The following is a 461,373-nucleotide window of genomic DNA, read 5'->3' as shown; positions in this document are numbered from 1 at the left end:
CCCCTCACGCCGTGCCGCCGACCGACAACCCCCTCCGGGTACACCGCCCGGTCGGAAAGGACATGGTGCACAGATGACAAGGCTGACCCGCACGGTCGCCGCGGCCACCCTGGCCACCGCCCTCGCCCTGGTCTCCGCCTGCAGTGGCGGGTCAGACTCGGCGGACGCAGCAAAGACCGGCGACGGCTCGTCGCTGGAGAAGGTGACCTACCTCACCTCGTTCGGCAACTTCGGTCGTGACTCCTACGCCTGGGTGGCGAAGGACAAGGGCTTCTTCAAGGAGGCCGGCTTCGACGTGGAGATCAAGCCCGGTCAGGGCACCGGCGCGGTCATCCAGACCATCGTCGGCGGCCAGGCCGACTTCGGCCCGATCGACCTGACCGGTGGCCTGCTCCAGGTCGGCAACGGGCAGGCCAAGGACTTCGTGGCGGTGGCCGCGATCCAGCAGCGCACCATGGCCGCCATCGTCTCGGTCGAGGGCAAGAACATCGCCACGCCGAAGGACCTGGAGGGCAAGAAGCTCGCGGACACCCCCGGCTCCGTCGTGCGCAACCTCTTCCCGACGTACGCCCGGATGGCCGGGGTGGACTACACCAAGGTCACCTGGGTCAACGACCAGGCGCAGAACCTGATGGGCACGCTGGCCTCCGGCCAGGTGGACGGCATCGGCCAGTTCGTCGTCGGCCAGCCGACCGTCGAGGCGGTCACCAAGAAGAAGCCCGTCGTGCTGCCGTACAGCAACGTGATGCAGGACCTCTACGGCAACGCGCTGATCACCTCCAGCAAGATGGCCAAGGAGAACCCGGAGAAGGTGAAGAAGTTCACCGCCGCCCTGCTCAAGGGCCTGGAGTACGCCCTGGCCAACCCGCAGGAGGCGGCCACGATCCTGAAGAAGAACGTGGACGCCACCAACCCGGCCGCCGCCGCGGCCGAGTTGCAGCTGATGGCCGGCTACGTCCGCTCCAGCAACTCCGGCACCGCCATCGGCACCCTGGACAGCGACCGGGTCGCCAAGAGCATCGCCATCCTCCAGGGCGCCGGCGCGCTCAAGTCGAACATCACGCCGGACCAGATCATCAACTTCGACCTCGTACCGAAGGCCTGACCGACACCGACGGTGCCACGGGGGTGCGACCCAGCGGTTCGACCGGTGGGTCGCACCCCCGTCGTGTGCCGGCCAGCGTGCCGGCAGGAGAGGAGGACCCTGTGACGGAGTCGATCCGGACCCGTCCCGTACCCGGGTCGGCCGGACCGCCGAGCGCCGTGCCGACCGTTCCCCCGACGCCCGGCCGGTCACCCTGGTCCCGGATACGCCCCGCGACGGTCGGCCTGCCGCTGCTCGGTCTGGTGGTCACGGTGGCCGTCTGGTGGGTGGTCACCTCCGGGTTGCACCTGGTGCACCCGGCGTCCCTGCCGCCGCCGCAGGCGGTCGGGTCGTCGTTGACCTCCTCGGCGGACGTGCTCCTCCCGGCGCTGGGCACGACCACCCTGATGACGGTGCTCGGCTTCCTGCTGTCGGCGGTCGCCGGGGTGCTGATCGGGATGGCGCTGGCCGCCTCCCGGCGGGCCGAGCGGATGTTCGCCCCGCTGCTGGTGGCGATCAACGCGGTCCCGAAGATCGCGCTGGGGCCGCTGCTGGTGGTCTCGGTCGGCTGGGGGACCAAGCCGATCCTGACCATGGTGTTCCTGCTCTGCTTCTTCCCGATCGTGCTCTCCACCGCCACCGGGTTGACCACCACCCCGGCCGACCTGGCCGAGCTGGCCCGGTCGCTGAACGCCTCCTGGTGGCAGTCGTTCCGCAAGGTCCGGTTCCCGGCCGCGCTGCCGCAGATCTTCGTCGGGCTGAAGGTGGCGATGCCGCTGGCCGCGATCGGCGCGGTGATCGGGGAGTTCTACTCCGACAAACCGGGGCTGGGCTACCAGATCCTCCAGTACAACGGCGTCGGCGACACGGCGACCGCGTGGGCGGCGATCGTGTTGATCGCCGCCATGAGCATCCTGCTCTACTCGGCGTTGTCCCTGGTGGAGCGGCTGGCCCTGCCCTGGGTCCGGGCCACCACCTCGGCCCGCTGACCCGTCCCGGACGACCCTCGACGCCACTGACGGGCCGACCCCACCCGGGGACCGGCCCGTCAGTGCGCGGTCGTCAGCCCGCCAGCCGCCACCGGCCGCCGCGCGCGACCAGCGTGGTCAACGCCTGCGGCATCAGGCCGGAGTGGTTGTCCGGGGTCATCCGGATCGGCCCGGACAGGCCGTCGAGCTGGGACGTCTCCAGCACGTCGCGCAGGCCGTCCCGGTCGACCCTGCCGTCGGAGCCGCCGGAGCGCAGCGCCGAGTCGGCGATGAGCTGCACGGCGTCGGCGGCGAACGACGACAGCCCGTTGTAGCCACCGAACCGGGCGGTGTAGTCCTGGAACCACTGCCGACGGGCGGCCTTGGCCGGGGTGGTGGCGATGACGTCGTCGATCACCATGGTCTGCGTGAAGATCAACGTGGCCCGTTCGGTGGCCCGGCCGGAACCGCCCAGGAACAGGTCGCCGGCCGCGGCGGCGTCGAAGAAGAGCGACCCGCCGTAGCCGGACTGGTCGGCGGCGGTGGCGGCGAGGGTGGCCTGCTCCGGCGGGGTCCAGATGATCAGGGCGGCGGGGTCGCGGTTGGTCAGCCGGCGCACCGGTGCGGCCAGTTCGGTGTCGGTGGTGCGGATCGCCTCGGCGCGTACCCGCTTGATGGTGGTCTTGCCGAACTCGGCGTCCAGTGCGGTCAGGCCCTCACGCCCGTAGTCGTCGTCGCTGTGCAGGACGCCTACCTCGGTGATCCCGCGCCGCCGCAGCTCGGCGGTGAGCGCGGCGGCGCTGTCGGCCGCGTTCGGCGCGAGCTTGAACACGTACCGGCGTTCGGGGACCGGGTTGGCGACCGCACCGGACGGGGCGAGCGCGATGGTCGGGATCTTCCGCTCGTTGATGGTGCGCACGGCGTCGACGGCGCACTGGTTGCAACCGCCCATGATGATGGCGTTGACCGTGGCGTCGTTGCTGAAGTCGCCGATGTTGCGCAGCGACTCGGCGGCGTCGGAGCGGTTGTCCTTGACCACCAGCCTGATCTTCCGGTCGCCCAGGGCGCCGGACGCGTTCAACTGGTCGACCTTCAGTTCCAGGGCGCGCTGGTACGCCTTGCCGACCGGTGCGGCGACACCGGAGAGTTCGAGATCGGCGGCGATGGTGATCGGGCTGCTGTCCTTCTCTGCCGCGCCGAACGAGCAGCCGGTGAGCGTGGCGGCCAGCACGGCCGATGCGAGCGCCACGATGGTCGCGGAGCGGATGGGGCTCAACTCAGTCCTCCAGGTGCGGCGCGGGCGGGGCCCGGTCACCGCCGCTAGTCCGTCCTCAGTGGAGAAACGGGATTGTGTGCCGTACGGTGTGCGCGAAAGCCTGCAAAACCTTGCCAATGCGGGGGCGTGCGGTCAAGCGCGATGCTGACGGCGGTTTCGGGACGCGAATCTCACATTGTGGGGACATCAGATATTTACCCATGCTCACTCATCAGAGGCGAACGAACACTCTGGAGTGACATGCCCTGTTCAGGGGTGGCCTGCTCAGCAGGGAAAATGGTGACCAGACCACTGGTCGCCCGATTCCTGTCCGAACGCGGCTTCCCAAACAGGATCTTCTCTGATGAAATCGCGGCCGTGCCGCGCATGGCGCTGTCCGTCGCACCAGGCGCGGGTCGGCGGGTCAGGCGTGTGGAAGATACGACGGAGGCGATGTCGTGAGCACCGGACCGACGACCCTGCCCGAGCCAGGCGAAAACGCCGGACCCGACCGGGAGCGCCGACTGCCCCGGTTGCGGGATGCGCGCATTCGTTCCAAGCTCGCCCTCATTCTGGTCGTACCGGTCGCCGCGGTCATCGCGTTGGCAACAATCCGACTTGTTTCCACTACCGAGGGTGCTGTCGACGCGACCCAGATCCGGTCGCTGACCGCACTGTCCATCGACGTCTCCGCGCTGACGCAGGATCTGCACAAGGAACGGATGGCGGCCGCCGCCTACCTGGCCAACCCGCAGCTGCGCCCGGACGACTACAACCTGCGGGTGCGGGCCACCGGCGAGCGGATCAACGAGTACCGGGCCGAGCGGGCCGACCTCGGCGAGGTCCCGTCCGCCGTACGGGACCGGCTCAAGGTGATCGACGACCACCTGCGCACGCTCGACGCCACCCGGCAGGAGGTGCTCGACCGCCGGCAGATGCCGGTCGCCGAGGCCACCCTGCGGTACGGCGTGATCCTCACCGACCTGGTCTCGTACGGCGACACCCTGGCCCAGTTGCCCGGCCAGGAGAGCCTCGCGGACGCCCGCCGCGCGGTGGCCGCGTTCAGCCGGGCCAAGTCGTCCGTCGCCGAGGAGGAGGCGGTCGCCTACACCGCGCTGGTCGGCGGACGCCTCGACGAGGAGCAGTTCTCCTCCTTCGTGGCGACCCTGACCAGCCAGCAGGAGGCGCTGCTCGGCTTCTCCCTCGCCGCCGACCCCACCCAGCGCGCACTCGTCAACAGCGCGGTCTCCGGTGACGCCGTCGGCCTCGCCGACCGGGTGGCCGCCGACATCACCCGCTCGGTCGGTCAGCGCAGCCCGGTCAGCGCCGGTGACGCCAGCGCCGCGATCGGCGCGGTCAACGACCTGATGCGGTGGACCGAGATCCAGCTCCAGGACACCCTGCTCGCCCGCTCCGAGCAGGCCCGCAGCGACGTCATCCAGCAGGCCGTCATCGAAACGGTGCTGGTGCTGCTCACCCTCATCGTGGCGATCACCCTCGCGGTGGTGCTGGCCCGCTCGCTCAACCACTCGCTGCGCCGGCTGCGGGAGGGCGCGCTCTCGGTGGCGAACCACGACCTGCCGGACGCGGTCAAGCGGCTGCAGAACATGGGCAGCGTCGGCGACGGCGGGGTCGACGAGATCGTCCGCCAGGTACGGGACCCGATCCGGTTGACCAACCGGGACGAGGTCGGCCAGGTGGCCCTGGCGTTCAACGTCGTGCACCGGGAGGCCGTCCGGGTCGCCGCCGAGCAGGCGGCGCTGCGGACCAGCGTCTCGGCGATGTTCCTCAACCTGGCCCGACGCAGTCAGACCCTGGTCGACCGGATGATCGGCGAACTGGACGCGATCGAGCGCGGCGAGGAGGACCCGAAGCGGCTCGCCCAGCTCTTCGAGCTGGACCACCTCGCCACCCGGATGCGCCGCAACGACGAGAACCTGCTGGTCCTGGCCGGTGCCGACTCGGCCGTGCCGCGCCGCGACGACGCGCTGCTGGTCGACGTGCTGCGCGCCGCCCAGTCCGAGGTGGAGCTGTACAACCGGATCGAGTTCGGCACCGTCGACACCGACATCTCGGTCGCCGCCCACGCCGTCAACGACGTGGTACGGCTCGTCGCCGAGCTGCTGGACAACGCCACCCGCTTCTCGCCGCCCACCACCACGGTGGTCGCCGACGGCCGGCGCATCCGCGACTACGTGCTGATCCAGATCGAGGACCGCGGTCTCGGCCTCACCGACGAGCAGCTCGAATCGCTCAACCGCCGCCTCGCCGCCCCGCCGACGGTGGACGTGGCCGCCTTCCGGCTCATGGGTCTCGCCGTGGTCAGCCGGCTCGCCAGCCGGTACAGCATCCGGGTGGAGCTGCGCCGCAACGTCGAGGGCGGCACCGTCGCCCAGGTGACGCTGCCCAACGCCACCGTGGTGCTTCCCGCCCACCGGGGTCGGGACCAGGCGATCAGCCGGCCCCGTCAGCCGCTGGCGGTCGAGCAGCCGCCCGCCTCCGCCGGGATCGGCGGTGCCCTCAACGGGGCCCGCAGCGCGTCGGCGACCCTGACCGACCAGTGGCGCAACACCCCGCCGGCCCCGGCACCCTGGCAGCCGCCGGTGGACGCCCGGGACACCGCCCCCGCCGTGCAGTTCGGCGGGCCGGTCTCCGCCCCGCCGTTCGCCCCGGCCTCCACCCCGGCGACCGCCGACTCCGGATTCAACGCGTTCTCGGCCGGCAGCCCCACGGTGGCGAACCCGACCATCGACCCGCTGCCACGGCGGGCCGCGCCGGGCGAGCCCGCCCCGGTGCTGCCGACCGGCCCGGTCGCCGGTGCCGCACCGCACCCGACCGAGTCCTACGGCGCGGGGGCCATGCCGTACGCGGGGGCACCGGCCGCGACCCCGTACGCGGGGGCACCGGCGGCGACCCCGTACGCGGGAGCACCGGCGGCGACCCCGTTCGCCCCGGCCGCCGCCGCGTCGTTCGCCCCGGCCGCCCCGCCGGCCGCGTACGCCGCCCCCGCCGCACAGCCGTACACCGCGCCGGCCACCTCGTACGCCCCGCCGGCCCCGTCGACGCCGGTGGTGGCCCGCCCGGACCGGCCGGCCGACTCGCCGATCTTCCGGGAGATGGAGGCGGTGTGGTTCCGGTCCCACGGGGACGACGCCACCGCGATCTTCACCCGGCCCCGGTTCGACGAGGAGCCGCCGGCCGCCCCGGCCCGCCCGAACGGCGCGACCACGCCGGCGCGCCCGCCGCTGCCCACCCGGGTGCCGACCGCACCGACCGCCGCCGGCACGCCGACCGTGACGCCCGCCGCCCCGGAAGCGCCGGCCGCGCCCGGTCCGGTGCCGCCCGCCGCGACCGGTCCGGTGCCGCCGGCCGCCACCGCGTCGCCGACACACGGCACACCTCCGCCGGCCGCCCCCGAGGCACCGGCGACCCCCCCGGCCACCGACGCCGACGCGTGGCGGACGGCGGCCGACGAGGGCTGGACCAGGGCCAGCCAGGCGGCCGAACCGGCCAACGCCGGCACCACCCGGTCCGGCCTGCCCAAGCGGGTGCCCCAGGCGCAGCTCGTGCCCGGCGGGATCGAGCCGAAGAGCGGCCGGGACCGCAGCCGCCGTACCCCCGACGAAGTACGCGGCCTGCTCTCGGCCTACCACCGCGGTGTCCAGCGCGGTCGCACGGCGGGCGCGGACCTCAACAGCACCTCGACCAAGGAGACGAACCGATGAACAGGCCAGCTGCCATGCAGGACATGGGTTGGCTGCTCACCAACTTCGCCGACAGCGTGGCGGGTATCGCCCACGTGGTGGCGGTGTCCGCGGACGGGCTGCTGCTCGCCTCCTCGCGGGACCTGCCCGCCGACCGGGCCGACCAGCTCGCGGCGATCACCTCCGGCGTGGTGAGTCTGACCGAGGGTGCCGCCCGGATGTTCAGCGCTGGCGGGGTGCTGCAGACAGTGATCGAGATGGACAGCGGCTACCTGTTCCTGATGTCGATCAGCGACGGCTCGTCCATGGCGGTGCTCGCCGCCCGCAGCTGTGACGTGGGTCAGGTCGGCTACGAGATGGCGCTGCTGGTCGAGCGGGTGGGCGCGGCGCTGGTGCCGCTGCCGCGGGACGCCGTGCGCTCGTAGCCACGGCGGGGCCGGGCGCGACCGCGTCCGGCCCGAGTGACGAAGCATCCGGGCCCGGACCCGGGCGGGAGGAGGTGATCGAGGGATGGACCCCCGGCGGGACCCACGTGGAGCGCTGGTACGTCCGTACGCGGTCACCCGGGGCCGCACCGAACCGAGCCGGGACATCGCGCTGGAGGCGGTGCTCAGCTCCAACGCGACCCAGGTGGCCGAGTCCCGCTTCGCCGGGCACGACAAATACCGCATCGCCACCGTCTGCGAGGGACGGGCGCAGTCGCTGGCGGAGATCGCCGCGTACACCCGGATGCCGCTGGGCGTCACCCGGGTGCTGGTCGCCGACCTGGTCGCCGACGGTCTGCTCACGCTACACACTGCCGCTCCCGCCGAGGGGTTCGAGGAGCGAATGGAAATCCTTGGAAGGGTGCTAAGTGGACTTCGCAGGCTATGACCCCGCCGGGTCGCGCCAGAGCCGGGGAATCGTCTCCGCGAAGATCGTGGTCGCGGGCGGCTTCGGCGTGGGCAAGACGACCCTGGTCGGGGCGATCTCCGAGATCACGCCGCTGACCACAGAGGCGCTGATGACCGCCGCCGGTGTCGGCATCGACGACCCGTCGAAGGTGCCCGGCAAGGAGACCACCACGGTCGCCATGGACTTCGGCCGGATCACCATGGCGCAGGACCTGATCCTGTACCTGTTCGGCACCCCCGGCCAGACCCGGTTCTGGTTCATGTGGGACGAGATCATCCGGGGTGCGGTGGGCGCCGCCGTCCTGGTGGACACCCGCCGGATCACCGACGCCTTCGCCCCGCTGGACTACTTCGAGAACCGCAACCTGCCGTACGTGGTGGCGCTGAACCGGTTCGACGGCGCGGACCTGTACGAGCCGGAGGAGGTCCGGGAGGCGCTGGCCATCTCGGCGGACGTGCCGCTGGTGATGTGCGACGCCCGGGACCGCGAGTCGGTCAAGCAGGTGCTGGTGACGGTGGTGGAACACGCCATGATCCGGCTCCAGGCCGAGCACGGACGGGGTTTCCCCACCCCGGTGGGCTGAGCCCGACCCGGCCCGCCCCGCCGCGTGACGGTGGGGCGGGCAACCGGATCACTCCACCCGGAGCCGGTAGCCGCGCTTGACCACGGTCTGCACCACCCGGGGTGCGCGCAGTCCCACCCGCAGCCGGGCGACCGCCATCTCCACCGCGTGCTCGTCGGCCCCCCGGGGCAGCGTGCGCAGCAGTTCCGTCCGGGACAGCACCCGGCCGGGCCGGGTGGCCAGGGCCCGCAGCACCGCCATCGGGGCGGGGGCCAGCGGACGCAGTTCCCCGTCGATGACGGCGGCGTGCCCGCGCAGGGTCAGCAGGTGCCCGGCCGCCTTCACGGTGACGGTACGGCGGGGCAGCTCGTCCACGATGGTGCGGACCAGCGCGCCGAGCCGGGCGCGGCTCGGCGCGCTGACCGGCACCCCCCGCCGGACCAGGGGTTCGGCGGTCACCGCGCCGACACAGCTGACCAGGACGTCCCCGCGCAACGCGGCAAGCACCGTCTCGGTCCGGTCCCCGGCGGCCCGCAGCAGCGCCTCCGCCGCCGGGGCGGAGGTGAAGGTGACGGCGTCGACCAGGCGGCCGGCGACCAGGTCGATCAGCCGGTGCAGCGGGGCCGGGTCGGTCGGTGGGGCCCACCGGTAGACGGGCACCTCGATCACGGTGGCGCCGGCGGCCTCCAGTGCCTCGGTGCACTCCGGCTGCCGGTCGCCGTGCAGTTGCATGGCGATCACCTGCCCGGCCACGCCGCGCCGGCACAGGTGCTCCACCACCTCCTCGCAGCTCTCCGAGGCCGGCGACCACTGGTCGTGCAGGCCGGCGGCGCGGATCGCCCCCCGCGCCTTGGGGCCCCGGGCCACCACGTAGGCCCGGGACAGCACGCTCTTCAGCGGCTCGGCCAACCCCCAGCCCTCGGCCGCCTCCAGCCAGCCGCGCATGCCGATGCCGGTGTTGGCCATCAGCACGTCCGGCGGGCGGTCCAGGCAGGCCCGGGTGGCGTCCCGCAGGTCGGTGTCGTCGGCCAGCGGCACGATCCGCAGGGCCGGGGCGAGCACCACCCGGGCACCGCGCCGTTCCAGCAACGCGGCCAGTTCGTCGCGTCGCCGGTCGGCGGTCACCCCGATGGTGAAGCCGGCCAGTTCGTCCCGCATCACTCCTCCTGTCGCAGCCGCACCTCGACCAGGCCGTCCCGGCAGCGGACGTCGTACCGGGGCAGGGTCACCCCGGGCAGGTCCAGGCAGAGCCCGGTTCGCAGGTCGTACACCTGCTTGTGCAGGGGGGAGGCGACGGTGGGCACCCCGCCCCGGCTGCCGACGATGCCCCGCGACATCACGTACGCGCCGCTGAGCGGGTCGCGATTGTCCACGGCGAACAGTTCGTCGTCGATCCGGAAGATCGCCACCTGGACGCCGTCGACGAGGGCGGCGACGCCCCGTTCGGCCTCCAGCCGGTCCAGCGGGCAGACCGGGGTCCAGTCGACGGTGACGGTGTCGCTCATCGCCGCACCTCCGGCAGGCCGAGGGCGACCGGCTGGCGACGGCGGGCGGGTGCCCCGTCGGGTGGTGCGCTCGTGTCCGGTGGGACGGCGGTGGGTCGGGTGTCGCGCGTCGGCACCGGCTGGCCGCGTTCCACCGCGAAGGTGATCGACGGGTCCGGTACGTCGGGGGCGTTGACGAACGAGGTGAACCGGCGCAGCCGGTCGGGGTCGTCGAGCACGTCGCGCCACTCGTCGGAGTAGGAGGTGACGTGCCGGGCCATCGCCGCGTCGAGTTCGGCGCAGAGCCCGAGCGAGTCGTCGACGATCACCGAGCGCAGGTGTTCGAGGCCGCCGTCCATCGCCTCGATCCAGGCGGAGGTGCGTTGCAGCCGGTCGGCGGTGCGGACGTAGAACATCAGGAACCTGTCGATCAGCGTGATCAGTTCCTCGGTGGTCAGGTCGGTGGCGAACAGGTCGGCGTGCCGGGGCCGGAAGCCGCCGTTGCCGCCGAGGTAGAGGTTCCAGCCGGTGTCGGTGGCGATGATGCCGAAGTCCTTGCTGCGCGCCTCGGCGCACTCCCGGGCGCAGCCGGAGACGGCGGACTTGAGCTTGTGCGGGGCGCGCAGTCCCCGGTAGCGCAGCTCCAGCGCGACGGCCAGGCCGACCGAGTCCTGTACCCCGTACCGGCACCAGGTCTCGCCGACGCAGGACTTCACCGTGCGCAGCGCCTTGCCGTACGCGTGGCCGGACTCGAAGCCGGCGTCGACCAGCCGCCGCCAGATCAGCGGGAGCTGCTCGACCCGCGCGCCGAACAGGTCGATGCGCTGCCCGCCGGTGATCTTGGTGTAGAGCTGGAAGTCGCGGGCCACCTCACCGATCACGATCAGCTTGTCCGGGGTGATCTCGCCGCCCGGGATCCGGGGCACCACCGAGTAGCTGCCGTCGCGTTGCAGGTTGGCCAGGAAGTGGTCGTTGGTGTCCTGCAGCGACGCCTGCTCGCCGTCGAGCACGTGCCCGGTGCCCAGCGAGGCGAGGATCGAGGCCACCACCGGCTTGCAGACGTCGCAGCCCCGGCCCCGGCCGTGCTCGGCGACGAGCTGCGAGAACGTCCGGATGCCGCGCACCCGGACGATGTCGAACAGCTCCTGCCGGCTGGCGTCGAAGTGCTCGCAGAGGGCGGTGGACTGCTGCACCCCGGCCGCGTCCAGCAACTGCTTGAGCATCGGCACGCAGGAGCCGCAGCTCGTCCCGGCCCGGGTGCACGCCTTCAACGCCGGCACGTCGCACGCCCCACCGGCGATCGCCGCGTCGATGTCGTCACGGGTCACCGCGTTGCACGAGCAGACCTGCGCCGCGCCGGGCAGCGCGGTCACCCCGCCGCCGCCCTCGCCGGCCGGGGCGAGCAGCGCCAGCGGGGGAGCGGGCAGCGGCCCGCCGACGCTGGCCCGCAGCGTCGGGTAGGCGGTCGCGTCCCCGACCAGCACCCCGCCGAGCAGCGTCCGCGCGTCGTCGGAGAGGACCAGCTTCGCGTACGAGCGGGTGGCCGGGTCGGTGAACGTGACGTCCAGGCAGCCCGGGGTGGTGCCGTGGGCGTCACCGAACGAGGCCACGTCGACGCCGAGCAGCTTGAGTTTCGTGGCGCTGTCTGCGCCGGGGAAGGTGGCCGCGCCACCGAGCAGCCGGTCGGCCACCACCTCTGCCATCGCGTACCCGGGGGCGACCAGACCGTGGCAGGTGCCGTCGACGGCGGCGCACTCGCCGACCGCCCAGATCCGCTCGTCGTCGCTGCGGCAGGCCGCGTCGACCAGCACCCCGCCGCGTGGGCCGAGGGCCAGGCCGGCGGCGCGGGCCAGCTCGTCGCGCGGCCGGATGCCGGCGGCCACCACGACCAGGTCGGCGTCGACCGTGCCGCCGTCGGAGAGGTCCAGGGCGGCGACCGTGCCGGCCGGGCCGGGCCGCAGCGCGGTGGTGCCCACCCCGAGGTGGGTGGTGACGCCCAGCTCCTCGACGTAGCGGCGCAGCATCGCCCCGCCCGCCTCGTCGACCTGCACCGGCATCAGCCGGGGTGCGAACTCCACCACGTGGGTCCGCAGCCCCAGCAGGCGCAGCGCGTTGGCGGCCTCCAGCCCGAGCAGGCCACCGCCGATGACCGCCCCGGTCGACCGGCCCCGGGCGTGCTCCCGGATCGCCTCCAGGTCGTCCAGGGTGCGGTAGACGAAGACGCCGGGCAGGTCGGTGCCGGCCACCGGCGGGACGAACGGGTACGACCCGGTGGCCAGCACCAGCGCGTCGTACGGGTGCTCCCCGGTCGCGGTGGTCACCACCCGCCGGTCCCGGTCGATCCCGGTGACCGGCTCGCCGAGGCGCAGCTCCACCCCCTCGTCGGGGGTGTGCAGGTTCAGTTCCTCGGCGGTGACCCCGTCGAAGAACGCGGACAGTCGGACCCGGTCGTACGCCGGGCGGGATTCTTCGGCGAGCACCGTCACCTGCCAGCGCCGGTCGTGGTCGCGGGCGCGCAGCGCCTCGACGAACCGCTGGCCGACCATGCCGTTGCCGACGACGACCAAACGTCCACCGGTCATCGGGTCACCTCCTCGTGGTGTCATCACGGTCATCGGGTCGTCCCCACCGAGTCCACCTCGGACAGCCAGTCGACGATGCCGCCGACGGCCTGCCGGCAGCCACCGCAGCCGGTTCCGGCCCGGGTCGCGGCGACCACCTCGTCGACCGTCCGGGCGCCGGCCCGCCAGCAGCGGACCAGGGTGCCCTTGTCGACGTCGTTGCACTGGCAGACGGTTGCCGCGTCCGGCATCAGCGCCGGGGACGCGGCGGGTGTCGCGGGGGCGTTGCCGATCGACCGGCCGAGCAGCAGTGCCCGCCGGTCGGCGGGGACCGGGGCACCCCGGTCGAAGAGCTGGACCACCGTGCCGACCGCCGGGTTGTCGCCGAGCAGGATCGCGCCGGTGAGCCGGTCGTGGTGGATGCGTATCCGGGCGTACGTCCCCCGGGCCGGGTCGGCGAAGGTCAGTTCCTCGCCGGGGCCACCGGCCGGGTCGCCCATCGCGGCCAGGTCGATCCCGGCGGCCTTGAGCCGGGTGACCACCGGCCGGGGCCGGTAGCGGGCGGCGGGGTCCTCGCCGGTGAGCAGCCGGGCCACCACCCGGGCCTGCGCCCAGGCGGGCGCGACCAGCCCGGTCGGGCCCTGGCCGGGCGGACGGGCGCAGTCGCCGATCGCCGAGATCGCCTCGTCCGCGGTGCGCAGCCGGTCGTCGACCAGCACCCCCCGGTCGGCGGCCAGCCCGGCGGCGGCGGCCAGGTCGGTGTCGGGGCGGACCCCGCAGGAGAGCACCAGCAGGTCGGCGTGCAGGGCGGTGCCGTCGGCCAGGTCGAGCCGGACCCCGTCGGGGTCGGTGGCCAGCCCGGTCGCCGGCACCCCCAGCCGGGTGGCCACGCCGAGCCCGGCCAGCGTGCCGGCGAGCACCGCGCCGGCGGTCGGGTCGAGCTGCCGCTCCATCAGGTACGGGTGGGGGTGGACCACGGTCACCGCGAGCCCCCGGGCGGCCAGCCCGCGCGCCGCCTCCAGGCCGAGCAGCCCTCCGCCGAGCACCAGCGCGGTGCGCGCCGACCGGGCGGTGGCGAGGATGCGGCGGCAGTCGGCCAGGGTGCGGAAGACGGCCACCCGGGGCGGCAGGGCGGCGGGGTCGAGGCCGGCCAGCGGGGGCACCACGGCCCGGCTGCCGGTGGCGAGGACCAGGTGGTCGTAGTCGAGGTCGCCGTCGGGGGTGCGCACCGTGCGGGCTGCCCGGTCGATCGCGGTGACCGGCGCGCCGGTCCGCACGTCGGTGCCCTGCCCGGCGACCTCGGCCAGCTCCACGTCGGGCTCGTCGACCTTGCCCGCCAGCAGGGTGGAGAGCATGATCCGGTTGTACGCCCGGTGCGGTTCCGCCCCGAGCACGGTGACCTTGCGGTCCCCGTTGCGGGCGTGCAGTTCGGTGGCGAGCCGGGCACCGGCCATGCCGTACCCGACGATCACGATGTGGCCGGTCATGCCCGCTCCACCCGGACCGCGCAGATCTTGAACTCGGGCATCCCGGAGACCGGGTCGAGGGCGTCGTTGGTGACCGAGTTGGCGCGGGCCGCCCCGGGCCAGTGGAACGGGGCGAAGACGGTGTCCGGCCGGATGGTCGGGCTGAGCCGGGCCGGTGCCCGCAGCTCACCCCGGCGGGAGGCGACCCGTACCTCGTCGCCGTCGCCGACGCCGAGCCGGGCGGCCAGGTCGGGGTGCAGCTCGACGAAGCCGTGCGGGGCGGCCCGGCGCAGCGCGTCGACCCGCCGGGTCTGCGTGCCGGACTGGTACTGGGCGAGCACCCGCCCGGTGGTGAAGTGCAGCGGATAGTCGGCGCAGACCGGCTCGGCCGCCGGCCGGTGCCGTACGGCGTGGAACCGGGCCCGGCCGGTCGGGGTGGGGAACGTGTCGGCGAAGAGCCGGGGGGAGTCCGGGCCGTCCGGGTCGGGGCACGGCCAGAAGACCCCGTCGGCGGATTCGATCCGCTCCCAGCTCACCCCGGCGTAGTCGGCGACGCCACCGGCGGAGGCCCGGCGCAGCTCGGCGAAGACGACCCTCGGGTCGGTGGGGAAGCGGTCCGGGGCGGGGCCGGTCGGCTCCGGGCCGGGGGCGTCGAGGCGGGCCGCGAGGTCGGCGAGGACCGTCAGGTCGGTGCGGACGCCGGGCGGCGGTCGGCGCAGCGCGCGGCGGCGCAGCACCCGACCCTCCAGATTGGTCATCGTGCCGTCCTCCTCGGCCCACTGGGCCACCGGGAGCACCACGTCGGCCAGTTCGGCCGTCTCGGAGCGCAGGAAATCGGCCACCACCAGCAGGTCCAGCCCGCGCAGCCGGGCCTCGACCCGGGCGGCCCGGGGTGCGGAGACCACCGGGTTGGAGCCGAAGACCAGCAGCGCGCGGGGGCCGTCGGGGGTGCCGAGCGAATCGAGCAGCTGGTAGGCGGGCACCCCGGGGCCGGGCAGCTCGGCCGGGTCGACGCCCCAGACCCCGGCGACGTGGGCGCGGGCGGCCGGATCGTCGATCTTCCGGTACCCGGGGAGCTGGTCGGACTTCTGGCCGTGCTCGCGGCCACCCTGGCCGTTGCCCTGACCGGTGAGGCAGCCGTACCCGGAGTGGGGGCGGCCGGGCAGACCGAGGGCGAGGGCGAGGTTGACGTAGGCGCTGACCGTGTCGACGCCCTTGGCGTGCTGTTCGGCGCCCCGGGCGGTGAGGATCATCGCCGAACCGGCGGTGCCGAGCGCGCGGGCGGTCGCCTCCAGGTCGGCCACCGGCACCCCGGAGAGCCGTTCCACCTCGGCCGGCCAGTACTCGGCGACGGTCCGGCGTACCGCGTCGAAGCCCTCGGTGCGGGCGGCGACGTACTCCCGGTCGATCAGCCCTTCGGTGAGCGCGATGTGCAGCAGCGCGTTGGCGACCGCGAGATCGGTGCCGGGCAGCGGTTGCAGGTGCAGGTCGGCCTGGCGGGCGGTGGCGGTGAGCCGGGGGTCGACCACGATCAGCCGGCCGCCCCGGGCCCGCTGGTCGGTCACGTGCCGCATCAGTGGCGGCATGGTCTCGGCCGGGTTCGCCCCGACCAGCAGCAGGGTGTCGGTGCGGCCCAGGTCGGTCAGCGGGAACGGCAACCCCCGGTCGACGCCGAAGGCGCGCAGCCCGGCCGCCGCGGCCGAGGACATGCACCACCGGCCGTTGTAGTCGATGTGCCGGGTCCGCAGCGCCACCCGGGCGAACTTGCCCAGGGCGTACGCCTTCTCGTTGGTGAGCCCGCCACCGCCGAAGACGGCGACCGCGTCCCGCCCGTGGGCCCGCTGGACGGTGCGCAGCCCGTCGACGATCCGGTCCAGCGCGGCCGCCCAGCTCGCCGGGCGCAGCGTGCCGGACGGATCGCGGACCAGCGGGGTGGTCAACCGGTCGGGGTGGTCGAGCAGGTCGGCGGCGGTCCAGCCCTTCTGGCACAGCCCGCCGCGGTTGGTGGGGAACTGTCGGGGCTGGACATCGATCCGGCCGTCGTCGGTGTCCCGCAGGACCATGCCGCACTGAAGGGCGCAGTACGGGCAGTGCGTTTCGGCCTCCCGGGGTGGCTGCCCCGTTCGTGTCGCGGCGCGTGCACCGTCTGTCATGTCCGCAAAGCGTGCCGCCGGCCGGTTTCCGACCGGGGTCCCTTCTGTTTCGGTCCTGTCAAGAGCGGTTCACACCGCACGGGGGCACCGGACCGGACGGTGGGGTCTATAATATGAGACAACTTTCCTAATATGTGAGAGGTGTGGATCGTGGACGTGACGGCGGCCTTCGATGCGGTGGCGGGCTCCTACGATCAGGCCCGCCGCCGGCTCGTCCCCTGCTTCGACGACTTCTACGGCACCGCCGTCGAGGTGGCGGCCCCACCGCTGCGGGCCGCGCTCGCCGCCGGTCGTACCCCCGAGGTGCTCGACCTGGGCGCCGGCACCGGGCTGTTCTCGCTGCTGCTCACCGCGGCGCTGCCCGGGGTGCGGGTGACCCTGGTCGACGGGGCGGCGCGGATGCTCGCGGTGGCCGCCGACGGCCTGACCGCCCGGGGGGTGGCGCACCGCACCGTCGTGGCCGACCTGGCCGACCCGCTGCCCGTCGGCCGGTACGACGCGGTGGTCTCCGCCCTGGCCGTGCACCACCTCGACGACGGCGGCAAACGCGCCCTCTACCGGCGGGCGGCCGACGCGCTCGTCCCCGGCGGGGTGTTCGTCAACGCCGAGCAGGTGGCCGGCCCCACCCCGACCCTGGACCGTCGGTACGACGACGTCTGGCTGGCGCAGACCGCCGCCCGGGGCTCCGACGCCGACGAGATCGCCGCCGCCCGGGAGCGGATGCGGCACGACCGTCCGGCGTCGGTGGCCGACCAGTGCCGGTGGCTGGCCGACGCCGGCCTGGTCGACGTGGACTGCTTCTACAAGGCGTGGCGGTTCGCCGTCTTCGGCGGGCACCGCCCGGCCTGACCCTGGCCGTCGCGGGCGGCGGTCGGGAGGACGGGGATGACCGACGGTCATACCGGGGGTAGGATCGGCGGCATGACTGCCAAGGTGACCCTCTCGTTCTCGGACGAGACGATCGAGGAGGCCCGCCGGTTCGCCAAGCGGGAGGGGCTGTCCCTCTCCGCCTGGATGGACCAGGCCGCCCGGGAGAAGGCCCTGCGGGAGGTCTTCACCGCACACGCCGAGGCGGTCGGCCGGGCCGGGCTCGACCTGGAGTCCGCCGCCCTCGCCGACGCCAGCGAGGTGGGGATGGTCGCCGACGTGCTCTTCGGTGGTCGCCCGCGTGCTGCGTAGGGGAGAGGTCTGGCGCATCGAGGGCGCCCGGGAACGGCTCGGCCTGGTGATCAGCTCCGACGTCTACAACTCCACCGACGTGCCGATCGTGATCGTCGCCGAGGTGGTCGAGACCGCGCTGCTGCGGGACTCCCCGCTCGCCGTTCCGATGGGCGGCAACGTGGTCATGCCCGACCGGCTGTCCGCGCCGATGAAGAAGTGGTTCACCGAGTGCGTGGACATCGCCGACACCGAGACCATGCAGCGGGTGAACCGCGCGCTGCGCATCCTCCAGGAACTCTGACCACCTCACGGCAGGTCGCCGGGCGACGTGCGGTTCCCGTTTCCGGAACGACCCAGCCGGGCCACCACCGGGAAACCGGCCCTGCCTAGCATCCCTCTTCACATCGATGAGGAGGAATCGCCGTGAGTACGCTCGCCAGCAGCAGCAACTCCGCCGTCGACCCGGCGGGCGCCGTCGACGCGCCGCCGGAGGTCGATCCGTCCACCGCCGTCGAGCAGCCGACCGCCCGGGGCGCCGGACGCCGGCACCGGCTCGACGACTGGCGGCCCGAGGACCCCACCTTCTGGCGGACGACCGGAGCGCCGATCGCCCGCCGTAACCTCTGGGTGTCGATCTTCGCCGAGCACGTCGGTTTCTCGGTGTGGAGCCTCTGGTCGGTCACCGTGCTCTTCCTCGGCCCGGCGTACGGGATCGACCCGGCGGGCAAGTTCCTGCTCACCGCCGTGCCGGCCGCGCTGGGCGCGGTGCTGCGGCTGCCGTACACCCTGGCCGTGGCCCGCTTCGGCGGGCGGAACTGGACCATCGTCAGCGCGCTGCTGCTGCTCGTGCCGGCGGTGCCGATGACGGTGCTGCTGGAGCCGGGGGTGTCCTACACCACGCTGATGGTGCTGGCCTGCCTGACCGGGGTCGGCGGCGGCAACTTCGCCTCGTCGATGGCCAACATCAACCTGTTCTTCCCCGACCGGCTCAAGGGCCGCGCGCTCGGGCTCAACGCCGGCGGCGGCAACCTCGGCGTACCGGCGGTGCAACTGGTCGGGCTCGCGGTGCTGGCCACCGCCGGGGCCGCGTACCCCCGGCTGGTGCCGGCGGTCTACCTGCCGCTGATCGTGCTGGCCGCGCTCGCCGCCGCCCGCTGGCTGGACAACATCCCGGACGCCCACAACGAGCCCGGCGCGCTGCGCGAGGCCGCCCGCGACCGGCACACCTGGGTGATGTCCCTGCTGTACGTGGGCACCTTCGGCTCCTTCATCGGCTTCGGCTTCGCCTTCGGCCAGGTGCTCCAGCTCCAGTTCGCCGAGCGCTTCCCCACCCCGGTCGACGCGGCCTGGCTGACCTTCCTCGGACCACTGATCGGTTCGCTGATCCGGCCCGTCGGCGGGCAGCTCGCCGACCGGCTCGGCGGGGCCCGGGTGACCTTCTGGAACTTCGTCGCGATGGCCGTCGGCGCCAGCCTGGTGCTCTTCGCCGCCCGGGAGCGGTCGTTCCCGCTCTACCTGACCGGGTTCCTGTCGCTGTTCGTCTTCTCCGGCATCGGCAACGGCTCCACGTACAAGATGATCCCGGCGATCTTCCGGGCCCGCGCGACGGCCGAGGCGGAACTGACCGGTGACCCGGTCGCCGCGCAGCGCCGGGCCCGGCGGCTCTCCGGGGCGCTGATCGGCATCGCCGGAGCGGTCGGTGCCTCGGGCGGGGTGCTGGTGAACGTCGCCTTCCGGCAGTCCTTCCTCACCTCCGGCAACGCCGAGGCCGCCTATCTGGCCTTCATCGGGTGGTACGCGCTCTGCTTCGCGGTGACCTGGACGGTCTACCTGCGGCCCGGCTCGGGCAGGCTCACCGGGGTGTGACCCTGGTCATGCGGAAAACCGCAGGCCACACCGGTCTACCCCCCGTTTTGACCAGCTGACGGGGCGGCGGGTATCGTTGCCTGCTGTTGTACGACATCCAGAGGCGTGCCGCTCAGGTACGCTTGGTCGTTCGTGCGCGCTGGTCCGGCCGGGAAGCCTCTGGTCACCTCGGCGCGCGACCCCAGACCGACGACGAGACAAGGTAGACCTGTGCGTACGTACAGCCCGAAGCCGGGTGAGATCGAGCGTCAGTGGCACGTTATCGACGCCTCTGATGTCGTGCTGGGCCGCCTGGCCACCCACGCCGCCACGCTGCTGCGCGGCAAGCACAAGCCGACTTTCGCGCCGCACGTCGACACGGGCGACTTCGTCGTCATCGTGAACGCGGGCAAGGTGGCGCTGACCGGCAACAAGCGGCAGACCAAGGTCGCCTACCGGCACTCCGGTTACCCGGGCGGCCTCAAGCAGGTCGGCTACGAGGAGCTGCTGACCAAGCGGCCCGAGCGGGCGATCGAGCTGGCCGTGAAGGGCATGCTCCCGCACAACAAGCTGGGCCGTCAGCTGATCAAGAAGCTGAAGGTCTACGCCGGCGCCGAGCACCCGCACCTGGCGCAGCAGCCGGTGCCGTTCGAGATCAAGCAGATCGCGCAGTGAGCGAGGGCGAAGGAAACAGCATGACCGACATCACCGAGACCGAGGTTGCCGCGGAAGCCCCCGAGGCCACCGAGGCGCCCGCGCCCGTCGCCCGCGCGCCGCGTGGTGACCGCCCGATCCAGACCGTCGGCCGCCGCAAGGAGGCCATCGTCCGGGTCCGCATCGTCCCCGGCAGCGGCAAGATCACCTGCAACGGCCGCGACCTCGAGGCCTACTTCCCGAGCAAGGTGCACCAGCAGCTCATCAAGGACCCGCTGGTCACCGCCGAGAAGCCCGAGGCGTTCGACGTCATCGCCAACCTGCGTGGCGGCGGCACCACCGGCCAGGCCGGTGCGCTGCGGCTGGCCATCGCCCGCGCGCTGATCGTCAACGAGCCGGACGACCGCCCGGCCCTGAAGAAGGCCGGCTTCCTCACCCGGGACGCCCGGGTCAAGGAGAGCAAGAAGTACGGTCTCAAGAAGGCCCGTAAGGCACCCCAGTACTCGAAGCGCTGATCACCGACAGCGCGTTGTACTTCTGACGGACGGCCGGGTCCGCCTCCCCCAGCGGGGAGGTGGCCCGGCCGTTCCGTTTGCTCCACTCATCGCAGTCGCACCGGAGGTTGGCGGGTATGGGTCGGTTGTTCGGCACGGACGGCGTACGCGGGCGGGCGAACGTCGACCTCACCCCGGAACTGGCGCTCGCGGTCGCCGTGGCCGCCGCGCACACACTGGCCGAGTCGGACCGCAGCCACCCGCCCCTGGCCGTCGTCGGCCGGGACACCCGGGCCAGCGGCGAGATGCTGGAGGCCGCGGTGGTCGCCGGCCTCACCAGCGCCGGGGCCAGCGTCGTGCGGGTCGGCGTGCTGCCCACCCCCGCCGTGGCGTTCCTGACCGCCGAGGCCAAGGCTGACCTGGGCGTGATGCTCTCCGCCTCGCACAACCCGATGCCGGACAACGGGATCAAGCTCTTCGCCGCCGGTGGGCACAAGCTGCCCGACGAGATCGAGCTGCGGATCGAGGCCGCCGTCGAGGCCAACGCCACCACCGCCTGGGACCGTCCCGTCGGTGCCGGGGTCGGTCGGGTGCACGACCTGCTCGACGGTGCCGACCACTACGTGCAGCACCTCGTCGGCACCGTGCCGCACCCCCTCGACGGGATCAAGGTGGTGGTCGACTGCGCCAACGGCGCCGCCGCCGAGGTCGCCCCGGTGGCCTACCGGGAGGCCGGTGCCGAGGTCATCGCGATCCACGCCGAGCCGGACGGCCTCAACATCAACGACGAGTGCGGTTCCAACCACCTCGACGGCCTGCGGGCCGCCGTGGTCGAGCACGGCGCGCACCTGGGCCTCGCCCACGACGGCGACGCCGACCGCTGCGTCGCGGTCGACGCCAACGGCGAGGAGGTCGACGGCGACGAGTTGATGGCGATCCTCGCGCTGGCCCTGCGCGACGCCGGCGAGCTGACCCGGGACACCCTGGTCGCCACCGTGATGAGCAACCTCGGCCTGCGGCTGGCGATGTCCGCGCAGGGCATCCGGCTGGTCGAGACCAAGGTCGGCGACCGGTACGTGCTGGAGGAGCTGCGCGCCTCCGGCCTCGCCCTCGGCGGTGAGCAGAGCGGACACCTCGTCATGCCCGCGCACGCCACCACCGGCGACGGGGTGCTCACCGGCCTGCACCTGATGGCCCGGATGGCCGCCACCGGCCGGTCCCTGGCCGAGCTGGCGTCCGTGGTCACCAAGCTGCCGCAGGTGCTGATCAACGTGCCGGTCGGGGACCGTACCGTCGGTGCCACCGCGCCCGCCGTCACGGCCGAGGTCGAACGGGCCGAGGCCGAGCTGGGGGAGACCGGTCGGGTGCTGCTGCGCCCGTCGGGCACCGAACCGCTGGTCCGGGTGATGGTCGAGGCCGGCACCGAGGAGACCGCCCGGTCGGTGGCCGAACGGATCGCCGAGCAGGTCCGCACCGCCAGCCCCGCCGGCTGACCGATGTCGGGTCTCCCGCCCGCCGGCCCCGGTGGTCAGCGTGTGGCGGAAAGCCCGCGTAGCCGGGTGACGGCTTCGGTCAGCACCTCGGGGCGCTTGCAGAAGGCGAACCGGACCAGCCGCCGGCCGGCCTCGGCGTCGTCGTAGAAGACCTGGGTGGGTACCGCCACCACACCGCAGCGTTCCGGCAGGGAACGGCAGAACTCCAGCCCGTCCCGACCGCCGAGGTCGGTGATGTCGGCGGTGACGAAGTACGTCCCCTCCGGGGTGAGCACCGCGAAACCGGCGTCGGTCAGGCCACCGATCAGCAGGTCCCGCTGCCGTTGGAGGCTGTCGCGGAAACCGGTGTAGTAGTCGTCGGGCAGGGCCAGCGCCACGGCGACCGCCGGTTGCAGCGGCCCTGCGTTGACGTAGGTGAGGAACTGCTTGACCCGCAGCACCGCCGACACCAGCGGGGCGGGCCCACTGACCCAGCCCACCTTCCAGCCGGTGCAGGAGAAGGTCTTGCCGGCCGACGAGATGCGCAGGGTGCGTTCCCACATCCCCGGCAGGGTGGCCAGCGGCAGGTGCGCGGCGGCGGCGTCGGTGAAGACGAGGTGCTCGTACACCTCGTCGGTGACCGCGTACACGTCGTGTTCCCGGCAGAGGTCGGCGACCAGGTTCAGCTCCGGTGCGGTGAAGACCTTCCCGGTCGGGTTGTGCGGCGAGTTCAGCAGCACCAGCCGGGTACGCGGCCCGAACGCGGCCCGCAGCTCGTCCGGGTCGAAGGCGTAGCGGCCGTCGTCGCCGGGGCGCAGCGTCACCGGCCGCCGTACCGCCCCGGCCAGGGCGATCGACGCCGCGTACGAGTCGTAGTACGGCTCGAAGCAGATCACCTCGTCACCCGGTTCGCAGAGCGCGAGGATGCTGGCGGCGATCGCCTCGGTGGCCCCGGCGGTGACGATCACCTCGCCGTCGGGGTCGTACGTCAGGCCGTGGAAGCGGAGCTGGTGCGCGGCGACGGCCCGACGTAGCACGGGCACCCCCGGACCGGGCGGGTACTGGTTGTGCCCGGAGCGCAGCGCCTCGGCGGCGGCGGCCAGCATCTCCGGCGGCCCGTCGGTGTCCGGGAAGCCCTGGCCCAGGTTGACCGCACCGGTCCGGACGGCGAGCGCGGACATCTCCGCGAAGACGGTCGTCCCGAACGGACGCATCCGGGCCACCAGCGGGTCGACATCGGTCGGTGTCGTCACGCCCGTCAGCCTACGGCCCGGGACCGCCCCTGCCACCAGGGCTCGTCACCGCCTTTCCGCCCCTGATCCGCCTTCCCGCGCTGATCCGGCCTTGCTGCCCCTGCTCCGGCTTCCCGCGCTGCTCCTGAGCCGCTTCCCGGGCTGCCCCGGCGTGCTGCCGGTGATCCGTCGTGGTCAGCGGATCGGGTTGGCGTGGCACTGCACCCGCCAGTCGTCCGGACCGGCCACGTCGGTGACCCGGGGCCGGGTGCCGACGGTGGTGGCGCACCGGAACCCGCCCGGGTTGCCGTCGGAGCGGGCGGCGGTGACCAGCACCCGGTTCGGATCGTCGGTACGCAGCGCCATCCGCCAGGGCAGCCGTACCTTCTCCTGCTGGATGAAGTAGCCGTCGCCGTCGTAGAACTGGAGGTCCACCGGGCCGGTGCCGGTCACCTCGTACGTCACCGGGTAGCGGCCGGGACCGTCGGCGGGCCGGGTGGCGGGGGCGGAGGGTTGGAACGGCTGCGGCGGGCTCCAGCTCGGCTCGGGTTCGTCGTCGTAGTATCCCCGGCCGTAGGGGTCCTCGGTCGACGTGTCCGACCCGATCCCGTCGAGCAGGGCGCCGCCCCCGCAGAAGCAGGCGCAGCCGACGAGGGTGAGCACCGCGATCACGGCGACCACGATGCCCACCACCGTGCCGGCGCTGGTCCGCCCGCCCGACGGCGGGTAGCCGGGGTGGGCGAACGGCGGCGGGTACCCCGGCGGCGGCCAGCCGTGGCCGGGTGGTGCACCGGCTGCGCCGGGCCAGGCTGCCGGTGCCGCGCCGGGCCATCCGACGGGCGGGGGACCGCCGGGGTTCGCGGCGGACCAGTCGCCGAAAGCGGCGGGCGTGCCGGACGGATCGACGGCGGCTGGCGGATCGGCCTGCGCGCCGGGGTAGGTCGACCCGTGCGGGCCGGGGGGAGCAGAGCCGGCCGGGCCGGGGTGGACGGCACTGGAGGGGTGGCCGGTCGGGTCGGGTGTCGATCCGTGGACCCAGGGGGCGGGGGCCGCCCAGGGTTGCGGGACCGCGAGCGGGTCCGGCGGGGCCCACGCGGACGGGCCTGTGGTGCCGGCGGGCCCGGGAGCCGGGTCGCCGGACGCCTGGGGTGTCGGGCCGCCGACCGCAGGAGCGGGATCGCCGGCCGCAGGCGTGGAACCGCTGGCTGCGGGAGCGGGGTCGCCGGGTGGGGGCGCGGGATCGCTGGGGGGTGGCGTGTCGGACATCGCTGCTCCGGGGACGGAAGAGGAGGAAAGGGGCGTACGGGCCGTCCCAGGGACGTTCCAGGGGTCGCCGAGAGACTGACGTACCGGCGGGCCACCCGCAACCCCGTACGTCCGGACGGGGGTGACGGTCGTCCGGTTGCCGCCCGTCACCGCCCGATCGCTCAAATTCGGTGATCGTTTGCCCGGCTTCCGCGCACACGAGGTGAGCGAAACTGGGTTAGGCTGCGAACCATGTGTGGAATCGTGGGTTACGCCGGCGCGCGCCCGGCGCTCGGCATCGTGCTCGACGGATTGCGGCGGCTGGAATACCGGGGATACGACTCGGCCGGGGTCGCGATCGTCTGCGACGACGAGCTGCTCACCGAGAAGAAGGCCGGCAAACTGGCCAACCTGGAGAAGGTCCTCTCCGAGCGGGCCGCCACCAACCCCGACGACTGCGCCGCCAGCCCGGTCGGCATCGGCGACGGCACCACAGGCATCGGCCACACCCGGTGGGCCACCCACGGCGGCCCGACCGACCGTAACGCCCACCCGCACGTGGCCCCCGACGGCCGGGTCGCCGTGATCCACAACGGCATCATCGAGAACTTCGCCAAGCTCCGCGCCGAGCTGGAGGACGACGGCGTCCAGTTCACCAGCGACACCGACACCGAGTGCGCCGCCCACCTGCTCTCCCACGCGCTCGCCGAGCTGCGGGCGGCCGGTGGCACCGACGGCCCGCAGCTGCTCGCCGCCGCGATGCGGGTGGTGTGCCGCCGGTTGGAGGGCGCGTTCACCCTGCTCGCCGTCGATGCCGCCATCCCGGGTGCGGTGGTCGGCGCCCGGCGTAACTCGCCGCTGGTGGTCGGCCGGGGTGACGGGGAGAATTACCTGGCCAGCGACGTGGCGGCGTTCATCGAGCACACCCGCGAGGCGGTCGAGCTGGGCCAGGACCAGCTCGTGCTGATCACCGCCGACAGCATCGAGATCACCGACTTCGACGGCCAGCCGGCCACCGGCAAGGACTTCCACATCGACTGGGACTCCTCGGCCGCCGAGAAGGGTGGTTACGACTGGTTCATGCTCAAGGAGATCGAGGAGCAGCCGCAGGCCATCGCGGACACGCTGCTCGGCCGGCTCACCGAGACCGGGGAGATCGCCCTCGACGAGGTCCGCCTCAGCGACCAGGACCTGCGCGACGTCGACAAGATCTTCATCGTGGCCTGCGGCACCGCGTACCACTCGGGCATGGTCGCCAAGTACGCCATCGAGCACTGGACCCGCATTCCCTGTGAGGTGGAACTGGCCAGCGAGTTCCGTTACCGCGACCCGGTGCTCGACCGGTCCACCCTGATCGTGGTGATCTCGCAGTCCGGCGAGACGATGGACACCCTGATGGCGCTGCGGCACGCCAAGGAGCAGAAGGCCCGGGTGCTGGCCATCTGCAACACCAACGGCTCCACCATTCCGCGCGAGTCCGACGCGGTGCTCTACACCCACGGCGGCCCGGAGATCGCCGTCGCCTCGACCAAGGCGTTCCTCACCCAGCTGGTCGCCTGCTACCTGATCGGCCTGCACCTGGCCCAGGTGCGGGGGATCAAGTTCGCCGACGAGGTCGGCGCGGTGGTGGCCCAGCTCCAGGAGATGCCGGGCAAACTGCGGGAGCTGCTGGACCGGATCGAGCCGGTGCGGGAGCTGGCCCGGGAGCTGAAGTCGGAGCCGACGGTGTTGTTCATCGGCCGGCACGTCGGCTACCCGGTGGCCCTGGAGGGCGCGCTCAAGCTCAAGGAGTTGGCGTACATGCACGCCGAGGGGTTCGCCGCCGGTGAGCTGAAGCACGGGCCGATCGCCCTGATCGACAAGGGCACCCCGGTGATCTGCGTGGTGCCGTCGCCGGTCGGCCGGGGCATGCTGCACGACAAGGTCGTCTCCAACATCCAGGAGGTCCGGGCCCGGGGTGCCCGGACCATCGTGATCGCCGAGGAGGGCGACGAGGCGGTGGTCCGCTACGCCGACCACCTGATCTACGTGCCGCGTACGCCGACCCTGCTCGCGCCGCTGGTCACCACCGTGCCGTTGCAGGTGCTCGCGGCCGAGATCGCCGCTGCCCGGGGGCACGACGTGGACCAGCCGCGCAACCTGGCGAAGTCGGTCACCGTGGAGTAGGACGCCGCTCACCGGCCCAGCACGATCCGGGCCATCCCGTCCAGGGCGGGGTTGTCGGGCTCCCAGTAGCCGGTGTGACCGCCCCGACCGCTGGGGAAGGTCCGGCCGCCGAAGCCCGGATCGCTCGGATCGTGCCCGAACCACAGCCGATGGTCGTCCGGGCGGAACAGCGAGGCGGCGCTGGCCAGCGGCGAGGTGGCCAGCACCGCCCGGCCGGCCAGCTCCCGGGGTGGCTCGACCAGCCGGATCACGTCGTCGCCGGCGGTGCTCGACCAGACCTGCCCCGGTGGCAGGCCGAGCGCCCCGGCCCGGTCCACCCCCACCCCCGGTGACCCGACGAAGGCCAGCGCGTCGGCGGCCAGTCCGTGGTCGCGGGCGGCGCTGCCCACCACCAGCGAGCCGTAGCTGTGTCCGAGTACGGTCTGCCGGGCCGCCGGCCCGTCGTGGGTGGCGCGCAGCCCCTCCTGGAAGCGGTGCAGGTCGGGCCCGGCGTCCCGGGCCTGGGCCGGTGAGGACGCCTCGGGCAGGAAGTCGGGGGCGTCGTAGTCCAGCCAGAGCACCGCCGCCGTCTCCTCACCGGGGGCGAGGGCGGTGCACCGGTCCTGCACCCGGGCGGCCCGACCCAGCTCGCCGGGAACGTCGGCGAGGTCACTTGTCATCCCCGGCACGTAGGTCAGCACCCGCTGGGCCCGGTCCGGGTTGCCCAGCGCGACGATCGCCCGGCCGTCGCCGCGCGGGTCGAGCCCGAGCAGGTAGGGCCGGGGTCCCGTCGTCGCGGCGAGTCGTCCGGCGAGCCCGTCCAGGGCGGCCAGCGCCCGGTCGATCCGGCGCAGCCGGGAGCGCCCGCCCGACCCGCTGGCCGACGCCGTTCGGCGTTCGGCCGACAGGGCCTCCCGGTGCCCGGTCAGCAGCAGCCGGTTCGCCTGGTCCCGGGCCGCCGCCGGCACCCCGTCGCGCGGGCCGATCCGGGCCGGCTCGTGCAGCACCAGCCAGCGCCGCTGGGCCGGGGTGAGGCCGTCCCACCAGGCACGGACCGCCGCCGGGGTGGCATCGTCGGCCGGCCGGGCCGGTGGTGGCCGCTCCACCCAGCCGGTGCGGGCCGCCCCGGTCAACTCGGCCAGCCGGCCGGCGACCTCCCGGTCGGCCACGTCGGCCAGCACCAGCGCCTCCCGCAGCGCCGCCGCCACCTGGGCCACCGCCGCCGGCGACCCCACCCCGTTCCTGGTGCCGCCCCCGCCGGTCACGTCCGTGCCGGCGCGGGGACCGGGGGAGTGGGCCGTGCCGGCACCGCCCGCCGGGGCGGGGCGCGCACCCGCCCCGGCCGGCAGCACACCCGACTCGGGGCCCCGCCAGGTCGGCGGGACCGCCCGCAACCCGCCGTGCCGGTCGACCGCCACGCCGGTACGGTCGGCCAGCGCCACCGCCTCGGCCAGCCGGCCCTTGGCCACCCGTAGCCGACCGGCGAACTCGGCGAGCGCCTGATCGGTCTCGACCAGCGCCGGCAGGATGGTGCCCAGCTCCGCGCGCAGCCCGTCGAGCCGGCCGCCGGCCCTGGTGGCTGCCCCGCCCGACCAGCCCGTCCGCAGCGTCGCCGCCCGCTCGGCCAGCCCGGACCGCCGTCGGGTGACCGGCGCGTCCAGCCCGCGCCAGGCCACCCCCGCCGCCACCCAGTCGCTCGGGGAGGCGGCCCAGAGCTGGGCATACCCGATCATCGGGGTCGACCGGCCAGCCGGCCGGCGGCCCGGTCGTCGGCCGCCACGTACGCCTCGGCGGCGTTGCGCAGCGCGGTACCGGTCTCGGCGACCCGGACGCCGAGCACCCCGTGCCAGGCGTGCACCGCCGACTCCAGCCCGGCCAGGGCGGCCCCGGCCCGCCACCCCGGCGCGGACAGCACCAGACCGGGCTGACCCGCCAGCCCCCGGGCCAGCGCGTACGCCTCGTCGGTCAGCCCGCCGGCGGTCGCCCGCAGCACCGGCAGGTCCACCCGCACCGGCTCGTCCGTCATCGTCCGCCTCCCGCCCTCGCCCGGCCCACCGCCGTGACCGCGCCGCCGACGTTAGGTCGCGGGGTGGTCGGCCAGCGGACCCTGTGGACGACGGGCGGTGGTCGTACCCCCCGGTTGTCCACAGGTCTTGCCGGCCGCGACGCCGGTGGCTAATCTGCCGCCTCCACCGCCGGTAGGGTGATCCCGACCACGGCGGACGGGCCCGACCGGACGGGCGGGACGGCCGTCCGGCGGCGAAGACGGGGGTGGCATGAGATCGGTGTGGCGGGTGTCGGACGTACGCGCGGCGGAGGCCGGCCTGATGGCCACCGTGCCCCCCGGGACGCTCATGCAGCGGGCGGCGGCCGGGCTGGCCCGGCGGTGCGCCCTGCTGCTCGCCGACCGGGGCGGGGTGTACGGCGCACGGGTGCTGCTGCTGGTCGGCAGCGGCGACAACGGCGGCGACGCGTTGTACGCCGGTGAGCGGCTGGCCCGCCGGGGCGCGCAGGTCGCCGTGCTGCCGACCGCCCCCGGGCGGGCGCACGCCGACGGACTGGCGGCGCTGCGGGCCGCCGGGGGACGACTGGTCGACGCCCCGCCCGCCACGGTCGACCTGGTGCTCGACGGGATCGTCGGGATCGGCGGCACCGGCGGGCTGCGGGACGCCGCCGACGAACTCGTCGCCGGCCTGCCCGGGTTGCGGGGCCGCGACGGCGGCCGGGCCACCGTCGTCGCGGTGGACGTGCCCAGCGGGGTGGCGGTGGACACCGGCGACGTGCCGACGGACGGGTCGGGCCGGCCCAGCGCGGTGCGGGCCGACGTGACGGTGGCGTTCGGCGCGCTCAAGCCGGCCCTGGTGGTCGGCCCGGCGGCCCCGCTGGCCGGGCAGGTCGAGCTGGTCGACATCGGGCTCGGGCCGTGGCTGCGCGGCACCCCCGCGCTGCGGGTCACGCAGTGGTCGGACGTGCGCGACTGGTGGCCCCGCACCGGCGCGTCCTCGGAGAAGTACCGCCGGGGTGTGGTCGGGGTGGCCACCGGGTCGCGCACCTACCCGGGGGCGGCGGTGCTCTCGGTGGGTGGCGCGCTGGCCGGCCCCACCGGGCTGGTCCGGTACGCCGGTGGCGCCCGGGACGAGGTGGTCCGACAGCACCCGTCGGTGATCGCCACCGACCGGGTCGCCGGGGCCGGCCGGGTGCAGGCCTGGGTCTGCGGCTCCGGCCTGGGCACCGACGAGCAGGCCGGGGCGGAACTGCGCGCGGTGCTGGCCGCGCCGGTGCCGGTGGTGCTCGACGCAGACGCGTTGACCCTGCTGGTGGACGGTTCACTCGCCGGTAGGCTGCGGGACCGGGACGCGCCGATCGTGGTCACCCCGCACGACCGGGAGTTCACCCGGTTGTGCGGCGAGGAACCGGGGGCCGACCGGGTCGCCGCCGCGCTGCGGCTGGCCGCCTGGATGAATGCGACGGTGCTGCTCAAGGGGGACCGCACGGTGGTCGGCACGCCGGACGGCCGGGCGTACGTCAACCCGACCGGCAGTCCCGCGCTGGCCACCGGGGGCACCGGGGACGTGCTGGCCGGGCTGCTCGGTTCGCTGCTCGCCGCCGGGCTGGCCCCGGAACGGGCGGCGGCCGGCGCGGCGTACCTGCACGGGCTGGCCGGTCGGGAGGCGGCCCGGGGCGGCCCGGTGACCGCGCCGGACGTGGCGACCGCACTGCGTACGGTGGCGGCCCCGCTGCTCTGACCGGGGCGGGTCGGCGTCCCGGGTCGGCGTCCACCGACCGGGTGATCACCGACGCCAGTAGGCTGGGCGTATGTGGCAGGCCGAGGTACGTGTCGATCTGGACGCGATCCGTCAGAACGTGGCCCGGCTCCGGTCGGGCACCAGCGCCGAGTTGATGGCGGTGGTGAAGGCCGACGGGTACGGCCACGGCATGGTCCCGTCGGCGCGGGCCGCGCTCGACGCGGGGGCGGACTGGCTGGGCGTGTGCACCCTCGACGAGGCGTTGACGCTGCGCCGGGCCGGGATCACCGTGCCGGTGCTGGCGTGGCTGCTCGACCCGGGGCTGCCCCTGCACGAGGGGGTGGCGGCCGGGGTGGACCTGGCCGCCGCGAGCCTGTCCCAGCTCGACGAGATGGTCGCGGCGGGGCGGGCCGCCGACCGCCCGGCCCGGCTGCACCTCAAGATCGACACCGGGCTGTCCCGGGGCGGCGCGACCGTCGCCGACTGGCCGACCCTGCTGGAGGCCGCCGCGAAGGCCCAGGCCGACGGCCTGGTCGAGGTGGTCGGCGTGTGGAGCCACTTCGTGTACGCGGACTCGCCCGGCCACCCCACCACCGACCGGCAGTTGGCCGTCTTCCACGAGGGGCTGGCCATGGTCGAGCGGGCCGGCCTGCGCCCGCGCTACCGGCACCTGGCCAACTCGGCGGCCACCCTGACCCGCCCCGACACCCACTTCGACCTGGTCCGACCCGGGATCGCCGTCTACGGGCTGTCGCCGATCGCCGGGCAGCAGTTCGGGCTGCGCCGGGCGATGACCGCGCGGGCCCGGGTGATGCTCGCCAAGCGCGTTCCCGCCGGCACCGGCGTGTCCTACGGGCACACCTACACCACCGTCGAGGAGGCGAACCTGGCCGTGGTGCCGCTCGGCTACGGCGACGGGGTGCCCCGGCACGCCTCCAACGTGGGTCCGGTGCAGCTCGGCGGGAAGCGGCGGACCATCTCCGGCCGGGTCTGCATGGACCAGTTCGTGCTCGACTGCGGCGCGGACGAGGTGGCCGCCGGTGACGTCGCGACCCTGTTCGGCAGCGGCGACGACGGGACGCCCACCGCCGACGACTGGGCCGAGGCGGTCGGCACGATCAACTACGAGATCGTCACCCGGTTCGGCGGGGTGCGGGTGCCCCGGGTCTACGACGGTGAGCGGCCGTGAGCGCGGTCAGCCGGTTCCGGGTGCCCCGACCGAGGACCGCCGCCGGGAGGGTCGCCGGTGTGGTCGGGGCCGCGGTGGGGGTGGCCGCTGCCGGGCTGGCCGCCGGGGTGGCCACCGAACGCGCCCTGGTCCGCCGGCTCAAGGCCGACCCCGCCGACCCGTACGCCGGGGAGGACTTCGGCGCGCAGCGCTACGACGAGTCGTACCGGCTGGAGCTGCCGGACGGCACCGACATCCACGTCGAGGTGGTCGAGCCGACCCGGCCGGTGCCGGGGCGTCCGACGGTGGTGCTGGTGCACGGCTTCTGCCTGGACATGGGGACGTTCCACTTCCAGCGCAAGCTGCTCGCCGAACGCGGTGACCACCGGATCGTCGCCTACGACCAGCCGGGGCACGGCAGGTCGGGACGGTTGGAGACCGGCGAGTACGACCTCGCCGCGCTCGGGCACACCCTGCGCCGGGTGATCGACGCGACCGCCCCGCAGGGGCCGTTGGTGCTGGTCGGGCACTCGATGGGCGGGATGACCATCATGGCGTTCGCCGAGGCGTACCCGGAGTTGTTCGGTGACCGGGTGGTCGGCACGGTGCTGATGGCCACGTCGGGCGGGTTGCTCGCCGAGACGAAGCTGGTCGCGCCGGCCCTGCTCGGCCGGGTCGGCTCGCCGGTGCTGTTCATGATGAACAACGCCACCCGGTACGGCGGGATCGTGATCGACCGGGCCCGCAGGTCCACCTCCAACGTGGCCTGGCTGCTGACCCGCCGTTACGGCTTCGGCACCCCGAAACCGAGCCCGGCCCTGGTGTCGTACGTGGAACGGATGAACTCCCGCACGTCGGCCGACACGGTGACCCGCTACCTGCGGACCCTGGCCACCCACTCCCGGTTCCCGGCGCTGGCCGCGCTGAGCGGCACACCGGTGCTGGTGGTGGTGGGCGACAAGGACATGATCACGCCGGTGGTCCACTCGGACGAGATCGTCCGCCGGCTGCCGCACGCCGAATATCTCAAGATCCATGACAGTGGGCACGTGGTGATGCTGGAACACGCCGACGAGGTCAACGCGGCCCTGGAACGCTTCCTGGAGGCGTTGTGAGCGTGCGCGTCACGTTGCCCACGGTCGACGACACGCACGCCTTCGGCCGCCGGCTCGCCGGGGTGCTGCGCGCCGGTGACCTGCTGCTGCTGACCGGCCCGTTGGGGGCCGGCAAGACCGCCCTCACCCAGGGTCTCGGCGCCGGCCTGGGGGTACGCGGCGACGTCACCTCGCCGACCTTCGTGATCGCCCGGGTGCACCGGCCCGACCCGGCGCGCGGCGGCACGGTGGCCCTGGTGCACGCCGACGCGTACCGGCTGGGTGACGCCGCCGACCCGCGCGCCGAGATCGACGACCTGGACCTGGACGCCTCGGTGGACGACTCGGTGACCGTGGTCGAGTGGGGCGAGGGGCTGGTCGAGCAGCTCGTCGACACCCACCTGCGGGTACGCATCGACCGGCGCGACGACGACACCCGGGTGGTCGAGTTGGAGCCGGTGGGCGGGGACTGGGCGGACCGCCTGACCGCGCTGGGCTGACCCGGCCCTGGGGTGCGGGGTGTCGTACCCGCTGCCTAGAGTGCCGGGGACTTCGTTGTGAAAGGTTGCCGATGCCCGACGACACCCCCACCCTCGACCTGCTGGCGCTGTTGCCGCAGGAGTGGCGTGCCGTGCTCACCCCGCACCTGGACCCGGCCCGGACGGCGGCGCTGGCCGAGTTCGTGGCCCGCGAGTACGCCACCCAGACCGTCTTCCCGCCTCAGGAGGACCTCTTCTCCGCCTACCGGCTGTGCGGCCCGGAGCAGTGTCGGGTGCTGATCCTCGGCCAGGACCCGTACCACAAGGCGGGGCAGGCGCACGGGCTGAGCTTCAGCGTGCGGGAGGGGGTGTCCGTGCCGCCGTCGCTGCGCAACGTCTTCAAGGAGTTGAGCGAGGACCTCGGGGTGCCCAAGCCGCGCAGCGGCAACCTGGACGGTTGGGCGGCGCAGGGTGTGCTGCTGCTCAACGCGGTGCTCACCGTCCGGCAGGCCAGCCCCGGTTCGCACGGCAACAAGGGTTGGGAGGAGTTCACCGACGCGACCATCCGGGCCCTGGACGCCCGGGACGAGCCGGTGGTGTTCCTGCTCTGGGGTGGGTACGCCCGCAAGAAGGCGGCCCTGGTCACCAACCCCCGGCACGTGGTGCTGGAGGCCGGCCACCCGAGCCCGATGAACCCGCGTGGCTTCCTGGGCAGCCGTCCGTTCAGCGCCACCAACAAGGCCCTCGCCGACGCCGGCCTGCCCCCGATCGACTGGGAGCGCTCGGCCGGCTGATCCGTGCGGCCGTCCACACCGCGTACCGCCGGCTGACGTCGGCGGTACACGGTGGTCGCGGTCAGCGGCAGCGCGTGGCGGTGTGCCGCACCGTGGTGGGGTGGGCACGACGTTCGGCGTCGTCGGCGCGGCGCTCACCGCCCGGTCCGCGCGGCCGGGCCGACGCCCGGGGTGCGGCCCTCGGCGGCGCGTTGCCGGTGCCGGCGCAGCAGTGCGGCGGCCCGCGGGTCCGTCAGCTCCACGGTGACCAGCGGGACCACCCGGTAGCTGCGTTCCCCGTGCCGTACCTCGATCGCCGCCGGGAACTCGTCGCACATCTGCGCGCGGATCTCGCCGTACCGGGTCATCCAGCGGTGCTCGCCGGGCTCCTCCGGTTCCAGGTACAGGCCACCGAACTCACCCCACCTGGCATTCCAGCGCTGCCCGTAGGCGGCCGTCAGCCAGGCGGTGAACCGGGCGGAGTCGCACCACCGGACGGCGAACTCGACCGCGTCGACGGGTACGGGTGCACCCTGGAGCAGCGCGGCGGTGCTGCCGGTCAGCAGGTGGGGCAGCGCGCCCAGCCGGTCGAGCAGCCGGTCCAGCCCCAGCTCGTCGATCCGGTCGGCGGGCGACCGCCCGGCCAGTGCGTCCAGCTCGGCGTCGAGGTGGCTGTCGAGGGGCTCGGCGGTGACGGCGAGTTGCCGGCCGAGGGCGGCGAAGAGGCGCTCGACCAGGTCGAGGCTCGGCACCCGCCCACCGCGCTCGACGCGGGCCACCGCGCTCTGACTCGTGCCTGCCCGGTCCGCCAGTTGCTGCTGGGTGAGCGCGGCGGCATGGCGTTCCCGGCGCAGCAGGGCGGAGATCTCCGTGGCAAGTCGACTACTCTCGGTCATCCAGGCATGATGATGTGATGGCGGTGAGCGGTATGCCTGTCCGTCATATTCATGACCCACAGGAATACCGCTTCACACGGCACACCGCACCCCACCCCGATCGGCTTACCACCTGGCCGTCCGGCCGCCGACGGGCCGTGACCGGCCTCAGGGAGAGGACCCTCGGCGATGACGACCCGTGGCCCGTGGCGGGAAGCAAGGGTGAGAGGCGGGGGCCGAGAGACCGGGATGCGGGGGCGAGGGGCCGAGCGGGCGGGGTGTGACCGGGCGGCGCGGGCGGACGGCTAGGCTGGCTTACCGTGCTCGTACTGGTGGTGGACTCCTCGACGCCCGCGGTCACCGCGGCGCTGGCCGAGGTCACGGCGGACGGCGTCGCGCTGCGGGCGCACCGGTGCACGGTCGACGCCCGCGCCCACGGTGAACTGCTCGCCCCGCAGGTCGAGGCGGTGCTCGCCGACGTCGACGCCAGGCCGGCCGACCTCGGTGCGATCGTCGCCGGGCTCGGTCCCGGCCCCTTCACCGGGCTCCGGGTCGGGCTGGTCACCGCCGCCACCATGGGCCAGGTGCTCGGCATCCCCACGTACGGCGTCTGCTCGCTCGACGGCATCGGCCACCCCACCACGCCCTCCACGACCACGCCGGCGGAGCAGCGGGTGCTGGTCGCCGCCGACGCCCGGCGCAAGGAGGTCTACTGGGCGGTCTACGACGGCACCGGCCGGCGGATCGTCGGTCCGGAGGTGGACGCCCCGGCGGTCGCCGCCGCCCGCGCCCGGGAACTGGCCGTCACCGAGGCGGTCGGGGACGGCGCCCACCGCTACGCCGACGTGCTCGGCCTGCCGCTGCGCGCCGAACCCCGCTACCCCGAGGCCGCCGCGCTGGTCGCCCTGGCCGTCGCCCGGATCCGGGCGGGTGCCCCCGGCGAGACGCTCACCCCGCTGTACCTGCGCCGGCCGGACGCGGTCGCGGCGACCAGCCGCAAGTCGGTGCTCCCGTGACGGTACGCATCGACCGGTTCCGCTGGTGGCACATCGCCGAGGTAATGCCGATCGAGGCGGACCTGTTCGGCCCCGAACAGTGGTCGCCAGCGATGTTCTGGAACGAACTGGCCAGCGGCCGCCACTACCGGGTCGCCCTGGATGGCGACGGGTCGCTGCTGGGCTACGCGGGCCTGGCCGTCGACCCGGACGGCGAGTCGTGGGTGCAGAACATCGCGGTCCGCCGGGACGCCCAGCGGCGCGGGATCGGCCGGGCGCTGCTTGCGGACCTGCTCGCGGAGACCGCCCGGCGCGGGGTCGGCAGCGTCCTACTGGAGGTGGCCGTCGACAACGCCCCCGCCCAGCGGCTCTACGCGGGGTACGGGTTCGAGCCGATCGGCGTACGGCGGGGCTACTACCAACCGAGCAACACCGACGCGCTGGTCATGCGGCGCGACGCGGAACCGGGCGCGGACGGGACGGACCATGGCTGACGAACCCCTGATCCTCGGGATCGAGACCTCCTGCGACGAGACCGGGGTGGGGATCGTGCGCGGGCACACCCTGCTCGCCGACGCGCTCGCCTCCAGCGTGGACGAACACGCCCGGTTCGGTGGGGTGGTGCCCGAGGTGGCCAGCCGGGCGCACCTGGAGGCCATCGTGCCCACCATGGACCGGGCGCTGCGCGATGCGGGGGTGACCCTCGCCGACATCGACGCGATCGCGGTCACCGCCGGTCCCGGCCTGGCCGGGGCCCTGCTGGTCGGGGTGGCCGCCGCGAAGGGTTACGCGCTGGCCGCCGAGAAGCCGGTGTACGGGGTGAACCACCTGGCCGCCCACGTCGCGGTGGACACCCTGGAGCACGGTCCGCTGCCCGCGCCGGCGATCGCCATGCTGGTCTCCGGTGGACACTCCTCACTGCTGCGCGTCGACGACCTGGCCCGGGGGGTGACCCCGCTGGGCGCGACCATCGACGACGCGGCCGGGGAGGCGTTCGACAAGGTGGCCCGGTTGCTCGGCCTGCCGTTCCCGGGCGGCCCGTACATCGACCGGGAGGCGCGGGCCGGTGATCCGGCGTCGATCGCCTTCCCGCGTGGCCTGACCGCCGCCAAGGATCTCGTCGCCCACCGCTACGACTTCTCCTTCTCCGGGCTGAAGACGGCGGTGGCCCGCTGGGTGGAGGGGCGGCGGCGGGCCGGTGAGCCGGTGCCGGTGGCCGACGTGGCGGCTGCCTTCCAGGAGGCGGTCTGCGACGTGCTCACCGGCAAGGCGCTGGCCGCCTGCCGGGAACACGGGATCGACACCCTGGTCATCGGCGGGGGAGTGGCGGCGAACTCGCGGCTGCGGGCGATGGCCGAGCAACGGGCGCAGCGGTACGGCATCCGGGTCCGCACGCCCCGACCGGGGCTGTGCACCGACAACGGGGCGATGGTCGCCGCGCTCGGGGCGCACCTGGTGGCCGCCGGGGTACGCCCGAGCCGGCTGGACCTGCCCGCCGACTCGGCGTTGCCGCTGACCACGGTCAGCGTGTGAGGGGAGGTGCCGACATGATCGTACGGATGTGGGAGGCGCGGGCCGAGTCGTACGGCTTCGCCGACCTGATCACCTGGGTGTGCGAGACGGCGTTGCCGGAGTTCGAGCACGATCCGCTGCACCTGTCCAGCGAGGTCTTCTCCTCCACCGACCACCGGGTGGTGGTCATCTCGAAGTGGCGCAGCAGCCCCCGGTCGCTGCCCGAGCCGCCGGCCACCCTGGTCGCCCGTCCCCCGCACACCTGGGACTTCACCCAGGTGGACCGCTGACCGTCCCGTCCCCGGCGCGGGGCCCGGAGAACCCGACGGCCCGGAAAGCCCGACGGCCCGCCGGCGGTGGTGCCGCCTGCGGGCCGTCGGGTCAGGTGCGCCGGGTCAACTGCGGCGCGTGATCCGCCAGGTGGCGTAGCCGCCCGCGCCGAGCGCGAGCAGGAAGACCGCCCAGACGACCGTGGTGCTGATCGCGACCGACGGGCCGGCGGCACCGGCCTGGGCGGCGGCGACCAGCGAGTCGTTCTGCGCGGCCGGGATCGCGGCCGGCGGCATCTGCTGCCAGCGGACCAGCCCGGTGCTCTCCAGCATGGCCATGTGGTCGTTGACGAACTTGTTGGCCTCGTCGGCGAGCTTGCGGACGGTGTTGTCCCGGGTGCTGGCCCGGACCGCGCCGATCACCGGGAAGATCTTGCCGTGGGCCACCCGGAGCCGGGTCACGAAGATCTGGTCGAACTGAGCACCGGAGGCGTTCTGCATCTCGGTCAGCCACCCCTTCTGCTCGGTGGTGGGGTCGCTCGGCAGCGTCGCGCCCAGCTTGTTGGCGGCCTGCACCACCAGCTCGTCGAGGACGCCGTGCTGCCTGGCGATCTCCGCGCCGACCTCCCGCACCCGCGCGGACTGGCCCTTCTCGGCGGCCATCGTGCCGGCCGGCATCTCCCAGAGCCCGGCCAACCGGACGCCGTTGAGCAGCGTCATGTCGGCGGCGTTCATCTGGTTGCCGGGTGCGGCGACCGCCATGCCGGGTAGCACGACCAGCCCGGCCAGGAAGGTGACGACCAGCACCGCCACCCGGTGGGTCCGGTTCCCTCGCCGACGACGTACGGAATCCAGCGGTGCCATGCTGCGGTGCCTCCTCGATCCGGGCCGACCTGTCCTGCCGGGCAGCGACCCGCCGGCTGCCCGTCCGTCCACTGGTACGGACTGTCGGGCCGATCAGTTCACCGGACGGCGTACGAGTCGGGGGTGTCCGTTCAGGCGGCGTCGAGCGGGTCGGCGAGGAGCCGTTCGAAGGCCAGTTCGGCAGCACCGACCAGGGCCGCGTCGTCGCCGAGTTTCGGGGTTCGCAGCCGGACGTGTTCCAGGCAGGCGGGCAGCCCGGTCTCGTTGAGCCGGCTGCGGACCTGGGCGGCGGCGGCCAGGTAGAGGTCCCGCATCGTGCCGCCGAAGATGACCATCTCCGGGTTGAAGATGTTGACCAGGTTCGCCACCCCGAAGCCGAGCCAGTCCCCGGCGTGCCGGACGGCGGTCTGGGCGCGGGCGTCACCCCGGTCGGCGGCGTCGAACACGGCCAGCAGCGCGTCGCGGCCCCGGGCCTCGGAGCGGCCGGCGGCCCGCAGCAGCCCGTACTCGCCGATCTGGGTCTCCCAGCAGCCCCGGGAGCCGCACTCGCAGGGGGTACCGTCGCGCACCACCACCATGTGTCCGACCTCGCCGCCGTAGCCGCCGTGGCCGGTCAGCCGGCGGCCACCGGCGATGATGCCGGCGCCGACACCGACGTCCCCGTACAGGTAGATGACGTTGTCGCAGCCGGCGGCGACGCCCCGGGCGTGCTCGGCGAAGGCGGCGACATCGGCCACGTTGCCCACCGTGACGGGCAGCTCGACGCCGAGTTCGACGGCGAGGGCGGCACCGATCGGCTCGTCCACCCAGCCGGTGGTGGGGCCGAGCCGGACCAGCCCGTCGGCCCTGCGGACCATGCCGCAGACCGCGACGCCGGCACCGACGCAGATCGACTCCGGGGGCACCCGCTCCCGCATCTGCTTGAGGGCGCCGGCCAGCATCGGGACGGTCTCCCCGGCGTCCAGGTCACGCGGCCGGTCCAGGTCCCGGCGGTCGAGCACCTCGCCGCCGAGCCCGACCCGCGCGGCCCGCAGCCGGTCCACCTCGATCGAGTACGCGTACGCGTAGACCCGGTCGGACTCGGGCCGGACGACCAGCGACGGTCGTCCGGCCCGGCCGGTCTCCTTCGGTGTGCCCTCGCTGACCAGGCCGGCTCCGGCCAGGTCGGCGGTGAGCGCGCCGATGGTGCTGCGGTTGAGCCCGAGGGCGGTGGTGAGTTCCGCGCGGGAGGTGGCGCCGTGCACGTGGACGTGCCGGAGCAGCGCCCCGAGGTTCTGCCGTCGGATCTCGTCCTGGCTCGGTCCTACCCGCATCGTCGCTGGCACCCCATGTCCCGCCGCTGGAGTACGCGGATCAGCGCGTTCCGGAGGCGGCGGCGCGGCGGCGCGACAGCGCGTCCACGCTGGCCGCGAGGAGCAGCACCACACCGGTGACGACGTACTTGACCCCGGCGCTGTAGCCCATCAGGCCCATGCCGTTGTCGATGACGGCGACCACCGCGCCACCGAGCACCGCGTCGAGGACCCGGCCCTTGCCGCCGAAGAGGCTGGTGCCGCCGATCACCGCCGCGCCGACGGCGTAGAGCAGCACGTTGCTGCCGCCGGTGTTCGGGTCGACCGAGTTGGCCCGGCTGGCCGCGACGATGCCGCCGACCGCCGCCATGGACGAGCAGATCACGAAGACCGAGATCCGGATCCGGTCGACGTTGATGCCGGCCCGGCGGGCGGCCTCCTTGTTGCCGCCGACGGCGTAGACGTGCCGGCCGTAGCTGGTGCGCTGGAGCACGAAGGTCCAGACGATCAGCAGCACCGCGATGACCGGCACCACGATCGGCACGCCCTTGAGCGAGTTGATCAGGACGTTGCGGCTGCGCTCCTGGTTGAGGATGTAGACCGCGATGCCGAGGATCAGGGTCAGACCGCCGATGCGGGCGAGCACCACCGCCATCGGGTCGGTGGTCAGCCCCCGGGACAGCCGCTTGCGGTGCCGCAGCAGTTGCACGGCGGCGTACCCGCCGATGGCGACGGCGGCCAGCGCCCAGCCGACGGCCGGCGGCAGGTTGCGGTTGGCGATCGCCACCAGCACCTCGTCGTTGACCGAGATGTTGGCGCCACCGCTGATCAGCATCAGCACGATGCCCTGGAAGGCGAGGAAGCCGGCCAGGGTGACCACGAACGACGGGATACCGATCTTGGCGACCAGGAAGCCGAGCACGGTGCCGATGACCACGCCGGTGAGGATCGCCGCGAGCACGGCCACGTACCAGGGGTAGCCGGCCTTGGTGGCGACGTTGGCCAGGATGGCCGCGCACACCCCGCTGGCGAAGCCGGCGGAGAGGTCGATCTCGCCGAGCAGCAGGACGAAGACCAGCCCCATGGCGATCAGGGTGACCGCCGCGCCCTGGGTGAACAGGTTGGCGAAGTTGCCGGCGGTGAGGAACGACGGTCGCATGATCGAGAAGACCGTGCAGAGCACGATCAGCCCGAGCACGGCGGGCAGCGCGCCGATGTCGCCGCCGCGGACCCGGCTCCAGTAGCCGCGGAGGTGGCTGCCGACGGTCGGCGGCGGCGTGACCGCCGCCGGGCCTTCCTTGCGCACGGCGGTGGTGGTCATCGAACGCCTCCTGGAGTGGTGTCGGCGGGCCCCGCGCCGGTGCCGTTGCCGGCGGTGACCGGTTCGCCGGTGAGACCGAGGTTGCCGGAACGGCCGGCGGTGATCAACTCGACGACCTGCGAGTGGGTGATGTCGGTGGTCTTCACCTGGGCGACCATCTGGCCGAGGTAGAGCGCGGCGATCCGGTCGGAGACCGCGAAGACGTCGTTCATGTTGTGCGAGATCAGCACCACGGCCAGGCCCTTGTCGGCCAGCCGGCGGACCAGTTCGAGGACCTGGGCGGTCTGTGCCACGCCCAGCGCGGCGGTGGGCTCGTCGAGGATGACCAGCTTGCTGTTCCAGAGCACCGCCTTGGCGATGGCGACGGTCTGCCGCTGCCCGCCGGAGAGGCTGGAGACATGCTGGCGCAGCGACTTCACCGTCCGTACGGAGAGCCCGGCGAGGGTCTCCGCCGCCATCTGCTCCATGGTCGGCTCGTCGAGCACCAGCCCGCTGTGCTTCTCCCGGCCGAGGAACATGTTCTGCACGATGTCGAGGTTGTCGCAGAGCGCGAGGTCCTGGTAAACGACCTCGATGCCGAGGTTGGCGGCGTCCCGGGGGCTGGTGATGGTCACCGGTCGGCCGTCGAAGAGGAACTCGCCGGCGTCGGCCGGGTAGATGCCGCTGATGCACTTGACCAGGGTGGACTTGCCGGCGCCGTTGTCGCCGACCAGTGCGGTCACCTCTCCGGCGTGGGCGGCGAGGGCGACGTCGCGCAGGACCTGGACGGGACCGAAGCTCTTGTCGATCCCGCGCAGTTCCAGCAGGGGGGTCGCGGACACGGGGGTCTCCTTCGGACGGAGGGAAGATCTCGGAGCCCGTCCGGCGGCGAGCGCCGCCCGGCACGAGGTTCCGTGCCGGGCGGCGTCGCGTCGACGGGGTACGACGCTCGTCGTACGGTCAGCTGATGCCGTTGGCGGTGCAGAGCGCGGCGTACGCGCCGGTGCAGAGCTTCGCCTTGTCGACGTAGCCGTCGGCCACGACGTCCTTGACGGTCGCCTTGTCGATCGCCTTCGGCTCCAGCAGCACGGACGGGACGTCCCGGCCGCTCTCCGGGTCCTTGACCGTCTGCCCGGTCTCCTTGCGCTCGCCCTTGGCCACGGCGATGGCCAGCTCGGCGGCCGCGTCGGCCTCCTTCTTGACGGCCTTGTAGACGGTCATGCACTGGTCACCGGCGAGGATGTTCTGCAGGCCGGTCACGTCGGCGTCCTGGCCGGTCACCGGGACCTTGCCGTTGAGCTTGTTCTTCTTCAGCACCGAGACGGCGGCGTTGCCGAGACCGTCGTTGGCGGAGAGCACACCGTCGATCTTGCCGCCGGTCTGGGTGAGCATCTGCTCGAAGATCGTGGCGGCCTGCGCCGGGTCCCAGTCCGGCACCGACTGGTCCGGGCCCTTGGTGTATTCCTTCGACTCGAACTTCGGCTTGAGCACCGAGTCGTAGCCGTTCTTGAACAGGGTGGCGTTGTTGTCGGTCGGCGAGCCGTTGAGGTAGGCGACCGTCGGGTTCTTGACGCCCTTCTCGGTCAGGCACTTGACCAGGCCCTCGCCCTGGAGCTTGCCGACGGCCTCGTTGTCGAAGCTGACGTAGTACTGCGCGGACCCGCCCAGGGTGAGCCGGTCGTAGTCGATCGTGGCGACACCCTGCGACTTCGCCTTGTCCAGCACGGCCTTGCCGGTGCCGGAGTCCAGGTTGACGATCATCAGGGTGGTGACCCCGCTGGTGATCATCTGGTCGGCGATGGTCTGGAAGGCGTTCTTGTCGTTCTGCGCGTTCTGGATGTCCGACTCGACCCCGGCGGCGTCGAAGGCGGCCTTGAGGAACCTGCGGTCGGCGGTCTCCCAGCGGGCGGAGGACTTGCTGTCGGGCAGGATCACGCCGATCTTCGGCTTCTTGGCGGCGGTGCCGCCGGCGTCGTCGCTCGTGGAGTCGTCGCCACAGGCGGCCATGCTGCCGGTGGCCAGCAGGCCCACGGCGGCGAAGGTGAGGAAGCCCTTGCGCATCTGCACGGGTCCTTTCGAGGGTGGGGGAGGAGTGGTCGGTGTTTTGTTGTGTCCGGCAACGTATTCCCGCCCGCGAGCCGGGCGCAAGACTGCCGAGGTCAGAAGTTTGTTGGCGGCGGTAACAATTCAGCAACGCGGTTGTCACCCCCGGGACACCCGCCCCGCAATCACGCTGCGTGTCCGGTCTGCGACCGGCTCCTGACGGCCGGGTCAGCCGGCGGCGATCCGCGCGGTGCCGGCGTCGGTGAGGGCCACCAGGTCCGCCGGGGCGAGCTGGAGCTGCAACCCCCGCCGGCCGGCCGACACGTAGACGGTGTCGTGGTCCAGCGCGGAGACGTCGACCACCGTCGGCAACCGTCGCCGCTGGCCCAGCGGGCTGATCCCGCCCCGTACGTAACCGGTGCTCCGCTCGGCGGCGGCCCGGTCGGCCAGCGCGGCCCGCTTGCCACCCAGCGCCGCGGCCAGCGCCTTGAGGTTCAGCTCGCCGGTGACCGGGACGACCGCCACCGCCAGCGCCCCGTCGACCTCGGCGACGAGCGTCTTGAACACCCGCTCCGGTGGCACGCCGAGCGCCGCCGCGACCAGCGCGCCGTAGTTCGGCGCGTCCGGCGCGACGTCGTATGGGTGGGTGCGGTGGGCGATCCTGCGCTTGGTCAGCAGCGCCGTCGCCGCGGTGGCCTGTCCCGCCATGCCGGACACGCTAGCCCGGCGGGCCCCCGTCCGCGACCGGTCGGCCGACCAGCACCGTCGGCGCGCCGGCCACCCGGGTCAGCACCAGGCTGGCCGGATTCTCCCCGGCCAGGCGCAGGTCCCGGCGCAGCTGCTCGGGCGACAACGCCGAGCCCCGCTTGAGGATCTCCACCCGGCCGACCCGGCGCTCCCGCAGCAGCGCGCGCAGCCGCTTCAGCGAGAACGGCAGCACGTCGACGATCTCCAGACACCTGCCGAACGGGGTGGGGCGCGGGGCGTCCGCGTAGAGGTAGGCGATGCTCGGGTCGCCAAGCGTCGCGTCGAGGGTGTCGGCCAGTTCGGCGACCAGGTGCGCCCGGACCACCGCCGGGTCCGGGTCGTACAGGTAGCGCCGTACCGGTCCGACTCCCGCCTCGACGTCACCCGTGCCGGTCAGTTGGTGGCTCCGTTCCGGCGGGTCACCGGGGACGGCCGGCCGGTGGTCGTCGGTCGTCCCGGCACCGGGACCCGTGGGCCGCTCCCCGGGGGTCGCCGGGTCGCCCGCCGGGCGCTGCCGGTCGGCGGGCCCCACCCGCAGCACGGTCGCCCGGCGGGGCACCCCGGCGAGCGGGCCGCCCCACAGGGCCGCCTCGACCAGGTCGCCGTCGACGCTGACCCACTCCGCCTCGGCGTCGGCCGGGATCCGGGCGTGGTCGATGCCGGGAGCCACCTTCACCACCGTGTGCGGCACCCGCGCGGCCAGCCCGGTGACGAAGTCCCACGGCGGCGAGTAGGCGTCCGGGTCGAAGATCCGCCGTCCGGTGCCGGCCCGCCGTCGGGCCGGATCGCAGAAGACCGCGTCGACCCGGGTCACGTCGAACGCCGTCGCGTCGCCGCACTCCACGGTGAACCGCCCGGCCAGCCCGGCTGCCTCGGCGTTCGCGGCGGCCAGCGCGGCGGTGACCGGGTCGGCCTCCACGCCGTAGACCCGGATGCCGGCGCGGGCGGCGGCGAGCGCGTCGGCACCGAGGCCGCAACCCAGGTCGGCGAGGGTGCGCACCCCGGCGGCGGCGAGCCGGGCGGCCCGCCGGTCGGCGACCACCCGGCGGGTGGCCTGCTCCAGACCGGGGCGGGTGAGGAACATCCCGGCCGCCTCCGGGCCGAACTTGCCGACCGCGCGGCGACGCAGCTCGGCCTGGGTCAGCGCGGCGGCGGCCAGCCCGGCCGGCACCCCACGCGAGCGCAGTGCCGCCGCCGCGACCAGCGGGTCGCCGCCGGCCACCCCGGCCGCCGCGGCGAGCGCGGCCGACCCCTCGGCGGTACGCAGCGCGGCGAACTGGTCGAGATCCACCCGCCCATTGTCCGGCCCTCCCGGGAGATCGACTCAGGCGGGCCGATGTCGCGGTGTCCGAGCGGTGTCGTCACCGCAACCTCCCCACCCTTGAGTTGATCATGGCGGGCGGTTGAACGGCGGCGACACGAAGGGCGGCAGATTGGCACTCTCCTTGACGGAGTGCTAGCCGAGGAATAACCTGCGATTAGCACTCTCACCCCGAGGGTGCCAGCGTTCGGGCCGTCCGGCCCGGGTGCTGAACGCCAGGCGGACCGGCACCCGCGACGACGGCCCCGCCCGGTGGCATGTGGCAGATTGACGCTGGTCGGACTCTCGGCCGGCAACGAAACCAAGTACCCCAGGAGGGTATGCCCGTGACTACCGCGACCAAGGTTGCGATCAAGCCGCTCGAGGACCGGATCGTGGTCCAGGCGAACGAGGCTGAGACCACCACGGCGTCGGGCATCGTGATCCCCGACACCGCCAAGGAGAAGCCGCAGGAGGGCACCGTCCTCGCCGTCGGCCCCGGCCGGATCGACGACAAGGGCAACCGCGTGCCGCTCGACGTCAACGTCGGCGACACCGTCCTCTACTCGAAGTACGGCGGCACCGAGATCAAGTACGCCGGCGAGGAGTACCTGGTGCTCTCCGCCCGCGACGTTCTCGCGGTCATCGAGAAGTAACCAACCGATTCCCGTGTCGTCGCCCCGGTCCGGCTCGCCGGGCCGGGGCGACGACGCTTCGAAGGGACATTCATGGCGAAGATCCTGAGCTTCTCGGACGACGCCCGGCACCTGCTGGAGCACGGTGTCAACGCCCTCGCGGACGCGGTCAAGGTCACCCTCGGCCCGCGCGGGCGCAACGTCGTCCTGGACAAGAAATTCGGTGCGCCGACGATCACCAACGATGGTGTGACCATCGCCAAGGAGATCGAGCTCACCAACCCGTACGAGAACCTCGGCGCGCAGCTGGTCAAGGAGGTGGCGACGAAGACCAACGACGTCGCCGGCGACGGGACCACCACCGCGACCGTGCTGGCCCAGGCCATGGTCCGCGAGGGCCTGCGCAACGTGGCCGCCGGGGCCAACCCGACCGGCCTCAAGCGGGGCGTCGACGCGGCGGCCACCAAGGTCTCCGAGTCGCTGCTCGGCCGGGCCGTCGAGGTGGCCGACAAGAAGGCGATCGCGCACGTCGCGACGATCTCGGCGCAGGACGCCACCATCGGTGAGCTGATCGCCGAGGCGATGGAGCGGGTCGGCCGCGACGGTGTCATCACCGTCGAGGAGGGCTCCACCCTCAACACCGAGCTGGAGGTGACCGAGGGTCTCCAGTTCGACAAGGGCTTCATCTCGCCGAACTTCGTCACCGACTCGGAGTCGCAGGAGTCGGTGCTGGAGGACCCGTACATCCTCATCACCACGCAGAAGATCTCGGCGATCGAGGAGCTGCTGCCGCTGCTGGAGAAGGTTCTCCAGAACAACAAGCCGCTGCTGATCGTCGCCGAGGACGTCGAGGGCCAGGCGCTGTCCACCCTGGTGGTCAACGCGATCCGCAAGACCGTCAAGGTCTGCGCGGTCAAGGCCCCCGGCTTCGGCGACCGCCGCAAGGCGATGCTCCAGGACATGGCGATCCTGACCGGCGCCGAGCTGGTCGCCCCGGAGCTGGGCTACCGGCTCGACCAGGTCGGCCTGGAGGCGCTCGGCACCGCCCGGCGCGTCGTGGTCGACAAGGAGAACACCACGGTCGTCGACGGCGGCGGCAAGTCCGCCGAGGTCGCCGACCGGGTCGCCCAGATCCGCAAGGAGATCGAGGCGTCCGACTCCGACTGGGACCGGGAGAAGCTGGCCGAGCGGCTGGCGAAGCTCTCCGGCGGCATCGCGGTCATCAAGGCGGGCGCGGCGACCGAGGTCGAGATGAAGGAGCGCAAGCACCGCATCGAGGACGCGATCGCCGCCACCAAGGCCGCTGTCGAGGAGGGGACGGTTCCCGGCGGCGGTGCCGCGCTGGCCCAGATCCGCTCGGTGCTCGACGACGACCTCGGCCTGACCGGTGACGAGAAGGTCGGTGTCTCGATCGTGCGCAAGGCGCTGGTCGAGCCGCTGCGCTGGATCGCCCAGAACGCCGGCCACGACGGCTACGTGGTGGTGGAGAAGGTCGCCGGCCAGGACTGGGGCCAGGGCCTCGACGCCGCCCAGGGCGAGTACGTCGACCTGGTCAAGTCCGGCATCATCGACCCGGTGAAGGTGACCCGCAACGCGGTCACCAACGCCGCGTCGATCGCCGGCCTCCTGCTGACCACCGAGAGCCTGGTGGTCGAGAAGCCGGAGCAGCCGGAGCCGGCCGCCGCCGGTGGCCACGGCCACGGCCACGGTCACGGCCACCAGCACGGCCCGGGTTTCTGACCCGGTAGCACGCCAGGTCAGGGCGCACCGCCGACGTCGGCGGTGCGCCCTGACGCGTACGGTGACCGCTGCTTACGGAACGGTGACGTGGTTGGCGGCCGGCCCGGTCGATCGACGACACTGGCCGGATGAGCACCACCCCCCGTGGCTTCGCCGCGCTGGCCGGGGTCACCGCCGCCGTGGTGGCCATCGGTGTCGCCGAGCCGGTCGCCGTCCTCACCGGTCCCCGTTCCGCCCCGCTGATCGCGGTCGGCGGGGTCGTGGTCGACACGGTCCCCGAGCCGCTCAAGCAGTTCGCCATCGACGTCTTCGGCAGGTACGACAAGATCGCCCTGCTGGTCGGCACGGCGGTGCTGCTGGCGGCGTTCGCCGCCGGGATCGGGGTGCTCGCCGTGCGTCGGCTCGCGGTCGGGCTGGTGGGCATCGCGGCGTTCACCGGTCTCGGTGTCGCCGCCGCGCTCACCCGGGCCGGCGCGGATGCCGCCGACGCGCTCCCCGCCCTGGTCGGCGGGGGGTTGGGCGGGCTGGTGCTCTGGGCCTTCGTGGCCGGTCCCTGGCAGCTCGACCCCTGGCCCTGGCAGCCGCCCACCCCGCTGTCCGCCACCCCGCCGGCCGCTCCGGGGCCGACCCCCGCCGGTCCGGGCAGCGGTCCGCCGGCCGCGTGGGAGCCGTTGGAGTCGACCGACCCCGAGTCCCGGCGGCGGTTCCTGCGTGGCGCGGGCCTGCTCGCGGGCGCGGCGACCGTGGCGGGGCTGGGCGGGCACTGGCTCGCCGGGCGGCGGGGGGTCTCGGCGGCCCGGCAGGCGGTCGCGTTGCCCACCCCGTCGGCGGTGGCACCGACGGTGCCGGCCGGCGCGGACCTGTCCCTGGCCCAGCTCGCCCCCTACACCACGCCGAACGGCGGCTTCTACCGGATCGACACGGCGCTGGTGGTGCCGCAGGTCGACCCGGAGACCTGGCGGCTGCGCATCCACGGCCGGGTGCGCAACCCGATCGAGCTGACCTTCGCCGAGCTGCTCGCCCGGCCGATGGTGGAGCGGTACGTCACCCTGGCCTGCGTCTCCAACGAGGTGGGTGGGGACCTGATCGGTAACGCCCGGTGGCTGGGCGTACCGATCCGGGAACTGCTCGACGAGGCGGAGCCGGAGGAGGGGGCCGACCAGGTGGTCGGCCGCTCGGTCGACGGTTGGACCTGCGGCACCCCGACAGCGGCGCTGCGCGACGGGCGGGACGCCCTGCTGGCGGTGGGGATGAACGGCGAGCCGCTCCCCGTCGAGCACGGCTTCCCGGTGCGGATGGTGGTGCCGGGCCTCTACGGGTACGTGTCGGCCTGCAAGTGGGTGACCGAGTTGGAATTGACCAGCTTCGCCGACTTCGACGCGTACTGGGTGCCGCGTGGCTGGTCGGCGCAGGGGCCGGTGAAGACGCAGTCGCGGATCGACACCCCCCGCGCGCGTAACCGGCTGACCACGGGCGAGGTGACGGTGGCCGGGGTGGCCTGGGCGCAGCACCGGGGGATCAGCCGGGTCGAGGTACGCGTCGACGGCGGCGCGTGGCAGGAGGCGACCCTCGCCCCGACGGTGTCGGTGGACACCTGGGTGCAGTGGTCGTGGCGGTGGCCGGCGACCGCGGGTGAGCACACCCTCCAGGTGCGGGCGACCGACCGGGACGGCGGGACGCAGACCCCGTTGACCGCGCCGGTCGCCCCGGACGGTGCGACGGGTTGGCACAGCGTCACAGTCACCGTCCGCTGATTCCCCATCAGCGTTAAGTCATCAAGAGTGATCAATGTTCGGATAGCCAAAAATTCCACAGCGATATCGAGGGTTGAGGCTGTGGGAGCGCTCCCGTAACATACCTGACGCGACTGTTAACGTTAACCTAACAACGGCCACCACCAATGTGCAGGTCGCATCCCGTCAGGAGGGTATTTTATGTCCAGATCCAGATCGGCCAATGTCGGCCTGATCTCGGCCGGTGTCGCGTTGCTGGCGTCGGCGTCGGTAGTCACCGCGCTGCCCGCAGGCGCGGCGGCGGCGGGATGCTCGGTGAACTACACCGTCTCCTCCGAGTGGGGCGGTGGCTTCGGGGCCAACGTGGCCATCACCAACCTGGGTGACGCGCTCAACGGTTGGACGCTGACCTGGTCCTTCGCCTCCGGGCAGTCGGTGACCCAGGCGTGGAACGCGACCGTGACGCAGAGCGGCTCGGCGGTGACCGCCAAGAACGTGAGCTACAACGGCGCGATCCCGACCAACGGCTCGGTGTCGTTCGGCTTCAACGGGGCCTGGACGTCGAGCAACCCCGTCCCGACGAGCTTCGCGCTCAACGGGGTGGCCTGCAACGGCGGCCCGAACCCGACCACCCCGCCGCCGACGACCCCGCCGCCGACCACCCCGCCCCCCACGACCCCGCCGCCGACCACGCCCCCGCCGACCACCCCGCCGCCGACGGGCAACTGCTCCCTGCCGACGTCGTACCGGTGGTCGTCGACCGGCCCGCTGGCGCAGCCGAAGGCCGGCTGGGCGTCGCTCAAGGACTTCACCATCGCCCCCTACCAGGGCAAGCAGTTGGTGTACGCCACCACCCACAGCAGCAGCGCCACCGGTGGCTGGGGTTCGATGAACTTCGGCCTGGTCGACAACCTCAACCAGCTCGCCACGGCCCCCCAGAACACCATGAGCCAGAGCACCGTCGCGCCGTCGCTGTTCTACTTCGCGCCGAAGAACATCTGGATCCTCGCCCACCAGTGGGGTCCGACGTCGTTCTCGTACCGCACGTCGACCAACCCGGCCAACGCCAACGGCTGGTCGGCCGCGCAGACCCTGTCGACCGCGAAGATCACCGACTCCGGCACCGGCGTGATCGACCAGACGATCATCGGCGACGACCAGAACATGTACCTGTTCTTCGCCGGTGACAACGGCAAGATCTATCGCCAGGTCATGCCGATCGGGAACTTCCCGGGCAGCTTCGGCTCCAACTACACGACCATCATGAGCGACACCTCGGAGAACATCTTCGAGGCGCCGCAGGTCTACAAGGTCGCGGGCCGCAACCAGTACCTGATGATCATCGAGGCCCGGACCAGCGGCTGGGAGCGCTACTTCCGCTCGTTCACGGCGACCAGCCTGGGCGGCACCTGGACGCCGAACGCGACGACCTACAACAACCCGTTCGCGGGCAAGGCCAACAGCGGTGCCACCTGGACCAACGACATCAGCCACGGTGAGCTGCTGCGTACCAGCGCCGACCAGACGAACACGATCGACCCGTGCAACCTGCAACTGCTCTACCAGGGCCGCGCCACGAACTCGGGCGGTGACTACGGCCTCCTGCCGTACCGGCCGGGTCTGCTGACCCTGCAGCGCTGACGGCGTGACGCAGGTGCGAGCCCGCTGTTCCTGACTCCCGCGACCGGCGGCGAAAGCCGTACCGGGTGAGCCGCACGACGGCTCGGCGCAGGATCGGGTGAAACGAAGGGGCGGGTCCGGCATCGCCGGGCCCGCCCCGCTCCTTGTGCCGGCCGGCGCACGGGCCGGGAAACGACGAGGCCGCGCTCCGGTTTCCGGAGTGCGGCCTCGTCGAGGTGTGGTGGGTCGGTCAGGCGATCTTGCGCTGGGCCGGTACTGCGGTCTTGTGCGACGCACCGAGCCGGGCCTCCATGCGGGCGATGTCCACCCGGGTCTGCCGGCGGTCGGCCAGGTCCTCCCAGCCGAGGGCGAGCAGCCGCAGCCGCTCGGACTCGCTGAGGCCGCCCCAGACGCCGTACGGCTCCCGCACGGACAGGGCGTGCGCCGCGCACTCGGCCCGCACCGGGCAGGCCTGGCAGACGGACTTGGCGCCGGACTCCCGGCGCAGCCGGGACGAACCCCGCTCGCCGTCCGGGTGGAAGAACTGCGCGCTGTCCCGGCCCCGACAGGCGCCGAGACGCTGCCAGTCCCACAGGTCGACGATGGGTCCGGGCAGTCTACGTACGTTCGACATCAGCACCCCTCCTCCCGCGCGGCACCGCGGAGATCCTCGTTGAACCGGCGTCCGGGCTGTGGTCCGCGCTGGCGTACCCCGTTTCCGGCGTGGAGCCTCGGTACCCGAACCCTCGCCGACTCACACGTGTTGAGATCGAAAACCCGAAGCCTCCTGCGTCGTATGACCCAAATGTCGGAAAAGTTCAGAGGATTGCCCGGAACCTCCTCCCCGGTGGACCCCGTCATGGTCTGCTCGTGTCCGGAGAGGAGACCACCGTGCGTACCGTTCTCGTATGCGTTCGGACACCGATCGCCGCGCAGCAGTTGACCAACGCGGCGGCGCGACTCGGCCTGGCCGCGGCCGTCCGGACAGCCGTCTCCGATCCCGAGGTGATGCTGCGGCTCGCCGAGCGCCCGGTCGACGTGGTGCTGGCTGACACGGCGCTCACCCGGCCGGACAGCGCCGGCTTCGTGCGCCGGGTGCTCGCCCGCGCCCCGCAGGCCGCGGTGCTGCTGCTCGGCACCGAGGAGTCGGAGGCGGCGGCGGCCACCATCAGCGCCGGGGCGCGGGGCCTGATCCAGGGTGCCGACCACGACCTGACCAGCGCGGTGGCGAAGGCGTTGCTGCTGCTCGCAGCGCCCGGCCGGCCCGCCCGGCACCGGGTCGCCGACCCCGCCCGGGACACCGCCGCGGTCGGCGCGCCTCCCCGCCCCGGTCGCCCGCCCGCGCCGGGCTGGTCACCGCCGCCGGCCGACGGTACGCCCGGCGCGCCGTCGGTGGTGCCCGTGCAGCGCGGCGACGACGAGGTCGAGGGGGAGCCGGAGGGCACGCCGGCCGAGCCGGCCCCGGCCACCGGGTTGCCGCGTCCGACCTCCGGCGCCCGCGCCGGCCGGACCTCGGTCGGGCTGACCGAACGCGAACTCCAGGTGCTGCTCGGCATGGCCGAGGGCAAGAGCAACGCGGAGATCGGCCGGGAGTTGTTCGTCTCGGAGGACACCGTCAAGACACACGCCAGGCGGCTGTTCCGCAAGCTCGGCGCGCGGGACCGGGCACACGCGGTGGCCGCCGGCTTCCGCGCCGGCCTGGTCGCCTGAACGCTCCCGTCCCCCGACCCGGTCGGTCCGGCGGTGGCGGGCCGGGTCTGCCCGGAGGTCAGTCGTCGGAGTCGGTGTCGTCGCCCGCGGACTCGGTGAGCGTGTCGTGCACCCCGTCGGCGTAGCCCCGGGCGTAGTCCCAGGTGACGTAGTGGTCCGGGTCGGGGTCGTAGGCCGGCTCGTGCACCCGGGGTCGGCCCGAGCTGAGCAGGTGCCGCAGGTTGCCCCGGAGCAGGTCCCAGTCGAAGTAGTGCGGCTCGCGACAGTCCTCGCACTCGATGACCAGCCCGCGTACCCCGATCGGGGACAGCAGGGCCTGGTAGATCTCCAGGTCGGCGAGGTCTTCCAGCACGTCCTGCCGCTCGACCTCGGTCAGCGGGTCGAGCGGGGCGTCGTCGCCCGGATCGTCCAGCCCCGCAGCCGGATCGGCCGGGTCGCCGTTGAACGGGTCGATGGGCTCGTCGTGCACCCCCTCACCGTAGACCCAACCCTCGCCGCACGCGCCCCCCGGCGGTCGCTGTGGCGTCGCCGACCCCGACCGGTCGCCGGCGAGGGCCGCCCTGCTCAGTGGGTACGATGAGACGACTCGCCGTCACCCCGGCGTGCGCCGGTGCCGCGCGCGCCGCCTCGCTGAATCCCGTCCGAGCAGCTCAGGGGAGCAATCGTGGAGAATTCGCCCAGCACCGATCTTCCGGCCGGCGTCGACAGCGGCGAGTGGGGCGGCCACCTGCCGGAGCTGCCCGCCGGGTCGGCGCGGGTGGTGCCGCTCGGCCTGACCTTCGACGACGTGCTGCTCCAGCCCGGCGAGTCGGACGTGGTGCCCAGCCGGGTGAACACCCGGACCCGGCTCACCCGCAACGTGGAGCTGTCCATCCCGCTGCTGTCCAGCGCGATGGACACCGTCACCGAGGCCCGGATGGCGATCGCGATGGCCCGTCAGGGCGGCATCGGCGTGCTGCACCGCAACCTCTCCCTGGAGGACCAGGCGCTCCAGGTCGACCTGGTCAAGCGCTCCGAGTCCGGCATGATCACCAACCCGGTGACGGCCAGCCCCGAGGACACCCTGCGTGAGGTCGACGAGCTGTGCGGCCGTTACCGCATCTCCGGCGTCCCGGTGGTCGACGGCGAGGGCCAGCTCGTGGGCATCGTCACCAACCGGGACATGCGGTTCGTCTCCGACCCGGCCACCCCGGTCCACGCGATCATGACCCGGACGCCGCTGGTCACCGCCCCGGTGGGGGTGAGCAAGGACGACGCGCTCACGCTGCTGCGCCAGCACAAGGTCGAGAAGCTGCCGATCGTGGACGACTCAGGGCGGCTGCGTGGCCTGATCACCGTCAAGGACTTCACCAAGAGCGAGCAGTACCCGGACGCCACCAAGGACGACGCCGGCCGGCTGCGGGTCGCCGCCGCCATCGGCGTCGGCGAGGACGCCTACAAGCGGGCCCGCACCCTGGTCGACGCGGGTGTCGACGTGCTGATCGTGGACACCGCGCACGGCCACCAGCGGGCCGTGCTGGACATGGTCCGCCGGCTCAAGGCCGACGTCACGATCGACATCGTGGGCGGCAACGTGGCCACCTACGCCGGGGCGAAGGCCCTGGTCGACGCCGGTGCCGACGGCGTCAAGGTGGGGGTGGGCCCGGGTGCCATCTGCACCACCCGGATCGTCGCCGGGGTCGGGGTGCCGCAGGTGACCGCGATCATGGAGGCGGCCCGCGCGGCCCGTCCGGCCGGCGTTCCGGTGATCGGCGACGGCGGCATCCAGTATTCAGGTGACATCGCCAAGGCCCTGGTGGCCGGTGCCGACACGGTGATGCTCGGCAGCCTGCTGGCCGGCTGCGAGGAGAGCCCCGGCGAGCTGATCTTCGTCAACGGCAAGCAGTTCAAGGCGTACCGGGGGATGGGCTCGCTGGGCGCGATGCAGTCCCGGGGCCAGGCCAAGTCGTACAGCAAGGACCGCTACTTCCAGCAGGACGTGCTCAGCGACGACAAGCTGGTGCCGGAGGGCGTGGAGGGCCAGGTGCCCTACCGGGGGCCGCTGTCCCGGGTGGCCCACCAGCTGGTCGGCGGGCTGCGGCTGGCGATGGGGTACGCCGGGGCGGAGAACATCCCCGACCTGCACCACCGGGGCCAGCTCATCCGGATCACGGCGGCCGGGCTCAAGGAGAGCCACCCGCACGACATCCAGATGACCGTCGAGGCCCCCAACTACCACACCCGCTGACCCACCACCCCAAACCACCTGGAGTCCCTCATGCGTGACGTGGTCGAGATCGGGCTGGGCAAGACCGCGCAGCGCGGCTACCACCTGGACGACATCGCCATCGTGCCCAGCCGGCGGACCAGGGACGTCGACGACGTCTCCACCGGCTGGCAGCTCGACGCCTACCAGTTCGACATCCCCTGTGTCGGCCACCCGTCGGACGCCACCATGAGCCCCGCCTCGGCCGTCCGGCTTGGGCAGCTCGGCGGCCTGGGCGTGCTCAACGTCGAGGGCCTGTGGACCCGCTACGAGAACCCGACCAAGGTGCTGGAGGAGCTGGCCGGGCTGGGCGAGGACGCCCGCGCGACCAAGCGGCTCCAGGAGGTCTACGCCGAGCCGATCCGCCCCGACCTGATCGCCGAGCGGGTCCGCGAGCTGCGGGCCGGCGGCAGCACGGTGGCCGTGCGGGTGTCCCCGCAGCACACCCTCGCGCTGGCCCCGGTGATCCTGGACGCGGGCGTCGACATCCTGGTCATCCAGGGCACCATCGTCTCGGCCGAGCACGTCTCGACCACCGACGAACCGCTGAACCTCAAGGAGTTCATCGCCGACCTCGACCTGCCGGTGGTCGTCGGCGGCTGCACCGACTACAAGACGGCGCTGCACCTGATGCGTACCGGCGCCGCCGGGGTGATCGTCGGCATCGGCGGTGACGACTGGTCGACCAGCGAGTCGGTGCTCGGCATCCGGGTGCCGATGGCCACCGCGATCGCCGACGCCGCCGCGGCCCGCCGCGACTATCTCGACGAGACCGGTGGACGCTACGTGCACCTCATCGCCGACGGCGACATCCAGACCTCCGGCGACATCGCCAAGGCGCTCGGCTGCGGCGCGGACGCGGTGATGCTCGGCGAACCGCTGTCGCTGTGCGAGGAGGCCCCGGCCGGCGGTGCCTGGTGGCACTCGGCGGCCAGCCACCCGTCCCTGCCGCGCGGGGCGTTCGAGGTGGCCGGCGAGCCGCTCGGGGAGATGGAACGGCTGCTGTTCGGCCCCGCCGACGAGCCGGACGGCCAGCTCAACCTGTTCGGGGGGCTGCGTCGCGCGATGGCCAAGTGCGGCTACCGCGACCTGAAGGAGTTCCAGCGGGTCGGGCTGGTCCTCGACCGCTGACCCGGGTCCGTCGCGGCCGGCCGGCTCCCTTGTGGGTCGGCCGGCCGGACCGTCCACCCCGCCTGCGGTCCGGCGTTGCGGGCACGTGCGGCCCGTCGGGTCGGTAGGCTGCGCGGACGGCGGCGGCGAACGGGGGACGAAGGTGGCCATCAGCCGGAACCGGCGCGGGGTCGCGCTGCTCGTCACCGTGGCGCTCGCCCTGGCCGGCTGCACCGCCGACCCGGAACCCCGGCGGGAACCCCGGTCGACCCCGACGCCCGGGGCGACCCCGGGGGTGACCCCCGGCCCGGCCGGCGTCGGCGACCCGTACTTCCCGACCGCCGGCAACAGCGGGTACGACGTCGAGCGGTACACCCTCAAGGTCCGCTACGACCCGGCCAGCGACGAGTTGCGCGGCGACGCCACCGTCCGGGCCACCGCCGAGGCCGACCTGCCGCTGTTCCACCTCGACCTGGCCGGGCTGACGGTGCGCCGGGTGACCGTGGACGGCACCCCGGCCCGGCACACCCGCGAGGGCACCGAGCTGGTGGTCACCCCGGCCGCGCCGGTCCGCGCCGGGACGGCCTTCACCGTCCAGGTCGGGTACGACGGCCGGCCGGAGCCGTTGCCCAACGAGACGATCGGCGAGGGCGGCTGGCTGCACACCACCGACGGCGCGGTCGCGCTGGGCCAACCCGAGTCGGCGAGCACCTGGTTCCCGGTCAACGACCACCCCTCCGACAAGGCCGCCTACGACTTCGAGATCACCGTGCCGAAGGGGTTGGTCGCGGTCGCCAACGGGGTGCCGAGGGGGCAGCGCCCGGCGGCCGGCGGCTTCACCACGTGGCGCTGGTCGGAGGCCGCCCCGATGGCCAGCTACCTGAGCACCGTGGTGATCGGGAAGTACCGCACCACCACCGGTGAGCACCGGGGCCGGCCGGTGTTCAGCGCGGTCGCCGACAGCCTGCCCCGAGGGTCGGCCGACGAGTCGATCGCCCGTACCGTGACGGTCGCCGACTACCTGGAGAGCGTCTTCGGGCCGTACCCGTTCGCGGCGTACGGCGGGGTGGTGGTCGACGAGCCCCGGATCAGGTACGCGTTGGAGACGCAGAGCCGGCCGGTCTACTCGGCCAACTTCTTCCGGGGCGGTGAGAACACCGGGGTGGTCGCGCACGAGCTGGCCCACCAGTGGTTCGGCGACAGCGTGTCGGTGGCCCGCTGGGCGGACATCTGGCTCAACGAGGGGCTGGCCACGTACGCCGAGTGGCTCTGGGCCGAGCACGAGGGCCGGGACACCGCGCAGGCCACCTTCGACCAGCAGTACGCCGCCTCCGACGACGGGGTGTGGCGGGTGCCGCCGGCCGCGCCCGGGGCGGCGAACCTGTTCAGCGAGTCGGTCTACCAGCGGGGCGCGATGGCGGTGCACGCGCTGCGGGTGACCGTCGGCGACGACGCGTTCTTCCGCCTGTTGAAGACCTGGGCGGCCGAGAAGCGCAACGGCAACGCCACCACCGCCGAGTTCGTGGCGACGGCCGAGCGGGTCGGCGGGCGGCAGCTCGACGACCTCTTCGCCGCCTGGCTGTACGGCACCGAACGTCCCGCGCCGCCCACCCGCCGCTGAGCGCGCACCCCGGCGGTCAGTTCTTGACCCGCAGCTCGGGGTGGGCGTCCAGGTAGGTCTCCGCCCTGCCGGCCTTGAGCGCGGGCAGGAACCCCTTGCCGACGCTGGTGAGCTGCTCACCCCGGTAGCTGCCGCCCCTGCCCACCCCGTCGCCGGGCAGCCCGACCAGGGTGATCCGGTCGGCGCTCAGCCCACCGAGGGCGTACGCCAGGTCGACGACGCGGGGGCCGCCCGCGTAGACCAGGGTGTCGCCGAGCGCCGACACCACCTGCTCCACCCGGTCGGGCTGGCGGGCCAGGTTCTCGTTGAGGATCTTGGCGGCCAGCGCCCGCAGGAGCTGCTGCTGGTGGCGCTGCCGGGCGTAGTCGCCGCCGGCGATGTAGCGCTGCCGGGCGTAGTCCAGCGCCTGCCAGCCGTTGAGGTGCCGCTCACCCTTCTCGTAGACCATCTGCGGGCCGGTGTATCCGCCGCCGCCCCGGGCCGGCTCGCGGTACTTGCCGTCCGGCCGGCGGTGCAGCGAGGGGACCCGCTGGTCGACGTAGAGGTCCACCCCGCCGAGGCTGTCGACCAGCCGGTCGAAGCCGTTGAAGGTGACCACCGCACCGGCGTCGAAACGCAGCCCGGTGTACCCGGCGACCGTGCTGCGCAGCAGCTCGTACCCCTGGGCGGCGCTGGGGTTCTTGGGCTTGCCCGGCACCCGGCTGCCGTAGCTCATCGCGTGGGTGAGCTTCGTCCGGCCGCCCCCGTAACCCGACTTCGGGAACTTCGGGATGTCGACCACCAGGTCGCGGGGGAGCGAGAAGAGGTACGCCCGGTCCAGCCCGGCCGGCACGTGCAGGATCAGCACCGCGTCGCCGTGCGGTTCCCAGCCGGGCACGCTGACCCGGGTGTCCACCCCGACCAGGAGCAGGTTGAGCGGGCCGGTGATCGAGGCCCCGGGGGGTGGGGTCGGGCTGGGGGTGGGGCTGGGCGTCGGCGTCGGGCCGGTGGTCGTGGCGGCCGGCCCGGCCGTACGCCGTGGTTCGTCGTCGCGGACCACCCGGGTCACCACCAGGGCGGCCACCCCCACCAGGACGACCACGGCCAGGGCGGCCAGCCCCCACACCCAGCGTGGTCGTCCCGTTCCGGTTTCCTGAGTCATCGCTCGCCACCCCCGTCTGCACAACGCTTCGACCGGCCCTGCGGGTTGCGGTCGGCGACGGTCAGCATGATCGCGCGAAATCCGGCACTGGCGCGATGGCTACCCGCCGGTAATGATGCGGTCATGCGGTACGACGTGCTCGTCATCGGCTCCGGCTTCGGCGGCAGCGTCACCGCGCTGCGGCTGGCCGAGAAGGGCTACACCGTCGGGGTGCTGGAGGCGGGCCGGCGGTTCGCCGACGACGAGTTCCCGCAGACCTCCTGGCGGCTGCGCCGGTTCCTCTGGGCCCCCCGCCTGGGCTGCTACGGGCTGCAACGGATCACCCTGCTCCGCCCGGCCGCCCGGGGTACCGCGAGCGGGGTGCTGGTGCTCTCCGGTGCCGGCGTCGGCGGTGGCTCCCTGGTCTACGCGAACACCCTCTACCAGCCACCGGACGCCTTCTACGCCGATCCGCAGTGGCGTGACGTCACCGACTGGCGGGCGGAACTCGCCAGCCACTACGACCAGGCCGGACGGATGCTCGGGGTCACCCCGTACCCCCGACACACCGGCGCGGACCGGGCGATGCGGGCGGTGGCCGAGCGGATGGGCGTCGGGCACACCTTCGGTCCGACCCCGGTGGGGGTGCACCTCGGCCGCCCCGGGCAACGGGTGGCGGACCCGTACTTCGGCGGGGCGGGGCCGGAGCGCACCGGCTGCACGCACTGCGGGTCGTGCCTGACCGGCTGCCGGCACGGCGCCAAGAACACCCTGGTCAAGAACTACCTGTGGCTTGCCGAACGGCTCGGCGCGCGGGTCCACCCGTTGACCACGGTCACCGCCGTACGGCCGGCCGACGGCGGGGGCTACCTGGTGCACGCCGTGCGTACCGGTGCCTGGTTGCGGCGGCGTCGCCAGGTGTTCCACGCCGACCAGGTGGTCTTCGCGGCCGGCGCGCTCGGCACCCAGCGGCTGCTGCACGCGATGAAGCAGACCGGCGCGCTGCCCCACCTGTCGGACCGCCTCGGCGCGTTGACCCGGACCAACTCGGAGGCGATCCTCGGCGCGTCGGTCGACCGCCGGCAGGCCCGGCGGCGGGGGCTGGACTTCACCGACGGGGTGGCGATCACCAGCTCGTTCCATCCCGACCCGCAGACCCACGTCGAGCCGGTCCGCTACGGCCGGGGCGCGAACGCGATGGGGTTGCTCCAGTCGCTGCTGGTCGACGGCGGCCCGCACCGGGTCCGGCGCTGGCTGGGCGCGGTCGTGCGGCAGCCCCGGCTGGCCGCCCGGATGCTCTCGGTGCGGCACTGGTCCGAGCGGACGGTGATCGCCCTGGTGATGCAGTCGGCGGACAACTCGCTCACCACCCGCTGGCAGCGGGGGCCGCTGGGCCGGCGGCGGCTGGTGTCCGGCCCCGGGCACGGCGCACCTCATCCGACCTGGATCCCGGCCGGCAACCGGGCGGTCCGGCTGCTCGCCGAGGAGATCGGTGGCACCCCGGGCGGGGCGCTCACCGAACCGTTCGACGTCCCGCTGACCGCGCACCTGCTCGGCGGGGCGGTGATCGGCGCCACCCCGGCCGACGGCGTGGTCGACCCCTGGCACCGGGTGTACGGCCACCCGGGGCTGCACGTGGTCGACGGGGCGGCGGTCTCGGCGAACCTCGGGGTGAACCCGTCGTTGACGATCACCGCGCAGGCGGAGCGGGCGATGTCGTACTGGCCGAACCGGGGGGAGGCGGACCCCCGGCCGCCGCTCGGGTCGGCGTACACCCGGGTGGCGGCGGTGCGTCCCCGGCACCCGGCGGTCCCGGCGGACGCCCCCGGCGCGCTGCGCGGCTGACCGGCGCCGACCGGGCGCGCCGCGCCCGGGGCCGGCCCGTGCCGGCGGCGGGTGTGACTGTCGGTAGGCTCTGCCCACATGAGCACGCCTCGCCCCGTCCTCGTGGTGGACTTCGGAGCCCAGTACGCCCAGCTCATCGCGCGCCGGGTGCGCGAGGCGAAGGTCTATTCGGAGATCGTCCCGCACTCCATGCCGGTCGCCGAGATGCTGGCGAAGGACCCGGCCGCGATCATCCTGTCCGGCGGCCCGTCCAGCGTCTACGCCCCGGACGCCCCGCAGATCGACGCCGGGCTGTTCGACGCGGGCGTCCCCGTCTTCGGCATCTGCTACGGCTTCCAGGCGATGGCCCAGGCGCTCGGCGGCACGGTCGCCCGGACCGGCAACCGGGAGTACGGCGGCACCCCGCTGCGTCCCCGGCTGCTCGACCCGGGGGTGCTGCTGCGGGACCTGCCGGCGGACCTGCCGGTCTGGATGAGTCACGGCGACGCGGTGACCGAGGCCCCCGCCGGATTCACGGTGACCGCCGAGTCGGCCGGTGCCCCGGTCGCCGCCTTCGAGGACCTGGCCGGCCGTCGGGCCGGTGTGCAGTTCCACCCCGAGGTGGGGCACACCGCGCAGGGGCAGGAGATGCTCAGGCGTTTCCTCTACGACATCGCCGGCATCGAGCCCACCTGGACCCCGCAGAACATCATCGACGAGCAGGTGGCCCGGATCCGGGCCCAGGTCGGCGACAAGGAGGTCATCTGCGGCCTGAGCGGCGGGGTCGACTCGGCCGTCGCCGCCGCGCTGGTGCACCGGGCGGTCGGTGACCAGCTCACCTGCGTCTTCGTCGACCACGGGCTGCTGCGGGCCGGCGAGGCCGAGCAGGTGGAGAAGGACTACGTCGCGGCCACCGGCATCACGCTCAAGGTGGTCGACGCGGCCGACCGGTTCCTCGGCGCGCTGGCCGGGGTGACCGACCCGGAGCAGAAGCGGAAGATCATCGGCCGGGAGTTCATCCGGGTCTTCGAGGCCGCCGCGCGGGAGATCGCCGCGCACGGCGACGTCGAGTTCCTGGTGCAGGGCACCCTCTACCCGGACGTGGTCGAGTCCGGCGGTGGCACCGGCACCGCCAACATCAAGAGCCATCACAACGTCGGCGGCCTCCCGGAGGATCTGAAGTTCGCCCTGGTCGAGCCGCTGCGCACGCTGTTCAAGGACGAGGTCCGGGCGCTCGGGCTCCAGCTCGGCCTGCCCGAGGCGATGGTCTGGCGGCACCCGTTCCCGGGGCCGGGCCTGGCCATCCGGATCATCGGCGCGGTCGACCGCGAGCGCCTCGACCTGCTGCGCCAGGCCGACCTGATCGCCCGGGAGGAGTTGACGGCTGCCGGCCTGGACCGGGGCGTCTGGCAGTTCCCGGTGGTGCTCCTGGCCGACGTGCGCAGCGTCGGGGTGCAGGGTGACGGGCGCAGCTACGGGCATCCCGTGGTGCTGCGCCCGGTCTCCAGCGAGGACGCGATGACCGCCGACTGGTCCCGGCTGCCCTACGAGGTGGTGGCCCGGATCTCCACCCGGATCACCAACGAGGTCGCCGAGGTCAACCGGGTGGTCCTGGACGTGACCAGCAAGCCGCCGGGCACCATCGAGTGGGAGTGAGCGGGGTTCAGCCGGCCGTCGGCGGGGTCGCCGGCGGCTGAGGCTGTCCTCCGGTCGCCGGCCCGCCCGGCTGCGGCCAGCCGGCCGGCTCCGCCGGGTGCGGCCAGGTCGGCTGGGCGGTCGGCTGCGGCTGCGCCGCCGGGTCCGCCGGGTGCGGCCAGGCCGGCGCGCCGGCCGGCTCCTCGGGCATCAGGAACCACATGACCGGGTACGCCAGCGCGGCGACACCGCCGGTGACCAGGGTCGCCACCGCGAACAGCACCCGGACCAGGGTGGGATCGACGGCGAAGTAGCGGCCGAGGCCGCTGGCGACGCCGGCCACCATCCGGTCGGTGGTCGGCCTGCGGAGTTGTTTGTACGGGGCGTGGGGGGTGCTCGTCGAGGTCATGTCTCCACGGTCCGCGCCGGCCGCCCCGTCGACCTCGGTGACCGCCCGGAGTCCTACCCTGATCGATCCCTGAGTGACCAGCCCTGAGTCAGGAATCCGACTCTTTTCCGCGTCGGTAACGCGACCCGGGGAGAATTTGGCTCCGTGACCACCTTGCTGGAGCCGCTCCGCAGGATCGCGGCATATGCAGTCTGTGCAGATTCAGTCGGCCGAGTGTTGCTGGTCCGCGCATCGGAGCGCTCCGGCACCCCCGGCGTATGGTCCCTGCCCGGTGGGGCGGTCGACCACGGCGAGGACCCGAACCACACCGTCGTCCGGGAGACCGCCGCCGAAACGGGCCTCTCGGTCGCCGTCGCCGGCCTGGCCGACGTCCTGGCCGACATGCGCGCCCTGCCCGAGCGGGGCATCACCATCCACACCGACCGCCTGATCTACCAGGTGTCGGTACGCGGCGGCACCCTCACCGACCGGGTGGACCGCTCCACCGACCTGGCCCGCTGGTACACCCTCGACGAGGCGCGGGAGCTGCCGCTGCGGGCCTTCACCGCCCGCGCGCTCGGGCTGCCGGCGTCCTCGGCCGACGTGGTCCCCGACGAGGCCCCCGAGTTCCCCTCGTTCTACGCCGTGCCCGGCCCGGACGGGCTGCACCGGGCGCAGCGCTTCGCCGCGTACGCGGTGGCCACCGACCCGGCGGGCCGGGTGCTGCTGACCAGGGTCTCCGACGGCTACCCGGGCGCGGGCTGCTGGCACCTGCCCGGCGGCGGCACCGACTACGGTGAGCAGCCGGGTGCGGCGCTGATCCGGGAGCTGGTCGAGGAGACCGGGCAGACCGGCCGGCTGGTCGAGCTGCTCGGGGTGGCCAGCCACCGTGACGCCGCCTCGCTCGGCCCGGAGGGCTACCCGATCGACTGGCACGGCGTGCGGGCCTTCTACCGGGTGATGGTCGACCAGCCCGCCCCGCCGACCGTCACCGACGTGGGCGGCTCCACCTGCGAGGCCCGCTGGTTCGCCCGGGACGAGTTGGGTGCCCTGCCCACCGACCGGCTCACCGAGGTCACCGCCGAGGCGGTCCAGGCCGCCCGGCTCACCGCCTGACCCACCCCGCCCGCCGGCGGCGTCGGTGGCACCACCGGCGGCCCGGTGCGACGGCACCCGCCCCGCCCGGACGACCGCTAGCCTCATGATCGACGGCGGATCGCGCGGGCGGGGGAGTGACGTGCAGGAGCGACGACGGATCGCGGCGTACGGCTGGTGCACCGACGAGACCGGCCGGGTGCTGTTGGTACGCGGGCGACGCGCAGCCGGCGACCCCACCGGCGACCCGGCGTCCGATCCGGCGGCGGGGTCCTGGCAGTTGCCCGGGGGCGTCGTGCGGCACGCGGAGCATCCGGCCGACACCGTGGTCCGCGAGTGCGCCGGGCAGTCCGGGCTGACCGTCGCGGTCGCCGGGATACGCGCCGCCGTGGCCGACCTGACCGCTACGGACCCGGCGGACGCCGTCGGGCCGGTACACACCGACCGGCTGGTGTTCGACGTCACTATCCCCGGCGACCCGGCGGTGGCCGCGGGAGCGCCGCCGTCGGCGGTCGGCGACGGTGACGGCCCCGGTGAGCTGGCCTGGTGCACCCCGCAGGAGGCGGCGACGCTGCCGCTGGTGCCGTTCACCGCCGACCTGCTCGGCCTGCCCGTCCCGCCGCCGCCCGCCGGCCCGTCGCCAGGCGTGCCGGTCGAGCCGGTGGTGACGGAGTCGACCGACCGGCGGCAGCGGTTCGCCGCGTACGGGCTGGTCACCGATCCCGACGGGCGGGTGCTGCTCACGATGATCGCGCCCGGCTATCCGGGTGCCGGACTCTGGCACCTGCCCGGCGGCGGGACCGATCACGGTGAGCAACCGGTTGACGGTCTGTTACGGGAACTGGTGGAGGAATCGGGTCAGCGTGGCCGGGTCGTCAGGCTGATTCTGGTCGACAATCTTCACAATCCGGGCGCGATGGGCCCCGAGGGTCGCCCGCTGGACTGGCACGGCGTACGGGTGATCTACCGGGTGCTCGTCGACGAGCCGACCGGGCCGGTCGTGACCGAACAGGCCGGCGGATCGACGGCCGGCGCTGCCTGGTTTACGTCTTCCCAGCTCAGCGGCTTGGCGATGACTGATGTCGCGGTGCTGGCGACCCGGTGGGTGGTCGGCTGACGGACGCTCGCCGAGCCGACCTGGTGGTGCTCCGGTAAAGTCGGCCCTGCGGTTGGCGAAGAAAACGGGCGCTGAAGCCCGAAAAACGGACCCAGAAGTCCGAGATGGGAACAAGGCAGCGGTTTGCGCGGTTAACGAGGTTATAAGTACCGCCGGCAGCTATCGCCAACCACCACGCCGCTGTGTAATGGTGTACTCCGCTTGAACGGCTGCCGGGCCAAGAGCGGTCCGGCACGAGACAGCCGGACACCCGCCCGCACGGGCGGCCAGCCGATCCGGTGATGGAGGAAACGTGCCGAGAGCCCCATGGCGCCGGCGTCGTACGACTGACAGTCCGCGCCCCGCAGGGCGTCGCTGGGCGGGCCGGTTGCGCCGCAGCAGCACATTCGCCCGCCAGGTACTGCTGGTCCGGGTGGGTCGCCGGGACGGTGACCAGCTCAACGGCACCGACCTGGTCCTTCCCGAGCACCGCGTCGACCGCCAGCGTCGCCGGTACGGCTTCGACCGTCGCGGGATCACCCTCGACCGCGCCGAGATCGAGGCGGTCGCCCCGGTCAGCCCGGTCCTGGGCCCCACCACACCGGTCGACGAGTCGCCCGCGATGGCGATCCCGCTGCTCCCCGGCGCGCGTACCCCCGCCCGGCGGATGAAGTTCGCGCTGGTCAACGCCTGCACCCTGGCGAGCCTGGTGCTCGGCATCAACGCCATCTTCGTCGCCATGAACGGCCAGCCCCGGATCGCGGCCCTGCTGCTGATCGCCTGCGTCGCGTTCGACGGCCTCGACGGCGCGCTCGCCCGGAAGTTCGGCGTGGCCAGCCCGTTCGGCGCCCAGATGGACTCGCTGGCCGACATGTGCTCCTTCGGCCTGGCCGCCCCGGTGGTGGTCTACGCCTCGCTGGCCGGATCGGCCCCCACCGCCGCGGCGGCGGTCGCCGCAGCCCTGGTCGCGTCATGTGCCGCGATCAGGCTCGCCCGGTTCAACGTCTCGCCCAAGGACGGCCGGTTCTTCTGCGGCGTACCCACCACGATGGCGGCGGCCGTGCTCGCGCTCGGCGTGGCCATCGAACTGCCGCTGCCGGCCGTCGTGCAGATCGGCGGGGTGGCGCTGCTCGCCTTCACGATGGTCTCCAGCTTCCCGTACGCCAAGCTGGCCCGGTTGGTCAAGCTTCCGCCGTGGCTGTGGCTGGCCCCGGCCGTCGGCGCACTCGTCGACATCCGGCTCACCTTCGCCCTCGTGGTGGTGGGCTACCTGGTCAGCGGGCCGCTGCTCTGGCTGCACCAGCGCCGTACCGCCTGATCCGTCCGCAGTTGCACGACAGGGGCGCCGCGATCGCGGCGCCCCTGTTCGCGTGGTCGTCGGCTCAGCTCCAGCGGGCGATGACCGAGGAACCACCGACCACCTTGTCGCCGGGGCCGACCAGCGGCGTGGCGGCGTCGGCCGGCAGGTAGACGTCGGTACGGGAGCCGAAGCGGATCAGCCCGAACCGCTCCCCCCGGGCCAGCAGCGCCCCCACCGGAGCCCGCTGCACGATCCGCCGGGCGATCAACCCGGTGCGCTGCGCCACCACCACCGTGCCGTGTGCGGTGTCCAGCACCGTGTAGGCGGCGACGTTGTGCTCCGCGTCCGGCTTCATCGCGTTGACGAAGCCGCCGTCGGCGACGAAGTAGTCGACCACCTTGCCGGCCACCGGTGAACGGTTGACGTGCACGTCCAGCACCGACAGGAAGACCGCGATCCGCAGCCACTCGCCGTCGCCGAACCGCTCGTCGTGCAGCCGTTGCACCGACAGCACCTGACCGTCGGCGGCGGCGACCACCGCGGACGGGTCCTCCGGCACGTCCCGCTGCGGGTCCCGGAAGAACGCCGCCACCGGGGCGGCGGCCAGCGCCGGCACCAGCCACAGCTTCGACTTCGGCCGGGCGACCCGGGCGACGGCGGCCAGGCCGAGCGCGATACCGGCCGCGGCGACCCCGTTCGAGTCGATGTGCATGCCCCGGGTCAGCGGCACGCTCGACGGCCGGTACGCCGGGGCGAGCCGGGCGGCCGACGCGGCACCGGCCGGGGTGAACCTCAGGTGGTGCACCCGTACCGGCGGGGAGTTGCGTACCACCAGGTCGGAACGCACACCGTGCAGGACGCCCTGCCGGTCCAGTTCGGCGGCGGCCCCCTCGGTGCGGAACACCGGCGCGGCGACGCTGAGCACCGCGCCGTCGGTCAGGTACTTGGTGAGGCCGTCGACGGCGTCGCGGGTCTGCTCGCCGGTCCCGGTGAACGGCTCGGCGGCGATGACCAGTTCGGCGGCGTCCGCCTCGGCCAGGGAGTCGACCACCCGTACCCGGTCGGCGACCCAGCGGCCCTGGGCCGTCACGTGGTCGCGCAGCGTGGCGGCGTCGGTCGTCGGGTCCGGCACGACGGTCAGCGTGTCGCCCGGCAGCAGCGCGTCGATCGCCGCGGCGAGGACCGCGGCCCCGGGGGCCGCACCCACCAGCAGGGCTGCCTTCGGGTCGTTGCGTCGGGCGAGTTCGGCGACGAGGGTACGGGCGGCACGCTCGCCGATGCGGACCGGACCGAACGGACCGGAGGGGCGCACGGCGGGGGACTGGGTCATCTCGGGCGGGCTCCTGACGGGGTAGACGGACGTCGCGGCGGGACCGCCTCGGGGTGCCGGGACCAGGCGCACCCGGGCCGGCACCCGGGCCGCCTGGCGCGGCCACCGGCGGGGCTCGCCCGGCGGAGGCGGGATCTCCCCGGCCAGCATACGAGCCGGCACGGGCCGACCGCACCGGCGCGGTCAGCCCGGTGGCCGTGGTCAGGTGCCCGGTGGACCGGTGACCGGGTCGTCGGCCGGCCACCGGCGGGTGTCCCCGTCGCCGACCCGGGCCGGCTCGTCCTGTCCGGGTCGACGGTCCACCGCGCCCGGCCGTCCCGGCTCGTCCGCCGGGTCGCCGAGGCGCAGTTCGGCGGTGTCCCGCCAGCCGGCCCGGTCGTCGGGCCCACCCACGGGACCGTCCGGCGGGCTGCCCACCGGTCGACCCGCCGGGCCGGTCGTCGGGCCGGCCGGGGCCGGCGTGGGGGTTGCGCCGCCGGCGGCCGGCGGCACGGCGTCGGTGGTCCGCGCCGACCGCACCGCGCCGACCAGGCCGAGCAGCCCGATCAGCACCAGAGCGCCGGCCAGGAACCAGCCCACCGCCGGCAGGGCCAACCCGAGGATCTGGGCCAGCAGCCACCAGAGGGCGAGGCCGACGAAGAGCAGCCCGAAGACGAACGACACCAGGTCGGTGCGGTGGGCCTTCACCGGGTCACCTCCAGGTTGCCGGCGTTGACCTGGACGGTGAGCCGCAGCGTGCCGCCGCCGGCTCCGTCCGGGCCGAGGTCGCTCACCTGCCGTGCCTGTCCCTCGAATCCGGCGCTACGTCGCCCGAACACGGTCGCCTCCCCGGCCTTGACGTTGGTCACCACGGTGACGTCAACGTTCGGCGGGACCACGATGGTGGCCGCCCCGAAGTTGACCACCACGGTGATGTCGGTGTCCCGCTTGTCGAAGTCCACCGCCCGCAGGTCCAGGGTGGTGTCGCCGAAGCTGTTCTCGTAGCGGTCGGCCAGCTCCCGGTAACTGGTCGGTGCCCAGGTGACCGCTCCGTCGACGCCCCGGACCCGGTCGTAGGACTCGGCGACGGTGGCGACGGCGAGCGCGGCGGCGGCGACCAGACCGAGGGCGATCAGCCAGCGGGCCCGCCCGAACCAGGTGCCCACCAGCAGGCCGAGCCCGATGGTGGCGAGCACCGCCGCGAAGTAGCCGGCCGCGCCGATCGGGAAGACGTCCAGCAGGTCCAGGATGGCCACCACGCCGAGGACCAGGAAGATCAGCGAGAAGGTCGCGGCACCCAGCGCCGAGCGTTCCTTCGGCTTCTTCGGCGGCTTGACCCGGGGCGCGGGCGGGGGCGGGGGCGGGCCCGCCTGGGCGTACGGACCGCGCGGGGCGAACGGTGGCCGGTAGCCCGTACCGGGTGACGGCGGGACCACGACCGGTGCGGCGGCCGGTCGACCGGGCACCGGTGGGCGGGGCGGCCAGCCCGGAGCTTCCGCCCGGGTGGCGGTGACCTCCATCGGCCGGGCCGGCGGCCAGGGCGGCGGCGCAGCCGTCGGTCCCTGTGCGGGCCAGCCCACCGCACCACCGGTCCGGGGGGCCGCCGGGGCGCCGGCCGGGAACGGCACGGCGGGTACGGGCGGGGTGAACGGTGCGGGCGCCGGGTAACCGACCGGGGGCACCGGTCCGGGCGGCCCGGCCGGTGCGGGGGCCGGACCGGCGGCGGCGAAGCCGGACCGGCCGTCCCGGTTGAGCAGCAGCGCGCCGCCGATCAGGATCGCCGCGCCCAGCAGCACCGCCCGGAACGCGTCGGTGACGATGTAGCCGAAGCTGACCGCGACCAGGATGGTCAGCACGATCACGGTGATCGGGGACATGCTCGACCGGCCCCGCCCGAGCATCGACTCCAGCGGGGAGGCGCTGTCGCCCTCGCCCGGAATGATCAACCAGGCGGCCACGTAGACCAGGATGCCGACCCCGCCGAAGAACCCGAGCACGGCGAGCAGCACCCGCCAGAGCACCGGGTCGGTGTTGGTGGCCCGGCCGATCGCCGCGCAGACCCCGGCGAGGTAGCGGCCGTCGCGGGGCCGGATCAGGCCGTACCGGGAGGTGAAGCTGGCCCCGCCGGACGGCGGGGGGTAGCCACCGGGCGGCGGTGGCGCGTCGTCGCCCCCCGTGGGCGACGCGGGCGCCATGGGGTCCGGCCCGGCGGCGGGACCGGGCGGTGGCGTACCACCCGGTGCGGCCACCGAAGGGTACGGCGGCGGGGCGGGGTCCTCGGTCATGACTCGATCCTGCGCCGTCGTCGGGCCGGCTTGCCTCCGGAACCGACCCTGACCCCACCCTGAGATCCCGGCGGGCGGATGTCGGGGGCGTCCCCGTGGTCGGCGGCGTCCCGGGCGTGTGACGATCGGAGCGGCACCGTACCGCCAGGTGTCCGTCCACCACCCATCGTGACCAGGGAGCCTCCGATCAGCGTCGTGACCCCGCCGCCACCCCGCCTCTACCGGGCGCCCGAGCACCGGTTGGCCGCCGGGGTGGCCGCCGGCATCGCCGACCATCTCGGCATCTCGGTGCTGCGGGTCCGCGTCGCGTTCATGGTGCTGCTCGGGCTCAGTGGCCTGGGCCTGCTGCTGTATGCGGCGTTCTGGGCGGTGGTTCCGCTGCGCCCCGGCGACACCGCCACGCCGCCCCGGCGCGACCCCGGGCAGTTGCTGCCGTTCGTGGCGATCGGTCTCGGTGTGCTGCTGGTCCAGGTGATGCTCTTCGACTCGGTGGGCGCGGCGGGCACCGCCGGCTGGCTGGTGGCGATCATCGCGGTCGGCGCCGGGGTGATCTGGCACCAGTCCGCGCCGGAACGTCGTCGGCAGTGGACCGGGTCGATGCCGGTGCCGTGGCTCGGCGCGGTGGTGGAGGAGACCGACCGGCGGGCCCTCGTGCTCCGCTTCGCCGGGGGCGCGGTGCTGGTCGCCGTCGGCATCATCGGCGTGGCGGCGGTCTACTCGCCGGTGCAGAACCTCGACGCGGTGGTCAACGGCCTGATCTTCGCGCTGGTCGGGCTGGTCGGCGTCGGGGTGGTCGTCGCGCCGGTGCTGTGGCGGACGTGGAACCAGCTCCGCTCGGAACGGGAGGGGCGCATCCGCGAGCAGGAGCGTGCCGAACTGGCCGCGATGGTGCACGACCAGGTGCTGCACACCCTCGCCCTGATCCAGCGCAACGCCAGCGACGTCAAGACGGTGCAGCGCCTCGCCCGGGGTCAGGAACGGTCGTTGCGCAACTGGCTCTACAAGCCGACCGCCTCGCCCACCGAGCGGTTCGCGGCGGCGCTGGAGCAGGCCGCCGCCGAGGTGGAGGACACCTTCGCGATCACCGTCGAGGCGGTGGTGGTGGGCGACCGGGAGACCGACGAACGGGTGGGCGCGCTGGTGGCGGCGGCCCGGGAGGCGTTGGTCAACGCGGCCCGGCATGCCGGGGTGCAGACGGTGTCGCTCTATGCCGAGGTCGAGCCGGAGCAGGTGAGCGTCTTCGTCCGGGACCGGGGCAAGGGCTTCGACCCGGATACCGTGGAGGATCACCGGCACGGGGTCCGAGGGTCGATCATCGGGCGGATGAAACGGCACGGTGGCCGGGCGGAGATCCGTTCCGAGCCCGGGGAGGGGACGGAGGTCCGGTTGATGCTGCCCATCACCGGCACCGGCTCCACGGCGGAAAGGGACAACTGAGATGGCGGAGCAGTCGATGGAACCGGGGTCGGGCACGCCGGACCGCGCGCAACGGTTGAGGGTCTTCCTGGTCGACGACCACGCCATGTTCCGGGCCGGGGTCCGGGCCGAACTGGGGGCGCACGTCGAGGTGGTGGGGGAGGCGAGCACGGTGGCCGAGGCGGTCGCCCGGATCGCCGCCACCGGGCCTGACGTGGTGCTGCTCGACGTCCACATGCCCGACGGCGGCGGGCGGGCGGTACTGGACGCGATGCGCCGCACCCACCCGCAGGTGAAGTTCCTCGCGCTGAGCGTGTCCGACGCCGCCGAGGACGTGATCGGGCTGATCCGGGCGGGTGCCCGGGGCTACGTGACCAAGACCATCTCCCCGGACGAGCTGACCGACGCGATCCGCCGGGTGGCCGACGGGGACGCCGTGTTCAGTCCCCGGCTGGCCGGGTTCGTGCTGGACGCCTTCGCCGCCCGGCCGGACGCCCCGGTCGCGGACCCCGAGCTGGACCAGCTCACCAACCGCGAGCGCGAGGTGCTGCGCCTGCTCGCCCGGGGGTACGCGTACAAGGAGATCGCCAAGGAGCTGTTCATCTCGATCAAGACGGTCGAGACGCACGTGTCGAACGTGCTGCGCAAGCTCCAGATGTCCAACCGGTACGAGTTGTCCCGCTGGGCGGCGGACCGACGACTCGTCTGACACCTCCCATTCCGGGAGCATCGCCCCAGGGCTGACAAGAGATCAATTCGTGTCGCATAATGCCCCGTCGCCTTCGCGCGTGCGGGTGGTGTCACGACCCCGCCCGGGGGCGACGCACACCGGCCCGCCGGGAGCGGGCCGACCCCTGGGGAGAGGTGCACGGAACTGATGTTCGGAGAACGAGGACGACGCTGGGCGGGTATCGCCACGGCGCTCGTCACCGGTGGCGCGCTGGTGCTCACCGCAGCCGGTCCGGCCGCCGCCGAGCCGGCGACGAAGGGCGTGGCGCGGGCGGTGCCGGGCACCAGCGTCACGCTGAAGCTGGACGGTCGGGCGCAGAAGACCTCGGCGCTGGCCCTGGAGTTGAAGGACGGCACGGTGCCGGTCTTCTGCATCGACTTCCACACCCCGGTGGCCCGCAACGGCGAGTACGCCGAGGGCAGCTGGGACGAGTCGGAGGTGAAGAACCTCGGCCGGGTGCAGTGGGTGCTCACCCACGGCTACCCCAACGCCGACCGGGCGAAGCTGCTCGCCGCGGCCGGGGCGAGCCTGCCCGCCGGGCTGCCCGACTCCCGGCGCGACGCGCTGCTCTACTTCGGTACCCAGACGGCCGTCTGGCACTTCAGCGACGGCATCACCCTGGGTGACTGGGAGCGGGGTCTGACCGCTGCGGCCGAGTACGACGTGATCCGCCGGGTGCACGACTACCTGGTGCGCAACGCCACCGACCAGCCGGAGCCGAAGGCCGAGCTGAGCCTGGACCCGGCCTCGGCCACCGCGACCACCGGCGGGCGGGCCGGACCGTTCACCGTGCACGGGCCGGCCGGGGAGATCGCGCTGAAGGTCGAGGGCGGCAGCGCCGTCGACGCCGAGGGGCGTCCGGTCGGCACGACCACCAACGGCGGCCGGTTCTGGCTGACCGCCACCACCACCGGCCGGGTCACCGTGACGGTCTCGGCCCCGGACTCGGTCTCCTTCGGGCGGGTCTTCCTCTTCTCCGGCGGCAAGAACGCCAAGCAGAAGCTGATCCTGGGTGGCAGCACCGGCACCTCGGTCACCGCCGACGCGGCGGCGACCTTCGCCGCCGCCCCGGCCTCGCCGTCGCCGTCGGCCTCGCCGTCCGGGTCGCCGACCCCGTCGCCGTCGCCCTCGACGGCGTCCCCGTCGCCGTCGGCCCCGGCGGAGTCCTCGTCGCCGCCGGCCAGCCCGGCGCCGTCGACCTCGCCGGCCAGCAACGGCGGTGGCCTGCCGCTGACCGGGTCGCCGATCGCGCTGGCCGCCCTGGCCGGGATGGCGCTGCTGGCGTTCGGCGCGGTGGCCGTGCTGCTGGTCCGCCGCCGCCGGATCCGCTTCACCGTCTGAGGTACGGGTTCCTCCGGCCCCGGCACCCGCGACGGTGCCGGGGCCGGCCCGTCTCCGCCGGCCCTCACCGACCCCACCGGTGGTGGGGACACCACCGACGACGGGTACGGACCGGCGAACCGGTATCGTCGGCCGGCCGGGCGGGACTTTGCTCCGCCCGGCGGAAGTCACCATCATCCGGATGGTCGAAATCGGCCAACTCTCGGTCGACGTCGAACCGCCTCGACCGGACGGCGGGAAAGCTCACACTTGCTACTCGCCGGTCACCACCCGGTGGAGCGGACTTGCTGTCTTTCCTGCTCAGAGCGGTACGACCAGGGCATCTCATGATCTTTTCTCAAGTATCGGCAACATGGCGGGCAACTAACGGCTTGATAACGGCACCTTCACGTAATGGGCCGGTGGGTGTCACAGTGGCAGCACCTCACCCCTGACGTGAGGCACCCGTGTGTCCCGGTCGACCACGTCACCGCTGCCCATGGCGCGGATCGTGGTCGTCGAGCCTGCCCGGGGGCCGAGTGCGGGAGTGCGGTGGCCCGGCGGATCGGTACCCCTGGGGTGTCCCGATTTCTCTGCGGTAACCGGTGATCCGCAACACAGGATCGCCGTGCGGTGTCACCCCCCAACGTGCGTGAAACCCACGACGGAACCAGGTTAGAAAGAGGAGGCCCCTCGGAATGAGAGTCTCGAAGCGGGCGAGCGGCGCCATCGCGGTGGGTGCGGCGTTCGCGCTCATCGCGTCCGGCTGCTCCAGCGGTAACGACGACGAAGGCAGCAGCGGCGCCAGCAGCTCGGACGGGGCCATCGTCGTCGACGGCACCGAGCCGGAGAACCCCCTGGTTCCGGCGAACACCACCGAGACCGGTGGCGGCAAGATCATCGACTGGCTCTGGACCGGTCTGGTCGAGTACCCCAACAACGGTGGTGCGCCGCAGAACGCGCTGGCCGAGTCGATCGAGACGACCGACTCCAAGCTCTACAAGATCAAGATCAAGCAGAACACGAAGTTCCACGACGGCACCGTCGTCAAGGCCAAGAACTTCGTGGACGCCTGGAACTGGGGCGCGTACTCGCCGAACGGCGCGCAGAACGCCAGCTTCTTCGCCGACATCGCCGGCTTCGCCGACGTGAACACCTCCGACCCGGACGGTGACGGCCCGAAGAAGGCGCCCGAGCCCAAGGCCAAGGAGATGTCCGGCCTCAAGGTCGTCGACGACTGGAACTTCGAGGTCACGCTCTCCGCGCCGACCGCCGTGTTCCCGACCAAGCTCGGCTACAGCACCTTCATGCCGCTGCCGGACGCCTTCTTCTCGCAGGGCGCCGAGGCCTTCGGCAAGAAGCCGATCGGCAACGGCCCGGTCAGCTTCGTCTCGTGGGAGAACAACGTCGCGATCAAGCTGACGCGGTTCGACGACTACAACCTGCGCGACAAGATGAAGATTAAGGACGTCAACGTCAAGATCTACCAGGACGACACGGCGGCCTACAACGACCTGGTCTCCAACAACCTGGACTTCCAGCAGCAGGTTCCGGTCTCCTCGCTGGCCGGCGACAAGTGGAAGGCCGACCTGGCCGACCGCGCGGTCGCGTCGACCACGCCGTCCACCGGCATCATCGCGTTCCCGATCTACGACAAGCGCTTCCAGAACCCGAAGCTGCGCAAGGCGATCTCGCTGTCGATCAACCGGCAGGAGATCACCGACAAGATCTTCTTCGGTAACCGCAAGCCGGCCGACAGCTGGGCCAACCCGCTGACCCCGGGTGCCAAGCCGGGCAACTGCACCGCCTGCCAGTTCAAGCCGGACGAGGCCAAGCAGCTCCTGACCGAGGCCGGTGGCTTCACCGGGCAGCTGAAGATGTACTACAACGCCGACGCCAGCCACAAGGACTGGATGGAGGCCGTCGCCGGGCAGATCAAGAACACCCTGGGGATCGACGCGGTCGCCGTCGGTGTGCCGACCTTCGCGGTCTTCCGGCAGAACATCAACGCCCACAAGATGGACGGCGCCTACCGTGCCGGTTGGCAGCAGGACTACCCGGACGTCGAGAACTGGATCAACCCGCTCTACGTGACCGGTGGCTCCTCGAACGACGGTCTCTACAGCAACCCCGAGGTGGACGCCCTGGCCAAGCAGGCCAGCTCCGCCCCGAGCCTGGACGCCTCGCACGAGCTGTTCGCCAAGGCGGTCGAGAAGATCGACCAGGACGTTCCGTCGATGCCGATCTACTTCGGTGGCCAGCAGTCCGGTCACTCCGAGAAGATCAAGAAGATGGAGCTGACCAACGTCGGCGAGCTCGACATCACCTCCGTCGAGCTCTGATCCGTTCGGTCTGACCCCGGGTCGGGCTCGCCTACCGGTGAGCCCGACCCGGGGCCGTTCCGCGAGTGGGTGCACCCCACCCCTCGCCACGTTGTCGCCACCCGTGTCGGCCGCACCCCCGCCCCCGGCACCCCTTGTCAGGAGGACCACCCCATGGGCCGTTATCTGGTGAGACGGCTGCTCCAACTCGTCCCGGTGTTCATCGGGACGACGCTGATGATCTACCTGCTGGTGTGGAAGGTCCCCGGGGACCCGTTCGCCGGCAAGTGCGGTGACCGTGGCTGCCCGGACAACTACCGGGCCATGATGACCGAGAAGTTCCAGCTGGATCAGCCCTGGTTCGTGCAGTACGCCACCTACATGAAGAACCTCCTGCAAGGCGACTTCGGGGCCACCTGGTCGGGGCGCGACGTCGGCGAGATCATCGCCACCGCGTACCCGAACACCCTCAAGCTGGCCCTGGTGGCCCTGGCCATCGAGGGTGTCATCGGTCTCACCGCCGGTGTGCTCACCGGCCTGCGCCGCAACGGCTTCCTGGACAACCTGGTCCTGGTCTCCACGCTCTTCCTGATCGCGCTGCCGGTCTTCGTGGTCGGCTTCGTGCTCCAGTGGTTCTTCGGCGTGAAGCTGGGCATCGTCAAGCCGACCGTCTCCAACGAGATGCGGATCTCCGAACTGCTCCTACCCGGCTTCGTGCTGGGCAGCGCGTCGATGGCGTACATCGCCCGGGTGTCGCGCACCAGCATCGCGGAGAACCGCCGCGCCGACTACGTGCGTACCGCGATCGCCAAGGGGCTGCCGATGCGCCGGGTGGTCGGTATCCACCTGCTGCGCAACTCGCTGATCCCGGTGGTGACCCTGCTCGGCACCGACCTCGGCGCGCTGATGGGTGGCGCGATCATCACCGAGGGCATCTTCGGCATCAACGGCATCGGCCGCACCGTGCTGCGGGCGATCGTCACCAAGGAGAGCGCTACCGTTGTCTCCATCGTGGTCGTGCTGGTGCTCGTCTACCTGGTGATGAATCTGCTGGTGGACCTGCTCTACGCCGCGTTGGACCCGAGGATCCGCTATGAGTGAGCGCAGCAGCGAACGAATCGTCATTGCAGTGTGCGCGGGCAACCAGGCCGGCGCCGAGCGCAGCGAGGTGCAGGCATGAGCGACCCGAGTGCCGCTTCGATCGTGAGCACGCCCCGTCCCGAGCAGTTGACCGAGGCAAGTTCCCCGGCCACCGCGGGCCCGGCGGGCAAGAAGGAGAAGCCGCGCAGCCTCCTTGGCGACGCCTGGATCGACCTGCGTCGTAAGCCGCTGTTCTGGATCTCCGCCACCTTCATCGTGCTCTTCGTGGTGATGTCGGCCTTCCCGTCGTTGTTCACCTCCGGTGACCCGACTGCCACCGAGCTCTCCCGCAGCCGGGTCGAGCCCTCCGCCGACGCGTGGTTCGGCTACGACGTGCTCGGGCGGGACGTCTACGCCCGGGTGATCTACGGTGCCAACGCCTCGATCGTGGTCTCGCTGCTCTCCACGATCGGGACCCTGCTGATCGGTGGGACGATCGGCATCATCGCGGGCTACAAGGGCGGCTGGATCGACGGCCTGCTCTCCCGGATCACCGACATCTTCTTCGGCCTGCCGTTCGTGCTCGGCGCGATCGTCATCCTCACCACGTTCAACGGCGCCGGCTCCGACAACGGCGAGTGGGAGATCAAGTTCCTGGTGATCGGCTCGCTGGTGCTGCTGAGCTGGCCGGTGGTGATGCGGCTGATGCGTTCCTCGGTGCTCGCCACCAAGGAGGCCGACTACATCGTGGCGGCCCGCGCGATGGGTGCCAGCACCGGCCGGATCATCTTCAAGCACCTGCTGCCGAACTGCCTGGCACCGCTGCTGGTCTACGGGACGATCATGATCGGCTCCTTCATCGGTGCCGAAGCCACCCTCTCCTTCCTGGGTATCGGCCTGCAGAGCCCGGTGGTCTCCTGGGGCATCATGATCAATGAAGCGCAGAACTACCTCCGGGTCTCGCCCTTCCTGCTCTTCTTCCCCTCCGCGTTCCTCGTCACCGCCGTGCTGAGCTTCGTCATGCTCGGCGAGGCGGTCCGCGAGGCCCTCGACCCGAAGCTCCGATAGGGGAGACCGAAGTGTCCGACATTCTCGTGTCCGAGCAGTCCGCGCCCGGCGCCGACGGATCCGGCCGCCCCTCCGGTCGGCTGCTCGAGGTCGACGACCTGCGGGTGGAGTTCCGCACCCGGGACGGCGTCGCCAAGGTCATCAACGGAGTCACGTACCACGTCGACGCGGGGGAGACCCTCGCCGTGCTCGGCGAGTCCGGCTCCGGCAAGAGCGTCACCGCGCAGACCATCATGGGCATCCTGGACATGCCGCCCGGCTTCGTCACCGGCGGTCAGGTCCGCTTCCACGGCAAGGACATGCTCACCATGTCCGCCGAGGAACGTCGCCGCATCCGTGGCGAGGGCATCGCGATGATCTTCCAGGACTCGCTCTCCGCCCTGAACCCGGTATTCACCGTCGGGTTCCAGATCGCCGAGCAGTTCCGGGTCCGGCGCGGCATGAGCCGCTCCGACGCCAAGAAGCGTGCGATCGAGATGCTCGACCAGGTCAAGATCCCGAACGCCAAGGGCCGGTTCAGCAACTTCCCGCACCAGTTCTCCGGCGGTATGCGGCAGCGCGCGATGATCGCGATGTCGCTGGCCCTCGACCCCGAGGTGCTGATCGCCGACGAGCCGACCACCGCGCTGGACGTCACCGTGCAGGCCCAGATCATGGACCTGCTCGGCGAACTCCAGCGGGAACGCCGGATGGGCATGATCCTGATCACCCACGACCTCGGCGTGGTCGCCGACGTCGCGGACCGGATCGCGGTCATGTACGCCGGCCGGATCGTCGAGGAAGCCGACGTCTACGACCTGTACGCCAAGCCGGCGCACCCGTACACCCTCGGCCTGCTCAACTCGATCCCCCGGCTGGACGAGAAGGGGCAGCAGCTCCGCACCATCAAGGGCCTCCCGCCGAACCTGATGAACATCCCGCCGGGCTGCCCGTTCAACCCGCGCTGCCCCATGGCGCAGCCGGTGTGCCGGGAGACCGTCCCCCCGCTGCTGCAGATCGGCACCGGTCGGGCCAGCGCCTGCCACTTCGCCGAGGAGCTGGTGAACCGTGACTGACAACATCATCGAAGTCCGTGACCTGGTCAAGCACTACCCGGTCACCCGGGGCATCGTGTTCAAGAAGACCATCGGCCAGGTCAAGGCCGTCGACGGCGTCTCGTTCGACCTCAAGGCCGGCGAGACGCTGGGCGTGGTGGGCGAGTCGGGCTGCGGCAAGTCGACGCTGAGCCGGGTCCTGATGAACCTGGAGAAGCCCACCGCCGGCACGGTGCACTACAAGGGCCAGGACATCGCCAAGCTCTCCGGTGGCGCGCTGCGGCGGCTGCGCCGGCAGATCCAGCTGGTGATGCAGGACCCGTACACCTCGCTGAACCCCCGGATGACCGTCGGCGACCTGATCGGCGAGCCGTTCGAGATCCACCCGGAGGTCGCGCCGCGGGGCAGCCGCCGGGACAAGGTCAAGGAACTGCTCGACCTGGTCGGCCTCAACCCGGAGCACATCAACAGGTACCCGCACCAGTTCTCCGGCGGCCAGCGGCAGCGCATCGGCATCGCCCGGGCGCTCGCCCTGCGTCCCGAGGTGATCGTCTGCGACGAGCCGGTCTCCGCCCTGGACGTCTCGATCCAGGCCCAGGTGATGAACCTGCTGGAGAAGCTCCAGAACGAGCTGGGCCTGTCGTACGTGTTCATCGCGCACGACCTGTCGGTGGTCCGGCACCTGTCGGACCGGGTCGCGGTGATGTACCTCGGCAAGATCGTGGAGATCGGCACCGAGGACGAGATCTACGAGCGGCCGACCCACCCGTACACCCAGGCGCTGCTGTCGGCGGTGCCGGTGCCGGACCCGACGCTGCGGGAGAACAAGGCGATCATCCGGCTCACCGGTGACGTGCCCTCGCCGATCAGCCCGCCGTCGGGCTGCCGGTTCCGCACCCGGTGCTGGAAGGCGCAGGACGTCTGCGCCGAGCAGCCGCCGCTGCTGGAGATCCGTCCCGGCTCGGACCACCCGAGCGCCTGCCACTTCGCCGAGAAGCGGGAGATCGTCGCCACGCACGAGGCGTGACACGACCCGGGCCGCCTGCCACCGTCGGACCGACGGCGGCAGGCGGTTCGTCGTTCACCCGGCCCACGCCCGCCGGGTCGCCGCTACAGCGGCCCGCGCCCGGCCCGCAGCAGCAGCAGCGCCAGCTGGGTGCCGTCGGCCCCCAGCTCACTGCGGAAACGTTCCAGGATCTCCCGCTCCCGGGAGAGCACCAGCCGGGTGCCCCCGGAGGCCATCCGGGTCACCCCGACCTCCTGGGACAGCGCCGCGCGCTCCTGCCAGAGCGCGATCAGCGTACGGTCGATCTCGTCGATCCGTTCCCTGATCGCCACGATCCGCTCGGCCGCCACCGTGTCGCCGGTGCCGGTACGGGCGGCCGCGGCTCCGGTCGGGTCGGCCTCCGTGGGCTGCGCCCCGGCCGGATCGTCGTGCCGCGCGGGGCCACCGCTGGACTCCACCACGTCAGTCATCATCGTCGTACCCCTCGGGTCTCGGGCCCGGTGTTCGGATCCCGGGACGAAAAAGCCCCGGGCTCTCCGAGCCCGGGGCTTTCGTAGGTCTGTCGATCAGGCGCGACCCACGGCTGCCGGACTCCCGGTGCCGTAGTAAAAGAAGAACCGCCGCTCGATCACGTCGTCGAGTATGCCGACCGGTGACCGGCCGCGCAAGCACCCGGACGGCCGAGGGAAGGGCCCGCCCGTCGCCGCGTCCACGCGCCGCCGGGGGGCCCTTCCCGCCGGTCAGCCCAGCCGGGTGATGCGGTCCGCCGCCGTGGGGGCGACCGGCGCGCCGGCACCCAGGTACGCCACCAGGGCGTCCACGTCGAAGCCGGGGGCGGTGGTCCGGCCGGTGCCGCCCGCCAGCTCGGTGAACCCGTCCCCGCCGTTGGCGAGGAAGTCGTTCGTGGTGACCCGGAAGCTGGCCGCCGGGTCGACCGGGGTGCCGTTGAGGGCCAGCGCGCTGACCCGCGAGCCGGCCGGCGCGGTGCTGTCGTAGGAGTAGGTCAGCCCCGCCGACGGCTGGAGGATGCGCTGGGTGGTCTGCCCCCTGAAGCCGACGAACTGCTGCTCCAGCACGTCCTTGAGCTGCGCGCCGGTGAACGTCTGGGTGACCACCAGGTTGTTGAACGGCTGCACGGTGAACGCCTCGCCGTAGGTCACCTCGCCCGGCGCCTCGCCACCGGCCGACGCCGCGTACGCCAGGGAGGCCCGTACGCCACCCGGGTTCATCAGCGCGAGCTGCGCCCCGTCGCCCTTCGTGTACGCCAGCTGCGCGTCGGCGATCACGTCACCCAGCGGGCTCTCCCCGTTGGGCCGGGCGTCCCGCACGATGTCGGCGCTGATCTTCCCGACCACCCGGTTGGCGATCGGGGCGACCGCCGTGCGGTACTTGTCGGCCAGCGTCTTCGCGCCCGCGTCGACCAGCGCCGGGTTCTTGGCGAACACCCCGCCGGTCTGCTGCCAGGTCCCGTCGGCGTTGCGCACGCCGTTCTCCACGATCACGTTCTTCGCGGTGATGCCGGTGAACCGGCCGGTCCGCCGGTCCAGCGAGTAGTCGATGTCGGTGACCAGCTGGCCGTTGTTGCCGGCGCTGGTGACCACGCTCGGCTTGCCCGAGGAGTTCGGCAGCGAGCAGGAGTAGAAGCGGTGGGTGTGCCCGGAGACCACCACGCCGAACTCCGGCCGCAGGCCCTTGACGATGTCGACGATCGGGCCGGAGAAGTTGTTGCAGTCGGAGACGCCCGGGGTGGCCGGCGGCGCGGACTGCGCGCCGCCCTCGTGCACCAGCAGCACCATCGCCTTGACACCGAACAGCTTGAGCAGGCCACCCCACTTGTTGGCGGTCTGCACCTCGTCGGTGAAGGTGACGTCCTTGATGCCGGCCGGGTTGACGATGCCCGGGGTGCCCTCCAGGGTGACCCCGACGAAGCCGACGGGCACGCCGCCGACGAACTTCACGTCGATCGGGGGCAGGATCGGCAGCTTGGTCTTCTTGTTGATGGTGTTCGCGGCCAGGTAGGTGAACTTCGCGCCGGCGAAGCCGTCGCCGTCCTGGCAGCCGTCGACCGGGTGGCAGCCGCCCTTGTCGATCCGGAGCAGCTCCTTGACGCCCTCGTCGAACTCGTGGTTGCCGACCGAGCTGACGTCCAGGCCGACCTGGTTCATCAGCTCGATGGTGGGCTCGTCGTGGAAGGCGGCGCTGACCAGCGGGGTGGCCCCGATCAGGTCACCGGCGCCGACGGTGGTGGTGACCCGGCCCTCGGCCTTCGCCTCGGCCCGCAGCTTCTTCAGCCAGGTGGCCAGGTATTCCACCCCGCCGGCCGGGGTGCCGTTGACGGTGGCACCGCTGCCGCCGGGCGGGTCGATCGCGCCGTGGAAGTCGTTGTAGCTGAGGAACTGGCCCTTGACCTCGCCACCCGTCGCGGTGGCGTACGAGACGGCGACCGGGGCGAGGCCGGCCCCGGGGGCGGCGTCGGCCGGCGGCGTGGTGGCGCGGCCGGTGATGGGCAGGCTGGCCACGACGGCCAGGGCGAGGGCCGGCGCGGCGAGGTGACGCAGCACGGCCCGACCGCGCGAGCGCGGTTGACTCATGGTTGTTCTCCCAAGTCGTCTACGGGGGAGCAGGCGGGGATTTCCCGGGTCATCGTCGCGCCTCGGGGCGGAAGATGCCAGTGGGGCTGCCGTGACAGCTTCGTCTCAGTCCCGGCCGGTCGGCGGGGCGCGGGTGCGTGCGGCGGCGGGGCACGGTCCGCGTCGGGCGTGCGCGGGCGGGAAGTGTCCGCCCGACGGCATAGACTCGCCGTGCGATGCATCCTCTCTTCGACATCCCCGCGTCCCCGCCCGCACCCGAGTCCGCGTCGGTTCCGCCGCGCCGGTCGGGCCCGACCCGCCACCTCGACCCGCAGGCCCTGGTGGAGGGCCTGAACGGTCCCCAGCGCGACGCGGTCACCCACGCCGGCTCGCCGCTGCTGATCGTGGCCGGGGCCGGGTCCGGCAAGACCCGGGTGCTCACCCACCGGATCGCCTACCTGCTCGCCGCGCGGGACGTCCATCCCGGCGAGATCATCGCGATCACCTTCACGAACAAGGCCGCCGGTGAGATGAAGGAGCGGGTGGCCCACCTGGTCGGCCCGCGCGCCCGGCTGATGTGGGTGTCGACGTTCCACTCCGCCTGCGTACGCATCCTGCGCGCCGAGCACGAGCACGCCGGCCTGAAGTCGACCTTCTCCATCTACGACGCCGACGACTCCCGCCGGCTGATGCAGCTGGTCGCCCGGGAGCTGGATCTCGACCCGAAGCGCTACCCGGCCCGGGGGCTGGCCGCCCAGGTGTCCAACCTGAAGAACGAGCTGGTCGATCCGGAGGAGTTCGCCGGCCGGGCCAAGGGGCCCAACGAGCGGGCGCTGGCCGAGGCGTACACGCTCTACCAGCGGCGGCTGCGCGAGGCGCACGCGCTGGACTTCGACGACCTGATCATGACGACGGTGCACCTGCTCCAGTCGCACCCGCACGTCGCGGAGAGCTACCGCCGCCGGTTCCGGCACGTCCTGGTCGACGAGTACCAGGACACCAACCACGCGCAGTACACCCTGATCAAGGAACTGGTCGCCGGCACCGAGGGGCTCGCCCCGGCCGAGCTGTGCGTCGTCGGCGACGCCGACCAGTCGATCTACGCGTTCCGGGGCGCGACGATCCGCAACATCCTGGAGTTCGAGCGGGACTTCACCGACGCCCGCACCATCCTGCTGGAGCAGAACTACCGCTCCACCCAGACCATCCTCAGCGCGGCCAACGCGGTGATCGACCGGAACACCTCCCGCAAGCCCAAGCGGCTGTGGAGCGACGCCGGCGCGGGCGAGCAGATCGTCGGCTACGTCGCCGACACCGAGCACGCCGAGGCCGACTGGGTGGGCCGGGAGGTCGACCGGCTGGTCGACGCGGGGGAGACCCGCCCCGGCGACGTCGCCGTCTTCTACCGCACCAACGCCCAGTCCCGGGTCTTCGAGGAGGTGTTCATCCGGGTCGGCCTGCCCTACAAGGTGGTCGGCGGGGTGCGCTTCTACGAGCGCAAGGAGGTCCGCGACGCGCTGGCCTACCTGCGCGCGGTGGTCAACGACGACGACACGGTCAGCCTCCGCCGGGTGCTGAACACCCCGCGCCGGGGCATCGGCGACCGGGCCGAGGCGTGCGTCGAGGCGCTGTCCAGCCGGGAGCGCATCTCCTTCGGGGCGGCGCTGCGCCGGGCCCGGGAGGCGCCGGGCATCTCCACCCGGGCCGCCAACTCCATCGCCGAGTTCGTCGCGCTGCTCGACGGCGCCCGTGAGCTGGCCGAGGAGGGCACCCCGGAGGAGGTGCTGGAGGCGCTGCTGACCCGTTCGGGCTACCTGACCGAGCTGGAGGAGAGCGTCGACCCGCAGGACGCCGGCCGGGTCGACAACCTCCAGGAACTGGTGAGCGTCGCCCGGGAGTACACCGAGCGGATCGAGGCGCTGGGTGCCGACGACGAGCGGGCCACCCTGGCCGGTTTCCTGGAGCAGGTGGCGCTGGTCGCCGACGCCGACCAGATCCCTTCCGACGACCCCGACCATCAGGGCGTGGTCACCCTGATGACGCTGCACACCGCCAAGGGCCTGGAGTTCCCGGTGGTGTTCCTGACCGGCCTGGAGGACGGCGTCTTCCCCCATCTGCGGTCGCTGGGCGACACCCGGGAGCTGGAGGAGGAGCGGCGGCTGGCGTACGTGGGCATCACCCGGGCCCGGCAGCGGCTCTACCTGTCCCGGGCGGTCACCCGTTCGGCCTGGGGGCAGCCGTCGTACAACCCGCCGTCGCGCTTCCTGGAGGAGTTGCCGCCGGAGCTGGTGCGCTGGGAGCGCACCGAGGGGACGTACACCTCGTGGGCCGGTGGGGGCGGCGGCGTCGGGGGTCGCGCGGACCGCGCGCCCGGCGGGCGGAGCGGCTTCACCGGGGGTACGCCGAGAGCGGCGGAGCTGGCGAAACGGCTCGGGGTGGACGCCAGCCGGCTGGCCACCGCAAGCGAGCTGCCGCAGGGGCCGAAGGTGTCGGCCGGCGACCGGGTCAACCACCAGCGCTACGGCCTGGGGCGGGTGCTCGCGGTCGAGGGTCACGGGCCGAGCGCCCGCGCGCAGATCGACTTCGGCGACCAGACCATGTGGCTGGTGCTGCGGCACGCCCCGCTCGACAAGCTCTGAGCCGACGCCGACGCCGACGCCGACGGGCCCGGTCCGGCGTGCTGCCGGCCGGGCCCGTCGGCGGTACGGCTCAGCAGGCCACGTCGATGCCCCGGGCGCGCAGGAACGGCGCCGGGTCGATCTGGTTCCACATCTGCCCCTGGTGCACCTCGAAGTGCAGGTGGGGGCCGGTGGAGTCGCCGGTTGAGCCCTCGTAGCCGATCACCTCGCCGACACCGACCCGGTCGGAGACGGCGACCTTCACGCTGCTCTGGTGGGCGTAGTGGGTCAGGTAGCCGTTGCCGTGGTCGATGAAGACCGAGATGCCGTAGCCGTCGCCGACGTCGCCGGCCTTGACGACCGTGCCGGCGGCGGCGGCGCGGATCGGGGTGCCGGCCGGCAGGGCGAAGTCGATGCCGGCGTGCAGGGTGCCCCAGCGCTGCCCGTAGCAGGAGGTGACCTGCGCTCCCGCCATCGGGATCACCCAGGACGGCTTCGGCTTCGGCGTGGTCGCCTTCCTGGCGGTGGCCTTCGGTTTCGCGGCGACCTTCGGTTTCGCGGCGGCCTTGCGGGTCGCCGTGGCCGTCGGGGCGGGGCTGGCGGTGGTGGGGGTCGGCCCGGCGGTGGGGCTGGCCGGGGCGGCCGACTCGCGGGCGGACCGGTCGGCGCGGGCGGCGGCCTCGGCCCGCTCCCGGGCGTCGAGCGCGACGGCCGCCGGTTCCGGGGCGTCGTCCCGGTCGAGGGTGGTGACCGTGGCGACCCCGGCCAGGCCGATGCCGACCAGCGCGGCGACGCCGACGGCCAGGGTGCGTACGCCCCGCGGGTGACGCCGCCGGTGCCGGACCACGGCGGCCGAGATCCGGGCTCCGGGGCCGGTGCGGGTGGACTTCTGGTCGCGGGTGGTGCCGTCGTCCGGGCGGTTGTTGTCTTCCAGCACGGTGGACCTTCAACTACTCAGGGGGTTTCGGACCCGGACCATCCTGGGTGTCGAAGTGCGCCGGGCCGGGTAGGGGTACCAGCCGGTAACCCGGATGCCTCGGCGGCCTGCCCGGCTATGTCCCGCCGGGGTGACGTCTGACCTGTTGCCAGGCGTGAGCCGGACGTGGCCTCGGTCACACTGCGGAGTGTGACGCAGCAGACTTGGCCACACACGAAACCGCCCGGATCCGTAGATCCGGGCGGTGAACAGGCGTTACCGAGCGTCAGGAAGCGGCTGCTTCGGTGTAGTACGCCTCCACTTGCAGCTTGATGTCCACTCCGCGCTCCTGGAGCCACGGCACCGGGTCGAGGGGCTGGCCCTTGACATGGACCTCCAGGTGCAGGTGCGCGCCGTAGGAGTGGCCGGTGTTGCCGACCAGTCCGAGCTGGTCGCCCGCCTTCACCTGCTGGCCCTCGTGCACGCTCACCGCGGAGGAGTGGCCGTAGATGGCCTCGCTGCCGTCGGCGTGCTGCACGATCACCGCGTAGCCGTAGCCGCCGAACCAGCCGGCCTTGGTGACCGTGCCGGAGTGGATGGCCACGTAGGGGGTGCCCTCCGGCGCGACCAGGTCGATGCCGGTGTGCAGCTTGCCCCAGCGCATGCCGTACGGGGAGTTGAAGTCGTAGCCCTGCATGGGCAGCAGCCACGGGTCCTGCTCGCTGACGCCCGGCTGGCTGTCCCGGGCGTCGCTGCGGGTGGCCCGGTCGGCGGCGTCGGCGCGGGCGGCGGCGTCCTGGCTGGTGATCGAGGCCTGCCGCAGCTCGTCGAGGACCGACGGGCTGACGCTCTTGGCGTCCGGCATCGCCCCCGCGCCGAGCGCGACGATCCCGGCACCGACGAAGGCGGTGGTCACGACCGCCGCGTAGCGGCTCCGCGGGGGGGTGGGTACACGGCGACGGCCGCGATATCTATCGGGCTCAGACGACAGGCGCTGGCGCACGCACACCCTCCGTTGTCGGGGATCCGATGCAACCTCCGACCGATCGGTGCAGCCGCCCCGACGATCGTTGATCGCGTCATCACCCGTCCGTGGACCTGATGACAACCGTGGACACGTTAGCCCTCCGCCGCGCCGGTCACAAGCGTGGCCCCCGGATCGGCGATTCGTTCTGTCCCTTTCCGTCCATCATTGTCATAGCTCCAGACGCCGGACGGCTGTCCCCCTTCCTGCCCGTTCGTCGCGCACAGTGACCGATCGGCGGAGGCGTCCGGCTTCCTGGGGGCGGGCGGGGACGGTAGGGGTCCGGCCCGGGTTCTCCACACCCGGTGGGCCGGGTTACCGTTCGTTCAGCTGGTAGCCGCGGAGCCGTGAAGGGTGTGCGCTGATGAACTCTCGTATCCGGGTAGTCGTCGCGAAGCCGGGCCTCGACGGCCACGACCGGGGTGCCAAGGTGGTGGCGCGTGCCCTGCGTGACGCGGGTATGGAGGTCATCTACACCGGCCTGCACCAGACCCCGGAGCAGATCGTCGAGACCGCCATCCAGGAGGACGCCGACGCGGTCGGCCTCTCGGTGCTCTCCGGCGCGCACATGACGCTCTTCCGCCGGGTGCTGGAGCTGCTCGCCGAGCGGGACGCGCGGGACGTGGTCGTCTTCGGCGGCGGCATCATCCCCGACGCCGACATCCCCGAGCTGGTGGAGATCGGCGTCAAGAAGATCTTCACGCCGGGCGCGACCACCCAGTCGATCGTCGAGTGGGTCCGCGCCAACGTGGCCCAGCCGGTCGCCTGACGACCCCCGGGTGCGCCGCACCCGTCCGTACGCCGACGGTGGTGGGCCGGTTTCCGGCCGCCGCCGTCTCGTCGTGTCGTGACCCCGGCGACCGCCGGGGTGCGGTGGCGTGGGTCGCGGCCCGGGTGGCACCAGGCGGGAGGGCCCTTCCGAATCCGGGCAGGGTGAAGGGCCGGACGCACCCCTCACACGCCCGGCCCTTCTATGCACGATGCCCCGCCGCCACCCCTCGACCGACAGGGCATCGGCCGCTCCCGTCTTCGCGCTGATCAGCGCTCCGACATCAGACTCAACGACGCCCGTACGGTGGGGTTACGCGTTACGTGGGACAACCTGTGGACCGATCTGTGCCACCGGCGAGTCGCCGACGGCGCGCTGTGCATTACCGCACACCGCGCACCCGCTCGGTTGCCGCCGGTGCCCACCTCGCTAGGCTGCGGCCAATGGCCTGTTTCAACTGATGACAGGCGTCAACGGAGTTTCCACAACGCTGGCGGCGGCGCGACGGCGCGCCGCGGAGACGGGACGGGACGCGCAATCGTGGACCTGTACGAGTACCAGGGGCGGGACCTGTTCGAGCGGCACGGCTTGCCCGTGCTCGCCGGCGGCGTCGCCACGACCCCGGAGGAGGCCCGCGCGATCGCCGAACGCCTCGGCGGCCGGGTGGTCGTCAAGGCGCAGGTGAAGGTCGGCGGCCGAGGCAAGGCCGGCGGCGTCAAGCTGGCCGAGGGCACCGACGAGACGGTGGCCAGGGCCACCGACATCCTCGGCATGGACATCAAGGGGCACACCGTCCACAAGGTCATGATCACCGTGACCGCGGACGTGGCCGAGGAGTACTACTTCTCCTACCTGCTCGACCGGGCGAACCGCACCTTCCTCTGCATCGCCAGCGTGGCCGGCGGCATGGACATCGAGCAGGTCGCCGCCGAGACCCCCGACAAGGTGGTCAAGGCCCCGATCGACGCGGTCAAGGGCGTGGACGAGGCGAAGGCCCGGGAGATCGTCGACGCGGCCGGGTTCCCGGCCGAGGTCGCCGACCAGGTCGTCGCGGTCGCGGTGGGGCTGTGGAAGGCGTTCGTCGCCGAGGACGCCACCCTGGTCGAGGTGAACCCGCTGGCCAAGACGGGCGACGGCACGCTGCTGCTGCTCGACGCCAAGGTCACCCTGGACGAGAACGCCGGCTTCCGGCACCCGGACCACGAGGCCCTGGTCGACCAGGCCGCGGTGGACCCGCTGGAGCAGGCCGCCAAGGAGAAGGACCTCAACTACGTCAAGCTCGACGGCGAGGTCGGCATCATCGGCAACGGCGCGGGTCTGGTCATGTCCACCCTCGACGTGGTGGCCTACGCCGGCGAGCGGCACGGCAACGTCAAGCCCGCCAACTTCCTCGACATCGGTGGCGGCGCGAGCGCCGCGGTGATGGCCAACGGACTGGAGATCGTGCTCTCCGACCCGTCGGTGCGCAGCGTCTTCGTCAACGTCTTCGGCGGCATCACCGCCTGCGACGAGGTCGCCAACGGCATCATCCAGGCGTTGGCCCTGCTGGAGGAGCGCGGCGAGAAGGTCGCCAAGCCGCTCGTGGTCCGGCTCGACGGCAACAACGCGGAGGCCGGTCGGGCGATCCTCGACGGCGCCGGGAACCCGCTGGTGCAGCGGGTCGACACCATGGACGGCGCGGCCGAGCGGGCCGCCGAGCTGGCAGCTGCGGGGGTCTGACGATGGCGATCTGGCTGACCAAGGAATCCAAGGTCATCGTGCAGGGGATGACCGGCTCCGAGGGGTCCAAGCACACCCGGCGGATGCTCGCCGCCGGCACCAACGTCGTCGGCGGGGTCAACCCGCGCAAGGCCGGCACCACCGTCGACTTCGACGGCACCGAACTGCCGGTGTTCGCCTCCGTGGCGGACGCGATGCGGGAGACCGGTGCGGACGTCACGGTGATCTTCGTACCGCCGCAGTTCACCAAGGGCGCCGTGGTCGAGGCGATCGACGCGGGCATCCCGCTCGCCGTGGTCATCACCGAGGGCGTGCCGGTGCACGACACCGCCTCGTTCTGGGCGTACAACGTGGCCAGGGGCGAGCAGACCCGGATCATCGGGCCGAACTGCCCCGGCATCGCCTCGCCGGGCGCGTCCAACGCCGGCATCATCCCGGCCGACATCACCGGCTCCGGCCGGATCGGTCTGGTCAGCAAGAGCGGCACGCTGACCTACCAGATGATGTACGAGCTGCGCGACATCGGCTTCTCCACCTGCGTCGGCATCGGCGGTGACCCGATCATCGGGACCACCCACATCGACGCGCTCGCCGCGTTCGAGGCCGACCCGGACACCGACGCGATCGTGATGATCGGCGAGATCGGCGGCGACGCCGAGGAGCGGGCCGCCGAGTTCATCAAGGACAACGTCACCAAGCCGGTGGTCGGCTACATCGCCGGCTTCACCGCGCCCCCCGGCAAGACCATGGGGCACGCCGGCGCGATCATCTCCGGCTCGGCGGGCACCGCCGAGGCCAAGCAGCAGGCGCTGGAGGCGGTCGGCGTCAAGGTCGGCAAGACCCCGACCGAGACCGCCAAGCTGATGCGGGAGCTGATGTCCGGCCACTGAGCCGGTGGGCCCGCACCGGGCGAACGACGTACCGACCGAGGGGGTCGACCGGAGACGGTCGGCCCCCTCAGTTGTTCCAGAGCGGGTAGTTCCCGCTGGCCCGCCAGATCGCCGTGCCGATGATGTTGATCACGCCGAACGCGATCGCCAGGTAGCCGAGGACCGGCGACTGGCCGTACCGCTTGGCGTCGCGGATCGACAGGTAACCGAAGATGATGCCCAGGATGCCGCAGCAGATCAGGCCGAGGACGATGCCGAGCACCCCCCAGAGCGTGGTGCGGTCCCGCCCGGCCGCGGCCGGTGGCGGTGGGTACGGAGCGTTCACGGCTTCCTCCGGGCGATCGGTGCCACGACTTCGGTCGCGTCCCTGCGCCGAGGCTAGACCGGATCGGGGCCGCACGGCGGTGGATCACGGAACTCGCCGCCTCCGGACGGCCCCGACGGGCAGCCACCACCGGCGCGGCATGCCAGAGTAGAGCCGATGTCCCCGACCACCCCTGATCAGCCCCGCCGTCCCAGCGGTGCCCGCACCGGCAGGCCGCCCGGCCGTGCCGGCGGCGCCCGGGTGCCCGCACCCCGCCGGCCGGAGCAGTCCGGGCGCTCCCGGGCGCCGCTGCCCGTCGCCGCCGGGGTGGCCGCGGCCGGCGCGGCGGTCACCTCCTACCTGCCGGTGGCGGTGGTGCTCGGGCTGGCCCAGCTCAGCGAGGACGCCGGCTCGCTGGTCGGTGCGCTGCGCGCCGGGCTCGCCGGCTGGTTGCTCGGGCACGGCGTGCCGCTGGAGACCACCGCCGGCCGGCTCGGCCTCGTCCCGCTGACGCTCTGCGCGTTCGCCTTCTGGCGGCTGAGCCGGGCCGGGGTGCACGCCAGCCGCGCGGTCGGCGCGCGCGGCGGCCGGTCACCCCGGCAGGCGGCCACCGTCGCCCTCGCGGTCGGCACCGGGTACGCGGTGTTCGGTGTCCTGGCCGCGCTGCTGGTCGACAGCGCCGGCCTGCGGGTGTCCCCGGTCCGGTCCGGGCTGACCCTGCTGCTGTTCGGCACGCTGGCCGCCCTGGTCGGGGCGGCCCGCACCACCGCCGTCACCCGCCTGCTCGCCGACCGTGCGCCACCCGTGCTGCGCGACGGCGTCCGCACCGGCCTGGTCGCCGCTCTGCTGCTGCTCGCCGCCGGGGCGAGCGCGGCGGGCCTGGCGGTGGCGACCGGCGGGGGAGACGCCGCAGACCTGATCGGGGCCTACCGGACCGGGGTCGCCGGGCAGGCCGGGATCACCCTGGTCAGCCTCGCCTACGCGCCGAACGCCACCGTCTGGTCGGTGGCCTACCTGCTCGGCCCCGGGTTCGCCGTCGGCACCGGCACGGCGGTCCGGCTCAGCGAGGTCTCCGTCGGGTCGCTACCGGCCGTACCCCTGCTCGCCGGGCTGCCCAGCGGCCCGGTCGACGGGCTCGGTGCGGCGCTGCTGGCGGTGCCGGTGCTGGCCGGCATGACGGCGGGCTGGCTGCTCGCCCGCCGGCTGCTCCGGCCGGACGCCGACGAGTGGACCCCGCCGGCCTGGCCGGCACTGCTCGGCCCGGCCGTGCTCGCCGGTCCGGTGGTCGGCCTGGTCGTCGGGCTCGCCGCGGCGGCCTCCGGCGGCCCGCTCGGCGGCGGCCGGCTGGCCGAGATCGGTCCGGTGCCGTGGCAGGTGGCGATGGTGGCCACGGCGGTGGTCACGGTCGGCGCGCTGCTCGGGGCCGTCGCCGCCAAGGTGCTCGACCGGCCGTCGTCGGCCCGGCCCCGGCCGGCCGCCGACCGCCCCCGCCGGGCTTCGCAGCGGCCCGACCCGGCCGGGGAGCGCCCCCGACCGACCCGGGAGCGCCCCCGGTCGTCCGAGGACCGCCCACCCCGCCCGGTACCGGACTGACGCGCCCGCCCCGCCCGGTACCGGACTGACCGCCCGGCCCGCCCGCGGCCCGGGGAGCCGGCCAGTCCGGCTGCGCCCGGCCGCCAGCGGCCGGGCCGCCGGTGGCCCGGACCCGGCAGCAGGGTGCGTCGTCGGTCCCGCCGGACGCGCGACGAGGGACGCCCCGGGCGGTGCCGGGACGCCCCTCGATCGTGCCCACCCGGGTCAGGGCGAGGTGGGCAGCGTGAAACTACCGATGATGTTGAGGAGCAGCAGCAGGATGCCGAGACCGACCGCGATCGCCCCGCAGATCAGGCCGGCCTTGGCCTGACCGCCGTTGCTGGCCAGACCCTGGTTCGCCTTCTGCATGCCCAGCCAGCCGGTGATCGCCGCGCCGATGCCGAGCGGAATGCCCAGGTAGAGGCAGCAGAGCAGCGGGATGGACGCGATGCCGAGGATCAGCGACACCAGACCGAGGGTGTTCTGCTGCCCCTGCGGCGCCGGGTAGCCGGCCCCCGGGTAGGCGCCGGCCGCCGCGGCGTACGGCTGCTGCCCGTAGGGGTCCTTGTGGACGGGCTGGCCGTACGGGTCCGGCTGGAAGGGCTGACCGTACGGCTGGCCCGAGGTGGGCTGGGGGCCGTACGGGTCATGGGTGGGCTGCCCGTAGGGCGGCTGTTCGCCGTACGGTGCCGCCGGCTGCTGCCCGTACGGTGCCTGCGGCGCGGCGTACGGGTCCTGCGGCTGGCCCGAGACGGGCTGCTGCCCGTACGGATCGTGCGGGGGCTGCTGGCCGTACGGGTCGTGGCCGGGGTTTCCGGGCTGCATCTGGGCTGCTCCTCAGTCGTGGTCCGTCAGTAGCTGCTGGTGCTGCTGCCGTCGATCGCACCCATCACACCACCGAAGAGGCAGCACAGCAGCACGATGACGAGCCACACGCCACCGATGATGAAGGCCAGCTTCGACCACTTCTTGGACTCGCGGGCGGCGGCCTCGGCGCCCGCGTAGTCGCCCTGCTGCAGGGCCGGGTTGACCTTGGAGGCGTTGATGATGGCCGGGATCGCCAGCGGCCAGAAGAAGAAGATGGCCACGATCGACGCGGTCATGTTGTTGTTGATCGGCTGCTGCGGGTTGGGGTAGCCGGGCTGCATCTGCAGTACTCCTCGTTCACGTCGGTACGGCGTGCGTACCTGATCATGGGCTTGTGGGGCGCGGTGGCGGGCACGGCCCGGCCACCGGGCGACCGGCAGCGTACCGTGTCCGGGCGACACGCGTGATCACCCGAAACGTCGCCGCCCGCAGGATGGGCGTGCCGACCTGCCCGCTAGGGTGGCCGGGTGACCGAGCCCGCGTCCGTCGCCCGCCTCGTCGTCCTCGTCTCCGGCTCCGGCAGCAACCTCCAGGCGCTGCTGGACGCCACCGCCGACCCCGGCTACGGGGCCCGGGTGGTGGCCGTCGGCGCCGACCGGGACGGCATCGTCGGGCTCGACCGGGCCGCCGCCGCCGGGGTGCCGACCTTCGTCGACCGGGTGAAGGACCACCCCACCCGCGCCGACTGGGACAAGGCCCTCACCGCGCACGTCGCCGAGCACCGGCCCGACCTGGTGATCTCGGCGGGTTTCCTGAAGCTGGTCGGGCCGCAGTTCCTGGCGGCCTTCGGCGACCGCTACCTGAACACGCACAACACGCTGCTGCCGGCGTTCCCCGGCATCCACGGCCCCCGGGACGCGCTCGCCTACGGCGTCAAGGTCACCGGGGCCACCCTCTTCTTCGTCGACGCCGGGATGGACACCGGCCCGATCGTCGCGCAGGTGACGGTGCCGGTCCTCGACGACGACGACGAGGAGACGCTCACCGAGCGCATCAAGGAAGCCGAGCGCCGCCAGCTCGTCGAGCAGGTCGGTCGCCTGGTCCGTTCAGGTTGGACGATCACCGGAAGAAAGGTCACGGTTCCGTGAGTGCCCCGCAGGACTCCCGCCGCCCGATCAGGCGGGCACTGGTCAGCGTCTACGACAAGAGCGGCCTGGTCGAGCTGGCCCGTACGCTGCACGAGGCCGGGGTCGAGATCGTCTCGACCGGTTCCACCGCGTCGACGATCTCCGGCGCGGGTGTGCCGGTGACCCCGGTCGAGCAGGTGACCGGCTTCCCCGAGATCCTCGACGGCCGGGTCAAGACCCTGCACCCCAAGATCCACGGCGGGCTCCTGGCCGACCTGCGCAAGGAGTCGCACGCCGACCAGCTCGCCGGGCACGGCATCGCCGGCATCGACGTGCTGGTCTCCAACCTCTACCCGTTCCAGGAAACCGTCGCCTCCGGCGCGTCTCCGGACGAGTGCATCGAGCAGATCGACATCGGCGGGCCGGCGATGGTCCGGGCCGCCGCCAAGAACCACGCCTCGGTCGCCGTGGTGACCGACCCGGCCGCGTACCCGGCGCTGGTCTCCGCGCTGGCCGAGGGCGGGTTCACGCTGGCCCAGCGGCGGGCGCTGGCCGCCCGCGCGTTCGCCGACATCGCCGAGTACGACGTGGCGGTCGCCGACTGGTTCGCCGGCACCGCCGCCCCGGCCGAGGACGGCTGGCCGCACTTCGCCGGGCTGGCGCTGCGCCGGCAGGCGACGCTGCGCTACGGCGAGAACCCGCACCAGGGCGCCGCCGTCTACGCCGACCCGGCCAGCCCGCCGGGGCTGGCCCAGGCCGAGCAGTTGCACGGCAAGGAGATGTCCTACAACAACTACGTCGACGCGGACGCCGCCTGGCGGGCCGCGAACGACTTCCCCGACCAGCCGGCGGTGGCGGTCATCAAGCACGCCAACCCGTGCGGCATCGCCGTCGGCGCGGACGTCGCCGAGGCCCACCGCAAGGCGCACGCCTGCGACCCGGTCTCCGCGTTCGGCGGGGTGATCGCCGTCAACCGGCCGGTCTCGGTGGAGCTGGCCGGCCAGGTCGCGGAGATCTTCACCGAGGTGCTGGTGGCACCGGAGTTCGAGTCCGGCGCGGTGGAGATCCTCCAGGGCAAGAAGAACATCCGGCTGCTGCGCGCCCCGGCCTTCGCCCCACTGCCGGCCGAGTGGCGGCAGGTGACCGGCGGGGTCCTCGTCCAGCAGCGGGACCGGATCGACGCGGAGGGCGACGACCCGACGAACTGGAAGCTCGCCACCGGCGAGGCGGCCGACGAGGCCACCCTGCGGGATCTCGCGCTGGCCTGGCGGGCGGTCCGCGCGGTGAAGAGCAACGCGATCCTGCTGGCGAAGGACGGCGCGTCGGTCGGGGTGGGGATGGGCCAGGTCAACCGGGTCGACTCGGCCCGGCTGGCGGTGAGCCGGGCCGGCGCGGAGCGGGCCCGGGGTTCCGTCGCCGCCTCCGACGCCTTCTTCCCGTTCGCCGACGGCGCGCAGATCCTGATCGACGCCGGGGTGAAGGCGATCGTGCAGCCGGGCGGCTCGATCCGCGACGAGGACACCATCGCCGCCTGCCAGCAGGCCGGCGTCACCATGTACCTGACCGGCACCCGGCACTTCTTCCACTGATCCACCCGCGTGCTCCCGCGTCCCGGCGCGGGAGCACGCGGTCAGCCCTCACCCGTCGGGTCGGACGGTGGGCGCAGCGCGGCGAAGTGACAGGCGCTGGGGTGGGGGTCGGCGGGCCGGGGGACGGTCGGCGGGTCCTCCCGGGCGCAGATGTCCTCGGCCTTCCAGCAACGGGTGCGGAAGTGGCAGCCGGACGGCGGGTCGGCCGGGCTGGGCACGTCGCCGGTGAGCCGGATGATGCCGGCCGCGCCCCGGGCCTCCGGATCGGGCACCGGCACCGCCGACAGCAGCGCCTGGGTGTACGGGTGGGTGGCCCGTTCGTAGATCTCCTCCTCGGTGCCGATCTCCACGATCCGGCCGAGGTACATCACCGCGACCCGGTCGCAGATGTGCCGGACCACCGACAGGTCGTGCGCGATGAACACGTACGACAGCCCGAACTCGTCCTGGAGCTGCTCCAACAGGTTGATCACCTGGGCCTGGATCGAGACGTCCAGGGCGGAGACCGGCTCGTCGCAGACGATCACCTCGGGACGCAGGGCGAGCGCCCGGGCGATGCCGATGCGCTGCCGCTGGCCGCCGGAGAACTGGTGCGGGTACCGGTTGACGTGCTCCGGGTTCAGCCCGACCACGTCCAGCAGCTCCTGCACCCGGCCGCGTTTGCTGCCCCTGGGTGCCGCGTCCGGGTGGATGTCGAACGGCTCCCCGATGATGTCGCCGACCGTCATCCGGGGGTTCAGCGAGGTGTACGGGTCCTGCATCACCATCTGCATGTTGCGCCGCAGCCGGCGCAGTTCGCCCCCGGCGGCGGTGAGCAGGTCGCGGCCGTCCAGGGTGGCCCGGCCGGAGGTGGGCGTCTCCAGCCGCATCAGCACCCGGGCGAGGGTCGACTTGCCGCAGCCGGACTCGCCGACGATGCCGAGCGTCTCGCCCCGGCGCAGGGTGAAGCTGACCCCGTCGACGGCCCGGACCGCGCCGACCTGCCGGCGGAAGAGCACCCCCCTGGTGATCGGGAAGTGTTTGACCAGCTCGTCGACCGTGAGGATGGTCTCGCCCCGGATCTTGGCCCGGTCAGCGGTCGCGGTCATCGTGGACCTCCTGGGCGAAGTGGCACGCGCTGGTCCGGCCGTCGGCGAGGACCAGGTCGTCGGGCACCACGTCCACGCACACCTGCCGCACGTACGGGCAGCGGGGGTGGAACGGGCAGCCGCCCGGGATGCGCATCAGGTTCGGCGGCAGGCCCCGGATGGTGGACAGTTCCCGGCCGCGCACGTCCAGCCGGGGAATCGAGGCCAGCAACCCCTTGGTGTACGGGTGGGCGGGCGCCCGGTACAGCGGGCGGACGTCGGCGTGCTCGACGATCCGGCCGGCGTACATCACGGCGATCCGGTCCGCGACGCCGGCCACCACCCCCAGGTCGTGGGTGATCAGGATCATCGCCATGTCGAGGTCGCGACGCAGGTCGGCCAGCAGGTCCATGATCTGGGCCTGCACGGTGACGTCGAGGGCGGTGGTCGGTTCGTCGGCGATCAGCACCTTCGGGTCCAGCGCCAGCGCCATGGCGATCATGACGCGTTGCCGCATGCCGCCGGAGAACTGGTGCGGGTGGTCGCCGAGCCGCCCGGCCGCCCCCGGGATGCGCACCAGGTCCATCAGCTCGACGGTCCGCCGCCGGGCGTCGGCGCGGGACATCCCGTCGCGGTGCCGCAGCGTCTCGCCGATCTGCCAGCCGACCGGGAAGACCGGGTTCAACGCCGACAGGGCATCCTGGAAGATCATCGCGATCTCCTTGCCGCGCACCTGCCGGCGCTGCTCCTCGGGCAGGGTGAGCAGGTCGCGGCCCCGGTAGCGGATCTGGCCGGAGCGGATCACCGCCGGCGGGCTGTCCAGGATGCCCATGACCGCCTGGGCGGTGACCGACTTGCCGGAGCCGGACTCGCCGAGCACGGCGAGCGTCTCGCCGGGGTCCAGGTGGTAGGAGACCCCGTTGATCACCTTGGCCACCCCCTCGCCGGTGCGGAACTCGACGTGCAGGTCGCGGACGTCCAGCAGGTGCCCGCCGGGCGGGGTGGGTGAGGCCGGCGTGGGCCGGGATGTGGACTCGGTCACCGGATCTGCCTCTCGCTCGCGCCCGGGATGGACATCGGCCTCACCGCAGCTTCGGGTCGAAGGCGTCGCGGATCGCGTCGCCGAGCATGATGAAGGCGAGCACGGTCAGCGCGAGGAAGGCGGACGGGACGACCAGCGGCGTCGCCGACTCGCGCATGTGCACCCGGCCGGCGTCGATCTCGATGCCCCAGGAGATGGTGGGTGCCTTCAGGCCGATGCCGAGGAAGCTCAGGGTCGCCTCGGCGGCGATGAACGAGCCGAGCGCGATGGTCAGCACCACGATCGCCGGGGCGAGCGCGTTGGGCAGGATGTGCCGCCACATGATCCGGCCGTGGCCCGCGCCGAGCATCCGGGCGGCGGCGACGTAGTCCTGCTCCTTGGCGGTGATCACCGAGGAGCGGACCACCCGGGCGGCGGTGGTCCAGCCGAGCACCGCCAGCACGAAGATCACCGCGAACAGCCGGACCGTGTCGCTGCTGGTGCTGACCCGCTTGAGCAGCACGATCGCGGCCAGCAGCAGCGGGATGCCGAGCACGATGTCGATCACCCGGGAGAGCACCGCGTCGACCCAGCGGCCGAAGTAACCGGCCACCATCCCGACGACCAGCGCGATCGCCCCGGTGAGCAGGGCGGACAGCGCGCCGACCAGCAGCGAGGCGCGGGCCCCGTAGACGGCACGGGCGTACGTGTCGCAGCCCTGGAAGTCGTACCCGAAGATGGCCCCACCGGACGCCCCGGCGTGCTGGCGGGACAGCACGCAGTCGCGCGGGTCGTTCGCGGTGAACAGCGACGGCACGGCGGCCATCGCGGCGACCAGCACGACCAGCACCAGGCTGATCCAGAAGACCGGCTTGCGGCGCAGGTCGCGCCAGGCGTCCCCGGCCAGGCTGCGGGGCTTCTGCGGTACGCCCACCCGGTCGGGTGTGCCGGGCTCGCCGGAGACCCCGCGCCGGGCCGCCTGGTCCTCCGTCGCCGCCACCGTCTCGAAGTCGCTCATGCCGGCACCTCGCTGCGTTCACTCATAGCGGATCCTCGGGTCGAGGACGGCGTACAGGACGTCCACCACCAGGTTGGCGACGAGGTAGACCACGACGAGGACGCTGACGATGCCCACCACCAGCGGGCCGTCCTCGGTGCGGATGCCCCGGAACAGGTTGAAGCCGACCCCCGGGATGTTGAACACGCCCTCGGTGATGATCGCGCCGCTCATCAGGTTGCCCAGTTCGACGCCGAGGAAGGTGATCACGGGGATGAGCGAGTTGCGCAGCACGTGCACACCGATGATCCGCCGCCGGGCCAGCCCCTTCGACCGGGCGGTACGCACGTAGTCGGCGCGCAGGTTCTCGGCGACCGAGGTACGGGTCAGCCGCAGCGCGGTGGCCAGCGACAGCGAGCCGAGCACGATGCCGGGCAGCAGCAGGGCCCACAGGTCGGGGTCGGCGCCGGCGGTCGGGGGGAAGATCGGCCAGCGGACGCCGAGCAGGTACTGGGCGAGCGGGGCCAGCACGATGGTGGGGATGCCCAGCACCAGCAGGGTCAGCACCAGGGTGGCGTTGTCGAACAGGCTGGCCCGGCGGATGCCGGCGAGCACCCCGGCGGTGACCCCGAACAGGATCGTCACGGCCATCGCGATCAGCGCCAGCTTGACGGTGACCGGCCAGGCGGCGGCGAGGATGTCCCCGATCGAGCGGCCGGTCAGCGACTGCCCGAGGTCACCCTGGAGCAGGTTCTTGAGGTAGTCGAGGTAGCGGTAGAGGAAGCCGCCGACGCCGGTGCGGTCGAGGTGGAACTTCTCCGTCAGGTACGCCCGCTGCGCCGGGGTCACCGGCCGTTCCCCGGCCAGTGCCTGGATCGGGTCGCCCTGGCCGGCGAACATCAGGGCGTACACGATCAGGGTGGTCCCGAAGAAGGCCAGGACCATCTGGAGCAGACGCCGCAGAACGAAGCGGAACATACTGTGCAGTCTTGCCCAAAAGCAGCGGAGACGGAGGCGGGTCGGGTCACCGTCCACCGATGACCCGACCCGTTGCTCCCGCCGACGGCCCCGTTGCCGCCGACGCGCCTGCACGTGCCGGCGGCCCGCTCGCCGCCGACGCCCTCCCGGACTAGCTGACCGCCTCGATCTTCAGCAGGTCGACCCGGTCGAAGAGGTCCATCTGGACGTTCTTCACCTTGGTCGAGTGGCCGAAGTTGTTCTGGCCGTAGCGCAGCGGGATCACCGGCATGTCCTTGGCCAGCAGGTCCTCGGCTGCCTGGTACTTGGCGATCGCGGCCTCCTCGTTCGGCGCCTTGGCGCCCTCGGCGAGCAGCTTGTCGAACTCGGGGTTGCTGTAGCCGTAGTAGTTCGACGAGCCGTTGGTGCTGTACAGCGGGCCGAGGTAGTTCTCCATCGACGGGTAGTCCATCACCCAGCCCATCCGGAACAGACCCACCGGCTGCTTCGCCTTGACCTTGGTCAGCAGGTCGGCGAACTTGGGCTCGGCGGTGCCGACGCAGTCCACGCCCAGGTTGGCCTTGAGCTGGTTGCAGGTCGCGTCGATCCAGTCCTTGTGCCCGCCGTCGCCGTTGTACGACAGTTCGATCTTCTTCGGGCCGCCGGCCGCCTCGTACGCCGCCTTCGCCTTGGCCGGGTCGAACTCGCCTGCCGCGCCGATGGTGTTCTCCCGGTAGCCCGCGACCACCGGCGAGACGAACGAGCGGGCCGGCTGCTGCGAGTCCTTGAAGATCGACTTGGTGATCTCGTCCCGGTCGATCGCCATCGAGATCGCCTTGCGCACCTCGGGCTTGCTGAACTCCTTCTGGAAGGTCGGGAACGCCAGCACCTGCAACGACGACGCGGGGCTCTGCCGGAACCGGTCACCGAGGTCGGTGGCGGCGGTGGACAGGTTCTCGGTCGGGATCGTCTTGATCACGTCGAGGTTGTCCGAGAGCACGTCCGCGTACGCGGCGGTCGGCTGCTGGTAGATCCGGAACTCGACGCCGCCCACCTTCGGCTGCTCGCCGGGGAAGGCGTCGTAGCGCTCCACCTCGACCTTGGCGTCGTGCTGCCAGGAGCCCTTCATCCGGAACGGGCCCTGCCCGACCGGGGCCTGCTCGTAGCCCTCCTTGAGCACGCCGGGGGCCGAGAAGGCGGCCTTCGGCAGCGGGTAGAAGGCGGTGTACCCGAGCATGGTCTTGAACTCGCTGTACGGCTCGGTCAGCGTGACGGTGAAGGTCAGGTCGTCGACCTTCTTCAGCCCGGACAGCCGCTCGGCGGCCGGCTTGTCGCCCTGGAGGTCGGCGTACCCGGCGATCTTCTCGAAGAAGTAGCTGGAGTTCTGCCCGTTGGGGGCGTATGCGCCGTAGTTCCAGGCGTCGAGGTAGTTGTCGGCGGTGACCTTCTCGCCGTTGTGGAAGGTGTAGCCGTCCTTGAGCTTGACCGTCCAGACCCTGTTGTCCGACGACGTGACCGACTCGGCCGCCACCTCGTAGGGCTTGTTGGCCTCGTCGTAGTCGACGAGCGGGCTGAACAGGGCGGCGAGCACCTGGGAGCCGCTGGTCTCGTTGGTGTTGGTCGGCACCAGGTGCTGCGGCTCGGCGATCTCGATCCGCACGGCCGCGTCGGGGTCGGACTGACCGGTTCCGCTGCCGCCGCCCGAGCCGCAGGCCGCCAGGCCCAGGGTCACCGCGAGCGGGAGAGCGGTCCAGGCAGCAAGCCTGCGCACACGCATGGGGGTCTCCTCATCTCATCACGGAGCGCAGCCGGACCCGGCGCTGGGTGACTCTGCGCAACGTCCGGCAACGGTAGGTCGGGTTGGGCCCGTCGACAACGACAGGGTTGCGATCACCGGCCGCAGCCTTGTCGTCGACGACCGCTGCTGGTAAGGGAAACTCGGCGAAGTTCCTGCTTGATGGCGGGTGCCGAGGGCGGTTTCGCGGTGCCGTCAGGGTGGATGGGTCGTCGTGGCCGCCCGGACGCCCGATGTCCGGTCCGGGCTCGACGCGCCTCTCCCGTCCGGTTCGGCGTGTGAGCCGGCCCGCAGTCGGTCACGCAGAGTGAATAACGGCACCTCACGGAAAGTCACGGGTTCCCCGTCGCCGGACCGCCGTCCACCGGCCATGAGACGATCTGGTCGTGACGGCGATCATCCTGGACGGCAAGGCGACCGCAGCCGAGATCAAGGACGAGCTGCGGGTACGCGTCAAGGCGTTGGCCGAGCGGGGGGTCACCCCCGGCCTGGGCACGGTCCTGGTCGGCGCGGACCCCGGCTCCGAGGCGTACGTCAACGGCAAGCACCGCGACTGCGCCGAGGTGGGCATCGCCTCGATCCGCCGCGAGTTGCCCGCCGACGCCACCGGGCAGCAGCTCGACGACGTCCTGGCCGAGCTGAACGCCGACCCGGGCTGCCACGGCTACATCGTCCAGCTGCCACTGCCGGCGCACCTGGACACCCAGCGGGCGCTGGAGATGATCGACCCGGACAAGGACGCCGACGGCCTGCACCCGGTGAACCTGGGCCGGCTGGTGCTCGGCTACGACGGCCCGCTGCCCTGCACCCCGCGCGGCATCGTCGAGCTGCTCCGCCGCTACGACGTGCCGCTGCGCGGCGCCAACGTCGCGCTCGTCGGCCGGGGCAACACCGTCGGTCGCCCGCTCGGCCTGCTGCTCAACCGGCGCAGCGAGAACGCCACAGTCACCCTCTGCCACACCGGCACCCTCGACCTCGCCGCCCACACCCGCGCCGCCGACATCGTCATCGTCGCCGCCGGGGTGCCCGGCCTGCTCACCGCCGACATGATCACGCCGGGGGCCACCGTGGTGGACGTCGGCATCACCCGGGTGATCGGCGACGACGGCAAGGGCCGCTACACCGGCGACGTCGACCCGGAGGTGGCGCAGGTGGCGGGTCGGCTGGCCCCGATGCCAGGCGGTGTCGGGCCGATGACCCGGGCCATGCTGCTCACCAACGTCGTCGAACGCGCCGAGCGGGGCTGACCCGCGGGCCGTCGTCCCTGCTCGGCGGCGGTGCCCCGCGGCGGGACCACCGTCCGCCGCGTCCCCTGCCGGGAACGGGGCGGTGGTGACGTTGGCCCCATCCCGGGGATGGTCGCCGCCCCTGGCCGAAACGGTGCCGGGATGACTGTTACGGTCGGGAAAACCGACTGGTAGCAGGGAGTGGGACGACCATGGGTAAGAAGGTCACTGTCGTCGGGGCCGGCTTCTACGGCTCCACCACCGCACAGCGCCTGGCCGAGTACGACGTCTTCGACACCGTCGTCATCACCGACATCGTGGAGGGCAAGCCGGCGGGTCTCGCGCTGGACCTCAACCAGTCCCGCGCGGTCGAGGGCTTCGAGACCAAGGTCGTCGGCGTCACCACCGGCCCCAACGGCGAGGGCTACGAGGCCATCGAGGGCTCCGACGTCGTCGTGATCACCGCCGGTCTGCCCCGCAAGCCGGGCATGAGCCGGATGGACCTGCTGGAGACCAACGCCAAGATCGTGCGGCAGGTCGCCGAGAACGTCGCCAAGTACGCCCCGAACGCCGTCGTCATCGTGGTGTCCAACCCGCTCGACGAGATGACCGCGCTCGCCCAGCTCGCCACCCAGTTCCCCAGGAACCGGGTGCTCGGCCAGGCCGGCATGCTCGACACCGCCCGGTTCACCAACTTCGTCGCCGAGGCCCTCGACGTACCGGTGAAGTCGGTGAAGACGCTGACCCTCGGCTCGCACGGCGACACGATGGTGCCGGTGCCCTCGCAGAGCACCGTCAACGGCAAGCCGCTGCGTGACGCGATGCCGGCCGAGCAGATCGAGGAGCTGGTCGTCAAGACCCGCAACGGTGGCGCCGAGGTCGTCGCGCTGCTCAAGACCGGTTCGGCGTACTACGCGCCGTCCGCTGCCGCCGCCCGGATGGCGCGGGCCGTGGCCGAGGACTCCGGCGCGGTCATGCCCGTCTGCGCCTGGGTCGACGGCGAGTACGGCATCTCCGGGGTCTACCTGGGCGTCGAGGCCGAGATCGGCGCCGAGGGCGTGAAGCGGGTCGTCGAGACCGAGCTGGACGCCGACGAGCTGGCCAGCCTCAAGGAGGCCGCCGAGGCCGTCCGCGCCAAGCAGGCCGACGTCGCCAGCATGTGATCCGCTGAACCATCCGCCGCAGGGGCGGGACGGCACCCGCCGTCCCGCCCCTGCGCCGTCCCCACCCGTCGCCCCCGCCGCCCCGCTCCGCCGCCCGCCCCGTTCCGGTGATCAAGAGGTTTGCGTCATGCCACCGCCCCGACGTGACGCGAACCTCTTGATCACCGGGACGGCGCTCCGGGGGCGGGTTCCCGCCGGTCGGCTTCGCGGCGGTGTGCGGCGGCAGCCCCGGGGAATGCCTCCGGGCGGGGCTGGTGGAACGGTCCCGCACCGTCGGTGCGGGGGTGACCGTGGCAGACCCGAGGGGGCGGCGTACCGGATCAGGCGATTTCGCCAGGCCGGCCGTGGTCCACCGGGCGTTCTACCGCCGGCCGGTGCCGCCGGGTGGAGGCCGGCTCGGTGCCGCCGACCAGTTTCCAGTACGCTCGTACTGCTTGAGCACGTGTCCCCCGAGAGGAGCGCCGGCCGATGGCGAAGATCAAGGTAAACAACCCGGTCGTGGAGCTCGACGGCGACGAGATGACCCGGATCATCTGGAAGCAGATCCGCGAGCAGCTGATCCTGCCCTACCTCGACGTCGACCTGCACTACTACGACCTGTCGATCCAGCACCGGGACGCCACCGACGACCAGGTGACCATCGACGCCGCGAACGCCATCAAGGAGCACGGCGTCGGCGTCAAGTGCGCCACCATCACCCCGGACGAGGCCCGGGTCGAGGAGTTCGGCCTCAAGAAGATGTGGCGCTCGCCGAACGGCACCATCCGTAACATCCTCGGCGGCGTGGTCTTCCGCGAGCCGATCATCATGTCGAACGTGCCGCGGCTCGTCCCGGGCTGGACCAAGCCGATCATCATCGGCCGGCACGCGCACGGCGACCAGTACAAGGCCACCGACTTCGTGGTCCCCGGTCCGGGCACGGTCACCATCACGTACACCCCGGCCGACGGTGGCACCCCGATGGAGATGGAGGTCGCCAACTTCCCCGGCGGCGGCATCGCCATGGGCATGTACAACTACGACGAGTCGATCCGGGACTTCGCCCGCGCCTCGTTCCGGTACGGCCTGGACCGCAACTACCCGGTCTACATGTCGACCAAGAACACCATCCTCAAGGCGTACGACGGCCGGTTCAAGGACCTCTTCGCCGAGGTGTTCGAGAACGAGTTCAAGGACGAGTTCGCCGCCGCCGGCCTCACCTACGAGCACCGGCTCATCGACGACATGGTCGCCGCCGCGCTCAAGTGGGAGGGCGGCTACGTCTGGGCCTGCAAGAACTACGACGGTGACGTGCAGTCCGACACCGTCGCGCAGGGCTTCGGCTCGCTCGGCCTGATGACCTCCGTGCTGCTCTCCCCGGACGGTCGTACCGTCGAGGCGGAGGCCGCCCACGGCACCGTCACCCGGCACTACCGGCAGTACCAGAAGGGCGAGAAGACCTCGACCAACCCGATCGCCTCGATCTACGCCTGGACCCGGGGCCTCGCCCACCGGGGCAAGCTGGACGGCACCCCGGCGGTCACCGAGTTCGCCGACACCCTGGAGCAGGTCATCGTCGACACCGTCGAGAGCGGCCAGATGACCAAGGACCTCGCGCTGCTCATCTCGCGGGACGCCCCGTGGCAGACCACCGACGAGTTCATGAACACCCTCGACGAGAACCTGGCGCGCAAGCTCGGCGCCTGACCCTCGCCCGCACCTCCCGGAACCCGTCGGCGGACCGCCGACGGGTTCCGGCGTACCGGGGCGGTGCTGCCACCCGTCCGGGTGACGGCCGCGTCACCGGCCCGGAAACAGGTCGTTGAGCTGGGTGGACGTGGTGCCAGTCGCGTCCAGGGAGGTTGTCGTCGGTCGTCGCACGGCACCGGTGCCGACCGGCCAGCCTTCCCGGCTGTCGAGCACAGCCAGCCGTCCCTTCCCCGCGGGGGGCCCTGTTCCGGGGCCCCCCGCGCCCTGCCTGCTGGCTCAGGCGGCGCGCAACAGTTCGGCGGCCCGCTCGGGGGCGATGTCGTTGATGAAGACCCCCATCCCGGATTCGGAACCGGCCAGGTACTTCAGCTTGTCCCTCGCCCGCCGGACGCTGAACAGTTGCAGGTGCAGGTGGCCCAGCTCCCGGTCGATCCGCACCGGCGCCTGGTGCCAGGCCGCGATGTACGGCATGGGCAGGTCGAACAACCCGTCGAACCGGCGCAGCACGTCCAGGTAGAGCGGGCCGAAGGAGTCCCGTTCGGCGTCGTCGAGCGCCGGGATGTCCGGCACCGGCCGGTGCGGCGCGACGTGCACCTCGAACGGCCAGCGGGCCGCCGCCGGCACGTACGCCGTCCAGTGCTCGTTGGCCGCGACCACCCGGTCACCGGCGGCGCGCTCGGCGGCGAGCACGTCGGCGTAGAGGTTGCCGCCGCCGGTGCGCTCCGCGTGCCGGCGGGCCGCCGCCAGCATCGACCGGGTACGCGGCGTGACGAACGGGTACGCGTAGATCTGGCCGTGCGGGTGGTGCAGGGTCACCCCGATCTCCACGCCCCGGTTCTCGAAGCAGAACACCTGCTCCACCCCGGGCAGCGCGCCGACCGCCGTGGTCCGGTCGGCCAGCGCGTCCAGCACCAGCCGGACCCGGGCGGGGGAGAGGCTGGCGAAGGACGCCTCGTGGTCGTCGGTGAAGCAGACCACCTCGCAGCGCCCCTGGCCAGGGCGGACCGGGGTGAACCCGGTGATCTCGGCCGGCTCGTCGGCGATCCGCTGGCTCAACGAGGGGAACCGGTTCTCGAAGACCGCCACGTCGTAGTCGGGCGCGGGGATCTCGCTGTGCCGGTCGCCCCGCGACGGGCACAGCGGGCACTGGTCGGCCGGCGGGAGGAAGGTCCGGGTCTGCCGGTGCACCGCCACCGCCACCCACTCGTCGGTGAGCGGGTCGTAGCGCAGCTGGGAGGCGGGCGGGGGCGGCGGCAGCTCCCGCCGGTCCGGCTGGTCCCGGACGGCGTCGTCGCGCTCGTCGAAGTAGATCAGCTCGCGGCCGTCGGCCAACGCGATCGCCGTACGCTTCACCGCGTCGTCTCCCGCCCGGTAGCCCGGCCCGTACCTGTCACGATCACCAGTTCGCCCACCTTCTCGTCGATCACCCGGCGCGCCTCGGGGGCCAACCGGTCGTCGCTGACCAGCACGTCGGCGGCGCCCAGGCCGACGATGGAGGAGATGCCGACGGTGCCCCACTTGGTGTGGTCGGCGAGGACGACCAACCGGTCGGCGGCCTCCACCAGGGCCCGGTCGGTCTCCGCCTCCATCAGGTTCGGGGTGGTGAAGCCGGCCCGCTCGGTGATCCCGTGCACGCCGAGGAAGAGCAGGTCCAGGTGCAGCGAACGGATGGCCTCCACCGCCAGCGGGCCGACCAGCGCGTCGGACGGGGTGCGTACCCCGCCGGTCAGCACCACGGTCTGGTCGGGGCGGCCGGCGGTGTGCAGGATCTCGGCCACCGGCAGCGAATTGGTCACCACGGTCAGCCCCGGCACGTCGACCAGGCGTCGGGCCAGCTCGGCGGTGGTGGTGCCGGCGGAGAGGGCGACCGCCGCACCCGGACGCACCAGTTCGGCGGCCCGGGTGGCGATCGCGGCCTTCTCGGCGGACTGCCGGACGGACTTGGCGTGGAAGCCCGGTTCGTCGGTCGAGCCCGGGTCGGTGACTGTCGCCCCGCCGTGCACCTTGGCCAGCAGCCCCCGGTCGTGCAGCGCGTCCAGGTCACGCCGGATGGTCATGTCGGAGACACCGAACTCGGCGGCCAGCTCGGTGACCCGGACACCACCGGCGGTGCGGACCCGGTCGAGGATCGTCGCCTGCCGCTGCCGCGCCAGCATCCGCCGTACCTCCCGGGCCCCCGCACCTGCACGCGCTCGCACGTGTTCCAACAAGATTGAACACTAGCGCGCAGCGGGCAGGGGCGGAAGTGGAACCCCCGAGGTCAGGCGGACGGTAGCCGCGGCTCCACCCAGCCGGTCTCGGTCAGGTGGGTCATCACCGCCTGCACCGCCTCGTCGATGCTCTGGTCGGTGGTGTCGACCACCAGATCGGCGTCGGTGGGCGTCTCGTACGGGTCGTCGATGCCGGTCATCCCGGTGAGCAGGCCGGCGCGGGCGCGGGCGTACAGGCCCTTGCGGTCGCGCTGCTCACAGACCTCCAACGGGGTGGCGACGTGCACCAGCAGGAAACCCGCCCCGGCGGACCGGGCCATCTCCCGCACGGCGGCCCGAGCCTGCGCGTACGGGGCGATCGGGCAGCAGATCCCCACCCCCCGGTGCCTGGCGATCTCGGCCGCCACCCAGCCAATCCGGCGTACGTTCGCGTCCCGGTCGGCCCGGCTGAACGTCAACCCGGCCGACAACTCCCGACGCACCACGTCGCCGTCGAGCAGGGTGATCGTCCGGTCGCCCTGCTCGCGCAGCAGATCGGCCAGGCCCCGGGCGATGGTCGACTTGCCGGAGCCGGAGAGCCCGGTGAGGAAGACCACCAGCCCCCGGTGCCGACGCGGCGGGCGGGCCCGGCTCAGCTCCTTGGCCACCGCCGGCGGGGTGTGCCACTCGGGCAGCGGGAAACCCCTGTCGAGCAGGTCGTCGATCTCCGCCTCGCTCAGCGCCAGCTTGCGGTTGCGCGGCGGGATGTCGTCGCGCCAGCGCCACTGGCCGTCCCGGCTGTCGTAGGCGAGTTCGCGGGGGACCAGCACCCGCAGCCCCGCCCCGGAGAGCATGCCGCCGGTGGACAGCAGGTGGGTCACCCCGTAGGCGGCGGAGATCCGGGCCCGCAGCAGCGCGTCGCTGATCTCGTCGGCCCGCCGGGGCAACGGGACGGCGACCAGCGTCGCCGGGGGCATCCGGTCGCGGGCGGCGAAGATGCTGCGGACCAGGGCCTCGGTGGGCAGTCCGGCCGCGCCGTCCTCGCCGACCGGGATCATCACCAGCAGATGCGCGCCGAGGGTACGGGCCGCGTGCGCGATCTGCGCCAGTTGCGGCCGGTGCAGCGGCCGGTCGGCGATCACCCCGAGCACCCGGCCCGGGGGCAGCAGCGGACGCACCTCGTCCGGCCCCCGGCGCAGCCGCTGGAACGGGCCGTGCCCGCCGTCGCCGAGCCGGCGTACCGGGCCGCCCAGCCCGGCCACACCCTCACGGACCGGCCAGACGTCGGTCACCTCCAGCCCGGCCACCGGGGCGCCCTCGCCGTCGGTGAGCACCAGCGTCCGCCGGCCCGGGTCGGCCGGGTCCAGCCCGTCGGCGACGGCGGTGGGCACCTGGAGGGTCACCGGGACCGGCCAGGACGTGCCGTCGGCCAGTCGACCGCGACGCTGCAACGAGGCCAGGTCGGCGCGGGTCATGAAGCCGGCCAGCGGGGTGTACGCCCCACTCAGCAGCAGCTCCAGATCGGCCAGCTCACCGGGGCGTGGCGCGTACGCGGGGGCGTCCCGCAGCACGTCCTCGGGCAGCACTGAACCGTTGCTCATCCGTACCCCTCACTCGCTGGCCGGATCACAGTTTCTCAGCCGGCCGGCGATCGGTCGAGAGCGCCACTCCACTCCCGACCCGGAAGTGGATCATCGGTGGCCTGTCCCGGCCGGTCGGTGGGGGGCGTCAACCGGCCGGGACCAGGGACGCGGCGCCGAACGAGACCGCGAATCGTTGACACCAGATGGTGACACTGGTCAGCGCGGCGAGGTCGGTGCCGGCGGGGACGGCGTACGCCTGGTCGCCGCGGTTGCCCTTGAGTCGGCCCAGCTCGGCCCGGCGGCCGTCGTCGAAGACGTGCCAACCGGCGCGGCCGGTGCGGACCGGCTGGTCGGAGAGCCAGACCCGCAGATCCGGGCCGTTGGAGGTGTCCAGCCCGACCAGTTCCAGCCGGTGCCGGCCGTCGGCGGTGCGGACGATCCGGGCGGTGCCCGAGGTGTCGTGTTCGTGACTGACGAACGTCCCCCGGCTCACCACCACCGGCCGGGTGGCCGTGGCGCCGCCCGTGGGTGTCGCCCGGGGCGGGGTGCCGGCGGCTCCGGTCGGGGTGGCGGTTCCGGTCGGCGGGGCGGTCCCGGTCGGGGTGGCCCCGGCCACGCCGCCGTCGGCGGGTGTGGTGCCGTCGGCGGCCATGGTGCCGGTCGGGGTGGCGTCGTCGACGTCGGAGAGCCGCTCGTCGACCTGGCGGTCGGCCACCACCTTCCAGGGCTGGAACCAGTACAGGCCGAAGGCGGCGCCGACGCCGAGGACGACGACGGCGACCCAGGTCAGCGGGGCACGGGACAGGCGACGGAACATGCCGTCCAGTCTCGCCGCGCCACCGCGACCGGTCACCCGTCACCGGGGTTACGGAAGCCTTACCGCCCCGCCCGCTCGATCGACCCCCCTGGGCCGGCACGGCGGTGTCGGATTCGGCGGACACCGCTGGATCGCCGATCGGGCACGGACCATCGGCCCGGCCGACCGGGGCGGGGCTGGTCAGGGGCGGGTATCAGGGGAGACCCGGGGCGATTCCGGATACCCGCCGGGGTGGCCGGTCCCTAGGCTGGCGGACGTGACACTGATCGCGACCGAGTCGCTGACCAAGACGTACGGAGGCCGGGTCACCGCGCTGGCCGACCTGACCGTCGCGGTCGAGCCGGGGATCATCGGTCTGGTCGGCGCGAACGGCGCCGGCAAGTCGACCCTGATAAAGATCCTGCTGGGCCTGCTCCCGCCGACCAGCGGACGGGTCTCCGTGCTCGACCTCGACCCCACCACCGACCCGGCGGCGGTCCGCGCCCGGGTCGGCTACATGCCCGAACACGAGGCGCTCCCGCCCGACCTCTCCGCCGCCGAACTCGTCACCCACCTGGGACGGATGAGCGGCCTGCCCCGTACGGTGGCCCGCGAGCGCGCCTCCGAGACGCTGCGCCACGTCGGCCTCTACGAGGAGCGGTACCGCCCGGTGGGCGGCTACTCCACCGGCATGAAGCAGCGCGTCAAGCTCGCCCAGGCCCTGGTGCACGACCCGGACCTGCTGCTGCTCGACGAGCCCACCAACGGCCTCGACCCGGCCGGCCGGGACGCCATGCTCGCCCTGGTCCACCGGATCGGCACCGAGTTCGGCATCTCCGTCCTGGTCTGCTCGCACCTGCTGGGCGAGGTGGAGCGGATCTGCGACACCCTGGTCGCCATCGACGGGGGACGGCTGCTGCGCGCCGACCGGATCGACGCGATGACCTCGGCCACCGACCTGCTCGCCGTCGAGGTCAGCGAGGGCACCGACCAGCTGGCCGGCCGGCTCGCCGCGCTCGACCTGCCGGTGACCCGCGACGGCCGGATGCTGCTCGTCCCGCTGGCCGACGAGCGTACCTACGACCTGATCCTCGGCGCGGTCGCCGAGCTGGACCTGCCGCTGCACCGGCTGGACCAGCGCCGGCACCGGGTGGCCGAACTCTTCGCCCCGAGGGAGCCCAGCAATGCCTGAGCCGACCGGCGTCATCCACGACATCGGCTACCAGCGCTACACCGGCCCGAGGCTGGGCCGCCGGCACGTCTTCGGTGCGCTCTACCTGCACGGCCTGCGGACGGTCTTCGGGCTGGGCCGCAGCGCCAAGGCGAAGATCTTCCCCTGGCTGGTGGTCGGCATCGTGACGGTGGTGGCGGCCGGCCTCACCGCCGTGCGCAGCCAGATCGGCGAGGTGGTGATGACGTACGCCCAGTTCGCCGACGCGATGAGCTGGCTGGTCATCTTCTTCGTCGCGGTGGCCGCCCCCGAGCTGGTCTCCCGGGACCTGCGCAGCGGCGTGCTCCCGCTGTACTTCTCCCGGCCGCTGCCGCGCGACGACTACGCGCTGGCCAAGCTGCTCTCCCTGGTCAGCGCGCTGTGGCTGCTGCTGGGTGGACCGCAGCTGGTGATGTTCCTGGGCGCGGCGTTCACCACCCCCGACGGCCTGCGTGGCACCTGGAACGAACTGCTGGACCTGCTGCCCGGTCTGCTCTACGCCGGGCTGTGGGCGGTGGTCTTCGCCGCGATCGGGCTGCTGGTCGCCTCGCTCACCGGCAAGCGGGCGTTCGCCGCCGGTGGCATCGTGGCGGTCTTCCTGATGACCACCCCGATCGTCGGCGTGCTGTCGATCCTGCCCTCGCGGGCGGTCAACGAGCTGGCCCTCCTCGCCTCCCCGTCGACGCTGGTTCAGGGGGTCGGCTCGTGGGCGTTGCAGGACCTGCTCTACCCGGGCGCCGGCACCGGCCCGCCGATCGGCGGCTTCGGCCCGGTCTACGCGGTCGTCACCGCGCTGCTGGTCGCCGCCTGCACCGCCCTGCTGCTGCTGCGATACCGGAAGGTGGCCGCCCGATGACCACACTCGACACCGACGCCCGGCCGGTGGCCACCACCAGCACCCTGGATCTCGCCGGGGTCTCCCGCTGGTACGGCAACGTGGTGGCGGTCAACGACGTCACCATGCGGCTCGGCCCCGGGGTGACCGGCCTGCTCGGCCCGAACGGCGCCGGCAAGACCACCCTGCTGCACATGATGGCCGGCTTCCTCGCCCCGTCCCGGGGCACGCTCACCCTCGACGGGGAGTCCACCTGGCGCAACCCGGGCGTCTACCGGCGGCTCGGGCTGGTCAGCGAGCGGGAGGCGGTGCACTCCTTCCTCACCGCCAAGGAGTTCGTGCTGGCCAGCGCGAAGCTGCACCGGCTGCCCGACCCCGAGGCCGCCGCCCGCCGGGCGATCGACCTGGTCGAGATGACCGACGCGCAGGACCGCCGGATCGGCACGTACTCCAAGGGCATGCGGCAGCGGACCCGGGTGGCCGCCGCGCTGGTCCACGACCCGCAGGTGCTGCTGCTCGACGAGCCGTTCAACGGGATGGACCCGCGCCAGCGGCTGCACATGATGGGCCTGCTGCACTCCCTCGGCGACGCCGGGCGGACGATCCTGTTCAGCTCGCACATCCTGGAGGAGGTCGAGCAGGTCTCCGGCACGGTGCAGGTGATGGTGGCCGGCCGGCTGGCCGCCTCCGGTGACTTCCGCACCATCCGCCGGTTGATGACCAACCGACCGCACGTGTTCGCGGTCCGCTCCACCGACGACCGGGCGTTGGCCGTGGCGCTGATGGCCGACCCGTCGGTCGCGGGCGTCGAGCTGGACAAGACCGGCCTGACCGTACGCGCCGGCGACTACGGCGCGTTCACCCGGGCGCTGCCCAGGATCGCGCTCGCCCGGCAGATCCGGGTCCGGCAGTTGACCCCCGAGGACGAGTCCCTGGAGAGCGTCTTCTCCTACCTGGTGGAGGCCTGATGTCGACCGTTTCCTGGATCACCGCGCGCGGGCTGTTCGGCCGTCGCCGGTTCCTCATGCTGCTGCCGCTGCCGGCGGTGCTGGTGCTGCTGGCCGTCCTCTGCCGGTCGCTCGGGGTGGACCCGGGCCAGTGGGCGACGCCGGTGCTGGTCGGCCTCGGCCTGGCCGTGGTGCTGCCGGTGGTGGCGCTCATCGTCGGCACGGGCGTGCTCGGCGCGGAGATCGACGACGGCACGGTGGTGCACATCCTGACCAAGCCGCTGCCCCGCTGGCAGATCGTGCTGCCGAAACTCGCGGTGGCCGCCGGGGTCAGCGCGGTCACCGTCGCCGTGCCGCTCTACGTCGCGGGCGTGCTCGCCGACTCGGTACGCCTCGGCCTGGGCCTGGTCGTCGCCTCGGCGCTCGGCGCGCTGGCCTACTCGGCGCTGTTCCTGGCGCTCAGCCTGGTCACCCGGCGGCCGGTGCTGCTCGGCCTGGTCTACGTGCTGATCTGGGAGGGGCTGCTGGGCAACTTCGTCAGCGGCACCCGGGTGCTGTCGATCCAGCAGTGGGTGATCGCCCTGGCCGACAGGATCGCCCCGACCGACCTGCTGTCGACCACCGTGTCGGTGCCGGTGGCGGTGGTGCTCACCGCCGTGGTCAGCGTCGGCTTCACCGTGCTGGCCATCGACCGGCTCCGCTCCTTCAGCGTCGCCGGCGAAACCAGCTGACCCTGCCCCACCTGCCTCACCCGGCCCGCCCCGCTCGGGCGGGCGGGGTGGACAGCCCATGATCGACGCAGTTGCGCCGGTGTGGCGGTATCCAGTCGCCTGGATACCGCCACACCGGCGATCTAGCGCCGACCCGCCGACCCGCCAGCCCGCCGACCCGCGTCAGAACGCGCTGGCGATGACGAGTTCGGGGGCGCGGTCGGGGAGCAGGTCGAGGGTGGTGATCCGGCCTGCGGCGCGCACGTCGTCGGCGACCAGGGTGAGCTGGTCGAGCAGGCCGGCCGGGCCCAGCGCCTCGGCCAACGGGACCTCCGCCCGCATCGACAGCCTGCGCTCGGACTTGGCCCGCCGGACCTGACCCAGCGCGTCCCCGGCCAGCCGCAGCAGGGCCGGGTCACCGGTGCCGGTGATCGCCCGCCCCACCTCGTAGGTGGTCGGCCAGGGGGCCCGGTGCACCGAGCCGTACCGCCACCACGACCAGACCTCCTCGGTCACGTACGGCAGCACCGGGGCGAACAACCGCAACTGCACCGACAGGGCGGTGGCGAGCGCCGCCCGGGCCGAGTCGGCACCCGGCCCGGTGCCGTAGGCGCGTTCCTTCACCAACTCGATGTAGTCGTCGCAGAACCGCCAGAAGAACGCCTCGGTGGCCTGCAACGCGGTCGTGTGGTCGTACCCGTCGAAGGCGGCGGTCGCGGTGGCGACCACGGTGGACAGCTCGGCGAGCAGGGCGGTGTCCAGCGGGGTGGTCGCCGGGGCGCGCAGGGCGTCGGCGGCACCCAGCCCGAGTGCGAACTTCGAGGCGTTGAGCAGCTTGGTGGCCAGCCGCCGGCCCACCCTGATCTGCGCCGGGTCGAAGGCCAGGTCCATGCCGGGCCGGCCGTTGGCCGCCCAGTAGCGCACCGCGTCCGAGCCGTGCTGTTCCAGCAACGCCATCGGGGTGACCACGTTCCCCTTGGACTTGGACATCTTCTTGCGGTCCGGGTCGAGGATCCAGCCGGAGAGCACCGCGTCCCGCCAGGGCAGCACCCCGTGCTCCAGGTGGGCACGCACGACCGTGCCGAAGAGCCAGGTCCGGATGATCTCCTGCCCCTGCGGGCGCAGGTCCATCGGGAAGATCCGGTCGAACAACTCCGGGTCGGTCTCCCAACCGCCGACGATCTGCGGGGTCAACGACGAGGTGGCCCAGGTGTCCAGCACGTCCGGGTCGCCGACGAACCCACCGGGCACGCCGCGCTGCGACTCGTCGTAGCCGGGCGGCGGTTCCCCCGACGGGTCGACCGGCAGCGACGCCTCGTCCGGTGTGAGAGGGTTGGCATGGTCCGGCTCGCCAAAGGCGTCGAGCCGGTACCACACCGGCACCGGCACCCCGAAGAAGCGCTGCCGGCTGACCAGCCAGTCCCCGGTCAGCCCGCCCACCCAGTGCGCGTACCGGTGGCCCATGTGCTCCGGCACCCAGCGCAGTTCGTCGCCCCGGGCCAGCAGCTCCGCCCGCAGCCCGGCGTCCCGACCGCCGTTGCGCAGGTACCACTGCCGGGTCGAGACGATCTCCAGCGGCCGGTCGCCGCGCTCGTAGAACTTCACCGGATGGGTGATCTCGCGCGGCTCACCCACCAGGTCACCGGCGCCGCGCAGCAGCTCCACCACGGCCCGCCTGGCGGCGTTGACCGACTGCCCGGCCAACGCGGCGTAGGGTCCGGCCGGCACGCCGTCCGGCGGCTCGGCCAGCAGCCGGCCGTCCCGGCCGATCACCACCCGGGTCGCCAGGTCGAGATCCCGCCACCAGGTCACGTCGGTCAGGTCACCGAACGTGCAGACCATCGCGACGCCGGTGCCCTTCGCCGGGTCCGCCAGCGGATGCGCGCGCACCGGCACCTCGACCCCGAACACGGGGGTACGCACCGTCGCGCCGACCAGGTCGGCGTACCGCTCGTCGTCGGGGTGGCAGACCACCGCCACACAGGCCGGCAGCAGCTCCGGCCGGGTGGTGTCGACCAGCACCTCCCGCCCGTCCGGCCCGGTGAACCGCAGCCGGTGGTACGCCCCCGGACGCTCCCGGTCCTCCAGTTCCGCCTGCGCCACGGCGGTGCCGAACCCCACGTCCCACAGCGTCGGCGCCTGCGCCTGGTACGCCTCGCCCCGGGCCAGGTTGCGCAGGAACATCCGCTGCGAGGTGGCCCGCGCCGCCCGCCCGATCGTGGTGTACGTCAGCGACCAGTCCACCGACAGCCCGAGCCGTCGCCAGAGCGCCTCGAAGACCTGCTCGTCGTCGGCGGTCAACCGGGCGCACAACTCGACGAAGTTGCGGCGGGAGATCGGCGTCGGCTCCCGACGCCGGGCCTCGGTGACCGGGGCGTCGGGCGGCTGCCACGCCGGGTCGTACGGCAGGGACGGGTCGCAGCTCACCCCGTAGACGTTCTGCACCCGGCGTTCGGTGGGCAGGCCGTTGTCGTCCCAGCCCATCGGGTAGAACACGGTGCGCCCGCGCATCCGCTGGAACCGGGCCACCGTGTCGGTGTGCGTGTACGAGAAGACGTGCCCCATGTGCAGCTCGCCGGATACGGTCGGCGGCGGGGTGTCGATGGCGTACACGTCGTCGCCGCGACCGTGCCGACGCGGGGTCCCCGCCGTCGACCCGCGACCCGCTACGGTCGCCTTCTCCCGGTCGAACGCGTACGTGCCCTCCTCCTGCCAGCGGCGCGCCCAGCGTTCCTCGATGCCGTCCAGGGTGGGACGTTCGGGAACACCGGCGCGGGCCGTCCTCGCCGTATCAGTCATCGGTCGATCGTAGGCAGCCGGCGACCTCCCGCCCACGGCTTTACCGGGCGTGCCGGCCGCCCTGCACCCGGTGTCCGGCGGGCGACCTACCGGTTCGAGGAGCCGGCGGGCGGGGCGAGCAGCGGTCCCTGGGTGGCGATCTGGAAGTCGAGCCCGGTGCGGTCGTTGACCCGGTCGAGGATCACCGAGACCGCCACGTAGTTGTTCTTCTCGTCCGGGTTGGTGCAGGGACCCTCACCGGGGTCGCCGTTGTGCAGGATGCCCAGCGCCCGCCCGTCGGACTCGGTGAACAGCGGACCGCCGCTGTCCCCCGGCCGGGCGCACACCCGCACGTCGATGCCGCCGCCGGCCTTGCCGATGACCTCGCCGCAGCGGGTGCCCGGCAGGTAGCCGGCCCCGGCGCCCGAGTCGACGTACTGCTCGCCGGCCTTCGGGGTGTACGCCGAGCCGGTGGCGCAGACCACCCAGCCGGCCTGCACCGTGGCGTACGGCGTGACGCCGGTGATCGGCACGTCGCGGCTGCCCCTGCCGGCGCAGGCCGGGTTGTCGGCCACGCACCAGTAGTTGACCAGGCTCGGCGTGTTGCCGCCGGCACCGCGCCTCGGGTACGCCCAACGGGTGCTGGCCCCCTTGGCGTAGGGCAGGATCGCGTAGTCGTTGGGGAAGTCGTTCTCGGCCAGCACCGGGTTGGTCGACTCCAGGCCCACCGGCACCTTCGGACCGAGGAACTGGTGCCAGGTGTCGTCGACGCGCTGGTGCCGGCCGCCCACCACGCAGTGCCCGGCGGTCAGCACGTAGTACCGCCCCGACTTCGCCCGGACGTTGAAGCCGGTGGTGCAGCCGCCGACGGTGCCGTCGTCGCGGGGCACGTCCAGCCGGATGCCGCCGCGCATCGGCGCCTGCGCGCAGTAGCGCGGGTCGCACGCCTTGGGGATCGTGCCCGCGTCGAACCGGGCCCGGACCCGCGCCGGCACCCCGGCCGTGTCGAGCGCGCCGGCCAGCCGGGCGTCGTCGGCGGGCACCGCGTCGCCGGTGAGCACCAGCACCTCGTTGGCCCGCTCGTCGACCACCACGTCCCGCCCGGCGGTGACGCCCAGCGTCCCGGCCAGCCGGGTCGCCGCCGCGTCCAGGTCACGACGCGAGTGCCGGACCGGCACGACGGTGACGTGCCGGGCGTCCGGCAGCCCGGCGACCGCCCCGGTGACCCGGGCCGGGTCGGTGGCGGCGATGGTGAGCACCCCGCCGCCGGCCTGGTCCAGCCACATCCCGGCGTACGCGTCGGGGAAACGGGCGGCCAGGGTGTCGGCCAGCGGCGCGGACAGTTCCTGGAGGGCCAACCGGCGGGCGGCCTCGTCGGGGCCGACCCGGTAGCGGTCGCTGAGGTAGCTCACCGAGGCGGGGGCGGCCTGCGCGACCTGGGCCGCCGGGCGGCTCGCCACCGGTGCCGGGCGCGGTGCGGCAGGCGTCGCGGCCCGGCCACCGGCGTCGGCGCGGGTCGCCGTCCGGGCCTGCCCGGCGACCGGGACCGCCCCGGCCGCCCAGGTGCCGCCGGTGGGTCCGCCGGCCGGAGCGGCGCCCCGGTCCACGGCCAACGCCACCCCCGTCGTCCCCATCGTGCTCAGCGCCAGCGCCGCCGCCAGCACCACTCGTCCACGGATCCGCACGCCGCAACCTCCCCGTATGCCGGCGACGCGACCGGCCCCGCCGCGCCCGCCCGACCGGTTGGACCGGTGGAAGCGGGGGTGGGGCCCGTCGATGCGGGCAGAGTCTATCCGTCCGGTGGACCACCGGATGCCCCGCAGGACGGGTCAGCTCAGCGACTCGCGCCACTGCCGGTGCAGCGTGGCGTACCGGCCGCCGGTGGTGGCGAGCCGGGCCGGCGGGCCGTCCTCGACGATCCGTCCGGAGTCGACGACCAGCACCCGGTCGGCGGTCTCCACCGTGGACAGCCGGTGCGCGATCACCAGCGCGGTGCGGTCCCGCAGCACGCTGGCCAGCGCCCGCTGCACCAGCCGCTCGGTCGGCACGTCCAGCGACGACGTCGCCTCGTCCAGGATCAGCACCCGGGGGTCGGCCAGGAACGCGCGGGCGAACGCGACGAGCTGCCGCTGCCCGGCGGAGAGCCGGCCGCCGCGCCGGTGCACCTCGGTGGCGTACCCGTCGGGCAGGGCGGCGATGAAGTCGTGCGCGCCGATCGCCCGCGCCGCCGCCTGCACCGCCGCGTCGGAGGCGTCCGGCCGGCCGAACCTGATGTTCTCCGCCACCGTGCCGCCGAACAGGTGGTTCTCCTGGGTCACCAGCACCACCGCGCGCCGCAGCTCGGCGTCGGACAGGTCCCGCAGGTCGACCCCGTCCAGCTCGACCGTGCCGGCGTCCGGGTCGTGGAAGCGGGCGAGCAGCTTCGCCACCGTCGACTTGCCGGCACCGGTCGGGCCGATCAGGGCCACCGTCTGCCCGGCCGGCACGGCCAGGTCCAGCCCGGTCAGGATCGGCGTCTGCGGCCGGTAACCGAAGCAGACCGCGCGGAACGTCACCGCGCCCCGCCCCGGCCCGGCCGGCAACGGCACCGGCGACGCCGGTTCGGGCACCCCCGGTCGTTCGTCGAGCACCCCGGCGAGCTTCTCCAGGGCGGCGGTCGCCGACTGCAGCGAGTTGTAGAACTGGCTCAGCTCCTGCATCGGGTCGAAGAACCGGCGCAGGTAGAGCAGGAACGCGGCCAGCACCCCCACCGCGGTGTCGCCGCCCAGCACCCGCCAGCCGCCGTACCCGAGGACGGTGGCCACCGTGACGTTGCCGATCACCTTGATCCCCGGCGAGTACGTGGCGATCAGCCGGAACCCGTGCAGGCTGGCCCGCCGGTACTCGTCGTTGACCGCGACGAAGATCTCCTGGTTGCGTGGCTCACGGCGGAACGCCTGCACGGCGCGGATGCCGCGCAGCGACTCGACGAAGTGGACGATCACCAGGGCCACCGCCTCCCGGCTGTGCCGGTAGGCCTGGGCCGAGGCGTGCGCGAACCAGCGGGACAGCCAGAACAGGAACGGGAACGCCAACAGGGTCACCGCCGCCAGCGGCAGGTCCAGCCAGAGCAGGATGGCGGCGACCGACAGCACCGACAGCGCGGCGGCGACCAGGGAGTCGATCCCCCCGTCGACCAGTTCGGCGATGGAGTCGACGTCGCTGGTGAGCCGGGACACCACCCGACCGGAGGTGTAGCGCTCGTGGAAGCCGACCGAGAGGGTCAGCAGGTGGCCGTACACCCGCTGGCGCAGGTCGAGCAGGACGGCCTGGCCGATCCGGGCGGAGCGGGTGAGGTAGCTGCGCCGGGCGGCGTACTCGGTGAGGGCCGCGACGGCGAACGCGCCCGCGACGGCGGACAGCGGACCCGGGTCACCGGCGCGCAGCGGCGGCACCGCCCGGTCGATGCCGAGCATGACCAGGTACGGCCCGGCCATCGCGGCGGCGTTCTGGGCCAGCAGCAGGCCCACCGCCACGCCGAGCGACCGGCGGTGCGGGCGGAGCAGGTCACGCAGCAGCGCCCGGCTGCGCCCCCGCAGCCGGGCCACCGCCTCCGGGGAGTCGTCCTCGGCCCGGCTGCGGTCGGCGTCCGGTTCGGTGGCCCGTCCCCGCCAGTGCGCCAGCGCGACCGACCGGCCGTCGCCCCCGGCGGTGCCGTGCTGCCGGGGCGGGCGACCGTCACCGGCGGCCGTGCGGTGCCGCCGGGCCGGCCGGCGGATCACGAGCGCACCAGGCCCGGTGCCGGCGCGGGCTCGGCGGCGAGCACCGCCCGGTACGCCGGCACCGTGGCCAGCAGGTCGCCGTGCCGGCCGACGGCGGTGATCCGCCCCCCGTCGAGCAGCGCCACCCGGTCGGCCAGCGCGACCGTCGACGGCCGGTGCACCACCAGCAGCGCGGTGGTGTCCCGCAGCACCCGGCGTAGCGCCGCCTCGACCAGCGCCTCGGTGTGCACGTCCAGGGCGGAGAGCGGGTCGTCGAGGACCAGCAGCGCCGGCCGGCCGAGCACCGCGCGGGCCAGCGCCAGCCGCTGACGCTGCCCGCCGGAGAGCGACAGGCCCTGCTCGCCCACCCGGGTCGCCAACCCCCACGGCAGGTCGTACGCGAAGTCGGCCTGGGCCAGCGCCAGCGCGGCCCGGACGTCGTCGTCGGTGGCGTCCGGACAGCCCAGGGTGAGGTTCTCCCAGACCGACATGGAGAACAGCGTCGGCTCCTCGAAGGCCACCCCGACCAGCCGGCGCAGCGCGTCCAGGCGTACCCCGCGCAGGTCGTGCCCGTCCAGGGTGATCCGGCCACCGGTGACGTCGTGCAGCCGGGGCACCAGGGAGAGCAGGGTGCTCTTGCCGCAGCCGGTCGCCCCCACCAGGGCCAGCGTCTCGCCCGGCTCGACGGTCAGTTCGATCTCCCGCAGCACCGGTTCGGCGCTGCCCGGGTAGCGGAACGACACCCCCTCGAAGCGGAGCCGGCCGCGCACCGCCGAGCGGGCCAGCGGCACGGCGTCCGGGGCGTCCACGATCGACGGCGGCGTGTCCAGCACCTCCTGGATGCGGTCGGCGGCGGTGGCCGCCTCCTGCCCGTTGGCGATGATCCAACCGAGCGACTGCACCGGCCAGATCAGCATGAGTTGGAGACTGACGAAGGCGACCAGCTCGCCGATGGTCAACGCGTCCCGGGCGACAAGCGTCGCGCCGCCGACCAGCGTCGCGCCCAGGGTCAGGTTGGGCACCAGGTCGAACAGGGCCGACGCGCCGGCCAGCAGCGCCCCCTTGGCCACGCCGGTGTCGTGCAGCGCGCGGGCCCGCCCGGCGAACCGGTCGGCCAGCTCCGGCCCCCGCCCGTACGCCTTCATGGTGCGCAGCCCCTGCGCGGTCTCCTCGACCAGGGTGGCCACGTCGCCCTGCTGGTCCTGCATCCGTCGCGACGAGGTGTGGTAGTGCCTGCCGAACCGGCGGCTGATCAGGAACAGCGGCACCGCGCTGGCCGCCACCAGCAGTCCCAGCGGCCCGTGCAGGCGGATCAGCAGGATCACCACGGCGACGTAGGTGACCACGTTGAGCACCAGGAACAGCAACCCGAAGGAGAGGAACCGGCGTAGCACCGACAGGTCGCTGATCGCCCGGGACAGCAGTTGCCCGGACTGCCAGCGGTCGTGGAAGCCGACCGGCAGGCGTTGCAGGTGGGCGTAGAGATCGGCGCGGATGGTCGCCTCCATGCCGACGGAGGAGGACGACTGGCTCCACCGCCGGATGAAGATCAGAACCGCCTCGACCAGGCCGAGCAGCAGGGCCAGCCCGCCGAGGCGGAGCAACCCCGCCGGGTCGTGCCGGGCGACCGGCCCGTCCACCACCCGCTGCACCAGCAGGGGTACGGCCAGCCCCGCCCCGGTGGCCGCCAACGCCGCCAGCAGCAGCAGGACGTACGCGGCGGCGTACGGGCGCAGGTAGCGGCGCAGCCGCCAGAGGTTGCGCAGCGACCGGACCCGACCGTCCGCCCTCGGGGCCGGGTCGCCGTCGCGCTGCGCAGGCACTACCCGACGGTAGCGTCGAACGGCGTCGATGCGGCTGTCAGCTTGCCGTCAGCCGCCGCTCGTGGCCGAGCAGCCACCGCTTCACCGGCAGCCCGTACCGGTAGCCGCCGAGGGTGCCGTCGGTGCGCAGCACCCGGTGGCAGGGGACGAAGAGGGCGGCGGCGTTACGGGCACAGGCGGCGGCCGCCGCCCGGACCGCGGCGGGCCGGCCGGCCAGCGCGGCGTACCCGGTGTAGGTGACCGGCTCGCCCGGTTTGACGTCGCGCAGCACGGTCCAGGCATGGGTCTGGAACGCCCCGCCGCTGTGCTGCCGCACCGGCACCCCGTCGATCGCGGTCAGGTCCCCGTCGAGGTAGGCGCGGACGGCGGCGGTCACCGCACCGAGGTCGGCGTACGACACCAGCGGGCCACGCAGGCTCGGGTGCACCAGCGGCAGCAGGCTGTCCGGGTCGGCGGTGAACCCGGCGGCCCGGACCGCGCCGTCCGGGTCGACAAGCACGCTGAGCGGGCCGGTCGGGGTGTCCATGGTGGTCGTGCCGATGGTGGTGGTGCCGAGGGTCGTGGTGCCGAGGGTGGTGGTGCCGAGGGTCGTCATGCCGCTCTCCAGAGTCTGATCGCCGCGTACGACCGCCAGGGCCGCCAGCGGTCGGCGTACGTGTCCAGGGTGGTGGGGGTGGCCGGCAGGCCGAGGGCGGCGGCGCCCCGGCGTACCGCGAGGTCGGTGGGGAGCAGGACGTCGGGGTCGCCGAGGGCCCGCATGGCCAGGTAGCCGGCGGTCCACGGGCCGATCCCGGGCAGCGCGGTCAACCGTCGTACCGTCTCCGCCCGGTCCCCACCGGGTTCCAGGTCGACCTCCCCGGCGGCGACCGCCCGGGCCAGCGCGCGGATCGTCTCCCGTCGGGCGGCCGGCATCCCGAACGCCGCGTCCGGCAACCCCAGCACCTCCTCCGCCCCGGGAAACCCCCACACCCCCCACCCCGCTGCCCCGCCCCCACCCGCCTCGCCGCCCCCGTCCGCTTCGGCGCGTCCGCCCGCCTCGCCCCGTCCGCTCGCCTCGGCGGGGTGATCAAGAGGTTTGCGTCGCCGGGAAGCGCTCTCCGTGACGCGAACCTCTTGATCACCGGGGCCAGAGCCGGGGCCGGAGCCGGAGCCAGGGGCGGGGGCGGGGGCGGGGCGGGGGAGGTGGGTGAGGAGGCGGGTGAGGGTGGTGCGGGCGGCGGACAGGGAGACCTGTTGGCCGACGATGGCCCGTAGCGCCATCTCGAAACCGTCCACCGCCCGGGGCACCCGCACGCCGGGTTCGGCGGCGACTATCCCGGCCAGGGCCGGATCGCCGGCCAGCGTCTGGTCGACCGCCTCCGGATCGGCGTCCAGGTCGAACAGGCGACGGCAGCGGGCCACCGCCGGGGCCAGATCCCGCAGGTCGGCCAGGCGCAACGTCGCCACGACGTACCCGGTCGTCGGCGTCAGCGCGATCTCCGCCGGGCCGTGCGGCAGCCGCAACCCCCGGCGGTACGTCCCGTCGCGCACCTCCTCCAGCCCGGGCAGCGTCCGGGCGGCCAGGAACCCCAGCAGGGCGGCGGCGTGCAGCGGCGGCCGGTACGCCAGCCGGAGCGTGATCGTGCCCGCCCCGCCCGGCGTCGGCGGGCCGCCCCGTCCGGTGCGCAACTGCGACGGCACCGTCCCGTACACCTGGCGGACCGTGTCGTTGAACTGCCGTACGCTGCCGAACCCGGCCGCGAACGCCACCTCCGCCAGGCCGAGCCCGGTCGTCTCGATCAGCGTCCGGGCGGTCTGGGCGCGTTGGGCCCGCGCCAGCGCCAGTGGCCCGGCGCCCAGTTCCGCCCGGAGCATCCGGTGCAGGTGCCGTTGCGTGTAGCCCAGCCGGGCGGCCAACCCGGGTACGCCGTCCCGGTCGACCACACCGTCGGCGATGAGCCGCATGGCGCGACCCACCACGTCGGCGCGGACGTCCCACTGCGGTGAGCCGGGCGCGGCGTCCGGCCGGCACCGGCGGCAGGCCCGCAGGCCGGCCCCCTGTGCGGCGGCCGCCGACGGGAAGAAACGGACGTTACGCCGCTTCGGCGTGATCGCCGGGCAGGACGGCCGGCAGTAGATCCCGGTCGACGTGACGCCCGTGTAGAACCAGCCGTCGAACCGCTGGTCACGGCTGTCCACGGCGCGGTAGCACCGTTCGAAGTCCAACTCCACGCCACCGATCATGCCCGCAGCTCACCGGCGGTGGCTCGCGGGAATCGGACCTGAGCGTGCAGGTCGGCGGTGACCTCCCCACCCCGGCCGTCCGGGGTGGGGAGGTGGTGCGTCAGCGTGCGGGAACGGGGCCGGTCGCGGGGCCCCGGTCGACGGGCGGTGCGCTGCGGGCGGGGGCCGGTGCGGCGACCGGGCCGGTGCGCGGCCCGTCGACGCGGGGCGCGGGCGACGCCGGGATGGGCGACGCCGGAACGGGCGACGCGGGGATGGCGGGCGGTGCCGGAGTGGACGTCGCGGGCGACGCGGGCACGGCCGTCGAGGCCGGCTTGCCCGGCGATGCGGGAATGGTGGTCCGGGCCGGTGCCGGCGCGCCGCGGCCGGTCCGGACACCCTGGTCGACGGGGGGTTCGGTCACCGCTGCCGGGGCGGGAGCGGCGGGCGGCCCGCTCGGCGTCGAGGCCGGTGCCGCGGGCGGGGCGTCCCCGCCACTGCTGGCGGCCATCGCGAGCGGGGTGGCGATCAGCATGGCGGCGAGGACGCCCGCCGCGCTCATCGTGATCGTGACGCGGCGGCGGGACCGGGCCCGGCGTTCCGCCCGGTTCAGGTGGTCGTGCACTGTCGGTGCCTCCTCGGCGAGGTCGGAGAGGGTGGCGCGGATGAGGTTCTCGAGGGGCGTGGTCACCGCCGTACCTCCAGCAGTTCGATGTCCGGCAGGAGTTGCCGCAGCCGGGCCACGGCCCGGTGGGTGCGGCTGCGCACGGTGCCGACCGAGCAGCCGAGCGCGGCGGCCACCTGGGTCTCGGTCAGGTCCTCGTAGTAGCGCAGGACCACGACCGTGCGTTGGGCCGCCGGCAGCGCGCGCAGCGCGGCCCGCATCGCCAGCCGTACGTCGGTGCCGCCGAACAGGTCCGGCCCGGCCCGGTCGTCGACGCCGGTGAGCAGCGTCTCCCGGTACCGGCGCAGCCGCCGCCACCAGCTGACCTGCTCCCGGTACATGACCGTGCGCAGATAGCCCTCCGGGTCGGTATGGCGCAGGTCACGCCACCTCGGAATGGTCTTGGCCAGCGCCGACTGGAACAGGTCCTCGGCGGCGTGCCGGTCCCCGGTGAGCAGGTACGCGACCCGCATCAGGGCCGGCGCCCGACTGGCCACGAACTCGGCCAGCCGGGCCCGATCGTCCTCGTCCACCCACCCTCCCCGTCGTTGTCTGTCACCGATACAGACGCCCCAGCTCACCCCGCCTATCCCGGTCGCCGGGATGAGTTTCCGGCGCGGAAAGTGTCGGTAGTGGTCGGTAGCGTCCCGGCACCAACTCCAGAAAGGGTGCGGCGATGGCGAGCGTGGCCGGGCGGGGCGACCCTCGGTCAGGGCGGGGGCGGCTGGACGGCGCCGTCGCGCAGGGCCTCTACGACCGGATGCGGGTGGTCGCGCCGGCCGCCTTCGGCGCGATCGAGCGGGACCGGGCCGACGATCCCGCCCGGCCGTTCGCCGACACCGCCTGCGGCCGGCTCGTCGGCTCCCTCGACGCGTCCGGCCTGCGGGCGCTGGGCATGTGGGCGCACCACTGGTGCATGCGGTTCTACGACGACGACACCCGGGTCGGCCGACGGCTGGTCCGGGAGATCGCCGGTCGACGGGGACTGGGCTGGACGGTCGACGAGGTGCGCTGGATGCTCGGCGAGTCCGAACGGGCCGGCCCGAGCGCCCGGGACCGGCTCACCCTGCCGCTCGCGGCGGCCGGCGAGCTGCCCGGGGTGGCCGACGGCGGGGCGGGCTGGCGACTCGCCGGGTGACCCCGGCCGGCGGGCCGGGGGACGGCGGTGGCGCAGGATGGCAGCGGAGCCAGCCGCAGAAAGGACCAGCATGCCCGCCATCGAACCGACGATCGTCGCCACCAGCATGGGTTTCGCCAGCCGCAACCGGGGCCCGTGGGACGCCGCGCCCGGACCGGTCTTCGACCTGATGGCCGGGCTGGCACAGGCCGACGAGCCACGGATCTGCTACCTCAACCAGGCCGTCGGCGACCAACCCACCGCGCTGACGGTCTTCCACGGCGCGTTCGCCGGCACCCGCTACCGCCCCTCGCACCTGGCGCTGTTCCCGATGCCCAACGTCGAGGACGTCCGGGCGCACCTGCTCGGCCAGGACATCATCTGGGTCGGCGGCGGCAGCGTGGCCAACCTGTGCGCGGTGTGGCGGGTGCACGGGCTGCCGGAGATCCTGCGCGAGTGCTGGGAGGCCGGGGTGGTGCTCGGCGGGGTCTCCGCCGGTTCGATCTGCTGGCACGTCGGCGGCCCCACCGACAGCTACGGCCGGAAGCTGCGCGCCTACACCGACGGCCTGGGCTGGCTGCCGTACGGCAACGGGGTGCACTACGACAGCGAGGCGCAGCGCCGGCCGCTGCTGCACCGGCTGGTCGCCGACGGCACCTTGCCGGCCAGCCACTGCACCGACGACGGGGTGGGGCTGGTCTACCGGGGCACCCGGCTGGCCGAGGCGGTCGCCGACCGGGCCGGGGTGGCCGCGTACGAGGTGGTGCCGGACGGTGCCGGTGGGGTGCGGGAGACCCGGATCGAACCCCGGTTGCTCACCGCCTGAGCCGTCCCGGCGGTGCCGACGGGGTCGCCCGCCGGGTGACGGCGTAAGCTGGCCCGTCGTGAGTCTCACCATCGGCATCGTCGGCCTGCCCAACGTCGGCAAGAGCACCCTGTTCAACGCGTTGACCAAGAACGACGTGCTCGCGGCGAACTACCCGTTCGCCACGATCGAGCCCAACGTCGGGGTGGTGGGGCTGCCGGACGCGCGGCTCGACAAGCTCGCCGAGATCTTCTCGTCGCAGAAGGTGCTGCCCGCGCCGGTGTCGTTCGTCGACATCGCCGGCCTGGTCCGGGGGGCCTCGAAGGGGCAGGGCCGGGGCAACGCGTTCCTGGCGAACATTCGGGACGCCTCGGCCATCTGCCAGGTGGTGCGGGCCTTCTCCGACCCGAACGTGGTGCACGTCGACGGCAAGGTCTCGCCCGCCGACGACATCGAGACGATCAACACGGAGCTGATCCTGGCCGACCTGCAGACCCTGGAGAAGGCGCTGCCCCGGCTGGAGAAGGAGGCCAAGCTCCGCAAGGACCGGGCCGCCGCCGTGACCGCCGCGAAGCAGGCCGTCGAGGTGCTCGACGGCGGCACCACCCTGTACGCCGGGGCCGCCGCCGCCAAGATCGAGCTGGAGCACCTGCGGGAGCTGCACCTGCTCACCACGAAGCCGTTCCTCTACGTCTTCAACGTCGACGAGGCCGAGTTGGGCAACGCCGCCTTCCTCGACGAGCTGCGCGCCCTGGTGGCCCCCGCCGAGGCCGTCTTCATGGACGCCAAGATCGAATCCGAGCTGGTGGACCTGCCCGAGGAGGAGGCCCGCGAGCTGCTGGAGTCGATCGGGCAGTCCGAGCCGGGGCTGGACCAGCTCGTCCGGGTCGGCTTCCGCACGCTCGGGCTCCAGACGTACCTCACGGCGGGGCCGAAGGAGGCGCGGGCCTGGACCGTGCCGGTCGGCGCGACCGCCCCGGAGGCCGCCGGGGTGATCCACAGCGACTTCCAGCGCGGCTTCATCAAGGCCGAGGTGGTCTCCTACGACGACCTGGTCGCGGCCGGCTCGATGGCGGCGGCGAAGGCCGCCGGCAAGGTCCGGATCGAGGGCAAGGAGTACGTCATGCAGGACGGCGACGTGGTGGAATTCAGGTTCAACGTCTGATTCCCGGTCCCACCTCTGCCGCATCGGATCGGTCGCTCAGCGGCGGTAACACCATGGGTATGGTCGGTCAATGGCGAGGACGAAGAAGGTCACGATCACGCTGCCGGCAGAGCTGCTGGAGAGCATGAAGACGCACACCGACAACGTCTCCGGCTACCTCACCGAGCGGGCCTAGCGGCGCAGACTTCTCCGGGAGGAGCTGGATCGCTACCAAGGCGACCTCGGGGCGTTCACTGACGAGGAAATGGCCGAGGCTCGGGCGCTCCTGCACGGGACCGAGGAGATCGGGCGTGTGGCGTGAGCCTTGAGTCGCTGGTGCTCGACTCGCAGGGCTTCTCAGGGCGGATCGACCAGGATCGAGACGCCATGGTCGCCGAGGTGGAGCTACGGCTACCCGCACCGGTGGCGGTCCTGACATCCGATGTCGACGGCATGGTCAAGCTGTGCGGGCGGCGGGTGCGGACCATCGCGCTGTAGGTGAATCGCGTTGTCGGGCCTGTCGACCGGTCCTACGGTGATCCGGTGACGATCCGAGACGCCGAGGACGGCGACTGGCCTGCGATCTACCCCTTCTTCAGCGAGATCGTGGCGCAGGGCCGCTCGTACGCGTTCCCCGGGAACCTGTCCCTGGAGCAGGCCCGCGGGTGGTGGATGGAGTCCCCTCCGGGGCGCACCGTCGTCGCGGTCGACGGGCCGACCGTTCTCGGCAGCGCGAAGATGGGTCCGAACCGGCCCGGTCGCGGCGCACATGTGGCAACGGCCAGTTTCATGGTCGATCCACGGCATTCCGGCCGTGGCGTCGGTCGCGCCCTCGGCGAGCACGTCGTCGGCTGGGCGCGCGCCGCCGGCTACCGGAGCATCCAGTTCAACGCGGTCGTCGAGTCGAACGAGGTCGCGGTCCGGCTGTGGCGTTCGCTGGGTTTCGAGGTGCTCGCCACCGTCCCCGAGGCGTTCGACCACCCCGAGCACGGCCTGGTGGGGCTGCACGTGATGTTCCTGAATCTGGGCGCTCCCGAGCCACCGTCGCGGTGACCGGCGACGGGATCCGGTGGGGTTCGCTCCAGCGTGTGGTGGTCGCCACGCTCAGGCCTTGCGGCCCGGCACCAGCCCGTCCAGATCGAGTGTGCTCTCGAACGGCGTCGTGGTGCGCAGGCCGTGTCGATGGATCGCGGCCGGCGCATACGACCGAGTGGGCTCGTCGAGTTCGTAGGCGTGGACCACAGGTGATCCGTCCTCCTCCTCGACGCGCCAGTAGTTGGCGATGCCGGCTTCCGCGTACTTGCGCAGCTTGACCGTACGGTCGCGGTGGGCCGACTCCGGCGACACCACCTCCACGACCAGGAGGGTCTCCTCAGGTGTGTAGAAGGTCCGCGACGGGTCGTAAGGTGCTGCCGCTGCCAGGAGGTCGGGCTCGGGGCGGTTCCATCTGTCGAGTCGGATCGTGATCTCCCTGTCGACCTCGACGCCCGGGGGCGCCTGGTTGGTCAGGGCGTTCACCAGCGCGGTGACCGTCCGGGCGTGCCAGACCCGCTGGGGGGACATCATGAAGACGAGCGCTCCGTCGATCACTTCGGTGTGACGGGGTGCCTCGGCTAGCGTGTCGAGGTCGTCTGCGTACCACCCCTCAGGGCGGGGCGGCCGCATCCACTCGGGCACCGCAGTCATGCCGTCACCGTAGCATTCGGTAGTCGCGGTCCCGGCCTCCTGCGCTCGCTCGCCCAGGCTCTGCTCCGCCACGGAACGCGTTGGACCTCCGCTTCGACGTCCGAGCCCGCCGGTACGGTCGGGCCATGGTCACGACGTTGACACCCACGCTCCCGGACAGCCGGGCCGGCGGGCGGATCGGCGGCGCGCCGCCGGTCGCGATCGAGTCCCATCCGGTGCTGACGACACATCGTTACCTCCTGACACTTCCTGCGGACTGCGCGCCCTGGACCGGCGGTCGTGAGGTGTCGGTGCTGCTGCGCGAGGGATTCGATATCGTCGACGACGACCTTGCCTATCCGGACATGGCGATGCGGGCCGTCCTGCACCGGCCCTCGTCGCGGGGCTCCCGCCCGGAACTCGGCTGGCCCGGGCTGCGCTCCGCGTCATTGACGGAGTGCGGCGACGACATCGTTCCGTTCGTGCGCATCGGCACCGAACCGGTGCTCATCCAGAACGACCCGACCTACGCGGACGCGGTGCTCGCCGACGGGCACGACTTCCTCTTCCAGGTCGACGAGGAGGGGTGGCCGGTGGCAGCCGAACTGGAGGACATGGTCGGGTCCTACCTCTGGGGATACGGCTCGGTGTACTTCTACGGCACGCTGCGGGAGGACGGCACGGTGGACGAGGTCGTGGCCGGGTTCATCGACTTCTGACCACCGCCCCGCCCCTGACGTCGCGGGCCGGGGTGAGCCGCGCGTCACACCGTCGCGGGCAGCGGGTCGGGGCGGTGCGGGCCTACCGTGACGGCGTGGCGTTGCGACTGGAACCGATGACCGACGAGCAGTACCTCCGCTACCGGGAACACGCCGAGGAGGACTACGCGCGCAACATCGTCGCCTCCGGGGCGATGCCGCTGCCGGAGGCGCGGGAGAAGGCCCGGCAGGACTTCCAGGGTCTGCTGCCCGACGGCCTGGCCACCGAGGGGCACCGGCTGTGGACGGCGTACGACGGCGACGTCGAGGTCGGTCGGCTCTGGCTGCACCTGGAGCAGAAGTCCGACGGCCTGCACGCCTTCGGCTACGACTTCGAGGTGCGCGAGGAGCTGCGCCGCCGGGGCCACGGCCGGGCGATCATCGAGGCCGCCGAGCGGGTGTGCCGGGAGCTGGGGGTGGTCGCCATCGGGCTGAACGTCTTCGGCTTCAACACCGGCGCGCGGGCGCTCTACGAGCAGATGGGCTTCGAGGCCACCGCCATCCGCATGATCAAAAGGCTGTAGTAAGCCGGCGCACCCCGGGGTCGGGACGGTGTGCCCCGACCCCGGCCGGTCGACCCCTCAGCGGCGGTAGACCGAGATGTGCGACGTGCTGGTGTCGTCGAACGGGTGCCGGTGCCAGTCGGCGTACCGCTCGACGAGCCGCAGGCCGGCCCGGTGGGCCAGCTCGTCGATCTGCTCCGGCCAGCAGTAGCGCATCGCGAAGGGTTCCAGGTGCACGCCGTCGCGGTCGAAGGTGATGGTCTGCCGGACGAAGGTCTGCGCCGCCCGGTCGTACTGGTGCAGCCGGATGGTGGCCGAGTCCTCGGTCACCGACCGCATCTGCACCTGTTCGTCCCGGTCGAAGGTGGCCGGGTCGGGCACGAACGCCTCGACGACGAACTCGCCGCCGGGGGCCAGCACCCGGGCCACGTTGCGGAAGCAATCCTGCTGCCGCTCGGCACGGACCAGGTTGAACAGGGTGTTGAACACCAGGTAGACCAGCCGGTACGGGCCTGTCACCGGCACGTCGGCCATGTCGCCGACGGTCACCGGGATGCCGTCGCCGCCGGACTTGGCGCGCAGCTTCGCCACCATCTCCGGTGACGCCTCCACCCCGTCGACGGGTACGCCCCGCCCGGCGAGCGGCAACGCCACCCGACCCGTCCCGACGGCGAGTTCGAGCACCCGCCCGTCGCCGGCCCGCTCGGCGAGGAAGTCCACCGCCGGGCCCGGGTCGGGGTTGCCGGGGCTGTCGTACCTGTCGGCCCACATCCTGCCGAAGTGGCCCGGATCATCGAACACCGACATCAGCGACCCCCGTACGGGGTGCCGGCCGGTCTGGTGTCACCGGCGCATGGTCGCGCCGTCACTGCCGTGGTGGTGCTGGTGGTCACGAAGCCTCGATTCCCGCTGTCTGTCGATGGTGGGCGCCTGGGTGGACCTCGTGGCGTACGACATGTCGTCTGCTCCCTCCGGTCGGCTTCGTCCCCAGCCAAGCAGCGGGCCGGTCAGCGGGGCAACCCGGTTTCCGGGCGGGTCAGGTCGAGCGTCCAGTGCCGGGTGCGGATGACCTGGTCGTTGAACTCGACGTCCTCCTCGCCGAGCAGACTGAATCCGAGCGCCCGGCAGATCGCGTTCGACGGCCCGTTGGTGACCGCCGGGAAGGCGTGCACGGTGTCCGCCCGCTCCTCGGTGCGGGCCTGGTCGAGCAGCGCCCGGACGGCACGTTTGGCCAGGCCCTGACCCTGGAACTCGGGCAGCACCATCCAGCCGATCTCGGCGACCGCCTCGTCGTCCGGCCCGCGCCAGAGGGTGACGGTGCCGGCGACCGCGTCGTCCACCACGATCATCTTGATCAGCGCGACGCCGTCGGCGGCGAGCCGGGCGTCCCGGCGGACCTGCCGGGCCACGTGGGTGGCCGGCAGCGGCCCGCCGAGTTCGGCCATCATCGCCGGGTCGCAGCGCATCCGCTGGTACGCCTCGACGTCGGTGGCCAGCACGTCACGCAGGAACACGCCGCACCCGCTCCCGCCGGCCACTGTGGAGACCCGTCCGCATGCGCCCGAGTATTCCAAAGGCCGACCCGCCGCGGGGGTCAGGCGGTGCGGGCCGGGGCGAGGGACCGGGCCAGCCGGGCGAGACCGTCATCGCCGTGACCGGCGGCGATCGCCTGCTCGACGACCGACCGGGCGGCGCGCAACACCCCGGAGTCGATCCCGTGGGCGTCGGTGGTCGCGATGACGTGGCCGAGGCCCGCGCCGGCCGAGGCGACGGTGGACCGGTCGCCGGGGAACCGGTCCTCGGTGAGCTGGTCGGCGAAGCGGGCCGTCATCTCGGCCAGCATCGGGGCGATCCCGGCCGCGTACCGGGCGAACGACCGGGGGGCGATGCCCTCGGCCGAGGCCAGCGCGAAGGCGTGGGTCAGACCGCTGACCGCCGTGCCGAACAGGTCGAGCAGCGCCATGTCGTACGCCGCCGCCGCGCCCGGGTCCGGGCCGAGGTATGCGGGGGTGCCGCCGAAGGCCGCCAGGACGGGCCGGACGGCGTCGAAGCCGGACCGGCTGCCGCACCACAGGGCCGTGGCGGCGGGTGTGCCGATGGTCGGCGTCGGGGACAGGATGGCGCCCTTCACCAGGTCGACCCGGTGCCCGGTGGCCCAGTCCGCCAGCGCCCGCGCCTCGTCCGGCCGGCAGGTGGTGACGTCGACGACTGTCCGCCCGGCCCAGTCGTCGTGGGCGGCCAGCACGGTGCCGACCGCCGCCGGGCCCCGCAGGCAGGTGATCACGACGGGGGCGGCCCGGACCGCCCCGGTGACGGTCGGCGCGGCGGTCGCGCCGAGTGCGACGAGGGGTCCGGCCCGGTCCGGCGTACGGTTCCAGACGGTCGTCGGCGTCCCGGCGGAGATCAGGGTGGCGGCGAGCGCCCGGCCCATCGGACCCAGGCCGAGCACCGCCACCGGCGTACGGTGCGTGAGTTGTCGATCGCTCATGCCGGGGACGGTAGACCTTCTCGTTGACGTGAAGGTCAAGTCCGCGGTCTGCTGTGTGGCATGCGGATCGGTGAACTGGCCCGGCGGGCCGGGGTGAGCACCCGGGCCCTGCGCTACTACGAGGAGCAGGGCCTGCTGCGGCCGCAACGGCGGCCGAGCGGCTACCGCGACTACGGCGAGCAGGCGCTGACCACGGTGAAGCACATCCGGCTGCTGCTCTCGGCCGGGCTCGGTACGGCCGTGATCGCCGAGATCCTGCCCTGCGTGCCGGACGACACCACGGTGCTCGCCCCCACCTGCCCCGAACTGCTCGACGGCCTGGCCGGGGAGCGGGCCCGGATCACCGCGTCCATCCAGCGGCTCACCGCGGCCCGGGACATCCTCGACGCCCTGATCGCCACCGGTGGTCCCGCCCGCCGACCGTGAGGTGGGCCGCCGGAGGCCGGGGCGTCGGCGGGCGGACCGGTGGTCAGGAGATGTAGTGCAGGATCACGTTGTGCACGTGGTGGCTCTTCTGCGCGCCCCGGAACTCCACCTCGTAGGTGTGGGTGCCGACGTGCACGGCGATCGCGCCGGTGGAGAAGAACTCCCCGCCCCACGACTTGTTGCTCACCACGCTCACGCTGGTGATCTTCGAGTAGGGGATGCTGGTGATCGCGAACTTCTTGCCCACGAACGACCGGTCCTGGATGATCACCCGTCGGTCGGTCAGGCCGATGAACCCGGTCCCGGTGCCGATGGCGTCGTAGACGGCGATGATCTGTTCCCCGTCGAGTAGTCCACTGCGGATCTGCTGGAACTGCTCCTTGCGGTCGTACGTCACATTTGCCATGGGTTCCACGGTAGGAAGTGGGCGCCAGTGTCGGCCGGTGCCCGTCCGTCAGCCCGGTCGACTAGTCTCCCCATGCCTGGCCGGACGCGGGCGACGGGGGAGGGAAGCGGTGTGACCAGCGAACGTTCCGAGACGCAGCCCGCCGACGAGTCGCGGCCGGAGCCGCCGGACACCTCGGTCGGCGCCGACGACGCGGCCCCGGCCGACGCGGCGACCCCGGCCCCCGCCGGTGCCGATGCGCCCCCGTCCCCTGCGGCTGCCCCGGCCCCCGCCGCCAAGGCTCAGGCCCCTGCCGGTGGCGAGGCCCCTGCCGGTGGCGAGGCCCCGGCCCGAGGCGAGGCCCCGGCCCGAGGCGAGGCCCCGGCCCGAGGCGATGGCGAGACTCCGGCTTCGGGCGGCGGCCCGGCTTCGGGCGGCGGCCCGGCTTCGGGCGGCGGCCCGGCTCCGGGCGGCGGCCCGGCCCCGGGCGGCACCGGGGACGCGGAGGCGGGCCGGGAGCCGCGTGCCGTGCCCGACTGGGAGCCGTGGCCGCAGCGTCCCGCCGCCCGGGGCCGGCTGAACCGGCTGGCCGTGGTCACGCTGGTGCTGGGCCTGCTCGGCGGGGTGCTGGCACCGGTCACCGCCGGCTTCGCGCTGCGCCGGATCAGGCGGGACGGCGAGCGGGGCCGGGGCCTGGTGATCGCCGGGCTGGTGCTGCTCGGGGGCTGGGTGCTGGCCGGCCTGGTGGCCCTGGGCGTCACGATGACCGGGTCCGATCCGGACCCCGGGCTACGCGGGCTGCGGGTGGGGGACTGTTTCCGGGTGCCGTCCGGCGCGACCGCCAGCCGGACCGCGCCCGAGGAGGTCACCCGGGTCGCCTGCGACACCCCGCACCACGCCGAGTACGTCGACGACTTCCCCGCCTACGAGCGTTCCGCCGACGAGCGGTACCCCGGCGCGGCGGTGCTCTCCCAGCGGGCCGAGACGCTCTGCCGGCAGCGGCAGCGCAGCTACGTGGTGGACCCGCTGGGCCTGCCGGCCGAGGTGCGGCTGAGCTGGTACCTGCCGACCCGGGTCGACTGGTCCACCGACCCCACCATCACCTGCTATCTGACCGCCCCGGGCGGGTTGTCCCGGTCGCTGCGGATGGACACCACGGTGCTCGACCCGGCGCAGCTCGGCTACCTGTTGGCCAGCCGGGACTGGGCCGAGGCGCGCGCCGCCCTGGTGGCCGGCGCGCCGACCAGCACCCCGGCCGGGCTGCGGGACGCGGTGCGCCGGGCCGAGAGCATCCACACCGACATGTGGTTCCGGCTGCGCCGGGAGACCTGGCCGGAGGCGGTCCGCCCGGCGATGGAGCGGCTGCTCACCGAGATGGAGCAGGACGAGCCGGCCTGGCGGGACGCCGACGGCGAACCCGACCGGGGTCGGCTGCTCCAGGTGGTCGCGCAGGCCGGGCAGCATCCGGACCCGGCCACCGAGCTGGCCGTACGCCAGGCGCTGGGGTTGCCGACGGCGCAGGGCGAGCCGATGCGCTGAGCCGACCGAGGGTGGTGTTCCGACCACTCGGCGCGGACGGGTCGGACGTTGCGCCGACCGCCCCGTGCCCCGGACGGCTCTAGGCTGGCGGCGGGGACACGGCTGACGACGGGGGTCGACGATGGCGGAAGCGGGCGGGCCTGGGTCGCCGCCGGGCGTTCAGTCCGCCATCACCGCGCGGTACGCGTCCTCGATCCGGGCGGCGAGCAGCACCTCGCCCTCGGTGAGCGGTTCCCCGTCACCGTGCCCGACCCGGATGCGGGTCTCGGTGTCCCGCCGGCTGATGTCCGGTCGTAGCCGCAGCGCGTCCGCGACGACCTTGACCCGCTCGGTCAGCGCCGCGTGCTGGGTGTCGTCCATGACCAGGGTGCGGCGGATCTGCTCTCCGTCGCGGGTCCACCCGTGCAGGAGCGTGAGGGCGTCACTGAGATAGTCGTGCTTGCTTCGACTGGTGAACAGCGCGCGCATCACCGCACCTCCCAGGCGCCGTTGCCGGCTTGTGGCCAAATCGTCGCCGTCCCGTGTCCTCGTGGTGTTAACAGTCTGTCGGCCTCATGGCGGTGTGTCCACGCCCACACTTCCGTCTCTTATTGGCCTACCGGTCGGCCACGGTACCCAAACCGACGATTGATCTGGCACGCTGGACGCCCGTGCAGACCGAACGGCGTAGCGGAAACGGACCGACCGACCGGCGTGAGCCGAGGGTGGTCGTAGGAGCGGCGATCATCTCCGCCGGGCGGGTGCTCGCCTGCGCGCGTACCGCGCCCCCCGAGGTCGCCGGCATGTTCGAGTTCCCCGGCGGCAAGGTCGAGCCGGGCGAGAGCGAGACGGCGGCGCTGGTCCGCGAGTGCGCCGAGGAGCTGGCCGTCCGGGTGGAGGTCGGCGACCGGGTCGGCCGGGACGTCCGGATGGCCCACGGCCGGTCGGTGCTGAAGGTGTACGCGGCACGCCTGCTGCACGGCGACCAGCCCCGCGCGCTGGAACACTCCGCGATGCGCTGGCTGACCGCCGACGAACTGCACAGTGTCACCTGGCTCCCCGCCGACGTGCCCATCGTGGCCGCCCTCCGCCCGCTGCTGGCCGCCGGCTGACGGCGGCGGGTGCCCGGCCGACACGGCGACGGGGGCCGACGGCGTGTGCCGTCGACCCCCGTCGACCTCGTCGTGCCCGCTCCGGCGGATGTCGCGCCGTAGCGATGCCGGCCGTCCCGGCCCGGTACCGTTCGTCCGGTCCGGTGCCTGTCGGGCCGGCCTGGCGCCCGTCGGGCTGGTTCAGCGCCCGTCGGGCTGGTTCAGTGCCCGGTCGGGCCGGTTCAGCGCCGGTCAGGCTGGTTCAGCGCCTGTCGGACCGGTTCAGTGCTTCTCGTCCTGGCTCGGGTGGGCGAAGTTGAGGTGCTCCGGCGGCAGCGGGAAGGTGACGTCGTCACCGAACGGCGACGGGGCCGCCGCCCGGTCGAAAGTCAACTCCGTCAGCGGGAGCTTGCCCCGGTCGTCGACCGCCGGCATGGTCGGGTGCGGGACCTCGCGGTGCCAGTTCACGCCCTGCTGGGCCTGGGCCTCCGCAGCCGGGTCGCCGGAGCCTCCGGCGTGCGAGTGGACTCCAGCCTGACGGGCGCCGCTGTGCACCACGGACCCCTTTCCCCCGCTGTTCGCGGTACTCGGGGGCGTCTCGCCCCGACGGAAGATCTTGCTACCGAGCCATACCAGGGGATCGTACCTGCGGTCGACGACCCGTTCCTTCATGGGGATGATCCCGTTGTCGGTGATCTTGATGTGCTCGGGGCAGACCTCGGTGCAGCACTTGGTGATGTTGCAGAAGCCGAGCCCCTGCTCCTGCTGCGCGTACTGCTTGCGGTCGGTCTTCGCGTCCAGCGGGTGCATGTCCAGCTCGGCGGCGCGGATGAAGAACCGGGGGCCGGAGAAGGCCGGCTTGTTCTCCTCGTGGTCGCGGATCACGTGGCACACGTTCTGGCACAGGAAGCACTCGATGCACTTGCGGAACTCCTGCGAGCGTTCCACGTCGACCTGCTGCATCCGGTACTCGCCCGGGGCCAGGTCGGCCGGCGGGGCGAAGGCCGGCGTCTCCCGCGCCTTCTCGTAGTTGAACGAGACGTCCGTGACCAGGTCCCGGATCACCGGGAAGGTGCGCAGCGGGGTGACCGTGACGGTCTCGGACTCCTCGAACGTCGACATCCGCGTCATGCAGCTCAGCCGGGGCTTACCGTTGATCTCCATCGAGCAGGAGCCGCACTTGCCCGCCTTGCAGTTCCACCGGCAGGCCAGATCCGGCGCGTCGGTGGCCTGGAGCCGGTGGATGACGTCGAGGACGACCTCGCCCTCGTTCACCTCGACCGAGTAGTCCTGGAGGTCACCGCCGGTCTCGTCGCCCCGCCAGATGCGGAAATCCCTCTTGCTTCCCATCAGTTGCTCGCCTCCTCACCGACGGCGTCGAAGTCGGCCAGCTCCTCGTCGGTCAGGTACTTGGCCAGCTCGGTACGGTCGAAGAGGCCGATCAGCTCGGCCCGCATCTTCGGCAGCGGCTTGTGCTCCAGCCGGACGGTGTCCCCGTCGAGGGCGCAGACCAGGTTGACCCGACGCCACCGGGGGTCCATGGTCGGGAAGTCCTCCCGGGTGTGCCCACCGCGCGACTCCTGCCGCTCCAGCGCCGCCTTCGCGGTGCACTCCGAGACGACGAGCATGTTGCGCAGGTCCAGCGCCAGGTGCCAGCCCGGGTTGTAGCGCCGGCCGCCGACCGCGCTCACCTTCGCCACCCGCTCGCGCAGCTCGGCCAGCCGGCGCAGGGCGTCGACCAGCTCACCCTCCCGGCGGATGATCCCGACCAGGTCTCCCATCACCGCCTGGAGGTCCTGCTGGAGGGTGTAGGGGCTCTCCCCGGTGTCCCGCTGCAACGGCGCCAGCGCCGCCTCCACGGCGGTCTCCACCGCGCTCACCGGCACCTTCGGGCGCGAGGTCAACTGATCGGTGTACGACGCCGCGTGCCCGCCCGCCCGCTTGCCGAAGACCAGCAGGTCGGACAGGGAGTTGCCGCCCAGCCGGTTGGAGCCGTGCATGCCACCGGAGACCTCACCGGCGGCGAACAGTCCCTGCACGGTGCCGTACGCGGCCCCGGAGTCCGGGTCCACCTCCACGCCGCCCATCACGTAGTGGCAGGTCGGCCCGACCTCCATCGGCTCGGCCGTGATATCGACGTCGGCCAGCTCCTTGAACTGGTGGTACATCGACGGTAGCCGGCGACGGATCTCGTCGGCCGAACGCCGGGAGGCGATGTCCAGGTAGACGCCGCCGGCCGGCGTACCCCGACCGGCCTTGACCTCGCTGTTGATCGCGCGGGCGACCTCGTCGCGGGGCAGCAGCTCCGGCGGACGCCGGTTGTTGTCCGGATCGGTGTACCAGCGGTCCGCCTCCTCCTCGGTCTCCGCGTACTGCTTGCGGAAGACGTCGGGGACGTAGTCGAACATGAACCGCTTGCCGTCGGAGTTCTTCAGCACGCCGCCGTCGCCCCGGACCGACTCGGTGACCAGGATGCCCTTCACCGAGGGCGGCCAGACCATGCCGGTCGGGTGGAACTGGAGGAACTCCATGTTGATCAGCGTGGCCCCGGCGCGCAGCGCCAGCGCGTGCCCGTCGCCGGTGTACTCCCAGGAGTTCGAGGTGACCTTGTAGGACCGGCCGACCCCGCCGGTGGCCAGCACCACCGCCGGCGCCTCGAACAGGATGAACTCGCCGGACTCCCGGTAGTAGCCGAACGCGCCGGCCACCCGGTCCCCGTCGAGCAGCAGCTCGGTGATGGTCGTCTCGGAGAACACCCGGATCCGGGCCTCGTAGTCGCCGAGGTCGCGCTTGTCCTCCTGCTGCAGGGAGACGATCTTCTGCTGGAGGGTGCGGATCAGCTCCAGGCCGGTACGGTCACCGACGTGCGCCAGCCGGGGGTACTCGTGCCCGCCGAAGTTGCGCTGGGAGATCTTGCCGTCCTTCGTCCGGTCGAAGAGCGCCCCGTACGTCTCCAGCTCCCAGATCCGCTGCGGCGACTCCTTCGCGTGCAGCTCGGCCATCCGGAAGTTGTTGAGGAACTTGCCGCCGCGCATGGTGTCGCGGAAGTGCACCTGCCAGTTGTCCCGGCTGTTCACGTTCCCCATCGCGGCCGCCGCGCCGCCCTCGGCCATCACGGTGTGCGCCTTGCCGAAGAGCGACTTGGAGATGATCGCGGTCTTCTTGCCGGCGAGCCGGGCCTCGATCGCCGCGCGCAGGCCGGCGCCGCCGGCCCCGATCACGACGACGTCGTAGTGGTGTCGTTCGATGCGAGTGGTAGTGGTCATGTCGCCGCGCCCTCTAGTTGATGAACCGCAGGTCGGTGAACCAGCCGGCGGCGATGGCCATCACGTAGAAGTCGGTGAAGGCCAGCGTGCCGAGGGTGATCCAGGCGAGCTGCATGTGCCGGGTGTTCAGCTTGGACACGAACGTCCAGGCCCGGTACCGCACCGGGTGCGCGGAGAAGTGCTTGAGCCGCCCGCCGATGATGTGCCGGCACGAGTGGCAGGAGATGGTGTACGCCCACAGCATCACCACGTTGCCCAGCAGGATGATGTTGCCCAGCCCGAAGCCGAAGCCCTGCGGCGAGTGGAAGGCCAGGACCGCGTCCCAGGTGTTGATCAGCGAGATGATCGCGGCGGCGTAGAAGAAGTAGCGGTGCAGGTTCTGCCCGAGCAGCGGGAACCGGGTCTCCCCGGAGTAGGACTTGTGCCCGTCCGGCACGGCGCAGGCCGGCGGCGACAGCCAGAACGACCGGTAGTACGCCTTGCGGTAGTAGTAGCAGGTCAACCGGAACAGCAGCAGGAACGGCAGGGTCAGTGCCGCATCCGGGATGATCCACCAGCCGGGCAGGAAACTGCCGAAGTGCGAGGAGCCCTCGACGCACCGGTCGGTCACACAGGGGGAGTAGAACGGCGTCAGGTAGTGGTACTGGTCCACCCAGTACCACTTGTGCATGAACACCCGGACGGTCGCGTACGCCACCCAGGCGCTGAGCCCGACGACGGTGATCAGGGGGGCGAACCACCAGCGGTCGGTCCGCAACGTCTTCGCCGCGATGGCGGCGCGCGCCCGCGCCCCCCGCGGCTTCGTTGCCGTTGATGTCATTCGAGTCGTCTTCCTGACGGGACGGGCCCTCGCGGGCGGCGGTTCACGTTCCGTGCCGGTCAGTGGACCGGCCGGACCGTGTCCACTGCCGCGTGGTGCGCAAGCAGGCTGCCACGCCGGGACATCGGCGCAGCTAAGTGACACACGTTACGCCGATCATCACGATCGGGCCGCGCAACGCAGTGTCCCGTGTGTCCCGCACCTTGGAAAGACCCGAGCCATGATCAATGTGCGGTGGGCGGCAGGCGGCTGCGGGGCCGGCCGCGCGGGCGCTGCGGCACCGGTCAGCCCGACGCGCCGCCGGTGAAGTTCCACGAGGCCAGCCGCAGTGGCGGCCCCTCCCACCAGCCGCCGTCGAACCGGTCCGGCTGCCGGACCGGCCGCCGGCCGAGGCCGAGCACCGCCCCCGGTCCCAACGCCCGGGGGTACGCCTCGGTGAACCGGAAGTTCCGCACCGCCCGCACCGGCACGCCGTCCTCGACCAGCCACACCCCGTTGCGGGTCAACCCGGTGATCACCAGACTCTTCGGATCGAGCACCCGGGTGTACCAGAAGTCGCTGACCAGCAGCCCCCGGGCCATCGGCGCGACCAGCGCGGCGGTGTCCGCGTCCGCCACCGCCCCCGCCGGGCCGCCGCCCTGTGGGCTCACCGCACCGCCCTGCGGGCCCGCCGCGCCGCCGTCCGCACCTCCGTCGGCAGCCGCCGGCGGTGCACCGGGCATCCGGAGATTGCGGGGGATCGGGCCGAAGGTGGCGCCGCCCGGCGCCCCGTGGCCGGTCGACGACGTGCCCGCCCCGGCGGCGCTGCGCCGGTCGTGAGCCACCGCGCGGGTGGTGCCCGCCTCGACCAGGGTCAGCGCCGCACGCGGGGTGCCCTCCAGGTCGAACGGCATCGCACCGCCGTACGTCGGATCGTCGAGGAGGGTCACCGCCGGATCGAACTGGGCGGTGCCGGGGCGGGCGAACGACTGACCCTCGACGTGCCGCTTGCCGTTGAAGCCGTACCAGGCGAGATTCTGCAACAGGTCGGCCACCGCGGCCGGTTCGAGGACCACCTCGTACCGGCCCGGGGGTAGCTCGACCGGGTCGGCGGCGGCCCGTGCCTTCGCCGCCGCCCGGAGCCCCAGGACCGTGCCGTCCACCTCGTCGAGGCGACCGGCGCAGAGCCGGGCCACCCCGTCCGCGCCGGCCGTGCGGGCGATGCCGTCCATCGCCGCCTCGGTGGTGCGCCCCTGCGCCGCCTGGCCGGCCGAGTTGGCGAACGCCCCCGACCGGTAGGAGGTGCGGCAGTACCCGGCCGCCTCCAGCCCGCCCACCGCGTCGACGAAGGCCCGGACCCGGTCGGCGCGGGCCGCCGGCTCGGCATAGGCGGTCGCCTCGTCGAGCAGGCCGTTGGAGCGCACCGCCGACGGTGGGGTCAGCCCCGGCCAGGCCGGGTCGGGCGGGCAGAGCCGGGCCGCGGTGAGGGTCCGCCCGACCAGGGCCCGCAGCCCGTCCGGGCCGACCAGGCTGCCGCCTCCGGCGGCCGTCCGGCCGTCGACGTGCACCCGCAGTCGGACCGTCACCTGCGACTCGGCGACGTTCTGGTGGATGAACGAGTTGGCGAACCGGGTCAACGCCAGATCGTGCCGGACGACGGTGACCTCGGCCTCGGCGGCCGGGCCGGCGATCTCGTGGACCAGCTCCACCACCCGGGCGGCGACGTCCAGCTCGGTCGCTCCGGGTTCCCGCAGGCCGGTCATGCCCGCACCCCCACCCGGACGCCCCGGAACCGGGCCGGTGCCGCCGGATGCCCGGTGTGCCCGATCTGGCCGGGCTGGCCCTTGCCACAGTTCGGGGTGCCCCACGGGACGATCTCGGAGGAGAGCATGTCCATCGACCGCCAGAACAGCGGACCGATGCCGGTGTAGGTGGGGTTGCGCAGCATCCGGCCGCGCCGGCCGTTGCGCACCTCCCAGGCGATCTCGCAGCCGAACTGGAAGTTCAGCCGCCGGTCGTCGATCGACCAGGATCGGTTGACGTCCATCAGCACCCCGTCGTCGGTGGCCGCGATGATCTCGTCGAGGGTGTGTGGACCGGGTTCCAGGCCCACGTTGGTCATCCGCACCATCGGCAGCCGTGCCCAGCCGTCGGCGCGTACGCTGCCGCCGTGACCGAGGCCGGCGACGGCGGCCGAGTCCCGGCCGGCGAGCACCCCGACCCAGCGGCCCTCGCGTACCGCGTCGCGTTTGACCGCCGGGGAGCCCTCGTCGTCGAAGCCGAAGCTGCCCAGCGCGCCGGGGATCGTCGGGTCGATGGTGATGTTCATCAGCTCGGAGCCGTAGCGCAGCGACCCGAGCTGGGCCAGGTCGAGCCAGGAGGTGCCGGCGAAGGCGGCCTCCCAGCCGAGGATGCGGTCCAGCTCGATGGCGTGCCCGACCGACTCGTGGATCTGCAACGCGAGCTGCTCGTCGCCCAGGATGAGGTCGGTCTCGCCGGCCGGGCACTGCGGGGCGGTGAGCAGCGCCCGGGACTCGTCGGCGATCCGGGCGGCGTGCGCGGTCAGATCGAGCGACTCGACCAGCTCCCACCCGGTGGTGCCGTACTGGCCCCGATAGCTCGGCCAGGAGCGGCGCTGGGTCTCGTGCTCGCCGATCGAGGTGGCCGAGATGCCGCCGCCACACTCGCGGATGTGCTGGTCGATGCGGTGCCCCTCGCTGGAGACGAACCACTTGCGGGTGTCCCAGATCTGGTAGAGCCCCTCGGCCAGGTCGGCCCCCTGCCCGCGTGCCGCCTCGGTGGCCCGGGTCAGCAGGTCGCCCTTGTCGGACAGCGGCACGCCGAGCGGGTCGACCGCGCAGTCGGAGGACCAGCTCGCCACCACCGGCTCGGCCGGGGTCAGCGTGATCGGCGGGCCGGCCACCCGGGCGCTCGCGGCGGCCACCTCCGCGGCCCGCCGGCCGGCCGCGCGGGCCGCCGCGTCGGACAGCTCGGGTACGGCGTGGAAGCCCCACCCCGACCCGACCAGCGCGCGTACGCCCAGGCCGAGGCTCTCGTCCTGGGTCAGCTCCTCGATCGCGCCGTTGCGCGCGGACATCGACTCGTAGCGCAGGTGCATCACCCGGGCGTCGGCATACCGGGCGCCCGCGTCGAGAGCGGCCTGTACGGCTGCGGCTGCCGCGTCGAACTCGGTCATGGACCGACCCTAGGCCAGTCCACCGACATCCGTCAGGGCACCAGATCCTCGGGCCGGATCGTGGCCTGCACCGGCTCGAGTAGGCGCAGGGCCTCGCCCCGTTTGGTGGCGGAGTGTTCCGTGTAGTGGCGTCCCCGCCGACGGTAGAGGCGTAGCGCGCCGGTCTTCTGCTCCACCAGCAGATACCACCCGATGCCGGCGGCCGCGTAGTAGTGCATCTTGAGGACCTTGTCGGTGGACGCGTTGCTCGGCGAGATGATCTCGCAGACGAGGTGCACCTCGTCCGCCTCGATCATCGGCTCGTCCAGATTCACGGGGTCGGTGATGACGAGGTCGGGGATCGGGATGCGGCCGGGGCGAAGCCGGACGTTCACCGCCTCCAGCAGTTCCAGACCGGCCTGCTCGGCCGCCGGTTCGAGTATGTTGCCCAGCTTGCGCGAGATGCGCTGGTGGCGGGGGGTGGGGGCTGGGGTCACGTGGAGGCTCCCGTCGAAGAGTTCGACGCGTTGAGATGTCTCGTCGAGGGAGAGGTACTCCTCTTCGGTCCACGGTCCGTCGTGGCCGAACACCGCTGCGGTCATGGTCGGTCACCTCCTCCTCGTGTCGCCGGGCATCCCCCACCGGGCACCCCGCCCATGGTCGCACCCCGGGTGCGACCGGACGGCGTCCGCACCGTGTGGCGACTACGCTGTCGTCCGGTGACAGCTCCCGCCCCGTAGCTTATTTTCAGCCTCGGTTGTTTGTTGTAGGTTCCCTACAACCCGAGGAGGCGGTCGTGGACAGTCCGCACGTAGCGCCGTCCGGTCCGCCGGACGCCCGCCCGGACGCGCCCGGGAAATCCGACGGCCGACGTCCGGCCGTGCCGACGCCGCGCGGCGACGACCAGTACCTGCGGGTGGACGACCTGCGGGTGCGGTTCGACACGGCCGACGGCGTGGTGCGCGCGGTCGACGGGGTGTCCTTCGCCGTGCCGCGCGGCCGGACGCTCGGCATCGTCGGCGAGTCGGGCTCCGGCAAGAGCGTCACCGCGCTGGCCGTCCTCGGCCTGCACGACCCCCGACGCGGCACCGTCACCGGCACGATCAGCGTCGGCGGGCGGCAACTCGTCGGCCTTGGCGAGGACCGGGTACGTCGGCTGCGCGGCCGGGACATGGCGATGATCTTCCAGGACCCGCTCTCCGCGCTGCACCCCTACTACAGCGTGGGGCGGCAGATCGCCGAGGCGTACCGGGTGCACCACCCCCGGGCGGGACGGCGGGCGGTGCGGGCCCGTGCGGTGGAGATGCTCGACCGGGTGGGCATCCCGCAGCCGGCCCGCCGCTACGACCAGTACCCGCACGAGTTCTCCGGCGGGATGCGGCAGCGGGCGATGATCGCGATGGCGCTGGTCAACGACCCGGCCCTGGTCATCGCCGACGAGCCGACCACCGCGCTGGACGTGACGGTGCAGGCCCAGATCCTCGACCTGCTCGCCGACCTCCAGGCCGAGTTCCACACCGCGATCGTGCTGATCACCCACGACCTGGGGGTGGTCGCCCAGGTCGCCGACGACGTGCTGGTCATGTACGCCGGGCGGGTGGTCGAGCGGGGGAGCGTGACGCAGGTGCTCCGCCGGCCGCAGCATCCGTACACCTGGGGGTTGCTGTCCAGCGTGCCGTCGCTGCACGGCGACCCGGACGCGGACCTGGTGCCCATCCCGGGCAACCCGCCCTCGCTGATCCACCTGCCGGCCGGCTGCGCGTTCCACCCCCGCTGCCGGTACGCCGGCGACCGCTCCCGCGCCGAGGTGCCGCAGCTCGTCCCGGCCGGCGCGGACGGCCACCTGGTCGCCTGTCACCTGCCCGCCGACGACCGCGCCCGGCTGGCCGCCGTGGCCCTGGGCGGGAGGCGGCTGCCATGAGCGCGAGGAGCGTAGCGCAGCGGAGTCCCGCAGTCGCGGGCGAGAGGTGGCTGCCATGAGCGCGAGGAACGTAGCGCAGCGGAGTCCCGCAGTCGCGGGCGAAAGGTGGCTGCCATGAGCGCGAGGAACGTAGCGCAGCGGAGTCCCGCAGTCGCGGGCCAGAGGTGGCTGCCATGAACGCGGCCGAGCCGTTGCTGCGGGTGCGGGGGTTGACCAAGCACTTCCCGGTCCGCACCGGCCTGTGGTCGCGGGGACTGGTGCGGGCGGTGGACGGGCTGGACTTCGACGTGCGGCCCGGCGAGACGTTGGGCCTGGTGGGGGAGTCCGGCTGCGGCAAGAGCACCACCGGCCGGATGCTGGTCCGGCTGCTGGAGCCGACCGCCGGGACGATCGAGTTCGCCGGTCGGGACATCACCCACGCCCCTCGGCGTGAGCTGCGTCCGCTACGGCAGGACCTGCAGATCATCTTCCAGGACCCGTACGCCTCGCTGAACCCCCGGCACACCGTCGGGCGGATCGTGGCGATGCCGTTGCAGGTCAACGGGATCGACCCGCCCGGCGGGGTGAAGGCGCGGGTCCGCGAGCTGCTGGAGCTGGTCGGGCTGAACCCGGAGCACTACAACCGCTACCCGCACGAGTTCTCCGGCGGGCAGCGGCAGCGGGTCGGGATCGCCCGCGCGCTGGCCCTGCGGCCGAAACTGATCGTCGCCGACGAGCCGGTCTCCGCCCTCGACGTCTCGATCCAGGCGCAGGTGGTGAACCTGCTGCGGGACCTGCAACGCGACCTCGGCCTGGCGTTCGTGTTCATCGCGCACGACCTGGCCGTGGTGCGGCACTTCTGCCAGCGGGTCGCGGTGATGTACCTGGGCCGGATCGTGGAGATCGGCGACCGGGACGACATCTACCGGTCTCCCCGGCACCCGTACACCCGGGCGCTGCTGTCGGCGGTCCCGGAGGTGGGCGTTCCGGGTGGGGCGGGGCGGATCAGGCTGACCGGGGACGTACCCACGCCGCTGGACCCGCCGTCGGGCTGCCGGTTCCGGACCCGGTGTCCCCGGGCGCGGGACGTCTGCGCCCGCGAGGAACCGGCGCTGGTGGCCGACGGCGGCGGCCGGCGCGCCACCGCCTGCCACTTCCCGGAGACCGGACCGCCGCCGGCCGGGCCGGGCGGTGCCGTGGCGACTGCCGGCGCGGATCGGGTCGGCGGCGACACCGAGGAGGTGGCGACATGAGTGTGTCCCCGGTCGACCCGGCGACGCTGGCCGAGGCCGAGACCGCCACGGGTGGCGACCGGCCCGGTTCCGGGTTCGTCGGGCGCTCGCCCGGCCAACTCGCCTGGGCCCGGCTGCGGCGGGACCGGACCGGTCTGGTCAGCGGCGGGATGCTGGTCTTCTTCGTGCTGGTGGCGCTCGCCGTGCCGCTGATCGAGTGGGCGTACGGGGTCGGCCCCCGGGAGCAGTTCCAGTCGCGGCTGGACGGTTTCGGGATGCCGCTCGGCTACGCCGGCGGGGTGACCGGGGAACACTGGTTCGGCCTGGAGCCGGCGCTGGGCCGGGACATCTTCATCCGGATGGTGCACGGGCTGCGTACCTCGCTGTTCATCGCCTTCGCGGCGGCGGTGACCACGGCGGCGATCGGTGTCGTGCTGGGCACCGTCGCCGGCTACCTGGGCGGCTGGCTGGACGCGGTGGTCAACTGGGTCACCGACCTGACCCTGGCGATGCCGTTCCTGATCATCGCGTTGGCGTTGACGCCCACCATCGCGCTGCGCTTCTACGGCCAGCGGGAGGAGGTGCCGGCCGCCTTCCAGATCGGCGTGCTGATCGCCATCTTCGCGCTGTTCGGCTGGACGAGCACCGCCCGGCTGGTACGCGGGCAGGTGATCGCGCTGCGCGAGCGGGATTTCGTGGAGGCGGCGCGGGCCAGTGGCGCGGGACTGGGGCACATGCTGTTCCGGCAACTGCTGCCGAACCTCTGGGCGCCGATCCTGGTGTCGTTCTCGCTGGCGGTGCCGGCGTACATCACCAGCGAGGCGGCGCTGTCGTTCATCGGGGTCGGGCTGACCGACGCCACCCCGAGCTTCGGCCGGATGATCTACCGCAGCCTGGACTACCTCCAGACCGATCCGGCGTACGTCTTCTTCCCCGGCATCACGATCTTCGCGCTCGTGTTCGCCTTCAACCTCTTCGGTGACGCGCTGCGCGACGCGCTCGACCCGAAGTCGTCCCGTTAGGAGGGCCCGGCGATGGCGCGGTTCCTGGTCAAGCGGCTCTTCTCGGCGGCGTTGACGCTCTTCGCGGTGAGCGTGCTGAGCTTCCTGATGTTCTTCGCCCTGCCCCGCGACCCGGTCACCGGCATGTGTCCCAAGAACTGCAACCCGCAACGGCTGGAGCGGGTCCGTCAGGAGCTGGGCCTGCGTGACCCGCTGATCAGCCAGTACGCCGGCTACATGAAGGGCATCGTGACCGGCCGGGACCTCGGCAGCGCCCAGGGCGGCAGGTGCGACGCACCCTGCCTGGGCTGGTCGTACGTGTCCAACGAGGCGGTCAGCGACACCATCGCCCGGGTGCTGCCGGTGACGTTGAGCATCGTCGTCCCGGCGGCGGTGCTGTGGCTGCTGCTCGGGGTGGGCCTGGGCATGGTCTCGGCGCTGCGCCGGGGCACCTGGCTGGACCGGGCGGCGATCGGCTTCTCGCTGGCCGGGGCGTCGTTGCAGCTCTACTTCGTGGGGGCGGTGCTGCTGCTGGTGTTCGTCTACACGCTGCACTGGCTGCCGGTGCCGAGCTACACGCCGTTGTCCGACGACCCGCTGCGGTGGGCCGGCGGGCTGGTGCTGGCCTGGCTGGCGTTGGCGTTCCTGTTCTCCGCGATCTACGCCCGGCTGTCCCGGGCGCAGATGCTGGAGACGCTGTCGGAGGACTTCGTCCGTACCGCGCGGGCCAAGGGTCTGGCGAAGCCCACGGTGTACGGGCGGCACGCGCTGCGCGCGGCGATCACGCCGGTGGTGACGATCGCCGGCCTGGACGTCGGCGGCGCGCTCGGCGGCACGGTGATCACCGAGACGACCTTCGGCCTGGGCGGCATGGGGCGTACGGCGGTCGACGCGGTGCGCTCCGGTGACCTGCCCACCATCATGGCGACCGTGCTGATCGCGGCGGTCTTCGTGGTGCTGGCGAACGTGCTGGTGGACCTGCTGTACGCGGCGATCGACCCCCGGGTGCGGTTGCGCTGACCGGCCCGTCGGGCGGTGGAAGTTACCGGAATCTGCTAAACAGTCCGAAGTTTTTCTTCTTGACGATCCCCGGACGTCGGCGGGCACCCCCGACGGTGACCGGGTGGAGGAGGTAGGAGATGCGACCACGCGCAGCAGCCGCCGTCGGCGGGGCGATCGCCCTGGTGGTGGCGTTGGGGGCCTGCTCGGAGAACACGGGTGAGGGCACCACCGTGGACACCGGCCGGCAGCAGACCGGGGTGATCGCCACCGACCCGAAGGACTCCCAGGGCCCTGCCGCCGAGGTCGAGGGGGCGACCCGGGGCGGCACCCTCACCATCATCCGGGAGACCCCCATCTCCCACCTGGACCCGCAGCGGACGTACTCGTTCGCCGGTCTGATGGCCAACCCGCTGTTCGCCCGCTACCTGACCACCTGGAAGGACGACGGCAACGGTGGCCTGGTCCTGGTCGGTGACCTGGCGCAGAACCCGGGCAACAACGTGAACAGCGACTGCCGGGTCTGGGAGTTCACCATCAAGGACGGGGTGAAGTTCGAGGACGGCAGCCCGATCACGTCCCGGGAGATCGCGTACGGCATCGCCCGTTCCTTCGACCCCGACCTGACCGGTGGCCCCACCTACCTCCAGGAGTGGCTGGCCGACACCCCGCAGTACGACACGAAGTGGGACTTCCGGAAGAACAAGACGTCCCTGCCGCCGGGGCTGACCACCCCGGATGCGAAGACGCTGCGGTTCGAGTTCGCCAAGCCCCGCTGCGACCTGCCGTTCGCGGTCTCGCTGCCGACCACCGCGCCGCTGCGGCCGGACCAGGACACGGGCGTCAACCTGGACCAGCGGCCGTTCTCCTCCGGGCCCTACAAGATCGCCAAGAACCAGGCCGGGGTGCAGGTCACCCTGGACCGCAACCCGCACTGGGACCCGGCCACCGACCCGGTCCGCCACCAGTACCCGGACCAGTTCGTCTGGACCTTCGGGCCGACCGCCGACGCGGCCGTCAACCGGGTGATCGCCGACAACGGCGCCGACCAGAGCGCGCTGGCCTGGAACTACGTGCCGGCCTCGCTGGTCGCCCGGGTCGCCCAGGACCGGGGTCTCAAGTCGCGCAGCGTCCTGTCGCCGACCCCGAGCGCCAACCAGCTCGTCATCAACAACCAGCGGGTCACCGACCTCGCCGTCCGCCGGGCGCTCAACTACGCCATCGATCGCGAGGGCCTGGTCAAGGCGCTCGGCGGGCAGACCGTCGCCCAGCCCATGACCACCCTGATGCCGCCGTCCACCATCGGCTACCAGGCGTACGACGCCTACCCGGCCGGCGCCAACGGCGACGTCGACAAGGCCAAGGAGCTGCTCGCCGGCAAGACCCCGGAACTGGTCCTCGGGGTGGCCGACAACACCACCGAGCAGCAGATGGGCACCCAGCTCAAGGCCAACCTGGAGCGTGCCGGCTTCCGGATCACGCTGCGGAACATCCCGGACGACGCGAAGCTTGACGAGATCAAGAAGAAGAACAACCCGTGGGACCTCTACATCGGCAACTGGGCCGCCGACTGGCCCAGCGGCGCGTCGATCCTGCCGGTGCTCTACGACGGCCGCACGATCAAGGCCGAGGGCAACAGCAACCAGGCGTACTTCAACGACCCGGCGGTCAACGCCGAGATCGACCGCATCCAGGCCATGCCCCCGGCCGACCAGGGCCCCGAGTGGGGCAAGCTCGACCGGCGGATCATGACCGAGTACGCCCCGGTGGTGCCGCTCTTCGTGGACGTGGCCTACACGGTGCACGGCTCGAAGGTGGGCGGGGTGTTCATCTCCAGCGTCTTCGGCTACCCCTCCTTCGTCGACGCCCACGTCAAGCAGTGACGTCACACTGAGCCGGAACCGGGCTCCCTCCCGACGCCGATCGGGAGGGAGCCCGCCGCCGAACTGCCGATCTCCGATGCCCGCGACAATCTTGCGGACGTCGTCCTGGCCCGCATCGACGAAGGCGACACGCCCGTTCCGCTGACCTAACTGCGCCGCGAGTTGGGCCTGCGACCACACCGACCTACACCGTTCACATCGAGCGCGCCGCCGCCAAGCTGCTGCGCAAACTGGACCGCCCCGGGCAGGCGCGCCTGGTCGCCGTTATCGCCGCACTGGCCACCGAGCCGCGCCCTGCTGAAGTCAAGGCACCCACCGGCCATCCCGGGCTGCTCCGAATCCGCGTCGGCAGCCATCGCTCGTCTACACGGTCCGCGATCAGGAGTTGATCCTCCTCGTGGTCCACCTCGGTCACCGCAGCGACGTCTACGACACGCTCTGACCGCAGTGCCTACCCTGGCGGGGTGTTGTAGCTCCCGTGGCCCCGTCCCGGCCCTGGTGATCAAGAAGTTTGCGTCACGTTCCGGGCCGCAGGATGACGCGAACCTCTTGATCACCAGGGCGGGAGCCCTTGGGGTGATGTAGCTGCATCCGGCCGTTCGGATACCGCTATGTCGGGGACGTTGAGTCGATCAAGGAAGGCAAGGAGGGTGGGGGCTCAGCAGGAGGACTGGATGTCGAGGGTGACGGGGACGCTCTGGGTGACGGTGCCGTCGGATGCCTGCAGGAGCGGGACGTAGTGGCCGAGCGGGGCACTGTGCAGGCGGAACGCGGCCAGGATCTGCACGACCTGGCCGTCCCCGGACCCGGGCGGGGTGCTCTGCGGGCTGTAGACCTCGGTACCGGCGGGCATTCCGGTGTAGCCGGCGGTGATCGTCGTCGTCCACGTGCCGTCGAGGACGACGAAGAAGTACAGGGCGCGCGGGTCGTCGGGGGTGGCGCAGATCCGCTGCGGCAGGTCCGTCAGGGTCCAGGTCGACGAGGTGACCGGGAGGGGCGACGCCGCGACCGGGGCACCGCCGACGAGGGCGAGCAGCATCGCGGCCAGTACGGGTGCGGTGATCCGGCGGGCGGTGCGGGGGAACTTCATCATCGGCTCCTTGTCTGTCCGGCATGACGCGGTCGCCGACCAGGGTGGCAGGGCGATTTCAGAGGGTTCTGAGAAGAACGTCGGAAAAGGCCGTCACCGTGGTCCGTCGCCCAGCGTCCGGAACCCGGGCCGGCGTCGCCACCCGCGCCGCCTGTCGGGCAGAGACGCAAATCGATTGACCCTCGGCTGGTCGGTCGGGAGAGTGCAGGGCATGGACCCGACGTCGCGCGCCAACCGGACCGCCTGGGAGCTGGCCCACCAGGAGCGGGTCTGGGCCAACGACCAGATGACGGCCGAGGCAGCGGCCGGCGTCACGCTCGTCCCCAGCGAACGCGCACTGCTCCGCGACATCCTGGCGACCCGACCGCTGGTGGTCCACCCGCAGAGCGGCAACGGTCAGGACGACATCGCCCTGGTCGACGCCGGTGCCCGGATGGTGATCGGCGTCGACTACAGCGGGCACGCGATCCACGGCGCGCGGGGGCGCGCCGACGCCCTCGGTGCCGCCTGTCACTACCTGCTCGGGACGGTCCCCGGCGTGCCGCTGCGCGACGGCTGCGTCGACCTCGTCTACACCGGCAAGGGCGCGTTGATCTGGATGCCCGACATCGACGCCTGGGCCGCGGAGATGGCCCGGCTGCTGCGTCCCGGCGGCCACCTGTTCGTCCACGACGGTCACCCGGCCACCGACCTGTGGACCTGGGACCTGGACGAGCCGCGCATCCGCCCCGACCGCAGCTACTTCGGCCGCTCGTTCGTCTGCCCCGACGACAGTTTCCCGGCCCACGGGGCGGTGATGTGGCAGTGGACGCTCGGCCGGATCGTCACCGCCGTGGTCACCGCCGGCCTGGAGATCCGGCAGCTCGACGAGTACGCGGAGCCGTTCTGGCGGATGGGCGACGTCGACGCGGCGGCCTTCCGGGGCCGCCTGCCGAACGCGTTCGCCCTGCTGGCCCGCCGCCCCGGCGGCTGACCCGCCCAGCCGCCGCCCCGCCGGCTGACCCGCCCGGCCGGCTGACCCGCCGCCCGCTGACCCGCCCGGCCGCTGCCCCGCCGGCTGACCTGCCCGGCCGGCGGCCCGCCTCCAACTGACCCGCCCGGCCGGTGGCCCGGCGGCCCCCGACCCGATCCGGCTGGGCGGTCCCGCCACGGCTCAGCCCAGGTGGGTGCGGAGGAAGTCGAGTTCCAGGCGGAGCAGGCGTTCGGACAACCCCCCGGCCGCCATGTGGGTGGCCCCGGGCAGCGGCAGTACCGCGTGCGGCCGGCCGGTCGACAGCAGCGCCGCCGACAGCCGCAGCGTGTGTGCGGCCACCACGTTGTCGTCGACCATGCCGTGCACCAGCAGCAGCGGCCGGGCCGGCTCGCCGGGATGCAGCGGCTCCGCCGCCAGTTCCACCAGCGAGTGGTGCCCGTACACGTCGATACCGTCGTCGGGCAGGCCCAGGTAACGCTCGCTGTACGCGGTGTCGTACAGCGTCCAGTCGCTGACCGGGGCACCGGCGATGCCGCACCGGAACAGCTCCGGATGGCGCAGCACCGCCAGCCCGGCCAGCCAGCCGCCGAACGACCACCCCCGGATCGCCACCCGCGCAAGGTCCAGGTCGGGGTGCTTGCCGGCGAGCGCGGTCAACGCGTCCACCTGGTCGGTCAGGATCACGTCGGCCACCCGCCGGTGGATCGCCTTCTCGAATGACGGCGCGACGCCCGGCGTACCCCGGTTGTCGATGGTGACCACGGCGAACCCGGAGTCCGCCCACCACTGCCGCTCCAGCCAGGCCGACCGGGCGGCCACCACCTCCTGGTGGCCGGGGCCGCCGTAGACGTCCAGCAGCACCGGCAACCGGGTGCCCTTGACGTGCTCGGACGGGTAGAGCACCGCCGTCGGTAACCGCCTGTCGGTCACCCGGACCAGCATCGGCCGGGGTGCCGACGAGGGGGTGGCGGCCAGCGACCGCAGCCTGGCCACCTCGCCGTCGCCGCGCCACACCGACCAGGTCGTCCCCGCGTCGTCGAGCGAGGCGGTGCCGACGACCAGGGTGTCCCCGCCGACCGCCGCCGTGTGCCAGCCGGGCGTGCTGCTCATCCGGCGGGCGTCCACCCCGCCACCGATCGCCGTACGGACCCGGTAGAGGTGCCGTTGGCTCGGTTCGCCCTCGCTCGCCTCCACCAGCAGGTCGGCCGGGCCGGGGCCGGAGGGCAGCCGGCCCACCACCCGCCGCACGTACAGCGAGGGCGGGGTGAGCAGGGTGCCGTCGGCGAACAGGCAGCGGGCGTCGTACCCGTCGTGGGCCAGTTCGCCGCCGACCAGCACCCGGCCGTCGGGCAGGTGCGCCGGGGTGCCCGGGATCGGCTCCACCCAGCGCGGATCGGCCAGCTCGGCGTGCACCTGCGTCTCCCCGGTACGCGGGTCCACCGCCAGCACCAGGCCGTGCTGCTGCGACCGGCGCAGCACGGTGATCAGCGGGTTGCCGTCGGCCCAGTCGACCGACGCCAGGTACGGGTAGGTCTCCCGGTCCCAGTGCACGTCGACCCAGCCGTCGTCCAGGTCGAGCAGGTGCAGGCTGACCTCGGCGTTCGGCCCACCCGCCCGGGGGTACGCGACGGTGGTCGGCGGGGTCGCCGGGTCCGCCGGGTCGTGCAGGTGCCAACGGGGCAGCCGGGACTCGTCGACCCGGGCGGCGAGCACCATCCGCCCGTCCGGGGCCCACCAGTAGCCCCGGAACCTGCCGAACTCCTCCGCCGCGACGTGCTCGGCGAGCCCCCAGGTCACCCCGCCGTCCTCGCCGGCCAGCAGGGAGTCGGTGCCGTCCGGGGCGACCACCCGCAGCTCACCGCGGCGCACCCCGTCGGCGGCGTCGGTCACGTACGCCACCCGCTGCCCGGTCGGGTCGGGGCGAGGGTCGATCACCGGCCCGACGGTGGTCACCTCGATCACGTCGCCGTGCACCAGGTCGGCCCGGAACAACCGGCCGGCCAGCGCGAACACCGCCACCCGGCCCGCGCCGTCCAGGGCGTACGAGCCGATGCCGGCGGCGGTGAGCCGGCGACGTTCGCGCAAGGCCCGCTCGCCCGGGGCCAGCGCCGTCGGGTCGGCGTCCTCGCCGAGCAGCATGGCGGGGTCGGCGATCAGCCGTTCCTCGGCGGAGGCGGTCTCCAGCGCCCAGAGCGCGTCGGCCGGATCCTCCGGGCCGCCCGAGCGGAGGAAGACCACCCGGGAACCGTCGTCGGTCACGGAAACGGCGCGCGGCGCCCCGTGGCTGAACCGACGGGTACGGGCGGCCAGCTCGGGAAAGTCCACAACCCGGATCGTAGAGCCGGGCCGGGCGTGATGTGGCCTACCTGCCTGGACGCGTACGCCCCGGGGCCCGGGGACCGCCGGTTAGAGTGACGGTCGTGACGACGCTGCCCGACCGACGCCTGCTGCTGGTCCACGCGCACCCCGACGACGAGTCCATCGGCACGGGAGCGACGATGGCGCACTACGCCGCCGGCGGGGCCCACGTCACGCTGGTGACCTGCACCCTCGGCGAGGAGGGCGAGATCCACGTGCCGGCGCTGGCGCAGCTCGCCGCCGCCGAGGCCGACCAGCTCGGCGGCTTCCGGATCGGTGAGCTGGCCGCCGCCTGCGCCGCGCTCGGCGTCACCGACCACCGGTTCCTCGGCGGCGCGGGCCGCTACCGGGACTCGGGGATGATGGGCATGTCCACCAACGGACACCCCCGGGCGTTCTGGGCGGCCGACCTCGACGAGGCCGCCGGGCGGCTCCTGGAGGTGATCCGGGAGATCCGCCCGCAGGTCATGGTCACCTACGACCCGAACGGCTTTTACGGGCACCCGGACCACATCCAGGCGCACCGGGTGGCGATGCGGGCGCACGAGCTGGCCGGCGCGGAGGGCATCGCCCCGGCCAAGGTCTACTGGACGGCGATGCCGCGCAGCGTCCTGGAGGCCGGGATGAGCCACTTCACCGAGTCGGCGGACAACCCCTTCGCCGCCATCGACAGCGTCGACGACCTGCCGTTCGGCACCCCCGACGACCAGATCGCCGCCCGGATCGACGGTACCGACCAGCACGCCGCCAAGGAGGCGGCGATGCGGGCGCACGCCACCCAGATCCCGGCCAACTCCTGGCTGTACGCGATCGCCGGCAACTTCGGCGCGGAGTTCATGGGCGTGGAGTACTTCACCCTGGCGGTGGGGGAGAAGGGGCCCGGCACCGGCCGGTACGGCTGGGAGAGCGACCTGTTCGCCGGGATCGACCCGGACCCGGTGGACCTGCCGGGCGACCGGTCCGACCCGGCGGACGGGCGACCGGTCGCGGCGGCGCGCCGGCCGGAGCGGGATGCCCCGGCGGGTGACGTGTCGGCGGCCACGGCGACGGCCGGGCTGCGGTGACCCTGCCCGCCACGCCGATGCCGGTCGTCGAGGAGGAGACCGCCGCCGTCCCGCCGCCGCCCGGCCGGGCGGCCCACCTGCTCGACGTCGTGCTGCGGGTGGTCGGTGGGCTGGTCGCCGTGGTCGGTGGGGTGCTCACCGCCGTGATCGGGCTGCTGCTGTCCACCGTCCGGGCCGGCGGGCAGCTGATCGGGGTGTCGGTGGTGGTGACCATCCTGGGGGCGGTCGCGGTGAGCTGGTTCGCGTACGCCACGGTCGGCCGGAAGTGGGCGGTGGCGTTGCCGGCGCTGCCGTGGTTCGTGTTGATGGCGGTGGCGGCGGTCCGCACCGCCGAGGGTGACCTGCTGGTCGCCGGGGACAACTGGGTCGGGCTGGCGATGATCACCACCGGGGCGATGACGTTCGCGGTGATGGCGTTCCGGCAGATGCTCAGCCCGCAGCCGCGCCGCCACGACGGGTGATGACGGCACACAGCCTGCGGTGGTAGATATTCCTGCCAGGAGACCCGCCGACGGGGCGGGTGGTACGGCGGGAGGCGTGTGATGACGCAGCGGTGGCGGGCGGTCGGGGTGCTCGCGGCGGCCCTGTTCGCGGTCAACGTGGTGGCTCGGGTGATCATCAAACTCGGCTTCGACGGGAACGACGCCGCCGCCGACCGGGTCTCGCTGGGCATGTTCGTCGTGATCGGGCTGATCCTGGCCGGGGTGGTGTTCACCTGGGGTAGGGCTGTTCCGGCGGCGCGGTGGGGTGCCGACGTGTCCGCCGCGGTGGCCGTGGCGCTGCTGCTGACGGTGCTCGTCGGCCCGCTGCTGGTCGGGAACAACCCGTTCGGTGGGGGCGCGGGGCTGTTCTTCGCCCAGATCTGGCTCTACCTCGTCGCAGCCGGGGCCGGCGTGGCGCTCGGCTACCTGGTGCTGATCGCGCTCGGCCGGGACCACCGCTCGCAGCAACTGCGGCGGTACGCCGAGCGCAACGTGGGCAAGCCGCGTCGGGTGGTCCGGCGCTGACCGCCCACCGCCAGGGCCTGCTCAACTCAACGGGGCGTAGGTAGCGGTGTCGGGACCGATGGGATACCGCAACCTCGGCCCACCCGGCCAAGGCGATGGGCCGGGTCAGCCGGGCGGGGCGACCCGGGTCAGGTAGGTGTGGTGGGTGGTGAAGCCGAGCTTGCGGTAGAGCGCCACCGCCCCGGTGTTGCGCTGCTCCACCTGCAGGAAGGCGTGCGTCGCCCCCTCGGCCGCGCCCCATGCGGCCAGGGCCCGGACCACCCGGGCGGCCAGCCCCTGCCGGCGTGCCGACGGGCTCACCTCGATCAGGCTGAGCCCCAGCCAGCGGCCCTGCCCGGTGACCGTGCCCCGGCCCGTCGCCAGCAGCGTGCCGTCGGCGTACACCTGGGCGAAGCGGACCCGGGCCACGGCGGTGAGGATGTGCCGGGCGGAGTCGGGCAGGCCGCCCTTGCGCCCGGCGGCGACCGCGAGCCACTCCTCGGACGGCGCGACGTCGAGCACCACGGCCGGGCCGTCAGCGTCCCGGTCCGCGCCGCCCGGGGCCGGGCCACCCTCCTGGGACACGCGGTGCGGGTCGGAGAGCAGGGTGGTCAGGGGGACGGTCTGGACCAGGGTCAGCGGGCGGGCGGTCCAGCCCCGGGCGTCCAGTTCGGCGCCGACCGGCACGGCCAGCGGCAACGGCGTGTTGACCATGGCGGGTTGGCCGTGTCCGGCGTACCAGCGTTCGATGGCGTCGACCGCCGCCGGCAGCGGCCGGTCCGGGTCGCCCACCGGCAGGGCCGAGTTGGCGCGTCCGGTCCAGCCGTCGGCGGAACGCAGCAGCCAGTCGCCGAGCCGGCCGCGTACCGGCGCGGGCCACGCCTCGTCGGCCGCGAGTTCCAGCTCGACCACGGCCGAGGCGGTGGGCCGGCGGGTGGGCGGCACCCGCTTGGCCCGGTGCACCTCGGCCACCGGCACCCGGAGCCGGCCCTGCGCGGTGGCGATGGTGAGATGGGTCTCGCTCAGCTCGACCAGTTCACCGAGGGCGTCCGAGAAGAGGGGCCGGCCCTCACGAATCCCCACAATGCGGCGAACCACGATCCGGTGTCCCACATCCTGCTGTCGGAGCACGATCGACCTCCTCCCCGGCGAGATACTAGGCTCTTAGCGTCGCGGGTGATCGCGACGAGTCTTGCGGAGGAGAAGACCGGTGACCTACATCATCGCCGAGCCGTGCGTGGATGTGCTCGACAAGGCATGCATCGAGGAATGCCCGGTCGACTGCATTTACGAGGGCAACCGGATGCTCTACATCCACCCCGACGAATGCGTCGACTGTGGTGCCTGTGAGCCGGTCTGCCCGGTGGAGGCCATCTTCTACGAGGACGACGTCCCCGAGCAGTGGAAGGACTACACGGGCGCCAACTACGAGTTCTTCGAGGACCTGGGCTCGCCGGGCGGCGCGTCGAAGATCGGCAAGGTGGAGAAGGACGCGACGTTCGTCGCCGGCCAGCCGCCGCGCGGCGAGGGCCACTGAACCGGCCCGCCGCCGTGACACCGGGGGTACCGGCCGGGCCCGCGACGGCACCGGCCGGGGCCGCGCCGGAGCGCCCGGCCGGGCTCGGCCCGGCGTCGCCGGGCCGGCCCGCGCCGGTGTCGGCCCGGTTGCCCGAGTTCACCTGGGACACCCTGGACGCCGCGGCCACCCTGGCCGCGGCGCACCCGGACGGCCTGATCAACCTCTCCATGGGCACGCCTGTCGACCCGGTGCCCACGGTGATCCGGCAGGCCCTGGCCGACGCGTCCGACGCGCCGGGTTACCCGCTGACGGCGGGCACCCCGGCGCTGCGGCAGGCCATCGCCGGCTGGGTGGCGCGCGCCTGCGCCGCCGGTGTCGACGGGCTCGGGGTGCTGCCGACGATCGGTTCCAAGGAACTGGTCGCCTGGCTGCCCACCCTGCTCGGGATCGGCCCCGGCGACGTGGTCGTGGTGCCCACGGTCGCCTATCCGACGTACGAGGACGGGGCCCGGCTGGCCGGTGCCACGGTCGTCCGGGCCGACGCGCTGACCGCGGTCGGCCCCACCTCGCGGGTACGCCTGGTCTGGGTCAACTCGCCAGGCAACCCGACCGGCCGGGTGCTGCCCGCCGCCCACCTGCGCAAGGTGGTCGACTGGGCGCGGGAGCGCGGTGCCGTGGTGGCCAGCGACGAGTGCTACCTCCCGCTGGGCTGGACTGCCGACGCCGCCCCGGTGTCGGTGCTCGCGCCGGAGGTCTGCGGTGGCTCGTACGACTCGGTGCTGGCGGTGCACTCACTGTCCAAGCGGTCCAACCTGGCCGGCTACCGGGCCGGGTTCGTGGCCGGTGACCCGGGGCTCGTCGCCGAGCTGCTGAAGATCCGCAAGCACGCCGGCATGATCGTCCCGGCGCCGGTGCAGGCCGCCATGTTGGCCGCGCTCGGTGACCAGGAACACGCCGACGAACAGCGGGAACGCTACCGGGCGCGGCGGGAGACACTGCTTGCCGCGTTCACCGGGGCGGGGTTCCGGCTGGAGCACTCCGAGGCGGGCCTCTACCTCTGGCTCACCCGCGACGAGGACTGCTGGGACACCGTCGACTGGCTGGCCCGCCGGGGCATCCTGGTCGCCGCCGGGGCCTTCTACGGCCCGGCCGGGCAGCGGCACGTCCGGGTGGCGCTCACCGGGTCCGACACGCACGTCGCGGCGGTCGCGCAGCGGCTCGCCCAGCCGTAGGACGCCTGCGGTGGGTGACGACGTCGGCCGGCTCCGGGTCGCCGTGGTGGGCACCGGCCTGATCGGCGGGTCGATCCTGCTGCGACTGCACGAGGCGGGCGTCCGGGTGACCGGCTGGGACCCGGACCCGGCGACCCGGGCCGAGGGCCGTCGCCGGGGCGTCGACTTCCCCGACGACCTCGGCGACGCGGTCCGCGACCGGGACGTGGTGTTCCTCGCCGGCCCGCTGCCCAGCCTGCCGGAAACCCTGCTCACGGTGGCGGGGCTGACCGGTGACCGGTGCATCGTCACCGACGTGGGCAGCACCAAGGAGGCCGTCGCCGGCTTCGCCGGGACGCACGGGTTGACCGGCCGGTTCGTCCCCGGGCACCCGATGGCCGGCACCGAACATGCCGGGCTCACCGCCGCCCGGGCCGGCCTGTTCGCGGACGCGGCCTGGGTGCTCTGCCCGAGCGCCGACGGGCTGGTGCCGTTCCGGACGCTGGTCGGGCTGCTGGTCGACGTCTTCGGCGCGCACGTCGTGCCGATGTCGCCGCAGGTGCACGACCGGGTCGTGGCGCTGTCCTCGCACGTGCCGCACCTGCTGGCCGGCGGTCTGGCCGGGGCCACCGCCGACTCGACGGTGCGCGACGCGGTGGTCCGGCTCGCGGCCGGCAGCTTCCGCGACGGCACCCGGGTGGCGACCACCCCGGCCCGGCGGACCGCCGCCATGCTGCTGGCCAACCGGGACCAGGTGCTGCGGCAGTTGGCCGAGGTGCGGGCCGCGCTCGACACGCTCGCCGAGGCGGTCCGCGACGAGGACCTGCCCACGCTGGTGGCCCACTACGAGCGGGCCGGCGCGGTGCGGGCGGCCGGGGCGGGCCGGGAACAGCCCGTCCGCCGGGCGTTCGACCTCGACGCCGACCCCGCCGGGGAGTTGGCGTTCGTCAGGTCGGTCGGCGAGTCCGGCGGGCACCTGACCGGCTGCGCGGTGACGCGGGGGACGGTGACGTACACCGGGATGCGGCCGGCCTGACCGTGCGGAAGCCGGCGGCACGCCTGCCGCGCCGCTAGGGTGGGGTGCGTGGCGGACGGACCGGTGGTGGCGGTGCGCGGTGAGGCGTACCGGGAGGTGCCGCCCGAACTGGCCCGCTTCGAGGTCACCGCGACGGCCCGGGAACGGGACCGCCAGGTCGCGCTGGCCCGGCTCGCCGAGCGGGCCGCCGCCGTCCGGGTGCTGCTCGACGAGCACGAGCCGGCGGTGGACCGCCGGGAGGCCGGTGAGCTGCGGGTGCGTCCCGAGACGAACCGTTCCGGCGAACGGGTCGTCGGCTATCTGGGCAGCGTCTCCACCACGGTCACCGTCACCGATTTCGGTTCGCTGGCCGAGTTGATGCTGCGGCTGGCCGAGCAGGACCACGTCGAGGTGGCCGGACCCTGGTGGTCGTTGCGCCCGGACAGCCCGGCCCACCGGGAGGCCCGGCACGCGGCGATCGCCGACGCGCTGCGCCGGGCCCGGGAGTACGCCGAGGCGCTCGGCGCGCGGGTGACCGCGCTGCTGGAACTGGCCGACACCGACGAGGGCTCCGGCATGGGCGGGGCGATGTACGCCCGCCAGGCCCGCCAGGGCGGCCCGCCGGAGCTGGATCTGGACCCCCGCCCGCAGTCGGTGCACGCGGTGGTGCGGGCCCGGTTCACCATCAGCGAGCCGGTCCTGACCTGATGCCCGGGGCGCGTCCGTTCTCCCTCGACGACCTGGTGGCCAGGGCCCGGTCGCTCGCCGACGCCGGCCCCCGGCAACTGCTGGGCATCGCCGGGGCGCCCGGGGCGGGCAAGTCCACCCTGGCCGAGCGGATCGTCGCGGCGGTCGGCCCGAGTGCCCGGCTGGTGCCGATGGACGGCTTCCACCTCGCCCAGGCGGAGCTGGTCCGGTTGGGCCGGGCCGACCGCAAGGGCGCGGTCGACACCTTCGACGCCAACGGGTACGTGTCGTTGCTGCGCCGGTTGCGCCGGCTGGAGCCGACCGCCGTCTACGCGCCGCTGTTCCGCCGTGACCTGGAGGAGGCGGTGGCCGGGGCGGTGGAGGTGCCGCCCTCGGTCCGGTTGGTGGTGACCGAGGGCAACTACCTGCTGCTCGCCGACCCGCCCTGGGACGAGGTGCGGTCGCTGCTGCACGAGGCCTGGTTCCTCGACCTGGACGCCGGGGCCCGGCTGCGCCGGCTGGTGGCCCGGCACGTGGCGTACGGGCGGTCGCCGGAGGCGGCACGGGTCTGGGCGTACGGCAGCGACGAGGCGAACGCCGCCGTGGTGGCGGGCACCGCCGACCGGGCCGACCTGGTGATCCGGTCAACCGACCCGGGGTGACGGGACGGTACGCCGCAGCAGCCGCGCCACCAGGGCCCGTTCCCGGTGGAACTCCACCGCCTCCGGGTAGCCGCTGTGGTTGCGGATCGGCGGGTCGGCGACCTCGCCCCCGCTGGGGTGCAGCGCCTCCGGGTCGGTCACCGGCACGTCCCGTTCCCCGGCGTTGACCTGCCAGCCGAGCGGGTCGGTGTCCCGCCAGAAGTTGGTCCACGCGACGTGGCCGGAGGGCCAGGTCAGCGTGTCGGCGAGCACCCGGAGCCGGGCCGGGCCGAAGTAGGCGGGGAAGACCCGCCCGTAGAGCCGGGTGAGTTGACAGCCGTACGACAGGAACCAGATCCGTCGCCGCCACCGGGCCGGCAGTTGGAGCAGGGTCGCCGCGCAGATCACCGTGCCCTGGCTGTGCCCGGAGAGGATCACCCCGTCCATCCGGCGGGGGTCGCGCTCGGTCAGCGCCAGGAGGCCGGCGATCCGGGTCTGCAACTCGGGGACGGCCCGTTCGGCGTAGCTGGGTGGGGCGAGCGGGTGCGCGGCGCGCGGCCAGAAGGTGCCGACGTCCCAGAGCACCCCGACGCTGCGCCGGACGGTGTCGTTGCGGTAGACGAGCATGCCGAGACCGGCGACCACCAGCGGCAGCCAGCCCAGCAGGGTGTCGCCGAGGTCGGCGGCGGTGTGCACCAGCCCGGGCCAGCCCGACGCGCCGGCCGGCGCCGGGCGGGTCCGGGTCAGCGCCGCCACGCAGGACAGCGTCACCAGCACCGCCGCGATGGTGGCGTAGCAGCCGATCAGGCGTACCGCGTGCTCGCCGACCAGGCGGTGCAGCGCGCGGAAGGTGCTGACGTGCCGGCAGCGACGCAGGTCGTGCGCGGACAGCACCTGCCCGGCGGCGGTGAGCCGGTGGTATTCGACGTGGCGTAGCCGGTGGAAGAGCACCGCGGCGCGGACCAGCGTGCCGAGCAGGGCGGCGGTGGCGACGGTGAAGGCCAGCCCGGCCCAGATCACCGGCAGGGGCGGCACGATCGGGGAGAACCCGCTGGGTGAGGCGGCCCCGTTGAGCCGGTCGGTGACCCAGTACAGCAGTCCGGCGCAGTAGGCGATGGCCATCATCCAGCCGAAGCCGGCGATGACGGCGGCCCCGCGTCCGCCCCAGGCGACGTCGGTGTGCACGCCGAGCGGCTGCTGGCCGGCGTCGCTGCCGGTGCGGGGCAGCAGCAGTCCGGCCGCGGCGAGCGCGATGGCCGGCGCGGCGAGCATCCAGATCCGTAGCCCGTCGGGGGCGGCGGGAACGCCGGGTAGCCGGCCGTCGAGCCAGGCCGTGCCGAGGGGCAGCAGCACGGCGGCGGTGCCGGGGACGGGCAGCGCGCGGCGGCCGGAGCGGGCGACCGTGCCGATGGCGATCAGCAGCAGCACCTGGTAGGTGGCGAGCCAGGCGACCAGCCCGTCGTAGCCGGGCAGTGAGTGGTCGGCGCGGCAACCGGCCCCGCCGGGGTCGCGGATGCAGCCGGCCGGTGGGCGGAACTGCGCGAGCGGGGTGCCGGCGGGGCCGTCCGGCAGCAGTAGGAGGGTGAAGGTGCCGGCCAGCGCGAGGCCGGTGAGCACCCCGACGGCGAGGCTCCACCGGCCGAGCGGGGCGGCCCCGCTGCGGCGGGTCAGCCAGGGGCGGCCCACCGCCACCACCGCGATCACCACGACCGTGACCAGGGCGGTGACGGTCGGGACGGCGACCACGGCGCGGACGCCCCGGGCCGGGTCCAGCACCAGCACCGCGCCGACGGGCACCGCCGCGGCGAGCGCCGCGCCGACGCACAGGTGCAGTACGGCGGCGCGGCGCAGCTGCCCCTCCCCGCCCCAGAACGTGGGGTCCTGCAACGGGTTGGCCGGGTCGGGTGCCGGCTCGGCCGGGTGCTCCCCGTCGCCCGCCGGGGCGCGGGGCGCGGCGGGCATCTCGGCCTCGTACTGGTAGGTACGCCAGGAGACGACGCCGAGCACCAGCAGCATCGCCAACGGCAGCAGCAGGCCGACGGCGAGCGCGTGGGCGTCCGCGCGCCACCAGCCCCGACCGAGGAACTCCCACGGGCCGGGTAGTTGCCGCAGGCACTCCTGGTCGACGCACTGCCAGGCGATCAGGTCGACCCCGATGCCGGTGGCGGCGAGCACCAGGGTGCCGGTGAGGCTGAGGCAGAACAGCCGGATCAGCCAGGCGGTGATGCCGCAGCGGCTGCCCCAGCGTTCGGTGTCCGGGTCGGGCGGGATGCCGGGGCGCGCGTACAGGGCGACGTTGGCCAGGGTGAACGGCAGCAGCAGCGTCCACAGGGCACGTTCGACGTCCCGCGCGGTCCGCGCCCCGGAGGTCAACTGCCCCCAGCTGTACGCCTCGACGACGACGGGGTCGTCGGGGGCGGAGTCGCTGGCGCGGTAGAAGCCGGTGACGTCGCCGCCGGAGACGAGCCGGGGTTGCGGGCCGGTGCCGGTCGGGTCGGCGGGCAGGCCGAGGATCTGGTCGGGCGGGGTGTTGGACACGCCGTGTACCCGAAGTTCGAGTACCCGCTCGGCCATCGGTGCTCCCTGGTGACGAAGTCACTACCCAGAGTGCATCGGAATTCGCCGTTCGCCCATGGTTGCGTCGGTGTTTTTGCAGCTCACGCTGTTATTGCAGGGTGCGGATCACCCGTGCGGGATTACCCACGGCTACCACGTTGGGGGGTAGGTCGCGGGTGACCACCGCGCCCGCGCCGACCACCGTGTTCTCCCCGACGGTCACTCCGGCCAGGACGATCACCCCGCCGCCGAGCCAGACGTTGTCCCCGATGGTGATCGGCTGGGCGGCCTCCCACTTGGCTCTCCGCGCCCCGGCCTCGACGGGGTGGGTGGCGGTGAGCAGTTGCACGTTCGGTCCGATCTGGACGTCCGCGCCGATGGTGATCCGGGCCACGTCGAGCAGGACGGCGTTGAAGTTGACGAAGCTGCGGTCCCCGAGGTGGGTCTGCCAGCCGTAGTCGCAGTGCAGCGGTGGGCGTACCCAGGCGTCCTCGCCGACGCTGCCGAGCAGGTCGCGCAGGGCGGCGAGCCGGCCCTGCGGGTCGTCGGCGGGACTGCGGTTGAAGCGTTCGACCAGCCGCGCGGCGCGGTCGAGATCCGCGACGATCTCGGGATCGTCGGCGACGTACGGCTCGCCGGCCAGCATGCGTTCCCTCATGGACGTCACCAGGTGATCGTCGCCGATCGGACGGGCCGACGGAGCGGAATCGGGTCGGTCGTGTCTCGGCAATGTGTCCGGACGGTCATCCCCCGGACTTCTTTTTACATACTGAGTATGTAATTCTGGGGCGTCGATGTGACTCCCGTCAGATCGACGTGGCCCGTTCGGTTCGACGGGCCCCTGTGTTGTAGACGTCCCAGAAGGAGGTTCCGTTGCACCGAAGCAGAAGAACCGCGGCCGGCGGGCTGGCGATCGCGCTGGCCCTCGGTCTGCCGGCGACGGGCGCGCAGGCCGCGCCCGCCGGCCCCGCCGCGCCCCGGCCCGCCACGCCGGCCGCCGGCTCCAGCACCGTCACCCTGATCACCGGGGACCAGGTCACCGTCACCCGCACCGGCGGTGCCGCCGTGCGCCCCGGCGTCGGCCGGGAACACCAGCAGTTCCTGGTCCGCCGGGAACGCGGCCACCTCTCCGTGGTGCCCCGCGACGCGGTGCCGCTGCTGCGCTCCGGGCAGGTCGACAAGCGGCTGTTCGACGTCACCGGCCTGATCGCCGCCCGCTACGACGACGCCCACCGCGACAACCTGCCGCTGCTGGTGTCGTACCGCGAGGGGCAGGCCCGGCGCGGCGCGGCTGCGCTGCCGGGCACCCGGGTGACCCGCGACCTGCCGGCGATCCAGGGCGCGGCACTGACCGCCGGCAAGTCCTCGACCGGCGCGGTCTGGTCGACGCTGACCGGCGGCGACGCCGGAGCCCGGCTCGACGCGGCAGGGGGCGTCGAGCGGATCTGGCTGGACGGTCGGCGGGCGCTCTCCCTCGACCACAGCGTGCCCCAGATCGGTGCGCCCACCGCCTGGGCCGCCGGCTGGACCGGCAAGGGGGTGACCGTCGCCGTGCTGGACACCGGCATCGACGCCACCCACCCGGACCTCGCCGGCAAGGTGAGCGAGGCCCGCAACTTCAGCGAGACGCCCGACCAGCGGGACACCGTCGGTCACGGCACCCACGTCGCCTCCACCATCGCCGGCAGCGGTGCCGCCTCCGACGGGAAGTACAAGGGTGTCGCGCCGGACGCCACGCTGCTCGACGGCAAGGTCTGCGAGGAGTTCGGCTGCACCGAGTCGGCCATCCTGGCCGGGATGCAGTGGGCCACCACCGAGAAGAAGGCCGCCGTGGTCAACATGAGCCTCGGTGGTGGCGACACCCCCGAGGTCGACCCGCTGGAGGAGGCCGTCCAGACGCTGACCGCCCAGACCGGCAGCCTCTTCGTCATCGCCGCCGGCAACGACGGTGCCGACGGTTCGGTCGGCTCGCCGTCCACCGCCGACGCCGCGCTCGCCGTCGGCGCGGTCGACCGGGACGACGAACTCGCCGACTTCTCCAGCCGTGGCCCCCGCGTCGGCGACGACGCGCTCAAGCCCGACATCACCGCCCCCGGCGTCGACATCGTGGCCGCCCGCTCCGTCGACGGCCAGATCGGCGACCCGGTCGGCACGAGGTACGTCGCGCTCTCCGGCACGTCGATGGCCACCCCGCACGTGGCCGGCTCGGTGGCGCTGCTCGCCCAGCAGCACCCCGGCTGGAAGGCCGGGCAGCTCAAGGCGACCCTGATGGCCGCCGCGAAGCCGCACCCGACGCAGACCGCCTACGAGCAGGGCGCCGGCCGGGTGGACCTGACCCGGGCCATCACCGAGCAGGTCACCACCGACCCGGTCAGCGTCTCGTTCGGCCGGGCCCTGTGGCCGCACGGCGACGACGCCCCGATCACCCGGACCGTCGCCTGGCACAACGGCGGCACCACGCCGCTCACCCTCGACCTGACCGTCGAGGTGAAGGGACCGGGCGGGAAGGCCGCACCGGCCGGCATGTTCACCCTCGGCGTCAACCGGATCACCGTCCCGGCGGGCGGCCGGGCCGAGACCACCGTCACCGCGAACACCCGGCTCGGCGTCGACGGCTACTGGACCGGCCGGGTGGTGGCCCGCTCCGGCGGCACCGTCGCGGTGACCCCGCTGGCCGTGCACCGCGAGGTGGAGAGCTACACCGTCACGATCACCCACCTCGACCGCACCGGCGAGCCGGGCGGCGACTACTCGACCACCCTGGTCGACCTCGCCGACGGCGACGTGCGCGACGTGTTCGAGGCCGACGGCGTCGTCGAACTCCGGGTCCCCAAGGGCCGGTACGGGCTGAGCAGCGTCTTCTTCGAGCCGGGCCCGGACGAGGAGTCGGGCGGGCTGGGCATGCTCGCCCAGCCGGAACTGGTGGTCGACGGGGACACCGCGGTCACCGTCGACCTGCGGAAGGCCAAGCCGGTACGGATGACCGTCCCGCAGGCCGACGCCACGGTCGCCCTGGTCGACATCAGCGCCAACTACCTGCTGCCCGACGACGGCCTGTACGGGTTCGGCATCGTCTCCTTCGACACCTTCGACGGGCTGTCCACCGGGCAGCTCGGCAAGGCGGTGTCGGCCGACGAGTTCGTCGCCACCTTCAACAGCCAGTGGGCCGACCGGGAGGCCGAGTCCAGCCCCTACCTGTACGCGCTGGGCGAGGTCGTGCCGGGCAGGTTGCCCAGCGGGCTGGTGCGCGACTACCGGCGGGGCGACCTGGCCACGGTGGTGCACAGGTTCCGTGACCCGTACCCGAAGATGGAAGCCGAACGGCTGGTCTTCCCGGACAGCGGCTACAACCTCGGCGGTTGGGCGGTCGTCCTGCCGACCGACCTGCCCGGCCAGCGCACCGAGTACTACAGCACCAAGAGGATGCGCTGGGAGTCCGAGCTGGACTTCGGCGTCCGCGACCCGGAAGCGGGCTGGCTGGACGTCCAGGCGATCCTGCTGACCCTGCCCACGAAGTACCAGCCCGGTCGGCGGGTCACCGAGACCTGGGGGGCCGCGCCGCTCGGGCCGTCCCTGCCCGCCCCGCGCTGGCCGGGGGACGGCGTCACCCGGATCGGGGACACCGTCCTGGTGAGCGTGGCGCTGCACGCCGACGCGGCCGGGCACCCCGGCGGGTCACTGACCGACAGCGCCCGTACCGCGCTGTGGCGCAACGGCACGCTGGTGGAGGAGACCGACAACCCGGGGTACGGCGAGTTCACCGTGCCGAAGGCGGCCGGCGACTACAAGCTGACCGTGGCGGCCGAGCGGAGCCTCACCGACCTCGGCACCGAGGTGGAGGCGAGCTGGACGTTCCGCTCCGGGCACGTGGCCGGTGACACGCCGAAGCCGCTGCCGCTGTCGGAGATCCGGTTCACCCCGCAGCTGAGGGCCGACAACACCGCCCCGGCCGGGCAGGTCTTCGCCATTCCCGTGCAGGTACGGCGGCAGCCGGGTGCCGGCACCGCCAAGCTGGCGAAGCTCGGCGTCGACGTGTCGTACGACGGGGGGAGGACCTGGCGGCGGGCGACCGTGGTGAAGGTGCCGGGCCAGGGCACGGTGGCGCTGGTCAAGCACCCGACGGGGGCCGGGTACGCGTCCCTGCGGGCGACCGCCCGGGATACCGAGGGCAACACCGCGAGCACCCGGATCATCCAGGCGTACCGCCTGAGGTGATGACGTCCGGGCCCGCGACGGTTGCGTCGCGGGCCCGGACCTGTGCGCGCACCGACGGCGGCCCACACGCCGCCGGGCCGCCCGGCCCTCAGCGTGCCGGGCGGCTCAGTTGTTGGCGTGCAGGGCGGCGTTGAGCGTGATGCCCTGGCCGGTGCGCGGCTTCGCCTCCAGCGCCCCGGTCACCGAGTTGCGCCAGAACAGCAGGCCGTCGACGCCGGACAGCTCGCGGGCCTTCACCACCCGGCCGTCCGGCAGGGTGATCTTCGAGGCGGCGGTGATGTAGCAGCCGGCCTCGACCACGCAGTCGTCGCCGAGCGAGATGCCGACCCCGGCGTTCGCGCCGATCAGGCTCCGTGCCCCGATGCGCACCCGGTCGGTGCCGCCGCCGGAGAGGGTGCCCATGATCGACGCGCCGCCGCCGATGTCGGAGCCGTCACCGACCACCACGCCCTGCACGATCCGGCCCTCGACCATCGAGGTGCCCAGCGTGCCGGCGTTGAAGTTGACGAAGCCCTCGTGCATCACGGTGGTGCCGGCGGCGAGGTGGGCACCGAGCCGGACCCGGTCCGCGTCGGCGATCCGCACCCCGGCGGGCACCACGTAGTCGGTCATCCGGGGGAACTTGTCCACCCCGTACACGGCCAGGTGGCGGCCGGCGGCCCGCTCGATCACCCGCAGCTCGTCCACCCGCTCGGGCGGGCACGGGCCGGCCGAGGTCCAGGCGACGTTGGCCAGTTTGCCGAAGATGCCGTCGAGGTTCAGCTCGCCCGGCCGCACCAGGCGGTGGGAGAGCAGGTGCAGCCGCAGGTACGCGTCGGCGGCGTCCTTGATCGGCTCGTCCAGCGCGCCGATCACGGTGACCACCTGCACCGTACGCAGGCCCGGCAGGGCCCGCTCGCCGATCGCGCCGGGCGGCAGGTCCAGCACGTCGGCCTGGTCCTCGCCGGGGACCAGCGGCAGCTCACCCAGACCCAGCTTGCCGGTCGGGTACCAGGTGTCGAGCACCTGCTCGGCGGCGGTCACGGTGGCCAGGCCGATACCCCAGGCGGATTGGGACGTCACTGTTCTACCCTCTCGTTCGCGGCTGCGGGGCCGGTGGGCTCACCCCTCACACCCACCGTCCAGGACGGTACCGTGCGAATCATGGAGAACCCGCTGACCCCCGAGGTCCTGGCCGATCCGGTGGCGCTGACCCGCGCCCTGGTCGACATCGAGTCCGTCTCCCTTGACGAGAAGGCCATCGCCGACTGCGTCGAGGAGGTGCTGCGCCGGGTGCCGCACCTGAGCACCTTCCGGCACGGCAACACCGTGATGGCGCGTACGGATCTCGGCCGGTCCTCGCGGGTGGTGCTCGCCGGGCACCTGGACACGGTGCCGCACAACGACAACTTCCCGTCGACCATGCGCGGGGACCTGATGTACGGCTGCGGCACCTCCGACATGAAGTCCGGGGTGGCCTTCGCCCTGCACCTGGCGGTGACCCTGCCCGACCCCCGGTACGACGTGACGTACTTCTTCTACGAGGCCGAGGAGATCGAATCCCGGTACAACGGGCTCACCCTGGTCGCCGAGGCCCACCCGGAGTGGCTGCGGGCCGACTTCGCGGTGCTGCTGGAACCGACGTACGGCATCGTGGAGGCCGGCTGCCAGGGGACCATGCGGGCGATCGTCACGGTGCCTGGCGAACGCGCCCACGTGGCCCGCTCCTGGCGCGGGGTCAACGCCATCCACGGCGCGGGCGAGGTGCTCCGCCGCCTCGGCGAGTACCGGGCCCGGCGGGTCACCATCGACGGCTGCGACTACCGCGAGGGCCTCAACGCGGTACGGATCGACGGTGGCGTGGCCGGCAACGTCGTCCCCGACCGCTGCGAAATCGAGATCAACTACCGGTACGCCCCGGACCGTGACCCGGCGGCGGCCGAGGCGCACCTGCGGGAGGTCTTCGCCGGCTACGACCTGGCGATCACCGACGCGGCGGCCGGCGCGGCCCCGGGACTCGACGCGCCGGTGGCCCGGGAGTTCCTGGCGGCCGTGGGCGCCGCCCCGATCGGCAAGCTGGGCTGGACCGACGTGGCCCGGTTCGCGGCGATGGGCATCCCCGCGCTGAACTTCGGCCCCGGCGACCCCAACCTCGCCCACCACAGGGACGAACACGTCGAACTCACCAAGATCCGCGACGGCGCCGCCACCCTCCACCGCTGGCTGACCCCCGCCTGACCCCCTGCGCCCCCCACCCCACCCCACCCCACCCCACCCCACCCCACCCCGCCCCGCCCGCCCCGGGATCGACCCGTTGATCAAGAGGTTTGCGTCATCGAGAGCGCTCTCCCGCCCCTCATTTCTCTTGATCACGACTCATTTCTCTTGATCACCGAGTGCAGGGCGGGCCTGGGCTGGCTGCGGGAGCGAGCCGGGTGTGGCGCGGGGGCTCGGCCAGGCGTGGGGCGGGGATGGGGAGCGGGCCGGCAGTAGCGCGGGTCGGGTGGGAGCAGCGCGGGCCGGGTCGGCAGTAGCGCGGGCCGGGTCGGCGCAGCGCGGGTCGGGTCGGCGCGGAGGGCGGGGCCGGCGGGGTGGGGTGGGTGTGGTGAGGCCCCCGGGGTCGGGGGACCACGGGGGCCTCGGTGCGTACGGGTGGAGCGTGGGCCGGCCAGGGGTGTGAGGCTGGGTGCCGGTCGGGTGGTGCGGGCCGGGGCTCCGGCCGGGCGACGCGGGTCGGGCCGGTGGTGTCAGACGCTGGTGAGGCGGGGATTGTCCGGTTCGGTGGGCTCGACGGACGCAGCGGCCGGCTCCACCGGCACCTCCAACTGTCGGGCGCGGCGGCGCTCGGCCACCACCTCGTTGATCCTTCGCTGCATCTGCCGACGGATCCGCATCCGTTCGTTGTTGCTGATCACGCTTGCTCCTCCCCCGAAGGCGCGCGCCGGGCCATACCCGGTATGTGAATAGTAAGACGTACGGGCGACAGAATTAGTTGCCCAAGATCGCGAACTTTTTCTGCGACCCGTCGGCCGGCACCGCCCTGACGTGCGTCTCCACTACGGTGGCTGTCATGAGTCAGACCAACGGGCGGCAGTCGGGCCGCGATCCGGAGCGGCACCGGGGGGCGGTCACGCTGCGTCGTGGCGCGATCCCCACCAGCACGGCTGACCAGCGGTTACTCGACTCCCGGGGGCGCAGCGACTGGAAGACGAAGGACGCCTGGCGGGCGCTGCGCATCCTCGCCGAGTTCGTCGAGGGTTTCGACACGTTAGCGGATCTGCCGCCCGCGGTGAGCGTCTTCGGCTCCGCCCGTAGTAAACCCGACAGTCCCGAGTGCCGGCTGGCCGAGGAGTTGGGCGCGGGCCTCGCGCGGGCCGGTTACGCGGTGATCACCGGCGGTGGCCCCGGCGTGATGGAGGCGGCCAACCGGGGGGCCAGCGAGGCCGGCGGCCTGTCCGTCGGGCTGGGCATCGAACTCCCCTTCGAGCAGGGGCTCAACGACTGGGTCGACCTGGCCATCGACTTCCGCTACTTCTTCGCCCGCAAGACCATGTTCGTCAAGTACGCCCAGGCGTTCGTCGTCCTGCCGGGCGGCTTCGGCACCATGGACGAGCTGTTCGAGGCGCTGACGTTGGTGCAGACCGGGAAGGTGACCCGGTTCCCGGTGGTGCTGATGGGCACTGACTACTGGCGGGGGCTGCTCGACTGGCTGCGGGACAGCATGGCCGCCGAGGGCAAGATCGGCCCGGTGGACCTGGAGCTGATCTGCCTCACCGACGACGTGGACGCCGCGGTCCGGCACATCGTCGAGGCCGAGGCGGCGCTCGCCGCCGACCAGGAGGCGGTCCGCGAGGCGGCGGTGGCGCGTACCGCCGCCGACCAGCAGGCCGCCCGCCGGGCCGCCGACACCGCCACCCCCTCCCCGGGTACGGCGTCCAACGGCACCGGGTCCGGTGGCGCGGGCCGGGGCGTCGTCGACGGTGGGGAGGGCTGAGCCGGTGGCGGCGATCTGTGTCTTCTGCGCGTCCTCCCGTACCCTCGACCAGCGCTGGCTGGAGCTGGCCGCCGAGACCGGCGCGGAGCTGGCCCGGCGCGGGCACACGCTGGTCAGCGGCGGCGGCTGCGTCGGCATGATGGGCGCGCTCGTCGACGGGGCGCGGGCGGCCGGCGGACGCACCGTCGGGGTGATCCCGCAGGCGTTGGTGGACCTGGAGGTCGCCGACCTGGCCTCGGACGAACTGCTCGTCACCGACAGCATGGGCAGCCGCAAGACCGTCATGATCGAGAAATCGGACGCCTTCCTCACCCTGCCCGGCGGACTGGGCACCCTGGACGAGCTGTTCGAGGTCTGGACCACCGCCACCCTGGCCATGCACGCCAAGCCGATGGTCCTGGTCGACACCGACGGCTTCTACCGTCCGTTGCTCGACTGGCTGGCCACCATCACCGACCAGACCTTCCTGAAGCCGGCCGGCCTGGACCTGCTCACGGTCGCCCCGACCGTCGCCACCGCGATCGACGCCCTGGAGGCCCGGCTGCCCTGACCGAGGAGCCGGGCCGGGTCGGGTCACGCCGGGCCGGGTCGGGTCACGCCGGGCCGGTCGGCGCCGGGCCGGGCCGGGTCACGCCGTGCCGGGACAGGCCGGTCCGCGCCGGGTCGGACCCGGGCGGGGTGGTGCGGTGGGTGGTGTCGTACCGGCGTGGTGGGATGTGGGGGTGCAGGGGTACCGGCTGGTGCGCCGACCTGCCGGACCGGGCCCGCAGGACGGGCGGTCCGCCGCGAGCGTTCGGGGGGACGGTCGGCACGGCGGACCGGCCGAGGGGCCGGGTCGGGCCGGTGCCGGCGTCGAGGGGGAGCCGCGGCCCGGGGGGTCGGCGGGCGATGTGCTGCGTCCCGAGGGGGGACCACCGGCCCGGAGGCCGGCGGGCGATGGCGTGCGCCCCGACCACCTGCGCCCCAACCACCTGCGCCCCAACCACCTGCGCCCCGACGAGTGGCGGCACGATCCGCTCCAGGCGCAGGTCGTGGCGCACACCGACGGGCCGATGCTGGTCCTCGGCGGGCCGGGCACCGGCAAGACCGGCACCCTGGTCGAGGCGGTCGCCGCCCGGGTCGCCGAGGGGGTCGACCCGGAACGACTGCTGGTGCTCACCTTCAGCCGCCGGCAGGCCACCGGGCTGCGGCACCGGATCGAGGCCCGGATCGCCGCCGACGGCCACCGGGTGCTGCGGGAACCGCTGGTACGAACCTTCCCGGCGTACGCCTTCGGACTGCTGCGCCGGGCCGCCGCCGAGCGGGGCGAACCGTCCCCCCGGCTGCTCACCGGCCCGGAACAGGATCTGATCATCCGGGAGCTGCTCGACGTCGTCGGCGGCGAACCCGACGACGACCCGGTCGGCTGGCCGGACGACCTGCTCCCCGCCCTGCGTACCCGGGCGTTCGCCGCCCAGCTCCGTGACCTGCTGATGCGGGCGGCCGAACGCGGCGTCGGGCCGGTGGAGCTGGCCCGGCTGGGGGAGAAGCTGGGCCGTGCCGACTGGCCGGCCGCCGCCCGGTTCCTGCGGGAGTACGTCGCCGTCCTCGCCCTGCGCGACGTCGGCAACCGGGGTTCCGTGGCGTACGACCCGGCCGAGCTGGTACGGGCGGCCACCGGCATGCTCCTCGACGATCCGGAGCTGATGGCGGTCGAACGCCGTCGGCTGGCCCACGTCTACGTCGACGAGCTGGCCGACACCGACCCGGCCCAACAGGACCTGCTGGCCGTCCTGGCCGGTGGTGGCCGGTCCCTGGTGGCGTTCGCCGACCCGGACTCCTCCACGTACGCCTTCCGGGGCGCCGATCCGGCCGTGGTGACCGCCTTCCCGCACCGGTTCCGCACCGCCTCCGGAGCACCGGCGGCGCAGGTCACCCTGACCACCTCGTACCGGGCCGGTGCGGTGCTGCTCGGGGCCACCGGTCGACTCGCCCGGCGGCTGCGCGGCCCCGCCGGGCACCGGCGGCTGCGGCCCCTGCCCGACGCGCCGCCCGGCAGCGTCGAGGTGCGCACCTTCCGCTCGGCCACCAGCGAGGCCGCCTGGCTGGCCCACGCGCTGCGCTCCGCCCACCTGCTCGACGGGGTGCCCTGGTCGGCGATGGCGGTGCTGGTCCGCTCGACCCACCTGCACCTGCCGTCGCTGCGCCGGGCGCTGCACACCGCCGGGGTGCCCACCGTCGTGCACGGCGAGGACCTGCCGCTGCACCTGCAACCGGCGGTCGCCCCGCTGCTGCTCCTGCTGCGCTGCGCGCTCGAACCGGCCCGGCTCGACGAGGAGTCCGCGATCGCGCTGCTGCACTCGCCGCTGGGTGGGGCCGACCCGCTCGCCGAGCGGCGGCTGCGCCAGGGGCTGCGGGCGCTCGCGCTGGCCCGGGGCGACCGGCGGCCCTCCGGCGAGCTGATCGTCGAGGCGCTGGCCGACCCGGCGGAGCTGGCCGGCATCGAACGCCGCTGGGTCGAGCCGGCCCGTACGGTGGCGGAGCTGCTCGCCACCGCGCGGACGGCGGCGGCCGTGCCCGGGGCGACCGCCGAGGACGTGCTGTGGGCGGTGTGGGAGGCCAGCGGTCTCGCCGAACGCTGGGCCGGGGCGATCAACCGGGGGCGGGCGGCCACCGGGGAGCACGAGACCGCCCAGCGCTGGCGGGCCGAAGCCGCCGACCGGGACCTCGACGCGGTGCTGGTGCTCTTCGACGCGGCGGCCCGGTTCGTCGACCGGTTGCCCGGCGCGCGGACCGAGGTCTTCCTCGACCACGTCCTCGGCCAGGACCTGCCGGCCGACACCCTGGCGGCCAGCGCCGACCGGGGCGCGGCGGTCCGCCTGCTCACCGCGCACGCGGCGAAGGGCCTGGAGTGGGACCTGGTCGCGGTGGCCGGCGTGCAGGAGGGCGTCTGGCCCGACCTGCGGTTGCGGGGCAGCCTGCTCGGCTCCGAACGGCTGGTCGACGTGCTGGTCGGCCGGGCGGACGGCACCGGAACCCGGGCCAGCCTGGTCGGTCAGACCTCCGCCCTGCTCGACGAGGAACGCCGGCTGTTCCACGTCGCGGTGACCCGGGCCCGGCGTCGGCTGCTGGTCACCGCCGTCGCCTCGGCGGCCGTCGGCGGCGACGACCACGAGGAGCAGCCGAGCCGCTTCCTGCACGAACTCGGCGTCACCGGCCAGGACGGAGACGGCCCGACCAGAAGCGGCCCCACCCCGACCGCCCCCGACGGCGGCCCCACCCCGGGCTCGCCCGGCGGCGGGCCCGGTGAGGGCGGCGCGGGGGACGAGGCGGCCGAGGGGGAACGGGGGCACGCGGCCGACAGCGGACCGGGCCGGTCATCCGACGGGGTCCCCGGGAGGGCGGGCGAGCAGCCCTCCGGGAAGGCGGGTGAGGATCTGCCCGCAGGGCCGGGTGAGGGCCTGCCCGCAGGGCCGGGTGACGACCCGGCCGGGGAACCGGGGGAGGAGTCGACCCGGGAGTTGCCTGTCGGGCGGCCACCGCGGGCGCTCACCCTCTCCGCGCTCGTCGCGGAGCTGCGTACCGCGATCGTCGATCCGGCGGCGTCGGTGGCCCGGCGGCGCGCGGCGGCGGCCGAACTGGCCCGGCTGGCCGCCGCCGGCATCCCCGGCGCGCACCCGGACGACTGGTGGGGCCTGCGCAGCCTCTCCGACGACCGGCCGCTGGCCGATGAAGGCGAACCGGTGCGGGTCACCCCGTCGGGGATGGAGAGCGCGCTGCGGTGCAGCCTGCGCTGGCTGCTCGAACGGCACGGCGGCAGCGGGCCGGCCAGCGCCGCCCAGGGAGTCGGCAACCTGGTGCACGCCGCGGCGATGCTGGCCGAGGACGCCAGCGCCGACCGGACGGCCCTGCTGGAGTACGTGGCCGCCCGGTTCGACGCGATCGAGCTGGCGGCCCGGTGGATGGTCGGCCCGGAACGGGAACGCGCCGAGGCCATGGTGGACAAGCTGCTGCGCTGGCTGGCCGGCAACCCGCGTCGACTGCTCGCCATCGAGCACGAGTTCGCGGTCCGCCTCGACGACCCGACCCGTCCGGTGGAGCTGACCGGCCGGGTCGACCGGCTGGAGGTCGACGCCGACGGCCGGCTCGTGGTGATCGACCTCAAGACCGGCAAGTCGACGACGGTCACCGAGCGGGAGATGGCCGAGCATCCGCAGCTCGGGGCGTATCAGGCGGCGGTGGAGGCGGGCGGGTTCGCCGAGTTCGGCGACGAGGCCGGGGGTGCGGCGCTGGTGCAGCTCGGCACCGGCGCGAAGGACGCCCGCGAGCAGACCCAGGCCGCCGCCGGGCAGGGCCCCGAGGCCGGCTGGGCCACCGCCCTGGTCCGGCGCACCGCCGATACGATGGCCGCCTCGACCTTCGCCGCCGTCGCCAACGCCAAGTGCCGGGTCTGTCCGGTGCGGACCAGCTGCCCGGTCTCCGGGCAGGGCCGGCAGGTCGTCGAGCCGCCGGCCACCGGCGAGCACCGGGCGGGCGGGGAGTGAACGTGTCGGCCGCGCCACCGACGACCGGGCGGCCGGGGCCGCGGCGTGTGACGAGGGGAGAGCGGTGACCCAGCCGACCCTGTTCAGCGCCGCCACCCCCGTGCCGCGTACCGCCGACGCCGGGCCGCGCTACACGCCGGTGGAGCTGGCCCGGCTGCTGCGGCTGCCCGCCCCCACGGCCGAGCAGGCCGCGATCATCGCGGCCCCGGTCGCACCACTGCTGGTGGTGGCGGGTGCCGGTTCGGGCAAGACCGAGACGATGGCCGCCCGGGTGGTCTGGCTGGTCGCCAACTCCTACGTCCGCCCGGAGCAGATCCTCGGGCTGACCTTCACCCGCAAGGCGGCCGGTGAGCTGGCGCACCGGGTGCGTACCCGGCTCGACCAGTTGGTGCGGCGGCTCGGGCGGCGGGCCCGCAACCCGCTGGACGATCCGCTGGCCGGCGAACCCACCGTCGCCACCTACCACTCGTACGCCGGGCGGATCGTCACCGAACACGGGCTGCGGGCCGGCTACGAGCCGACCACCCGACTGCTCACCGAGGCGTCCCGGTGGCAGCTCGTCGACCTGCTGGTGCGCAACTACGACGGCGACATGTCCGAGGTCGACCGGATGCCCAGCACCATCACCGACGCCGTCCTCGCCCTGGCCGGCGAACTGGACGAGCACCTGGTCGACCCGGACACGTTGGCCGCCTGGACGGGCCGGTTCTTCGCCGAGGTGCAGTCCCACCCGGGCCGCGTCTACGCCGACGTCCGCAAGGCCCTCCAACTGCAACGCACCCGGCTGAAGCTGCTGCCGCTGGTGCGGGCGTACGCCAGGCGCAAGGACGACTTCGAGGCGATGGACTTCGCCGACCAGCTCGCCCGCGCCGCCCGGGTGGCCCGCGACCACCCGGCGGTCGGCGCGGTCGAGCGGGACCGTTACCGGGTGGTGCTGCTCGACGAGTACCAGGACACCAGCCACGCCCAGGTGGTGCTGCTCAACCACCTCTTCGGCGGGGGTCACCCGGTCATCGCGGTCGGCGACCCCTGCCAGTCGATCTACGGCTGGCGGGGGGCCAGCGCCGGCACGCTCGACCGGTTCCCCACCGACTTCGCCCGTGCCGACGGCACCCCCGCCGGCACGATGAGCCTCACCACCAGTTGGCGTAACCGGCCGGAGATCCTCGGGGTGGCCAACGCGTTGTCGGTGCCACTGCGGGCGGCCGGCGCCCGGGTGCCGGAGCTGCGCGCCGCGTTGAGCGTCCGCGACCCGATCCCGCACCGCAGCCCGCGCGGGCGGGCCGCCGGCACCGTGCACTGCGCGCTGCTGCCCACGTACGTCGACGAGGCGGACTGGATCGCCGACAGCGTGCTCGCCGCCTGGCGGGGGGCGGCCCGGATGCCCGGTGCGCTGCCCGAACACATCCCGGTGCCGCAGCGTCCCCCCACCGCAGTGCTGGTCCGGGTCCGCAGCCAGATCCCGGCGATCGAGGCGGCCCTGCGGGCCCGGGGGCTGCCGGTCGAGGTGGTCGGCCTGGGCGGCCTGCTGGACACCCCGGAGGTGCGGGACGTGGTCTGCACCCTGCGGGTGCTCGCCGACCCGACCGACGGCGCGGCCCTGCTGCGCCTGCTGACCGGGGCGCGCTGGCGGATCGGTCCACGTGACCTGGTGGCCCTGCACCGGCGGGCGCGCGCCATCGCCCGCGCCCGCCGGGAGGTGACCGGCGACGACGGGCCGGAGATCGTGGTGGACGCCCTCGACGAGGCGACCCTGGTGGAGGCGCTGGCCGACCTGGGGCCGGCGCAGGCGTACTCGGCGGAGGGCTACGCGCGGCTGCGGTCGTACGGGATGGAACTGGCCCTGCTGCGTTACCGGCTGGACCAGACGCTGCCGGAGCTGATCGCGGACGTGGAACGCACCATCGGCCTGGACGTCGAGGTGGCGGTCCGGGCCGGCCGGGACGGCACCGGCGACGCCGGACTGGCCCGGGGGCACCTGGACGCGCTCGGTGACGTGGCGGCCCGGTTCAGCGGCGAGACCCCGGCGGCGACGCTCGCCGGTTTCCTGGCCTACCTGGCCGCCGCCGAGGACGAGGAGCGGGGGTTGTCCCCGGGCGAGGTGGAGGTGGTCGATGGCGCGGTGCAGGTGCTCACCGCGCACGCCGCCAAGGGCCTGGAGTGGGACGTCGTCGCGGTCGCCGGGCTGACCCGGGGCGGCTGGCCCGGTCAGGTCCGCAACTCCGACCACTGGCTGGGCGGGCTCGGGGTGCTGCCGTTCCCGTTGCGCGGCGACGCCGACGGGCTGCCCGTGCTCGACCTCGCCGAGGTGACCGACCAGCGGGGGGTGGCGCGGGCGGTGACTGATTTCACCGACGCCTGGCGGGCGCACGACGAACGCGAGGAACGCCGGCTGGCGTACGTGGCGGTGACCCGGCCCCGGCGGCTGCTGCTCTGCTCCGGGTACTGGTGGGGGGAGGGGACGAAGCGGTTCCGGGGCCCGTCGGTGCTGCTCCGTGAGGTGCACGACGCCTGCCTGGCCGGCGGCGACGGCCTGCTGATCGACGAGTGGGCGCCCGAACCGGCAGGTGACGCGGTCAATCCGACCACCGCGCTGGTGTTGCGGGCGGAGTGGCCCGCCGACCCGCTGGGCCCGCGCCGGCCGGCGCTGACCGAGGCGGCGGCCCTGGTCCGCCGTTTCCTCGCCGACCCCGACGCGGCCCGCCGCGATCCCGCGCCCGCCGTGGTGCCCGGCGACCCGCAGGTGGTGGCCCCGCAGCCGGTGTCCCCGCAAGCGACGGCCCCGCAGCCGGTGTCCCCGCAGGCGACGGCCCCGCAGGCGACGGCCCCGCAGGTGGTGGCCCCGCCTCCCACAGGCACGCAGGCGGCGGGCAGGGGGGCGGCTGATCCGGAGGCGGCCGGTCCGGAGCCCGATCCGGAGGTGGTGCGGTGGCGGCGGGAGGCGGACCTCCTCCTGGCCGAGCGGGCGGAGCTGCTGCGGCAGGCCGAGGCCGTCGAGGTGACGCTGCCCGACCACCTGTCGGTGACCCAGCTGGTGGCCCTGCGCCGGGACCCGGCCCAACTCGCCCGTACCCTGCGCCGGCCGATGCCCACCCCACCCAGCCCGTACGCCCGGCGGGGCACCGCCTTCCACGCCTGGCTGGAGTCCCGCTTCGGGATCGACCGGCTGCTCGACGTGGACGAGTTGCCGGGTGCCGCCGACGCGGACGCCGCGCCCGACGGGGCGCTGGCCGAGCTCCAGGAGCGCTTCCTGGCCAGCGAGTGGGCCGACCGGGTGCCGGTGGAGGTGGAGGTGCCGTTCGCCACGGTGCTGGCCGGGGTGGTCGTCCGGGGCCGGATGGACGCCGTCTTCTCCCGCCCCGGCGGCCGGTACGACGTGGTCGACTGGAAGACCGGACGGCAGCCGACCGGCGCGGAGGCCGAGGTGGTCGCGGTGCAGCTCGCCGTCTACCGGCTGGCCTGGGCGGAGCTGGCCGGGGTGCCGGTGGACCGGGTGGGGGCCGCCTTCCACTACGTCCGGGAGGGGGTGACGGTGCGCCCGGCCGACCTGCTGGACGCCGACGGGCTGACCGCGATCATCGCCGGGTTGCCGGAAAACCCGGTGGGGGGTGGCGCGACGGGAGATCCGTGGTAGGTTGTTCTTGTTGCAGTTTTGGTTTCCAGAGACTCTGTGTGCGCCTGGCGGATTGTGGCCCCAGGCGCTCTTTGTTGTGTCCGGAGCTCTCCGGGCGGGGCGACCAAAAACAACAGGCGATTCGCGCACCCCGCGCGGAGCGCTGCTCTTCGGGCCCGCAACAGGTGCGGGTCCGACGTTCCGTCAAGGAGACGAAACAGATGGCAATTGGCACCGTCAAGTGGTTCAACGCTGACAAGGGCTTCGGCTTCATCACCCCGGACGGCGGCGGCGCCGACGTCTTCGCCCACTTCTCGGCGATCCAGTCCTCCGGCTACCGGAGCCTGGACGAGAACCAGCGGGTCGAGTTCGAGGTGACCCAGGGCCAGAAGGGCCCGCAGGCGGAGAACATCCGCCCGCTCTGATCTTCGGATCGACCGGTAACACCCTCCGGGTCCTCCGGACCCGGTGACGGACCGGTCCGCCGCGCCGCCCCCCGCTCCGGCGGGACGCGGCGTGCTGCGGCGGACCGGCCCGTACCCCATCGGTTCGTGCTTGTGAGTCCCCGACGGACTGCTCCGTCGGCGACCGCGCCGGCTCCCGGCGCCCTCCCTCGACACGTGCCGCGTCGAGGAAGGCATTCCGCATGACCATGACCATTCCCACCTTCGCCGCGACCGGCCTCGCGCCGGCGCTGCTCGCCGAACTGACCAAGCAGGGCATCACCGAGCCGTTCCCGATCCAGACGGCCACCCTGCCGGATTCGCTTGCCGGCCGGGACGTGCTCGGCCGGGGCCGCACCGGCTCGGGCAAGACCCTCGCCTTCGGGCTCCCGCTGCTGCACCGCACCGCCGGCCACCGGGCCCGCCCCGGCCGCCCGCTCGCCCTGGTGCTGGTCCCCACCCGTGAACTGGCCGCCCAGGTCACCACGGCACTCACCCCGTACGCCCGGGCGCTGGGGCTGCGCTGTGTCACCGTGGTCGGCGGGCTCTCCCTGCAACGGCAGGCGGACGCCCTGCGCGCCGGTGCCGAGGTGCTGGTCGCCACCCCGGGTCGGCTGCACGACCTGATCAACCGGGGTGACGCCCGGCTCGACCAGGTCGCCATCACCGTGCTCGACGAGGCCGACCAGATGGCCGACATGGGCTTCCTGCCGCAGGTGACCAAGCTGCTGGAGCAGGTCGCCCCGAACGGCCAGCGGATGCTCTTCTCGGCGACCCTGGACGGCGGGGTGGACCGCCTCGTACGCCGGTTCCTCAGCAACCCGGTGTCGCACTCGGTGGACCCGGGTACCGCCACGGTGACCGCGATGACCCACCACGTCCTGCACGTCGACGCGGCCGACAAGCCCGCCGCGCTGACCCAGATCGCCGCCCGTGAGGGCCGCACCATCCTGTTCATGGCGACCAAGCACCGCGCCGACCGGATGGCCCGGCAACTGCTCGCCAAGGGCGTACGCGCCGCGGCGCTGCACGGGGGGAAGTCCCAGCCGCAGCGCACCCGCATCCTGGAGCAGTTCCGCACCGGTCAGGTGACCGCCCTGGTCGCCACCGACGTGGCGGCCCGGGGCATCCACGTCGACGGCCTCGACATGGTGGTCAACGTGGACCCGCCGACCGAGGCGAAGGACTACCTGCACCGGGGTGGCCGGACCGCGCGGGCCGGTGAGGCCGGCCAGGTGGTGACCCTGGTCCTGCCGGAGCAGCGCCGGGACGTCTCCCGGTTGATGAGCATCGCCGGTATCTCCCCGCAGTCGACCCAGGTGCGCCTCGGCGACGGTGCGCTGGCCCGGGTGACCGGGGCCCGGGAGCCGTCCGGCGTGCCGGTGACCATCGTCGCCCCGCAGCCCGCCCCGACCGCCCGGTCCCGTGCCGGTGCCGAGGGCGGTCGGTCCCATGCCGCCGGTGGCGAGGGCGGTCGTCCGCGGGCCGCCGTCGGTGGCGGTGGCGAGGGTGGCCGTCCGCACCGGACCTCGGGCCGGTCCCGCCGCCCGCGTCGCCCCCGTACCGCCTGACCGCCTGACCGCCGCGCGTTCCCGGTCCCGCCGCTGGCGGGCCCGGGATCGACCGGTCGGCGGAGATCGACTCAAGTGGGTCGATGTTGGGGTGATGGTCGGCCGGGTGACCGCAACGTCGGCCCAGGCGTGTTGATCTTGCAGCCGGGTGTGACTCGGGCGCGTGTCGTCGCAGTTCGCGGACGGTACGGGGTCGGGTGCGGACCCTCGGTGATCATGCGTCCGGGTCGGTCGGCTTGCCGGCTCTATTGCGTCCGATCGGTGACTGTTCCATTCGACCCGACTGGTCGAAGCTTGCTCCCGGGGGAAGAACCGGCCGGCACGGTCGGGCACGGGAGGGGTGACCATGGGGGGCGACGCTGAGTCGGGGGCGGGGCGCGAGCTACTGGTGGTGTTCGCCGTGGCGGGTGCCGGGCTCCTGCTCGCCATGGTCGCGGCGTTCGCGCCCTGGCACCCGAGGCCGGGGCGCAGCGCCCCGGCCGGGCTGGTCGAACTGCACAGCCCCGACGAGGGGCGTCCGCCGACGGTCGAGCTGACCGCCGGCTGAGCCTCCCGCGGGGGCCGGTGGGGGCGGTAGGTCCGGGACGCCCGTCCGACCGTCGGGTCCTGGGGGACCGACGGCCGGACGGGCGTCCCGGGCGACCGGCGTCAGCGGGCCGGGGCCTGCTCCTGCTGGATGAGCAGGTCGGTCAGCGTGGTCCGGTCCACCACCACGGCTATCGCGCCGTCCACCGCGAGCCACACGTCGCGCAGGCCGGCGGCCACCCCGTGGTAGCCGGCGTCCTCGGCGGGCAGCCCCCGTACGGTGGTCAGCGAACCACCGACGGCACGCAGCACGTCCCCGACGCTGATCTCCGAGGCGGGACGGGTCAGTGCGTAGCCGCCCTCGGTGCCCCGATGACTGTGCAGCAGGCCGGCGCGGCGCAGGTCGAGCAGGATGCCCTGGAGGAAGCTCAGCGGGATGCCCTGCGCCCGTGCCAGGCTCGCCGCCTTGACCAGTTCCCCACCGCCGTCGGGACGTCCGCCGTCACCGCCGTCGGGACGTCGGCCGTCACCGCCGTCGGGGCGGGTGGTCCCGCCGTCGCCGCCTGCGGCGACGGCGAGCATGGCCCGGAGCGCGTAGTCGCTGCGCGCGGAGATGTACACGTCACTGACCAGCCTGGTCCAGCACGCCCCAGCGACGGCGGATCGCCCGGTCGGCCGCCCCGAAGGCGGCGTCGACGACCAGACCGACGACCAGGATGACGATCATCGTGGAGAGCAGCCAGGGTGCGTCGGACAGTTCCCGGGAGTAGGTGAGCTGGGCACCCAGGGACGTCTGCGAGATGCCGACCACCAGCAGCTCGCCGGCCATCAGGCTGCGCCAGGAGAAGGCCCAGCCCTGCTTGAGCCCGGCGACGATGGCCGGCAGCGCGGCCGGCGCGATGACGTACCGGTAGAGGTTCAGCCCACGGGCGCCGAGGTTGCGCCCGGCCCGGACCAGCAGCGGTGGCACGTAGTCGACGCCGCTGATCACCCCGTTGGCGATGGACGGCGCGGCACCGAGCACCACCACGAAGAAGATCGCCTTCTCGCTCAGCTCGAACAGCAGGATGGCCAGCGGGAACCAGGCGATCGACGGCATCGTCTGCAACGCGGTGATCATCGAGCCGATCGCCGCCCGCAGCACCGTGGACCGGGCCACCGCCAGGCCGACCAGCAGGCCGACCGCGACGGAGAAGACGTAGCCGAGCGCGGCCCGTTGCAGGGTGGTGGCGAGCCCGTCCCAGAGCTGCCGGCCGCCGGCCTGCCGGGCCAGTTCCTCGGCGACGGTGACCGGGCCGGGCAGCGAGTACGGCGGCTTCCACCCGCTCCAGACCACCACCTGCCACAGCCCGATGGCGATGGCGAGCGCGGCGAGCTTGGGCCAGGTGGACGCCCAGAGGCGGGCCCCCCGGGAGACCTCCTTCTCCCGGCCGGCGATCTCCAGGGCGTCGAGCCCGGAGATCTCCGCGTCGGTGCGGGCCGCGCCGGTCAGGGTGTCATTTGCCATGGCGGCCCACCTCGGTACGGAGTCGGTCGGTGACCTCGGAGGCGATCGCGGCGATCTCGGGGGAGTCGATGCGCCGGGGTCGGGGCACGTTCACCTCCGTGGACCAGATGATCCGCCCGGGTCGGCTGCTGAGCAGGATGATCCGGTCGGCGAGCCGGGCCGCCTCCCGGACGTTGTGCGTCACGAACAGCACGGTGAGCTGCCGTTCCGCCCAGATGCGTTCGAGTTCGTCGTGCAGGATGTCCCGGGTCATCGCGTCGAGGGCGCCGAACGGCTCGTCCATCAGCAGGACCGGGGTGTCCAGGGCGAGGGTGCGGGCCAGGGCGACCCGTTGCCGCATGCCGCCGGACAGCTCGTGCGGGCGCTTGCGGCCGAAGTCGGACAGGTGGACGGTGCTCAGCAGCTCAGCCACCTTCTCCCGACGCTCGGCCCGGGGCAGCCCGCGCAGCTTCAACGGCACCTCGACATTGGCCTCGACGGTCAGCCACGGGAAGAGCGCCGGCTCCTGGAACATCAGGCCGGGGTGGGCGTCGTCGGCCACCGTGATGGTGCCGCCCTGTGCCCGGTCCAGCCCGGCGACGAGGTTGAGCAGGGTGCTCTTGCCGCAGCCGGACGCGCCGACGAGGCAGACGAACTCCCCGGGCCGGACGTCGAGGCTGACCCCGTCCAGGGCGAGGACGGCGTTCGTCCCGCGCCCGTACACCTTGGTCACGCCGGAGAGCGCGACCGCGGTGGTCGCGCTCTGCGGCGGCGTCGTGGTCGACGTCACGGCTGGGTGACCTCGGCCTGGCCCTGCGTCTTGAGCACCTCGTTGAGGTACTTCAGGTCGTAGAGGCCGTTCAGGTCGACCGGCTGGGTCAGTTCGACCGCGACGGCGTGGTCGAGCCCGGTCTTGAGCGAGGATGCGATCGGGTCGTTGGTGAACAGCAGGGTGGGCCACGCCTGCTTGATCAGCTTCAGGTCCAGCGGCTTGCCGGTGATCCTGCCGAGGTGGTCGGAGATGGCCTGCTGCGCCTCGTCCGGCTTGGTGTTGACGAAGTCGTTCGCCGCCACCTGCGCCTCGACCAGCTTCTTCACCGTCTCGGGGTGGGCCTTGAGGAACTTGGTGGAGACGATCAGGTTGGTGATGACGAACTTCTTGTCCGGCCAGAGGTCCCGCTCGTCGACGAGGACCGTGCCGCCGGCGTTGACCAGCCGGGAGACGAACGGCTCGGGCACCCACGCGCCGTCGATCGAGCCGCTGGAGAAGGTCTCCACCGTCTGGGCGTTCTCCTGCGGGACGATCTTGACGTCGCCGCCGCCCTCCTTGGTGGTCTTGAGGCCCTTCTCCTTGAGCCAGTAGCGCAGGGCGACGTCCTGGGTGTTGCCGAGCTGCGGGGTGGCGATCTTCTTGCCCCGCAGCTGGTCTACCGAGGTGATCCCGGGCTTGACCACCAGGGCGACCCCGCCGGACGCGGCGCCGGAGATGACCCGGACGGCCTCGCCCTTGGACTTGGAGAACGCGTTGACCGTCGGGTTCGGGCCGATGTACGTGGCGTCCAGCGCGCCGGAGAAGATCGCCTCGATGGCGGCCGGGCCGGCGTTGAAGGTCTTGGGGTCCAGCTTGACGTCGCTGCCGAGCTTCTCGGCGAAGATGCCCTTCTCGACGCCGACCACGGCCGGGGCGTGCGTGATGTTGGGGAAGTAGCCCAGCCGCAGCGTGACGGGGCCGGAGTCGCCGCCGGCGTTGTCGTCGTCGCCGCACGCGGCGGTGGTGCCCATCGTGGCCACGCCGACGGCGGCGAGGGTGGCGAGGGAGAGCAGCCGACGGAAGGGGAGCCGTCTCATCATCTGTCCAATCCGCAGTATTCCTATTTAGTTGGTAGGAAGAGTGGGTCAGGACTCCGATGGCGTCAAGCGCCGTCCGCATCATGGGATGTCGGGTCTCAGATATTCCTGGTTTTCCTACCTTCTTGATAGGTTTAGCTGCCCCCGGCGAGGTACACCGGGCGGGACACGGCGAGAGGGCTGCCGACATGACCTTCCACTGGTTCCTCCCCACCTCCGGCGACGGCGACCAGGTCGGCGCGGCCACCGTCACCGCCGGCGCGGCCCGGCACGCACGGGCCGCCACCGTCGGATATCTGACCGAGGTGGCGCGGGCCGCCGAGGCGGGCGGGTTCAGCGCCCTGCTCACCCCGGTCGGCTCCGGCTGCCCCGACCCGTGGATCGTCTGCGCGGCGGTCGCCCAGCACACCGAGCGGATCGGCCTGCTGGTCGCCGTGCGCGCCGGCTTCGCCCTGCCCACCCTGGTCGCCCAGCAGGCCGAGGCGTTCCAGGCGGTCTCCGGCGGTCGGCTCGCGCTCAACGTCGTCACCGGCGGCGACCCCACCGAGCAGCGGGCGTACGGCGACTTCCTCGACCACGACGCGCGCTACGCGCGTACCGGTGAGTTCATCGAGGTGCTCCGCCGCTCCTGGCGCGGCGGCCCGTTCGACTTCGCCGGTGAGCACTACCGGGTCGACGGCGGCGGGCTCGCCCGGCCGCTGGCCGACCCGCCGCCGGTCTACCTCGGCGGTGCGTCCCCGGCCGCCGAGGCGGTCGCCGCCCGGCAGGCCGACGCGTACCTGATGTGGGGCGAGCCGCCGGCGGCGATCGCCACCCGGGTGGCCCGGGTCCGGGCCCGCGCCGCCGAGCTGGGTCGCACCCTGCGCACCGGGCTGCGGCTGCACGTCATCGCCCGGCACACCGCCGCCGAGGCGTGGGCCGAGGCCGACCGGCTGCGGGCCGGGATGAGCCCGGAGCGGATCGCCGCCGCCCAGGCCCGGTTCGGCCGGATGGACTCCGTCGGTCAGGCCCGGATGACCGCGCTGCACGGCGGCGGCAGCGGACGCCTCGCCGTCGCGACGAACCTGTGGGCCGGCATCGGCCTGGTCCGCGAGGGGGCGGGTACCGCCCTGGTCGGCAGCTACGCCGAGGTCGCCGCCCGGATCGACGAGTACGCCCACAGCGGCGTCGACGAGTTCATCCTCTCCGGCTGGCCGCACCGGGAGGAGGCGGAACGCGTCGGCGCGGAGGTGCTGCCCCGGGTCACCGCGCTGCCCGTCGCGGTGTCGCACTGAGACGCAGGCCGAGGACGGCGGTGTCACCGCTGGCGACACGCTAGGGTCGATCACGTGCCGACCCGGAGAGCGAGAATTCCAGCGACGAAATACCCGGTCGAGCGGTTCACCCTCGACAACGGCCTACGGGTGGTGCTCACCCCGGACCGCAGCGCCTCGGTGATCGGCGTGGCGGTGGTCTACGACGTCGGCATCCGCTCCGAGCCGCAGGGGCGGACCGGCTTCGCCCACCTCTTCGAGCACCTGATGTTCCAGGGCTCGGAGAACCTGGAGAAACTGGCCCACTTCCGGCACGTGCAGGGTGCCGGCGGCACCTTCAACGGCTCCACCCACCTGGACTACACCGACTACTACGAGACGCTTCCCGGCAACGCCCTGGAACGGGCGCTGTTCCTGGAGGCCGACCGGATGCGCGGCCCCCGGCTGACCGAGGAGAACCTGCGCAACCAGGTCGACGTGGTCAAGGAGGAGATCCGGGTCAACGTGCTCAACCGGCCGTACGGCGGGTTCCCCTGGCTGACCCTGCCGCCGGTGATGTTCGACACCTTCCCCAACGCGCACGACGGCTACGGCTCCTTCGACGACCTGGAGTCGGCCACCGTCGCCGACGCCGCCGACTTCTTCCGCCGCTACTACGCCAGCGGCAACGCCGTGCTCGCGGTCAGCGGGGACATCGACGTCGCGGAGGCGACCGCCCTGGTCGAACGGCACTTCGGCGACGTGCCGGCCCGGCCCGCCCCGGAGCGCCCCGACTTCACCGAGCCCGACCTGACCGTCGAGCGGCGCACCGCGTACACCGACCAGTTGGCGCCGCTGCCGGCGGTGGCCTCGGCGTGGCGGGTGCCCGACCCGGTCGGCGACTTCGCCGGCTACCTGCCCTACGTGGTGCTCGCCGAGGTGCTCACCGACGGGGACGCGTCCCGGCTGGTGGAGCGGATGGTGCAGCGGGACCGCAGCGTCACCGGCCTCGGCGGCTACCTCGGGTTCATGGGTGACCCGTTCGACGTCCGAGACCCCACCGCGTTGCTGCTCCAGGCGCACCTGCCGCCCGGCGGCGACGTCGACAAGGCGCTGCGCACCATCGACGAGGAGTTGGACCGGCTGGCCACCGACGGATTGACCGACGGCGAACTGGCCCGCACCCAGGCACGGATGGCCACCCACCTGCTGCGGGACACCGACGCGGTGCTCGGCCGGGCGCTGCGGATGGCGGTGCTGGAGCAGCAGCGCGGCGAGCCGGGCCTGCTCAACGACCTGCCCCGGCTGGTCGGCGAGGTCACCGAGGACCAGGTCCGCGCTGCCGCCGCCACCCTGCGCCCGGAACGCCGCGCCTCCATCGAGGTCATCCCCGGAGGTGCCAAATGACCACCGCCAACCGGGCACTTCCGCCGCTGGGGCCGAACCGGCGGCTGAAGCTGCCCCGGCAGGCCGAGCGGCGGCTCCCCAACGGGCTCACCGTGATCGCGGTACGCCGGCCCGCCGTACCCCTGGTCGAGCTGCGGCTGTGGATGCCGTTCGGCCGGACCCACCTGGCCCGGGGCGCGATGCTCGCCGAGACGGTGCTGGCCGGCACCGGCACCCGTACCGCCACCGAGATCGCCGCCGAGTTGCAGAAGGTCGGCGGCGGGCTCTCGGCCGGGGCGGACCCGGACCGGCTGATGCTCTCCGGCGCGGGCCTGGTCACCGGGCTGGACCGGATGCTGGAGATCCTGGCCGACGTATTGACCGACGCCAGCTACCCGGCCGACTGGGTGCAGACCGAGCGGGACCGGCTGGTGGACCGGATCCAGGTGGCGCTGAGCCAGCCCGCCCACCTGGCCCGGACGGCGCTGCTGCGGCGGATGTACGGCCGGCACCCGTACGCGGTGCAGACCCCGGAGCCGGACCAGGTCCGCGCGGTCCGGCCGGCGGCGCTGCGCCGGTTGCACGCCGAGCGGGTGCATCCGGCCGAGGCGGTGCTGGTGCTGGTCGGCGACGTCCAGCCGGAACGCGCGCTGGATGCGGCGGAGAAGGCGCTGGGCGGTTGGACGGGGGACAGCCGGGGCGCCACGTTGCCGCCCGCGCCGCCGCTGGAACCCGGTCCGCTGCTGCTGGTGGACCGGCCGGGTTCGGTGCAGTCGTCGCTGCGGATCGCGTTGCCGGCGGTGCCCCGGACCCATCCGGACCACGCCGCGCTGCAACTGGCGAACCTGATCTTCGGCGGGTACTTCTCGTCCCGCTGGACGGAGAACATCCGCGAGGACAAGGGCTACACCTACGGCCCGCACTCGTCGGTCGAGCACTCGGTGGCCGGTTCGGTGCTGGTCGCCGGGGCCGAGGTGGCCACCGAGGTGACCGGGCCGGCCCTGCTGGAGACCACGTACGAGCTGGGCCGGCTGGCGTCGTTGCCGCCGGGGGCGGACGAGTTGGAGCAGGCCCGCCAGTACGCCCTGGGCACGCTCCAGCTCGGCATCTCCACCCAGGCCGGGCTGGCCGCCCTGACCAGCGCGTACGCGGGCAGCGGGCTGCGGCTGGACTTCCTCGCCGAGCACGCCGCCCGGCTGGCGAAGGTCACCGTCGACGACGTCGCCGAGGTGGGTGCCCGCTACCTCGCCCCGGCGGGGGCGGTGGTGGTGGTGCTCGGTGACGCCGAACGGATCGCCGGTCCGCTGGCCGCCCTCACTCCGGTCCGGACGGAGCCGGCGTGAGTGGGGAGACCGCGCCGCCGCTGGCCCGGTCCACCCTGGACCGGGCGGCGCACCGGCGTACCGACCCGCAGTGGCTGGCGCAGGCGTGGCAGCGGGCCCGGGTGCTGGTGCTGGACTCGACCCGGGAGGGGCGGGCGCTGGTCCGTGCCGACGCGAACCCGCCGGTGCTGGTGCTGCGGGACGCCGCCGAGGTCGGCCCGCCGGGGCAGGCGTACCCGCTCTTTCTCGGGGTGGAGCCGGACGGGGTGCCGGTCTTCGCGGTGGACGCCCCGCTGCCGGAGCTGCCGGGTACCCGGGAGGCCAACCTGCGGGAGATCGGCCACCTGCTCGACGACCGGGACGCGGGGATCTTCACCACCGCGCTCGCCCTGGTCAACTGGCACCTGGGGCACGGCTGGTCACCCCGGTCGGGGCAGCGGACCGAGGTCGCCGAGGGCGGCTGGACCCGGGTGGGCACGGACGGTGACCGGATGTGGCCGCGTACCGATCCGGCGATGATCGTCCTGGTGCACGACGGGGTGGACGGCCCGGACGGGCGTTGCCTGCTCGGCAACAACGCCGCCTGGCCACGGACCCCGGGGCAGCGGCGGTTCTCCTGCCTCGCCGGGTACGTCGAGCCGGGCGAGTCCGCCGAGGCGGCCGTGCTGCGCGAGGTCCGCGAGGAGGTCGGCGTCGGGGTCGAGCGGATCACGTACGCGGGCAGCCAGGCCTGGCCGTTCCCCGGCTCGCTGATGCTGGGCTACCTGGCCGAGGCGGACCCGGGGGAGCCGGTGCGGGTCGACCCGACGGAGATCGCGTACGCCCGCTGGTTCACCAGGCGGGACATCGGCGCGGTGCTGGCCGGTCGGGCGGTGGACGCCGGGGACGGCGACCGGGTGATCCTGCCGCCGCCGTCGTCGATCGCGTTGTTCCTGATCCACCGCTGGCTCGACGGCCACTGCTGACCGGTCCCGGCCCCGGGCCGTCGTTGCCGCGACGGGCCCCGGACCGGGATCGCGGGCCGTCGTGGCCGGGCGGGGAGTCGACCCGGCGGGGCCGGACCGGCCACGACGGACGGCGGGTCAGCCGGGCGGGTTGCGGTGCCGTCGGCCGGGTTCGCCGAGTGGCAGCACCTTGACCCGCTGCCGGCCGGCGCGGACGGCGCCCACGGTGGACAGGGCCCGGGCCAGCAGCAGGGCGGCGTCCCGGTCCTCGGCGTGCACGGTCTGGCGGCGCAGTTCGGGGGTGGTGGTCTCGTTGCGTAGGCAACCTCCGCCGGCCCAGGTGGCGGCGAGGTCGATGTCGGCGGCGGTGCGGATGTCGGTGCGGACGATCAGGTAACGCATGGTGGTCTCCGGACGGAGCGCGGGTGGCCGGCTACGTTGTGGAACTTCCACGTCACTGGATCGTCATGTTACGCCCGCCGGTGCTCCCGGCAAGGGAATCGCCGGCCTTCGACCGGGTCCTGTCCGATCATCCGATGCCTGCTCAGGCAGGCCGCCGCGCGGAGTCGACGGGTGTGGCGGCGCGACGACGCGGGGCCGCCGGCAGCCTGCCGACGACCCCGCTGCGGTGACCGGATCAGTCGAGGGTGAACTCGCCGTCCCTGGTGCCCCGGAGGAAGCCGAGCCAGCCGGCGCGCGGGAACAGCAGCACCGGGCCGTCCGGGTCCTTGCTGTCCCGCAGCGCCACCTCGGTCGTCGCGGTGCGCAGCCGGGCGACCTCCACGCAGTTGGAGGTCTGGCTTCGGCTGCTCTTGTGCCAGCGCAGGTCGGCGGGCACGGTCTGGATCTCGTTCATGGCTCTGCTCCTGGTTCCTGGAACTGCTTCGACGAAACGAGCGGCGGTCGCCCGGCCCCGACGGGTCGGTGTGTCACCGCTCCGTCAGGCGCCCAGGTTGTCGGCGGCGTTGGGCCGGCGCTGCTGTCGGACCCGGGGCCGCCGAGGACGAGGCCGCCGTGTCGGTCAGCCGTCCCGTCGCCGCGAAGAGCCAGGTAAGGGTGTCCGATGCGGAGAGCGCCGCCGAGCATAGCCACTCAAACGTCACTTTATAGCGATTTACCGTAGATGCCTCGGTCGACATGACGTCGATGAAGCCTCCTTCGATCGCCAGCGTCTCCGGGTCCTGCGAATCGGTGAACCGGTAGAGCGAGAAGGCCGTCGGCGGCAGGTAGAACTCGCCGATCCGGGTGTCGCGCAGCAGCAGGTGCAGCGTCACGTTCGGCAGCATGGCCAGCTCGCAGAGGTGGGCGAGCTGGTCGCGCAGCACGTCCGGCGGGCAGGCCCGGCGGCCCAGCGCCGCCTCCTCCAGCACCGCCGTGTAGCGGGGACCGTCCGGGCGGTCCAGCAGGGACTGCCGGCCCAACCGTGCCTTGACCTCGGTCTCCGGGTCGTCCCCGGCGGACGGGTCGGCCGACGCGGCGGCGGCGTTGGCCGAGACGATCCGCAGCCGGGCGTACCCCTCGGTCTGCAACAGCCCCGGCACCAGGACCGGGTTGTACTCGCGGATCTGGGCGCAGCCCGCCTCCAGCTCGGCCCAGCCGAGCTGTTGCTGGGTCATCACCGGGTACGACCTGCGCCAGGCGCGCATGTCGCCGGCCTCCTCGGTGATGACCAGCAGCTCCTCCCGCAGGGCGGGGGCGGCCCGGTAGAGGTCGAGCAGGACGGCCACGTCCTCCGGGTCGGGCCGGCTGCGGCCGTTCTCCAGCCGGGACAACTTCGACGCCGACGCCCAGCCGATGCGTTCGATCACCTGGTCGCCGGTGAGTCCCGCCGCCTCGCGCAGGCGACGCAGGTCAGTGCCGAGCCTGCGACGACGCAGGATCGGGCTCGGTACGGCAGGAGGCACGGTGTCCTCGATTCCGTAGACCGCCACGAGACGCGACGGTAACTGTATGAAACTCGACCCCCACGGTCAGTATGGACGGCGCGACCGGCGTCGGAGGTCCCGGCGAGGGCGTGTCTTGCGACAGAAAGACGACTGTGGAACGTGTCAGCCGGCCCGGGACGACGCCGTCCCCACCGGCGGCAGTTTCCCCGTACGCGTCCAGCCGGACGCCACCCCCGCCGGAGGGAACCCATGCGCACCGTCCTGCGCCGCCCCGACTTCCGTCTGCTCTTCGTCGCGCTGCTGGCCAGCATGGCGGCCGAGTCGATGCTGCTGCTCGCCCTGGCCATCTGGGTCAAGGACCTGACCGGCTCCGACGGGCTGGCCGGCGCGACCATCTTCGCGATCATCGCGCCGATGATGTTGGCCCCGCTGATCGGCTGGGTGGTCGACCGTTACCGCCGCCGGCCGTTCTTCGTGGTCGCGAACCTGGGCACGGCCCTGCTGCTCAGCCCGCTGTTCGCGGTCCGCGACCGGGCCGACGTGTGGATCATCTACGTGGTGGCCGCCTGCTACGGGTTGTCCTACCTGACCCTGCACGCGACCCTGAGCGGCCTGCTGCGCCAGCTCGTGCCGAGCGAGCTGCTGGCCGACGCGAACGGGGCGTTGCAGACCGTGCGGCAGGGCCTGCGCCTCGGTGGGCCGTTGGCCGGCGCGGCCCTCTACGCCACGGTCGGCGGCTGGCTGCTGACCAGCCTGGCGATGACCGGGTTCGTGGTCGCCGCCGCCGTGGTGGGACTGCTCCGGGTGAGCGAGCACCCGCCGGCCGCCGCCGCCCTGCGCTGGCCGGCCGAGCTGGGGGCGGGGCTGCGCCACCTGACCCACGAGGCCGCCCTGCGCCGGGCCCTGCTCGGCTACGGGCTGGGCTCGCTCGTGATGGGCTTCACCGAATCACTGATCTTCGCGTACGTCGACCAGGGGTTGCGCCGTGACGCCGCCTTCGTCGGGGTGCTGATCGCCGTGCAGGGGATCGGCGGCCTGGTGGGCGGACTGCTCTCGTCGACGGTGGTGCGCCGGGTCGGCGAACTGGGCGCGCTCGCCGTCGGGGTGACCCTGTTCGGCCCGGCCGCGCTGATCCTGGCCTGGCCGGACCTCCGGCTCGGTGTGCTGGCCCTGCTGCTCGCCGGGCTGTCCCTGCCGCTGACCATGGTGGGGCTGACCACGCTGGTCCAGCGGCGTACCCCGCCGGGGCTGCTCGGTCGGGTCACCGCCGCCTCCGAGGCGCTGGTCAGCGGGCCGCAGGCGGTCTCCATCGGGGCCGGGGCGCTGCTCGTCGGCGTGTTCGACTACCGGCTGCTCTTCGTGCTCGTCGGGGTGGTCACCACAGCCGCCGGCCTGTGGCTCTGGCGGGGACGTCGGCTCACCCCGCCGGTCCCGCCGAAGCCGCCGGTCCCGCCCACGACACCGGCCGTGGCCCGCATCCCGGCCCCCCGCCGTCCGCTACCCGACCCGACCGCCGACCGGCTGTCCGGGCGCTGACCCCCCGCGACACGACGCAGCGGCCGGCCCCGGTGGGGGTCGGCCGCTGCGTGAAGCGGGGGCGGGCTCAGCCCGCGAGCGTGGCCAGGTGCTGCTTGACCTGGGTGATGGAGGGGTTGGTCAGGGCGCTGCCGTCGGCGAAGCGCAGCGTCGGCACGGTCTGGTTGCCGCCGTTGACGCCCATCACGAACTCCGCGGCCTTCGGGTCCTGCTCGATGTCGACCACCTCGTACCCGATGCCTTCCCGGTCCAGCTGCGACTTCAGCCGGTGGCAGTAGCCGCACCACGGGGTGGAATACATGGTCAACATCGTCGGATCCTCCAGAGGTCGTCGCGCCCGCCGGGTCAGGCCGGGCTGACCGGTACAACATCAGCCGGAGCTGGAATGATTCCTCGCTGTGGTGGTTCACTCGGCGGCGGAGGCGGTGCTCGCCGGGCTGGATCCGGAGCAGCGGTCGGTGGTGACCGCCCCGGCCGGCCCGGTCTGCGTCCTGGCCGGCGCCGGCACCGGCAAGACCCGGGCGGTGACCTCCCGGATCGCCCACCGGGTGCTGACCGGCGGGATCTCCGGGCGGCACGTGCTCGCGGTCACCTTCACCGCGCGGGCCGCCGCCGAGATGCGGCACCGGCTGGCCCTGATCGGGGTGCCGGGCGTGCAGGCCCGGACGTTCCACGCGGCGGCGCTGCGCCAGGTGCGCTACTTCGCGCCCCGGCTGCTGTCCGGGCGGGCCATGCCGGAGCTGCTGGACAGCAAGGTCCGGGTGGTCACCCTGGCTGCCGCCAAGGTCGGCCTGCGGGCCGACCGGGCCGCCGCCCGGGACCTGGCCGGCGAGATCGAGTGGGCCAAGTCGTCGCTCGTCGAGCCGGGGGAGTACGTGGTCGCCGCGGGCAGGGCCCTGCGCGAGACGCCGTACGAGCCGGCGAAGGTGGCCGAGGTGTTCACCGCGTACGAGCGGCTGAAACGCTCCTCCGGGGTGATCGACTTCGAGGACATGCTGCGTGCCGCGGTGTGGGGCATCGAGGAGCACCCGGACGTCGCCGAGCAGGTACGCGGCCAGTACCGGCACTTCGTCGTCGACGAGTACCAGGACGTCAACCCGCTCCAGCAGCGGCTGCTCGACGCCTGGCTGGGCGGCCGGGACGACGTGACAGTGGTCGGTGACGCCAGCCAGACGATCTACTCGTTCACCGGGGCCACCTCGGCATACCTGATCGACTTCCCGCGCCGGCACCGGGCGGCCACGGTGGTCCGGCTGGTCCGCGACTACCGGTCCACCCCGCAGGTGGTCGGGCTGGCCAACGCGGTGATCGGGCAGGCCCGGGGCACCGAGGCGCGGCTGCGGCTGGAGCTGCACGGCCAGCGCCCGCCCGGCCCCGAACCGGAGCTGCGGATCTTCACCGACGAGCCGGCCGAGGCGACCGCGGTGGCGGCCCGCTGCCGGACGCTGGTCGACGGGGGCACCCCGGCGAAGGAGATCGCCGTGCTGTTCCGCACCAACGCCCAGTCCGAGGCGTACGAGAAGGCGTTGACCGAGGTCGGCGTCCCGTACGTGGTGCAGGGGGCGGAACGGTTCTTCGAGCGCGCCGAGGTCCGCCAGGCGATGGTGGCGCTGCGGGCCGCCACCCGCTCGATCCCGGGCGAGACGCCGCTGCCGATCGCCGTCCGGGAGGCGCTGACCGCCGTCGGTTGGACGCCCGACACCGCCCCGCCCGGTGGCGCCGCCCGGGAACGCTGGGAGGCGCTCGCCGCCCTGGTCCAGCTCGCCGAGGAGTACGCGGCCACCCCCGAGGTGCTGCCGATCGGCGAGGCCGCGACGGTGGAGCGCCCGGCCAGCCTGGCCGACTTCAACGACGAGCTGGCCCGGCGGGCCGCCCAGCAGCACGTGCCGACGGTGGACGGGGTGACCCTGGCCTCCCTGCACTCGGCCAAGGGGCTGGAGTGGGACGCGGTCTTCCTGGTCGGGCTCTCCGAGGGCACCCTGCCCACCTCCTACGCCCGCACCCCGGAGCAGGTCGAGGAGGAGCGGCGGCTGCTCTACGTGGGGATCACCCGGGCCCGGCAGTGGCTCTGGCTGTCGTACGCGTCGGCCCGCTCCCCGGGTGGCCGGGCCCGCCGCCCGTCGCGGTTCCTGCCCCAGCTGGACCGCAACGGTGGCGGCGAACGGGCCGGTACGGGCCGGTCGGGCGGTGCGGGCGCGGCGAAGCGGGCGGTCGAGCGGCGGCGGGCCCCGGTGGTCTCCTGCCGGATCTGTGGCGCGACCCTGGTCGCCGGTGCCGACCGCAAGCTGGGCCGCTGCCCCACCTGCCCGTCCGACATCGACGAGCAGCTCTACGAGCGGCTGTGCGACTGGCGGGCCCGGGTGGCCGGGGCGCAGCGGGTCCCGGCCTACGTGGTCTTCACCGACGCCACCCTGGTCGCGTTGGCCGAGCGGCGGCCGGGCCGGGTCGAGGAGCTGATCGCGATCGCCGGCATCGGCCCCCGCAAACTCGGCCTGTACGGCGAGGCGGTGCTGGCGTTGGTGGCCGGCGCGACGGTCGACGAGATCGGCCCGGAAAAAACTCTCGAAATCTCGTCGTAAATTCGTTTGCCCTCGCCCCGTGGCGAGGAATAGCCTCAGGACGCACCTCGGGAGCAGCGCCATTACGGCTGCTCACGGGGGCTGAGTCAGAATCGGCACGAGGAACGTGAGGGAGGTGGCACCCGTGGAGATCATCACCTATGAGCGTCCGGCGGCGATGCCAGCTGCCTGCGCTCCGCTGTCGGCTGCGTGGGTGGCCCTTGCCGCTCCGCGACCGTCGATCCCGCAGGTGCACCAGGTCTCGGTTCAGGCCGAGCTGAACCTGACTGTTGCACCCACTGCGGGAGTCGAGGGGACCAGTGGCTTCACGGGTCTGGGTATCGATGTCGCCAAGAAGCGCATGGATGTCCGCGGCGTTCCACCTCGAGGTAGACCGGTCTGACACTCAGACCACCGGCTCACCTCGAGGCCGCGGAACCCGCTCACCGGGATCCGCGGCCTCAGTTTTTTGCCCGTCGAAGTACGTCGGAATGCGATCCACGAGATCGAAGTGAGAGAGAGGTGACCGGGAGATGAGTCTGGCGTTGGCCCCCCTCGACGTGAGCGTCGAGCTGGAGGCGAACCTGCCCTGTCGGAAGTTCGACCCCGACCTGTGGTTCTCCGACTCGCCCACCGACCTGGAGCTGGCCAAGTCGCTCTGCGGGGACTGCCCGCTGCGCGTCGAGTGCCTGGCCGGGGCGGTCGAGCGGGCCGAGCCGTGGGGCGTCTGGGGCGGCGAGATCTTCGAGCGTGGCGCGGTCGTCCCGCGTAAGCGGCCCCGGGGCCGTCCGCGTAAGGAGGACCTCGCCCGCGACGCCGCCCTCCGGGTCGAGGCCGAGGCGCGACTGGCGGCCAGTGGTCTGGCCACCTCGCGCAGCGCCGTCCGACTGGCAGCCTGACCTACCCGATCCGTTCCACCCACCGCCGACATCCGTCGGCCCAGAGAAAGTTGACCCCGATGCTGCACCTGCCGAACGGAACCGAGATGCAACTACTCCACGAAGCGTTGTCCCGGGCTCGAATGCGCCGGCCTCAGGCCGGTCGTACCACCACGAGCACTGAGGCGCACCGTTCCGCCCGTACCGTCGCGATGAACAGCCGGAGCCAGTCGGCTCGCGACCTGGGCGTTCTCTGAAACCACCACTGATACGCGGGGGCGGTGACCGGATCACGGTCACCGCCCCCGCGTCGTGTCGGTCGGCCGTCGCCGGTCAGGCGACCGGGGCGAAGCCGGGTAGCCAGCGTTCCAGGATCCCCCGGTAGGGTGCCTTCGCCTCCAACTGGCAGAGCACCCCGATCGAGCCCAGCGTCACCCGGTGGATCAGCAGGTACGACGGCGGCAGGTTGAGCTGCCGGCTGAACTGGAAGGCGGGTGACTTCGGGCTGGCCAGCCGGGTCGCCTCGGCGCGCAACCAGGCCCGGGTGAACCGGAACTCCTCCTGCGCCACCGGGTCCAGCATCGGGCGGATGTAGTCCAGCAGCGCCTGCGCGTCGATCGGCTCGGTCGGGTTGACGAAGCCCTCCTCGCGCAGTCCGGCGACGACCGCGTCGGCGTCGCCGCGCAACGACAGCCCGAGTAGCCGGCCGATCGGCTCCGGGGTGCCCTCGGGCATCCGGGCCACCGCGCCGAAGTCGATCACACCGAGCCGGCCGTCCGGCAGCAACCGGAAGTTGCCCGGGTGCGGGTCGGCGTGCAGCAGCCCGGCCCGGGGCGGGGCGGACAGGTGCAGGGTCGCCATCAACCGGCCGGCCGTGTCGCGCTGCTCCTCGGTGCCCTCCCGGATGATGTCCGCCAGCGGTGTCCCCTCGATCCACTCGGTGACCAGCACCCGGGGCGACGACGAGAGCACCGCCGGGATGAAGATCTCCGGGTCGTCGGCGTACGCGGCGGCGAAGGCACGCTGCGACTCGGCCTCCAGCTCGTAGTCCAACTCCTCGGTGATCCGTTCCCGCAGCTCGGCCAGGAGCGGCTTGACGTCCAGGCCGGGCTGGATGGCGCGGAACATCCCGCCCAGCCGGGAGAGCTGCTTGAGGTCGGCGAGCAACGCGTCCCCCGCACCCGGGTACTGGATCTTGACGGCGGCGGACCGGGAGACCCCGGTCTCCGGGTCCCGCCACACCGCCCGGTGCACCTGGCCGATGCTGGCCGCCGCAGCGGGGGCGTCGTCGAATTCGACGAACCGGTCCCGCCAGTCCGGCCCGAGCTGCTCCGCGAGCACCTTGTGCACGCTCGCCACCGGCAACGGCGGGGCGGCCTCCTGGAGCTTGGTCAACGCCTGCCGGTAGGGGGCGGCGATCTCGTCAGGCAACGCCGCCTCGAACACCGACAGCGCCTGGCCGAACTTCATCGCCCCGCCCTTGAGCTGCCCGAGGACGCTGAACAACTGCTCGGCGGTGCGTTGTTGGATCTCGGCGGAGATGACGTCGGAGGCGATGCCGGTGACGCGCTTGCCCATCCCGAGGACGGTCCGACCGGCGAAGCCGAGCGGCAGAGCGGCGAGCTTGGCGGTCCGGGACACGGCGCGGCGCGGGATGTCGGTCACCTGGCCATTGTTACCGACTTCATGGCCCCGCTGCTGCGCTGAAGCCGGGCTGGGTGGCCCCGTCCCCCGTTCCGTGTTCCCGCGACGCCCGTCCGTCATCCCCGCGACGCCCGTTTGCTGCCCCTCCGCTGCCCCCGGACGGGCCGGCCGACCGGGTTCGTCCCGGCCTGGTTGTGGCTGCGGCCTGTCGGGTGGCGGCCCGGGTCAGCGGCCCGAGCAGGAGCAGCCGGGGTGCGGGGCCCAGGCCCGACGGCGTAACCGGCCGCCCGGCCCGACCTCCACCGTGCAGCCCACCGTCTCCGGGGTGCCGCCGTCGAGCTGGGCCAGCACCTCGGCGACCGCGTAACCGGCGGCGGTGAGCAGGGTGGCGGTGCCACAGGAGTGGTCGACCGGGCCGGTGGCGAGTTGGGCGGCCAGGCCGGGCCAGCCCGGGTCACGGTCGGTGCGGTGCAGCTCCAGGCAGTGCAGGCAGGGGCCCACCGGCGGCCGGACCAGGGGGCCGACCACCGGCATCCCCTCCCGCAGGGTGAGCAGCAGGTGGGGCTGGCGACGCCCGGCGAACCCGGTGGCGAGCAGGTCCGCCGGACGGTCCGTACCGAGCTGCACCACCAACTCGACCCGGTGGCGGCCGGCCGGGCGGGTGCGGGTGCCCGGGGCGGCGCGGTCGATGGCGGCCCGGACCGCGTCGGCCAGCGGCCGCCCGACGTCGGCGGCGGCCAGCCCGGTGCCCACCAGGTCACCCGGCTGCACCGGGCCGGTCAGTCCGACCGCCACCTGCCCGACGCCGGCCTGCGCCAGGGCCACGGCGACGGGCGCACCGAGCCGACCCGACCCGGCCACCGCCACCCGGGCGACCCGGCGGCGACGCAGCACCTGGGCCGGGGTGCCGGGCAGGGTGGGCCCGGCCAGGGCGAGCGCCCCGGTCTCCGCGGCCAGCCGGGTCCGGTCGGGGCCGGTCAGGTCACGGGGGAGCAGGGTGTGCGCCGGTACGACCAGCCCGGCGGCGTGCAGGGTGTCGATCAACCCCCGGGCCTGGCCCGGATCGACCCGGGCACTTGCCGCGTCGGCCAGCACATCGCGTTCACTGCGGGTGCCATCGAGCAGGTCGAGCAGCCGGGTGACCCGCGAGTCGGCCACCTCCAGCAGGACGGCCCGGCCGGGCGTCAGCCCCAGTTGCAGGGTGTGCCGGTCCCGCCAGAGCCGGGTCAGGCCCGGTAGCAGGGCGGGACGCAGCAGCGCGGTACGGGAGGGCGCGGTACGGGGCGGGCTCATGATGACGAATCGTGACCGAGTCCCTGCGGTGCGTCGATCGTTGTCCACAGGTGTGCAGCGCCAGATCCAGCGTTGTCCACAGGATTCGGCGAGTTATCCACAGATCACCGGGAGTCATGTCGGGTAGCCGACACGGCTGCCACCGGGTTGGCGGACGACGGAACGCCGCCGCGGGCAGGCCGATGGGATGCTGCGGACCGGTTCGGGTCGGAGTCGCGGTTCGGGTCGGAGTCGCGGTTCGGGTCGGAGTCGCGGTTCGGGTCGGAGTCGCGGGAGGGGCGGCCCGATGGGCCGCCCCTCCCGCGTCGTACCCGGACTGGTCAGACCTTGGCCTTGCCCAGGATGCGGTTCACTGTTGTGCCGCACACCGGACACTTGCCCTTGGCCATGTTCATCCCGGTCTTCGAAACCTCGACGTGCCCCTCGAAGTCCCGCTTCTCCTTGCACTTCACGCAGTAACCGTTGTAGGTCTGGGCCTGGTCGGCCACGGTAGCCTCCTCGTCTCGTCCGCCGGGCACGTCGGTCCGGCGGTGCTCCCGGCGGCGGGCCGTGGGGGCGCCGGCGCCGGGTCCTTCTCCGCGGCCACCCACGTGACCGCCGGTTGGCGGACCCTACCCAGGTCTGGGCGGTTCCATGTCAGCGGTGCATCGACACTGTGAGCAAGTCGACGTCGAGAGTGTGCATCCCGAAATAGGCGGGATAAGTGAGTTTGCCGGGGACACGCCGTGTGGAGCCCTCTGGGAGGTCCCCCGGACGGGGGTGCGGCGGCGCGGTCGAAGCCGATCACCTACGGTGGAGATCGCGCCCGAGGGTGGCCGCCGACGTCGCCACGAAGGGTGACGGGGGTTCAGGCTCATGGTCACCACCAGTTTTTTTCGGACTCCTTACTACTAACCACCATTTTCCGGGCGCGTGTCGGGGTGTTGACCCTTGCGGACCCCTGGTCAGTACGCATTAGCTTTCCATCGTGGCAGGAAACCACGGCTGCGCGGCCCACTGATGGCGGCGGCGCGGAAGCCAGTCGTCGAGGTACGGCGCAGTCAGCGCCGGCGACGCACGGTGTCCGCCTACCGGGACGGCGAGCGGGTCGTGGTGCTCATCCCGGACCAGTTCTCCCGGGCCGAGGAGAGCGAGTGGGTCGACCGGATGCTCGCCCGGCTCGCCGCCCGGGAGGGTCGGCTGGCCCGCAACGACAGCGAACTGCTCGACCGGGCCCTGCGCCTGATCAACCTGTACCTGGCCGACCAGGGCGGCGACGCCCTGCCGGCCAGCGTCCGCTGGGTCACCAACCAGAACGGCCGGTGGGGTTCCTGCACCCCCGCCGACCGGACCATCCGGATCTCGCACCGGCTCCAGGAGATGCCCGACTGGGTGCTCGACTACGTGCTGCTGCACGAGTTGGCGCACCTCATCGTGCCGAGCCACAACGCCCGCTTCTGGGCCCTGGTCGGCCGGTACGCCAAGACCGAACGGGCCCGGGGCTACCTGGAGGGGGTCGCCGCCGCCTCCGCCGTGCCGATCGCCGGTTGACCGCCACCCCCGTCGACCGTCCTGCCCTGGGATGATCAACTCATCGGGGCGCAGGTAGCGGTGTCCGGGCGGCGTCGAGGGCGCTACTTCGGCCCACAGGAGTCGATCACCCGTACCGCGCCGACTAGGGTCGGGGGATGGTCCGACGGGTGGTGGTGGCGTTGCTCGGTCCGGTGGTCTGGTCGCCACCCGGGGTGGAACCGACGCGCTGGCGCACCGCCCTGGCCGAGGACGTGGTGGACCTGTTCGCCACCCTCGCCGAGGTGGAGTCCGCGCTCGCGGTGACCCCGGCCGACCGCTGGCTGGCCGACGCGGTGCGCTGGCCCGACACCCCCGTGTACGAGGTGCCCGAGCCGACCGTTGCCGCCGTGCTGGCCGCCCTCGACGGGTACGACCAGGCCGCCGTGGTGGCTGCCGACGCCCCCGACCTGCCGGGGCTCGTCCTGGGCAAGCTGCTGCGACCGTTGACCAGTCGACCCGTCGCGGTCGCCCCCGTCGAGGGCGGTCCGGGGCTGCTCGGGGTGGCGTCCCGGCTGCCCGTACCCGAATGGCTGCCGGCGCTGGACCTGGACGTGGCCGGGCCGGCGGACCTGCGGCGCGCGGCCCCCGCCCCGGCCGACGTGGCGGTCACCCCCGGCTGGCACCGGCTGCGCGGCCCGGCCGACCTGGCCGCCCTCGACCCGGCCGTCGAGGGTTGGGAGGCGACCCGCGCCCTGCTCTCCGGCCACCGCACCTGACCGGCCACGGCACCTGGCCCGACCCGTGCACCTGACCGGTCACCGCACCTGGCCCGACCCGCCCTGACCGGTCACCGCACGTGACCCGACCAGCGCACCTGGCCCGACCAGTGCAGCCGGCCGACCGACGGCGACCGGCCGGGCCCGCCCGGGAGTCGGGCGGTCCGGCCGGTGTCGCGGCTGGTCGGGACCGGTCAGGGGCGGTCGGTGTCGCCCGGGGTGTCGTCGGGACGGGGACGGCTGCCCGGCGCCTGCTCCTCGGGGCCGCCCGGTGCGGTGAAGTCGAAGGTGGCCAGCTCGTCGTCGAGGTCCGTCGAGGTGGTCGCGAACGCCACCGGGTCGGCGAAGTCGGCGTCCGAGGGGAGCAGGTCGGGGTGGCCCCAGACCGCGTCCCGCCCGGCGATGCCCCGGTGCTCGGTCAGCGCCGCCCAGAGCGCCGACGCCTCCCGCAGCCGACGTGGGCGCAGCTCCAGACCGACCAGCGCGGCGAAGGTCTGCTCGGCCGGCCCGCCGGCCGCCCGGCGGCGACGGAACGCCTCACCGAGGCGGACCACGTTGGGCAGCCGGTCGGCCGCCGCGCTGTCCACCACGTGGCAGACCCAGCCCTCGACCAGCGCGAGCACCGTCTCCAGCCGGGCCAGCGACGCCTTCTGCGCGGGGGTGTCCTCCGGGGTGAAGATCCCTTCCAGGGCGATCGCCTGCATCGACTCCGGGTCGGTCGGGTCGACCCGGCCCATCGCCTCCTCGATCGCCTCCCGGTTGACCCGGATGCCTGACGCGTAGTTCTCGACCGCGGTCAGCACGTGCCCGCGCAGCCACGGGACGTGCTCGAAGAGCCGCTGGTGGGCCGCCTCGCGCAGGGCGACGTAGAGGCGTACCTCGTCCTCCGGCAGCTCCAGGCCCTCGCCGTACACCCGGATGTTGGCCGGGATCAGCGCGGCGGTGCCGGCCGGGCCGAGCGGCAGGCCGATGTCACCGGCGGAGAGCACCTCGGCGGCGAGCTGCCCGAGGGCCTGCCCGAGCTGACCGCCGAAGAGCGCCCCGCCCAGGGTGGCGACCATCGACTGCATCGGGCCGAGCTGGGCGCGGGCCTCCGGCGGGACCAGGTCGCCCATCGCGCCGACCATCCGGCTGGCGACCGGGTCGCAGAGCTTGCGCCAGACGTCGAGCGTCTTGTAGATCCACTCGTTGCGGTTCCAGGCCAGGGAGACGCGGATGCCCGTCGGCCAGGCCGAGGCCGGCTCCAGCCAGAGGTCGGCCAGGCGCAGCGCCTCCTCCACCGCGTGCCGTTCGTAGGGGGAGGCCATCGGGTCACCCGTGGCCGCGAGCTGGCTGGCGGCCACCTGGCGGGCCAGGTCCCAGTTGACCGGCCCGCTGCCCGGCGCGGAGAGCAGGTGCTGCAACTGTGACATGAACTGCTGCATCTGCGCGGGATCGTTGGGGTCTGGTGGTTGCCCACCCGGGAGCGCGAAACCGAACGGAATATCAGGCACGACGTCTACGGTACGCGCGCCGCGCCCCTGGTAGCCGCCGTCGGCGTTGCGCTGAGGGCGAAGTCCGCCGCAGCCCGCCGGACCCGCCACCACCGGTCGGTACGCTCTGCCGCATGAGACGTCGTGGCGTGACCGTCCTCCTCGGTGCTCTGCTCACCACCCTGCTGAGCATCGGCGTGCTCGGCGCGCCCATCCCGTACGTGGTGCTCGGCCCCGGTCCGACGGTGAACACCCTGGGCACCAACGACGGCCGGGAGGTCATCCAGGTCAGCGGCCGGGAGACCTCCACCTCCGCCGGTCAGCTCCGGATGACCACGGTCGGCGTGCAGCCGACGGTGAAGCTGCGCGCCGCGATCGCCGGCTGGCTGTCCAAGGACGAGGCGGTGGTCCCCCGGGAACTGGTCTACCCGCCGGGCGAGTCGCAGGAGGAGGTCGAGAAGCGCAACGCGGAGGACTTCCAGAACTCGCAGAGCAGCGCCGAGACCGCGGCGCTGGTCAAGCTCGGCTACCCGGTCGAGGTGGTGGCGAAGGAGGTCGCCGCGGACGGTCCGGCGGCCGGTGCGCTCAAGGCCGGCGACGTGGTCACCACCGTCGACGGCGCGAAGGTCACCTCGGCGTCCCGGCTGGTCGAGCTGGTCCGGGGCAAGCCCGCCGGCACCGCGCTGACCATCGGGTACGTCCGCGACGGCGCAGCCGGCACCGCCACCGTCACCAGCCGGGAGTCCGACGGCCGCCCGCGCATCGGCGTGGTCCCCGACCAGCGGCAGCCGCACCCGTTCACCCTGAAGATCGACCTGAAGGACATCGGCGGCCCGAGCGCCGGGCTGATGTTCGCCCTCGGCATCATCGACAAGCTCAAGCCGGAGGACCTGACCGGCGGGAAGATCATCGCCGGCACCGGCACCATCGACGACGAGGGTCGGGTCGGTCCGATCGGCGGCATCGCCCAGAAGCTGGTCGGGGCGAAGAAGGCCGGGGCCAAGGTGTTCCTGGTCCCCGCCGACAACTGCGCCGAGGCGGTCCGCAACCCGCAGCCCGGTCTGCCCATGCTGAAGGTCGGCTCGCTGGACGAGGCATTGACCGCGTTGGACACGTTGCGCGCCGGCGGGGAACCGACCCGCTGCTGAGGGCGGGGCCACGCCGGAACACCGGCGGCGACCCGGGCACGACCTGACCCGACACGTTCAGGAACACCCCGTACTCTGGGTGCCTGTCCGGAGCCGATCACATCGAGCGTGCGGAGCCAAACAGTGGCCATGCGTAGCAGCCCCCTGCCGAGGATGAGTCGGCGCGGACGCGTCACCATCGGGGTCCTGGTCGGGGTGTTCCTCCTGTTCACCCTGCTGGGCTGGGGGGTGCAGGCGTGGACGGACTGGCTGTGGTTCGACGAGGTCCGCTACACCCAGGTGTTCACCGGCGTGCTGCTCACCCGGCTGCTGCTCTTCCTCGCCGTCGGGCTCGGCCTGGCCGCGTTCGTGGGCGGGAACCTGTGGCTTGCGTACCGGCTGCGGCCGAAGCTGCGCCCGCACTCGCTGGAGCAGGCCACCCTGGAGCGGTACCGGATGCTGCTCACCCCGCGCATCGGCACCTGGATCAGCCTGACCGCCGTGGTGCTCGGCCTGTTCGCCGGGCTCTCCGCGCAGGGTCGCTGGTCGCAGTGGCTGCTGTTCCGCAACGGCGGTGACTTCGGCGTCAAGGACCCGGAGTTCGGCATCGACGTCGGCTTCTACGTCTTCCAGTTGCCGTTCTGGCGCTACCTGCTCGGGGTCGGCTTCACCGCCGTGGTGCTGGCCCTGATCGGTGCGCTGGCCGTGCACTACATCTTCGGCGGGGTGCGCCTGCAGGGCGTCGGTGACCGGATGACAGGCGCCGCGCGGGCCCACCTGAGCACGCTGGTCGCGGTCTTCGTCCTGCTCAAGGCCGTCGCGTACGTGCTGGACCGGCGGGCCATGCTGCTGGAGTACAACGAGGGCGCCAAGCTGTACGGCGCCGGCTACGCCGACGTCAACGCGCTGCTGCCGGCCAAGGAGATCCTGGCGTACATCTCGGTGGTGGTGGCCATCGCCATCATCGTGTTCTCCAACGCGGTGATGCGGAACCTGGTCTGGCCGGGCATCTCGCTGGCCCTGCTCGGCGTCTCCGCCGTCGCGATCGGCGGCATCTACCCCTGGGCGGTGCAGACCTTCGAGGTCAAGCCGAGCGCCCGGGACAAGGAGGCCCCGTACATCCAGCGCAGCATCGACGCCACCCGCGCCGCGTTCGACATATCCGAGGTGCAGACCGAGGGGTACGCGGCGAGCAACCTGGTGCCCCCGGCCAGCCTGGCCACCGACACCTCGGTGGTGCCGAACGTCCGGCTGCTCGACCCGCAGCTCGTCTCCGAGACGTACACCCAGCTCCAGCAGGTCCGGGGGTTCTACGATTTCGGCCCCAAGCTGGACATCGACCGCTACTCGGTGGAGAACAAGACCTCCGACTACGTGGTCGGGGTCCGGGAGATCAACTACGGCGAGCTGACCGACCAGCAGAACAACTGGATCAACCGGCACACCGTCTACACCCACGGTTACGGGCTGGTCGCGGCCCCGGCCAACCAGGTGGTCTGCGGTGGGCAGCCGTACTTCGTCTCCGGCTTCCTCGGCGAGAAGGCGCAGGAGGCGTGCTCCTCGCAGGCCGAGCAGATCCCGGCCAGCCAGCCGCGGATCTACTACGGCGAGCGGATGCAGCCCGACGACTACGCCATCGTCGGCCAGACCAGCGCGGACAAGGACGTCGAGTTCGACCGGCCCACCCCGACCACCGGCGGCGAGCAGTACTACACCTACACCGGTGAGGGCGGCGTCGAGATCGGCTCGTTCACCAGGCGGCTGCTCTACTCGATCAAGGAGCAGGAGACGAACTTCCTGCTCTCCGAGGCGGTCAACGACAACTCGAAGCTGCTGTACGTGCGTAACCCCCGGGACCGGGTGGAGAAGGTCGCGCCGTTCCTCACCCTCGACGGCGACCCGTACCCGGCGGTGGTGGGCGGCAAGATCCAGTGGATCATCGACGGCTACACCACGGCCGCGACCTACCCGTACGCCGAGCGGATCAACCTCCAGCAGGAGACCACCGACGAGCTGACCAACCGGGGCACGTTCCAGCTCGCCCGGGAGAACGTCAACTACATGCGCAACTCGGTGAAGGCCACCGTCGACGCGTACGACGGCACGGTCCGGCTCTACGAGTTCGACGACGCCGACCCGGTGCTCAAGGCGTGGAACAAGGCGTTCGGCGGGGACCTGGTGCTGCCCAAGAGCGCCATCCCGGCCGACCTGGCCGCCCACTTCCGCTACCCGGCCGACATGTTCAAGGTGCAGCGCAACCTGCTCACCAAGTTCCACGTCACCAACCCCGGCGACTTCTACTCGGGCCAGGACTTCTGGCAGGTACCGAACGTGCCGGACGCGCCGGACAGCGGGCAGAAGCAGCCGCCGTACTACCTGTTCACCCAGTTCCCCAACCAGGACGCCCCCCGGTTCCAGCTCACCTCGGCGGTCACCCCGAACGGCAGGCAGAACCTCGCCGCGCTGATCTCCGGGTCGTACGTCGACGGGCGGCCGAAGCTGGAGGTGCTGGAGCTACCCGACCAGACCCGGATCTCCGGCCCGGTGCAGGTGCACCAGCAGATGACCAACAACGCGACCATCCGGACCGAGCTGAACCTGCTCTCCTCCAACCAGGCCCAGGTGCAGTACGGCAACCTGCTCTCCCTGCCGTTCGGCAACGGGATGCTCTACGTGGAGCCGGTCTACGTCAAGAGCAACCAGCAGGACGCGTACCCGCTGTTGCAGAAGGTGCTCCTGTCCTACGGCGACGGCGGCTCGTACGTGGTGCTGGCCAACAACGTCAGCGACGGCATCAAGCAGCTCGTCGAGCAGGGCAAACGGGCCGGCCAGGGAACCACTGCGCCACCGGGTGGCGAGACCCCGCCGCCCTCGGGCGGCACCCCGCCGTCGCCCTCGCCCACGGCCTCGCCCGGGGCGAGCAGCCCACCGCCCAGCGCCGACCTGGCCGCCGCCGCTCAGCGGGTCCAGACGGCCATCGCCGAGGTCAAGGCCGCGCAGGCGTCCGGCGACTTCGAGCGGTACGGCCGCGCGCTGAAGGCACTGGACGAGGCGATCACCGCCTTCCAGCAGGCCCAGCAGGGCAACCCGGCGGGCACGCCTAGCGGTAACCCGCCCGCCACGCCGTCGCCGTCCGGCGGCGGCTGACCGGACCGCCCGCGTCGACGGGGCCCACGATCCGCCACCGGGATCGTGGGTCCCGTCGCTTTTCCGACCAGTCGTCCCGCAACCTGACGATGCCGCTGACCGTCTCCAGTGCAGATGGCCGGGACGGGGGGACGTGGTGCGGGCATGAGGGACGAACGTAGTTTCGACGAGTTCTACCGGAGCACCTCGGCGCGGACCCTGCGCTACGGCCACGCGGTGGCGGGCGACCACGGCGAGGCACAGGACCTCGTCCAGGAGGCGTACGCCCGCGCCTGGCGGCAGTGGGGTCGGCTGGCGCAGCACCCCGCGCCGGAGGCGTGGCTGCGGCTGGTGGTCAGCCGACTGGCCGCCGACCGGTTCCGCCGGTTACGGAGCTGGCGGACGGCGATCAGCCGTACCGGTCCGCCGGAGGACGTGCGGCCACCCGGTGAGGACACCGTGCTGCTGGTGGCCGCGCTGCGGCAGCTCCCCGCCAACCAGCGTCAGGCGCTGGCCCTGCACTACCTGTTCGACATGCCGGTGGACGAGATCGCCCGGGAGGCCCGGGTGCCCAGCGGCACCGTGAAGTCGTGGCTGTCCCGGGGGCGGTCCCGGCTGGCCGAGCTGCTCCCCGGCGTCTCGGCGAAGGAGTTGGAGGTCAACGATGTCGCGTGAGCTGCACCGTTTCTACCGGTCGTTGGCGCAGGACACCGACCCCGGCGGCCTGGTTCCGCCCGACCTGGTCCGGCGGTACGCCGACCGGCGGGCCCGGCTACGGGCGGCGGCGGGGGTGCTGGTCGTGGCGGCCCTGGTGGGCGGGACGGCGGCCGGCACCCGGTTCGTGCTCACCGCCGCGCCCGGTACGCCGGCCGGGCCGCCCGCGATCTCCCCACCGGGGACCGCCGTCTCGGTGCCCGCCCCGGCGGTGTCGCCGGCGGCGACGGTGACCTCCGCCCCGGCCGCGTCCGCGCTCACCGGTTCCGCCGGCCGGTCGTCGGCCGGCCCGGCAAGCCCGGCCGTCACGTCGCCGTCCGACCGACCGCCGACCGCGATCCCCGACGCGGCGTTCTTCACCCTCGCTGCGGCCAACGAGACAGGTGTGCGGCCGACGTTCACCCCCGGCCCGGTGCTGCCGCAGCTCTGCGGCGCGCACCCCGGCGACTCCGGGGTCGTCCAGAGCCGGGGCCGCGTCCTGGCCTTCCGCTACGCCGACACCCCCAAGGGGTACGTCCCGGACGGCAGCTACCGGCACACCATCACCCTCTACCGAACCGGTCGCGCCGGGGACGCGCTCGGAGAGCTGCGGGCGGCGGTGCGGGACTGCCCGATCCAGCAGTCGTCCGACACCCCGGGGGTGACGTCCCGGTACCGGCTGCTCGGCGGGGGCGGTTACGGCGACGAGTCGGTGCTGTTCGAGCTGCGCCGGTCGTACTCGGAAGGGGCGGGTGACCCGGCCGGCGGGGACGAGATCCGGCTGGTCCGGGCGATCCGCCTCGGGGACGTGGTGACCGTGCTCTGGGAGCAGGGCTGGGAGGGCACGTCCAGTGACCGGTCGCAGGTGGACGCCGACAGCCGGCGGGCGGTGGATGCCCTGCGGGACTGGTTGGACTGACGGCCCGGGTGCCGTTTTGCGGGCCCGGGGGTCGGTAGGTTACGGTTAACCAGCCGACGCGGGGTGGAGCAGCTCGGTAGCTCGCTGGGCTCATAACCCAGAGGTCGCAGGTTCAAATCCTGTCCCCGCTACTGTTTCGACAGGCCCCGGAGTTTTTCTCCGGGGCCTGTCGCCGTTTCCGGGGCTTGTCGTCGGGTCCGGGCTCGTCGTTGGTTTCGGGGCTCGTCGGTTCCGGGCTTGTCGTCGGTTCCGCTCCGGCGGTGGGTCTGCCGTCGCGGGAGCGGGAACCGGCCGTACCGCAGCCGCCGAACGGGCGACGCGGTCGGTGGCGCTCCCCGGTGGGTGTCCTGAGCTGGGCGGACGGTGGATCGGGGGGCCGGGCGATCTCCGTCGGGCGGATGGGTTAGGCTTAACGGGCCGACGCGGGGTGGAGCAGCTCGGTAGCTCGCTGGGCTCATAACCCAGAGGTCGCAGGTTCAAATCCTGTCCCCGCTACTGTTTCGACAGGCCCCGGAGCTTTTCTCCGGGGCCTGTCGCCGTTCACCGGTGTCCCGTCCGGAATCGCTGCGGGCTTCGGCGTGCCAGAGTTGCCGCACTCGGTCAGGATGAGGGCATGTCTACTGAGATCAAGACGTCAACTCCGATCACATGGTGGGGCCGACTGAGCGCGGTCCTCGGCGCGGTAGTGCTCTCGGTCTTCGTGCCGGTGGCCGCGTGGGCCTCCACCGGCACCGGCGAGCTGGTGGTGGAGGCGGCCCGGCGACGGTCCAGGGGCGGCGGGTTCGGCGTCCTCGGGCTGCTCTGCTGCCTGGTGGTCGTCGGCGGCATCGTCCTACTGGTGGTGCTGCTGACCCGCAACCGGCGCAACCGTCCGCCCCGCTGACCCGCGACCGGCGTCACCGCCCGTCCCGCCGACCCGTCACCGGGCCAGGGCCGCCTGGGCCCGGGCCATGAACTGTGTCGTCGCCGCCCGCGCCCCGGAGCGTCCCGCGCGGATGCTCCGGGCCGCCTCGGTGAGCAGGGCACGCACCTCGCCGTGCCCCCGCGGTGGCGGGGCGGGCGCCGGGCCGACCTGCTGGTGCAGCGCCTCGCCGAGGGCGGCGACCTTCTCGGCAAGCGGATCGTCGAGGGTCTGCACGACCGCCTGGCGTACGGTCAGGCTGGCCGGCAGGCCCCGCTCGGTGCCGAGCAGCCGGCCCACCTCCACGCTGCCGGTGAGGAAGTCGACCACGTCGGCCACCACCTGCGGGTGCCGGGTGCCCCGGAACCCGGCCCAGTACATCGACGCCCGGTCCCACTGGGCGGCCCGGGGGCCGGGGAAGCCGACCAGGGCCAGCTCGTCCCTGCTGTAGCGCTGCAGCTCGGGAAGCTGGTGCGACCAGGCGAACGAGGCGGCGGTGTGCCCGCTGACGACCAGTTGCCGGGCCGGCTCGCCCCCGTCGGCGCGGTCCACCAGGGCGGCAGCCGGGGTGGCCCGTTGGCTGCGGGCCCGCTCCCAGAACTCGAACCAGTCCAGCAGCGCGGCCGGGCCGAAACCCAACTGGCGGCCCTGGTAGAACCGGGTGCCCAGCCCACGCAGCCAGAGCCACAGCGCCCGGTGGTCGCCCGACGGGTCCATCGTGCCGGCGACCCGGCCCCGGCCGGCCCGGGTCACCCGGGCGGCCCAGCTCAGATAGTCGGCCCAGGTCATCGAGGTGGTCGGTTCGGCGACCCCGAGCCGGCGCAGCAGGTCGCGGTTGAACACCACGGCGGCGTGGGTCTGCGCGGCCGCGACGCCGTACACCCGGTCGTCGATCTTTCCGTAGTCGACCAGGCCGGGCGGCAGGGTGTTCAGGTTGATCCGGCCGTCGTCGACGTAGCCGCCGAGGTCGAGCAGGATGCCGCGCTGGGCGTAGTCGCCGAGCATCGAGTCGTCGATCTGGAACAGGTCGGGCACGTTGCCGCCGCCGGCCTGGGTGGCGAGCCGCTCGTAGTAGCCGCCCTGCCCCTGCCAGGTCACCCGGAAGGTGACCTGCGGATTGCGGGCCGAGTACAGCCGCAGGGCCCGTTCGGTGGCCTCGGCCCGCCGGGTGCCGCCGTACCAGAAGACCGACAGCTCCACCGGACCGTCCGGCGTCGGCGACTCCGCCTCGACGCCGCACCCGCTCAGCCCGCCCGCGGCCAGCAGCGGGACACCGAGCAGCGCGCCGAGCAGCCGCCGCCGGGCCGGGTCGACGCCGGGCCGGATCAGCGGGGGACGCACAGCGGACACGGGGTGCTCCTGGGGACGGGCGGGCCGGTAGCCGGACCATTCACGCAGGTGGCGCGGCCGGGTGTCAACGCCCGCCCGGCCGCCGCCCGGGTGGGCGACCCGGCCGGCGTCGTCCCCGTGGTGTACTAGGGCACGTGGAACTTCTGCACTCCGGCAAGGTCCGGGACGTCTACGCGGACGGCGACGACCTGATCCTGGTCGCCTCCGACCGGATCTCCGTCTACGACGTGGTGCTGCCCACCCCGATCCCCGACAAGGGGCGGCTGCTCACCGCCCTGTCGCTCTGGTGGTTCGAGCAACTCGCCGACCTGGTGCCGCACCACGTCGTCTCCACCACCGACGTGCCGGCCGAGTTCGCCGGCCGGGCGATCCGCTGCCGCCGGCTGGACATGGTGCCCGTCGAGTGCGTCGCCAGGGGCTACCTGACCGGTGGCGGCCTCAAGGAGTACGAGCGCACCGGCGCGGTCTCCGGCGTGCCACTGCCGCGTGGCCTGGTCGAGGCGTCGATCCTGCCGGAGCCGATCTTCACCCCGTCGACCAAGGCACCGGCCGGGGAGCACGACGAGCCGATCACCTTCGCCGACGTGGTGGACAAGGTGGGTGCGGAGACCGCCGAGCGGCTGCGCCAGATCACCCTGGACGTCTACCGGCGGGGTGCCGAACTCGCCGCCGACCGGGGCATCCTGGTCGCCGACACCAAGATCGAACTGGGCTGGGCGACGGACGGCACCCTGGTTCTCGGCGACGAGGTGCTCACCTCCGACTCGTCCCGCTACTGGCCGGCCGAGTCGTACCAGCCGGGCCGGACCCAGTTCTCCTACGACAAGCAGTACGTGCGGGACTGGGCGACCAGCAGCGGCTGGGACAAGCGGGCCCCCGCACCCGAGGTCCCCGCCGACGTGGTCGAGGCGACCCGGGCCCGTTACGTCGACGTCTACGAACGGTTGACCGGCGAACGCTGGTCCTGACCGGCCGCGTCCCGGCCGGCCCGTGGCGGGACGGCCGGAACGCGGTCAGTTGCCGCCCAGCGCGGTCTTCGGTTCGGCCCGGTAGGAGCGGTCCTCGGCCTGCTTGCCGAGCACACCCCCACCCGGCGTCTCCACACTGAACGCCTGCTCGTCGGTGACGATCCCCGGACCGTCGCGGTGCTCGTCCCGGTCGTCCCGCTTCGCGGCGGTGGTCCGCCGGGGTGTCAGCTCCGGCGGCACCGGCTGACCGCCGCGCGCCCGCCGGGGTGCCGGCTCGGCCGTCGGCCGGCCCCGCAACGCGCCCGGCACCTCCTCCAGCCGGGACACCCGCCCCCCGGACAGCGGCGCGGCCGGCGCGTCCAGCACCGGCGCGGTCGCCTCCGACCGGCCGTCACCCCACCACTCGCCGCCCGGCGTCGCCGGTTGCGCCGCACCGCCCCGGTCACGGCGCTTCGACCGGGGCGTCCCGGTCACCCCGGCACCCCGGGTCGGGCTGCCCAGCACGGGCGGGGCGGTCCCCGGCCGGATCGGTGTCGAGGCGTCCCCGGCCTGCCCATCGGCGGCGCGACCGGCCCCGCCTGACGTGCGCCGCTGCGGCGGACGTCGGTTCTGCAACACCGGCGCGGTGGTCTCCCCGGCCGGCCGGCCGAACGGGTCCTCGTCGCCGGCACCCGCACGAACGGTGCCCCGCCGGGCCGGGTCCGCCTGCTGCCCGCTGCCCGACCGGCCGGAGGCCGGGGAGTGCGGGGAACCGGTCGCCGGAGTGCCCCGGGCACCGGTCGGCGGGGCCGCCGTCGACGGGGCACCGGGGCCACGCAGCCCGTTCGGCGGCGCGGTCCGGCCGCCGGTCGGTGGCGGGGTGGCGTTCGCGCCGGGGGAACGCAGCGACGCCTGGGGCGGTTCGCTGACCGCCGGCGCTCCGGCACCACCGCGCAGCACCCCGCTGCGCAGCCCACGCTCACCGGCGAGCCCGTCGAGGCCCGGCGGCCGGGCGAGCCCGGCCCGGCCCGCGCCGGTGGCGTCGGCGGTCATACCGCGCAGCCCGGGTGCCCCGGTGGACAGGACGGGTGGCGGCGCGACCAGCGGCGGCGGCACCACCGGCGGCGGTGCCACGGCGGGACCCGCCCGCTCGTCGGTCCCGGGCGTCGGTGCCGGCGTGCCGGCCTCCGGTGGCGGCCGGAGGGTGTCCAGCACCCGCCGGGCCACCTGGTCCGGATCGCCCGCGCGGGGCACCGGCCGCACCGACGCCGGTGGCGGGGTCGCCCCGACCCCCGGCGGGCGGGCACCGGGCGGCCCCACCGGCGGCGGCGCGCCGACCGGCCCGCGCCACGGCGGGTGACCGACCGGGTTGAGCACCGCGTCCATCGGGAAGAACGGTGGACCGTGCCCGCCGCTGACCTTGCTCAACGTGTCGAAGTAGTCGTCGGCGGTACGCCGGGCCAACTCCTGCGCCCGCCGGTTGTACTCCTCCTGCTTCTCCTGCACCGCCTCGGCCTCGGCGGCCTGGATGCCCTTCTCGCCGTCGTACAGGCCCAGGGTGAAGCCCTGCTTGAAGCCCTCCGAGAACTGCGTCCAGCCGTCGGAGTTCTTCGCGTCGTCGATGGCCTCCCGGTATTCCGTCCAGAGCCGCTCCATCTCCGCCCGGGAGTCGCGGGCGATGCCGACCATCGCCCGCAGCGCGGTCACGTTGTGCTGGGCCGCGTCCATCCACTCGTCGAGGTACGCCAGCGTCTTGCCCGGCCCCGCCTTGAGGAACGCGTCCCGGGCCTGCGGTGACTTCCAGTGCTCGTCGTGCAGGGTCTGGCTGGCCGACAGCAACTGCTGGTGGATGCTCTGCAACAGGTTGTAGGCGTTCTGCCACTGGTCGGCCAGCGCCGAGATGTCCTCCGGATGCTGCCCCAGCACCTGCTGGCGGACCGCCTCGATGGTGGCCCCGCCCTCGCCGCCCGGTGCCGGGGTGAACTTCAGGTCCGGGTTCTCCGGCGGCATGACGTACCGGGTGCCCTCGCCGCGCGGGCCACCGTGCGCGTACGTCGCCTGGGCACCCCAGTAGTCGGCCATGGTGTCCTCCCGGGCTCAGATGCCGTAGTCGTGCTGCTTGATCTCGTCCAGCGCCCGCTTGGCGGGGGATTCGGTCAGCTCGGCCGGGTCCACGCCCTCGGTGTCCTGACCGATGTGCAGCTCCTGGGTGACCGTGCCCTTGCCGTCGGTCGTGGTGATCGTGTGCGTCCCGTCGGCGTGCTGCGCGTCGACCCGGGTGGCGGTCGGCTTGTCCCCGGCGTCGAGCTGCTCGCTGGTCACCGTACGACCGCCGTCGACGCCGTACGACGTGGTCTCCCGACTGCCGCCGGTGCGCCGGCCCTCGGCGTCGGTGTTGGTGGTGGTGACCACCGTCGAGTTGCCGGTGACGACCGTGGTCGTCCGGCTGGTGCTGCTGTCGAGCACCTTGCCGGTGGCGTCGGTCGTGGTGGTGACCGTCTCGGTGCCCACGCCGCCGGGCAACGACCGCTGCACGATGGTGCGCACCACGCCGCCGGGGCCGAGCGCGGTGAAGGTGATGCTGCCGTCCGGGGCGACCCGGGGCTGGCCCTGGTCGACGAACTGCTCGGGGGTCGGCGCGGCGTTGGCCTGACCGCTCGACACCGTTTCGAGGTACTGGTCCCACCAGGTCTTGCCGGAGACGAACGGCGGCAGCCCGGCGGGGCGCGGCGCGTCGGCCTCGCCGAAGGCGAACCGGACCGCGTCCAGCGAGGCCGCCGACCAGCCGTCGGTGTTGGCGTAGGCGTCCGCCACCGTCTGCGCGGCCATGCCGATGTTGGTCAGCGCCGCACCCAGGTAGGTCAGGTACTGCTGGAACTCGGCGTAGTTCAGGGTGAGCTGGGTGCGGACGTACACGCCCTCGGGGAGCGCGGCACCCTCCCAGGCGCGGTGCGGCAACTGGCCGAGCTGGCTCAACCGGCCGCCGTGGCTCTGCAGGTTCTCCTGGATGACGACCATGTTCTTGCCGTAGTCGACCAGCCCGTCCGGATCGACGTCGACGGGTTTCTGATCGGCCAGCCAGTCGGTCCTGGTGTTCTGGTCGGTCTCGTGCTGGTACGGGTTGCTGCCGTCGTCCTCCGCCACCGAACCTCCCCTGGTGCGGCGGGCCCCCGCCCGAGTGTCACCGGAAATCGCCCCGAGCGTAACCGCTGCCGACCACCGCCGGGACCCGGTGTCGCCGCTGTCGCCACCCCGACCAGCCACTTCGGACGAAGTGAGGTGGCCCGATTCGTTACGGGGCGCTACCGTCAGGGTCGGCCACGACGGCCACCACCATCAAGGGGACGCTTCCCTGACCGGGGGGCGCAAGCAGAGGAGCGGGTGAGTCCACCTTGACCGACACTCCGGGACTGGGTCAGGTTCACGCCACCCAGGAACAGCTGAACGCGATGGCGAAACGGTGCAACGAGACCGGTGAGGGCCTCGCACTGGGCATGGCGCGGCTCGTCGAACGGGTGCAGGCGCTGGGCGGCAGCGGCATGCGCGGCTCGGCCAACAACGCGCTGCAGGACGTCTCCGTGCAGCTCAACGACGGCCTGAAGAAGATCATCTCGGCGCTCGACGAGCTGTCCGGCAAGATGACCAGCGCCGCCACGCAGTACGGCATGAACGACGAGGACGCCGCGACCGAGATCCGCCAGGCTGCCGCCGAGACCGGCGACGCCAGCGTGATGAGCATCCTGCGCGGCTGACGCCGCCGGTATCCGCCGCGGCCGCGTCGACCCTCCCGGGCGACCCGTGCCGCCGTGACCAGCGAAAGGTGACCTTCCAGTGAGCAGTCCCATCACCTACAACTTCGCCCAGATCTCCGACGTGGCCACCGCCATCGGCACCTACCAGGGCCAGATGGACGGCAGCCTCCAGGACCTCTACACCCAGTTCACCCAGCTCTTCGCGCAGGACTGGCAGGGGCCGGCGGGGCAGGCGTGCGATGAGGCCCGGCAGAAGTGGAACCAGGGCGCCACCGAGATCAAGGAGGCGCTGACCCGGGTCGGCGTGAAGCTCGGCGCGTCGGCCGAGCGGATGCAGCAGGTCGACCAGCAGATCGCCGCCGGCATGTGACCGTCCGGTCCGACCCTCCCGGCCGGGAGGGTCGGACCGGCGGGGCGGCCGGGGCCGGGCCGCCCCGGTTAGGCTGCCCGGCGCAAGGGACCTCGGGGGAGGGGCGATGGAGGAACGACCGAACTTCGGCGCGTTGACCGCCATGATCGGTGACCTCAAGAAGGCCTGGTCCGGAATGGACGACGTGCAGCGCCGGATGCTCCGGGTGACCGGCACCGCCTGGTCGGACGACCGCACCGTCAAGGCGGTCGTCGGCCCCCGGGGGCACCTGCTGGAGCTGGACATCGACCCCCGGGTGTTCCGCAACCCCAACTCCAAGGCGCTGGCCGCCACCATCGTGGCGACCGTCCGGCTCGCCGTGGAGGACGCCGCCGAGCAGTCCAAGGAGATCCTCGACGGCAGCCTCGCCCCCGACCTGCGCCGGCTGGCCCCCGGTGGCGCGCAGCTGGAGAAGCTGCTGCACAGTCACGACGCCGACGTGCGCCTGAAGGGGGACGACGATGAGTAGCTTCGTCGAGATCAAGACGAGCGTCGCCGACATCCTCGGCATCGCCAACCGGCTCCGGATCAACGGCCAGTCGATGCGCACCGCGATGGACGGCAAGCTCGGCGCGGTCACCACGCTGGAGGCCGCGCCCGGGACGCTGCCGCGCGACGAGTTCACCGAGGAGTTCCTCAAGACGTACCACAAGTCGGTCGAGGTTCCCGGCGGTGGTGGGCAGCAGATGAACGAGGCCATCAAGACCACCGTGCCCAAGCTCGGCGAGGCGATGGACAAGCTCGGCGCGTACGTGGCCGACGCCATGTGGAGCTACACCGGCACCGACGACGACAACGCCACCGACATCGACCGGGCCGGTGGCCGGCACTGACCCGAGGCGGCCGGCCGGGGGACCCGACGATGCCGCGGAGGACCCCGCGTGAGCGAGAGTGACCACGCCCTCGCCGAGATCCTGGAGTGGTTCTCCGACCTCGAAGCCGCCATCCCGGGCGTCCGCTCCACCGTCGGTGAGATCCTCATCGGCAAGATCCCCGAGTCGGACATCGACGCCGTCTACGAGCTCTCCGACGCCTGGGGCGCCGCGACGCAGGAACTCGCCGCTTTCTACGAGGAGGCGGTGCACGCCGCCGACGGCATCCTGACCAACTGGAGCGGCGACGGGGCCGCCGAGGTGTTCGCCCGGGAATGGCTCGCCTACCTGGAGTCGCTCGCCGGCACGGTCGACACCCTCGCCTCCATGGAGGAGGCGGTACAGAGCTTCGGTCTCCAGATCGAGCTGATGAAGTTCATGGCCCTGCTCGGCCTGATCATGCTCGCCGTCTCACTGTTCATGCTGGTCGCCGCCGCCATCCCGTCGCTCGGCCTGTCCACCGCCGGCATCCCGGGGGCGTTCGCCGCGTGCCGCGCCGCGATCGGGGCCGCCGCCACCAACGCGGTACGGGCCATCGGCAGCATCTCCGTCCGCGCCGCCCTCGCCGAGGTGACCGCGCTGCTGACCCGTACGCTGCCGACCCTGGTGCGGACCCAGTTGCCGAACCTGGTCCGTACCCAGGTCCCCCGGCTGGTCACCACCCAGCTGCCGCGCTTCGCGCGGACCCAGGTCCCCACCTTCGTCAGGCAGACCCTGCCGACCGTGATCCGGCAGGGCGCCGGCACCCTCGCCCGCAACACCCTGCCGCGCAACGTCATCGCCCGGTCGGTCGCCGACCGGATGGCCGGTCAGTGGCTACGTGGCGTCACCAACCGGGAACTGCTGCGTCAACTCGGCCGGGAGGCCGGGCTGGAGTCCCGCCGGCTGGCCGGGCGCAGCCTGCTCGCCGCCCGCAACCAGCTCGCCCGGGAGATCGAGGAACAGCTGCTACGCAAGTTCGGTGCCCGGGTCGGCACCGACCTCGCCGCCCGTGGTGGCGTACGGCTTGCCGGCACCGAGGCGTTCGAGCAGCTCAGCCGGGCCACCCTGAGCCAGTACGCGACCCGCGAGATCGCCACCACCACCTTCGGCCGGGAACTGACGAAGTACCTGGGCCAGCGGGTGGCGTTCGGGGCGGCGTTCATGGGCGGCGGCAACCTGCTGGGCCAGATGTACCAGATCGCCGGTGGCGAACGGTCCGGTCTCGACCTCGGCCAGCTCGGCGTCTCCACCGTCCAGGGTGGGCTGTTCGGGGCGTCGATGTTCGGCGGCATCCCCGGCCACGTCATCGGCGGTGGGGTCACCGGCGCCCTGGTGACCGGCGCGACCGATGCCGCGCAGGGGAAGTTCGACCTGCAGAACATGCTGCACGGCGGCGCGGAGGGGGCCAAGGCCGGCGTCGTCTTCGGTGTGCAGAACAAACTGGACACCGTCCGGGTCGGCGGGATGAACCTGCGGATCGGGCGCGACGTGATGGTGCTTCCCGAGGGGATGGCCGCCGTCGACCGGGCCGCCGGCCTGCGGGTCACCTACAGCGAGCGGGGCGCGGTCTGGGCCCACGTCGACGGCGACGGCCAACGGCTCGACGGTGGGGCGATCGCCGCCGACGGCACCGTGCTCGCCCGCGACGGCGTCCGGTCACCCGACCCGACGGTGGTCGACGGCGACGGGCCCACCCCCGGCGGCCCGGGTGGCCCGCACCCGCCGCGACCCGAGCTGCCCCCGGCCGACCTACCGCAACGCACCGACCTGGCGGGTGGCACCGGGGACGGCGGCGGCCCGCGCCAGCCCGCCCACCCCGCACCGGTGCGGACCACGGAGGCGGGGACCCGCCCGGCCGATCCGGCCCGTCCGTCTCTCGACCAGCCCCGCCCGCCTGCCGACCCGGCGCGGTTCGGGGGCGAGCGGACGTCGGGGGAGTGGTCCCGCCCGGGTGGCGACCGGCTGGCGGGGGAGTCGACCCCGCCGGCCGGCGGGCGGACGGCCGGTGACCCGGTGACCCGGCCGACACCTGCCGACACCGCGCCGCCGCGTGGACCCGGCGACGGCGCTCCCATCCGCCCCGACGGACCGTCGCCTGCTCGCGACCTGGACCACGGCAGCCGTGACTCGGGTCCGCCCGGCCGTGACGCGGGTCCGCCCGGCCGTGACGCGGGTCCGCCCGGCCGTGACGCGGGTCCGGTCCGGTCCGACGTCGACCCGGTCCGTCCCGACGCCGAGCCGGGACGTCACGAGGTCGGGCGCGAGGGCGAGCCCGTCCGGCGTGGTCCCCAGCCGGGACACCGGGACGTCGAGCCGGGCGGGCGGGACGCCGACTCGGTCCGCCGGGACCCTGACGACGCGCCACCCCCGTTGCCGGCCGGCCGAGCCGACCCACCGGCGACCAGCCTCCGGGACCACCCGGCGGCCACCGGTGCCGACCGGACCGGGCTGGCCACCCACCCGACCGGGATGAACAGGGCAGAGCCCCGCCCGGACCACCCCCCGCCCGACGGCCACCCGGTCACCGACCGCCCCCCGCAGGACCCGCCCCCCGAGGACCGCGGGGCGGAGAACCGGGGGCCCGACGGGCAGGACGCCCAGACCGGAGCCTCGATCCGTCCCCGCGACGAGCTGCGGGCGATGGAATGGGCGGACCGGGCCTACGACCGGTTCCGGGCCGACCCGGGGGACGTCGCGGACATCGCGGCGAACCTCGCCACCGTCGCCCGCCCCGGCGGCACGACAGGGTTCACCCACGCCGAGATCGCCCGGGTGAAACAGCACCTCATGGTCGACGAGCACGTGCTGCGGGACTACCCGGACGGCTGGGTCCGCCGACGCTTCGACGCGGACGAGGACATCGCGGAGGCGTGGATCAGGCTGCGGGAGGGCCGCCCGCTCGAACCCGACCTGGTCCTGCTGGAGCACGAGCTGGCCGAGTCGGGCTACCTGCTGGTGCACCCGGACGCCACCTACCCGGATGCCCACGCGTACGCCCAGAGCCTGTTCAATTGGGAGCGGGTCGCGCCCGGCCGGACCGGAGAGGACCTGGACAACTCGTGGCCGAGGAGAACCGGTGATGGCGATTCTGGTGGACTTCGAAATGGTCCGGGAGGACAGTCGGGAGGTCGAGTACAGCTTCGGCTACCCGGAGAAGGACCGTCGGCTGGTCATCCAGAAGGCGTCCCGGGAGGGCCAGGTGCTGGACGGGCCGGCGGACATGCAGTACAGGAAGGCGTACGGCAAGATCCTGCGGATGCAGGCCGAGACGGCGAACTGGCCGCCGGGGGGCAGCTACGCGGCGTAGCGCAGGGAGACGTCCCGGCCGAGCTGGTGCCGGCCGGGACGCACCCGGTCGGGCCGTCGGTGCCGCTGCCCGAGGCGGTGCGGTCGACGTTCGACGGGCACGTCGGGGAGCTGCTGGCCGGCCGGGACGCCGGCCCGGTCGACCAGCCGTACCGGGCGAGCTGGGACGAGTCGTCCCGCCTGCTCACCGTCGAGTACCCGGACGGGCTGCGCGTCGGGGTGGTACTCCAGGTCAACTCGGCGCTACCACCCGGGCAGCCGGTGGTGCTGCGGCCGGGGATGACGGTCGAGCACGGGCAGTGGGTGCAGCGGGACCCGGCCGGGGTCGTGTTGCCGGAGCACCTGCCGGCCGATCCGGCCGCGCGGGCCGCCTTCGTCGACCGGCAACTCGGCGACGCCTGGCGCACCCTGCACCACGAGATCCACCAGGTGCTCGACCGCCCGGTCGAGCCCGGGCGGGCCGGGACGCCGGTGGACGGCGTACCGGAAGGGGGCCGGGACGGGGCGACGACGCCGGACGGGCCGACGCGACCCGGACCGGCGCGGACGGTGCCGGAGCCGGCGCTTGCGGCGCTGGAGGCACCGGTTCGACCCGACCCGCAGGTGCTGGACGCCGACGCGGTCAGCTTCCGGGACGCCACCGCCCCAGCGCCGGCACCACCCCGGCCACTCACCCCGGACACGGTGCGCGGCCTGCTCGCCGACGACCCGACGACCCCCGCGCAGCTGCGCGACTGGGCCCGGGAACACCTGGCGGTGCGCCAGGGGGACGGCTCCTACCTGCCCCGCAGTCAGGCGGAGATCGACGCCGTGGTGGCCCGGCTGCGCGCGGAGACGACCGCGCTGGTCACCCAGCGGACCCCGGCCGACCCGAACGCCGCACCACCCGCCCCCGCCCCGGGGCCGGCCCTCCCGGACACCGCCGAACCGAGACCCGCCGTTCCGGAAGGCACCGCGCCGAGGTCCGTGCCCCCGGACACCGCCGGGCCGAGGTCCGTGCCCCCGGACACCGCCCGGCCGGGGCCCGTGCCCCCGGACACCGCCGCGCCCAGGACCGTCGGCCCGGATGCCGTGCCGCCCGCCGCCGTGCCGGATGCTGCCATGCCGTCGGACGGGTCGCCACGGGTGGGCGACGAGTTGCCGATCAGCCAGGAACTCGCGCCGAGCGGCAACTTCCCGGCGCACCGCCCCCGGACCGGCGCGGAGCTGCCCGAGCAGGTGCACGAGCTGGTGGACAGGGCGAAGGAGAACCTGCTCGGCCGGTACCCGGAGGCGACGGTGGCCCGCCGGATCGCCGACCTCGACGCGGTCGCCGGGCAGGCCGACCGGTTGCAGGCGGCCGCCGACCGGGCCCGCGACGGCGGCCCGCTCGGTGACGTCGTCCGGGAGGTACGCGCGCTGAGCCGGGCGGTCGACGGGTACGCCGACCGCTACCGCGACTGGCGGGACTTCTCCCGGGGCGGGGAACACGCCGACCCGGGCTGGCGGGACCTGGACGGGGTGGACCCGCTCAACTCCGTCGAGATGGCCCACCGGGTGGTCAGCGTGGACCCGGTCACCCACCGGTTCCACGCCATCGACCAGGCGATCGCGGTGGCGAAGATCGGCGACGTGCTCGGACCGGCCTTCGAGCGGCACGCGGCCGACACCTTCGACCGGCTGATCCCCAAGGACCCGGAGAGCGTCGAGGCGCTGCTCCCACCGGAGCTGCGTCCCCCGGAGCTGGACGCGTGGATCCGCGGGCCGGCGCGCGGCGGTTTCGACACCCGGACCGAGATCCTCTATGTCGACCCCCGCGACGGCGCCACCAACCGACCGATCAGCGCGGTGGCCGCGACCGTCGTGCACGAGAGCATGCACCGGCTCCAGCCCAGCCCCGACGTGGTGGGCGACGTCCTGGCCCAGGGAGTCGCCGAAGGACGCCACGGCGACGACATCGCGGCGCAGGTGCTGGTGCCGTTCCGGTTCGAAGGCGAGTTCCAGGCGTTCGCCGTCCAGCAGCACTTCCTCCGGGGGCTGGCCGGCTTCCGCGTCGCCGACCACGCAGGGGACCCCCGTCTACCCCGCAGTGACGCCTACCAGGAGATGGCCGACTGGACCCCGCAGCAGATGCGGGACTACGTCCTCGACCGGTACGTGCTGGATCCGGCCGAGCGGGCCGTCCTGCCCCGGGAACTGCTCGACCGGACGGTCGACCAACCTGTCGCGCAGATCGTGGAACGGGCCCGCCTGGCCATCGCCGAGGCGAACCATCCGATCCCCGGCGAGCGTCGTGGCGGTGCCTTCCACGGCCCGCTGAGCCGGGAGATCGCCGACCGGTACGGCCTCGACCTCGACGCGATCGGACAGGAGCAGTCGGGACGGTCGCTGCCCGCGCTCCGCGACCGTCCGGCCGCCCCGGACGTGTCGGCCCCACCCCGCTCCGACCCCGGTGCGCCACCGCTCGCCGAGTGGGGGCCGGCACGCGACGGTGGCCCGGCGGACCGGCCGGCGGCCGGACAGCCGGCGCAGCCGGGGCCGGGGCGTCGCCCGGGAGTGCTGGGTCGGGCCCTGCACCGGATCACCGGCCTCCTCGGCGGGGCCGACCCGACCCCGCTCGCGCCGGAGCGGGGAGTGGAACCCCGGCCGGTCACCCCCGAAGCGGGGACGCCGCGACCGGGTGGACCGGGCGAGGGGACCGTCGGATCGTGGTCGCCTCCGGCGCGGGCTGCGGACCACCGGGCGTGGGCACCGGAACCGGGGCCGGGCTGGCCCGCTCCGGAGCCGGCCCGCTCGGCAGGCCAGCCGGGTGCGGGGCGCGGGGCGGTCGACGCGGTGGTCCCGGATGCACGGACCCTGCTCGGGCTGACCGAGCGCCGGTGCGTCGTCGACGAGCTGCGGGCGGCGACCGACCCGATCGACCGGGCCCGGCTCCGGGAGGACCTCCACCGGCTCGACGCCGACCTGGCCCGACGCGGCTACCCCGTGCACGAGCTGGAGCAGGTGCCGCAGGCGGACGGGGCGACACCGGCCGACGGGCGGGAGCCCACCCGCAACGACGAGATCTGGTCCGACCCGCCGTGGCGGCGGGAGGACCGGCGTCCCTCGCTCGACGAGCTGATCCCCGGCAGCCGGGAGGAGGCCGACACCTGGGGTGACGCCGTCCGCCGGGAGTTCGCCGACCAGCTCGACGGGCGCGAGTTCGCCGGGCTGCGCGTCCGGGTGGACCTGGACGACCCGTACAGCGTCAGTGTGCACCGCGACGAGGTCGTCGTCCGGGCCGCCGTGCACGATCCGGACGGCGTGCCCGTCGGTCGGGTGGTGCGGTCCTTCCACCGTGACCACGACGGCAGCCTCTTCGTCGAGCACGTCTCGCTGAAGCTCAGCGAACGGGTCCAGGGGCAGGGCTTCGCCCGGGAGTGGAACGGCCATCTCACCGACTGGTACCGGTACTCCGGCGTCGAACGGGTCGAGGTGCACGCCGCCTCCACCGTCGGCGGGTACGCGTGGGCGCGCGACGGATTCGACTGGGCACCGAACACCGGGCACCGGGCCGAGGGCGTGCTCGATCGGCTCCGACATGAGCTGCGTGCGGTGGACGTCGACATCGCGTCGGCCCGGCGGGCAGCCGACGGCGACGGCCCCGTCGACGTCGACCGGCTCCGGGCACGCTACGGCACCAGCGACCCGGAGCAGGTGCTCACCGAGGCGTACCGGCAGCGGGAGGCGGGACGGGAGATCCTGGACCGGGCCCGCAGCCACCCCTTCGGCAGCGGCCGGTACCCGACGCCGTTCGAGATCAGCCAGGCCGGCTGGGGGGAGCACCACCGGGGGCGGGACGCCTCCTGGATCGGCAAGCGGGCCCTGCTGGGTGCCGACTGGAAGGGCGTCAAGTCGATCAGCGACACCGGCCCGCTGCACCCCCGGTCGGCGTACACCGCCGGGCTGCCCCGGGTGCCCGACCCGTCGGCGATCCACGGACTGCTCCGCGGGGACGGCCCTGCGCCGGTCACCGCCGCCCGGGTGCCCGACGCGCAGTTCCACGGGTACGGCCGGGAGGTGGCTGCGCCGGAACTGGTACGTCGACTCGGCGACGAGGCGTTGCGCCTGCTGATGGACCGGTTGCCGGCGGACGGCACCCTGCGCGGCGTACGGCTGGACCTGACCGCCGTGCCGGCGGACGCCCTGCCCGACGGCGCGGTGGCCCGGTCGGTGCCGGTCGACGCCGACGGCCGGGACCTGCCGCACGGCACCGTGCCACCGGAGGGGGGCGGCTGGCGGATCGAGCTGTCCGACCGGGCTGCCGACATCAACGTGGCACGGGCCGTCGCTCACGAGGCGGCCGAGCTGGCGGCGATCAGGCAGCGGGCCGCCGGTGGGCTGGACCCGTTCACGCCGGATGCGCTCACCCCGGGCGTGCTGGCCGACGGCACCGGTCCCAGCCCGCACGACCTGGGCCGGCTGGCCGAGGTGGAGGTGCTGGCCGACCTGCTGCGTGACCCGGCGCAGGCGACGTACGCCCGCGCCGAACTGCGGGCCCTGCGCGACCATCTCGGCCTGCATCCGGACGATCCGGGGGCGGCGGCCCGGCTGAGGCTGCTCGACGGGCGGCTCAGCGACGCCGGCCGGGACGCGCTGCTGGGTCGGGAGGGCCCACCGGACGGGCGTGCCGGTCCCGCCGGCGGCGGCCCGTCGGGGAGTGTCCGCGACGGTGACGTGCTGCCGCCGGAGGCGGTCCACCCGGCGAAGCCCACGGGTGACCTGGCCCCGGCGACCTATCCGGCCCGGATCAGCCGGGTGCCGTTCGAGTTCGCGCGGTTCCTGCACGATCCCCGCTGGTCCACGGAGGCGACCCGGTTCGAGCAGCGGTTGGGGGCGCACTACTTCCGCGACCCGCAGGTGCAGGAAACGGTACGGACGGCGCTGACCCGGATGCGGGACATCCTGGTGGCACTGACCGGGCCGGCGCACCCGGGGGAGACCCGCGCCGAGGTGGTCGCCCGGGTGGAGAGCGCCTTCTTCCGGGACGACGCGCCCGACAGCGCCGGTCAGGTGGGCACCTCGGTCAGCTTCGATCGGCTGCTCGCCGAGGGTAACCTCCGGGAGACGATGACCGCCTTCTACAACGCGGCCTACTGCAACTGGAAGAACCCGTACACCCTGTCCCACGCGCTGCTGTCGGTGCTCGACGGGGGCCGGTGGGAGCAGGCCCGGGACGCGGGCGTCGACGTGGCGGCGGTCCGTCGGATGGGGGACCTGCTCGACGGTACGGTGAACCGGCTGATGCCGGACCCACTGCGGGACAGACTGAAGTTCGGCCGGGACTTCTTCGCCACCGGCAACGTGGCGAGGAACTCGGAGCACGGCATCCGGGACCTGGCCGAGATGACGGCGAGTCAGTCCCCCCGCCGGCCCCGCTCGGATGACGAACAGCTGGCCCTGGCCAACACCCCCGACCACTATGCCCGGCTGGGGACTCCGCTCGGTCGGCTCGAACGAGCGTACGTCGACCAGGTGAACCGGGAGAAGGCCGGCGCTCCGCTCGGCGACCACAGCCTGCTGCCGTGGCGTGAGGGGGCAACCGCGCACGACACCGACCATGGGCCGTGGGCCCGCTGGGTGGGCCGGGACGGCTTCCCGGTCATCGACGGGGTCTCCGGCACCACCGCCCGGATGCTCACCGCCGCCCGGTTCGTGGGGCTCGACGGCCTGCAGACCGAGCGGTTCCTGAGCGGCCTGATGGGCTGGATGCTGCCGGCCCGGGACCATTCGCTCTTCGAGATCCTGCGCGGAGCGGAGATCGCCGGTATCAAGCGGGTGGAGCTGCGCCCGCCCGACAGCCGCCTGACGGCGGTGGACCTCTACCGCAGCCTGCCCGACGTCGACCTGCCCACGCTGCGGGCCGAGGTGACGGTGGACGGGCTCTTCCCCCACGAGGCCCGTTACCTGGATCATGCCGTCGACCCGCACGGTTTCTCGGAGACCCGGCACAAGGTCCCGGCGATCGCGGACCGGCTGTGGCCCCAACTGGACAGCGGCCGGGTGCGTGACGCCGACCTCGCCGGTTGGCTGCGGCGCAACGGCATCGACCCGGCCGACACCGCAGCCGTGCGCAGTCTGGGTCAGCGGCTGTCGAAGCCCCACGTCATGGCGCTGGCCGTCTACACCCGACACAGCCACTACCTGATCAACAACGTGATCCGTACCCACCTGTTCACCGGTGGGGTGGCGGAGCGACCGACGAAGGAGGTGTTCGACCGGAAGGTCGACGAACTCGTCAGGAACTACCTGGGCAATATCGCTGCCGGCACCAAGGCGTTGCCGTTGCCGTTGCTGCTCCGTTCGGTGGTACACGAGGGGCCGGGTCACCTCACCGCACGCTCGCCGCTCAGTGGCCCGGCCGCGCGGTGGGTGCAGGCGCAACGGCGGATGGCGGCGGCCAGGCAGCGGGCGCGGGAACAGCCGGGCGCCCAGAGCGCCGTCGAGCGGGTCCGGGCCGCCCAGGCGCTCGACAGGGCCTGGGACGACCTCACCGGTCGGCTCCGCTCGGTGTCACCCCGGTTGTTCGACGAGGTGCGGTGGCACGCTGACATGGTGCACGACGCGATGATGCAGTTGCCCGCCGTCGGTAGTCCGGACCGGCCGGTGGTCGCCTATCGAGGTGACTGGATCACCCCGGTGTACTCCCCGATCTATGGCAACTCCTGGCTGCCGACCGGTAGGGCGCGGGAGTTCCTCAGCGTCAGTCGCCGCCTCGACGTGGCGGTACGGTTCATGGCCGAGAACCCCGCCTCGGGCGGGAGGATCCTGGTGGTCTACCGGCTCACCGGGCAGCAGGCCCGCGACATATCGGTGTTCTCGTCCTTCGCCGTCGATGAGGAGGCGGTCTTTCCCCCACGCTCGCGGACGCGTCGGACGTCCGATCCTGACCTCGAGGAACAGGTACGGGCCCGGTTGCCTCCCGAGTTCCAGGACAACTGCACGATAATCATCATGGAAGAGACCTGACAGTGATCGATAGTCCTGTATGGGATGAGGCGGACGACCTCTTCGCCGCCGTACACCGCATGCTGTTGCGGCTGGCGGGGCGGTTCCCGGACGAAGTGGTGACCCAGCTGCGAAAACTCCTCGGCGACGGGGATCTGCGGCACCTTCCGGATGCGGTGTCGGTGGCGACGGTGCAGTACGCCGTACCGATCTCCGCTGCGGACCGGGAGCTGCTGGGCCGGGTCCTGCGCACGCTGGATGTGCCGGGGGGTGAGCCCCAGTTGTACGACGAGGTGCCGGTCTCCGAGGAGACGCCGTCGGCGGACGCCTTCCGTTTCCTGCCGGCGCGGACAGCGGTCGTCGAGCGCGCCGGGAACCGGCTGCCGAACCCGTTGGACCTGACCGGTGTCGACCCGGAGGACCCCACCGGGTTGCCGGCCCGGCTCGGTCACCTCGCTGATCTGGCCTACGAGCTGACCGACTGGCCCGACACCCGGTTCGTGGTGAGTGTCTCCCGTCATCCCGGTGTCCGGGGTATCTGGCGGGCGTGGCGGTCGGCGGCTGACGGCCCACCGGTGGAGCGGCGGGTCTGCCTTGCCGAGTTGGGCCCTGGGATGCGGGCCTGGGACATCACCTACGATGCTCAGCGCGCCCTCGCCGAGGAGGATGAGGAGGCCCCGCAGGTGGAGACCTTCTGGGCCGGTGAACCGCTGCCGCCGTACCAGCGGGCGGCGCTGGCGGGCGCGGCCCTGCTGTGGACGCCCGTACCACCCGGCCCGGGCCCGGGGTGACACCGACAGGGAGGTTGCTGGTGGACACGGAGCGGACGACCGAGGCGCTCCAGCGGTACGTGCTGGAGCCGGGCGAATCCACCGAGCGGGTGTGGGTCGGTCCGGAGTCGGTGACCGTGCGGACCGCCCACTTCCGCTACCTGGCCCGCCCGGCGCGGTGGGCGGTCGCCGACGAGCAGTGGGTGGCCGACGCGGTCCGGGTGGTGGCCGCGCGGCAGCCGATATTCGTCACCCATGCCCTGCTCCTCACCGCGTCGGGCGGGACGCTGCATCTCAACCGGCCCGAGGTGATGGGTGAACTGGGTCGCCGGGTGGGAGCCGGGCTGGACCCGCTGGCCTACGCGGAGCTGTTCGGCGAGCTGTATTCGGCGTGGGAAATCGACGGCCCGGTGGTACGCCCCTTCTCGGTGACCGAGGGCACCCGCGCCGGTTGGCTGGTCCGCGACCCCGACCACTTCACCCGGGTGCTGGCGGTGCCTGACGCTCCGGCGGTGACGCGACCGACGTTCGTGCCGGACCCGGACGGGGGCTGGACCTTGCGGTTCTTCTCGCACAACCATTACCTGTTGGAGATCCGCTCCGCGGTCGATGTGTACCGGTGGACGGTGACGGGCGGGCCGGACCGGGCGGCGACCTGGACCCGGGAGACCGTCGCCGAGCGGGTGGAGCGTCCGCTGCCGTGACGGGTGGTGGTGCCGCGTGCGGCGTACCGGCCCGCAGAGACCAGCCACGGTCACTGGTCCGGGCGAGCGGTTCGCCCGCCGGCGGCCGGTGTCCGGAGGTGACCCGATGGCGATGAACGTCGATCCGGAGCGGCAACGCCGGCTGCGGGAGTTGGCCGAACTGCACGCCCGGTGGCAGGCCACACACCGGGTGGACGACGTCGACTTCACCCCCGAGGGTGCCGACTCGGCGCAGCGCCGGTCCCCGTCGGCGCAGGCGCAGCGCGAGTACATGCGCCAGGCCCGGGAGATCATGGGCCTCGACCCGGACACCGGTCACTACCGGGACGCCGAATGAGCCTGCTGCCCGCCGTCCGGAGCCGGGACGAGGCCGACCTCTACCTGGAGTTGCATCCGTGCACCCGGTGCGGGTCGATGGAGGCCGCCTGGACCGGGACGGCGACGACGCAGGGGAGCCGACCGGCCTACCGGTACTCCGGTCGGTGCGCCGAATGCCAGGAGCAGCGCGAGTTCCTCTTCGCCCTGCCCGAGGGGCGGACGACGCCCGCCGACGCCGGCCCGCACCCCACCACCCGGTTCGGCGGCCCGCAGCCGTCCGCCCTGCTCGACCCCGGTGAGTGGCTGCTCGTCGCCGACTGGTGCGGGGAGGCGGCGGCGGTGGCCGAGCGGCAGGGCGACGACGCCGAGGCGGCGGACCTGCGGTGGACCGCCGTGGCCGCCCTGGAGGAGGTCCACAAGTTCCTGCCCGACGGCGGCGATGCGGTGCCGGAGGCGGCGTTCTGGTCGGCCCGGGGACGGACGGTCTACGACCGGGAACCGGGACGGTTCCGTCGTCGCCGCATCGAGGTCGTCCGGGACTTCCACCTGGATCACATGCCGTGGAGCCCGTCGTGATCCCGTTGGCCGCGCGTTCCCTCCACGAGGCCCACCTCTACATGGACCTGCAACCGTGCGGCTGCGGGCAGGGGAGCTTCCCGCGCGCCTCCACCGTGCTCACCCTGCCCGACGGCGACCTGGCCCGCCGCTACACCGGCGGGTGCCAGGGGTGCGGCACGCCCCGGGAGTTCCTGTTCCGGCTGCCCGCCGGGCCCGTCGAGGTCGAGGAGGGCTTCCGGTACGGCGGCCCGGAGCCGTCCCGGCTGATCGACGCCGGGGAGTGGCTGTGGGTGGCCGAGAACCACGCCCGGGGGGTGCCGGCCGGGGCGCGGACCCTGCCGGAGGCGGACCGTCGGCGGTGCCGGGTCCGGCTCACCGCCGCCGTCGCCGCGCTCGACGAGGTGGTGAAGTTCGTGCCTCCCGGCGGGGCGCGGGTGCCGTTCACGGCGGTCTGGACGACGCTGGGCCGCACGGTCTACCAGCGGGAACCGGGCCGGTTCCGGGCAGGTCGGCTGGTCGCGGTGCGGTCGTCGTACGTGGGGGCGCTGCGCCGGCTGGGCTGAGCCGTCGGGGGTGGAGGATCAGTCGGCGGCACCGCCCGACCGCTGCGCGGGGGTGGGGGCCCTGCCGGCCGGTGCGGTGGCCGACAGGTTCGCCTCGCACGTGGGGGAGATGCTGCTCTGGTCCTGCACGAGCCGGTCGCCGAACAGGATCGTGCAGTGCAACGTCGGGGTCCCGCCGGCGTACGCCAACCGCTCGTCGACCCCCGGGCGGACCTGCGGCGTCGCCGACACCCACACCCGTTCGACATCCGGATAACGCAGCGTCACCGCGTGGGACCAGGCCCAGGTCAGGCTGGTGGCGGACTGTGTCTCCAACCTGCTGTGCCCCCAGGTGACCGCCATCCCGAACAGTCCACCCCCGCCGCCGACCACCTCGACGGTGAGCGTGACCACGTGCTCCACCGGGGCCGGTGCGGGGGCGGGCGACGGGGCGGCGGAACAACCGGCCACAGTGGCGGCCAGGGCGGCGACCGCGACGACACGTCGCATGGAACCTCCTGCGGAACGTGGGCGGACGGCGACCGGACCGTAGCCTAGCGTGCGCCCGCGGCGGGTCCCGCCCGACGGCGGGACATCGCTAGGCTCAGGTCGGCACCGGGCAGGGAGGGAGACCCGTCGTGGACGAGTCGTGGCAGCCGGCCAACGACACCGAACGGGCGTTGCTACGCGCGGCGCGCGACGACGACCGCTCCGGGTTCTTCCGGATCCTCACCCGGGCCGAGCTGTTCCTCCCGCAGGTGCGCGACGACGACCCGGCCGACGGCGGCCAACGGTTCGTCACGATGGACCTCTTCGGAGCGCCGTTCCTGCCCGTGTTCACCTCGCTGGAGGCGATGGTTCCGCAGGTCGCCGGGGTCGCCGACGCGTACACCGTGACCGGGTACGACGAGCTGTGCGAGCGGTGGCCGGTGGCCGGCTGGCGGCTGGCGGTCAACCCGGGCACCCCGCTGGACGCGTACCTGCCGGTGGAGGCGGTCCGGGCGGCGGCGGACGGGGAGCTGACCGTGCCCGCCGGGGCGGAGCTGCTCACCGAGCTGGCCGAGGCGGCGGCCGACGACGAGATCGCCGCCGCGACGGCCGACGGGCCGGACGACCCGGCGACCGCGCTCGCCCCACCGGTCCCCGCCCCCGGTCCGGCGGACGGGCCGGACACCGCCGCGCTGTTGCGGGACGCGGCCGAGCGGGGCGACTCCGTCGGCTACCTGGACGCGCTGCTCGACGCGCTGGTGGTGCTCCCCACCGCCGCCCCGGTGTCCGACCCGGCCCGGCTGGTCGACCCGGACTTCCCGTGGCGTGCGGTCGGCGCGGGGGAGACGCCGGTGATCGAGGTGTTCACCGCCCCGGAACGTTTCGCGCGGGCCTACCCGGACGGCACGCCGAGCCTGCGGGCCACGATGGCGGCCCTGCTCACCGTCTGGCCGCCGGGGCACGCCCTGGCCGTCGACCCGGACTCCCCGGCCGGCGTCACCGTCCCCGCCGAACAGGTCCCGTTCCTCCTGCTCTGGCCCACCCCCGACGAGACCGCCCCCGGCCCGCACGGGTGGGGCCGGTGAGCGGGGCCGGGCCGATCCCCGCAGCCCGGTACGCCTTCGGGGTGGCCCACCCGGTCGCGCCGATGCTGCGGGTCCGCTACCGGCAGGGGGTGCCGGTCGACCCGTACGGCTTTCCCGACTGGACGCCGTACGCGCGGGTGGTGGTCGAGCTGCCGCCGCTGCCGCCGGGCATCGGGGTGGACGAGGCCCGGGTGCTGGACGTGCTCACCGCCAACCTGGCGGTGCCGGACCCGGCCGATCCGCAGGCGTCGGGGCGTACCCCGGCGGGGTGGGTCTGGGCGCACCTGGCGCGTGGCCGGCGGCTCGCGCTGGTGCCGGCGGAACTGCACGCGGCACTGCGGCACTGCGGCGGGGTGAGCACCGGCGACGCCGACCACCGGCGGCGCGGCCTGCCGGTGGACGCCGCCACCCCGCCGCCGCTGCGGTTCGCGCAACGGCTCACCCCGCAGGCGGTGGCCCGCGTCGAGCAACGGCTCGGCGTCACCCTGCCGGCCGGCTACCGGGACTTCCTGGCCCGCACCAACGGCGGCTGGCCGGACTGGCCGGCCGTGCACCCCCGGTTCGGGTTCGTGGTCGACCAGCCGCTGTTCGGCGTGGTCCGGGCCGACTGGATGCAGGACCTGTGCCACGCCAACGCCTGGTTCACCGACCGGTTCACCGCCGACTTCCTGGCCGTCGGGCACGTGCAGGGCGGCCTGCTCGCCGTCCGGGTGGCCGGCGGCGACGAGGGGTCGGTCTGGTACTGGGACGACGACGACCCCCGGGCCCGTGACGACGACACCGCCGCCGACGTGGCCGACCGGCTGCTGCACCGCTGCGCCGACAACTTCGGCGTGTTCTGGCACACCCTGCGCGCGGTGCCCGGGTCGCTGCGTGGGCTGGCCGTCGACGCGGTGGCCGGGGGCCGGGTCGGTCGGGTCGACGACGCGCGCACCGGGCGGGCGCTGCCGCCCGCCCGCCGGCGGCCGGCGGCGTGAGGCCGGGACGGAGGAACACATGACGGGGTACCCGCCGGTCCGGCCGCAGCCGGACGACCAGGTCGGTGCGGGCGGTCGCCCGGACCACGCCGGCCCGGCCGCAGCGTCACCGACGACCGGGCCGGACCGGGGTCGGAGCACGGCTGGTGGCCCGGCCCGGGCGGGACGGCGTCCGGTGGCGGGTGCGCTCGTCGTCGGGCTGGTCGCCGCCGCCCTGGTCGGCCCGGTGCGGCCCGCCACGGCGGCACCCGACTGCGCACCGGCCGGCGGGCAGGTCGGCACGCCGTCCTGGGCGCAGCAGGTGCTCGCCCCCGAGCAGGTGTGGCCGTTCAGCCAGGGGGCCGGGGTGACCGTCGCGGTGCTCGGCTCCGGGGTGGACGCCGAGCACCCGCAGTTGCGGGGGCGGGTCGGCAGCGGCTTCGACGCGGTCCGGGGCAGTGGCCCGGCCGACACCGACTGCACCGGGCAGGGCACCCGGGTGGCCGGGCTGATCGTCGCCCGGCAGGCCGGCGGCTCGCCGTTCGCGGGCCTCGCGCCGAGCGCCCGGGTGCTGCCGGTACGGGTGGTCGACGACCGGGCGTTCGGTGCCGCCCCGGTCGACCCGGCGGTGCTCGCCCGCGGCGTCGACTGGGCCGTCGACCGGGGTGCCCGGGTGGTCGCGGTGACCGTGGCCGCCGACCGGGACGCGGCGACCCTGCGGAACTCGGTGCGACGGGCCGTCGACCGGGGCGTCCTGGTGGTGGCCGCCAGCGGTGACCGGGGTGGGGACGGCAACCCGGTGTCCTATCCGGCCGGCTATCCGGAGGTGCTCGCCGTCGGGGCGATCGGCCCGGACGGGCGGCGCTGGCCGAAGTCGCAGTACGGGCCGTACCTGGACCTGGTCGCGCCGGGCGTGGCGGTGACCACCACCCAGCGCGGTGCCGGCCTGGTCGAGGCGGCCGACGGCACCGCACTGGCCTGCGGGTTCGTGGCCGGTACGGGGGCGCTGACCCTCGCCAAGCGGTCCGGAACGCCGCGCAGTGAACTGGTCCGGCTGCTGACCGTGACGGCGGTCCCCGGTGCCGACCACACCGAGTACGGCCACGGCACCGTCAACCCGTACGGGGCGGTCAACGACCAGTTGCTGCCGCAGGCCCGACCGGCCCCGCTGCCCCGGTTCCGGCCCGCCGACGACCGGCCCGACCCGGCGGTACGGGAGAGCCGGCGGATCGCCCTGGCCGGCACGGCGCTCGCCCTCGCCACCGTCCTGGTGGTGTGCGCCGTCGCGCTGACGCTGCCCCGGGTCCGGCGTCGCCGGTGGCGGGCGGCCGTCGCGCCGGCACCCGCCCAGTCGACGCCGCCGGCCGAACCGGGCCCGCCGGTGCAGCTCTTCGACGATCCGACGCCCGGCCGCTGACCCACCACGGCCGACGGCCCGGTCAGCCGCCGGTGGTGATCTACGCGGGGCGGACCGCGGCCAGGGGGTCCAGGGTGGGACCGGTCGGGACCAGCATGGTCAGGCTCGGCGGCACCGTCAGCGCCCCCTGGGCCGGGTAGCCGAGCAGGCGCAACGCCTCGGCGGACGGCACCGGGTACCGGATGCCCAGGTCGGTGACGATGCTGTACGCCCCGGGGCTGCCGAGTAGCCGCAGCACGGTGACCCGACCGGCGGGGGCGGCGATCCGGTCGGCCAGCGGGATGCCGTCGGGGGACACGGAACCGGTCGGCGCGGCCCGGTCCGCGTCGGGCAACGCGCCGCCCACGGTCAACTCCGGCGGGGTGCCGGCGTCGGTGGTGGCGGCGCAGATCTGCTGCCCCGGCTCGGGGCCGAGCAGCTTCGGCGGGGTGGCGGGCGGCTGGCCCCGGTCCGGCGGGCGGGGGACCTGCTGGCTCTTCGGCAGCGAGGTGACGTCGGAGACGGCGACCGGGACGGGTTGCCGCCCCGACTGTCCGGCCTGGATCGCCTGCTGCACCGGGGTGACCGGGGCGACCCCGTCGGCGAGCACCAGGTAGTGCTGCGGGCCGGAGGCGGTCTGGGTGACCAGCACGTCGCCGTTGCGTCGTCCGGACACCTCCCGGGAGGGTTTCCCCCGGTCGGCGACGGGCAGCGCGGCGAGATCGACCCCGGCGGGCAGCGCGTTCAACCAGGCGGTGCCGACGGGGGTCGGGGTGACCGCCCCGAACAGGGCGGGCACGACCACCCGGGAACCCTGCACCAGGTGCCGGCGGCCGTGCCAGACCAGGTAGTTCATGCCCAGCGTGGCGTCCTTGACGAGCAGCCCGTCGTCGCCGACGCCCCGCCCACCGGCCGGCCGGGCGGCCAACGCCAGGGTCACCGTGTCGGTGGTGCGGCCGGTGTCGTCGGTCGTCGGGGTGGAGCAGACCGTCCACGGCAGACCGGCCCGCCGGTTCGCGGCCGGCAACGAGGCGGGGGCGTTCGGGATGCCCATCGTCACCCCGCGCGGGACCGTGCCGAGGGTGCTGGCGGAGACGCGTACCACCGGGGTGCCGGGGCGGCCGGCGGCCAGCAGCGCCGACGCGTAGTTGAGCGTCGGGTGCAGCCGTCCGTCCAGGTAGATGTAGGTCGCGCCGCTCTCCTTCTCGACCACCACCGCGCCGGGCTGCCGCCAACTGTTCCCACCGACCTTGGTGAGCAGCCCGTAGATGCCCACCCCGGCGGCGACCAGGACGGCGACCATCAGCCCACCGAAGAGCGCGCCGATGCCCCGACGCAGCGGCGACTGCTGCGGATCGGTCTCGCGCATCACGAACGCGGACATCACCCGCTGGGTCATGAACTGGTACGACTGGAGCTGGTCCCGTCGCGTCGTCATCGTCGTCTCACCCGCCGATCGAGGCGAACATCCCCCGGATCGCCCCGAACAGGCCGATGACCGCGCAGGCCAGCGGGATCAGCGCCATGATGGCGATCACGTCGGCGATGTCGGCGGCCCGGCCCAGGTAGGGCGACGGCCGGCGTCGACTGTAGACCAGACCGGCGACCAGCGTCAGCGCCGCCGCGGCGACCACACCGAGCCAGACGAGCACCCGGCCGCCACCCGGCGCGGTGCCCAGCAGCGCGGCGACGGCCAGCGACGACAGCCCCAGCAGGCCGCTGACCAGCAGCGGCACCCGCTGCGCGGCGGTGGGGAAGAGCCGCCCCCGCAACAGCAGCGCGCCGGCGCCGCAGAGCGCCAGCAGCGCGCCGGCCGGGGTACGGTCCCCGGTCAGCAGGAACGCGATGGCCAGCGCGCCGCAGACCGAGGCGGACAGCAGCATCCCGGTGAGCAGTTCGGTGGCCCGTGCCACGGTCACGAAGACCTTCGCCCGCTCGGGCACCGGCCGGTCCTTCAGGATCTCCTCCGGCCGGTCGGGCAGCTCCGGCACCGGCAGCCTGCCCAACCAGCCGGCGATCAGCGGATAACCGGGCAGCAGGCCGATCACCGTGGTCAGCGTCGCCGCCGCCGCACCGGCGGGGGAGACCCCGCCGTAGCAGAGCAGCGCGGCCAGCACGCCGGTGAGCCCGGCCGCCACCCCGGCCATGAACAGCCGCTGCACCCCGCCCACCGCCACGTAGCCGACGATGCCGAAGACCAGCAGCGCGGCGGAGCCGAGCAGCAGGCTCGGTGCCCCCAGGTCGACCAGCCGGGCACCGTCCGGTGCGCCGAGCAGCGCCCCGCCGAGCAGCGCGTACGGCAGGCCGGCGGCGGCCACCACGGCCCCGGCGGTGGCGTCGGGCACGGCCCGCGACAGCACCGGGCCGGCGACCGCCAGCAGTGCCGCGACCCCCAGCGCCAGCAGCCCCGGGGTACGCCACGGCGCACCGACCGCGAGCAGCGCGACCAGCCCGAACCCGAGCAGGGCGGCGGTGACCGCCAGCCCGGCCCGCCGGGTGGCGTCGTCGCTCCACGATCGACCGGTGCGCCGCGCGCCGCTGGCGATCACCTCGACCACGTCGTCGTACGCCAGCTCGGGCCACTCGTCGCGGCCGGGCGTGAGGTGCAGCAGCTCGCCGTCGCGGACGCCCTGCACGGCGAGGTTGCGGGTGGCCTCCAGCAGGGTGCCGGTGGCCCGGCGCAACACCCACCCGCCCTGCTGTTCGCCGACGTCGCCGAGGCCCTCCCCGGCGTGCCGGAGCAGGTGCGGCAGGAGTTCCCCGACGAGCATGCCGTTGGGCAACGCCACGTCCATCCGCCGCTGGGGGGCGGCGATGGTCACCCTGGCCAGACTGAGACCGCCCGGGGCCGTCACGCTGGTCACCTCCCCGTGTGCCACGCGTTCGCGCGGCGTCTGCTGGGCCCGCCGCGGCGGTCAAAGTAGCACGGTCGCACCGCCCGCCGGGTGGCCGTCCGAGCGCGGACGGCGGTCCCTGCCAGGGGCGACCGGTCGATAGAGTGGGCCGCCGTAGACCTGAGTGGTGGGAGGTACGGGGGAGATGTCGTCGTTGGTGGTCGTCAAGCGTCCACCCCGCCGGCCGGCGCCCCCGCTGCCGACCGGTGAGGTGCTCCTCGACCCGCCGCCCGAGGTGCCGGCGGCCGGTGGCCGGGGCTGGACCCGGATGCTGATGATCCTGCCGATGGCAGCGGGTGCCGCGGCGATGGGCCTGATGATGGGCATGCAGCGCGGCGGGGTGATGACCTATGTGGTCGGCGGCATGTACGGGATCTCCATCCTCGGCATGATCGCCGTGATGGCGGTCAACCAGACCGGCCCCGGCAAACGCGAGATGATCGAGGCCCGCCGGCAGTACATGCGCCGCCTCGCCCAGCTGCGCGCCCAGGTCCGCGCGACCGTACGCCAGCAGCGGGAGGCCATCCACTACCGGCACCCCGACCCGGACTCGCTCTGGTCCACCGTGACCAGTGGCCGGCTCTGGGAACGTCGCCGGGGTGACGCCGACTTCAGCGTGGTCCGCATCGGCCTCGGCCCGCAGGAGGTCGCCACCCCGCTGATCCCGCCGCAGACCCGCCCGGTGGACGAGCTGGAGCCGCTGTGCGCGGTGGCGCTGCGCCGGTTCGTCGCCACCTACTCGGTGGTGCCCGACCTGCCGGTGGCGATCGCCCTGCGCGACTTCTCCCACGTCTACCTGCGCGGGGCCGACGACGCCGTCCGGGGGCTGGTCCGTGCGGTGGTGGCCCAGTTGACCACCTTCCACGCCCCCGACGACCTGCTGGTCGCGCTCTGCGTCGACCCGGACCGGCGGTCCGGGTGGGAGTGGGCGAAGTGGCTGCCGCACGCCCAGCACCCGACGAAGCTCGACGCGGTCGGCCCGATCCGGCTGTTCGCCCCGACCGTGGTGGCGCTGGAGGCGATGCTCGTCGACGTGCTGGCCAACCGGCCCCGCTTCGATCCGACGGCGACGGCGGCGGTCGCGCCGTACGTGCTGGTGGTGGTCGACGGCGGGCAGGTCGCCGGCTCCGACCACCTGATGACCGAGGGCGGCGTCGCCGGGGTGACCCTGCTGGACCTCACCGGCCGGCCGCCGCGCCTGCTCGACGAGACCTCGGTGGTGCTCGACGTCGCCGACGACGGCACCATCTCGGGCACCACGATGGACGGCACCACCCGGGTCGGCCGGGCCGACACGCTCGATCCGGCACGGGCCGAGGTGCTGGCCCGGGAGCTGTCGCCGCTGCGGCTGTCCGCCGCCTCGTACGCCGACCAGCCGGCCGTCGCCACCGACCTGGGCCTGGCGGACCTGCTCGGCCTCGGCGACCCCTACGAGCTGGACCTGACCGACGCCTGGGGCAGCCGCCCCAACCGCAGCCGGCTGCGGGTGCCGATCGGGGTCAACGAGAACGGCCGGCCGATCGAGCTGGATCTCAAGGAGTCCGCCCAGGAGGGGATGGGCCCGCACGGGCTGCTCGTCGGCGCGACCGGCTCCGGCAAGAGCGAGCTGCTGCGGACGCTGGTGCTGGCGCTGACCGTCACGCACAGCCCGGAGATCCTCAACCTGGTGCTCGTCGACTTCAAGGGCGGTGCGACGTTCGCCGCGCTGGACCGGCTGCCGCACACCAGCGCCGTGATCACCAACCTGGCCGACGAGCTGTTCCTGGTCGACCGGATGCTCGGCGCGATCCAGGGCGAGATCACCCGCCGCCAGGAGCTGCTGCGCCGGGCCGGCAACTACGCCTCGCAGCGCGACTACGAGCGGGCCCGCGCGGCCGGGGTGCCGCTCGCCCCGCTGCCCAGCCTGCTGATCGTGGTGGACGAGTTCAGCGAGCTGCTCAGCGCCCGACCGGACTTCATCGACATGTTCGTGCAGATCGGCCGGGTGGGCCGGTCGCTGGGCATGCACCTGCTGCTGGCCTCGCAGCGGCTGGAGGAGGGGCGGCTGCGCGGCCTGGAGACGCACCTGTCGTACCGGCTGGGGTTGCGCACGTTCTCCTCGATGGAGTCCCGGGCGGTGCTCGGGGTGGCCGACGCGTACGAGCTGCCCCGCTCACCGGGGCACGGCTACCTGAAGGCCGGCACCGAGGGGCTGATCCGGTTCAAGGCCGCGTACGTCTCGGGGGCGGTGCGGCAGCACGGCGGGGTGCCCACCGTCGGCGGCCGGCTGATCGACCCGGTCCGCGACTACACCACCGACTACGTCCCGCTCGCCACCGACGACGCGCCTGACGAGCCGACGCAGACCCCGGTCGACGAGCACGTCGGGGAGAGCCTGCTCGACGTGCTGGTGGCCCGGATGGAGGGGTACGGGCCGGCCGCCCACCAGGTCTGGTTGCCGCCGCTGGAGGAGCCCCCCACCCTCGACGCGCTGCTGCCACCGGTGCTGGTGTCCCCGGTGCGGGGCCTGACGATCGCCGCCGAGGACCGGCACGGCGCGCTGCACGGCGTGGCCGGCATCGTCGACAAGCCGCTGGAGCAGCGCCGCGACCCGCTCTGGCTGGACCTGGCCGGGGCGGCCGGCAACGTGATGGTGGTAGGTGCACCGCAGACCGGCAAGAGCAACCTGCTGCGTACCCTGGTCACCAGCCTGGCGTTGGGCAACACCCCGCGCGAGGCGCAGTTCTACTGCCTCGACTTCGGCGGCGGCACCCTGGCCGCGCTCGCCGGCCTGCCGCACGTCGGCGGGGTGGCGAGCCGGCGCGAGGTGGACAAGGTCCGCCGGACCATCGCCGAGCTGCACGGGCTGATGCAGGCCCGGGACGCGTTGTTCACCACGCACGCGGTGGAGGGCGCGGCGGCCTACCGGCGGGCCCGCCGCGAGGGCCGGTTCCCCGAGGACCCGTTCGGTGACGTGTTCCTGGTGGTGGACGGCTGGGCGGCGCTGCGGGCCGAGTTCGAGGACCTGGAGCCCCTGGTCACCGAGCTGGCGAACCGGGGTCTCGGCTACGGCATCCACCTCCTGGCCGCCACCAACCGGTGGATGGACGTCCGCCCGGCGGTGCGGGACATGTTCGGCGCGAAGGTCGAGCTGCGCCTCGGCGAGCCCGCCGACTCGGTGATCAACCGGCGGGCCGCGGTGAACGTGCCGGAGCAGCACGGCCACGGGCTGACCCCCGACGGCCTGCACTTCCTCGCCGGCCTGCCCCGCCTCGACGGCCGGCCGGTGGTCGACGACCTGCCGGACGCGCTGGCCGACCTGGTCAAGCGGGTGCAGCAGCACTGGACGTCGGCGGGTGCCCCGGCCGTCCGGCTGCTCCCCGCCGAGCTGCCCTACGAGGCGCTGCCCGCCGCACAGGGCGGGGTGATCCCGATCGGCATCGCCGAGACCGACCTCCAGCCGGTACGCCTCGACTTCACCGCCGAACCGCACCTGCTGCTCTTCGGCGACGTCGAGTGCGGCAAGAGCACGTTCCTGCGCGGGCTGGCCCGCAGCATCGTCGAGGGCAACGACCCGGCGGCGGCCCGGATCATCCTGGTCGACTTCCGGCGCAGCCTGCTCGGCGCGGTGGAGTCCGAGCACCTGATCGGCTACGGCACCTCCCCGCAGGTCACCGCCGACCTGGTCAAGCAGGTGGCCACGGTGATGGGGGAGCGGCTGCCGGGGCGGGACGTCACCGCCGAGCAGCTGCGCGACCGGAGCTGGTGGAAGGGCCCGGAACTCTACCTGCTGGTCGACGACTACGACCTGGTCGCCGGGGCGGCGCTCAACCCGCTCGCGCCGCTGCTGGAGTACCTGCCGCAGGCCCGCGACATCGGCCTGCACCTGGTGCTGACCCGGCGGATCGGCGGTGCCGGGCGGGCCATGTTCGACCCGGTGATCGGGCGGATCAGGGAACTGGCCTCCCCGGGCATCATGATGTCCGGTCCACGGGAGGAGGGCGCGCTGTTCGGCACGATCAAGCCGCAGCGGCTGCCCGCCGGCCGGGGCTGGTTGTTCACCCGCCGGCACGGTGCCCAACTCGTCCAGCTCCCCCTGGTGCCGCCCCAGGTCAGCTGACCCGTCCGGCCTACCCGCCCGGTGCGCGTCGGGTTCCATGATCGACCCAATGGGGCCGATATGGCGGTGTCTGCCCCGCTCCGATGCCGCTATATCGCCGCAATGGCCACCCGGCTCACCTGAGCGGGCGGTCCGCCCCGGTCGGGCGGGTTACGCTGCGCCGGTGAGCCGCCGTGACCAGTACCGGTCCGAGTTGCGGGCGGGCGGGCCCGCCGGGTGGCCGGCGTACCTGCGGGAGCGCTCGGGGCTGCCGGGGCCGCGCGCCAACCTCGAACTCGCCCAGGCCGTCGCCGACGAGGGTGACGCCGACACGTTCGACGGTCTGCTCGCCACCGACGACGAGTACCTGGTCTTCTGCGGTGTGCTGGGCCTCGGCCGGCTGCTGGCCGACGGCCCGCCGGCCCGGACCCGGAGGCGCATCGAGGCGCGCCTGCACGAGCACGCCACCGACCCCCGCTGGCGGGTACGCGAGGCGGTGGCCCTGGCGTTGCAGCGGCTCGGCGACGCCGACCTGCCACGCCTGCTCGACCTCGGCACGGCCTGGGCCGGGGACCCGCACCCGCTGGTCAGGCGGGCGGCCGTCGCGGCCGTGTGCGAACCGCGCCTGCTGACCGCTCCGGAGACCGCCGCCCGCGCCGTCGCCCTGTGCGAACGGGCGACGGCGGCCCTGGCGGCGCTGCCGGCCGACCAGCGCCGCGACGAGGGCGTCCGGGCGTTGCGGCAGGCGTTGGGCTACTGCTGGAGCGTCGCGGTGGCCGCCGACCCGGCCGGTGGCCTGCCGCCGTTCCGGGCGCTGGCCGCCGTCGACGACGGCGACGTGGCCTGGATCGTCCGCGAGAACAGCCGGAAGAAGCGCCTCGCGCGGCTGCTCGTCAGCGACGCGGCGCGCCCAGCAGGTGCTGCTCCACCGGGGTCTGACTGATCCACAGGTGCCGGTCCGTGCCCCCACCGACCAGGGTGAGCATGTCGTCGGCCATCACCTGGAGGAACCGGCCGCTGTCCGGGGGCAGCCGTAGCGCCTGCTGCACCGCCGCGGACTCGTCGGCCCAGAGCCGTTGCAGCACGCAGAGGTCGCTGTCACGCAGGGCGGACACGCTGCCGGGATCGAGCCGCCGCACCACGGTCAGCTCGGCCTGCCACGCTCCGGGGGGTGCCGCCCCGGACGCGGCCGGGCCGTGGGACGCGGCAGCCCCGGGCCGGCCCCCGCCGGGCGGCAGCTCGCGCACGATCAGGGTGGGCTGCCCGGCGGTTCCGGTGGCGGGCACCGGTCGGTCGTCGGCGCGTACCTCGACCCGGTCGGCGGCCCGGCCGAGCGCCGCCGTACCGAACCCGGCCCAGGCGGTCGGCTCGGTGGTGAGCACGACGACCCGGGCACCCAGGGCCAGCGCCCGGAACGCGACGAGCTGACCCGCCCACACCCCGCCGACCAGGGCGACCCGGGTCGGTTCCGGGCGGAACAGCCGGATGGTGACCGCCGCCCGGCGACGGTCGGCACCGAGCACCAGACCGGCCGGGAGCGGGCTCGGGCTGAGCCGGGCGAGAGCTGCCGGGGAGACCGCGTGGGAGCCGATCCGCAGCCGGGGCAGCCGGCCGGAGGGCCCGCCCCGACCGGGCGCGTCCCCGCCCCCGGGGCGGTGGGCCTGCGGTGGGCCGGGGGGAGCGGACGGGTGGCTCTCCGGGGCGGCCAGCGGGCTGGCCAGGGCCCGGGTCAGCGGGTCGGCGGTGGCGAGCGCGGTCGCGGCGGCGGTACCGGCCGCGTCGGCCCCGGCCTCCGCGTCGACCCGGGCGCGCGGCGCGCCCAGCACCGGCGCGTCCGCTCCGACCGGCGACGCGGTGACCGGTGGTGCGGCCACCGGCGGCGGAACGGCGACCGCCCCACCCGGGTACGCCCCGGCCACCGCCGGCCCGCTCACCGGGTACGCCTCACCGGCCGGCACCTGCGGGTACGGTCCGCCGGACGGGTCCCGGTACGGCCCGGCCGGCTGGTCGACCGAGGTGCCGAAGGTGGCCGGCACCGCCGTACGCCGTTCGTCAACAGGGCCGGTCATCCCGCGCCACCTCCCGTCGGTGCCGACGCGTACACCGCCGGGCCGTGTTCGCCGTCGAGCGGGAAGAGTTCCCCGCCGGCCTGCCGTACCCCGTCGACCGCCGGCCCGCACAACTGCGGCAGCAGCTCCGCCGGCCCGGTGACCCGGACCAGGCCCCGCAGGTCGAGATCCTCACCCGGCCCGTTCGTGGCCACCGTCAACGACACCGTCACCAGCGACGCCGGCAGGGTCTCCAGCCAGCCGAGCATGGCCGCCGCCCGGTCGACCGGCGGCCAGCGGCGGATCCAGAACGTGCGGTGCGCGTGCGGGCCGCAGTGCCACGCCGACCACTCCTCACGGACCGCGGCCGTGCCGGCCGGGACGCCGGGGGTGAAGCCGCAGGACCGGCCGACGGCGGCGAGCAGGCCGTGCGCGTCCAGCAGCCGGTGCCCGACCCCGTTGCGGCGCAGCGACCTGCCGGTCTGCCGGGCCAGCGCGGCCACCACCGAGGGGGCGACACCCAGGTCGACCGCGTAGTCGCCGACCGCCTCGGCCAGCGCGCGGGCGTCCAGCCGCACCGCCACCCAGGTCGACCGTCCGGCCGGGACCGGGGTGCCGCCGAGACCGGCCAGCAACTGCCGGTAGGACTCCCGGGCCGGGGCGGTCGGGTCGTCGGTCGGACCGCCGGCCGGCACGGTGCTGGTCACCACCTGGAGCACGGTGCCCGGCTGGCCGGACTCGGCGAGCGCGGTGGCCAGCACGTCCAGCGGCAGGCCGGCCGGCGCGTCACCGGTCGGCCCGGAGCCGTCGACGGCGGCCACCGCGAACCAGCCGGCGTCGTCGCGGGCCACCCCGATCCGGGCGCCGTCGGCCATGGTCACGGTGCCCACCGACAGGCCGGGGGCGAGTCGCTGCAGGGCGTCCAACCCCGGGTCGTCGGCGACCGGGACCGCTGCGGCGGCCCGTCGCCGCTGGTGCCGGGCCAACGCCCGCTTCTCCAGCCACCAGCGGCCCCGCGAGCGCAGGAACACCACGGTCAGCAGGAGTACGCCGCACAGCGCGGCGACGACCAGCACCGGCATGCCGAACAGTCCACTGGCGAGGACGCCGAGCAGCACCGCCTCCAGCAGGAGCAGTTGCAGCACGTGCAACTCGCCGATCCGGCCGGGCCGGCGGCGGGGTGCCAGGTGGACGCGGGCGTCGGGGCCGTCCGGCCGGAGTGCGGCACCTGCCGGCCGTGGTGCTCCGGTCATCTCCGGCTGCCCCCCAGACGCCTCGACCCGTACGGCCCGTCCACGGCGGACCGCCCTCATCATAGGAACCCGACGCAGCGCCCCGGGGCCCGTGGGTGGGCGGCCCGGGTCAGTTGACCCGGAAGCCGGTCCGGGGGTCGGCCGCCGCCCCGGAACGGTACGCGGCGAGCGCCGGCTTGTCCGAGTCGATCACCCAGTCGCCGGAGCCCTTCTGGTTGAAGTAGACGAAACCCAGCAGGTCGGGTCGTTTCCGCATGGCGGTGAAGAGTTCGCCGACCGCCCGACGACGCATCGCGCCCGGCTCGGACCCGGTCTCCACGATCAGCAGCGGCCGGGCGGTGAACTTCCGGACCTGGGTGATGGTGGGGCCGAACAGGTCGTCGAAGGTCTGCTCGCCGCGCCTGGTGAAGTAGCCGTCGATGCCGACCCAGTCCACGTACGCGTCGCCGGGGTAGAGCGGGGCGAGTTTCACCGACGGGACCGGGTTGACCACGTTCGGGGTCCAGGTCCAGATCACGTTCGTGGCGTCGGCGCGGGCGAAGACGGCGTGGATGTGCCGCCAGGCGGCGACGAACTCCTTGGCGGTGTTGTCGTGCGCGCCCCAGGAGTACCAGTGGCCGTTCATCTCGTGCGCGATGGTGAGCGCCACCGGCAGGTTGAGCCGGCGTACCGCGACGGCGAACTCCAGCAGGTACGGGTCGTGCCGCCCGGCGGCGATGTCCTTCAGTTTCGCCTTGAACGGTTCCCAGCGGACGATCGGCAGTGCGCCGTACCGGTGGACCCGGCGGACCTCGGCGGCGGCGAACTCGTCGTCGAAGCTCTCGTAGATGGTGATGATGTTGGGTTTACTGCCGACCAGGTCGGCGAAGCGGTCGACCCGGCTCATGTCCTGCGGTGCGCCGCTGAGTGCCACCCCCAGGTAGCGACCCTGCGGCTGGACCAGCGGGCGGACGTCGTAGGCCGGGGGCGGGCCGGTGGGGGTGGCCGACGCGCTGGGTTCGGTGGCGAACCGGGCCGGACGGCTGGCCGGGCTGGGCGCGAGCGCGGCGTAGCCGAACACCCCGATCACGAACAGCGTGACGATGGTGAACAGTTGGCGGGAGGTCACCGGGAACGCTCCGGCCGGATGTCCCGCGCCGGCTTCACCAGCAGCGCCTGCAACGCGACGGCCAGGTAGAACGCGCCACCGAGGAAGGCCGGCGCGAAGGTCCACAGGTCGTCGGTGATCATCCGGTGGGCCGCCAGGCCGGTCCACAGTGCTCCGCTGCCCGCCGTGCAGACGGCCATTCCCCACCACAGTCGACCCGTCCTGTTCTTCCGTCCCGTGCCGCCGGTGGGCTGCCAGCCCATGCTCTGCCCGCGCAGCAGGTCCCAGATGGCGAAGGCGTGCGACCAGCCGTAGATCATCTTCACGGTCCACGCCTCCACCCGGTACGCGCACCGGTGCCACAGTGGGAACACCACCAGGTTGTAGACCAGGCTCGGCACGATCCACAGGTAGTTCGCCGGGGCCACCGACTGCGGGAACCAGGCCAGCAGCACGATCGGCACCAGCGGCCCGACGAAGGTGAACAGCGCCGTGTGCAGGTAGTAGCAGAAGCCGGAGAGGTACGACAGCCGGGTGCGCAGCCGCATCCGGGTGTTCCAGAACTTCGTCGACCCGAGCAGGCTCATCGAGCCGGCGCACCAGCGGTACTGCTGGGTGAAGAACGAGTTGACGTCGGCCGGGCACAGCCCGGTGGCCAGCGGCACCGGAAGGTAGCGCAACCGCCAGCCGCGCCGCCGCATGTCGAACCCGGTGTGCACGTCCTCCGAGTGCTCGATCAGCGTGGAACCGCCGATCGCGTCGAGCGCCTCCCGGCGGTAGAGCGCGCAACTGCCGACGCAGATCGCCGCCTCGTGGTGCTGCCGGGACACCTGCACCATCCGGTAGAACAGCTCCTGCACCGCCCCGGCCCCGCGCTCCAGCCACCCCTGGCCGGAGTGCACCCGGAAGTACTGCGGGGACTGCACGATCCCGAGATCCGGCTCGGCGGCCAGGTAGGGCACCATCTCGTCGAGCATGTCGTGCCGGGGGGTGAAGTCGGCGTCCAGCACCAGGATGTGCTCGCCCAGCGTGCGCTGGTACGCGTACCGCATGTTGCCGGCCTTCTTGTACCAGCCCCGGTTGGGGCGGCGCTGGTAGACGAAGCCGAAGGCGAGCGCCATCGCCTCCCGCTCGTCGGTGGCCGAGTCGTCGAGCACGTAGACGTGCACCCGGCCCGGGTAGTGGTCGACCATCCGGCTGACGTGCTCCCAGGTGTTGCGCAGCACCTCGGTCGCCTCGCCGCAGACCGGCAGGAACACGTCCACCGACGGGTGTACGGGCGGCTGGAAGTCGCGGACCAGCCGGCGGTGCCGCTCCAGGTCGAACCCGGGCGTGCCGATGTTCACCGTCGCCGAGATCAGGTAGTAGAGGACGGTGAAGCCGAACAGCGGCAGCAGCGCCAGCAGCCACGGCGCCATCCGGACGAAGAGCAGCTGGCTGGTGAGCAGCCCGGTGAAGCTGACGAACGAGGCGATCATCAGCACCGGCAGCCGGCGGTTCCGGTAGGCGGACTTCTCGTCGTCGTCCGGCGGCAACGGCAGGGACGGGTCGACGCTCGCCGGTCGCCCCAGCGTCGCCGGTGCCACCGCGTCCCGCGCCGACGGCCCCACCGGGGCCGGTGCCGCAGGGGCCGGTGCGGCAGGGGCCGGCACCGCCGACGGCCCGCGCGGGATCGGCACCGGTGCCGGACCCCGACGCGTCGGCACCCTCACCGGGTTCCCCGCAGCGGGGGCCGGCAGTGGAGCGCGCGTGGCGGGGACCACCGCCGGGGGACGCGCGGGCGGAGCCGCCCTCGGCCCGCGCGGCGTCGGCACGGCCGGGTCCCGCAGACCAGGTCCGGTCATCCCACCCGGCGACGTCGGCGGTTCCACCGGGCGACCCCCTGTGGTCCGCCCCGGCCACGGCGGCGGCACCGCAGCGCGCCGCGGGGCCGGATCCCGCCCCGGCACCGGTCCGCGCTGCGTGGCCGGGCGCGGGGACGCCGGGTCGGGCGGCGGCACCGGACGGTGGAACTCCGTCGTCTCGTCGGTGCGGCCCCTGCCGGCCCGGGTGCTCACTTCGTCACCTCGGGCTTACGCACCAGCAGCCCGATGCTGAAACCCCGGACCCGCCAGGTGCGGTCGACGACGTACGGCTTGAGCGCGGCCTCCTTCGCCGGCCCGATCCGCTGCACCGGATCGTCGAGGGCCCCCTTGCGGACGACCCACACCCGCTCCGGCCGCCCCAGACACACCGGCACGTCCCGGTCGGCGCACTCCCGCGCGCCCAGGGTGCCCTGCCGGCGGGCCGGAACGGTCATCAGCACGTCCCGGGGTCGCCAGCTCTCGTCGACGTACCGGTTCACCGCGTCCCGGCTGGTGCGCTGGTCACCGGCGTCGAACGGGCCGTACACCAGGATGTCGCCGGGACGCGCGTGCGCCCGCAGCACGGCGGCGATGTCCTTGGTGCCCTGGCTGTGGCCGGTGACGCCCCGGATCTCGACCTGCACCGGGATGCCGAGCAGACCGACCGCCAGCATCGCGGCGGTGCCCCGCAGCAGCGAACTGCGCCGCAACGCCAGCGAGGCGACGAGCGCCCAGGCCGGCACCGTGAACAGCAGGTAGCGCGGCAGCCAGAGCGGGGTGAGCTGGGCGGCGAGCAGCAGGCCGACGGTGGGCAGTACCAGCCAGGCGGTGGCCACCGCCGACCGCTCCTTCATCGACATGCCGAGGAAGGCCAGGGCGAGTACCGCACCGGCGAGCAGCGGCCCGCCGAACAGCGCCTCCGGCGTGTCCACCAGCCGGTCCAGGGTGACCGGGGGAATCCAGTTGATCTGCGTACCGGTCTGCTGCCGGCCCAGCCAGAGGACGGGCAGCACGGGCAGCGTGCCGGCGGCGGCCGCGCCGAGCCAGCCGACGAAGCCGCGCCGGCGCTGCGCCCCCCGCCAGGCGACCAGCGCGTGCGCGACGAGCAGCAGCAGGCCCACCAGGTGCATCAGCCCCAGCAACGCCACCACGGCGGAATACCCCAGGTAGCGCAGGAACCGGGGCCGTTCCAGCAGCCGGAGCAGCAGCAGGGTGGCCAGCGCGGCGGCGCACACCGCGAACGCGTACGGCCGGGCCTCCTGCGCGTACCGGGAGGTCGTCGGCAGCACCGCGAACAGCAGTCCGGCGACCAGCCCGACCCGCAGCCCGCCGATCCGCAGGCCGATCGCGGCGACCAGGCCGGCGGCCGCCGCCATGGCCGACAGCGACGGCAGCCGCAACGCGATGTCGGAGCTGCCGGCCAGCGCCACCCAGCCGCGCATCAGCAGGTAGTACGGGCCGATGGAGGCGTCGACGTTGCGCAGCACCGCCACGAAGTCGTCGAACCCGACGGTGACCATGCCCCAGGTGGCCAGCTCGTCCTCCCACAGGCCGGGCCGGTTCAGCCCGACCCCGCCGAGGACGGCGACCACGGCCATCGGCAGCAGCCGGGCCAGGTGCCGCAGCCAGGGCGCGTCCAGCGGTTCCGGCGGGGCCGGCTGGTCGGCCTCGGTGGGCCGCCACGGGGCGGCCGGCTCGGGTGGCGCGTCCCGGACCCGGACGATCAGGGCGGTCGGCGCGTCGCTGCGGGCACCGGTGCCCCCGGTGGGCGGCATCCCGCTCACCTGGTGGCGGCGAGCAGGTCGTCCAGGACGAGGGTGCGCAGGTCGTCCCGGCTCGGCATCCGGCCCAGCGCGCGCAGCCGCCCGGACTGCGCCTTGCGCATGCCCTCCAGCAGCTTGCGGGCCTCGCGGGCGTTGCCGAAGTTCTGGTCCCGTTCGATCTGGCCGAACCATTCGAGCAGCCCGTCGGCCAGCCCGTCGGCGAGCAGGTACTCGTCGTTGCGGGCGATCCGCCCGACGATGTCGACCAACTGGACCGGGCTGTAGTTCTCGAACTCCAGCGTCTTGGCGAACCGGGACGCCAGGCCGGAGTTGGCGTCCAGGAAGGCGGCCATCTCGGTGGTGTACCCGGCGACGATCACCGCCACCTGGTCCCGGTGGTCCTCCATCAGCTTGACCAGGGTGTCGATCGCCTCCTGGCCGAAGTCGCCGCCGGCACCCCCGGCCCGGGAGAGGGTGTACGCCTCGTCGATGAACAGCACCCCGCCGAGCGCCTCGGTGAACACCGACGAGGTCTTCTCGGCGGTGTGCCCGATGTACTGGCCGACCAGATCCCGCCGGGACACCTCCCGGAACTGGCCGTTCGGCAGCACCCCGAGGGCCTTGAGCAACTGCCCGTAGACCCGGGCCACCGTCGTCTTGCCGGTGCCCGGCGCGCCCGTGAAGATCAGGTGGTGGCTGACCGCGCCCACCGCCAGCCCGGCGTTGCGCCGCCACTCGTTGACCTGGATCTCGTCGATCAACGAGCGCACCTCGGCCTTCACCCCGGCCAGCCCGATCATCGAGTCGAGTTCGGCGAGCAGTTCCTCGACCTTCTGCTCGTCCTGACCGACGGTGCCGCCGCCCGCGCTCACCCCGGCCGTCGGCCGTCCGCCCGCCTCCGCCGCCCGGAACACGGTGCCGGCACCCTCCGCGATCCGGACGCCCGGGGCGGCGGTCTGCTCCGTACGGCAGCCCTCGACCGTGCCGCCGCAGCCCCGGCCGACGTCGATGCCGACGCCCCGGGTGTCGTGCACCCAGCAGTCCACGATGGTGGGGCTGCTCTGCAACGCGACCACGATGCCGGCGTCACCGGTGCCGGAGACGTCGCAGCGTTCGATGGTGGGGCGGGCCGCCTGGTAGACGTACACGCCCCGGAAGCCGGCGGCGGTGACCGTGCAGTTGCGGATGGTCGGGTCGGCCCCGAGCCGCACGATGATCCCGTCGTCGGTGACGTCGCGGATCTCGCACTGCTCGACCGTGCCGCCCGCGTCCGAGACGACCAGCCCGTGCTGGCCGCCGGTGACGGTGACCTCGACGGCCTCGACCCGGGCCCCGTCGCGTACCGAGACGGCTGCGGCGTATCCGGCGCTGGCCTGGCACTTCTCCATGCGGAGCCGGCCGCCGACCGCCTCCACCGCCGGATAGTCGCCGCCCTGCACGACCAGCCCCTGCAACAGCACCTCGCCGCCGGTGCAGGCCACCGTCGGCCGCCCGGCGGCCCGACCGTCCACGATGACCGAGCCCGGCTCGCCGGCGGCCACCAGCCGGACCCGCCGACCGTCGAGCCGGAGCGACTCGGCGTAGACGCCGGGGGCGATCGAGACGACCGTGTCGTCAGCCGCGATCTCCAACGCGTCGGTGATGGTCGGACAGGCCCCGGCTCGGTCAGGGGAGACAGTCAGCATGCGCACATGGCCCCGCTCGGTCGTGGAAGGACGGACCGGTTCGTCGTCGACGTCCGGTCGAAGGGTACCGGTCGAGCCGGGGTGGCCTCGCCCCCGCGTCAGATGGTGAAGGTGGCCTCCCGCACCGAGGCGGCCACCTTGCGCACCTCGTCCGCGCGGTCCGGCGGCGCGGTCATCCGCAGCACCAGTTGCCTGTCGATCGCGTCCTCCGGCACGCTGCGCCAGTAGGAGAGGTAGACCAGCCCGTAGCGCGGCGCACCGTCCACCCGGGCCGTCTCCGCCCAGGTGGTGAAATCGCCGCTGCGGATCCACTGCAACCCCCATGCCTCCTCCTGCCGGCGCAGCGCGGTGCGGCGCTCGTCGGTGCAGAGCCGGGGGCACTGCCGGACGACCAGGTCGCCACCGATGATCGACCCGTCGGCGGCCGGGACGCCGCACCGGTAGTGCGCCGAGCCGCTGGTGCGGCCGGCCTCGGTGCAGTTCCAGCCGGTGGGCACCCGGAAGCTGAAGTCGACCCCGGCCAGGCCGGTGATCTCCCGGGTCGGCTCGGTGCGGGCGAAGGTGGGCGCCCCGGCGGGCCAGCCGCCACCGACCGGCGGCTCCACCCCCGGCCGGCGTGGCGGCGTGGCCGGCAGCCCCAGGTCGGCGCTCGGTGTCGCGGAGGCCGGCGCGGCGACGGTGGCCGGTCCCTCGGCCGGCCGGTCGGCGGCGAGGTAGCCACCCGCCGCCCCGAGCGCCGCCGCGAGCAGGGCCACCAGCACCGACCACAGTACGGCCCGACCCCGGCCGCGCCTCGGCCCCGCGACCGGCGGGAACGGTGCCGGCGGGTACGGCGCGAGGGTCGTCGGCGGGTACGGCGGTCCCGCCCGCTGCGGCACCACCGGCGCGGGCACCGCCTGCTGCGGGCCGGCCTGCTGCGGGCCGACCTGTTGCCGGCCGGCCTGGTGTGGTGTTGCCTGGCGCGGACCGAGCTGCTGCGGGGCTGCCTGGTGTGGGCTGGCCTGCGGCGCAATGGCCTGGTGCGGGCCGGCCTGGTGCCGGGCTGCTGGCTGGCCGGCCTGGTGTGGGGCCGCCTGGTGCGGGCTGGCCTGCGGCAGGGTGGCCTGGTGCGGGGCGGTCTGGTGCGGGGCCGCCGGGTGGGGCGGGGTGGCCGTGCGGGGTGGGGTCGTGCGGGGCGTGGCACCCGGCGGCACCGTGCCGCCCGTGGCCGACGCACCGTGGCCGGCCGACGCGACAGGTCCGGTCGACGCGACAGGTCCGGCCGACGCTCCGTGGCCCGTCGACGCTCCGTGGCCCACCGACGCTCCGTGGTCCGTCGACGAAGCAGGCCCGGTGGATGCGGCGGCTCCGGTCGCCGGGGCGGGCATCGGCGGCGTGGTCTTCCCCGGCCGGGCCGCGCCCGCCGGCCCGGCGGTGCGCTGCCCGTCCGGTGCCGGTGTCCCGCCGGCCCCGGCGGCGACCGGTGCTCCAGCGACCGTTGCGCCGGTGGCCGTTGCGCCGGTGGCCGGTGTCCCGGCGACTGGCGCCCCGGTGGTCGGCCGGTGTGCCGGGTCTGACACGCCGGACGGCCCGGTCCCGGGGCCACCGGCCGGGGGCTCCCCGGCCGGGACGAGGCGCTGCCCCAACGCGAGGAAGACGTGCGCGGCCCCGGCCCCCTGCTCGGCGGCGCAGGCCACCCAGGGCATCGGGCCGGTGTGGTTGGCCCCGGTGATCGGCAGGCCGTCGGAGCGGGCCAGGGTGTTGGCCGCCGCGGCGAACGCCTCCCGCCAGCCGCCCTCGGCGGCGGCCGGCGCGAGCACGGCGACGGTGAACGGCCGCTCGGCGGCGTCCCGTGCGGCCCAGACCTCGCCCAGCTCGCACGAGCTGAGCCTGCGGTGCAGCGCGTACGGACCGACTGTCTGCATGTGGCATCCCCCCGGCCGATCGTATCGGTCCGGCACGACGCGGACCGATCGACGGACGGGCCGCCGCCGGAGTCAGTCGACCCAGTCGAGGGTGCGGGCGACCGCCTTGCGCCAGCGGCCCAGTTCCCGCTCCCGGTGCGCCGGGTCCATCCGGGACTCCCACTGCGCGTCGGAGCGCCACTGCGCGCGCAGGGTGGCCAGGTCCGGCCAGAAACCGACCGCCAGGCCGGCCGCGTACGCCGCGCCGAGGCAGGTGGTCTCGGTGATCCGGGAGCGGACCACCGGCACCGCCAGCACGTCGGCGAGGAACTGCATCAGCAGCCCGTTGGCGGTCATTCCACCGTCGACCCGCAGCCGGCGCAGCGCCACGTCGGAGTCGGCGTTCATCGCGTCGACCACCTCGCGGGTCTGCCAGGCCGACGCCTCCAGGGCCGCCCGCGCCAGGTGCCCCTTGGTGATGTAGCCGGTCAGCCCGGCGATCACCCCCCGGGCGTCGCTACGCCAGTGTGGCGCGAACAGCCCGGAGAAGGCGGGCACCACGTAGCAGCCCCCGTTGTCGTCCACGCTGGCGGCCAGCTCCTCGACCTCGGCGGCCGAGGAGATCAGCCCGAGGTTGTCCCGCAGCCACTGCACCAGCGACCCGGTCACCGCGATCGCCCCCTCCAGGGCGTACGCGGCCGGCTGGCCGTCGATCCGGTAGGCCACCGTGGTCAGCAGGCCGTGGCTGGACGGTACCGGGCTGGCTCCGGTGTTGAGCAGCAGGAAACTCCCGGTGCCGTAGGTGCACTTCGCCTCGCCGGGCTGGAAGCAGGTCTGCCCGAACAGGGCGGCCTGCTGGTCGCCGAGCGCGCTGGCCACCGGCACCCCGTCGAGCACCCCGTGGGCCGTTCCGTAGACCTCCGCCGAGCTGCGGATCTGCGGCAGCATCGCGGCCGGGATGCGCAGCGCGTCGAGCAGCTCCGGGTCCCAGTCGAGGGTCTCCAGGCTCATCAGCATGGTCCGGCTGGCGTTGGTGACGTCGGTGACGTGCCGTCCGGTCAGTTTCCAGATCAGCCAACTGTCCATCGTGCCGAACAGCACCTCGCCCCGTTCGGCGCGTTCCCGTAGCCCGTCGACGTGGTCCAGCAGCCAGCGCAGCTTCGGACCGGCGAAGTAGGTGGCCAGGGTGAGCCCGGTGCGGGCGCGCAGCCGCTCCTCGCCGTACGAGTCGGCCAGCTCACGCAGCAGCGGGCCGGTGCGGGTGTCCTGCCAGACGACGGCGTTGGCGACCGGTCGACCGGTCGCCCGGTCCCAGACCACGGTGGTCTCCCGCTGGTTGGTGATGCCGACGGCGGCCAACCCGTCCGGGCCGGTGCCGGCGTCGGCCAGCGCGTCGCGGACCACCCGCTCGACGTTGGCCCAGATCTCCTCGGCGTCGTGCTCGACCCAACCGGGCCGGGGGAAGATCTGCCGGTGCTCGCGTTGCGCGACGGCGACGATCCCACCGGCCCGGTCGAAGACGATGCACCGCGACGAGGTGGTGCCCTGGTCGATGGCGGCGACGTACTCTCCGGTCATTTCGGCACCGTACCCGGCCCGGGTCGACGGGAGAACCGGCACGGTTCCGTACGATCTCCAGACGTGCGCGACATCGCCGTGTTCAGTGGAACCGCCCATCCCGACCTCGCCGCCGAGATCTGTTCCCACCTGGGGGTGCCGCTGCACCCGGTGCGGGTGTCCCGGTTCGCCAACGACTGCCTGGAGGTGCAGTTGCAGGCGAACTGCCGGGAGCGGGACGTCTTCCTGATCCAGCCCCTGGTGCCCCCGGTGCAGGAGAACCTGGTGGAGCTGCTGCTCATGATCGACGCCGCCCGGGGCGCGTCGGCCGGCCGGATCACCGTGGTGCTGCCGCACTACGCGTACGCCCGGTCGGACAAGAAGGACGCGCCACGCATCTCCATCGGCGCCCGGCTGGTGGCCGACCTGCTCACCTCGGCCGGCGCGCACCGGGTGCTGGCGATGACCCTGCACTCACCGCAGGTGCACGGCTTCTTCAGCGTCCCGGTCGACCACCTGCACGCGCTGCGGGAGCTGGCCGCCCACTTCCGGGGACGCGACCTGACCGACACGGTGGTGGTCTCGCCGGACCTGGGCAACGCCAAGGAGGCGGCGGCGTTCGCCCGGATGCTCGGCACCCCGGTCGCGGCCGGGGCGAAGCAGCGGTTCAGCGACGACCGGGTCACCATCAGCACGGTGATCGGCGAGGTGGCCGACCGGGACGTGATCGTGCTGGACGACGAGATCGCCAAGGGCAGCACGGTGGTCGAGCTGATCGGCCACCTGCACCAACGCAACGTCCGGTCGATCCGGCTGGCCTGTACCCACGGCCTGTTCTCCGACGGCGCGCTGACCAGGCTCGCCGCCGTCGACGGGGTACGCGAGATCGTCTGCACCAACACCGTGCCGATCCCCGCGGACAAGCGGGTGCCGGAGCTGACGGTGCTCTCGGTGGCTCCGGCGCTGGCCGAGGCGATGCGTCGCATCCACAACGGCGAGTCGGTCAGCGCCCTGTTCGGCTGACGGTCACCGGCGGGCCTGGTCGGCGGCCCGGGCCGGCGGAACCAGGGCGGTCGGACCGGGGCGGCGGGTCAGGCGAAGAGGGCGCTGATCCGCACGGTGGTGCCGGCCGTGCCGCTCTCGACCTCCATCGCGTCGCTGAGCTCCCGGGCCAGCCAGAGCCCCCAACCGCCGGCGGTGTCCGGGGCGGGCCGGCTGCGGTCGTCGAGCCGCTGCTCACTGATGCCGCTGCCGTGGTCGGAGACCTCGCAGACCAGCTCGCCGGTGCGTCGCCAGAGCCGCAGCCAGCCCCGTCCGCCACCGTGCCGCACGGCGTTGGTGATCAGTTCGTTGACCGCCAGCACGAAGTCGTCGAGCCGCTGCCCGGCCAGACCGGCCGCGTGCGCGCAGGAGCTGACCGAGTGTCTCAGCTCGGTCACCTGTGCCTGGTCGAACGCCTCGGCGATGAGAAGGGAAGGTTCGATGGGCACCACCGTACGCGGTGTGGGAAGCTCTGCGTTCGTCATGGGCCCTGTCCCGACAGCGATCTCGGAGTTTTTCACGCTATTTCTACCGTACGCCAGGCTTCTCGGGCCCGCACCGACCGGCCCGGCCGGCTGACCTGGGGACTGTGGCATCGTGGCGGCCATGCCGTCGTCCCCGCCGGGAGGTTTCGCCGACCCGCTGTGGCGTTCCGTCGCGGTCTTCCGGTTCGCCTCGCTGGCGTACGTCGGCCTGCTGGTCCTGCGCGACGCGGGTCGCTACGCCCACCCGGTCGCCGCGGGCGGCGTACTGCTGGTGATGCTGGCCTGGTCCGGGGTGACGGCGGTCGGGTACGCCCGGCCGGCCAACCGGCGCTGGCCGCTGCTCCTGGCCGACCTCGGCGTGGTCCTGGCGATCCTGGCGGTCACGCCGTGGGTGGTGGGACGCCCGGCGCTGGCCGCCGGGGTGCCCGCCCTCGCCGTGGCGTGGCTGGCCGGGCCGGTGCTGGCCTGGGCGGTCTCCGGCGGGCGGCGGCGCGGCACGGTGGCCGCGCTGCTGGTCGGCGGCACGGACCTCGTCACCCGGGGCCGGATCGGCCCGTCCTCGCTGACCGGGGCGATCCTGCTGCTGCTCGCCGGCGCGGTGGTGGGGCACGTGGCCCGGCTGGCGGTGAGCACCGAGGAACGGTTGCAGCGGGCGGTGGAGCTGGAGGCGGCGACCCGGGAACGGGAACGGCTGGCCCGGGACATCCACGACTCGGTGCTCCAGGTGCTGTCCCTGGTCCAGCGGCGCGGTGCACACCTCGACGGGGAGGCCGGTGAGCTGGCCCGGCTCGCCGGCCAGCAGGAGGTGGCGTTACGTGCGTTGATCTCCGGGGCCCCGCCGACGTCCCCCGCCGACCCGGGCGGCGAGGTCGACCTGCGGTCCCTGCTGTCCGGGTACGCCTCGGCGACGGTGCAGGTCTCCGCCCCGGCGACCCCGGTGCCGCTGCCCGCCTCGGTGGCCCGGGAGGTGGCCGCCGCGACGGCGGCGGCCCTGGACAACGTGCGGCGGCACGCCGACGGGCGGGGCTGGGTGCTCGTCGAGGACGAGGGCGACACGGTGACCGTGTCGGTGCGCGACGCCGGGCCGGGCATCCCGGAGGGTCGGCTGGTCGAGGCGGCCCGGCAGGGCCGGCTGGGGGTGGCGCAGGCCATCCGGGGACGGATGACCGACCTCGGCGGCGAGGTGCGGATCATCTCGACGCCGGGGGAGGGCACCGAGATCGAACTGATGGTGCCGAGGAGGAGCCGATGACCGGGGTACGGGTGATGGTGGTCGACGACCACCCGATGTGGCGGGAGGGGGTGGCCCGCGACCTCACCGAGGCCGGGCACCTGGTGGTGGCGACCAGCGGTGAGGGCCGCCAGGCGGTCCGGGTGGCCGCCGCCGCCCGACCCGACGTGGTGGTGCTCGACCTCCAACTGCCGGACATCTCCGGGGTGGAGGTGATCCAGGGACTGCGGGCCGCGTTGCCCCGGGTCCGGGTGCTGATGCTGTCGGCCAGCGGCGAACAGCAGGGGGTGCTGGACGCGGTGAAGGCCGGGGCCACCGGCTACCTGCTGAAGTCGGCGGCCCCGGCGGAGTTCCTGGACGCGGTGCGCCGCACCGCCGCCGGTGACCCGGTGTTCACCCCGGGCCTGGCCGGGCTGGTGCTGGGCGAGTACCGGCGGCTCGCCGCGGACCCGCCGGCCGCCGGGTCCGGCGACGACGGCGCGGCACCCCGGCTCACCGAACGGGAGACCGAGGTGCTGCGGCTGGTGGCGAAGGGGCTGTCCTACAAGCAGATCGCCGGGCGGCTCGGGCTGTCGCACCGCACCGTGCAGAACCACGTGCAGAACACGCTCGGCAAGCTCCAGCTGCACAACCGGGTGGAGCTGACCCGCTACGCGATCGAACGCGGCCTGGACGACTGAGGACGCGCCCGGACGGCGGACGACCCGGGGTCAGTGCGCCTCGGGCGGCCGGGTCTCGTGGATGGCCAGTTCCTCGGCGCTCGCGCCACCGCCGGCCGCGCCCGCGTCGTAGGCGATGCTGTCGGTCTCCTGGTCGGTGCGGGCCCCCTCGTCCGGTTCGACGAGCCGACCCACCTGCGCGTCGGCGACCGTGCCGAGTTGACCGTGGTCGTAGAGCGAGACCGGGGAGTTCGGGTCCGAGGTGGGGCCCGGGTCGAGCACGTCGGCGTCGAGCTGGGCCTGCGCGGCGGCCTCCTCGTTCTCCGCCTCGGCGGCGATGTCCGGGTCGACCGGCCCGGCCAGCGGGTCGTCGGCCCGCCGCTCGTACTGCTCACGGTCGAGCTTGTACTCCAACGACTCGCCGTCGAGCTGCTCGTCGGCGGTGGTGCCGAAGTGGTCGACGGCCACCGGGGTACGGTCGCCGGGCAGCTGGGCCGGGTCGGGGCCGTCGGCCTCCCGGCCGGTCAGCACGTCGTCGTGGGCGGTCGAGTCGTCGTCGGCGGTGTCGGGCAGGCCGAGCGCCTCGGGGTCGGACACGGGGGTCGGGAACTCGTCGTCGCGCATGGCTGAGCACTACCCACTGGCACGGCCCGGGTAACCGGGTCCCGCTCCCTGGATCGGGACGAAAGGGCGGTAATCAGTCGTGGTGCCAGTGTGACTCGTCCTCGGTGTGCAGCACGCACCAGATCACCTTGCCGTCCGGGAGCGGGGTGCTGCCCCAGCGCCGGGCCACCGTGTCGATCAGCAGCAACCCCCGGCCACCGGCCGAGGTGAGCGGGGCCGGCCCACCGTAGCGGGGCTGCCGCCGCGAGTGGTCCCGCACCGCCAGGTGCACCGTGTCGCCCTGCGCGGCCAACCGCAGCGTCATCGGGGTCGACGCGTGCGCCACCACGTTGTTGACCATCTCGGTGACCGCGATGCAGGCCGGTTCGGCCAGCTCCGGCACACCCCACCGGGCACAGCGCTCGGTCACCAGTTCCCGCGCCCACCGGGCCGCCCCGACCGCCGGCGTCAGCTCCTCGGTCAGCACCGCCGCCATCGGCGTACGGGCCAGGGCCGCCGTCGCGTCGGCCTCGGTCGGGTAGACCGCCAGTTCCGTCGCGTCCCCGTCGACGAGCCTTCCGGTCGGGTCGACCACCAACAGGTCGGCGGCGGGCCAGTCGCGTACCGCCCGGCGTACCCCGGCCAGCAACCGGCCGGCGGTCGCCCCGTCGGCGCGCAGCCCGGCCAGGTCGACCACGATCGGACCGGGCCGGTCGACGAGCCGGACGAGCAGCGCGTCGCGTACCCGGTCGACGTCGGTCGGCTCCAGCGTCCCGGCGAGCCGGACCAGCGCGGAGGAGTCGTCGGCCACCACCTGGCAGCCCGCCCGGGGGTGCCGGACCGTTCCCGGGGTCGGCAGGTCGGCGCGGCTCATCGTGGTGGCTTCCGGTCGGCGCGGGCCGGTCGGGTCGCCTTCCCGGCGGGGCCGGGCCGGGCCGGCCGCGTCCCCGGGGTGGCGTCGCACCCGCCGGTGACGCCGGCGACCACCACGGCGGTGACGGCGGGGGTACGGGTCATCGGCATCTCCGCTCGGTACCCCCGGATGGGCCGGGTCATGCCGCCGAGCGGCCACTGATCAGCGGTACCGCCCCGGTCAGTCGCGGCTCACCCCGGGCCGGGCCGGCACCGGCCCGGCCCGGTGTGGGGTGCCCCACAGCCTGCCCACCGGCCCGCTGACCGCTTCCGATCTGCGAGGTTTCGGCTCGTGGGGCCCCGGTTAATGGGACGCTCTGACCGGAGACCATCCCTCGCAGATCGCATGGAGGTGCACCATGCGCGTCGGCCTCGTCTGCGCGCACGCCGGGTCGTCCCGGTACGCGGAAGGACCACCCGTCGGCACCCACGAGCACGTCGCTCGGGTCGCCGGCGAGCTGGCCGGGCGCGGCCACGACGTGCGGGTGTACGAGCGTCGCGACGACCCGTCCCTGCCGGCGAGCGTCGAGATCGACGGGTACCGGGTGGAACGCGTGCCCGTCGGCCCGGCCCGCCCCACCGTCACCGCCGACCTGGTCCCGCACGTGCCCGAGTTCGGCCGCTGGTTGGCCGACCGGTGGGCGGGGGAGTGGACGCCGGAGGTGGTGCACGGGCACTACTGGATCGGCGGCCTGGCCGCCGCGCACGCCGTCCGGGAGACGGACATCCCGGTGGTGCAGACCTTCCACTCGCTCGGTGTCGAGCAGCGCCGCCACCTCGGCCGCGAGTACGACGGCCCCGGCGAGCGCATCCCGCTGGAGCGCGCGCTCACCCGGGCGGTGGACATCGCCGTCGCCCAGTGCACCGACGAGGTCGACGAGCTGACCCGGATGGGGCTGCAACGCTCCTCGGTGGCGATGGTGCCGACCGGCGTGGACGTCGAACGGTTCCACCCCGACGGTGAGGCCGCCCCCCGCGACCAGCGGGCCCGCATCCTGTCCGTCGGCGGGCTGTCGCCGGGACACGGCCAGGACGACCTGATCCGGGCGATGCGGCTGGTCGGCGACGCGGAACTGGTGATCGCCGGTGGGCCGCCGGCCGACCAGCTGGCCACCCACGCCGAGGCCCGGCGGCTGCGCGAGCTGGCCGAGCGGGCCGGGGTCGCCGACCAGGTCACCCTGGTCGGCGCGGTGCCGCACGACCAGCTCGCCACCTGGTACCGCTCGGCCGACGTGGTCGCCTGCACCCCGCACTACTCCGCCGCCGGCCGGGTGTCTCTGGAGGCGATGGCCTGCGGGGTGCCGGTGGTCGGCTACGCCGTGGGCGGCATCGCCGACGCGGTGGTCGACGAGGTCACCGGCCGGCTGGTGCCCCCCGGCGACGTCCGCACGCTGGGCATGACGCTGCGCCGGCTGCTCGCCGACAACGCGGGCCGGTTCGCCTACGGGCACGCCGCGGTGGACCGGGTGCGGTGCAGCTACACCTGGGAGCGGACGGCCGGCGCGCTGGAGCGGCTCTACGAGCGGGTGGTGGGCCGGCGTACCCCGGTCGAGGTGCCCGACACGGTGCCGGTCGACGTCGAGGCCGACCCGGACGCCGCCGTGACGGTGGAGGTCGAGACGCCGGTCACGGGGACGACCACCACGACCGCCGGCCCGGTCGGCGGCTGACCGCGCCCCACGACCGCTGACGGGTCAGGCGCGGGGGGCCGCGCCCACCATGGCGCGTTCCGGGGTGCGGGCCACCGCGTGGTGGTGCTGGGGTGCGGCGTACCGGGTGAGCCCGATGACCGAGGCGAGAGTGATCAGGAAGCCGACGGCGGCCAGCCACTCCCGGCCCGGCCAGATCTTGTCGTTGAGCAGCAGCAGGCCGACGATGGCGGCGGGTACCGCCCCGGCGGCGTCCATCGCGGCGACGGCCGCCGTCGTGGAGCCCCGCTGCATCGCCAGGCCGAGCAGCAGCTGACCCACCAGCGAGTGGGCGATCAGCAGGTAGAGCAGCGGGTCACGGACGAACGCCTCGGCCGACGGGGCGGAGGCCAGCGGCCGGGCGGCCACCGCGGCGGCGGAGAACGCCAACCCGGCCAGGGAGCCGAGCGCCACCGAGCCGGGCGCCCCGTGCAGGCGCACCGCGAAGAAACCGAGCAGTCCGATCCCGCCGAGCGCCAGCGCCAGGGCGACCAGGCCGGCGGTGCCGAGCCCTTTGGAGGGGGCCGGCTGGGCGGAGAGCACCAGCGCGGTGATCCCGGCGAAGAGCAGCACCAGCAGCGCCACCTCGGCGGCGGGCAGCCGCCACTTGAGCACCACCACCCCCAGCAGGGCGGTCACCCCCAGCCCCGCCGCCACGCTCGCCTGCACCAGGAACAACGGCAGGTCACGCCGGGCCAGGAAGGCCAGCACGAAGCCGGTCACCTGGCAGAGCAGCCCGATCAGGTACGTCCGGTGCCCGGCCAGCCGCAGCAGCAGCCCCGGGTCGAAGGTGTGGTGCACGGTCGTCCGGGCGGCGGCCACCGACTGGAGCATGTTGGCGAAGCCGTACGCGATGATCATCGCCGCGAGGAAGCACCAACCGGAGGACACCACCAGGCGAGAATAGAGGGCCGTTGCGTTCAGCGCGCGGTTGGCCGACCCAGCCGGGACAGCACGTCGGTGTGCAGCGGCCCGTTGGTGGCGATCGCGCTGATCTCGCCGGATGCCGTCCCACCAGGGGCGGGAGTGCCTTCCAGGGTGGTCATGGTGCCCCCGGCGGCGGTCACGATCGGCACCAGTGCGGCCACGTCCCACAGCGACAGTTCCGGCTCCACCATCACGTCCAGTGCCCCCTCGGCCAGCAGCATGTAGCCGTAGAAGTCGCCGTAGGCGCGGCTGCGCCAGGTGTCGCGCATCAACTGGAGCACCGCGTCCAGCCGGCCGGCCGCCTCCCACCCGGTCAGCGACGAGTAGCAGATGCTGGCGTCGGCGAGGTCGCGTACCCCGGAGACCCGGATCGGCTCGCCGGAGGCGGCGTCGCGCCCCGCGTACGCCCCCAGGCCGTTGGCCCCCCACCAGCGCCGGCCGAGCGCCGGGGCGGAGACCAGCCCGACCACCGGCCGGTCCCCCTCCAGCAGGGCGATCAGGGTGGCCCACACCGGCACTCCCCGGACGAAGTTCTTGGTGCCGTCGATCGGGTCGATCACCCACCGCCGGTCGTGCGGACCGGTGGCCGGCTGCTCGCCGTACTCCTCGCCGAGCAGTCCGTCGTCCGGCCGGTGGTCGGCCAGCAGCGCCCGGATCTCCCGCTCGACAGAGGTGTCCGCGTCGGAGACGGGAGTCAGGTCCGGCTTCGCCGTCACCCGCAGGTCAAGCGCCCGGAACCGGGCCATCGAGATGGCGTCGGCGGCATCCGCCAGCCGGTGGGCAAGTTCGACATCCCCCGCATACCCCGTCACCCCGAAACCCTATCCCCAACCCCACCCACCCCACCCCACCCACCCACCCGCCTCCCGCGCACGTGATCAAGAGGTTTGCGTCACGGCAGAGCTTCAGATTGACGCAAACCTCTTGATCACTTGACGCAAACTTCTTGGGTGGTCAGGAGCCGGCGAGGGGGTCGCCGGGGTTGCGTTCCGCTTCGCGGGGGTCACCCTCGCCGGCCCGGGAGGCCAGCAGCCGACGGTACGAGCCCAGCCGGCGCGGGTCGGCCTTGCCGGCGGCCACCCAGGCGTCCAGGGCGCAGTCCGCCTCGTCCGGGGTGTGTGGACAGTTGGGTGGGCAGTCCACCGTCCCCTCCACCAGGTCGGGGAACCCGTGCAGCAGGCTCTCGGCCGAGACGTGGGCCAGCCCGAAGCTGCGGATGCCCGGGGTGTCCACGATCCAGCCCGGGTCACCGTCCCCGTCCGGGGTACGCGGCAGCCGGAGCGCCACCGCGCTGGTGGAGGTGTGCCGGCCCCGACCGATCGCGCTGACCACGCCGACCGCCCGTAGCGCGTCCGGCACCAGCCGGTTGACAAGCGTGGATTTGCCCACCCCGGAGTGCCCGACCAGCACCGACACCCGGCCGGCGAGCAGGGCGCGCAGCGCGTCGAGGTCGGAGTCGGGCCGGATGAGCACGTACGGCAGCTCCAGCTCGGTGTAGTAGCCGACGACCTGCGCCGGGCCGGCCAGGTCGGCCTTGGTCAGGCAGAGCAGCGGCTCGATGTCGGCGTCGTACGCGGCGACGAGGCAACGGTCGATGAAGCCGGTCCGGGGCGGCGGGTCGGCCAGCGCGCTGACGATCACCAGTTGGTCGGCGTTGGCGACCACCACCCGTTCCAGCCGCCCTTCGGCGGTGTTCTCGTCGTCGTCGGCGGTGCGCCGCAGCACCGAGCGCCGTTCGGCGATCCGGACGATCCGGGCCAGCGCCCCGTCCACACCGGAGACGTCGCCGACCAGGCTCACCCGGTCGCCGACCACCACCGACTTGCGGCCGAGTTCGCGGGCCCGCATGGCGGTGACTGCCGCACCGTCCGGGGCGTCGGGGAGCACGCAGGTGTAGCGGCCCCGGTCGACGGCGATGACGAACCCGTCGACCGCGTCGTCGTGCCGGGGGCGGGTCCGGGTACGCGGACGTGAGGACCGGCCGGGGCGTACCCGTACGTCGTCCTCGTCGTACTCCCGTCGCTTGGTCGCCAGGACCTGCCCCCTCCGCCGTCAGTTCTTGCCGGTCACCATCGCCGACCATAGTGCCGGGAACTCCGGCATGGTCTTCGAGGTGCACGACACGTCGTCCACCTCGATGCCGCCGACGGCGAGCCCGGCGACCGCGGCGGCGTGCGCCATCCGGTGGTCGGCGTAGGTGCGGAAGGCGCCCCCGCGCAGCGGTCGGGGCCGGATCTCCAGCCCGTCGGCGGTTTCGGTCAGGTCGGCGCCGAGCCCGGTGAACTCCCGGGCCAGCGCGGCGAGCCGGTCGGTCTCGTGCCCCCGGATGTGCCCGATGCCGGTGAACGTCGACGGCGAGTCGGCAAGCATGGCGAGCGCGGTCAGTGCCGGGGTCAACTCGCTGACGTCGGACAGGTCGGCGGTCAGGCCGTGCACGGTGCCGGTGCCCCGTACGGTCAGCCCGGCGGTGGTCAGGGTGACCTCGCCACCCATCCGGTCCAGCAGCGAGCGGAGCTGCTCGACCGGCTGGACGCTGTTGTGCGGCCAGCCCTGCAGGGTCACCTCGCCGCCGGTGACCAGGGCGGCGGCGAAGAACGGGACCGCGCCGGAGAGGTCGGGTTCGATCTCCCAGCCCCGGCCGGCGAGCGGCCCCGGCTCGACCACCCAGACGTCGTCGACGGTGTCGTCGACGGCCGCCCCGGCGGCCCGCAGCATCTGCACCGTCATCCGCAGGTGCGGCGCGGAGGGCACCGGTGGGCCCTGGTGCCGGACCACCACGCCCCGGTCGAAGCGCGCCCCGGCGAGCAGCAGGCCGGAGACGAGTTGGCTGGAGGCGGAGGCGTCGATCACCACCTCGCCGCCGGTGACCCGGCCGACGCCCTGCACCACCAGGGGCAGGCTGCCGGTCTCCGGCGCGTCGATCCGGACGCCGAGTGAGCGCAGCGCGCCGATCAGCGGGCCCAGCGGCCGGACCCGGGCCTGCGGGTCGCCGTCGAAGGTGACCCGCCCGTCGGTGAGGCCGGCGACCGGCGGGACGAACCGCATCACCGTGCCGGCGAGCCCGACGTCGACGTGGGCCGGGCCGACCAGCCGGTGCGGCCGGACCAGCCAGCGGTCGTCGTCGGAGACCGAGACGTGGGCACCCATCGCCCGCAGCCCGCCCGCCATGAGTTCGGTGTCGCGGGCGCGCAGCGGCCCGTGCAGTGTCGACGGGCCACCGGCCAGTGCGCTGAGCACCAGGGCCCGTGCGGTCATCGACTTGGAGCCGGGTAGGCGCAGGGCGGCGGTGACCGGGGCGGTGGCGGTCGGTGCGGCCCAGGGCTGTTGCGGACGGGTGGCGGTCAGGTTTCCCACGGTCACATTCTGCCAACCCGACGACGATTTCGAGACTACCGTCGGGCCGACTCCCGGTGGGCGGGACAGCCGATGGCGGCGCGGGGGGTTAGCGTTGGCGTCATGTGCGGCAGGTACGCGACGACCCGGAGTTCCGGGGACCTGAGCGCCGTCTTCGAGTCGTACGACGACACCGACGGCGGGGTCCGGCCGGACCACAACGTCGCGCCGACCGACCGGGTGCCGGTGGTGCGGGTCGATCCGGAGCGGGGGCGGGCGCTCTCGGTGGGTCGCTGGGGGCTGGTGCCGCACTGGGCGAAGTCGGCCGCCGGGGCGGCCCGGATGATCAACGCGCGGGCCGAGACGGTCGCCACCAGCCGGGCGTACGCCCTGCCGTTCGCCCGTCGCCGCTGCCTCGTCCCGGCCGACGGCTGGTACGAGTGGGTGCGCCGGGCCGGCGGCGGCAAGCAGCCGTACTTCATGACCCCGCGGGACGGCTCGGTGCTGGCGTTGGCGGGGATCTGGTCCCGCTGGGCGGAGACGCTCACGTTCAGCGTGCTCACCACGGCTGCGGTGGGCGAGCTGGCCGAGGTGCACGACCGGATGCCGCTGCTGCTGCCGCCCGACCGGTGGGCGGACTGGCTGGCCCCGGCCGACGATCCGGCGGCGTTGCTGGTCCCGCCGTCGGCGGACTGGCTCGCCGGGCTGGAGATCCGCCCGGTCGGTACGGCGGTGGGCGACGTGCGCAACGACGGCCCGGAGTTGACCGCCCGGGTGTCGCTGGACCGGGAACGCTCCCACGGGAACGACGCACTGTTCTGATCGCGATAGGTGACATTGGCGCGTACGAATTGCCGGGTTTATCAGTGAAATGTCGCTCGGATTTTCTGCCATCTTTCCGGCACACCCCTTGTCTCCGTAGCCGACGGTGCGATACAACACAGCGCTGGCACTGGGAGCGTCCTCGCGCAGTGCGAACGACGCCCGTCGATCTTGCCGGTCCCACGGGGGAGGTGGGTGTGATGACCCGGGCACGTATGCCCCGACCGCACGAGGTGGCCGCCGCACGACGGGATCCGCGACTGCTCCGCGCGTTGCGGGACCGCCGTTCCGACGATGCCTGGCGGACCAGAGGTACCTGCCAGAGCGTGGACCCGGAGACGTTCTTTCCGGCGCCCAACGAACCGGCCGACGCGGCGGTCGCGCTCTGCCGCAGCTGCGACGTGCAGGGTTCCTGCCTGGCCTGGGCGCTGGAGGTGGGCGACACCCACGGCGTGTGGGGCGGCACCACGCCCCGCGAGCGTCGGGCCATGCTGGTCGCCTGGCGGGGCGAGGTCGGCTCCGACAGCGGCGCGGCCGGCGACGCCGGTCCACCGGTGCGCGACCAGTTGCTCACCCTGGTGCCGTTGAGCTGATCATCCCGCCGGCCACGGCGCAGAATGACCGGATGTCCCGCTCCACACAGCTCGACACCCCGCGCGGCCCGGCCCGGGTCGACACCGACCGGCCGGCCGGCCCGCCGACGTCCCTGCTCGTCCTCGGCCACGGGGCCGGCGGCGCGGTGGACGCGCCGGACCTGCTGGCCGTCCGTGACGCCGCCTGCGACGCCGGGGTGCTGGTGGCCCGGGTGACCCAGCCCTACCGGGTGGCCGGCCGTCGGGCACCGGCCCCGGCGGGTCACCTGGACGAGGCGTGGACGGCGGTGCTGGCCGTGCTGCGCCGCCGGCATCCCGACCTGCCGCTGCTGGTCGGTGGCCGGTCCAGCGGCGCCCGGGTGGCCTGCCGGACGGCCGGCCCGGTGGGGGCGGTCGGGGTCGTCGCGCTGGCCTTTCCACTGCACCCGCCCGGCCGCCCGGAGCGCTCCCGGGCCGACGAGCTGGCAACCGGCCTGCCCACGCTGGTGGTCAACGGCGACCGGGACCCGTTCGGGCTGCCCGTCGCCGCCGCAGCGGTGCAGGTGGTGGTGCGCCGTGGCGAACGTCACGACCTGCGCCAGGACCCGGCCGGGGTGGCCGCCGCGGTGCTCGGCTGGCTACGCACGCACGGGTGGGCCCGCTGAGGGTCGCGGCGACCCGCGGGCGGTCGGTTCGCCGTGCTGACGACCCGTTTCCGCCCCGCCGGACCCCTCGTTGCATCCGGTGGTGCCGACCTTCCGGTTCGGGTGGTCGGGACCGTCCCTCCCAGGCCCTTCCTGGTCCCAGTCCTCCGGTAGCCGACCGGGCGGGCCGGGACCAGGAGCGGGGGCCGGCGGAATGTGCGGCCGGCGGTCGGGTGTTACGACTCCCGGACGAGGAATCTGGCGAGGGGGGTGACCGGTGCCGACCGAGACACGGAGCCGGGAGCGGGACGATCGGGACGCGCGGCAGCTCAGACGGCTGCTCGACGGTCCGGACTGGCCGGCGGTGGGGACCGGCCCCCGGGTGGTGAGCACGGGCACACCCGGCAGAACGCAAGCTGCGGACCGGTCCGTCCGCGTATCCTCGGCGGGACAGCATCCGACGCGAGGGGATGTGCGGTTGACCACCGAGAAGACGGACGAGCGCAGGGCCCGCTTCGAGCGGGACGCGATGCCCTTCGTCGATCAGCTCTACGCCGCCGGGCTGCGGATGACGCGTAACCCGGCCGACGCCGAGGACCTGGTCCAGGAGACGTACCTGAAGGCGTACGCGGCCTTCCACCAGTTCGAGCAGGGCACCAACCTGAAGGCCTGGCTCTACCGGATCCTGACCAACACCTACATCAACTCCTACCGCAAGCGGCAGCGCCAGCCCATCCAGGCGCCCACCGAGGAGATCACCGACTGGCAGCTCGCCGAGGCCGAGTCGCACACCTCCAGCGGGTTGCGGTCGGCCGAGACCGAGGCGCTGGACCGGCTGCCGGACACCGACGTCAAGGAGGCCCTCCAACAGTTGCCGGAGGAGTTCCGCCTGGCCGTCTACCTGACCGATGTCGAGGGCTTCTCGTACAAGGAGGTCGCCGACATCATGGGCACGCCGATCGGCACCGTGATGTCCCGGTTGCACCGCGGGCGTCGTAACCTGCGCAAGCTGCTGGAGCGGTACGCCGCGGAGCGCGGCTTCAGCGCCGCGCAGCCCGCGAAGGGGTCGACCACCGCCACTGCCGGTCGGGAGGTGTGACGTGAGCTGTGGAGAGCCGCACGAGACGGACTGCCGGGAAGTGCTCGCGGAGGTCTACCTCTACCTCGACCTGGAGTGCGCCGAGGAGCGTCGTTCGCTGATCCGCTACCACCTGGACGAGTGCGGGCCCTGCCTGCGCGAGTACGGCATCGAGCAGGAGGTGCGGGCGCTGGTGGCGCGGTGCTGCGGCAACGAGACCGCCCCCGACGAGCTGCGCGAGCGGCTGCGGGTACGCCTCACCGAGCTGGTGGTCTTCGAGGCCAGCGAGTCCCGCGAACTCGCCGAGTGACACCGCACGGCGGACCGGCCGTGGACGAGACGAACGCATGACGGTGGCCCGGGTCGACTCGACCCGGGCCACCGGTGCGTCCGGCGCGGGGCCGGACCTGACGTCGCGGCGGTGGCCCGCCGGAACGGCTCAGGAGTTGGGGCGCTTGCCGTGGTTCGCGCCGCTCTTCTTACGGGCCTTCTTCTTACGGGCCTTCTTCGCCATGCTGACCTCCTCGTGATGGGTCCGACCCTGCTGCGGTCGACCCGCGACTGCGTGCACGCCGCCGGCCTCCCGGCGTCGGGTCCGACCTGATGATGCTAGTGCGGCCGGCGGGCACCGTCGTGCGCCGGGGCGGCAGCGGTACGCCGGGCGCGCGTGGCGCTCTCCCGCCCACGCGGGGCCGGTCCGTGATTGGATACCGACGCAGACACACCCGGTGGAGAGGGAGGGCCGAGATGGCCGAGGAGATCCGCGCCGAGATGGTGGCCAACGTGTGGAAGGTCGTCGCGTCGAGGGGGGACACCGTCTCCGAGGGGGACACGCTGGTGATCCTGGAGTCGATGAAGATGGAGATCCCGGTCGTCGCCGAGTCCGACGGGGTGGTCGAGCAGCTCGCGGTCAACGAGGGCGACGTGGTGCAGGACGGTGACCTGATCGCGGTGATCGGTTGATCCCCGACGAGCCGACGACCGGCCTACTGGTCCGGCGGGCCGTACCGGCCGAGTTCCCGGCGGTGGCCCGGTTGACCGTCGCCGCCTACGAGGCCGACGGTCAGCTCAAGGGCGAGAACGGCTACGGCGTGGTGCTGGCCGACGTGGCCGGTCGGGCGGAGCACGGCGAGATCCTGGTCGCCGTCGACGGGGCGACCGGCACGGTGCTCGGCTCGGTCACCTACGTGCTGCCCGGCAGCCCCTACGCGGAGCTGTCCGGGCCGGGCGAGGCGGAGTTCCGGATGCTGGCGGTGGACCCGGCCGCCCAGGGGCGGGGCGTGGGGGTGGCGCTGGTACGGGCCTGCCTGTCCCGGGCCGTGGCGCAGGGCTGCACGGCGATGGTCATCTGCGTGCGCAGCGGGCTCGCCGACGCCGCCCACCGGCTGTACGCGGGGCTCGGTTTCGTGCGTACCCCGCAGCGGGACTGGTCGCCGCTGCCCGGTGTCGACCTGCTCGCCCTGCGGCTGGCGCTGTCCGCCGGCCCGGACCGACCCGCCGTCGGCTGACCGCCGTCAGCGGTCCGCCGGGCCGCCCTCCTCGATGCCGGCCAGCAGTTCGTCGGCCACCTCAAGGGCGATCTTCTTGCGTTCGTCGTCGGTGATGTCCGGGGTCCGGACGGCGAACCAGCTGCTGTGTACGGCGAACAGCACCAGTGTCGCCCGGAGTTGGGCCCGGGGGGAGTCGTCGCCGAGGCAGACCGCGTCGGCGAGCTGGTACATCCGTTCGCGCATCTGTTGACCGGCGGCGAGGCTCTTGAGCACTGTCTGGTTCTGCTCGAAGAACCGCATCACCAGGGACTGCCCGGTGCCGAACATCATGTCGGCGTACTGGCTGACCAGTTCCCGCCGGGTGGCCCGGCTGGCCGGTTGGTCGCGGGCCCAGTCGATCAGCTCGTCCATCCGGTGCAACCGGTCCTCGACGTAGCTGTTGACGATCTCGTCCTTGCTCTTGAAGTGGTAGTACAGGGCGGCCTTGGTGACGCCGAGCCGCTCGGCGATCTCCCGGAGCGAGGTCTTCTCGTACCCCTGCTCGGTGAAGAGCTCCAGGGCGACGGCCTGGATGCGCCCGCGCGTGCCGCCTGTGCTCTGAGTCACCTGTACCTACCACCCAACTCGCTTGACGGGGTCCCGCTCTCCAACTTACCGTGCGGCTAGTAAGGTGACTAGCCGGGCGGCAAGTAAGTGCGACAGATCTCCGGGGGAGCTTACCCATGACTCAGGAAACCCAGGCGAGGGCGAAACCCAACATCCGGGTGGTGCTGTTCGGCCTCATGATCGCGATGATGCTCGCGATGCTCGACAACATGATCGTCAGCACCGCGCTGCCGCGGATCGTCAGCGAGTTCGGCGGCGTCAACCACTTCACCTGGGTGGTCACCGCGTACGTGCTGGGCACCACGGTCTCCACCCCGATCTGGGGCAAGCTCGGCGACCTCTACGGCCGTAAGGCGGTCTTCCTGACCTCGGTGGTCGTCTTCCTGATCGGGTCGGCGCTGTGCGGGATGTCCGGTTCGGCGCTGCTCGGCGGCACCGGCAACGGGATGGTCGAACTGATCGCCTTCCGGGCCGTGCAGGGGCTCGGCGCCGGTGGCCTGATGGTCGGCGTGATGGCGATCATCGGCGACCTGGTCCCGCCGCGTGAGCGGGGCCGCTACCAGGGCATGATCGCCGGCATCATGGCGATCGCCATGGTGGCCGGCCCGCTGGTCGGCGGGTTCATCACCGACAACCTCTCCTGGCGCTGGGCGTTCTACGTCAACCTGCCGCTCGGTGGCCTCGCGCTGCTGATCCTGGCCACCACCATGCACCTGCCCAAGTACCGCACCGAGCACCGGATCGACTGGCTGGGCGCGGGACTGCTCTCCGTCGGCATCACCGCGATCGTCCTGATCACCACCTGGGGCGGCAACGAGTACGACTGGGCCTCCGCGCAGATCGTCGGCCTCGCCGCGCTGGCCCTGGTCAGCCTGGTGGCCTTCGGCATCATCGAACGGCGGGTCGTCGAGCCGATCCTGCCGCTCGGCCTCTTCGCCAACCGTAACTTCGCGCTGATCTCGGTGATCGGCTTCCTGCTCGGCTTCGCCATGTTCGGCGCGATGAACTTCCTGCCGCTCTACCAGCAGACCGTGCAGGGCGCCTCGGCCACCAACAGCGGCCTGCTCCTGCTCCCGCTGATGTTCGGCATGCTGGTGGTGTCGCTGGTGGTCGGCCGGGCCATCACCAGGACCGGTCGCTACCGGATGTTCCCGATCGTCGGGGGCGTGGTGATGGCCGTCGGTATGGCGCTGCTGTCCCTGCTGGAGGTCGACACCGGCAAGGTCGAGTCGTCGCTCTACATGCTGGTCCTCGGTGCCGGCATGGGCTTCCTGATGCAGACCTCGATGCTGATCGCGCAGAACAGCGTGGAGCAGAAGGACCTCGGCGCGGCCAGCGGCGCGGCCACCTTCTTCCGCTCCATCGGTGGTTCGTTCGGCATCTCGCTGTTCGGGGCGATCTTCGCCAACCGGCTCGCCGACTCGCCGGCCGGCAGCGCCTTCGCCGGTGGCACCGGCGAGGGGCGGGGGATGGACCTGACGAAGCTCAAGGAGTTGCCGACGCAGGCGCGTGAGGTGGTGCTCGGCGGGCTCTCCGACGCCATCTCGCACGTCTTCTTCTGGGCGATGATCATCACGATCGCGGTGCCGGTGCTCGCCTGGTTCATCCGGGAGATCCCGCTGCGTACGGCGAACGCCGTCCCGCCGCCGGACGCCAGCGGCGAGGAGCAGGCCGAGGTCGCCCTCGGCAAGGCCCCGGTCTCCTGACCCGGTCCCGTCCGTAACGGCCGGCCCGTCCCCGCCAGGGGTACGGGCCGGCCGTGTCCGTGGTGCCCGTGCCCGGTGATCGACTCGCCTGGGCCGATGTTGCGGTATGAACCCGCTCGGACACCGCTACCTCGGCCCCGAGGAGTCGATCAAGCCGGGCGGGGGCGGGAGCCGGGGCGGCGGCGGACGAGGGCGGTGAGGCGACGCCAGGCACGGGCCAGGGGACCGGACCGACGGGTCCCGGCCGGGGTGGCGAGCAGCCGGTGGGCCAGTGCGGTGGTGTCCGGGTCGACGGCCGGGGTGGCCAGCGCCAGGTGGGCCAGGGAGATCGCGATCGGCACCGGCCGGCCCTGCGCTACGGCCGCCACGTCGGCGAGCCGCTCGGCCACCAGCCCGGCCACGTCGGGGCGTACCGTCGGGTCGATCCAGGCGGCGGTGACCAGGGCGAACAGTGCCGCTTCGGTGATCCAGTCCTCGACGCCCCAGATCAGCTCCACCAGTACCCGGCGGCGGGTCGAGGTCGCCCACGGCTCGTCCGTGCGGTGGTGCAGCAGGCCGAGGCAGGCCCAGACCTGTACGCACCGCACCCACAGCGACGGGTCCTGACCGCTGAGCACCCGGCCCAACGCGGTCGGCGGCGCGTCGGGCGGGTGCACCAGCAGACCGAGCAGGTCGGCCAGGTCCAGGGTGGCCAGGGCGACCGCCGCGTCGTACGCGGCCGGTGGGTGCGGCCAGGCGGGGTGGGCCAGGTGGCGTACCCGCTCGGCGGCGGCCGGGGACGGGGCTGGCAGGGTCGGCGCGGCGGTGGTGCCGTCGTAGCGCCAGAGCCGGTAGCCGGTGTCCCGGCGGGGCTCGCGCGGGTCCGGTTCGGCCACCCCGGTCACCTCGACGTGCAGGGCGGGCACGGCGGCGGTGACGGTACGCATCGCGCTCGGCGGTTCGACGGTGTCGAGGCGTACCGCCGCGTCGGGGAAGCCGTCGGCGGCGAGCGCGCGGCGCAGCGCGTCGACCATCGCGCCGGTCGCCGGGGTGACCTGCCCCAGCCAGGGGCGTCCCCGGCAGGACTCGGCGAGGTCGGTGTGCTCGTGGCTGTCGTCCGGGTGGTCCCGGGTGAAGTCGGCGAGGTCGACCAGGTGCGCCACGTCGCCGTCGCGCAGGAACCGCAGCCGGTGCGCGGTGTGCACCGCGCAGTCGAAGGTCGGGTCGCGGGCCAGCGCCCGGTCGATCCAGCCGAGGGCGTCGTCGAGTCGGCCGTGGTCGGCCAGGGTGCCGGCGATGTCGGCGTAGACGGCGAGGTCGTCGGGGTCGTGCCCGACGGCCCGTTCCAGCGCGGCCAGGGCGTCGCGGGTCCGCCCGGCGCTGCGGTAGGCGTACCCGAGCCAGACCTCGCCGAGTTTGGACGGCGCCTCGCGTACCCCCCGGCTTGCCCAGGTGACCGCGAGGGTGACCTCGCCGAGCCGCCGGGCCAGCGCGGACGCCGCCCCGAGCAGCAGGGCGTGCCGGGGGTGCGCGGCGACCGCGTTCCGGGCCAGGGTGAGGTACGGCGTCAGGGGTGCCCGCCCGGCGCGGGGGACCGGGTCGGGCACTGCGGCGCAGACCTGCATGAGGATCCGGGCGCAGCGGTCCGGGTCGAGCCGTCCGGCCAGCTCGGGGGCGGTGACCCAGGGCACCCCGGCCCAGTCGACGCCGGGGGCGTGGCCGGTGGCGGCGACCAGCAGGTCGAGCCCTTCGGCCGGGCGGCCGGCGGCGGCGAGCAGGTGGGCGCGGGCGACCACGGCCCCGACGTGGGCCCGCTGGCCGAGCGGGAAGAGGTCGAGGTCGCCGCCCGAGGCGGCGGCGATCCGGGTGAGCGTCTCGTGCGTGTCGGGCAGGGTCGGTGCCAGCACCAGCGCGGCGGCGAGGTGGTCGGCGGCGTGGGCCAGGTCGCCCTCGTCGAGCGCGAGCCGGGCGAGGGCGAGTTCCTCGGCCGCGGTCAGCGCGGGTGGCTCCTCCGACACGTCGGCCTCTCACTAGCAGGGGGTTGCCAGGGCTGGGCAAGCGTAGGGGATGCCGGCAACCGGTGCCGATCTTCTGCGCATTAGTGCGCGATGGATTGTCGATCAGGACTCAACCGTGCAAGACTGAACATGAAACGCGCGGCGATCGCGCAGCGAGGGGAGTTTCCGTGACGCAGCCAGGGGCCGGGATGGCCGCCGACATCGCCGAGCAGCCGGCCGGTTACGCGCGGCTGCTCTCCACCGGGCACACCGCGGCGATCGCCCGGGTCGCGGCGGCCGTCGCGGAGCGTCGCCCCCGGCACGTGGTCTTCACCGCCCGGGGCACCTCCGACCACGCCGCCCTCTACGGGGCGTACCTGACCGAGATCCGGCTCGGGCTGCCCGCCGGGCTCGCCTCGCCGAGCGCGGTCACCGTCTACGGGGCCCGCCCCGACCTCTCCGACGCGCTCGTCGTCGGGGTCAGCCAGAGCGGCGGCTCACCCGACCTGACCGAGGTGCTGCGCACCGCCCGCGAGGCCGGCGCGCTCACCCTGGCGGTCACCAACGATCCCGGCTCGCCGCTGGCCCGGACCGCCGAGCTGGGCGTCGACATCGCCGCCGGGCACGAGCGGGCCGTCGCCGCCACCAAGACCTACACCGCCGAACTGCTCGCCCTGCTGCTGCTGGTGGAGGGCATCCGGGCCGGGGACGGCGTGCTGCCGGCCGACCAGCGGGCCGCCCTGGAACGCCTCCCCGAGCTGGCCGAGCGCACCCTCGCCGACCCCACCCCGACCCAGCTCGCCCCGCGCTACCGGTTCGCCGGCCAGCTCGTCACCACCGGCCGGGGGTACGCGTACCCGACCGCCCGGGAGGCGGCGCTGAAGCTGATGGAGACGTCCTACCTGCCGGCGCTGGCGTTCTCCGGCGCCGACCTGCTGCACGGGCCGTTGGCGATGACCGACCCGGACGTCCCGGTGCTGGCCGTGGTCGGCTCCGGCCCCGGCGGCCGGTCCATGGGCGAGGTGCTGCCCCGCCTCGGCGAGCGGCGGGCCGACGTCGTGGTGGTCGGCTCGGCCGAGGTCGAGGGGGCCACCCGGATGGCGGTGCCCGAGGTCGACGAGCGGTACGCCCCGCTGCTGGACATCCTGCCGTTGCAGCGCCTGGCCCTCGCCCTGGCGCTGGCCCGGGGTGAGGACCCGGACGCCCCGCGCGGGCTGAAGAAGGTCACCGCGACGATGTGACCCGGGCCGGCCAGCGGGACGGCGTCCGGGTGGGCGTGGCACGCTGTGTCTCGTGTCCACGCTGCGCGACCTCGCCGAGGAGCACACCCAGCTCCGCCCGGCCGACATCGACCACCTGCACCGGATCGCCGGCGACTGGCAGCTGCTGTCCGACCTGTCCTTCGCCGACCTGCTGCTGTGGGTGCCGGTGGACGCCGACGGCACGTTCCTCTGCGTCGCCCAGGTCCGCCCGACGACCGCCCCGACCGCCTACCTGGACGACCAGGTGGGGCGGATCGTGGGCGGGCCGGAGGTGGCGCACCTGGAGGTCGCCTACCGGCAGGGCCGGATCTGGCGGGAGGGCGACCCGGTCTGGTACGGCGACGTGCCGGCCCGGCACGAGGCGATCCCGGTGCGGCTGCGGACCGCCGACGGGGAGGCCGGCGAGGTGATCGCGGTGGTCGGCCGGGACACCAACCTGTCCACCGCCCGCACCCCCAGCCAGCTGGAGCTGAACTACCTCACCACCGCCGACGACCTGGCCCAGATGATCGCCGACGGCACCTTCCCGCCGCCCCGGCACCCGGGCGAGACGACCTCCGCGCCCCGGGTCGGCGACGGGCTGGTCCGGCTCGACGCGGGCGGCAAGGTCACCTACGCCAGCCCGAACGCGCAGTCGGCGTACCGCCGGTTGGGGTACGCCTCCCACCTGGTCGGTGAGGACCTGGCCAAGCTGCACCGCCGGCTGGCCAGCGACCCGCTCGACGGCACCGAGGCGGCCAACGGCATCCTCGCCGCGCTGCGCGGGGAGGGCCCGCCGCGCCGGGAGATCGACGCCCGGGGGGCGACGATGCTCACCCGGGCCCTGCCGCTGATGCCCGCCGGGGTGCCGATCGGCGCGCTGGTCCTGGTCCGCGACATCACCGAGGTACGCCGCCGCGACCGGGCCCTGATCACCAAGGACGCCACCATCCGGGAGATCCACCACCGGGTGAAGAACAACCTGCAGACCGTCGCTGCGCTGCTGCGCCTGCAGGCCCGCCGGGTGTCGATGCCGGAGGCCCGGGTCGCCCTGGAGGAGTCGGTACGCCGGGTCGCCTCCATCGCCCTGGTGCACGAGACGCTCTCCATGTCCAGCGACGAGGCGGTCGAGTTCGACGGGATCGTCGACCGGGTGGCGAGCGCGGCGACCGAGGTGGCCGCGACCGAGGTGAGCGTCGGGATGCGCCGTACCGGAAGCTTCGGGGTGCTGCCCGCCGAGATCGCCACCTCGCTGGTGATGGTGCTCAACGAGTTGCTGCTCAACGCCGTCGAGCACGGCTTCCCGCCGGCCGAGGAGGGCGACGAGGTGGTGGAGCCGGCGACCCGGCCCGAGGTGGTCGTCGCGGCGCACCGGCAGCGTAAGCAGTTGCACGTCTCGGTGACCGACAACGGGCGCGGGCTGCCGGCCGAGTTCGACGCCGACCGGGGCGGGCGGCTCGGGTTGCAGATCGTCCGGGCCCTGGTGACCGGGGAGTTGCGGGGCAGCATCGAGCTGCGTCCCGGCCCGACCGGTGGCACCGAGGCGGTGCTGGTGCTCCCGCTGGCCAAGGGCTGACGACGGTCGGGGCCGGGACGGGTGTCCGGCCGGTGACGCCCGGATGAATGTGAGTAGGGCGACGCGCGATCTGCGGTCTGGTGAGGCTTTCGATCGATTCGCGGGCATTGACACCTTGCGGCCGACTGAATAGTTTTCTAGCTTCACCACCAAGCAGCCACGGCCAGTTCACCGTGCCCGGCTTTCCTGGACGCGTCCGGCGACATCCCGCTCGCACTGTCGGGGAGGGCGTGCGGACCGGCGAGCGGGGGAGACGAAAGCGATGACCTCACCGCCTGCGGTCGACCCGGCCGCGGTGCTGTCGCCGACCGCCGAGTTCCGGGTGCCGCGGCAGGTGTCGAAGTGGACCCCGCGCCGGACCGACGACGCGTCGCACCGGCCCGCGTACGCCCCGGTGCCGTTGCCGCCGACGGACGCCGAGATGGTCTCCTACCGCAAGCGGCGACTGGCCGCCCTGATGGTGCCGTCGCTGGTCAGCTTCGGCTGCCTGATCACCAGCCAACTGCTCTTCGTCCGGCTCGCCCCGTGGCTGTGGCTGCTCGCCCCGCTGCTGTTCTTCACCGTCGTCTACTACCTGATCTCGCTCGCGGTCAACCTGTTCACCCCGGGCTTCGACCTGGCCCGGCACCAGGAACTGGTGCGCACCTGGCGGCCGGTGAGGTACCCGAGCGTCGACGTCTTCCTGCCGGTCTGCGGCGAGCCCGCGCACGTGCTGCGCAACACCTGGGAGCACGTGCGGGCGATGGGCCGCCACTACCGGGGCGAGGTCACCGTCTACGTGCTCGACGACTCGCCCAACGAGGCGATGGAACGGATGGCGCTCGCCTTCGGCTTCGTCTACCAGCGGCGACCCAACCGGGGCTGGTTCAAGAAGGCCGGCAACATGCGGTACGCCTTCGAACGCACGATGAGCGACTTCATCCTGGTGCTGGACGCCGACTTCGTCCCGCGTAAGGACATGCTCGACCAAATGCTGCCCTGGTTCGACGCCGAGCCGAAGGCGGGCATCGTGCAGTCGCCGCAGTACTTCCGGGTGCACCTGGGGCAGACCTGGGTGGAGCGCGGGGCCGGGGCGGTGCAGGAGCTGTTCTACCGGTCGGTGCAGGTGTCCCGGCAGGCCCACGACTCGGCGATCTGCGTGGGCAGTTGCGCTGTCTACCGGCGTGACGCGCTGTTCTCCATCGGCGGGTCCACCCTCATCGAGCACTCCGAGGACGTGCACACCGGCTTCGACCTGCGGATGAAGGGGTGGAACCTGCGCTACATCCCGGTCGTGCTGGCCGCCGGGCTGTGCCCGTCGGACGTGGACTCGTTCTTCACCCAGCAGTACCGCTGGTGCGCCGGCTCGATGAGCCTGCTCGGGTCGCGGAAGTTCTGGTCGACGAAACTGCGGCTGCGGGCCCGGCTCAGCTACATCTCCGGCTTCTGCTACTACCTGCACACCGGGTTGTTCACCTTCGTCGCGCCGGTCATCCCGGTGCTGATGCTGACCGTGTTCGCGCACCAGATCGCGATCGCGAACTACCTGCTGATCCTGCCCAGCGTGGTCTACAACCTGGTCATCTTCCCGTTCTGGCACCGTAACCGGTACGGCCTGGAGAGCTGGACCGTCAAGATGATCTACGGCTGGGCGCACGCCTTCGCCATCATCGACATCGTCCGGGGTCGGCGGATGGGCTGGCAACCCACCGGCGGCACCGCCAAGAAGAGCAAGACCCGGCGGCTGTGGACCGGGATGCGGGTCTGGACCGCCGGCACCGGCCTGGTCTGGGCCGGCGTCGCCGGGTGGCGGATGCTCGTCGAACCCGAACCGTGGATCTTCGCGCCGGCCCTGCTCAGTGCGGTCTTCTACCTGGCCGTCGTCGGGCAGGCGCTGCTTGTCGATCCGGAGCGCGACGTCGAGGTCGTCAGGTGAGGACGAAGTACCTGGTCACCTTCCTGCTGGTGGTCGCGCTGGCGTTCACCGAGTTCGCCGTGCTGCGCCGAGTCGACATCACGGTCGCCGGGTCCGCCGCCGGGCCGGGCGGGGTCGCCGCCACCGAGGAACAGATTCCGGCGTACGACGTCAGCGCACTGAAGTCGCCGAAGGGCAAGTACCTCGGCGTCACCGTGACCGGCGGTGCCGAGATGGGCCGGGTCCGGAAGTTCGCCGGAGAGACCGGCAAGACGCCCAACCTGGTGGCGATCTTCGAGAGCTTCGACGACAGGTTCGCCGCCAGCGAGGTCCGCGAGCTGCACAACTACGGCGCGTTGGCGGTGATCCGCTGGGAGCCGTACGACGTGCCGCTGCGGGACATCGCCGCCGGCAGGCACGACGCGTACGTCAAGGAGTTCGCCACCGCCGTGCGCACCCTGAACCTGCCGATCGCGCTCACCTTCGCCCACGAGATGAACGGCCACTGGTACTCCTGGGGGACGAAGCAGACCAAGGCCACCGAGTACGTCGCCGCCTGGCGGCACCTGCACGACATCTTCACCCAGCAGGGTGCCACCAACGTGATCTGGACGTGGACCCCGAACGTCGTCAACTACCTGCGCAAGGTCAGCATCAGGGCGCTGTACCCCGGGGACGCCTACGTCGACTGGGTCGGCATGGACGGCTACTACACCAACCGGGGCCCCAAGACGTTCCAGGACCTCTTCGTCCCCACCATCACCCAGATCCGCACCTTCACCAGGCGTCCGCTGCTGATCGTGGAGACCGGGGCGGAACCGGGCAGCCGGCGACCGGCCCAGATCACCGACCTGCTCACCAACGTGGCCAAGCGCAGGGACCTCCTCGGGGTGGCGTACTTCAACATCAACGGCTCCGGGAAGTGGAACATCGACCGGGACGACGCCGCGCTGCGCGCGTTCCGCCGGGCCGCCGCCAAGGACACCTTCGGCTTCGACATCAGGACCGTGAAGTGACCGCGCCGACGGTGCAGTGGACCGGGCAGGCCGACCCGGCGGAGGTCACCGGCCACGCCGTACCCCGGCGGGCGGTGGGCCGGGGCGGCGGCTGGTGGGCGCTGCTGCCGACCGTCGTCGCGCTCGGCCTCGGCTGGTGGCGGCTGGACGCCCGGGACCTGTGGAACGACGAACTGGTCACCTGGCACGTCACGTCGCTGTCGGTCGAGCAGTTCCGGATGCTGGTCGGCAACATCGACCTCGTGCACGCAGGCTACTACGTGATCATGTCGGTGCTGACCACGCTGACCGGGGACTCGACGACCGCCCTGCGGCTGCCGTCGGTGCTCGCGATCGCGCTCACCGCCGGCCTGGTCACCCTGATCGGGCGGCGACTCTTCGACACCCCGGTCGGGGTGCTGGCCGGCCTGGTCTTCGCCCTGCTGCCCACCGTCTCCCGGTACGCCCAGGAGGCACGCTCGTACGCCCTGGTCACCCTGGCGGCGGTGGCGGCCACCTGGCTCTTCCTGCGCGCGGTGGACCGACCGACCCGGGGCCGCTGGTGGGCGTACGGCGTGCTGCTGGTGCTGGTCGGCTGGCTGCACTTCGTCGCGCTGCTGGTGGTGGTCGCGCACCTGTTCCACCTGTGGCGGTCGGTACCCGGCGAGGAACCCCGGTGGCGGTGGGCGGCGTCCACCGGCATCGCCGGGCTGTTCGTCCTGCCGGTGCTGATCCTCGGTAGCCGGCAGTCCGGGCAGATCTCCTGGGTGGAGAACGACGGCGACGCGGTGCTCCGGTTCCTGGCGAACCTGACCGGCACCACGGCCGCGTTGGCGCTGGTCGCGGCGCTCGCCGTCCTCGCGGTGGCGGTCGCCGGCCCACGCTGGCGGGCCACGGTGCTGATGCTGCTGGTCTGGGCCGTGCTGCCCCCGGTCGCCGGCTACCTGACGTTCAGCGTGGTGCACCTGTTCCTGGCCCGGTACTTCCTGTTCACCGTCCCCGCGTGGGCGCTGCTCGCCGCGTTCGCGGTCTGCCGCACCGCCCGGCTGGCCACCCGGGAGCGGTTGCCGGCGGCCTGGCTGGCCGGGGCGCTGGTGCTGCTGCCGGTGCTGGCCTGGCAGACCCTGCCGGCCCAGGAGCGGGTGCGCTCCAACGAGGCCGACGGGCAGCCCCGCTACCTCGACGCGGTCCGTTACCTGGGCAAGCAGGTCAAGCCGGGCGACGGGGTCGCGTACAACGACGGGTTCGGTGGCTCCAGCGACGTGGCCCGCAAGGCCACCGACTACGGCCTGCGCGACCAGGCACACCCCCGGGACGTCTTCGTGGCCGTCCCGGCCCGGCAGACCGGCTGGCTGACCGCCCGCGAGTGCCGGGAGCCGCTGCCCTGCCTCGGGGACACCAGGCGGATCTGGCTGGTGGAGACCGGCCACCTCGACGACCCGCTGGCCGGGTTGCCGCCGGCCCGGGAGGCGCTGCTGCGGCAGCGTTTCCTGATCCGGCACGTCGAACGGTTCGACCGGGTCCGGGTGGTCCTGCTGGAACGCAAGCCGGCCTGACCGGGCGACGGCACCGGCCCGGCGGCGGACCGTCGGCGGCACCGGCTCGGCCGGGCACCGGTGGGGGGAGGTCGCGGGTCACCGCCGGCGCGCGAGCAGCGCCACCGTCACCCCCGGCCGGGGGTGGACCTGCTCGACGGTGAACCCGGCCCGCAGCGCGTCGCCCTTGCCGCCCGGGACCGTGGCGAGCGGGTCGTCGTGCCGCCCGGCGACCACCAGCCAGACCCGGTCCACGCCGGCCAGGCAGCCGGCGGGCCGGTCGCACTCGCGGACCCACAGGTCGGCCCGGTCCCGCCGCCCCTGGGCGACCAGCACGTCCCGGGGCCGGGGCCCGTCGGTGGCCCGGTCACCGGCGATCCGGGGCAGGTGGTAATCGATGCCGAGGTCGAGGAAGAGCCAGCCGTCGCGGGGCGCGTAGACCACCGCGTCGCCGGGCCGCTGGCCGGCGGCGATCACGGCCGCCGCCCCCCGGTAGTCGACCGTCGTGCTGCGCGGCCAGCCGTGACTGTGCCGTACCGCCGCCTGGTCGGGCAGCCCGAGCAGCGCGGCGAGCGCCACCACCGCCAACCCCGCCCCCACCGGCCGGCCCAGCGGGCGCGCCGGTCGGGGCCACTCCGGTCCGGTCGGCTCCCGGGCCGCCCGCGGTGCGGGGCCGGCCAGGGCGGCACCGGCGAGCAGGCAGGCGAAGGGGACCGTGAAGAACAGGTACCGCGGCACCCAGAGGGGCACCGCCAGCGCGGCGACGAAGACCAGGAGCACCGGCAGCAGCACACAGAGGCCGGGCAGCAGGGCCCGCCGCCCCGAGCGGGCCGCCCCGAGCGCGGCGAGCCCGACGAGCACGCCACCCACCACGCCGCTGTGCGCCAGCGCGCCCGGCAGGGCCGCCAGGTCCGCCAGTCGGGCCGGAGCCACCCAGTCGAGCTGGTGGGACCGCTGCCGCTGCGCCGTGGCCAGCAGCGGCACCAGCACCACCATGGCGACCGACACGGCCGGTACCCACCCCCGCAGCGGCCGGTCCCCCCACCTCCCACCCGTCCCTCCGGCAACGGTCGCACCGTCGTCGACGCGGTCGTCCCGGGGCCGGGCGTCGCGACCGCGGGAGTCCGGGGCTGGCGCGTCCTGCGGACGGGCGTCACGCGGGCGGGCGTCCTGGTGGCGGGCGTAGCCCTGGACGGTCAGCACCGCCACGGCGTGCGCGGCGAGCAGAGTCAGGGCGAGCAGATGGGCCAGGCCGAGCCCGGTGACGGCCGCCGCGTAGCCGGCCCAGCGCAGCCGGCCGGGACGGTCCAGGGCGCCGACCAGCAGCACGGTGGCCAGCACGGCGAGCAGGGTCACCAGCGCGTACGGCCGGGCCTCCTGCGCGTACCGGGAGGTGCCGGGCAGGACCGCGAAGAGCAGGCCGGCGAGCAGGCCGGCAGGTGCCCCGAACAGCCGCCGTCCGAGGACGGCCGTGAGGCCGGCCGCCCCCGCCATTGCCAGCACCGAGGGCAGTCGCAGTGCCGCCACCGAGTCGCCGAACACACCGGTCCAGCCGTGCACCACCAGGTAGTACGCCCCGGTCGCCGCGTCGACGGTGCCGGTGAGCCGGGCCAGGTCCCCGACCGGTCGGGTGGCCGCGCTCCAGGTGGCCAGCTCGTCCCGCCAGGGTTGGGCCCGGTTGATCCCCCAGCAACCGGCGGCCAGGGTGACCAGCAGCGGAACCGCCCAGACCACCGACCCCGCCGTCAGCGCCGGCAGCCGCCCCCGGCGCGACCCTGCCGCTGCCGCTGCCGCTGCCGCCGGCCCGGCGTGTGGGTCCGTCGGTGCTGGTTCACGGGAACGCGGGTGCGCATCAGAATGCCCACCCGAATGCCCCTTTCCGGACATCGCGCCCACGAGTCGAGGGTCCCACACCGGCTCCGGCGATACGGCCGGAGCCGAAGGTCACCAGAAGGCCCGCCGGTCGTGCGGGTGAGTTCGCGTCCTTTCGAGCTGATGGCGCAGACGATTCACCCGGTCCGGTGCGGTCCGTCCCCTCCCCGGCCGCAACCCCGGGTCCCGCCCCCAGGACTCGTCCCGGCCGGCGGGATGGCCGCCGTCGGCCCGGATGAACCCCCGGCTCGGATGGACCCCCGGCTCGGATGGACCCCCGGCTCGGATGGACCCCCGGCTCGGATGGACCCCCGGCTCGGATGGACCCCCGGCTCGGATGGACCCCCGGCTCGGATGGACCCCGACCCACGGCACATGCGGGCCGCTGAGCGGGCCGGGGGCCCTTGATCGACTCATGTGGGCCGATGTTGCGGTGTCTGTCCAGCCGGATACCCCTTCTGGCGCCCATTGGCGACCGCCCAGCCTGGCGGCCCAGCCCGGCGGCCCAGCCCTCGGCCGCCCAGCCCGGCGGCCCAGCCCTCGGCCGTCCAGCCCGCCCGCCGAGCCCGGCCGCCCCGCCCGTCCAGCCCGGCCGTCGAGCCCTCGGCGGCCCAGACCGCCCGCCTTGTCAACTCAGGTGGGTCGATGTTGCAGTCGTTGTCTGGCCGGATGCCGCAACATCGGCTCACTGGTCGCGGCACGGCCTCGGTGACGTAGGGGATGCGGCCCGTGATGTGGGATGCGGCACGCGGTCCTTGGCCGGTTTCCGCAGGGTGTGGGAGCATGGCTGCATGACCGCCGCTGTCGTCCGCCGCTTCGTGGCACGTCGCCACGTCGACTACGGCCGTGTGCGCAGCGCGATCTGTCCGGCCCACTGACGACGCCCGACCCATCCGTCTCGGGCGCGTATTCTGCGCCGGCCGTTCCGACACCGTTGTCCTCGGCCCTTCCAGGGCCGGCCGCCGCCGCGTCCGCGCTCCCCCCGAGGCACCGCAGAGACAACGGAGGACGCCGCGATGGCGGTCAGCAGCACCCCGGCCCGTCCCGGGACCCCGACGGCCACCGCCGTTCCCGCCACCCGCGCTCCCCGTCGTCCCCGTGGCGAAGGACAGTGGGCCCTCGGCCACCGCGAGCCGCTCAACCCCAACGAGCGGATCAAGAAGGACGACGACCCGCTGAACGTCCGGGCCCGGATCGAGAACATCTACGCCCACGGCGGGTTCGCCTCGATCGACCCGCAGGATCTGCGCGGCCGGTTCCGCTGGTGGGGCCTCTACACCCAGCGTAAGGCCGGCATCGACGGCGGGCGCACCGCCGTGCTGGAGCCGCACGAGCTGGAGGACGAGTTCTTCATGCTCCGGGTCCGGGTCGACGGCGGCCAGCTCTCCCTGGCCCAGCTCCGGGTGATCGCCGACATCTCCCGGGAGTTCGCCCGGGACACCGCCGACATCACCGACCGGCAGAACATCCAGTACCACTGGATCCGGGTCGAGGACATGCCGGAGATCTGGCGTCGGCTGGAGTCGGTCGGCCTGCAGACCACGGAGGCGTGCGGCGACTGCCCCCGGATCGTGCTGGGCAGCCCGGTCGCCGGGGTGGCCGAGGACGAGGTGCTCGACCCGACCCCCGCGCTCGACGAGATCGTCAGCCGCTACGTCGGCGACAAGGCGTACTCGAACCTGCCCCGCAAGTTCAAGACCACCATCTCGTGGCTGGTCGACACCCCGTACGAGGCGAACGACATCGCGTTCCTCGGGGTCGAGCACCCGGAGCACGGCCCCGGCTTCGACGTCTGGGTCGGCGGTGGCCTGTCCACCAACCCGATGCTGGCCAAGCGGCTCGGCGTCTGGGTGCCGCTGGCCGAGGTGCCGGACGTCTGGGCGGGCGTGGTCGGCATCTTCCGCGACTACGGCTACCGCCGGCTGCGTAACCGGGCCCGGTTGAAGTTCCTGGTCGCCGACTGGGGCGTGGAGAAGTTCCGCGAGGTGCTGGAGAAGGAGTACCTGGGGCGTACCCTGCTCGACGGCCCGGCCCCGCAGCTGCCCGACAAGCCGGTCGACCACATCGGCGTGCACCGGCAGCGCGACGGGCGCAACTACGTCGGGGCCGCCCCGGTGGTCGGGCGGGTCTCCGGTGGGCAGCTGGCCAAGCTCGCCGACGTGGTCGAGGCGCACGGCAGCGACCGGGTGCGGCTCACGCCGTACCAGAAGCTGCTGGTGCTGGACGTGCCGCCGGCGCGGACGGAGTCCCTGGTCGACGAGCTGCGCGGGATCGGCCTGGAGGCCCGGCCGTCGGCGTGGCGGCGCGGCACCATGGCCTGCACCGGCATCGAGTTCTGCAAGCTGGCCATCGTCGAGACCAAGGCGCGTGGCGAGGAACTGGTGGCCCGGCTGGAGGAGCGGCTGCGCGACTTCGACGCGGACATCTCCATCCACCTCAACGGCTGCCCGAACGCCTGCGCCCGCACCCAGGTCGCCGACATCGGCCTCAAGGGGCAGCTGGTGGTCGGCCCGGACGGCCGTCAGGTGGAGGGCTTCCAGGTGCACCTCGGCGGCGGGTTGGGCATGGCCCAGGGGCAGACCGCCGGGTTCGGCCGCAAGCTGCGCGGCCTGAAGACCACCGCCGACGAGCTTCCCGAGTACGTGGAACGACTGGCCCGCCGCTACCTGGCCGGCCGGACCGAGGGCGAGACGTTCGCCAACTGGGTGATCAGGGTCGACGAGGAGGAACTCCGATGAGCGAAACCCGATCCGCGCCGCTGCACTGCCCGTACTGCGGCGAAGAGGACCTGCGGCCGAACGAGGCCGGACACGGCGCCTGGGAGTGCCACGCCTGCGCCCGGGTCTTCACCGTCAAGTTCAACGGCCTGCTGAGCCGGGCGGTGACCCGGTGACCGGGCTGCTCTCCGCCACCGGCCTGGGCCTGGTCGGCCCCGGTGGCCCGAGGACGACCGACCCGGCCCGTCGTGACCCGGCCGAGCTGCGGGCGCTGGCCGAGCGGGCCGGCCGCGAGCTGGAGGGCGCCCCGGCGTTGGAGATCGCCCGCTGGGCGGCCGACACCTTCGGCGACCGGTTCTGCGTGACCAGCTCGATGGCCGACGCCGTGCTGGCCCACCTGGTGTCCCGGGTCGCCCCCGGGGTGGACGTGATCTTCCTGGACACCGGGCTGCACTTCCCGGAGACGCTGCGGGTCCGCGACGAGGTGGCCCGTCGCCTGCCGGTGAACGTGCGCTCGATCCGGCCCCGGCAGACCGTCGGCCAGCAGGACGGCGAGTACGGTCCCCGGCTGTTCAACCGCTCCCCGGACGACTGCTGCCAGCTGCGCAAGGTCGAGCCGTTGGAGCGGGCCCTGTCCGGGTACGACGCCTGGGCCGCCGGGCTGCGCCGGGACGAGTCGCCGACCCGGGCGAACACGCCTGTGGTGACGTTCGACCCCCGGCGCGGCAAGGTGAAGGTGAACCCGATCGCCGCCTGGTCCCAGGCCGACGTGGACTCCTACATCTCCCGCTACGACATCCCGGTCAACGAGCTGCTCAGCCGGGGCTACGGCTCGGTCGGCTGCTGGCCGTGCACCCGCCGGACCAGGGCGGGGGAGGACCCCCGGGCCGGCCGCTGGGCCATGTTCGAGAAGACCGAGTGCGGTCTGCACGTCTGACCGGGCCGGCGCACGCCCCGACTCCCGGCGCGGCGCGGCCGGGACGGACCGGTGCGGGTGTGCCGGTGGTGCTGGTGGCGCACGGCAGCCGGGACCCCCGGGCGGCGGCGGCGACCCGGGCGCTGGCCCGTGCCGTCGAGACCGCCCGTCCCGGTACGCCGGTGCTGCCCAGTTGGCTCGACCACACCGCGCCGGGGCCGACGGAGGTGCTGCGGGGGTTGGCGGCCGACGGGCACCGTACGGCGGTCGTGGTGCCCCTGCTGCTCACCGCCGCGTACCACCGGCGGGTGGACGTCCCGGCGGCGGTGGCGGCGGCCCGGGAGGCCGCTCCCGGGCTGACGGTACGGGTCACCGACGTGCTCGGGCCGGCCGACGGGACGGTGGACGCGGGGTTGCTGGCCGGGTTGGGCCACCGCCTGGCGCAGGCGTGGCCGGGGCCGGTGGACGCGTTGGTGCTGGCGGCGGCGGGCACCCGGGACGCGCGGGCCCGGGGGTCGGTGGGGCGGGTCGCCGCCGCCCTCTCCGCCGGGTACGGGGTGCCCTGCACGGTGGCGTACGCCTCGGCGGCCCCGCCGACCACCGACGTGACGGTGGCCCGGCTACGGGCGACCGGTGCACGTCGGGTGGCGGTGGTGGCGTACTTCCTCGCGCCGGGGCTGTTCCACGATGCGGTGGCGGCGGCGGCGGAGCGGGCCGGGGCGGTGGCCGTCAGCGCCCCGCTGAACGACTCCCCGGATCTGGTGGATCTGGTGCTGCGCCGGGTCGACACGTCGGGTGACGGGTGACCGGAGTCACTCGCATGTTCATTACCGTAGGTAATTGTCTCGCGACAATGCATTGACGAATTCTGATCACGGGGAGTGCGGGCAGCAGAACGCCCCGGCGGGCGGACCCGGCCGGGGCGGACAGCGTGTGTGATCGGTTTTTTCAGGCGGAGTGAGCGCGCAGCACCCGGAGACCGCCACGGCGCTTGACCGCGCGGCGCTCCTCCTCGCTCATCCCGCCCCAGACGCCGGCGTCCTGACCGGACTCCAGTGCCCACTGGAGGCACTGATCGGTCACGGAGCAGCGCCGGCAGACGGCCTTGGCCTGCTCGACCTGCAGGACAGCAGGGCCGGACGTCCCGATCGGGAAGAACAGCTCCGGGTCCTCGTCGCGGCAGACGGCATTGTGACGCCAGTCCATGGCGGCAACACTCCTCATTCTGGATGGATGGCAGTAACGCTGGTGCTTTTCTTATATCCGTCCGCAGTGCCGGTCGTCACGGTTCGCATACGACTATTCGGCAATGCGTGAGCAGACTCGTTTTCAGCGCCTGGGCCTGCTGGAACTGCTCAACCGGCCGAGCATATCCAGGCAATGTCCCGGTAACTCAAGTTCGCTTGTGAATACTTTCACGAACGAACGCGATGTCAAGGGGTGACGCTCGGAAAAACTCCGCTCGGTGAGCAAGCTCACGACCCTTTTGTCCGGTTCCCGGGCTTCCCCGTCACCCGGCGTACCACAGTCGAGGATCAATATAGTACAGTCCGCGTGACATTGCTGACATTTCCGGCACTCCTCCTCGGTGTGGCGGCCACCGCGCCGCGCGGTGTCCCGACCGCTCGACCTAGGGCGTTACCCGAGACCTAGCAGATTACTCTCAGTGCGCCGGAAACGGAGGTGAATCTGACTTTGTGTCGCTCGCCGAGGTAGTCCCCGTCCAGCTGGAAGGCCTGTGGGCGGGCCGAGACCAGCGTGAACTCCTCCAGATCGTGCAACCGGAGCACCTGCTTGCCGCGCGGATCGGGGTGTCGGGAGAGGAACTGTGTCACCGTCCGTGTCGTGCTGGCGACGCGGAGCTGACGGAGCGCCATCACGTCCAGCCCGAGATCGAACGACGCCGCCGGGTTCGGGTTGACCTCCCGGTCGCCGAGGTACGTCCACGGCGCGGTGTTCTGGATGATCACCGTCGCCAGCTCGGCCTCGGCCGGCTCGCCCGGCCGCTCCAGGCTGATCGCCGGATGCCGCCGGTCCGAGCCGAGGAAGTAGTGACTCAGGGTGGAACGGAAGTAGAGCGCGGGGGAGGAGACCCGCCCCCGCCGCCGGGCCTGCTCCACCCGGTGGATCACGGCCGCGTCCAGGCCGAAGCCGGCGCAGAAGGTGAAGTAGCGGTCGTCGGCCCGGCCCAGCCCGATCGTGCGGGACCGGCCCAGCCGCAACCCCTCCAGGATCATGCTCGTGCCGTCCGCCCACTCCCGGGGCAGCCCGAGGGCGCGGGCGAAGACGTTGGTCGAGCCGCCCGGCACGGTGGCCAGCGCCGGCAACCGCTCCGCCGGAGAGCCGCCGGTGCGGATCGTCGGGGGATCGGCGGTCATCAGGCCGTTGACCACCTCGTTGACCGTGCCGTCACCACCCAGGGTGACCACCAGGTCGACGCCCTCCTGGGCGGCCTCCCGGGCCAGGTCGGTGGCGTGGCCCCGGCGTCGGGTGTACCGCACCGACAGGTCTACTTGGCTGCGCAGTGCCCGGACCAGCACGTCCCGGCTGCGTTCGCTGGTGGTGGTGGCCTTCGGATTGACCACCAGGACGGCCCGCATGGCCGGCACTTTACGTGATGGGGCAGGGGTATCGTGGCCCGCGTGACGATCGACTCCGCGCCGGTTCCCGACACCCTGCGCTGGGCGGTACGCCTGCTGCGGGCCGAGGCCGTCGCCCTGGCGCTGCTCGCCGGCTGGCTGGTCTGGGCCGACCTCACCGCCACCACGACCGACCTGGTCTCGGCACTCTTCGTGACCGGGTTCGCCATCGCCGGTGCGGTCGCGCTCTGGGCGTTGGGCGGGGCACTGGCCCGCCGCCGGGCCGGTGCCCGCGCCCCGGCGATGGTGCTGGAGCTGATGCTGGTGCCGGTCGGCTGGTTCATGATCTCCGGCGGGCTGGGCTGGCTCGGCGTACCCCTGATCGTGCTCGGGGTGGGCGTCTGCGCGCTGCTGGTCAGCCCACCGACCACCCGGGCCCTGGGCTTCGGCTGACCGACGCCGCCGGACGCGGCGCGAAGCCGCCGGCCGGGGCCGGTCAGTAGCCGGCGGAGCGGCGGGTCAGCAGCGAGATGGTGGCCCGGCCCTGGGTGGACTCGGCCGCCGCCGCCGTGGTCAGCGCGGTGAGCACCTTCCAGGCGAACGAGGACTCCCCGGGCAGGGTTGCGCCGCGCACGGTCGGCACCGTCACCTCGACGGTCAGTGCGTCCTCGGTGACCGAGAACCGGCACTCCAGCTCGGCGTCGCGGGTGGCGATGGCGAGCAGCATCGCGCACGCCTCGTCGACCGCGATCCGCAGATCCTCGATCTCGTCGAGCGCGAACTGGAGGCGGGCCGCGAGCCCCGCCGTGGCGGTGCGCAGCACGCCCAGGTAGCCGCCGTCGGCGGGCACGGTGAGGTGCACGACGTCGTCGTCGGTCGCTGGCTGGCCGGTCAGTTGAGTCACGCCTCATCCCCCCGGTCCGGGACTCTACCCGGCCGGGCGGACGGGCGCGTGGCCGACGTCACCCCTTCGGCGGCGAGGCCGTGCAGGGCCGTCCCGTCGAGCCGGTAGGGCACCCACTCGGTCATCGGCTCGGCCCCGATCGAGGCGTAGAAGCGGGCGGCCGGGTTCCAGTCGAGCATCCACCACTCCAGCCGCCGGTAGCCGCGCTCCACACAGATCCCGGCGAGCGCGGCCAGCAGCGCCCGGCCGGCCCCGGTGCCCCGCCACGCCGGGCGGACGTACAGGTCCTCCAGGTAGATGCCGTGCACGCCGGCCCAGGTGGAGAAGTTGAGGAACCACAGCGCGAAGCCGACCGGCTGGTCGTCGTCGTCCACCGCGACATGCCCGAACAGCGCCGGAGCCGGCCCGAACAGGGCGGTGTCGAGCTGTGCCGGGGTCAGTCCGCAGCGGTCGGCGGCCTGCTCGTAGTCGGCCAGCTCGTGCACCATCGCGACGACGGCCGGCACGTCCCCAGGACGCGCCGGCCGGATCGTCGGTGCCGTGGTGGGCAGGCTCACGCCTGCTTGGTCTCCCAGAAGATCTTGGAGATCTCGTCGATCTTCTGGAGCAGCTCGTCGGCCTTGGCCGGGTCGGTGGCACCCTTGGCGCCGGCCGCGCCCGCCGCCTTGGTGGCCTCGTTGAACAGCTGGTGCAGGTGCGGGTACTTCTCGAAGTGCGGCGGCTTGAAGTAGTCGGTCCAGAGCACCCACAGGTGGTGCTTGACCAGGTCGGCGCGCTGCTCCTTGATCAGGATCGCCCGGGTGCGGAACTCGGGGTCCGTGTTCGCCTGGTACTTCTCGCAGATCATTTTGACCGACTCGGCCTCGATCCGGGCCTGCGCCGGGTCGTAGACGCCGCAGGGCAGGTCACAGTGTGCGCTGGCGGTCACACGGGGCGAAAGGATGCGGGGAAGTCGCATCAGGCTCCTCCATGGGGATGTTTGCGATGATCCGAGCCGACATTACTCCTGAGAACTTCCCCGGCAGGGGCGGAGGGAACACCTCGTGACGGTCGGCGGTTCCGGTCCCACCCTTCGGTTGCGCGCCCCGTTCACCGCCGTCGGCGTGACCGGGCCGTCCATGTCGCCCACCCTGCGCCACGGCGACGCGCTGCTGGTCCGCCGGGGTGGCCGGCCCGTCCGCCCCGGCGACGTGGTGGTGGCCGTGTTCCGCAGCCGCCCGGACCTGTTGGTGGTCAAGCGCGCCGTCCGTCCACAGGACGGCGGATGGTGGCTGCACGGTGACAACGCGCTGGTCACCGACGACTCCCGGGCGTACGGGGTGGCCGACGTGCTGGGCCGGGTGGTGTTCCGCTACTGGCCCCACCCCGGTCGGCCGGCCGGGGCACCGATATGACCCTCCTCACAACCCGGTACCGGTGGCCTGACTATGCTCGGGAGGTGCCCGGGTGACCCCCGTACCGCGTGTCGCCGCTCCGCCTCACCTCGCGCCCTCGCGCCGGCCGCTCCGTCTGTTCGACAGATCCTGGAGTCACCATGTCTGCGTCCACCGTGGATCCCGCTGATCCCGTCTTCCGACTGCACCTCGGCGGCAAGCTCGCCGTCGCCTCGACCGTCCCGCTGACCAGCCGCGAGGACCTCTCGCTCGCGTACACCCCGGGGGTGGCCCGGGTGTGCGAGGCGATCGCCGCCGACCCCGCGCTGGTCGACGACTACACCTGGGTGTCGCACACCGTCGCCGTCGTCACCGACGGCTCCGCCGTGCTCGGCCTCGGCAACATCGGCCCCCGCGCGGCGCTGCCGGTGATGGAGGGCAAGGCGGTGCTGTTCAAGCAGTTCGCCGGCGTCGACGCGGTGCCGGTCTGCCTGGACACCCAGGACGTCGACGAGATCGTGGCGACGGTCCGGGCCCTCGCCCCCTCGTTCGGCGGGATCAACCTGGAGGACATCAGCGCCCCGCGCTGCTTCGAGGTGGAACGGCGGCTCGACGAGGCGCTGCCCATCCCGGTCTTCCACGACGACCAGCACGGCACCGCGATCGTGGTGCTGGCCGCGTTGCGCAACGCGGCGTCCCTGCTCAACCGCAAGCTCGGCGACCTGCGGGTGACGGTCAGCGGGGCCGGCGCGGCCGGCGTCGCGGTCACCCACATGCTCGTCGCCGGGGGAGTGGACCCCGAACAGGTGGTGGTCTGCGACTCCCGGGGCGTGATCGGCCGGCACCGCGACGACCTGACCGAGACCAAGGCGTACCTCGCCGAGACCACCAACGCGCAGGGGCGGCGCGGTGACGTCACCGAGGCGCTGCGCGGCGCGGACGTGCTGATCGGCGTCTCCGGCGGGCGGATCCCCGAGGCGGCGGTCGCCGGGATGGCCCCCGGTGGCATCGTCTTCGCGCTGGCCAACCCCACCCCCGAGGTGGACCCGGAGGTCGCCGCCCGGCACGTGGCGGTGGTCGCCACCGGACGCAGCGACTACCCCAACCAGATCAACAACGTGCTCGCCTTCCCCGGGGTGTTCCGGGGCGCGCTGGACGCCCGGGCCACCCGGATCACCGACGGGATGAAGGTGGCCGCCGCCGACGCGATCGCCGGGGTGGTCGACGGGGCGCTCAGCGCGGACGCCATCGTGCCGTCCCCGCTCGACCCCCGGGTCGCCCCGGCGGTGGCGGCGGCGGTGGCCCAGGCGGCCCGCCACGAGGGCGTCGCCCGCGCCTGAGCGACAGGCGGCGGGCACCCCACGCGCCCGGCGAACAGGTGCGCAGGGTCCGGGTCGGTCGGCCCGGACCCTGCGGGAACGATCGTCGCGCTGTTACGGTGCGGATCATGCGTGCCGCCTATGCCTCCCGGTTCGACGCCGACAACCCGCTCGCCGCGCTCACCGTCGGCGACCGTCCCGAGCCCGCCCACCTCGACGACGACTGGGTGACGGTGCAGGTGCGGGCCAGTTCGCTCAACCACCACGACCTGTGGTCGCTGCGCGGGGTCGGGCTCGCCGACGGTCAACTGCCGATGATCCTGGGCTGCGACGCGGTCGGCACCGACCCGGACGGCAACGAGGTGGTGATCTACCCGGTGCTGCCTACCCCCGGCGATCCGCGGGGCGTCTCCATCCTCTCCGAGCACTACCAGGGCACCCTGGCCGAGCGGGTGGCCGTACCCCGGATGAACCTGCTGCCGCTGCCGACCGGCCTGTCGGCGACCGACGCGGCCTGCCTGCCGACCGCCTGGCTCACCGCGTGGCGGATGCTCACCACCCGGGGCCGGATCGCCGACGGCGAGGCGGTGCTGGTGCAGGGGGCCGGCGGCGGGGTCGCCACCGCCGCCGTCGCGCTCGGCCTGGCGCTGGGCAAGCGGGTGTACGCCACCAGCGGCGACGCCGCCAAGCGGGACCGCGTCGCCGCGCTGGGGGCGACCGCGCTGGAACCCGGCGCCCGGCTGCCGGAGCGGGTCGACGTGGTGATCGAGACGGTCGGCGCGGCCACCTTCGACCACTCGTTGAAGTCGGCCGCCCCGATGGCCCGGATCGTGGTCGCCGGGGCGACCTCGGGTCACCTGCCGCCGGTGAACCTGCGCCGGGTCTTCGCCATGCAGCTGGAGATCCTCGGCACCTCGATGGGCACCCCGGACGAGCTGACCGAGCTGCTCGCCTTCTGCGCCGAGCACGAGGTACGCCCGGTGGTCGACAGCGTGGTCCCGTTCAGCCGGGTGGCCGACGCCTTCGCCCGGCTGCACTCCGGTGCGGTCTTCGGCAAGGTCGTGGTCGACCACACCGCCTGACCCGTCGCTCAGAGGCGGTCGTCGAGGGTGGCGATGTCCCCCCGGGTGGCCGAGGCGGGCAGCCGGTCCCGGGCGGCCGCGTCGCCGTAGAGCGTCCAGCGGAGGAACTCGACGATGGTGTCGGAGACCACCCGCAGGGCCGTGTCGTCACCGAGCAGTACCCGGCCGTGGTCGCCCCGGGTCAGGCTGAGCATCGCCTTGGGCCACGGCACCGCGTCGTAGACGGCCTTGCCGGCGGCGTAGTCGACCACCTCGTCGGCCCGGCCGTGCACGAAGAGCTGCGGGGCGGCGGCCCCCGCGAAGGCGGTGCCCACGCCCAGCCCGGTCCCGGCGAGGACCACCCCGGCGCGCAGCCGCTCGTCCCGGCCGGTGGTGAACAGGCCGATGGTGGTCACGCCGCCGGCCGAGTGCCCGGCGGCGGCCACCCGGTCGGTGGCCAGCCGGCCGCGCAGCGGGTCACCGGCCTTCGCGTCCAGCGCCAGGACCTTGTCCAGCACGTACGACACGTCGGCGGGCTGGTTGAGCACGTCCAGGACGCTGCCGTCGGTGCCCTTGCCGGTGTGCGGGAAGGTCGGCGCGGCCACCACGAAACCGGCCGCCGTCCAGCGGGTGGTCAACGCCCGGTAGTCGGTCGGCCGCCCGTCGAGGCCGTGGCTGAACGCCACCACCGGGAACCGGCCGGCCGCCACCGGGGCGTCGCGCTGCGCCGCTCCACCGGCGGTGCCCCGGGCCGGATACCAGAGGGTCACCGGCAGCGGGCGGTCGCCGCCCCGGTTCAGCCGCAGCTCCCGTACGCCGACCGCGAACGCCCGCGTCGGCGCGGTCCCGGCGGGAACGCGCGACGCCTGCGGGGTGGCCTGCGGCGCGGTCGCCTCCGGCGTCGGCGACGGGGCGGCGGGGGGCGCGGACGGCGACGCCGAGCAGCCGACGAGGCCGGCGGCGAACAGCGCGGCGGTCAGCAGGACCGGGATACGACGACGGGACATGAGAACGATTGTGCCTGCCCGTCGCGGCTGCCCGGCGGGCTACGGCCCGGCGTCGGCCAACCGGTCGTCGAGGGTGGTGACGCCCGGGCGGGTGGCGTCGGCGCGCAGCCGCCGGCCGGCGTCCCGGTCGTCGTAGAGGGTCCAGCGCAGGAAGTCGGTGACGGTGGCGAGCACCTGCTCGAAGCCCGGCCGACCCGGGGTGAGGTATTCGCCGTGACCCTGCCCGAGCACGCTGAGGAACGCCTTCGGGCCGCCCGCCCGCCGGTAGCCGGCCCGCCCGACGGCCAGCGGCACCACCGGGTCGGCGGTGCCGTGCACGAACAGCAGCGGGGCGCTCGGCCCGGCGAAGGCACCGGCCAGTCCACCCCCGGCGATGATCACGCCGGAGCGCAGCCGGGTCGGGTGGCCGGAGGTGAACATGCCGGCCGTGGTGAAACCGCCCGCCGAGTGCCCGGTCGCCGCGAACCGGCCCACGTCCAGGTGCCCGGCGAGCGGGTCACCGGCGCGGGCGTCCAACCGGACCAGGTGCCGGATCACCCGCCAGCCGTCGGCGGGCTGGTTACGGACGTCGGCGCGGCTGAACCGGGCCGCCCGTCGGTTGGTGTAGGGGTAGGTCGGCGCGGCCACCACGAAACCGGCGGCGGCCCACCTGACGGCCAACGCGGCGTGCAGCGCGGGGAGGCTGTGCAGGCCGTGGCTGTGCACCACCACCGGGAACCGGCCCGGGGCGACCCGGCCACCCACGCCCGGATACCAGAGCGTCACCGGCAGCGGGCGCGGCCCGGCCGGATCGACGGTGAGGGTGCGCACCGCGACCGGCAGGGCGTGGTCCGGGGCGTGCCGGGCCGGCGTCGGCGGTGGCGGGTCGGTGGCGGCGGCGGCCGGGCCGCAGCCGGCGAGCAGCGCGGCCAGCACCACGGCGCACAGCCGCCTCACCCCCATGCCTGCACGGTAGGTGGTCGACGGACCGGTCCGGCCCGGCCGTCCGGACGATGGTGGTCACCGCCCCGGTCGGTCCGGCTCCACCGCTCGGTCCGCCCCGGCCAGCACCGCCCGGGTCTGCCGGGCGATCTCCCGCTCCTCGTCGGTGCCGACCACGCAGACGCTGACCGGCGCGCCGGCCGGGGAGATCACCCGGTCGCCGGTGCCGGCGTTGCGGTCGGGGTCGACGGCGATGCCGAGCCGGTCCAGTCCGGCCAGGGCGGCGGCCCGTACCTCGGGGGAGTGCTCGCCCACCCCGGCGGTGAAGGTGATCGCGTCCGTCCCGCCCAGCAGCGCGTGGTAGGCCCCGACGTAGCCGGTGATCCGCCGGCAGTAGACGTCGAAGGCGAGGACCGCGCCGGGATCTCCGGCGGCCCGACGGGACTGCACCTCCCGCATGTCGTTGGCCCCGGCCAGCCCGAGCAGCCCGCTGCGGTGGTTGAGCAGGTCGTCGATCTCGTCGACGCCCATCCCGCCCGCGCGGCGCAGGTGGAAGATCACCGTCGGGTCGAGGTCCCCGCTGCGGGTGCCCATCACCAGCCCTTCCAGCGGCGACATCCCCATCGAGGTGGCCACGCTGCGTCCGCCGTCCACCGCGCAGGCGCTCGCCCCGTTGCCCAGGTGCAGGCTGATGGTGCGCAGCCGGTCGTACGGCCGGTCGAGCAGCTCGGCGGTGCGCCGTGACACGTACGCGTGCGAGGTGCCGTGGAAGCCGTACCGGCGGATGTCGTGGCGGCGGGCGGTGTCCAGGTCGATGGCGTACGTGGCGGCGGACTCGGGCAGGGTGTGGTGGAACGCGGTGTCGAAGACCGCCGCCTGGGCGACGTCCGGCAGCAGTTCCCGGGTGACCTCGATGCCGGCCAGGTTCGCCGGGTTGTGCAGGGGTGCCAGCGGCACCAGCTCCCCGATCGCGGCGACGACCGCGTCGTCGATCCGGACCGGCGCGCTGAACCGCCGGCCGCCGTGCACCACCCGGTGCCCCACGGCGGTCAGCCCGGTCAGGTCGAGCCGGCCGAGGACGTCCCGGACGGCGGTGGCGTGGTCGGGCGGGCCGCCACCCGGCTCGCCGACCCGCTCCACGGTGCCGGAGTCGACGGTCGACCCCCCGGCGTAGAGCCGGTACTTCACCGACGACGACCCGCAGTTGAGCACCAGCACCCGGTCGGTCACGACCCCTCCTTTGACGATCCGGCCGCCTGGATGGCGGTGATCGCCACGGTGTTGACGATGTCGGCGACCTTCGCGCCCCGGGACAGGTCGTTGACCGGTCGGCGCAGGCCCTGCATCACCGGCCCGACGGCCACCGCCCCCGCCGACCGCTGTACCGCCTTGTACGTGTTGTTGCCGGTGTTGAGGTCCGGGAAGATGAACACGGTGGCCCGGCCGGCGACCGTGCTGCTCGGCAGCTTCGTCGCCGCGACCTGCGGGTCGATCGCCGCGTCGTACTGGATCGGCCCCTCGACCAGCAGGTCGGGCCGGCGCTCGCGGACGAGCCTGGTGGCGGCGGCGACCTTCTCCACGTCGGCTCCCGCGCCGGAGTCCCCGGTCGAGTACGACAGCATCGCCACCCTCGGCTCGATGCCGAACCGGGCCGCCGTGTCGGCCGAGGAGATGGCGATGTCGGCGAGCTGGGCGGCGTCCGGGTCGGGGTTGACCGCGCAGTCGCCGTAGACCAGCACCCGGTCGGCGAGCAGCATGAAGAACACGCTCGACGCCACCGAGACACCGGGCACGGTACGGATGATCTCGAAGGCGGGGCGGATGGTGGCGGCGGTGGTGTGGGTGGCCCCGGAGACCATCCCGTCGGCGTGCCCGGTGGCCACCATCATGGTGCCGAAGTAGTTGGGTTGGGCCACGATGTCGTGCGCGATCTCGGCGGTGACGCCCCGGTGGGCGCGCAGCGCCGCGTACCGGGTGGCGAACTCGTCCCGCCAGGCGCTGCCGGCCGGGTCGACCACCTGCGCGCCGGTCAGGTCGATGCCCAGCTCACGGGTGCGACGGGCCACCTCGTCCGGGCGGCCGAGCAGGGTCAGCTCGGCGACCCCCCGGCGGAGCAGGATCTCGGTGGCCCGCAGGATGCGCTCGTCGGTGCCCTCGGGCAGCACCAGCCGGCGGCGGTCGGCGCGGGCCCGGTCGATCAGGTCGTACTCGAACATCAGCGGGGTGACCCGCTCGGAGCGGCTGACCCGCAGCCGGCGGGCCAGGTCGACGGTGTCGACGTGACCCTCGAACGCGCCGAGCGCGGCCTCCACCTTGCGCGGGTTGGCCGGGCCGGGCCGGCCCTCGATGTGGCTGGACGCCTCGACCGTGTCGTAGCTGTCGCTGGTCACCGAGAGCACGGCGAAGCCGGTGTTGAGCCGTTCGACCAGGCGCATCGCCCGGGGGTCGGGCTGTTCGCCGAGGGTGAGCACCACGCCGGCGAGCGAGACCTGCCCGGCGACGTGCGCGGTGGCCGCCGCGACCAGCAGGTCGGCCCGGTCGCCCGGGGTGATCACCAGGGCCCCCTCGGTGAGGTGGTCGAGCAGGGTCGGCACGTGCGCCGCGCCGACCACGTAGTCGAGCACGTCCCGGCCGAGGGCGGCGTCGTCGCCGGCCAGCAGGGTCGCGTCGAGCGCCGCCGCCACCTCGGCCACCGTCGGCGCCGACACGCTCGGCACCTCCGGGATGGCGTACGCGGGGACGGGCAGCTCCGGCAGGGTCAGCGCCCCGGTCACCCGGTTGGCGATCACCGCCAGCACCGTCGCGCCCAGGTCGGCCAGATCGTGGTACGCCCCGCGCGCCGCCGCCGTGACCGCCTCCGGTTGCTGCCCGAAGCCGTCGACCACGGGCACCACGACGCTGCCGAACTCGGTGGCCAGCCGGGCGTTGAAGGCCAGCTCCCGGGGGCCGGCGGTGTCCCCGCCGTCGGTGAAGTCGCTGCCCACCACGATCACCGCCGGGCAGCGCCGCTCCACCGCCCGGTACCGCTCGACGATCCGGGAGATCAGCTCCTCCCGCCGGCCGTCGGCGACCAGGGCCGCCGCCTCGGCGTACGTGGTGCCGGTCAGGTCGGCCTGGGGCAGGTCGATCCGGTAGCGGTCGTGCAGCAGGGCGAGGATCGGGTCGTCGCCGGTGTCGGAGACCAGCGGCCGGAACACGCCGATCCGTTCGACCTGCCGGGAGAGGAGTTCCGCGAGGCCGAGGGCGATGGTCGACTTACCCCCGCCGGACCCCACGCTGGTCAGGTAGACGCTGCGGGCCACGGCACCACCCTAGGAGATCACGTCGGCTCCCGCCCGGGACCTTCGCCCTGAACCGTCGCCGGCAGGTGCCCGCAGGTGCGACCCGAGTCTCATTAGTGGGACGGGCTGGAAGCTGAGTGATCCTCGTGCCTAAACTCGCATCCCATGACTGCCGACCGCCTGAGCAGGAAAAATGCGCCATCCAAAGGATCGAAGCCCATGGGCGCGCTCGGTGTTCGGTCGGCCGCCGATCCACATCGTACCGATGACGTGACGGTAGTCGATGGGCCGACCGTGGTGCTCGACCGCACCGTCGGCCCGACCGACGGCCCCACCGCGTTGATCGCCGCCGTGCCCCCGCCGGTCCCGGTCTTCGTCGACCCCAGCGGCCGCCGCCACTCCCGGCTGCGCTGGCTCGCGTACGCCCTGGGGCTGGTGGTCCTGATCTACTCCGGGCTGGTCGGGATCAGCTTCGCTGGGGGCATCGCCCCGCACGCGGTGCTCCCCTTCGTCGACGAGGTCGCGCAGCCCGAGCGGTCGTCGCCGCCGGCCCGGACGGCCACCACCACCCCGGCCACCCCCGCCACGACCACCGGCGCCGTGGCACCGAGCGTCGCCCCCCGGGCACCCCGGGGCAGCGGACCGGCCGTCGCCCCGGTCACCCCGTCCGCCACCGGCGGCACCGTCAGTCCCTCGCCGTCGCCGAGCGCCAGCCGGTCGCCGGGCCGCAGCCCGGCCACCTCCACGGCGTCGCCCCGACCGACCCGGTCGACGCCGCCGGCCACCACGCCGAACCCGCCGACGCCCACCGACGAGCCGCCCGCCCTGCCCGACCCGCTGCCCGGCGGTGCCGACGGCGTCCGCGTCGATGGTTGAGCCGGCCGGCCCGAGCACCCGCCGTCGCACACCCGGGCCGACCCGCCGTCGCACCCCCGGCCCGGCCCGACGACGTCGGCCGGTGCCGCAGCCGAGCGGAATCCTGCTGGGCACGGTGCTCGCGCTGCTGGCCGGTGTGCTGCTGGTCGGCGCGTACGCCAACGCGTCCTTCGCCCCGGACCGCCGCAACGACGTCGCCGGGCAGCGGGACGTACCGACCTCGGTGGTGACCGGCGGGCCGATCATCAGCGCCAGCAGCGAGCTGGTCCGCTCCTACCGGCTGCCGCCGCGCACCATCGCGTTGACCTTCGACGACGGCCCCCACCCGGTCTGGACCCGCGAGGTGCTCAAGGTCCTGGCCGCCCACGAGGTCAAGGGCACGTTCTTCGTGCTGGGCTCGCAGGTCGCCCGGCACCCCGAGGTGGCCCGCGAGCTGACCGACGGCGGGCACCAGCTCGGCGTGCACACCTTCACCCACCCCGACCTCGCCGAACTGCCGGCGTGGCGGCAACGCCTGGAGTACGCCCAGACCCAGCTCGCCGTGGCCGGGGCCACCGGCATGCGGACCTCGCTGGTGCGCTTCCCGTACTCGTCGCATCCGGGCGCGATCGACAACCGGGACTGGCCGGTGGTCACCGCCGCCGGTGACCTGGGCTACCTGACCTTCCTCAACGACACCGACAGCCAGGACTGGTCGCTGCCCGGAGTGGACCGGATCGTCGAGAACGCGGCCCCCGACGGGGACTCCGGTGCGGTGACCCTCTGGCACGACGCCGGCGGGGACCGGTCGCAGACCGTCGCCGCCCTCGACCGGTTCATCCCGATGATGAAGGAACGGGGGTACCGGTTCGTCACCGCGACCGAGGGGCTGAACCTCGCCTTCGCCGCCGCCGGGGTCGACCACCGGATGGACGCCGCCACCCCCGCCGGCACCGGGGAACGGTGGCGTGGCCGGACGCTGATCTGGGCGGTGCAGGGCGCCGACCGGATGCTGACCGTGTTCGGTGTGCTCTTCGTCGTCGTCGGCGTGCTCACCGTGGGCCGTACCCTCGTGTTGTTCGTGCTGGCCGGGCGGCACGCCCGACGGCGGCGGGCCCGGGACTGGAGCTGGGGGCCGCCGGTCACCGCGCCGGTCTCGGTGATCGTCCCGGCGTACAACGAGAAGGAGGGGATCGCGGCGGCGGTCCGCTCCCTGGCCGGCGGCGACCATCCGGGCGGGATCGAGGTGATCGTCGTCGACGACGGCTCCACCGACGGCACCGCCGACATCGTCGACGCGCTCGGCCTGCCCAACGTCCGGGTGGTCCGCAAGCCCAACGGCGGCAAGCCCAGCGCCCTGAACACCGGCCTGGCGCTGGCCCGGCACGACCTGATCGTGATGGTCGACGGGGACACCGTCTTCGAGCCCGACGCGGTCCGCCGGCTGGTGCAGCCCTTCGCCGACCCGCAGGTCGGCGCGGTGGCCGGCAACGTCAAGGTCGGCAACCGGCGCAGCCTGATCGCCAAGTGGCAGCACATCGAGTACGTCATCGGGTTCAACCTCGACCGGCGGCTCTACGAGACGCTGCGCTGCATGTCCACCGTGCCGGGCGCGATCGGCGGGTTCCGGCGGGAGGCGCTGCGCTACGCCGGGGGGATGACCGACGACACCCTCGCCGAGGACACCGACATCACCATCGCCCTGGGCCGGGCCGGCTGGAAGGTGGTCTACGAGGAGACCGCCCGCGCCTGGACGGAGGCCCCGGCGACCATGGGCCAGCTCTGGAAGCAGCGCTACCGGTGGAGCTACGGCACCATGCAGGCGATGTGGAAGCATCGGCGCTCGGTGCTCGACCGGGGCGCGTCGGGCCGGTTCACCAGGCGCTGCCTGTTCTTCCTCAGCCTCTTCGGGGTGCTGCTGCCGCTGCTCGCGCCGGTGATCGACCTGCTGGCCCTGTACGGCCTGTTCTTCCTCGACCGCCGGGCCACGGCGGTGGCCTGGCTGGTCATGCTCGGCGTGCAGACCCTCACCGCCGTGGTGGCGTTCCGGCTGGACCGGGAGAAGCTCGGGGTGCTGTGGGTGCTGCCCCTGCAACAGTTCGTCTACCGGCAGCTGATGTACCTGGTGATGGTGCAGGCGGTGGTCACCGCGCTGACCGGCGGGCGGCTGGGCTGGCAGAAGCTGCGGCGTACCGGCCTGGAGCCGGCGGTGCGCAACGGCTGACCGCCCCCGGGTCCGGTGCGGGGCCCGGGGTGCGCGCCCGCCTTCCGCCCGTCCCGGGGGCCGCCGTCGGAATCAGTCCTCGTCGAGGTCGTCGAGGCGGGCCAGCCAGGTGGCGAACCGCTCGACAGGCGTCTCGAACTCGGGGTTGAGGTCGACGAAGTCGCGCAGCCGCTCGCCCAGCCACTCCAGGGTGACCTGCTCGTCGCCCCGGCGCTGCACCAGCTCCTCGATCCCACGATCGGTGAAGTACACCGTGTTCCTCGTTCCTCGCTGACGGGCCCGGCCCGCCCCCTGACAGGGGGCGGGCCGGGTGGGTCGGAATGGATCAGGGGCGGGGCAGCGCGGCGTCGATCAGCGCGGTCTGCTCCACCTCGTGCATCTTGGCCGAGCCGACCGCCGGGGCGGCGGCGGCGGGCCGAGAGATGCGGCGCAGCCGGACGTCGGCCAGGTGCTCCAGCAGGTTGAGCGCGACGAAGCTCCACGCCCCCTGGTTGGCCGGCTCCTCCTGCACCCAGGCGAAGTCCTCCGCGTTCGGGTACGCCGCCAGCGCGTCCCGGATCTCCTGCACCGGCAGCGGGTAGAGCTGCTCGATCCGGACGATCGCGGTGTCGGTGACGCCCCGCTCCTGCCGAGCGGAGAACAGGTCGTAGTAGACCTTGCCCGAGCAGAGCAGCACCCGCTTGACCTGTTCCGGCGCGGGGGCGGCGGTGTCGGCCAGCACCGGGGCGAAGGTGCCGGTGGTGAAGTCCTCCACCGGGCTGACGCAGAGCTTGTGCCGCAGCAGCGACTTCGGCGTGAACACCACAAGCGGCTTGCGCTTGGGCGACAGGGCCTGCCGGCGCAGCAGGTGGAAGTAGTTCGCCGGGGTGGTCGGGATGGCCACCCGCATGTTGTCCTCGGCGCACATCTGCAGGAACCGCTCGGGACGGCCGGAGGTGTGGTCCGGGCCCTGCCCCTCGTGGCCGTGCGGCAGCAGCAGGGTCACCGCGGAACGCTGGCCCCACTTCACCTCGCCGGAGGAGATGAACTCGTCGATCACCGACTGGGCGCCGTTGACGAAGTCACCGAACTGCGCCTCCCAGCAGACCAGCGCGTTGACGTTCTCCACCGAGTAGCCGTACTCGAAGCCCATCGCCGCGTACTCGCTCAGCAGCGAGTCGTGCACGAAGAACCGGGACCGCTCGCCGTCGGCGGTGAGCGACTTCAGCGGCAGGTGGTCCTCGCCGGTCTTGGCGTCGACGATCGAGGCGTGCCGCTGGACGAAGGTGCCCCGGCGGGAGTCCTGCCCGGCGAGCCGGACGGTGACCCCGTCGTGCAGCAGCGCGCCGAAGGCGATGATCTCGCCGTACCCCCAGTCGATGTTGCCCTCGGCGGACATCCTGGCCCGCCGGTCGAGCAACTGCTGGATGCGCTTGTGCGGGGTGAAGCCCTCGGGCAGGTTGACGTGCGCCTCGCCGATGGCCTTGACCACGGCGGCGTCGGTGGCGGTCGCCACCTGCGGCTCCGGCTCGTCGGCGCGGCTGGACCGGCTGACCTGGCGCGGGGTGGTGGCGGCGTCCCGGGTGGCCTTGAAGACCCGCTCCAGCTGCGCCTGGTAGTCGCGCAGTAGCTCCTCGGCGTCCTCGACGGTGATGTCGCCCCGGCCGATCAGCTCCTCGGTGTAGAGCTTGCGGACCGAACGCTTCGAGTCGATGATCTTGTACATCTGGGGGTTGGACATCGACGGGTCGTCACCCTCGTTGTGCCCGCGCCGCCGGTAGCAGACCATGTCGATCACGACGTCCTTGTTGAACGCCTGCCGGTACTCGAAGGCCAGCCGGGCCACCCGGACCACGGTCTCCGGGTCGTCGCCGTTGACGTGGAAGATCGGCGCCTGGATCATCCGGGCCACGTCGGTGCTGTAGAGGCTGGACCGGCTGTACTCCGGGGCGGTGGTGAAGCCGACCTGGTTGTTGACCACCACGTGCACGGTGCCGCCGGTGCGGTAGCCACGCAGCTGGGACAGGTTGAGCGTCTCGGCGACGACCCCCTGGCCGGCGAACGCGGCGTCACCGTGCACCGCCAGCGGCAGCACGGTGTAACCCTCGAGCTTGAGGTCGATGCGGTCCTGCTTGGCCCGGACGATGCCCTCCAGTACCGGGTCCACCGCCTCCAGGTGCGACGGGTTCGCCACCACCGACACCTTGACCGAGTGGTCGCCGTCCGGGGTGGTGAACTTGCCGTTCTGGCCCAGGTGGTACTTCACGTCGCCGGAGCCCTGGGTGGAGCGCGGGTCGAGGTGCCCCTCGAACTCCGAGAAGATCTTCTCGTACGGCTTGCCGACGATGTTGGCCAGCACGTTGAGCCGGCCCCGGTGCGCCATGCCGATGACGACCTCGTCCAGCCCGTCCTCGGCGGACGCCTCCAGCACCTCGCCGAGCAGCGGGATCAACGACTCGCCGCCCTCCAGCGAGAACCGCTTCTGGCCGACGTACTTGGTCTGCAGGAAGGTCTCGAACGCCTCGGCGGCGTTGAGCCGGTTGAGCACGTGCTTCTGCTCGTCGGCGGCCGGCTTCTCGTAGCGGCGCTCGATCCGCTCCTGGATCCAGCGGCGCTCCTCCGGGTCCTGGATGTGCATGTACTCGATGCCGAGTCGACGGCAGTACGAGTCGCGCAGCACGCCGAGGATCTCGCGCAGCTTCATCCGCTGCTTGCCGGCGAAGCCGTTGACCGGGAAGGTGCGGTCGAGGTCCCACAGGGTCAGCCCGTGCTGGAGGACGTCCAGGTCGGGGTGCTTGCGGATGGTGAACTCCAGCGGGTCGGTGTCGGCCATCAGGTGGCCCCGGACCCGGTAGGCGTGGATCAGCTCGTGCACCCGCGCGGTCTTGTTGATCTGACCCTCGGAGTCGACGGCCACGTCCCGCATCCAGCGCACCGGCTCGTACGGGATGCGCAGCGAGGTGAAGACCTCGTCGTAGAAGCCGTGCTCACCGAGCAGCAGCTCGTGCATGACCTTGAGGAACTCGCCGGACTGCGCGCCCTGGATGATCCGGTGGTCGTACGTGCTGGTCAGCGTGATGATCTTGCTGACCGCCAGTTCGGCCAGGGTCGCCTCGCTCATCCCCTGGTACGGCGCGGGGTACTCCATCGCGCCGACCCCGATGATCGCGCTCTGCCCCTGCATCAGCCGGGGGATCGAGTGCACCGTGCCGATGCCGCCCGGGTTGGTCAGCGAGATCGTCGTGCCCGAGTGGTCCTCCATGGTCAGCTCGTTGCGGCGGGCGCGCCGGACCACGTCCTCGTACGCCTGCCAGAACTGCCGGAAGTCCATCTGCTCGCAGCCCTTGATGGACGGCACCACCAGGTTGCGGGAGCCGTCGGGCTTGGTCAGGTCGATGGCGATGCCCAGGTTGACGTGCTCCGGGCGGACCATCGCCGGCTTGCCGTCCACCTCGGCGAAGGAGTTGTTCAGCTCCGGGTGCGCGACCACGGCCCGGACCAGCGCGTACCCGATCAGGTGGGTGAAGCTGACCTTGCCGCCGCGCCCCCGGGCGAGGTGGTTGTTGATCACGATGCGGTTGTCGACCAGCAACTTGGCCGGGACCGCGCGCACGCTGGTGGCGGTCGGCACGGACAGCGAGGCGTCCATGTTCTGCACGATCCGGGCGGCCACCCCGCGCAGCGGTGTGGTGCCGGCGGCGCTGGCCGTCGGCGCCTTCGCCGCCGGCTTTGCCGGGGCGGCCTTCTCCGTGGCCGCCGGCTTCGCGGCGGGGGCGCTCTTCGCGGTGGCGCTCTTCGCGGTGGCCGGCTTCGCGGCGGCGGCCGACTTGGTCGCGGCGGTCGGCTTGGCGGCGGCCGACGCGGTGCCGGTCGCCGGCCCGGCGTCGGTCGTCGCCGGCTTGGCGGCGGGCCCGGTCGCGACGGTGGCGGCCGGCTCCTGCTGCCCGGCCGGCTCCTGTTGCCCGGCCGGCTGCGGTGTCGCCGCACCACCGTCAGCCGGGCGCGGGGTCGCCGCGCCGGGGGCCGGTCGGTAGTCGGCGAAGAAGTCGTGCCAGGCCGAGTCGACGCTCGACGGGTCGGCGAGGTAGCGCTGGTACATCTCCTCGACGATCCACTCGTTCGGGCCGAAACCCGCCAGTGGGTTCTCCTGCGAAGTCTGCTGGGTCGACACGGCCGGTAATCGCCTCTTTCACGCGGGTCTGTGTGTCACGCGGTGTCCGCCGTCGTCCTTACTTGCACGTGGACGGGCGTCGGCTCCCAGGCTACGCCGCGGAAACACCATAGGCATTTCCGCCTCCACGGGGTGTGCGGTTTCACAGAAGAAACCGAAAGTCAATCAGCTCTTCGTGTTCCGCCGACTCCTTAGCGCAGTGGTGCTGACCGCGTCACACGGTCACCCCGCCGGGCCGCCCGCACAGGCGCCGGCCCGGCGCGACGGGTCGTCGCACCGGGCCGGCGAGGAACGGGTCGGGTCAGGAGATGTCCCGCCGCCGCATGGTGAGCGTGCCGATCGCGCCAGCCACCACCGCGTACCCGATGAGGACCACCGCACCCGCCCAGCGCGGCGGGTTGCCCGGGATCTCGGTCCCGCTGACCATCAGCGACGACGCCAGCGACGGCACCAGCACCTGGAGGTCGTTGATCCAGTCGCCCCAGCGGGCGGCCAGGATGCTGATCGCGATGGCCGCGCCGACCGCGCCACCCAGGTAGAGCAGGATGCCGGTGACCGTGGCGCCGATCTGGCTGCGGATCAGCACCCCGATCCCCACGCCGAGCACCGACCAGAGCAGGTACGCCAGGCCGTTGAGCGCGGTGGCCCGCCAGACCGCGCCGCTGCCGAGCTGCGAGCCCAGGTCGACGCTGTTCATCACCAGTGCCCCGAAGGCCAGGTTGAACACGGTGGTGACCAGCCAGAACAGCACGGCCAGGATGGCCGCGGCGGCCAGCTTGGCCAGCATCACCGCCGTCCGGTGCGGCACGGTGAGGAAGGTGGTGGTGACCGTCTGGTGGAAGAACTCGCTGGTCACCACGATGATGCCGAGCAGCATCACGATCATCAGGCCGAAGAACTGCCCGTTGGTGTAGACGTTGGCGGCCAGGCTGTCCACCGACTGCGCCGCCTGGATCTGGTCGGCCTGGTCGGCCGGCACGTCGCCGAAGTTGTTGTTGGCCAGCGCGTCGGTCTGCAACCAGTTGATCAGGGCGGTGAGCGCCCACAGCGGCACCGTGATCAGCCCGAAGATCCACCAGGTGCTGGTGGTACGGATCTTCAACAGCTCGGATCGGACGAGGTTCATCGGATGCCCGCCTTCCCGGCCGTCAGCTCCAGGAACACCCGCTCCAGGTCGGGTCGTTCCGGGGTCAGTTCGTGCAGCTCGACCTTGGCGGCCAGCGCGGCCCGACCGATCGCCGGCGCGTCCACGCCGCTGACCAGCAGCACGCCGTGCTCGTCGGTCTCCACCGTCGCGGACTGCTCACGCAGTGCCACGGTCAACTCCTCGGCCTGCGGGGTGCGCACCCGCACCCGGCCGCCCTGCGACATCGAGCCGAGCACCTGCTCCACCGGACCCTGCCGGATCAGCTTGCCGGCTGCGATGATCACCACGTCGTCGGCGAGGAGCTGCATCTCGGACAGCAGGTGGCTGGAGACCAGCACGGTCCGCCCCTCGTGGGCCAGCCCCTTGAGGAAGCCACGCATCCAGCGGATGCCCTCCGGGTCGAGACCGTTGGCCGGCTCGTCGAGGATCAGCACCTGGGGGTTGCCGAGCATCGCGGCGGCGATGCCGAGCCGCTGCTTCATGCCCAGCGAGTAGCCCTTGAACTTGCGCTTCGCCGCCGGGGTGAGCCCGACCAGGGCCAGCGCCTCGTCGGCCCGGCTCTTCGGCAGGCCGGCCGCCGCGCAGATCACCCGCAGGTGGTTGATGCCGGTACGGCCCTTGTGCGCGCTGGACGCCTCCAGCACCGCGCCCACGTGCCGCAGCGGATCGGTCAGGTCGGCGTACCGCCGGCCCCCGATCGTCGCCGTGCCACCGGTCGGGGTGACCAGGTTCAGCAGCATCCGCAGGGTGGTCGTCTTACCCGCCCCGTTCGGGCCGAGGAAGCCGGTCACCCGACCGGACTCGACCGTGAAGGACAGGTTGTCGACCGCCCGGACGTTCTTGTACTGCTTGGTCAAACCGGACACGACGATCTGGCCGGTGCTGGGGCTCCACTGCCCGTCGGACATCGTTCTCCTCCCGTGCGGCGGTGCACGGGGCACCGCGTTCTGCGACGCCGTTGCGGAATGCGCCGCTGCCAGCCTTGCTGGTCAGGTCAAGTTACGCCATCAGCCCCGGTCGGTAGGCCCTGCTCCGACTCAGGCAGGAGCGGAGTCGTCCTCAGGGACGAGGGGCGGCGGGCAGCGCCACCCAGGTGGCGCGGGCCCGGCCCAGCAGTCCACCGGCACCGTCGTAGAGGCTGGTACGCACCACCGCCAGGCGTCCCTCGACGGTGTCCACCGCCCCGGTGACCACGTACTCCCCTCCGGGCGTGGGCAGCGCGTCCACCGTCACGGCGAGCCGGCCCAGCACGTACGGCCGGCCCGGGGCGATCACCGCCCAGCCCCCGGGGCAGTCCAGCGCCGCCCACACCGTCGGCGCGCTCACCTGGGCAGGCGTCCGCCACGGCGCGGCGGTCCGGCCGTCGGGCAGCCGTCCGGGGTGTATCCGCAGGCCGTCCGGGTGTTCCGGGCCGCAGACGTAGCAGCCGGGGAAGGGGTGGTCCACCAGCCCCGGGTACGTCGCCGAGGCGGCCCGCGCGGTCGCCGGGTCCACCGGGGGGACCGGGACGGGCGGATCACCGGCGGGGCGTACCTCGGCTACCAGGCGCCCCTCGGGGTCGCGCACGTCACCGTCGGTGAGGGTGAGCGGGGTGTCCAGCGGCGGCGGGCGGCGCAACGTCACCTCGACCGGCCCGTCCGCGCCGTACGCCCCGGCGAAGATCCCCGCGCTCCAGCCGCCGTTGCCCGTGCCGGGCGGCCCCTGGTACCGCGCCTCGATGATCATCGACCCTCCACCGTGTCGTCGGCCCGGCCGGCCGGGCCCCCGCAGCAGCCTCGCACGCGCCGGCCACGCCCCCCGACCGCCCCACCGGGCCCCTGGTCACGCCCGGGACCGGTCCCGCCGGCAGGCGTTCACCGGATCGACACCCGTCCCCGGCCGGCCGGCAACCCGGGGCACCTACACAGGTTCCATGGCTGTTCTGCATGCCGCTGGCGCACCCCTGACGACCAGTGGATACACCCTGCTGATCGCCGACGACCCGACCCAGGTCGCGGCCGCGCAACGCCTGCGCCACGAGGTGTTCGGCACCGAACTCGGCGCAACCCTGCGCCCGGGTGCCGCCGGGCTGGACACCGACGACCTCGACGTCCACTGCGACCACCTGATCGTCCGCGAGGAGCGCACCGGCGCGGTGGTCGGCACCTACCGGCTGCTGCCCCCCGGCCGCACCGACCGCCGGTACGCCGCCGGCGAGTTCGACCTGACCCCGCTCGAACCGCTACGCGACCTGCTGGTCGAGACCGGGCGCTCCTGCGTCCACCCGGACCACCGCTCCGGCGCGGTGCTCAACCTGATGTGGGCGGGCCTGACCCGCTACCTGCACCTGCGCGGGGTGAACTGGCTGGGCGGCTGCGCCTCGGTGCCGGTCGACGACGGCGGCCGGGCCGCCGCCGAGACGTGGGCGCTGGGCCGGACGGGACACCTCGCGCCCCCGCTGATGCGGGTCCGTCCACTGCGGCCGTGGTTCGCCGAGCCGGGTGCGGCGGCACCGGCGTCGGCCACCGGGGACCCCGCCGGGCGGGCGCTGATCCCCCCGCTGGTCCGCGGTTACCTGCGGCTCGGCGCGTGGGTCGCCGGGGAACCGGCGTACGACCCGGACTTCCGCTGCGCCGACTTCTACCTGCTGTTCTCGTTGGACCGGATGAACCCGCGCTACCGCCGGCACTTCCTGGGCGGGGTGACCCGGTGAGCGCCGAGTTGTGGTGCCCGACCGCCGGCTGCGGGCCGGACTGCCTGCCGGGGGAGGATCGGGCCGGGGTGTCGCCCGCCCGGCAGGTGGCGCGGCTGCTGGGCGTACTCGGGATGCTGCTGGCCGGGGGCGGCCTGACCGTACTGCTGCCGGTGTTGCCGGCGGCCGGGCGGGCGGCGGTGCTGCGGGCCTGGGCCCGGCGGACCGCCGGGGTGCTCGGGGTACGGCTGGTGGTGCGCGGGCGGCTGCCCCGACGACGGGCGCTGCTGGTCGCCAACCACGTCTCCTGGCTGGACGTGTTCGCGGTGCTGGCGGTCGCGCCGGCCCGGCTGCTGGCCAAGCGGGAGGTGCGGAGCTGGCCGGTGCTGGGACTGCTGGCCCGCGCCGGTGGCACGGTCTTCGTCGACCGGTCCCGGCCCCGGGACCTGCCGCGCACGGTGGCCCGGCTCGCGGCCGTGCTGCGCGCCGGTCACCCGGTCACGGTCTTTCCCGAGGGTACGACCTGGTGCGGCGTCGTCCCCCCGGCCGGCTGCCGACCGCGTCGGGGCTTCCGGCCGGCGGTCTTCCAGGCGGCGGTCGACGCCGGCGCCCCCGTGGTGCCGCTGCGGATCAGCTACCGCTGTGCTGCCACCGGCGCGACGACCACCACCGCGGCCTTCCTCGGCGACGACACGCTGTGGCGCTCGGTACGCCGGGTGCTGGCCGCCCGGGACCTGGTGGTCGACGTCGCGGTGACCGCCGCTCTGCACCCGGCCCCCGGGGCGGACCGCCGGGTGCTGGCCCGGGCCGCCGAGTCGGCCGTGCACCTGCTGCCGCCCCGCCCGGCCGCCGGCCACCCCACCCGGGCCGTCCCCGGCCCGGTGACCCCGCCGGGTCCGGTGGCCGGGTCCGGTGCGGTGGCCGTGTCCGTTCCGGCGACCCCGTCGGGTCTGGTGGCCGTGCCCGTTCCGGTGGCCGTGTCCGTTCCGGTGACCCCGTCGGGTCTGGTGGCCGGGTCCGGTGCGGTGGCCGCGCCGGGTGCGGTGGCCGGGTCCGGTGCGGTGGCCGCGCCGGCCCTCGGGACCGGCCTCGGCCTGGCCGCCTGACCCGAGGGCCGCGATCGTCAGTCGTGATCGACTCGTGGGGGCCGATGTTGCGGTGATCCGGTCGCGAGATACCGCTGGATCGGCCCAGATGAGTTGATCTTGCCGGCGGGCGGCGGGCGGCGGGCGGCGGGGCGCGGGTCGGGGCGGCGGGGCGGCGGGTGGGGGCGGGTGACTCGCGACAGTCTTGTTCTATCGCGATGTATCGCGTTATGCTTCCTCCGTGCAGTGGCGCGGCCGTCGGCCGTGACCCCGGAGGGAGACGTCATGACCAACTGGAAGGTCGACAGACCACAACGGATCACCATCGACGAGCCGGTCACCCGGCTCGACGTCCGCCTGATCACCGGGCGGCTCAACGTGGTCGGCACCGACGGGCCGGCGCGGATCGACGTCACCCGGGTCAGCAGTCGGCCGGTCCTCGTCGAGCACCGCGACGGCGTCCTGCGGATCGAACACGAACGCCCACCCCGCTGGCCCGGGTTCCTCTGGTGGCTCGGTCAGCTCGGTCGCCGGTTCCGGGCCGAGGTGTCCGTCGCCGTCCCGGCCGGCACCCTGGCCGACCTGCACCTGGTCGACGGCACGCTGGTCGCCTCCGGGTTGTCCCACGACACCACCGTGGACGTCACCTCCGGGCAGATCACCCTGATGGGGCTGGCCGGGCGCACCAACGCGCGGATCGTCTCCGGCCCGGTCGAGGCGCTCGGTGTCACCGGCGACCTCGTCCTGAACACGGTCTCCGGTGAGGTGACCCTCGCCGACAGTGCCGCCGGCCGGGTGCACGCCAACACCGTCTCCGGGGCGATCACCTGCGACCTGGACAACCCCCGGCGCAGCGACATCCGGCTCACCACCATCTCCGGGCCGATCACCGTCCGGGTCCGCGAGGACAGCGACCTCGCCGTCCACCTGCACACCACTTCGGGCCGGATCACCAGCGGGTTCCCCCAGGTCGGCGGCGAACCCGGCGTCGGCTCGGTCAAGGACAGCCACGGGGTGCTCGGCGCGGGCGCGGGTAAGCTCTGGGCGTCCGCGACGTCCGGCAGCATCGCGTTGCTCGCCCGGCCGGTGGACGCCGACCAGGAGGAGCTGCCGTGACCGCCGTGTTCAGCCACGGGCGGCTGCGGCTCTACCTGTTGCGGCTGCTCGACGACGGTCCCAAGCACGGCTACGAGCTGATCCGGCTGCTGGAGGAGCGCTTCCTCGGCCTGTACGCCCCGAGCGCCGGCACCATCTATCCCCGGCTGCAGCGGCTGGAGGCCGACGGTCTGGTCACCCACACCGCCGCCGGTGGCCGCAAGGTCTACGAGATCACCGAGGACGGCCGGGCCGAGCTGCGCCAGCGCGCCGACGAGCTGACCACCCTGGAGTCCGACATCTCCGCCTCGGTGGAGGACCTGTCCGCACTGGCCGGCGAGATCCAGACCGAGGTACGCGGCTCGGTGCGTGATCTCAAGCGGGAGCTGCGCGAGGCCACCCGGCAGACCCGGCAGACCCGCTGGGACCGGCCGGCTCCCGGCCCCACCCCCCGCCCGGCGACCCCCGCCGCCGACGGCTCCCCCCTGCTGGTCGACTTCGACAGGCGGCTGGCCGAGTTCACCGTCGAGGTGGGTGCGCTGGTACGGGCCGGGCGGCTCAGCGACACCCAGTTGCAGACCGCGATCCGGGTGCTCGACGGTGCGTTGGACGGGCTGCGCCGGCTGCTGCGGTGACCGCCCGTGCGCAGGGTGCGGGCCGGGACCGGGCGTGCTGCCGGTCGGGAGCCCGCGCCCGCGCGGCTTCACAGGCTTTTTGCAGGAAGCGTCCAGCACCGACGCAGCGACGTCACGGATGATGGCCAGCATGGCCGCTACCCAGACCGAGGCGCGACTGCTCGTCGTCGAGGACGACCCCAACATCCTCGAACTGCTCTCCGCCAGTCTCCGCTTCGCGGGGTTCGACGTGGCGACCGCCACCAGTGGCAGCGCGGCCCTGCATGCGGCCAAGGACCATCGTCCCGACCTGGTGGTGCTCGACGTGATGCTGCCCGACCTGGACGGCTTCGAGGTCATCCGGATGCTCCGCGAGGGCGGCACGCGTACCCCGGTGGTGTTCCTGACCGCCCGGGACGCCACCGACGACAAGATCCGTGGGCTCACCCTGGGCGGGGACGACTACGTCACCAAGCCGTTCAGCCTGGAGGAGCTGACCGCCCGGATCCGGGCGGTGCTGCGGCGTACGGCCACCGGCGAGCACGCCCCCTCCCGGCTCACCTTCGCCGACCTGGAGCTGGACGAGGAGACCCACGAGGTGCACCGGGCCGGTCAGCGGGTGCAGCTCTCGCCGACCGAGTTCAAGCTGCTGCGGTACCTGATGCTCAACGCCAACCGGGTGCTGTCCAAGGCGCAGATCCTCGACCACGTGTGGAACTACGACTTCCGGGGTGACGACAACATCGTCGAGTCGTACATCTCGTACCTGCGCCGCAAGGTCGACAACACCCAGCCCCGCCTGATCCACACCCTGCGCGGCGTGGGCTACGTCCTGCGCAAGCCGGCGGCGTGAACCCGCTCGACGAGGCGAAGGGGCGGCTCCGGAGCATTCCGCTGCGGGTCAAGCTGGTCGCGGCGGTCCTCACCCTCGTCGCCATCGCCCTCGTGGTGATCAGCTCGCTGACCACGTACTTCCTGCGGGAGTACCTGATCGGCCAGGTCGACGACCAGTTGCGCGGTGACACCAACGGGGTGGCGCGGGCGCTCGGCCAGGGACGTGGCCCGCTCCTGGTGGGCATCCCCACCGACTACGTGGCCGCGCAGGCCAGCCGGACCGAGGTGGAGGGGCCGTCGCGCTACTCCGGCCTGCGTCCCGAGGAACTACCGGAGTTCCCGACCGACTTCGCCGGTTTCTCGGCCCTGGTCGGCGACCCGTTCACCGTGCAGTCCATGGACGGCCGCACCCGGTGGCGGATGCTCTACACCGACCTCGGCGACGGCCGGGTCCTCGCCTTCGGCCAGCACATGACCGACGTCGACCTGGCGGTCAAGCGGCTGATCTGGATAGACATGCTGGTCGGCGGGGCGGTGCTGATCCTGCTCGCCTCGATCGGCGCGGCCATCGTGCGGACCAGCCTGAAACCGCTGGTGGAGATCGAACGGACGGCCGCGGCGATCGCCGGTGGTGACCTGACCCGCCGGGTGCCCGACCCGGAGGAGGGGCAGGAGTGCGCCACCTCCGAGCTGGGCCGGCTCTCCCGGGCGCTGAACGCGATGCTGGCGCAGATCGAGGCCGCCTTCACCGCCCGCGCCGCCTCGGAGATGGCGGCCCGTACGGCGGAGGCCGGCGCCCGGGACGCGGCGCACGCCGCGCTGGCGTCGGAGGCCCGCGCCCGGCGTTCGGAGGAGCGGATGCGGCAGTTCGTCGCGGACGCCTCGCACGAGCTGCGGACCCCGCTGACCACCATCCGGGGCTTCGCCGAGCTGTACCGGCAGGGGGCGGCCCGCGCCCCCGAGCAGACCGCCGACCTGCTGCGCCGCATCGAGGACGAGGCGGCCCGGATGGGGCTGCTGGTGGAGGACCTGCTGCTGCTCGCCCGGCTGGACCGGGAACGCCCGCTGTCGCTCGCCCCGGTGGAGTTGCCGGTGCTCGCCTCCGAGGCGGTCGAGGCGGCCCGGGTGGTCGCCCCCGAACGGCACATCGAGCTGGAGATCGCCCCGAACTCGGGCCCGCTGGTGGTGCACGCCGACGACGCCCGGCTGCGGCAGGTGATCGGCAACCTGATGACCAACGCGTTGACGCACACCCCGCCGGAGGCGTCGGTGACCCTGCGGTTGTGTTCCGAGGACGGGAACACGGCCGTGGTGGAGGTGGCGGACACCGGGCCGGGGCTCGCCCCGGAGCAGGCCGAGCGGGTCTTCGAGCGGTTCTACCGCGCCGACGCGGCGCGGACCCGCCGGGCCAGCGGGATCACCAGCACGGGACTGGGCCTGGCTATCGTCGCGGCGCTGGTCAGCGCCCACCAGGGCACCGTCGAGGTGGACGAGACGCCGGGCGGTGGGGCGACGTTCCGGGTCCGGCTGCCCCTGCTGCCCGAGGCGGACGGCGACGCGGAGTGACGCCCCACCGGCCCGGCTGTGACTTTCAGAAAACTTCCAGGCGGGTTCCAGGTGGGTGACAGTGCGACGGGGAAAACTAGGGGCATGACCGAGTTCGAGACCGACCCGCAGCGTCGGCCGGCTGCCCCCGACGCCGAGCCGTCGCACCCCTCCGCCGAGCCGTCCCGCGCCATGCGCGGCGAGTCCGACACCCCCAACATCCCCGGTCAGGCCGCCGGCACCGCGGGGGAGCCGGCCGGCACGGCCAACCCCGGATCGGCGTACGCGCCGCCCGCGTCGCCGTACGCGCCGCCCGCCGCCACGCCGTACCCGCAGTCGTCGTACCCGTCCGGCGGCGGCGACCAGCAGTACCGGCCCGGCTATCCCGCGTCCACCGGCTACCCGGGTCACTCCCCGGCGGGGCAGTACCCGTCGGCGGGCTACCAGCCCGGCCAGCACCAGTCCGGGTGGGCCGGTGGCTACCCCGGCCAGCACCGTCCCGGTCAGCCGGGTGCGGGCACCGGGTCGGCCGGCTACCCCGGTCAGTCCGGCGTCGGCTACGGCCAGCCCGGTGTGGGCCAGCCGTCCGCCGGCTACCCGGGGCAGGGCGGCCCGCAGCACCCCGGCCAGCCGACCCCGCCGTGGGCGCCGGCCCCGGCACCGCAGGCCGGCAAGGTGGCCAAGTTCGTCGGCGCCGGGGTGGCGGTCTTCGCCCTGATGCTCGGCTCCGGCGTGGCCGGTGGCGCGCTCGCCCTGGCGGTCGACGGCGACCGGGGCGGGATCACCCGCAACTACTCGGCCGCGCCCGTGATCAACAGCGCCGACCTGCCGAAGATCGCCGCCTCGGTGCAGGACAGCGTGGTCTCGATCATGACTGACAGCGGTGAGGGGTCGGGCGTGGTCCTCAGCTCCGACGGCTTCGTGCTGACCAACAACCACGTGGTCGCCTCCGCCTCCGGCAACGCCGTCCGGGTGGTCTTCGCCAACGGCAAGACCGCCCCCGCCAAGATCGTCGGTACCGACCCGAAGACCGACCTCGCGGTGGTCCAGACCAGCGGCATCGACAACCTCAAGGCGGCGAAGTTCGGCGACAGCGACGCCATGCAGGTGGGCGACCAGGTGCTCGCCCTGGGCAGCCCGCTCGGCCTGCAGGGTTCGGTGACCGCCGGCATCCTCAGCGCCCGCGACCGCACCATCCAGGCCGGCAGCGGCAACGGCCCGCAGCAGTCCCCGCAGGGCGGTGCCAGCTCGATCTCCGGCCTGCTCCAGACCGACGCCCCGATCAACCCGGGCAACTCCGGTGGTGCGCTGGTCAACACCCGGGGCGAGGTGATCGGCATCAACACCGCCATCGCCACCGCCGGGCAGGGCAGCACCGGCAACATCGGGGTCGGCTTCGCCATCCCGAGCAACAAGGCCAAGGACGTCGCCGAGAAGCTCCAGCGGGGCGAGAAGATCAGCCACCCGTCCCTGGGGGTCAGCGTCAACGCGGCCGAGGACGGCGGGGCGCTGGTCGCCTCCGTCGCCGGGGGCAGCGCCGCCGAGAAGGCCGGCATCCAGCGCGGCGACGTGATCACCAAGTTCGGGGACAAGGTGATCAACGACTCCAACGACCTGGTCGGCGCGGTGCAGGCCGGCAAGGTCGGCGACCGGGTCCAGGTGACCTACAAGCGAAATGGTTCCGAGGCGACCGCAACCGTGACGCTCGCCGAGACGTCGTAACCACAGACCTGCCTCCTCCGGGCGGCGGGCGGCGGAGCCAAGGGGGTTGGCTCCACCGCCCGCCGCCGCACGCGCCCCGGACGGGCCCCACCCGGCCGGGGCGCGTTTGCCTGTCCGGGCAGGGGGAAATCGCCGCCGATCCCGCCGGCCACACCTGCCGGAACGGGACAACGGGGAGGATTCGTGGCAGTGACCCACCGTCCGTCGGAACGTCCGCCGTCCGGGCCGCCACTGCGGGTCGCGATGCTCGTGCCACCGTGGCTGTCGGTGCCACCACCGGGGTACGGCGGGCTGGAGCAGGTGGTGCACGGGCTGGTGGACGCGCTGGTCGGGCACGGGCACCGGGTGACCCTCTTCGGGGCCGGCCGGCAGCACGGCACCACCGCCGACTTCGTCTCCACGATCGACGAGCTGCAGTACGACCGGTTGGGCGAGTCGCTGCCGGAACTGGCCCACCTGGCCCGGATCAACCGGCTGGTCTGCGCCGCCGACTTCGACGTGATCCACGACCACACCACGATCGGGCCGCTGGTGGCCGCCCGGCGTGCGGTGCCCACCGTGGCCACCGTGCACGGCAACCCGGTCGGCGAGTACGGGGCGGTGCTCAGCGACACCGACCACGGGGTGGGCCTGGTGGCCATCTCGCACGCCCAGCGCCGGTCCAACCCCACCCTGCCCTGGGTGGGTACGGTGCACAACGCGCTCGACGCCCGGGACGTGCCGGTCAAGCGGCAACCCGGCCGGGGCCCGGTGCTCTGGCTGGCCCGGTTCAGCCCGGACAAGGGCCCCGACACGGCGATCCGGGCCTGCCGGGCGGCCGGCCTCCCGCTCACCCTGGCCGGCAAGTGCAACGAGCCCGCCGAGCGCCGGTACTTCGCCGAGGTCGTCCAGCCGATGCTGGGCCACGACGTCGACGTGGTCATGAACGCCGACCGGGAGGCGACCCTGCGGTTGCTGGTCGACGCCCGCTGCCTGATCATGCCGATCCAGTGGGAGGAACCGTTCGGCATGGTGATGGTGGAGGCCATGGCGACCGGCACGCCGGTGGTGGCGCTGCGCCGGGGCGCGGTGCCCGAGGTGGTGGTCGACGGCGTGACCGGGCTGGTCCGCGACGACGCCCGGGAGCTGCCGGCCGCCCTGCGGGAGGTGGTCCGGCTCGACCCGGCGGCCTGCACCGCGCACGTGGCCGAGCACTTCTCCACCGAACGGATGGCCCACGGCTACGAGGCGGTCTACCGGGCCGTCGCGTTCGGCACGGCCCCACCGCTGCGCCGGCCCGTCGGGCTGCGTACCCGGTGACAGGTACGCGGCGGGACGGCGCGGACGCTCAGACGGTGGTCGCGGCCAGCTCCCGGACGGCGGCGTCGAGCTGCCGGCCGTACGCCGGGGTGATGCCCCCCTCGTCGATGCGGCGGGTGACCTTCTCGCGCAGCGCGGTCACCTGAGCGGGCACGTCGGAGCGGCCCTCGGCGGCGGACCGGGTCAGGTTGGCCAGCACGTTGCGCAGGTCCAGGCCGACGTCCTCGCGGACCTCGCCGGTGCGGACCCCGTCGTCGATCAGTCGGCGCACCCGGTCGGCGGCCTCGGCCAGCCCGCCGCCGCCCTGCCCCCCGTCCGGGGTGGTGGCCGGTGGGCGCGACGGCGCGGGCGCGGTGGTGGCCCGCCGGGGGGCCGGCGGCGGGGTGGGGTCCGCCGCCGGTTGGGTGCGTGACGGCGACGGTTCGGTCACCGGGGTCTCGCTGCGCCCGGCCACGGGCGGGGTGTGGGTGCCGGGTTCCAGCAGCGGGGCGAGCAGGAGGACCGCCGCCGCGGTCAGCACCACCAGCACCCCCACCGCCACCAGCGGGCGGCGCGACGGCGGCAGCAGCTCCGGTTCGGCGGCCGCGTCACCCGGGCCGGCGTGCCGGGCGTCCGGGGTACCGGTGCCCGTCGTCGCCCCGGCCCCGGCCGCACCACCGAGCGCGGCCCGGCCGGCCGGCGCGCTGCCGTCACCGGGGCCCGCCGATCCGGCACCGCCCGCCGCTGCCGCACCGATGCCCGTTGCCGCGCCCACGGCGGCCGGGCCGGTCCCGGCGACCGGCGCGGTGGGCCGGTCGCCCGGGGCGTCGCTCCCGGGGACGGCGGGCAGGGTGACCGTCGGGGAGAGCATCGTGGCCGCCTGCGGATCACCCGGCAGCAACTGGTCGCGCAGGGCGGTGGCGACCTGGTGTGCGGTCGGCCGTTCGTGCGGGTCCCGGGCCAGGCAGCGCAGGCAGACGTCGACCACCACCGGAGGCAGCCCCGGTACGCCGTCCAGCGACGGCGGTCGTTCGTCGGCGATCGCCGTGGCGAGCTGTTCCCAGGTCTCGGCCGGGTACGGCGGCTGGCCGGTCAGCGTCTCGTAGAGCAGCACGCCGAGGGAGTAGACGTCGGTCGACGGCTGGGCCGGCGCACCGTCCAACCGCTCCGGTGCGACGTACGCCGGGGTGCCGAAGGTGCCGCCGTCCTCGTCGTCGTCGGGGGTGCCGGCCTGGGTGGCGATGCCGAAGTCGAGCACCTTCGCGCCGACCCGGGTCATCATCACGTTCGCCGGGGTGATGTCCCGGTGCACGATGCCGAGCCGGTGCGCCGCCGCCAGCGCCTCGGCCACCTGGGCGCCCACCTCGACCGCCTCCGGCCACGGCAGCGGACCCTCGCTCAGCCGGTGCTCCAGCTCCTCTCCGGTGAGCAGCTCCATCACCACGAACGAGGTGATCTCGCCGTCCGGGGCGAGCGCCTCGCCGTAGTCGTGCACGGCGGTCACGTGCGGGTGGACCAGCTGGGCGGCCGAGCGTGCCTCCTCGCGCACCATGTCGCGGAACCGGGCGTCGGCGGCCAGCGACGGCGCGAGCACCTTGACCGCGACGACCCGGTCGAGCACCTCGTCGCGGGCCCGCCAGATCACCGACATCCCGCCGGCCCCGATCCTGTCGAGAAGCCGGTACCTGCGGGCCAGCAACCTACCGGCGTTCAGGGCTGCCATCAGTGTTCGCACCTGCCTGGGGTTCGGGGTGGTGTCAGGTTGCGCGAATGTGTCCCCCCTGTCAACGGTTGTCCACTTGCCCGATGACCCTCCGCAGTGGCGGTTTCGCCGACCGCCACCGGTTCCGGCCCCACGCGGCGGTGACCAGCGGCTGCACCACGGTCACGGGCGGTGGCGTGCCAGGATGAACGGCATGAGTGGCGGTCCGGTGGCGTTCGTGCTCGGCGGCGGGGGAGTGCTCGGCGCGGTCGAGGTGGGCATGCTGCGCGCCCTGTTCCGGGCCCGGATCCGTCCCGACGTCGTGCTCGGCACCTCGATCGGCGCGGTCAACGGCGCGCTGGTCGCCGCCGACCCGTCCGAGGCGGTCACCGACCGGCTGGTCCGGCTGTGGGCGTCCCCGGAGGCCAGCGAGGTGTACGGCGACTCGGTCGCCCGGCAACTGCGCCGCTTCGCCGCCCGTACCCACCTGCACTCGCCCCGGCCGCTGCGCAAGCTGCTGGAGGGGGAGTTGGGAGCGGACACCACCTTCGCCGACCTGAAGGTGCCGTTCCGCTGCTGCGCGGCCAACATCGAGCGGGCCGCCGAACACTGGTTCCACACCGGACCACTGGTGTCGGCGGTGCTCGCCTCCGCCTCCGTACCGGGGCTGCTGCCACCGGCGCAGATCGACGGCCAGCACTACATAGACGGCGGGATCGTCAACTCGATCCCGATCGGCGAGGCGGTCGCCGTCGGCGCGACGCAGATCTTCGTCCTCCAGGTGGGGCGGATCGAACGGGAGCTGACGCCGCCCCGCCGGCCGTGGGAGATCGCCCAGGTCGCGTTCGAGATCGCCCGCCGGCACCGGTTCGCCCGGGAGATGGCCGCCCTGCCCGAGGGGGTACGGGTGCACGTCCTGCCGACCGGCGGGCTGGAGCCGCGCGACGACAGCCCGTGGGCGTACCGGGACATGGCGGCGGTGGGACGGCGGATCAGCCGCGCGTACACCGCGTCCCGGCACTACCTGGCGGGCCTGGACCGCTGATGCCGCTGCCCCCTCGGTGGGTACGCCGGCTGCTGTTCGCGCCCGGGGTGATCCTGCTCGCGGTCACGGTGCTGACCACGGTGCCGGTCTGGGCGCTGCTCGCGCTGGCCGCGTCGCCGTTCGTGCCGGGCCGGTTGCGCCCGCTGCGGCTGCTCTGGATCGGCTGCGTCTACCTGGTCTGGGACGCCGCCGCGCTGGTCGCCCTCTTCGTGCTCTGGCTGGCCTGCGGGTTCGGCAGGTGGAAGCGCACGCCGGCCTTCCAGCGGGCGCACTACGTGCTCGCCGGCTGGTTCCTGCGGGCGCTGTTCTGGCAGGCCCGGTGGACGCTGCGGCTGAGCATCGACGTGGTCGGCACCGACCCGGACACCGCCCTGCCCGGCCGGCCGGAACTGGTGCTGTGCCGGCACGCCGGCCCGGGTGACTCGTTCATCCTGATCCACTCCCTGGTCAACTGGTTCCAGCGGGAGCCCCGGATCGTGCTCAAGGAGACGCTCCAGTGGGACCCGGCGATCGACGTGCTGCTCAACCGGCTGCCCAACCGGTTCATCGCCGCCGGTGACGGCCGGAACGAGGCGGTCCGGCAGATCGGCCACCTGGCCACCGGGCTGGACGACGACGACGCCTTCGTGATCTTCCCGGAGGGGGGCAACTTCACCCCCGGCCGACGCGTACGGGCCATCTCCAAGCTGCGCGCGCTCGGGCTGGAGCGGATGGCGGTGCGTGCCGAGCGGATGCAGCACGTGCTCGCCCCGCAGCCCGGCGGGGTGCTCGCCGCCCTGGACGCCGCCCCGGAGGCCGGCGTGATCTTCGTGGCGCACACCGGCCTGGACCGGATGCTCACCGTCGCCGACGTGTGGCGCGAACTGCCGATGGACAAACGGATCGTGATGCGGTTCTGGTCCGTGCCACCCGAGGACGTCCCGACCGGCCGGCAGGAGCGGATCGACTGGCTCTTCGACTGGTGGGACCGGATCGACAGGTGGATCGCCGACAACCGGGACAGCGTGACGGCGCGGTGAACGCACCGTGACGGTCGACCGGTTCGCCGCCGTTCCCACGTAAGGTGCGCAGGTGGACCAGATCTGCGTGGTGACGACGGTGGTGGACTCGCGCTCCGTCGCGGACCTGATGGCGGCTGCCGCGGTGGCCGGGCGACTGGCCGCCTGCGCCCAGGTCGGCGGCCAGGTCGACAGTACGTACTGGTGGCGGGCCGGGGTGGAGACCAGCACCGAGTGGTCGGTGCAGTTCAAGACCGCCCCCGACCGGGCCACGGCGCTGGTCGCCCAGATCCGGTCCAACCATCCCTACGAGGTGCCCGAGATCCTGGTCACGTACGCCGAGAGCGGCGACCGGGCATACGCCACCTGGGTGCACGAGAACACCCGTACCTAGGTACGGGCACTCTGGCCGCCGGTTGCGACCCACCGTCAGGATGGCCGGGTGCAGAACACCGGTTACCCCTGCCCCCGCTGCGGAGCACCCGCCGAGCTGACCCGTGGGTGCGCCGGCTGCGGGCTCGGGCCGTACCCGCCCGCCGCCGAGGTGGTCCGGTTGGATCAGGAGATCGTCGCCCTCGGCCGGGAGGTCGAGCGGGCCCGGCAGGCGTACCAGGGGCTCGGTGGCCGACTGCTCGCGGCGCAGCGCCGGCGGGCGGAGCTGGCGGCCAGCATCCGCCGGGAGATCCCCGCCCCGGTCCCGGCCGGCGCGGCGGTCCGCCCGCCCGCGCCGGCAGCCCGCCCCGCCGCGCCGGCCGGCACCCCGGTCGCCGCGCCGGCCGCACCCCCGACCGCTCCGGTCGCGCCCCCGACCGCTCCGGTCGCGCCGCCGGTGCGCCCGGGGACGCCGGCACGGCCGGAGGTGCCCGCCCGTGCCGTGCCACCGACCGGGCCGGTGCCCCCGCAGGTATTGCCGGACACTCCGGGTCGCCCGGAGACGTCCACCCGGACGATCCAGTGGCTGCTGTTCGTCCTCGGCGGCCTGCTGCTGGGCACGGCGGCGGTGGTCTTCACCGCCGTCGCCTGGGCCACCGTCGGGGTGGCCGGACGCGCGCTGATCCTGGCCGCGTTCACCGCGCTCGCCCTGGCGCTGCCACTGGTGGCGAAGTGGCGTGGCCTGCGCGGCACCGCCGAGACGTTCGCCGCCGTCGGCCTGCTGCTGGTGGTCCTCGACGGGTACGCCGCCTGGTCGGTGAACCTGCTCGGCACCGCCGGCTGGCCGGGCACCCGCTACGCCGCCGTGGTCGCCGGGGTCAGTGCGGCCGTCGCCGCCGGGTACGCCCTGCTCAGCCGGCTCACCGTGCCGTGGTTCGCGGCGCTGTTCGTGGTCCAGCCGGTGCTGCCGCTCGCGGTGGCGCAGTCCCGTCCGGGAGCCACCGGCTGGACGCTGACCTTCCTCGGCGTGGCGCTGCTCGACCTCGCGGTGGTGGTCGTGCTGCGCCGCCGCTTCCCGGCTCCGGCCGGGTCCGATCCCGCCGCTGCGGTGCCGGCCGCAGCGGTGCCACCCGTGGCGGCCACGGCCGTCGCGGGTGCGGGGGGAGGGGTGGTGGTGCCCGCCGGGGGGTCGGGCACCACCACCGCCCCGGCGGACGGGGGTCCGGCGGCCGGCGGGGGGCCGGTCGCCGGGCCGTCCGGTTCCGTGCTCGCCGGCCGGGTGCTCGGCTGGCTCGGCTTCGGTGCCGCGCTGACCGTCGCCGCGAGCTGTGCCCTGGTGCCGCTGGCGCTGGGTCGCGCCGGCGGTCAGCCGCTGCTCGCCGGCCTGCCGTTGCTCCTCGTCGGCCTGGTCCTGGCCGGTGCGGCCCGGGTCGCCGGAGCGCCGGTGTTCCGGCAGATCACCGCCGGGCTGCTGGTGCCGCTGCTGGCCGTGGCGGTGCTGCGGCCGGTGGCGGAACTGCGGGCCGGGTTCCTGCTGCTCGCCGTCGGCCTGGTGGCCGCCGCCCTGGCCGCTGCCGTCCGCCTGGTGCCGCAGCGGCACCGCACCGGCCCCCGGGTCGGCGCACTGCTGGTCGCGGGCGGTGCCACCCAGGTCGTCGTGCTCGCCACCGGGGCCGTGGCGACGCTCGCGGTGGACCGGTCCCTGCCCGCCTGGCAGGGCGCCGCCGCCGGACCCGACCTCGCCTGGGGCTGGCAGCTGCCGCTCGTCGTCCTGCTCACCGCCGGTGCCGGTCTCCTGCTGCTGCCGAGGTCGGCCCGCCCGGTGACCGTACTGCCGGCGGTGGTGCTCACGGCTGCGGCGCTGCCGGCGGTGACGGTCACCCCGTGGCCGGCCACCCTCGCGGTCGACCTGGTCGTCGGCGCGGCGCTGCTGCCGGTCGCGGTGCTGCGCGGCCGGCGCGCCCCGACCGTGCTGGTCGGCGCGGCGGGGGCTGCGGTGCTGCTCGGGCACGGCCTGCTGGTGGCCTCGGCCGCCCCGGTCGGGATGCTGGTGGCGCTCGGGGCGGTGCTGGCCGCCGGGCTGGCGGTGGCGCTGCCCGGCCGGCCGGCGAGCGCCGTCGCGGGCCGGGTCGCCGGGGTCGCGCTGACGGTCGCGCTGCTCACCGTGCCGGCCGCCGCGTCGGTCGCGTCGCGGGCCGTCGGGGCGCCGGCCTGGTGGCAGCTGCGGGCCGGGTTCGTCGCCGCCGTGCTGCTGCTGGTCCCGCTGCTCGCGCTGCGTCGCCGCCGCCCCGACCTCGCCGGGTACGCCGGCACCGCGCTCGCCCTGGCGCTCGCCGCCGTGGTCGTGCCGAGCGTCGTACCCGGTGGGGAGCCGTTCGCGCTCTACGCGGCGCTGGCGGTCGTCGCGCTGGTAGCGGCCGACCGGCGGACCGCGCCGGTGACCCCGGGCCGGGTGGTCGGCACGGTGCTGGCCGGCCTGGCGCTGGCCGCCGTCGCGCCGGTGGCCCTGGCCGCGCTCGTCGCCCCCTACGGTGGGCCGGTGCGGCCCTGGTCGGGGGTGCCGACGGGGGACGGTCCGCCCGGTGCCCCCACGGCCGGGGCGGCGCTGCTGGTCCTGGCCGGCACGGCCGCGCTGGTCGTCCACCGGCACACCGGTGGGCGGTCCGGGGCGGCCGTCGCCGCGCTGCCGTTCGGGGCGGCGGCGTTGCCCGTGCTGCTGCTCGGCGCGGACGCCCCCTGGCCGGTGGTGCCGGCGGCGGTGCTGCTCGTCGGGATCGCCGCCCTGCTCACCGCCACGCTCACCGGCCCGGCCCGGCCCGCCGCCCCGGGCACGGCCGTTCCCCCCGGGACCGCGCCAGCCGTTCCCCACGGGACCGCGCCAGCCGTTCCCCACGGGACCGCGCCGGCCGTTCCCCACGGGACCGCGCCGGCCGTTCCCCCCGGGACCGCGCCGGGAGTCCCCCACGGGGCCGCGCCGGGCGTTCCCGGAGCCGCCGTGCCGGCCCCGGCCCCCGGACGTGGCCGGGCGCTGCTGGTGCCGGTGACCACCCCGATCGGTCTGCTGTGGACGGTCGCCGGCCTGGTCGGGCTGCTCGCCACCCGGGCCGGCACGCTGGCCGGGCTCGCCCTGCTGGTGGTCGCGGCGGCGGTCATCGGCGCGATCGGCCGGCGGGCCGAGGTACGGCTGCTCGGCTTCCTGACCGCCGTCGCGGCGGCCACCGGGTTCGCGCTCACCGCGCCGCTGGCCGCCGACCTGCCGCTGCGCACCGCCGGTTTCCCGGTGCTCGGGGTGGCGGTGGCGGTGCTCCTCGGCGCACCCGCGCTGGCCCGACGCGGCTCGTTCACCGTACGGGCGCTGGAGGTCGCCGCGCAGGCGGTGGCCGTGCTCGCCCTGCTGCTCACCGTCGGCGCGATCCGGTACGCGGCGGTGATCTGCGTGCTCTGGGGAGCCGCCGCGGCACTGCGGGTGCTGTACCCGGGCCGGTCGGCCGGCCGGCGGTGGGCCTTCGGGGCGGTGGCCGGTGGCAGTGAGCTGCTCGGCGCGTGGCTGCTGCTGATCAGCGGCGAGGTGGTGCTGCTGGAGGCGTACACCCTGCCGGCGGCCGGGTTGACCCTGGTGGCCGGGCTGCTCGCGCTACGCGCCCGACCCGGGTTGACCAGCTGGCTCGCCCTCGGCCCCGGGCTGGCCGCCGGGCTGCTGCCCAGCCTGGTGTCGGTGCTGGTGGCCGCCGACCCGCAGCCGTGGCGGCGGCTGCTGCTGGGCGGTGCCGCCCTGGCCGTGGTGCTGGTCGGGGCGGTGCGGCGCTGGCAGGCCCCGGTGGTGCTCGGCGGGGGTGCCCTCGTCCTGCTCGCGCTGCACGAACTGGTCCGGGGGTGGGACCTGCTGCCCCGCTGGATCTACCTGGCCGTCGGCGGGCTGGCGTTGATCACCCTCGCCGCCACCTACGAGCGGCGTCGGCGTGACGTGGCCCGGCTGCGCGCGGCGGTGGGCCGGATGGGTTGACCCGGGCACCGGTAGGGTCGTGCCAGGGCAGCGCCTGTTCACCCCGGCGGGCAGGTGCCGACCGGGCCCGGCGGTGGCGGCCCGGCCGATCGACGACATCCTCCGGAGCGCGCGATGAGATTCGAGATCAGCAAGGTGCTGGACGCCATCGAGGGGCGGGTCTGCACCGATCCGTCCCTGGCCCGAGCGGTACTCGACCTGGCCGAGGTGATCCGCTACCAGGATCTCGACGGTGGCCGCCCGGCGAGCCTGCTGCGGCTCGGCATGGTGATCGACGCGCTCTCCCGCGAGCTGGCCGAGGACAGCGTCCCGGTCTACGCGATCGTGCACCGGGCGCTGCTCTCCGACGCCGACCTCACCTCCAACGAGCGGATGGTGGTCCGCCGCTGGGCCGACGACGGCCTGGTCGAGGTGCTCGACAACCCGGGTGACCGGATGCTGGAGGTGGCCGACCTGCTCGGCCTGCCCGTGGTCAGCCGGGTCCGGTTCGACGGCCTGCGCGGCCGGTTCCCGTGGCTGGTGGAGCAGCCGGGGCGGGTCGTCGCCCCGGTGCCCGGCGCGGGTGGCCCGGCCTTCGTCGCGCACGTCGGGGGCGGGCACACCCCGGTCGAGGGTGACCGGTCCCCGGTCGGCGGGCAGTTGCTGGCCCGCACGTGGCGCTGCCCGGAGCCCGGCTGCGCGCTGTTCGGCGGCGGCGGGGGCGGTGGGGCGTTCGCCGACCTGGCCCGGGTGGACCGGGCCCCGGCGGGCCAGCCGCCGCCCGCCCTGCGCAACGGCGTGCCGACCTGCCCCCGGCACGGTGCCCGGCTCTCCGACGCCGGGCCGCGCCCGCGCAGCGAGGTGCTGGCGATCCGGATCGGTGGCCTGATCCGCCGCCGGTTCGTGCTCACCGAGGACGAGCCGGTGACTGTCGGTCGGGCCCCCGAGGAGACCGGGGGCGTGATGCTCGGGCAGTGGCTCAACGACGAGGCACGGCGCTGGATCAGCCGGGCGCACGTCCGCTTCGAGCTGCGCGTCGGCGAGGTCATCGTCACCGACGTGAGCACCAACGGCTCCGGCATCCGGCCGAACGGTTCGATGGCCGAGGCCGACCGCGTCCCGCTGACCCCGAAGCAGTCCCGGGTGCTCGGCGGCGCGGACATGGTGGAGCTGTACCCCGGGGTGCAGGTCGGCCGGGCCCGGGAGCTGCCCACCGGTGCGGCGTTCACCCCGACGTCGGTGATGGCCGAGGCGCCCACCATGGCGATGCGGCTGCCCCGCAACTGACCCGGCGGCGGGGCGGGCGTCGGGACCGGACGCCCGCCCCGCCGCGGGAGGTCAGCCGGCCAGTACGGCGGCGAGCTGCGCCACCGCGTGGTCGATCTCGTCGGAGGTGATGACCAGCGGCGGTGCCAACCGGATGGTCGAGCCGTGGGTGTCCTTGGCCAGTACGCCCCGGTCCATCAGCCGCTCGCACGCCTGCCGGCCGGTCATCAGCGCCGGGTCGATGTCCACCCCGGCCCACAGCCCGCGCACCCGCACCGCCACCAGCCCGCTGCCGAGCAGCCCCTCCAGCCCGGCGCGCAGCCGCTCGCCCAGCTCGGCGGAGCGGCGCTGGAACTCCCCGGTGGCCAGTAGCCGGACCACCTCGGTGGCGACCGCACAGGCCAGCGGGTTGCCACCGAACGTGGAGCCGTGCTGGCCCGGCCGGAGCACGCCGAGCACGTCGGCGTCCGCGGCGACCGCGGAGACCGGCACGATGCCGCCGCCGAGCGCCTTGCCCAGCAGGTACATGTCCGGTACGACGCCCTCGTGGTCGCAGGCGAAGGTGCGCCCGGTCCGGCCCAGCCCGGACTGGATCTCGTCGGCGATGAACAGCACGTTGCGGTCGGTGCAGACCCGACGTACGCCCGGCAGGTAACCCTCCGGCGGCAGCACCACGCCCTGCTCGCCCTGGATCGGCTCCAGCAGCACGGCGACGGTGTTCTCGTCGATCGCCGCCTCCAGCGCCGCCAGGTCGCCGTAGGGCACGACGGTGAACCCGGGGGTGTACGGCCCGAAGTCGGCGCGGGCGTCGGCGTCGGTGGAGAAGCTGACGATGGTGGTCGTCCGGCCGTGGAAGTTGCCGTCGGCGACGATGATGTTCGCCTGCCCCGGGGCGACCTTCTTGACCTGGTAGCCCCACTTGCGGGCCACCTTGATGCCGGTCTCGACCGCCTCCGCGCCGGTGTTCATCGGCAGCACCAGGTCCTTGCCGCAGAGCGCGGCCAACTCCCGGCAGAAGTCGGCGAACTGGTCGTGGATGAACGCCCGGCTGGTCAGGGTGAGCCGGTCGAGCTGTTCGTGGGCGGCCCGGATCAGGGCCGGGTGCCGGTGGCCGAAGTTCAGCGCCGAGTAGCCGGCGAGGCAGTCCAGGTAGCGCCGACCGTCCACGTCGGTGAGCCAGGCGCCCTCGGCGGAGGAGATCACCACCGGCAGCGGGTGGTAGTTGTGCGCGGTGTACCGCTCCGCGTCCCGCACGGCGGACGGGGTCCGCAGCATGTCCTCGATCACTGGCTCGCCTTTCCCTGACGGAGTCGCAACGTGCAGCACTTCGGTCCGCCGCCGGCCTTGCGCAGCTCGGACAGGTCGACACCGATGGTCTGGTAGCCCCGGTCGCGTAGCTGCGCGGCCAGCCCGGTGGCCTGCGCGGGCAGCACCACGTGCCGGCCGTCGCCGACCGCGTTGAGGCCGAGCACCTCCGCGTCGGCCATGGTGGCGTGGACGGCGTCCGGGTAGAGCCGGCGCAGCACCGCCCGGCTGCCGGGGGAGAACGCCTCAGGCAGGTACGCCACGGTCCGCTCGTCGAGCACGGTCAGCGCGGTGTCCAGGTGGTAGAAGCGCGGGTCGACCAGCTGCAGGGTGACGACCGGGTAGCCGAAGACCTCCTGCAGTTGGGCGTGCGAGGCGTGCGCGGTGCGGAACCCGGTGCCGGCGAGCAGGTGGTCGCCGACCAGCAGCACGTCCCCCTCGCCCTCGTTGACGTGCTTCGGGTCGTACACCTCGAAGCCGGCGGCCTCGAACCAGGCCCGGTAGGCGGGGGCCTCGTCGGCGCGCTGCGGGTCGCGGAACTGCACCGCCATCGCCCGGTCGCCGATGACCGTGCCGCCGTTGGCGGCGAAGACCATGTCCGGCAGGCCGGGGACCGGGTCGATCAGCTCGACGGTGTGGCCGAGGTCGAGGTAGGTGCGGCGGAGCTGCTCCCACTGCCGGACCGCCAGGGCGGCGTCGACCGGCGCGGTCGGGTCCATCCACGGGTTGATGGCGTAGTCGACGGCGAAGTACGTCGGCCGGCACATCAGGAAGCGCTGGCTGGTGGCGTCCATCGTCATTGTCCTGCTCCCGGGGTCGGGCGCGCCCGGCCTCCGTGGCCCACGGGCTGGCGCCGTGGCTCAACGGTATGCGCCCCGGCCGTACGACAACCACCGCCGAACCGTGCGTCCGGCGGTGGTTCGTTGCGTGTGACCCGACCGCGCCGGCGATCCGTTGCGTGGAGCGCACGCGAAGGGGCCGCCACCCCGGCGGAGGTGACGGCCCCTGTGCGCATCGGTGGCGGCGAACCGCTGCCCCCGAACGGGTGGGTGCCCGGCTGGTGAACCACCAGAGCTGGTCGGGCGGTGCCGGCGAGCCGGCTGGTCCAACGTCGCCGGCGAACCGCCGGCGAGATCAAATGTGCCCTCAGAACCGGTCCACAAACTGTGAGTCAAGCCACTCCCGGAACCGGGCCACCCAGTCGCCGTCGGTGGTCGGCCAGTCGAACTGGCCGGTGAAGGCGAGCACGCCCAGCACCACCGCGGTCAGGCCGACCAGGATGCCGACCAGCGCGTCCGTGGTGCCGGCCACGTGCCGCCGGCGGGTCGCGATCAGCCCCAGCACCGAGCAGACCGCGCCGAGCGCGCCGAGGGCGATGCCGTACCCGGCCAGGGTGCCGGTGAGCACGAACGCCGCGCCCACCACCGAGACGATCAGACCGAGGGTGGCGAGCAGGCTGGTCCTCGGCTTCGGGCCGGCCACCACCGGCAGCTGCGGGTCGGCCCCGTCGGTGTCCACCCGGTCCCGGTCGGCGGGGCGGGGGGCGGCGGGCGGGGGCGGCGCGACGGGCGTCCGGTCCCGGTCGACCGGCCGGTCCGACACCGGACGCGGCGCGGGGTCGGTGACCCGGATCGGGTCGGTCGGCGTACGCGGCTCGTCGTCGACGGTCGTGGAGCGGGCGGCGGCGGCGCTCCGGGTGCCGTCCACGGCGCTGCGGGCGGTCGCCGCCCGCGCCAGCGCGCCGCGCTCGGCCGCCCGCCGCTCGTCGTCGGCCCCACGTTCGGCGGCGCGGCGCGCCGCGTCGGCGTCGCGCTCGCCGTCCGTGGCCAGCGACCCGCTGCGGTACGTCGCCCGGTCGGCGTCCCGGTCGGTCACCACCGGCTGCCCGTCACGCGCGTCGACCACCCCGTCGCCGTTGCTGTCCTGCGTCGCCGTCCGGCGGCGCAGGAGGGAAGAAACGTTCACCACCACACCTCCTCGTCGATGCGTGCAGCCCTCGGAAGGGTCGGTGGCCGCCACGCGGGAACACCCTCGATGTACCCCGTCCGTCGATCGACCACACTCCGGGCGACCCGGACGGCACCGTCGCCTGTGGGGTCGGGTCGTCGGGCTACCCTTGGCACCCGTGCCAGAGGGACACACCATCCACCGCCTCGCGACCCGCCACGCCGAGCTGTTCGCCGGCGACAAGGTCACCGTCAGCAGCCCGCAGGGCCGCTTCACCGAGGGGGCCGCGCTGCTCTCCGGCACCGTCCTGCACGGCACCGAGGCGTACGGCAAGCACCTGCTGCACCACTACGCCGACGAGCGCACCCTGCACGTCCACCTGGGCCTGTACGGCAGGTTCACCGACGGGGACGGCGAGCCGCCCGTACCGGTGGGGCAGGTCCGGCTGCGGCTGGCCAGCGACCGGCACTGGCTGGAGCTGCGCGGACCCACCGCCTGCGAGCTGCTCACCCCGCCCGAGGCGGCGGCGCTGCGCGACCGGCTCGGCCCGGACCCGCTGCGCGCCGACGCCGACCCCGACCGCGCGTACGCCCGGATCGGGCGCAGCCCCACCCCGCTCGCCGCGTTGCTGCTCGACCAGTCGGTGGTGGCCGGCACCGGGCTGATCTTCGTGACCGAGGTGCTGTTCCGGGCCGGCCTGCGGCCGACGCTGCCCGGCCGGCAACTCACCCCGGCCGGCTGGACGGCGCTCTGGGCCGACCTGGTGGCGCTGATGACCCTGGCGGTGGCGCGCGGCCGGATCGACACCGTCCGCGACGCCCACCTGCCCGAGGCGATGGGTCGCCCAGCCCGGGTCGACCGGCACGGTGGCGAGGTGTACGTCTACCGCCGGGCCGCCGCGCCCTGCCACGTCTGCGGCAGCCCGGTCAGCCGGGGCGAGCTGGCCGGCCGCAACCTCTACTGGTGCCCCACCTGCCAACGCTGACCCCGGCCGGGGGCGGCTACGTGCCGTCGACGAGCCAGCGGGCCACCTCGACCTGGTTGGTGAAGACCGTGTCGCCGTCCAGGCTCCAGGCCAGGCAGTGCGCGATCGTCCAGCCGACCACCCGGTCCCGGTCGAGGCCGAGCGCAGCGGTGACCCGGTCCAGCCGACGCCGTACCGCCTCGGGGGAGTGCCCCAGCTCGACCCCGCGCACGATCGGCACCACCGCGAACTCCCGTTCGCCCAGCAGCGGCTTCGGGTCGATCACCAGCCACGGCTCCCGGGTGGCCCGCAGCACGTTGCCGGCGTGCAGGTCCTGATTGACCAGCACCTGCTCGCCCTGGGTGTCGACCAGCCGGTCGAGCTGGTCCAGCGCCGCGTCGACCAGCCGCCGCCCGTACGGCCGGCCGGCCCGGTCCCACTGCTCGGGCAACCGGTGCCGCCAGCCCGTCGCCTCCTCGGCGAGCGGGATGAACGGCCCGGCCGGCCGCCGCCACAGCCGGGGCAGCAGGCCGGCCACCACGTCCACCGCCTCGTCGGCGGGCAACTCGTGCAGCGGGGAGCCGGGCCGGCACCGCTCCACCAGCAGCGCCCGCCGCTGCGGGTCGTGGGCGATCAGCCGGACCGCCCCCTCGCCGTCCCAGTGCGCCAACGCGTCGGCCTCGTGCCGGCTGTCCGGGGCCGGGTACTGCAACTTCAGCACCGCCGGGGTGCCGTCGGGCAGGTCGGCGGGCATCGCCAGCGAGGCGAACGCGTACGGGAAGGGCGGCCCGAGCCGCAGCGACCACTGCTGTGCGCACTCGTCCCGCCACCGGGCCAGCGTGGCCAGCCACTCCCGCCCCTCCGGCGTCTGCCGCACCCACGACAACCCCGCCGGAATCTCCACCCACCCATTGTGCGGATCGGGGAGAGTCGTTGCTGCCCCGGCGACGACGACTCTCCACGGAGAACGCGACGACCGGGTGCGCCGGGCGGCAGGCGGTGAGGCGGGTGGGCTGGTCAGGGACGCCAGCCGGCGGCGGTCAGTGCGGCGCGCAGTTGGGCCGCCACCTCGTCGGGACGGTGGCGGACGTCGAAGGCGGTGAACCGCAGGATCCGGTCCCCGGAGATCCACACCCCGTTCTGCCGGCGCAGGTCGGCCGCCCAGTGCCGGACGTCCATGTGGTGTGCCCCGTCGACCTCGACGTGCAGGCCCCACTGCCGCCAGTAGGCGTCCAGGTAACGCATCCGTCCGTCCGCGTCACGCCGGCGTTCCTGCAACTCGGGGCGCGGCAGGTGGTAACGGCGGCAGAGGCTGACCAGGTCGATCTCGGACAGTGCCTCCGCCCCGCCGGCCAGGTCGGCGACGGTGGTGCCGATCAGCACCGACCGGCGGAGCCGGGGCAACCGGCGGGCCACCGCGTCGAGTTCCCCGGGGGTGACCCTCCGCTGCTGGCAGCCGGCCGCCAGCACCGCCTGCGCGTCGTCGTCGCTGCGCATCCACTGAGCTGCGTCGATCAGCGAGCGGGCCATCGTGGTGCGGTCCGGCCGCCCCCGTTGCCGGTCCTCGTCGCCCAGGTGCCGGGTGCGTCGTACCCGCACCGCCGGCATCCCGAGGGGCAGCCGGCGCAGCAGGTCAGGGGCCTGCCGTTGGTACGGGATCAGCACGTCCACCGCCTCGTGCCGCCACCGGCCGCGCAGCCCGCCCGCCTGGGCCGCCGCGAGACCGGCCAGGACGGCGTCGGCACCGGCGGCCAGCACCGCCACCCAGCGTGCCTGGTCGACGGTCACCGGGCCGCCGCCGACCCGCAGGATGCCCCGGCACACCCGCTCCCACCGGCCGGTGGCCAGCAGGTGCCGTACCCGGGCGGGGGTGAGTTCGGTGGTGGCCTGCGCCCAGCTCACCACCCCGGCCTGCGTGAAGAGCAACCAGTCGAGGGCGGCATCGTCGTCTCCGGGCATCCGCATCCGCCGAGCAGACCATGCATTGTGGAGAGTTGTTGTCGCTGGGGCGACAACAACTCTCCACAATCCGCGCCGCGCCGTGTGGCGGGGGCGGGGTGGTCGGCGTGGGTGCGGGAGGTGGGGGACGGGTCAGCGGTCGAGGGCGTCGACGGCCTTGCGGGCGGCGATCAGCACCGGGTCCCAGACCGGCGCGTACGGCGGGGCGTAACCGAGGTCGAGGGCGGTCATCTCGTCCACCGTCATCTCGTTCCACAGCGCCACGGCCAGCGCGTCGATCCGCTTCGCTGCCTCGGAACGGCCGACGATCTGCGCGCCGAGCAGCCGACCGGTGGGCCGTTCGGCGATCAGCTTGACCGTCATCGACTGCGCTCCCGGGTAGTAGCCGGCCCGGTTCGTCGACTCGGCGATCACCGAGACGAACTCGAACCCGGCCGCCGTGGCGTCCCGCTCCCGCAGCCCGGTACGCCCCACCTCCAGGTCGCAGACCTTCGTCACGGCGGTGCCGATCACCCCGGGGAAGGTGGCGTACCCGCCGCCGATGTTGATCCCGGCGACCCGGCCCTGCTTGTTGGCGTGGGTGCCGAGCGGGATGTGCACCGACATGCCGGTGACCCGGTGCAGGGTCTCCACGCAGTCACCGGCCGCCCAGACGCCTGGCACCCCGGGCACCCGCATCCGGCGGTCGACGCGGACCCCGCCCGTCTGGCCGAGCGGGAGGCCGGCGGCGGCGGCGAGCGCGGTGTTGGGGCGTACGCCCAGGCCGAGGACCACGACGTCGGCCGGCACCGGGCCGGCGGAGGTGACCACCGCGGACACCCGGCCGTCGCGCTGCTCGACCCCGCTGACCGTGACACCGGTAAGGATCTCGACGCCCAGCCCGCGCATCGCCTCGGCGACCAGGCCGGCCATGTCCTCGTCGACGGTGGCCATCGGCTGCTCGGCCCGCTCGACCAGGGTGACGGCGAGCCCGCGTTGGATCAGCGCCTCGGCCATCTCCACCCCGATGTAGCCCCCGCCGACCACCACCGCCCGGGTCGGCGTCGGGTCGGCGTCCAGCCAGGCCCGCAGCGCCGCCGCGTCGTCCAGGGTCTGGATGCCGAAGATGCCGTCGACGTCGCCGTCGGCCCAGTCGGGCTGGTTGGGCACCGAGCCGGTGGCGTACACCAGGGTGTCGAAGCGTTCGCGGACCTCGCCGCCGTCGTCGAGCCGGCGGGCGGTGACCTCGCGGCGGTCGAGGTCGATGCCGGTGACCTCGGTGCGCAGTCGTACGTCGATGGCGAAGTCGTCCCGGAAGGTGGCCGGGTCGCGGGCGATCAACGCGTCCCGCTCCTGCACCAGACCGCTGATCCAGTACGGGATGCCGCACGCCGAGTACGACGTGAAGTGCCCCCGCTCGAACGCCACGATCTCCAGGTCGTCGACGCCCCGGCGGCGACGGGCCTGGGACGCCGCCGCCATGCCGGCGGCGTCCCCACCGACCACGACCAGCCGCTCCGTCACGACGCCCAGTCTTCCACGCGCCGGCCGCCCCCGGGCCGGTCAGCCACGGGTCTGCCGGGCGACCTCGGCGACCACGTCCTCCAGCCGGCCCGAGCGGGCGAACACGGCCCGCTGCCGGGCCGCCCCGGTGCCGTGCCGGCGCAGCGTGGCCAGCAGTTCGGTCACCTCGGCCAGGTCGCCGTGCGCCTCAAGCGCCGGGCGGACCTGCTCGACCAGCCGGTCGACCAGTTCCCAGGCCGGGCGCAGCTCACCGTTGGTCAGGTCGACGCCGTCGCCCTCCAACCCGTCGTGGGCGGCCCGCCAGTGCGCGGCCACCAGCAGGTGGTGGTCGGTGTTCACCGGCGGGCGGCCCGCCGCCACGTCGTCCATGGCGGTGGCGACCAGCGCCCGCACCAGACCCGCCACCAGCACCGCGTCGTCCACCGACGGGCAGACGTCACCGATGCGGACCTCCACCGTCGGGTACTTCGCCGACAGCCTGGCGTACCAGTAGAGCATCCCCTCGTCGAGCATCACCCCGCTGGCGATCAACTGCCTGATCAGCCGTTCGTAGTGCTCGTAGGACTCCAGGTAGGGGGTGGGCGCCACCGACGGCCAGCGTTCCCACTCGACGGAACGCCAGCTCGCGTACCCGGTGTCGACCCCCTCGGAGAAGGGCGAGTTGGTGGTCATCGCGTGCAGCACCGGCAGCCACGGCCGGATGTGGTTGAGCACCTGCACCCCGGTGTCCGGGTCCGGTACGCCCACGTGCACGTGCATGCCGTTGTTGCCGGGGCCGGGCACCAGCAGCCGGAACCGTTCGATCATCCGGTCGAAGCGCGGCTTGTCCACCACCGGCGGCACCGGTCCCGCCACCGGTCCGGTGCCGATGGCCAGCACCCGGACGCCGGCCCGCTCGGCGGCGTCGGCCAGCGCGCCGCGCAGCACGCCCAGCGAGTGCCGGATCGAGCCCAGCTCCAACCCCGGCGGGCTGCCGATCTCGATCTGGCTGGTCTGGAACTCCCGCTCCACCTGCCCGCGCAGCTCCGCCGGCACCTGCGCCATGACCAGGTCGACGGCGGGCACCGCGGCACCGGTGTGCGGATCGACCAGGAGGAACTCCTCCTCCACGCCCACCGTGAGCCGGTCGGCCCCGGTCCGCTCCGGGGCCACCGCCCCGGCCGCCACCCCACTGGTCATCGCCATCACCGTCCGTCCCGTCCCGCCGCGGCGGGACCGCCGCGGTGCTGCCCGCCCATTACCCGCGGTGTCCGGCGGAGAAAACGCGACACGGCGCGTCGTCGCGCCTGATGCTTACCATGACCCGGTCCCGCCGACCGGTGCCGTGCCGCACCCCCCGCCCCGACCTGGGGCGGGCCGGGGCGGGGACGTGAGGGAGGCCAGGTGACCCCGACGACGGTGCCCCAGTCGGCGCCCCCGACCCCGGCGCGGCGGCCCGGCCACCCGCCCCGGCCGGCGGGGCGGGACTGGCGGCGGCAGGTGCCCCGGACGTTCGCGGCGCTGCTGTGGTTCATCGCGGCGATCTGCGCGCTGGCGGCGGTCAGCAGCGCGGCCAACGCCGAGTTCCAGCCGATCCGGACCACCATCGACACGCTGCTGGTGCCGGCCCCGGCCAACCTGGCGTACGCGGTGTTCCTCGGCACCCTCGCCGCGGCGGTGCTGCGTCACAAGCGGCTGGCGTACTGGGTGCTTGTCGTCTACTTCATCCTCAGCCTGGTCGTCGGCGTGCTGACCGGCCTGCTGCTGGTGACCGTCGGCGCGGACCAGCTCACCGACGACGCCGGCCGACGGCTGTTCACCCTGGTCGAGACCGTCGGCGTCTGGGTGGGCACCGGCTTCGCCGCCGCCGCGCTCGCCCTGCTGCGAGCCGCCCGGCGGGAGTTCTACGCCCGGGTCCGCAGCGGCAGCACCCGGCGTGCCCTCGGGGTGTTCCTCGGCCTCGCCGCGGCGGCCGTCGGGCTGGGCTACCTGCTGCTCACCGCCGTGCCCGGCAGCCTGCACAGCTGGCTGGACCGCATCGGGTACGCCATCGAGAAGGTCTTCGGCGGCGCGATCACCCTGGACGTCACCAGGCAGGGCCAGGCCCCCGGCTGGGTCAACCTGCTGCTCGGCGGGATGGGCGCGGTCGCCTTCCTGGCCGGCCTGTTCACCCTGCTGCGCTCCCAGCGCGCCGCCGCCGTGCTGCACCCCGACGAGGAGCAGCGGATCCGGGAACTGCTGGCCCGCTACGGCGACCGGGACTCGCTCGGCTACTTCGCCACCCGGCGGGACAAGGCGGCGATCTTCTCGGCCAGCGGGAAGGCCGCGCTCACCTACCGGGTGGTCAACGGGGTCAGCCTGGCCAGCGGCGACCCGGTCGGCGACCCGGAGGCGTGGGGCCCGGCGATCACCGCCTGGCTGGACCAGGCCCGGGAGTACGCCTGGACCCCGGCGGTGATGGGGGCCAGCGAGGCCGGCGCGCGGGCCTACCACCGGCACGGGCTGAAGGTGCTGCAACTGGGTGACGAGGCGATCCTGCTGGCCCGGGAGTTCGACCTGGGCGGGCGGGACATGCGCCCGGTCCGGCAGGCGGTGCACCGGGTCGAGCGGGCCGGCTACACCGCCGCCGTACGCCGGCACGCCGACATCCCACCGGCCGAGTTGGCCGACCTCGCCGCCCTGGCCACCCGCTGGCGGGACACCGAGCACGAGCGTGGCTTCTCGATGGCGCTGGGCCGCCTCGGCGACCCGGCCGACGGTGACTGCGTGCTGGTCGAGGCCCGCGACGGCGACGGCCGGGTACGGGCGCTGCTGTCGTTGAGCCCGTGGGGCGGCAGCGGGCTGTCGCTGGACCTGATGCGTCGGGACCGCACCGCCGAGAACGGGGTCACCGAGTTCATGGTGGCCGCGCTGCTCGGTGCCGCCCTGCGGCTGGGCGTCGAGCGGGTGTCGCTGAACTTCGCCGTGTTCCGGTCGGTGTTCGAGCAGGGGGCCCGGATCGGCGCCGGCCCGGTGATCCGGCTGTGGCGGCGTACGCTGCTGTTCTTCTCCCGCTGGTGGCAGTTGGAGTCGCTGTACCTGTCCAACGCCAAGTACCAGCCGCACTGGACACCCCGGTACCTGTGCTTCGGCGAGCGGCGGGAACTGGCCCGGGTCGGGTTGGCCGCCGCCGTCGCGGAGGGCTTCGTCGCGTTGCCCGGCGGCCGGCCGTCCCCGCTGTACGGCGCGCCGCCGGCCGGTGGCGCGGTGGGGTTCGTGCCGCCGGACGCGGCCACCGTGCACGCGGTCAGCCCCGAGCCGGCGCACGGGCAGCAGCCCGAGCAGGTGCGGGTCCGGCGGGCGAAGCTGGACCGGCTGCGGGCACAGGGCGTCGATCCGTACCCGGTGGGGTGGCCGCGTACCGACGACTGCGCGGCGGTGCGGGCCCGGCACGCCGGGCTGGCCCCGGACACCGGCACCGGGGAGACCGTCTCGGTGGCCGGGCGGGTGCTGCTGGTCCGCGACCACGGCCGGGTCTGCTTCGTCACCGTCCGTGACGGCAGTGGCGATCTGCAACTGGTGCTGGAGAAGGAGCTGGACCGGTGGCGGGCCACCGTCGACATCGGCGACCACGTCGGCGCGACGGGCGAGGTGTACGCCACCCGGCGCGGCGAGGTGTCGGTCCGGGTGGCCGACTGGCGGCTCACCGCCAAGTGCCTGCGTCCACTGCCGGACAAGCACCACGGCCTGGCCGACCCGGAGGCGCGGGTCCGCCGCCGTTACCTGGACCTGGCGACCAGCACCGAGGCGCGGGAGCTGCTGCGGGCCCGCAGCGCCACCCTGACCAGCCTGCGGCGGACCCTGGTGGAGCGGGACTTCCTGGAGGTGGAGACGCCGATCCTGCAACGCGTGCACGGGGGTGCCAACGCCCGTCCGTTCGTCACCCACAGCAACGCCTACGACCTGCGGTTGACCCTGCGGATCGCCCCCGAGCTGTATCTCAAGCGGCTCGCCGTGGGCGGCGTCGAGCGGGTGTACGAGCTGGGCCGGGTGTTCCGCAACGAGGGCGTCGACTTCAGCCACAACCCGGAGTTCACCGTGCTGGAGGCGTACCAGGCGTACGCCGACTACCACGACATGCGGGAGTTGGCCCGGGAGTTGATCGTCGCGGCGGCGGTGGCGGTGCACGGGGCACCACTGGCCCGCCGACCGGGCACCGGTGAGCTGGTGGACATCGGCGGTCGGTGGCCGGTGCGCACGGTGCACGAGGCGGTCTCCGCCGCGCTCGGCGAGGAGGTGACCGTCGACACCGACGCCGCCGCCCTGCGCCGCCTCGCCGACGCGGCCAAGGTGCCGTACGACCCGGGGTGGCAGCGCGCCGAGCTGCTGCTGGAGCTGTACGAGCGGCTGGTCGAGGCGCGCACCGACGTGCCCACGTTCTACCTGGACTTCCCCACCGACGTCTCCCCGTTGACCCGGCAGCACCGGTCCGATCCCCGGTTGGCCGAGCGGTGGGACCTGGTGGCGTTCGGGATGGAGCTGGGCACCGCGTACTCGGAGCTGGTCGACCCCACCGAGCAGCGGCGACGGTTGACCGCCCAGTCGCTGAAGGCGGCCGGCGGTGACCCGGAGGCGATGGAGCTGGACGAGGACTTCCTCACCGCGCTGGAGTACGCGATGCCGCCGACCGGTGGCCTGGGGCTGGGGGTCGACCGGTTGGTGATGCTGCTGACCGGCCGGTCCATCCGGGAGACCCTGCCGTTCCCGATGGTCCGTGAGTCGTCGTGAACCGTCCGCACCGTGACCCGGAGCCGGCGGCCCGCCGTGGGGGTGACGGGCACCGGGCCGCCCGGACCGGGGCGGCGGTGGCGCTGGCGCTGGCGGCGGTCTGTTACGCCTTCTGGCTGCTCGCCCCGGTGCTCAACCCGGGGCTGCGGCCGGTGGAGAGCTACCTGAGTGAGCTGGCCGCCCGGGACCAGCCGTACCACCTGGTCTTCCAGCTCGGCGACGTGACGACCGGGCTGTGCGCGACGGCGGCCGGGCTGCTGCTGGCCCGGGTGGCCCGGGAGGTGCCCCGGCCGGCCTGGTGGGGGCTGCTGGTGTTCGGCGTGGCCACCGCCGTCGACGGCGGGTACACCTCGATGGACTGCGCCCCCTCGATCGATGCCCGCTGCGCCCGGCTGGAGGAGCTGGGCGAGCTGTCCTGGCGGCACCAGGCACACACGGTCACCTCGTCGCTGGCGGTGGCCGGTGCGCTGCTCAGCGTGGTGGCGGTCCTCGCCGTGCTGCGCGGCCCGGCCCGCCGCCGGGCGGGGCTCGCGGTGGCGGTGGTGCTGGCGCTCGGCACGGTCGGCACGCTGGTCGCCACCCTGCACCCCGCGTGGGGGCTGGGCCTGTGGCAGCGGGTCCAGCTCACCGGCCTGTCCGGCTGGCTGCTGCTCACCGCCGCCGTCGCCCGGTGGGGCCCCGGCCCGGAGCGCCCCCGGTGACGGGCCCGACCACCGACGGTCCTGCGGCGCGGGCCGGCGGGCCGGGGGTGCTGCTCTGCCCGGGGATGGGGGAGGGGGCGGCGACCTGGGACCGGCTGGTGCCGCCGCTGACCGCCGCCGGGTACCTGGTGCGCCGGCTGGACCGGCCGGACGACACCCGGGTGCCGACCCTCACCGCCGAACTGGCCCGCATCGAGACGGCGGTGACCGGGCTGGACCGGCCGGTGCTGGTGGCGCACTCGGCGGCGGCGCTGCCCGCCGAGGCGTACGCCCGGCGGCATCCGGGGCGGCTCGCCGGGCTGGTGCTGGTGGACCCGAGCGTCGTGGACCCGGCCGGGGCGGCCCGGTGGCGGTGGTGGTCGGCGTGGACGGCCGGCACGGTGGCGGCCGGGGCGCCGGTGCTGGCCGGGGCGCTCGACCGGTCCGGTCTGGCCCGCCGCTACGGCCCGGGGGCGTGGCGTCGGGCGGCCCGCCGGATGAGCGTCCGCCCGCCCGACCCGGCGGCTGCGGCGGCGTACGGCCGCCCGGCGGTGCTGGTCGGGGCGCTGGTGCAGTGGCTGGCGCACCCGGCGGTGGCGGCGGAACTGGTGGCGTTGCGGGCGGCGACGGCGGCACCGACGCTGCCGGTGCGGGTGTTGACCGCGCTCGGCGACGTGCCCACCCCGGCCGGTCGGGCGGCGTGGCGGGCCGGACACGCCGCGCTGGCGGCGAGCTTCCCCGCCGGCCGGCAGGAGGTGTTCCGGGACGCCCGGCACCTGCTGCACGTGGACCTGCCGGAGGCGGTGGTCGAGGCCGTCGCGGCCCTCGGACGTGACAGCGGGTCCTAGGCTGGCGGGCGTGTCGGGGCTGCGGGTGGTGACGGGTCTGTGGGCGTACGCGCTCATCGGGCTGACCCTGCTCGCGGACCGGCCGGGTGACCTGCTGGCCGGTGCGGCGGTGGCGGCCGCGCTGCTGCTCGTCGTCCTGCTGGCGGCCCGTCCCCGGGCGGCGTCCGGCCCCGGCAGCGGGCGGCGGCGGGCGGTCGGGTTGCGTGACCGGGCCCGGCGTCGACGCGTGCCCCGGCAGGTCGATCCGGACGCGGCGGGCCGGCCCCGCCCCCGGGCACCCGGGGGTCCCCTCCCGGTCGGCTGGTCCCCGGCCGCGGGCTGATCCCGCGCGCCGTCGACCCCGACCGGTTCCGTCGTCATCCGTCCCACGGTGGACCGCCGACCGCCCTGACGGGCGGCCGGTCGCCGTCCCGTGCGGACCTCCGGAATCGGACCGAGGGGTTCCCCCATGCTCGCCTTCTCACCTGTGCACGACGCGGCCACCGCCGCGGGTTCCGTCGTCGGCTGGCTCGCCGGGCTGCTGACGCCGCTGGCCGGCGGGGTCGCCACCGCCGCCGCGATCGTGTTGTTCACCATCGCCGTCAGGCTGTCGATCTCACCGCTCACCGTCGCCCAGGTCCGTGCGGAGCGGCGTCGCGCGGCGCTCGCCCCGCAGTTGCGCCAGCTCCAGCAGCGGTACGCGGACGATCCCGCGACGTTGCAGTCGGAGATGTTGGCGCTCTACCGCCGGGCGGGGGCGTCGCCGGTGGCGGGCTGCCTGCCGGCGCTGCTCCAGGCCCCGTTCTTCCTGGTCATGTACCGCCTGTTCGGCACCGGGGACGGTGCCGGCGGGCTGCTCGACGCGCGGCTGGCCGGGGTGCCGCTGGGCTGGCACCTGGGTGACGGGCTGACCCCGTCGGTGCTGTCGGTGTTCGGGGTGCTGCTGGCGGCCCTGGCCGGTCTGGCCACGGTGCTGTCCCGGCGGGCCCGGCGGACGGCGGCCCCGGCCGACGCACCGGCCGACCAACCGGTGGCGGCGCTGCTGGCCCGGGTGCTGCCGCTGCTGCCGTACGGCACGGTGCTGCTGGCGTTGGTGGTGCCGCTGGCGGCGGTGCTCTACCTGGTCACCACCACCGCGTGGACGGTGGCCGAGCACGTGCTGCTGCGGCGGCCGCGACCGGTGCCGGTCGAAGCCATCGACGAGCGTTGACAAGTGGTGGGGCGGGAGCGTAGAAAACCGCTCAGAGAGCGCTCTCTTGCTCCCGTCCCCCAGAGAGGCATCCCGATGAACGCTGTCCCGGCGGCTCCGGTCGCCCCCACCGCCCCGCGCCGGTCCCGCCGGCTCGCCCTGGCGGTCACGCTCGCCGCCGCCACCGCGCTGACCGGCGTCTCGGTCGCCGCGCAGGCCGCCGTCCCGACGCCGCCGTCGGGGTGGAGCCTGATGTGGAGCGACGACTTCACCGGCGCGGCCGGCACCCTGCCGTCCTCGGCCAACTGGATCGTGGACACCGGCACCAGCTACCCGGGCGGCCCGGCCAACTGGGGCACCGGCGAGATCCAGACGTACACCGGCAGCACCGCCAACCTGGCCCACGACGGGTCCGGCAACCTGCGGATCACCCCGCTGCGCGACTCCGGCGGCCGGTGGACCTCGGCCCGGATCGAGACCGTGCGCACCGACTTCAAGCCCCCGTCGGGCGGGGTGCTGGCGATCGAGGGGCGGATCCAGATGCCCAACGTCACCGGCGCCCAGGCGGCCGGCTACTGGCCGGCGTTCTGGGCGCTCGGCGCCCCCTACCGGGGCAACTACCAGAACTGGCCGGGCATCGGCGAGATCGACGTGATGGAGAACGTCAACGGGCTCAACCAGGTCTGGGGCGCGCTGCACTGCGGGGTCGCCCCCGGTGGCCCGTGCAACGAGTTCAGCGGGCTGGGCGCGACCCGGGTCTGCCCCGGCAGCGCCTGCCAGGCCGCCTTTCACACCTACCGCACCGAGTGGGACACCTCGGTCAGCCCGCAGCAACTGCGCTGGTACGTCGACGGGCAGCTGTTCCACAGCGTCACCCAGACCCAGGTCGGGGCCAGCTACTGGGCGCAGATGACCGGTCACGGCGGTTACTTCCTGCTGCTCAACGTGGCGATGGGCGGCTCCTTCCCGGACGGGGTGGCCGGTGCCGTCACGCCGACCGGCTCGACCGTCTCCGGCCGGCCGATGGTCGTCGACTACGTCGCGGTCTACCGCCGGGGCGGTGGCTCCACCCCGACGCCGACCCCCACCACGCCGGGCCCGACCACGCCGCCGCCGTCGGGCACCGTGGACGCCTACTCGACGATCCAGGCCGAGGCGTTCTCGGCGCAGAACGGGGTGGCCGTCGAGAACTGCGCCGAGGGCGGGCAGAACATCGCCGCCCTGCGCAACGGTGACTGGGCCCGCTACGACAACGTGGACTTCGGCGGCAGTGGCCCGCGCGACTTCCTGGCCCGGGTGGCCTCCGGCGCGGCGGGCGGGGTGAGCGGTCTGGTCGAGGTGCGGGTGGACAGCCCGACCGCCACCCCGATCGGCAGCTTCGCCGTCGCCAACACCGGCGGCTGGCAGAGTTGGCGGTCGGTGCCGGGCAACGTGTCGGCGGTGACCGGGCGGCACACCGTCTACCTCACCTTCAGCAGCGGTCAGCCGTCCGACTTCGTCAACGTCAACTGGTTCACCTTCCGCCGCTGACCGGGCCGCGAGGGGGGTCCGCGCCACGCCGGCGCGGACCCCCTCGTCGGTGGGCTCTGGACATTAACAGTTAAGAGTCTTAATAATAGGCGCGGACGTGGACGGCCATGGATGTCGTCCCGGCGGTCCCACCCCCGGACCGCGTCCACCGGCCCGCGCAACGGGCCGGTCGCACCCCTGACGCCCCCCCGCCCCGGTCCACTGGAGGCCACCCGTGAGACTCCGCACCCCCCGCGCGGCCACCCTCGCCGTCGCACTCGCCGCCGCCCTGGTCACCGGCACGCTCGTGGCCCCACCGGCCGCGTCCGCCGCCACCGCCGCCTTCGTCCGCACCGCCAGCTGGGGCAGCGGGTACGAGGCCAAGTTCACCGTCACCAACGACACCTCGACCGCGATCAGCTCGTGGACCGTCGTGTTCGACCTGCCCTCGGGCAGCACCGTCGGCTCGTTCTGGGACGCCCGGCTGAGCAGCTCCGGCCAGCGCGTCACCGCCCTCAACCAGAGCTGGAACGGCAGCCTCGCTCCGGGCGCCAGCACCACCTTCGGCTTCGTCGTCGGCGGCACCGGCGACCCGACGAACTGCACGGTCAACGGCGGGTCCTGCACCGGCGGCGGCCCCGGCAACCCGACCGGCCCGGCCACCCCGGGCGGGCTGCGGGTCACCGGCACCACCGCGTCGTCGGCCACGCTGGCCTGGAACGCCGTCTCCGGCACGGTCACCGGCTACCGGATCTACGAGGGCGGCACGGTGAAGGCCACCGTCACCGGGACCTCGACCACCGTCTCCGGGCTGGCCGCCTGCTCCACCCACAGCTGGACCGTCACGGCGTACAACTCCGCAGGGGAGTCGGCGAAGTCGGCAGCGGTGTCGGCCACCACCACCGGCTGCACCGGCGGCAACGGCACGATGGCCGCCGCCCCCTACCTCTACCCGGGCTGGGGTGACCCGCCCGCGCCGGCGACGGTGATGGGGGCGACCGGGGTGAAGTGGTTCACCATCGCGTTCGTGCTCTCCGGCGGCGGCTGCACCCCGGCCTGGGACGGCTCCGGGCCGCTCACCGGGGGCGCGCACGCCAACACCATCGCCGCGATCCGGGCGGCCGGCGGCGACGTCATCCCGTCGTTCGGCGGCTGGAGCGGCAACAAGCTCGGCCCGAACTGCGCGTCGGCCAGCGCCCTCGCCGGGGCGTACCAGCAGGTGATCAACGCGTACGGGTTGAAGGCGATCGACATCGACATCGAGAACAGCGACGAGTTCGAGAACGAGGTGGTGCAGGACCGCATCCTCGGCGCGCTGAAGATCGTCAAGCAGAACAACCCGGGGATCAGGACGATCGTCACCTTCGGCACCTCGACCACCGGGCCGTCGTACTACGGCACCCGGCTGATCAACCAGGCCGCCGCGCTCGGCGCGAACATCGACACGTTCACCATCATGCCGTTCGACTTCGGCGGCGGGGCGAACATGTACCAGAACACCGTCAACGCCGCCGAGGGGCTGAAGAGCACCCTGAAGTCGGCGTTCGGCTGGTCCGACGCCACCGCGTACGCGCACATGGGCATCAGCGGCATGAACGGCCTGTCCGACCAGCGGGAGCTGACCTCACCGGCCACCTGGACGCAGATCCGGGACTGGGCCAAGGCCCGGGGGCTGTCCCGGTTCACCTTCTGGTCGGTCAACCGGGACCGCGCCTGCCCGGACGGGGGAGTGGTCGCCAACTGCTCCGGTATCGCCCAGAACCTCTGGGAGTTCACCTCGATCACCGCGAGGTTCTGAACACCACCGTCAGGTGGGGCCGGCCGGTCAGCCGGTCCGGCTCCACCTGGCGGTCCACCGGCCTCGCGGCCCCTCGGGCGGCGTGACCGGGGCCGGCCGGGCGGTGCGGTGGCCCGGTCAGCGGTCGGCGGTCAGCGGTCGGCGGTCACCGACCGGCGGTCACCGACCGGCGGTCGTCCCGGTCGTCCCGGTCGTCCCGGTCGCGGCGGGAGTGGATCTTCTTGCCCGCCCAGCTCACGATCATGACGGCGAAGACCGCGAAGATGGCGTAGTTGAACCAGTCGCTGTACTTCTCCACGTCCTGCCAGCGCGAGCCCAGCGTGTAGCCGAGGCCGACGACCAGCGCGTTCCACACCCCGCTGCCCAGCGTGGTGAGCAGCACGAACTCGCCCATCGGCATCCGGTTCGCGCCGGCCGGGACGGAGACCAGGCTGCGCACCACCGGCACCAGCCGGCCGATCAGCACCGCCCACCGGCCGTGCCGCTCGAACCAGCGGTCGGCCTTTTCCAGATCGTCCCGGTCGACCAGCGGGATGCGGTCCAGCCAGTGCTTGAGCCGTTCCTCGCCGATCGCCGCGCCGAGCCAGTAGAGCACCAGCGCGCCGACCAGCGAACCGACAGTCGCGGCGACGATGATCAGCACCAGGTTGAACCGGCCCTCGGCGGCGAGGTAGCCGGCCATCGCCAGCACGATCTCACTCGGGATCGGCGGGATGATGCTCTCCAGCGCCACCAGGAAGGCGACGCCGACCGCGCCGAGGGAGTCGATGACGCCCGCCACCCATCCGGTCAGCCCGGTGAACTGGTTCGGGTCGACGTTCTCGGCGAGAGCCATGGGCGTCCTTCCAGCGGGCCGGCGGGATCGGACAGTGGTACCCAGCCGGCCACCACTTACACCCTGCCGTGAGTGAGCCCACCCCGTCCGGGCCCGGCCGCGCGCTGCGACCTGCGCCGTCGTGCCGACCGGGCGGCCCCGCCGGCTGAGCCGCTGATCAGTCCGAGGAGTGCAGTCCCCGGTCCGCCGGCCCCTGCCGCCAGCCGGTGAACCGGACGGTCAGCCCGCCCCGGGTGGGCGCACAGCAGAACGGCCCGGCCAGCGCCACCGCGTCCGGGTCGAGCGGGGCGAGCCGCACCAGCCGCCACGGCCCGTCGGCGACCCGCGCCCGGACCGTCAGCGCGTCGCCGTCGCGGCTGGCCCGTACGGTCACCTCCCGGCCCTGCCAGTCCGGCACCGGGGCCACCGACCAGTCGGAGAACTCCCGGGTCACCACCGCGCCGACCTGCGGCAGTCCGTCGCTGACCTCCACCCCGGCCTTGATCCAGTTCCGCTCGTCCACCCGGACCAGCACCCCGGCCTGGTCGAACTGGGCGGTGTAGTCGAGCAGGAAGTCCACCTCGACCGCGCCGCCGGTCGGCAGCGGGGCGAGCAGCGCCGGCCCGTCGTCGTGGACGAAACCGTAGCTGGTGTGCCGCCACAGGTCGCTGTTGGCGGCCGGCTCCACCAGCAGCGCGCCGTCACCGGCCCGGTCCACCCGTACCGGTGGGTGCAGCCACCGGCCCTCGTCCCAGTCGAGCGTGCGGGAGCCGTCCGTCGGATGCGCAGCCATGCCCGGACCGTACCCCGCACCGGCCCGTCCCGGGTCGGTGCGGCGGTCGCCGGCGGACGGTGGAACGGGACTCGCGTTTGCGGCGTCGGCGCACCGGAGACATTAGGCCGGCATGGGTGACAGGTGGTATTCCGAGGCCGTCGTCTACTGCCTCGACGTCGACACGTACGCGGACTCCGACGGCGACGGGGTCGGTGACTTCCGGGGCCTGATCGGCCGGCTCGACTACCTGGCGCGGCTGGGGGTGACCTGCCTCTGGCTCAACCCGATCCATCCCTCGCCCAACCAGGACGACGGATACGACGCGACCGACTTCTACAACGTCGACCCGCGCCTGGGGACCCTCGGTGACTTCGCCGAGCTGCTGCACCAGGCACAGAACCGGGGCATCCGGGTCATCATCGACCTGGTGGTCAACCACACCTCCGACCAGCACCCGTGGTTCCAGTCCGCCCGGTCCTCGCCCGACTCGCCGTACCGTGACTGGTACGTCTGGGCCGACCACGAGCCGGCGGACCGGCACCAGGGCATGGTGTTCCCGGGCGAGCAGCACGAGACGTGGAGCTACGACCGGACCGCCAAGGCGTGGTACTACCACCGCTTCTACAAGTTCCAGCCGGATCTCAACATCGAGAACCCGAAGGTCCGCGAGGAGATCAAGAAGATCACTTCGTTCTGGCTCCAGCTCGGCGTCTCCGGGTTCCGGATGGACGCCGTGCCGTTCATCATCGAGCGGACCGAGCCGGGCAACCCGGACGCGCCCAAGGACTTCGACTTCCTCACCGACCTGCGCCAGCACGTGCAGTGGCGACGCGGCGACGCGGTGCTGCTGGCCGAGGCGAACGTCGAACCCGACCAGCTCCCGGTCTATTTCGGCGACGGCAGCGGCTCGGGCAACCGCATCCACATGCTCTTCGACTTCATGCTCAACGGCCGGCTGATGCTCGCCCTCGCCCGGGAGGACCCGGAGGCGATCATCGACGCGCTGCGCGACACCCCGAAGCTGCCCACCGGCGGCCAGTGGGCGACCTTCCTGCGCAACCACGACGAGATCGACCTGTCCCGGCTCACCGCCGACCAGCGCAACGACGTGCTGGCGAAGTTCGGCCCGGACGAGAACATGCAGCTCTACGGCCGGGGCATCCGGCGACGGCTCGCCCCGATGCTCGGCAACGACCGCCGGCACATCGAGCTGGCGTACGCGCTGCAGTTCTCGTTGCGCGGCACGCCGGTGCTGCGCTACGGCGAGGAGATCGGGATGGGGGAGAACCTCGCGCTGGACGGGCGGGACGCGATCCGTACCCCGATGCAGTGGTCGTACAAGGAGAACGGCGGTTTCTCCACGGCGGACCCGGAGAAGCTGATCCGCCCGGTGATCGACAAGGGTGACTTCGGCTACCAGAAGGTCAACGTCACCGCCCAACGGGGCGACTCGACGTCGTTGCTGGCCTGGTTCGAGCGGATGATCCGGACCCTGCGGGAGGCCCCGGAGATCGGCTCCGGTTCGACCACGCACATCGACGTGCCGATGCCGGCCGGGGTGCTCGCACACCGCGCCGACGGCCCGACCGGCACCATGGTCTTCCTGCACAACCTCGGCACCGAGGACGTGGAGGTGGACCTGAGCACCCTGGCCGCCGAGGCGGACCTGCCGATAGACGTCCTGACCGACCGGGGTTACGGCGACGTGGGCAAGCTGGACAGCCTGAAGCTGGGCGGGCACGGCTACCGCTGGATCCGGCTCTGCCGTTCCACCACCTACTGACCGGCAGCTCCGCCCACCGACCGGCACGTCCGTCGACGTCCCTGCCCGGCAGGGACGTCGACGGACGTCGGGGCGGGTAGGCTCCTCCGATCGAGCCAGAAGTTACCGGGAGGTAGTCATGTCGGAGGAGTCCCGCGTCGCCATCGTCACCGGAGCCGCGCGCGGTATCGGCGCGGCCACCGCCCGGCGGCTTGCCGCCGACGGGATGGCCGTCGCCGTGGTCGACATCGACGAGGCGGCGACCGGGCCGACCGTGGACGCGATCACCGCCGCCGGTGGCCGGGCCCTCGGCGTCGGCGCGGACGTCGCCGACCGGGAGCAGGTCGAGGCCGCCGTCGACCGGGTCGCCACCGAACTGGGCGGGCCGACCGTGCTGGTCAACAACGCCGGGGTGCTGCGGGACAACCTGCTGTTCAAGATGACCGACGCTGACTGGGACACCGTGCTGGGGGTGCACCTGCGCGGCGCGTTCCTGTTCAGCCAGGCCGCCCAGCGGCACATGGTCGAGCGGAAGTACGGCCGGATCGTCAACCTCTCCAGCACCTCCGCGCTGGGCAACCGGGGCCAGGCCAACTACGCGGCGGCCAAGGCCGGCCTGCAGGGCTTCACCAAGACCCTCGCGATCGAGCTGGGGCCGTTCGGGGTGACGGTCAACGCGGTCGCCCCCGGCTTCATCGTCACCGACATGACCGCCGCCACCGCCGCCCGGATGAAGGTCGACTTCGACGACCTCCAGAAGCACGCCGCCGCCGAGATCCCGGTCCGTCGTCCGGGCCGCCCGGAGGACGTCGCGCACACCATCTCGTTCCTGGTCAGCGAGGGCGCGTCCTTCGTCTCCGGTCAGGTCATCTACGTCGCGGGCGGCCCGAAGGACTGACCGGGGCCGGGGCACCCGCGCCGGGAGCCGGCGTCAGGCGTCGGCGGCGGTGCGGGTGCGCCACAGCCAGAGCAGCCCCAGCACGGGCAGCACCAGCGGGATGTAGCCGTACCCGCTGCCGAAGCCGGACCAGACCGTCTCGTCGGGGAACAGTTCGGGGTCGACCAGGCTGAGCACGCCGACCCCGACCACCCCGACCAGCTCCACCGAGCAGCAGGCCAGCGCGACCCGCCGGCCGGCGTGCCCGGCGCGGGCCAGCCCGACCGCCGCCACGATGTAGATCAGCGCGGCCACGGCCGAGAGCAGGTACGCCACCGGCGCCTCGTCGAACTTCGTGGCGATCTGGAGCCCGGCCCGGGAGGTGGCGGCGATGGCGAACAGGAGGTAGACGGCGATCAGCAACCGTCCCGGCCCCGCGTTGGTGGCGCGCCGCGCCGTCCGGGTGTCAGCCACCGACGACCTCCCAGGTCTGTTGCAGCCGGACCACGACCACCGGCAGGACCAGGCAGACCGCGCAGACGATCGCCGACCCCCACCGGGTAGGTTCCATCCGGGCCAGCACCCAGGCCAGCGGGGGCAGGCAGACCAGCGTCACCAGGTAGCCGAAGAACGCGCCCGGCTCGCCCGCCCGCTCACCCCCGACGACGGCGACCAGGGCCAGCACGGTCAGCGCGAGCAGCGCCACCTCCAGCAGGCCCAGCCCGACCGACTGCACCAGGTCCGGCGGCCGGTGCCGGACCGCCGCCACCAGGGCCCACAGCGCGAGTACGAGCGACAGCCCGATCGTCACGGTGGCGAGCACCCCGTCCACCGGCGACCCGGCCGACGCCGCGCCGGTCATCGCCGCCATCCGATCGGTGTCTCGGTCACCGGCACAGCCTACTAACCGGCGTAGTAATCACCGTCGTCCCGGTCCCGGGTCGGCGGCCCGGGACTCCGGGCGGCGGCCCGCCGGTGCGGGTAGGTGGCCCTCGGCTGCGGAAACAGGGGTGGGTGACTAGCGTGGATCACGGCCGCGACGGGCGTGGCCGACGACGAGACCGGGGGTACCCCGTGCTGCGGTTCGGCCTGTTCGGCACCGGTCACTGGGCGGCGCGCACGCACGCCGCCGGGCTGGACGCCCATCCCCGCGCCGAACTGGTGGGGGTCTGGGGACGCGACCCCGAACGGGCCGCCGCGCTGGCCACCCGGCACGGCGTCCCGGCCTTCGACGACGTCGACGCGCTGCTCGACGTCTGCGACGCGGTGGCCGTGGCGCTGCCCCCGGACGTGCAGGCCGGGATCGCCGTCCGGGCCGCCACCGCCGGCCGGCACCTGCTGCTGGACAAGCCCCTCGCGCTGAGCCTCGACGAGGCCGACCGGGTGGTCGCCGCCACGCGGTCCGCCGGGGTGGCCTCGGTGGTCTTCTTCACCCAGCGCTTCCACCCCGACGTCGACGGCTTCCTCACCGCCACCGCCGCGGCCGGCGGCTGGCAGCACGCCCGCGCCACCCAGTTCGCCTCGATCTATGCCCCCGGCAGCCCGTACGGCGGCTCCCGGTGGCGGCGGGAGCAGGGCGCGCTGTGGGACATCGGCCCGCACGCGCTGTCGATCGTGCTGCCGGTGCTCGGCCGGGTCACCCGGGTCGCCGCGATGGACGGCCCCGGCGGGCTGGTGCACCTGCTGCTCACCCACGACGGAGGTGCGACAAGTGCGCTGTCGCTGACCCTGGACGCGCCGCCGACGGCGTTGACCCGGGACTTCGTCTTCTACGGGGACAACGGCGTCGAGGCCGTACCGCCGGGCGACGGCAACGCGCTGACCGCGTTCGGTACGGCCGTCGACCAACTGCTGGGGCAGGTCGACTCGGGTGACCGGGACCACCGGTGTGACGTCCGGTTCGGCCGGGAGGTGGTGGCGGTCCTGGCGGCTGCGGAGACCGCCCGCGCCGAGGCCCGCACCGTCGATCTCCGACCCTGACCCCTGCCCCTTGCCGCCCCGGTCAGGCCGGTCGGTGGTCAGGTGGGGTATCGGCCCGGGTCGGTGACCGGAGAGTCGTCGGTGGCGGGGCGGGGCGGGGCGTGGCGTTGGCCGGCGGGTCGGTGGCCGGTTCGACGTGCTGCCCCGGACGTCATTCCTGAGAGTCATGAATATGCCCCCGTGTCATGACGGTGGGCGGGCAAGAGTTGTCCTGTCGAGGTGACCGTGGGTCACTGGTTGCCGACATCGGTGATCGCCCGCCGACGGAACGGCTGGTCCCGACCCGCTCACCCCTCCAGATGTGCGGGCCACCCGGGGCGCCGCGGGGGCTGGCCGGATCGGCGGGGGTCGTGGTGGAACGCCGGAAAAACGCGTTGCGCACCGTGGGGTGTGCGCTAGCGTGGCCGCCATGTGTATGCATGCCCTGATCACCGTGGCCGTCACGTCGGCCGCGCGGGGCCCCCTCCTGGTGGCCCGTCCGCGAGTCCGGCGTCCGGCCCTGGCCGGCCGGGACGCCCACCGCGCCTGACCCGAAGCACCATCCCGGCCTGACCGCCACCGTGGTCTGACCGTCACCGGGGCCTGACCGCCGGCCCCCGGCTGCGCTCTCTTCGCGTCGCGTCCCCGCCGATCTCTCCAGGGCCGTCCGAGTCCCGATCCACTCGGACCGGCCCGGCATCGTGCTGCGCCTGTCCGTACCGTCGCCGAGCGGCGACAGACAGGACGAGCCCCGTGGCGCCCCGCCCCGACCGCACCACCGCACGCGACCGGTCCCGTCGCGTACTGTCGCAGAACTTCCTCGCCGACCCGGCCGCCGTGAGCCGGATGGTCCGGGCGGCCCGTACCCGCCCGGACGACCTGCTGTTGGAGGTGGGTGCCGGCCGTGGCCAGCTCACCCGGCCACTGGCGCAACGGTGCGGCCGGCTGATCGCCTACGAGGTCGACCCGACCGTCATCCCCGCCCTGGCGGCGGTGTGCGCGACGCTGCCGCACGTGCGGCACCGGCAGGCCGACTTCCTGACCGCCGCGCCCCCCGACGAACCGTTCGACGTCGTCGGCAACGTTCCCTGGTCGCTGACCGCGGCGGTGGTCCGCTGGTGCCTCGCCGCGCCCCGGTTGCGCGCGGCCACCCTGCTCACCCAGTGGGAGTACGCCCGCAAGCGGACCGGTGACCTCGGTCGGTGGAGCCGGCTGACCGTGCTGACCTGGCCGGAGTACCACTGGCGGCTGTCCGGCCGGGTGGCCCGCACCGCGTTCCGCCCGGTGCCCGCCGTCGACGGGGGCATCCTGCGGATCGAACGCCGGCCGGCGGCGCTGCTGGACCCGGCCGGGCTGCCCGCGTACCGGAAGATGGTGGAGCTGGGGTTCGGCGGAGCGGGCGGGTCGCTCGCGGCCTCGCTACGCACGGCCCATCCGGGCCGGCGGGTCGACGGCGCGCTGCGGGCGGCGCGGCTGGACCCGGCGACCCCGGTCGGCCTGGTCTGGCCGGAGCAGTGGCTGGTGCTGTTCCGGTTGCTGCACGCTTCCACGGGTCGCGCCGGTGGCCGGCGGTGACCGGTAGGCGCGGGTCAGGTGGGGGCGGCTCAGGCCAGGGTGCCGAGGGCCTCGTGCAGCTCGGCCGGGTCGTCGAACTGCCCGGCGGGCAGCGCCCGCAGCATCTGGAGCAGTTCGGTGCCGGCGCCGTTCTCCTGACCCCAGCGGACCAGGTCCTCGCGGGAGACCGGGTAGTCGAGCCCGGCCAGGTACTCCTGCAACTGCATCCCGGTGACGGTCATGCCGCCGGCTACCCGTTCCACCCGCCCCCACACCGCCCACCGCGCACCGGACGGCGGTTTGTCGGCCGACCCTGCCGGGTAGCCCCGCCCATGCTGGTACAGCGGCTCGGTACGCCGAGCGACTTCGACCCGCTGCTGGAGCGCGCCCGGGACGCCCGGGTGGTGATGATCGGCGAGGCGACGCACGGCAGTCACGACTACTACCGGTTGCGTGAGCAGCTCACCCGACGGCTCATCGCCGAGCAGGGGTTCGACTTCGTGGCGGTGGAGGGCGACTGGCCGGACTGCGACCGGGTGCACCGTTCGGTGGTGGGCGCGCCCGGTGGCGCGCAGGACCCGCGTACCGCGCTGGGCCGGTTCACCCGTTGGCCCACCTGGATGTGGGCCAACGCCGAGGTGGACCGGTTCTGCCGCTGGCTGCGGGCCTGGAACCTGGAGCGTCCCGAGCGGGAACGGGCCGGTTTCCACGGGCTCGACGTCTACAGCCTGTGGGAGTCCATGCAGGCCATCTTCGACTACCTCGGCGAGGAGGACCCGAAGTCGATGGAGGCGGCGCAGGACGCGTACCGGTGCTTCGAGCCGTACGGCCGGCGGGTCGAGGAGTACGGCGCGGCCAGCCGGTTCGTTTCGGCCCGCTGCGAGGAGGAGGTGATCCGGCTGTTGGCGCGTACCCGGGCACACGTGGTCTCGGACGGCCCGGACGCGTTCGCGGCCTGGCAGAACGCGGAGGTGGTGGCCGGCGCGGAGCGGTACTACCGGGCGATGGTGCACGGCGGGCCGGACTCCTGGAACGTGCGCGACATCCACATGGCCGACACCCTGGACCGGCTGCTCACCCGCTACGGCCCGGGATCACGGGGGATCGTCTGGGCGCACAACACGCACATCGGGGACGCCCGCGCCACCGACATGGCCGGCGACGGGATGGTCAACATCGGCCAGCTCGCCCGGGAACGCCTCGGCCGGGACGCGGTGACGCTGATCGGCTTCGGCGGCTACCGGGGCACCGTGGTCGCCGCCCCGCACTGGGGTTCACCGGCCGAGGTGATGGCGGTGCCGCCGGCCCGGGAGGGCTCGGTGGAGTGGCGGCTGCACGAGGTGCTGCCGGAGCGGGCGGTGCTCGTCTTCGGCGGCCCCGACCAGCCCGACTGGGTCACCGGCACCGTCGAGCACCGGGCCATCGGGGTGGTCTACGACCCGACCTTCGAACGCTGGGGCAACTACGTGCCGAGCCGGCTGGCCGACCGCTACGACGCCCTCGTCTGGTGCGACGAGTCCACCGCCCTGCACCCGCTCCCCACCCACACCACCACAGGCGAACTGGAAACCTACCCCGCCGGCGTATAACCCCGTCCCCCCGCGACTCCTCCGTGGATCATGGAGTTGTGGTGCCCGGTCCGGGGGTTTTCCTCCCGTTCCGTCCGGCACCACAACTCCATGATCGGCAGGGTCAGGCGTTGACCGGGTGTTTGTCGAGGTGGGCGCGGAGGCCTTCGCCCTCGATGTCGACGTTGGGCAGGGCCCGGTCGAGCCAGCGGGGGAGCCACCACGCCCTGGCGTTCAGCAGGGACATCACGGCGGGGACGATGGTCATCCGGACCACGAAGGCGTCGATGGCGACACCGACGGCGAGCGCGAAGCCCATCGACTTGATCACCGGGTCGTCGAGGAAGACGAAGCCGCCGAAGACCGACATCATGATCAGCGCGGCGGCGGTGACCACCCGTGCCCCGTGCCCCATCCCGTTGATGGTGGCCTGCCGGGCCGTGTCGCCGTGCACGAAGTCCTCCCGCATCCGGGAGACCAGGAAGACCTCGTAGTCCATGGCCAGGCCGAACAGGATGCCGATCAGCAGGATCGGCAGGAAGCTGATCAGCGGGGCCGGGCTGTCCAGGCCGACCAGGCTGGCGAGGTGACCCTGCTGGAACACCGCGACGGTGATGCCGAAGGTGGCGGCCACCGTGAGCAGGAAGCCCAGCGCGGCCTTCACCGGCACCAGGATCGACCGGAAGACCAGCATCAGCAGCAGGATCGACAGCCCCACCACGAGCAGCAGGTAGACCGGCATCGCGTCGGACAGCTTCTCGGACACGTCGATGCCGATCGCGGTGACGCCGGTCAGCAGCACCTCGGCGTTGCCGATCGAGCCCACCCGGTCCCGGATGTCGTGCACCAGCGTCTCGGTGGCTGCGTCGGTCGGCCCGCTCTTCGGGATCACCCCGATCAGCGCCGTCCGGCCGGAGGGGTCGAGCTGCGGCGGGGCCACCGCCAACACCCCGTCCGTACGCTGGACCAGCGCGGCGACCTGCGGCACGGCGGTGGCGGTGTCCTGCGGGGAGTCCGAGGTGACCACCACGGCGAGCCGGCCGGTGAAGCCCGGACCGAAGCCCTCCCGGATCAGGTCGGCGCTGGTGCGGGCCGGGCTGCCCACCGGGGCGGTGCTGGCGTCCGGCAGCGCGATCCGCATGTCCTGCGCCGGCAGGGCGAGCAGCCCGAGACCGAGCAGGCCGACCAGGATCACCGGGATGCGCAGCCGGGTCACCCACTGCGCCCAGCGGAACCCGAAACCGGAGCGGTCCTCGGCGGCCGGCACGGCGTCCACGGCGTCGGTGGCCTCGGTCACCGGGGTGACGTTGCGTAGCTTGCGGGGCAGCACCCGGCGGCCGGCGAACCCGAGCAGCGCCGGGGCGAGGGTGATCGCCACCAGCACCGCCACGCTGACCGTGCCGGCGGCGGCCAGACCCATCACGGTGAGGAACGGGATGCCGACCACGGCGAGGCCGGCGAGCGCGATGACCACGGTGGCGCCGGCGAAGAGCACGGCGGAACCGGCGGTGCCGACGGCCCGGCCGACCGCCTCCTCCGGGGTGAGCCCTTCGAGCAGGTGCTGCCGGTGCCGCGAGGTGATGAACAGCGAGTAGTCGATGCCGACCGCCAGGCCGAGCATCAGGGCCAGGATGGGTGCGGTGCTGGTCAGTTCGACCACGCTGCTGAGCGCGAACAGGCCGGCCATGCCGACCCCGACGCCGATCAGCGCGTTCAGCATGGTCATCCCGGCCGCGACCAGCGAGCCGAACGTGATGATCAGGACGATCGCGGCGACGAGCACACCCAGCGCCTCGGTCGAGCCGACCTCCGGCTCCGCGTTGAGCACCTCACCGCCGGGGGCGATCTGCCACCCCTGGGCCTCGGCCTGCGCGCCGACCTTCTCGTACGCCGCCCGCTGGTCGTCGGTGACGTCGTCCGCGCCGGTGGCGAACTGCACCTGGATCAGCGCGTAGCGGCCGTTGGGGGTGATCGCCTGGGACTGGTACGGGTCGACCGCGCCGATGACGCCGGGCAGGGTGGCCGCCTCCTGGACGACCCCCTTCACCACGGCCTGCCCGTCGGGGGTGGTCAACTGGCCGTCGGCGGGTGCCTTCACCGCGATGGTGCCGGTGGCGCCGCTGGCTGCCGGGAACCGCTCGGCGAGCAGGTCCAACGCCTGCTGCGACTCGGTGCCGGGCATGGTGAAGTTGCTGGCCGTCGGGCCCTTCAGGGTGGCGGCGGCGATGCCGAGGCCGACGAGTACGACGAGCCAGACGGCGACGACGAGTCGCCGGCGGCGCAACGATGCCCGGCCTAGCCGGTACAGCAGGGTCGCCATCAGATCCTTGTCCTCAATCCTGGTGTTGGTGGTCGAGAGGTGGCCGTGGTGGCGGCGGTGCGGGGGTGACGAGCACCCGCTGGGCGACGGCCAGCAGGGCGGGACGCAGTTCCTCGTCGGAGATGTCGGCGAACGCGCCGCACCCCTCGGCGATGCCGGCGAGCAGCACCAGCGCGGCGACCCGCGCGTCCTGCCCACCGTCGGGGCCGGTCATCGCCTCGATCAGCCGCTCGGAGATCCGCTGGATGTGGGCGAAGGCCGGTTGGGCGAGCAGTTCCGGGAACTCCCCGCGCAGCAGCGCGATCTCACCCCGGAACCGCACCGCGAGGTCGACGAAACCCTCCGCCGCCACGCGTTGCGCCGCCGCGCCGGTCAGCGCCGAGATCCGCTCGTCCAGCTCGCAGAGAACCGCGATCGGTCCTGCCATCAGCTCGGCGAGCAGGGCCTCCTTGCTGGCGAAGTGGTAGAGCACCGCCGCCTTGGAACAGCCCACCTCGCGGGCGATGTCCTGCAACGAGGTGCCCTTGTAGCCGGTGACCGCGAACCGCCGGGCCGCTGCGGCGAGGATCTCGCCGTGCGTGCGGGGGGTGCGCCGGATCATGCGTTCCAGCATGCCTGACCGATCGGTCAGACACTGACCGATCGGTCAGAGCAAGTCGGTGGCGTTCGCCACAGCGCGGCGTCGCTCACCCCCGGCCGTGCTCCCGGTCGTACGCCGCCCGCGCCTCGCTGATCGCCGTCCGGTGCCGGTCCGCCCAGGCGGTCAGCGCCCGCAACGGCTCGTACAGCTCCAACGCCATCGGGGTGGCCCGGTACTCGACCCTCGGCGGCACGCCCGGATGCACCAGGCGGTGCAACAGGCCGTCCCGTTCCAGGTTGCGCAGGGTCAACGTGAGCATCCGGCGGCTGATCCCCTCGACCTGCCGGGTCAGCTCCGAGAAGCGGACCGGGCCGGGGGAGGCGGCCAGCAGGATGCCGATCGCCCACTTACCGCCCACCCGGTCCAGCGCCTCCCGCAGGGTGCAGTCGCCGTCCCGCCCGCCACCGGCACACCCGTCGCCGTCCTGGTCCCCGCCGTGCTGTCGGCCGTCGCTGTGTTCCCGGGACACGAGGGCTCTCCTTCCGCCGGTGTCATGGTCACAGACGGACACCCCGACGCCGGGACCGGCCGTCGACCGTGTCGGGGTTGCGCCGGGCCGGCACGGCCGGGAGGGTGGGCGGATGGGTGGGGCGGAGGAGACGCGGGACGGGGTGGGCCTGACCAACCTGGGCCAGCCGCTGCTCGCCGGCAGTGACCTGACCAAGCGGGACCTGGTCGACTACCTCGACGCCGTACACGGGCGCATCCTGCCCGGCCTGCGCGACCGGCCGCTGTCGGTGGTCCGGCTGCTGCGCGGGCAGGAGCCGTTCATGCAGAAGAACCTGCCCAAATACACCCCCGACTGGGTACGCCGCACCGCGATCTGGGCCGAGACCTCGCACCGCCAGGTGTCCTACGCGCTCTGCGACGACCGGCGCACCCTGCTCTGGTTCGCCAACCAGCGGGCGATCGAATACCACCCGGCGCTGGTCACCGCGACCCGCCCCGAGCAGCCCACCCACCTCGTGCTCGACCTCGACCCGCCCGAGGGGGACGCCTTCCCGGCGGTGGCCCGGGTCGCCGGGGCGGTCCGCCGGGCGCTGGCCGACGTCGGGCTGGCCGGCGCGGTGAAGACCAGCGGGGCCAAGGGGCTGCACGTCTTCGTACCGGTGCACCCGGACACCACCGCCGAGGAGGTGGCCGCCGCGACCCGGGCGCTCGCCGTGCACACCGAGCGTCTCGACCCGCAGGTGGCGACCACCGCCTTCATCCGCGAGGACCGGGGCGGCCGGGTCTTCGTCGACCCCACCCGGGCCGGCGGGGCGACGGTGGTCGCCGCGTACAGCCCCCGGATGCGCCCCGGGCTGCCGGTCTCCTTCCCGGTAGCCTGGGACGACCTCGACCGGGTCACCCCGGCCGACTTCACCGTGCGGACCGTCCCGGCGATGCTCGGCGACCGGGACCCGTGGGCCGGGGCGATGCCCGCGCCGCAGCGCCTCCCCGCCGACCTGGTGGCCGAGGGGCGGACCATCCCGGTGCCCCGGGTGCAGGCGATGCACGAGGGGAAACGCCGCGCCAGGGCCCGCCGCGAAACCCCCTGACCCGCCGCCTGCCCGGGATGGGCGGTGGCCGGCCGGGCGTCTGCCCGGCATCGACTCCCGGGGACGCCTGTCCCGCCCGGCGGCGACCGGGTCACCGTGGGTGCCCGCCCAGCCCGGCGGTGATCGACTCTCGTGGGCCGGTGTGGCGGCATCGTCGAGCCGTGACAGCGCCACGGGGGCGACATCGGGTCGATCACCGCAGTGGCACGGACACCCGCCACGGGCCGGTGATGGCCGGACACACGACGAAGGCCGCTGATCGGGTTTCCCCTGTTCAGCGGCCTTCTCGTGCTGGTCGTCCGTGGTGCCCCCGGCAGGATTCGAACCTGCGCCCCCGCCTCCGGAGGGCGGTGCTCTATCCCCTGAGCTACGGGGGCTCAGCGACCTGAGAAGAGTAGCAAACCCCCTCCGGGATCACCGAATCGCCACCCGGCACCCCTCGGCGCATCACGCTGACCTGCGTGATCATGAGGGCGGGCCGGTGTCGACCGCGACGGCCGTCGGCGGCGGAGCGTCACCGGCGGCCGGGCCGGGCGGATCGGCCACCGGCCGGGCGGATCGGCCACCGGCCGGGCGGATCGGCCACCGGCCGGGCGGACCGCCACCGCCACCAGTCGGGCGGACCGAGGCCGGTGGCGGTGGCCGATGTTCGGGGTGGTCAGGCGGCGGCCAGGGTGCGTCCGCAGCTCGGCAGCGGGTGCAGGACGATGCGCCGGGGCAGCCGGCGGGGCCACTCGTTGCGGGGCCAGGAGCCGTCCACGATCAGGTGCACCGGGTGCTGGTCGGCGCCGCTGAGCCGGAGCACGAAGTCGCGGGGCAGCGGCGGGTCCACGCTCGGTGTGGTGACCATGAACCGCACCCGGCCCCGGGAGGACACCGCCGAGATCACCTCGGCGGCGGGCATGGTGCCGCGCAGGCGTACCCGGCCGATCCAGTAGACCTCCGCGTCGTGTTCCTGGGCGGCCCGGGTGATGGCCGGGTACTCGCCGCGTACCCAGCGTTCGACCGCGCCGACGCAGAGCCCGCAGGCCCGCTCGCGCGGTTCCCGGGGACCCAGCCCCCAGGCCCGCAGGTACGCCCCGACGGTGCCGGTGTCCATGGTGAGGTCGAAGCGGCGCTGGATCAGCGCGGCGAGGCTCTGGCGTGTCCAGAGTTCCTCGTCCAGCCCGAACGTGTCGGGGTGGACGCCACGCAGTACGTCGATCAGTTCGAGTTCCTGTTGCCGGCTGAGCGCTCCCGACTCGCCCTGCCGGTGTCCGCGACGGGCGGCTGCCACCGCTCCGTCACCGCCGATGGTGTGGCGTCGGCACCAGCTGGTGACCGAGCGCCGCGCGTCTCTGAGTGCAACCCCCACGTCCTACGCAACGAGTACTAATCGCAACTGGTCACGATATGTAGGTAGAAACCTCTCGTAGAGCGTCAAAGGTGCGCAGCTCGCCAAAGATGCAAATCACCCATAACCCGTCATTGGGTCGGTGAACGCGGGGAGGCCCGCGTCCGCCGGAGCGGTACGCGGGCCTCCCGGGAGGTCGGGCGGGTCAGCCGCCCAGGCGCTTCAACGCGTTCTGCAGGTTGGTCAGGTCGGTCTGCTGGGTGTTCTTCATGGTCTGGGCGACCTTGCGGACGTCGTCGTCGCTGCCGGCGTCGAGGATGCCCTGGATCATGTGGATGCCGCCGAGGTGATGCTTGATCATCATCTGGAGGAAGAGGACGTCCAGCTCGCGCCCCTGGGCGACCCGCAGCTTGGCCATCTCCTCCGGCGTCGCCATACCCGGCATCAGGCCGTTCTCGACCGTGGCCCCGTCGGGCATCCAGGCCATCCGGGGCTCGCTGCCGGTCGGGTCGAGCCCCCACGACCGCAGCCAGGTCTGCATGGTGCCGATCTCGCCCTGCTGGCCGGTGGCGATGTCGCCGCCGATCTGCCGCACCTCGGGGTCGGTGCCCCGGTCGAAGGCGATCAGCCCCATCTCGACCGCCTGGGCGTGGTGGGTGCTCATGTCCCGGGCGAAGCCGGCCTCCGCCGAGCTGTCCCCCGGCCGGGTCAGCGTCGGGGTGAGCAGTCCGCCGGCGTACCCGAGCAGGAGGCCGACCACGACGGCGGCGGCCAGCGCGAGCACGCCGTAACGGCCGGCGGGCCGCCGGTCACCTGCGGAGGTGACCGGGGGCTCGACGGGCGGCGTGTCGGTCGTCGCGGGAGCGGTCATCGCCACGTCCTCACTGGGTGGGCTGCTGCTGTTGCTGCGGGAGGTTGTCGCGCGGGGCGGTGCCGGTGGCCGTGATGCCCTGACCGCAGTTGGCGTTCGGGCCCTCGACCGAGGCGTTCACCCGCAGGGTCTTGATGAACTCGTCGATCCGGCTGTCGTCGGCGTTGTCGACCTTGAGCTGGTAGCCCCACGCCTGGAGCGAGATCGGCTTGTCCAGCCCCTCGAACGGGCTGAGCATGGCCTTCTCGACGCCCTGCACCTTGCCGCGGAGCTTGCTGACCTGGTCGGCCGGCAGGTCGGGGCGGTAGGTGATCCACACCGTGCCGTGCTCCAGGCTGTGCACCGCGTGCTCGTTGGCGATCGGGGCGTCGTAGACGTCACCCATGCAGTTCTGCCAGGCCGGGTTGTGCGGGCCGGCCACCGGCGGGAGCACGTCGTACTTGATCGCGCCCTGCTGGTGCTGGCCACCCTGGACGAGCTTGGGGTCCTTGTCCCGGAAGTCGACGATGCCGTCGATGTCGGCGGCCCGCTGCTCCCACGACTTGGAACCCTGGAAGGCCGCGTACGCGCCGTAGCCGATGATCGAGACGGCGAGCACGCCCACGGCGACGAACAGGGCGATCGGGCCCCAGGACCGGCCCTGGCTCACCTTCACCGGCGTGATCGGCTTGCGGGGGCCCTTACCGCCCGAGGTCTGCCGGGGCGCGCCCGCGGACTTGCCGCCCCCGGGCTTGGCGTCGGCCGCGGGCCGGCCGGCCGCCGGCTTCTTACCGGTGCTGACCACGGTCGGACGGCGCTGCGGGCCGCCCGGGGTGCTGATGCTCATCGTGCCTCGTCAGGTCGGTCGGTCAGGGGATCTGGCGGGCCGGGTGACGCTCAGGGTCGCCGCCGAGTGCCCGAGTCTACCCCCGATAACATGGTTCGGTGACTCCCGCAGAACTGGCCGAGGTCGTCCTCTCCGCAGCCCACGCCGTTTTCACCGAGCGTGGGCTCGACCCCGCCGCGCTCCCGGCGCACACGGCGGTGGAGCGACCGCGCAATCCCGACCACGGCGACTACGCCTCGACGCTGGCGCTGCAGCTCAGCAAGAAGGTGGGCGTCCCGCCCCGGGAGTTGGCCGCCGCGCTGGCCGACCAGCTCGGCCGGGCGGCCGGGATCAAGTCGGTGGAGATCGCCGGCCCCGGGTTCCTCAACATCCGGCTCGACGCCGCCGCCGCCGGCCAGCTCGCCCGGGTGATCGTCGAGGCCGGCGAGGAGTACGGCCGCAGCGACCGGCTCGCCGGCCAGCGGATCAACCTGGAGTTCGTCTCGGCGAACCCGACCGGCCCGGTGCACATCGGCGGGGTCCGCTGGGCGGCGGTCGGCGACGCGCTCAGCCGGCTGCTGCGGGCCACCGGCGCCGACGTCGGCACCGAGTACTACTTCAACGACGCCGGGTCGCAGATCGACCGGTTCGCCCGGTCGCTGCTGTGCGCCGCGAAGGGCGAGCCGGCCCCCGAGGACGGCTACGGCGGGGCGTACATCGCCGAGATCGCCGAGCAGGTCAGGGCGGTCCGGCCGGACGTGCTCGACCTGCCCGACGGCGAGGCCCAGGAGGTGTTCCGGGTCGAGGGCGTCACGCTGATGTTCGCCGAGATCAGGTCCTCGCTGCGCGGCTTCGGGGTGGAGTTCGACACCTACTTCAACGAGAAGGACCTGCACGACCGGGGTGAGCTGGACCTCGCCCTGGACCGGCTGCGCGCGCAGGGCCACCTGTACGAGGCCGACGGGGCGACCTGGCTGCGCACCACCGACTTCGGCGACGACAAGGACCGGGTGCTGCGCAAGTCCAACGGCGAGTGGACGTACTTCGCCGCCGACTGCGCCTACTACCTGGACAAGCGGGAACGCGGCTTCGAGCGGGTCGTGATCATGCTGGGCGCCGACCACCACGGCTATATCGGGCGGATGAAGGCGATGTCCGCCTGCTTCGGCGACGACCCGGCGGTCAACCTGGAGATCCTCATCGGCCAGCTGGTCAATCTGGTCCGCGACGGCGTGCCGCTGCGGATGAGCAAGCGCGCCGGCACCGTGGTCACCCTGGAGGACCTGGTCGACGCGATCGGGGTGGACGCCTCCCGCTACGCGCTGGCCCGCTACTCCAGCGACTCGCCCATCGACATCGACGTCGAGCTGTGGACCCGGGCCACCCGGGACAACCCGGTCTACTACGTGCAGTACGTCGCCGCCCGGACGGCGAGCGTCGGCCGTAACGCCGCCGAGGTCGGCCTGAGCCGGGGCGACGGGGCCGGGTTCCGTCCCGAGCTGCTCGACCACGACAAGGAGAACGAGCTGCTCAAGGCGCTCGCCGAGTTCCCCGCCGTGGTCGCCGCCGCCGCCGAGCTGCGCGAGCCGCACCGGGTGGCCCGCTACCTGGAGGACCTCGCCGGGGCGTACCACCGGTTCTACGACAACTGCCGGATCCTGCCGCGCGGTGACGAGGAGGTCACCGACCTGCACCGGGCCCGGCTCTGGCTCAACGACGCCACCCGTACGGTGATCGCCAACGGCCTGCGCCTGCTCGGCGTCTCCGCCCCGGAGAGGATGTAGCCCTGATGCGTGCCCACGAAGCCGGTGCCCTGCACGGCGACATCGGCCACCGGGGGCCGGCCTGGCTGCGTCCGCCGGCCGACGTCAACGCCCTGGTGCCGCAGCTCTGGCCGCGCCAGGTCGAGCGCGGCGCTGACGGCGCGCTGACCGTCGCGGGTCTCGACGTCCGCGAGCTGGCCGCCGGGTACGGCACCCCGGCGTACGTCCTCGACGAGGACGACCTGCGCTCGCGCGCCCGGGACTTCCGGGACGCCTTCCCCGACGTGGACGTCTACTACGCCGGCAAGGCGTTCCTCTGCCGGGCGGTGGTCCGGATGATCGCCGAGGAGGGCCTGTACCTGGACGTCTGCTCCGGCGGCGAGCTGGCCACCGCGCTGTCGGCCGGGATGCCGCCGGAGCGGATCGGCTTCCACGGCAACAACAAGTCCGTCGCCGAGCTGACCCGGGCGCTGGACGCCGGGGTGGGTCGGATCATCCTCGACTCGTTCACCGAGATCGACCGGCTCACCGCGCTGGCCCGGGAACGCGGGGTGCGTCCCGGCGTGCTGATCCGGGTCACCGTCGGGGTGGAGGCGCACACCCACGAGTTCATCGCCACCGCCCACGAGGACCAGAAGTTCGGTTTCTCGCTGGCCGGCGGGGCCGCCGCCGCGGCGGCCTTCACGGTCATCGACGAGGGCGTGCTGGACCTGCGCGGGCTGCACTCGCACATCGGTTCGCAGATCTTCGACACCAGCGGCTTCGAGGTCTCCGCCCGCCGGGTGCTGGCCCTGCAGGCGCAGATCCGCGACGCCCGGGGGGTGGAGCTGCCCGAGCTGGACCTGGGCGGCGGCTTCGGCATCGCGTACACCACGCAGGACGACCCGTCGACCCCGGCGGAGCTGGCCAAGCGGCTCCGCAAGATCGTCGACTCGGAGTGCGCGGCGGAGAACCTGGCCGTCCCGCACCTGTCGATCGAGCCGGGCCGGGCCATCGTCGGCCCCGCCGTGTTCACCCTCTACGAGGTCGGCACCGTCAAGGACGTCGACGGGCTGCGCACATACGTCAGCGTGGACGGCGGGATGAGCGACAACATCCGGACCGCCCTGTACGACGCGTCGTACTCGGCGACCCTCGCCGGCCGGGCGTCGACGGCCGAGCCACTGCTGGCCCGCGTGGTGGGAAAGCACTGTGAGTCCGGGGACATCGTGGTGAAGGATGAATTCCTGCCCGCCGACGTGCGGCCCGGAGATCTTGTTGCGGTCCCCGGCACGGGGGCGTACTGCCGGAGCATGGCCAGCAACTACAACCATGTGCCCCGCCCCCCGGTGGTAGCGGTGCGTGACGGCCGAGCCCGGCTGATCGTACGGCGGGAGACCGAAGAAGACCTGCTCGCTTTGGATGTGGGATGACGTCACCTGTGCGCTTGGCCCTGCTCGGCTGCGGAACGGTCGGTAGCGAGGTGGTCCGGCTGCTGCACGAGCAGGCCGCCGACCTGGCCGCCCGGATCGGCGCTCCGCTGGAGATCGCCGGTATCGCCGTGCGCCGGCTCGGCCGGGATCGGGGTGACCTCCCCGTCGACCCGGCGCTGTTCACCACCGACCCGCTCGGCCTGATCAAACGCGACGACGTGGACGTCGTCGTCGAGGTGGTCGGTGGCATCGAGCCGGCGCGGAGCTGGCTGGTGGAGGCGCTGCGCGCCGGCAAGAGCGTGGTCACCGCCAACAAGGCGCTGCTCGCCGAGGACGGCGCGTCACTGCACGACGCGGCGGCCGAGGGCGGGGCCGACCTCTACTACGAGGCGTCCGTCGCCGGGGCGATCCCGCTGCTACGCCCGCTGCGCGAGTCGCTGCACGGCGACCGGATCAACCGGGTCACCGGCATCGTCAACGGCACCACCAACTTCATCCTCTCCGCGATGGACGCCACCGGCGCCGGCTTCGCCGAGGCGCTGGACGAGGCGACCGAGCTGGGGTACGCCGAGGCCGACCCGACCGCCGACGTGGAGGGCTTCGACGCCGCCGCGAAGGCCGCCATCCTGGCCTCGCTCGCGTTCCACACCCGGGTCACCGCCGCCGACGTGCACCGCGAGGGCATCACCGAGGTCACCGTCGCCGACATGGCCAGCGCCAAGGCGATGGGCTGCACCATCAAGCTGCTCTGCATCGCCGCCCGGGGCACCGACGCCGCCGGTCGGGAGACGGTCAGCGTCCGGGTGCACCCCGCGATGATCCCGCTGACCCACCCGCTGGCCAGCGTCGGCGACGCGTTCAACGCGGTCTTCGTCGAGGCCGAGGCGGCCGGGCAGCTGATGTTCTACGGTCGGGGGGCCGGTGGCGCGCCGACGGCCAGCGCGGTCCTCGGCGACGTGGTCGCGGTGTCCCGTAACCGGCTCGCCGGTGCCCACGCGGCCAGCGAGTCCGCCTACGCCGACCTGGCGGTCCGGCCGATGGGCGAGGCGTTGACCCGCTACCACATCAGCCTCGACGTGGTCGACCGGCCGGGGGTGCTCCAGGCGGTGGCCGGGGTGTTCGCCAGGCACGACGTGTCCATCGCCACCGTCCGGCAGGGGCCGGCCGGCGGCGGTCCGGCCGGCCGTGGCGAGGACGCCGACCTGGTCATCGTCACCCACGTCGCCCCGGACGCCGCGCTCGCCGCGACGGTGGGGGAGCTGCGCGGGCTGGACATCGTCCGGTCGGTGGCGAGCGTGCTGCGGGTCGAGGGCGGGGCATGACCCGGCGTCTCGCCTGATGGTTATCGACGGGTGTGCCGGGGCCCGGTCGACGAGGCTGGTCCAGGCTGGCAGGGGCCCCGGCACGGCCGGGGCGGCAGAGGCGAGGAGAGCGACATGTGGCGGGGCCTGATCGAGACGTACCGGGACCGGCTGCCGGTCACCGACGCCACGCCCGTGGTCACCCTGCACGAGGGGAACACCCCGCTGCTGCCCGCGCCGGCGCTCTCGGCCCGGCTCGGCGCGGACGTCTATCTCAAGGTCGAGGGGGCCAACCCGACCGGCTCGTTCAAGGACCGCGGGATGACCGTCGCCGTCTCCAAGGCCGTCGAGGCCGGCGACAAGGCGATCATCTGCGCCTCCACCGGCAACACCAGCGCCTCCGCCGCCGCGTACGCGGCCCGCGCCGGGATCACCTGCGCGGTGCTGGTGCCGCAGGGCAAGATCGCGCTGGGCAAGCTGGCCCAGGCGCTGGTGCACGGGGCCAAGCTGCTCCAGGTGCAGGGCAACTTCGACGACTGCCTGGCGCTGGCCTCCAAGCTCGCCCAGGACTTCCCGGTGGCCCTGGTCAACTCGGTCAACCCGGACCGGCTGCACGGCCAGAAGACGGCCGCCTTCGAGATCGTCGAGGCGCTCGGTGACGCCCCCGACATCCACTGCCTGCCGGTCGGCAACGCCGGCAACATCTCCGCCTACTGGATGGGCTACTCGGAGGACCTGCGGGACGGCAACGCCACCCGCGCCCCGAAGATGTACGGCTTCCAGGCCGCCGGGGCGGCCCCGATCGTCAGCGGCCAGGTGGTGCCGGAGCCGTCGACGATCGCCACCGCCATCCGGATCGGCAACCCGGCGAGCTGGACCAAGGCGCTCGACGCCCGGGACGCCTCGCAGGGCCTGATCGCCGCGGTGACCGACCGGGAGATCCTGGCGGCGTACCGGCTGCTGGCCCGGGAGGTGGGGGTCTTCGTCGAGCTGGGCAGCGCGGCCAGCGTGGCGGGTCTGCTCCAGCAGGGGGCCGAGGGTCGGGTGCCGGCCGGGGCGACGGTGGTCTGCACGGTCACCGGTCACGGCCTGAAGGACCCGGAGTGGGCGATCTCCACCGCGCCCGCCCCGATCACCATCGCCAACGACGCCCTCACCGCCGCCCGCTCGCTCGACCTCGCCTGATCCTGACCCCGCCCCGGGCGGCGGCGCCGGCCCCGTGCCGTCCCCCGTCGACCCGGCCGGCGGATGACGTGACCACCCCGTTACGGGTAGGGAATACCGGGTCGGGCAGACTTTCCCCACGCCCATCCCCTCTCCCAGGAGTGAGCCACGCCGATGTCGCTGCTCGCCAGATCCAGCCTCGCCAACCGGGGGCTCGTCGCCCTGATCGCGGTGGTGACCGCGGCGTTCGGGGCGTTCACCGTCCCCTCGCTCAAGCAGCAGTTGCTGCCCTCGCTGGAGTTCCCCGGCGCGTTCGTCGTCGCGGTCTACCCGGGTGCCTCGCCGGAGATCGTCGAGGCGCAGGTGACCGAGCCGATCGAGAACAGCCTCCAGAGCATCCCCGGGCTGGAGAAGGTCACCTCCACCTCGCGGGAGGGGTCGGCGACGATCGCCGTGGAGTTCGTCTTCGGCACCGACGTCGACGACGTGGCCAACAAGATGCAGACCGCGCTGAGCCGGGTCGACGCGCAACTGCCCGACGACGTGGACCCGCAGGTCATCACCGGCAGCACCGACGACCTGCCGGCCGTGGTGCTGGCCGCCACCGGCGGCGGTGACGAGCAGGCCCTCGCCGCCAAGCTGCGCGACACGGTGGTCCCCGAGCTGGAGGGGATCGACGGGGTCCGCACGGTCGCCGTCACCGGCACCCGCGAGCAGGTCGTGACGATCGTGCCGGACCCGGCGAAGTTCGCCGCCGCCAAGCTGAGCCCGACCGCGATCGCCACCGCGCTGAAGTCCAACGGCGTCGCCGTCCCGGCCGGCGCGGTCGTCGACGGCACCACCGCGCTGCCGGTGCAGGTGGGTGCCCCGGTCACCACCCTCGACCAGCTGCGTGGCATCGCCCTCACCCCGACCGCGCCGAAGGCCGCCCCGGTCCGGCTCGGCGACGTGGCGACCGTCGAGCAGCAGCTCGCCCCGGCCACCGCCATCACCCGCACCAACGGCAAGGAGAGCATCGGGGTCCAGATCACGGCCGCGCAGGACGGCAACGCCGTACGGATCTCGCACGACATCCGGGACCGGCTGGACGACCTGCGGTCCGCCTCGGGCGCCGAGCTGACCATCGTGTTCGACCAGGCCCCGTTCGTGGAGAAGTCGATCGAGAGCCTGACCACCGAGGGGCTGCTCGGTCTGCTGATGGCGGTCGTGGTGATCCTGGTGTTCCTGCTGTCGGTCCGGTCCACCCTGGTCACCGCCGTGTCCATTCCGCTGTCGGTGGTGGTGGCGCTGCTCGCCCTCTGGGCCGGCGACTACTCGCTCAACCTGCTCACCCTGGGTGCGCTCACCATCGCGGTCGGGCGGGTGGTGGACGACTCGATCGTGGTGTTGGAGAACATCAAACGCCACCTGGAGTATGGCGAACCCAAGCGGGACGCGATCGTCACCGCCGTCCGCGAGGTGGCCGGGGCGGTGACCGCGTCGACGCTCACCACGGTCGCGGTGTTCGCGCCGATCGCGCTGGTGGGCGGGTTCGTCGGGCAGCTCTTCGCGCCGTTCGCGATCACCGTGACGGTGGCCCTGCTCGCCTCGTTGCTGGTGTCGCTGACGGTGATCCCGGTGCTGGCGTACTGGTTCCTCAAGCCGCCGCGTGACGGGGCGGACGAGGCGGTGCGTCGGGCCGCCGAGGCCAAGGAGCTGCGCAGCCCGTTGCAGCGGGCGTACCTGCCGGCGATCGGGTTCGCCACCCGGACCCGCGGGACCCGGTGGATCACCGTGGCGGTGGGCATCCTGCTGCTGTTCGGCACCTTCGGGCTGGCCCAGAAGCTGGAGACCAACTTCCTCGACGACTCCGGCCAGGACACCCTGAGCATCAGCCAGAAGCTGCCGGCCGGGTCCGGGCTGGCCGCCACCGACGAGGCCGCCCGCCTGGTCGAGGGGGTGCTGGCGCGTACCGACGGGGTCGAGACCTACCAGGTGAGCGCGGGCGGCAACGACCAGCCGTGGCTGGCCGGCGGCGGCAACAACACCGCCCGCTGGTCGGTGGCGCTCGGTGGCGACACCGACGCCAAGGAGATGAAGGAGGTCCTGCGCCGGGAGTTCGACCGGCTCGGTGCCAACGCCGGCGAGTTGAGCTTCGACAACGGGCAGGGCGGCACCTCGGGCAGCCAGTTGGAGGTGGTCGTCCAGGCCGCCGACACCGACACCCTGAACCGGGCCGCCGACCAGGTCCGGGCCGCGATGGCCGGCACCCCCGGCGTCGAGGACGTCGCCACCAGCCTGGCCGACCGGGTGCCCCGGGTCGACGTGACCGTCGACCGGTTGGCCGCGGCCCGGGTGGGCCTCAGCGAGGCGGCGGTCGGGCAGTTGGTGTCGCAGGCGTACCGGGGCAGCCCGCTGGGTCGGGTCACCCTCGACGGCGGGCAGCAGGACGTGGTGCTGCGGACGACGGCGGCCCCGCCGCTGACCGAGGAGCAGTTGCGGGCGCTGCCGGTGGGCCCGGTGAAGCTGGACGACATCGCCGACGTCACCCGGGGCGAGGGGCCGCAGCAGATCACCCGGATCGACGGTGAGCGCAGCGTCTCGGTGACCGGCACGGCCACCGGCTCCAACCTCGGCGCGACCACGACCGAGCTGAAGAAGCGGCTGGACGACGTGGACGTGCCGGGGGCGACGATCGCCGTGGGTGGCGCGAGCGCCCAGCAGGAGGACGCCTTCGGCGATCTGGGCCTGGCCGTGCTGGCGGCGATCGCGATCGTCTTCCTGATCATGGTGGCGACGTTCCGGAGCATCACCCAGGCGCTGATCCTGCTGATCTCCATCCCGTTCGCGGCGACCGGCGCGATCGGCCTGCTGCTGGTCACCGGGACCCCGCTGGGTGTGCCGGCGCTGATCGGCGTGCTCATGCTGGTCGGCATCGTGGTGACCAACGCGATCGTGCTGCTGGATCTGATCAACCAGTACCGGGCGCAGGGGATGGGCATCACCGAGGCGGTGGTCGAGGGCGGCCGGCGTCGGCTCCGGCCGATCCTGATGACGGCGGTGGCGACGATCTTCGCGCTGCTGCCGATGGCCTTCGGGCTGACCGGCGAGGGCGGCTTCATCTCCCAGCCGCTGGCGGTGGTGGTGATCGGTGGCCTGCTCAGCTCGACCCTGCTCACCCTGGTCCTGGTGCCGACCCTCTACACGATGGTGGAACGCACCAAGGAGTCGCTGCGCGAGCGGCGGGCCGGCCGGCGGGGGCGGACCTCCGACGGGGACGGGACCACCGCGACGCCCGCCGAGCCGGACGCCGAGGTGCCCGTGACGGTGGGTGCCCCGGCGGCCGAGGCGTCGGACGAACCACCGGCCCGGCCGGCCCCGTCGGCCGCGCTGGTGGACGGCACCGACCAGTTCGAGGTGCTGCGGCTGCCCAAGAGCCGCCGGTCGCCGCTGCCACCGAGCGAGTAGGCCCTCCCGGTCGCGTACGCAGCGGCCACCCCCGACCCGCCGCGACCGGGTCGGGGCAGGCCGCCGTCGCGCCACGACGCGCCCCCGGTCCGGGGTCACCGGGCCGGGGGCGCGTCGCGTCGCACCCGGGACAGCGGGCCGGACACCGGGTACGGTCACCCCGTGGTCCTCTACCGTCGGTCATCGTCGATCCACCCTGGGTGATGGGCGGCGATCGGGCGGAGCCGGCCGAACCGGGCGGCAGGCGGTGGGACCGGCGGCGGGTGCTCGGTGGTGGGGCGCTGCTGGCCGGGGGTGTCGCGTTGGGGGCCGCCGGCATGTCCCAGGGCGCCTGGCTGGCCGACCGGCACCTGCCGGTGTCCGGCGGCCCGGCCAGCGCCACCGTCGGTAACCGGCGGCAGGACGTCGGCTCGGGCGGGCTCCAGGTGGTGTGGCACGTCCCGACCACGCGACCGCTGGTGGCGTTGACCTTCGACGACGGCCCGCTGCCGCGGTGGACGCCGACCGTCCTGGACACTCTGGACAGGCACGCGGTGCCGGCGACCTTCTTCCTGGTCGGGGAGCGGGTGCGCCGGCACGCCGGGTTGATCCGGGGGCGGTTGGCCCGGCACGAGGTGGGCAACCACAGTTGGCGGCACCGGGACCTGGCGCGGTCGGCCGCCGCAGCCGTGCACGACGACCTGCGCCGGTCGCACGAGGCCATCGCCGAGGTCACCGGGACGCCACCCCGGCTGCTCCGCCCCCCGTACGGGCACCTGGGCGGCGGGGTGCTGCACGCCGCCGTACGTCTCGACTACCGGGTCGTGCTCTGGTCGTTGCAGATGGTGGAGGGGGAGTACCCGGACGACCCGGCGGGGCACGCCCGGCGGATCGTGTCCGACGTGGTGCCGGGCACCATCCTGCTCGCCCACGACGCGGGCCCGGAGAACCGTCAGGTGGCGCTGCGCGGGCTGGCCGCGATGATCACCGGCCTGCGGGACCGGGGCTACACCTTCGTCACGGTCTCCGAGCTGCTGGCCCACCCGACCGGCTCCCGAACCGGGGGGTAGGGTCCGGGCACGTGTCCTCTCCGCTCTCCGTTCTCGTCCGTAACCGGGACTTCCGCAATCTCTTCCTCGCCGAACTGGTGGTCTTCGGCGCCGACTGGTTCGTCATGGTGCCGCTGCTGGTGCTGCTGCCGGAGCTGACCGGCAGCGGGGTGTGGGGCGCCCTGGTGCTGGCGCTGGACACCGGGGTGCTGGCGCTGCTGCTGCCGTACACCGGGACCATCGCCGACCGGTTCGACCGCCGGAAGGTCATGATGGCCGCGAACGGCGTGACGCTGCTCGGCGTGCTGCTGCTGCTCGGTGTCCGCGACGCCGGGACGGCCTGGCTGGCCATGGTGGCGATCACGGCGGTGGCGGTCGGGAAGGCGTTCTACTCGCCGGCCGCGCAGGCCGCCCTGCCCAACGTGCTCGATCCGGCCGACCTGGCCGTCGGCAACGCCGTCGCCGGCTCCGCCTGGGGGACGATGACCGTGGTCGGGGCGTCCCTCGGTGGCGTGCTAACCGCGGCCGTCGGGCCGTACGCCTGCTTCTGGGTGGGGGTGGTCGGCCTGGTGGCGGCGGCGGGCCTGGCGGCGCTGATCCGCCGGCCGTTGCAGGCGGCCCGGGAGGCGGACCGGTCGACGCCGCGCACCTGGACGGCGATCCGCGAGGCGCTGGGCCACATCCGGCACCGACCCCGGGTGCTGGCGCTGGTGACGGTGAAGTCGGCGGTGGGGCTGGGCAACGGCGTGCTGACCGTCTTCCCCCTGCTGGCCGCCGTCTACGGGGCGGGGCCGGTCGGCACCGGTCTGCTGTTCGCGGCGCGGGGGGCGGGGGCGCTGGTGGGGCCGATCCTGATGAGCCGGGTGCTGACCAACCGGGCCTGGCTGCTGCCCGGCCTGGCCCTGTCGATGTCGCTGTACGGGCTGGCCTACCTGGGCGCGGCGGTGGCGAGCTGGTTCCCGCTGGTGCTGCTGCTGGTCTTCGTGGCGCACTTCGGCGGCGGCAGCAACTGGGTGCTGTCGAACTTCGCCCTGCAGGGCGAGGTACCCGACCGGCTGCGCGGCCGGGTGTTCGCCACCGACATGATGCTGGCGACCCTGGCGATCTCGGTCAGTCAGCTGGTGGTGGCCGGTGTGGTCGACCTGGTCGACGAGCGGGTGGTGCTGGCCGGCTGCGGCCTGGTCACGGTCGTGTACGCGGTGGGCTGGCGGATCGCCACCCGCCGGCTCTCGCTCACCGACCCGGCCACCGGAGGCGACCCGCTGACCGCCCGCTGACGACGGCGGGCGGGGCGGCCCAGTCGGCGCGGTCGCCTCAGTCGGCGCGGTCGGCCTGCGGCGGGGCGGCCGGCGGGGGGTCGGCCTGCGGCGGGGCGGCCGGCGGGTGGTCGCTCCCGCCCCAGGCGCCCCGACCCGGGTGCTCCGTGGCCTGACCGGCGGGGTAGCCGGGCGGCGGGCCGCCGGGGTATCCGGCCTGGACACCACCGGCCGGCGGCGTCCAGGTGCCCCACGGCTGACCGGGCACGGGGGACGGGGACGCGGCGCGGCGTCCGACGAAGACGGCGGCGACGACGAGGCCCAGGCCGACCGGGTAGCCGATCCAGCCGACGATGCTGACGGCGAAGCTCATGGTCTGGTACTGGCGGATCCCGCCGGAGCGGATCAGGTCCGGCAGGGCCGCGACCCAGGCGGTGGTGAGCAGTTCCAGCAGGAGCAGGACGACGGCCCCGGCGAGCAGGAACGAGCGGGACCGGCCGGGCAGCCGGCGGCCGGCGGTGGCACCGAGCACCAGGACGGTGAGCAGGGTCAGCAGGATGGGCAGGTGCCCCAGCACCTGGGTGAGCCGGTAACCGAGCATTGCCACGTCGCCTCCCGACCGGTCGATGGATCGGCGTCAGGCTAACCGAGCTGATCCAGTTCCACCGTCCGGGCGAGGGGGTACGCCGACGGTCCCGGGCCCTAGCATGATCCTGTGCCGACGACTTTCACCTCCGGGCCGGTGCGGGTGCGGGTGCCCGCCACCAGCGCCAACCTGGGCCCCGGGTTCGACGCCCTCGGGCTCGCCCTCGCCCTGCACGACGACGTGGCCGCCGAGGTGACCCCGGACGGCGTCCGGGTGGCGGTGACCGGCGAGGGCGCCGGCGACCTGCCGCCGGACGACCGGCACCTGGTGGTCGTGGCGATGCGGGCCGCCTTCGACCTGCTCGGCGCGCAGCCGCCGGGGCTGGCCCTGGAGTGCGTGAACCGGATTCCGCAGGCCCGGGGCCTGGGTTCCTCCTCGGCGGCGATCGTGGCCGGGGTGCTGCTGGCCCGGGGGCTGGTCGTCGACGGCGCGCAGCGGCTCGACGACGCCGCGGTGCTGCGGCTGGCCGCCGGGATCGAGGGGCATCCGGACAATGTCGCGCCGTGCCTGCTCGGCGGGTTCACCGTCGCCTGGACGGAGCCGACAGGTGGCCGGGCGGTTTCGCTGCCGGTCGCGGCCGGGGTCTCGCCCACCGTCTTCGTGCCGGCCGAGCGGGGGCTGACGGCCACCGCGCGGGCGGCGTTGCCGGCGACGGTGCCGCACGGGGACGCGGCGCTGAACGCGGGCCGGTCGGCGTTGCTGGTGCACGCGTTGACCGCCGCGCCGGAGCTGCTGCTGCCGGCGACGGTCGACCGGCTGCACCAGGACTACCGCGCGGCGGGGATGCCATCGACCGCAGCCCTGGTCAGCGAGTTGCGTGCGGCAGGTGTGGCGGCCGTGGTCAGTGGGGCGGGCCCGACGGTGCTGGCGTTCACCGCGCCGCCCGACGGGTTCGACCCGGGAACAGAATGGGAAGTCTGGCGGTTGCCGGTAGAGGCGCGCGGAGCGACGCTCGCACAGGGTAGACTTGGACACGCCGAGCGGGACCCTGTTGCCGCAGGTCGGAAGAGTTGATTACGCTCTAGACTCAGCACAGCCGCGAAGCACGCGATCTCTCTGCGGGTCGGCGCACCCCGAAGCTCTCGGCGGTCAGCCCGTCACCCCTGCCAAGGCCCACGCCGCACCGCAGTTTCCGCAGGTCGCCGCAGACGGCGAGACCTGCTCACCGACGTTGGTGAGTTGGGAAACCGCCCGGCTGCTGTGCCACAGACTCCCGCGACGCGTCATGCGAGGCGGGTGCACCGAGGCCGCCCGGCCACCTTGCTTGTCGATCCCGGGCAGTCCCGGCCTATCGAGGGAAGGAATCCATTGAGCGACACCACCGACGTGACGTCGGATGTTTCCAACGTCGCTGGCGATGCCACCACCGCCGCCCCCGCCCGCCGTCGGCGCAGCGGTACCGGTCTGTCGGCGATGCTGCTGCCGGAGCTGCAGAGCCTGGCCGCGTCGCTCGGCATCTCCGGGACCGCCCGCATGCGCAAGGGCGAGCTGATCAGCGCGATCTCCGAGCGGCAGCAGGGCGGCGCCGCGACCGGCACCCCTCGACCACGGGCCGAGGTGGCGGCTGCGGCCGCTCCCGTCCGGGAGGAGGTGCGCGCCGAGGTGACCCCGGAGCGGGCCGCCGAGCCGGTGCCGGCCACCCCTGCCGCCACCACCGAGCCCGAGACCCGGACCCGGACCCGGCGCAGCCGGGCCAGCACCGCCGAGTCGCGGCCGGCCGCCGAGGCACGGGCCGTCGAGACCCGACCCGCCGAGACCCGCACCGAGGAGGCACCGGTCGAGGCCGGCGAGCGTCCCGAGCGGGCCGAGGGGCGCAGCGGTCGGGACCGGGCCGAGCGGTCCGGCACCGACCGGGCCGAGCGGGCCGGTAACGACCGTGGCGAGCGGTCCGGCACCGACCGGGCCGAGCGGACGGACAACGACCGTGCCGGTCGTACCGGTAACGACCGTGGCGAGCGGGCCGGTAACGACCGGGCCGAGCGGTCCGGCGGCGACCGTGGCGAGCGGGCCGGCGGCGAGCGGGCCGAGCGCGGCGGCAACGAGCGGACCGACCGTGGTGACCGGGGCGAGCGCAACGACCGGGGCGAGCGCAACGACCGGGGTGCCGACCGCGGTCAGCGCGACAACCGCGACAACCGGGACGATTCCGACGACGACGAGGGCGGCGGCCGGCGGGGCCGGCGCAGCCGGTTCCGGGACCGTCGGCGGGGCCGGGGCGACCGGGCCGAGGGCGGCAACGACACCGGCGGTGGCCGGGAGCCGCAGGTCGGCGAGGACGAGGTCCTGGTCCCGGTGGCCGGCATCATCGACGTGCTCGACAACTACGCCTTCGTACGGACCACCGGCTACCTGGCCGGCCCGAACGACGTCTACGTCTCCATGTCGCAGATCAAGAAGTACGGCCTGCGCCGGGGCGACGCGATCACCGGCGCGGTCCGGGCCGCCCGGGACAGCGGCGGTGGCGACCAGCGGCGGGACAAGTACAACCCGCTGGTACGGCTGGACACCATCAACGGCATGGAGCCGGACGAGGCCCGTCGTCGTCCCGAGTTCTACAAGCTCACCCCGCTGTACCCGCAGGAGCGGTTGCGGCTGGAGACCGAGCCGCACATCCTGACCACCCGGGTGATCGACCTGGTGATGCCGTTGGGCAAGGGGCAGCGGGCACTGATCGTGTCGCCGCCCAAGGCCGGTAAGACCATGGTGCTCCAGGCGATCGCGAACGCGATCACGCACAACAACCCGGAGTGCCACCTGATGGTGGTGCTGGTCGACGAGCGGCCCGAAGAGGTCACCGACATGCAGCGGTCGGTGAAGGGCGAGGTCATCGCGGCCACGTTCGACCGTCCGCCGCAGGACCACACCACGGTCGCCGAGTTGGCGATCGAGCGGGCCAAGCGCCTGGTCGAGCTGGGGCACGACGTGGTCGTGCTGCTCGACTCGGTGACCCGGCTCGGCCGGTCGTACAACCTGGCGGCGCCGGCCTCCGGCCGGATCATGTCCGGTGGTATCGACTCGACGGCGCTCTACCCGCCGAAGCGGTTCCTGGGTGCGGCCCGCAACATCGAGAACGGTGGCTCGCTGACCATCCTCGCCACCGCGCTGGTAGAGACCGGCTCGATGGCCGACACGGTCATCTTCGAGGAGTTCAAGGGCACCGGCAACGCGGAGCTGAAGCTCGACCGGAAGATCGCCGACAAGCGCACCTTCCCGGCCGTGGACGTCAGCGCCTCGGGCACCCGCAAGGAGGAGATCCTGCTCGCGCCGGAGGAGCTGGCCATCATCCACAAGCTCCGCAAGGTGCTGCACTCGCTGGACTCGCAGGCGGCGCTGGACCTGCTGCTCGACCGGCTCAAGCAGTCCCGCACCAACATCGAGTTCCTGATGCAGATCGCCAAGTCGACACCGGGGGAGTGACCCGCTCCGGGTGAGACCGCCACGAAGGGCACGGCCGCAGCGGCCGTGCCCTTCGTCGTACCCGGGAATTGCGGTTGTGGACTTTTCTTTCGACGGGCCTGGCAGCTCTTGAAAATTCTGTGCGTGGCCGGGTTGACTGGGGGCGAGCGGGTCCCGGCCGAGCGGTCGGGGTCCGGCCACCGACGGGCGGCGGAGGAAACCTGGGGAGGCGTCCGCCACCCGGCGGCTTGGTCGGGTGGGCTTCTGAACCTGGGGGAGGAGCCCACCCGGTCCGGCGGCCGGGCCAGGAATGCGGGGCCGTGGCGGCGGGAATGCGGGTGGCGGGCGGGTCGTTACCACTGGCGGACCGATCGTGCGGCCCGCCCGTCGGGTCGGCTCACGCCCATGGCACACTGGTCAATCGGCCACCGGTTCCGGTTCACGCCCGAGTCCGTCGCGCACCAGGCGGCGGGGGTTCAGCGGCGACCCGGCGACCACCTGACGAAAGGACCGAGGCGACATGAAGCCCAACATCCACCCGGAGTACACGACGACCGAGGTCAAGTGCTCCTGCGGCAACTCCTTCACGACCCGCAGCACCGCCAAGGGCGGCTCGATCAGCGTCGAGACCTGCAGCGCCTGCCACCCGTTCTACACCGGCAAGCAGCGCGTCCTCGACACCGCGGGCCGGGTCGCCAAGTTCCAGCAGAAGTACGCCAAGGTCCAGGCGAAGAAGGCCAAGTAGCTCCACCGAACGACGCCCGTGTCCGGCCCCGCGCCGGACGCGGGCGTCGTCCGTTGCGCCCCTCGGTGACCTCCGTGTCCCGTTCCACCGTCGCCGGACCCGTCGAAGGAGCATTCCCCACATGAGCAGCGAGCGCCTGGCCGCCCTCCTCGACGAGTACGCCGAGCTGGAGAAGCGGCTGGCCGACCCGGCCATCCACGCCGACCAGAACACCGCCCGCCGGGTCGGTCGCCGCTACGCCGAGCTGGTCGGGCTGCACAAGGCCGCAGGTGAGCTGGAGCAGGCCCGCGCCGACCTGGTCGCGGCCCGGGAACTGGCCGCCGAGGACCCGGCGTTCGGCGAGGAGGCGGACGCGATCGCGGCGACCCTGCCGGCGCTGGAGGAGCGGCTGGCCGAGCTGCTGATCCCCCGCGACCCGCACGACGCCAAGGACGTGATCATCGAGATCAAGGCCGGCGAGGGCGGCGAGGAGTCCGCGCTGTTCGCCGGGGACCTGCTGCGGATGTACACCAGGTACGCCGAGCGGCACGGCTGGCTGACCGAGGTGATCGACGCGCAGGACTCCGACCTCGGCGGGGTCAAGGACGTCTCGCTGGCCATCAAGACCAAGGGGGTCCCGGACGGCGGCAACGGCGTCTGGTCCCGGTTGAAGTGGGAGGGCGGGGTGCACCGCGTGCAGCGGGTCCCGGTCACCGAGTCGCAGGGCCGCATCCACACCAGCGCGGCCGGTGTCCTGGTGCTGCCCGAGGCCGAGGACGTCGACGTCACCATCGACCCGAACGAGCTGCGGATCGACGTGTTCCGCTCGTCGGGGCCGGGCGGCCAGTCGGTGAACACCACCGACTCGGCGGTGCGCATCACCCACCTGCCCACCGGGGTGGTGGTCTCCTGCCAGAACGAGAAGTCCCAGTTGCAGAACCGGGAGCAGGCGATGCGCATCCTGCGGGCCAGGCTGCTGGCGGTCGCCCAGGAACAGGCCGACGCCGCCGCCTCGGACGCCCGCAAGGCGCAGGTGCGCACCGTGGACCGCTCGGAGCGCATCCGCACCTACAACTTCCCGCAGAACCGGATCACCGACCACCGGATCGGCTACACCGCGTACAACCTCGACCTGGCGCTCGCCGGGGAGCTGGACGGTGTGCTGGACGCCCTCGCCGAGGCGGACCGCGCCGCCCGCCTCGCCGGCGACACCGAGCTGACCCGCCGCTGACCCGACCGGGGGTCGGGCCCGGCGGCCCGCCGGCGTGCGGCTGACGGGCCGGTGGGCCCCTGGGGGGTGTCTCAGGAGGCGCGGGAGCGGGCCTTGGCGCGCAGCATCTCCCGGTCGGCGATCTCGAACGCGAGACCGAGGGCGTCGCGCAGCGCGGTACCGGTGCCGGCGACCTCGGCGAAACCGATGCTCACCCCGACCGGGGTGCCGGGCACCAGCGACTCCCAGTCCTCGGTGCGCACCGCCGCGTCGATCCGGCGGGCCACCTCGGCCGCCTCGGTCATGCCGGCGCCGGAGAGCACCACCACGAACTCGTCGCCGCCGTAGCGGGCCACGAAGTCGCCCCGCCGCATCACCCGGTTGATCACCCCGGCGATGCGTTGCAGCACCAGGTCGCCGGAGTGGTGGCCGTGGTGGGTGTTGACCGCCTTGAAACCGTCGAGGTCGCAGACCCCGATCACCACCCGCTCGCCCCGGGACACCACCGAGCCGATGTAGCGCTCCAGCCGTCGCCGGTTGGGCAGCCCGGTCAACGGGTCGGTCAGCGCCTCACCCTCGAAGCGGGCGGCCTCCCGGCGCATCTCCTCGTGGTCGATGCGGGCCGCGATGCCGTCGATGTAGACGTCACGCAGCCGGTCGTTGCGCTGGGCGGCCAGCCGGAACGCCATCCGGTCGGCGCGGTGCGCGGCGGCGTGGTCACCGGCCCGGGAGAAGGCGATGCTGCGCAGCCGGGACAGTTCCGCCGCGCCGAGCGTCTCGGCCGACACCCGGGCCGAGTCCAGGCGGGTGATCGCCTCGATCGGACGGCCGTCGGCGACCGCGAGACAGACGTGGCCGAGCTGGCGCATGTCCCGGGCGCGGGCGCTGTCCCCACCGTGGTCGAGCAGCCGGGCCGGCTCCGGGCCGACCGGGGTCGCGTCGCCGAGCGCCGCCCGACGGACCGCCGCGTAGCCGTACGCGGCGAGGCTGCTCGGCCGCAGCCGGTCGGCCCGCCCGTCGTCGACGAACCGGGCCAGGTCGGCCGCGATGTCGCGGAGCACCCGCAGGCAGCCGTCGCTGTCGCCGTTGTGGTCCAGCGCGACGGCGTTCCGCAGCCGGATGCCGGGGGCGGCGAAGGTCTCCTCGGGGATGCCGGCGGCGGCGCCGTGCTGGCGGGCCCGCTCGATCGCGCCGAGCGCGTAGCCGTGGAAGCTGAGGTAGGAGTAGGCCATCGCCAGGTCGTGCCAGCCCCAGGCGGTGTCCCGGTCCCGGTCCTCCGCCGCACCCAGCGCCCGCGCCGCCCGGACCAGGTGGGTGACGCAACGGTCCAGCGCGCCCTGGTGGTGCGCGGCGAGCGCGGCCAGCGCGTTGAGGTGCCCGTGCAGGTAGGGCTCGGGGAGGTCGCGCACCGCCCCGGAGGCCTCCTCGATGGCCCTGGTGAACTCGGCAGTCCGGCCCAGGTTGATCAACGCGCAGAGCCGCTGCACCAGCGCGTCCGCCCGGGTGTACGGGTCGGCGGTGGTACGCAGCACCCGGTCGAGGACGCCCACCGCCTCGGCCGAGCGGCTCGACTCCTGGAGGCTGCGGGCATGCGTGAGGGCGTCAACCTGGTCATCGACCCGGTCGAGCCACCCCACCTGGCGAACCTCCCGTCGGTGTGCGCCCGGCCGCACCCACTCGTGGCGGGACCGACGACGCCCCATGATTATGGCGTGACCTCACTCCCACGCCACCCGTCCGAAGGGACAGAACACGAGCGGACCTCGCCCGTGGTGGCCCGCGCCGCCCGTACCCTCGCCGCCGCGGGGGTGGCCTCGGCCCGGTCCGAGGCGGAGCAGCTCGCCGCGTACGTGCTCGACGTGCCCCGGGGCCGGCTCGCCCTGACCGACGGCTTCAGCCCCGCCGAACGGGCCCGGTACGACGCGCTGGTGGCCAGGCGGGCCGACCGGGAGCCGTTGCAGCACCTGACCGGCCGGGCCGGCTTCCGGCACCTGGAGTTGGCGGTCGGCCCGGGGGTCTTCGTGCCCCGCCCGGAGACGGAGCTGCTGGCCGGCTGGGGCGTCGAGCGGGCGCTGACCCGGCCGGACCCGGTGGTGGTCGACCTGTGCAGCGGCTCCGGGGCGATCGCGCTCGCGGTGGCGCAGGAGGTGCCGGCGGCCCGGGTGGTGGCGGTGGAACGGTCCCCGGCCGCGTTGACGTGGCTGCGTCGCAACGCCGCCGAGCGGGCCGCCGCCGGGGACCGGCCGGTCGAGGTGGTGGCCGCCGACGTCACCGACCCGGGGCTGCTGGCCGACCTGGCCGGCGCGGTGGACGTGCTGCTGTGCAACCCGCCGTACGTGCCACGGTCGGTGCCGGTCCCGCCGGAGGTGGCCGGGCACGACCCCGACGAGGCGGTGTTCGGCGGGGCGGACGGGCTGGCGGTGCTGCGGCCGGTGCTGCGCCGGGCGGCCGAGCTGCTGCGACCCGACGGCGAGCTGGGCGTGGAGCACGACGACACGCACGGCGGGGCGGTGCCGGCGCTGCTGGCCGCCGACGGCCGGTACACGGCGGTGCGGGCGCACCGGGACCTGGCCGGCCGGCCCCGGTTCGCCACCGCGTCCCGCCGGTCGGACGGCCCGCACGCCGTCCGGGCGTCGGCGTGGCAGACTGGCTCCTCGTGATGCTCTACGACTGTCGGTCACCCGCCGACCGGGACCGCGGCATCGCCGCGGCGATCGAGGCGGTCAAGAACGGCGAGCTGGTCGTTCTCCCCACCGACACGGTCTACGGGATCGGCGCGGACGCGTTCACCCCGTACGCGGTCAAGGCCCTCTCCGACGCCCGGGGCGGCAGCCAGGCGGCGCCGCCGGTGCTGATCGGCTCCCGGCACACCCTCGACGGCCTGGTCTTCTCGCTGCCCCGCGCGGCCCGTGACCTGGTCGAGGCGTTCTGGCCCGGTGCGTTGACCATCGTGGTGGAGCACTCGCCGAGCCTCGCCTGGGACCTGGGCGGCGACGCCGACGGCACGGTGGCGGTCCGGATGCCGCTGCACCCGGTGGCGCTGGAGGTGCTGCGGGAGACCGGTCCGATGGCGGTGGCCGCGGCCAACAAGGTGGGCCAGTCGCCGGCGTTGACCGCTGAGGAGGCCCGCGACCAGCTCAGCTACTCGGTGCGGGTCTACCTGGAGGCCGGGGCCTGCCCCGACCCGGTGCCGAGCACCATCGTCGACCTGACCGGGGAGACGCCCCGGCTGCTGCGGGCCGGCGCGATCACCCTCGACCAGCTCCGCGACGTCGCGCCGGACCTCCTCGACGAGCGGGGAGCCTGAGTGCCGCCGTTCACCGTCCTGCACGTCTGCATGGGCAACATCTGCCGGTCCCCGATGGCCGAACGGCTGCTGGTGCTCGCCGTGCGCGAGCGGCTGGAGCGGCTCGGCGTCGACCCGGCCGACGCGGACGCGCTGCTGCACAGCCACAGCGCCGGCACCGGCGGGTGGCACGCGGGGGAGGAGATGAACCCGCCGGCCGCCCGGCAGGTGCTGGGTCGCGGTGGTGACGTCGAGGGTTTCGCCGCCCGCAAGCTGCGCTCCGACCTGATCGACGCCGCCGACCTGGTCCTCACCGCCACCGCCGACCAGCAGGAGTACGTGGTGGCGCTGCGCCCGGACGCGGCGTCGCGCACCTTCGTGCTGGGCGAGTTCGGCAGGCTGCTCGGCGCGCTGGACACCGCCGCCCTGCCGCCGGCCGACGCCACCCCGGACGCCGTGTACGCCCGCGGGGTGGCCCTGGTGGCGGCGGTCGACGCGGCCCGGCAGGGGGCGGGCGCGCTGCACTCCGACGACCTGGACGACCCGTGGGGCCGGGGCGACCAGTGCTTCAGCCGGGTGGCCGACGAGATCGAGGAGACGGTGCACCCGCTCACCTCGGCGCTGCTGCCGTGACCGTCGCCGGCTGAGGGACGCCCCGTCCGGGTGACCGGCGCGGCGTGTCCCGTCCCGCGCGCCGTGTCCGTCCCGCGAAGTTCCTCCGGTTTCGGGGAAAGATGAGAGTTCGGGCGGTTTTGCGGGTCATGCTGAACGGGTCCTGACGACTCCTGCGGGGAGTACTGATGATCCGGGCCCTCCACAAGGCGTTCACCGTGCTGCTCGCCGGCGTCCTCGCCGGTCTGGTGCTGGCCGCGGCGGCCCTGCCGCTCGCCCTGGTGTTCGGCCTCGGCTTCGGCGGCATCGCCTCGTCCTACGCCGAACTGCCCAACACCCTGCGCACCCCACCCACCGCCCAGCGGTCCACCCTCTACGCCGCCGACGGCGTCACCCTGATCACGTCCTTCTACACCGAGGACCGGGTGGACGTGCCGCTGGCCAAGGTGGCCCCGGTGATGCGCCAGGCCATCGTGGCCGCCGAGGACGCCCGGTTCTACCAGCACCGGGGCGTCGACCTGCGGGGCGTGGTCCGGGCGTTCACCGTCAACCAGCGCGACGGCCAGGCCCGGCAGGGCGCGTCCACGCTGACCATGCAGTACGTCCGCAACGTGCTCAGCAACGACCCCCGGCTGACCAAGGAACAGCGCAGGAAGGCCACCGAGATCAGCACCGCCCGCAAACTCCAGGAGATGCGGTACGCCCTGGCGCTGGAGCGCGAGCTGACCAAGGACGAGATCCTCACCCGCTACCTGAACATCGCCTACTTCGGCGCCGGGGCGTACGGGATCGCCGCCGCGGCCAAGCGCTACTTCTCCACCACCCCGGCCCGGCTGAGCCTGGCCCAGGCGTCGCTGCTGGCCGGGCTGGTCCGCTCCCCGGACACCGACGACCCGATCAACGGCGACGCCGACGCGGCGCTGACCCGGCGCTCGTACGTGCTGGACCGGATGGTGGCGCTGGCCCAGATCGGGCCGGTCGACGCGGCGCAGGCCCGCGAGGAACCGCTCGATCTGCGGCCCAGCCGGACGCCGAACGACTGCACCGCCGTGCCCGAGCAGCGCAACGACTGGGGCTTCTTCTGCGACTGGTTCACCCAGTGGTGGAGCGACCAGCCCGCCTTCGGCGCGACCGCCGCCGAACGGCAGGACACCCTGCGTCGGGGCGGCTTCCGGATCGTCGCCTCACTCGACCCGGCGGTGCAGCGGGCCGCCGTACGCCAGGCGACCGGCATCTACGACGTGGACGACCCCCGGGCGGCGCCGGTGGCGGTGGTCCAGCCCGGCACCGGGCGGGTGCTGGCCCTGGCGGTGAACCGCCACTACAGTGTCGCCCCCAACCCGGCCGGGCAGCGGAACTACCCGAACACGGTCAACCAGCTCGTCGCCGGTGGCAACGGCATCGAGGGCTACCAGGCAGGCTCGACGTTCAAGCTGTTCACCCTGCTGGCCGCCCTGGAGTCCGGGCTACCGCTGGAGACCGCCTTCGTCGCGCCGAGCCGGATCGTGACCCGGTTCCCGACCGACGACCCCCGGTCGAGCTGCGGCGGCCGGTGGTGCCCGGTCAACGCCACCCCCGAGTGGATGGACGGCTACCGCACCATGTGGACCGCGTTCGGCCGCTCGGTGAACACCTACTTCGCCTGGCTCACCGAGAGGGTCGGCGCGGACCGGGTGGTCGAGATGGCCGAGCGGCTGGGCATCCGGTTCCGCGCCCCCGACGACGCCGAGCTGGCCCGGTCCGGGGCGCGCGACTGGGGGGCGTTCACCCTCGGAGTCTCCTCCACCACCCCGCTCGACCTGGCCAACGCGTACGCCACGGTGGCCGCCGAGGGGACCTGGTGCGCGCCGCTGCCGGTCGTGTCGATCACCGACAGCGCCGGGAAGGAGGTGGCCGCCGGCCGGCCCGACTGCCGGCAGGTGATCGACACCGAGGTGGCCCGGGCCGCCGCCGACGCGGCCCGCTGCCCGGTCGGCGACCAGTCGATGTACCGCCGCTGCGACGGCGGCACGGCCGAGCAGCTCCGCCCGGGGCTGGGTCGTCCGGTGGCCGGCAAGACCGGCAGTTCGGAACGGAACGAGACCGAGTCGGTGGTGGCGTTCACCCCGCAGCTCGCGGTTGCCCAGATCGCCGCCAACCCCGACGACCCACGGGACGCGGTCGGGGCCGCCGTCCAGTCCCGGATGGTCGACGCGGTGGGCCGCATCCTCGCCGCCGCCCTGGCCGACAGCCCGGTCCGCGACTTCGTCCCGCCCGGCGAGTCGGTCACCTACCGGCTCGCCCCCACCCCCCGCGACGGCAACTGACCCCCCGCCCCCGCCTCCCGCCCCGTCGATCATGGAGTTGTGGTGCTCGCAGAACGGGTCGAAACAGTCTGATCCGTCCACCGCAACTCCATGATCGACGGAAGTCGGGGGGTTAGGGGGTGGGGGTGTGTCGGGCGATGTTGCGGGCCATGCCGCCGAAGATGATCGTGTGGAACGGGGCGACCGAGAGCCAGTAGAGGTGGCCGGGTAGGCCCCGGGGGAGGAAGACGGCGCGTTGCACGTACCGGCTGCGGCCGTCGCCGGCCGGCTCGGCGCGCAGCTCCAGCCAGGCCCGGCCGGGTAGCCGCATCTCGGCGCGCAGCCGCAGCAGCTCCCCGGGGACGATCTCCTCCACCCGCCAGAAGTCCAGCGCCTCGCCGACCTGGAGGCGGTGCGGATCGCGCCGGCCCCGGCGCAGCCCCACCCCGCCGACCAGCCGGTCCAGCCAGCCGCGTACCGACCAGGCGAGCGGGAACGAGTACCAGCCGTGCTCGCCGCCGACGCCCTCGATGACCCGCCAGAGCGCGGCCGGCGGGGCGGCCACCTCCTGCTCCCGCACGTCGGTGTAGGCGGTCCCGCCGGACCAGTCCGGGTCCGACGGCAGGGGTTCGGCGGGGGCGTCCGGGCCGCTCGCGTTGGACCAGCGGGTCTCCACCTGGGCGTCGCGCACCTTGGTCAGGGCCAGCGCCACGGCGTCGTCGAAGCCGGTCAGCCCGCCCGGCGGATCGGGCAGCCACCTGGCGATGTCGTGCTCGTGCGCGACCGCCTCGTGGATCAGGCTCTCCACCAGCGGGCGGGCGATGGCGTTCGGCACCGGGGTGATCAGTCCCACCCAGTGCGAGGACAGCGCCGGGGTCAGCGGACGGACCGGCACGATGATCCGGCGGCGCAGCCCGGCGACCCGCGCGTAGCGCTGCATCATCTCCCGGAAGGTGAGCACGTCCGGGCCGGCGATGTCGAAGGCCCGGTCCACCTCCGGCGGCAGGCCGGCGCAGCCGACCAGGTAGCGCAGCACGTCCCGGACGGCGATCGGCTGGATCCGGTTGCGGACCCAGCGGGGGGTGACCATGGCGGGCAGCCGCTCGGTGAGGTAGCGCAGCATCTCGAACGAGGCCGACCCGGAACCGATGATCACGGCGGCCCGCAGCACCACCGTGGGCACCTCTCCGGCGAGCAGGATTCGGGCCACCTCGGCCCGGGAGCGCAGGTGTGGCGAGGTCGAGCCGCCGGCCGCCGGCTCCGGCCCGCCCAGGTAGACGATCCGGCGTACGCCGGCCGCGGCGGCGGCCTCGGCGAAGTTGGTGGCGGCCTCCCGGTCGGCCGCCTCGAAGTCGGCCCGCCCGAGCGAGTGCACCAGGTAGTACGCGACGTCGACGTCGGCGAAGGCGGCCGGGAGCGTCTCCGGCCGGCGCAGGTCCCCCTCGGCGATCTCGGCCTGCGCCGCCCAGGGCACGTCGCGCAGCCGACCGGCCTTGCGGGCCAGGCAGCGCACCTGGTGTCCCTCGGCCAGCAGGCGGGGCGCGAGCCGGCCGCCGATGTATCCGGTCGCGCCGGTGACGAGGCATCTCACGGACACCAGTGTGCGGCTCCGTACACTCTTTCGCTGTGGAGAACGTGAAGCGCACCTGGTGGGGGCCGGAGCGGGGGCGGCCCGTCGTGGCCGCGCCGCACGGCGACGGCCCGGACAACCCGCGTGGCTGAGCCCGGGGCGCGCGGGTCGGCGGTGGCCGACGACCAGGGATGGCGCCTGCGTCACCTGCCGGTGCTGCTGGCCGCCTCGGCGGTGCTGGGGGTGGCCGCCGCGCTGGTCGGTGCGGTGACCGGGGGCGGCGTGGCGGCCCTCGGCGCGGCGGCCGGGGTGGCGGTGACCGTGGTCAGCTACAGCCTGACCACGGTGGTGCTGGCCAGGGCCGACGCGGTCAACCCGCAGCTGGTGCTGCCGCTCGGGCTGGGCCTCTACATCGCCAAGTTCACCCTGCTGGGGGTGGTCATGGTGGCGGTGGCATCGACCGGCTGGGGTGGCCTGGTTCCACTCTGTGTCGGCATCGCCGCCGGCGTGGTGGTCTGGACCGGAGTGCACATCTGGTGGCTGACCAGGGTGTATTCCCGTCGACCCGGCTCCTGACTGTCCCACATGGTGGGCGGGCGGGCGACTGTCCGCGTGCGGTCGTTCTCTCCCTTGCGGAAGGGGAGTAGCGTGCCCCCAGACGATGGAGCCCGCCCGATGCCCACACAACGACGGTTGTGCGGGGGGTGAGGCACAGCCTCGTCTCCCCGGCTGATATCGTTCGCCCCGTCATGGCTGGTGACCAAAACCCCCGACCCACCGGTGGCCCGGACGACGTTCCGACCGGCGCCGGTCAGGGTTGGACCGCGCTCTCGTACCTCATCGGGGGCATGCTCGTCTGGGGTTTCATCGGCTGGCTGGTCGACCAGTGGCTCGACTCCGGCGGCATCGCCACCGGGATCGGTGTCGTGCTCGGCATGGCCGGGGGGATCATCCTGGTCGTCCGCCGGCTCGGCACGCCTACTTAGGAAGGGACGCGGTGTTCGGACAGGCGAACGTCCTGGCAGCGGGCCAGGCGGCATTCCCACCCAGCGTGGAGGACTTCTACCTGCCCAGCATCCTGCCCTGGGGTGCGCACGACTCGTACTGGTTCACCAAGATCACGGCGATGGTGTGGGTCGCCGTCGGCATCCTGATCATCTTCTTCCTGGCGACCTACCGGAAGCCGCAGCTGGTCCCGACCAAGAAGCAGTGGCTCGCCGAGTCGATCTACGGCTTCGTGCGGAACAACATCGCGGTCGACATGATCGGGCACCGGGGGGTGCGGTTCGCGCCGTACTTCACCACGCTGTTCTGCTTCGTGCTGCTGACCAACTTCTTCGCGATCGTGCCGTTCTTCCAGATCTCGCCGAACTCGCACATCGCCTTCCCGGCGATCCTCGCCGTGATCAGCTACCTGATGTTCAACTACGTCGGCATCCGGCACCACGGCTTCGTGAAGTACTTCAAGAACTCCCTGATCCCGCCGGCGCCCTGGTACATCCTGCCGCTGCTGATCCCGATCGAGTTCTTCTCGACCTTCCTCGTGCGGCCGTTCTCGCTGGCCGTGCGTCTGTTCGCCAACATGTTCGCCGGGCACATGCTGCTGCTGGTCTTCACCCTCGGCGGCTTCGCGATGCTCAGCGCCAACGCCTGGCTCGCGCCGGTCTCGGTGTTGTCCTGGGTGATGACCATCGCGCTCACCTTCCTCGAATTCCTGGTCATCTGCCTGCAGGCCTACGTCTTCACCGTCCTCACCGCAAGCTACGTGCAGGGCGCGCTCGCCGACGAGCACTGATCCAACCGGGCGGGGGCTCGCCAGCGAGCACTGGTCCACCGCATCAACCCGTTGTCGTCCCGCGTGAGAGTCACGCGAGATACCCAGGAGGAACCACACCCATGGACGCTAGCGTTCTCGCCGAGGTCACCGGCAGCACCGCCGCCATCGGCTACGGCCTCGCCGCCATCGGCCCGGGCATCGGCGTCGGCCTGGTCTTCGCCGCCTACATCCAGTCGACGGCCCGCCAGCCGGAGTCGTCCCGGATGACCCTGCCGTACGTCTGGATCGGCTTCGCCGTCATCGAGGCGCTCGCGCTGCTGGGCATCGCCTTCGGCTTCATCTGGGCCGGCTGACCCAGTCCCCGCAGACCAGGAGGTCATCCATGTACTTCCTCGCCGCTGAGGGTGGTGAGTCGACGCACAACCCGATCATTCCGCTCTGGCAGGAGATCGTGGTCGGCAGCGTCGCCTTCGCCGTGCTCTGCTTCGTGCTGATGAAGTTCGTCTTCCCCCGCATGGAGCAGACGTTCCAGGCCCGGGTCGACGCGATCGAGGGCGGGATCAAGCGCGCCGAGGCCGCCCAGGCCGAGGCCAACCAGCTCCTCGAGCAGTACCGCGCGCAGCTCGCCGAGGCGCGTACCGACGCTGCCAAGATCCGGGACGACGCCCGGGCCGACGCGGAGGGCATCCGGCAGGACATCCTCGGCAAGGCGCGGGAGGAGTCCGACCGGATCATCGCGGCCGGCAAGGAGCAGCTCGCCGCCGAGCGGGCCACCATCGTGCGTGAGCTGCGGGCCGAGGTCGGCACCATCGCGGTGGACCTGGCCAGCAAGATCGTCGGTGAGTCGCTGGCCGACGAGGCGCGCCGCAAGGGCACCGTCGACCGGTTCCTGAGCAACCTCGAGAGCACGGGGGCCCGCTGATGCAGGCCGCCAGCCGGGAGTCGTACGCGGTCGCGGCCGAGCGCCTCGACGCGTACGTCCGCGGGGCGGAGCCGTCGGTGGTGGCGACCGCCGCCGACGACATCCTCTCCGTCGCCGCCCTGTTGCGGGGCGAGCCGCGGCTGCGCCGGGCGCTGTCCGACCCGGCCCGCAGCGGCGACGACCGTGCGGCGCTGCTCACCGGCATCCTGACCGGCAAGATCGGCGCGGACGCGCTCGACCTGCTGTCCGGACTGGTCGCCGGGCGCTGGTCGACGCCGTCGGAGCTGCTCGACGGCACCGAGCGGCTCGGGGTGGAGGCGCTGCTGGCCAGTGCCGACGCCGCGGGCGACCTCGGTGAGGTCGAGGACGAGCTGTTCCGCTTCGGCCAGGTGGTCGCCGGCCAGTCCGCGCTCTCCGCGGCGCTGGCCGACCCGATCGCCCCGGCCGGGCAGCGGGCCGCACTGGCCCGGGAACTGCTCGCCGGCAAGGCCCGGCCGGTCACCGTCCGCCTCGTCGAGGTGGCCCTCGGCGGGTTCGGGGGACGCTCCTTCACCGGGGCGCTCACCCGGCTGGTCGAGCTGGCCGCCGACCGGCGGGACCGTCAGGTCGCGTACGTGACCGTGGCGGCTCCGTTGAGTGAGTCCGACGAGCGACGGCTCGGTGCCCGCCTCTCCGCGATGTACGGTCGAGAGGTTTCCGTCAAGCAGACGGTCGACCCGGAGGTGCTCGGTGGGGTGAGCGTGCGGGTCGGTTCCGACCTGTACGACGGCACCGTCCTGCGCCGCCTCAACGAGACCCGCAACGCGCTCGTGCAGCGCTGACCAGCGGCCTCGCCGCCCTTTGATCGACGCCATTCGGACCGGTCGGTACTAGGTATCCCGGGCCCCTGATACTTAAGGAAGCAGAGGATGGCCGAGCTGACCATCTCGACGGAGGAGATCCGCGGCGCCCTGGAGCGCTACGTCTCCTCCTACTCGACCGACGTCTCCCGCGAGGAGGTCGGCACCGTCGCCGACACCGGTGACGGCATCGCCCACGTCGAGGGCCTGCCCTCGACCATGACCAACGAACTCCTGGAGTTCGAGGACGGCACGCTCGGCGTGGCGTTGAACCTCGACGTGCGGGAGATCGGTGTCGTCGTTCTCGGTGACTCCGCCAAGCTGGAGGAGGGGCAGCGCGTCAAGCGCACCGGCCGGGTGCTCTCCGTACCGGTCGGCGACGCCTTCCTCGGCCGCGTGGTCAACGCGCTCGGCCAGCCGATCGACGGCCTCGGCGACATCGCCGACGAGGGCTACCGCGAGCTGGAGCTCCAGGCCCCCAACGTGATGTCCCGGCAGTCGGTCGACGAGCCGCTGCAGACCGGTATCAAGGCGATCGACGCGATGACCCCGATCGGTCGGGGCCAGCGGCAGCTGATCATCGGCGACCGGAAGACCGGCAAGACCACCGTCGCGCTGGACACCATCCTCAACCAGCGGGACAACTGGCGTTCCGGCGACCCGAAGAAGCAGGTCCGCTGCATCTACGTCGCCATCGGTCAGAAGGCCTCCACGATCGCCTCGATCAAGGGCATCCTGGAGGACGCGGGCGCGCTGGAATACACCACCATCGTGGCCTCCCCGGCGTCCGACCCGGCCGGCTTCAAGTACCTCGCCCCCTACACCGGCTCGTCCATCGGGCAGCACTGGATGTACGGCGGCAAGCACGTCCTGATCGTCTTCGACGACCTGAGCAAGCAGGCCGAGGCGTACCGGGCCGTGTCGCTGCTGCTGCGCCGCCCGCCGGGCCGTGAGGCGTACCCGGGTGACGTCTTCTACCTGCACTCCCGTCTGCTGGAGCGCTGCGCGAAGCTCTCCGACGAGCTGGGTGGCGGCTCGATGACCGGCCTGCCGATCATCGAGACGAAGGCCAACGACATCTCGGCCTTCATCCCGACCAACGTCATCTCCATCACCGACGGCCAGATCTTCCTGGAGTCCGACCTGTTCAACCAGGGCGTCCGGCCGGCCATCAACGTCGGTACCTCGGTCTCCCGGGTCGGTGGCGCCGCGCAGATGAAGCCGATGAAGAAGGTCTCCGGCTCGCTGCGGCTCAACCTGGCCCAGTTCCGTGAGCTGGAGGCGTTCGCCGCCTTCGCCTCCGACCTGGACAAGGCCTCGCAGGCCCAGCTGAACCGGGGTTCCCGGCTGGTCGAGCTGCTCAAGCAGCCGAACTACTCGCCGTACCCGGTGCAGGAGCAGGTCGTCTCGGTCTGGGCCGGCGTCGAGGGCAAGCTCGACGACGTCCCGGTCGGCGAGGTCCGTCGCTTCGAGTCGGAGTTCCTCCAGTACCTGCGGCACAAGCACGAGGGTGTGCTGGCCTCGATCGCGGACGGCAAGTGGGGCGACGACATCGCCGCCTCGCTCGACTCGGCCGTCGGCGAGTTCAAGCAGGTCTTCCTCGGCAAGGACGACGAGCGCCGGGTCAACGACGCGCCGGCCAAGCCGCTGGAGGGCGACTCCGACCGGGAGACGGTCACCCGCTACGCCGGCGGCGACGCCGAGAATCAGTAGGGCTGACTCATGGCGGCCCAGGTACGCGTTCTTCGCCAGCGGATCCGTTCGGCGAAGGGGATGAAGAAGATCACCAAGGCGATGGAGCTCGTGGCGACGAGCCGCATCGCCAAGGCCCAGGCCCGGGTGACGGCGTCCCTGCCGTACGCCCAGGCGATCACCGGCGTGCTCACCGCGCTGGCCTCGAACGCCCGGATCGACCACCCGCTGCTCACCCCGCGCGAGCGGGTGCGGCGGGCGGGCGTCCTGCTGGTCACCTCCGACCGGGGCCTGGCCGGCGGGTACAGCTCCAACGCGATCAGGACCGCCGAGTCGCTGATCGCCCGGCTCACCGCGGACGGCAAGGAGCCGGTGCTCTACGTCATCGGACGCAAGGGCCTGACGTTCTACCGGTTCCGCAACCGGCAGATCGCGGCGAACTGGACCGGCTTCTCGGAGCAGCCCACCTTCGCCGATGCCCGTGAGGTCGGCGAGACGCTGATCGCGGCGTTCACCGCCGGTGCCGACGACACCGACGGCGACGCCGGTCCGGACGGCGTGCTCGGTATCGACGAGTTGCACATCGTCTACACCGAGTTCCACAGCCTGATGACCCAGAACCCGGTCACGAAGATCATCGGTCCGATGCAGGTCGAGGACCGGCCGCGCTCCGAGGGGCTGCTGCCGGCGTACGAGTTCGAGCCGGAGGCGGAGTCGCTGCTCGACGCGCTGTTGCCGAAGTACATCAACACGCGGATCTACGCGGCGTTGCTGGAGTCGGCGGCGAGCGAGTCGGCGGCCCGGCGGCGGGCGATGAAGAGCGCCACCGACAACGCCGAAGAGATGATCGAGAAGTACACGCGTGAGATGAACTCGGCCCGCCAGGCCGGGATCACCCAGGAGATCAGTGAGATCGTCGGCGGCGCGAACGCGCTGGCCGCGTCGGGAAGTGAAGTGTGATGACTGTATCCGCAGTTGCCGGGGGACCGGCAGAGACCAGTACGGCCACCGGTCGCGTGGTTCGGGTCATCGGCCCGGTCGTCGACGCCGAGTTCCCGCGCGACGCCATGCCGACCCTGTTCAACGCCCTGCACGTGGAGGTGAACCTCTCCGGCGGCGCGAAGACGCTCACCCTGGAGGTCGCCCAGCACCTGGGTGACAACCTGGTCCGGGCCATCTCGATGCAGCCGACCGACGGTCTGGTCCGCGGCGCCGAGGTGACCGACTCCGGCTCGCCGATCACCGTGCCGGTGGGCGACGCGGTCAAGGGCCACGTCTTCAACGCCATCGGCGAGTGCCTCAACCTCACCGAGGGCGAGACGCTCGACGCGGACGACAGGTGGGGCATCCACCGCAAGGCTCCGGCCTTCGCGGACCTGGAGCCGAAGACCGAGATGCTGGAGACCGGCATCAAGGTCATCGACCTGCTCGCCCCGTACGTCAAGGGCGGCAAGATCGGCCTGTTCGGCGGCGCGGGCGTGGGCAAGACGGTGCTCATCCAGGAGATGATCACCCGCGTGGCCCGGAACTTCGGTGGTACGTCGGTCTTCGCCGGCGTGGGGGAGCGCACCCGTGAGGGCAACGACCTCATCGCCGAGATGACCGAGTCCGGCGTCATCGACAAGACCGCGCTGGTCTACGGCCAGATGGACGAGCCGCCGGGCACCCGGCTGCGGGTAGCCCTGTCGGCGCTGACCATGGCCGAGTACTTCCGGGACGTCAAGAAGCAGGAGGTGCTGCTCTTCATCGACAACATCTTCCGCTTCACCCAGGCCGGTTCCGAGGTCTCCACCCTGCTCGGCCGGATGCCGAGCGCGGTGGGTTACCAGCCGACCCTGGCCGACGAGATGGGCGAACTCCAGGAGCGGATCACCTCCGTCCGGGGGCAGGCCATCACCTCGCTCCAGGCGATCTACGTGCCCGCCGACGACTACACCGACCCGGCGCCGGCGACCACCTTCGCCCACCTGGACGCGACCACCAACCTGGAGCGGTCGATCTCCGACAAGGGCATCTACCCGGCCGTGGACCCGCTGGCGTCCTCGTCCCGGATCCTCGCCCCGGAGTTCGTCGGCGAGGCGCACTTCGCGGTGGCCACCGAGGTCAAGCGCATCCTCCAGCGCTACAAGGACCTCCAGGACATCATCGCCATCCTCGGTATCGAGGAGCTCTCGGAAGAGGACAAGCTCACCGTCGGCCGGGCCCGCCGGATCGAGCGTTTCCTCTCCCAGAACACCTACGCCGCCGAGCAGTTCACCGGCGTGCCGGGCTCGACGGTCCCGATCGAGGAGACCATCGACGCGTTCCGGAAGATCAGCGAGGGTGAGTACGACCACTTCCCCGAGCAGGCCTTCTTCATGTGCGGCGGTCTGGAGGACCTGGAGCGCAAGGCGAAGGAGCTGATGTCGGAGGGCTGAGCCTCCCGACAGCCGAGCCTCCCGACAGCTGAGCCCTCGGACAGTAGTGCTGCGAAGGCCACCCCGGTCACCCGGGGTGGCCTTCGGCCGTTCCTGCCCGGATGGGGTTCCTGCCTGGTGGGGGCCGGTGTCCGGTTACCGGGCGAGCGGTCGCCGCGGGCGCGCGGTACCGTTTCGAGAACGACTCTCGGATCCGGGCGTCGATGTGGTGCAACTTTTCGACCGGGTACGCCCGTCTCCTCTTCGTGGGCGTGACGAATCCTCGTGACGAGTCCCCGTGCGCGACGAATGGAGCTGCTGGTGGGCAAGGCCGGCAAGGGCGGCAGGGACGGCAAGGCCGGCGGGATCGGTAGGGCCGGCACGGTTGGCAAGGCCGGCAAGGGCGGCAGACGGTCGATCTGGTCCGGGGTGCCCCGCTGGGCGCGCGCGTGCACCATCTTCGGGGTCGTGCTGCTGATGCTCAGCGGCGCGGTCCTGGTGGGCTACGAGACGCTGCTGTCGCGCTACGAGGGTTCGGTGGGCAAGGCCGACCTGTTCGGCGACAAGGCGGCCGGGGCGCAGGAGCGCAAGAGCAACGTCAAGGGCCCGCTGAACATCCTGCTGGTGGGCATCGACCCGCGGGACGCCAAGACCCCGCCGCTGGCCGATTCGATCATGGTGCTGCACGTGCCCGAGTCGCTGGACCGGGCGTACATCTTCTCGGTGCCGCGTGACCTCTACGTCGACATCCCCAGGTTCGACAAGGCCGGCTACCGGGGCGGCTCCGGCAAGATCAACGGTGCGATGTCGCACGGCAGCATCGTCGAGGGCAAGAACCCCAGCGCTGCGCAGGGCTTCGAACTGCTCGCCAAGACCGTGCAGAAGGCGACCGGGATCACCCGGTTCGACGCCGGGGCGATCATCAACTTCACCGGTTTCCAGAAGATCGTCGACGCGATGGGCGGCGTCGACATGTACATCGAGCGCGAGGTCCGCTCCGAGCACCGCGAGCCGAACGGCAAGCACCGCAAGGGCAACCCGTACGGCGAGGGGTACATCGGGCCGCAGGCGGTCTACAAGAAGGGCAACCAGCACCTCAGCGGCTGGCAGGCGCTGGACTACGTCCGGCAGCGCTACCCGAAGAACGGCGTCCCGGACGCCGACTACGGCCGGCAGCGGCACCAGCAGCAGTTCATCAAGGCGATGATCAGCCAGGCGTTCAGTGCCGACGTGGTGACCAACCCGATCAAGCTGGACCGGGTGATCCGGGCCGCCGGCCAGTCGTTGACCTTCAACGGCCGGGGCAACAGCGTGGTCGACTTCGCCATCGCGCTCAAGGGCATCCGCTCGGAGAACGTCGAGCTGATCAAGCTGCCCGGGGAGGGGATCGGCACCGGCAACGGCTATCGCGGGGAGCGGCTGCTGCCCGCCGCCGACGACTTCTTCGCCGCGTTGAAGAACGAGCAGTTGGACGCCTTCATGCTGGAGCACCCGGAGTTCCGCAACAAGGGCAAGTGACCTCTGCGGGGTGCGAACACCACCATGCGGCCAGCCGACACGCCGGACGGTGGTGCAGGTCTCGGCACCCGCGTTGGGTCGGCGACGACGGTCCGACTAGACTTTCGGCAATCCGTCGCCGCAGCAAGGAGACAGCGTGGCACAGCAGCTTCACGTCGACCTCGTAGCCGTCGAGGAGAAGGTCTGGTCCGGCGAGGCCGAAATGGTCGTCGCCCGCACGACCGAAGGCGAGCTGGGTGTGCTGCCGGGGCACGCGCCGCTGCTCGGCCAGCTCGCCGAGCCCAGCCAGGTCCGGATCAAGCAGGCCGGCGGCCAGCAGGTCGCCTACGACATCACCGGTGGGTTCCTGTCGGTCGGTGCCGAGAGCGTCACGGTGCTCGCCGAGAGCGCCACCCCGGCCACTCCGGCCCGCTGAGCCCACCCGCCGATGGAGATCGTCGAAGGGATCGGAATCGGCATTGCGGTGATCCTCGCCGCGCTCCTGATCCTCTTCGTCCGGCGGGCCCTGGTCACCCGTAGCGGCGGCATTATCCGGCTGAGCGTCCGGGTCACCACCGTCCTGGACGGCCGGGGCTGGTCACCGGGCTTCGCACGGTTCGTCGGCGACCAGCTCCGCTGGTACCGGATGTTCAGTTTCGCCCTGCGGCCCAAGCGGGTGCTCTCCCGCAAGGAACTGGTGGTGGAGCGGCGGCGGCTGCCCGAGGGTCAGGAACGGCTCTCCATGCCGTCCGACTGGGTGATCCTCCGCTGTACCAGTCAACACGCGCCGGTCGAGATCGCCATGGCCCGCTCCACGGTGACCGGTTTCTCCTCCTGGCTCGAGGCCGCCCCGCCCGGGGCGGCCTCGCCGCGTATGGCCTCCCAGGACTGGCCAGCCGCCTGACCCGGCCCGGTCGCCGGCCTGGCACCGCCTGCGGTCACCCGGCCGCCTGCGGTCACGGTGCCGCGACGGCGGCCACCAGCTCTACCTCGTAACCCTGCCGGTCGGTGAGGTAGGCGGCGTAGCTGTCCGGGCCCCCGGCGTGCGGGTGGCGGTCGGCGAACAGCAGCGCCCAGCCGTGGGCCCCGGCGTCGGCCACCAGCCGGTCCACCGCGTGCGGCGGACCGGCATGGAAGGCCAGATGGTTGAGGCCCGGAGCGAGCCGGTCGTGGGTCCGCCCGGTCAGTGCCGGGGACTCCTCGACGACCAGGTACGTCGGGCCGTGCCGCCAGGAGCAGCCGGCCGGCCAGTCCTGGTGCGGCGTCCAACCCAGTTCACCGAGCAGCCAGCCCCAGCTCCGCTTCGCGGCGGCCAGGTCGGGCACCCAGACCTCGACGTGGTGCAGCCCGCCCGTGCTCAGCGCTTGCCGCCCGGCACCCATAGCACATCGCCGCCCGGATTGGCCGTTCTTGACAGGATGAACAGCAGGTCGGAGAGGCGGTTGAGATACTTTGCCGGAAGGGAGCTGGTGCGATCCGGATCGTGGGCGACCAGGGCCCAGGCCGCCCGTTCGGCGCGCCGGGCGATCGTCCGTGCCACGTGCAGCAGCGCCGCGCCAGCGGTGCCGCCGGGGAGGATGAAGGAGTCGAGCTTGCCCAGTCGCCCGTTGTACTCGTCGCACCAGCCTTCGAGGCGTTCGACGTACTCCTCGGTGACCCGCAGCGGCGGGTACGCCGGGTCCGGCTCGACGGGGGTGGCCAGGTCGGCGCCGACGTCGAACATGTCGTTCTGGATCGACTCCAGCACGGCCCGCAGCTCGTCGTCGAGCTGCCCCAGGGCGAGCGCCACGCCGAGCGCGGCGTTGCACTCGTCGACATCCGCGTACGCGGCGATCCGGGGATCGGTCTTCGGCACCTGCTCGTTGTTGCTCAGCCTGGTCATGCCGGCGTCGCCGGCCTTGGTGTAGATGCGCGTGAGGTGGACGGCCATGACGCACAGCCTACGGATACCGGACCTGACGATCCCGGCACGGCCCACCGCGGCCGGTTGGCCGGTGGAGGCGGGGCCGGGTGACCCGGCCGTCGACGCGGTGGACGTCATCCGGGTCGGCGGCGACGCCCGGCTGGCCGGCACGGTGCACGTGGTCGGGGCGAAGAACTCGGCGTTGAAGCTGATGGCGGCGGCGCTGCTGGCGCCGGGCCGTACGGTGATCACCAACGTGCCCCGGATCACCGACATCGCCATCATGGGCGAGGTGCTGCGCCGGCTCGGCTGCGCGGTGCACTTCGCGGCGGACGACCCGGTCGACCCGATGGTCGCCTACGGCGGGCAGGCCCGCTCCCGGTCGGTCGTCATCGACGTGCCCGAGCAGCCCGGCGCGGACGCCGACTACGACCTGGTGCGTCGGCTGCGGGCGTCGATCTGCGTGTTGGGCCCGCTGCTGGCCCGCCGGGGGTACGTGCGGGTGGCCCACCCGGGCGGGGACGCGATCGGCTCCCGGGGCCTGGACATGCACATCGCCGGGCTGGCCCGGATGGGCGCGGAGGTCTCCGGTGAGCACGGCTTCGTCATCGCCGCCGCCCCGCACGGGCTACGGGGTGCCGAGATCGTGCTGGACTTCCCCAGCGTGGGCGCCACCGAGAACCTGGTGATGGCGGCGGTGCTGGCCCGGGGCGTGACGACGATCGACAACGCGGCCCGGGAACCGGAGATCGTCGACATCTGCACGATGCTCAACCGGATGGGTGCCCGGATCTCCGGCTGCGGCAGCTCGACGCTGCGCATCGCCGGGGTGCCCGCGCTGCGCCCGGTGCGGCACGCCACGGTGGGGGACCGGATCGTCGCCGGGACGTGGGCGTTCGGCGCGGCGATGACCCGGGGGGACGTGACGGTCACCGGGATCGACCCGGCCTACCTGGAGGTCGCGCTGGACAAGCTGGTGTCGGCCGGCGCGCTGGTGGAGACCCGGGGGGACGCCTTCCGGGTCCGCGCCGACGACCGCCCCGCCGCCGTGGACGTGGTGACGCTGCCGTACCCGGGGTTCGCCACCGACCTGCTGCCGATGGCGATCGGCCTGGCGGCGGTCAGCGAGGGGGCGTCACTGATCACCGAGAACATCTTCGACGGCCGGTTCATGTTCGCCAACGAGATGGTGCGTCTCGGCGCCGACATCAAGACCGACGGGCACCACGCCGTGGTCCGGGGCCGGGACCGGCTCTCCGGCGCCCCGGTCCGGGCCACCGACATCCGGGCCGGTGCCGGGCTGATCATCGCGGGGCTCTGCGCGGACGGCGCGACCGAGGTATCCCACGTGCACCACGTGGACCGGGGCTACCCGGACTTCGTGGCCGACCTGCGGGCGCTCGGTGTGGAGGTGGAACGGGGCACCGCCCCGGAGGCCCCCGAGCTGACCATCTGACCCGCCCGCCGTCCGCGCCCCCGGCCGTCCGTCGCCGGTCCGACCGTCCGGGGCTTAGCGGTCGTTCAGGCTCGCCGACTAGGGTGCTGGTAAACAACTCAATCTCTAGGCGAGGGAGAAGCAGATGGCGGGTCGACTCGCGGTCGTCGGGGCCGGACTGATGGGTTCCGGCATCGCCCAGGTGGCGGCGCAGGCGGGCTGGCAGGTGACGCTGCGCGACGTCGACGACGCGGCCACGACGCGCGGCGTGGACGGCATCCGCAAGTCGCTGACGAAGTTCGCCGAGAAGGGCAGGATCGAGGCGTCCGACGTCGAGGCCACGCTGGGCCGGATCACCCCGACCACCGAGCTGGAGGCGGCGGCCGACGCGGACATCGTGGTCGAGGCGGTCTTCGAGAAGATCGAGATCAAGCACGAGGTGTTCCGCGCGCTGGACAAGATCTGCAAGGCGGACGCGGTGCTGGCGACCAACACGTCGGCCATCCCGGTGACCCAGATCGCCACCGCGACGCAGCGCCCGGAGTCGGTCGTCGGCACCCACTTCTTCTCCCCGGTGCCGATGATGAAGCTGTGCGAGCTGGTGCGCGGCTACAAGACCAGCGACGCGACCCTGACCACCGCCAGGGCGTTCGCCGAGGAGATCGGCAAGACGGTGGTGGTGGTCAACCGGGACATCGCCGGTTTCGTCACCACCCGGCTGATCTGCGCGCTGGCGATGGAGGCGGTCAAGCTGGTCGAGTCCGGGGTGATGTCGGCCGAGGACCTGGACACCGCCTGCAAGCTCGGCTTCGGTCACGCGATGGGCCCGCTGGCCACGGTCGACCTGACCGGCGTGGACGTCCTGCTGAACGCCACGCGGAACATCTACACCGACACGGCCGACGAGAAGTTCTTCCCGCCGGAGCTGCTCCAGCGGATGGCCACCGCCGGTGACCTGGGCCGCAAGACCGGCCAGGGCTTCTACTCGTACTGAGCGCCGCCCCGGTCTCGGCCCCGGCCAGCAACGTCGCCGATACTGCGGTGTCCCCGTCAGCGGACACCGCAGTATCGGCACAACCGCGTCGAGTACACCCGGCGGGTCAGCCGTCGCGCTTGGTGGTCCAGCGGAAGGTGGTCAGGCAGAGGGCCAGGCCGATCAGGCACCACAGGGCGAGGACCAGGGCGACCCGGCCCAGCTCGAAGGAGCCGCCGGGCTCCTGCGCGCCGAAACTCTCCGGCAGGAAGACCGCGCGCAGGCCCTGGCACATCCACTTGAGCGGGAAGAACGCCGCCACCTGCTGCATCCAGGTTGGCAGGTCGGTGAAGACGAAGAACACCCCGGAGATGAACTGGAGCACCAGGGAGACCGGGGTGACCACGGCGGAGCCGCTGCGTGCGGTGCGGGCCAGCGACGAGATGGCGATCCCGCACAGCGTGCAGGCGGTCACCCCGAGCACGGCGACCCAGCCGAAGGTGAACCACTTCGCGGCGGTGGCCGGCAGGTCGAGGTCGAACAGCGCCACGGCGACCGCCAGCAGCAGCGCGGTCTCGGCGACACCGATCACCACCACCATGATCACCTTGCCGGCGAACCAGACCCACTTCGGCATCGGGGTGCCCCGGTAGCGCTTCAGCACGCCCCGGTCCCGCTCGATCGGGATCCAGATGCCGAGGTTCTGGAAGCTCACCGTCATCAGCCCGGTCGCGATCATGCCGGTGATGAAGTACTGGGTGAACTTCACCCCGCCGCCGATCGTCCCGTCGAAGATCGACGCGAAGATCAGGATCATGATGATCGGGAAGCCCATCGTGAACACGACGGACTCCCGGCTGCGCAGGAACTGGGTGATCTCCAGCCGGCCCTGGCGCAGGGCGAGCGCGCCCGGCCCGACCCGCCGGCGGCCGGTGGTGGCGGGCGGGGGCACCGGCTTCGTGGTGGTGGTCATCAGTGTCCGATCATGCTCAGGTAGACGTCTTCCAGGGTCGGCCGGGTCACCGTGAGACCGGGCACCTCGCCGCCGAAACGCGCGGCCAACTCCGCCACCAGCGCCGTCGGCGTCGCGCTCTGCGCGGTCTCCGACGTCCCCTCGGGGGTACGCCAGGACACCGTCGCCAGGGCGTTCTGGCGGTTGCCGAGCAGGTTCGGCGGGGCCACCTCGATCACCCGGCCGGCGGCGATCACCCCGACCCGGTCGGCGAGCGACTCGGCCTCGTCCAGGTAGTGGGTGGTGAGCACGATGGTGGTGCCGGCGGCGGCGAGGTCGCGGATCAGCTCCCAGAACTCGCGCCGCGCCTCCGGGTCGAAACCGGTGGTGGGCTCGTCGAGGAAGAGCAGCTCGGGGCGGCCGATGATGCCCAGCGCCACGTCGAGCCGGCGCTTCTGCCCGCCGGAGAGGGTGTGCGTGCGGGCGTTGGCCTTGGCACCCAGCCCGACCCGTTCGACGACCTTGTCCGGGTCGTCCGCCTCGGGATAGAACCCGGAGAAGTGCCGGACCACCTCGGCGACGGTCAGCTCGTCGAACTCGCCGGTGCCCTGGAGCACGATGCCGACCCGGGACCGCCAGTCGGCCGCCCGGCCCCGGGAGGTGCCCGGTGCGCCCGCCCGCTGGCCGCGCGGGCGGGAGCCGAGGACAAGACCGGGGTCGGTGCCGAGCACGCTGACCTGGCCGGCGTCGCGCTGCCGGTAGCCCTCCAGGATCTCCACCGTGGTCGTCTTGCCCGCGCCGTTCGGTCCGAGCAGGGCGAACACCTCGCCCCGGCGGACGTCGAGGTCCACCCCCGCCACCGCGACGTTGTCGCCGTACGCCTTGCGCAGTCCCCGTACGGAGATCGCGAGCTCGTCATCCATGCCGTCCAGTGTGCGACCAGGCCGTCCGGCGCGGCGGCCCGGGGTGTGCCGGTGTCGGCCGGGTCGCGTCGAGGCGTCCCGCTCGTCCCCGGCGGGGGCCTGTGAGGTGCTGCACACCGGGGACGCCGACGGGACCGGGGACGTCCGGCGGTTCCGGGCCTGGTCGTCGGGCTCGGGCTCAGGGTGGGGGCCGGGGTCGGGTCGGGGTCGGGGGAGTCCGGCGGGGCCGGGGCGTGTGGCCCCGGCCCCGTGCTGGCCGGTCGGTCAGCGGCTCTGGTCGGTCAGCGCTCTGGTCGAATCAGCGCTCTGGTCGTATCAGCGCTCTGGTCGGTCAGCGGCTCTGGTAGGTCATGCAGTCGGCCAGGTCGTTGTCGGGGCCGACGGTGATCGCCGGGGCGCGACACTCCAGCTCCGCGTTGTGCCGGCAGTCGGCCCGGCTGCACGCGCCGACCTGGGCGATGAGCCGGTCGAGGCCACCGCGTACCGGCAGCTCCACGAAGGTGTGGCAGTGCGCGTGGTCGGTGCTGCCGATGGTGATGGCGAACGCGTGGCAGTCGTTGGTGTGGTTGTAGGCGCAGGACGAGGCCGCGCACTCCTGAACCCGGGGCATTTCCATCGCTGCGGTCATGACAACCTCACTTTCGGTAGATATGCCACAAATGGTAGGCGTCGGTTGGGTGGGGCGCGGGCTGTTCCACTGCTGATCACCCCGTAGGAAGCCCGCCGCCACCGTCAACCCCGCCCGAACGACCCGTTCCTCACCCCCCGCCCCTTTCCGCCCCGCTCACCCTCCCGCCCCGGTGACCCTCCTGCCCGCACCCCTCCCACCCACCCCGGTGATCAAGAGAATTGCGGCCCAGGAGAGCGCTCTCGATGACGCAAACCTCTTGATCACCGGGCCGTGCGGGCCGGGCCGGGTGGGCCGGGCCGGGCCGGCCGGGTGGGGCGGGGCGGGCCGGGTGGGGCGGGCTGGGTCGGGTGGGCGGCGGGGCAGGGGCGCGCCGGGTGGGGCGGCGGGTTTGTGCCTGTCCGGGTGGGCGGTGCGGACCCGGTCGTCGGTGAGGCGGCCCCGTCCGGCGGGCCCGTGCGGCACGAATGCGGCCAGATGTCCGGTTCGGTGCGGTCGGGTCGTCACCGGTGTCCGCAGCCGGGTCGACCGGGCGGGGCGTCCCGTGACCGGCGGCACCCCCACGGCGGAATCCCGGCCGGCCCGCAGTCGTTACACCCTCTGTACGACCGCAGCAGCACCCCGCCCGGCCAGCCCGGAGGCGGGCAGCGCCCCGGAATGACGCGGGCCCCCCGGTCGTTACATCTGGTTCCGGCGCGAGCGGCAGGGCCCGCCGGAGACCTGAGAACTCCCCTCGTGAGCGCCTCGTCGTGGTGCTTACGCCCCCACCACCGGCTCCGCCGGTGACCCGGTCCCCCGACCGGTCGGGTGGCGTCGACCCCCTCGAAGGAGCATCCCCCATGAAGACCACCATTCTGCGTAAGAGCGTCCTCGGTATCGCCGGTCTGGCCGTCGCCGGTGGTCTGGCCGCCGGTCCGTTGAACCACGGCACCGCCGAGTCGACCGCTGCCGACCACACCGTTGCCGTGGTCCAGGCCGACAAGCCCGCCGTGGACACCGCCAAGCTGATCCCGCACGGTGTGCAGGGCGAGCAGTCCCGCATCGACCTCAACGACGAGCAGACCGGCAACGTCAAGGCGATCATCGCGGCGACGAAGAAGGCCGGCATGGACGAACGGGCCGCCGTCGTGTCCATCGCGACCAGCCTGCAGGAGTCGAAGCTGGAGAACCTCGGCCACCTCGGTGACCGCAACGACCACGACTCGCAGGGCCTGTTCCAGCAGCGGCCGTCCAGTGGTTGGGGCACGGTGGAGCAGATCACCGACCCCGAGTACGCGACCCTGGCGTTCCTCAGGGGCCTCAAGCAGGTCGACGGCTGGCAGGACATGCCCCTGACCAAGGCCGCCCAGACGGTGCAGGTGTCGGCGTACCCCGACCACTACGCCCAGTGGGAGCAGCAGGCCGCCGACCTCGTCGCCCAGCACTGGAACAGCTGACCCCCGTACGACACGACGGCCGGCACCCCGCGTGGGGTGCCGGCCGTCGGCGTGTGCGGCGGTGGGTCAGACCCGGTAGCCGGCGGCGCGGGCCGCCTCGCGGTCCCGGCGGCGCTCCCGGCGTCGGCGCAGGAACCAGACCACGAACGCCACCATGCCCAGCAGGAAGGCCAGCACCAGTACCGGCAGGATGATCGCCACCAGGGACATCAGCACGCTCGTCGCGTCCTCGGCGGTGCTGGCCACCGGTGCGCCGAAACCCGCGGTGGTCGCGTTGACCACCGGTCGGGCCGCCGCCTTGAACAGGTGCACCCCGAGCGCGATGGCGACACCGGCGGCCACCGGCACCCACTGGTGGGACGAGAAGAACCCGCCCGGGTCGCTCACCGTCACCGTCTCCGAGCCCGACCCGGCGCCGAACGCGAGGCCACCGGCGGTGGGGCGGACCACCGTCTGCACGACGTCGTTGACATGGTCGACCACGGGCACCTTGTCGGCGACGACCTCGACCGCGAGCAACGCCGCGAGGATCGCCAGCACCCAGCCGTTGCCCAGCCACTGCCAGCCGCTGGGCAGGTCGATCAGGCTGGTGTAGCGGGCGAGCAGGCCCATCGTGAGCAGGGGAATGTAGGCGTTCAGGCCCGCCGAGGCGGCGAGCCCGGTACCGGTGAGGACTTCGAACACCATCTCAGCATGGCACCGGCACGCCAGTGCCGCGCGACGGTGACCGGCCGGTCCTCGGCTACCCTCGTCGGGTGCGTCTGGTGATTGCGAAGTGCTCGGTGGACTACGTCGGACGGCTCTCGGCGCACCTGCCGCTGGCCACCCGCCTGCTCATGGTGAAGGCGGACGGGTCGGTGTCGATCCACGCCGACGACCGTGCGTACAAGCCGTTGAACTGGATGAGCCCGCCCTGTCGGCTGGAGGAGGCCCCCGGCGTGTGGCGGGTGGTCAACAAGGCCGGCGAGGAGCTGCGGATCACCCTGGAGGAGGTCTTCCAGGACACCTCGTACGAGCTGGGCATCGACCCGGGGCTGCGCAAGGACGGCGTCGAGGCGCACCTGCAGGAGCTGCTGGCCGCCAATCCGGAGACGCTGGGGGAGGGCTTCACCCTGGTCCGGCGGGAGTACATGACGGCGATCGGCCCGGTCGACCTGCTCTGCCGGGACGCCAACGCCGGCGCGGTTGCCGTCGAGGTGAAGCGGCGCGGCGAGATCGACGGCGTCGAGCAGCTCACCCGCTACCTCGAACTGATGAACCGGGACCCGCTGCTCGCCCCGGTGACCGGCGTCTTCGCCGCCCAGGAGATCAAGCCGCAGGCCCGGGTCCTCGCCACCGACCGGGGCATCCGCTGCGTCGTCGTCGACTACGACCGGCTGCGCGGCATCGTGCGCGACGAACTGACCCTGTTCTGACCGCCGGCCGCCCGGCGGGGGCCGCCCGCCGGGCGGTCAGCGGCGGCCGTACAGGGCCTTGGTGACCTTGACGATCCGGGCCACGTCGGTCGGGGTCCGCTCGAAGGTCATCGCGGGCAGCAGCGAACGGGCCCGCCGCCGGGTGACCGACTTGGCCCGGCCGAACTCGCGCAGCCCGTCCTCACCGTGGATGCGGCCGAAGCCGGAGTCGCCCACCCCGCCGAACGGCAGCGTGGACATGCCGGCGAAGGTGAGCGCCGAGTTGACCGACGCCATCCCCGAGCGCAGCCGGCGGGCGATCGCCACCGCGTCGCGCCGCCCGAACACCGAACCCCCCAGGCCGTACGGCAGGGCGTTGGCCCGGCGTACGGCCTCGTCGGCGTCGGCGACCCGGGTGATGGTCACGGTCGGGCCGAAGGTCTCCTCGCGGATCGCCGACGCCGACTCGGGGACGTCCACCAGCACCGTCGGATGCACGTACGGCGGCTGCACGGCGGCGGGACCGCCCACCACCGCCCGTCCCCCGGCGGCGATGGCCTCGTCGATGTGCCGGCGGATCACGTCGAGCTGGCTCGGCATGGTGATCGGGCCGAGATCGGCGCCATCCGCGCCGACGGTCAGCCGTTCGGCGCGGGCGACCACCTTGTCGACGAACGCGTCGTGCACGGCCGCCACCGCGTAGACCCGTTCGATGCCGATGCAGGTCTGCCCGGCGTTGGTCAGCGCGCCCCAGACGCACGCCTCGGCGGCGGCGTCCAGGTCGGCGTCGGCGTCCACGATCATCGCGTCCTTGCCGCCGGCCTCCAGCAGCACCGGGGTCAGCGACTCGGCGCAGGCGGCCATCACCCGGCGGGCGGTCGCCGTGGAACCGGTGAAGGCCACCTTGTCGACGCCCGAGCGGCACAGCGCCGCGCCGACGTCGCCCAGGCCGTGCACCGCCGTGAACACCGGCTGTTCCGGCACCACCTCGGCGAACGTGTCGACCAGCCACTGCCCGACGACCGGGGTGTACTCGCTGGGCTTGAGGACGACCGCGTTGCCGGCGGCCAGCGCGTAGGCGGCGGAACCGACCGGGGTGAAGACCGGGTAGTTCCACGGGCCGATCACCCCGACCACGCCGTGCGGCTGGTATTCGAGGTGACCGGAGAACTCGGCGAGGATCAGCCGGGAGCGGACCCGGCGCGGCCCCAGCACCCGGCGGGCGTTGCGGGCCGCCCAGTCGATGTGCTCGATGGCGGTGAGCACCTCGACGACGGCGTCCCCGACCGGCTTGCCGCCCTCGACGTGGATCAGCTCGGCCAGCTCCTCGACCCGCTGGGCGAGCAGGGCCCGCCAGCGCAGCAGCCGGGTGCGGCGGCCGGTGAAACCGAGCCCGGCCCACCACTGCCCGGCCGTGCGGGCGCGGGCGACCGCGCGGTCGACCTCCGCGGCGGTGGCGACCGGCACGCTGCCGGCCTCGTCGCCGGTGGCCGGGCTCGTCGAGACCAGCCGACCGTCGGAGATGACCGGGGTACCCGGGACCTGCACAGCCGTCATGGCGGAAGTCTAGCCCCGGAAGCTACCCGCTGGTAGTTGTGAACAGCGTTCAGCTATTGCTCCGTCGCCGCCTGTTCGGTGGACACCGGATGTCCGCCAGGGGTCGTGGAGGTGACCGGGCGGGTGGTGAGCTGGTCACGCGGAGCTGGCAGGCTGACCGCGGGGCGACGGTGGGTGGGGAGCTGACTGTCCATGCAGGATCATCCGGAACTGATGCCACTGCTGACGGTGGCCGCTGGCCCGATGCGCGGGGCGAGCTTCCGCGTCCGGCCCCGGCCGCAGGTGATCGGCCGGGCGCCGACCGCCGACATCGCGGTCGCCGACGCACACCTGAGCCGGCGGCACGCCGAGGTGCGGCTGACCGACGACGGGGTGGTCCTGGTCGACCTGGGATCGACCAACGGCACCTGGCTCAACGACCGGCGGATCACCGACGCCGAACCGCTCACCGACGGCGACGTGATCCGGCTCGGCCGTACCGAACTGCGCTACTTCGACCCCGGACTGGCCACCACCGACCCGGTCGGCCTGCGCTTCGCCGGGGGGTCCGTCGGCCGCCGGGACCACCGCCCCACGCTGCCGCTGCCGCCGCGCCCTCCCGGCTCCACCGACGCCCTGCCGGCCGCCCCGGTCCCCGCGCCCAGCGCCGTCGACGCCTGAGGCGGACGGGGACCGACCTCCACCGCCCCGGTCCCGACGGATAGCCTTAGCGTTCGTTCAAGTCGGCAGCGGCGGAATCAACCAGGGAGGCCGGTCGTGGCGCGGGAGTTCACCAGGGTGGGCGTGGTCGGTCTGGGCACCATGGGCGCCGGCATCGTCGAGGTGTTCGCCCGCAACGGTGTCGACGTCGTCGCGGTGGAGATCTCCCCGGACGCCCTGGCCCGGGGCCGGGCCACCCTCACCCGGTCGACCGACCGGGCGGTGGCGCGGGGCAAGCTGGCCGGGGCCGACCGGGACGCCCTGCACGCCCGGGTCGACTTCCAGGTCGGGCTGGACGCGCTGCACGCGGTGGACCTGGTCGTCGAGGCGGTCCCCGAGCGCCTCGACCTCAAGCGGCGGATCTTCGCCGAACTGGACCGGATCTGCCGGCCCGACACCATCCTCGCCACCAACACCTCCTCGCTGGGCGTCACCGACATCGCCGTCGCCACCGGTCGCCCCCAGCAGGTCGTCGGCCTGCACTTCTTCAACCCGGCACCGGTGATGAAACTGGTCGAGGTCGTCCGCACCGTGGTCACCGCCGCCGACGTGGTCGACGACGTCGAGGCGCTCTGCGCCCGGCTCGGCAAGGTCGGCGTGACGATCGGCGACCGGGCCGGATTCATCGCCAACGCCCTGCTGTTCGGCTACCTCAACCAGGCGGTCAGCCTGTTCGAGGCGCGTCACGTCACCCGCGAGGACCTCGACGCGGCGATGACCCTTGGCTGCGGCCTGCCGATGGGTCCGCTCGCCCTGCTGGACCTGATCGGCCTGGACACCGCGTACGAGATCCTGAACACCATGTACCGGCACGGCGGGCGCAACCGCCGGCACGCCCCGGCGCCGCTGATCCGGCAGATGGTCACGGCGGGGCTGCTCGGCCGCAAGACCGGACGCGGCTTCTACACCTACGACAAGCCGGGCTCGGCGAAGGTCGTACCCGACGGGTCGACCCCGACCGCCGACGACGCGCCGGGCAGCACGGCCGTGACCAGGGTCGGTGTCGTCGGCTCGGGGACCACGGCGGCCGATCTCGCCGCGGTGTTCGCCGCCGCCGGCCACCAGGTGGTCGCCGTCGGCGCGGACGGGCCCGCCGGGACCGCCGGGGCGGTCCGGACCGCGCTCGACGAGGGCGTCACCCGGGACGATCCCGACCCGGCGGGCCGCGACGCCGCGCTGGCCCGGATCAGCTGGGCGGACGCGCTGGAGCAACTCACCGACGTCGACCTGGTGGTCGAGGCGACGGCGGGAGATCTGGACACCACCCGGACGCTGTTCGCCCGCCTCGACGAGGTCTGCAAGCCGGGCGTGGTGCTCGCCACCACCACCTCCACGCTGCCGGTGATCGAGCTGGCGATGGCCACCCGCCGTCCCGCCGACGTGCTCGGCCTGCACTTCTGCGCCCCGGTGCGGGCCCGCACGCTGGTCGAGGTGGTGACCACCGTCCGGACCTCGACGGAGGCCACCGCCACCGCCCGCGCGGTCTGCGCCGCCCTCGGCCGGACCACGCTGGTCTGCGACGACCGGGCCGGCTTCGTGGTCGACGCGCTGCTCTTCCCGTACCTCAACGACGCGGTACGGATGCTGGAGGCCGGTTATGCCGGCGTCGACGACATCGACCACGCGATGACGCTCGGCTGCGGCTACCCGACGGGCCCGTTCGCGCTGCTCGACGCGATCGGCCTCGACGTGGCGCTGGCCGTGCAGCGGGCGCTGTACCGGGAATCGCGCGAACCGGGCCTGGCCCCCGCGCCGCTGCTGCACCACCTGGTCACCGCAGGTCACCTGGGCCGCGCCGCCGGCCGGGGGTTCCGCGAGCACACCGGGCGCTGATCCGACCCCGGGGCGGACGACCTCACCCGTCCGGCGACCTGGGACTGACCGTAACCTTGGCACGGTGAGCCCCCGTCGCAACCGTCCCCGCCGCGAGGACACCGGCCAGTTGGACGCCGAACGGGCCCGGCACGGCGTGGAGTCGGTGCAGCAGTGGCGCGACGGCGAGTGGCAGGTACGCGGGATCAGCGGCGGGGCGTCCGTCAAGACGTACCGCTGCCCCGGATGTGACCAGGAGATCCGACCCGGGGTGGCGCACCTGGTGGCCTGGCCGGCCGACGGCGCGGGTGACCTCACCGACCGGCGGCACTGGCACAACGGCTGCTGGCGGGCCCGGGACCGGCGGGGACCGAACCTGCTGCGCGGCCGGGGCGCTCCCCGCTACGGCTGACCGGTCCGGCCCGGCCGCCCGGCGCGAGCGATCTGGATCACCCCGGTTCCGCCCCGGGCGAGCGACGGCGGCGGGTTCGGGTCAGACTGGGGCGGTGAGCACACCGATCCGCGCGTCGTCGATCCTGCCCGGCCACCGGGAGGACATCGAGCTGCACACCGCCGACGGCCTGCGGCTCGTCGGCGAGCTGGCCCGCCCGGTCGACCGGACGCCGGCGGGCACCCTGGTCTGCCTGCACCCGCTGCCCACCCACGGCGGAATGATGGACAGTCACGTCTTCCGCAAGGCGGCCTGGCGGCTGCCCGCCCTGGCCGACCTGGCGGTGCTCCGGTTCAACACCCGGGGCACCGGCAGCGTGCGGGGCACCAGCGAGGGCGCGTTCGACAACGCGGTGGGCGAACGGTTCGACGTCGCCGCCGCCATCGAGTACGCCGAGTTCCACGAGCTGCCGAACATCTGGCTGGTGGGCTGGTCGTTCGGCACCGACCTGACCCTGAAGTACGGCTGCGACCCGGCGGTGGCCGGGGCGATCCTGCTCTCCCCGCCGTTGCGTTTCTCGCAGCCCGCCGACCTGGCCGTCTGGGCGGAGTCGGGTCGGCCGCTGACCGCGCTGGTGCCCGAGTTCGACGACTACCTTCGCCCCGAGGAGGCCCGGCGGCGCTTCGCGGTGGTGCCGCAGGCCGAGGTCGTCGGCGTGCCCGGGGCCAAGCACCTCTGGGTGGGCGACGCCGAGCGGGTGCTCGACGAGATCGTCAGGCGGGTGAACCCGGCGGTGCCGCTGCCGCTGCCGACGAGCTGGGACGGCCCGATGGAGACCGGTGACGTCAGCGCGTACGCCGACCGGACGGTGGCCGCCTTCGCCGACACCCCCGTACCCGGGCCCGCCGCCGACTGAGCCACTTCCGGTCGGCTCAGCGGCGGTCCTGGCGGGGGAGCACCACCTCGCGCAGGATGAGCTGGAGGGCGGCGACGACCGGGATGGCGATCAGTGCGCCGACCACCCCCATCAGCGCCACCCCGAGCAGGGCGGCGAGCAGCGCGGCCACCTCGTTGACCTCCACCGATCGCCGCATGATCTTCGGGTAGATGAGGTAGTTCTCCACCTGCTGGTAGAGCACGAAGAAGACCGCGCAGGCGATGCCGATCGGCAGCGCGGTGGCGAAGCCGACCAGGCTGACGACCACCGCGCCGAGGGTGGCCCCGATCTGCGGGATCAGGTCGGTCACCGCCACCACCACGGCCAGCGCGAACGGGTAGGGCAGCCCGACGACCAGGGCGAAGACGAAGCTGGTCGCGCCGGCCAGCACCGCGATGCTCAGCGCCCCCACCATGTACGCGCCGACCTTGGTGAGGATCTCGTCGCCGATCAGGCTGACCCGCTGCCGGCGTGACCTCGGCACCAACGCGTACCCGAGGTCGCGCAACCGGTCGAAGTAGGCCAGGAAGTAGATCGTCAGCACCAGCACGGTGAGCACCCGGAAGATCGTGCCGAAGATCAACTGGGCGCCGCCGAGGACGCCGCCGAGCGCCCGGCCCACGGTGTCCGCGTTCGCCAGCTCCTGCACCCGCCGCATCACGTCGTACCGGACCACCAGGTCGTTGACCGTGCGGTTGCGGCGCAGCTCCTCGACGTAGCTGGGGAGCTGCTCGATGAACTGCCCGGTCTGCGTCACCACGGGCGGCACCAGCGCCACCAGCCCGGCGACGATCAGCAGCACCAGGGTCAGCGCCACCACCGTCACCGCCAGCCCGTGCGGCAACCCCCAGCGGCGCAGCCGGACCACCGCCGGGTTGAGCCCCACCGCCAGGAAGAGCGCGATCACCACCAGGACCAGGATGCCGCCGGCATTGCGGATGCCCAGGAACACGGTGTACGCCAGCAGCACGCCGAGCGCCCCGGTGAAGCCGACCAGGAAACTGCTGCGCCGCAGTGGCCGCCCGGGTCGACCGAACCGCCCCGAGCCGGTGGCGACCGACCCGGCGGTGTCGTCGTCGGAGGCGTCCCGCCCCGGCTCGTCGCGTGCCGCCGCATCCTGGACCGGGGCCGCAGGCCCAGGTGCCGGTTCGTCCCGTGTCGTGGGGCGGGTGGTGGGGGCGTCGGCGTCCGTCGGTACGACTTCAGGGGCGCCGTCCCGGGTCGCGTCGTCGCGTGCCGGGCCGTGCTGTGCCACCGGACCTCCCCAGTTCCGCCCCGGCGCGGCACACCGGAGCGGATCAGCCGATCCACCCGACGGCCACCTACCGTACGGGCTCCTGCCCGCAGGGTAGTGGGGCGGGTGCCCCGCCGGCCACCCCGGGGCACCCCACCGTGGTCACTCGGACTCGACGGTCACCGTGCTCGGCTTGGCGCTGCGCTCGTCGGTGGTCGGCTTGCTGGGCCGCTTGCCGTTCTCCCCGGTACTGGTGATCTTCGTCGGGGTGGCGCCCCGACCGGCGGTGCCCGGAACCGCGGCGACCGTCGGTTCACCGTCCACTCCGGCGCTCGCCGTTCCGCCGTCCACCGTGGTCACCGGCTCGGACTTCGGCTTCGCGGCACCGCCCGTACCGCCGGTCGGCTTCGTGCCGTTGCTGCCCGGACCGCCGGCCGGCCTGGTCACGGCCACGACCGGGTCCGCACCGGCGACGACCGGCTTCTTCCCGGCGTCGCTGTCGGCGGAGGGCTTGGCGCTGTCGACCGCACCGGAGCCCACCGGCTGCGGTGCCGGGGCGTCGGTGGCACGCGTCGGCTTCGGTTTCCTGCCGTTGCCGAGCGGACCCGACGCCGGCCGGTCGCCGTCCGGGGACGGCGTCACCGCGTCGCTGCCCACCGGCGTCGCGGCGCGCGTCCGCAGGGCGGTGGCCTCCCGTAGCAGCTCGTCGTGCTCCTGCCGCGCCTGCCAGGTCTCCTGACGCAGGTCGGCGAGCTGCTGCTGGGCCTGGGCGATCTCCAGCATCACCCGGGCGAGCTGCTGCCGGCCCGCCGCCGCCTCCTGCTGGGTGGCGGCGAGGTGCTGCTGGGTGGTCGCCAGGTGCTGCTGGGTCGTGGCTGCGTACTCGTCGAACTGCCGGCGGGAGGCGGCGACGTGCTCGTCGGCCTGGCGACGCTTCTCGGCGGTCTCCCGCTCGACCCGGTCGAGCAGCTCGGTGGTCTCCTGCTCCACCCGCCGACGCAGCTCGGTGGTCTCCTGCTCCACCCGCCGACGCAGCTCGGTGGTCTCCTGCTCGGCCGTGCGGCGCAGCGTCGCCGCGTCCGCCTCGGCGGCCCGGCGGATCTCGGCCGCACCCTGCTCGATCTCGTCCCGCCGGGCGGCCCACTCCCGCTCCAGTTCGGCCTGCCGCGTGCCGTGCTGCTGTTCCAGCTCGTCGTGCCGGGCCCGGTGCTTGCGGTCCAGTTCGTCGCGGTGCTTGGCGAACTCCTGCTCGGCGGCGGCCCGACGCTGGGCCAGCTCCCGGTCGGCGGCCTCCCGCCGGCCGTTGACCTCCTGCTCCACCCCTGCGCGCCAGGCCCCCAGCTCCTGCTGCGTCTGGGCGCGGGACTGCTGCACGTACGCCTCGGTCTCGGTGCGCATCCGCTGCACGTACGCCTCGGCCTCGGCCCGGCTGCGTCGGGCCGCCTCGGTCGCCTCGGTGGTCAGCCGCTGCGCCTCCTGCCGGGCCCGTTCCCGGGTCGCCTTGGCCGCGCCGTCGGCGTCGTCGGTGACCTGCTTGGCCTGCTGGAGCGCCTTGGCGTGGGTGGCGCGGCTGGTCTCCGTCGCCGAATCGACGAGCCGCCGGGCCTCCTGCTGCGCCTTGAGGTGCACCTCCTTGGCGGCCTCGCGCAGGTCGGTGGCCTCCTTCTGGGCCTTGGCCAGCGCCGCCTTCGCCGTCTCACGGAGCTTGGTGGCCTCCTGCTGGGCCCGGGCGTGGATCTCCTTGGCGGTGTCGCGGAGCTGGGTGGCCTCCTGCTGGGCCCGGTTCAGGGCCTCCTGGGCGGCGGTCCGCAACCGGTTGGACTCGTCCTCGGCGGTGGCACGCAGCAGGGTCGCCTCGTCCTTGGCGGTGCTGCGCAGCCGTGCGGCCTCCTGCTTGGCGGTACGCACGGCGGCGTCGGCCTCGGCCTTGCGGGCCGTGGTGTGCCGTTCCTCCTCGGCACGCCGGGCGGCGAGCGCGATCTCGAAGTCCTTGAGGGCCCGGGCGGCCTGCTCACGGGCCTCGTCGATGATGTGCTCGGCGGCGGCCCGACGGGCCTCGATCTCCTCGTTGGCGGCGACCAGGATGGCGTCCGCCTGCTCCTCGGCGAGGGCGAGGATCTGCTCGACCCGGGGGCCGAGATGCTTGAAGGAGGCCCGGTCCACCACCCCGACCTGCTTGCGCACCTGGGCGAGATCCCGCTGCAGGTGCTCGACCTGACCGGCCAACTTGTGGATCTGGGTGTACGCCTGTTCCCGCTCACCCGTCAGCGTGGCGATCTCGTGCTCCGCACGAGCGACGTACCGGTCGACCTGTCGTTTGTCGTATCCCCGCAGAGCGGACTCGAAGCTGGGCTCCGTCGTCACATCCCCGCCGAGAGCGAACAGTTCCTCGCCGTGCGACATGCCCCCATCCTCACACGCATCCGGCCCTCCGGGGGCGATACGGACGCCGCTGTGGGGAGCTGTTTCAGTGCTGTCCCGCGACAGGGTGTCACAGGGCGGGAACGGGCGCGGCGCGGGGGTGCACCGGTCATCCGGTGTCCCTCCGCGCCGCGACTCATGCCCCGTCGATGCGTTCGGTCAGCTGGCGGTCTCCGCGGTCGCCCGGGACTCGGCGTCGGCCTTGGCCGGCTCCGGCTTGGCCGGCGCGGCGGCCTGCTGCTGGGCCGGTACGCCCGGCACGATCCCGGCCAGGCCGGAGAGCATCTGGCCGAGCTGCGAGGTGACCGCGTCCTTCTGGCGGGTGAGGTCCTCCACCTCGCGGCGGGCCGCCTGGGTGGTCAGGTCCGCCTCGGTGCGCGCCTCGGTGAGCAGCCGCTTCGCCTCGGCCTTGGCCTCGTTGAGGGTCTTCTCGGCCAACGCCTTGGCCTTGTCGACGGTGTCGTTGGCGGTGCGCTCGGACTCGACCCGGCGGGCCTCGGCGCGCTGCTCGATCTCCTTGGCCCGCTCCTGGGCGGCCCGCGCCCGCTGCTCGGCCTCGCCGACCAGCTTCTGGGTCTGCGCCACCTGGGCGGCGTGCCGCTCCGACTCCTCGCGCTCGGCCTTCTCCCGCCGCTCGGCGAGCTGGAGCTCCAGCGCCTGAAGGTCCTTGTCCCGCTTGTCGCGGGCGTCGGTGAGCAGCTTGGTGGCCTCGGCGCGCTTCTCCTCGGCCTCCCGCGCGGCCTTCGCCCGCTGCTGGGTGATCTCCCGCTCGGCGGTGGCGCGCAGGGTGGCGACTTCCCGCTCGACGGTGGACTTCAGCTCGGCCACCTCGTGCGCGGTGACCGTACGCAGCTGCTTGGTCTCCCGGTCGGCGTCGGCGCGCAGCGTGTCGGCCTCCCGACGGGCCTGCACCCGGGCCTCGGCGGCCTCCCGCTCGGCGGCGGTGCGGACGGTGCCGGCCTCCCGCTCGGCGGTGGCCTTCATCGCGGCGGCCTCGGCGCGCGCCTTGTCGGTGATCTCCCGCGCCTCCAGCCGGGCAGCGGAGAGGATCCCTTCCGACTCGCGCTTGGCCTCGTTGCGGTGGTCGTTGGCCTGCTCCTCGGCCAGCCGCAGGATCTGCTCGACCCGGGTGCCGAGACCCGAGAGGGTCGGCCGGCTGTTCTCCTCGAGCTGCTTGTTGGTGTCGGTGAGCTTCTGCTCGAGCGCGGCCTGCCGCTGCTCGGCCTGGCGGAGCCGACGCTGGGCGTCGTTCATCCGCTGCTCGGCCTCGGCGCGGGCCTGCTCCGACTGGGTCAGTGCGGCCGTCATCCGACCGAGGAAGTCGTCGACCTGGTGGGTGTTGTATCCACGCAGGCCCACCGTGAAGTCGGGCTGCGAGTTCGCGTTATCGAAGAACGCGAGAGGGGAGGACTGCTGCTGGGGCATTGGGACATACTTGCAGACCCCCCGGGGTCGTTCGCAAGAGCGGTGCCGAGCTTTCGTGTCCTCTTTACATGGTCCACCGGGTCGTACCGGCGGCCGGCACCAAACGGCGATCTTGGCAGGTCCGGGCGGCCCCGCCGCCGCTGCCGCCCGCTATCCCGGCAGTGCCCGACCCCTTTCCCCGCCACCCCCGGAATAGCACCCCCGCACAATGCCCGCCCCGGTCCGCCCCGCCCCGGTGATCAAGAGGTTTGCGTCAGGTCTGGAGATCGAGATGACGCAAACCTCTTGATCGACACGGAAGGGGCGGGGTGGGGACGCGGGGAGAGGACAGTGTCAGTGGGGGGTGTCGGCGGGTTGGACGAGTTCGACGAGGACGCCGCCGGCGGCCTTGGGATGGACGAAGTTGACCCGGGAGTTGGCGGTGCCGCGCTTCGGGGTGTCGTAGAGCAGCCGTACGCCGCGTTCGCGCAGGATCGCGCAGGCCGCGTCGATGTCGGCGACCGTGTACGCCACCTGCTGCACCCCGGGGCCGTTGCGGTCGAGGAACTTGGCGATGGTCGACTCCGGCGACAACGGGGCGAGCAGCTGCACGCAGCCACCCTCGGCGGTCGGGCCGACGGCCATCATCGCCTCGCGTACGCCCTGCTCGGTGTTGGTCTCCTCGTGTATGCAGCGCATCCCGAAGGTGCGCTGATAGAAGTCGATCGCGGCGTCCAGGTCGGCGACCGCGACCCCGACGTGGTCGATACGGCGCAGCCCGATGTCTGTGACGTAGTCGGCAGCGGGCTCGACGGGGGAGTTCTCAGCCATGACGCTAGTCTGGCCGAACAGCCGTTAAGGCGTACAGCTCGGTACCCCCCCTCGGAGGCAGACAGTGGCATCGGTCATCGTCAGCGGCGCGCGGACCCCGATGGGCCGGCTGCTGGGCAACCTGAAGGACCTGCCGGCGACGAAGCTCGGCGGCATCGCGATCAAGGCGGCGCTGGAGCGCGCCGGGGTCGCCCCGGACCAGGTGCAGTACGTGATCATGGGCCAGGTGCTCCAGGCCGGTGCCGGGCAGATCCCCGCCCGGCAGGCGGCGGTGGAGGCGGGCATCCCGATGTCGGTGCCGGCGCTGAGCATCAACAAGGTGTGCCTCTCCGGCCTGGACGCGATCGCCCTGGCCGACCAGCTCATCCGGGCCGGCGAGTTCGACATCGTGGTGGCCGGTGGCATGGAGTCGATGACCAACGCCCCGCACCTGCTGCTCGGCCAGCGCGCCGGCTACAAGTACGGCGACGTGACGATCAAGGACCACATGGCCCACGACGGGCTCAGCGACGCCTGGGACTGCTGCTCGATGGGCGAGTCCACCGAGCGGCTCGGCGCACGGCACGGCATCACCCGCGAGGAGCAGGACGCGTTCGCGGCGGCCAGCCACCAGCGGGCCGCCGCCGCCCAGAAGAACGGCCACTTCGCCGACGAGATCACCCCGGTGGTCATCCCGCAGCGCAAGGGCGACCCGCTGGTGATCAGCGAGGACGAGGGCATCCGGCCGGACACCACCGCCGAGTCGCTGGCCAAGCTGCGGCCCGCGTTCACCAGGGACGGCACGATCACCGCCGGCTCCTCGTCGCCGATCTCGGACGGCGCGGCGGCAGTGGTCGTGATGAGCAAGGCCAAGGCGAACGAGCTGGGCCTGGCCTGGTTGGCCGAGGTCGGCGCGCACGGCAACGTGGCGGGCCCGGACAACTCCCTGCACTCGCAGCCGTCCAACGCCATCCAGCACGCCCTGAAGAAGGGTGGCCTGAGCATCGACGACCTCGACCTCATCGAGATCAACGAGGCGTTCGCCCAGGTCGGCATCCAGTCCGCGCGGGATCTCGGGGTCAGCGCCGACAAGATCAACGTCAACGGCGGGGCCATCGCGCTGGGGCACCCGATCGGCATGTCCGGTGCCCGGCTGGTGCTCACCCTCGCGCTGGAGTTGAAGCGGCGCGGCGGCGGCACCGGTGCGGCGGCACTCTGCGGCGGTGGCGGCCAGGGCGACGCCCTGATCATCCACGTGCCGGCCGACGCCCAGGGCTGACCCGCGCCCCGGGCCCGCGAGCGTGGGGAGTGACAGGGGTTGGCGGGCCCCGCAGTCGTGAGCGAGGGTGGCTCGGTGGTGAGCGCGAGGAGTGAGCGGGGTTTGCGGGCCCCGCAGTCGTAGGGCGAAGGTGGCTCGGTGGTGAGCGCGAGGAGTGAGCGGGGTTTGCGAGCCCCGCAGTCGTGAGCGAAGGTGGCCCAGTGACTGTCGAGAACGCCCCCGCCCCGGCCGCTGTCCCGGTTCGTCGCAGTCGGGACGTACCGATGCTGGTGGCCCGGGCGCGTGAGGGTGACCCCCGTGCGGTGGCCCGGCTGATCACCCTGGTGGAGTCCGGTGACGAGGTGCTGCCGCAGGTGGCGGCGGCGCTCGCGCCGTACGCCGGGCAGGCCCAGGTGGTCGGGTTGACCGGCTCCCCGGGGGTGGGCAAGTCGACCACCACCAACGAACTGGTGCGGGCGTTACGGGCGGGCGGGCACCGGGTCGGGGTGCTGGCCATCGACCCGTCCAGCCCGTTCACCGGCGGGGCGATCCTCGGCGACCGGGTGCGGATGCAGGATCATGCCACCGACCCGGGCGTCTACATCCGGTCGATGTCCAGCCGGGGCCACCTCGGCGGGCTCTCCGCGGCGACCCCGCAGGCGGTCCGGGTGCTGGAGGGCGCCGGCTGCGACGTGGTGCTGGTGGAGACGGTCGGGGTCGGCCAGGCCGAGGTGGAGGTGGCCTCGCTCGCCGACACCACGCTGGTGCTGCTCGCCCCGGGCATGGGTGACGCGATCCAGGCGGTCAAGGCCGGCATCCTGGAGATCGCCGACGTCTTCGTGGTCAACAAGGCCGACCGGGACGGCGTCGACAACACCGTCCGCGACATCCAGGGCATGATCGCGCTGGGCGAGCGCGGGCCGGGGCAGTGGCGGCCGCAGGTGGTCCGGTCGGTCGCCGCGCGCGGCGAGGGGATCGACGACATCGCCGCCGCGATCGACAAGCACCGGGCCTGGCTGGAGCAGCACGACGAGCTGCGCCGCCGCCGGGAGAAGCGGGCCGCCGCCGAGATCGAGGCGATCGCGCTGGGCACCCTGCGCGCCCGCATCGGTTCCCTGCGCGACGGTACGGAGCTGCCGGCGCTCGCCGCGAAGGTCGCCGAGGGGGCGCTGGACCCGTACGCGGCGGCGGAGGAGTTGTTGGCCCAGATCAGCTCCTGACCGGGGCTGCGGGCCGGACACCACCTGCCCTTTTCGGGCGGCGTATTGCTGCTCTTGAATGCCGTGATGTACGCGTGTATACAGGAACAGCGAAACTGATCTCGGGTCCGGGCACATTCTGTCGCCCGGGGCGCGGTCTCCGAACCGAGGAAGGGAAGGAATACCGTGACCAGGATCGGAACAATGGCCACCCGGCTCGGCGTCTCCGGCGCACTCGTCGTCGGCGCGGTGTCGCTGACGTTGGCGACGACGGCGGCCGCCGCGAGCGCCGGCTCGGTGAGCGGCGGTTGGTTCACCAACAGCACCTCCTGTTACCAGGCCGGCAGCAATGCGGTCGAGCTGCCGAATTCGCGGTACCGCGACTATGCCTGCAACTATTCCGCCAGCCACAACCCGCACTGGCACCTGGTCCTCTACACCTGATCGGCACTGCACCCGCGCGCAATGGGGACGGCCATTCCGCCGGCCGCCGCCGGTGGTGTGCGGTCAGCCGGTCGGTTGCCGCAGGTACGGCTCCAGCAGCCCGCGCGCGAGCGAACGGGCCTTGGCCTCCCCGACACCGTTCTCGATCATGTGGGAGGCGGTGTAGACGATCGCCTGGATGAGTTCGGCGGTGCCGGCCGGGTCGGGTGCGCCGTGCTCGGCGAGGGCCTCCACGAGCGGGGCGCGTAACTGCTCGTGGAGGTGACGGCTGGGTTCGGCGAGCGCTTCCGGGGAGGCGATCGCCGACAGTCCGCGGAAGACCGCGTGCTCGCCCTTGGCGACCAGGTGGAGGTTGGCCGTCACGTAGGCGAGGACCCGGTCGCCGGGGGTGGTGGCCCGGCGCATCCGTTGCGTCACGTAGGTCGACCAGCGGGGGAGCAGGTCCACGATGACCGCGTCGAGCAGGTCGGTGCGGGATTTGAAGTACTGGTAGACGCTCGGACGCGCCAGGCCTGTCCGCGCGGCGACCGCGGCCAGGCTCGGCGCTTCCGAGCCACCTTCGGCGAGGATCGACCGGGCGGCGTCCAGTATCGCCGCGCGTTGCCGGGCGCGGTGCTCGGCGACGGTGGCTGCCTGGATCTTCGGCACCGGCGGATCCTTCGGTCAGGCTGGCGTGAGCTTCCCGTCAATCATCTCGTACACCGTGTCGCAGTGCCGCAGGACGTCCTGGTCGTGGGTGACCATGACGGTCGCGACGCCGTGCTCCCGGGTCTCCCGGGCGAGCAGTTCGACGACCTCGTGGCTGCGTACCCGGTCCAGGGCGGCGGTGGGCTCGTCGACCAGCAGCAGCCGGGGGTTGGTGACCAGGGCGCGGGCGATGCCCACCCGCTGACGCTCGCCCCCGGAGAGTTGGTGCGGTCGCCGGTCGGCCTTGCCGGCCATGCCCACCTCGGCCAGCAGGGTGTGCGGGTCACGGGCGGTGCCGTTCGTCACCGGGCCGAACCGGGTCGGTAGCCGGAGCTGGTCCACGGCGGTCAGCGCCGGTAGCAGGTTGCCGGACTGGAACACGAAGCCGACGCTCTCGCGCCGCAGCGTCGTGCGGGTCCGGCGGTTGGCCACCGCCATGTCCCGTCCGGCCACCCGGACCGAGCCGGACGTCGGCATGCTCAACCCGCCGGCGACGGCCAGCAGGCTCGACTTGCCGGCGCCGGAGGGGCCGACCACGGCGACGAACTCGCCGGGAGCGACGGTGAGCGAGACCCCGTCGAGCGCGAGCACGGTGTCCTCACCGTCGCCGAAGCGCAGGCAGACGTCCCGCATGTGCAGCCCGTCGAGCTGACGCCGGGCCGGGTCGCCCGCGCCGGCCGCCGATCCGGGGTTGTCGGTGTGCGTGATCATCGGTTCGCTCCCAACGCCGTCAACGGGTCCACCGCGGCGATCCGGATGATCGCCGCGACCGCTCCCAGCAGGCCGAGCACGATCAGCAGCAGGCTCGCCCCGGCGACCGCAGACGCCTCCAGGGCGAACGGGACACCACCGCCACCGATCAGGCTGCCCAGCCCGACGCCGGCGGCGACGCCGACACCGGCGGCGAGGAGCAACAGGATCAGCGCCTGGGTCAGCCCGTCCCGCAGCAGGAACCGGGTCGGTGCGCCCATCGCCCGCATCACCGCGATCTCGTGCTTGCGCTGGATCGTCCAGACGGTGAAGAACGCCCCCACGACCAGCGCGGAGATCGCGTACAGGAAGTACTGGATCAGTTTGAGCGTGGAGGTCTCCGCGGTGTATCCGGGAGAGGCGCCGAACGACTCGTCGAGCGTCATGCTCTCGGTGCCCGCCGCCCGGTCGCCGTCCGCGAGGTCGACGTCCGCGCCCTGCCTGGCCTGCACCGCGACCGCCGTGATCTCGGTGTAGACGTGGGCCGGGACCGGGTCTTCCGGTCCGAGCCCGGCGCGGATCTCCTGCCAGGTGCGCAGTGGGACGTAGCCCACGTCGACGTGCCCGAACGTGTGCTGGCCGGGCAGGACGCCGATGACCGTGAGGGTGGTGCCGACCCGGTCGACCGTGAGGGTGTCACCGACCCGCAGTCCGGCGTCGACGGCGGTTTGGCTGACCACGATCCCGCCCGGCGCACCGAGCCGGTCGCCCTCGCTGACCTGGGGGGAGAGGAACGATTCGGGCTGTACCCCGAAGAGCGCCAGGTCGATCTCGACGCCCGATCCGCTCTTGGCGTTGGCCAGCGTGTTGCCGTACGCGGTGGCCCGCGCAACGTCGGGCCGGCCGGCCCAGGTGTCGACCGCCTTCATGTCGACCACGCTGCGGGAGAACGCCGAGTCGCGTTGGACGCCGTCGGCGAACGCGAACGAGGTCACCGGCAGTCGTTGCAGGCCGGACACCCCGTCGTTGACCAGCCCCACGGAGAGCCCGGACAGGAGCACCACCAGTACGGCGATGAGCGCGATCACCGCCCCCATCAGCCCGAACCGGGCACGGGCGAACCGAAGCTCGCGGACAGCTAAGGGACGTCTCGTAACTGGGTGGAGACGTTGTCTGCGGCTGGGTCTGTGGTCACCAGGTCAGGGCGATGTTGTGCAGGTTGGCGATGCCGGAAGCAGCAGCGGTCAATGTGCGGGCGGCGCGGCGGTAGTCGCGCAGGATCTTCCAGTTCTTCATCCTGGCCAGGGTGTGTTCGACCTGTGCGCGGACGGTGCGGTGCTGGGCATTCAGGTCCTGCTTCCAGGCCGGTAGCGGGCTGCCGTCGCGGTTCTTGCGGTACGGGATGATCACCTCGGGGTCGCCGCGGTAGCCGCCGTCGGCCATGACGGGCCGTCCGGCCAGCGCCTGGTCGATGCCGGAGGTGCGGTAGACGATCGTGTCGTTGCGGTTGCCCGGCTGGGGCTCGCCGACGGCGATGACCAGGCGGGTGCTGGCGTCGATGGCCACTTGTAGGTTGGTCGAGTACCGGTAGTTCTTGCTCGGCGCCGCGAGGCGGTGGTCTCGCGTCGGGATGAGGGTGCCGTCGACGATGGCGATCTGGTCGACCGGCCGGCGGCGCACGGGTGCGAGGACCAGCAGCGGGCCGAGGGTGTCGATGACTCGGTGCGCGGCGGAATGCGACACTCCGAACAGCGGGCCGATCTGCCGCATCGTCAGGTTCGTGCGCCAGTAAACGGCGACCAGCAGCACCCGGTCGGGAAGATCGAGAGCCCACTGCCGGCCCGGCCGACCGTCAGCAATCCCGTCCCCGCCACGCTCGGCGACCAGGCGGGCCAGCCTGCGGAACTGGGCGGGGGTCAACCCAGTGAACGGGAGGATCCACTCCTGGCGGGCTGCGGAGATCACCTGCACCCACGCATCCTCGATGATCATCCTCAGCGGACAGGCGCGGGGGCCATGAGGAGTGGACGTCTATCAGAGAGGACGACGTGAGCAGCCAGTACATCGTCATTACCGGGGGACCCGGTGCCGGCAAGACCACGCTGATCGACAGCTTGCGGCGTGCCGGTCACGCCTGCGTCGACGAAGCGGGACGACAGATCATCCAGGACCAGCTGTCGATCGGCGGTCAGGCGCTACACGCCGGCGACTCACGACTGTTCGCCGAGGTCATGCTCAGTTGGGAGATCCACTCCTACCGCCAAGCCAGCCAACATCCCGGACCCGTCTTCTTCGACCGAGGGATCCCGGATCTGGTCGGCTACTACCTCCTACTCGGCCAGCCCGTCCCCCCGCATGTGACCGCCGCCGCGCAGCTGTTCCGCTACCACCAGCGTGTGTTCATCGCCCCGCCCTGGCCGCAGATCTACACCACCGACAGCGAACGACACCAAGACTTCGCCGAAGCCGTCCGTACCCACGACGCCATGGTCGCCGCCTACATCCAACACGGCTACCAGCTCAGCACCCTGCCCCGCACCGACGTCGCCTCCCGCGTCCAGTTCATCCAGCAACACACCGCAGCCATCGACCACGGACCTCCCGGATCACCTCGCCCAAGCTGCCCCAAGTTACGAGACGTCCCTTAGGAACATGAGCCCCACCCGGACCCGATTTTTATCGACATCATGTCAGCATGTTAGCAACACCATGTCGGCATGCTCCCGCATCCTCGCTGCCCACCCCCTCCCGCCCCGCGTCACCGCCAGCCTGTCTCCCTCCCACCTGCCCCCGTGATCAAGAGGTTCGCGTCAATCTTCCGGCCGATCGTGACGCGAACCTCTTGATCACCGGGGAGAAGGGGCGAGGTGAGGGGGTGGGGCGGGGGCGGGTCGGGGGTGAGCTTCCTTAGCGATCGTTCAGGCTTCGTTCTACACTCGGGGTTCGGTCGAGGACTCGAGGAGGAGCCCCGCGGATGAACGCCGACGAGATCGCCGCCGGACGGGCACGCTGGCAGGCCCGGTACGACGCCGCGCGCAAGCGGGACGCGGACTTCACCACCCTGTCCGGCACCACCGTGCAACCGGTGTACGGGCCGCCCGAGGGCACCGCGTACCCCGGGTTCGAACGGATCGGCTGGCCGGGCGAGTTCCCGTACACCCGGGGGTTGCACCCCACCGGCTACCGGGGGCGGGCCTGGACGATCCGGCAGTTCGCCGGCTTCGGCAACGCCCGGCAGACCAACGAGCGGTACAAGATGATCCTCGGCGCGGGCGGCGGCGGGCTCTCCGTCGCCTTCGACATGCCGACCCTGATGGGGCGCGACTCCGACGACCCGCAGGCGCTGGGCGAGGTCGGGCACTGCGGGGTCGCGGTGGACTCCGCCGCCGACATGGAGGTGCTCTTCGACGGCATCGACCTGGCCGGCGTCACCACCTCGATGACCATCTCCGGCCCGGCGGTGCCGGTGTTCTGCATGTACCTCGTCGCCGCCGAGCGGCAGGGCGTCGACCTGTCCCGGCTCGACGGCACGTTGCAGACCGACATCTTCAAGGAGTACATCGCGCAGAAGGAGTGGCTGTTCGACCCCGAGCCGCACCTGCGCCTGATCGGCGACCTGATGGAGTACTGCGCCGCCGAGATCCCGCGCTACAAGCCGCTGTCGGTCTCCGGCTACCACATCCGCGAGGCCGGCTCCACCGCCGCACAGGAGCTGGCGTACACCCTGGCCGACGGGTTCGGCTACGTCGAACTGGGGCTCTCGCGCGGGCTCGACGTCAACGTCTTCGCCCCCGGACTGAGCTTCTTCTTCGACGCGCACCTGGACTTCTTCGAGGAGATCGCCAAGTTCCGGGCCGCCCGCCGGATCTGGGCCCGCTGGCTGCGCGACGTCTACGGCGCGACCAGCGAGAAGGCCCTCTGGCTGCGGTTCCACACCCAGACCGCCGGGGTGTCGCTGACCGCACAGCAGCCGGTCAACAACGTGGTACGCACCGCCGTGGAGGCGCTGGCCGCCGTGCTCGGCGGCACCAACTCGCTGCACACCAACGCCCTGGACGAGACCCTCGCCCTGCCCACCGACGAGTCTGCCGAGATCGCCCTGCGCACCCAGCAGGTGCTGATGGAGGAGATCGGGGTGACCAACGTGGCCGACCCGCTCGGCGGCTCCTGGTACGTCGAGGCGCTCACCGACGCCATCGAGGCCGAGGCGGAGGCGATCTTCGCCCGGATCCGGCAGCTCGGTGGCGACGGCCCGCACCGGATCGGCCCGATGACCTCAGGCATCCTGCGCGGCATCGAGGACGGCTGGTTCACCGGCCACATCGCCGAGGCGGCCTTCGTCTACCAGCAGGCCCTCGAAAAGGGCGACAAGAAGATCGTCGGGGTCAACTGCCACACCGGCACGGTCGCCAAGGAGCTGGAGATCCTGCGCATCTCGCACGAGGTGGAGCTGGAGCAGCGCCGGGTGCTCGCCGAGCGCAAGGCCGCCCGCGACGACGCGGCGGTGACGGCGGCGGTGGCCCGCATGATCGAGGTCAGCCGCACCGGCGGCAACATGATCCCCCCGATGCTCGACGCCGTCCGCGCCGAAGCCACCCTGGGTGAAATCTGCGACGCCCTACGCACCGAATGGGGCACCTACCGCGAACCCGCCCGCTTCTGACCCCCCCCACCCCACCCCACCCCCCGGTCGATCATGGAGTTGTGGTGGCGGCAGACCCTCATGAATGGGGCGCTACGCCCACCACAACTCCATGATCGACGGGTCGGGGGTGTGGGGGTGCGGGGGGTGGGGGTGTGGGGGGAGAACGGGAGGGGAGAACGGGAGGTGAGAGTGGCAACTGTGGGCGTTGCGGCTGAGCCGACAACGGTGGGGATCGTGCGAGACTAGGTAACCATGAGCGACCCACGGATCACCTCGTCGATCTTCACCCGCGGCGCGGTCGACCTCAGCGCGCTGCGCGGCACCGCCCCGGCCAGTTCCCGTCCCGCCACCCCGAGCCAGACCGGCGCACCCACCGGCGCACCGGGAGGTCCCGCCACAGCAGGCGGCGCCGTGCTCGACGTGACCGAGGCGAACATCCAGTCCGGGGTGCTCGAACAGTCGATGACCACACCCGTGGTGGTCTTCTTCGGCGCCGCCGGCTACCCGGACAGCGACCAGTTCGCCCCGGTGCTGGAGCGGCTGGCGGCCGAGGGGGCCGGCCAGTGGGTCCTGGCCCGGGTCGACGTCCAGGAGAACCCGCGGATCGCGCAGATGTTCCAGATCCAGGCGATCCCCACCGTCTACGCGGTGGTCGGCGGGCGGCCGATCGACGCCTTCCCCGGGGTGATCCCCGAGCCGCAACTGCGGCAGTGGCTCGCCGCCGTGCTCAAGGCCGGCGGCGTCACCGTCGCCGAGCCGGAGGATCCGCGTCTCGACGAGGCCGACGACGCGTTGATGAGCGGCGACCTCGACGCCGCCGAGCAGGCGTACCGCAAGATCCTCGCCGAATCCCCGGCGGACGCCGCAGCCGAGGCCGGCCTGGCCCAGGTCGGGGTGGCCCGGCGGGTCGCCGGTGCCGACCCGCAGGCCGCCCTCGCCGCCGCGCAGGCCAACCCCGACGACGTCGAGGCCCAGCTCCTCGCCGCCGACATCGAGGTGCTCAGCGGGATGGCCGAGCAGGCGTACGAACGACTGGTCGGGCTGGTCCGGCGGACCGCCGGTGACGACCGGGACCGGGCCCGCCAACACCTCGTCTCGCTGTTCAGCATCGCCGGCCCGGACGACCCCGCCGTGGCCTCCGCCCGTCGCGCCCTGGCCAGCGCCCTGTTCTGATCCCCTGACACCCCGCGCGGGCCGGCCAGCCGGCCGGCCCGCCGACCATCGAGGACGGGAGCCCGTGATGCGCCGAATCGCCGTCCTCGACGCGCCGACCAACCTGGGTCTGCGCCCACCCACCTCCACCTCCGTCCCCGGCTGCGGCAAGGCCCCCGGGGCGCTACGCGACCACGATCTGCTCGCCCGGCTCGGGGCCCGCGACGCCGGCTGCCTCACCGCCCCCCGGTACGACCCGGGCGACTGGCGGCCCGGCGACGGGGTCTGCCACGCCCGGGAGATCTCCGGGTACTCGACGGCGCTGGCCGACCGGATCGGCGCGATCATCGACCGGGGCGAGTTCCCGCTGGTCCTCGGCGGGGACTGCTCGGTGCTGCTCGGCTCGGCGCTGGCCATGCACCGGCTCGGCGAGGCTGTCGGCGGGCGGATCGGGCTGGTCTTCGTCGACGGCCACTCCGACTTCCGGCACCCCGGCAACGCCTCCTACGTCGGTGCGGCGGCCGGCGAGGACCTCGCCCTGGTGACCGGGCGCGGCCAGGCCGACCTGGCCGCCATCGAGGGGCGTCGACCGTACTTCCGGGACATCGACGTGGTGGTGCTCGGCATCCGGGCGCAGGACGAGTACCGGCTCGACCTCCAGGCCGCCGGGATCATCACCCGGCCGGTGCCGGCCCTGCGCGCCGAGGGGGCCGCCCGTAGCGCACAGTGGGCGCACGAGCAGCTCGCCGACTGCGCCGGCTACTGGGTGCACATCGACGTGGACGTGCTCGACCCGGCGGTGATGCCGGCCGTGGACGCCCCCGACCCGGGCGGGATCGCCTTCGCCGAGCTGGAGATCCTGCTCGCCGGGCTGGTGGACACCCCGCACTGCCTCGGCGTCGAGCTGACCGTCTTCGACCCCGACTACGACCCGGACGGCGCGTACGCCGCCGAGATCGTCAACACGGTCGTCGCCGGGCTGGCCCCGGTCGTCGCCCCGGACGCCGTCGCGCCCCGACTGCTGCCACCCCGGCCGCAATCCACCGACTCCGGATCGTCCACGTTCGGGCGGTCCGTCCCCGGGCCGCCTGCTTCCCGGCGGTCCGTCCCTGGACCGTCAGACTCCGAGGCATCCGTCTCGGGGGCATCCGTCTCCGGGACTGCGTCCGGGCCGTCCGGTTATGGGACCCGCGCTTCCGGGCCGGCTGACGCACCCGGCCGCGCCGAGGAGCCGGTCTCCTGAGCACGATCCCCTCAACGGGGTAGATGATCAACTCAGTTGGGCCGATGTTGCGCTATCCGCTCGCCGGGATACCGCAACATCGGCCCAACTGAGCACCTGGACCGGGGGCGGCGTCAGCGGAGGGCGCGGAGGAAGCGTTCGGCGATCGGGACGGCGCTGGCCGTACTCGATCCGCCCTGCTCGACGAAGACGGCGAACGCGACGTCGCCCCGCCACCCGACGAACCAGGCGTGGGTGTGCGCCGGGTCGTCGTCGTACTCGGCGGTGCCGGTCTTGCCGTACACCGGGCCACCCGGCACGTCGGCCAGCGCCTTGGCGGTACCGGCGGTGACCACCTCGCGCATCATCGTCTTCAGCGCCGCCACCGACTCGGCCCGCAGCGGCGGGCCGGCCGCGGCGGGCGCGGCGGGGGCCGGGTCGAGCACCAGTTTCGGCTGCTCGAAGCGGCCCCGGGCGACGGCGGCGGTCACCCCCGCCATGGCCAGCGGGCTGACCACGGTGGTGCCCTGACCGATCGCGGCGGCGGCCTGCTCGGTCGGCCCGCCGCCGGTGGAGACCTTTCCGGTGAAGACGTCCGCGCCGAGGTCCCACGAGCCCTCCAACCCGAGGGTACGACCGGTGACGGCCAGCCCGTCCGGGCCGAGCTGCGGGGCCAGCGCCACGAACGCGGTGTTGCAGGACTTCGCGAAGTCGGTACGGAACGGCACCTTGCCCAGCGCGAAGTCGTCGGAGTTCTTGAACGGGCGGCCGTCCACCACGCGGGTCTTCGGACAGTCGACAATGGTCTGCGGGGTCACCGCGCCCTTGTCCAGCAGGGCCAGGGCGCTGACCGCCTTGAACGTGGAGCCCGGTGGCACCTGGGCGGTGAAGGCCAGGTTCTCCCCGGCCGCCCCGGGGCCGTTGGCGGCGGCGAGCACCGCGCCGTCGCTGACCCGTACCGCCACCAGGGCGGAGCGTCGCTTCTCGCCCCGCAACGCGCCGTCGGCGGCGTTCTGGGTGGCCACGTCGAGGCTGGTACGGACCGGCTGGCCGGAGCCCGGCTCCTGCCGGAACGCCTCGGTGACGACGGTGCTGCCACCCTCGGGCGCGGGCCGGCGGATCTCCACGGTGGTGCCGGGAGCGCCGCGCAGCCGCTCGTCGTAGCGGCCCTGGAGGCCGCCGTGGCCGACCAGGTCGCCCTTGGCGTACCGGTCGGGGTGGGCGGCGAGGTCGTCGGCCTGCGCCGGGTCGACCGTGCCGAGCAGGGCACGGGCGAACTCCCGGGTCGGTGCCAGGTCGAGCTTCTCGGACCGGAACTTCGTCCCCGGCAGGTCGTAGATCCGGGAACGGATCTGCCGGTACGCCTCGTCCCGCAACGTCACCACCTCGACGAACGCGTCCGGGTCGGCGTCGCGGAGCCGCTGCGGCAGGTCGGCGAGGTCGACCGGGGGGCTGATCGGCGGCCGGACCGCCCGGAACGCCGCGTCGAGCCGCCCCACCAGCGCCGCGACGTCCGGGATCTCGCCGGGTTGCAGTCCGATCCGGACCACCGGCCGGGGCGTCACGATCGGCTGTCCCGCGCCGTCCAACAGCCCGGCCCGGGGCGCGGCGGTCCGCCGCAGCGTCAACCGGTCGCCCTTGGCCAGCTGCTCGTGCAGCACCTGCGGTTCCCAGATCACCTGCCACTTGTCGTCGCCGGAGTTCTGCCGCAACCGCAGCGGGCGCTGGTAGGCCCAGTCCACCCCGCCCGGCAGCGTCCACCGGATGTCGACGGTGGTGGTGGCCAGGTTCTTGGTGACCTCGGCCTTCCCGACCTGCCGCAGGGCGGGTGGGGTGGCGGCGAGGTCGCCGGAGAGGGCCTTGATCTCCTCGACGACGGTGCCGGCGGGCACTCTCGTCCCGGTCGGGTCGACGAAGCCCACGGTGTCCAGTTTGCCGGAACGCCAGCCGGCGAGGAACGCGTCCACGCTGCCCGTCAGCCCGTCGTCGGCGGAGCAGCCGACCAGGGTGCCGGCCGCCAGCACGGTGGCGGTCAGGGCCGCGAGCCCCCGTCGCAGGGGCGTGCCGGGGCGGCGGTAGGGGTACGACAGGGGCATGGAGCTGCACCTTCCGGACGGCGGGCTGCCCTGCACGCTAGTACGCCGTCGCCGCCCGTACCGCCCCGCGCGGTCGCCGGGGCCGTCCGGCCAGGCCGTACGCCGGCGTGGACCGGTCGCCGCGACGGGCGCCGGCCGGGGCGGGTCGGGCCCCGGCGGGCCGCCCGAAGTGGTGGACCCGAGGGTGTGATGAACATCCCGAGGCGGGGTACTCGACACCCGGCCGATCGTGCATCTGCCACGGATGCCAGGCCAGAGTCCCGAAACCGGACGTCCCACCGGTGGTCCACCGGCCGAGGTACGAAGCGGCAGGGCCTATGGTGGGGCGGCAGAGTGACCCACAACGCGGTGGGTCGTCGAGGGGAGTGGCACCGATGGACCGGCGTCCGGCGATCAAACCGGTACCCGACCTCCGGCAGAGCGACACCGGCCGGGACGACAGCTTCGATTCGGCGACCGACGGGGACAGCCCGCCGATCGACGGGGACGGCTACGGCCGACTCGACACCGGCGTGACCGGGATGACCGGTTCGAGCATCGACACCCTCTACGACCTGGGCCTTCCGGTGGAGGCACTCGGCGAGGACGTGGAGGACGCCGAACTCGACGAGCCGGTGCCCAACGCGGAACGCCTGGTGGCGCAGGCGGTGGCGCTGGCCGGTGACGACCACGACGCGGCGACCCTGGTGGGCCGGTTCTGGCGGTTCGCGCCGGACGAGGAGCTGATCGGGTTCACCGCCGAGGAGATGCTCGACGCGGCGCGGGCGCACCGGGACCTGGCCCAGCAGCGGGTGCCGGGCGAGCTGAAGCTGCGCATCCTGCCCCCCGACGCCGACCAGCATCACACCGTCGTCGAGATCGTCACCGACGACATGCCGTTCCTGGTCGACTCGGTGACCGCCCTGCTCAACGCCCACCACCTCGACGTACACCTGCTGGTGCACCCGTTGGTGGTGGTCCGGCGGGAACCGCTGGGCCGGCTGACCGAGGTCTCCGCCGACGTGGAGCCGGACGACGCGATCGCCGGTGACCTGGTGGAGAGCTGGATGCGGATCGAGATCGATCCGGTCCGCGACGCCGACCAGCGGGACCAGTTGCGCCGCGAGTTGCAGCGGGTGCTCACCGACGTGCGGGAAGCCGTCGAGGACTGGCCGAAGATGCGCCAGCGGGCCCTGGCGCTCGCCGACGAGCTGGCCTCGGCCCGGACGGCGGACGACCGCCCGCCGGTGCCCGAGAAGGACATCACCGACTCGGTGGAGCTGCTGCGGTGGCTCGCCCACGACCACTTCACCTTCCTCGGCTACCGGGAGTACCGGCTGGTCGACTCCGGTGGGCAGGGCGGCCCGGCGTTGGAGGCGGTGCTCGGCACCGGCTTGGGCATCCTGCGGTCGGACTCGCCTGAGGCGCGGGCGCTGTCGTCGATGACGCCCGAGGCGCACGAGAAGGTGATGGAGAAGCGGCTGCTGATCATCACCAAGGCGAACTCGCGGGCCACCGTGCACCGCTCGGCCTACCTGGACTACATCGGCTTCAAGATCTTCGACTCGGCCGGTGCGGTGGTCGGCGAACGGCGGTTCCTCGGCCTGTTCTCCACCGCGGCGTACCGGACCAGCGTGCGGGAGCTGCCGGTGGTCCGCCGCAAGGTGGCCGAGGTGCTGGACCGCTCCGGGCTGAGCCAGCGCAGCCACTCCGGCAAGGACCTGCTCCAGATCCTGGAGACCTACCCGCGCGACGAGCTGTTCCAGATCAAGACCGACGACCTGTACCACGCGGTGGTCGGGGTGCTGCGGATGGCCGGTCGCCGGCAGCTGCGGGTGTTCCTGCGCCGCGACGCGTACGGGCGGTTCATCTCCTGCCTGATCTACCTGCCCCGGGACCGGTTCACCACCCAGAACCGGCTGCGCATGCAGGACATCCTGCTGCGGGAGCTGAACGGGGTCGGGGTGGACTACACCACCCGGGTCACCGAGTCGATGCTGGCCCGGGTGCACTTCATCGTCCGGACCGACCCGAACAACCCGCCCGGCGACATCGACGCCGACCTGCTCGCCGAGGAGCTGGCCGACGCCACCCGGCTCTGGGACGACGACTACCGGCTGGTGCTCGAACGCAAGCTCGGCGACGAGCAGTCCAAGCGCCTGTTCACCAGGTACGCCGACGCGTTCCCGGAGGGCTACAAGGACACCCACACGCCGTACGAGGCGATGAAGGACCTGGCCAAGCTGGAGCTGCTGGAGGAACCCGGCCAGCTGGAGATGCACCTGTTCCGCAAGCAGTGGGCGCCCCGGGCCGGGCAGCGGGCCGACGAGGCGATGGACGTCCGGTTCAAGGTCTACCGGTACGGCGAGCCGATGATGCTCTCCGCCGTGCTGCCGGTGCTGCACTCGCTGGGCGTCCGGGTGGTCGACGAGCACCCGTACGAGGTGGACCGGATCGACGGCCGGGTCTTCCTGTACGACTTCGGGCTGCGCCTGCCCGAGGGGCACCAGGAGCTGGCCGAGGTGCGCCCGCACGTGGAGAACGCCTTCGCCGCCGCCTGGCGGGGCGAGGCCGAGGTGGACGGCTTCAACGAGCTGGTCCTGCGGGGCGGCCTCACCTGGCGGCAGGTGGTGGTGCTGCGGGCGTACGCGAAGTACCTGCGGCAGACCGGGGCGGTCTTCTCCCAGGAGTACATGGAACAGACCTTCATCGCGTACCCGCGCATCGCGGCGCTGCTGGTGGAACTGTTCGAGGTGCGGTTCGCCCCGGACGGGCGCGAGGCGGAGCAGCGCCGGGAACGCAGCGGCGAACTGGTCGACGCGATCGGCGTCGCCCTGGACGACGTGGCCAGCCTCGACCAGGACCGCATCCTGCGCGCCTACCTGACGCTGATCCAGGCCACCCTGCGGACCAGCTTCTACCAGAAGCGCGCGGACGGGCGGCCCAAGCCGTACGTGGCGTTCAAGCTGGACCCGCAGGCCATCCCGGACCTGCCGGCGCCCCGGCCCAAGTTCGAGATCTTCGTGTACTCGCCCCGGTTCGAGGGCGTGCACCTGCGCTACGGGCCGGTGGCCCGGGGCGGGCTGCGCTGGTCCGACCGGCGGGAGGACTTCCGGACCGAGGTGCTCGGCCTGGTCAAGGCGCAGATGGTGAAGAACGCCGTGATCGTGCCGGTCGGCGCGAAGGGCGGCTTCGTGCTCAAGCAGAAGCCGGGGGACCGGGACGAGGCCGTCGCCTGCTACCAGGAGTTCGTCGGCGCGATGCTCGACGTCACCGACAACATCGTCTCCGGTGACATCGTGCCGCCGGTGGACGTGGTGCGGCACGACCCCGACGACCCGTACCTCGTGGTGGCGGCGGACAAGGGCACCGCCACGTTCTCCGACATCGCCAACCAGATCTCGGCGGCGCACGGCTTCTGGCTGGGCGACGCGTTCGCCTCCGGCGGCTCCGCCGGCTACGACCACAAGAAGATGGGCATCACCGCCCGGGGCGCCTGGGAGTCGGTTAAGCGGCACTTCCGCGAGCTGGGCCACGACACCCAGACCGCTGACTTCACCGTGGTCGGCGTCGGCGACATGTCAGGCGACGTGTTCGGCAACGGGATGCTGCTCTCCGAACACATCCGGCTGGTGGCGGCGTTCGACCACCGGCATATCTTCCTCGACCCGGACCCGGACGCCGCGACGTCGTTCCGGGAGCGCAAGCGCCTGTTCGACCTCCCCCGGTCGTCCTGGGAGGACTACGACCCGAAGCTGATCTCCGAAGGCGGCGGGATCTTCCCGCGTGGGGCCAAGTCGATCCCGATCACCCCGCAGGTGCGGGCGGCCATCGGCCTGGCCGACGACGTCACCCAGCTCAGCCCGGCGGAGCTGATGAAGGCGATCCTCACCGCGCCGGTGGACCTGTTCTGGAACGGCGGCATCGGCACCTACGTGAAGGCGTCCAGCCAGACCAACGCCGAGGTGGGCGACAAGTCCAACGACGCGATCCGGGTGGACGGCAGGAACCTGCGCTGCCGGGTCGTCGGCGAGGGCGGCAACCTGGGTTGCACCCAGCTCGGCCGGATCGAGTACGCGTCGACAGGCGGCCGGATCTACACCGACTTCATCGACAACGCGGCCGGGGTGGACTGCTCCGACCACGAGGTGAACATCAAGATCCTGCTGAACACGGCGGTCGCCGACGGCGCGCTGGACGTCCCCGCCCGCGACGAACTGCTCGCCCAGATGACCGACGAGGTCGCCGAGCTGGTGCTGCGGGACAACTACGACCAGGCACGGGCGATCAACAACTCGCAGGCCCAGGCCGCCTCGCTGCTGCCGGTGCACCGCCGGATGATCAGCGAACTGGAGCGGGCCGGCCAGCTCGACCGGGCGCTGGAGGCGCTGCCCCCGGACGAGGAACTGGCGGTACGCACCGAGTCCGGGCTCACCGCGCCGGAGTTCGCGGTGCTGCTCGCGTACGTGAAGATCGTGCTGGAGCGGGAGATCCTGGCCGAGGGGCTCGCGGACGAGGAGTGGACGACCGACGTCCTGGTCAACTACTTCCCGACGCCGATGCGCGAGCGGTTCGCCGACCGGATGGCCCAGCACCGGCTGCGCCGGGACATCGTCACCACGGTCCTGGTCAACGAGGCGATCAACCGGGGTGGCATCTCGTTCGTCTTCCGGGTCGTCGAGGAGACGGCCGCGTCGGCGGCCGACGTGATCCGGGCGTACGTGGTGGTCCGGGAGGTCTTCGGGCTGCGCGAGCTGTGGGACGCGGTCGAGGCGCTGGACAACCAGGTCCCGCCGGAGTTGCAGACCAGCGTCTACCTGGACACCCGCCGGCTGCTCGACCGGGCCGTGCGGTGGCTGGTGACCAACCGGCGGTCCCCGATCGACGTGCCGGCCGAGATCGAGCGGCTCCGCGACGGGGTGGCCCGGCTGCTGCCCGACCTCCAGGACCGGTTCCACGGCAGCGAGCGGGAGTCGTTGCAGGAGCACATCGACGCGATGACCGCCCGGGGGCTGCCGGCCGAGCTGGCCGGGCGGGCGACCCGGCTGATGTACAGCTTCGGCCTGCTGGACGTGGTGGAGACGGCGCGGACCAGCGGCCGCGACGTCGGCGAGGTGGCCTCGGTCTACTTCGTGCTCTCCGACCGGTTCCGGGTCGACTCGCTGCTGTCGAAGATCTCCCTGCTGCCGCGCGAGGACCGCTGGCAGACGCTGGCCCGGATGGCGCTGCGCTACGACCTGTACGCCGCGCTGGCCGCGCTGACCGGGGAGGTGCTCGACTCCACCCCGGGTGACCTGCCGCCGCAGGAGCGGGTGCTGCAGTGGGAGCAGTCGAACGCCACCTCGATCCACCGGGCGCACCGGGCGATGGGGGAGTTCGACGAGTCGCGGGCGGATCTCGCCTCGCTCTCGGTGCTGCTACGGCAGATCCGTACCCTGGTGCGGACGTCCGCCGCCGCCTGACCGTACGCCGACCGCGCCCGTGGCGGGACTCCCGCCACGGGCGCGGTCGTGCGGTGACCGGGCCGGCTCAGGACGTCAGCGTGGCGAAGACGACCACGTTGTCCTGGTAGCTGCCGGTGGCCTGGTCGAACTGACCGCCGCAGGTCACCACCCGCAGTCCGGGGCGGTCGTTGGGGCCGTACACCAGGTCGGTGGGGAACTGCGTCTTCGGATAGGACCGCACCTCGTCGACGGTGAACGTGGCGGTGCTGCCGTCGGCCCGCGCCACCGCGACGGTGTCGCCCGGCAGGAGCGAGCCGAGCTGGAAGAAGACCGCCGGTCCGAGCTGCGCCGAGTCGACGTGCCCGACGATCACCGCGTTGCCGGTCTCGCCGGGGCTGACGCCCGGCTCGTACCAGCCGGCCCGCTGGGCCTGGTCCAGCGGGGGCACCTGGACCGTGCCGTCCGGGTTGGTGCCCAGCGGCATGATCCCCGCGTCGACCCCGATCCTGGGGATCACGATCGTGGTGGGGGCGGAGCGGGGCAGCGGGGCGGGACCCGGGGGCACGCTCGCGTCGGCGGGGACCTGCGCGTCCGGGTCGTCGACCGGCCCGGTGTCCCCGGCGGTGGTGGGGGTGGTGTGCGGCGCGGCCTGGGCCGCCGGCTGCGGCGGGCGGGGCGGGGGCGTGGTCCGGATCGACGCGCCGATCATGCCGGAGCCGGCCATGGCGAGGAGGACGACGACGGCCGCGCCGGCGGCGCGCCACGGTCTCCCGTGACGGCCGCCGGCCCGTGTCGCCGTCGGGTCAGCCGAGCTCATCGGCCCGACGCCGGCGCATCAGCACGATGCCGCCGAGGGCGGCCGCGCCGATCATGCCGGCTCCGCCGGCGACCATGCCCCGGTCGGCGCCGGTGGTGGTCATCCCACCGTCACCGCCGTCGACGTGCCCCTTCGGCAGGACGATCAGGTCGCCCTCGCCGCACGAGCCGTTCAGCTCGTACCGGCCCGGACGGGCGTCGCGGGACACCTCGGCCTCGCCGTAGTAGACGAAGTCCTTCCGGTGCTCCCAGCCACCCTCGTCCTTGCCGTAGCCGGACTCCTCGTGGCCGTAGCCGGACTCGTCGTCCTTGCCGTAGCCGTGCTCGTCGTCCTGGCCGTAGCCGTCGTGGCCCTGCCAGTCGCCCTCGTCGGACTCCTCGTCCCAGCCGGGCTTGCCGTGCTCGCCGGACTCCTCGCCGGGCTTGCCGTGGCCTTCGCCCTTGCCTTCCTCGGGCTTGCCGTGGCCTTCGCCCTTGCCTTCCTCGGGCTTGCCGTGTTCGTCGCCCTTGCCCTCGTCGGGCTTGCCGTGCTCGTCGCCCTTGCCTTCCTCGGGCTTGCCGTGGCCTTCGCCCTTGCCCTCCTCGGGCTTGCCGTGCTCCTCGCCCTTGCCCTCGTCGGGCTTGCCGCCGTGGTCCGGGCCCTGGTCGGCGGCCATGAAGCCACCGCCCCGGCCGCCCGCCGGGGGCTGACCGCCGTCCGCCGGGGGCTGTCCACCCTCGGCCGGGGGCTGCGGCTTGGGGCCGTTGTCGTCGGGGCCCTTTCCGTCGGGACCCTTGCCGTGGTCCTCGCCCTTGCCCTCTTCGCCCTTGCCGTGGTCCTCGCCCCTGCCCTCGTCGTCCTTCCAGCCGCCGTGTTCCTCGCCGCGGCCCTCGGCGGGCTTGAGTTTGACCTTGCCGGTGACCTTGGACCAGACGAAGGCGTGTTCCTGCGCCTCCGGGCAGATCTCGATGAGCTTGACCTTGTCGCCGGGCTTGACGACATGCGGCTTGGCGATGACCTTGCCGTCCCGGCTCTCGCCGTCGTGGTGACCGTCCGCGAACGCGATCCCCGGCGTGAACACCAGAAGGGACGCGCCACCGAGAGCGGCACCCGCGACAACCTTCCCGAGCATCTTGTTAGCCATGACCTGCGTCACTCCATCCCCTGTTGTCCTGAGCCCGACGACAGTCGAGCTATGACCGACGTTAGACGGTTTCATGACTTATTCGGGGAAAGATTCGTGTTTTCGGCTTTACCGATGATGCGCCCCTTACGCGCTCTGGGCCGCTTGTGTCGGTGTTACCGCCCCGCTGCGCGGTCGGGGCGCTGCCGGCCGGGCTGGGCGGAGATAGGCTCGTAGCGGCCCGGATGCCGGTCCGGGCGTTGCGGCCAGGTTGCCGCGAAGTATCGAGCCATTGCCATGGAAGCGCTCCCATGCAAGAATCGCTGCACGCGGTTCGGGGAGCCACACCGCGCACGGCAGAGGTCGAGGGCAACCGGTGCACCGGACGACATCGCCGCCGACCGGTCCGTGCGGGCCGGTGAAGCTCACCACCACCATGCCCGTCCTCCGGGTCGGGCACCCCCCGAGATGTCCCGTTGGCGCCGGGCTCGTCCGTACCCCAGGACGCTCACGCGCCACTTGCCGGTCCCCTCGTGGTGCCGGTCTCGCCCAAGGAGTGCAAAAGGCATGAATCTGTGGAGAAGTCTGTCCGCCCGACGCCGGGCGTTCGCCCTCACCGGGGCGAGCGTGCTGGTAGCGGGCGGGCTGGTGACCCTCCCGGTCACCGCGGCGCAGGCCGCCACCCAGTGCAGCATCGACTACACCACCAACGACTGGTCCGGTGGCTTCACCGCGAACGTCACCATCCGCAACGTGGGTGACCCGATCAGCAACTGGACCCTCGGCTTCACCTTCCCCAACAGCAGCCAGCGGGTGACCCAGGGCTGGTCGGCCAAGTGGTCGCAGAGCGGCCAGAACGTGACCGCCACCAACGAGTCCTACAACGGCTCGCTGGGTCGCGGCGGCAGCACCACCCTCGGCTTCAACGGCTCGTGGAGCGGCAGCAACCCCAAGCCGACCTCGTTCACCCTGAACGGGGTGGTCTGTGGCGGCGTCACGCCGACGACGCCTCCGCCCACCACGCCCCCGCCGACGACGCCTCCGCCCACCACCCCGCCGCCCACGACGCCGCCGCCCACCACGCCTCCGCCCACCACGCCCCCGCCGGGGCAGAAGGTGGACAACCCCTACGCCGGGGTCAAGGGCTACGTGAACCCGGAGTGGAAGGCCAAGGCGGACGCCGAGGCCGGTGGCAGCCGGGTCTCCAACAACCCGACCGCCGTGTGGCTGGACCGGATCGCCGCGATCAACGGCACCCCGGACAGCAGCTCCAACGGCGCGATGGGCGTCAAGGACCACCTGGACGCCGCCCTCGCCCAGGGTGCCGGCTACATCCAGTTCGTGATCTACAACCTGCCCGGCCGGGACTGCTCGGCGCTCGCCTCCAACGGTGAGCTGGCCGCCGACGAACTGCCGCGCTACAAGGCGGAGTACATCGACCCGATCGCCGCGATCCAGAGCAACCCCAAGTACGCCAGCCTGCGGATCATCAACATCGTCGAGATCGACTCGCTGCCGAACCTGGTCACCAACACCTCCGGCAACGCCGGTGGCACGGTGCAGTGTGACGTGGTGAAGGCCAACGGCGCGTACGTCAACGGTGTCGGCTACGCCCTGGCCAAGCTGGGCGCGATCGGCAACGTCTACAACTACATCGACGCCGGTCACCACGGCTGGCTGGGTTGGGACACCAACTTCGGCCCGACCGCCGACATCCTGAAGACCGCCGCGGTCGCCTCCGGCAGCACCGTGAACAACGTGCACGGCTTCATCACCAACACGGCGAACTACTCCGCCCTGAAGGAGCCGTACATCAAGATCACCGACTCGGTGAACGGCCAGACCGTCCGCCAGTCCAAGTGGATCGACTGGAACTACTACGTCGACGAGCTGTCGTTCGCCCAGGCGTTCCGCGACAAGCTGGTCTCGGTCGGCTTCAACAGCAACATCGGCATGCTGATCGACACCTCCCGTAACGGTTGGGGCGGCACCGCCCGGCCCACCGGCCCGGGCGCGACGACCAGCGTCGACACCTACGTCAACGGTGGCCGTGTCGACCGTCGGTTCCACGCCGGCAACTGGTGCAACCAGGCCGGTGCGGGTCTCGGCGAGCGGCCGAAGGCCAACCCCGAGCCGGGCATCGACGCCTACGTCTGGGTGAAGCCCCCGGGTGAGTCCGACGGCTCCAGCTCCCTCATCCCGAACAACGAGGGCAAGGGCTTCGACCGGATGTGCGACCCGACCTACACCGGTAACGCCCGCAACGGCAACAGCATGAGCGGCGCGCTGCCCAACGCTCCGATCTCCGGTGCCTGGTTCTCCGCGCAGTTCCAGGAGCTCATGAAGAACGCCTACCCGGCGCTCTGACGAACCAGCCCGCCGCGGCTGGAGTGAGGCACTGACGCGGCGGGCGCACCCGGGCCCCCGGTCCGACCGAGAGGTCGGGCCGGGGGCCCACCCGTGTCCGCCGGACGGACCGGGTCCGCCCGGCCGGAGCTCAGGGGACGGTACGTTCCACCGCGGCCCGACCCATCTCGGCCAGGTCACGCCGGGCCCGCTCCAGGTTCTCCGGGGTCAGGTCCTGCCCGCGTGCCATGACCAGGTCCTCCGGTTCCCAGGGCTGCTCCGCCCCGGTACGGATGTTGTCCCCACCGGCCCCGGTGCCGGTGCCGGTGGCCCCGGTGCCGGCGGCGTACGGGTCACCGATCAGCTCCTCGGTCGTACCACCGGGCTGGTCACCCGGCGCGACGAACGCCGGATCGGCGGGACCGGCACCGCCCCGGGAGAACCGCGGCACGGTGGAGTCGTCGTCCACCGCGGCGGCCACCTCCGGGCGCTCCTCCAGCGGTCGGTTCGGGTCACGGTCGGTCATGGTGCCGCCCTCCTGTCCCAGACGCTTCCCGCGTCCCGGGTACCCCCTGCGGGCGACCCCATGCCGGGCGGATCAGACCTCCCGGGCCTCCTCGGCGCTGGGCGGCACCACCGGGCGCAGCCACTGCCAGGCCAGCATGAACAGCCCGAAGGCCAGCATCGCCAGCCCGGCCCAGAGGTTGATCCGGACGCCCTGCGCCTTGTCGATCTCGGCAGCCGAGTCGAAGAGACCGACCAGGCCGACGATCACCCCGTACACCACGAAGAGACCACCGATGACCCGGCGGATGTCGAACAGCCGGGCGGCGGCGGACCGCTTGCGTTCGTTCTCGGTCTCGGCGACCCGCGGGTCGTTCGCGCGCTCGCTGTGCTGGTCCACGCCTACGCCTCCCTCTCGTGACGGACCGGGCTCGGAGGACCGGGATGTGGTCTCAGAAGACCGGGATGTAGAAGAGCACGGCCAGCACCAGCGCGATCGCGCCCAGCAGCACCGGCGACCGCCACCAGACCTGGTCCCCGGCGAGCACGTCGCCCTTCAGGTCGATCCCACCCATCCCGTAGACCAGACCCTGCAGCTCCTCGGCCCGCTTGGGCCGGGTCAGCGGGGTGACCACCGCCGCCACCACGGCGACCGTGACGAAGGCGATGCCCGCGCCCCAGAAGCTCTCCTCCAGGTCGGAGTTGAAGTGCACCACGCCTGCCTTGTAGAGCAGGTAGGTCGCCAACGCGGCCAGGGTGCCCGCCAGCAGCGACCAGAAACCGGCCAGCGCGCTCATCCGCTTCCAGAACATGCCGATGATGAAGGTGGCGAACAGCGGGGCGTTGAACAGCGAGAACAGCGCCTGGATGTAGTTCATGATGTTGCTGAACCCGGCGGCGATGAACGCGGTGCCGATGCCCACCACGACCCCGCCCACGGTGGCGATCCGCCCGATCCGGATGTAGTACTCGTCGGACCGTTCCTTGCGGACGTACGCCTGCCAGATGTCGTAGGTGAAGACGGTGTTGAAACCGCTGACGTTGGCTGCCATACCGGCCATGAACGAGGCGACCAGGCCGGTGACCGCGATCCCGAGCACGCCGTTGGGCAGCAGGTCGCGCATCAGCAGCGGAATCGCGTTGTTGTAGACCAGGTCACCGGACTCGGCCCCCAGCCCCTTGACGGTGACCAGCGCGATCAGACCGGGGATCACGGTCACCACCGGGATGACCAGCTTCGGGTACGCGGCGATGATCGGCGTACGCCGGGCGGCGCTCATGTTCTTGGCCGACAGGGCCCGCTGCACCTCGGCGAAGTTGGTGGTCCAGTAACCGAAGGAGAGCACGAAACCGAGCCCGAAGACGATGCCCAGCCAGTGCGCGCCGAGCGGGTTCGCGGTGCTGCCGGTGCCCTCCCAGGCGTGCAGCCCGGCCTCGCCCAGCTTCGAGTCGCGCACGGAGTCCATCAGGCCGGACCAACCGCCCACCTTGACCAGGCCGATGACGGTGATCGGCACCAGCCCGGCGATGATGACGAAGAACTGGAGCACCTCGTTGTAGATCGCGCCGGAGAGCCCGCCGACGGTGATGTAGGCGAGCACGATCGCCGCGCCGACGATGATCGCCAGCCAGAGCGGCCAGCCGAGCAGCGCCTGCATGATCAGCGCCAGCGCGTACAGGTTGACCCCGGCGATCAGCACCTGGGCGACCGCGAAGCTGATCGCGTTCAGCAGGTGGGTCGGCCGGTTGAACCGCAGCCGCAGGTACTCCGGGACGCTGCGCACCCGGGAGCCGTAGTAGAACGGCATCATTACGATGCCCAGGAAGATCATCGCCGGTACGGCGCCGATCCAGTAGTAGTGGACGGTCATGATGCCGTACTGCGCGCCGTTGGCCGCCATCCCGATGATCTCCAGGGCGCCCAGGTTGGCCGAGACGAAGGCCAGGCCGGTCACCCAGGCGGGCAGCGAACGCCCGGAGAGGAAGAAGTCGACGCTGGTGCGGATCGCCCGGCGGGCGGCGAAACCGACCCCGAGCACGGTGACGAAGTAGAGCGCGAGGATTCCGTAATCCAGCACGTTCATGTTCAGTCTGAGCCCGGCACCGTCCATCGTCCGCCACCCCTCCGATGCGCCGTCCACGCTCGCCGGGCGCGCTATTACCCCTCCTGCGGGTTTTCATGCCGGACGTCCGGGTCGATTCGGCGGGCGGAGGATCGACGCCCCGGCCGGGAGTGTCCCGGCTGGGGCGTCGACGGAGGTGGAGCACCGGCGGTGGGCCGTCCGGTGCGGTGCCGGGAGCCGTCCGCGTGGCGGTTCGGCGGTGGTTCAGCGGCCCAACACGCGGTCCAGGAAGTCGCGGTACCGCCGGACGGCCACCCGGAGCTGCTCGGTGTCGGCCTCGTCGGCGCCCTGCCAGCCGCCCAACTTCTCCTTCTGCGCGGCGAGCGCCTCGGCAAGGGCGGTGATCGCCTCCTCGACGAGCGACTGCGCCTCGCCGGCCGCGCCCCGGGGGTCGTCGACGAACCGGAGCTGCACGTCGCGCCACCGGTCCCGGAAGCCCTGCGCGGCGTCCGCCTCGAACAGGGTCGCCGCGTCGCTGGGCACGTTCGCGCCCGTCGACCGGTCGGCGGCGGCACCGGCCACCGTGGCGGCGGCACCCGCCGCGCCGACGCCGGCCGCGCCGGCCGCGCCGACGCCGGCCGCCGTCGACCCGCCACCGTCGGGCGTCGCGTCCGGGTCGACCATCGCCGGGGTGGCGCTGCCGTAGCCGGCGGCGTCGGTCACCGGGGCCGGCCGGTCGGTGTCCCGGTCCGGGTCGGCGTGGCCGGCCGGGCCGGTGGCGTCGAGGTCGGTGGTGGTGACGTCCCCGGTGGCGGCGTTCCTGGTGGCGGTGTCGTCGGCGTCGACGTCGGCGGCCGCGCGGTCGGCCGCCCAGCGGTCCCGGTCGTGGATCCGGTCCGCCGCGGTCGGGTCGGCCCGCTCGTCGTCGAACGGTCCGGTCCGCCCCGGCGCCCCGTCACCGGGCACGGCGAGGTCCTCGTCCCGGGCGTCCCGCTCGTCCTGCGGCCGTCCGCCGGCCAGCGCCGACGCGGCCACCGCGTCGCCCACACTGGTCGCCCCGAAGGCGGTGGGCAGCGGCGCGGGCTCGTGGAACTCCGGCCGCCGGTCCCCGTCCGGGTCGGTGCCGGCCGGCGTCTCCCGGTCGTCGCGGGCCGTGGCGTGCCGGCCGACGGGGTCGGCGTCCACCGCGTCCGGCGGCGGCACCGCCACCGGGGTGGACCGGACGACCTCGGGGTGGTCGGTGCTCGACTGCTGCTCGTCCTGGCGCATGGCGGTGTTCTCCTCAGCGGGTGGTGGCGTCCTGCGGGCTGTCCGGGTGCTGCTGCTCCGGGAGGCGGTGTCCGACCGGCTCCTCGCCGAGCAGGTCGGCGACGAGGGCGCGGTAGTGGACGACGGCCTGCCGGAGATCCTCGGTGCCGGCCTCGCCGCGCTCGTTGCGCAGCCGGATCTCGTGCGCCTCCCGGTAGTGGGTCAGGGTGCGGGCGTGCTCCACCGACAGGTGCGCGGCCTGCTCGGTGAACTCCCCGGTCGGGTAGCCCCGGTCGGCGATCAGGCGGCTGACCAGCTCGTCGGCGTCACCGACGGCCTCGGCCGGCGAGTCGACGAAGCGGACCTGGAGTTCCTCCCAGGCGGCGGCGTACCGGGCCCGGTCGGTCGGGCTGAGCGGGGTGAGCGTCAACTCCGCGTGACGGCGCTCCCGTTCGCGCAGTTCCCGTTCGGCGGCGCTGCGGCTGTCCTGCTCCGCGACCACCCGGTCGTACTCGGGGCCGAACCGGGTCCGCAGCGCGCGTCGGCGGTTGGCCACCACGGCCACGGCGACCAGCGCCGCCACCACCAGTACGGCGAGAACCAGTAGGACTATCTGCGTGGGCGACATGGCTCCTCCTTCGCCCTGCGGTATTCCCTCCCCGCACTGATCACCAATCCCGATCCGGCGAATTTCCTCCGTACCTGCCGCTCCCGACCGGGACGAAGCGGCCACGGCGCGCTTCCGGGGCCGATCGGGGAGGAATCCGATCACATTTTTCCATCGGTCCCGCCGGCCGGCGGGGAGCCGGCGCGGGCGTCCACCGGCCGGAGCCGATGCCTGATCAACCCGGCTACGGCCTGGTCGGATGCCGGTCGACCGGGGCGGTCCGGCGGGCGGTGGGGCGGCGACGCAGCGGTGACGCCGCAAGACGCACGGTAGTGCTGAGCGTCAGGATTACGTATCCTGCCCAAGGTGCCGCGCCGGTGCCCGGCATCGATGCCGGAACCGCCCGGTCGGTGCCGGCGCCACCGCCGACACTCCCGCCCGGGCGAGGACTCATGGACACCCGCGACTGGCCGATCCGCGCCAAGCTGACCGCCCTGGTCGTCACCCCGGTGGCCGCCCTCCTGGCGCTCTGGATCTTCGCCACGACGTTGACCTTCGGGCCGGCGCTCGACCTGCTCGCCGCCCGGACCCTGCTCGCGGACTTCGGCCGCCCTGGCGAACGGGTGGTGGCCGAGCTGCAACGGGAGCGGCGGGCCTCGGTGATCCAGCTGGCCGGCACCGGCACCCTGCCCGCCCTCGCCGACCAGCGGCGACGCACCGACGAGGCGATCGTCGAGCTGCGCCGCAGGATGGACGGCGAGGCGCTGCGGGACGCCGCGGGTGACCTGCTCGACGCCCGGCTCGACGCGCTCGGCGCCGCCCTGGAGGCGTTGCCTGCCGGCCGGGGGTTCATCGACCGCCGGCAGGTCGACCGGGCCGGCGCCATCGGCCTCTACAGCGGCATGATCTCCTCGGCCTTCCAGGCGTTCGCCGCGACGGCGGCGCTGCCCGACGCCGAGTTGAACCGGCAGGCGCTCGCCCTGACCGCGGTCGGCCGCTCCCGCGAACTGCTCGGCCAGACCGACGCGATGCTCGCCGGGGCGTTCGTCGCCGGTCGGTTCACCGAGGGCGAGCACCTGCGGCTGGTGCAGACCATCGCCAACGAACGCTTCCTCGCCGAGTCGGCGGTGGCCGACCTGCCGGCCGCCGACCGGGCCGCCTACCAGCGGCTGGTGGAGGGGGAGGCGTTCGTCCGGCTCCGCACCATGCAGGAGCAGCTACTCAGCGCCGGGCCGTCCGGCCTCCCGCCGATCGACCCGCGTACCTGGCAGGTCAGCCAGGAGGCCGTCCAGCAGGAGCTGCGCGACTTCGAACTCAAGCAGGCCGACGGGCTGGCCGAACGGTCCGTGCCGGTCGCCGTCACGATCCTGCTGCGCCTCGGCGTCGCCGGGGTGCTGGGCCTCGTCGCGATCGGGGTGTCGCTGCTGGTCGCCTTCCGGGTCGGGCGGACGCTGGCCCGCCGGTTGTCCGCCGTGCGCAACGCGGCGCTGGAACTGGCCGGGCACCGGTTGCCCGACGTGGTGGCCCGGCTGCGCCGGGGCGAGCAGGTCGACGTGGCCCGGGAGGCCCCGCCGCTGTCCTACGGTGCCGACGAGATCGGCGACGTCGGCCGGGCGTTCACCGAGGTCAGCCGGGTGGCGGTGCGGTCGGCGATCGACGAGGTGACGTTGCGTCGGGGGTTGAACGAGGTCTTCCTCAACCTCGCCCGGCGCAGTCAGGGCCTGGTGCACCGGCAGCTCGCGGTGCTCGACCGGATGGAGCGCCGCGCCGAGGACCCGGACGAGCTGGCCGAGCTGTTCCGCGTCGACCACCTGGCGACCCGGCTACGTCGGCACGCCGAGGACCTGGTCATCCTGGCCGGGGCGGCGCCGGGCCGGGGTTGGCGGCAGCCGGTCGCCCTGCTGGACGTGCTGCGTGGCGCGATCTCCGAGGTCGAGGCGTACGACCGGGTGGACATCGTCCGGGTCGAGCCGGCCGGGTTGCTCGGCCGGGCCGTCGCCGACGTCATCCACCTGCTCGCCGAGCTGATCGAGAACGCGACCGCCTTCTCCCCGCCCGAGCGGCGGGTCGAGGTGACCGGAGCACCGGTCGTCGACGGCTACCTCGTCGAGATCACCGACCACGGGCTCGGGATGACGCCGCAGGCGGTGGAGGACGCCAACAAGCGGCTGGCCACCCCGCCCGAGTTCGACCCGGCCGACAGCGCCCGGCTCGGCCTGTTCGTGGTCTCCCGGCTGGCCGCCCGGCACGGCGTCCGGGTCACCCTGCGGGCCGGGACGCCGGTCGGGCTCACCGCGCTGGTGAGCCTCCCGGCCGACCTGGTCACCGAGGAGCCGCCGATCGCCCCGCCGACCCGGGACCGCCCGGCGGCGTCGGTGACCCGGCTGACCACCCTGCCCCGGCCGCGGACCACCCGGACCACCCGGGAGCGGCCGGACCAGACGGTGCTGCCGTTCGCGCCGGCCCGTACCTCGTCCGTGGAGACCGCCGCCGACGGCGACGGTCTGCCCCGCCGGGTCCGTCGCCGGGGCCCGGTGGCCCGCCCCCCGCGCCCGGCGGTCGGCCCCGACCCGACCACCACCCGCTCTCCCGAGGAGGTGCGGCGGCAGATGTCGGCCCTGCAGGCCGGCACCGCCCGGGGGCGGCTGGACAGCAGCGGCGTCCACCCGGTCCCGCCGGCCGGGCCCGCCCCGACCGCGGGCGGCGACCCGGGACGGTCCGACGCGGGGGCTCCCCCGTCGCCGGCCGGCCCGGTGGCGACGCCCGATTCGACCGCGACTGAGAGGGACGCCTAGTGGTGCACACGACACGGCAGAACGCCGATCTCGGCTGGTTGCTCGACGAACTGGTGGAGCGGGTGCCGGCGGCCCAGCAGGCGGTGGTCCTCTCCGCTGACGGCCTGCTGCTCGGTGCCTCCGCCGGGCTGGAGCGGTCCGACGCCGAACACCTCTGCGCGCTGGCCTCGGGCTTCTCCAGCCTGGCCAAGGGGGCCAGCCGGCAGTTGGCCGCCGGTGGGGTCCGGCAGACGGTGGTGGAGATGGAGGAGGCGTACCTCTTCGTCACCGCCGCCGGGCAGGGCGCCTGTCTGGCGGTGGCCTGCGCTGCCGACGCCGACATCGGCCTGGTGGCCTACGAGATGGCGATGCTGGTCGTCCGGGTCGGCGAGAACCTGACCGCGCCGGCCAGGGCGGCGGCGGGGATCGCCGATGCGGGCTGAGCAGCCGGGTCACCAGCACGAGTGGCTGGACGGCGCGGCCGGTCCGGTGGTGCGCCCGTACACCCTCACCGGCGGCCGGGTACGGCCCGCCGTCGGCGGCTTCGACCTGGTGGCGTACGTGCTGGCCGCAGCGGGCGTCGACCCGTACGGCCAGCCGGGGCTGCAACCCGAGCACCGTCGGCTGGTGGAGTACGCCCGGCAGCCGGTGGCGGTGGTGGATCTCGCCGCCGACCTGGATCTCGCCCTCGGGGTGGTCCAGGTACTCCTCGGTGACCTGCTCGCCCGTGGGCTGGTCACCGTGCACGAACCGCCGGCCGCCGCCGGCCTTCCCGACGACGACATTCTCAAGGCGGTGGTCAGTGGACTACGTGCGCTCTGATCGCGACTCCTCAGCGGGCCGGCTGCCGCTGGCTCTCAAGATCCTCATTGCCGGTGGCTTCGGTGCCGGCAAGACGACGCTGGTGAGCGCGCTCAGCGAGGTCCGGCCGTTGCAGACCGAGGAGGTGCTGACCGACGCCGGCATCGGCACCGACGACCTGTCCGGGGTGGAGGGCAAGTCGACCACCACCGTGGCGATGGACTTCGGTCGGATCACCATCACCGACGATCTCCAGGTCTATCTGTTCGGCACCCCCGGGCAGGACCGGTTCTGGTTTCTCTGGGACGAGTTGGCCTTCGGCGCGCTCGGCGCGGTGGTGCTGGCCGACACCCGCCGGCTGGCCGACTGTTTCCCGTCGATCGACTACTTCGAGCAGCGCGGCATCCCGTTCGTGGTCGGGGTCAACTGTTTCGAGGACACCCGCCGGTTCGGCGTCGACGCGGTGCGGCAGGCGTTGGACATCGAACCGGAGGTGCCGGTGATGCTCTGCGACGCCCGGGACCGGCAGTCCGGCAAGCTGGTGCTGATCTCCCTGGTCGAGCACGTGGCCCGGCAGCGCGGCGAACCGGTCCCGGTAGGCTGACCGGCCCCGCACCCCTGCCGGGTGAGGAAAACCGGGAAACCGGGGATGCCGGCGGGTGATTGCGGGAAACCTGGGCAGCGACGGCGGGATTCGGCGAAGGGGTGGTCCGGTGACGGGGACGATCGTCCACATCGGCGGTTACACGGCGGAGACGGGCGGGCGCGGGGAGGGCATCGTCGCCGCCCGGCGGGACCCGGAGTCGGGGGAGCTGACCCCGCTCGGCACAGTCGCGGTGACCCCGGCGCCGTCCTTCCTCGTCCGGCACCCGTCCCGGCCGGTGCTCTACGCGGTCAACGAGCTGCCCGAGGGGCAGGTGAGCGCGTTCGCGGTCGGTCCCGATGGCGGGCTGACCCCGCTGGGGGTCCGGTCCACCGGTGGTGCCGAGCCGGCGCACCTGGCGGTAGCCCCGGACGGCGGGCACCTCTTCGTCGCCAACTACGGCGGGGGCAGCGTCGCCGTCCTGCCGCTGGACGGGCAGGGGGTGCCCGGTGACCGTACCGACCTGGTGGTCCACCAGGGGCACGGTCCGGACCCGCAGCGGCAGGAGCAGGCGCACTGCCACATGGTGTCGCCCGATCCCGGCACCGGCCCGCTGCTCGCCGTCGATCTGGGCACCGACTCGGTCTACCGGTACGACCTGGACGCCGCCACCGGCCGGCTGACCCCGCGCGCCCCCCGGGTGCACACGGTCGCGGGCACCGGCCCCCGGCACCTGGCCCGGCATCCCGACGGGCGGCGCTGCTGGCTCTCCGGTGAGCTGGACGCGACGGTGACCGCCTACGAGCTGACCGTCGACGGGGCGCTGCACCAGCTCGGCCGGGTGGACGCCAGCGGCCGGTCCGGTCACGTTCAGCCGTCGGAGATCACGGTCGGCCCGGACGGCCGGTTCCTCTACCTGGGCAACCGGGGGGTCGGCACGGTGGCGGTCTTCGCCCTCGACGGGGAGTTGCCCCGGCTGGTCGACGAGGTCGACACCGGCGGGGAATGGCCCCGGCATTTCGCGTTCTCCGGCCGGCACCTGTACGTCGCCGACGAGCGGGCCGACATGGTCCGGGTGTTTTGGGTCGACCCCGAGTCGGGCGTGCCGTCGCCGGTGGGCGAGCCGGTGCCCACCGGGAGTCCGACCTGCGTACTGCCCTGACATACGTCCGTCCGGGGTGGAGGGGTACCACGTCACGAGACGATTTAGTTACTCACGGTGTCGAAATGGTGATCAACTGTTTCTCCTGCGTAACTTTCGTCCGAACGGTCATGGCAGAAAGCGAACGAGATACGCAAGATGGTCAGCGTGTCTGGCCGCCATCGCATGCGTTCAAGTATCCGTGGAGCGGGCGCCGCCGTGGCGGCGACCGCACTCGTCGTCGTGGTCGGCGGCTCCTGGGTCGGTTACCAGCAGTTGGCCGGACCGTCCTGCTCAGGGGAGATCCAACTCGCCGTGGCCGCCGCGCCCGAGGTCGCGCCGGCCGTCGAGGGGGCCGCGGCCCAGTGGACGACGGACGGGGCCGCGGTCGGTGGCACCTGCATCAAGGTGAACGTCACCGCCTCCGAACCGGTGGAGGTGGCCGCCGCGGTGGCCAGCAAGCACGGGGCCAGCCTCGCCGGGGTGGGGCAGGCCAGCGGCACCGCGGTCACGCCCGACGTGTGGATCCCGGACTCGTCGACCTGGCTGCTGCGCCTCAAGAGCGGCGGCGCCACCGCGTTCGCCCCCGGCAACGGCGCCTCGATCGCCCGCAGTCCCATCGTGGTGGCCATGCCGCAGCCGGTGGCCAGCACCAAGTTCGGCTGGCCGGAGAAGAAGCTCACCTGGAACGACATGCTGCGTGCCGTACGCAGCGACAAGCCGCTGCGGGCCGGCATCGTCGAGCCGACCCAGGACGCCGCCGGGCTCTCCGGCCTGCTCTCCCTGACCGCTGCGGCCAGCGGCGGGGGCGGCGACGCCCAGCAGGCGACCACGGCCGCCCTGCGGGCGCTGGCGACCGGCCGCTCGGCGCTGCGGCAGGACCTGCTGGCCCGGTTCCCGCGCTCCAACGACCCGACCTCCATCGCCAGCGCACTCGGTGCCGCCGCGCTGTCGGAGGAGGACGTCATCGCCTACAACAACACCAAGCCGCCGATCCCGCTGGCCGCGCTCTACCTGGAGCCGTCGCCGATGCCACTGGACTACCCGTACGCGGTGCTCCCGGGGATCGACCAGAGCAAGGCGTCGGCGGCGAAGGTGCTCTTCGAACTGCTCACCACGCAGAGCTTCAAGAACCGGCTGGCCGTGCAGTCGCTGCGGGCCCCGGACGGCAACTGGGGTGAGGGCTTCAAGGCGCCGCAGGGCGCGCCGAGCCCGGCCGGCGGCGGTACGGCCGTGCCCCCGTCCGGCGGGACCGCCGCCGGTGGCCTGGACCCGGTGGCCATAGACCGTGCGGTCTCCGGCTGGTCGATCGCCACCCAGTCCGGGCGGATGCTCTGCGTCATCGACGTCTCCGGCTCGATGAAGACCCCCGTCCCGTCGGCCAACAACGCCAGCCGGGAACAGGTGACCGTGGCGGCGGCCAGCCGGGGTCTGAACCTCTTCGACGACTCCTGGTCGATCGGCCTGTGGACCTTCTCCACCGAGCTGGTCGGCTCGCGGGACTGGCGGGAGATCGAGCCGATCAACCCGCTGTCGGGCAACCGGGGCAAGCTGGAGCAGGGGCTCGCCGGTATCCGCCCGTCCAGCGGTGACACCGGCCTGTACGACACCATGCTGGCGGCGTACAGGAACGTCCAGGACGGGTGGGAGCCCGGCCGGGTCAACTCGGTGGTGCTGTTCACCGACGGCAAGAACGAGGACAAGAACGGCATTTCGCAGAGTTCGCTGATCAGCCGGCTCAAGCAGCTCAACGACCCGGAGCGCCCGGTGCAGGTGGTCATCATCGGCATCGGTAGCGAGGTCTCCAAGGCCGAACTCCAGTCCATCACCAACGTCACCGGTGGCGGCGCCTTCGTCACCGAGGACCCGTCCAAGATCGGTGACATCTTCCTGAAGGCCATCGCGTTGCGCCCGAACGCACCGCGCTGAGCCCTCGCACAGTGCACAGGGGTCACTGCATTCGGTGAGAATCGGTTGCGGTGATGGGATTTCTCCGTCTCGGCGGCGAAAGAAAACTGACAGTAATGCGTCCGAAGCAATAGGTGAGCATCATTGTGGGGCAGGATGTCGGGAGCGCTCCGGCCGACCACCCCCTCCAGAGGTGAGCATCGGGCTCGGAGCCGACCAGTGTGATGTGGGGGAGGTTGGGTGACCTCGGCGACGCTGTCCACGCCCGTCCGTACCCCGCCGTCGGCGCCCGGTGGCCGATCGGCGGGTACCCGATCCCGGACCAGTCAGCGGGGCTACGTCCGGACGCTCGTGGTGCTGGACACCGCCGTGCTGTCGCTGGCGGTCCTCGCCGGCTACGCCACCCGCTTCGGTGATGCCGTGCCACGCGGCTCGGAGATCCCGTACGTGCTGGTCGCGCCGGCCCTGGTCCTGGTCTGGCTGGTCTCGCTCAAGGCGCTGCGCTGCTACGACGACCGGGTGCTCGGCTACGGTGCGGACGAGTACCGGCGGGTCAGCGGGGCGAGCCTGCGACTGGCCGGTGGGGTCGCGATCGCCGGCTACATCTTCGACGCCGGGGTCTCCCGGGGCTTCCTCGGCATCTCCTTCGCCGTCGGCACCGTCGGGCTGGTGGCCACCCGGTTCGCTGCCCGCAAGGCACTGCACCGGGCCCGCTGCCGGGGCGACGGCTGGTCCCGCCGGGTCCTCGTCGTCGGGGACACCGCGCACGTGCTGGAGCTGGTGCACACCCTGCGCCGGGAGCCGTACGCCGGCTACCACGTGGTGGGCGCGTGCATCCCCGACGCGCTGCTCGCCCCCGTACCGCAGCGGCTCAGCGACGTGCCGGTGGTGGGTTCCCTGCGGGGCATCCCCGAGGCCGCCGCCGCGATCGGCGCGGACACCGTCGCGGTCACCGCGTCCGGCGAGCTGACCGCGACCCGGCTGCGCCGGCTGGGCTGGCAGCTGGAGGGCACCGGGATCGACCTGGTCGTCGCCCCCGCCCTCACCGACGTCGCCGGCCCGCGCATCCACACCCGCCCGGTGGCCGGCCTGCCGCTGATCCACGTCGAGGCACCGGAGTTCCGGGGGGCCCGCAAGCTGGTCAAGGAGTTCGTCGACCGGTCCGCCGCCGCGGTGGCGCTGGCGCTGCTGCTGCCGCTGGTGGCGCTGATCGCGCTGGCCGTCCGGCTGGACAGCCGGGGGCCGGTGCTGTTCCGGCAGACCCGGGTCGGGCAGGGCGGCCGGGAGTTCGGGGTGCTGAAGTTCCGCACCATGGTGGTCAACGCCGACGCGATGCTGGCCGAGCTGGTCGCCCGCAACGAGACCAACGGCCTGATGTTCAAGATGCGCGACGACCCGCGGGTCACCCGGATCGGGCGGCTGCTGCGCAAGTGGTCGCTCGACGAACTGCCTCAGCTGGTCAACGTGCTGCTCGGCCAGATGAGCCTGGTCGGCCCGCGCCCGCCGCTGCCGTCCGAGGTGGCCCGCTACGACGGCGACGTGGCCCGCCGCCTGCTGGTCAAGCCGGGCATGACCGGCCTCTGGCAGGTCAGCGGCCGGTCCGACCTGAGCTGGGAGGACGGCATCCGGCTGGACCTCTACTACGTGGAGAACTGGTCGCTCGCCGCCGACCTGACCATCCTGTGGAAGACCTTCGGCGCGGTGCTGCGCGGGCGCGGAGCGTACTGACCGGCGGGCCCGGCACCGGGCCCGCCGGGCTCACTCCTGCGGGCCGGTCCAGTCCAGGCAGACGACCACCGCGTCGTCGACCAGGTCACCGGCGACGAAGGCGCGCAGGTCACCGATGAGCGAGCGGACCGCGTCCAGCGGCGTCATCGGTCCGGTACGCCGCAGGAAACGGTCCAGCGCCGTCTCGCCGTACCGGACGTGCCGCCCGGTCGCGTCGATCACGCCGTCGCTGAGCACGAACAGCCGGTCGCCACGGCGCAGCTCGAAGCTCTGGTGCCGGTAGTCGGTGCCCTCGAACATGCCCAGCGGGAACTGCTTGTCGAGCGCCTGCTCGCTGACCTCCCCGTCGCGCAGCAGCACCAGCCGGGGCGACCCGGCGTCCACCGCCGTCAGCACCCCGGTGGCCAGATCCAGCTCCATCACCAGGGCGGACAGGTGCTGTTCGCCCCGGTGCAGGGCGTAGACCGCCTGGTCGGCGAGGGCGACCTGGTCGGCGAGGGCCAACCCGCCCCGGCGCGCGTTGCGCAACGCGTGGGTGGCCAGCGCGGTGAGCATCGAGGCGGCCACCCCCTCACCGGTGCCGTTGATGGCCGACAGCCACAGCCGGGTGCCGTCGTCGGACCAGTCGAAACTGTCCCCGCGCACCGCGTAGGCCGGTTCGAGCTGGCCGGCGAGGCGGAACGACGGCCGGTCCCGGCTGCGCCCCGGCAGCAGTTCCCACTGCATCTCGGCGGCGAGGGTGAGCCGGCGGGCCCGGCGGGAGGCCCGGTAGACGTCGGTGCCGGCGGTGACGGCGGCCAACTCGTGCCCCAGGGCGGTGGCGATGCGGGTCAGCTCCCCGACCGCCGTCAGGTCGTCGGGCACCGGGGTCAACCGCAGCACCCCGCGCCGCTCACCCCGCATGCCGACGGGGAACCAGCCCACCCCGTCGGCGAGCACCGGCTGCTGGTGGTCGTAGCAGCGCCAGGCCGGGTGACCGGGCCCGGTCAGCGGGTCGCCGCCGCCCAGCGGCAGCAGCACCGACAGCCGGTAGTCGACCTGGAACAGCTCCACGTCGGTGATCCGGTACGACCGCTCCAGCTCGTCGGCGAGCCGTGCCAGCAGCAGGTCCGCGGGTGACTCGGTCAGCACCCGTCGGGCCCGGCACTCGGGTCCGCTTGTCACGTACGCCTCCTGACAGCGCAGATCCCCTGGTACGGGGGGTAGTCTCGGGCCCACCATGGCCGAAGAAAGTGGTCCTGACGGACCAGACGTGAGTATGGCCGCCGAGCTGGACGCCGCGACAGGGGCCCTGCTCTCCGTGTGGGAGGCGGCCCGGGAGAGCACCACCAGCCGGCTGTCCAGCGCGCAGCTACGTGCCGTCATGGTGGTCGAACGGCACGACGGGATCAACCTGCGCCGGCTCGCCACCCTGCTCAACATGCTGCTCTCCTCGGCGAGCCGGCTCTGCGACCGGCTGGTCGCCGCCGGCATGCTGGAGCGGGAGCCGGGCCGGTCTGACCGGCGGGAGATCGCCCTGCACCTGACCCCGGAGGCGACCCGCCTCCTGGTCGAGCTGCGCCGGGACCGCCGGCAGCGGCTCGCCGCCGTGCTGGCCGGGATGAGCGGCGAGGGCCGGACGGCGTTGCTGCGCGGGCTGGTGGAGTTCGACCGGGTGGCGCGGGCCCGGGAGGGGGAGGGCGGGCCGGTGGTCGAGTTGCCGTCCGCACCGCCCCCGCCGAGGGCCCGCCCCGGCGACGGCGCCCCGGCGGCCCGTTCGGCCTGACCCGGCGTCACAGGGTGGTGGCCAGCAGGGCCTGACGCAGGTAGTCCCCGGCACGGGGGTGCTCGGTCAGGGCGGTGGCGCACACCCGGAGCATGGTGTCCGGCAGTGCGGAGCCGTCCCGGGCGTCGGGCACCTCCGTCTGCCAGCGGACGAACTCGACCAGCAGCCCCGGGTCGCCGACCCGGATCGCCGCGGCCAGCGCGTCGACCAGCTGCGCGACCGCGCCGGCGACCTCCTCGACCCGGTCGGGCGTCGGGGCCACCTCGCGCAGCACGAGCTGCACGAGGTCGCGCCGGCGGCGCAGCACCGCGACGTACTCGTCGGCGCCGGTCGCCGGCCCGGAACCGGCGTGCGGTGCCGCGCACAGCGGGCCGGCCAGCAGCCGGGCCGCGTCCCGGGCGGTCGCCCCCCAGGCGGCGGCGCCGACGGCGGCGGCCCAGCGGCCGTCCGGGCCGAAACCCGGACCACCTGCCACCACCGGCACCCCGGCCGCCCGGCACGCCTCGATCATCCGCCCCGCCCGGATCAACCGGCTCGGCTGCACGCAGCTCAGCAGCACCGCGTCCGGGCCGGTCTGGTGCAGGTAGGAGACCAGGTGCCGGACCGGCACGCTGGCGCCGAGGAAGGTGACCCGCCAGCCGGCCGCGCGGACCACCTCGACGACGATCCGGGCGGCCAGCGCGTGCCACTCGCCCTCGACGCAGGCCATCACCACGTGCCCCCGCCCGCCCGTCGGGCCGCAGCGGGCGGCGACCGCCTCGACCACCTGCTCGCTGACGTGGGTGGCGGCGTGCTCCTGGGCGACGCTCCACCGGCCGGTCAGCCAGCGCAGCCCCACCTCGCGCTGGGTCACGGCGACCAGGTCCACCAGGACGTCGGCCACCGACGAGCCGGCGTCCAGCAACCCGGTCGCGATCCGGGTGGCGGCGGGCAGGTCGGCCCGGTCCAGGCAGTCGAGGTACGCCGCGACGACCTCCGGGCCCACCACGGCCGGCCCGGCCGGCGGGCCCGCAGCCGCGGCGGCCGGCCCGGCCGGTCGGCTCACGCCGGGTCCGCCGCGCGGACGGCCAGCATCGCGATGTCGTCGTGGCTCTCCCCGTCCAGCCACTCGTCGACGAGTTGGAGCAGCCAGTCGATCACGGCGGCGGGCGGCAGGCCGGCCACCGCGGCGAGCGACTGCCGCAGCCGCTGCTCGCCGAACATCTCGACGGCCGCCGCGCCGCCGCGTGCCTCGGTCACCCCGTCGGTGTACGCCAGCAGCAGCTCACCGGGGGCGAGGCGCACCTCAACCTCGACGAAGGTGGCCGAGGCGAACGCGCCGATCGGCATCCCGCCCACCCGGGCCTCGACGATGCTGCCGTCGGCGCGTACCACCAGCGGGGACGGGTGCCCGCCGCCGGCGATACGGACCCGCAGGCCGCCGTCATCCCCCGGTTCGGTGGTGCCCAGCAGCAGGGTGGTGAACTGGCTGCGCCGGGCGGCGTCGGGGGAGTCGAACAGCGCCCGGTTGAGCAGGGTGACGAGTTCCCGGGGACGTTGCTCGACCAGCCGCAGGGTCTGCAACGACTGGCGTACCCGGCCGGTGAGCACGGCCGCGCCGACCCCCTTGCCGCAGACGTCGCCGAGGGCGAACAGGGCGCCGGTGGCGGTGCGGAAGACCTCGTAGAAGTCGCCGCCGATGCGCAGGCTGTCCCCGGCGGAACGGTAACCGCCGGCGAGGGTGACGCCGGGCACCTGGGGCAGTTCCGGGGGGAGCAGGCTGTGCTGGAGCACCCGGGCCAGGTGGGCCTGCTCGCCGTAGAGTTCGGCGGCGGCGACCGCGGAGCCGGCACGGGCGGCGAACTCCCGGGCCAGCTCGATGTCGCGCTGGTCGAAGCCGGGTCGGCCGACCCGCCGGACCAGGATCAACGCGCCGGCCGGCCCGCCGGCGCTGGGCATCGGGCTGATCAGCACGGTGCCGGGGCGGCCGAAGTCCGGCGGCAGGACGGCGCCCAGGTCGGCCAGTTCGGCGTCGAGCCAGGGACTGAGGTCGGTGGTCGCGCCGCTGAGCGCCTCGACGAGCCCGGGGACCGCGCCGGTCAGCTCCGGGCCGGCGACCCCACCGACCGGGGCGGGGTCGCCGTCGGCGTACCGCAGCCAGTGCGGGACGTCCTCGCCGGGTTGCGGGGGCCGGTGCACGACCAGGGCCGCGTCGGCCAGGTAGGGCACGGGCAGCGTGACGGCGCTGCGCAGGGTCTGCTCGCGGTGCAACGAGAGCCCGAGCCGGCTGCCGGCCCGAGCCAGGAACGCGGTGCGGGAACGCTCGGCGAGCAGCGCGTCGGTGCGGGCGTGTTCGTCGGTGACGTCCCGCACGTACCAGGCGCAGCCCCCGCCGGCCAGCGGGCGGCAGACCCCGCGCAGCCGGCGTCCCCGGTGCTCGGCGTCGAACGTCGCGGCGTCCCCGGTGACCGCGCGGGCCAACGCCGGCACGGTGCCCGACGTCAGGTCGGTGCCGGGGGCCAGCTCGGGCAGGAGCTGCCCGGCCATCGCGTTGACCAGG

The 461,373-nt window shown here is 73.4% G+C and carries 391 protein-coding genes, 3 tRNA genes and 7 pseudogenes (1 of these 401 only partly in view); 231 read left to right on the top strand and 170 right to left on the bottom strand.

Translation table 11 applies throughout. The annotated features are described in order from the left end of the window. Positions 1–73 precede the first annotated feature (73 nt). Together ACN261_RS04885 and ACN261_RS04880 are read left to right on the top strand one after the other, a co-directional pair. A complete protein-coding gene (locus ACN261_RS04885; protein WP_281902779.1) occupies positions 74–1,105 on the top strand; it encodes an ABC transporter substrate-binding protein in 1,032 nt (343 codons plus the stop codon). 101 nt (positions 1,106–1,206) lie between these two features. Continuing rightward, positions 1,207–2,073, top strand: coding sequence for an ABC transporter permease (locus tag ACN261_RS04880; protein WP_421484146.1), 867 nt, complete (start codon positions 1,207–1,209; stop codon positions 2,071–2,073). A 73-nt stretch (positions 2,074–2,146) separates the two neighbouring features. Here ACN261_RS04880 and ACN261_RS04875 read toward each other — a convergent pair whose 3' ends face one another. Beyond that, complete coding sequence (locus ACN261_RS04875) at positions 2,147–3,328, bottom strand: ABC transporter substrate-binding protein (RefSeq protein WP_421484144.1); 1,182 nt, start codon at positions 3,326–3,328, stop codon at positions 2,147–2,149. A 437-nt stretch (positions 3,329–3,765) separates the two neighbouring features. Here ACN261_RS04875 and ACN261_RS04870 point away from each other — a divergent pair, with 437 nt between their 5' ends. The 4 genes from ACN261_RS04870 to ACN261_RS04855 all read left to right on the top strand — a co-directional run bounded on the left by ACN261_RS04870 (position 3,766) and on the right by ACN261_RS04855 (position 8,488). Then, positions 3,766–7,032 carry a nitrate- and nitrite sensing domain-containing protein gene (locus ACN261_RS04870; protein ID WP_425848625.1) on the top strand — a complete coding sequence of 1,089 codons (3,267 nt, stop codon included), beginning with the start codon at positions 3,766–3,768 and terminating at the stop codon, positions 7,030–7,032. Beyond that, complete coding sequence (locus ACN261_RS04865; RefSeq protein ID WP_030329975.1) at positions 7,029–7,436, top strand: roadblock/LC7 domain-containing protein; 408 nt, start codon at positions 7,029–7,031, stop codon at positions 7,434–7,436. The genes ACN261_RS04870 and ACN261_RS04865 overlap by 4 nt, the downstream gene beginning before the upstream one ends. An 85-nt stretch (positions 7,437–7,521) precedes the next feature. Beyond that, entirely contained in the window at positions 7,522–7,884 is a 363-nt protein-coding gene (locus tag ACN261_RS04860) for a DUF742 domain-containing protein (protein ID WP_204924884.1), read from the top strand. Beyond that, a complete protein-coding gene (locus ACN261_RS04855) occupies positions 7,865–8,488 on the top strand; it encodes a GTP-binding protein (RefSeq protein WP_421484141.1) in 624 nt (207 codons plus the stop codon). The genes ACN261_RS04860 and ACN261_RS04855 overlap by 20 nt, the downstream gene beginning before the upstream one ends. Positions 8,489–8,536: 48 nt before the next feature. On the opposite strand, the gene ACN261_RS04850 is transcribed toward ACN261_RS04855, so the two are convergent. From ACN261_RS04850 to ACN261_RS04830, 5 genes are read right to left on the bottom strand one after another with little or no spacing between them, the layout of a single operon-like run. Further along, a complete protein-coding gene (locus ACN261_RS04850) occupies positions 8,537–9,625 on the bottom strand; it encodes a uroporphyrinogen-III synthase (RefSeq protein WP_088647418.1) in 1,089 nt (362 codons plus the stop codon). Beyond that, positions 9,625–9,972 (bottom strand): nitrite reductase small subunit NirD, encoded by a 348-nt coding sequence (gene nirD / locus ACN261_RS04845; RefSeq protein ID WP_421484139.1) that lies wholly within the window; start codon positions 9,970–9,972, stop codon positions 9,625–9,627. Before nirD ends, ACN261_RS04850 begins: the two co-directional genes overlap by 1 nt. Next, on the bottom strand, positions 9,969–12,533 hold the full coding sequence (gene nirB, locus ACN261_RS04840; RefSeq protein WP_425848622.1) for a nitrite reductase large subunit NirB: 2,565 nt from the start codon (positions 12,531–12,533) through the stop codon (positions 9,969–9,971). The genes nirD and nirB overlap by 4 nt, the downstream gene beginning before the upstream one ends. Positions 12,534–12,562: 29 nt before the next feature. Further along, the gene (locus tag ACN261_RS04835) at positions 12,563–13,999 is read right to left on the bottom strand and encodes an FAD-dependent oxidoreductase (protein WP_421484136.1); all 1,437 of its coding nucleotides are present in this window, start codon (positions 13,997–13,999) and stop codon (positions 12,563–12,565) included. Next, on the bottom strand, positions 13,996–16,131 hold the full coding sequence (locus ACN261_RS04830; RefSeq protein ID WP_421484134.1) for a molybdopterin oxidoreductase family protein: 2,136 nt from the start codon (positions 16,129–16,131) through the stop codon (positions 13,996–13,998). The genes ACN261_RS04835 and ACN261_RS04830 overlap by 4 nt, the downstream gene beginning before the upstream one ends. A 141-nt stretch (positions 16,132–16,272) precedes the next feature. Here ACN261_RS04830 and ACN261_RS04825 point away from each other — a divergent pair, with 141 nt between their 5' ends. The 7 genes from ACN261_RS04825 to glmM all read left to right on the top strand — a co-directional run bounded on the left by ACN261_RS04825 (position 16,273) and on the right by glmM (position 21,778). After that, a complete protein-coding gene (locus ACN261_RS04825) occupies positions 16,273–16,980 on the top strand; it encodes a class I SAM-dependent methyltransferase (RefSeq protein WP_421484133.1) in 708 nt (235 codons plus the stop codon). Between the two features lie 72 nt (positions 16,981–17,052). Then, positions 17,053–17,310, top strand: a complete 258-nt coding sequence (locus ACN261_RS04820; protein WP_088647412.1) for a DUF6364 family protein — start codon at positions 17,053–17,055, stop codon at positions 17,308–17,310. Continuing rightward, entirely contained in the window at positions 17,288–17,593 is a 306-nt protein-coding gene (locus ACN261_RS04815) for a type II toxin-antitoxin system PemK/MazF family toxin (RefSeq protein WP_204924891.1), read from the top strand. Before ACN261_RS04820 ends, ACN261_RS04815 begins: the two co-directional genes overlap by 23 nt. Before the next feature lie 122 nt (positions 17,594–17,715). Next, positions 17,716–19,158 carry a nitrate/nitrite transporter gene (locus ACN261_RS04810; protein ID WP_421484132.1) on the top strand — a complete coding sequence of 481 codons (1,443 nt, stop codon included), beginning with the start codon at positions 17,716–17,718 and terminating at the stop codon, positions 19,156–19,158. A 210-nt stretch (positions 19,159–19,368) separates the two neighbouring features. Beyond that, positions 19,369–19,812, top strand: coding sequence for a 50S ribosomal protein L13 (rplM, locus tag ACN261_RS04805; RefSeq protein ID WP_088647410.1), 444 nt, complete (start codon positions 19,369–19,371; stop codon positions 19,810–19,812). A gap of 20 nt (positions 19,813–19,832) precedes the next feature. Further along, positions 19,833–20,306 (top strand): 30S ribosomal protein S9, encoded by a 474-nt coding sequence (rpsI, locus tag ACN261_RS04800; protein ID WP_421484131.1) that lies wholly within the window; start codon positions 19,833–19,835, stop codon positions 20,304–20,306. Positions 20,307–20,422: 116 nt separating this feature from the next. Further along, positions 20,423–21,778, top strand: a complete 1,356-nt coding sequence (glmM, locus tag ACN261_RS04795; protein ID WP_421484129.1) for a phosphoglucosamine mutase — start codon at positions 20,423–20,425, stop codon at positions 21,776–21,778. A 35-nt stretch (positions 21,779–21,813) separates the two neighbouring features. Here glmM and ACN261_RS04790 read toward each other — a convergent pair whose 3' ends face one another. Then, positions 21,814–23,010, bottom strand: a complete 1,197-nt coding sequence (locus ACN261_RS04790) for a pyridoxal phosphate-dependent aminotransferase (protein ID WP_421484127.1) — start codon at positions 23,008–23,010, stop codon at positions 21,814–21,816. A gap of 174 nt (positions 23,011–23,184) precedes the next feature. Continuing rightward, positions 23,185–23,682, bottom strand: coding sequence for a hypothetical protein (locus ACN261_RS04785; protein ID WP_425848616.1), 498 nt, complete (start codon positions 23,680–23,682; stop codon positions 23,185–23,187). Positions 23,683–24,486: 804 nt separating this feature from the next. On the opposite strand from ACN261_RS04785, the gene glmS reads away from it, so the two are divergent. Then, complete coding sequence (gene glmS / locus ACN261_RS04780) at positions 24,487–26,400, top strand: glutamine--fructose-6-phosphate transaminase (isomerizing) (RefSeq protein WP_204924896.1); 1,914 nt, start codon at positions 24,487–24,489, stop codon at positions 26,398–26,400. A gap of 8 nt (positions 26,401–26,408) precedes the next feature. On the opposite strand, the gene ACN261_RS04775 is transcribed toward glmS, so the two are convergent. Both ACN261_RS04775 and ACN261_RS04770 read right to left on the bottom strand, forming a co-directional pair. Next, the gene (locus ACN261_RS04775) at positions 26,409–28,112 is read right to left on the bottom strand and encodes an alpha/beta hydrolase (protein WP_421484123.1); all 1,704 of its coding nucleotides are present in this window, start codon (positions 28,110–28,112) and stop codon (positions 26,409–26,411) included. Next, on the bottom strand, positions 28,109–28,405 hold the full coding sequence (locus ACN261_RS04770) for a hypothetical protein (protein WP_421484121.1): 297 nt from the start codon (positions 28,403–28,405) through the stop codon (positions 28,109–28,111). The genes ACN261_RS04775 and ACN261_RS04770 overlap by 4 nt, the downstream gene beginning before the upstream one ends. A gap of 250 nt (positions 28,406–28,655) precedes the next feature. Here ACN261_RS04770 and ACN261_RS04765 point away from each other — a divergent pair, with 250 nt between their 5' ends. The 5 genes from ACN261_RS04765 (at position 28,656) to ung (ending at position 33,660) form a co-directional block, all read left to right on the top strand. Beyond that, on the top strand, positions 28,656–30,125 hold the full coding sequence (locus tag ACN261_RS04765) for an NAD(P)H-hydrate dehydratase (RefSeq protein WP_421484120.1): 1,470 nt from the start codon (positions 28,656–28,658) through the stop codon (positions 30,123–30,125). A 70-nt stretch (positions 30,126–30,195) separates the two neighbouring features. Next, positions 30,196–31,314, top strand: coding sequence for an alanine racemase (gene alr / locus ACN261_RS04760; RefSeq protein ID WP_421484119.1), 1,119 nt, complete (start codon positions 30,196–30,198; stop codon positions 31,312–31,314). Continuing rightward, positions 31,311–32,408 (top strand): alpha/beta fold hydrolase, encoded by a 1,098-nt coding sequence (locus ACN261_RS04755; RefSeq protein ID WP_421484117.1) that lies wholly within the window; start codon positions 31,311–31,313, stop codon positions 32,406–32,408. Before alr ends, ACN261_RS04755 begins: the two co-directional genes overlap by 4 nt. Continuing rightward, entirely contained in the window at positions 32,405–32,887 is a 483-nt protein-coding gene (tsaE, locus tag ACN261_RS04750) for a tRNA (adenosine(37)-N6)-threonylcarbamoyltransferase complex ATPase subunit type 1 TsaE (protein ID WP_421484116.1), read from the top strand. Before ACN261_RS04755 ends, tsaE begins: the two co-directional genes overlap by 4 nt. A 71-nt stretch (positions 32,888–32,958) precedes the next feature. Next, on the top strand, positions 32,959–33,660 hold the full coding sequence (ung, locus tag ACN261_RS04745; protein WP_421484115.1) for a uracil-DNA glycosylase: 702 nt from the start codon (positions 32,959–32,961) through the stop codon (positions 33,658–33,660). Positions 33,661–33,794: 134 nt separating this feature from the next. Here the strand turns inward: ung and ACN261_RS04740 are convergent, their stop codons facing one another. Continuing rightward, positions 33,795–34,535 (bottom strand): helix-turn-helix domain-containing protein, encoded by a 741-nt coding sequence (locus ACN261_RS04740; protein ID WP_421484113.1) that lies wholly within the window; start codon positions 34,533–34,535, stop codon positions 33,795–33,797. A 299-nt stretch (positions 34,536–34,834) separates the two neighbouring features. Between ACN261_RS04740 and tsaB the strand changes: the two genes are divergently transcribed. The 4 genes from tsaB to ACN261_RS04720 are packed head-to-tail and all read left to right on the top strand — an operon-like array spanning position 34,835 to position 37,311. After that, on the top strand, positions 34,835–35,530 hold the full coding sequence (gene tsaB / locus ACN261_RS04735; RefSeq protein WP_425848611.1) for a tRNA (adenosine(37)-N6)-threonylcarbamoyltransferase complex dimerization subunit type 1 TsaB: 696 nt from the start codon (positions 34,835–34,837) through the stop codon (positions 35,528–35,530). Positions 35,531–35,574: 44 nt separating this feature from the next. After that, the gene (gene rimI, locus ACN261_RS04730) at positions 35,575–36,003 is read left to right on the top strand and encodes a ribosomal protein S18-alanine N-acetyltransferase (protein ID WP_421486926.1); all 429 of its coding nucleotides are present in this window, start codon (positions 35,575–35,577) and stop codon (positions 36,001–36,003) included. Beyond that, positions 35,996–37,042: a tRNA (adenosine(37)-N6)-threonylcarbamoyltransferase complex transferase subunit TsaD gene (tsaD, locus tag ACN261_RS04725; protein WP_421484110.1), complete on the top strand. Its 1,047-nt coding sequence runs from the start codon at positions 35,996–35,998 to the stop codon at positions 37,040–37,042. The genes rimI and tsaD overlap by 8 nt, the downstream gene beginning before the upstream one ends. Before the next feature lie 14 nt (positions 37,043–37,056). Beyond that, positions 37,057–37,311: a hypothetical protein gene (locus ACN261_RS04720; RefSeq protein ID WP_204924907.1), complete on the top strand. Its 255-nt coding sequence runs from the start codon at positions 37,057–37,059 to the stop codon at positions 37,309–37,311. Positions 37,312–37,416: 105 nt separating this feature from the next. On the opposite strand, the gene ACN261_RS04715 is transcribed toward ACN261_RS04720, so the two are convergent. From ACN261_RS04715 to ACN261_RS04685, 7 genes are all read right to left on the bottom strand, one after another. Next, positions 37,417–38,154, bottom strand: coding sequence for a DUF4142 domain-containing protein (locus ACN261_RS04715; protein ID WP_204924908.1), 738 nt, complete (start codon positions 38,152–38,154; stop codon positions 37,417–37,419). Between the two features lie 131 nt (positions 38,155–38,285). After that, complete coding sequence (locus ACN261_RS04710; protein WP_204924909.1) at positions 38,286–39,467, bottom strand: ROK family protein; 1,182 nt, start codon at positions 39,465–39,467, stop codon at positions 38,286–38,288. 40 nt (positions 39,468–39,507) lie between these two features. Further along, positions 39,508–40,767, bottom strand: a complete 1,260-nt coding sequence (locus ACN261_RS04705; protein ID WP_363651050.1) for a sugar ABC transporter permease — start codon at positions 40,765–40,767, stop codon at positions 39,508–39,510. Further along, positions 40,764–41,588 (bottom strand): ATP-binding cassette domain-containing protein, encoded by an 825-nt coding sequence (locus tag ACN261_RS04700; protein WP_421484109.1) that lies wholly within the window; start codon positions 41,586–41,588, stop codon positions 40,764–40,766. The genes ACN261_RS04705 and ACN261_RS04700 overlap by 4 nt, the downstream gene beginning before the upstream one ends. A gap of 118 nt (positions 41,589–41,706) precedes the next feature. Then, positions 41,707–42,807, bottom strand: a complete 1,101-nt coding sequence (locus tag ACN261_RS04695; protein WP_421484107.1) for a sugar ABC transporter substrate-binding protein — start codon at positions 42,805–42,807, stop codon at positions 41,707–41,709. Between the two features lie 210 nt (positions 42,808–43,017). Beyond that, positions 43,018–43,497, bottom strand: coding sequence for a Cys-tRNA(Pro) deacylase (gene ybaK / locus ACN261_RS04690; protein WP_425848604.1), 480 nt, complete (start codon positions 43,495–43,497; stop codon positions 43,018–43,020). A 10-nt stretch (positions 43,498–43,507) separates the two neighbouring features. Then, entirely contained in the window at positions 43,508–44,827 is a 1,320-nt protein-coding gene (locus ACN261_RS04685) for a THUMP-like domain-containing protein (RefSeq protein ID WP_425848601.1), read from the bottom strand. A 350-nt stretch (positions 44,828–45,177) separates the two neighbouring features. Here ACN261_RS04685 and groES point away from each other — a divergent pair, with 350 nt between their 5' ends. From groES to ACN261_RS04665, 4 genes are all read left to right on the top strand, one after another. Continuing rightward, the gene (groES, locus tag ACN261_RS04680) at positions 45,178–45,492 is read left to right on the top strand and encodes a co-chaperone GroES (protein ID WP_204924915.1); all 315 of its coding nucleotides are present in this window, start codon (positions 45,178–45,180) and stop codon (positions 45,490–45,492) included. Between the two features lie 72 nt (positions 45,493–45,564). Further along, complete coding sequence (groL, locus tag ACN261_RS04675) at positions 45,565–47,211, top strand: chaperonin GroEL (RefSeq protein WP_421484103.1); 1,647 nt, start codon at positions 45,565–45,567, stop codon at positions 47,209–47,211. A 128-nt stretch (positions 47,212–47,339) separates the two neighbouring features. Further along, the gene (locus ACN261_RS04670) at positions 47,340–48,965 is read left to right on the top strand and encodes a molybdopterin-dependent oxidoreductase (RefSeq protein WP_425848597.1); all 1,626 of its coding nucleotides are present in this window, start codon (positions 47,340–47,342) and stop codon (positions 48,963–48,965) included. 180 nt (positions 48,966–49,145) lie between these two features. Then, positions 49,146–50,585, top strand: a complete 1,440-nt coding sequence (locus ACN261_RS04665) for a non-reducing end alpha-L-arabinofuranosidase family hydrolase (protein ID WP_421484101.1) — start codon at positions 49,146–49,148, stop codon at positions 50,583–50,585. 229 nt (positions 50,586–50,814) lie between these two features. On the opposite strand, the gene ACN261_RS04660 is transcribed toward ACN261_RS04665, so the two are convergent. Beyond that, positions 50,815–51,198, bottom strand: a complete 384-nt coding sequence (locus tag ACN261_RS04660) for a WhiB family transcriptional regulator (RefSeq protein ID WP_088645816.1) — start codon at positions 51,196–51,198, stop codon at positions 50,815–50,817. Positions 51,199–51,455: 257 nt separating this feature from the next. Here ACN261_RS04660 and ACN261_RS04655 point away from each other — a divergent pair, with 257 nt between their 5' ends. After that, positions 51,456–52,274 (top strand): response regulator transcription factor, encoded by an 819-nt coding sequence (locus ACN261_RS04655; protein ID WP_421484099.1) that lies wholly within the window; start codon positions 51,456–51,458, stop codon positions 52,272–52,274. A gap of 58 nt (positions 52,275–52,332) precedes the next feature. Here the strand turns inward: ACN261_RS04655 and ACN261_RS04650 are convergent, their stop codons facing one another. Then, complete coding sequence (locus tag ACN261_RS04650; protein ID WP_088645783.1) at positions 52,333–52,743, bottom strand: DUF5319 domain-containing protein; 411 nt, start codon at positions 52,741–52,743, stop codon at positions 52,333–52,335. A 195-nt stretch (positions 52,744–52,938) separates the two neighbouring features. Here ACN261_RS04650 and guaB point away from each other — a divergent pair, with 195 nt between their 5' ends. The 3 genes from guaB to ACN261_RS04635 all read left to right on the top strand — a co-directional run bounded on the left by guaB (position 52,939) and on the right by ACN261_RS04635 (position 57,250). Further along, a complete protein-coding gene (gene guaB, locus ACN261_RS04645) occupies positions 52,939–54,501 on the top strand; it encodes an IMP dehydrogenase (protein ID WP_088645784.1) in 1,563 nt (520 codons plus the stop codon). A 30-nt stretch (positions 54,502–54,531) separates the two neighbouring features. Beyond that, the gene (locus tag ACN261_RS04640) at positions 54,532–55,650 is read left to right on the top strand and encodes a GuaB3 family IMP dehydrogenase-related protein (RefSeq protein ID WP_302746329.1); all 1,119 of its coding nucleotides are present in this window, start codon (positions 54,532–54,534) and stop codon (positions 55,648–55,650) included. Between the two features lie 148 nt (positions 55,651–55,798). Beyond that, positions 55,799–57,250, top strand: coding sequence for a M1 family metallopeptidase (locus tag ACN261_RS04635; RefSeq protein ID WP_421486925.1), 1,452 nt, complete (start codon positions 55,799–55,801; stop codon positions 57,248–57,250). A gap of 16 nt (positions 57,251–57,266) precedes the next feature. On the opposite strand, the gene ACN261_RS04630 is transcribed toward ACN261_RS04635, so the two are convergent. Next, complete coding sequence (locus tag ACN261_RS04630) at positions 57,267–58,391, bottom strand: LCP family protein (protein WP_421484097.1); 1,125 nt, start codon at positions 58,389–58,391, stop codon at positions 57,267–57,269. Between the two features lie 123 nt (positions 58,392–58,514). Between ACN261_RS04630 and ACN261_RS04625 the strand changes: the two genes are divergently transcribed. Continuing rightward, a complete protein-coding gene (locus tag ACN261_RS04625) occupies positions 58,515–60,215 on the top strand; it encodes an FAD-dependent oxidoreductase (RefSeq protein WP_421484095.1) in 1,701 nt (566 codons plus the stop codon). Between the two features lie 78 nt (positions 60,216–60,293). Continuing rightward, entirely contained in the window at positions 60,294–61,850 is a 1,557-nt protein-coding gene (gene guaA, locus ACN261_RS04620) for a glutamine-hydrolyzing GMP synthase (RefSeq protein WP_421484093.1), read from the top strand. Positions 61,851–61,857: 7 nt separating this feature from the next. On the opposite strand, the gene ACN261_RS04615 is transcribed toward guaA, so the two are convergent. Further along, positions 61,858–62,238 carry a PspC domain-containing protein gene (locus tag ACN261_RS04615; RefSeq protein ID WP_421484092.1) on the bottom strand — a complete coding sequence of 127 codons (381 nt, stop codon included), beginning with the start codon at positions 62,236–62,238 and terminating at the stop codon, positions 61,858–61,860. Between the two features lie 144 nt (positions 62,239–62,382). On the opposite strand from ACN261_RS04615, the gene ACN261_RS04610 reads away from it, so the two are divergent. From ACN261_RS04610 to ACN261_RS04600, 3 genes are all read left to right on the top strand, one after another. After that, complete coding sequence (locus ACN261_RS04610) at positions 62,383–63,333, top strand: NUDIX domain-containing protein (protein ID WP_421484090.1); 951 nt, start codon at positions 62,383–62,385, stop codon at positions 63,331–63,333. 85 nt (positions 63,334–63,418) lie between these two features. Continuing rightward, positions 63,419–64,429 carry an NUDIX domain-containing protein gene (locus tag ACN261_RS04605; protein WP_425848591.1) on the top strand — a complete coding sequence of 337 codons (1,011 nt, stop codon included), beginning with the start codon at positions 63,419–63,421 and terminating at the stop codon, positions 64,427–64,429. 367 nt (positions 64,430–64,796) lie between these two features. Beyond that, positions 64,797–65,726 (top strand): CDP-alcohol phosphatidyltransferase family protein, encoded by a 930-nt coding sequence (locus ACN261_RS04600; RefSeq protein WP_421484088.1) that lies wholly within the window; start codon positions 64,797–64,799, stop codon positions 65,724–65,726. A 64-nt stretch (positions 65,727–65,790) separates the two neighbouring features. Here the strand turns inward: ACN261_RS04600 and ACN261_RS04595 are convergent, their stop codons facing one another. From ACN261_RS04595 to ACN261_RS04585, 3 genes and pseudogenes are all read right to left on the bottom strand, one after another. Continuing rightward, a complete protein-coding gene (locus ACN261_RS04595; RefSeq protein WP_421484087.1) occupies positions 65,791–67,038 on the bottom strand; it encodes a phosphatidylserine decarboxylase in 1,248 nt (415 codons plus the stop codon). A 426-nt stretch (positions 67,039–67,464) separates the two neighbouring features. Then, positions 67,465–67,725: pseudogene (locus tag ACN261_RS04590) on the bottom strand (hypothetical protein); the annotation flags it as partial. Further along, positions 67,722–69,302, bottom strand: coding sequence for a PspC domain-containing protein (locus ACN261_RS04585; RefSeq protein WP_421484086.1), 1,581 nt, complete (start codon positions 69,300–69,302; stop codon positions 67,722–67,724). The gene ACN261_RS04585 and the pseudogene ACN261_RS04590, both read right to left, overlap by 4 nt. Before the next feature lie 168 nt (positions 69,303–69,470). Between ACN261_RS04585 and ACN261_RS04580 the strand changes: the two genes are divergently transcribed. From ACN261_RS04580 to ACN261_RS04545, 8 genes are all read left to right on the top strand, one after another. Continuing rightward, positions 69,471–70,739, top strand: coding sequence for a PspC domain-containing protein (locus tag ACN261_RS04580; RefSeq protein ID WP_425848587.1), 1,269 nt, complete (start codon positions 69,471–69,473; stop codon positions 70,737–70,739). A gap of 1 nt (position 70,740) precedes the next feature. Continuing rightward, positions 70,741–71,427 (top strand): response regulator, encoded by a 687-nt coding sequence (locus tag ACN261_RS04575; protein ID WP_425848585.1) that lies wholly within the window; start codon positions 70,741–70,743, stop codon positions 71,425–71,427. 168 nt (positions 71,428–71,595) lie between these two features. After that, positions 71,596–72,789, top strand: a complete 1,194-nt coding sequence (locus ACN261_RS04570) for a thioester domain-containing protein (protein WP_421484082.1) — start codon at positions 71,596–71,598, stop codon at positions 72,787–72,789. A gap of 677 nt (positions 72,790–73,466) precedes the next feature. Next, on the top strand, positions 73,467–75,110 hold the full coding sequence (locus tag ACN261_RS04565) for a peptide ABC transporter substrate-binding protein (RefSeq protein WP_421484080.1): 1,644 nt from the start codon (positions 73,467–73,469) through the stop codon (positions 75,108–75,110). A 153-nt stretch (positions 75,111–75,263) separates the two neighbouring features. After that, positions 75,264–76,190: an ABC transporter permease gene (locus tag ACN261_RS04560; RefSeq protein WP_421484079.1), complete on the top strand. Its 927-nt coding sequence runs from the start codon at positions 75,264–75,266 to the stop codon at positions 76,188–76,190. 75 nt (positions 76,191–76,265) lie between these two features. Continuing rightward, positions 76,266–77,237: an ABC transporter permease gene (locus ACN261_RS04555; RefSeq protein WP_421484077.1), complete on the top strand. Its 972-nt coding sequence runs from the start codon at positions 76,266–76,268 to the stop codon at positions 77,235–77,237. Positions 77,238–77,263: 26 nt separating this feature from the next. Continuing rightward, positions 77,264–78,292, top strand: a complete 1,029-nt coding sequence (locus tag ACN261_RS04550; RefSeq protein WP_204925028.1) for an ABC transporter ATP-binding protein — start codon at positions 77,264–77,266, stop codon at positions 78,290–78,292. Next, positions 78,285–79,298: an ABC transporter ATP-binding protein gene (locus ACN261_RS04545; protein ID WP_204924936.1), complete on the top strand. Its 1,014-nt coding sequence runs from the start codon at positions 78,285–78,287 to the stop codon at positions 79,296–79,298. The genes ACN261_RS04550 and ACN261_RS04545 overlap by 8 nt, the downstream gene beginning before the upstream one ends. An 83-nt stretch (positions 79,299–79,381) precedes the next feature. On the opposite strand, the gene ACN261_RS04540 is transcribed toward ACN261_RS04545, so the two are convergent. Both ACN261_RS04540 and ACN261_RS04535 read right to left on the bottom strand, forming a co-directional pair. Continuing rightward, a complete protein-coding gene (locus ACN261_RS04540) occupies positions 79,382–79,750 on the bottom strand; it encodes a chorismate mutase (RefSeq protein ID WP_204924937.1) in 369 nt (122 codons plus the stop codon). 267 nt (positions 79,751–80,017) lie between these two features. Then, positions 80,018–81,868: a bifunctional metallophosphatase/5'-nucleotidase gene (locus tag ACN261_RS04535; protein WP_421484075.1), complete on the bottom strand. Its 1,851-nt coding sequence runs from the start codon at positions 81,866–81,868 to the stop codon at positions 80,018–80,020. 215 nt (positions 81,869–82,083) lie between these two features. Here ACN261_RS04535 and pcrA point away from each other — a divergent pair, with 215 nt between their 5' ends. Next, complete coding sequence (pcrA, locus tag ACN261_RS04530) at positions 82,084–84,486, top strand: DNA helicase PcrA (RefSeq protein WP_421484073.1); 2,403 nt, start codon at positions 82,084–82,086, stop codon at positions 84,484–84,486. A 70-nt stretch (positions 84,487–84,556) separates the two neighbouring features. Here pcrA and ACN261_RS04525 read toward each other — a convergent pair whose 3' ends face one another. Together ACN261_RS04525 and ACN261_RS04520 are read right to left on the bottom strand one after the other, a co-directional pair. Then, on the bottom strand, positions 84,557–85,324 hold the full coding sequence (locus ACN261_RS04525) for a M23 family metallopeptidase (protein WP_425853559.1): 768 nt from the start codon (positions 85,322–85,324) through the stop codon (positions 84,557–84,559). Between the two features lie 343 nt (positions 85,325–85,667). Continuing rightward, complete coding sequence (locus tag ACN261_RS04520; protein WP_145921671.1) at positions 85,668–86,384, bottom strand: M23 family metallopeptidase; 717 nt, start codon at positions 86,382–86,384, stop codon at positions 85,668–85,670. Positions 86,385–86,769: 385 nt separating this feature from the next. On the opposite strand from ACN261_RS04520, the gene ACN261_RS04515 reads away from it, so the two are divergent. The 3 genes from ACN261_RS04515 (at position 86,770) to sucD (ending at position 89,783) form a co-directional block, all read left to right on the top strand. Further along, positions 86,770–87,174 (top strand): cobalamin B12-binding domain-containing protein, encoded by a 405-nt coding sequence (locus tag ACN261_RS04515; RefSeq protein ID WP_088645808.1) that lies wholly within the window; start codon positions 86,770–86,772, stop codon positions 87,172–87,174. Positions 87,175–87,714: 540 nt separating this feature from the next. Next, a complete protein-coding gene (gene sucC, locus ACN261_RS04510) occupies positions 87,715–88,893 on the top strand; it encodes an ADP-forming succinate--CoA ligase subunit beta (protein ID WP_204924941.1) in 1,179 nt (392 codons plus the stop codon). Between the two features lie 2 nt (positions 88,894–88,895). Then, complete coding sequence (sucD, locus tag ACN261_RS04505; protein WP_421484070.1) at positions 88,896–89,783, top strand: succinate--CoA ligase subunit alpha; 888 nt, start codon at positions 88,896–88,898, stop codon at positions 89,781–89,783. A gap of 67 nt (positions 89,784–89,850) precedes the next feature. Here sucD and ACN261_RS04500 read toward each other — a convergent pair whose 3' ends face one another. Continuing rightward, a complete protein-coding gene (locus tag ACN261_RS04500) occupies positions 89,851–90,108 on the bottom strand; it encodes a hypothetical protein (protein ID WP_281894526.1) in 258 nt (85 codons plus the stop codon). A 156-nt stretch (positions 90,109–90,264) separates the two neighbouring features. On the opposite strand from ACN261_RS04500, the pseudogene ACN261_RS04495 reads away from it, so the two are divergent. Next, positions 90,265–91,539, top strand: a pseudogene (locus ACN261_RS04495) (DUF6350 family protein); the annotation flags it as partial. 345 nt (positions 91,540–91,884) lie between these two features. Here ACN261_RS04495 and ACN261_RS04490 read toward each other — a convergent pair. Continuing rightward, a complete protein-coding gene (locus ACN261_RS04490) occupies positions 91,885–92,484 on the bottom strand; it encodes a hypothetical protein (protein ID WP_421484069.1) in 600 nt (199 codons plus the stop codon). Between the two features lie 26 nt (positions 92,485–92,510). Continuing rightward, positions 92,511–92,807: a CD225/dispanin family protein gene (locus ACN261_RS04485; RefSeq protein WP_088647169.1), complete on the bottom strand. Its 297-nt coding sequence runs from the start codon at positions 92,805–92,807 to the stop codon at positions 92,511–92,513. Between the two features lie 186 nt (positions 92,808–92,993). On the opposite strand from ACN261_RS04485, the gene purN reads away from it, so the two are divergent. Together purN and purH are read left to right on the top strand one after the other, a co-directional pair. Beyond that, a complete protein-coding gene (gene purN / locus ACN261_RS04480; protein ID WP_204924944.1) occupies positions 92,994–93,614 on the top strand; it encodes a phosphoribosylglycinamide formyltransferase in 621 nt (206 codons plus the stop codon). Next, a complete protein-coding gene (purH, locus tag ACN261_RS04475; protein ID WP_425848576.1) occupies positions 93,611–95,182 on the top strand; it encodes a bifunctional phosphoribosylaminoimidazolecarboxamide formyltransferase/IMP cyclohydrolase in 1,572 nt (523 codons plus the stop codon). Before purN ends, purH begins: the two co-directional genes overlap by 4 nt. Before the next feature lie 41 nt (positions 95,183–95,223). Here purH and ACN261_RS04470 read toward each other — a convergent pair whose 3' ends face one another. The 5 genes from ACN261_RS04470 to ACN261_RS04450 form a co-directional block, all read right to left on the bottom strand. Next, complete coding sequence (locus ACN261_RS04470) at positions 95,224–96,270, bottom strand: ABC transporter ATP-binding protein (RefSeq protein ID WP_425848573.1); 1,047 nt, start codon at positions 96,268–96,270, stop codon at positions 95,224–95,226. Beyond that, positions 96,254–97,291 (bottom strand): ABC transporter ATP-binding protein, encoded by a 1,038-nt coding sequence (locus ACN261_RS04465; protein WP_421484064.1) that lies wholly within the window; start codon positions 97,289–97,291, stop codon positions 96,254–96,256. The genes ACN261_RS04470 and ACN261_RS04465 overlap by 17 nt, the downstream gene beginning before the upstream one ends. Positions 97,292–97,331: 40 nt before the next feature. Further along, the gene (locus ACN261_RS04460; protein WP_088647164.1) at positions 97,332–98,288 is read right to left on the bottom strand and encodes an ABC transporter permease; all 957 of its coding nucleotides are present in this window, start codon (positions 98,286–98,288) and stop codon (positions 97,332–97,334) included. Positions 98,289–98,306: 18 nt separating this feature from the next. Beyond that, positions 98,307–99,245, bottom strand: coding sequence for an ABC transporter permease (locus tag ACN261_RS04455; protein WP_421484062.1), 939 nt, complete (start codon positions 99,243–99,245; stop codon positions 98,307–98,309). 151 nt (positions 99,246–99,396) lie between these two features. Then, positions 99,397–101,001 carry a peptide ABC transporter substrate-binding protein gene (locus tag ACN261_RS04450; protein ID WP_425848571.1) on the bottom strand — a complete coding sequence of 535 codons (1,605 nt, stop codon included), beginning with the start codon at positions 100,999–101,001 and terminating at the stop codon, positions 99,397–99,399. A gap of 404 nt (positions 101,002–101,405) precedes the next feature. Here ACN261_RS04450 and ACN261_RS04445 point away from each other — a divergent pair, with 404 nt between their 5' ends. The 3 genes from ACN261_RS04445 to ACN261_RS04435 all read left to right on the top strand — a co-directional run bounded on the left by ACN261_RS04445 (position 101,406) and on the right by ACN261_RS04435 (position 105,094). Next, complete coding sequence (locus tag ACN261_RS04445) at positions 101,406–102,266, top strand: bifunctional methylenetetrahydrofolate dehydrogenase/methenyltetrahydrofolate cyclohydrolase (RefSeq protein ID WP_421484059.1); 861 nt, start codon at positions 101,406–101,408, stop codon at positions 102,264–102,266. Positions 102,267–102,457: 191 nt separating this feature from the next. Continuing rightward, a complete protein-coding gene (locus ACN261_RS04440) occupies positions 102,458–103,408 on the top strand; it encodes a malate dehydrogenase (protein WP_421484058.1) in 951 nt (316 codons plus the stop codon). A gap of 468 nt (positions 103,409–103,876) precedes the next feature. Beyond that, the gene (locus ACN261_RS04435; RefSeq protein ID WP_145921657.1) at positions 103,877–105,094 is read left to right on the top strand and encodes an NADP-dependent isocitrate dehydrogenase; all 1,218 of its coding nucleotides are present in this window, start codon (positions 103,877–103,879) and stop codon (positions 105,092–105,094) included. Positions 105,095–105,373: 279 nt separating this feature from the next. Here the strand turns inward: ACN261_RS04435 and galT are convergent, their stop codons facing one another. The 4 genes from galT to ACN261_RS04415 all read right to left on the bottom strand — a co-directional run bounded on the left by galT (position 105,374) and on the right by ACN261_RS04415 (position 109,686). After that, on the bottom strand, positions 105,374–106,450 hold the full coding sequence (gene galT, locus ACN261_RS04430) for a galactose-1-phosphate uridylyltransferase (protein ID WP_425848568.1): 1,077 nt from the start codon (positions 106,448–106,450) through the stop codon (positions 105,374–105,376). Beyond that, complete coding sequence (locus ACN261_RS04425; protein ID WP_088647157.1) at positions 106,447–107,253, bottom strand: DeoR/GlpR family DNA-binding transcription regulator; 807 nt, start codon at positions 107,251–107,253, stop codon at positions 106,447–106,449. Before ACN261_RS04425 ends, galT begins: the two co-directional genes overlap by 4 nt. 104 nt (positions 107,254–107,357) lie before the next feature. After that, a complete protein-coding gene (cysC, locus tag ACN261_RS04420) occupies positions 107,358–108,887 on the bottom strand; it encodes an adenylyl-sulfate kinase (RefSeq protein ID WP_363655657.1) in 1,530 nt (509 codons plus the stop codon). A 127-nt stretch (positions 108,888–109,014) separates the two neighbouring features. Continuing rightward, complete coding sequence (locus ACN261_RS04415; protein ID WP_421484054.1) at positions 109,015–109,686, bottom strand: DM13 domain-containing protein; 672 nt, start codon at positions 109,684–109,686, stop codon at positions 109,015–109,017. On the opposite strand from ACN261_RS04415, the gene ACN261_RS04410 reads away from it, so the two are divergent. From ACN261_RS04410 to ACN261_RS04395, 4 genes are read left to right on the top strand one after another with little or no spacing between them, the layout of a single operon-like run. Continuing rightward, positions 109,685–110,857, top strand: a complete 1,173-nt coding sequence (locus ACN261_RS04410) for an ABC transporter ATP-binding protein (RefSeq protein ID WP_425848565.1) — start codon at positions 109,685–109,687, stop codon at positions 110,855–110,857. The genes ACN261_RS04415 and ACN261_RS04410 overlap by 2 nt on opposite strands. After that, a complete protein-coding gene (locus tag ACN261_RS04405; RefSeq protein WP_421484052.1) occupies positions 110,850–111,731 on the top strand; it encodes an ABC transporter permease in 882 nt (293 codons plus the stop codon). Before ACN261_RS04410 ends, ACN261_RS04405 begins: the two co-directional genes overlap by 8 nt. Beyond that, positions 111,728–112,678, top strand: a complete 951-nt coding sequence (locus tag ACN261_RS04400) for an ABC transporter ATP-binding protein (protein ID WP_421484050.1) — start codon at positions 111,728–111,730, stop codon at positions 112,676–112,678. The genes ACN261_RS04405 and ACN261_RS04400 overlap by 4 nt, the downstream gene beginning before the upstream one ends. Then, complete coding sequence (locus ACN261_RS04395; RefSeq protein ID WP_421484049.1) at positions 112,678–113,388, top strand: ABC transporter permease; 711 nt, start codon at positions 112,678–112,680, stop codon at positions 113,386–113,388. The genes ACN261_RS04400 and ACN261_RS04395 overlap by 1 nt, the downstream gene beginning before the upstream one ends. A 162-nt stretch (positions 113,389–113,550) precedes the next feature. On the opposite strand, the gene valS is transcribed toward ACN261_RS04395, so the two are convergent. The 9 genes and pseudogenes from valS to ACN261_RS04350 all read right to left on the bottom strand — a co-directional run bounded on the left by valS (position 113,551) and on the right by ACN261_RS04350 (position 125,107). Next, on the bottom strand, positions 113,551–116,166 hold the full coding sequence (gene valS, locus ACN261_RS04390; RefSeq protein ID WP_421484048.1) for a valine--tRNA ligase: 2,616 nt from the start codon (positions 116,164–116,166) through the stop codon (positions 113,551–113,553). A gap of 86 nt (positions 116,167–116,252) precedes the next feature. Next, positions 116,253–117,830, bottom strand: a complete 1,578-nt coding sequence (locus ACN261_RS04385; RefSeq protein ID WP_425848560.1) for a trypsin-like peptidase domain-containing protein — start codon at positions 117,828–117,830, stop codon at positions 116,253–116,255. 144 nt (positions 117,831–117,974) lie between these two features. Next, on the bottom strand, positions 117,975–119,807 hold the full coding sequence (locus ACN261_RS04380) for an ABC transporter ATP-binding protein (RefSeq protein ID WP_421486923.1): 1,833 nt from the start codon (positions 119,805–119,807) through the stop codon (positions 117,975–117,977). Positions 119,808–119,902: 95 nt separating this feature from the next. Next, positions 119,903–121,708, bottom strand: coding sequence for an ABC transporter ATP-binding protein (locus ACN261_RS04375; protein ID WP_425848557.1), 1,806 nt, complete (start codon positions 121,706–121,708; stop codon positions 119,903–119,905). A 37-nt stretch (positions 121,709–121,745) separates the two neighbouring features. After that, positions 121,746–122,234, bottom strand: a complete 489-nt coding sequence (locus ACN261_RS04370; protein WP_421486922.1) for a methylated-DNA--[protein]-cysteine S-methyltransferase — start codon at positions 122,232–122,234, stop codon at positions 121,746–121,748. Between the two features lie 65 nt (positions 122,235–122,299). Then, positions 122,300–122,680, bottom strand: a pseudogene (locus ACN261_RS04365) (DNA-3-methyladenine glycosylase family protein); the annotation flags it as partial. Between the two features lie 195 nt (positions 122,681–122,875). Then, a pseudogene (locus ACN261_RS04360) lies at positions 122,876–123,919 on the bottom strand (bifunctional transcriptional activator/DNA repair enzyme AdaA); the annotation flags it as partial. A 112-nt stretch (positions 123,920–124,031) separates the two neighbouring features. Further along, the gene (locus ACN261_RS04355; RefSeq protein ID WP_425848554.1) at positions 124,032–124,601 is read right to left on the bottom strand and encodes a hypothetical protein; all 570 of its coding nucleotides are present in this window, start codon (positions 124,599–124,601) and stop codon (positions 124,032–124,034) included. Then, on the bottom strand, positions 124,598–125,107 hold the full coding sequence (locus ACN261_RS04350; RefSeq protein ID WP_420118449.1) for a SigE family RNA polymerase sigma factor: 510 nt from the start codon (positions 125,105–125,107) through the stop codon (positions 124,598–124,600). Before ACN261_RS04350 ends, ACN261_RS04355 begins: the two co-directional genes overlap by 4 nt. 143 nt (positions 125,108–125,250) lie before the next feature. On the opposite strand from ACN261_RS04350, the gene ACN261_RS04345 reads away from it, so the two are divergent. From ACN261_RS04345 to ACN261_RS04325, 5 genes are all read left to right on the top strand, one after another. Then, entirely contained in the window at positions 125,251–125,712 is a 462-nt protein-coding gene (locus ACN261_RS04345; RefSeq protein WP_425848552.1) for a hypothetical protein, read from the top strand. A gap of 70 nt (positions 125,713–125,782) precedes the next feature. Then, positions 125,783–126,517 (top strand): Type 1 glutamine amidotransferase-like domain-containing protein, encoded by a 735-nt coding sequence (locus ACN261_RS04340; RefSeq protein ID WP_425848550.1) that lies wholly within the window; start codon positions 125,783–125,785, stop codon positions 126,515–126,517. A 58-nt stretch (positions 126,518–126,575) separates the two neighbouring features. Further along, positions 126,576–127,661, top strand: coding sequence for a redox-regulated ATPase YchF (gene ychF, locus ACN261_RS04335; RefSeq protein WP_088647525.1), 1,086 nt, complete (start codon positions 126,576–126,578; stop codon positions 127,659–127,661). A gap of 297 nt (positions 127,662–127,958) precedes the next feature. Beyond that, entirely contained in the window at positions 127,959–128,138 is a 180-nt protein-coding gene (locus ACN261_RS04330; protein WP_425848548.1) for a hypothetical protein, read from the top strand. A gap of 45 nt (positions 128,139–128,183) precedes the next feature. Further along, a complete protein-coding gene (locus ACN261_RS04325; RefSeq protein ID WP_421484040.1) occupies positions 128,184–128,693 on the top strand; it encodes a GNAT family N-acetyltransferase in 510 nt (169 codons plus the stop codon). Positions 128,694–128,744: 51 nt separating this feature from the next. On the opposite strand, the gene ACN261_RS04320 is transcribed toward ACN261_RS04325, so the two are convergent. Then, entirely contained in the window at positions 128,745–129,398 is a 654-nt protein-coding gene (locus ACN261_RS04320) for a Uma2 family endonuclease (RefSeq protein ID WP_425848546.1), read from the bottom strand. 53 nt (positions 129,399–129,451) lie between these two features. Here ACN261_RS04320 and ACN261_RS04315 point away from each other — a divergent pair, with 53 nt between their 5' ends. Further along, a complete protein-coding gene (locus tag ACN261_RS04315; protein ID WP_421484038.1) occupies positions 129,452–130,024 on the top strand; it encodes a hypothetical protein in 573 nt (190 codons plus the stop codon). A gap of 95 nt (positions 130,025–130,119) precedes the next feature. Further along, entirely contained in the window at positions 130,120–130,587 is a 468-nt protein-coding gene (locus tag ACN261_RS04310; RefSeq protein ID WP_421484037.1) for a GNAT family N-acetyltransferase, read from the top strand. Between the two features lie 57 nt (positions 130,588–130,644). Here ACN261_RS04310 and ACN261_RS04305 read toward each other — a convergent pair whose 3' ends face one another. The 3 genes from ACN261_RS04305 to ACN261_RS04295 form a co-directional block, all read right to left on the bottom strand. Then, a complete protein-coding gene (locus tag ACN261_RS04305; RefSeq protein ID WP_421484036.1) occupies positions 130,645–131,373 on the bottom strand; it encodes a class I SAM-dependent methyltransferase in 729 nt (242 codons plus the stop codon). Between the two features lie 200 nt (positions 131,374–131,573). Then, positions 131,574–132,080: a GNAT family N-acetyltransferase gene (locus ACN261_RS04300; RefSeq protein WP_425848544.1), complete on the bottom strand. Its 507-nt coding sequence runs from the start codon at positions 132,078–132,080 to the stop codon at positions 131,574–131,576. 80 nt (positions 132,081–132,160) lie between these two features. After that, positions 132,161–133,054: an NAD(P)-dependent oxidoreductase gene (locus ACN261_RS04295; protein WP_425848542.1), complete on the bottom strand. Its 894-nt coding sequence runs from the start codon at positions 133,052–133,054 to the stop codon at positions 132,161–132,163. 60 nt (positions 133,055–133,114) lie between these two features. On the opposite strand from ACN261_RS04295, the gene ACN261_RS04290 reads away from it, so the two are divergent. Continuing rightward, a complete protein-coding gene (locus ACN261_RS04290) occupies positions 133,115–133,480 on the top strand; it encodes a MerR family transcriptional regulator (protein ID WP_425848539.1) in 366 nt (121 codons plus the stop codon). A gap of 43 nt (positions 133,481–133,523) precedes the next feature. On the opposite strand, the gene ACN261_RS04285 is transcribed toward ACN261_RS04290, so the two are convergent. Beyond that, positions 133,524–133,886: a PH domain-containing protein gene (locus ACN261_RS04285; RefSeq protein ID WP_088647519.1), complete on the bottom strand. Its 363-nt coding sequence runs from the start codon at positions 133,884–133,886 to the stop codon at positions 133,524–133,526. A 507-nt stretch (positions 133,887–134,393) separates the two neighbouring features. On the opposite strand from ACN261_RS04285, the gene ACN261_RS04280 reads away from it, so the two are divergent. After that, a complete protein-coding gene (locus tag ACN261_RS04280; RefSeq protein ID WP_425848535.1) occupies positions 134,394–135,404 on the top strand; it encodes a septum formation family protein in 1,011 nt (336 codons plus the stop codon). 159 nt (positions 135,405–135,563) lie between these two features. On the opposite strand, the gene ACN261_RS04275 is transcribed toward ACN261_RS04280, so the two are convergent. Then, positions 135,564–135,872, bottom strand: a complete 309-nt coding sequence (locus ACN261_RS04275) for a 4a-hydroxytetrahydrobiopterin dehydratase (RefSeq protein ID WP_088647517.1) — start codon at positions 135,870–135,872, stop codon at positions 135,564–135,566. Between the two features lie 182 nt (positions 135,873–136,054). Here ACN261_RS04275 and ACN261_RS04270 point away from each other — a divergent pair, with 182 nt between their 5' ends. Further along, positions 136,055–136,495: a (deoxy)nucleoside triphosphate pyrophosphohydrolase gene (locus ACN261_RS04270; RefSeq protein ID WP_421484032.1), complete on the top strand. Its 441-nt coding sequence runs from the start codon at positions 136,055–136,057 to the stop codon at positions 136,493–136,495. 261 nt (positions 136,496–136,756) lie between these two features. On the opposite strand, the gene ACN261_RS04265 is transcribed toward ACN261_RS04270, so the two are convergent. The 6 genes from ACN261_RS04265 to ACN261_RS04240 all read right to left on the bottom strand — a co-directional run bounded on the left by ACN261_RS04265 (position 136,757) and on the right by ACN261_RS04240 (position 144,316). Further along, positions 136,757–137,824, bottom strand: a complete 1,068-nt coding sequence (locus ACN261_RS04265) for a succinate dehydrogenase/fumarate reductase iron-sulfur subunit (protein WP_204924976.1) — start codon at positions 137,822–137,824, stop codon at positions 136,757–136,759. After that, positions 137,824–139,740, bottom strand: coding sequence for a fumarate reductase/succinate dehydrogenase flavoprotein subunit (locus ACN261_RS04260; protein ID WP_421484031.1), 1,917 nt, complete (start codon positions 139,738–139,740; stop codon positions 137,824–137,826). Before ACN261_RS04260 ends, ACN261_RS04265 begins: the two co-directional genes overlap by 1 nt. 13 nt (positions 139,741–139,753) lie before the next feature. After that, complete coding sequence (locus ACN261_RS04255) at positions 139,754–140,560, bottom strand: hypothetical protein (RefSeq protein WP_421484030.1); 807 nt, start codon at positions 140,558–140,560, stop codon at positions 139,754–139,756. Between the two features lie 284 nt (positions 140,561–140,844). Beyond that, positions 140,845–142,302: a TldD/PmbA family protein gene (locus ACN261_RS04250; RefSeq protein ID WP_425848531.1), complete on the bottom strand. Its 1,458-nt coding sequence runs from the start codon at positions 142,300–142,302 to the stop codon at positions 140,845–140,847. Continuing rightward, entirely contained in the window at positions 142,299–143,735 is a 1,437-nt protein-coding gene (locus ACN261_RS04245; RefSeq protein ID WP_421484028.1) for a TldD/PmbA family protein, read from the bottom strand. Before ACN261_RS04245 ends, ACN261_RS04250 begins: the two co-directional genes overlap by 4 nt. Before the next feature lie 32 nt (positions 143,736–143,767). Next, positions 143,768–144,316, bottom strand: coding sequence for a Uma2 family endonuclease (locus ACN261_RS04240; protein WP_421484027.1), 549 nt, complete (start codon positions 144,314–144,316; stop codon positions 143,768–143,770). 278 nt (positions 144,317–144,594) lie between these two features. Here ACN261_RS04240 and ACN261_RS04235 point away from each other — a divergent pair, with 278 nt between their 5' ends. From ACN261_RS04235 to ACN261_RS04210, 6 genes and pseudogenes are all read left to right on the top strand, one after another. After that, positions 144,595–145,635: an ABC transporter ATP-binding protein gene (locus ACN261_RS04235; RefSeq protein ID WP_421486921.1), complete on the top strand. Its 1,041-nt coding sequence runs from the start codon at positions 144,595–144,597 to the stop codon at positions 145,633–145,635. 173 nt (positions 145,636–145,808) lie between these two features. Next, complete coding sequence (locus ACN261_RS04230) at positions 145,809–146,867, top strand: ABC transporter ATP-binding protein (protein WP_425848528.1); 1,059 nt, start codon at positions 145,809–145,811, stop codon at positions 146,865–146,867. Beyond that, the gene (locus ACN261_RS04225; RefSeq protein ID WP_425848527.1) at positions 146,864–147,868 is read left to right on the top strand and encodes an ABC transporter permease; all 1,005 of its coding nucleotides are present in this window, start codon (positions 146,864–146,866) and stop codon (positions 147,866–147,868) included. The genes ACN261_RS04230 and ACN261_RS04225 overlap by 4 nt, the downstream gene beginning before the upstream one ends. Before the next feature lie 12 nt (positions 147,869–147,880). Then, the gene (locus tag ACN261_RS04220) at positions 147,881–148,867 is read left to right on the top strand and encodes an ABC transporter permease (RefSeq protein WP_425848524.1); all 987 of its coding nucleotides are present in this window, start codon (positions 147,881–147,883) and stop codon (positions 148,865–148,867) included. A 119-nt stretch (positions 148,868–148,986) separates the two neighbouring features. After that, entirely contained in the window at positions 148,987–150,729 is a 1,743-nt protein-coding gene (locus ACN261_RS04215; RefSeq protein ID WP_425848522.1) for an ABC transporter substrate-binding protein, read from the top strand. Between the two features lie 230 nt (positions 150,730–150,959). After that, positions 150,960–151,171, top strand: a pseudogene (locus ACN261_RS04210) (type II toxin-antitoxin system RelE family toxin). Between the two features lie 216 nt (positions 151,172–151,387). Here ACN261_RS04210 and ACN261_RS04205 read toward each other — a convergent pair. After that, entirely contained in the window at positions 151,388–151,819 is a 432-nt protein-coding gene (locus ACN261_RS04205; RefSeq protein WP_421484022.1) for a DUF5980 family protein, read from the bottom strand. 211 nt (positions 151,820–152,030) lie between these two features. Between ACN261_RS04205 and ACN261_RS04200 the strand changes: the two genes are divergently transcribed. Further along, the gene (locus ACN261_RS04200; protein WP_425848519.1) at positions 152,031–152,792 is read left to right on the top strand and encodes a class I SAM-dependent methyltransferase; all 762 of its coding nucleotides are present in this window, start codon (positions 152,031–152,033) and stop codon (positions 152,790–152,792) included. Between the two features lie 180 nt (positions 152,793–152,972). Here the strand turns inward: ACN261_RS04200 and ACN261_RS04195 are convergent, their stop codons facing one another. Beyond that, positions 152,973–155,117 carry a prolyl oligopeptidase family serine peptidase gene (locus ACN261_RS04195; RefSeq protein ID WP_425848516.1) on the bottom strand — a complete coding sequence of 715 codons (2,145 nt, stop codon included), beginning with the start codon at positions 155,115–155,117 and terminating at the stop codon, positions 152,973–152,975. An 86-nt stretch (positions 155,118–155,203) separates the two neighbouring features. Between ACN261_RS04195 and mshB the strand changes: the two genes are divergently transcribed. The 3 genes from mshB to ACN261_RS04180 all read left to right on the top strand — a co-directional run bounded on the left by mshB (position 155,204) and on the right by ACN261_RS04180 (position 157,221). Next, positions 155,204–156,214, top strand: coding sequence for an N-acetyl-1-D-myo-inositol-2-amino-2-deoxy-alpha-D-glucopyranoside deacetylase (gene mshB, locus ACN261_RS04190; protein WP_425848514.1), 1,011 nt, complete (start codon positions 155,204–155,206; stop codon positions 156,212–156,214). Positions 156,215–156,231: 17 nt separating this feature from the next. Further along, positions 156,232–156,675 (top strand): hypothetical protein, encoded by a 444-nt coding sequence (locus ACN261_RS04185; RefSeq protein WP_421486920.1) that lies wholly within the window; start codon positions 156,232–156,234, stop codon positions 156,673–156,675. An 81-nt stretch (positions 156,676–156,756) separates the two neighbouring features. Further along, a complete protein-coding gene (locus ACN261_RS04180) occupies positions 156,757–157,221 on the top strand; it encodes a hypothetical protein (protein WP_421484018.1) in 465 nt (154 codons plus the stop codon). Between the two features lie 105 nt (positions 157,222–157,326). Here ACN261_RS04180 and ACN261_RS04175 read toward each other — a convergent pair whose 3' ends face one another. Next, positions 157,327–158,331, bottom strand: coding sequence for a GNAT family N-acetyltransferase (locus ACN261_RS04175; protein ID WP_421484017.1), 1,005 nt, complete (start codon positions 158,329–158,331; stop codon positions 157,327–157,329). Between the two features lie 79 nt (positions 158,332–158,410). On the opposite strand from ACN261_RS04175, the gene fdxA reads away from it, so the two are divergent. The 5 genes from fdxA to ACN261_RS04150 all read left to right on the top strand — a co-directional run bounded on the left by fdxA (position 158,411) and on the right by ACN261_RS04150 (position 162,294). After that, positions 158,411–158,737: a ferredoxin gene (gene fdxA, locus ACN261_RS04170; RefSeq protein WP_007072862.1), complete on the top strand. Its 327-nt coding sequence runs from the start codon at positions 158,411–158,413 to the stop codon at positions 158,735–158,737. A gap of 116 nt (positions 158,738–158,853) precedes the next feature. Beyond that, positions 158,854–159,951 carry a succinyldiaminopimelate transaminase gene (gene dapC, locus ACN261_RS04165; protein WP_425853558.1) on the top strand — a complete coding sequence of 366 codons (1,098 nt, stop codon included), beginning with the start codon at positions 158,854–158,856 and terminating at the stop codon, positions 159,949–159,951. A 10-nt stretch (positions 159,952–159,961) separates the two neighbouring features. Further along, on the top strand, positions 159,962–160,966 hold the full coding sequence (locus ACN261_RS04160) for a prephenate dehydrogenase (RefSeq protein WP_425848509.1): 1,005 nt from the start codon (positions 159,962–159,964) through the stop codon (positions 160,964–160,966). Between the two features lie 48 nt (positions 160,967–161,014). Beyond that, positions 161,015–161,653, top strand: a complete 639-nt coding sequence (locus ACN261_RS04155; protein WP_357929656.1) for an SIMPL domain-containing protein — start codon at positions 161,015–161,017, stop codon at positions 161,651–161,653. Beyond that, on the top strand, positions 161,653–162,294 hold the full coding sequence (locus tag ACN261_RS04150; protein WP_421484015.1) for a nucleoside/nucleotide kinase family protein: 642 nt from the start codon (positions 161,653–161,655) through the stop codon (positions 162,292–162,294). The genes ACN261_RS04155 and ACN261_RS04150 overlap by 1 nt, the downstream gene beginning before the upstream one ends. Here ACN261_RS04150 and ACN261_RS04145 read toward each other — a convergent pair. Both ACN261_RS04145 and ACN261_RS04140 read right to left on the bottom strand, forming a co-directional pair. Then, positions 162,277–164,847 (bottom strand): hypothetical protein, encoded by a 2,571-nt coding sequence (locus ACN261_RS04145; protein ID WP_425848506.1) that lies wholly within the window; start codon positions 164,845–164,847, stop codon positions 162,277–162,279. The two genes, ACN261_RS04150 and ACN261_RS04145, sit on opposite strands and share 18 nt — an antisense overlap. Positions 164,848–164,938: 91 nt before the next feature. Continuing rightward, positions 164,939–165,496 (bottom strand): sugar O-acetyltransferase, encoded by a 558-nt coding sequence (locus ACN261_RS04140; protein ID WP_421484013.1) that lies wholly within the window; start codon positions 165,494–165,496, stop codon positions 164,939–164,941. A gap of 206 nt (positions 165,497–165,702) precedes the next feature. Between ACN261_RS04140 and ACN261_RS04135 the strand changes: the two genes are divergently transcribed. Beyond that, entirely contained in the window at positions 165,703–169,044 is a 3,342-nt protein-coding gene (locus ACN261_RS04135) for a S8 family serine peptidase (protein ID WP_421484012.1), read from the top strand. A gap of 105 nt (positions 169,045–169,149) precedes the next feature. On the opposite strand, the gene dapD is transcribed toward ACN261_RS04135, so the two are convergent. Beyond that, positions 169,150–170,106 (bottom strand): 2,3,4,5-tetrahydropyridine-2,6-dicarboxylate N-succinyltransferase, encoded by a 957-nt coding sequence (gene dapD, locus ACN261_RS04130; RefSeq protein WP_425848503.1) that lies wholly within the window; start codon positions 170,104–170,106, stop codon positions 169,150–169,152. An 81-nt stretch (positions 170,107–170,187) separates the two neighbouring features. Between dapD and dapE the strand changes: the two genes are divergently transcribed. Continuing rightward, a complete protein-coding gene (gene dapE / locus ACN261_RS04125) occupies positions 170,188–171,261 on the top strand; it encodes a succinyl-diaminopimelate desuccinylase (RefSeq protein WP_425848500.1) in 1,074 nt (357 codons plus the stop codon). 509 nt (positions 171,262–171,770) lie between these two features. On the opposite strand, the gene ACN261_RS04120 is transcribed toward dapE, so the two are convergent. Next, positions 171,771–171,938 carry a hypothetical protein gene (locus ACN261_RS04120; RefSeq protein WP_421484009.1) on the bottom strand — a complete coding sequence of 56 codons (168 nt, stop codon included), beginning with the start codon at positions 171,936–171,938 and terminating at the stop codon, positions 171,771–171,773. Between the two features lie 155 nt (positions 171,939–172,093). Between ACN261_RS04120 and ACN261_RS04115 the strand changes: the two genes are divergently transcribed. The 7 genes from ACN261_RS04115 to ACN261_RS04085 all read left to right on the top strand — a co-directional run bounded on the left by ACN261_RS04115 (position 172,094) and on the right by ACN261_RS04085 (position 183,714). Further along, positions 172,094–173,017 carry a TIGR00730 family Rossman fold protein gene (locus ACN261_RS04115; RefSeq protein ID WP_425848496.1) on the top strand — a complete coding sequence of 308 codons (924 nt, stop codon included), beginning with the start codon at positions 172,094–172,096 and terminating at the stop codon, positions 173,015–173,017. A 4-nt stretch (positions 173,018–173,021) separates the two neighbouring features. Then, positions 173,022–173,567, top strand: coding sequence for a TIGR00730 family Rossman fold protein (locus ACN261_RS04110; protein WP_425848493.1), 546 nt, complete (start codon positions 173,022–173,024; stop codon positions 173,565–173,567). Between the two features lie 391 nt (positions 173,568–173,958). Then, positions 173,959–177,540: an ATP-dependent helicase gene (locus ACN261_RS04105; protein ID WP_425848492.1), complete on the top strand. Its 3,582-nt coding sequence runs from the start codon at positions 173,959–173,961 to the stop codon at positions 177,538–177,540. Between the two features lie 64 nt (positions 177,541–177,604). After that, complete coding sequence (locus tag ACN261_RS04100) at positions 177,605–181,174, top strand: UvrD-helicase domain-containing protein (protein ID WP_425848490.1); 3,570 nt, start codon at positions 177,605–177,607, stop codon at positions 181,172–181,174. A 200-nt stretch (positions 181,175–181,374) separates the two neighbouring features. Beyond that, positions 181,375–181,578, top strand: a complete 204-nt coding sequence (gene cspE, locus ACN261_RS04095; protein WP_007464836.1) for a transcription antiterminator/RNA stability regulator CspE — start codon at positions 181,375–181,377, stop codon at positions 181,576–181,578. Between the two features lie 221 nt (positions 181,579–181,799). After that, a complete protein-coding gene (locus ACN261_RS04090) occupies positions 181,800–183,167 on the top strand; it encodes a DEAD/DEAH box helicase (RefSeq protein ID WP_425848486.1) in 1,368 nt (455 codons plus the stop codon). A gap of 346 nt (positions 183,168–183,513) precedes the next feature. Further along, the gene (locus tag ACN261_RS04085) at positions 183,514–183,714 is read left to right on the top strand and encodes a hypothetical protein (protein ID WP_421484004.1); all 201 of its coding nucleotides are present in this window, start codon (positions 183,514–183,516) and stop codon (positions 183,712–183,714) included. 101 nt (positions 183,715–183,815) lie between these two features. On the opposite strand, the gene ACN261_RS04080 is transcribed toward ACN261_RS04085, so the two are convergent. From ACN261_RS04080 to ACN261_RS04065, 4 genes are read right to left on the bottom strand one after another with little or no spacing between them, the layout of a single operon-like run. Next, positions 183,816–184,313 carry an RrF2 family transcriptional regulator gene (locus tag ACN261_RS04080; protein ID WP_425848483.1) on the bottom strand — a complete coding sequence of 166 codons (498 nt, stop codon included), beginning with the start codon at positions 184,311–184,313 and terminating at the stop codon, positions 183,816–183,818. 1 nt (position 184,314) lies between these two features. Continuing rightward, on the bottom strand, positions 184,315–185,199 hold the full coding sequence (locus ACN261_RS04075) for an ABC transporter permease (RefSeq protein ID WP_425848480.1): 885 nt from the start codon (positions 185,197–185,199) through the stop codon (positions 184,315–184,317). Next, positions 185,189–185,968, bottom strand: a complete 780-nt coding sequence (locus ACN261_RS04070; protein ID WP_425848477.1) for an ABC transporter ATP-binding protein — start codon at positions 185,966–185,968, stop codon at positions 185,189–185,191. The genes ACN261_RS04075 and ACN261_RS04070 overlap by 11 nt, the downstream gene beginning before the upstream one ends. After that, positions 185,965–187,026 carry an ABC transporter substrate-binding protein gene (locus ACN261_RS04065; protein WP_425848475.1) on the bottom strand — a complete coding sequence of 354 codons (1,062 nt, stop codon included), beginning with the start codon at positions 187,024–187,026 and terminating at the stop codon, positions 185,965–185,967. Before ACN261_RS04065 ends, ACN261_RS04070 begins: the two co-directional genes overlap by 4 nt. Positions 187,027–187,214: 188 nt before the next feature. Between ACN261_RS04065 and ACN261_RS04060 the strand changes: the two genes are divergently transcribed. Genes ACN261_RS04060 through nudC form a run of 4 tightly spaced genes read left to right on the top strand, consistent with a single transcriptional unit; the run spans position 187,215 to position 191,931 of the window. Continuing rightward, complete coding sequence (locus tag ACN261_RS04060) at positions 187,215–188,300, top strand: LLM class flavin-dependent oxidoreductase (protein WP_425848473.1); 1,086 nt, start codon at positions 187,215–187,217, stop codon at positions 188,298–188,300. A 54-nt stretch (positions 188,301–188,354) separates the two neighbouring features. Further along, positions 188,355–189,665 (top strand): M16 family metallopeptidase, encoded by a 1,311-nt coding sequence (locus ACN261_RS04055; RefSeq protein ID WP_363655552.1) that lies wholly within the window; start codon positions 188,355–188,357, stop codon positions 189,663–189,665. Then, complete coding sequence (locus ACN261_RS04050) at positions 189,662–190,987, top strand: M16 family metallopeptidase (protein ID WP_425848471.1); 1,326 nt, start codon at positions 189,662–189,664, stop codon at positions 190,985–190,987. Before ACN261_RS04055 ends, ACN261_RS04050 begins: the two co-directional genes overlap by 4 nt. Next, complete coding sequence (gene nudC / locus ACN261_RS04045) at positions 190,984–191,931, top strand: NAD(+) diphosphatase (RefSeq protein ID WP_425848470.1); 948 nt, start codon at positions 190,984–190,986, stop codon at positions 191,929–191,931. The genes ACN261_RS04050 and nudC overlap by 4 nt, the downstream gene beginning before the upstream one ends. A gap of 117 nt (positions 191,932–192,048) precedes the next feature. Here nudC and ACN261_RS04040 read toward each other — a convergent pair whose 3' ends face one another. The 3 genes from ACN261_RS04040 to ACN261_RS04030 all read right to left on the bottom strand — a co-directional run bounded on the left by ACN261_RS04040 (position 192,049) and on the right by ACN261_RS04030 (position 193,814). Next, a complete protein-coding gene (locus ACN261_RS04040) occupies positions 192,049–192,312 on the bottom strand; it encodes a hypothetical protein (protein WP_204926777.1) in 264 nt (87 codons plus the stop codon). A 235-nt stretch (positions 192,313–192,547) separates the two neighbouring features. Continuing rightward, a complete protein-coding gene (locus tag ACN261_RS04035) occupies positions 192,548–192,766 on the bottom strand; it encodes a DUF397 domain-containing protein (RefSeq protein ID WP_421483997.1) in 219 nt (72 codons plus the stop codon). A 73-nt stretch (positions 192,767–192,839) separates the two neighbouring features. Then, entirely contained in the window at positions 192,840–193,814 is a 975-nt protein-coding gene (locus ACN261_RS04030) for a helix-turn-helix domain-containing protein (protein WP_421486917.1), read from the bottom strand. Positions 193,815–194,045: 231 nt separating this feature from the next. On the opposite strand from ACN261_RS04030, the gene ACN261_RS04025 reads away from it, so the two are divergent. Further along, a complete protein-coding gene (locus ACN261_RS04025; RefSeq protein ID WP_421483996.1) occupies positions 194,046–195,332 on the top strand; it encodes an MFS transporter in 1,287 nt (428 codons plus the stop codon). A gap of 67 nt (positions 195,333–195,399) precedes the next feature. Here the strand turns inward: ACN261_RS04025 and ACN261_RS04020 are convergent, their stop codons facing one another. After that, positions 195,400–195,642, bottom strand: a complete 243-nt coding sequence (locus tag ACN261_RS04020) for a mycoredoxin (protein ID WP_421483995.1) — start codon at positions 195,640–195,642, stop codon at positions 195,400–195,402. Positions 195,643–195,730: 88 nt separating this feature from the next. Between ACN261_RS04020 and ACN261_RS04015 the strand changes: the two genes are divergently transcribed. The 3 genes from ACN261_RS04015 (at position 195,731) to ACN261_RS04005 (ending at position 198,789) form a co-directional block, all read left to right on the top strand. Continuing rightward, on the top strand, positions 195,731–197,911 hold the full coding sequence (locus ACN261_RS04015; protein WP_421483994.1) for an ATP-dependent DNA helicase UvrD2: 2,181 nt from the start codon (positions 195,731–195,733) through the stop codon (positions 197,909–197,911). A gap of 124 nt (positions 197,912–198,035) precedes the next feature. Beyond that, positions 198,036–198,293 carry a hypothetical protein gene (locus ACN261_RS04010; RefSeq protein WP_088644283.1) on the top strand — a complete coding sequence of 86 codons (258 nt, stop codon included), beginning with the start codon at positions 198,036–198,038 and terminating at the stop codon, positions 198,291–198,293. Between the two features lie 130 nt (positions 198,294–198,423). Continuing rightward, the gene (locus ACN261_RS04005) at positions 198,424–198,789 is read left to right on the top strand and encodes a WhiB family transcriptional regulator (RefSeq protein WP_204926781.1); all 366 of its coding nucleotides are present in this window, start codon (positions 198,424–198,426) and stop codon (positions 198,787–198,789) included. 312 nt (positions 198,790–199,101) lie between these two features. Here ACN261_RS04005 and ACN261_RS04000 read toward each other — a convergent pair whose 3' ends face one another. From ACN261_RS04000 to ACN261_RS03990, 3 genes are all read right to left on the bottom strand, one after another. Continuing rightward, a complete protein-coding gene (locus ACN261_RS04000; RefSeq protein WP_421483992.1) occupies positions 199,102–200,433 on the bottom strand; it encodes an ABC1 kinase family protein in 1,332 nt (443 codons plus the stop codon). 204 nt (positions 200,434–200,637) lie between these two features. Next, entirely contained in the window at positions 200,638–201,705 is a 1,068-nt protein-coding gene (locus ACN261_RS03995) for a ThiF family adenylyltransferase (RefSeq protein WP_421483991.1), read from the bottom strand. Positions 201,706–202,025: 320 nt separating this feature from the next. Then, positions 202,026–202,193 carry a DUF5679 domain-containing protein gene (locus ACN261_RS03990; protein ID WP_007464795.1) on the bottom strand — a complete coding sequence of 56 codons (168 nt, stop codon included), beginning with the start codon at positions 202,191–202,193 and terminating at the stop codon, positions 202,026–202,028. Positions 202,194–202,704: 511 nt separating this feature from the next. On the opposite strand from ACN261_RS03990, the gene ACN261_RS03985 reads away from it, so the two are divergent. Both ACN261_RS03985 and ACN261_RS03980 read left to right on the top strand, forming a co-directional pair. After that, positions 202,705–203,235, top strand: coding sequence for a M48 family metallopeptidase (locus tag ACN261_RS03985; protein ID WP_425848463.1), 531 nt, complete (start codon positions 202,705–202,707; stop codon positions 203,233–203,235). Between the two features lie 137 nt (positions 203,236–203,372). Beyond that, the gene (locus ACN261_RS03980) at positions 203,373–203,972 is read left to right on the top strand and encodes a hypothetical protein (protein WP_421483990.1); all 600 of its coding nucleotides are present in this window, start codon (positions 203,373–203,375) and stop codon (positions 203,970–203,972) included. A gap of 194 nt (positions 203,973–204,166) precedes the next feature. Here ACN261_RS03980 and ACN261_RS03975 read toward each other — a convergent pair whose 3' ends face one another. Then, positions 204,167–205,396 carry a zinc-dependent metalloprotease gene (locus tag ACN261_RS03975; RefSeq protein WP_421486916.1) on the bottom strand — a complete coding sequence of 410 codons (1,230 nt, stop codon included), beginning with the start codon at positions 205,394–205,396 and terminating at the stop codon, positions 204,167–204,169. A gap of 182 nt (positions 205,397–205,578) precedes the next feature. Here ACN261_RS03975 and ACN261_RS03970 point away from each other — a divergent pair, with 182 nt between their 5' ends. The 7 genes from ACN261_RS03970 (at position 205,579) to ACN261_RS03940 (ending at position 212,192) form a co-directional block, all read left to right on the top strand. After that, entirely contained in the window at positions 205,579–206,592 is a 1,014-nt protein-coding gene (locus ACN261_RS03970; RefSeq protein ID WP_377686303.1) for a YlbL family protein, read from the top strand. A 129-nt stretch (positions 206,593–206,721) separates the two neighbouring features. After that, on the top strand, positions 206,722–209,718 hold the full coding sequence (locus ACN261_RS03965) for a UPF0182 family protein (protein WP_421483988.1): 2,997 nt from the start codon (positions 206,722–206,724) through the stop codon (positions 209,716–209,718). Positions 209,719–209,862: 144 nt separating this feature from the next. After that, on the top strand, positions 209,863–210,372 hold the full coding sequence (locus tag ACN261_RS03960; protein ID WP_204926787.1) for a SigE family RNA polymerase sigma factor: 510 nt from the start codon (positions 209,863–209,865) through the stop codon (positions 210,370–210,372). Continuing rightward, positions 210,362–211,309, top strand: coding sequence for a hypothetical protein (locus ACN261_RS03955; RefSeq protein ID WP_421483987.1), 948 nt, complete (start codon positions 210,362–210,364; stop codon positions 211,307–211,309). The genes ACN261_RS03960 and ACN261_RS03955 overlap by 11 nt, the downstream gene beginning before the upstream one ends. A gap of 57 nt (positions 211,310–211,366) precedes the next feature. After that, positions 211,367–211,440, top strand: a tRNA-Met gene (locus tag ACN261_RS03950). Between the two features lie 290 nt (positions 211,441–211,730). Further along, a tRNA-Met gene (locus ACN261_RS03945) sits at positions 211,731–211,804 on the top strand. Between the two features lie 118 nt (positions 211,805–211,922). After that, complete coding sequence (locus tag ACN261_RS03940; protein WP_204926789.1) at positions 211,923–212,192, top strand: hypothetical protein; 270 nt, start codon at positions 211,923–211,925, stop codon at positions 212,190–212,192. Positions 212,193–212,228: 36 nt separating this feature from the next. Here the strand turns inward: ACN261_RS03940 and ACN261_RS03935 are convergent, their stop codons facing one another. Further along, the gene (locus tag ACN261_RS03935) at positions 212,229–213,560 is read right to left on the bottom strand and encodes an ABC transporter substrate-binding protein (RefSeq protein WP_421483986.1); all 1,332 of its coding nucleotides are present in this window, start codon (positions 213,558–213,560) and stop codon (positions 212,229–212,231) included. Positions 213,561–213,694: 134 nt separating this feature from the next. Here ACN261_RS03935 and ACN261_RS03930 point away from each other — a divergent pair, with 134 nt between their 5' ends. Further along, entirely contained in the window at positions 213,695–214,528 is an 834-nt protein-coding gene (locus ACN261_RS03930; protein WP_421483985.1) for a phosphoribosylaminoimidazolesuccinocarboxamide synthase, read from the top strand. A 45-nt stretch (positions 214,529–214,573) separates the two neighbouring features. On the opposite strand, the gene ACN261_RS03925 is transcribed toward ACN261_RS03930, so the two are convergent. Beyond that, positions 214,574–216,589 (bottom strand): hypothetical protein, encoded by a 2,016-nt coding sequence (locus ACN261_RS03925; protein ID WP_425848457.1) that lies wholly within the window; start codon positions 216,587–216,589, stop codon positions 214,574–214,576. Positions 216,590–216,604: 15 nt separating this feature from the next. Continuing rightward, positions 216,605–217,651 (bottom strand): WXG100 family type VII secretion target, encoded by a 1,047-nt coding sequence (locus ACN261_RS03920; protein WP_425848455.1) that lies wholly within the window; start codon positions 217,649–217,651, stop codon positions 216,605–216,607. Between the two features lie 248 nt (positions 217,652–217,899). Here ACN261_RS03920 and ACN261_RS03915 point away from each other — a divergent pair, with 248 nt between their 5' ends. From ACN261_RS03915 to ACN261_RS03870, 10 genes are all read left to right on the top strand, one after another. Continuing rightward, positions 217,900–218,259, top strand: a complete 360-nt coding sequence (locus ACN261_RS03915) for a WXG100 family type VII secretion target (RefSeq protein ID WP_245854545.1) — start codon at positions 217,900–217,902, stop codon at positions 218,257–218,259. Between the two features lie 79 nt (positions 218,260–218,338). Further along, positions 218,339–218,629, top strand: coding sequence for a WXG100 family type VII secretion target (locus ACN261_RS03910; RefSeq protein WP_088644222.1), 291 nt, complete (start codon positions 218,339–218,341; stop codon positions 218,627–218,629). A gap of 106 nt (positions 218,630–218,735) precedes the next feature. After that, positions 218,736–219,137, top strand: coding sequence for a YbaB/EbfC family nucleoid-associated protein (locus tag ACN261_RS03905; RefSeq protein ID WP_421483982.1), 402 nt, complete (start codon positions 218,736–218,738; stop codon positions 219,135–219,137). Further along, positions 219,130–219,501 (top strand): hypothetical protein, encoded by a 372-nt coding sequence (locus ACN261_RS03900; RefSeq protein ID WP_421483981.1) that lies wholly within the window; start codon positions 219,130–219,132, stop codon positions 219,499–219,501. The genes ACN261_RS03905 and ACN261_RS03900 overlap by 8 nt, the downstream gene beginning before the upstream one ends. A 48-nt stretch (positions 219,502–219,549) precedes the next feature. Beyond that, positions 219,550–229,815 (top strand): hypothetical protein, encoded by a 10,266-nt coding sequence (locus ACN261_RS03895; protein WP_425848451.1) that lies wholly within the window; start codon positions 219,550–219,552, stop codon positions 229,813–229,815. Positions 229,816–229,913: 98 nt separating this feature from the next. Beyond that, positions 229,914–230,585, top strand: a complete 672-nt coding sequence (locus ACN261_RS03890; RefSeq protein WP_425848449.1) for a hypothetical protein — start codon at positions 229,914–229,916, stop codon at positions 230,583–230,585. Positions 230,586–230,605: 20 nt separating this feature from the next. Continuing rightward, the gene (locus tag ACN261_RS03885; protein ID WP_425848447.1) at positions 230,606–231,268 is read left to right on the top strand and encodes a hypothetical protein; all 663 of its coding nucleotides are present in this window, start codon (positions 230,606–230,608) and stop codon (positions 231,266–231,268) included. Positions 231,269–231,374: 106 nt separating this feature from the next. Beyond that, the gene (locus tag ACN261_RS03880; RefSeq protein ID WP_357929746.1) at positions 231,375–231,605 is read left to right on the top strand and encodes a hypothetical protein; all 231 of its coding nucleotides are present in this window, start codon (positions 231,375–231,377) and stop codon (positions 231,603–231,605) included. Next, positions 231,602–232,162 carry a hypothetical protein gene (locus tag ACN261_RS03875; RefSeq protein WP_425848445.1) on the top strand — a complete coding sequence of 187 codons (561 nt, stop codon included), beginning with the start codon at positions 231,602–231,604 and terminating at the stop codon, positions 232,160–232,162. The genes ACN261_RS03880 and ACN261_RS03875 overlap by 4 nt, the downstream gene beginning before the upstream one ends. Then, positions 232,159–232,707 carry a hypothetical protein gene (locus ACN261_RS03870; RefSeq protein ID WP_421483976.1) on the top strand — a complete coding sequence of 183 codons (549 nt, stop codon included), beginning with the start codon at positions 232,159–232,161 and terminating at the stop codon, positions 232,705–232,707. The genes ACN261_RS03875 and ACN261_RS03870 overlap by 4 nt, the downstream gene beginning before the upstream one ends. 18 nt (positions 232,708–232,725) lie before the next feature. Here ACN261_RS03870 and ACN261_RS03865 read toward each other — a convergent pair whose 3' ends face one another. Continuing rightward, positions 232,726–233,196, bottom strand: a complete 471-nt coding sequence (locus ACN261_RS03865) for a hypothetical protein (RefSeq protein ID WP_421483975.1) — start codon at positions 233,194–233,196, stop codon at positions 232,726–232,728. Between the two features lie 128 nt (positions 233,197–233,324). Here ACN261_RS03865 and ACN261_RS03860 point away from each other — a divergent pair, with 128 nt between their 5' ends. The 3 genes from ACN261_RS03860 to ACN261_RS03850 are packed head-to-tail and all read left to right on the top strand — an operon-like array spanning position 233,325 to position 236,633. Then, entirely contained in the window at positions 233,325–234,260 is a 936-nt protein-coding gene (locus ACN261_RS03860) for an SseB family protein (protein WP_425848443.1), read from the top strand. Further along, complete coding sequence (locus ACN261_RS03855; RefSeq protein ID WP_425848441.1) at positions 234,257–235,237, top strand: SMI1/KNR4 family protein; 981 nt, start codon at positions 234,257–234,259, stop codon at positions 235,235–235,237. Before ACN261_RS03860 ends, ACN261_RS03855 begins: the two co-directional genes overlap by 4 nt. A gap of 19 nt (positions 235,238–235,256) precedes the next feature. Beyond that, the gene (locus ACN261_RS03850) at positions 235,257–236,633 is read left to right on the top strand and encodes a S8 family serine peptidase (protein ID WP_425848438.1); all 1,377 of its coding nucleotides are present in this window, start codon (positions 235,257–235,259) and stop codon (positions 236,631–236,633) included. A 40-nt stretch (positions 236,634–236,673) separates the two neighbouring features. On the opposite strand, the gene eccB is transcribed toward ACN261_RS03850, so the two are convergent. Next, positions 236,674–238,050, bottom strand: coding sequence for a type VII secretion protein EccB (eccB, locus tag ACN261_RS03845; protein ID WP_425848436.1), 1,377 nt, complete (start codon positions 238,048–238,050; stop codon positions 236,674–236,676). Positions 238,051–238,057: 7 nt separating this feature from the next. Then, on the bottom strand, positions 238,058–239,467 hold the full coding sequence (gene eccD, locus ACN261_RS03840) for a type VII secretion integral membrane protein EccD (RefSeq protein ID WP_425848435.1): 1,410 nt from the start codon (positions 239,465–239,467) through the stop codon (positions 238,058–238,060). Positions 239,468–239,651: 184 nt separating this feature from the next. On the opposite strand from eccD, the gene eccCa reads away from it, so the two are divergent. Further along, complete coding sequence (gene eccCa / locus ACN261_RS03835) at positions 239,652–243,605, top strand: type VII secretion protein EccCa (protein WP_421483969.1); 3,954 nt, start codon at positions 239,652–239,654, stop codon at positions 243,603–243,605. Positions 243,606–243,768: 163 nt separating this feature from the next. Continuing rightward, the gene (locus tag ACN261_RS03830; RefSeq protein WP_425848432.1) at positions 243,769–244,527 is read left to right on the top strand and encodes a hypothetical protein; all 759 of its coding nucleotides are present in this window, start codon (positions 243,769–243,771) and stop codon (positions 244,525–244,527) included. On the opposite strand, the gene ACN261_RS03825 is transcribed toward ACN261_RS03830, so the two are convergent. The 8 genes from ACN261_RS03825 to glpK all read right to left on the bottom strand — a co-directional run bounded on the left by ACN261_RS03825 (position 244,478) and on the right by glpK (position 256,725). Next, entirely contained in the window at positions 244,478–245,653 is a 1,176-nt protein-coding gene (locus ACN261_RS03825) for a hypothetical protein (RefSeq protein ID WP_425848431.1), read from the bottom strand. The genes ACN261_RS03830 and ACN261_RS03825 overlap by 50 nt on opposite strands. After that, positions 245,650–246,885, bottom strand: a complete 1,236-nt coding sequence (locus tag ACN261_RS03820) for a type VII secretion protein EccE (protein ID WP_421483966.1) — start codon at positions 246,883–246,885, stop codon at positions 245,650–245,652. Before ACN261_RS03820 ends, ACN261_RS03825 begins: the two co-directional genes overlap by 4 nt. 109 nt (positions 246,886–246,994) lie before the next feature. Further along, positions 246,995–247,993, bottom strand: a complete 999-nt coding sequence (locus ACN261_RS03815) for a glycoside hydrolase family 26 protein (protein ID WP_421483965.1) — start codon at positions 247,991–247,993, stop codon at positions 246,995–246,997. Further along, complete coding sequence (locus ACN261_RS03810; protein WP_425848429.1) at positions 247,990–249,651, bottom strand: glycosyltransferase family 2 protein; 1,662 nt, start codon at positions 249,649–249,651, stop codon at positions 247,990–247,992. The genes ACN261_RS03815 and ACN261_RS03810 overlap by 4 nt, the downstream gene beginning before the upstream one ends. A gap of 374 nt (positions 249,652–250,025) precedes the next feature. Further along, complete coding sequence (locus ACN261_RS03805) at positions 250,026–251,591, bottom strand: glycosyltransferase family 39 protein (RefSeq protein WP_425848427.1); 1,566 nt, start codon at positions 251,589–251,591, stop codon at positions 250,026–250,028. Between the two features lie 5 nt (positions 251,592–251,596). After that, positions 251,597–253,264, bottom strand: a complete 1,668-nt coding sequence (locus ACN261_RS03800) for a right-handed parallel beta-helix repeat-containing protein (protein ID WP_425848425.1) — start codon at positions 253,262–253,264, stop codon at positions 251,597–251,599. A gap of 98 nt (positions 253,265–253,362) precedes the next feature. Beyond that, positions 253,363–255,168, bottom strand: coding sequence for a hypothetical protein (locus ACN261_RS03795; protein WP_425848423.1), 1,806 nt, complete (start codon positions 255,166–255,168; stop codon positions 253,363–253,365). Positions 255,169–255,240: 72 nt separating this feature from the next. Continuing rightward, positions 255,241–256,725, bottom strand: a complete 1,485-nt coding sequence (gene glpK / locus ACN261_RS03790; protein WP_425848421.1) for a glycerol kinase GlpK — start codon at positions 256,723–256,725, stop codon at positions 255,241–255,243. 63 nt (positions 256,726–256,788) lie between these two features. Between glpK and ACN261_RS03785 the strand changes: the two genes are divergently transcribed. Continuing rightward, entirely contained in the window at positions 256,789–257,727 is a 939-nt protein-coding gene (locus ACN261_RS03785; protein WP_421483959.1) for a ribose-phosphate diphosphokinase, read from the top strand. Between the two features lie 68 nt (positions 257,728–257,795). Here ACN261_RS03785 and ACN261_RS03780 read toward each other — a convergent pair whose 3' ends face one another. Then, positions 257,796–258,230 (bottom strand): ATP-binding protein, encoded by a 435-nt coding sequence (locus tag ACN261_RS03780; protein ID WP_421483958.1) that lies wholly within the window; start codon positions 258,228–258,230, stop codon positions 257,796–257,798. 121 nt (positions 258,231–258,351) lie between these two features. On the opposite strand from ACN261_RS03780, the gene macS reads away from it, so the two are divergent. Together macS and ACN261_RS03770 are read left to right on the top strand one after the other, a co-directional pair. Further along, complete coding sequence (gene macS, locus ACN261_RS03775) at positions 258,352–259,482, top strand: MacS family sensor histidine kinase (RefSeq protein ID WP_421483957.1); 1,131 nt, start codon at positions 258,352–258,354, stop codon at positions 259,480–259,482. Further along, a complete protein-coding gene (locus ACN261_RS03770) occupies positions 259,479–260,141 on the top strand; it encodes a response regulator (RefSeq protein WP_421483956.1) in 663 nt (220 codons plus the stop codon). Before macS ends, ACN261_RS03770 begins: the two co-directional genes overlap by 4 nt. A gap of 30 nt (positions 260,142–260,171) precedes the next feature. On the opposite strand, the gene ACN261_RS03765 is transcribed toward ACN261_RS03770, so the two are convergent. From ACN261_RS03765 to ACN261_RS03755, 3 genes are all read right to left on the bottom strand, one after another. Beyond that, positions 260,172–260,744 (bottom strand): DUF5709 domain-containing protein, encoded by a 573-nt coding sequence (locus ACN261_RS03765; RefSeq protein WP_357929788.1) that lies wholly within the window; start codon positions 260,742–260,744, stop codon positions 260,172–260,174. Positions 260,745–260,817: 73 nt separating this feature from the next. Next, on the bottom strand, positions 260,818–261,597 hold the full coding sequence (locus tag ACN261_RS03760; RefSeq protein WP_421483955.1) for an ATP-binding protein: 780 nt from the start codon (positions 261,595–261,597) through the stop codon (positions 260,818–260,820). Continuing rightward, a complete protein-coding gene (locus ACN261_RS03755; protein WP_425848418.1) occupies positions 261,594–261,740 on the bottom strand; it encodes a hypothetical protein in 147 nt (48 codons plus the stop codon). Before ACN261_RS03755 ends, ACN261_RS03760 begins: the two co-directional genes overlap by 4 nt. Positions 261,741–261,994: 254 nt before the next feature. Between ACN261_RS03755 and ACN261_RS03750 the strand changes: the two genes are divergently transcribed. After that, on the top strand, positions 261,995–263,305 hold the full coding sequence (locus ACN261_RS03750) for a glycosyltransferase (protein WP_425848416.1): 1,311 nt from the start codon (positions 261,995–261,997) through the stop codon (positions 263,303–263,305). A gap of 24 nt (positions 263,306–263,329) precedes the next feature. Here the strand turns inward: ACN261_RS03750 and ACN261_RS03745 are convergent, their stop codons facing one another. The 4 genes from ACN261_RS03745 to aroA all read right to left on the bottom strand — a co-directional run bounded on the left by ACN261_RS03745 (position 263,330) and on the right by aroA (position 267,604). Further along, on the bottom strand, positions 263,330–264,184 hold the full coding sequence (locus ACN261_RS03745; RefSeq protein WP_421486915.1) for a hypothetical protein: 855 nt from the start codon (positions 264,182–264,184) through the stop codon (positions 263,330–263,332). 59 nt (positions 264,185–264,243) lie between these two features. Continuing rightward, positions 264,244–265,062: a histidinol-phosphatase gene (hisN, locus tag ACN261_RS03740; RefSeq protein ID WP_421483952.1), complete on the bottom strand. Its 819-nt coding sequence runs from the start codon at positions 265,060–265,062 to the stop codon at positions 264,244–264,246. Positions 265,063–265,204: 142 nt separating this feature from the next. Beyond that, a complete protein-coding gene (rsgA, locus tag ACN261_RS03735) occupies positions 265,205–266,137 on the bottom strand; it encodes a ribosome small subunit-dependent GTPase A (RefSeq protein ID WP_421483951.1) in 933 nt (310 codons plus the stop codon). 165 nt (positions 266,138–266,302) lie between these two features. Further along, a complete protein-coding gene (gene aroA / locus ACN261_RS03730; protein ID WP_421483950.1) occupies positions 266,303–267,604 on the bottom strand; it encodes a 3-phosphoshikimate 1-carboxyvinyltransferase in 1,302 nt (433 codons plus the stop codon). 102 nt (positions 267,605–267,706) lie between these two features. On the opposite strand from aroA, the gene ACN261_RS03725 reads away from it, so the two are divergent. The 5 genes from ACN261_RS03725 (at position 267,707) to rsrA (ending at position 271,009) form a co-directional block, all read left to right on the top strand. Further along, positions 267,707–268,405 (top strand): SOS response-associated peptidase, encoded by a 699-nt coding sequence (locus tag ACN261_RS03725; RefSeq protein WP_425848413.1) that lies wholly within the window; start codon positions 267,707–267,709, stop codon positions 268,403–268,405. A gap of 200 nt (positions 268,406–268,605) precedes the next feature. After that, entirely contained in the window at positions 268,606–268,998 is a 393-nt protein-coding gene (locus ACN261_RS03720; protein WP_421483948.1) for a WhiB family transcriptional regulator, read from the top strand. Between the two features lie 32 nt (positions 268,999–269,030). Beyond that, positions 269,031–269,642 carry an alpha/beta family hydrolase gene (locus ACN261_RS03715; RefSeq protein WP_421483947.1) on the top strand — a complete coding sequence of 204 codons (612 nt, stop codon included), beginning with the start codon at positions 269,031–269,033 and terminating at the stop codon, positions 269,640–269,642. A 256-nt stretch (positions 269,643–269,898) separates the two neighbouring features. After that, positions 269,899–270,720 (top strand): sigma-70 family RNA polymerase sigma factor, encoded by an 822-nt coding sequence (locus ACN261_RS03710; RefSeq protein WP_421483946.1) that lies wholly within the window; start codon positions 269,899–269,901, stop codon positions 270,718–270,720. A gap of 1 nt (position 270,721) precedes the next feature. Next, positions 270,722–271,009: a mycothiol system anti-sigma-R factor gene (gene rsrA / locus ACN261_RS03705; protein WP_204926830.1), complete on the top strand. Its 288-nt coding sequence runs from the start codon at positions 270,722–270,724 to the stop codon at positions 271,007–271,009. Positions 271,010–271,138: 129 nt separating this feature from the next. Here rsrA and ACN261_RS03700 read toward each other — a convergent pair whose 3' ends face one another. Further along, a complete protein-coding gene (locus ACN261_RS03700) occupies positions 271,139–271,213 on the bottom strand; it encodes a 50S ribosomal protein bL37 (RefSeq protein WP_369700219.1) in 75 nt (24 codons plus the stop codon). 233 nt (positions 271,214–271,446) lie between these two features. Here ACN261_RS03700 and ACN261_RS03695 point away from each other — a divergent pair, with 233 nt between their 5' ends. Next, positions 271,447–271,662: a biotin/lipoyl-binding carrier protein gene (locus tag ACN261_RS03695; RefSeq protein WP_402896657.1), complete on the top strand. Its 216-nt coding sequence runs from the start codon at positions 271,447–271,449 to the stop codon at positions 271,660–271,662. Then, the gene (locus ACN261_RS03690) at positions 271,662–272,207 is read left to right on the top strand and encodes a GNAT family N-acetyltransferase (protein ID WP_425853557.1); all 546 of its coding nucleotides are present in this window, start codon (positions 271,662–271,664) and stop codon (positions 272,205–272,207) included. Before ACN261_RS03695 ends, ACN261_RS03690 begins: the two co-directional genes overlap by 1 nt. Before the next feature lie 6 nt (positions 272,208–272,213). Here ACN261_RS03690 and ACN261_RS03685 read toward each other — a convergent pair whose 3' ends face one another. Continuing rightward, complete coding sequence (locus tag ACN261_RS03685; protein ID WP_421483945.1) at positions 272,214–272,795, bottom strand: TetR/AcrR family transcriptional regulator; 582 nt, start codon at positions 272,793–272,795, stop codon at positions 272,214–272,216. A gap of 116 nt (positions 272,796–272,911) precedes the next feature. On the opposite strand from ACN261_RS03685, the gene ACN261_RS03680 reads away from it, so the two are divergent. After that, positions 272,912–274,501 carry an MDR family MFS transporter gene (locus tag ACN261_RS03680; protein WP_425848409.1) on the top strand — a complete coding sequence of 530 codons (1,590 nt, stop codon included), beginning with the start codon at positions 272,912–272,914 and terminating at the stop codon, positions 274,499–274,501. A gap of 149 nt (positions 274,502–274,650) precedes the next feature. Here ACN261_RS03680 and ACN261_RS03675 read toward each other — a convergent pair whose 3' ends face one another. Further along, the gene (locus tag ACN261_RS03675; protein ID WP_421483943.1) at positions 274,651–276,498 is read right to left on the bottom strand and encodes a tetratricopeptide repeat protein; all 1,848 of its coding nucleotides are present in this window, start codon (positions 276,496–276,498) and stop codon (positions 274,651–274,653) included. A gap of 188 nt (positions 276,499–276,686) precedes the next feature. Between ACN261_RS03675 and ACN261_RS03670 the strand changes: the two genes are divergently transcribed. The 5 genes from ACN261_RS03670 to ACN261_RS03650 all read left to right on the top strand — a co-directional run bounded on the left by ACN261_RS03670 (position 276,687) and on the right by ACN261_RS03650 (position 283,739). Further along, on the top strand, positions 276,687–277,718 hold the full coding sequence (locus ACN261_RS03670; RefSeq protein WP_363656306.1) for an SIS domain-containing protein: 1,032 nt from the start codon (positions 276,687–276,689) through the stop codon (positions 277,716–277,718). Between the two features lie 52 nt (positions 277,719–277,770). Next, complete coding sequence (locus ACN261_RS03665) at positions 277,771–279,294, top strand: sensor histidine kinase (protein ID WP_204926834.1); 1,524 nt, start codon at positions 277,771–277,773, stop codon at positions 279,292–279,294. Positions 279,295–279,556: 262 nt separating this feature from the next. Further along, positions 279,557–281,209: a glycosyltransferase family 2 protein gene (locus ACN261_RS03660; RefSeq protein ID WP_425848406.1), complete on the top strand. Its 1,653-nt coding sequence runs from the start codon at positions 279,557–279,559 to the stop codon at positions 281,207–281,209. Further along, on the top strand, positions 281,206–282,204 hold the full coding sequence (locus ACN261_RS03655; protein WP_425848404.1) for a glycoside hydrolase family 26 protein: 999 nt from the start codon (positions 281,206–281,208) through the stop codon (positions 282,202–282,204). Before ACN261_RS03660 ends, ACN261_RS03655 begins: the two co-directional genes overlap by 4 nt. Beyond that, positions 282,201–283,739: a glycosyltransferase family 39 protein gene (locus ACN261_RS03650; protein ID WP_425848401.1), complete on the top strand. Its 1,539-nt coding sequence runs from the start codon at positions 282,201–282,203 to the stop codon at positions 283,737–283,739. The genes ACN261_RS03655 and ACN261_RS03650 overlap by 4 nt, the downstream gene beginning before the upstream one ends. A 78-nt stretch (positions 283,740–283,817) precedes the next feature. On the opposite strand, the gene ACN261_RS03645 is transcribed toward ACN261_RS03650, so the two are convergent. After that, a complete protein-coding gene (locus ACN261_RS03645; RefSeq protein WP_421483939.1) occupies positions 283,818–285,452 on the bottom strand; it encodes a glycosyltransferase family 39 protein in 1,635 nt (544 codons plus the stop codon). A 1,154-nt stretch (positions 285,453–286,606) separates the two neighbouring features. Here ACN261_RS03645 and ACN261_RS03640 point away from each other — a divergent pair. The 4 genes from ACN261_RS03640 to ACN261_RS03625 are packed head-to-tail and all read left to right on the top strand — an operon-like array spanning position 286,607 to position 290,029. Beyond that, a complete protein-coding gene (locus tag ACN261_RS03640; RefSeq protein WP_204926839.1) occupies positions 286,607–288,328 on the top strand; it encodes a nitrite/sulfite reductase in 1,722 nt (573 codons plus the stop codon). After that, positions 288,325–288,483: an IS1 family transposase gene (locus tag ACN261_RS03635; protein ID WP_141723017.1), complete on the top strand. Its 159-nt coding sequence runs from the start codon at positions 288,325–288,327 to the stop codon at positions 288,481–288,483. The genes ACN261_RS03640 and ACN261_RS03635 overlap by 4 nt, the downstream gene beginning before the upstream one ends. Next, positions 288,480–289,244 carry a phosphoadenylyl-sulfate reductase gene (locus ACN261_RS03630; RefSeq protein WP_421483938.1) on the top strand — a complete coding sequence of 255 codons (765 nt, stop codon included), beginning with the start codon at positions 288,480–288,482 and terminating at the stop codon, positions 289,242–289,244. The genes ACN261_RS03635 and ACN261_RS03630 overlap by 4 nt, the downstream gene beginning before the upstream one ends. Next, complete coding sequence (locus tag ACN261_RS03625; RefSeq protein ID WP_421483937.1) at positions 289,226–290,029, top strand: sirohydrochlorin chelatase; 804 nt, start codon at positions 289,226–289,228, stop codon at positions 290,027–290,029. The genes ACN261_RS03630 and ACN261_RS03625 overlap by 19 nt, the downstream gene beginning before the upstream one ends. Positions 290,030–290,171: 142 nt before the next feature. Here the strand turns inward: ACN261_RS03625 and ACN261_RS03620 are convergent, their stop codons facing one another. Further along, positions 290,172–290,429: a WhiB family transcriptional regulator gene (locus ACN261_RS03620; RefSeq protein WP_067311984.1), complete on the bottom strand. Its 258-nt coding sequence runs from the start codon at positions 290,427–290,429 to the stop codon at positions 290,172–290,174. 443 nt (positions 290,430–290,872) lie between these two features. Next, a complete protein-coding gene (locus ACN261_RS03615; RefSeq protein WP_204926841.1) occupies positions 290,873–291,823 on the bottom strand; it encodes a diacylglycerol/lipid kinase family protein in 951 nt (316 codons plus the stop codon). Positions 291,824–291,865: 42 nt separating this feature from the next. On the opposite strand from ACN261_RS03615, the gene ACN261_RS03610 reads away from it, so the two are divergent. Next, positions 291,866–292,255: a hypothetical protein gene (locus ACN261_RS03610; RefSeq protein WP_425848395.1), complete on the top strand. Its 390-nt coding sequence runs from the start codon at positions 291,866–291,868 to the stop codon at positions 292,253–292,255. A 43-nt stretch (positions 292,256–292,298) separates the two neighbouring features. Here the strand turns inward: ACN261_RS03610 and ACN261_RS03605 are convergent, their stop codons facing one another. From ACN261_RS03605 to sodN, 3 genes are read right to left on the bottom strand one after another with little or no spacing between them, the layout of a single operon-like run. After that, entirely contained in the window at positions 292,299–292,706 is a 408-nt protein-coding gene (locus tag ACN261_RS03605) for an ATP-binding protein (protein WP_204926843.1), read from the bottom strand. Beyond that, positions 292,703–293,263 (bottom strand): GNAT family N-acetyltransferase, encoded by a 561-nt coding sequence (locus ACN261_RS03600; protein WP_425848393.1) that lies wholly within the window; start codon positions 293,261–293,263, stop codon positions 292,703–292,705. The genes ACN261_RS03605 and ACN261_RS03600 overlap by 4 nt, the downstream gene beginning before the upstream one ends. After that, positions 293,260–293,664, bottom strand: a complete 405-nt coding sequence (gene sodN / locus ACN261_RS03595; protein WP_088645999.1) for a superoxide dismutase, Ni — start codon at positions 293,662–293,664, stop codon at positions 293,260–293,262. Before sodN ends, ACN261_RS03600 begins: the two co-directional genes overlap by 4 nt. A gap of 85 nt (positions 293,665–293,749) precedes the next feature. Here sodN and ACN261_RS03590 point away from each other — a divergent pair, with 85 nt between their 5' ends. From ACN261_RS03590 to ACN261_RS03580, 3 genes are all read left to right on the top strand, one after another. After that, on the top strand, positions 293,750–294,100 hold the full coding sequence (locus ACN261_RS03590) for a S24/S26 family peptidase (RefSeq protein WP_425848392.1): 351 nt from the start codon (positions 293,750–293,752) through the stop codon (positions 294,098–294,100). Positions 294,101–294,240: 140 nt separating this feature from the next. Next, positions 294,241–295,419, top strand: a complete 1,179-nt coding sequence (locus ACN261_RS03585; RefSeq protein WP_421483934.1) for an NAD(P)-dependent malic enzyme — start codon at positions 294,241–294,243, stop codon at positions 295,417–295,419. Between the two features lie 98 nt (positions 295,420–295,517). After that, positions 295,518–296,480, top strand: coding sequence for a zinc-binding dehydrogenase (locus ACN261_RS03580; RefSeq protein WP_421483933.1), 963 nt, complete (start codon positions 295,518–295,520; stop codon positions 296,478–296,480). A gap of 8 nt (positions 296,481–296,488) precedes the next feature. Here ACN261_RS03580 and ACN261_RS03575 read toward each other — a convergent pair whose 3' ends face one another. The 4 genes from ACN261_RS03575 to pta are packed head-to-tail and all read right to left on the bottom strand — an operon-like array spanning position 296,489 to position 301,689. After that, a complete protein-coding gene (locus ACN261_RS03575) occupies positions 296,489–297,466 on the bottom strand; it encodes an alpha/beta hydrolase family protein (protein WP_421483932.1) in 978 nt (325 codons plus the stop codon). Between the two features lie 39 nt (positions 297,467–297,505). Then, positions 297,506–298,408 carry an alpha/beta hydrolase family protein gene (locus ACN261_RS03570; RefSeq protein ID WP_421483931.1) on the bottom strand — a complete coding sequence of 301 codons (903 nt, stop codon included), beginning with the start codon at positions 298,406–298,408 and terminating at the stop codon, positions 297,506–297,508. 57 nt (positions 298,409–298,465) lie between these two features. Beyond that, complete coding sequence (locus tag ACN261_RS03565; protein WP_421483930.1) at positions 298,466–299,617, bottom strand: acetate/propionate family kinase; 1,152 nt, start codon at positions 299,615–299,617, stop codon at positions 298,466–298,468. Further along, complete coding sequence (gene pta / locus ACN261_RS03560; protein ID WP_421483929.1) at positions 299,614–301,689, bottom strand: phosphate acetyltransferase; 2,076 nt, start codon at positions 301,687–301,689, stop codon at positions 299,614–299,616. The genes ACN261_RS03565 and pta overlap by 4 nt, the downstream gene beginning before the upstream one ends. A gap of 249 nt (positions 301,690–301,938) precedes the next feature. On the opposite strand from pta, the gene ACN261_RS03555 reads away from it, so the two are divergent. Together ACN261_RS03555 and ACN261_RS03550 are read left to right on the top strand one after the other, a co-directional pair. After that, positions 301,939–302,544 carry a hypothetical protein gene (locus tag ACN261_RS03555; RefSeq protein ID WP_421483928.1) on the top strand — a complete coding sequence of 202 codons (606 nt, stop codon included), beginning with the start codon at positions 301,939–301,941 and terminating at the stop codon, positions 302,542–302,544. Beyond that, complete coding sequence (locus ACN261_RS03550) at positions 302,537–304,747, top strand: bifunctional polysaccharide deacetylase/glycosyltransferase family 2 protein (RefSeq protein ID WP_421483927.1); 2,211 nt, start codon at positions 302,537–302,539, stop codon at positions 304,745–304,747. Before ACN261_RS03555 ends, ACN261_RS03550 begins: the two co-directional genes overlap by 8 nt. 72 nt (positions 304,748–304,819) lie before the next feature. Here ACN261_RS03550 and ACN261_RS03545 read toward each other — a convergent pair whose 3' ends face one another. The 5 genes from ACN261_RS03545 to ACN261_RS03525 form a co-directional block, all read right to left on the bottom strand. Further along, entirely contained in the window at positions 304,820–304,999 is a 180-nt protein-coding gene (locus ACN261_RS03545) for a DUF6104 family protein (RefSeq protein ID WP_088645992.1), read from the bottom strand. A 73-nt stretch (positions 305,000–305,072) separates the two neighbouring features. Beyond that, entirely contained in the window at positions 305,073–308,897 is a 3,825-nt protein-coding gene (locus tag ACN261_RS03540; protein WP_421483926.1) for a multifunctional oxoglutarate decarboxylase/oxoglutarate dehydrogenase thiamine pyrophosphate-binding subunit/dihydrolipoyllysine-residue succinyltransferase subunit, read from the bottom strand. A 301-nt stretch (positions 308,898–309,198) separates the two neighbouring features. Next, positions 309,199–310,023: an ABC transporter permease gene (locus ACN261_RS03535; RefSeq protein ID WP_204926853.1), complete on the bottom strand. Its 825-nt coding sequence runs from the start codon at positions 310,021–310,023 to the stop codon at positions 309,199–309,201. Further along, the gene (locus ACN261_RS03530; protein ID WP_421483925.1) at positions 310,020–310,952 is read right to left on the bottom strand and encodes an ABC transporter ATP-binding protein; all 933 of its coding nucleotides are present in this window, start codon (positions 310,950–310,952) and stop codon (positions 310,020–310,022) included. Before ACN261_RS03530 ends, ACN261_RS03535 begins: the two co-directional genes overlap by 4 nt. A gap of 151 nt (positions 310,953–311,103) precedes the next feature. Beyond that, positions 311,104–311,769, bottom strand: coding sequence for a hypothetical protein (locus tag ACN261_RS03525; RefSeq protein ID WP_425848383.1), 666 nt, complete (start codon positions 311,767–311,769; stop codon positions 311,104–311,106). Positions 311,770–311,956: 187 nt separating this feature from the next. On the opposite strand from ACN261_RS03525, the gene ACN261_RS03520 reads away from it, so the two are divergent. The 8 genes and pseudogenes from ACN261_RS03520 (at position 311,957) to ACN261_RS03485 (ending at position 320,909) form a co-directional block, all read left to right on the top strand. After that, positions 311,957–312,736: a GNAT family N-acetyltransferase gene (locus tag ACN261_RS03520; RefSeq protein ID WP_421483923.1), complete on the top strand. Its 780-nt coding sequence runs from the start codon at positions 311,957–311,959 to the stop codon at positions 312,734–312,736. Next, positions 312,733–313,619: pseudogene (locus ACN261_RS03515) on the top strand (lysophospholipid acyltransferase family protein); the annotation flags it as partial. The gene ACN261_RS03520 and the pseudogene ACN261_RS03515, both read left to right, overlap by 4 nt. 466 nt (positions 313,620–314,085) lie before the next feature. Next, positions 314,086–314,916, top strand: a complete 831-nt coding sequence (locus ACN261_RS03510) for a DUF4097 family beta strand repeat-containing protein (protein ID WP_421483922.1) — start codon at positions 314,086–314,088, stop codon at positions 314,914–314,916. Beyond that, complete coding sequence (locus ACN261_RS03505; RefSeq protein WP_421483921.1) at positions 314,913–315,530, top strand: PadR family transcriptional regulator; 618 nt, start codon at positions 314,913–314,915, stop codon at positions 315,528–315,530. The genes ACN261_RS03510 and ACN261_RS03505 overlap by 4 nt, the downstream gene beginning before the upstream one ends. 130 nt (positions 315,531–315,660) lie before the next feature. Continuing rightward, positions 315,661–316,362, top strand: a complete 702-nt coding sequence (locus tag ACN261_RS03500; protein ID WP_088646020.1) for a response regulator transcription factor — start codon at positions 315,661–315,663, stop codon at positions 316,360–316,362. Further along, on the top strand, positions 316,359–317,909 hold the full coding sequence (locus tag ACN261_RS03495; protein ID WP_421483920.1) for a sensor histidine kinase: 1,551 nt from the start codon (positions 316,359–316,361) through the stop codon (positions 317,907–317,909). Before ACN261_RS03500 ends, ACN261_RS03495 begins: the two co-directional genes overlap by 4 nt. Before the next feature lie 84 nt (positions 317,910–317,993). After that, positions 317,994–319,610, top strand: coding sequence for a trypsin-like peptidase domain-containing protein (locus tag ACN261_RS03490; RefSeq protein ID WP_421483919.1), 1,617 nt, complete (start codon positions 317,994–317,996; stop codon positions 319,608–319,610). Positions 319,611–319,853: 243 nt separating this feature from the next. Further along, the gene (locus ACN261_RS03485) at positions 319,854–320,909 is read left to right on the top strand and encodes a glycosyltransferase family 4 protein (protein ID WP_421486913.1); all 1,056 of its coding nucleotides are present in this window, start codon (positions 319,854–319,856) and stop codon (positions 320,907–320,909) included. A gap of 28 nt (positions 320,910–320,937) precedes the next feature. Here the strand turns inward: ACN261_RS03485 and ACN261_RS03480 are convergent, their stop codons facing one another. Beyond that, a complete protein-coding gene (locus ACN261_RS03480; RefSeq protein ID WP_425848378.1) occupies positions 320,938–322,611 on the bottom strand; it encodes a serine/threonine-protein kinase in 1,674 nt (557 codons plus the stop codon). A 193-nt stretch (positions 322,612–322,804) separates the two neighbouring features. On the opposite strand from ACN261_RS03480, the gene ACN261_RS03475 reads away from it, so the two are divergent. The 5 genes from ACN261_RS03475 (at position 322,805) to ACN261_RS03455 (ending at position 330,274) form a co-directional block, all read left to right on the top strand. Beyond that, complete coding sequence (locus ACN261_RS03475) at positions 322,805–323,635, top strand: patatin-like phospholipase family protein (RefSeq protein WP_421483917.1); 831 nt, start codon at positions 322,805–322,807, stop codon at positions 323,633–323,635. Then, the gene (locus tag ACN261_RS03470) at positions 323,635–324,654 is read left to right on the top strand and encodes a 1-acyl-sn-glycerol-3-phosphate acyltransferase (protein WP_204926864.1); all 1,020 of its coding nucleotides are present in this window, start codon (positions 323,635–323,637) and stop codon (positions 324,652–324,654) included. The genes ACN261_RS03475 and ACN261_RS03470 overlap by 1 nt, the downstream gene beginning before the upstream one ends. A gap of 52 nt (positions 324,655–324,706) precedes the next feature. Further along, positions 324,707–325,027 (top strand): divalent-cation tolerance protein CutA, encoded by a 321-nt coding sequence (cutA, locus tag ACN261_RS03465; RefSeq protein WP_363656206.1) that lies wholly within the window; start codon positions 324,707–324,709, stop codon positions 325,025–325,027. 48 nt (positions 325,028–325,075) lie between these two features. Further along, positions 325,076–329,008, top strand: coding sequence for an SCO7613 C-terminal domain-containing membrane protein (locus tag ACN261_RS03460; RefSeq protein WP_425848374.1), 3,933 nt, complete (start codon positions 325,076–325,078; stop codon positions 329,006–329,008). Positions 329,009–329,122: 114 nt separating this feature from the next. Then, positions 329,123–330,274, top strand: coding sequence for an FHA domain-containing protein (locus ACN261_RS03455; protein WP_420118815.1), 1,152 nt, complete (start codon positions 329,123–329,125; stop codon positions 330,272–330,274). Between the two features lie 51 nt (positions 330,275–330,325). On the opposite strand, the gene rocD is transcribed toward ACN261_RS03455, so the two are convergent. The 3 genes from rocD to ACN261_RS03440 all read right to left on the bottom strand — a co-directional run bounded on the left by rocD (position 330,326) and on the right by ACN261_RS03440 (position 333,523). Further along, complete coding sequence (rocD, locus tag ACN261_RS03450; protein WP_421483915.1) at positions 330,326–331,540, bottom strand: ornithine--oxo-acid transaminase; 1,215 nt, start codon at positions 331,538–331,540, stop codon at positions 330,326–330,328. Next, a complete protein-coding gene (ddaH, locus tag ACN261_RS03445; RefSeq protein WP_421486912.1) occupies positions 331,537–332,352 on the bottom strand; it encodes a dimethylargininase in 816 nt (271 codons plus the stop codon). Before ddaH ends, rocD begins: the two co-directional genes overlap by 4 nt. 352 nt (positions 332,353–332,704) lie before the next feature. Beyond that, the gene (locus tag ACN261_RS03440; protein ID WP_425848372.1) at positions 332,705–333,523 is read right to left on the bottom strand and encodes a thrombospondin; all 819 of its coding nucleotides are present in this window, start codon (positions 333,521–333,523) and stop codon (positions 332,705–332,707) included. Positions 333,524–333,683: 160 nt separating this feature from the next. On the opposite strand from ACN261_RS03440, the gene ACN261_RS03435 reads away from it, so the two are divergent. Then, on the top strand, positions 333,684–334,490 hold the full coding sequence (locus tag ACN261_RS03435; protein WP_425848369.1) for an Fpg/Nei family DNA glycosylase: 807 nt from the start codon (positions 333,684–333,686) through the stop codon (positions 334,488–334,490). A gap of 16 nt (positions 334,491–334,506) precedes the next feature. Here ACN261_RS03435 and ACN261_RS03430 read toward each other — a convergent pair whose 3' ends face one another. The 4 genes from ACN261_RS03430 to ACN261_RS03415 all read right to left on the bottom strand — a co-directional run bounded on the left by ACN261_RS03430 (position 334,507) and on the right by ACN261_RS03415 (position 339,110). Continuing rightward, entirely contained in the window at positions 334,507–335,373 is an 867-nt protein-coding gene (locus tag ACN261_RS03430) for an aminoglycoside phosphotransferase family protein (RefSeq protein ID WP_421483912.1), read from the bottom strand. A 113-nt stretch (positions 335,374–335,486) separates the two neighbouring features. Further along, the gene (locus ACN261_RS03425) at positions 335,487–336,434 is read right to left on the bottom strand and encodes a hypothetical protein (RefSeq protein WP_425848367.1); all 948 of its coding nucleotides are present in this window, start codon (positions 336,432–336,434) and stop codon (positions 335,487–335,489) included. Between the two features lie 126 nt (positions 336,435–336,560). Next, on the bottom strand, positions 336,561–337,931 hold the full coding sequence (locus ACN261_RS03420; protein WP_425848364.1) for an FAD-dependent oxidoreductase: 1,371 nt from the start codon (positions 337,929–337,931) through the stop codon (positions 336,561–336,563). A 39-nt stretch (positions 337,932–337,970) separates the two neighbouring features. Next, complete coding sequence (locus ACN261_RS03415) at positions 337,971–339,110, bottom strand: carboxylate-amine ligase (protein WP_421483909.1); 1,140 nt, start codon at positions 339,108–339,110, stop codon at positions 337,971–337,973. 204 nt (positions 339,111–339,314) lie between these two features. Here ACN261_RS03415 and lysX point away from each other — a divergent pair, with 204 nt between their 5' ends. The 7 genes from lysX to ACN261_RS03380 all read left to right on the top strand — a co-directional run bounded on the left by lysX (position 339,315) and on the right by ACN261_RS03380 (position 348,680). Next, on the top strand, positions 339,315–342,677 hold the full coding sequence (gene lysX, locus ACN261_RS03410; protein ID WP_425848362.1) for a bifunctional lysylphosphatidylglycerol synthetase/lysine--tRNA ligase LysX: 3,363 nt from the start codon (positions 339,315–339,317) through the stop codon (positions 342,675–342,677). Next, positions 342,674–343,378, top strand: a complete 705-nt coding sequence (locus ACN261_RS03405) for a DUF998 domain-containing protein (RefSeq protein ID WP_425848359.1) — start codon at positions 342,674–342,676, stop codon at positions 343,376–343,378. Before lysX ends, ACN261_RS03405 begins: the two co-directional genes overlap by 4 nt. Next, a complete protein-coding gene (locus ACN261_RS03400; RefSeq protein ID WP_425848357.1) occupies positions 343,375–344,205 on the top strand; it encodes an alpha/beta hydrolase in 831 nt (276 codons plus the stop codon). The genes ACN261_RS03405 and ACN261_RS03400 overlap by 4 nt, the downstream gene beginning before the upstream one ends. 10 nt (positions 344,206–344,215) lie before the next feature. Beyond that, positions 344,216–344,527: a DUF6412 domain-containing protein gene (locus ACN261_RS03395; RefSeq protein ID WP_421483905.1), complete on the top strand. Its 312-nt coding sequence runs from the start codon at positions 344,216–344,218 to the stop codon at positions 344,525–344,527. A gap of 126 nt (positions 344,528–344,653) precedes the next feature. Beyond that, entirely contained in the window at positions 344,654–345,394 is a 741-nt protein-coding gene (locus tag ACN261_RS03390) for a YidC/Oxa1 family membrane protein insertase (protein WP_421483904.1), read from the top strand. Positions 345,395–345,469: 75 nt separating this feature from the next. Further along, positions 345,470–346,903 carry a carbohydrate-binding protein gene (locus tag ACN261_RS03385; RefSeq protein WP_425848354.1) on the top strand — a complete coding sequence of 478 codons (1,434 nt, stop codon included), beginning with the start codon at positions 345,470–345,472 and terminating at the stop codon, positions 346,901–346,903. Between the two features lie 214 nt (positions 346,904–347,117). Beyond that, positions 347,118–348,680, top strand: coding sequence for a cellulose binding domain-containing protein (locus ACN261_RS03380; RefSeq protein WP_425848353.1), 1,563 nt, complete (start codon positions 347,118–347,120; stop codon positions 348,678–348,680). A 145-nt stretch (positions 348,681–348,825) separates the two neighbouring features. Here the strand turns inward: ACN261_RS03380 and ACN261_RS03375 are convergent, their stop codons facing one another. After that, positions 348,826–349,515: a DedA family protein gene (locus ACN261_RS03375; RefSeq protein WP_425848351.1), complete on the bottom strand. Its 690-nt coding sequence runs from the start codon at positions 349,513–349,515 to the stop codon at positions 348,826–348,828. A gap of 157 nt (positions 349,516–349,672) precedes the next feature. Next, complete coding sequence (locus tag ACN261_RS03370; protein ID WP_421483900.1) at positions 349,673–350,287, bottom strand: DUF1349 domain-containing protein; 615 nt, start codon at positions 350,285–350,287, stop codon at positions 349,673–349,675. A 112-nt stretch (positions 350,288–350,399) separates the two neighbouring features. Here ACN261_RS03370 and ACN261_RS03365 point away from each other — a divergent pair, with 112 nt between their 5' ends. Both ACN261_RS03365 and fabG read left to right on the top strand, forming a co-directional pair. Next, a complete protein-coding gene (locus tag ACN261_RS03365) occupies positions 350,400–352,052 on the top strand; it encodes an alpha-amylase family protein (protein WP_421483899.1) in 1,653 nt (550 codons plus the stop codon). Between the two features lie 118 nt (positions 352,053–352,170). Next, on the top strand, positions 352,171–352,929 hold the full coding sequence (gene fabG, locus ACN261_RS03360) for a 3-oxoacyl-ACP reductase FabG (protein ID WP_421406097.1): 759 nt from the start codon (positions 352,171–352,173) through the stop codon (positions 352,927–352,929). On the opposite strand, the pseudogene ACN261_RS03355 reads toward fabG, so the two are convergent. Together ACN261_RS03355 and ACN261_RS03350 are read right to left on the bottom strand one after the other, a co-directional pair. After that, positions 352,902–353,382: pseudogene (locus ACN261_RS03355) on the bottom strand (hypothetical protein). The gene fabG and the pseudogene ACN261_RS03355 overlap by 28 nt on opposite strands. Then, entirely contained in the window at positions 353,375–353,779 is a 405-nt protein-coding gene (locus ACN261_RS03350) for a hypothetical protein (protein ID WP_204926896.1), read from the bottom strand. Before ACN261_RS03350 ends, ACN261_RS03355 begins: the two are co-directional and overlap by 8 nt. Before the next feature lie 203 nt (positions 353,780–353,982). On the opposite strand from ACN261_RS03350, the gene ACN261_RS03345 reads away from it, so the two are divergent. Both ACN261_RS03345 and erm read left to right on the top strand, forming a co-directional pair. Beyond that, positions 353,983–354,888 carry a Gfo/Idh/MocA family protein gene (locus ACN261_RS03345; protein WP_421483898.1) on the top strand — a complete coding sequence of 302 codons (906 nt, stop codon included), beginning with the start codon at positions 353,983–353,985 and terminating at the stop codon, positions 354,886–354,888. Positions 354,889–355,620: 732 nt separating this feature from the next. After that, entirely contained in the window at positions 355,621–356,442 is an 822-nt protein-coding gene (erm, locus tag ACN261_RS03340; protein WP_425848346.1) for an ErmE/ErmH/ErmO/ErmR family 23S rRNA (adenine(2058)-N(6))-methyltransferase, read from the top strand. A 29-nt stretch (positions 356,443–356,471) separates the two neighbouring features. On the opposite strand, the gene ACN261_RS03335 is transcribed toward erm, so the two are convergent. Next, entirely contained in the window at positions 356,472–356,663 is a 192-nt protein-coding gene (locus ACN261_RS03335) for a DUF2795 domain-containing protein (protein ID WP_088642812.1), read from the bottom strand. Between the two features lie 90 nt (positions 356,664–356,753). Between ACN261_RS03335 and ACN261_RS03330 the strand changes: the two genes are divergently transcribed. Continuing rightward, positions 356,754–358,010, top strand: coding sequence for an erythromycin esterase family protein (locus ACN261_RS03330; RefSeq protein WP_421483896.1), 1,257 nt, complete (start codon positions 356,754–356,756; stop codon positions 358,008–358,010). A 103-nt stretch (positions 358,011–358,113) separates the two neighbouring features. Here ACN261_RS03330 and ACN261_RS03325 read toward each other — a convergent pair whose 3' ends face one another. From ACN261_RS03325 to ACN261_RS03315, 3 genes are all read right to left on the bottom strand, one after another. Then, positions 358,114–360,309 (bottom strand): MMPL family transporter, encoded by a 2,196-nt coding sequence (locus tag ACN261_RS03325; RefSeq protein ID WP_425848343.1) that lies wholly within the window; start codon positions 360,307–360,309, stop codon positions 358,114–358,116. A 13-nt stretch (positions 360,310–360,322) separates the two neighbouring features. Continuing rightward, entirely contained in the window at positions 360,323–360,910 is a 588-nt protein-coding gene (locus ACN261_RS03320) for a TetR/AcrR family transcriptional regulator (RefSeq protein WP_421483894.1), read from the bottom strand. Between the two features lie 85 nt (positions 360,911–360,995). Further along, a complete protein-coding gene (locus ACN261_RS03315; RefSeq protein ID WP_421486911.1) occupies positions 360,996–361,328 on the bottom strand; it encodes a winged helix-turn-helix transcriptional regulator in 333 nt (110 codons plus the stop codon). A gap of 202 nt (positions 361,329–361,530) precedes the next feature. Here ACN261_RS03315 and ligD point away from each other — a divergent pair, with 202 nt between their 5' ends. Beyond that, entirely contained in the window at positions 361,531–362,490 is a 960-nt protein-coding gene (ligD, locus tag ACN261_RS03310; protein ID WP_425848341.1) for a non-homologous end-joining DNA ligase, read from the top strand. Positions 362,491–362,792: 302 nt separating this feature from the next. Here ligD and ACN261_RS03305 read toward each other — a convergent pair. The 4 genes from ACN261_RS03305 to ACN261_RS03290 all read right to left on the bottom strand — a co-directional run bounded on the left by ACN261_RS03305 (position 362,793) and on the right by ACN261_RS03290 (position 365,520). Next, positions 362,793–362,867 (bottom strand) — tRNA-Arg (locus ACN261_RS03305). Between the two features lie 281 nt (positions 362,868–363,148). Beyond that, positions 363,149–363,844, bottom strand: a complete 696-nt coding sequence (locus tag ACN261_RS03300; RefSeq protein ID WP_421483892.1) for a winged helix-turn-helix domain-containing protein — start codon at positions 363,842–363,844, stop codon at positions 363,149–363,151. Positions 363,845–364,028: 184 nt separating this feature from the next. Beyond that, positions 364,029–364,694, bottom strand: coding sequence for a DUF305 domain-containing protein (locus ACN261_RS03295; protein WP_425848338.1), 666 nt, complete (start codon positions 364,692–364,694; stop codon positions 364,029–364,031). Between the two features lie 10 nt (positions 364,695–364,704). Continuing rightward, a complete protein-coding gene (locus ACN261_RS03290; RefSeq protein ID WP_421483890.1) occupies positions 364,705–365,520 on the bottom strand; it encodes a DUF3105 domain-containing protein in 816 nt (271 codons plus the stop codon). A 98-nt stretch (positions 365,521–365,618) separates the two neighbouring features. Here ACN261_RS03290 and argS point away from each other — a divergent pair, with 98 nt between their 5' ends. The 7 genes from argS (at position 365,619) to ACN261_RS03255 (ending at position 376,891) form a co-directional block, all read left to right on the top strand. Beyond that, positions 365,619–367,283, top strand: a complete 1,665-nt coding sequence (gene argS, locus ACN261_RS03285) for an arginine--tRNA ligase (protein ID WP_421483889.1) — start codon at positions 365,619–365,621, stop codon at positions 367,281–367,283. A gap of 5 nt (positions 367,284–367,288) precedes the next feature. Further along, entirely contained in the window at positions 367,289–368,674 is a 1,386-nt protein-coding gene (gene lysA / locus ACN261_RS03280) for a diaminopimelate decarboxylase (protein ID WP_425848335.1), read from the top strand. An 8-nt stretch (positions 368,675–368,682) separates the two neighbouring features. Then, on the top strand, positions 368,683–369,996 hold the full coding sequence (locus ACN261_RS03275; RefSeq protein WP_204926961.1) for a homoserine dehydrogenase: 1,314 nt from the start codon (positions 368,683–368,685) through the stop codon (positions 369,994–369,996). Between the two features lie 114 nt (positions 369,997–370,110). Then, a complete protein-coding gene (gene thrC, locus ACN261_RS03270) occupies positions 370,111–371,160 on the top strand; it encodes a threonine synthase (RefSeq protein WP_145921470.1) in 1,050 nt (349 codons plus the stop codon). 153 nt (positions 371,161–371,313) lie between these two features. Next, positions 371,314–374,586: an efflux RND transporter permease subunit gene (locus tag ACN261_RS03265; RefSeq protein WP_425848331.1), complete on the top strand. Its 3,273-nt coding sequence runs from the start codon at positions 371,314–371,316 to the stop codon at positions 374,584–374,586. A 203-nt stretch (positions 374,587–374,789) separates the two neighbouring features. Next, positions 374,790–375,635: a polysaccharide deacetylase family protein gene (locus ACN261_RS03260; protein WP_425848328.1), complete on the top strand. Its 846-nt coding sequence runs from the start codon at positions 374,790–374,792 to the stop codon at positions 375,633–375,635. Between the two features lie 11 nt (positions 375,636–375,646). Continuing rightward, positions 375,647–376,891: an MFS transporter gene (locus ACN261_RS03255; RefSeq protein WP_421483885.1), complete on the top strand. Its 1,245-nt coding sequence runs from the start codon at positions 375,647–375,649 to the stop codon at positions 376,889–376,891. A gap of 37 nt (positions 376,892–376,928) precedes the next feature. On the opposite strand, the gene ACN261_RS03250 is transcribed toward ACN261_RS03255, so the two are convergent. Further along, entirely contained in the window at positions 376,929–377,477 is a 549-nt protein-coding gene (locus ACN261_RS03250) for a hypothetical protein (RefSeq protein ID WP_425848325.1), read from the bottom strand. A 108-nt stretch (positions 377,478–377,585) separates the two neighbouring features. On the opposite strand from ACN261_RS03250, the gene thrB reads away from it, so the two are divergent. The 4 genes from thrB to prfA all read left to right on the top strand — a co-directional run bounded on the left by thrB (position 377,586) and on the right by prfA (position 382,867). Next, entirely contained in the window at positions 377,586–378,530 is a 945-nt protein-coding gene (gene thrB / locus ACN261_RS03245) for a homoserine kinase (RefSeq protein ID WP_421483883.1), read from the top strand. Between the two features lie 294 nt (positions 378,531–378,824). Then, a complete protein-coding gene (rho, locus tag ACN261_RS03240) occupies positions 378,825–380,933 on the top strand; it encodes a transcription termination factor Rho (RefSeq protein WP_421483882.1) in 2,109 nt (702 codons plus the stop codon). Positions 380,934–381,432: 499 nt separating this feature from the next. Beyond that, entirely contained in the window at positions 381,433–381,657 is a 225-nt protein-coding gene (rpmE, locus tag ACN261_RS03235; protein ID WP_088642795.1) for a 50S ribosomal protein L31, read from the top strand. 121 nt (positions 381,658–381,778) lie between these two features. Then, positions 381,779–382,867 carry a peptide chain release factor 1 gene (gene prfA / locus ACN261_RS03230; protein WP_421483881.1) on the top strand — a complete coding sequence of 363 codons (1,089 nt, stop codon included), beginning with the start codon at positions 381,779–381,781 and terminating at the stop codon, positions 382,865–382,867. Between the two features lie 71 nt (positions 382,868–382,938). Here prfA and ACN261_RS03225 read toward each other — a convergent pair whose 3' ends face one another. Further along, entirely contained in the window at positions 382,939–384,483 is a 1,545-nt protein-coding gene (locus tag ACN261_RS03225) for a GGDEF domain-containing protein (RefSeq protein WP_204926922.1), read from the bottom strand. Positions 384,484–384,558: 75 nt separating this feature from the next. Between ACN261_RS03225 and prmC the strand changes: the two genes are divergently transcribed. The 4 genes from prmC to ACN261_RS03205 all read left to right on the top strand — a co-directional run bounded on the left by prmC (position 384,559) and on the right by ACN261_RS03205 (position 389,050). Beyond that, positions 384,559–385,506, top strand: a complete 948-nt coding sequence (prmC, locus tag ACN261_RS03220; RefSeq protein ID WP_425848321.1) for a peptide chain release factor N(5)-glutamine methyltransferase — start codon at positions 384,559–384,561, stop codon at positions 385,504–385,506. Next, positions 385,506–386,153 (top strand): L-threonylcarbamoyladenylate synthase, encoded by a 648-nt coding sequence (locus ACN261_RS03215; protein ID WP_421486910.1) that lies wholly within the window; start codon positions 385,506–385,508, stop codon positions 386,151–386,153. The genes prmC and ACN261_RS03215 overlap by 1 nt, the downstream gene beginning before the upstream one ends. Further along, positions 386,154–386,765 (top strand): phosphotyrosine protein phosphatase, encoded by a 612-nt coding sequence (locus ACN261_RS03210; RefSeq protein WP_421483879.1) that lies wholly within the window; start codon positions 386,154–386,156, stop codon positions 386,763–386,765. Positions 386,766–386,932: 167 nt separating this feature from the next. After that, on the top strand, positions 386,933–389,050 hold the full coding sequence (locus ACN261_RS03205; RefSeq protein ID WP_421483878.1) for a transglycosylase domain-containing protein: 2,118 nt from the start codon (positions 386,933–386,935) through the stop codon (positions 389,048–389,050). A gap of 112 nt (positions 389,051–389,162) precedes the next feature. Here the strand turns inward: ACN261_RS03205 and ACN261_RS03200 are convergent, their stop codons facing one another. Further along, a complete protein-coding gene (locus ACN261_RS03200; protein WP_421483877.1) occupies positions 389,163–390,620 on the bottom strand; it encodes an SDR family oxidoreductase in 1,458 nt (485 codons plus the stop codon). Positions 390,621–390,743: 123 nt separating this feature from the next. Between ACN261_RS03200 and ACN261_RS03195 the strand changes: the two genes are divergently transcribed. The 12 genes from ACN261_RS03195 to ACN261_RS03140 all read left to right on the top strand — a co-directional run bounded on the left by ACN261_RS03195 (position 390,744) and on the right by ACN261_RS03140 (position 400,626). Beyond that, positions 390,744–391,175 carry a hypothetical protein gene (locus ACN261_RS03195; RefSeq protein WP_421483876.1) on the top strand — a complete coding sequence of 144 codons (432 nt, stop codon included), beginning with the start codon at positions 390,744–390,746 and terminating at the stop codon, positions 391,173–391,175. Between the two features lie 173 nt (positions 391,176–391,348). Further along, a complete protein-coding gene (locus ACN261_RS03190; RefSeq protein ID WP_088642787.1) occupies positions 391,349–391,585 on the top strand; it encodes an AtpZ/AtpI family protein in 237 nt (78 codons plus the stop codon). Positions 391,586–391,596: 11 nt separating this feature from the next. After that, complete coding sequence (gene atpB / locus ACN261_RS03185) at positions 391,597–392,394, top strand: F0F1 ATP synthase subunit A (protein WP_145921458.1); 798 nt, start codon at positions 391,597–391,599, stop codon at positions 392,392–392,394. 101 nt (positions 392,395–392,495) lie between these two features. After that, the gene (locus ACN261_RS03180) at positions 392,496–392,729 is read left to right on the top strand and encodes an ATP synthase subunit C (RefSeq protein WP_067312849.1); all 234 of its coding nucleotides are present in this window, start codon (positions 392,496–392,498) and stop codon (positions 392,727–392,729) included. Positions 392,730–392,758: 29 nt separating this feature from the next. Further along, positions 392,759–393,298, top strand: coding sequence for a F0F1 ATP synthase subunit B (locus ACN261_RS03175; RefSeq protein WP_088642785.1), 540 nt, complete (start codon positions 392,759–392,761; stop codon positions 393,296–393,298). Then, positions 393,298–394,119, top strand: a complete 822-nt coding sequence (locus ACN261_RS03170) for a F0F1 ATP synthase subunit delta (protein WP_421483875.1) — start codon at positions 393,298–393,300, stop codon at positions 394,117–394,119. The genes ACN261_RS03175 and ACN261_RS03170 overlap by 1 nt, the downstream gene beginning before the upstream one ends. Before the next feature lie 87 nt (positions 394,120–394,206). Beyond that, on the top strand, positions 394,207–395,850 hold the full coding sequence (gene atpA, locus ACN261_RS03165; RefSeq protein ID WP_421483874.1) for a F0F1 ATP synthase subunit alpha: 1,644 nt from the start codon (positions 394,207–394,209) through the stop codon (positions 395,848–395,850). Between the two features lie 9 nt (positions 395,851–395,859). Further along, positions 395,860–396,789 carry a F0F1 ATP synthase subunit gamma gene (locus ACN261_RS03160; RefSeq protein ID WP_088642782.1) on the top strand — a complete coding sequence of 310 codons (930 nt, stop codon included), beginning with the start codon at positions 395,860–395,862 and terminating at the stop codon, positions 396,787–396,789. Next, complete coding sequence (atpD, locus tag ACN261_RS03155; RefSeq protein WP_088642781.1) at positions 396,789–398,246, top strand: F0F1 ATP synthase subunit beta; 1,458 nt, start codon at positions 396,789–396,791, stop codon at positions 398,244–398,246. The genes ACN261_RS03160 and atpD overlap by 1 nt, the downstream gene beginning before the upstream one ends. Before the next feature lie 264 nt (positions 398,247–398,510). Further along, a complete protein-coding gene (locus tag ACN261_RS03150; RefSeq protein WP_421483873.1) occupies positions 398,511–399,743 on the top strand; it encodes an LCP family protein in 1,233 nt (410 codons plus the stop codon). A gap of 136 nt (positions 399,744–399,879) precedes the next feature. Then, entirely contained in the window at positions 399,880–400,158 is a 279-nt protein-coding gene (locus tag ACN261_RS03145; RefSeq protein ID WP_067312863.1) for a F0F1 ATP synthase subunit epsilon, read from the top strand. 12 nt (positions 400,159–400,170) lie between these two features. Next, a complete protein-coding gene (locus ACN261_RS03140) occupies positions 400,171–400,626 on the top strand; it encodes a DUF2550 domain-containing protein (protein WP_088642779.1) in 456 nt (151 codons plus the stop codon). Positions 400,627–400,678: 52 nt separating this feature from the next. Here ACN261_RS03140 and ACN261_RS03135 read toward each other — a convergent pair whose 3' ends face one another. Together ACN261_RS03135 and ACN261_RS03130 are read right to left on the bottom strand one after the other, a co-directional pair. Further along, positions 400,679–401,104 (bottom strand): VOC family protein, encoded by a 426-nt coding sequence (locus tag ACN261_RS03135; protein WP_421483872.1) that lies wholly within the window; start codon positions 401,102–401,104, stop codon positions 400,679–400,681. Next, positions 401,080–401,652, bottom strand: a complete 573-nt coding sequence (locus ACN261_RS03130) for a cob(I)yrinic acid a,c-diamide adenosyltransferase (RefSeq protein ID WP_145921453.1) — start codon at positions 401,650–401,652, stop codon at positions 401,080–401,082. Before ACN261_RS03130 ends, ACN261_RS03135 begins: the two co-directional genes overlap by 25 nt. Between ACN261_RS03130 and murA the strand changes: the two genes are divergently transcribed. Both murA and ACN261_RS03120 read left to right on the top strand, forming a co-directional pair. Further along, complete coding sequence (gene murA, locus ACN261_RS03125; protein WP_421483871.1) at positions 401,651–403,081, top strand: UDP-N-acetylglucosamine 1-carboxyvinyltransferase; 1,431 nt, start codon at positions 401,651–401,653, stop codon at positions 403,079–403,081. The two genes, ACN261_RS03130 and murA, sit on opposite strands and share 2 nt — an antisense overlap. A 124-nt stretch (positions 403,082–403,205) precedes the next feature. Continuing rightward, complete coding sequence (locus ACN261_RS03120; protein WP_421483870.1) at positions 403,206–404,054, top strand: 3-hydroxyacyl-CoA dehydrogenase family protein; 849 nt, start codon at positions 403,206–403,208, stop codon at positions 404,052–404,054. 106 nt (positions 404,055–404,160) lie between these two features. Here the strand turns inward: ACN261_RS03120 and ACN261_RS03115 are convergent, their stop codons facing one another. The 3 genes from ACN261_RS03115 to ACN261_RS03105 all read right to left on the bottom strand — a co-directional run bounded on the left by ACN261_RS03115 (position 404,161) and on the right by ACN261_RS03105 (position 406,536). Further along, the gene (locus tag ACN261_RS03115) at positions 404,161–405,006 is read right to left on the bottom strand and encodes an ABC transporter permease (protein WP_421483869.1); all 846 of its coding nucleotides are present in this window, start codon (positions 405,004–405,006) and stop codon (positions 404,161–404,163) included. After that, positions 405,006–405,908, bottom strand: a complete 903-nt coding sequence (locus ACN261_RS03110) for an ABC transporter ATP-binding protein (RefSeq protein ID WP_425848312.1) — start codon at positions 405,906–405,908, stop codon at positions 405,006–405,008. The genes ACN261_RS03115 and ACN261_RS03110 overlap by 1 nt, the downstream gene beginning before the upstream one ends. Positions 405,909–406,239: 331 nt before the next feature. Further along, on the bottom strand, positions 406,240–406,536 hold the full coding sequence (locus tag ACN261_RS03105; RefSeq protein ID WP_067312880.1) for a DUF1540 domain-containing protein: 297 nt from the start codon (positions 406,534–406,536) through the stop codon (positions 406,240–406,242). Between the two features lie 839 nt (positions 406,537–407,375). Here ACN261_RS03105 and ACN261_RS03100 point away from each other — a divergent pair. Continuing rightward, a complete protein-coding gene (locus ACN261_RS03100) occupies positions 407,376–407,972 on the top strand; it encodes a hypothetical protein (RefSeq protein ID WP_425848310.1) in 597 nt (198 codons plus the stop codon). A 66-nt stretch (positions 407,973–408,038) separates the two neighbouring features. Here ACN261_RS03100 and ACN261_RS03095 read toward each other — a convergent pair whose 3' ends face one another. Then, positions 408,039–408,656, bottom strand: a complete 618-nt coding sequence (locus ACN261_RS03095) for a DUF4126 domain-containing protein (protein ID WP_145923013.1) — start codon at positions 408,654–408,656, stop codon at positions 408,039–408,041. Positions 408,657–408,727: 71 nt separating this feature from the next. Between ACN261_RS03095 and nucS the strand changes: the two genes are divergently transcribed. After that, positions 408,728–409,387 carry an endonuclease NucS gene (gene nucS / locus ACN261_RS03090; protein ID WP_421483866.1) on the top strand — a complete coding sequence of 220 codons (660 nt, stop codon included), beginning with the start codon at positions 408,728–408,730 and terminating at the stop codon, positions 409,385–409,387. Positions 409,388–409,423: 36 nt separating this feature from the next. On the opposite strand, the gene ACN261_RS03085 is transcribed toward nucS, so the two are convergent. Continuing rightward, positions 409,424–410,923, bottom strand: a complete 1,500-nt coding sequence (locus tag ACN261_RS03085; RefSeq protein WP_425848307.1) for an aldehyde dehydrogenase family protein — start codon at positions 410,921–410,923, stop codon at positions 409,424–409,426. Between the two features lie 192 nt (positions 410,924–411,115). Between ACN261_RS03085 and ACN261_RS03080 the strand changes: the two genes are divergently transcribed. From ACN261_RS03080 to ACN261_RS03065, 4 genes are all read left to right on the top strand, one after another. Beyond that, positions 411,116–411,583: an FHA domain-containing protein gene (locus ACN261_RS03080; protein WP_421483864.1), complete on the top strand. Its 468-nt coding sequence runs from the start codon at positions 411,116–411,118 to the stop codon at positions 411,581–411,583. Positions 411,584–411,679: 96 nt separating this feature from the next. Continuing rightward, on the top strand, positions 411,680–413,455 hold the full coding sequence (locus tag ACN261_RS03075) for a 3-hydroxyacyl-CoA dehydrogenase family protein (RefSeq protein ID WP_425848305.1): 1,776 nt from the start codon (positions 411,680–411,682) through the stop codon (positions 413,453–413,455). 64 nt (positions 413,456–413,519) lie between these two features. Then, on the top strand, positions 413,520–413,846 hold the full coding sequence (locus tag ACN261_RS03070) for a hypothetical protein (RefSeq protein WP_088642767.1): 327 nt from the start codon (positions 413,520–413,522) through the stop codon (positions 413,844–413,846). Positions 413,847–413,940: 94 nt separating this feature from the next. Further along, positions 413,941–414,741, top strand: coding sequence for an alpha/beta hydrolase (locus tag ACN261_RS03065; protein ID WP_421483862.1), 801 nt, complete (start codon positions 413,941–413,943; stop codon positions 414,739–414,741). Between the two features lie 16 nt (positions 414,742–414,757). On the opposite strand, the gene ACN261_RS03060 is transcribed toward ACN261_RS03065, so the two are convergent. The 4 genes from ACN261_RS03060 to mce form a co-directional block, all read right to left on the bottom strand. After that, on the bottom strand, positions 414,758–416,017 hold the full coding sequence (locus tag ACN261_RS03060) for an AI-2E family transporter (RefSeq protein WP_421483861.1): 1,260 nt from the start codon (positions 416,015–416,017) through the stop codon (positions 414,758–414,760). Positions 416,018–416,158: 141 nt separating this feature from the next. Then, a complete protein-coding gene (locus ACN261_RS03055) occupies positions 416,159–418,399 on the bottom strand; it encodes a hypothetical protein (protein ID WP_425848302.1) in 2,241 nt (746 codons plus the stop codon). 177 nt (positions 418,400–418,576) lie between these two features. Beyond that, positions 418,577–419,842, bottom strand: coding sequence for a DivIVA domain-containing protein (locus ACN261_RS03050; RefSeq protein ID WP_421483859.1), 1,266 nt, complete (start codon positions 419,840–419,842; stop codon positions 418,577–418,579). Between the two features lie 333 nt (positions 419,843–420,175). After that, entirely contained in the window at positions 420,176–420,652 is a 477-nt protein-coding gene (gene mce, locus ACN261_RS03045) for a methylmalonyl-CoA epimerase (protein ID WP_421483858.1), read from the bottom strand. Between the two features lie 64 nt (positions 420,653–420,716). Here mce and ACN261_RS03040 point away from each other — a divergent pair, with 64 nt between their 5' ends. The 3 genes from ACN261_RS03040 (at position 420,717) to ACN261_RS03030 (ending at position 423,532) form a co-directional block, all read left to right on the top strand. After that, positions 420,717–421,910 carry an acetyl-CoA C-acetyltransferase gene (locus ACN261_RS03040; protein ID WP_421483857.1) on the top strand — a complete coding sequence of 398 codons (1,194 nt, stop codon included), beginning with the start codon at positions 420,717–420,719 and terminating at the stop codon, positions 421,908–421,910. Positions 421,911–422,173: 263 nt separating this feature from the next. Further along, positions 422,174–423,109, top strand: a complete 936-nt coding sequence (gene meaB / locus ACN261_RS03035) for a methylmalonyl Co-A mutase-associated GTPase MeaB (RefSeq protein WP_421486909.1) — start codon at positions 422,174–422,176, stop codon at positions 423,107–423,109. 165 nt (positions 423,110–423,274) lie between these two features. Beyond that, on the top strand, positions 423,275–423,532 hold the full coding sequence (locus tag ACN261_RS03030) for a hypothetical protein (RefSeq protein WP_282343708.1): 258 nt from the start codon (positions 423,275–423,277) through the stop codon (positions 423,530–423,532). Positions 423,533–423,595: 63 nt separating this feature from the next. Here ACN261_RS03030 and ACN261_RS03025 read toward each other — a convergent pair whose 3' ends face one another. The 4 genes from ACN261_RS03025 to ACN261_RS03010 all read right to left on the bottom strand — a co-directional run bounded on the left by ACN261_RS03025 (position 423,596) and on the right by ACN261_RS03010 (position 426,880). Then, the gene (locus tag ACN261_RS03025; protein ID WP_421483856.1) at positions 423,596–424,180 is read right to left on the bottom strand and encodes a TetR/AcrR family transcriptional regulator; all 585 of its coding nucleotides are present in this window, start codon (positions 424,178–424,180) and stop codon (positions 423,596–423,598) included. A 15-nt stretch (positions 424,181–424,195) separates the two neighbouring features. After that, on the bottom strand, positions 424,196–424,930 hold the full coding sequence (locus tag ACN261_RS03020; protein ID WP_425848298.1) for an ABC transporter ATP-binding protein: 735 nt from the start codon (positions 424,928–424,930) through the stop codon (positions 424,196–424,198). Further along, positions 424,927–426,006: an ABC transporter permease gene (locus ACN261_RS03015; RefSeq protein WP_425848297.1), complete on the bottom strand. Its 1,080-nt coding sequence runs from the start codon at positions 426,004–426,006 to the stop codon at positions 424,927–424,929. Before ACN261_RS03015 ends, ACN261_RS03020 begins: the two co-directional genes overlap by 4 nt. Positions 426,007–426,100: 94 nt before the next feature. Further along, positions 426,101–426,880 (bottom strand): transposase family protein, encoded by a 780-nt coding sequence (locus ACN261_RS03010; protein ID WP_282273946.1) that lies wholly within the window; start codon positions 426,878–426,880, stop codon positions 426,101–426,103. Between the two features lie 77 nt (positions 426,881–426,957). Here ACN261_RS03010 and ACN261_RS03005 point away from each other — a divergent pair, with 77 nt between their 5' ends. The 4 genes from ACN261_RS03005 (at position 426,958) to ACN261_RS02990 (ending at position 431,949) form a co-directional block, all read left to right on the top strand. After that, on the top strand, positions 426,958–427,557 hold the full coding sequence (locus ACN261_RS03005; RefSeq protein ID WP_282265643.1) for an AAA family ATPase: 600 nt from the start codon (positions 426,958–426,960) through the stop codon (positions 427,555–427,557). Positions 427,558–427,883: 326 nt separating this feature from the next. Next, positions 427,884–429,572, top strand: coding sequence for an acyl-CoA mutase large subunit family protein (locus ACN261_RS03000; RefSeq protein ID WP_425848294.1), 1,689 nt, complete (start codon positions 427,884–427,886; stop codon positions 429,570–429,572). A 234-nt stretch (positions 429,573–429,806) separates the two neighbouring features. Next, entirely contained in the window at positions 429,807–430,727 is a 921-nt protein-coding gene (locus ACN261_RS02995) for a tetratricopeptide repeat protein (protein WP_425848291.1), read from the top strand. 64 nt (positions 430,728–430,791) lie between these two features. After that, entirely contained in the window at positions 430,792–431,949 is a 1,158-nt protein-coding gene (locus ACN261_RS02990; RefSeq protein WP_421483851.1) for an arginase family protein, read from the top strand. A 113-nt stretch (positions 431,950–432,062) separates the two neighbouring features. On the opposite strand, the gene ACN261_RS02985 is transcribed toward ACN261_RS02990, so the two are convergent. Next, the gene (locus ACN261_RS02985) at positions 432,063–434,024 is read right to left on the bottom strand and encodes a penicillin-binding transpeptidase domain-containing protein (RefSeq protein ID WP_425848289.1); all 1,962 of its coding nucleotides are present in this window, start codon (positions 434,022–434,024) and stop codon (positions 432,063–432,065) included. Positions 434,025–434,398: 374 nt separating this feature from the next. On the opposite strand from ACN261_RS02985, the gene ACN261_RS02980 reads away from it, so the two are divergent. Beyond that, on the top strand, positions 434,399–439,465 hold the full coding sequence (locus ACN261_RS02980) for an NAD-glutamate dehydrogenase (protein ID WP_425848286.1): 5,067 nt from the start codon (positions 434,399–434,401) through the stop codon (positions 439,463–439,465). 67 nt (positions 439,466–439,532) lie between these two features. Here the strand turns inward: ACN261_RS02980 and ACN261_RS02975 are convergent, their stop codons facing one another. After that, positions 439,533–440,264, bottom strand: a complete 732-nt coding sequence (locus ACN261_RS02975; protein ID WP_425848283.1) for a class F sortase — start codon at positions 440,262–440,264, stop codon at positions 439,533–439,535. Beyond that, on the bottom strand, positions 440,251–441,387 hold the full coding sequence (locus ACN261_RS02970) for a hypothetical protein (RefSeq protein WP_425848280.1): 1,137 nt from the start codon (positions 441,385–441,387) through the stop codon (positions 440,251–440,253). Before ACN261_RS02970 ends, ACN261_RS02975 begins: the two co-directional genes overlap by 14 nt. 546 nt (positions 441,388–441,933) lie before the next feature. On the opposite strand from ACN261_RS02970, the gene ACN261_RS02965 reads away from it, so the two are divergent. Further along, complete coding sequence (locus tag ACN261_RS02965; protein ID WP_425848278.1) at positions 441,934–443,733, top strand: glycoside hydrolase family 6 protein; 1,800 nt, start codon at positions 441,934–441,936, stop codon at positions 443,731–443,733. Positions 443,734–443,863: 130 nt separating this feature from the next. Here ACN261_RS02965 and ACN261_RS02960 read toward each other — a convergent pair whose 3' ends face one another. The 5 genes from ACN261_RS02960 to ACN261_RS02940 all read right to left on the bottom strand — a co-directional run bounded on the left by ACN261_RS02960 (position 443,864) and on the right by ACN261_RS02940 (position 448,155). Next, positions 443,864–444,238 carry a hypothetical protein gene (locus tag ACN261_RS02960; protein WP_204928115.1) on the bottom strand — a complete coding sequence of 125 codons (375 nt, stop codon included), beginning with the start codon at positions 444,236–444,238 and terminating at the stop codon, positions 443,864–443,866. 72 nt (positions 444,239–444,310) lie between these two features. Beyond that, positions 444,311–444,616 carry a hypothetical protein gene (locus ACN261_RS02955; protein WP_421483844.1) on the bottom strand — a complete coding sequence of 102 codons (306 nt, stop codon included), beginning with the start codon at positions 444,614–444,616 and terminating at the stop codon, positions 444,311–444,313. Positions 444,617–444,668: 52 nt separating this feature from the next. After that, a complete protein-coding gene (locus ACN261_RS02950; RefSeq protein ID WP_421483843.1) occupies positions 444,669–446,327 on the bottom strand; it encodes a sodium:solute symporter family protein in 1,659 nt (552 codons plus the stop codon). A 216-nt stretch (positions 446,328–446,543) separates the two neighbouring features. Further along, positions 446,544–447,548, bottom strand: a complete 1,005-nt coding sequence (locus ACN261_RS02945) for a hypothetical protein (RefSeq protein ID WP_425848275.1) — start codon at positions 447,546–447,548, stop codon at positions 446,544–446,546. Positions 447,549–447,561: 13 nt separating this feature from the next. Next, positions 447,562–448,155 (bottom strand): hypothetical protein, encoded by a 594-nt coding sequence (locus tag ACN261_RS02940; protein WP_425848272.1) that lies wholly within the window; start codon positions 448,153–448,155, stop codon positions 447,562–447,564. A 431-nt stretch (positions 448,156–448,586) separates the two neighbouring features. Between ACN261_RS02940 and ACN261_RS02935 the strand changes: the two genes are divergently transcribed. The 7 genes from ACN261_RS02935 to ACN261_RS02905 all read left to right on the top strand — a co-directional run bounded on the left by ACN261_RS02935 (position 448,587) and on the right by ACN261_RS02905 (position 457,069). After that, a complete protein-coding gene (locus ACN261_RS02935; RefSeq protein ID WP_421483841.1) occupies positions 448,587–450,929 on the top strand; it encodes a nitrate- and nitrite sensing domain-containing protein in 2,343 nt (780 codons plus the stop codon). After that, on the top strand, positions 450,929–451,351 hold the full coding sequence (locus ACN261_RS02930) for a roadblock/LC7 domain-containing protein (protein WP_204928110.1): 423 nt from the start codon (positions 450,929–450,931) through the stop codon (positions 451,349–451,351). The genes ACN261_RS02935 and ACN261_RS02930 overlap by 1 nt, the downstream gene beginning before the upstream one ends. Further along, positions 451,341–451,730: a DUF742 domain-containing protein gene (locus ACN261_RS02925; protein WP_204928109.1), complete on the top strand. Its 390-nt coding sequence runs from the start codon at positions 451,341–451,343 to the stop codon at positions 451,728–451,730. Before ACN261_RS02930 ends, ACN261_RS02925 begins: the two co-directional genes overlap by 11 nt. Further along, complete coding sequence (locus ACN261_RS02920) at positions 451,711–452,313, top strand: GTP-binding protein (protein WP_145921422.1); 603 nt, start codon at positions 451,711–451,713, stop codon at positions 452,311–452,313. The genes ACN261_RS02925 and ACN261_RS02920 overlap by 20 nt, the downstream gene beginning before the upstream one ends. Before the next feature lie 109 nt (positions 452,314–452,422). Next, positions 452,423–453,454, top strand: a complete 1,032-nt coding sequence (locus tag ACN261_RS02915; RefSeq protein WP_421483840.1) for a lactonase family protein — start codon at positions 452,423–452,425, stop codon at positions 453,452–453,454. Between the two features lie 165 nt (positions 453,455–453,619). Then, positions 453,620–455,362 (top strand): substrate-binding domain-containing protein, encoded by a 1,743-nt coding sequence (locus ACN261_RS02910; RefSeq protein ID WP_421483839.1) that lies wholly within the window; start codon positions 453,620–453,622, stop codon positions 455,360–455,362. A gap of 219 nt (positions 455,363–455,581) precedes the next feature. Beyond that, the gene (locus tag ACN261_RS02905; protein ID WP_204928106.1) at positions 455,582–457,069 is read left to right on the top strand and encodes a sugar transferase; all 1,488 of its coding nucleotides are present in this window, start codon (positions 455,582–455,584) and stop codon (positions 457,067–457,069) included. Positions 457,070–457,099: 30 nt separating this feature from the next. On the opposite strand, the gene ACN261_RS02900 is transcribed toward ACN261_RS02905, so the two are convergent. Further along, entirely contained in the window at positions 457,100–458,233 is a 1,134-nt protein-coding gene (locus ACN261_RS02900) for a PP2C family protein-serine/threonine phosphatase (RefSeq protein ID WP_425848269.1), read from the bottom strand. 94 nt (positions 458,234–458,327) lie between these two features. Between ACN261_RS02900 and ACN261_RS02895 the strand changes: the two genes are divergently transcribed. Next, positions 458,328–458,834, top strand: coding sequence for a MarR family winged helix-turn-helix transcriptional regulator (locus ACN261_RS02895; protein WP_425853555.1), 507 nt, complete (start codon positions 458,328–458,330; stop codon positions 458,832–458,834). A 7-nt stretch (positions 458,835–458,841) separates the two neighbouring features. On the opposite strand, the gene ACN261_RS02890 is transcribed toward ACN261_RS02895, so the two are convergent. Together ACN261_RS02890 and ACN261_RS02885 are read right to left on the bottom strand one after the other, a co-directional pair. Further along, positions 458,842–459,879: a cobalamin B12-binding domain-containing protein gene (locus ACN261_RS02890; protein WP_425848267.1), complete on the bottom strand. Its 1,038-nt coding sequence runs from the start codon at positions 459,877–459,879 to the stop codon at positions 458,842–458,844. Continuing rightward, positions 459,876–461,373: the 3' portion of a SpoIIE family protein phosphatase gene (locus ACN261_RS02885; RefSeq protein WP_425848265.1), read on the bottom strand. The gene runs 179 nt beyond the window's last position; 1,498 of the gene's 1,677 nt are visible here — the last part of the coding sequence; the start codon falls outside the window, past its right edge — the gene reads right to left on this strand; it ends in the stop codon at positions 459,876–459,878. Before ACN261_RS02885 ends, ACN261_RS02890 begins: the two co-directional genes overlap by 4 nt.

Origin of the sequence: Micromonospora sp. WMMD723 (genome assembly GCF_049863385.1) — a bacterium.
Taxonomy (GTDB): Bacteria; Actinomycetota; Actinomycetes; order Mycobacteriales; family Micromonosporaceae; genus Micromonospora; species Micromonospora wenchangensis.
The sequence above is the reverse complement of the archived record's forward strand: the minus strand, read 5'-3'. Positions and strand labels throughout refer to the sequence as shown.

Coding starts and splice junctions, on each gene's coding strand:
- ACN261_RS04605 (WP_425848591.1), top strand. CDS start 63,419: ATGATCGACGGCGGATCGCGCGGGCGGGGGAGTGACGTGCAGGAGCGA.
- ACN261_RS04395 (WP_421484049.1), top strand. CDS start 112,678: ATGTCGACCGTTTCCTGGATCACCGCGCGCGGGCTGTTCGGCCGTCGC.
- ACN261_RS04405 (WP_421484052.1), top strand. CDS start 110,850: ATGCCTGAGCCGACCGGCGTCATCCACGACATCGGCTACCAGCGCTAC.
- ACN261_RS04615 (WP_421484092.1), bottom strand. CDS start 62,238: ATGACCTCGACGAGCACCCCCCACGCCCCGTACAAACAACTCCGCAGG.
- ACN261_RS04295 (WP_425848542.1), bottom strand. CDS start 133,054: ATGAGCGATCGACAACTCACGCACCGTACGCCGGTGGCGGTGCTCGGC.
- ACN261_RS03140 (WP_088642779.1), top strand. CDS start 400,171: ATGGAGATCGTCGAAGGGATCGGAATCGGCATTGCGGTGATCCTCGCC.
- ACN261_RS04860 (WP_204924884.1), top strand. CDS start 7,522: ATGGACCCCCGGCGGGACCCACGTGGAGCGCTGGTACGTCCGTACGCG.
- ACN261_RS04115 (WP_425848496.1), top strand. CDS start 172,094: ATGAGTCAGACCAACGGGCGGCAGTCGGGCCGCGATCCGGAGCGGCAC.
- ACN261_RS03130 (WP_145921453.1), bottom strand. CDS start 401,652: ATGGCCGTCCACCTCACGCGCATCTACACCAAGGCCGGCGACGCCGGC.
- rpmE (WP_088642795.1), top strand. CDS start 381,433: ATGAAGCCCAACATCCACCCGGAGTACACGACGACCGAGGTCAAGTGC.
- ACN261_RS03715 (WP_421483947.1), top strand. CDS start 269,031: ATGTCCCGCTCCACACAGCTCGACACCCCGCGCGGCCCGGCCCGGGTC.
- ACN261_RS04085 (WP_421484004.1), top strand. CDS start 183,514: ATGGGGGGCGACGCTGAGTCGGGGGCGGGGCGCGAGCTACTGGTGGTG.
- ACN261_RS03780 (WP_421483958.1), bottom strand. CDS start 258,230: ATGACGAACGCAGAGCTTCCCACACCGCGTACGGTGGTGCCCATCGAA.
- ACN261_RS04450 (WP_425848571.1), bottom strand. CDS start 101,001: ATGCGTGTGCGCAGGCTTGCTGCCTGGACCGCTCTCCCGCTCGCGGTG.
- ACN261_RS03205 (WP_421483878.1), top strand. CDS start 386,933: ATGATCCGGGCCCTCCACAAGGCGTTCACCGTGCTGCTCGCCGGCGTC.
- ACN261_RS03290 (WP_421483890.1), bottom strand. CDS start 365,520: ATGAGCATCAGCACCCCGGGCGGCCCGCAGCGCCGTCCGACCGTGGTC.
- ACN261_RS04625 (WP_421484095.1), top strand. CDS start 58,515: ATGCGGTACGACGTGCTCGTCATCGGCTCCGGCTTCGGCGGCAGCGTC.
- ACN261_RS03635 (WP_141723017.1), top strand. CDS start 288,325: ATGAGCGAAACCCGATCCGCGCCGCTGCACTGCCCGTACTGCGGCGAA.
- ACN261_RS03905 (WP_421483982.1), top strand. CDS start 218,736: ATGGAGGAACGACCGAACTTCGGCGCGTTGACCGCCATGATCGGTGAC.
- ACN261_RS02945 (WP_425848275.1), bottom strand. CDS start 447,548: ATGCGCCAGGACGAGCAGCAGTCGAGCACCGACCACCCCGAGGTCGTC.
- ACN261_RS03955 (WP_421483987.1), top strand. CDS start 210,362: ATGTCGCGTGAGCTGCACCGTTTCTACCGGTCGTTGGCGCAGGACACC.
- ACN261_RS04770 (WP_421484121.1), bottom strand. CDS start 28,405: ATGACGGACGAGCCGGTGCGGGTGGACCTGCCGGTGCTGCGGGCGACC.
- ACN261_RS04060 (WP_425848473.1), top strand. CDS start 187,215: ATGACCTTCCACTGGTTCCTCCCCACCTCCGGCGACGGCGACCAGGTC.
- ACN261_RS04240 (WP_421484027.1), bottom strand. CDS start 144,316: ATGACCGCAGCGGTGTTCGGCCACGACGGACCGTGGACCGAAGAGGAG.
- ACN261_RS03670 (WP_363656306.1), top strand. CDS start 276,687: ATGGCCGCCGACATCGCCGAGCAGCCGGCCGGTTACGCGCGGCTGCTC.
- ACN261_RS03335 (WP_088642812.1), bottom strand. CDS start 356,663: ATGACCGTCACCGGGATGCAGTTGCAGGAGTACCTGGCCGGGCTCGAC.
- ACN261_RS04715 (WP_204924908.1), bottom strand. CDS start 38,154: ATGGCACCGCTGGATTCCGTACGTCGTCGGCGAGGGAACCGGACCCAC.
- ACN261_RS03500 (WP_088646020.1), top strand. CDS start 315,661: ATGGCCGCTACCCAGACCGAGGCGCGACTGCTCGTCGTCGAGGACGAC.
- ACN261_RS02950 (WP_421483843.1), bottom strand. CDS start 446,327: ATGGACGGTGCCGGGCTCAGACTGAACATGAACGTGCTGGATTACGGA.
- ACN261_RS03820 (WP_421483966.1), bottom strand. CDS start 246,885: ATGACCGGAGCACCACGGCCGGCAGGTGCCGCACTCCGGCCGGACGGC.
- ACN261_RS04150 (WP_421484015.1), top strand. CDS start 161,653: ATGCCCGGGGCGCGTCCGTTCTCCCTCGACGACCTGGTGGCCAGGGCC.
- ACN261_RS03615 (WP_204926841.1), bottom strand. CDS start 291,823: ATGCGGGCCGTCCTGGTGGTCAATCCGAAGGCCACCACCACCAGCGAA.
- ACN261_RS03110 (WP_425848312.1), bottom strand. CDS start 405,908: ATGGATGACGAGCTCGCGATCTCCGTACGGGGACTGCGCAAGGCGTAC.
- cysC (WP_363655657.1), bottom strand. CDS start 108,887: ATGAGCAACGGTTCAGTGCTGCCCGAGGACGTGCTGCGGGACGCCCCC.
- ACN261_RS03100 (WP_425848310.1), top strand. CDS start 407,376: ATGAAGACCACCATTCTGCGTAAGAGCGTCCTCGGTATCGCCGGTCTG.
- ACN261_RS03770 (WP_421483956.1), top strand. CDS start 259,479: ATGACCGGGGTACGGGTGATGGTGGTCGACGACCACCCGATGTGGCGG.
- ACN261_RS03320 (WP_421483894.1), bottom strand. CDS start 360,910: ATGATCCGGCGCACCCCCCGCACGCACGGCGAGATCCTCGCCGCAGCG.
- ACN261_RS02980 (WP_425848286.1), top strand. CDS start 434,399: ATGGACCGGCGTCCGGCGATCAAACCGGTACCCGACCTCCGGCAGAGC.
- ACN261_RS03550 (WP_421483927.1), top strand. CDS start 302,537: ATGGTTGAGCCGGCCGGCCCGAGCACCCGCCGTCGCACACCCGGGCCG.
- ACN261_RS03385 (WP_425848354.1), top strand. CDS start 345,470: ATGAACGCTGTCCCGGCGGCTCCGGTCGCCCCCACCGCCCCGCGCCGG.
- lysA (WP_425848335.1), top strand. CDS start 367,289: ATGCGTGCCCACGAAGCCGGTGCCCTGCACGGCGACATCGGCCACCGG.
- ACN261_RS04850 (WP_088647418.1), bottom strand. CDS start 9,625: ATGCGGGACGAACTGGCCGGCTTCACCATCGGGGTGACCGCCGACCGG.
- ddaH (WP_421486912.1), bottom strand. CDS start 332,352: ATGGACGCCACCAGCCAGCGCTTCCTGATGTGCCGGCCGACGTACTTC.
- eccB (WP_425848436.1), bottom strand. CDS start 238,050: ATGACGACGCGACGGGACCAGCTCCAGTCGTACCAGTTCATGACCCAG.
- ACN261_RS03975 (WP_421486916.1), bottom strand. CDS start 205,396: ATGCAGCAGTTCATGTCACAGTTGCAGCACCTGCTCTCCGCGCCGGGC.
- ACN261_RS03170 (WP_421483875.1), top strand. CDS start 393,298: ATGCAGGCCGCCAGCCGGGAGTCGTACGCGGTCGCGGCCGAGCGCCTC.
- atpD (WP_088642781.1), top strand. CDS start 396,789: ATGACTGTATCCGCAGTTGCCGGGGGACCGGCAGAGACCAGTACGGCC.
- ACN261_RS04075 (WP_425848480.1), bottom strand. CDS start 185,199: ATGGCAAATGACACCCTGACCGGCGCGGCCCGCACCGACGCGGAGATC.
- ACN261_RS04575 (WP_425848585.1), top strand. CDS start 70,741: ATGGCGGAGCAGTCGATGGAACCGGGGTCGGGCACGCCGGACCGCGCG.
- ACN261_RS04865 (WP_030329975.1), top strand. CDS start 7,029: ATGAACAGGCCAGCTGCCATGCAGGACATGGGTTGGCTGCTCACCAAC.
- ACN261_RS04455 (WP_421484062.1), bottom strand. CDS start 99,245: ATGTTCCGCTTCGTTCTGCGGCGTCTGCTCCAGATGGTCCTGGCCTTC.
- ACN261_RS02970 (WP_425848280.1), bottom strand. CDS start 441,387: ATGGCTAACAAGATGCTCGGGAAGGTTGTCGCGGGTGCCGCTCTCGGT.
- ACN261_RS02940 (WP_425848272.1), bottom strand. CDS start 448,155: ATGTCGCCCACGCAGATAGTCCTACTGGTTCTCGCCGTACTGGTGGTG.
- ACN261_RS03985 (WP_425848463.1), top strand. CDS start 202,705: ATGGCGGCGGCGCGGAAGCCAGTCGTCGAGGTACGGCGCAGTCAGCGC.
- ACN261_RS04185 (WP_421486920.1), top strand. CDS start 156,232: ATGCCGGTCGTCGAGGAGGAGACCGCCGCCGTCCCGCCGCCGCCCGGC.
- ACN261_RS04400 (WP_421484050.1), top strand. CDS start 111,728: ATGACCACACTCGACACCGACGCCCGGCCGGTGGCCACCACCAGCACC.
- ACN261_RS03350 (WP_204926896.1), bottom strand. CDS start 353,779: ATGGCGGCGATGACCGGCGCGGCGTCGGCCGGGTCGCCGGTGGACGGG.
- ACN261_RS04765 (WP_421484120.1), top strand. CDS start 28,656: ATGAGATCGGTGTGGCGGGTGTCGGACGTACGCGCGGCGGAGGCCGGC.
- ACN261_RS03295 (WP_425848338.1), bottom strand. CDS start 364,694: ATGACCGCTCCCGCGACGACCGACACGCCGCCCGTCGAGCCCCCGGTC.
- ACN261_RS03330 (WP_421483896.1), top strand. CDS start 356,754: ATGCTGGTACAGCGGCTCGGTACGCCGAGCGACTTCGACCCGCTGCTG.
- ligD (WP_425848341.1), top strand. CDS start 361,531: ATGGGTGGGGCGGAGGAGACGCGGGACGGGGTGGGCCTGACCAACCTG.
- ACN261_RS03850 (WP_425848438.1), top strand. CDS start 235,257: ATGACGGGGTACCCGCCGGTCCGGCCGCAGCCGGACGACCAGGTCGGT.
- tsaD (WP_421484110.1), top strand. CDS start 35,996: ATGGCTGACGAACCCCTGATCCTCGGGATCGAGACCTCCTGCGACGAG.
- dapE (WP_425848500.1), top strand. CDS start 170,188: ATGGAGAACCCGCTGACCCCCGAGGTCCTGGCCGATCCGGTGGCGCTG.
- ACN261_RS03795 (WP_425848423.1), bottom strand. CDS start 255,168: ATGCAGACAGTCGGTCCGTACGCGCTGCACCGCAGGCTCAGCTCGTGC.
- glmS (WP_204924896.1), top strand. CDS start 24,487: ATGTGTGGAATCGTGGGTTACGCCGGCGCGCGCCCGGCGCTCGGCATC.
- ACN261_RS03375 (WP_425848351.1), bottom strand. CDS start 349,515: ATGGCTCTCGCCGAGAACGTCGACCCGAACCAGTTCACCGGGCTGACC.
- ACN261_RS03760 (WP_421483955.1), bottom strand. CDS start 261,597: ATGAGCCGCGCCGACCTGCCGACCCCGGGAACGGTCCGGCACCCCCGG.
- ACN261_RS03535 (WP_204926853.1), bottom strand. CDS start 310,023: ATGAACCTCGTCCGATCCGAGCTGTTGAAGATCCGTACCACCAGCACC.
- ACN261_RS04740 (WP_421484113.1), bottom strand. CDS start 34,535: ATGACCGAGAGTAGTCGACTTGCCACGGAGATCTCCGCCCTGCTGCGC.
- ACN261_RS04885 (WP_281902779.1), top strand. CDS start 74: ATGACAAGGCTGACCCGCACGGTCGCCGCGGCCACCCTGGCCACCGCC.
- ACN261_RS04565 (WP_421484080.1), top strand. CDS start 73,467: ATGAGAGTCTCGAAGCGGGCGAGCGGCGCCATCGCGGTGGGTGCGGCG.
- ACN261_RS03115 (WP_421483869.1), bottom strand. CDS start 405,006: ATGACCACCACCACGAAGCCGGTGCCCCCGCCCGCCACCACCGGCCGC.
- ACN261_RS04260 (WP_421484031.1), bottom strand. CDS start 139,740: ATGACCACTACCACTCGCATCGAACGACACCACTACGACGTCGTCGTG.
- ACN261_RS03620 (WP_067311984.1), bottom strand. CDS start 290,429: ATGGACTGGCGTCACAATGCCGTCTGCCGCGACGAGGACCCGGAGCTG.
- ACN261_RS04630 (WP_421484097.1), bottom strand. CDS start 58,391: ATGACTCAGGAAACCGGAACGGGACGACCACGCTGGGTGTGGGGGCTG.
- ybaK (WP_425848604.1), bottom strand. CDS start 43,497: ATGGCGGGACAGGCCACCGCGGCGACGGCGCTGCTGACCAAGCGCAGG.
- ACN261_RS04020 (WP_421483995.1), bottom strand. CDS start 195,642: ATGTTGACCATGTATTCCACCCCGTGGTGCGGCTACTGCCACCGGCTG.
- ACN261_RS04040 (WP_204926777.1), bottom strand. CDS start 192,312: ATGCGTTACCTGATCGTCCGCACCGACATCCGCACCGCCGCCGACATC.
- sucD (WP_421484070.1), top strand. CDS start 88,896: ATGGCGATCTGGCTGACCAAGGAATCCAAGGTCATCGTGCAGGGGATG.
- prfA (WP_421483881.1), top strand. CDS start 381,779: ATGAGCAGCGAGCGCCTGGCCGCCCTCCTCGACGAGTACGCCGAGCTG.
- ACN261_RS03480 (WP_425848378.1), bottom strand. CDS start 322,611: ATGGCAGCCCTGAACGCCGGTAGGTTGCTGGCCCGCAGGTACCGGCTT.
- ACN261_RS03120 (WP_421483870.1), top strand. CDS start 403,206: ATGGCGGGTCGACTCGCGGTCGTCGGGGCCGGACTGATGGGTTCCGGC.
- rpsI (WP_421484131.1), top strand. CDS start 19,833: ATGACCGACATCACCGAGACCGAGGTTGCCGCGGAAGCCCCCGAGGCC.
- ACN261_RS04515 (WP_088645808.1), top strand. CDS start 86,770: ATGAACTCTCGTATCCGGGTAGTCGTCGCGAAGCCGGGCCTCGACGGC.
- ACN261_RS04595 (WP_421484087.1), bottom strand. CDS start 67,038: ATGACCCAGTCCCCCGCCGTGCGCCCCTCCGGTCCGTTCGGTCCGGTC.
- ACN261_RS04415 (WP_421484054.1), bottom strand. CDS start 109,686: ATGTTCCGTCGCCTGTCCCGTGCCCCGCTGACCTGGGTCGCCGTCGTC.
- ACN261_RS03575 (WP_421483932.1), bottom strand. CDS start 297,466: ATGTCCCGTCGTCGTATCCCGGTCCTGCTGACCGCCGCGCTGTTCGCC.
- ACN261_RS03325 (WP_425848343.1), bottom strand. CDS start 360,309: ATGGCGACCCTGCTGTACCGGCTAGGCCGGGCATCGTTGCGCCGCCGG.
- ACN261_RS02975 (WP_425848283.1), bottom strand. CDS start 440,264: ATGAGCTCGGCTGACCCGACGGCGACACGGGCCGGCGGCCGTCACGGG.
- ACN261_RS04305 (WP_421484036.1), bottom strand. CDS start 131,373: ATGTCGGTGTTCGATGATCCGGGCCACTTCGGCAGGATGTGGGCCGAC.
- thrC (WP_145921470.1), top strand. CDS start 370,111: ATGTGGCGGGGCCTGATCGAGACGTACCGGGACCGGCTGCCGGTCACC.
- ACN261_RS03135 (WP_421483872.1), bottom strand. CDS start 401,104: ATGGGTGCCGGGCGGCAAGCGCTGAGCACGGGCGGGCTGCACCACGTC.
- ACN261_RS04180 (WP_421484018.1), top strand. CDS start 156,757: ATGACGCAGCGGTGGCGGGCGGTCGGGGTGCTCGCGGCGGCCCTGTTC.
- ACN261_RS04570 (WP_421484082.1), top strand. CDS start 71,596: ATGTTCGGAGAACGAGGACGACGCTGGGCGGGTATCGCCACGGCGCTC.
- ACN261_RS03570 (WP_421483931.1), bottom strand. CDS start 298,408: ATGGGGGTGAGGCGGCTGTGCGCCGTGGTGCTGGCCGCGCTGCTCGCC.
- ACN261_RS03970 (WP_377686303.1), top strand. CDS start 205,579: ATGAGACGTCGTGGCGTGACCGTCCTCCTCGGTGCTCTGCTCACCACC.
- ACN261_RS03015 (WP_425848297.1), bottom strand. CDS start 426,006: ATGGGGGCGGTGATCGCGCTCATCGCCGTACTGGTGGTGCTCCTGTCC.
- ACN261_RS03800 (WP_425848425.1), bottom strand. CDS start 253,264: ATGCTGACTGTCTCCCCTGACCGAGCCGGGGCCTGTCCGACCATCACC.
- ACN261_RS04340 (WP_425848550.1), top strand. CDS start 125,783: ATGCCCGCCATCGAACCGACGATCGTCGCCACCAGCATGGGTTTCGCC.
- ACN261_RS03215 (WP_421486910.1), top strand. CDS start 385,506: ATGCTCTACGACTGTCGGTCACCCGCCGACCGGGACCGCGGCATCGCC.
- nirD (WP_421484139.1), bottom strand. CDS start 9,972: ATGAGCGACACCGTCACCGTCGACTGGACCCCGGTCTGCCCGCTGGAC.
- groES (WP_204924915.1), top strand. CDS start 45,178: ATGCCCGTGACTACCGCGACCAAGGTTGCGATCAAGCCGCTCGAGGAC.
- ACN261_RS04775 (WP_421484123.1), bottom strand. CDS start 28,112: ATGATCGGGTATGCCCAGCTCTGGGCCGCCTCCCCGAGCGACTGGGTG.
- ACN261_RS03980 (WP_421483990.1), top strand. CDS start 203,373: ATGGTCCGACGGGTGGTGGTGGCGTTGCTCGGTCCGGTGGTCTGGTCG.
- ACN261_RS04005 (WP_204926781.1), top strand. CDS start 198,424: ATGAGTCTGGCGTTGGCCCCCCTCGACGTGAGCGTCGAGCTGGAGGCG.
- ACN261_RS04265 (WP_204924976.1), bottom strand. CDS start 137,824: ATGGGAAGCAAGAGGGATTTCCGCATCTGGCGGGGCGACGAGACCGGC.
- ACN261_RS03000 (WP_425848294.1), top strand. CDS start 427,884: ATGAACGCCGACGAGATCGCCGCCGGACGGGCACGCTGGCAGGCCCGG.
- macS (WP_421483957.1), top strand. CDS start 258,352: ATGCCGTCGTCCCCGCCGGGAGGTTTCGCCGACCCGCTGTGGCGTTCC.
- ACN261_RS03640 (WP_204926839.1), top strand. CDS start 286,607: ATGGCGGTCAGCAGCACCCCGGCCCGTCCCGGGACCCCGACGGCCACC.
- ACN261_RS04410 (WP_425848565.1), top strand. CDS start 109,685: ATGCCGTCCAGTCTCGCCGCGCCACCGCGACCGGTCACCCGTCACCGG.
- ACN261_RS04820 (WP_088647412.1), top strand. CDS start 17,053: ATGACTGCCAAGGTGACCCTCTCGTTCTCGGACGAGACGATCGAGGAG.
- ACN261_RS04145 (WP_425848506.1), bottom strand. CDS start 164,847: ATGGCCGAGCGGGTACTCGAACTTCGGGTACACGGCGTGTCCAACACC.
- murA (WP_421483871.1), top strand. CDS start 401,651: ATGACGCACAGCCTACGGATACCGGACCTGACGATCCCGGCACGGCCC.
- ACN261_RS03055 (WP_425848302.1), bottom strand. CDS start 418,399: ATGTCGCACGGCGAGGAACTGTTCGCTCTCGGCGGGGATGTGACGACG.
- ACN261_RS03265 (WP_425848331.1), top strand. CDS start 371,314: ATGTCGCTGCTCGCCAGATCCAGCCTCGCCAACCGGGGGCTCGTCGCC.
- ACN261_RS03725 (WP_425848413.1), top strand. CDS start 267,707: ATGTGCGGCAGGTACGCGACGACCCGGAGTTCCGGGGACCTGAGCGCC.
- ACN261_RS03750 (WP_425848416.1), top strand. CDS start 261,995: ATGCGCGTCGGCCTCGTCTGCGCGCACGCCGGGTCGTCCCGGTACGCG.
- ACN261_RS02995 (WP_425848291.1), top strand. CDS start 429,807: ATGAGCGACCCACGGATCACCTCGTCGATCTTCACCCGCGGCGCGGTC.
- ACN261_RS04720 (WP_204924907.1), top strand. CDS start 37,057: ATGATCGTACGGATGTGGGAGGCGCGGGCCGAGTCGTACGGCTTCGCC.
- ACN261_RS03755 (WP_425848418.1), bottom strand. CDS start 261,740: ATGACCCGTACCCCCGCCGTCACCGCCGTGGTGGTCGCCGGCGTCACC.
- ACN261_RS04470 (WP_425848573.1), bottom strand. CDS start 96,270: ATGACCGCGACCGCTGACCGGGCCAAGATCCGGGGCGAGACCATCCTC.
- ACN261_RS02965 (WP_425848278.1), top strand. CDS start 441,934: ATGAATCTGTGGAGAAGTCTGTCCGCCCGACGCCGGGCGTTCGCCCTC.
- ACN261_RS04220 (WP_425848524.1), top strand. CDS start 147,881: ATGGCGCGGTTCCTGGTCAAGCGGCTCTTCTCGGCGGCGTTGACGCTC.
- guaA (WP_421484093.1), top strand. CDS start 60,294: ATGAGCACGCCTCGCCCCGTCCTCGTGGTGGACTTCGGAGCCCAGTAC.
- ACN261_RS04025 (WP_421483996.1), top strand. CDS start 194,046: ATGCGCACCGTCCTGCGCCGCCCCGACTTCCGTCTGCTCTTCGTCGCG.
- ACN261_RS04485 (WP_088647169.1), bottom strand. CDS start 92,807: ATGCAGCCCGGCTACCCCAACCCGCAGCAGCCGATCAACAACAACATG.
- ACN261_RS03805 (WP_425848427.1), bottom strand. CDS start 251,591: ATGCCGCCCACCGGGGGCACCGGTGCCCGCAGCGACGCGCCGACCGCC.
- ACN261_RS03455 (WP_420118815.1), top strand. CDS start 329,123: ATGAGATTCGAGATCAGCAAGGTGCTGGACGCCATCGAGGGGCGGGTC.
- ACN261_RS04560 (WP_421484079.1), top strand. CDS start 75,264: ATGGGCCGTTATCTGGTGAGACGGCTGCTCCAACTCGTCCCGGTGTTC.
- ACN261_RS04225 (WP_425848527.1), top strand. CDS start 146,864: ATGAGTGTGTCCCCGGTCGACCCGGCGACGCTGGCCGAGGCCGAGACC.
- ACN261_RS03520 (WP_421483923.1), top strand. CDS start 311,957: ATGGCTGTTCTGCATGCCGCTGGCGCACCCCTGACGACCAGTGGATAC.
- valS (WP_421484048.1), bottom strand. CDS start 116,166: ATGACTGATACGGCGAGGACGGCCCGCGCCGGTGTTCCCGAACGTCCC.
- ACN261_RS03825 (WP_425848431.1), bottom strand. CDS start 245,653: ATGACCGGCCCTGTTGACGAACGGCGTACGGCGGTGCCGGCCACCTTC.
- ACN261_RS04050 (WP_425848471.1), top strand. CDS start 189,662: ATGACCACCGCCAACCGGGCACTTCCGCCGCTGGGGCCGAACCGGCGG.
- ACN261_RS04275 (WP_088647517.1), bottom strand. CDS start 135,872: ATGCGCGCGCTGTTCACCAGTCGAAGCAAGCACGACTATCTCAGTGAC.
- ACN261_RS03585 (WP_421483934.1), top strand. CDS start 294,241: ATGTCTGCGTCCACCGTGGATCCCGCTGATCCCGTCTTCCGACTGCAC.
- ACN261_RS02910 (WP_421483839.1), top strand. CDS start 453,620: ATGCGTTCAAGTATCCGTGGAGCGGGCGCCGCCGTGGCGGCGACCGCA.
- ACN261_RS03530 (WP_421483925.1), bottom strand. CDS start 310,952: ATGTCCGACGGGCAGTGGAGCCCCAGCACCGGCCAGATCGTCGTGTCC.
- ACN261_RS03960 (WP_204926787.1), top strand. CDS start 209,863: ATGAGGGACGAACGTAGTTTCGACGAGTTCTACCGGAGCACCTCGGCG.
- ACN261_RS02895 (WP_425853555.1), top strand. CDS start 458,328: ATGGCCGCCGAGCTGGACGCCGCGACAGGGGCCCTGCTCTCCGTGTGG.
- ACN261_RS03470 (WP_204926864.1), top strand. CDS start 323,635: ATGCCGCTGCCCCCTCGGTGGGTACGCCGGCTGCTGTTCGCGCCCGGG.
- ACN261_RS04250 (WP_425848531.1), bottom strand. CDS start 142,302: ATGACCGGCCTGCGGGAACCCGGAGCGACCGAGCTGGACGTCGCCGCC.
- ACN261_RS04285 (WP_088647519.1), bottom strand. CDS start 133,886: ATGGCAAATGTGACGTACGACCGCAAGGAGCAGTTCCAGCAGATCCGC.
- ACN261_RS04090 (WP_425848486.1), top strand. CDS start 181,800: ATGACCATGACCATTCCCACCTTCGCCGCGACCGGCCTCGCGCCGGCG.
- fabG (WP_421406097.1), top strand. CDS start 352,171: ATGTCGGAGGAGTCCCGCGTCGCCATCGTCACCGGAGCCGCGCGCGGT.
- ACN261_RS04460 (WP_088647164.1), bottom strand. CDS start 98,288: ATGAGCGACTTCGAGACGGTGGCGGCGACGGAGGACCAGGCGGCCCGG.
- ACN261_RS03180 (WP_067312849.1), top strand. CDS start 392,496: ATGGACGCTAGCGTTCTCGCCGAGGTCACCGGCAGCACCGCCGCCATC.
- ACN261_RS03475 (WP_421483917.1), top strand. CDS start 322,805: ATGAGTGGCGGTCCGGTGGCGTTCGTGCTCGGCGGCGGGGGAGTGCTC.
- ACN261_RS03865 (WP_421483975.1), bottom strand. CDS start 233,196: ATGCGACGTGTCGTCGCGGTCGCCGCCCTGGCCGCCACTGTGGCCGGT.
- pcrA (WP_421484073.1), top strand. CDS start 82,084: ATGCATCCTCTCTTCGACATCCCCGCGTCCCCGCCCGCACCCGAGTCC.
- ACN261_RS03965 (WP_421483988.1), top strand. CDS start 206,722: ATGCGTAGCAGCCCCCTGCCGAGGATGAGTCGGCGCGGACGCGTCACC.
- ACN261_RS03415 (WP_421483909.1), bottom strand. CDS start 339,110: ATGACCAGTGGGGTGGCGGCCGGGGCGGTGGCCCCGGAGCGGACCGGG.
- eccCa (WP_421483969.1), top strand. CDS start 239,652: ATGTCGTCGTTGGTGGTCGTCAAGCGTCCACCCCGCCGGCCGGCGCCC.
- ACN261_RS04315 (WP_421484038.1), top strand. CDS start 129,452: ATGGTCACGACGTTGACACCCACGCTCCCGGACAGCCGGGCCGGCGGG.
- ACN261_RS04200 (WP_425848519.1), top strand. CDS start 152,031: ATGGACCCGACGTCGCGCGCCAACCGGACCGCCTGGGAGCTGGCCCAC.
- ACN261_RS03490 (WP_421483919.1), top strand. CDS start 317,994: ATGACCGAGTTCGAGACCGACCCGCAGCGTCGGCCGGCTGCCCCCGAC.
- ACN261_RS03765 (WP_357929788.1), bottom strand. CDS start 260,744: ATGCGCGACGACGAGTTCCCGACCCCCGTGTCCGACCCCGAGGCGCTC.
- ACN261_RS02925 (WP_204928109.1), top strand. CDS start 451,341: ATGCGGGCTGAGCAGCCGGGTCACCAGCACGAGTGGCTGGACGGCGCG.
- ACN261_RS03660 (WP_425848406.1), top strand. CDS start 279,557: ATGACCTCACCGCCTGCGGTCGACCCGGCCGCGGTGCTGTCGCCGACC.
- ACN261_RS03900 (WP_421483981.1), top strand. CDS start 219,130: ATGAGTAGCTTCGTCGAGATCAAGACGAGCGTCGCCGACATCCTCGGC.
- ACN261_RS04535 (WP_421484075.1), bottom strand. CDS start 81,868: ATGAGTCAACCGCGCTCGCGCGGTCGGGCCGTGCTGCGTCACCTCGCC.
- ACN261_RS04660 (WP_088645816.1), bottom strand. CDS start 51,198: ATGTCGAACGTACGTAGACTGCCCGGACCCATCGTCGACCTGTGGGAC.
- glpK (WP_425848421.1), bottom strand. CDS start 256,725: ATGACCGGAGAGTACGTCGCCGCCATCGACCAGGGCACCACCTCGTCG.
- mce (WP_421483858.1), bottom strand. CDS start 420,652: ATGGCTGAGAACTCCCCCGTCGAGCCCGCTGCCGACTACGTCACAGAC.
- ACN261_RS04670 (WP_425848597.1), top strand. CDS start 47,340: ATGAGCACCACCCCCCGTGGCTTCGCCGCGCTGGCCGGGGTCACCGCC.
- ACN261_RS03160 (WP_088642782.1), top strand. CDS start 395,860: ATGGCGGCCCAGGTACGCGTTCTTCGCCAGCGGATCCGTTCGGCGAAG.
- ACN261_RS04345 (WP_425848552.1), top strand. CDS start 125,251: ATGGCGAGCGTGGCCGGGCGGGGCGACCCTCGGTCAGGGCGGGGGCGG.
- ACN261_RS04065 (WP_425848475.1), bottom strand. CDS start 187,026: ATGAGACGGCTCCCCTTCCGTCGGCTGCTCTCCCTCGCCACCCTCGCC.
- glmM (WP_421484129.1), top strand. CDS start 20,423: ATGGGTCGGTTGTTCGGCACGGACGGCGTACGCGGGCGGGCGAACGTC.
- ACN261_RS04370 (WP_421486922.1), bottom strand. CDS start 122,234: ATGGACACCCCGACCGGCCCGCTCAGCGTGCTTGTCGACCCGGACGGC.
- alr (WP_421484119.1), top strand. CDS start 30,196: ATGTGGCAGGCCGAGGTACGTGTCGATCTGGACGCGATCCGTCAGAAC.
- ACN261_RS03050 (WP_421483859.1), bottom strand. CDS start 419,842: ATGCCCCAGCAGCAGTCCTCCCCTCTCGCGTTCTTCGATAACGCGAAC.
- ACN261_RS03525 (WP_425848383.1), bottom strand. CDS start 311,769: ATGATCATCGAGGCGCGGTACCAGGGGCCGCCCGGCACGGGCAACGGC.
- cspE (WP_007464836.1), top strand. CDS start 181,375: ATGGCAATTGGCACCGTCAAGTGGTTCAACGCTGACAAGGGCTTCGGC.
- ACN261_RS04230 (WP_425848528.1), top strand. CDS start 145,809: ATGAACGCGGCCGAGCCGTTGCTGCGGGTGCGGGGGTTGACCAAGCAC.
- ACN261_RS04255 (WP_421484030.1), bottom strand. CDS start 140,560: ATGACATCAACGGCAACGAAGCCGCGGGGGGCGCGGGCGCGCGCCGCC.
- ACN261_RS03925 (WP_425848457.1), bottom strand. CDS start 216,589: ATGGCCGACTACTGGGGTGCCCAGGCGACGTACGCGCACGGTGGCCCG.
- ACN261_RS04425 (WP_088647157.1), bottom strand. CDS start 107,253: ATGCTGGCGCGGCAGCGGCAGGCGACGATCCTCGACCGGGTCCGCACC.
- atpA (WP_421483874.1), top strand. CDS start 394,207: ATGGCCGAGCTGACCATCTCGACGGAGGAGATCCGCGGCGCCCTGGAG.
- ACN261_RS03260 (WP_425848328.1), top strand. CDS start 374,790: ATGGGCGGCGATCGGGCGGAGCCGGCCGAACCGGGCGGCAGGCGGTGG.
- ACN261_RS03875 (WP_425848445.1), top strand. CDS start 231,602: ATGAGCCTGCTGCCCGCCGTCCGGAGCCGGGACGAGGCCGACCTCTAC.
- ACN261_RS04035 (WP_421483997.1), bottom strand. CDS start 192,766: ATGAACGAGATCCAGACCGTGCCCGCCGACCTGCGCTGGCACAAGAGC.
- ACN261_RS04490 (WP_421484069.1), bottom strand. CDS start 92,484: ATGCAGCCCGGAAACCCCGGCCACGACCCGTACGGCCAGCAGCCCCCG.
- meaB (WP_421486909.1), top strand. CDS start 422,174: ATGCTGGTGGCCCGGGCGCGTGAGGGTGACCCCCGTGCGGTGGCCCGG.
- ACN261_RS04555 (WP_421484077.1), top strand. CDS start 76,266: ATGAGCGACCCGAGTGCCGCTTCGATCGTGAGCACGCCCCGTCCCGAG.
- ACN261_RS03020 (WP_425848298.1), bottom strand. CDS start 424,930: ATGATCACGCACACCGACAACCCCGGATCGGCGGCCGGCGCGGGCGAC.
- groL (WP_421484103.1), top strand. CDS start 45,565: ATGGCGAAGATCCTGAGCTTCTCGGACGACGCCCGGCACCTGCTGGAG.
- ACN261_RS03105 (WP_067312880.1), bottom strand. CDS start 406,536: ATGACCGCAGCGATGGAAATGCCCCGGGTTCAGGAGTGCGCGGCCTCG.
- ACN261_RS03370 (WP_421483900.1), bottom strand. CDS start 350,287: ATGGCTGCGCATCCGACGGACGGCTCCCGCACGCTCGACTGGGACGAG.
- sodN (WP_088645999.1), bottom strand. CDS start 293,664: ATGCGACTTCCCCGCATCCTTTCGCCCCGTGTGACCGCCAGCGCACAC.
- ung (WP_421484115.1), top strand. CDS start 32,959: ATGCCCGACGACACCCCCACCCTCGACCTGCTGGCGCTGTTGCCGCAG.
- ACN261_RS04830 (WP_421484134.1), bottom strand. CDS start 16,131: ATGACAGACGGTGCACGCGCCGCGACACGAACGGGGCAGCCACCCCGG.
- ACN261_RS03365 (WP_421483899.1), top strand. CDS start 350,400: ATGGGTGACAGGTGGTATTCCGAGGCCGTCGTCTACTGCCTCGACGTC.
- ACN261_RS04215 (WP_425848522.1), top strand. CDS start 148,987: ATGCGACCACGCGCAGCAGCCGCCGTCGGCGGGGCGATCGCCCTGGTG.
- ACN261_RS04585 (WP_421484086.1), bottom strand. CDS start 69,302: ATGACCGAGGACCCCGCCCCGCCGCCGTACCCTTCGGTGGCCGCACCG.
- ACN261_RS04245 (WP_421484028.1), bottom strand. CDS start 143,735: ATGACCGAGTTCGACGCGGCAGCCGCAGCCGTACAGGCCGCTCTCGAC.
- ACN261_RS04695 (WP_421484107.1), bottom strand. CDS start 42,807: ATGCGCAAGGGCTTCCTCACCTTCGCCGCCGTGGGCCTGCTGGCCACC.
- ACN261_RS03680 (WP_425848409.1), top strand. CDS start 272,912: ATGACTCAGGAAACCCAGGCGAGGGCGAAACCCAACATCCGGGTGGTG.
- rimI (WP_421486926.1), top strand. CDS start 35,575: ATGCCGATCGAGGCGGACCTGTTCGGCCCCGAACAGTGGTCGCCAGCG.
- ACN261_RS04710 (WP_204924909.1), bottom strand. CDS start 39,467: ATGCGGGTAGGACCGAGCCAGGACGAGATCCGACGGCAGAACCTCGGG.
- ACN261_RS04540 (WP_204924937.1), bottom strand. CDS start 79,750: ATGATGACTGACGTGGTGGAGTCCAGCGGTGGCCCCGCGCGGCACGAC.
- ACN261_RS03695 (WP_402896657.1), top strand. CDS start 271,447: ATGGCCGAGGAGATCCGCGCCGAGATGGTGGCCAACGTGTGGAAGGTC.
- nirB (WP_425848622.1), bottom strand. CDS start 12,533: ATGACCGGTGGACGTTTGGTCGTCGTCGGCAACGGCATGGTCGGCCAG.
- ACN261_RS03080 (WP_421483864.1), top strand. CDS start 411,116: ATGCAGGATCATCCGGAACTGATGCCACTGCTGACGGTGGCCGCTGGC.
- ACN261_RS04665 (WP_421484101.1), top strand. CDS start 49,146: ATGTCCAGATCCAGATCGGCCAATGTCGGCCTGATCTCGGCCGGTGTC.
- ACN261_RS03940 (WP_204926789.1), top strand. CDS start 211,923: ATGTCTACTGAGATCAAGACGTCAACTCCGATCACATGGTGGGGCCGA.
- ACN261_RS03425 (WP_425848367.1), bottom strand. CDS start 336,434: ATGCGGATGCCCGGAGACGACGATGCCGCCCTCGACTGGTTGCTCTTC.
- ACN261_RS03995 (WP_421483991.1), bottom strand. CDS start 201,705: ATGAGCCCGCCCCGTACCGCGCCCTCCCGTACCGCGCTGCTGCGTCCC.
- ACN261_RS04435 (WP_145921657.1), top strand. CDS start 103,877: ATGGCGAAGATCAAGGTAAACAACCCGGTCGTGGAGCTCGACGGCGAC.
- ACN261_RS04290 (WP_425848539.1), top strand. CDS start 133,115: ATGCGGATCGGTGAACTGGCCCGGCGGGCCGGGGTGAGCACCCGGGCC.
- ACN261_RS04440 (WP_421484058.1), top strand. CDS start 102,458: ATGGGTAAGAAGGTCACTGTCGTCGGGGCCGGCTTCTACGGCTCCACC.
- ACN261_RS03190 (WP_088642787.1), top strand. CDS start 391,349: ATGGCTGGTGACCAAAACCCCCGACCCACCGGTGGCCCGGACGACGTT.
- ACN261_RS04205 (WP_421484022.1), bottom strand. CDS start 151,819: ATGAAGTTCCCCCGCACCGCCCGCCGGATCACCGCACCCGTACTGGCC.
- ACN261_RS04835 (WP_421484136.1), bottom strand. CDS start 13,999: ATGACCGGCCACATCGTGATCGTCGGGTACGGCATGGCCGGTGCCCGG.
- ACN261_RS03510 (WP_421483922.1), top strand. CDS start 314,086: ATGACCAACTGGAAGGTCGACAGACCACAACGGATCACCATCGACGAG.
- ACN261_RS02985 (WP_425848289.1), bottom strand. CDS start 434,024: ATGCCCCTGTCGTACCCCTACCGCCGCCCCGGCACGCCCCTGCGACGG.
- ACN261_RS03390 (WP_421483904.1), top strand. CDS start 344,654: ATGCTCGCCTTCTCACCTGTGCACGACGCGGCCACCGCCGCGGGTTCC.
- ACN261_RS04640 (WP_302746329.1), top strand. CDS start 54,532: ATGCGTGACGTGGTCGAGATCGGGCTGGGCAAGACCGCGCAGCGCGGC.
- ACN261_RS03745 (WP_421486915.1), bottom strand. CDS start 264,184: ATGATCATCGCGTACGGCTTCGCCAACATGCTCCAGTCGGTGGCCGCC.
- ACN261_RS04705 (WP_363651050.1), bottom strand. CDS start 40,767: ATGACCACCACCGCCGTGCGCAAGGAAGGCCCGGCGGCGGTCACGCCG.
- ACN261_RS03175 (WP_088642785.1), top strand. CDS start 392,759: ATGTACTTCCTCGCCGCTGAGGGTGGTGAGTCGACGCACAACCCGATC.
- ACN261_RS03085 (WP_425848307.1), bottom strand. CDS start 410,923: ATGACGGCTGTGCAGGTCCCGGGTACCCCGGTCATCTCCGACGGTCGG.
- ACN261_RS03880 (WP_357929746.1), top strand. CDS start 231,375: ATGGCGATGAACGTCGATCCGGAGCGGCAACGCCGGCTGCGGGAGTTG.
- ACN261_RS03485 (WP_421486913.1), top strand. CDS start 319,854: ATGCTCGTGCCACCGTGGCTGTCGGTGCCACCACCGGGGTACGGCGGG.
- ACN261_RS02960 (WP_204928115.1), bottom strand. CDS start 444,238: ATGACCGACCGTGACCCGAACCGACCGCTGGAGGAGCGCCCGGAGGTG.
- ACN261_RS03720 (WP_421483948.1), top strand. CDS start 268,606: ATGACCCGGGCACGTATGCCCCGACCGCACGAGGTGGCCGCCGCACGA.
- ACN261_RS02935 (WP_421483841.1), top strand. CDS start 448,587: ATGGACACCCGCGACTGGCCGATCCGCGCCAAGCTGACCGCCCTGGTC.